We start from the raw sequence: 453,604 nt of genomic DNA, 5'->3' as shown, positions 1-453,604 counted from the left end.
CACCCCGATCGCCGTTTTCACCGTCGTCGATTTGCCCGAGCCGTTAGGGCCGATCAGCGTCACGATCTCGCCGCGCGAGACGGAAAAATCGACGCCGCGAACCAGCCAGCGGCCGTTTCTGCGGACACCGACATTGGAAAGCGAGACGAGCGGCCTCGCCTCGGAATTTGCGGGTAATGGCATCATTTTTCCGAAAGTGCTGTTGCGCCCTGCTATCGCACACGTTATAGCATAACGCAATTGATGTAATAACATTACCTATGCAATTCAAGCGGAGCATGCACATGAAACTCGCGACCGGCCTTTCCCTGGCGCTACAAGGCCTCGCACTCCCGGCCCTCCTCCTCGCCGGCACGGCCCACGGCGCCGACGCACCCGTCGTCGTCACCTCGATCAAGCCGGTGCACTCGCTGGTCTCCGCCATCATGCAGGGCGTCGGCACGCCGGAGCTGATCGTCGATGGCGCCGCTTCCCCGCACACCTATTCGATGAAGCCCTCCAACGCCAAGGCGCTGCAGGATGCCAAGGTGGTCTTCTGGGTTGGCCCGGGCATGGAAGCCTTCCTGGAAAAGCCGCTGGAAGCGCTCGGAGAGGATGCCAGCGTCGCCGAACTCGACAAGGCTCCGGGCCTGACCAAGCTCAAGTTCCGCGAGGGCGGCGCCTTCGAAGCCCATGACGATGGCGACCATGATGGCGATGCGCACGAGGCAGGCCACGATCACGATCACGCCACCGAGGCACATGACGATCACGACCATGACCACGGCCACGGCGCTTTCGACACCCATCTCTGGCTCGATCCTGTGAACGCCAAGGCCATGGCCGCCGAGATCACCACGACGCTGGTGGCCGCCGACCCCGCCAACGCGCTTGCCTACCAGGCCAATGCCGAGACGCTGAACGCCAAGCTCGACGCGCTCGACAAGGAAATCTCTGGCATCGTGTCACCGGTCAAGGACAAGCCCTTCATCGTCTTCCACGACGCCTACCAGTATTTCGAAAACCGTTACAAGGTGCGCGTCGCCGGCTCGATCACCGTCAGCCCGGAAACCATTCCCGGCGCCGAGCGCATCGCCGAGATCCACAAGAAGGTGGCGGACCTTGGCGCAACCTGCGTCTTCGCTGAACCGCAGTTCCAGCCGCGCCTCGTCGATGTCGTGCTCGAGGGCACCAAGGCCAAGGCCGGCGTACTCGATCCCGAGGCCGCAACGCTCGATGCCGGCCCGGATCTCTATTTCAAGCTGATGCGCGGTATCGCCAACAATCTGAAGGACTGCCTGTCGCGCGAAAGCTGAGACCGGCCCCACCGCATATCGAAAAAGGCGGGCGCACAGTCCGCCTTTTTTAGATCCATCGATGTAATATTATAACATTAACTGGAGATCGCAATGAACAGGAAACTGCCGGTCACCGTCCTCTCCGGCTTCCTCGGCGCCGGCAAGACGACGCTGCTGAACCACATACTGGCCAACCGCGATGGCCTGCGCGTCGCCGTCATCGTCAACGACATGAGCGAGGTCAACATCGACGCCGCACTGGTGCGCGACGGCGGCGCCAACCTGTCTCGCACCGATGAGGAACTGGTCGAGATGACCAACGGCTGCATCTGCTGCACGCTGCGAGACGACCTGTTGAAGGAAGTCCGCCAGCTCGCCGAGCAGAACCGTTTCGACTACTTGCTGATCGAATCCACGGGTATCGCCGAGCCCCTGCCCGTCGCCACCACCTTCGAGTTCCGCGACGAGGATGGCCTGAGCCTGTCTGATGTCGCCGAGCTCGACACCATGGTCACAGTGGTCGACGCTGCCGGCCTGCTCGCCGACTACGCCTCCACCGATTTCCTCGGCGATCGCGGCGAAACTGCCGGCGACGGCGATAATCGCACAGTGATCGACCTCTTGGTCGAGCAGATCGAATTCGCCGACGTCGTCATCCTCAACAAGGTCGGCACCGCCACCGCAGAGCAGCTGCAGGCCGCCCGCCAGATCGTCGTCGGCCTGAACCCGGATGCCCGGCTGATCGAGGCCGATTTCGGCCAAGTCCGCCCGCAGGAAGTGCTCGGCACCGGCCTCTTCGACATCGACAAGGCCGAGACCCACCCGCTCTGGTACAAAGAGATGCATGGCTTCAACGACCATGTGCCGGAAACCGAGGAATACGGCATCCGCTCCTTCGTCTATCGCGAGAAGCGCCCCTTCGATCCGGCGAAACTGCAGCGGTTCTTCGACACCGCCTGGCCGGGCGTCGTGCGCGCCAAGGGCTTCTTCTGGCTCGCGACCCGGCCGCATCATGTCGGCGAGGTCAGCCAGGCCGGCGCAATCCTGCGCACCAGCCGCATGGGTACATGGTGGTCGGCGGTGCCGAGGGAGCGTTGGCCGGACGATCCGCGCTTCATGACGGCGATCGGACCCTATCTGCACTCCGTCTGGGGCGACCGCCGCCAGGAAATCGTCTTCATCGGCGCCGACCCGATGGACGAAGCCTGGATCCGCGACCGTCTCGACGCATGTCTTGTCAGCGCCGTGGACTTCACGCCGGACAAGTGGCGCGACATGCCGGACCCCTTCGCCCGCTGGGGAGATCAGGCCGCATGAAGGCGCAGGCGATCAGGAGATATCAATGCGTCTGCGAGGAATGCGACCCGCTACCGCCGATCGAGGGGCTGGCAGCGGCACCCGAGCCCGAAGAGCGTAGGCCGGGCACTGGCGTTCTCAGCAAATTGGCGGCCCGGCTGGCGCGCAACACGCCCGAAAGACAGACATGAAAAAGGGCGGCCGAAGCCGCCCTTCCAACATAAGTCTCGTCAACCGATCAGCGGCCGACGACGATGTTCGAGATCACGTTGCTCGCGATGCTGATCATCAGATAGTCGTTGTTGACCTGCACCCAGCGATAGCCGCGCGGCGGAGGCGCCAGGCGATAGCGGCGGTAATCCCGCACTTCGCGCATGTTGCGGCGCTCGGCAGGGCTCATGCGATGGCCGCGGCTCCACTTGTACTTGGTGACATGCACGTCGCGCTCGACGACGACGGGACGGCGATGGTGTTCCTGCGCGCTTGCACCCGTCGCGGCAACCAGCGGCGCGGCCAGGAAAGAAGCGGAGAGAAGAACGGCAAACATCTTTTTCATTGGGGTTTCCTCGTGTTGAACACGCCCCGAACCTAGACCTGAAATGATGAACCGAAACTGAAAGTTTGATTAAACTTCAGTAATGAAAACACATGCTTAAAAGCATATATTAAATTAGCAGATGCGACATCACCTTGCGACAAGGCGATGTCGCCCCTCTCACAACTCGTCGTAATTGAACCAGTCGAAATCGGCGGTCTTCGCGCGCCCCGACGTATCGAAGGCAAAGACGCCGGCGAATGCGCCGGTAAACGACCCATGCTCACCGCGCCCGCCTTCGTCCGACACGACGCCAGCGTCGAGCACCGGCCCGATCGCCCGCCACGCGCCCATGCCCTCTGTCTGCCAGAAAAACTGCAGGTCGTTATCGCGGATTTCCATGGAAAGCTGGACACGGCCGCCAGCGGGAAGCGCCTCGCCGCTGCCGGCGGGAAAGCTCAGCCGCCCGTTCGGATAATCGCCGTCGCAGGACAAGATCGTCACGCAGCGTCCAAGCTTTTCGTGCAGCGTTACAGCAACCGCGTGAAACTTGTGCCTGTTGTAATAGTGCGTCAGCCCGGCGACCTGCTGGTAGGTATCGGGATCGAACTCGACCACCGTCTCGGCCCTGAAACTGTGATGCTCCTGCCGCCGCGCCACCAGCGCCTGCTCGAACCATGAGCCGATGCTCTCACGAGCGATGAGCCTCAGGTGACCGGGCCGCTCCGTGAGGTTGAAGATCCGCTCCGGCTTCGGCGTACGCAGCCACTGGAAGTCGGCAGGCAGCATACCGCCATCGAAGCCGTATTCGCTGCGCATGGGCTTTTCGGCCTGCACGGCACCACCAAGTCCCGGCACGGTGACGTCGGGCACCGTGGTGCCATTCTCAAGATAGAGCCAGCCGTCATCCTTCCAGACGCATTTCTGCAGGCTGGTTTCGCGCCCGAGCGTGCAACGCCGCTTCGGCGGCATCGGGCGGCCGCAAAGGTGAGTATGGTAGACCTGACCATCGGGCGTTTCGACATACTGCCCATGCCCTGCCCGCTGCAGAATGGCTTCCGGGTGGTCCTTCGAGGTGATGAGGTGCTTGTTCGGATGCATCTCATAGGGTCCGGCGATGTCGTGCGACCGCGCCATCGTCACCGCGTGGTCGTAGCCCGTCCCGCCCTCGGCCGTCGTCAGATAGTAATAGCCGTTGCGCTTGAAGAGGTGCGGCCCCTCGACCAGCCCGAGCGAGCTGCCCGCGAAGATGTTGCGGATCGGACCCTTCAGCGATTTCGTCTCCGCGTCCCATTCCTGCAGCAGGATACCATCGAAGGCCGGAGACTTCGGCGCGCCGCCAAAGCTCTCGGTGCGGTGGTTCCACTGCATGTTGAGGAACCACTTGCGGCCGTCATCGTCATGAAACAGCGACGGGTCGAAGCCCGACGAGTTCACATAGATGGGCTCGGACCATTCGCCCTCGATCGTTGGCGAGGTCACGATGTAATTATGCGCATCCTTGAAGTTGCCGTCGAAGCGCTTGACGTCTGTATAGACAAGCCAGAACAGCCCATCGGCATAAGAGAGACACGGCGCCCAGATACCGCAACTATCAGGGTTGCCACGCATGTCGAGCTGCGACGCCCGCTCCAGCGGCCGCCGCACCAGCGTCCAGTTCACCAGATCGCGCGAGTGATGGATCTGCACACCAGGATACCATTCGAAGGTCGAGGTCGCGATATAGTAATCCTCGCCGACACGGCAGATGGACGGGTCCGGGTTGAAACCCGGCAGGATTGGATTGCGGATCATCAGGGCCACCTCCTCCGAATGGCGATTTTGGTCTGCTGTGAGCTGCCAGGAAGGCCACCTCTCAGGCCCTCATCCCTGTGCTCGTCACAGGGATCCAGCCACCGCGCGTCGGCGCGGTGAAAGGACTCTTTCCAGCCCAAGGACTTGGGCTGGCTGGATTCCTGTGACATCGCCCGGACGAAGTCTGGGCACAGGAATGAGGGAGGAAATAAAGTTCCCTCCCTCATTGCATCAGCTCAATCGCGTTCCGCGGACTTCGCCCAGAGATTGATGTCCGCCTCGCGGGCGTAGCCATCGATCTCCTTCAGCTCCTCGGCCGTGAACTCCAGATTGTCGAGCGCCTTGACGCAGTCGACGATCTGCGACGAGCGGCTGGCGCCGATCAGCGCCGACGTCACGCGGTCGCCGCGCAGCACCCAGGCGATGGCCATCTGCGCCAGCGTCTGGCCACGGCGCTCCGCGATCTCGTTGAGCTTGCGGATGTTGTCGATGATCTGAGGGCGGATGAAGTCCTTCTTGAGGAAGTGGTTCTGCGCCGCGCGGCTGTCCTGAGGGATGCCGCCGAGATACTTCGTCGTCAGCATGCCCTGCGCCAGCGGCGAGAACACGATCGAACCCATGCCGACCTCGTCAAGCGCATCGAGCAGCTTGTCGTCCTCGACCCAGCGGTTGAGCATCGAATAGCTCGGCTGGTGGATAAGGCACGGCGTGCCGAGATCCTTGAGGATGGCGGCGGCTTCGCGGGTGCGCTGCGAATTGTAGGACGAGATGCCGACATAGAGCGCACGGCCGGAGCGTACGATATGGTCGAGCGCGCCACAGGTCTCTTCCAGAGGCGTATCCGGGTCGAAGCGGTGCGAATAGAAGATATCGACATAGTCGAGACCCATGCGCTTCAGGCTCTGGTCGCAGGAGGCGATCAGATACTTGCGGCTGCCCCACTCGCCGTAAGGGCCCGGCCACATGTCGTAGCCGGCCTTGGACGAAATGATCAGTTCATCGCGCAGACCGGCAAATTCGGTGCGCAGAATCTCGCCGAAGGCGGTCTCGGCGCTGCCGGGAGGCGGTCCGTAATTGTTGGCGAGGTCGAAATGGGTGATGCCGAGATCAAATGCCGTGCGGCACATGTCGACCTTGCGCTCATGCGGCGTGTCGCCGCCGAAATTGTGCCAGAGGCCGAGCGAAACGGCCGGCAGCTTCAGGCCGGAACGGCCCGTGCGGTTGTACTTCATTTTCGAATAGCGGTCGGAAGCCGGTTGCCAGCTCATAATCCTCATCCCCAATATCAAACGGCGTATAGAAACGGCGCGGGCTCCTCGCCCGCGCCGGACCATAGACCTTTAGGCAAGCACTTCAAGAGTGCCAATCACTCCAGAAGCGCCAATCACTTCAAGAGAGCCGATCACTTCAGAAGCGCTTGGGCCTCTTCGATGCCGAGTGCGGCCGGCTGCGTGCAGGTCGTCGTCAGTTCGATGAAGCGGCCTTCCTCGCCCGACTTCAGGATCGAGGTCATGACGTCGACGCCATGCAGCGTACGGTCGAGCGAGCAACGCGCATCGCGTCCCTCGATGATCGCCATCGCCATGTCGGCGAGACCCGCTGTACGATAGTTGGCGCGCGGTCCCTGCGGGCTCTCCTGGTTGGAGATACCGAAGGGGTGCTCCCAGCCATCGAGCGGCTTGATGTCCTTGTCGCGGCCGCTTGCCTCGACCACGCCGCCGAAGAAGTTCGGATCCGGCACGTAGAGCGAACCGTCGGTGCCGTAGAGCTCCATGTTGGCATGGCGGTGGGACCAGACGTCCCAGCTCGCGGTCAGCGTGACGGTCGCGCCGTTGACGAATTCCAGGATCGCCTGGATCGTCGTCGGCGTCTTCACCGGTATCGTCTCGCCGTTGCGCGGCTCGCTGGTGATCGTGCGGGTCGGCGAAGCCATCGAGGTCATCGCGCCGACGCGCTTCACCGGTCCGATCAGGTTGATCAGGTTGGCGATGTAGTAAGGGCCGAGATCGAGGATCGGGCCACCGCCGGGCAGGAAGAAGAAATCCGGGTTCGGATGCCACATTTCCATGCCCGGGCTCATGACATAGCACGCGCCCGAGGTGACACGGCCGATGCCGCCCTCGTCGATATACTTGCGGGCCAGCTGATGCGCGCCGCCGAGGAAGGTGTCGGGCGCGCAACCGACGGAGAGGTTCTTCTCCTTGGCGATGCGGCGCAGCTCCTCACCCTGCTCGAGGGTGAGAACCAGCGGCTTTTCCGAATAGACGTGCTTGCCGGAGAGCAGGATCGCTTTCGAGACCGGGAAGTGCGCGTCCGGGATGGTGAGGTTGACGACGACGTCAACCTCTTCATTGGTGAGCAGGTCCTCGATCGTCTGCGCCTTGACGCCATACTCGGCGGCACGGGCTTCGGCGGCCTGCATGTTGAGGTCGGCGCAGGCGACGACCTTGAGGCCCTTGAACAGCGGGGCCAGCGAAAAGTAGGTGGTGGAGATGTTGCCGCATCCGATGATGCCGACGCCAAGTTCCTTGGTCATGATGGTCCTCAGTAGGTCTTGAAGGATGCGATCGAGCGGGTGATCAGGCGATCGATATCGGCGGGATTGTCATGCTCGACGACGTAGTGCTTGGTCTTGGTGCCCTTCAGCGCCGCGACGAGCTTCGGCCAATCAAGCGTGCCGTGGCCGACATCGGCCCAGCCGTCTTCGTTCTTGTTCTCGCCAGCTGGCGCAATGTCCTTGACGTGCGCCGAGGTGATGCGCGAGCCCAGCTTCTCGATCCATGCGAAGGGATCGGCACTGCCGCGAACGACCCAGGCGATATCCGCTTCCCAGGAAATGTCAGGCGCGCCTTCGAAGATGCGCTCGATCGGCAGCGAGCCGTCGGCGAGCTTCACGAATTCGAAGTCGTGGTTGTGCCAGCCGAACTCGTAGCCTGCATCCTTGTAGGGCTTGCTCATTTCCTGCAGGCGCTTGCCGAATGCCAGCCAGCCGGCGCCATCAGTCGGACGCTCATCGGCCGCCAGATGCGGCGCATAGATGGAATCCATGCCGAGGAGCTTGGCGATGTTCAGAGACTTCTGCACTTCGCCGTCGAGGAAGTCGGGGCTGAAGTGGCCGCTCGCCATCGTCAGACCGTTCTTGTCGAGTTCGGCACGCAGGCTCTTCAGGCCGGAATCGTCGAGATCTGCATAGATGCCGCCGAAGCCTTCGACTTCCTGATAGCCGGCCTTGCCGAGCTTTTCAAAGATCGCCGAATAGGGCTGGAAGTTGCGGGCGCTATAAAGCTGGAAACTCAGTTTCGTCATAATATCCTCCTCGGGCCTCGTGCCCATTCATTTAATCAGGATCAATCCACGGACTGACAGGATTGCAGGTCGTAGAAACGGAAGTCCGGCAAGGCGCCGCCTTCAAGCGGTTTGGCCGGGGTGAAGGTGATGCGACGCATTTCGCCCGCCGCCAGATCGAAGGCATTGTCGGAATATTTGCCGTCGGTCTCGGTCTCGATCATCACGAAGAGCGCAAGTCCCTTGGCGGTGACGTTGAGGCAGACGGAGCCGTCCTCCTCGACATATTCGTGTGTGACCATCAGGCCAGCGGGCTCGAGCTCCAGCGCCTTGTAGGTGCCGTGCACATAGTGCCCCTCGCCGCCCATGCCGTTCGATGCCGTGAAGCGCCAGGCAAGCAGCGTGCCCGCCGGAATCTCGGAGACGTCGATGCTGGCAGCCGTCACCGCAGCGTCAGGCGTGCAGACCGCCTGCACATCCTTGAGGTGCTTGCGCTCGCCCTTCATGTCGATGATCGAGATCGACAGGTCGACGCTGACGTCATCGAGCGTGTCGTTGACCAGCGAGAACCGGATCTGCTTGCCGTCATCGGATGGAATGGCGGCGACCGCGACCGGCTGGAAGAAACGCTTGACCAGATAGTGCATCGCCTTCCAGCGGCCGCCGTAATCGAGGCTCGACCACGAGGCCACCGGCCATGTGTCGTTGAGCTGCCAGTAGATCGTGCCCATGCAATGCGGCTTCAGCGACCGCCAGTATTCCACCGCCGTCTTGATCGCGAGACCCTGCTGGATCTGGCTGAGATAGACGAAGTTCGGGAAATCCTTGGGAAAACGGAAATAGCGGAACATCGTGCCGGCGATGCGCTCGTTGCCGCCGGCGTTCTTCTGGTGCAGCTCCATGACCGGCGACGCGACGTTCATGTCCTTGGCCTCAGCATAGGTCTTTATGACGGGGAGCGAGGTGTAGGACTGGAAGCCGAACTCCGAGCAGAAGCGCGGGCGAACGGAACGGTAATTGTCGAACGACTTGTTCTCGTGCCAGACCGACCAGTAGTGCATGTCGCCCGAGCCATCGGCATGCCAGGCATCGCCGAAGTCGAGATAGCCCGATGCCGGGCTCGACGGCCACCAGATCGCATCCGGTGCCGCCTTCTTCATCGCCTGCTCGATCACCCGGTTGAGGCGGTCGTAGGAGACAAGATAGCGGTCGCGGTCCTTGCGCGATTCCTCGAACCAGGTGAGCGCGCCGACGAGCTCGTTGTCGCCGCACCAGAGCGCGATCGACGGGTGTGAGTTCAGACGGCGAACCTGGTAGTCGACCTCGAGCGCGACATTGTCGAGGAAGTCCTCGGTCGAGGGATAGAGGTTGCAGGCGAACATGAAGTCCTGCCAGACCATGAGGCCGAGACGGTCGCAGAGATCGTAGAAATGATCATGCTCGTAGAACCCGCCGCCCCAGACGCGGATCATGTTCATGTTGGCGGATTTCGCCGATTGCAGCAGATCCTCGGTCTTCTCCGGCGAGGACAGCGAAAACAGCGCGTCAGCCGGGATCCAGTTGGCACCGCGGCAGAAGATCTCGCGGCCGTTGACCTTCAGCGCGAAACGGGCGCCGGCCACATCCGGCGTAGTGATGAGCTCGACGGTGCGCAGACCGATCTGTTTGGTGACGGCATCAGCAGGCAGATCGACGGTCAGCGCATAGAGCGCCTGCTCGCCGCTTCCAGCCGGCCACCAGAGGCGCGGCTTGGCGATCTCGAACACGTGGTTGACGACAGTCTCGCCGGCGCCGACGCCGACATCGAGGCGCACCCGTTCGCCGTCGAGCGAAAAATGCACGGGAACGATGCCCGGGTTCTTCGAAAACAGCGTCGCCGTGACCTTCAGATCGACAGAACCGTCGAGATTATGCACCTGCTGCGTCGTCACATGCTCGATGCGGGCCGTGTCAAGCCGACGCAGCGCGATCGTGCCGTAAAGGCCAAGCGGCGCGATCGCGATGTTCCAGTCCCAGCCGAAATGGCACTGCGGCTTGCGCAGCATGTTGCCGTTGGGGATCGGCGAGTTGCCGGTCGAATAGGGAATGTAGAAGGGCTGCTTGCCCTGCCGGTCCGCCCCCGCCGCGATGCTCGAATGCAGCACGATGCGGATGACGTTCTCGCCGGATTTCAGATGGCTGCTGACATCCGGGCGATAGCGGCGGAAGCTGTTGTCGGCAACGAGCGCCGGCGAGCCATTGATGAAGACGGCGGCCACCGTGTCGAGATAATCGATATCGAGATACCAGTCGCCATCGGGCTCCGACACCGTGAAACTGCGCTCGATCGACCAGTCGCGATGCGCCACCCACTGCACGACCTCTTCGTTGCGGCCGAAATAGGGATCGGGGATGAGCTTGGCGGCATGGAGCGCCGAGTGCACGTCGCCGGGAAGCGTGATCGGCGCGGTGATTTCACCATCCGTGGAGGTGAGCTTCCACGAGCCTGAGAGGTCGAGGTTGAACCCGTTGGTGGGCAAGGATGTCATAGCACTGTCCGATCAGGCCGCTCTTGGGAGAACCCGTCACCGGGCTGCGACCGAATGTGGTATTGGAAGAACGGGCGGAACCGCTTGGGATGGCCCCGCCCGCAGCGTAGTCGTCTAAAGGCGCAGTTCCGTCTCGGCGTCGAAGATCGACGCCAGCGACATATCGAAGCCGAGCTTGACCTGTGAACCTGGGCTGAAGCGGCGGGCACCGTTGATACGCACCGACATCGTATGCCCGGCATGCTTCAGCCAGAGCAGGTTGTCGGCGCCCATCGGCTCCTCGATATCGACCGTCGCGTCGTGGACCTCGGCGCCGAGGTTCTCGTTGACCTTGATATGCTCCGGCCGCACGCCGAGCGTCACCTTCCGGCCCGCCTGCAGCGGCCCGCTCGCCTCATAGGCATCGACGTTGAAATCGACACCGTTCGCGGTGAACACGGTGGCATCGCCCCGCTTGGCGATTTCGCCGCGCAGGAAGTTCATCGACGGCGAGCCGATGAAGCCGGCGACGAACAGGCTGCGCGGCTTGTTGTAGATGGTCGTCGGATCGGCCAGCTGCTGGATCTCGCCGTTCTTCATGATCGCGATACGGTCTGCGAGCGTCAGCGCCTCGATCTGGTCGTGCGTGACGTAGATCATCGTGTTCTTCAGCGACTGATGCAGCCGCTTGATCTCGACGCGCAGCTCCGAACGCAGCTTGGCGTCGAGGTTGGAGAGCGGCTCGTCGAACAGGAACACGTCGACATCGCGCACCAAGGCACGGCCGATCGCCACGCGCTGACGCTGGCCACCGGAAAGCTCCGCCGGCTTGCGCTTCAGGAGCGGCTGGATCTGCAGTATCTCCGAAGCCCGGGCTACGCGCTTGTCGATATCGGATTGCGGGATCTTGGCGACCTGCAGGCCGAAGGAGAGGTTCTTCTCCACCGTCATTTGCGGATAGAGCGCGTAGGACTGGAACACCATGCCGATGCCGCGGTCCTTGGGCTCTTCCCAGGTAACGTTGCGGCCCTTGATGTGGATCTGTCCCTCGCTGATGTCGAGCAGGCCGGCAATGCAATTCAGCAGGGTCGACTTGCCGCAGCCGGACGAGCCGAGCAGCACCAGGAACTCGCCGTCATTGATCTCGAGGTTCAGATCCTTGAGCACGCTGACGGCGCCGAAGTTCAGCGAAAGGTCTTTGATGGAAACGCTTGAATTCATGGATCAGCCTTTCACTGCGCCGGCGGCGATACCGCGGACGAACAGACGTCCAGACACGAAATACACGACGAGCGGCACCAGACCCGTGAGGATGGTTGCGGCCATGTTGACGTTGTATTCCTTCACGCCCTGGACGGAATTGACGATGTTGTTGAGTTGCACGGTCATCGGATAGTATTCCGGCCGGGTGAAGACGACGCCGAACAGGAAGTCGTTCCAGATGCCGGTGACCTGCAGGATCATGGCGACGACGAAGATCGGCAGCGACATCGGCACCATGATCTTCAGGAAGATCTGCCAGAAACCGGCGCCATCGACGCGGGCGGCCTTGAACAGCTCCTGCGGCAGCGATGCGAAGTAGTTGCGGAAGAGCAGCGTCAGGATCGGCATGCCGAAGATCGAATGCACGATGATCAGGCCCGTGAGCGTGCCGTAGATCCCCATTTCACGCAGCACGATGACGATAGGATAGATCATCACCTGGTAGGGAATGAAGGCGCCGATGACGAGGATCGAGAAGAACAGTTCCGATCCCTTGAAGCGCCAGTTGGCGAGCGCGTAGCCATTGACCGAGGCAATCGCGATCGAGACGATGACGGATGGGACGGTGATCCGCACCGAATTCCAGAACCCGCGCGAGAGACCGTCGCAGTTGAGGCCTGTGCAGGCCGTGGCCCAGGCCTTCACCCACGGCTCGAAGGTGATTTCCATCGGCGGCGAGAAGATGTTGCCCATGCGGATTTCGGGCATCCCCTTCAGTGATGTGACGATCATCACGTAGAGTGGCAGCAGATAATAGGCGGCGGCGACGAACAGCGTGCCGTAGAGCATGATGTTGCGCGGCGAGAGCACCCGCTTCGGCTTCTTGCCGTTCGGTCCGTCGAAGGACTTGACCGGTGCCAGTGCGACTTCAGCCGTCTTGAGAGCGATGGTATCAGGCACGTTTACGCCCTCCCCCGAATTCCAGATAAGCCCATGGAATGATGATGATCGCGACCGTGATCAGCATCATGGTCGAGGCGGCGAAGCCCTGCCCCAGGTTCTGCGCCTGGAACATGTAATCGTAGACATATTTGGCCGGCACTTCCGACGAGATGCCGGGTCCGCCCGATGTCTGCGCCACCACGAGGTCGTAAACCTTGACGATGCCCGACGCGATGATGACGAGCGTGGTGATGAAGACGGGACGCATCATCGGGATGACGATGAAGAGATAGGTCTTCCACATCGGAATGCCGTCGACGCGCGAGGCCTTCCAGATGTCCTCGTCGATCCCGCGCAGGCCGGCGAGCATCAGGCACATGACGAGGCCCGTTCCCTGCCAGAGTGCGGCGATCAACACGCCGTAGATGACGATGCTCGGCGTATAGAGCGGATCGAAGGTGAAGCTCGTCCAGCCGAGCGAACGCACCACCGACTGCACACCGAATTCGGGATTGAGCACCCACTGCCACACGAGGCCGGTGACGATGAAGGACAGGGCGAAGGGGTAGAGAAAGATCGTCCGGAACGCATTCTCGAACCGGATCTTCTGATCCATCAGGGCAGCCAGCGTAAAGCCGATCACCAGGCTGAAGATCAGGGAAAAGATGCCGTAAAGGGCGAGGTTTTCGATGGACACGATCCATCGCGGCGCGGCCCACAGCCGCTTGTATTGGTCGAAACCAACGAAGCTCATCCTTGGCAGGAGCTTCGAGTTGGTGAAGGAATAGAACACCGTCCAGACCGTGCCGCCGAGAAAGATGACCAGGGCAGTAAGGATCATCGGGATGGATGCAATTTTGGAATTCAGATTGCGCAGCAACTGATTTGGCCGGCCGGCTTTCGCTGGACCCGTCATTGTGTTTCCTCCTGACACGCACTTGCTTTTTTGACCGAGAGCAGCGGCCGATGCCGGACACCGCTCCCGTCTCTTGCCCCCGGATGGTTCCGGCCGCATCCTCCGCGGCCGGAAATCATCGGGAAAGCACTGCCACGAGCCCGCCGCCGCTGGCGGTTAGGGCAAATCCGGCTCCCGTTCCTGGGCGGAAAGCCGGATCGCGGCAGTACGAGCAGACGATCAGTCGGCGGAGCCGATGATTTCGGCAAAGCGCTTCTGCGCCGCCTCAGGCGTCATCGAGGCATTGGCGAAGAACTCCGAGAAGAGGTCTTCCTTCTGCTTCTGGCTGTCGGCCGAAAGCAGCTGGTCGGTGCCTTCGACGATGTTGCCCTTCTTCAGGATCTCGAGACCCTTCTTCATGCAGTCGTTGGCAGCCTCGAGATCGACGTCACCGCGAACCGGCAGCGAGCCCTTCTTCAGATTGAAGGCAACCTGGGTCTTCGGATCGAGCAGCGTCTTGGCGAGAACGTCCTGCGCCTTCGACTTGGCTTCGTCCTTGAGCAGCGGGAAGTAGAACGCATCACCACCGGTGGAGATGATTTCGTTCACGCCGAGGCCCGGAAGGCAGGTGTAATCGGTACCGGCCTTCTGGCCGGCGAGAGCGAATTCGCCCTGCGCCCAGTCACCCATGATCTGGCCGCCGGCCTTGCCGGTGATGACCAGATTGGTTGCCTGGTTCCAATCCTGGACATTGCTGCCCTTGGACATCTTGCGGGCGTCGTCGGCAGCCTTGAAGACCTTGGCGATCTCCGGACCGGCAGCCACGTCGGCGTCCTTGTCCTTGAATACCTTGTTGAACGTGTCCTTGCCGGCGATCGCCACCATCAGCGTATCGAAGGCGCCTGCAGCCTGCCACGGCTGACCACCGACGGCGAGCGGCACGATGCCGGCCTTTTCAAGCGCGGGAGCGGCGGCGACGAATTCATCCCAGTTCTTCGGCACGTCAACGCCGGCCTTCTTGAAGGCGGCGTTCGAGAGCCACAGCCACTGCCAGGAGTGGATATTGACGGGCGCGCAATAGATCTTGCCGTCGATCGTGCAGCTGTCGAGCAGGCTTGCCGGACGAATGATGTCCTTCCAGTGCTCGGCGGTCGCGACATCGGTCAGGTCGCGCATCAGGCCGGCCTGAACGAGTTCTTCTGCCTGACGGCCGTGGTTGAACTGGGTGGCGCCCATCGGATCGCCGCCGGTGATGCGGCTGACCATGATCGGACGCGCCGTGCCGCCGGAACCGGCGATGGCACCGTCAACCCACTTGTTGCCGGTCGCGTCGAATGCCTTGGCGAGTTCGGCCACGGCAGCGGCTTCGCCGCCCGAGGTCCACCAATGCGTGACTTCGAGATCGGTGGCGTGTGCCGCACCAAGCGGCAGGGCGACGGATGCGCACAGCGCTGCCGCCATCAAACGAATATTCATGAGTTCTCCTCCCTCACTGAAACGTTGCCGGAAAAACTTAGTTCAATCGATATTGCCGCGCAACAGCCACCCCTTAAAATTTTCTTTTCGACCATGTTTTGCTACCATTGCCTGCCGAAACGGCATCGTCGCCGCAAGACTGCACAAGCGATCAGCAAACCGATGTGCAACTGCACACATCGATTATTCTATTGTTTTATATATATTTATTTTACTGGTATCATGACATAATTTCGAGATGGCGTTCGCAGACGCAAAAAATTCGTGCAAAAATCACCGATTCAACCAATGAGAGTGATTGGGTTAGAACCATCGGAAAAACCGCTCGACATTTCTACTGTAACGTTACAGATTTTAAGGCCCGTGGGAGGGAACGGCATTTGTGTATTCAGGCTTACAGCACTGCGAAAAGCATCTATAAGCGAACCAAATCGCGTAGGACGGCCTAGAGGGATGAAAAACAAAGCGAATTTCGGGACGACGGTGACCGAGGGATCTCGGGAAAGACCGACACTGAAGACGATTGCCTTCATGACCGGCCTCGGCATCACCACTGTGTCTCGTGCATTGAAAGATGCACCTGACATCGGCGCGGAGACCAAGGAACGCGTGCGGATGGTGGCAAGCCAGCTCGGTTACCAGCCGAACCGCGCCGGCGTGCGCCTCAGAACCGGCAAGACCAACGTCATCGCGCTCGTTCTGAGCATCGATGAGGAGATCATGGGCTTCTCGAGCCAGCTGGTCTTCGGCATCTCCGAGGTCCTGACCGGCACCCCCTATCACATCGTCGTCACGCCGCATTCGCACAGCAAGGACCCCATGCTGCCCGTCCGCTATATCCTGGAGACAGGCTCCGCCGACGGCGTCATCATCTCCCGCATCGAGCCCGACGATCCCCGCGTTCGTCTGCTTAGCGAGCGCAACATGCCGTTCGCCACGCATGGCCGCACCGATGCCGGGCTGATGCACCCGTTCCACGACTTCGACAACGAGGCTTTCGCTCACCAGGCGGTCGAGAAGCTGGTCGCGCGCGGCCGCAAGCGCATCGCCCTGCTCCAGCCCCCGAGCAAGCTCACCTATTACACGCACACCCGCATCGGCTTCCAGACCGGCCTGCACGACTATGGCGCTGAGGAAGTGCCGCTGCGCGTCACCATCGACACGCCGCTGGACGAGATCCGCAACGCCGTCGAGACCATAATGCGCTCCAGCAACGCGCCTGACGGTATCGTCTGTCTCGCCGGCAGCGCCGCCATCGCCGTCAATGCCGGCATCGAAGCCGCCGGCAAGCGCCTTGGCCACGACGTCGACATGGCCTCGAAGGAATCGGCGCCGATCCTCAACTGGATCCGCCCGGAGATCATCACCGCCTATGAAGACGTCCGCCACGCCGGCCGCGAGATGGCCAAGGCCGTCATCGCCCGCATCGATGGCGTCGAACCTGAGATGCTGCAGAGTGTCAGCCAGCCGATCTGGACCAAACCCGCCCCATAACGACGCCAGTCGACCGTCACCGGCCCTCGACATGCCGTTGCTGATCACTCCCCTAAACGCAAAACAGCCGGGCCAATGACCCGGCTGTTATCATATTCAGAGAAGGAACCTTAGAAGGTCGCCGCACCGCTGCCCCATGGGCCGTGGTGGAAGTCCTTGCCGTCGAGGCGATCGAAGCCGTGGGCGCCGAAGAAGTCGCGCTGTGCCTGGATCAGGTTGGCGGTGCCGCGGCCCTGGCGATAGGCGTCGAAGTAGGTGAGCGCGGAGGTCAGCGCCGGAACCGGCAGACCGGCTTGCAGGGCGGCACCGACAACGCGGCGAAGCGCCGGCAGCGATTCCTTGACCATATCCGCGAAGGCCGGCGTCACGATCAGGTTGGCGACGTCAGGCGCCTTGGTGAAGGCCGAGGTGATCTCGTCGAGGAACTGCGAACGGATGATGCAGCCGTCGCGCCAGATCTTGGCAATGGTTGGCATCGGCAGCGACCACTTGAACTCGCGCGAGGCTTCCGCCATCACCGCGAAGCCCTGTGCGTAGGCGCCGATCTTGGCGGCGAACAGAGCCAGTTCCAGATCCTTGACGAGCTCAGGACCGTAGGCGACCGGGAAGTTGTATTCCGGCTTGCCGAAGATCTTCTCGGCGGCTTCGCGCTCGGTCTTCATCGACGACAGGCTGCGGGCGGCAACGGCCGCTTCGATCGCCGTTGCCGGGATGCCCATGTTCTGCGCTTCGATCGCCGACCACTTGCCGGTGCCCTTCTGGCCGGCCTTGTCGAGGATCATGTCGACCATCGCACCGCCGGAGATCGGGTCGGTCGCGGCCAGAACCTTCTCGGAGATTTCGATCAGGTAGGAGTTCAGGCGGCCCTTGTTCCAGTCGCCGAAGATGCCGGAGATGTCCTTGGCGCTCTTGCCGAGACCGTCGCGCAGGACGCCGTAGATTTCGGCGATCATCTGCATGTCGGCGTATTCGATGCCGTTGTGGATCGTCTTGACGAAGTGGCCGGCGCCGTCATTGCCGAGCCAGGCGACGCACGGGTCGCCCTTGTACTTGGCGGCGATCGAGGTCAGCACCGGCTCGACGCGCTTCCAGCTATCTTCCGTGCCGCCGACCATGATCGACGGGCCGTGACGCGCACCTTCCTCGCCACCGGAAACGCCCATACCGATGAAGGTCAGGTCGGTGTCCTTGAGGCGGTCGAAGCGGGCGATCGTGTCGCGGAAGTTGGCGTTGCCGGCATCGATCATGATGTCGCCCTTGGAGAGATGCGGACGCAGCAGCTCCATCTGCTGATCGACCGGCTCGCCGGCCTTGATCATGATGATGATCGGGCGCGGCGGGCGGATCGCCTCGACGAATTCCTCGATCGTCTTGCACGGAATGATCTGCTTCTTCAGATCGCCGGCGCTCTCGTAGAACTCGTCCGTCTTGTCGGGCGTGCGGTTGAAGACCGCAATCTTGTTGCCCTTTTCCGCGATGTTCAGAGCGAGGTTGGAACCCATGACCGCAAGGCCGATCAGCCCGATTTCTGCCTTTTCCACGATAACTCTCCGGTTAGTCAAATTGGACGGGTGTTGTGGCACTCTCTGGCTCATACGGCAAGTTCGATTCGCCTCGGATCGGTCGCGTATTGCGTCCGGCGCGAAGTGAACCATATTGCCAACGAGGCCCTGATGTCGGCGGTTTTGGTGCCGTTGGCAGCCTGGGCGGCAGTGATGCGCGGTCAATATGCGACGTTAAGCCGCCCGCGAAAATGAAGGAGGAGAACCCCGTGGCAACCATGCCTGCAAGAATCATTCACCGATCCATCGAGCGGAGCTTGCGCGACGTCTGGGCTTTTGCCGGTGCGCCTGAAAACATGCCGCTCTGGGCATCGGGTCTCGCATCCGGCCTGGAAAAAAGCGGTGACGACTGGATCGCCAAGGGCGTCCTCGGCACTGTTCGCGTCAGCTTCGCTCCCCACAACGAATTCGGCGTTCTCGACCATACCGTCACGATCGCCAATGGCTTGCGGGTCTATAACGCGCTGAGGATCATTCCGAACGGTGACGGTTGCGAGGTGATGTTCACTTTGCTGCGGCTACCGGATATGACCGATGAACAGTTCGAGGCCGACGCGGCGCATGTCGCTCGCGATCTCGAAGCGCTGAAGATGCTGATGGAAATCTAGGAAGCACCGATGACATCTACGAAAACCGAGCTTCGCATCGACTATGTCGAGTTCAACGTCGCCGATATCGAGCGCTCCAAGGCCTTCTATGGCAAGGCGTTCGGCTGGCGCTTCACCGATTACGGCCCCAACTACTGCGAGTTCGACGATGGGCGGCTGAAGGGCGGCTTCACCAATCTTGAGGTACCCCGCCCCGGCGGCCCGCTCGTCATTCTTTACGCCGATGACCTTGAGGCGGCGCTACAAGCGGTCGAAGACGCGGGTGGCAAGATCGTTCGCCCGATCTTCGGCTTCCCGGGCGGCAGCCGCTTTCACTTCGCCGATCCCGATGGATACGAACTGGCGGTGTGGACGAAGGCTTGATCAGGCGGCCAGATTTGCCGCCGATGACGACGATGATCCGGCATCTTGCGAGACGACAAGCGCGCCGATGATATAGCCGGACGAATCGCGCAATGGCGACATGCGATACCGCGTGCGCTGAACGACGTTTTCCTCACGTCGTTCATAGGTGTGATCACATGTTTCCCCCGCGAAACAAGCGTCGAGCATTCCCTTGACGCAATCCACGAACCGAGTTTCCCCGAGAACATCCTTCACATGCCGCCCGACCATCTCGAAGGGCTTGCGCTTGGCGTAAGCGGAGCTCGCCGCGTTGGCGTAAAGGTAGCGATAGTCCTTGGTCAGGACCGCGACGCGATCCGGCAAAGATTCGAGGATGGCAGAATTCAGGAAATTGCCGTTGTCGGTATTGGGCACATAAGCTGCAGGAGCCGAAACCCGCTCTCGGTCGATGCGCTCCAGTGGTGGCATCTGCCAGCGCGGAACGGTCGAACCGAGATATTGTTCCATCATGTAAGAAAGCAACTTCACGTGCTCGCGCACGGATTCGCTGTCTTCGGCATACTGATCTATCAGACAACCGACAAACTGCATCTGCATGTGCGCGTAGAATAGATTGGTGGCGCGATAGCCGAGGATCGTGTCGATAAGCGCATCGATCGAGCCGTCTAGGCTGCTAACCCGCGCATCGTCACCAAGCCTTATGGCCTCGTCGATCTGCGAACACCGCAAAGAAAACGCCTGAAAAAGCCCGAGCACGACACCTCCCATGCCGATTTCCGTGAGGGAATTGCTTCGATGTAAAAGATCATGACGGCGTCTTTACCGTTCATAATCCCCACTGTCAGAAATCGGTAACATGACGCGGTTTCATGTTCAATGACGAAGAGGTCTTGTTTTTCAATGGCAAGATGTGAGGGAGCACCCCTACTACATAACTTGGCGCTTGATTTCCCACCGATCGTGATACCAGAGCCACTGCTCCGGGTATTCCCGTACCCAGCTTTCGACCTTATCGTTCAAAAGCTGCGCGGTGCCGGTCATATCAAGGTTGCCGTTCGCATCGCGCGGCAGCTCGACCTTCGGCTCGATTTCCAGCCGGTAGCGATTGCCGGGAAGACGGATACAGCGAGCCGGATAGACCTCGCAGTTGAACTGGCGCACGAGCTTTCCGAGCAATGGATTGGTCTTCACCGGCAGGCCGAAGAACTCGGTCTTCAGGCCGCGGCCGAACTTCTGGTCGACGAGCACGCCGACCCCCTGCTCCGCTTCCAGCTGGCGGGCGAGCGCGAAAGACGATCCGGCATGCGACGGCACCAGCTTGCCCATGCGCGCGCTGCGGAAGTCGAACACCTTCTGCGCCACGTAGGGATTGTTCGGCGGACGGAAGAGGACACTGACATAGAGGCCGAATGCGGCACCGGCGACGGGCAGCAGTTCGAAATTGCCGGTATGCCCGGTAAACACGATGAACGGCCGCTTGTTCTCAAGCAGGTCGAGGAAGATCGGAATACCCGATACCTCCACCCTGCCCGGCTCGCTCTTTTCGGGATCGAAGTCGAACAGCCGGTCGAGAAACACGTATTCCGCCGCCAGCCGGCCCATATTCGCCCAGCTGCCCAGCGCGATCTGCTCGATCTCCGCATCGCTCTTTTCGGGAAACGCGTTGCGGAGATTGGCGAGCATCAGCTTGTGGCGCTTCATCTTCGGGCCGATCTTGCGCATCAGCCAGTCGATGAAGTTGATCGCCCCGTCAGCCGGAAAGATCTTCAGGAAGTTCAGGAAGCCGAACATCAGCTGCGCGATCAGCCACTGGCGAAAATGGTCCAGTTTCAGGACGATACGCGTGATGAAGAGCTCCAACGGATCAATCCATCTTCAGGATGATCTTGCCGAAGATCTGGCGCGATTCCATGCGCTCCAGCGCCCGGTCGATATCGTCGAAGCTGACTTCAGTGTCGATGACGGGATGCACGAGGCCGCGGCCCATCTTCTGCATGGCGTCGGCCATGTTTTCCATGCGGCAGCCAAACGAGCCGAGCAGCTTCAGCTGCTGCTGGAACAGCATCATCAGGTTCATGTCGGTGGAGACGCCCGATGTCGAGCCGCAGGTCACGAGACGCCCACCGCGCTTCAGGCAGAGCATCGAGCCAGCCCAGGTATCCTTGCCCACATGTTCGAAGACGACGTCGACGCCCTTCTTCTTGGTGAGCTTGCGCACAACGCCCTCAAAGCGATCCGTGCGGTAGTTGATGACGTGGTCGGCGCCGAGCGCCTTGGCCTTCTCGATCTTGTCGTCGGAGCCAACGGTGGTGATGACGGTGCAGCCGATCTTCTTCGCAAGCTGGATCGCCGCCGTGCCGATGCCGGAACCGCCGGCATGCACGAGGATCGTTTCGCCCGGCTCCAGCTTGGCGTTGTCGAACAGCATGTGCTCGACGGTACCGAAGGTAACCGGTGCGACGGCAGCACCTACGGCATCCACGCCGGGAGGTGCAGGCACGAGCAAGCGTGCCGGAAGGTTGACCTTCTCCTGCGCGAAACCGTCGAGGTGGAAGCCGTGAACGCCCGAGACGTGTTCGCAAAGATTGTCGCGACCTTCACGGCACGGACGGCAGAGGCCGCAGGTGCGCGCGCCATAGACCGCGACCAGCTGGCCCGGAAGCACGTTTGACACGCCGGGACCGATCGCCTCGACGACACCCGACGCCTCGGCACCGATGACGAGCGGCATCTTGCGCTTGGCGAAGGCCATGCCGCGCCAGCCCCAGACGTCGATATGGTTGAGCGCGACCGCCTTGACGCGCAGCGTCACTTCGCCGGCGCCCGGCGCATCGGGTTCGGGCAGATCGGTGATCTCAAGCTTGCGGTCGTCGATCAGTTGCAGAGCGCGCATGGCAAAATCCTTCACGATCGCACCAGCCGGACGGCCGATGCGCGGTTTATGTTTGCTGTTGCGTCCCGCAGGCCGTTGCTAGGCGCGGCCGCAACAATGGAATTTATGGTCGCAAACCGCTTAAGCCGGTTCCAGCGCCATGACAAGGCTGGCGTTCTGGCCGCCGAAGCCGAAGGAGTTGGAAAGCACGGCGTTGACCTGCGCGTCCCGCTTCACATTCGGCACCACGTCGAGAACGATCGCCGGATCCGGGTTGGTGTAGTTGATGGTCGGCGGCAGCGTGCCGGTGCGCATCGTCTGCAGCGAGAACACGGCTTCCACGGCGCCAGCCGCCGTCAGCGTATGGCCGATCATCGACTTGTTCGACGACAGCGGAATGGACGCCATGCGGTCGCCGAAGACAGCGAGCATCGATCCATATTCCATCTTGTCGTTCTCAGGCGTCGAGGTGCCGTGCGCGTTGATGTAGCCGATATCGCCTTCATCCATACCGGCATCGGCAAGAGCCGCGCGGATCGTCGCGATCGCCGGGCCGCCATCCGGCGAGGATCGGGTGCGGTGAAAGCTGTCGGCCTTCTCGCCGGCGCCCTTCATGATACCCAGTACCTTCGCGCCGCGCGCGATCGCCGATTCCAGCGACTCCAGCACCAGCGTCGCCGCACCTTCTGCGATGACGAAGCCGTCGCGATCCTTGCTGAACGGCTTGGAAGCCTTGGTCGGGTTGTCGTTCTGCGTCGACAGGGCCGAGAGCAACGAGAAACGGATCAGCGCTTCGGCACTCACCGAGCCATCGGTCGCCACGGCAAGCGCGCGGTTCGTGCGGCCCTGGCGGATCGCCTCAATGCCAAGCTGGATCGCGGTCGCGCCCGAAGCACAGGCCGTCGACAGCGTCACCGGAAGACCGCGCGTGCCGAAACGATCGGCAAGACGCTCCGAGATGGCGCCGAACAGCGCCGCCTCGTGGAATGCCGGATCCGGACGCTGACGCATCGCGGTCAGGAAGCGGTCGTAGGCATCGCCCGGCTGCGAGGGCGGCGGCGAACGATCGCCGAGTTCGAAGCGGGCAATCCATTCCGGCTCGATCGGCGGTGCCGCGAGAAACAGCGGGCCGTTGAAATCGCCTGATATATCGGCGTCAGCCAGTGCCTCGATCGTCGTCTCGCGCGCGAAGGCGTAGGAACGCTCGACAGCGTTCGGCGCCGGAACGTCGATGAAATCGACAGTGCCGGCGATCCGCGTCGAAAGACCGTCCGTCGGAAAGCGGTTGATGTCGTGGATACCGGATTTGCCCGATATCAGCGCCGACCAGTTGTCCTTGAGGCCCTGCCCCAGCGAGGTCATGATGCCGACGCCGGTAACAGCCACTATCGGGCGGCCGAGATGATCCTTGTAAGCTTGATCCGTCATGTGCCTGCTCCTCACGCGTCCGCCGACAGAACGGCGACGCCTTCGCCACGCTGATGCCCGACCGTCGTGACGACAGCGGCCTTCGTGCCTGAACTCATGGATTTTTCATGGGCGCCGTCGAATGCCGGCACCTTGGCCTCGCCGTCGATGGCAAGGGCGGCCAGCGCCAGCCCGAGGGTGAAATGCGCCTCCAGCCCATGGCCGGTCACGCCGCCGAAACCACGGATGGCAGCGCCCGGCAGCTGATGCTCCAGAACCGCCTTCTCACGCGATGCGAGCTCGGGCATGCCGGAGGAACCGGAGAAGATCGCCGTGCTTTCAGCCGGCAGGCCCTTTGCCGGCTCGAGCAGCCGCTCAAGGCGCTTTTCGAGATTGCCGGCGCCGCGATTGCCGCGATCGCCCTCGATGGACGAGATCGTCGAATAGATATGGGCGCCGCGCTCTTCGGCATGCGCCCGCGATTCGAGTACCAGGAACGCGCCGAGCGAACCGCTGGTGATGCCGCCATCGTTGCGCGACCACAAGGGCTGCCATTCGCCGCGCGAATGCGAGCCGATCGCCTCGAACAGCAGAACCATGTCGAGACGCTCGGCAGAAAACGCGCCGCCAACCAGCGCATGCGAGGATTCGCCCGACTTGATGCGGTAGAACGCGGTCTCGACGGCGGAAATGCCGGCCGATTCCTCGCCCATGAAGGTGCGCGAGGAGCCAGTGACCTTGTGGACGATCGAGATATTGCCGGCGAGCAGGTTGGAGAGTTGCGCCAGGAAGAGCGTCGGACGAAGCTCGGTCGTCAGCTTCTCGTTCAAGAGCACTTCGCGGTCATTGCGCTTCAGGCCTTCGTCGACGATCAGCGTGTCGACATTGATGTCGCGCTCGCCGCCGCCGGCCGCCACGATCATGTCCATCGTGCCGCAGGCTTCGACATTGTCCTTGAGACCGGCGTCGTCGAGAGCAAGACCCGCCGCGAACACGCCGATGCGCTGCCAGTTTTCCATCTGCCGCTGATCGCCGCGCTTGGCGATCTGCAAAGACCAGTCCACCTCGGGCAGCGGATGGATCGGATAGGGCTTGAACTTCTCGGTCTCGACAACAGTCTTCGGCGCGTCGGCGGCGTTGAGCAGCGCTATATGCGGCTCCTTGCCGACGCCCTGACAGGTTACGATACCGACGCCCGTGATGACGACATCATTCTGAGCCTTGCTCATCCATTCACTCCCTGCGCAGCGATTGCATCCATCAGGCCGATTTCACTGGCGCGTTTCTTGACGATGTCACCAAGCGGTACTTCGCTGAACGGCATGGTGCGCAGCTTCAGCTGCGCGTCGCAAACCTTCTTGCCGCCGCTTGTGATCTTGGCCTTGGTGACCGCGAAGCCCGAGCCGTCGTGCTCCAGAAACGCCTCGATATCGAGGACTGCCTCCGGCTCGACGAAGGTGCGCATCTTCGCGCCATCGACCGACATCAGGAACGGCATGGCCGCGAAATCGGTCGCCGCCAGCACCAGCATGCCGGATGCCTGCGCCATGGTTTCAATGAGAAGCACGCCCGGGACAAGGGGCATGCCGGGAAAATGACCTTCGAACACCGGGCTCTTGGCCGGCACGACGGAGCGTGCCTTGAGTGTCTTAGTCTGAAGGTCGACCGCCTCGACGCGATCGATCATCTGGAAATATTCCAGGAGCATCGGATCCTCCGGCCGCACAGGCAACATGCCGTCGGCTAGAGCGCCGTGCATCCGAAGGGACGCACAAAGGACGCTCTATCATTTTCTAATCGACAGGACCGAGCCTTGCGAAAATCGGAGCCGATTTCGCAAAGCGCGACCCTGTGGGCCTACTTAGTAACAAAACCGCCCGGCCGCCATGGTGAATGGCGACAGGGCGGGGAAAAAAATTGTGCGTATCGATCAGGCCTTGGCGGCGCGCAGTTCGTCGATCTTGGCGCAGAGGTTCTTCAGAACGAAGTATTCCGACGTGGAAACCTTGCCCTCGTTGACTTCCTGCGTCCACTTCTCGAGCGGAATCTTGATGCCGAATTCCTTGTCGATGGCGAAAACGATATCGAGGAAGTCGAGGCTGTCGATACCGAGGTCGTCGATCGTATGGCTTTCCGGCGTGATCGTATCACGATCGATCTCGCTGGTTTCTGCAATGATGTCGGCAACTTTATCGAATGTAGCGGTCACGCCTGTACCTCTTGGAAATGATAGTTTTCCCCCTCATAGGCAAATCCATTTCAAAAGCCAATGCTTTCGTCCAGCCCGAGGCGCAATTTGCGCAGGCACTGTTGCTCAAACAGCATGCACCGAAAGGCAGCCGGCAACCGTTTCCGCGACGTTTCGCCTCGCTCAGTTGGTCACGACAACCCGCGTATTGGCCAAGCCTGCCTGCCGCGTCATGTCGAAAAACTGTGCCGCATTATTGGGATGCAGGCGAATGCATCCATGCGATGCCGGGCGGCCGAGACGCTTGAGATCGAAGGTCGCATGCACCGCGTAGCCACCATTGAAGAACACCGCGTATGGCATCGGCGCATCGTCATACTTCTTCGAGCGATGATCGCGCGACAGCCACTTGGCGCTCCACGAACCAACAGGTGTCCTATAACCGGAGCGCGCCGTCGAAACTTTCCAGCGATATTTGACGAAGCCGTTTTCGGTGACCGTCATGGTTTGCGAGCTGATGCTGATCTTCGCGATCAAGGTCGAGGCCTCGGCAGCAACGGCCGATAACTGCAGCAATACGATCGCCGCAGCTCCTGCAAGTATAGTTCTCATCGTCCCCTCGTTCATTCTGCATGAATACAGTTGAACAAGACTACGCCGGGAGACGTTACATCCGCTTAAGGAGCATGGTAATCAATATGATAACAGTATCGCGTTGATCTACAGAAGAAACAGGAAGAACACCAGCGCGACAAAGGCGAGAACCGAACAGCTGGCATAAAAGACGGAGACCGCGCTCTCGATATCCTCGATGACGGCGGTCTCTCTGCCTCCGCCGTTGATCATCGGCTCCATCACCACGACACCGGAATAGACGCGCGGCCCCGCGAGTTGCACGTTGAGCGCGCCCGCCATCGCCGCTTCCGGGCGTCCCGAGTTCGGCGAGCGATGCATGCCCCCGTCGCGCATCGCGATCTTGAACGCCTCGCGGCAAGCATCGCCGCCGCGTCGGAGCCACGCACCCGCCGCGATCAGCGCGATCGACAGCCGCGCCGCCGGCCAGTTCGCAAGATCATCGAGCCTCGCCGACGCCCAGCCGAAATCGACATAGCGTTCCGACTTGTGGCCGATCATCGAATCCGCCGTGTTGAGCATCTTGTAGGCAAGCAGACCCGGCAGGCCGAACACCAGATACCACAGCGCCGGCGCGACGACGCCATCCGAAAAGTTCTCGGCAAGGCTCTCGATCGCCGCCCGGCAGACGGCCGGCTCGTCCAGCGTCTCCGGATCGCGCCCGACAATCATCGACACGGCCTTTCGCCCACCATCGAGGCCACCCTGCCGAAGACCGGTGGCAACCGCCTCGACATGATCGGCAAGGCTCTTCTGCGCCAGGAACACCGTGACGCAGAGAACCTCGAGCAAGATGCCTGCAAGCCCGAACAGCGCGAAGAACAGATGCAGCGCCACACCAGCAGCGATCGCGATCAAAAGCAGGGCCGCGATGACGAGCATACCGTTGCGCCGCCGGGTCTTGCCCGACAGTTCCGTGCGGTTGAACAGCGTCTCCATCCGCGAGATCGCCTTGCCGAAGAGCACGATCGGGTGCGGCAGCCGCGCCCACAGCACATCCGGATCGCCAACGATCCTGTCGAGCATAAGAGCAAGCACCAGCACGAGAAGATTCAGTTCAAAAATCATCGATTGAAGCTCATCAGGGCATCGGCGAGCCTGAGGTCGCCAGTGGTATCCGCGGTCACGCCGAAGCGCAGCCAGGAAGGGGCATAATCGAACTTGCGGACCAGAATGTGGTGCACGCACAGATGTGCCTGCAACGCATCCGCGGCCTCGTCTTCGACCAGCGAGAAAAGCGCGGTGCCGCCGCGAATGCGAAGCCCGCCTTTGGTCAGAACGTCGCGCATCGCCTCGCTACGCTCAGCGATCGCGCGCCGCAGCGGCTCGGTATCCGTGCGCAGAAGGGAAGCGGCGATCGACAGTGCAGGGCCAGAGACAGCCCAAGGGCCGAGCAGGCTCTCGAAGCGATCGAGAAGCTCCCGCGCCGCAATGACGAAACCAAGCCGCAGCCCGGCAAGACCGAAGAATTTGCCGAAGGAGCGAAAGACGATGAGATTGGCGTGATCCACGACATCGCCAGCAACGCTGGCCTCGGGCACAGTATCGCCGAACGCCTCATCGACCACGAGAATCCCTCCCCGCGCCGCCAACCGGCGTGCAAGATCAAGGAGCATCTCCGGCTGGTAGATCCTGCCATCGGGATTGTTGGGATTGACGATGACGATAAGCGCGTGATGGTCACCGATCTCGTAGATCCCATCAAGCCGATCGACAGGGACACCCGCCATCACGAATGCCCGCTCATATTCACCATAAGTCGGCCCGAGAACCGCGACGCACCCACCCGCCGCAATCAAGCGCGGCAGAAGCTGAATGACGGATTGGGTGCCGGGCACCGGCAACGGCAGGCTGACGCCGCTCCCATAATATTCCCGCGCCGCCTCGCGCGCCTCGTGGACGAGATGCTGATCCGGCAGCCGGTGCCAGGCGCGCATGGGGATCTCCGGCAGGACGGCCGGAAACGGGCTGATCCCGGTGGACAGGTCGAGCCAATCCTCAGGCTTGCCGCCATAAAGGGCTGCGGCAGCCGTTATGCCGCCGCCATGGATGATCGGGGCATTCATCGTGCCGGTCCGCCCGCGCTACCCGCCGGTCCGCTCATCTGCGCTGCCACATCGATGAGATGCATATAGGACCCGGCCACCTGCCAGCGCTGCAGGCCGGCCGTGCCGAGATCGTTGTTCAATGCGTCGGTCACCTTGAAAAGCCGGTCCGCCTCGCCTTCCGAAACCACCGACGAATAATGAAACTCGTGCGCCGTCATCGGTTGCGTGAAGAACGAGCCGTTGATCGGATAGACCCGGCGATAGCCGAGATGACGCCTGCGCTCCTCATAGCTGGTGACCAGCGGCAGCAGACCGAGCATTTCGTGGCGCTCACCACTGGCGTCAACCAGCCCGTCGCCCATAACCATGTAACCGCCGCACTCCCCATAAATCCGCACCCCGCCTTCGGCCGCCTGGCGCATGCTCTCGCGAAAGGTCGAAGCAGCCGCGATCCGTCCGGCATGCAGTTCGGGGTAGCCGCCGGGAAGATAGATGGCGTCGGCGGTCCGGTCCGGCTGTTCGTCGGCAAGCGGCGAGAAAAATGAGATATCGGCACCACGACGCCGCCAGCCGAGCAGCATGTGCTCATAGCAGAAGGCGAAGGCGATATCGCGCGCCACGGCGATCCGGCTGCCGAGCGGCGGCAGGCGGTCGATATTGGCGGTCGAGGGCCGTGCGAAACCCTGTCTTGCGACACGCATCAGGAAGTCGAAGTTGCAGTTCTGCGAGACCGCCTGCGCCGCATGCTCGACGAATTTCTCCAGCGCCTCATGCTCGCCAGCCTGCACCAGACCGAGATGCCGCTCCGGCAGCGCGATCTCGGCGTCGCGGCGCACGACGGCGATCACCGGCATGCGGCTAGCCTCGAGCGCCTGGCGCAGCATCATCTCATGCCGATCGCCGCCAACCTTATTGAGGATGACGCCGGCGATCCGCACATCGGCGCGGAACCCGGCAAAGCCGGCCACAAGGGCCGCGACGGATTGCGACATATGCGAAGCGTCAACCACGAGAACGACCGAAAGCCCCAGCATCGCCGCCAGATCCGCCGCCGTCCCCTTTCCGTCGGCCGCCCCGTCGAACAGGCCCATCATCGCCTCGATGACCAGCAGCCGGTCGCCGGAGCGATGCAGTGTCGCGTTCGCCGCGATCAGCTCGGGGCGCATCGCCCAGGGATCGAAATTGAGGCAGGCGACGCCACTTGCCGCAGCATGAAAGGCAGGATCGATATAGTCAGGCCCCGCCTTGCCAGGCGCGACCTCCACCCCGCGCTTGCGAAGCGCCCTGAGGAGCCCAAGCGTCACCGTCGTCTTTCCCGACCCGGAGGACGGGGCTGCAATCAACAGACCACTCATGCCGTCTCCTTACTGCCGGACCTCCGGAACGGATCGGGATGCAACCGTCGTCCGGCCAGCGCACCCAGCCAATCGAGAGAACCACGCAACCGCACAACCTCGCCGACCACCACGATCGCCGGCGGCTCGATACCCGATGTCAGCGCCGCGGCCGGTGCCTCGCCGAGCGTTGTTTCCAGCACCTGTTGCGCGCTCGTCGACGCGTTACAGACGAAGGCGACCGGCTCGTTGCGCGAGCGCCCCGCGGCAATCAGGTTGGCACTGATCTCGGCAATATGCTTCATCGCCATATACATGACGATGACGGGCGAGCCCTTGCCTATAGCATCCCAGTTTATCGCGTCCGGCACCAGCCCCGATGAATTGTGGCCGGTCAAAAACGTCACCGCATGATTGATGTCGCGGTGGGTCACGGGGATACCCGCATAGGCAAGCCCGCCGATCCCCGCCGATATCCCCGGCACGATGCGAAACGGGACGTTATATTCGACCAGCGTCAGCGCCTCTTCGCCGCCACGACCGAAGACGAAGGGATCGCCACCCTTAAGCCTCAGAACGCGATTACCCGCCTGCGCGAGTTCGACGAGGCGAAGCGAAATGTCGCGCTGTTTGGCGGAAGGCTTGCCGCCGCGCTTGCCGGCATATTCGAGAACGGCGCCCGGCCGCGCCAGCTTCAGGCATTCGGCATCGACCAATGCATCATGCACGATGACATCGGCTTCCATCAGCCCCTTGACCGCAAGCAGCGTCAAAAGGCCCGGGTCGCCGGGCCCCGCGCCCACGAGCCAGACACTGCCGGGGTCCATCGCCGGGAGGTGAGAAAGTACCGTTTCGATCATGACGATGATCTATGCCCGGCGGCCGACGACGTCAACGCCGCAAACGCGGCGAAGATGCACGACACGATCACGCCGATTACAGCCCGCCAAGCGGACTCAGATTATGAAGATATCGGCGCAAGCGGCTGAATGGATTCGCCAATGCGCTTGCGCCGAAATACTGATGACGATTGCCGACTAAGCGTTGAGCAACGTGTCGCGGATCAGGTCGATGACCTCTTGCGACTGAATACCGGTGCAGGCGATCTGGCTCGGCAGGCCGTCCCAATCGCCCGGCGGGAAACGACGGCCGTCCTGCTTGATGATCGTCTGGCCATCGGCGATGCCACCGCACACGACCCGCATCGCGCCCGAGATCGTGGTGAACAGCTCCGGCGCCACGACATAGACGCAGGCGCAGCTGTCATGCACCATCATCCCGTCATCGACGGCATGCTTGTAGAAATCGATGTAGAACTGCGAGAGCTTGTCGAGCAGCTGCACGGCCTTGTCGCCCTTGGCAGCCATCTCGCCGAGATAGCCACGGCTCATCGTGGTGATGGCGGTGACATCGAGACCGATGACGACAACCTGCCACGGCGCGGTCAAAACGATATCGGCGGCCTCGGGGTCGCCATGGATATTGGCTTCGGCCACAGGTGTCACGTTACCAGGCACATAGAAGTTGCCGCCCATGATGACGACCTGCTTCACAAGCCCGGCAATCTCAGGATCTTCCTTCAGCGCCAGCGCAAGGTTGGTCATGCGCCCGACGGCGACCAGCGTCACCTCACCCGGATTGGCGCGCACGGTGTCGATGATGAACTTGTAGGCCGGACGCGGATCGAGCGGCACGTCGACCACCTCGGGAACGTTGATGTTGCCGAGCCCGTCATCGCCATGCACGAAGGTCGGCCAGGCGCCTTCCTTGCGCGACGGATCGATCGTCACACTCGCGCCCTTGGCGACGGGTGCCGGAATGCTCCATTCGCGCTTGAGGAACAGCGCATTGCGCGTCGTCGTCTCGATCGAGGCGTTACCGAACACGGTCGTGATGCCGATCAGATCGATGTCGGCATGACGGTGCAGGAAAAGCAGCGCCATCGCATCGTCAACACCCGGATCCGTATCGTAAATCACCTTATGCATAATCGTCCCTCTTGCATGTTTTCATGTCATCTATTGGCAGCCGCACGACAGAACCGCTGCGGCTGCATCGGCGGTCACCATAGCGAGCGCTATTCTTTCCGCAACAGGGCGCGTGCGATCGCGGCCGTCGCATGCGCTGATTTGATTTTCGGCAGCACAAGCTCGGCATGGGGGCCGATCGCCGCAAGTGCCGCGGATTCCGCAACCCCATGGCAGCCCACCCGCGCAAAGACGACATCGGAAGGGTTCTTGATCCTCGGCGTCTCCCGCTCGAGCGTTTCGGCATCGAAGAACACCGAGGGAACCGCAAGGCGCGCGGCAACCAACGCCATCGCCGGCTCGCCGCGACGGGAATCGATCGACGCCAGCCCGGCCACCTGATCGGGCGCGACTCCCGCCAACTCCAGAGCCGAAGCGACCAACGCCATGACTTCGTCGGGCGATGTCGCGCGCTCGCAGCCGAGGCCGAGCACGTAGCGGCGGGTCGTATCGAAGGAGAGTGCGGTCATATCAACGAAATGCCGGTTGCCTGTGTCACGCAAGCCATTGCAGCCTCAGCCCGTAAATGCAACAAGCGCGCCGACACAGTGCATTAGCATTCCCACAGGTTTCCCTTTGTCCGATCTTGCCCCCCACCTGCTCTTTCTCCTTGCTCTCGCAGCCTTCTTTGCCGGTTTCGTCGATGCGATTGCCGGCGGCGGCGGCCTGATCACCGTTCCGGCCATGCTGATAGCGGGCATCCCGCCACTCCAGACGCTGGGTACCAACAAGGTGCAATCGGTATGCGGCGCGGCATCGGCCACCATCGCCTACGCCCGCAAGGGCCACGTGAACCTGCGCGATCAGCTACCGATGGCGTTGATGGCGGTCATGGGTGGTGCACTCGGCGCGGCACTTGCAACGATCGTGCCGGGCGATGTGCTGAGGGCAATCATGCCGGTGCTCCTGATCGCGATCGCGCTCTACTTTGCTCTGAAGCCGAATCTTGGCGATGTCGACAAGCACCGCCGCATCACACCCTTCGCCTTCGGTCTCACGCTGGTGCCGGCCATCGGCTTTTACGACGGCGTCTTCGGCCCCGGCACCGGTTCATTCCTCATGCTCGGCTTCGTGTCGCTGGCTGGCTTCGGCATGCTGAAGGCGACGGCCCACACCAAGCTATTGAACTTCGGCTCGAACGTCGGCGCGCTCGCGATCTTCGTGTCCTTCGGTGCCATCCTCTGGAAGATCGGCCTGATGATGGGCGTCTGCCAGTTTCTTGGCGCCCAGCTCGGTTCGCGGCTCGCCATGCGCATCGGCGCCAAGCTGATCAAGCCTCTGCTCGTCATCGTCTGCATCGCGTTCACGATCAAGCTCTTGTCCGACCCCGCCAATCCGCTGCGCGTCTGGCTGGGGCTCTGAACCTCAGAACAGCGCGAGAAGCAACGCTCCTGCGGCGATCAAGCTGACGCCGAGCCAGTTCATCATGTTCAGCTTCTCGCCGAGAAAGACGACGCCGAAGATGGCGACGAGAACAATCGACAGCTTGTCGATCGGCGCGACGCGCGCCGCATCGCCGATCTTCAAGGCGCGGAAATAGGCAAGCCAAGACGCGCCCGTCGCAGCGCCGGAAAGGCATAGAAACAACCAGGTCTTCGACGAGATGCTGGAGAACGGCTGCCACTGCCCGCTCGCCAGCACGATGGCGCTGCTGATGACAAGAATGACGACGGTGCGGATCAGCGTCGCGAAATCCGAATTGACACCGGCGACGCCGATCTTCGCGAAGATCGCCGTCAGCGCCGCGAAAGAGGCGGACAAGACCGCCCAGAAAACCCAACTCTGCGTCATCAGAACTCCACGCCCGCCTGCCCCTTGATGCCCGAGCGGAATGGATGCTTGATCAGCTCCATCTCCGTCACCAGATCGGCAATTTCGATCAGCTCATCCTTGGCATTGCGCCCGGTGAGAACGACGTGAGTCATATAGGGCTTTTCCGTTTTCAGGAACTCCACGACCTCGTTGATATCGATATAGTCGTAGCGCAGCGCAATGTTGATCTCGTCGAGCAACACCATGGAATTGCGCTCGTCGCGGATCAGCTCCTTCGCCTTCTCCCAGGCAGCACCCGCGGCCGCAACGTCGCGGGCGCGGTCCTGCGTTTCCCAGGTGAAGCCCTCGCCCATCGTGTGGAACTGGCAGACATCGGAGAAATGCTTTTCGATAAGGTCGCGCTCGCCCGTCCACATCGCACCCTTGATGAACTGCACGACGGCCGATGGCTTGCCATGCGCGATATGGCGGAAGATCATCCCGAAGGCGGATGACGACTTGCCCTTGCCCTTGCCGGTGTGGACGATGATCAGGCCCTTCTCGCCCGTTTTCGTCGCCATGATCTTGTCGCGCGCGGCCTTCTTCTTGGCCATCTTCTCGCTGTGGCGGGCATCGTCGTGGCCAGTGGCCTCCGTCGTGGTCTCGGTGGTTTCCTCAGTCATGTCAAACTTCCCCGGATGCAATCTTCAATCGGTCGGCGGTGTCGGCACCGCCTGATCTGTCGTGTGTATGGTCTGTGGCAGCAAGATCGAACTGCGCCGAATTGCTGCGCGGCGTCCAGAGCCGTCGCTCGATCGCCTCCAACAGCCGCTCTCTCATCTCGTCGTAAGCGTGCGGATTCTTCTCGATCATGAAATCGCGCACGCGCTGATCGACGACGAAGGCCTGGTAGACCGCCTCGAAATGATGGTTGCCGACAGCCCCTGTGGTCGCAGCAAATGCGAAGAGATAATCGACGGTCGCGGCGATCTCGAAAGCGCCCTTGTAGCCATGGCGCATCACGCCATCGATCCACTTCGGATTCACGACACGACCGCGCACCACGCGAGCGATCTCCTCTTCCAGCGAGCGGATGACCGGCTTCTCCGGCATGGAGTGATCATTGTGATAGATCGACGGCCTGCTGCCGCCGAGCGTTTCCGCCGCCGCCGCCATGCCGCCTTCGAACTGGTAGTAGTCGTCGCTGTCGAGCAGGTCGTGTTCGCGGTTGTCCTGGTTCTGCACAACAGCCTGGATGGAGCGAAGCCGCTCCTCGAAGACACCGCGCTCGGCCCGGCCCTCTTCGCCGGCGCCATAGGCGTAGCTGCCCCAGACCAGATAGGCCTCCGCCAGATCGGCACGCCGCTCCCAGCCCTTCTCGTCGATCAGCGACTGCAGCCCGGCGCCGTAAGCCCCAGGCTTCGACCCGAAAATCCGATACCCTGCCCGCCTCTTCGCCTGCGCCGCATCTAGCCCAGCCTCTTCAAGCCGCGCCGCCTCGCCCCGCATCCGCGCCGCGATCGGATTATCGTCAGCATCCTCATCCAGAGCCCCGACAGCCCGGATCGCTTTGTCGAACAGCGCGATCTGCTCCGGAAAGGCATCGCGGAAAAAGCCGGAGATGCGCAACGTCACATCGACGCGCGGCCTTCTGAGCATCGCCGGCGGAATGATCTCGTAACCGGTCACCCGCCGTGATGTCATATCCCAGACCGGCTTCACGCCGATCAGTGCCAGCGCCTGGGCAATATCGTCGCCGCCGGTGCGCATGTTCGACGTCCCCCAGGCCGTCAACCCGAAGGACACCGGCCATTCGCCGTGATCCTGCACATAACGGCGGACCAGAAGCTCGGCCGACTTCTTGCCCAACTCATAGGCCGCCGGCGTCGGCACCGCGCGGCTGTCTACGGAGTAAAAATTCCGCCCCGTCGGCAACACATCCGGCCGCCCGCGCGTCGGTGCGCCCGAGGGGCCGGGGGCGACGAAGCGGCCATCGAGGCCACGCAGCAGCCCTTCGATCTCGGCGTCGCCGCAGGCGAGGATGGCAGGCTTGAGGCGGGTTTCGATCTCGTGGAGGACGGCTCTGGTTTGGGACCAGAGGGTTGGGACTGAAAGTTCGCCGGACACGAATTTGGCGGCCAGCAGTTCGATACGCTCGACGGTGTCGCCTTGGGTGCGCCACGGATCGGACGAGACGTCCGCGAGGATATCGGGGCGTGGGCCGGTCCATTCAGCAGCCATGTCGCAGTCGAGAGGGTCAAAGGTTGCGCTGGTGGATGGGGTGCCCCCCTCTGCCCTGCCGGGCATCTCCCCCACAGGTGGGGAGATTGGCTGGGCTTGCCCGCTCGCTCGAACCTCGCCGTTTGGTTGGGGAGCAGACCACGAGTCGATCTCCCCCCTTGTGGGGGAGATGTCCGGCAGGACAGAGGGGGGTAATCCACCCACCAAGCTCCCCACCACATCACCAACACTCCCAAAAACATCCCCAGCAATCGCCCGCTGCAAACTCCGGTCACCACCCTCACCCAGCCCGCGCGGCACCCGCGCCAACGCCACCGTCAGATCCGTCAGCAACCGCCCTGCCGGCGATACCCCAAACACATGCAGCCCATCGCGGATCTGCATCTCCTTGAGATCGCAGAGATAGGCATCAAGCTTCTTCAACGCCTCACTCTCGCTCTCCCCCTTCGCGATACCCGCATCCTGATCAAGCCCGATATCCGCAACCAGTTCGAGGATCTGCTTCCCCAACAGCCGAATCCGTCGCGGATCGCCACCAGACGCCTCATAATATTCGTCGACCAGCGCTTCGAGATCCTTCAGCGGCCCGTAGCTCTCGGCCCGCGTCAAAGGCGGCGTCAGGTGGTCGATGATCACGGCGGCGGTGCGGCGCTTGGCCTGCGTTCCCTCGCCGGGGTCATTGACGATGAAGGGATAGAGATGCGGCAGCGGCCCGAGGATCGCTTCCGGGTAGCAGCTCTCCGAAAGCGCCAGCGCCTTGCCCGGCAGCCACTCGAGATTGCCGTGCTTGCCCATGTGGATCACAGCGTGCGCATCGAACTGATGGCGCAGGAAGGCGTAGAAGGCGAGATAGCCGTGCGGCGGCACGAGATCCGGCGAGTGATAGCTTTCCTTGGGATCGATATTGTAGCCACGCGCCGGCTGGATGCCGACGAGCACATCGCCGAAACGCGTGAACGGCAGCGCAAACGCGCCATCCACGACATAGGGATCCGCCTCCGGCTCGCCCCAGCGCGCACCGATCTCGTCTTGAATCTTTTTCGGAAGAGTTGCGAGGAAATCCTTGTAACGACTCACGGAAAGCGTCTCGCGGATAACCTTCCCGTCACGCCCGGAATTGGTCGGCCCATCCACGATATGACGCATCAGCGCGTCACCATCAGCAGGGATATCGGCGACCGGATAACCGGCCTTGCGCATCGCCCGGAGCACTTCGATCGTGCCCGCGGGCGTGTCCAGACCGACGCCGTTTCCAAGCCTGCCGTCGCGGTTCGGATAGTTCGCCATCACAAGCGCCACCCGCCGCTCGACCGGCTTTGCCTGCCGCAGCCGGGCCCAGTTGGCGGCAAGCCGCGCCGTATAAGCCATGCGTCCCGCATCCGGTTCGCTGGCAACGATATTGGCCTCGACCAACGCATCGTAGCGCGCTGCCGATTTGAACGAGACCGCGCGGGAAAGAACGCGGCCATCGACCTCGGGCAACGCCACGTTCATCCCAAGATCGCGTGCCGAAAGCCCTTGCGAGGAGCTTTCCCATGCCTCCTTCGACGATGCGGAAAAGATCGCCTGCAGCACGACGGCGTCGCTGGCCTCGAGCACCGTTGGCTGCCGCTCCGCACCGGGCGCAGAGACCGCGAAGCCTGTTGTGTTGATGACGACGTCGGGCTTTGTGGCCGCGAAGACGCTTTCGAGGATGCCCTTGGAGACGGGGTCCTTGAGGCTGTAGGCGAAGACCGGCAGCGGTCGGATTCCTTGAGCGAGAAGAGCCTCGATCAGCGCCTCGACGGGTCGCGTTTCGCCGCTTTGCACCAGGGCGCGGTAGAAGGAGATGGCGATGGTGGGGGTGTTCGCGGTGGCTAGCGCCTCACTCGCGATACCCCCCTCTGCCCTGCCGGGCATCTCCCCCACAAGGGGGGAGATCGACTCGTTGTTATCTCCCAGCCAGACAGTTGAGGTTGGAGCGAGCGGGCGCTCCCAGCCAATCTCCCCACCTGTGGGGGAGATGTCCGGCAGGACAGAGGGGGGTAACCCGCCCGCCGACAGCAGCCGCCACTCCTCAACCCCGACAACACCCCGCCCCGGCCACCAGATCCCGGCCTTCATCAACGGCACTGCCGCCTCCGGCTTCTCAGCCCCTGACAGCATCGCCTCGGCGTAGTCGAGAAACGCATGCGTGTTCGCATCGCCCCCCTCGATCAGATAGGCCCAGAGCGCATTCAGATCCTCAAGCGGCACGTTCGAAAACGGCGTCAACCCCGCATCCGGCTTCGAATCTCCCGGCAGCACCGCAATCAGCGCCCCATGCCGCGCCGCCGCCGCATGCAGCGCCTCGAGCGCGTAATGGAAATAACTGGCCCCTCCGAGCGCCCTGACGATGATCAGCTTCGCATGCCGCGCCGTGCGTTCGATATAGGCATCGACAGACATCGGATGCTTGAGGCTCATCAGGCTGGCGATGCGCAGCGACCGCGCACCTGCTCGTCGGCCATGCGTAGCCGCTACCGCCGCCAGTTCGGTGTCGGCGGCGGAGAGGAACAGGATATCGCCGGGAGACTGACCAAGATCGATCGCCTCCTCGCCGTCGCTGATCGTTCCCTGCTGGGCTAGGAGAAGGTGCATCGTATTGCCTTATGCAAGCGCCTCGATCGCCTTGCGCACAGCACCCTCATCCATCTCATGCAACCCGATCACCACCAGCCGCGTGCCGCGCGCCTCGCCGGCAGCCCAGGCGCGGTCGAAATAGTGGTCGATACGGCTGCCGACAGCCTGCAGCTGCAGGCGCATCGGCTTGCCGGGAACGTCGACGAAACCCTTGACGCGCAGAACGTCGTGCTCGGCAATGATGCCCTTCAGGGTTTCGACAAAGGCGGCCGGATCGGCGATCGGCCCGAGCTCGACGACGAAGCTGTCGAACTCGTCGTGATCATGCGGCGTGCCGTCCTCATGCTCAAGTTCGTGATGGGACTTGCGGTTGCCGATATCTTCCTCGGTGCCGATGCCAAGGCCGAGCAGAACGCTTGCCGGCACGTCGCCGTTCTTCGCCTCGATCATCGCGGGCTTGCGCGCCGTGCGCGAAGCAACCTCGTCGCGGACGCGGGCAAGGCCGGCGCTGTCGATGAGGTCGGTCTTGTTGAGCACGATCAGGTCGGCGCAGGTGAGCTGGTCTTCGAAGAGTTCCTCGATCGGGCTCTCGTGATCGAGCGTCTCGTCCTCAACGCGGCGGGCGTCGACGGCATCGTGATCGTCGGCGAAGCGGCCGGCGGCGACGGCAGCGCTGTCGACGACGGTGATCACACCATCGACGGTTACCTGCGTGCGGATGTCGGGCCAGTTGAAGGCGGCGACCAGCGGCTGCGGGAGAGCTAGGCCCGAGGTTTCGATGACGATATGGTCCGGACGGTTCTCGCGCTCCAGGAGCTTGCTCATGGTCGGGATGAAGTCGTCGGCAACCGTGCAGCAGATGCAGCCATTGGTGAGCTCGATGATATCGTCCTCGGTGCAATTCTCAGCGCCGCAGCCCTTCAGCACTTCGCCATCGACGCCGAGATCGCCGAACTCGTTGATGATGAGCGCGATCTTCTTGCCGCCCGCATTGGTCAACAGGTTGCGGATCATCGTCGTCTTGCCGGCGCCGAGGAAGCCGGTGATGACGGTGGCGGGGATCTTTTGCTGGTTCATCAATTCAACCCTTCATTTTCAGCGGCAGTCCCGCCGCGATAAAATACACATCCGCGGCGACCGCCGCGATCATCTGGTGCAGCCGCCCGGCATGGTCGCGAAATTCGCGCGCCATCCGGTTCTCGGGCACGATGCCGAGGCCGACTTCATTGGAAACGATGACGAGGCGCGCCTTGGCCTTCGGCAGACAGGCGGCCAGTGCCGCAAATTCCGCCGCCATATCGCGCTCATCCATCATCAGATTGGTGACCCACAGCGTCAGGCAATCGACAAGCACCGCCCGCCCCTCGCCGTCGATCGCGGCAAGTTGGCCGACGAGATCGAGCGGCTCCTCATGCGTCGTCCAGAGGTCACCGCGATCGGCCTTGTGCTGGTCGATCCGCGCACGCATCTCCTCGTCCCACGCACGGCCGGTGGCGATGTAGTGGCGCTCAAGGCCGCTGTCGATGACGAGCTGTTCGGCAAAGCGCGACTTGCCGGAGCGGGCGCCACCTAAAACAAGCGTAGAGGATGCGGTCGTCATGCGTGGACGACTTCAAAGGAGCGCGTCCGGCCTGACGCCGACGCCAAAATCTCATTGTCTGCCATGACAACCTCCGTGCTGGCATTGGGCACACTTGCCCAGGGGTGGGCTTTGCGCCCGGCACGATTGGCAGGTCTCCTGGCTCGCGGGTCCAGGCGACGATCGGAATAGCCACGCAGGCCATCCCGATCGTGCCATCGGTTCTTCCTCGCCTTCCCGGCTGCAATCATGAAAAGGCGGACGATTCGTAGATAAGGAGGCGTCCAACCCCGGTTGATCATGGCTTGCGTCGCCAGTGGCTTTTCCGCCGCCTTCAGCCCCTCGCCCGCCTGCACCACGCAGGCAGCCAGCTTGGGAGCATCCGACGCCGGACGGAAGACCCTGACCGCTCTACAGTCGCGGGGTCGGCTGTGATGAAGGCGCCCTGGTTGGGTCCACCCCGTCACATTCCCTTTTCATCCGCACCGCTTTTGGCGATCCGGAACCATCCGTTATCGATCCATGGTTAGGCAAGCGCGGCTGCGAAGTCAATCGACCGCCAATCGCGGCCACCAGCCAAATTGACTGATATCAAACACCAAGACGATCATCTCTACCAGATTTATCGTCTATTATCAGAGACTTAATGTCATAAAAACTTGTTGCGTCAGCCGGGTTTTTGCCGCATTTGCAGCGCATGCGGCGCAGCACCGCAAATGTCCCCTCCTTTACCACCCTTGAACGGGCTTTCGCCCGCCTAGTTTCCCCATCATGCGCCTGAAAATCAATCTTAGACGGCTCGGCCCGCTACACACACTGCTCGATGCGGGGCGCATGCGCGCGCTCCTGAGGCGCAGCGAGATGGGCATGGTTCTGGCCGGCGCGCTGATCGGCGTCACATCAGGCCTCGCCGTCACCGGCATGAGCCTCATCTCGCGCGAGATGCACAGCCTGATCTTCGGGATCAGCGACGTAGAGCGTCTGAGCTCGTCTCAAATCGACGACAAGTTCCTGCTGATGGCGGCCCCCGTCTGCGGCGGCATCCTGCTCGGCCTGTTGATGTATGTGCTGGCGAAGACCCGCAAGAAGCCGATGGTCGACCCGATTGAGGCCAACGCGCTGCATGGCGGCCGCCTGTCCTTGACCGACAGCATCATCGTCGCCATCCAGAACCTGATCTCCAACGGCTTCGGCGCCTCGGTCGGCCTCGAGGCCGGCTACACGCAGTTGGCGTCTGGCATCGCATCGAAACTCGGCTTCAAACTGCAGCTGCGCCGCGCCGACTTGCGCGTTCTCGTCGGCTGCGGCGCCGCCGGCGCCATCGCGGCCGCCTTCAACGCGCCGCTGACGGGCGCCTTTTATGCCTTCGAGCTCATCATCGGCACTTATACGATCGTGTCGCTCACACCCGTCGTCGTCTCGGCGCTCGTTTCCACGCTGGTCGCACGGCTGCTGGCTGGTAGCGACTTCATCATCGATGTCGGCGATTTCGGCACCGTCATGCCGGCTGATTATGTGCCGGCCATCCTGCTCGGCGCCTTCTGCGCCGGCATCGGCATCCTGATCATGCAGGGCGTCGCCTTTATCGAGGAGCTCGCACGCCGCAGCTCGATCGCGCTCCCGTTCCGCCCGGCGCTTGGCGGCATCATCGTCGGATTGCTGGCGCTGGTGACACCGCAGGTGCTGTCGGCAGGCCATGGCGCCCTGCATCTCAATCTCGACCGCGAGGTCGTGATTCCCGTGCTGATCGGCCTTTTCCTGCTGAAGGCGCTGGCCTCGGCGATCTCGATCGGCTCCGGCTTCCGCGGCGGCCTGTTCTTTGCCTCGCTGTTCATGGGCGCGCTGCTCGGCAAGTTCTTCGCCTATTCGGCCCCTTATTTCGCCCATGCGACGCTGACGCCGATCATCTATGCCGTCGTCGGCATGAGCTCGCTTGCCGTCGCCGTCATCGGCGGGCCGTTGACCATGACCTTTCTGGCGCTGGAGATCACAGGCGACTTCCCGATCACGGCGTTGGTCTTGGCCGCCGTCATCACCTCGTCGCTGGTCGTGCGCAGCACCTTCGGCTACTCCTTCGCCACATGGCGTTTCCACCTGCGTGGCGAAAGCATCCGCAGCGCCCATGATGTCGGCTGGATCCGCAATCTGACGGTCAACAAGCTGATGCGCGCCGACGTCAAGACCGCGAAGGTCGGCATCAGCATCGAGCAATTCAAGGAAAGCTTCCCGATCGGTTCGGCCCAGCGCGTGATCCTGGTCGAGGACAGCGGCAAATATGCCGGCCTCGTGCTTGTGCCCGATATCTACGCCAACCTCACCGACACCGCCGACGAGAGCAAGGGCCTCGACGAATTCGTGCGCTACCGCAACGACTTCCTGACACCGCAGATGAACGCCAAGCAGGCCGCCGCGATCTTCGACAAGACGGAGAGCGAAGCGCTTGCCGTCGTCAACAATCTCGTCGAGCGCACCGTGGTCGGCCAGCTCAGCGAAGCCCACACGCTGCGCCGCTACAGCGAAGAACTGGACCGCCGCCGCCGCGAGGTCTCGGGCGAGATTTAACCCAACAGGTTGTCGAGCCAGCGCTTGTCCAGATGCGTTTCGAGCTCGGCGGCAACCTCGTCAAGCGCCTGCTCGACGCCGGCGCGATAGTCGCGGCTTTGGCCCGTCAGGCCGAAGCTTGCGAGCAGCCGAGACCGGTAGCCATCGCTGGCAAACAGCCCGTGCAGATACGTCCCAATGACACGCCCGTCCCCGGATATCGCGCCATCAGGCTTGCCATCGACGATCGCGAAAGGCCGCACGCGGTCGGCGCCTTCGGTAATCCCGAGATGGATCTGGTAGCCCGAGAGGGCCTCGCCATTCTCGGCCGAAACCGCCACGCTGTTGCGAACGGTCTTCTCCGCGTCCATGACGGTCTCGACGTCGAGCAAACCGAGCCCCTCGATCTCGCGCACACTCCCTTCGATCCCCAGCGGATCACGCACCATGCGCCCTAACATCTGGTAGCCGCCGCAAATGCCGATGACCCGTCCGCCGCGCCGGATATGCGCGGAGAGATCCTTATCCCAGCCTTGAGCCCTGAAATCCGCAAGATCGGAAATGGTCGACTTCGAGCCCGGAAGGATTATCAGCTGCACATCGGCAGGTAGCTGTTCGCCAGCGCGAACGAAAACCAGCTCCACATTCGGCTCCGCCAGCAGCGGATCGAGATCGTCGAAATTCGCGATCCGCGGCAAAACCGGAACCGCGATCTTCAGAGCCCCGGCCTGCCCCCGCGCCAGCCGCTCCAGCGCCACCGAATCCTCGGCCGGCAGCCGCGCGGCGGCCTTCAGCCACGGCACGACGCCGAAACAGGGCCAGCCGGTGAAACGCCCGACAGCAGCGATCCCGTCGTCGAACAGCGACACGTCGCCACGAAACTTGTTGATGATATAGCCCGAGATCATCGCCCGGTCCTCGTCAGACAGGATCGTGTGCGTCCCGACCAGCGAAGCGATCACCCCGCCGCGATCGATATCGCCGACGAGCACGACCGGCACGCCGGCCCTCGTCGCAAAGCCCATATTGGCGATATCGCCGGGCCGCAGGTTGATTTCGGCCGGCGACCCCGCCCCCTCGACGATGACGAGATCGGCGCCGCGCGAAATCCTCTGAAAGCTCTCGGTGACATAGTCGAGCAATTGCGGCTTCAGCCGCTGGTAGTCGCGCCCCTTGGCCTGCCCCCAGACCTTGCCCTGCACGATGATCTGGCTTCCCACATCCGATTGCGGCTTGAGCAACACCGGGTTCATGTGCACGGAGGATGGCACGCGCGCGGCCATCGATTGCAGCCACTGCGCCCGCCCGATCTCGCCGCCATCATCGGCGACCGCGGCATTGTTCGACATGTTCTGCGGCTTGAACGGGCGCACCGAGATGCCGCGATTGGCAGCCAGCCGGCATAGGCCGGCGACGAGCACCGTCTTGCCGACATCCGAGCCGGTTCCTTGCAGCATGATGGCTTTGGTCATTGGCGCGGCGCTCCTCAAAACTGAAGACGGCGTACAACGGCGTTTTAGTCCCGGTCAATCGCAACGGCTCAATCGGAGCCGCTTGAAATGCGAAAGCCGCGCAGACCTAAGGTCGCGCGGCTTGCCGAAATACGCTGGCGCTTTGCCCATACACGGCCAAGCTCACGTTCCCCGGGACGCAATACCTGATCCGGAGAAGCAGCGGTTGTCCCCCGCCACGTCGCTATTCTTAACGCCACATTGTTACCGGATGGTTAGTGAGCACTTAACCAAATATGAATTCGCGCCCTTTTGACGATTTTGTTTCGGCAACGATATGAGCGGGTTGAGACAGGCTGCCGCACAGGCGACAGGTTTCCGCAAGCAAGCACGTTGCATATAAGTCGCCAAAGACGACTCGCCGCTTCCAGCGACGAATGACACGACATGGAGAATGACGATGACCTCAGCCCCGTTTCCCGATTCCGAGACGATCGCCGCCAAGTTTTCCGCGCTGGGCGAACAGGACAAGTCCTATCTCGGGCTGATCATGGAAAATCCGGTGCAGGACGACAGCCTGATTGATGGCGTCCATCGTCACCTCGACAATGCGTCGCGCGCGCCGTTCCTGAATTCGCTGAAACTCGAGGCATTCGGAAAATGGGTTGGAGACGCAGCGCCGCCGCGTCTCCAGATTCGCTTGATGGAAGCTTCCAAGTCCAGTCAACATCCCGCCTATGCCGCCTTCCGCAAGGGCCTGACGGCATCGGGTGGACTGGAAAAAGCCTATCCGCAGGCGAAAATCTGAGCCGGCTTACTTCTTGGCAGCGTGATTGACGCTACGGCCGGCATCCTGCGTGGCGTTGACGGCGTTTGCCGTATCGCGACCGACGCCACGGATGGTGTTGGCGCAAGAAGCAAGAGTGAACAGAAGCATGATGGCAGCACCAATCTTTACCGTGGTGGTCATAGTCGGAAATCCCTTGTTTAAAAAACCGCTCTCCGCAGCCAGTCGCACGACTGCTGCGCGCTGATAACGCACTGAACCCAAAAAGGTTTCAGCCGGACTTCTCTTTTTTAAATGAACGATATTAGCCGGGCACGAATTCCGTGCCCGGATGACCGTCAGGCAGCGATCGCCTTGGCCTTCTCGCTGAATGCCAGTCGGATGCTTTCGGCCACCGTTTTCATCGGCGCGGTCATCTGCGAGACGGTCAACAGGCGGATATCGAAGGAGCCGAGTTCGGGCAGCCCGTCCTGCGCGCCGAGGATTTCCATATCCTCTCCGACATAGGAGCGCGGCAGCGGCGCGATCGCGAGATCGGAGACCACGGCGGCGCGTTGCGCCATCGTATGGCCGCTTAGAAACGCCACGCGGAAATCCCGCTTCATCCGCTCGAGCTGCGCAAGCGCTTCCAGCCGCCAGATGCACCCCTCTTCCCATATGGAGATCGGCAGCGGCTCGCGGCGATGCGCGGTACCGCACTTGGCGCCGGCCCAGACCAGCCTTTCGCGATAGACGATCTCGCCATCGGTCGGCAGCGGGCGCGTGGCGCAGTTGATCAGCGCCAGATCGAGCCTCTGCTCCTCCATGCGCTTGCGAAGCCCCAGGCTCATGTCGATGGTGACATCGACCATGATGCCGGGAAAGTTCTCGGCGAAGTTCTTCAGGATGCCGGGCAGGATGCGCTCGCCGATATCCTCCGGCGCCCCCAGCCGCACGACGCCGCTTAACTCCGGCATGATGAAGCGCGACACGGCCTCATTGGAGAGAGCCAGCATGTTGCGTGCGTACGACAGCAGAACCTCGCCATGCTGCGTCAGCGAAACCGAGCGCGCGTCGCGCAGAAACAGCGTCGCGCCGAGCTGCTCTTCGAGTTTCTTGATCTGCATGGACACCGCCGACGGCGTTCGGAAGACGGCTTCGGCGGCCGTTGAAAAATTGCCGGTCTCGGCGATCGCCACGAAGGTGCGCAGCACATCGTTGTCGAGGAGCGGAATGGGACGGCGAAGCGGAGCTGTCATCATCTCATCTTTCAATTTTCTTGATACATAACACAATATCATTTTGTTTGATTGAAAGTCAACGGAGGTTCAGTCTGGTTGGCATCGGATTACTTCGATGAAGGAGACAAACCGATGACCACTCGAACCCTCATAGACAGCCTGCGCGACTTCATCGCCCGCCGCCGTGTTCTGGCGATGCGACGCACCGCCATCGAACAGATCGCCCGCCAGCCCGGCCACCTTGCCGCCGACGTGAACGTGCCGCGCCGGTATGTGCCAGCGGGCATCACCGTCGTCATCGTCAGCGCCATTGGCTGCCCGATCCAGATAATCGGCCAATCATTCAAAATGATTGATGATAGCCATAAACTCTATTCGTTTGATTGATGGGCCGCAAAGCACCATATCAGTAACAACGAATTCACAACCGAGAGACGTCGGTCGATACGAGAAAGGACATTCGACATGACCACGATCACCTTCAGAGACAACAAGCTGCCCCATGTGGCTCATCACGACCACTCCCTGTCAGCCTACGCCCGCAAGGTTGCCCGCGCATGGCATCAGTGGCAGGCAGCACGCGAAATCGAAGCCATGCCGATCGACATGCGCAAGGATTTTGGCTGGCCGTCGGCGGATAATGTAGACGACCACAAGGCGATGTAATGGATGCGACATACCTCCCCGCATGAGAGCGGCGCCTGCTTCCCCGCAGCGCCGCTTTCGTCGTTTTAGGCCGCTCGTGATTTAATCTTGAATATCAGGAACATGTATTTCCAAACCGACTTTTGGCGAACATTTGTTCTTGTCAAAAGCCAATTGACCGACGTCAATTAAAGCAATGTCGCATTTTTGCTCTTTGCGGCCGCATTTTTCCATGAGAATGTCGCTTTCTGAATATCTAAGCGGCGCAATCCAAGCACCAATAGCGCATTGGCCCTCCATCATGGATTTCTCGCATGAGCAAGATGTCGCATAAGAAACGCTCCATCGTCTTCTTCATGGTACCGCAGTTTACGATGCTGCCCTTTTCGGCCGCGATCGATACGCTGCGCATCGCCAACCGCATGCTGGGTTACCAGGCCTATACCTGGCGCCTGACCTCGGTTGATGGCGAAAAGGTCTATTCCTCCTGCGGCATCGGCGTCGAGGCCAACACATCGCTGGCAGACGAGCGTCGCAATCTCGGCGGCGAAAACCGCCCGAGCATGGTGCTGGTCTGTTCCGGCATCGACGTCGAGGAATTCAACAACAAGTCCGTCAATGCGTGGTTGCGCGAATCCTACAATCGCAGCGTCGCCGTCGGTAGTCTCTGTACGGGCGCGCATGTGCTTGCCCAGGCTGGTCTCCTGAATGGCAAGCGCTGTGCGATCCACTGGGAAAACCTGCCGGGCTTCTCCGAAGCCTTCCCGCAGGCGGAGGTCTATGCCGATCTCTACGAAGTGGACAGCAATCTCTACACCTGCGCCGGCGGCACCGCCTCGCTCGACATGATGCTCAACCTCATCGGCGAGGATTTCGGCGAGACGCTGGTCAACCGCGTCTGCGAGCAGCATCTGACCGACCGCGTGCGCAGCCCGCACGACCGTCAGCGCCTGCCGCTGCGCGCCCGTCTCGGCGTCCAGAACGGCAAGGTTCTGTCGATAATCGAATTGATGGAAGGCAATCTCGCCGAGCCGCTGTCGCTGCTGGAGATCGCCGACGGCGCCGGCCTGTCGCGCCGACAGATCGAGCGCCTGTTCCGCCAGGAAATGGGCCGCTCCCCTGCCCGCTACTATCTCGAGATTAGGCTTGATCGCGCCCGTCACCTGCTGGTGCAGTCGTCGATGCCTGTTGTCGAAGTGGCGGTTGCCTGCGGCTTCGTCTCCGCGTCGCATTTCTCCAAGTGTTATCGCGAACTTTACCACCGCTCACCGCAGCAGGAGCGCGCCGAGCGGAAGATGACAATGGCGACCGCCCGCCAAGCCATCGCGGCCTGAGCCCTACGACAAGTGCACACGATAGCGGCCGTAAACCGCTATCGTGGATGCGACATCATTCCGCCGCGGTCGTCACCACGCGCGCGTCGGAATAGACCTGATTACGCCCATGATGCTTGGCCATGTAGAGATACTGGTCGGCGGCATTGAGATAATTCTCGAACGTCTCGTAGCCGCCGATTTCGGCGACGCCAATCGAGACGGTGACCGAAATGTCCTCGTCCTCGGCCACGATCTTCAGCGTTTGTATATCCTCGCGCACCCGGTCGCAGAGCGCCGTCGCAGCGGCTGAATCCAGTCCCGCGAATAGCATCGCGAACTCCTCGCCACCCACGCGCGACAGGAGATTGTCACTACCGATGAACTCGCCCTGCAGCCGTGTCGCAACTGCCTTCAACACCCTGTCGCCAATCTCATGGCCATACGTATCGTTCAGCCGCTTGAAGTGGTCGATGTCGAGAACGGCGACCGACGCCGGCTCCGAGTTGCGCAGGCACTCCGTGACGATCCGCGGCCCCTGGTCGTAGAAATAGCGCCTGTTGTAAAGCCCGGTCAGATAGTCGCTCGCAGCCGCTGCGCGCAGCTGTTTGATCTGCGTCAGCGTCTCGATATTGTGCGAGATGCGACACTGAAGTTCCTCGGGAACGAATGGCCGATAGACGAAATCGCTGGCGCCGGCCTTCAGAAAGCTCGCCGACAATAAGCGGTCGCCCGACGACGAAATGCCGATCACGCGGATGCGCTCGGTGCTGTAGCGATTGCGGATCCGCCTTGTCAGCTCGTATCCGTCCATATCCGGCATATGATGGTCGGTCAGAACCAGCTCGATATCGCCGTATTTTTCCAGCACTTCCAGCGCCTCGACGCCGGTTCCGGCCTGGCACACCTTGAATTGCTGCGCTTCCAGGAGTGCAACGAGCGCGCTTCGGGCAGACACCACGTCATCGACGACGAGGACACGCGTCCTGCGGTTGGAGATGGCGCGGCGCACAGCGGCGATCAGGTTGTCCAGCGCGAACTCGTTATCCTTCACGACATAATCGACGACGTTGCGCGACGCGATCCGGTTACGCACGTCGACATTGAATGATGCGGTAAAGACCACGGCCGGGATGTCATGCGCAAGGATCTGGTCAAGCGCCTCTCCATCCCGCGAGCCCGGCAGATTGAGACCGACAACCGCCATGGTGAAACCGTCAGGCGCCTCCAGAAGCGCGGCGTCCAGCGCCTTCTGAGACCCGCAATGCGTCACCGTCAGCCCAAGCTCCGTCTCGAAGCGGTGCGAAAGCACGGACGAGAACATGCGCGAATCCTCGACGAGAAGAATCGTGCGTCCCTCTCGTTGCGAGGCCTGTCTCTCACGCAGAATGTCTGATTTCATGTCGGTCACCTGCCTCGTGCGCTTTGCCTGGCGAACAAAAATCCGTCCCGCGCCGCATCCGATCAAAAGACCGAAGGCCTGCGCGAAACGAGATTTTCATAGGTTGGGTATGGAGTGCATGGATTGGCCCGCTCAGGCGCTCTTGCGCGCCGGCTGCATCGCCTGGATCTGCAGCAGCGTGTCGAGGTTCTGGTTGACCCGGCAATAGAACTCTTCGTCGATGAACGGACGCAGCATGAAGTCGTTGCCGCCGGCCTTCAGGAACCGCGCCGAAAGCAGGCGGTTGGAGGACGACGAGACGCCGATGATCCTGAGTTCGTGCGAACCGATGCTGGAACGGATGCGGCGGGTAAGCTCGAAGCCGTCGATATCGGGCATGTTGTAGTCGGTGATCATCAAGCCGATATCGCGGTTCGCCTTGAGGGTTTCGAGCGCCTTGGCGCCGCTATCAGCGGTGCTGACGCGGAAATTGTAGCGCTTCAGGCGGCTGGAGAGCAGCGCGCGCGCCGTCGGGCTGTCGTCGACGATCAGCACGTGATGACGATGGTTGGTCAGGAAGCGGCAGACGGATTCTGCGAGGAGATCGACCGCGAAGACATTGTCCTTGAGGATGTAGTCGACGATCTCCTTGGCGATCAGCTTGTCTCGCATGCCTTCCTGGAAGGTGCCGGTGAACACGATCGTCGGGATGCTGAGATCCACCAGATATTCCAATGCCTCGCCGTTTTCGGCGCCCGGCAGGTTGATGTTGGAAATGGCGAGCGTGATTTCCTGGGAGGACTTGTCGTAGCAGAGCTGCAGCTCTTCGAAGTTGCGGCAGATTTCGACCTCGATGTCGAAAAGCTCCTTCAACCGCGTGCTGATCATGGAGGTGAAGACGTTGGAGTCTTCAGCGACAACAATACGTACGTTCTCAAACATGCCACCGGAATACTGCATCCCGGAAATACCCAAAAAAGCCATTTCAAAACCCCAAGAAGAAAATCGTCTGCTTGGTTCAAATCGCTACATCAGGCTGTTTGAATAAGTATTAAACGGACCCTTTCTTGGCCGGACAAACTAGCATCAGGCCCGAACAGCGGAGCTTTCTTGGCAACATGATTAAAGGACTATTTTGAGGACTTTAATCTATAACCTAGTGACCGGTTCAAGAGGTCACGCGCGGACGAGCGCGAGCACAGAGCCCGCGCTCGCATCGACTAGCCGTCAGCCTTTCCGCGAAGGCGACGCACTCTGCCATCGTCTTCCTCGATATCGCGGCTTTCGACCTGTTCGTCCGCCACAGGCTCCGGCGCCAGGATGTCAGCATCAGGGGTGACGGTATCCGGCTGGCGATGGAACACAACGTCGCTCTGCGGCAGCGGGATCTCGATCGCCTCCTGGCGGAAGCGCTTGAGGATCGCAATCCTGAGGTCATTGCGCACCTTCAACCCGTCGCCCATGTCGCCGAGCATGAAGCGAAGCTCGAAATCGAGCGAATACGGACCGAAGCGCAGGAACTCGACATGCGGCTCCGGATTGCGCAGCACCAGCGGCACGGCATTCACCAACTCGAGCAGGATATCCATCACCTTCTGCGGATCGGAATCATAGCTCACCGAAACAGGAATTTCGGAGCGTCCCATCTTGTTGCGATGGGTCCAGTTGCCGACATTGGCGTTGATCAACTCGGAGTTCGGCACGATGATCGACTGCTTGCGGAAGGTCTCGATCTCCGTCGCACGCACCGAGATGCGCTTGACGATACCTTCGGCCGTCCCCGAGACCACATGGTCGCCGACCTTGAACGGCCGTTCGACGAGCAGGATCAGGCCGGACACGAAGTTCGACACGATGTTCTGCAAGCCGAAACCGATACCGACCGACAGTGCCGAGGCGACCAGCGCGAAACTCGACAGATCGATACCGGCAGCCGACACGCCGATCAGCGCCGCGATGCCGACGCCGAGATAGCCGATGCCCGTCTTGACCGAGTTGCGCACGCCAAGGTCGACGTGGCTGCGGGCCATGACGTTGTTATCAAGCCAGCGCTGGATCCAGCGCGTCAGGAGATAGCAACCGGCAAACAAGAGAATGCCGGTCATGATGCCGACCAGCGATATGCTGATGCCGCCGAGACGGACTTCCGTGAACAGACGGTAGGCGATCAGCTGCAGGTCCTGCACATGGAAGCCCCAGAGCAGCAGGATAAGCGGAATACCGGTCGCCAGTGCCACTCCGTAGATGCAGAAGCCGACGAGCAGCCCGACCTGATCGATCACGACAGGACCAAGCTTGAAGCGCGTCGCCAGATATTGGCCCGGCCGCGTATCGCCGAAGGTTTCCGTCCGCGAAATCGCCTTGCCCGAGAGCAGGCCGATATAGGTCGTGACGCCGATCGCGCCGGTAAAGATCAGCTGCGAGGCGATGAAGCGCGCGAAACCGACATAACCGGTCAGCGCCGCGAAGATGAGACCGCCGCCCAGTACGCGCAGCACGATCGCCAGCCCCTTCGGCCAATGCCGGCCAGGCGCATCGGGATCACGGCTCTTCGCCATCATCGGTCGCCCGAAGGATGCCGCGATCAGGATCAGGCCGATGATCAGCGCCGCGATCCAGCTGCGGACGACGGTCAGAACCAGAGGCGAGCCCATCGATTCGCTGATGCTGCCGAAGAAGAAATCGAGAGCATGAACGATCGCCATCGCCAACAGGCAGGCGCTGATCGAGCTCGCGCCACGATTGGACAGGCGGACGAGACGCCATTGCGGATCGCGCGGCGCGAACACGGCATTGGTGAAGCGCCGAACGAAGTAGATGACGCCGATCGTCGAAAACAGCGCCGCAACGACGGGCGCGATGTCGGGTCTCAGGACATTGAAGCTATCGAGGAAGAGATAGGACGTGACCAGAAGCGTCGCGAGAGACAGCGTCCTGACCAGCGTCGACCAGAAGGCAATCGACAGGCGGCTGATATAGGAGGGCGGCTCGTCGCTCTCCTTGCGCTGCAGATAGTGCCCGAAGAGCCGGTAGCTGCCTGATAGAAGGATCAGCGCTGTTGCGAGCGACATGAAGATCGCCGCCGCAAAGGCGAAGGCCTTGAACTTCAGCACGAAGCCCAGCCAGCTCGCCAGCGCCTGCTGGAATGCGCCTACTTCCTGGACGAACGCGGTGCCGGCGTCGGCAAGCACGGAGGCGGAAATGTCGCTGCGGCGAAGCAGTGTCGCGGCAAACAGCTTGCGGCGCAGTTCCGCGATCTGGTTGCTCATCCGCCCGAGCGAGGCGGTCAGCGTTTCGGCATCGCCTTGCACGACGTTGAGCTGCGCGCGCTCTGCCATCAAGGCATTCCGCTCGTTGGCGACGATCTCGGCCTCGGGCGGCTGCCCGTCCTTTGGCGGCTCGCCAAGCTCGGCCAAGCGCGCCTTGATCTGATCGAGACGCGGCGTGATACCGCCGGAAATCCCGGCAACGCCGCGATTGAGCTCATCCGCCCGCCCCGCCAGCGCCACCAGCCCGTCATCGTCGTCGACGCTCTGCTTCACGCTCTCCTGAAGTGCCGCAAAATCGGCCTTCGCTTTGGCCATATGCTTGGCGGCCTGATCGCCCGGCCCGCTGGGTGCGGCAGCGTTCTGCTCGGCGGCGGGTTGAGCGCTCTGCGCCGGCGCGGCAGGTGGCGGTGTCTGCGCATACGTTGAACCAGCGCCGGCCACGGCCAGCGAGACAAACAATAGGCTCTGAAGCAGAAAACGTGTCAGCCGCAAGGTATCCCCGCCAAGTTTGGTAGCAAGTTCGACAGTAGAACGAGCGCCCGCTTTTCATAGGAAAGAAAGGCGACAGAAAGGCGACGCGGCTCGAAGCAATCATCTCTGCCCTCGCTATCACGTCACGATCCGGGCGGCGACGTGGAAATCGGCCGCACCTGGATAACCGTCCAGGCATTACCGCTGACGCTTGTGCCCCGAAACCTCGGCGCCGGCATCATGAGGCAATTGCAGAAACCGTAGCGTCGACACAACGCCGATCGCGCCGATGACAACGAAAGCCCAGCGAAAATCGACAAGTCCGGGATCGCCAAGCCCGCGAACGGCAGCCGACACGTTGAGAACAGAAGCCGCGATCGCGACACCCAGCAACATCGACACCTGCTGCAGCATGCTCGACAAGGTCGAAGCCGAGCTTCTCTGCGCGCCGCTGATATCAGCAAAGGCAATCGTGTTCAGCGCGGTAAACTGCATGGAGCGCGACAGGCCAGTGATGAACAGCAGGGCATAAATCACCACACGCGGCGTCTCCGGCACAAGAAAGCCGCAAGCCGCGATCGTCAGCGCCGCGATCAACCCGTTGAAGAAGAGCACCGTCCGGAAGCCGAACCGGGCAAGCAACGGCGTCGTCACCGTCTTCATGCTCAGATTGCCGAGGAAATAGACCAGCAGATAGATGCCCGCTTCGATCGAGCTCAGCCCGAAGCCGAGCTGGAACAACAGGGGCAGCAAAAACGGCGGCGCGTTGATGGACGTGCGGCTTGCGGTTCCGGCCGAGAGTGTGGCGATCGCAAAGGTCTGCACCTTGAAGGACGAAAGATCAAGCAGCGGATTGTCGACCCGCATGAAATGCCGGTAGGCGATGAGAGACAGGACTATGCCGGCAACCAGCATGGCGCCGACCGGCAAGAGACCGCCATGCCATTTCGCCGACAGTTCGAGCGCTGCCAGAAGAAGCGTCAGTCCGGCGCCGCTCAGGATAAAGCCACGCACATCGAGCCGCCCGGCATCCTCCTCGCGCTGCTCGGGCACGAAACGCCAGACGAGCGCCATGCCGAGCACGCCGATCGGCAGGTTGATCAGGAAGTTCCAGTGCCAGCTTGCATAGGTGGTGATGACGCTGCCCAAAAGCGGCCCGATGACGGGGGCCGTCAGCGCCGGCCAGGTGATCAGCGCGATGGCCTGCACCAGTTCGGATTTGCGTGCGTTCTTCAGCACGATGATTCGCCCCACCGGCGTCATCAGTGCGCTGCCGGCACCCTGGACAGCGCGGGCAAGCACGAATTCGGTCAGATTCTCTGAAAGCCCGCAGAGCAGCGAGGCGACGGTGAACACGGCGATGGACGCCATGAAGACACGGCGCGCGCCGTAGCGATCGCCAAGCCATCCCGAGAGCGGAATGAATGCCGCCATGGTCAGCATGTAGACGGTGATGCCGATGCTCATCGATATCGTGGGAACACCAAAGCTCGCCGCCATCTGCGGCAACGAGGTGGTGACGATCGTGCCGTCAAGGATCTGCATGAAGAAGGATACGGCGACGACAAGCGCCACTATTTTCGAACGGCGCGCGCTGCCCGCGTCACCATCCGCCTCGACCGTCTCAACTGCTGTCATCAATCTGCCAATGTGAAATCTGGATCAAACGGCCGGCAACTGCACGTGCGGCGTGGGGCGTCGGTCGACCCGATCGTAGATAGGCCGATCGTGCCGAGCGGGAAAGGGAAAAACGACCTGCGCGGGCAATTTCCATGCGCCGGCGCACATGACATCAATCAAATCTGCGGCATCCTCAGCCGAGGATATTGGTGATCGCGCGCATGAACACGCCAGCCCCGATCGGGATCAACGCCTCGGGAAAATCATAATCCGGATTGTGCAGTTGCGGATGCGTTTCGCCCGACCCGAGGAAGAACATCGCCGACGGCGCGACGGTTCGAAACAGCCCGAAATCTTCCGAACCCTTCATCGGCAGCAGGCGGCTGTCGCTCTGATGGCTGACGCCCTCGTCATCCAGCGCCCGGCGCAACGCATCCACCACTTCCGACGAATTGAAGCACTGATGAAACACATCCTCATAGCTGATCTCGATCGTCAGCCCAGCCGCATCCGCCTCGTTCTTCGCCAGCATCTCGGCGCGCTGCACCAGGCCGGCCATCCGCTCGTCGGTCAGCGTCCTCAACGTCGCCCAGATCTCGGCCCGCCCGGGGCTGATGCCGAAGGCAGGCTCGCCGAGCCGGGCGTGGGTAACGGTCACCAGCGCGAAATCGGGACCGACAGGTGCGGCGCTGCCGAGCGCAGTGATCCCGCCAAGCAGGCTCGCCAGCGCGAATGTCGGCGCAACGCCATCCTCCGGGCAGGAGGCATGGGACGTCTTGCCGTCGAGCACGATCTTCATCCCGCGCGACGCGCAGTTGACGGGCCCTTCGCGCAGCAGCACATGGCCCAAAGGCACACCCGGAAGATTATGCAGTGAGAGCGCCATATCGGGCTTCAGCGTCGCGAACTGAGGATCGGCAAGCACCGCGGCAGCACCCGCGCCATTCTCCTCGGCCGGCTGGAACAGCAGGATCACACGCCCCTTGTTCGGCCGCTTCTGCCCCAGCGCCGTCGCAACGGCCATCAGGATCGACATATGCCCGTCGTGACCGCAAAGATGCCCCTTTCCCGGGATCGTCGACCGGTACTCCTCGTTGGAGATCTCCTCGATCGGCAATCCATCGAGCTCGCAGCGGATGAGCACCGTCGGCCCCGGAATGGCGCCGTCATAGACCGCGGCGACGCCATGTCCGCCAAGGTTCGAGACGATCCGATCAGGCTTTGCCAGAAGCAGCGCTTCCTGCACCCGGCGCGCGGTCTCGACCTCTTCGCCCGACACCTCGGGATAGCGGTGGAGCTCGCGGCGAAACGCGGTGATATGGGAAAGCTCGTCCTGCGTCAGAAACATCGGCATCATCCTGCAAATCTGCTGCATGCTATGTGCGCCTGATCTGGGTAGCAAGCCGCTTCGTGAAACGGAGAAGTTGTCTCGGATTGCCGGGATCGCCGCCGAACTTTCCCTTTTCGGCTTCGGCTTATTTGTATATGTAAAGGCATATTCACAGGAGAACAGCATGGACGCGGATGAAGCCGACCGGTACCGGGCGCCTGCCTTGGACAAGGGGCTTGATATCCTCGAGCTTCTGGCGAGCGTCGAGGAGGGGCTCACCCAGGCGGAAATCGCCAAGCGCCTCGACCGCAGCCCCAACGAATTCTACCGCATGCTCGATCGTCTCGTGCGCCGCGGCTACGTCACCAAGCTCGAGGGCGACCGCTTCACGCTGACGCTCAAGCTCTTCGGCCTTTCCCAGCTGCACGCCCCTGCCCGCCGCCTCGCCTCATTCGCCATGCCGCTGATGCGCGACCTCGCGCAGCGCACCCGCCAGGCGAACCATCTCGTGGTCTTCGACCGCGGATCCGCCGTCGTCATCGCCCAGCACGAGGCGCCGAACTACTGGGGCATCTCGATCCGTGTCGGCTCGCATATGAGCCTGCTCGAAACCGGCTCCGGCCACGTGCTGCTCGCCTTCCGCACCGATGAGGAGCGCGAGATGATGATCGCCGAGCACGCCCGCGACCCCAAGACGAAGCGGCCGGGACGGGAGTTCTACCAGCGCCTGAGCGACATCCGCGAACGCGGTTACGAGAAGATGCCGAGCGCCCAGACCGCTGGCGTCCACAACCTCTCCGCCCCGATCCTCGGCCCCGACGGCCGCGTCATCGCCGCCCTCACCTGCCCCTATATCGGCCTCGTCAATGCGCCCGACGCACCCGATATCGAGCGAACGATCGTCATGCTGCAACAGGCCGCCCGCGACCTCTCACTGTTGGCCGGATCGGACGTGAAGATCACAGGCTGAGCGGGCGGGAAAGCGTTCGAGACACGGCATCGCGCCAGCCGGCGATCTTCGCCTGTCGCTCGGTGTCCGGCATCGTCGGCAGGAACTGACGGTCGCTGTACCATGCTTTCGCGAAAGCGGCGCGCTCCGGCCAGACACCCGCCCGCGACCCGGCAAGCCATGCAGCACCGAGAGCCGTCGTCTCCTGCGCTGCCGCGCGATCCACGGGATTGGCGACGATGTCGGCGAGGCGCTGCATGGTCCAGTCAGAATTCGTCATGCCGCCATCGACCCTGAGCACTGTCCCGGTCCGACGCTCGCCCCAATCCTTGCGCATGGCCACCAGCAGGTCCAACGTCTGGTAGGCGACCGATTCAAGCGCCGCATGCGCCAGCTCCGCCGGCCCGCTGTTGCGGGTCAATCCAAAGATCGCGCCGCGCGCCTGCGAATCCCAATGGGGCGCGCCGAGACCGGTGAATGCGGGCACCATGTAGACGCGCTGCCCATGATCGGCAGCAACAGCCAAGGCGCCGCTGTCGGAGGCACGCGAAATGAGGCCGAGCCCATCGCGCAGCCATTGCACGGCAGCACCCGCAATGAAGATCGACCCTTCGAGCGCATAAGTCGTTTCGCCATCCAGCCGATAAGCGATTGTCGTCAGCATGCGGTTCGATGAGGCAACCCGATCCCGGCCGGTGTTGAGCAGCGCGAAGCAACCCGTTCCATAGGTCGATTTCATCATGCCAGGATCAAAACAGGCATTGCCGATCGTCGCTGCCTGCTGGTCTCCGGCAACGCCCAGGATCGGGATTGCCGCTCCGAGGATCGACCTGTCCGTGACCCCGAAATCATCAGCGCATTCCTTGACATCAGGCAGCAGCGGCGCCGGTATCGCGAGCACGCCCAAAAGCTCGTCGTCCCAGGTCGCATCGGTGATGTTGTAAAGCATGGTGCGCGAAGCGTTGGTCGCATCGGTCGCGTGAACCCGCCCGCCCGTCAGGTTGAAGATCAGCCAGCTGTCGATGGTGCCGAAGCAAACACCGCCCATCCTTGCACGCTCCCGCAGCCCATCGACATTGTCGAGCAGCCAGCGCAGCTTGGTGCCGGAGAAATAGGGATCGAGCAGCAGCCCTGTCTTGGCGCGAACCAGCTTCTCGTAGCCATCCGCCTTCAGGCTGTCGCAGATCTCGGCGGTGCGCCTGTCCTGCCAGACGATTGCCCTGTAAAGCGGCCTTCCGGTCCTGCGGTCCCACACAACGGTGGTTTCACGCTGATTGGTGATCCCGATCGCAACAATTGCCGAGGCCGCGATGCCCGCCTTGTCGATCGCCTGCCGCGCGGTGGCGACGACGCTCTCCCATATCTCGCAGGCATCATGTTCGACCCAGCCCGCCTGCGGATAATGCTGCCGGACGTCCATCTGCGCCGAGGCGACGATCGTCATTCCGTTGTCGAAGATGATCGCTCGCGACGACGTCGTGCCCTGATCGATCGCCAGAATGAACCCGCCCATGATCTGTTCCGACTGAATAGGAGTACCGTTCCCGCCGCTCGAACGGCAGGTTGCCAACATGGATTTGAAAATGGAGAGAGCCGGCGACAGCCTTCGCGTGCCGCCGGCATAGAGATTGGCCGGGGTTTGAAACCCCGGCCGTTGGAGCCCATTACTGGGACTGCCAGCTCTTGACCAGTTCGTCGTAGTTGACGGTGACCGGCTTTTCCTTCTCGTTCTCGATCTTCAGCTGGGGAGCGAGGTTGCCCTTGGCGACCGCGTCCTTGTTCCAGTATTCGAGATCATGCTCCTCGGCGAGCTTCGGACCGATATCGCCCTGCACCTTGGCGCGCTCCAGGCGCTGCAGGACCTTTTCCTGCTCGGCGCAAAGCGAATCCATGGCTTCCTGGGCGGTCTTGGCGCCGGAGGACGCATCGCCGACGGCCTGCCACCAGAGCTGTGCCAGCTTCGGATAGTCAGGAACGTTGGTGCCGGTCGGCGACCACTGCACGCGGGCCGGCGAGCGATAGAACTCGACCAGACCGCCGAGCTTCGGAGCGCGCTCCGTGAAGCTCTTGTCGCGAATGGTGGATTCGCGGATGAAGGTGAGACCGACATGGCTCTTCTTCACGTCCACCGTCTTCGAGGTCACGAACTGCGCATAGAGCCATGCGGCCTTGGCGCGGTCGTCAGGCGTCGACTTCATCAGCGTCCAGGAACCGACGTCCTGATAGCCGAGCTTCATTCCGTCCTTCCAGTAGACGCCATGCGGGCTTGGTGCCATGCGCCATTTCGGCGTGCCGTCCTCGTTGACGACAGGCAGGCCCGGCTTGACGGCATCGGCCGTAAAAGCGGTGTACCAGAAGATCTGCTGCGCCACTTCGCCCTGCGCCGGCACGGGGCCGGATTCGGAGAAGTTCATGCCCTGCGCTGCCGGCGGTGCATAGGCCTTCAACCAATCCAGATACTTCTGGATCGAATAGACGGCAGCCGGACCGTTGGTATCGCCGCCGCGCGCGACGCATGAGCCGACGGGACGCGAGTTCTCGTCGACCTTGATGCCCCATTCGTCGACGGGAAGACCGTTCGGAAGGCCCTTGTCACCGTTGCCGGCCATCGACAGCCATGCGTCGGTGAAGCGCCAGCCGAGCGACGGGTCCTTCTTGCCGTAGTCCATATGGCCGAAGACCTTCTTGCCGTTCACTTCGCGACCGGTGAAGAACTCGGCGATATCCTCATAAGCCGACCAGTTGACCGGAACGCCGAGGTCGTAGCCGTACTTCGCCTTGAAGTCCGCCTTGTTCTTTTCGTCGTTGAACCAGTCGTAGCGGAACCAGTAGAGGTTCGCGAACTGCTGGTCGGGAAGCTGGTAGAGCTTCTTGTCCGGCGCGGTCGTGAACTTGGTGCCGATGAAGTCGTTGATGTCGAGTCCCGGGTTGGTGACATCCTTACCTTCGTTGGCCATCCAGTCGGTCAGCGAGCGGGCCTGCTGGTAGCGCCAATGGGTGCCGATCAGGTCGCTATCGTTGACGTAGGCGTCGTAGATGTTTTCGCCCGACTGCATCTGCGTCTGCAGCTTTTCGACGACGTCACCCTCGCCGATCAGGTCGTGGGTGATCTTGATGCCGGTGATGGCGGTGAACGCCGGCGCCAGCACCTTCGATTCATATTCATGCGTCGTCAGCGTTTCGGAAACGACCTTGATATCCATGCCGGCGAAGGGTTTCGCGGCATCGATGAACCACTGCATTTCCTTTTCCTGGTCGGCGCGCGAAAGCGACGAGAGTTCGCCGACTTCCTTGTCCAGGAATGATTTCGCCTCGTCCATGCCGGCATAGGCGGAACCCGCCATGGCCAGCAAGATGCCTGCTGTTGTCGCTAGTAGATGCCGTCGCATGATATCCTCCCAAGGTTTGCGATTGCAGTCTTCACGTCAGGCGGCCAGTACCCCCGGCCATCTGTATCTCCCTGGCCTCACACGTAGCGGAACACGCCGATGGCGTAGACTACGGCAAGCCCAAGAGCCCACCACAGGTTGGGCCCGACGAGGCCCAGCCATGCGAGATGAATGAACGCTGCTCCCAGCAGCGATATGAAAAGACGGTCTCCCCGCGTGGTCTCGAACCTCAAGACCCCCACACGCGGCGAGCCGCCCGGCGCCAGATATTCCCAGATGCTCATGCCGATCAGGAGCACGAGGATCGTCAGAAAGAACAATGCGGTCGGCAGCGTCCACGCCATCCAGGAAAAGTTCATGTCTGGTCTCCCCTTTAGACGCGGCCGAGCGCGAAGCCCTTGGCGATGTAGTTGCGGACGAAATAGATGACGAGTGCGCCGGGAATGATGGTGAGCACGCCGGCCGCCGCCAGCACGCCCCAGTCCATCCCCGAGGCCGACACCGTGCGCGTCATGATCGCCGAGATCGGCTTGGCCGCGGTGGTCGTCAGCGTGCGGGCGAGCAGCAGCTCCACCCACGAGAACATGAAACAGAAGAAGGCGGCCACCCCGATCCCCGATGCCACCAGCGGCATGAAGATGCGGATGAAGAAACGCGGAAACGAGTAGCCATCGATATAGGCCGTTTCGTCTATCTCCTTCGGCACACCAGACATGAAGCCTTCAAGGATCCAGACCGCCAGCGGCACGTTGAACAGGCAGTGCGCCAGCGCGACCGCGATATGGGTGTCGATCAGACCGAATGCCGAATAGAGCTGGAAGAACGGCAGCGCGAAAACGGCGGGCGGCGCCATGCGGTTGGTGAGCAGCCAGAAGAACAGGTGCTTGTCGCCGAGAAACCGGTAGCGCGAGAACGCATAGGCCGCAGGCAACGCCGCCAGCACCGAGATCACCGTGTTCATCACCACATAGGTGATCGAGTTGATATAGCCGTTGTACCACGACGGATCGGTGAAGATGATCGTGTAGTTCCTGAGCGTCGGGTTCTGCGGCCAGAGCGAGAAGGTGCCGGTGATCTCGGCATTCTCCTTGAAGCTCATGTTGACCAGCCAGTAGATCGGCAAGAGCAGGAAGATGATGTAGACGGTCGAGACGACCCAGGAGAAGTTGCCGGCCGGCTTGTATTTCATCGTCTGTGTCATGGATTGGGCCATGGTCCTCTCCTCCTCAAGCGTTCTCGTCGCCGCTGGTCATCACAGTGTAGAAGATCCATGAGAGCAGCAGGATGATCAGGAAGTAGATGATCGACATCGCGGCCGCCGGACCGAGATCGAACTGCCCGACGGCCATCTTCACCAGATCGATCGACAGGAAAGTGGTCGAATTGCCGGGGCCGCCGCCGGTGACGACGAAGGGTTCAGTATAGATCATGAAGCTATCCATGAAGCGCAGCAGCACGGCGATCAGAAGCACGCGCTTCATCTTGGGCAGCTGGATGTAACGGAACACCGACCAGCGCGACGCGCCATCGATCTTCGCCGCCTGATAATAGGCATCCGGGATCGACACGAGACCGGCATAGCACAGCAGCACCACAAGGCTCGTCCAGTGCCAGACGTCCATGACGATGACGGTGATCCAGGCATCGACCGGATCGCGGACATAATTATAGTCGAGCCCGATCGCCTCCAGCGTATGGCCGAGCAGGCCGATATCGACGCGCCCGAACACCTGCCAGATCGTGCCGACGACGTTCCACGGAATAAGGAGCGGCAGTGCCATCAGAACGAGGCAGATCGGCACGCCGATCCCCTTCTTCGGCATGTTGAGCGCGATGAAGATGCCGAGCGGGATCTCCAGCGCCAGGATGATCAGCGAGAAGGCGAGATTGCGCTGCAAGGCCGCCCAGAAGCGGTCGGATTGCAGCGTCTGCACGAACCAGTCCGTGCCCGCCCAGAAGAACTCGTTGTTCCCGAACGTATCCTGCACCGAATAATTGACGACGGTCATCAACGGGATCACCGCCGAGAAGGCGACAAGCACCAGCACTGGCAGCACCAGAAACCAGGCCTTGTTGTTCCAGGTCTTGTTCATGGCTCAGCCCTCCCTGCCGACGCGCCAGGAATCGGCGTAGATGTTGATGGCCTTGGGATCGAAGGTGACCCGGGCTTCAGCGGGGATCTCGGCATCCTCGGTCAACACGATGGCGATCGGCTGGCCCGCGAAATCTGCCCGCACGATCTTCTGCCGCCCGATATCCTCGACCCGGTTGATGGTGACAGGCATGCCCTCGCGCCCGAGGCGGATGAACTCCGGCCGGATGCCGAGCTCGGTCTTTGCGCCCGCAGCAGCCTTCGGCGCGTAGTCGAGCGACAGGCTCTCGCTTCCCACCGTCACCCTGCTGCCATCGAGCTTTGCCGGCAGCACGTTCATGCCGGGCGAGCCGATGAAATAACCGACAAAGGTGTGGCTCGGCTTCTCGAAGAGCTCGGCCGGCGTGCCGATCTGCACGATCTCGCCCTCGTACATGACGACGACCTTGTCAGCGAAGGTCAGCGCTTCCGTCTGGTCGTGCGTGACATAGACCATGGTGAAACCGAACTGCTTGTGCAGCCGCTTCAGCTGCGAGCGCAGCACCCATTTCATATGCGGGTCGATGACCGTCAGCGGCTCGTCGAACAGGATCGCGTTGACGTCGCTGCGCACTAGTCCCCGGCCAAGCGAAATCTTCTGCTTCTGGTCGGCGGTCAGCCCCTGCGCCTTGCGCCGCGCCATGAGCGTGAGATCGATCATCTCGAGAATTTCGCGAACGCGACGATCAACCTCGGGCTCCGATACGCCGCGATTGCGCAGCGGAAAGGCCAGATTGTCGTAGACCGTCATCGTGTCGTAGATGACGGGGAACTGGAACACCTGCGCGATGTTGCGCGCCTGCGTCGCCAGATTGGTCACGTCCTTGCCGTCGAACAGGATGCGGCCATGCGACGGCTGCAGCAGGCCGGAGATGATGTTGAGCAGGGTCGTCTTCCCGCAGCCGGATGGCCCGAGCAGCGCATAGGCGCCGCCGTCGTTCCATTCGTGGTCGACTTCGCGCAGCGCGTAGTCCTTGTCCGATTGCGGGTTCGGCCCGTAGGCGTGGCGGATGTGGTCGAGCGTGATGCGTGCCATGTCCCTACCCCTTCAAGCCGTTGCGCCGGACGAGATCGCCCGGCCGCCGGTGTCGAATGCCATCAGGTGGCGGCCATCAAGAAACACGTCGATATCGGTGTCCGGATCGATGTCGTGAATGCCGTGCGCCAGCATAACCCAGCGCACACCCTCGTAATCGAGATAGACGAAGCTTTCCGAGCCGGTGATCTCCGACAGCTGCGTGCGCGCCTTGAGCCGCACCGCGCCCTGCGTCTGCGCTGCAAGCCCGAGATGATGCGGATGAAACGCCACCGTCACCGGTCCATCGGCCATGCCGGCAAGGTGCCCCGGCACCGCAAACACCGCGCGACCGTCGCGCTGGAATGTCGCGCCGGCTTTCACCACGTCGATGAAATTGAGCGGCGGATCGGCGAAGGTCTTGGCGGTGGTGAGATCACGCGGTGTCCGGTAGACCGAAATCGTTGGCCCGAACTGCGTCACCCGCCCCTCGGATAGCGTGGCCGTATTGCCGCCGAGCAGCAGTGCTTCGGATGGCTCGGTCGTCGCATAGACGAAGATGGCGCCCGATTGCGCGAATATCCTGGGCAACTCGGCGCGCAGTTCCTCGCGCAGCTTGTAGTCGAGGTTGGCAAGCGGCTCGTCCATCAGCACGAGGCTGGAGTTCTTGACCAGCGCGCGGGCAAGCGCGGTGCGCTGCTGCTGACCGCCGGAGAGATTGAGCGGCGTGCGGTCGAGATAGGGCGTCAACCGCAGCAGATCGGCGGCCTTGCGCACCTCGCGATCGATGGTGGCGGCATCCTTGCCCGATATGCGCATCGGCGAGGCGATGTTTTCGTAGACCGTAAAGGCGGGGTAGTTAATGAACTGCTGGTAGACCATCGCGACATTGCGCTTCTGCACCGGCATGCCGGTGACATCGACGCCATCGAAATGGATCGTCCCGCTGGTCGGCCGGTCGAGCCCGGCCATCAGCCGCATCAGCGACGTCTTGCCAGACAGGGTCGGCCCCAGGAGCACGTTCAGCGTGCCGCGTTCAAACGCGAGATCGGTCGCGTGGATATGCGTATCCGCACCCACCGTCTTTGCGATGTTTCGCAATTCCAGCATTCAGGTTCCCGTGCCTCCTCACAGCGGGGACCACATGCCGCTCTTTTATCCGGCCATCTGAGCCGGTAGCGCGGCCATGTACTCCTCCAAAACCGCGGCTTGCTCCTTCGTCAGGCGCAAGCCCTCCTTCGTTCTCCTCCAGAGCACGTCATCGGCATGTCTCGCCCATTCGTGCTCGATCAGGTAGCGAACCTCCACCTCATAGAGGTCGCTACCGAAACAGCGCCCGAGATCCTCGGTCCCGCGCGCCTGTCCCAAAAGCACCGCGGCCTTCGTGCCGTAGCGGCGAACGAGGCGGCGGGCATGCGTATCTATGAGAAACGGATAGCTGCCCTTCAGCTTGCGAACTTCCGCCTCGTATCCCTGCGCCGGAAAATCGCCGCCGGGCAAATGGCTCTTGGCCGTCCACGGGGCACCCTTGGCGCCGATTGCCGCGCCGATCTTCTCCAGCGCGTGTTCCGACAGCCGACGATAGGTGGTGAGCTTGCCGCCGAACACATTGAGCAACGGCGCCTGTCCGCCCTCGCCCTCCAGCTTCAGCACGTAATCGCGCGTCGCTTCCTGCGCCTTGGATGCGCCGTCGTCGAACAGCGGGCGCACAGCGGAATAGGTCCAGACGATGTCCTCGGGCCGCACCGGCTCGTTGAAATACTCGCTCGCGGCCTTGCAGAGATAGGTCGTCTCCTCGTCCGAGATCCTCACATCCCTAGGATCGGCCTTGTAGTCGCGGTCCGTGGTGCCGATCAGCGTAAAGTCCTGTTCGTAGGGGATCGCGAAGATGATGCGGTTGTCGGGGTTCTGGAAGAAGTAGGCCCTGTTATCGTTGAACTTCTTCTTCACGACGATATGGCTGCCCTGGACGAGGCGCACATGCCGCGCCTCGTTCTGCCCGAAGGCGGCGCGAATGACGTGATCGACCCAAGGACCTGCCGCATTGACCAGCATCCGCGCCTGGAAATGCCGCTTCTCGCCGGTCACCGTATCCACGGTCTCGATCGCCCAGACACCGTTCTCGCGATGCGCCGAGACGACCTTGGTGCGCGGCATGATCAGCGCGCCCTTGTCGGCCGCATCGCGCGCATTCAGCACCACCATGCGGGCATCATCGACCCAGCCGTCGGAATATTCGAACGCCTTCGAGAACAGCGACTTCAACGGCTTGCCCGCCGGATCGCGGCGCATGTCGAGCACCTTGGTCGGCGGCAGAAGCTTGCGGCCGCCGAGATGGTCGTAAAGGAACAGACCAAGCCGGATCAGCCATGCCGGCCGGATGCCGCCCTTGTGGTAGGGCAGCACGAAGCGCATCGGCCAGATGATATGCGGCGCCATCGCCCACAGGATCTCGCGCTCCATCAGCGATTCGCGCACCAAACGAAACTCGTAGTGTTCGAGATAGCGCAGACCGCCGTGAATGAGCTTGGTGGCACCGGAGGACGTGCCGGAGGCGAAATCGTTCATCTCGGCCAACGCAACGGAATAGCCGCGCCCGATCGCGTCACGCGCGATACCACAGCCGTTGATGCCGCCACCGATAACGAAAAGATCGTGAATCTGACCGCTCACGCGTCCATGCCCCCAGAAAATGCCGCAACGCAAACAAGACAACGCAATTGCGAAAGCTAAAACAGTTAAAGCGAAACTCATTCGAATGTCAAACGAATGTTTCGCACAGTTATGCCGCGCGCCGATGTCGGGCGTGTGACAAGCCCACGTGCCGGATTCTGAAGTTACTCAGCGATTTCAAATGGGATCGGCAACGCGAAAGTAAGTGCGCGGCGGCGCGCCCAGCATGCGCTTGAACATGGTGGTGAAGGCAGCCACGCTTTCATATCCGAGATCGAGGGCAACCGAGGTTACCGACTCGCCCGCCGCCAGCCGCGGAAGCGCGGTGAAGAGTGCCGCCTGCTGACGCCAGGTGGAGAGGCTGATGCCGGTCTCGCGCCGAAACGCACGGGTAAAGGCACGGCGGCTCATGTTCAGTTGCTCGGCCCAATCGTCGATCAGAAGCCGTGCGGTCGGGCTGGAAAGAAAGGCGCGACAGAGTCCTGCAAGCTTCGCATCCGCAGGAATAGGCAGTCCGAGTTGTCGGTCGGGAAGCCTTGCGATCTCCTCCAGAAGCAGCGCCACGATCAGGCGCTGCCGCCGCGAGCCGCCGACATCACTTGCCGGAGACGCCGCTTGGATGATGAGCGCGCGCGCCAAATCCGTCAGCCCGACCACGCGGACCGCTTCCGGCAGGGAAACCAGCGCGTCGGAACTTATATAGACCGAAAGCATGGTCACCTCGCCGAGCATATCGACGGAGTGATCGAGACCGGCCGGGATCCACAGCGCATGCTCCGGCGGAACCATCCACCGTCCCTGCCGCGACGACACCATGATAACTCCGGTACGCGCATATGCGAACTGCGCCCGGCTGTGCCGGTGCAACGCCACATGATGGCCGGACGGATACTTTGACGGCAGGGTAAATACCGGCTCTACGGCCGCTTCAGTCGCCGCCAACCGCTCGATGTGCCGCTCCGCCAGTCCGGCAGCCGGCGAATTTTGCGACTCTTTCATTCAGCTTGGCCCAGTTGCGAAGACATTGGACCAAAACACGAAAGCGGGACTACCGCAAGGAGACTATGCGGATAGTCAGGTTCTCAGGAGGAACATCGTGACAACAGGTACAATGACGGCGGAGAAACACTCCGCGGAACAGACGGTTTTCAGCATCATCATGGCAGTCAGCTTCTGCCATCTCTTGAACGACACGATGCAGTCGCTCATCCCAGCCCTCTATCCGATGATCAAGGAGGGCTACGGTCTCGACTTCACCCAGATCGGCCTGCTCGGCCTGGTCTTCCAGGTCACGGCCTCGCTGCTGCAGCCGCTGATCGGCATCTATACCGACAAGCGCCCGCTGCCCTATTCGCTGTCGGCGGGAATGTTCTTCACCCTGATCGGCCTGGTGCTGCTCGCCTATGCACACGCCTATTGGGTGCTGCTCGTCGGCGCCGGCGTTGTCGGCCTCGGCTCGGCGGTCTTCCATCCGGAATCCTCCCGCGTCGCCCGCCTTGCGTCGGGCGGACGCCACGGTCTGGCGCAGTCGCTGTTCCAGGTGGGCGGTAATTTCGGCTCGGCCATCGGCCCGCTGGCCGCCGCCTTCATCGTGCTGCCGCGCGGACAGACCAGCGTCGCATGGTTCTCGGTTGCGGCTCTGACGGGCATGATCATCCTGTGGCGCGTCGGTGTCTGGTACTCCAACCACCGCCGCACCAATGCCGGCCGCAAGGCCGCGGTGCCTGCCGTCGTGCTGCCGCGCGCCAAGGTGATCATGTCGATCGCGGTCCTCGCCATGCTGGTCTTCTCGAAATACGTCTACATGACCAGCCTTTCGAGCTACTACACCTTCTACATGATCGAACGCTTCCAGGTGTCGGTCCAAGAAGCGCAGATCCTGCTCTTCGTCTTCCTGGGCGCGGTCGCCATCGGCACCGTCGCCGGCGGTCCGATCGTCGATTGGTTTGGAACGAAGTTCACCATCTGGTTCTCGATCCTCGGCGCCCTGCCCTTCACGCTGGCGCTGCCCTATGCGGGCTATACCTGGACGATCGTGCTGACCTTCGTGATCGGCATCATCCTGGCCTCCGCCTTCTCGGCCATTGTCGTTTTCGCGCAGGAGCTGGTGCCCGGACGCGTCGGCATGATCGCCGGCCTGTTCTTCGGCTTCGCCTTCGGCATCGGCGGCATCGGCGCCGCGGCACTAGGCATGGTCGCGGACCGCATGGGCATCGTCTTCGTCTATCACGTCTGCTCGTACCTGCCGCTGCTCGGCCTGCTCACCGTCTTCCTGCCGGACCTCGGCAAAGGCAGGCGCCACGCAACAGCGGTGAAATAGCAGCAAAGACGCAGCACCACCAAAACCACAAAAGGCCGAAGCACCCGCTTCGGCCTTTTGTCTTTGAACGTCATACAAAGCTTTGAGCCGGCCCGAATCCGGACAATAAAAAAGGCCGGGGCAAATCCGCACCGACCTTCCTATTCGCATCTCACACCAGTGCCAGTACATCCGTGGTCAAAAGCATAAAAGCGGTACCGGCAACTGCGAGCGTTCGCTGTGTGGAACACTGACCAGCAATGCCGATGGGCCTGATATGGGAGGTCAATGTGGCGAATTCAAGTCCGGGAGGAAGATAGCTTCAGAAAGTCATCTGGTGACAGATCAAACGATCCGCCTTGCGACAATCGAATGCCGATCGAGAGTACAAACTAGAGGTGGGGTAAACCGCCTCAAAACTCTGTAAACGGCTCCAACCTCGAAGTTGGAAAATCACCGTAAGTCATTGAATTGATTGGCGACCCCTGCAGGATTCGAACCTGCGACCACCTGCTTAGAAGGCAGGTGCTCTATCCAGCTGAGCTAAGGGGCCACACTGCCGATGCACCTGGGCGCATCGAAGGCATGGGCTCTGGAAGCGATCGGTGCGTCCGATCAGTGCGTCCAAGGCTGCGTGCGCGTATAGCGGAAATTATCCGGATATGCCACCGTCTGACGCTGCGGATCTTTCGGGGCGATCACCCGGTATTCGATGCCGTTGCGCTGCGCATAGGCTTCGGCCAGTTCCTGCGTTTCGAAATTCAGCTTCACCTGCTGGCGCATGTCCGACGACGAGGTGTAGCCCATGATCGGGTCGATCGTGCGCGGCGTTTCCTGATCGAACTCCAGCACCCAGAGGTGAGTCTTTGCCTTGCCGGATTGCATGGCGGTCTTTGCTGGACGATAGATCTTGGCAGACATAGCTGCACGCCTCCGAATTATGGCTTTCGCAATCAATGGACTGCCCCCGTGCGGAGCATCTTCATCTACGATCGCACAGATAGATGAATTTTGCTTAGCGGCGAATCCCTTCCTTTTCAAGCGAAAAGCCGTGGAAGCCGCGCGCCGACGGCCTACCCCTTGGATGTCGTCTGAACCGCCTTGTCCGGCACCTTCCGGCAGCCTGAGAACAGGTCGAGCTTCGCGTCGTAGACGCTGGTTTCGACATCCATCAGCCCGAGAACACTGTGGAAGAAATTGTCGTGCGACACCGGATTGGAAGCGCTCGCCGCAAGACAGGCCGTGTCGATGCCGGAGGCCGCGCTGAAATCAGGCGACAGCCAGACGATGATCGGCGCCCGCGTCTGCTCCGCCGGCGCGATGATATAGGGAGCGCCATGGAGATAAAGCCCATTTTCGCCCAGCGATTCGCCATGGTCGGAGACATAGAGCATCGAAGCCGAAATCGTGTCCTGATGCTTCTTCAGATTGTCGATGACCTTGGCGACCACGTGATCGGTGAAAAGGATCGTGTTGTCGTAGGCATTGACGATCTCCTCAGGCTTGCAGGCACCGAACTCCGCGGTCCGGCAATCCGGCGTGAAGCGGCGGAAATCGTCCGGGTAACGCCTGTAATAAGCCGGCCCATGGCTCCCGAGCTGGTGCAGCACCAGAACGCTGTCGCTCTTCACATTCGAGAGCCAGTCGCCCAACTTGTCGAGCAGCACCGTGTCGAGGCATTCGCCATCCGTGCAGAAACGTGGGTCGGCGGCATCGGGCAGGAAGCGATAGGGAATGCGGTTGGCGACGCCATAGCTGCCGGTATCGTTGTCCCACCACTCGACGTCGACCTTCGCGTGGCCGAGAATATCCGTGAGGTTATCGGTCTCGAGCCCTTTGCGATGCGTATAGTCCGCCCGCGTATAGACGGAGTACATGCAGGGCAAGGACACCGCCGTGGAGGTGCCACAGCTCGTCGAATTCTTATAGTAGATGACGCCGCGCGCCTTCATCTCCGGATTGGTCTCGCGCGGATAGCCGCCGAGCGAAAAATTCTGCGCCCTGCCCGTCTCGCCGGCAACGATGATCGTCACCCGGGGCTTACCATTGGCGCTCGCCGTGCGCTGGTGCGCATCCGTACCGAGCGGCCGGCGCACGACGGTGCGATCGTTTTCAGTGGCGAAGACGAAGCGTGCGGCGTTTCCGATCGGGATGAACGGGTTCAGCGTGAGCATGATATCCTTGTGCAGACGCCCGACCGCGGCATAGGTCTGCGAAAAGCCGAGGCCGGCAGCGACGAAAATCGCCAGGCACGGCAGAATAACGGCCATATTGCAGGCAAACTTCTTCAGAAACGGCTTGTGAACGATCTTGACCAAGGCGATCAGAAGCGACGGCAGCACGCCTAACAGCAGAATGTGAAGCACGAAGGAAAAGGTGATCAGATGCGCCGATTCTGCCCGCGTGGTCACCGCAGCGTTGCGGATCATCTCTTTGTCGATGATCACACCGAACTGATCTGTGAACCAGGAGGATACCACCGCGACCATAAGGAAGAAGATCAGCGCCGGCTTGGTCAGGTATTTGACAGAAAATGTGGTCAGTGCAGCGATGGTGATTGCAAAAATCCCGAGCACGAAGGCGATGAACGCCATTGGCGTGGCGGCCAGATAGCCGAAAGCCCGCACCCAGAATGTCTGGTTCGCCACCGCCAGAATGTAGACCGCCGTCAGCACCGACAGCGTGACACTTCCGATCTTCGGCCGATAGCCGGCCCGCGCACTCGATGAACCCGTATTTTCCAAAATGCATCCCAATGCCAGAGCGCGCACCAGCCAAGGCTGCCACGCCAACCAGGCGGGGATGGCATTGCTTACTGACATCAACCTGAAAGCCGCGGAAAGACGATCCTTGTGAAAAGACCATTTTAGTTATTGCAGCGCATGATCGAACCGTGTATTGCGCTCCTCGTTGGCACGGAGTGTAGCGCAGTCTGGTAGCGCATCTGGTTTGGGACCAGAGGGTCGGGAGTTCGAATCTCTCCACTCCGACCATCATCACCACGCTGAAATAGCTGGTAAATTTCCCTGAAAAATCTGAGCGATGAGCATTGCAAGCTGCCTTGCGAATGTCTTTAAGCAGCGCGCCGCTATATTCGGCGCGACGGTTGTTCAAACTGCGGGAACGCGCGACCATCCGCTTTCTCGACCAGTTGAACAAAAACCAAGTCCTGACGGCGCGGCAAATCATGCGCCTGCGCGATAGTCATGATCCCGAGCGGAATCAACAAGCCATTCCTTTGAATTGACACTTCGACAAGTGGCCTGCAGTCGTTCGCCATCCCTGTGTCCTCCTTATATCTGCCCACCACAATCCTCTCGCAGGCGATCGAGCGCGGCTGATAAAGGCGCCGGAAGCGTGAATTGCCAATAGAGCCGTTCCCAAAGCAATGCATCCGGATCCATATCGAGGAGCGCCTCTAGCGGCATCGAAGGAAATGGCCGTGTCTGCCCGGATGGCGGTTTGCATGCGATGTTGTCGCGAAATGCCTGGTGGGTCATCGCGCGTCCCTTTCGTTCTGTAAGAGGAGCCTAGTACCCGGTCGGCAATCTCGAAATCCTATTGGGGTGTAGCCGCGACCATACCAAGGTATGTGCTGGCGCCATTCGATGAACGAGGCAGAGCAGCTACGGCGCATACCGGCTCTGCGGCGTCCCGGACACGCCCGCTCCGACGCCTCGACGCAAACGAATCAAAAAACCATCCCCGACCGGCAAGACCAGGGATGGTTGACGACAGTTGACGACAAGGCAATCACTTCGGCTTACGCGCCGCGCCGCGTGCTCTCGAACAGGAACCATGCGCGGCGCTCGCCTTCGTCGATCCAGTTTTCCAGAAGGCTCGTCGTTGCGACGTCGTTATGCTCGGATGTCAGTTCGTGCAGCTGGCGCATCAGGCCCACAAGCTGCTTGTTGTCGTCGCGCAGCTCGGCAAGCATATCCTCCGGCGTCACGTAATCCGCATCGTTGTCGAGCAGCCGTTGCAGGCGCCCGATGTGGCCGATGGAGCGCAGCGTCGAGCCGCCGATCTTGCGGGCGCGCTCGGCGATATCGTCGGTCATGGCGAAGATCTGCTCGCTCTGCTCGTCCAGCATCAGGTGATAATCGCGAAAGTGCGGGCCGGACATGTGCCAGTGAAAATTCTTCGTCTTCAGATAGAGCACGAACACGTCGGCAAGCAGCGCCGTGAGCGCCGCCGCGATATCGGTCGTGGCGTTCGAGGGGAGATCGGTCGGGGTGGCAAGCGCTGCACGCTGGATCCGGGATGCGGGTTGGTATGTCATGGTCGGTGTCTCCAGATGGTGGTGTGGTGAATGGGGCGGGGTCAGTGGATGGTCTGCGCTATCAGCAGGACCGGCAGGCGCGTCTCGTCGTGATCGACGGTGATCGCGATCCGCCTCGGCCGCTCCGCTTCGGGCAGCTGCGTCGACGGGCTGGTTCCGGCTTGTTTGGCTACCAGCGAGAACAGTTTCTTGAACGACGACATGGGATCGGCTCCAGTCCTGTGAATATGGCTGGAGCTTAGGCGGCCTTCTTTGGCCGGCCTATTCTATCGTCGTCTAGTCTGACCACACCTAAGTATAGTTATGGAGCGGATGGGAAGGGAGTAGCTTCCTCTCATGCCTCACGTCCCCTCCGTGAGGCGGTAGCGCCGCACGCTACCTGTCTTCGATGCCGCCCCCGCATCGAAGACGCGGATCCCTCCCCCGGATCCGCCAGAGACCGCCCCTACCCCCCGGGGCGGTCTTTCCTTTTGGGGTTAAGCTTAGAAAATCACCCGATGCGGATGCGTGAAGATTTCGAAATCCTCTCCGCGCGCAACGGCGATCATGGTGATCCCGGCCTCCTCGGCGGTGCGAATGGCATAGGCCGTCGGCGCCGAAATGGCGATCAGGATCGGGCTGCCGAGGAACCCGGCTTTCTGGATCATCTCGATCGAAAGCCGGCTGGTCACAACAACCACGCCGCTGCCGCCGGAAACGCCCGAGGCGATGACTGCACCGCAGAGCTTGTCCAGCGCGTTGTGCCGGCCGACATCCTCGCGCACCGCCACAAGCCCGCTCTCCGGCACGAAAAACCCGGCGCCATGCACCGCGCGGGTCTTGTGGTTGAGCTGCTGGTGATCGCCAAGGCTCGCCACCGCGCGCGAGACATCATCCGGCGTGATCGTCAGGCCAGACGACAACACCGGCCGAACCGTACGCACAGCCTGCTCCAGCGATTCGATACCGCAGAGCCCGCAACCGACCGGCCCCATCATGTGCCGCCGTCGCGCACGCAGCTTCTCCTCGACATCGTCGACAAGCGCGATCTGCACGTCGATGCCAACCTCGTCCTGAACGATCTCGATCGCCTCGATCTGCGAGACCGTGTCGATCAGCCCCTCGGTGAGGCTGAAGCCGACGGCGAAATCGATGAGATCAGCAGGCGTCGCCATCATCACCGCATGCGAACTGCCGCCATAGGAAAAGGCAATCGCCACCTCCTCGGGAACGCTGCGCGTCGCTGGCGCTGCAACCCCGCCCCGAAAGGCGATCGTCTGCACCGCCTCATGGCTCGCTCGGCTGTCGACGAAACTGATATTCACTCTGCTCTTCCCTGAACAACGCGGCACGACCGAATAGTGGACCGCTCCGCACGCACTATAGGCCCGGACCGGCCGGTCTGTCCTCGTCAAAGAACGGCAGCCCGCGGCACGCACCAGCCGGGTCGGCTGCGAATACGGTCAATCACCTGAAACAAAAGGCAAAATCACCTTTTGCGCAAACGACACCTATGTATAGGTTAGAATGACGGTCGCGATCGCTATCATGCGCGCCAAGGTAGATGGGGATCTTATCATGAGCGCGGAGCGAGCCGGTGTGCTGTTCAATCAACGTGGCGGCACGGGCCATCGCGTCACCGTCGCGCTGATATCAGCCTTCCTGATGGCAATCGTCTTTGCGATCGACACTTTCACCGACATCGAAGGCGCGATCGCGGTTCTTTATGTCATGGCTCTCCTGCTTGGCTCGGAAATCTTGACCCGCACCGGACTGCTTCTGACGTCGATTGTCTGCATCTTCCTGACGGTCCTCTCCTACTTCCTGACCCATGGCCCCGATCCCGACCTGCAGACCTTCATCCGTCTCGCGGTCGCGCTCGCGGCGCTTGCCATCACCATGGCGCTGCTGTTGCGAAACGATGCCTTCCGCGCCGAGCTGATCGAAAGAAACGCCGAAATCCGCGAAAGCGAAGCCCGCTACCGCTCGATCTTCGATGGCGCTCGCGTCGCGCTCTGGGAGCGGGATTATTCGCAGCTGCGCGCCTACTTGATGGAATTGAAGGCCGCCGGCGTTGCCGATTTAGAAGACCACGCGCGCCGGCATCCTGAGATCATCGACCACTGCATCGGCCTGCTGCGCACCGTTGCGGCGAACGAGGCCGCCCGAGAACTCGTAGGCACATCTGCCGACAGCGACTCGCGGGAGTCCATGGCTCATTTCATCGCGTCCGGCGACAAGACATTCCTGCATCTGATGAATGCGATGTTCACGGGCCAGCCGTATTTCGAAGGGAAAGGCAGGATCACCACCGACAGCGGCGAAATCAGGCAGGTGTTGCTGAGCATCAGTTTCCCCGAGGACACCGCCGCCTTCAACCGCGTGGTCGTCGGCATGGTCGACATCACCCAGCGCGAGATGACGGAAGCAGCACTGATCGAGGCGCGCGCTGAATTCGCCAAGGCGTCGAAGGCTGCCACCATCGGCGCCCTCTCCGCCTCGCTGGCGCATGAACTCAACCAGCCGCTCGGCGCCATCGCCGTCAACGCGCAGACGCTGCTTCGCTGGCTGGATCGCGACCCGCCTGATCTCTCAGCGATACGCCGTTCCGCCGAACGCATCATCCGCGACGGCCAGCGCGCCAGCGACATCATCCACAACACCCGCAACCTCCTCACCCAGCAGGAGAGCAAGGCCGAGTGGATCGACCTGTCGACGCTGATCGATGAAACCCGCTCGCTGGTCGAGCACGACCTGAAACGCGACGGCATCGCGGTGACCGTTCGCCCGGGCGAAGGCGTGCCGCAGGTCAAGAGCGTGCGGGTGGAGATCCAGCAGGTGATGATCAACCTGATGACCAACGCCATCCAGGCGATCAACGGCGCCAAGTGCCCTGTTCGCGAGATCATCGTCGAAATCGAGCCGACTGATGGCATGGTGGGTGTATCGGTGAGGGATAGCGGCCCGGGCATCAGCCCAGAAGGCATGGAGAGGCTGTTCACGCCCTTCTACACCACCAAGGCCGAAGGGCTTGGGATGGGCCTGTCGATCTGCCGCAGCACGCTGGAAAGCCGCGGCGGCAAGCTCGACGGCTTCAATCATCCTGACGGCGGCGCCGTGTTCAAGATGACCCTGCCAATCGAGGATCCGCATCTTTAATCGCCCGCATCCGTAACCGGTTGTGCGCTCGCCCAACGCTCGGCGGACGTGAGCAACCTAAACCCTTGTATGATACCGTTTCGTGGCGTCGGAGCGCATATTAGAGGAAACAAGCAAGCATCCGAGTCCGAAATATCAACGTACCGGAATACCCATAGGTCCCTCTCTTGCCCCACATTTCCACCATTGCAATCGTCGACGACGACCAAGCCATCCGGGAGGCGCTCGACGATCTGGTTCTGTCCTGCGGCTACCAAAGCCTTCTATTTGCCAATGCCGAGGAGTTCCTTGCCTATAAGGATCGCGCCTCGGTCGACTGCATGCTGCTCGACGTCTCCATGCCCGGTCTGAGCGGCATCGAGCTTCAAGCCGAATTGAACAAAACGGCGCCAAGGCCGCCGATCATCTTCATGACCTCCTATCGAGACGACCGAACCCGGTCGGCAGCACTCGACGGCGGCGCTTTCGCCGTTCTCGGCAAGCCTGTCGATATCAAGCACCTCCTCGCCTGTCTTGAATCGGCGCTTCAACCCCAGACCTGACGGAAGGCGCCCGCACCCACATGCGGCGACGCGACAGACCAAGGCATAACTGACCAGTTCGTCAATTTATTCCATCGCTTTTCCCGTGCGGATATGTTCGTCTATACGGTAGACAGGGGCACTCCGGGGAACACCGGGGCACGTGGAAACAAACTGGGAAAACCATGGAACGCGCAGACAAGGCGAGCAGGTCGCCCACCGCAAAACGGTCAGACGCCAAGCGAGCCGAGGCCAAACGGGCGGACGTCGGCCAGATCCGGCGCAAGAACGAGGCCGGAATCCTGCGCGCGGCGACCCTGCTCTTCTCCCGCAATGGCTTTCAGGGAGTGCGCATCGCCGAGGTGGCCGAGGAAGCGGGGCTTCCGAAAGCCAACATCTACTACTACTTCACCTCCAAGGAGGCGATCTACACCGGTATCTTGAAGAAGCTGATCGCCGGATGGGACGAAGCGCTGGAGGAGATTCGGCCGGATCGCTCGCCGCGGGAGGCGTTGGAAGCCTATGTCCGCGCCAAGATCGACTACAGCCGCCGCAACCCGGAAGAATCGCGCCTCTTTGCCGCCGAACTGCAGAGTGGCGCGCCATTCCTGTCGGAAGAGGACCGCGAGCATATGCGCGAGGCAACCGATAAGCGCGTCGCGGTGGTCGAAGACTGGATCGCGCGCGGCCTGATGAAACCGATCAATCCGCGTCACCTCTTCATCATCCTGTGGTCGTCCACACAATTCTACATCGATTCCGACAAGCTCGCCTGCGACGCGCTGCGCGTCGCTACCTTGAGCGACGCCGACTACGACGAGGCCGCATCCACGATCGTCGAAACCGTGGTTGGCAGCGTCACGGGTTGACGCCGAAACGCAAAACGCCAGATCTTTCGACCTGGCGCTATGAAGCAGAGGCTTTCTCTTAAGCTGCGGAAGATTGCCGCTTCGGCAGCTTCCAGCCTGGACGCACGAAGTGGCAGGTATAGCCATTCGGAATCCGCTCCAGATAGTCCTGATGCTCCGGCTCGGCCTCCCAGAAATCGCTGACAGGGGCGAGTTCGGTCACCACCTTGCCCGGCCACAGGCCGGATGCGTCGACATCGGCGATCGTGTCTTCCGCGACTCGCTTCTGCTCATCGTTCTCGTAGAAGATGGCCGAACGGTAGCTGGGGCCGAGATCGTTGCCCTGGCGATTGGGCGTGGACGGATCGTGGATCTGGAAGAAGAATTCCAGAATGTCGCGATAGCTGGTTTTCGCGGGATCGAAGAGAATTTCGATCGCCTCGGCGTGGTTGCCGTGATTGCGATAGGTCGCGTTGGCAACCTCGCCGCCGGTGTAGCCCACGCGCGTCGTCTCGACACCTGGCATGCGCCTGATCAGATCCTGCATCCCCCAGAAACAACCGCCTGCAAGCACTGCGCGTTCGATAGTCATCGAATATCTCCATTCCCTGAGGTTCGTTACGGAATTCATCGGGCGGCAGTCCCGGATGTCTCCACCCATCCTGCCTGAGCCGCCTGTAAAGGCAACTCGCCGCGTGCCCTACAGATAGGGATTCGGCGTCATCTTTGCCAGTGCAACATGATCGGCGCGCTCATATCAGCAGCGGGACAATCAGCGACCGCTGATGAGAGACAATATCCAACCAATTGATTTTACTTTGACGGCTCCAGCCTCTAGGGAAGCATCATTGGCAGCGTGGCGCAGGCTCGATAACCCAACGTGATGTGCATCACGTAACGGGAACCGCAGGCGCGCCATACCCTTCATATCCAACAAGCAATTTTGAAAAGCGAGATCAAAATGACCGACGAACCAATTGTAAGAGACAGCAACGGCGCCGAGCTTCACGACGGCGATTCCGTCACGCTCATCAAGGACCTGAAGGTCAAGGGCACATCGGAAACCATCAAGCGCGGAACGCTGGTGAAGAACATCCGCCTCAACGGAAACCCCGGTGAAGTGGAATGCAACACCAAGCAGGTCAAAGGCCTGGTGCTGAAGACGGAGTTCCTCAAAAAGGCGTAGGCAGCAGAGATATGTGTGCCAGATCGCGACGTTTGATGCAGATCAATGTCGCGATGGCGCGCCGCGCTATTGTAGCGACATGAGCTTCATGCACGTCGCTCATAGCCGTACAACTTGGCTCGTCCTGGCGATACCGCGGGACGAGCCTTTTTTATGCAGGAACCGAAGAACCGGGAGCCGATCTGGGGCTATTTGTACTTCGTGATCGTCGGGCTGGTGACGCGGTCGCCCGCCTTTAGGCCGAGCTTGGCCGCAGCACCCGCATTGAGCTCAATCACGTACTTCACCGGGCTCACCGAATCGATGATATCGCGGGAATACGGCACCGCGTTCTGCTTGATGCCGCGAACGATACCAGCCCGATCGACGAACAGCATGTCGAGCGGCAAGACCGTGTTTTCCATCCACATTTGCACCCGCTTCGACGCGCCGAAATCGAAGATCATGCCCGCGTCGGCGGGCATTTCCTGACGGTACATCAGCCCGCGCTGACGTTGTTCGTTGGTATCGGCGATCTCGACGGTAAAGTTGTACTTCTGTCCTGCCGTCGTCTCGATGACCAGCGGCTCCTTGTCGAACTTGACGACGGACTGGGCGAATGCCGGCAGCGCCAGCATGAAAAAAAGCGCCAAAAAGGCGCTTCTGATCCGGTGCGAAACCATGTTCATCAGTGCGCCCGGCTCACGGGGGTCGGCGCATCCGGATGGATTTCAGCGGCCATCAGTCCCTTGTCGCCATCGCCGAAGCGAACGAGCACAACCTGGCCGGGACGAAGCTCGGTAAGCCCGAAGCGACGCAGCGTCTCCATATGCACGAAAATATCCTCTGTCCCCTCGCCGCGCGTCAGGAAGCCGAAGCCCTTGGTGCGGTTGAACCACTTGACCAGCGCGCGCTCCAGACCGCTGGTCGCCGTGACCTGCACATGCGTGCGCACCGGCGGCAGCTGCGACGGATGAACCGCCGTCGACTGGTCCATGGAGAGGATCTTGAAAGCCTGATATCCGCGATCGCGGCGCTGGATGAGCGCGACGATGCGCGTGCCTTCGAGGATGGTCTGGTAACCGTCGCGGCGAAGGCAGGTCACGTGCAGAAGCACATCCTGCATGCCGTTGTCGGGAACGATGAAACCGAAGCCTTTCGCGACGTCGAACCACTTCACGACACCGGTGATTTCGATGAGGTCGACCGCATCACCCGCGAGTTGTTCGAGGTCGGTGAATTCCGTCGATGAAATCCTGTCAGCCATTTCGCCAGCCCCTCAATACGCGTCACACTGTTACGGTTAACTGATTCTTGAGATCAAGATTAACATGTTGGTAACGGATTAGCGCAAGCCCTACTTTTCGTTTATTCGCAGCTGCCAATCTTACCCCCTAGTCTTGCCTGAACCTGACGTTCCGCCACATAAGAGGCGCGCCAGCATTTAGAGAGGAAACAGAATGCGTTATCTCCACACCATGGTCCGCGTGAAGGATCTGGATGCATCGCTCCATTTCTACGCGACCCTCTTCGGGCTCGAAGAAACGCGCCGCGTCGACAACGAGAAGTGCCGCTTCACCCTCGTGTTCCTGGCAGCACCCGGCGACAAGGCCGACGCCACCGCCAAGGGCGCTCCCTGCCTGGAACTCACCTATAACTGGGATCCCGAGGACTACACCGGAGGCCGCAACTTCGGTCACCTCGCCTATGAGGTCGACGACATCTACGCGACCTGCCAGAAGCTGATGGACAACGGCATCACCATCAACCGCCCGCCGCGCGACGGACACATGGCCTTCGTGCGCTCTCCTGACGGCATCTCGATCGAGATTCTGCAGAAGGGCGGCAGCCTGGAAGCGGCCGAGCCATGGGCATCGATGGGCAACACCGGCGCCTGGTAAGCCGAGGCTTTTGCGAGGCTTGCGGCTTTTTCGATTTCCGGCCACTGCGTCCGGATCGTCCTTGCCGCACAACTTCGCTGCGGGCACTCTCCGGATGACTCGAGGGGAAACGTGCGTTTTGCACGCCCCTCGCCTTCATTTTGGAGAATGCTCGCTTGCTCGCTGTTGAAAAGCGCACGCCTATCAAGGCGGCACTTCTGATCGCCGCCTCCGCTTGGGCGCTGTCGGGCTGCGTGTCCGACAAGCCCGCCGTCGATGCGCTCGCATCCGCCGCCGCCGAACCCGCGCCAGCGCAAGATCAGCAGACGGCCGCAAACACTGCCCCAACAGCAGCGACCGCCCAACAGGCCGGCTATCGCGACCCCAGGATGACCAACGTCTCTGGGATGACGAATGTTTACGGGATGACCAATGCCCCCGGCGCGCAAGCCGCCAATCTGGCACAAGCGCCCGGCCAGCCTGTATCGGCAGCGCCGGAAGCCATGGCCCCCGCCAATATCGGCGGCCTGGCCATGCAATCGACAGGCATCAACGCTCAGGCGATGAGCATCTTCTCGGTCAAGCCGAAGGTCCAGAACAACCCGACCTCGACCACATTGCAGCCCTCGACCGGCGTCGGCGCAACGCGCTCCAGCGTCTATTCGAGCCAGCTCCCGGTCGAGGAAGCGCCGCAGCCGCAATCACTGCAGCCGCAGCAATCCTCGCAGAACACCAGCACCAGGGTCGATCCGGTGCAGACCGCCTCGCTGGCGACAAGCTCTCTGCCCGGCCAGAGCATGAATGCGCTCTATGCAGCGCCGAAGCAGAACCTCCTCACCAGCCTCTCCGGCCTTATCAAGAAGGCGTCACTCCCCGGCATGACCCGCGTCGCGCCGAACGGATTGCATCTGCAGAACGACAAGGTCGAGGTCGGCTGCTTCAAGCCGAACCTTCTCAAGGTGATCAAGACGGTCGAGACTCATTTCGGCAAGCCCGTGATCGTCACGTCGGGTTACCGCGATCCCGAACACAACCGCATGGTCGGCGGCGCCGAGGAATCGATGCACATGAGCTGCGATGCAGCCGACATCCAGATCGACGGCGTCTCCAAATGGGATATCGCCAGCTATATCAGGTCGCTTCCCGACCGCGGTGGCGTCGGCACCTACTGCCACACCGATTCCATCCATCTCGACACCGGCCGCAACCGCGACTGGAACTGGGGCTGCGGCGGCCGACAGCCATCCGCTACCGTGGCGCGCGCGCTCTGATATCAAGCTTATTCCACTCATCGCCGTCCGCTGCCTTCCCCGCAACGGACGGCGTTCGTGTTTAGACGTTTGATTTCAAGGCAATACGCGCCTTTTTCCACACGCTGACATTTCTTGTCATTTTTTTGCAAAAAATCACTTCTTGCCGCTTGCGGGAATCCAAGTGCCTGATTATAAGGGCGCCACCACGAAGGAAGCGCCCTTCGTCTATCGGTTAGGACACCAGATTTTCATTCTGGGAAGAGGGGTTCGACTCCCCTAGGGCGTGCCACTTCTCTACAAAGATCGAGCTTTTTCAGTGCTTATAGAGCGGTTTCTGCCAACCGTTGTTGGCGGTTAGCAGATTTTTGTTTTCCGAACGTTCTCATGATGCGCCTTTCCACTTTTTAATAGCGCCAACTGACAGCTTCTTCTTGTCGATACCGGCGGCGCTGAAATCGTTTAAAACTAGTGCATGTAAGCGCTCAAAGCCGATGCAACTATTGCAGTAATCGATCGCCCAGATAACATCATCCCGATTGCAGACGGGGGTGATATATTAGCGTGAAGATATTCGAAAAAATACAATGGGAGCGAGCGACGCTCTTTATCGTCGGATTGGCGTTTCTGGCGTTCGCGCTCATAAAGATCAACGGGGGAGATCTCGCCACCGCCAGCGGTTCCGCACTCATTGGGTTGCTTTGCCTAGCATTCTCCAACCTCGCCCGTTTCAAGAAGTTTAAAGGGCTGGGATTTGAGGCCGAGCTTTGGGAAGAAAAGCAACAGGAAGCTGCCGATCTCATCGATCTTTTCAAAACCTACACCGACGAAATTGTCATGGGCAGCGTGATGAGTGGGCGGCTAGGTGGCAACGGTTCGGATTGGTCTTCGCGCTGGAAACTTTTCAATAGTCTCACGGGCCGCAAGCCAGTTGCGGGGGTCACGTTTGACTTCAGCGACCTACGCAAACGCGTTGAAGACGTGTTTCTTTTCGACATGAGTGCCAAATTCGGAGAGGCAATCCGAACGCCTCTTAACGAAGGCAGGCAAGCTGCCGCAAAAATCATACACGAAGAATTCGGCGGCGCGATTTCTGACGTGGATGCCTACACTGCTCGTGTGAAGCAGAATGATGTACCTACGTGGTTCGACAACCCCTTTGAGATTTCCAAGACCGACAACTTGGCCCGGAGAATGCTTGAATTGGCGGAGCAGTCGAGCGCAGCTCTGCAGACACATTTCGGCGTAACCGTCACGTTTGATACCGACAAGATGGCCCGCTTGAGAAGGATCGCGCAGATCGCCGACAACCGTCCAGTCACGGTGACGGACGAGTTGATCGAATGGGCCGACATGCGTTGATCATCGGATTTGCGATTTACTTTCAAATCAACTGATCCTCATTTCGTATCACAGCTCTGATCGCTTTGGACCATTTGCGATAGGGCATGCTCGACAGCCGCCAAGCGTTTCTCCAGCTCGTCACCATGCCAGACCGTAGCAGATTGCGGCCGCTTCCTGGCTCCGTTGATCTGCAATCATACCCCACTAATCAACTCGATCTTCGACCCATCGCTGAACCGCGACAGCCGGAACGCCTTGGGATCGACGATCGGCGCCCTGCCCGTCACGATGTCGGCCATCAGCCGCCCGGCGGCCGGCGCGATGCCGAAGCCGTGGCCGGAAAAGCCGGTTGCGATGTGAAAGCCCGGAATGGCCTCGACGTCGGAGATAACAGGCACCGCATCAGGCGTCACGTCGATATAGCCCGCCCAGCGCTGCGCGATCTCGGCCTTCTCGAAAACAGGAAACGCGGCTTTCAAATCAGCCAGCGCCTTGTCCTGCTTGCGCCTGGATGGGACGGGATCTAGCACCCTGTTATATTCGAAAGGGCTTGCCTCATCGAGCGACCACTGGCGCGGAATGCGGGCCTCGTCGAGGAAGCGCAGGCCGAGCCGGAAGGAGAGCGCCTTCCACTCCGAGCGCAGCGCCGGCAGAAAATCCATGGCGTGGCGAAACGACGCCGGCACGATATCGACGATATTGTCGTAGCCCGATGCCACCGTATACCCGCCGTCCTGCCGCTTGCGGATGGCAAAGTCGTTGGCCCAGATCGTCTGCTCCGGCCCGCCCTTGAGCGGCTTCGTTCTCAGAACGCTGTTCATCACCTTCAGCTGCGGAAGATCGATCCCGAAGCGGCCTGAAAACAGGCTGGACCATGCCCCACCGGCGAGCACCACGGCTTGGCAGGCGATCGGCCCGCGTTCCGTCACCACGCCGCAGACAGCGCCCGCCGCCAGTTCGATCCCGCGCACCGCGCATGCGGTGAGGATGGTGGCGCCCTTGTCGCGCGCGGCCTCGGCAATCGCGGGGGCCGCCTTCTGCGGCTCGGCGCGGCCGTCGGCGGGTGTGTAGAGCGCGCCGGCCATGGGTAGCTTCGAGCCGGGAAAGAGATCGCCGAACTCTCGGGCGCTGAGCATCCTAGTGTCGATCTGATAATCCTGGAGATTGGCGCGCCAACGGTCGTGATCCGACAGCTCCTTCCCGTTGGCGCAGGTAAAGATGATGCCGGCGCGCTTGAAGCCGGTATCGCGGCCCGTGCGAGCGTCGAGATTGTCCCAGATGCGCAGCGCTTCGGCCATCAGCGGCACCTCGCGCGGATCGCGCATCGAGATGCGCACCCACCCCCAGTTGCGGCTGGACTGCTCCTGCCCGATGCCGCCCTTCTCGCACAACACGACCTTCAGCCCGCGCTCGGCGAGTTCGAGCGCCGTCGAGCACCCGACGATCCCGCCGCCGATCACCACGACATCGCAGGCATCGGGAAGCGTTTCATCGCCGTGAACGGGAACGACATAGGGACCGGGCATAGAGGATCTCGCGGATGGTGGTTGTTTCACGAGATGGTCTAGCGCCCGCGACACCCGCTAGAAACAGCAAAACCGCCACAAGCGCGAATTTGCCGCGGATAAGAACAACTTGCGACGATCGCGCGGCGCATCGTGGTTGCCCGCGACCGCCAAAGCTATCAGGCTACTTCAACGGAAACGCAAACACGTCGACCGGTTCGCCAAGCCCGCGCAGCGGAAACGCGCCGAGGCTATCCATCTCGTCTTCCTGGCCCGCCATCTCCACAAACGCACGGGACAGAAGCACCGGCCGCTTGATCTCCTTCGTCAGGCTCTCCAGCCGCGAAGCGACATTCACCGCCGGGCCGATCACGGTAAAATCGAGCCGCCGGCGCGATCCGATATTGCCGTACATCACCTCTCCGACGTGCACGCCGATGCCATAGCGAAGAACCTCGCGCCCCTTGCGCTTGTTCTCGGCGTTCAGCTCGACCATCGACGCCTCGGCGGTCTTGATCGCCTGCAACAGGTTTTCGCAGGCCTGAGGATTGCTGAGCGGGAAGATCGCCAGCATGCCGTCGCCCATGAATTTCAGGATTTCGCCGCCATGCTTCTCGATCGGCTCCGACATCGCGTCGAAATAGCCGTTGAGGAGCTCGATCACGTCGTCGCGCGGCCAGTGATCGGAAATCGTGGTGAAATCGCGAAGATCGCAGATGAGGATCGCCGCTTCCACCGTGGCGCCGCTGCCGCGCGTGGTCGCCCCAGCCAGGATCTGCTCGCTGGCATGCGGGCCGACATAGGTCTGCAACAGCGTGCGCGCCATGATGTTCTTCAGCCGGATCTCTGTCACCAGCGTCAGCGCCGGCAGCAGGTCCTTCAGATAATCGACATGCTCTTCCAGGAAGCCACCGGGACGATCGCTCGCAAAGGTCACGATGTGCCGCTTGCCGAGTGTGTGCTCCATTGGCCAGGCGATATACTCGGTCACGCCCTCGCGCTTGAGATCGTCATAGAATTCCGCATGCCCGTCGCCGGGGCGAAGAGACTCGATATCCTTGCGCACCTCGCTGGCACCGCTGAAGATCTCGTTGACTGGGCTTCGCAGGAACTGCGGCGTGTTTTCGATGCCGTAGTCGAAGGTGGTGATCTTCGCCTCGGTCATCCCAGTCTGCCAGAGAATGCGCGCGCCCAGCCATTGCGGATGATGCGTCCTGAAATGCATCGTGGCGCGGCTGACGGGAATGCCCTCGTCGCGCAGCCGGTCGCAGAGTTGGACCAGAAGATTGTCGATATAGCGCTCGTTGCGTGTCTCGTTGACCAGCCAGTCGAGGCTGGCCGTCCTCTGTCTCGGCCACTGGCCAACGCTCGGCTCTGAAGGCTGTGGAGCCGGGTTTGATTGGAATTGCATCGCCCTACACTCCGCGAGATCCCGCGGCCTTCTCAACATCAAAACAAAAAATCATTCCTACGCCAGCTAAATGGGGTGGCCGGTCGTGGAATGGAATGCCTTATCGGCAACAGCTGGCGGAAAAAGTTTCGGCGAGCCCGATCGATCAACCAAGCAGCCGCCGTGTCTGCTCGATGGTTTGCGCGCTTGGCTGTGTTGGCCGATACTCCAGTCCTATCGCGCCGCGATAACCTTGAGCGACGAGCCAGTCCACGCGCGCCTTCAGGTCGATCGATCCGCTCCCCGGCTCGTTGCGGCCGGGATGATCGGCGATATGAACGTGAAAGATCTTGTCGATATCGCCGCCGATCACTGTGGCCGTATCCTCGCCCATGACGGCGGAGTGGTAGATGTCGTAGATGATCCCGATCTCCGCCCTGCCCGTCTCCTTGACGATATCGAGCCCTTCCCGCGTCGATTCCAGAAAGTAGCCGACATGGTCGATCAGCGTGTTCAAAGGCTCCACGCCGAGGCGAACGCCGCTGTCATCAAGCACCTCGCCGGCACAGCTGAGCGTTTCGGTGAGTGCTGCCCGCTGCTCCTCGCGGGTCTTACCGGCCAGATCGTCTCCGGCTTGCGCGATCAGCGTCCTGGCACCAAGCCGCCGCGCGACCTCGATCGTCCGCTTCAGCCCCTCGAGAAACGCCGCCTGGTTCGCGCGGTCCGTAAGCGGGATCATCGGCTCGGCCACGAAGCTGGCAAGTTCGATGCCGGTCTCGTTCAAGGCCCATTCGATGCTGCCGACATCCTTGTTGGTCCACCGCCAGAACTCGACGGCCTCAACGCCATGGCGGTGCGCCAGCCTGATCCGATCGGCAAAGGTCTCGGCTTCATCGGCAAAAAGCCATTCGATACAGGCAGAAAGCTTCATGACATCTCACTTCGTTTCAGCAAGGCAGACGGTGCGATCCAAGCAATTTCCAAGGACTGTAAGCGCGCCGCACCATCCGCGCCAGCATTAGACTTGCCGCCGCAATATTACAAACCACAGCGATAGTTTTCATGCAAAATACACGCATCATGTTTATTTTTGATTGTGTCGGCGAAATCCCAAACTAGGATATTGCCAGCGCCGATCTGCGCATACCCACCTGGAGACACCAATGCAGCTCGCGCCGCAGCACCGAATCTATGTCTGTTTCTTCCTTTTCGCGGTATCGATGGGCGCCCTGCTTGCCCGCATGCCGGACTTGCAGCTGGCGCTCGGCGTCGATCGTTCGGAACTGGGCCTGACGCTGATCGGAGCGGCCGTGGGTGCGCTGACGGCGCTCACATTCGCCTCCCCCATCATCGAGCGCCTGGGCGCCCGCACGACGGCCTTCATCACCGTGCTCGGCACATCGGCGCTGATCGCAACGGTGCCGTGGATGGCAAGCGCTCCCCTGGTGTTCTGCATCCTCATTCTCGAGGGCCTGCTGGCCGGCTCGCTGGAAATCAACCTCAATGTCGAGATCGACCGCATCGAGGCGCAACTCGGTCGCGGCGTGATGAACCGGGCGCACGGCTTCTGGAGCCTCGGCTTCTTCCTCACGGCACTTGCCGCATCGGGCATCCGCCAGGCAGGTGTGCCGATGCATATCCATCTCGGTATCACCTTCGCCTTCGTGCTCATCGTCGGCACCTGGGTCATCTCGGGCATGCGCAATGCGCCCGCGCGCGTCACGCACCATGAAGAAGCGAAAGCGCCGTTGATCGCGCTGCCGACGGCAGGCCTGCTGCCGCTCTGCGGCATCGGCATCGCCGCCTTCCTGATCGAGGGCGCCGGCATCGACTGGTCGGCGATCTACATGCGCGACGTCTTCAATTCCGAACCCTTCATCGGCGGACTGGGCCTCACCTCGTTCACCTTCTTCATGGCGGCCGCCCGTCTGCTGGTCGACCCACAGGTCGATCGTTTTGGCGCGCGCGCGGTGGCAACGGTTCTGCTGGTGCTGGCGGCGGCCGGCGTCATCGCCGTCTGGGCGGCACCGCATCCCTTCGTGGCATTGCTCGGCTTTGGCCTCATGGGCGCCGGCTGCAGCGCTGTCTATCCCCTCAGCGTCTCGGCGGCCGCACAGCGCACCGATCGCCCGTCCCACGTCAATGTCGCGGCCGTGGCGCAGATGTCCTTCGTGGTGTTCTTCTTGGCGCCGCCGCTGCTCGGCTTCATCGCCGACCATGCCGGCATGCGCATCGCCTACCTCATCTGCCTGCCGCTGATCATCTACGCGCTCCTGTCGATCAAGTCGCTGCCCAGCCGCAGACGTGCCGACCAGCCGACCGATGCGAGCGCCGGAAGCGCGGCCTAAATAACGACGGCAAGTTCGGAAAACGAATTTTCGCGACCGCCGATGGCGTTCGCGAGGGCACAGTGAATCGTTGAGCCGGCAAATCATGCACTGCGAAAAAATCCCGATTCGAATCGGGCTGGAACATGCTTTTCAGCATGGCCAGAGATCGCGCGACCGTTGTGATTCGGGCGGTTGAACGAAGATCAAAAACCGTCGGATAAAGTGCAGGCCCCGCCTTCCCGGCGGCACTCGCCGAAGCGAGTGTTGCATCTGCAATACTTTGATTTCTTTGAAAGAATGGTGGGTGATGTAGGGCTCGAACCTACGACCCGCTGATTAAGAGTCAGCTGCTCTACCAACTGAGCTAATCACCCGTCCGCGCTGTGTTGCGTGGTGTGAGAGGGCGTATAAACAGGATCGTTCGGCTTGTCTAGCGCCCTTCCGAAAATTCTTTCAACAAACGCGATTTTTTTGTGCGTTGCCGAAATCCAATGAAATCAAAGGTCCAGCGTACCGGTCGCAAGCCGCACCGCCTGGCCGCCGATCCGGGCGTTGGAAATCGCTCCGCCTTCGATATCCATATGCAGGTGGATAAAGGACGGCCGCCCCATCTCCACGCCCTGCTCGATCATGACGTCGTGATGACCATCCGGAAGCCGGTCGAAATGATGGATCGCACCTGACAGTGCCGCCGCCGCCGATCCCGTTGCCGGGTCCTCGACGATCCCCATCCCGCTCGCAAACATCCGCGTATGGAACTTCGCGACGTGGTTCACACCACCGCGACAATAGATGTAGGCGGAAGCCAAGGCCCCATCGACGAAGGGCACGGTCGCTTCCCAAAGCTGCGGATCGAAATCCAGCCGCTCGGCCACGCCGATATCGCGTACGGGAATAAGCAGGAACGGCACGCCGGCCGACCAAAGCGAGGGAACGTGATTCTCGAAGCCGATCTCGCTCGTCTTCAGCGACAGCGCCTTGCCGATACCGATCCTATCAAGCGGCATGGTGATCTGCTGCGATTTGCGCGGCAGGTCGAATTCCGCGAAGCTCGCCTCGCCCTCGTTCAGCCGCACCGCGCAGCGAACCGGGCCGATATTCTCTTCCAGCACCGAAACAAGATCGATGGTCGCGCCGCCATGGATGCGTTCCGCGAGCGCGATCGCGGTTCCAACGGTCGGATGCCCGGCGAATGGCAGTTCCCGGCCCGGCGTGAAAATGCGGATCTTGGCGACATGGGCGGGATTGCCGGATGCCTGCACGAAGACCGTCTCGGAAAGGTTCAGTTCCTTGGCGATGGATTGCATCGCCTCGTCGCTCAGATCGTCGCCATCGAAGATGACCGCCAGCGGGTTGCCCGTCAGCTTGCGATTGGTGAATACGTCATAGACGCTGTAGCTTCGCGCCACATCGGCCTCCTTGTATCGATCCTCGTGTCGCCAACCTGCCCGACCGCTTGAGCGAGCGCAAGGCGTTAGGTGAGCGAAGACTTATGGAAGTACCAGTCGATGACGGGCAGCATCGCGAAGTTATAGGAATAGGCCTCCGGATCAGCCGAGCGGATGGCAACCGCGCCCGCGATTTCCTTGTCGTCGGCAACCAGCATGTGCGCATGGATCCTCTCGACGATCTCGTCGGCCGTCAGGTCGAATCGGAACATCCTGAGCACGGTGACCGTGCGCCGATGATAGGTCGCGAAATATCCTTCGCCGGCCTGCGCATCGCGAAGGTCGAGACCGGTTTCTTCCAGAACCTCGCGGCGCATGTTGTGCTCCAGATCGCAGCGCCCGTCGAACGTATCCTCAGGTTCCAGCGAACCCGCCGCGAAATAGACCTGCCCGGGATTGGCCGTATGCGCCCCCATGCGGATCGCCACCAGCGCTCCATCGCTGCTTTCGATGACGGGATAGGCGAAAAGATGGATGCCGCCCTGCCGCTCCGGCTGCCGGCGCCAATACATGAAGGTGGAGAAGGGAATCATGTGCCCCTCGCCCACAAGGCCCTCGCTCGTCAGCGCCAGCCGCTTCTGGAAAATCATCCTGCCATCGAAAAGATGCGAATTGGCCGCCGTCTCGCTGACCCAGTTCTCAGCGATCGCCTCGCGATTGGAGCTGTAGAACGGATGATCACCCGCTAGAACCCTGAGATCGACGCCCGCGATCGGAAACACCGTGCGCAGCTCCGGCCAGCCGACGAAATCCTCTGAAAAATCCATCTCAAATCCATTCATGTCAAATCGAGTTCCATCACGACAGGGCAATGATCCGACGCCTTCGGCCGGTCCCAGCCGGTGCGGGGATAACGCTCGACCTCTTGGCCCGGCGGAAACACCGTGCGGAAGGGCTGACCGTTGCGAATGATCTCGGGCAGCCGTCCGGCATTGGTCTTAGCCAGCGCTGGCGACAGCCAGATGTAATCGAGCTGGCACAGCCACTGCTCCTCCGGTCCGCGCGCATGATAAAGCGTCCAGCGATCGAGAGGATCGCGGCGGCGCACGACGTTCTCCGCGAAGCCGCCGCGGCTGAATTCGTCGAGCGCGCTCTCGCTCTCGTCCTGATGTTTGAACGAATAGCCCGTCCGCCGCCGCCCGATCACGTCGACGCGCTCCTGGTAGTCGTTCATGTCGCCGCAGATGACGAAGCGCTTGCCGTCGGTGTGACCGGCCCCGAATCGACCCTCGATAATCCCCCGCACCGCTTTCGCCTCGGCTCGACGAACCGGCATCGTGTAGCGCCGACCGTCGACCCCCTCGCGCGGCCCGCCCATCGACTTGAAGTGCACGACGTAAAGCGTCACCGGCACGCCGCCGATCCTGAGATCGAGCTCGAGGCAATCGCGCTTGAAGATCTTGTCGTCGAGATGGGCGTGTTCCGCGAGCTCGTCGTTGAAGAGATCAAGATCGCGATAGGTGGCCGTCGCATGGCTCTTGATCTCGACGAGCTCGATCTTCTGTCCGTCGCGTGTCTCCTCGCGCATTAGCACGGCGACGTCGATGCCGCGGCTGTCATTGCCCTCCACCAGATATTTCTGCCGGTAGCCGTTGCCGACCATGCGGAACAGATAGCCGTATTCGAAGGCCTGCAGCGCCTCCATGTTGTCGATTTCCTGCAGGCAGAGGATATCGGCATCCGCGTCGGCAATCGCCAGCGCCGTCATCTGCCTGGTATCGTCGGTGGACGCGATCACCCGCGCCTGTTCCAGCTGCTGGTAGACGCCTTCGTTGTGAACCTCGAAGAGCTTGATCACCCGGTCCTGGCGCAGCTGGTTTCGAAATCCGGTGAAGTCGAACCGCGTCATGAGGTTTTCGACGTTGAAGGTGGCAATGCGTAGCGACATCAGGCACTTCCGGTTGGCATTGCGCCAACACTAGAGAGCAAATGCCGCTTCGGAAAGCCCGCTTCGCCGATCACAGTCGCCAGGCGCCGCGCACGATGGCCCGGACTTCACCGCCGACGACAAGCTTCGACCGGCTGAAGGCCCTGAGGATCTGCCCATCCGCAAGCCTGAGCCGCGCCGCGTAGCGCTCGCCTTCATAGAGCACGGATTCGACCGTCGCCGCGATCCCCTCGCCGCCGAGAATGACATCCTCCTGCCGCACCAGAATATCCGACCGCGAGGCCGAACCACCCGCACCCGCAAACAGCGGCTCAACCGCCACCCAATCGAGCTGTCGCGTATCACCATCAGGAGACTTCAGCGAAACGATCGCTCCTCGGCCGATCAACCCGCCAACAACGCGCCCTTCGGGACGCGCATAGATCTCATCCGGCGGCGCGACCTGCAGCAGCTGCCCTTCCGACATCACCGCGACATCGGTCGCCAGCGCCATCGCCTCGCTCTGGTCGTGCGTGACGTAGACCATCGTCGCGCCGGAACGCTGGTGGAATTCGCGAAACGTCTCCTCCATCTCCTGCTTCAGGTGCCGGTCGAGATTGGCAAGCGGCTCGTCGAGCAGCACCACGTCGGGCGACGTCACGAGGCAGCGCGCCAAAGCCACGCGCTGCCGCTGCCCGCCCGAGAGATCGGCCGGCCGCCGCTCCGCATAGGCTTCGAGCCTCACGGTCGATAGCGCCTCTCCCACCTTTTTACGATAGGCCTCCCCCGAGATACCGCGCACCTTGAGGGGATAGCCGACATTGTCGGCAACGCTCATATGCGGCCACAGCGCATAGGACTGGAACACCATGGCCATGTTGCGCTTTTCCGGCGGCAGCGATTGCGAGGCGTCGGCGAGCATCCGTTCGCCGAGATGCAGCGACCCGTCCGTCGGCGTCTCGAAGCCGGCGATCATTCTGAGCACCGTCGTCTTGCCGCAGCCGGACGGCCCGAGCAGCGCCAGGAAGCCGCCTTCGCGCACGTCGATCGAAAGGTTGGAGACAGCGGCACGGCCGGTACCGAAATCCTTGGCGACGCGATTGAGGATCAGTTTCGCCACGGCACAACTCCCTTCGGCAGCCGCTTTGCCATCAGTTCCAGAAGCAGCATCATGAAAACGACCATGAGAACGACGAGCACCGACAGCGCCGAAGCGAGATCGGAGCTGCCGCTGTCATCGAGATTGTAGATGGCGACGCCGAGCGTCTGCGTGCCCGCCGACCAGAGCAGCGCCGAGATGGTGAGCTCGTTGCAGGCAATCAGGAAGACAAGGATCACCGAGGCCCCGGCCGCCGGCGCAATCAGCGGCACAATGATATCCCTCAGCCGTCGAAAGAACCCTGCCCCCGACAGCCGCGCCGCCTCTTCCAGCGCCGGATCGAGCTGGTGGAAGGCGCTGACCACTGGCTTGAGGCTGACGGCGAAGAAGCTCGAGAGGTAGGCGATCAGGATGATCCAGACCGTGCCATAGATCGTCACGTTGATCAGCGGGATGGGTGCCGCGAAGACCAGGATGAACGACACCGCGACGACAATCCCCGGCAGCGAATACGGGATCTCGATGACACTGGCGACGACGCGCCCGAGCAGGTCCCTGCGCCGCGTCAGCGCATAGGCGGTGAGCACGGTCACCACAAGGAGCCACAAGGCGGTTCCCGCCGCCAGTGACAGCGAATTGACGAAAGCCGTCCGCGTCACCGCCTGTTTGAACAGGATCTCGGAGAAGGCATGGAAGGTCATCGTCTTGAAGGTCAAGGGCACGCCATAGGCCGGCACCAGTGCGCCTGCGAGCAGCGCGAAGAAGGGTGCGGCGAGCATGAAGAAGATGACGATCCAGAGCAGCGGCGCAAACAGCATCTTCCAGTATCCGAGCTCGAAAGTGGCGGTCGCACCCGAGAGACCGAGCACGCGATAATCGCGCCCGCGCAGCGCCCGGTCCTGGATGGCGAGCCCGGCCACCGAGATGATCGCGATGATCGCCGAGAGCAGCGCGACATCGCCGAAGGTGCGGCTTGTGAAGGCCGAGAACTTGGTGAAGATCAGCGTCGGCAGCGTATAGATCGAGGCAGGGATGCCGAGAATGGCCGGAATGCCGAAATTGCCGGTGCAGGACACGAAAGAGATCGCCGCGCCCGCGATGATCCCCGGCAGCGACAGCGGCAGGATGATGTCGCGAAACACCCGGAAACTGGAAGCGCCCGAAAGACGCGCCGCCTCGACCCCGTCGCGCGGCAGCGACATCAGGCTCGCCCGCAGCGCCAGATAGACCAGCGGCGCATGCTGCACGCCGTAAAGCAGCGCAATGCCGCCGATCGAATAGAGCGGCTGCGGCGAACCCAGCGGCGGCGCGATATGCAGCGCCTTCAAAAGCGGGCTCGACGGCCCCGACATCTGCACCCAGGCAAGTGCAGTCACCTGCGGCGGGATCATCATCGGCAGCACGAAGAGGAAGCTGACCAGTCCCTTGGCCCTGATATCCGTGAGCGTCAGCAGGAAAGCGAAGGCGCAGCCGATCGCAAGCGAGATGATCGTGCCGAGGACGGCAGTGACCAGCGTGTAGTAGGTCGCCGACCAGAGCGCCGGATCGGACAGAACCGCGATCGCGCCGCCATTGGCGAGTGCGGCAACACCCGTCATCGCCAGCCGCGCCAGCGGCAGCACGCTGAGAATGAGAACGATCAGAACGATAAAAGGAAACAGCCAGACGGGCTGGCTGTTTCCGGGACGCACATATCCGTACATCGAGATGAGATCAGTTCGAGCCGTAGATGCCCGAGAAGGTCTTCAGGTCGGCATCGGTGTTCTTGAGCGCGGCGGCAGCGTTGATCGGCAGCACCTTGATCGTGTCGCGTGCCGGGAAGCCTTCCGGAAGCTTCATGCCGTTGCGAGCAGGGATGTAGCCGAGCTTGACGAAGCCTTCCTGGCCCTTTTCCGAGAGCACGTAATCGACGAACTTCTTGGCGGCGTCGGCGTTCTTGGCGCTGGCAAGGATGCCGACCGGCTCGGTCACGGCAGATACGCCTTCGCTCGGGAAGACGAACTCGACCGGCGCGCCCTTGGCCTTTTCGCGGATCGGCATGTAGTCGACGATCATGCCGTAAGCCTTCTCACCCGAAGCGACGGCCTTGAGGATGCCGCCGTTACCGCCGGCAGCGGTCGCACCGTTTGCGGCCAGATCCTTGTAGAAGTCCCAACCGAGGCCATCGACGCCGGCAAGCGTCTGCGCATGGATGAGTGCGGCACCCGAGGTCAGCGGGCTCGGCATGGTGACGAGGCCCTTGGCTTCCGGCTTCGTCAGGTCCTTCCAGCTCGTCGGCTTCAGCGAGGCCGACGTGTTGTAGATGATGCCTGTCGTGATCAGCTTGGTCGAATAGTAGTAGCCGTCGGCGTCGTAGAGCGCGGCGTCGTAGTTGGCGGCTTCAGGCGACTTGTAGGCCATCAGCTTGCCGGCTTCCTTGAGGCGCTCCAGCGTCACGGTGTCGGCGATCAGGAGAACGTCGGCAACAGGATTGCCGGCCTCGATTTCGGCCTGCAGCTTGGCCATGATCTTCGGCGTACCGTCGCGCACCCAGTCGACCTTGATATCGGGGTTGGCGGCCATGAAGCCATCGACGGTTGCCTGCGCATCCTCGTTCGGCTGGCTGGTGTAGAGCACCAGGTTTTCGGCGAATGCCGGGATGGCGAACAGGCTTGCAGCGAGAAGGGCTGCGGCGGAAACGATGGTCTTCATGGATAATGCCCTCGGTGATGGAAGGCCCGTTCCTTAGACATCTGGATTAACACGATTGTGACAGTTGGCATTCGCGTTTGCGGGGCCGCCTGCCCCTTGACCCCATCACCTCACCCCTATCTTCTAGCCCGCGTTTTGATTTTCGATTTCGGGACAGGAGGAAGTCTTATGGAATATCGTCAATTGGGCCGTTCGGGCCTCAGGGTTTCCACACTCACCATGGGCACCATGACCTTCGGCGGCAAGGGCTGGGCAAAGACCGTGGGCGACCTCGGCGTCTCGGAAGCCCGTCGCTTGGTCGACATGTGCATCGACGCCGGCGTCAACCTGATCGATACGGCAGACGTCTATTCGGCCGGCGCCTCGGAGGAAATCATCGGCGAGATCCTCAGCGGCGTCAGGAAGAACGGCACGCTGATCGCCACCAAGGCACGCTTCCCGATGGGCGAAGGCCCCAACGACGCCGGCAATTCGCGCTACCACCTGATCAGCGCCTGCGAAGCCAGCCTCAAGCGCATGAAGACCGATGTGATCGACCTCTACCAGGTGCACGAATGGGACGGCCAGACGCCGCTCGAGGAAACGCTGGAGGCGCTGGATACGCTCGTGAAGCAGGGCAAGGTCCGCTATGTCGGCTGCTCCAATTTCTCCGGCTGGCACATCATGAAGGCGCTGGGGATCAGCGAACGCGAGCACCGCGAGCGCTTCGTCAGCCAACAGATCCACTACACGCTGGAAGCCCGCGACGCCGAATTCGAACTGCTGCCGATCAGCCTCGACCAGGGGTTGGGCGTGCTCGTCTGGAGCCCGCTCGCCGGCGGTCTTCTGTCGGGCAAGCATCGCCGCAATCAGGCGGCACCCGAAGGCACCCGCCAGTTCGCCGGCTGGACCGAGCCGCCGATCCGCGACGAGGACCGCCTGTGGAATATCGTGGAGACGCTGGTATCGGTCGCCGAAAGCCGCAACGTCTCGGCAGCCCAGGTGGCGCTCGCCTGGCTGCTCGGTCGCCAGGCGGTGACGTCGGTCATCATCGGCGGGCGCACGGAAGCGCAGTTCAAGGATAATCTCGCGGCGGCCGACCTGAAACTCTCGGCCGAAGAGCGCAAGCGGCTCGACGATGTCAGCCTGCCGCAGCTGCTCTATCCTTACTGGCACCAGCGCAACACCGCCAGCGACAGGCTTGGCGAGGCCGACCTATCCCTGCTCGGCCCGCACCTCAATCAATAACACCGAAACGGTCGGCGGCTCAGTGGCCGCCGATCTCGCCCGCGATCAGCTTTCCAAGCCGCGCGATGCCTTCCTCGATCTTCTCCTCGTTGCTCGACGAGAAGCTCATGCGCAAGGTGTTCTCGCCCGAACCATCTGCAAAGAAGGCGCGGCCGGGAACGAATGCCACCTTGACGGTCTCAATCGATTTCGCGAGCAGCTTCGCCCCATCCATCCCCTTCGGCAGCGTCACCCAGACGAACATACCGCCCTCGGGCTTCGTCCAGCTCACGCCCTCAGGCATATGCTTTTCGAGCGCAGACAGCATCGCGTCGCGACGCTTGCTGTAGGCCGCCTTGATCTTGGCGACCTGAGCGTCGAAGCCCTTGCGCGCCACCTCGGCAATGGCGATCTGGTTGATCGTCGAGGAATGCAGGTCGGCCGCCTGCTTCATCAGCACCAACTTGCGGATGACAGGCGCGTTGGCGACGATGAAGCCGACGCGCAGGCCGGGCGCCAGCGTCTTGGAGAACGATCCGCAGTAGATCGTCCTTGTCTTGTCGACATCGCCCTTCTCGGCGATCTCGAGCGACAGGATCGGCGCTATCGCCTCGCCGTCATAGCGCAGCGACTGATAGGCCGCGTCCTCGATGATGGCGATGTCCATCTCGTCGGCGAGCTTGATCAGCTTCTGGCGGCCCGCAAGGTCGACGGTCTCGCCGGTCGGATTGGAAAAGTCGGCGGAGAGATAGGCGAACTTCACCTTGCCGCCGGCTTCCTTGGCCTGCGCCTGGTAGGACGCCGGCGTGCGGTTGCCGTTGGGCGTCAGCTGGTCATAGGCGGGCTCATAGGCATTGAATGCCTGCAGCGCGCCGAGATAGGTCGGCCACGTCACCAGCGCCGTGTCGTTGGGCGAAAGGAACAGCTTGCCGAGATAATCCAGCCCCTGCTGCGAACCGGACACGATGAAGACGTTGTCGAGGCCGCAGGCAATCCCGAGCTTGCCCATCTCGCTCACCAGCCATTCGCGCAGCGGCTTGTAGCCTTCGCTCACCGAATACTGCAGCGCCGAGTTGACCGCCGTGCTGTCGAAGATATCAGAATAGGCCTGCTTGAACTCCTTGTCCGGAAACAGCGCTGGATCGGGAATTCCGCCCGCGAACGAAATGATGTCGGGCTGGTCGAGAAGCTTCAGGAGTTCGCGGATTTCCGAAGCGCGCATGCGCGACGAGCGGGTTGCAAAGATGTTTTCCCAATTCAGCATGGGGTTTCCTCGAAATTTTTTGTCTTTACTGGACAAGACCACGCAATAAATGATAAGTCAACATTACTGACCTATTTGTTTGCTACCATGACAATTTTCAGGTCTTTTAATGCGAAAGCCGGCGAAATCGGCCTTTGCAAAGCATAGGCTGCGGCAGTAGTGTCGCCGCCGAAATCAAACAGGCTATGAAGGTGCCAGGAAATGACCGCGTCGTCGAATACTCCCGAAATTAAGATCGAATTCCATACCTCGCCGGTCTCCGACGCGGACCGCATCAAGGCCCTGGAAACGCCCGGCTTCGGCAAGGTCTTCACCGATCACATGGTGCTGGCGAAATGGACATCGGACAAGGGCTGGCACGATGCAAAGGTCACCCCGCGCCGCCCGCTGGAACTCGATCCGGCCAGCGCCGTCCTGCACTACGCCCAGGAAATCTTCGAGGGCATGAAGGCCTACAAGGCCGATGACGGCCGCATCCTTCTCTTCCGCCCGGAACAGAACGCCAGCCGCTTCAACCAGTCGGCCGAGCGCATGGCCATGCCGCCGGTGCCCGAAGACCTGTTCCTCAAGGCGGTCGAAGAACTTGTCCGTATCGACAAGAACTGGATCCCGTCGGGCGACGGCAGCCTCTATCTGCGTCCCTTCATGTTCGCCAACGAGGCCTTCCTCGGCGTGCGCCCGGCGCAGGAATATATCTTCTGCGTCATCGCTTCGCCTGTTGGTGCCTACTTCAAGGGCGGCGCCAAGGCCGTATCGCTCTGGGTCGAGACCGAATACACGCGCGCTGCCGCCGGCGGCACGGGTGCCGCGAAATGCGGCGGCAACTATGCAGCCAGCCTGGTCGCCCAGGCTGAGGCCGCCAAGAAGGAGTGCGATCAGGTCGTGTTCCTCGATGCGGCCGAGCATCGCTGGGTCGAAGAACTCGGCGGCATGAACGTCTTCTTCGTGATGAACGACGGCACCGTCGTCACCCCGCCGCTTGGCGGCACGATCCTGCCGGGCATCACCCGCGCCTCGGTCATCGTTCTCGCCGAAGAAAAGGGCCTCAAGGTCGAGCAGCGCCCCTACTCTTTCGCGGAGTGGCAGGCTGATGCGGCCAGCGGCAAGCTGGTCGAAGCCTTTGCCTGCGGCACCGCCGCCGTGCTCGCCGGCATCGGCCTCGTCCGCCACGCCGGCGGCGAGTTCAAGGTCGGTAACGGTGAGACCGGCAAGCTGACGACGGAACTGCGCAACGAGCTGGTCGGCCTGCAGAAGGGCGTCACCAACGACCAGCGCGGCTGGACCCGCCGCATCATGGCGTAAGCCACCGGAAATTTCCGATCACGACGAAAGGCCGGCAAGGTTTCCACCTTAGCCGGCGTTTTCATGTCTGATGATCAGGAGCGCAGAAGTGCCGCAATCTGCGCCTGGCTCGGGATCTGCCCCTGCGGCGTCAGCTTGTCGACGACCCCGGGGAGAACCTTGGAAAGCTGGCTTAGCAGCTCTTGCTCGCTGATCCCGGCCTGACGCGCCAGATCGCTGATCGTCTGCGAGCCGAGCGCACTTTCCAGGTTACCGGGCGCGATCGGCTGGTTCTGCCCGGGCTTCACCCAGGAATCGGCAACCGACCCCTGCCCGGCTTCGGCCAGCTTGCCGAGCAATCCGCCCAAACCGCCGAGCCCACCCAGGCTGCCCGCCAAGCCACCGAGATTGCCAAGCAGCCCACCATCGTCGGCGCCGGCATTGGCTTGCTGGTTCGGCTGTTGTGGCTGTTCCGGCTCGCTCTTGCCACCGGCGCCAAGCAGCTTGCCGACGAGAAGCGCGCCGAGCGCGATCATGATCGGCTTCGAGATGTTCCCACCGGGAACGGCGTCATCAAACAATCCCATGTCATTCTCCTTCGGTGTTGTTTTGAAACGAAGAGCAAAAACACAACATGAGGCCCGGCCGAGCCTTGAATTCCGCCATGACAACTTTAGCTGATGCTGAAAGATGGTCGGATTGTCCGCCCATTCAAGGAGGGGAAAGCAAGATGTCTGTCATCGGGTGGATTATTCTCGGGCTGATCGCCGGCTTCATCGGTAGCAAGATCGTCAACAAGACCGGTTCCGGTATGCTGATGGACATCGTGCTGGGCATCGTCGGCGCCATCGTCGGCGGCGTCATCTTCACCTTCTTCGGCGCCTCCGGCGTCACCGGCTTCAACATCTACAGCCTCGTCGTATCAGTCATCGGCGCTGTCGTCGTGCTGTGGCTGTATCATGCCGTCAGCGGCCGCCGGTCGGTGTGACGCAGACGCTTCGAACTGGGACGGAGCGTTCCGCCGTGCGTGGAGCGCCGCAACGTTTTATATATACGTTTTGCAATATGCTTTGCCTCCCATCTGACGAGGCAAGGCATCATGTCCGACGAACCCACCTCATCCTTCTACAGAGACAACGCCGCGACCTACGCCGCGCGTGAGAGAACGCTGCCGATCCGCCGTCTCGATGCCTTTCTCTCGAAATTGGAACCGGGTGCAGCCGTTCTGGAACTTGGCTGCGGCGCCGGCCAGGACAGCGCCTACATGCTGTCCAAGGGCTTCGACGTTACCCCGACAGACGGCTCCGCGGAGCTTGCAAGCGAGGCCGAAACTCGGCTCGGTCGCCCGGTCGAGATCATGCGCTTCGAGGAACTGGACGAGGACGAGGCCTTTGACGGGGTCTGGGCCGAGGCGAGCCTGCTGCATGTGCCGCGCGCGCAGCTGCCCGATGTCTTCGCCCGTATCCTGCGCGCACTGAAGCCCGGCGGCCACTTCCACGCCACCTTCAAGGCCGGCGACGACGAGGGACACGACGGCTTCGGCCGCTATTACAACTACCTGTCCGCCGAACTTCTGTCCGATCTGTTGAGCGCAGCCGGCTGGCACAGCGTCGTCATCAGCGAGGGAGACGGCAGCGGCTACGACGGCAAGCCGACACGCTGGCTGTCGATGCGCGCGCAAAACTAAAAGGCCGGCGCTTTCGCACCGGCCTCTCATTTCAGCAAACGTGGCTGGCCAAGACGTCGGCCAGCCTGTTGCCATCGATTAGTTGACAGCCTTGTCGACGAGCTTGTTCTTGCCGATCCAAGGCATCATGCCGCGCAGCTTGGCGCCGACTTCTTCGATCGGATGCTCGTCGTTGACGCGGCGGATACCCTTGAAGCGGGCAGCGCCGGCACGGTATTCCTGCATCCAATCCGAGGTGAACTTGCCGGTCTGGATGTCCTTGAGGACACGCTTCATCTCGGCCTTGGTTTCTTCGGTGATGATGCGCGGGCCGGTGACGTATTCGCCCCACTCAGCGGTGTTCGAGATCGAGTAGTTCATGTTGGCGATACCGCCTTCATAGATCAGGTCGACGATGAGCTTCACTTCGTGCAGGCACTCGAAGTAGGCCATTTCAGGCGCGTAGCCAGCTTCCGTCAGCGTTTCGAAGCCGGCGCGGATCAGCTCGACGAGACCGCCGCACAGAACGACCTGTTCGCCGAAGAGGTCCGTTTCGCACTCTTCGCGGAAGTTGGTTTCGATGATGCCCGAACGGCCACCGCCGACGCCGCAAGCGTAGGAGAGAGCGAGTTCAAGAGCGTTGCCCGAAGCGTTCTGGTGAACGGCAACGAGGCAGGGAACGCCGCCGCCCTTCTGGTATTCGCCGCGAACCGTGTGGCCCGGGCCCTTCGGCGCAATCATGACGACGTCGAGCGAAGCCTTCGGCTCGATCAGGCCGAAGTGAACGTTGAGGCCGTGTGCGAATGCGATGGCAGCGCCGTCGCGGATGTTGCCGGCGATGTCGGCCTTGTAGATGTCGGCCTGCAGTTCGTCAGGCGTCGCCATCATGATCAGGTCGCCCCACTTGGCGGCGTCGGCAACGGTCATGACCTTGAAGCCGTCGGCTTCTGCCTTCTTGATGGTCGGCGAACCGGCCTTCAGCGCGATGGCGACGTTGGCAGCACCGCTGTCCTTCAGGTTCAGCGCGTGGGCGCGACCCTGGGAGCCGTAGCCGACGATGACGACGTTCTTGGACTTGATGAGGTTGAGGTCTGCATCACGATCGTAATAGACGCGCATTTGAATTGTCCTTCCCTTTGCTTGTCTTGTAGACTGTCAGTATTCGGTAAAACTTGTCGTCAGACGACGGCCGGCATGTCGGCCAGCGCCTTCTCCGTCCCGTAGAGCCGGAGGAAGGCGGTCACCGCCTTTTCCGCCTGGCGCGCGGTATCCGTAACGCCCGTGGTGTCTCCAAGCAGCATGCGCACATGCAGGTCGGAAACGATCAGGCCGTAGAGTGTGTGATAGGCTTCGTCGGCATCGTTGAAGCGCAGCAGCCCTGCCCGCTTGCCGGAATCGATCAGTCCCATGGCGCGGCGGTCGATCTGCCGGCGGCCGCGCTCGAGCAAGAGCTTGCCGAGCTTCGAGCCGTCGCGCGGCGACTGGCCGATCGCCAGCCGGTTCAGCGCCAACGATACGTCACCGGCCAGAACCTCAAGCAGATCGCGCGAGAAGATCACGAGATGGTCGTGGAGGCTGGCCGATGTCAGCCGCTCGCCGTTGCGCTCGAAGGTGCGTACCTTGCTCGCCTGGTAGGCGATCATCGCCGACAGCAGGCCGTCGCGGTCGCCAAACCACTTGTAGAGGCTTTCCTTGGAGCAATTGGCGGCGCGCGCCACGCCCGATGTCGTCAGCGCCTTTTCGCCGCCATCCACGAGCAACCGCAGCGCCTGCTCCAGAACGGCGTTCTGGCGCGGCGAAAATTCGCTGGGCTCCAAGTTTTCGACAGACACGGCATTCGCTCCCGATAAGTACCGTACGGTACGGTTCGTGAGCGCTTATCGCCTAGAAGCACTCTCTCGTCAAGAGCCCGCAAAAGGCAGAAGCATAAATTTTCGGCGTGCCGCGCTTGTTTATTCGGCAGCGTTCAACACGGCATCCACATCGCGCGCCGGCGACATTCCGTATAGACGGCTATATTCGCGGCTGAACTGTGACGGGCTCTGATATCCGACGCGGTGGCCGGCGGTGCCGGCATCCAGCCGCTCGATCAGCATCAGACGCCGCGCTTCGTGGAGCCGGATCTGCTTCTGATACTGCACCGGCGTCATCGCGGTGATCGACTTGAAGTGATGATGGAACGACGAGACGCTCATGTTGACGTGCTCGGCCAGCTCCTCGATGCGCAGTGTCCGCGCGAAATTTTCGCGCAGCCAGGCAATGGCGCGGGCGATCCGGTTGCCCTGCCTGTCGGCGATCGCAATATCGATCAGCTGGTCGCCGGCTGGGCCAGTCAGGATGCGATAGAGGATTTCCTGCTCGATCAGCGGCGCCATCGCCGGGATATCCGCCGGACTATCAAGCAAGCGCAGAAGCCGCACCGCCGCATCGAGAAGCTCCGGCGTCGCGACGTTGACGACGATGCCGCGTTGGCCGGAGGGAGGTGTCGCGCTGCGCTGTATGGTCGAGCGGCTGAGCAAATGCAGCAGCTTCTCGCTGTTGATCGCAAGCGTGATGCAAAGGTGCGGAACCTCGGCGCTTGCCTCCACCACCCGCCACGTGACCGGCAAGTCGACCGATGTCAGAAGATAGTCGCCCGCTCCGTAATTGATGGTGTCTGTCCCAAGCTGCAGGCTTTTCGCGCCTTGAATGACCATGGCGAAACATGGGCGATAACTGCTGTGACAAGGTGCACTCGGCGTCGCGCGGCGGCTGATCCCCAACCCTTCTATACCGGTCTGCACGTCTCCGTCGCCCGTCGCGAAGCGACCCGCGATCGACACGATCTCCTGGTAGCGGTTAAACAGCAAGCTCATCAGGCGCACTTTCAGGTGAGAACGGCATCATCGCCGTGTTGAAGGCCTATTTAGAATGGAATTGCCGCTTCGCAAATAGATCGACCTGAGACTTTTGCAGGATCGTGCAAGAACCGAAGAGGATCGCTCTAACGCTTATTGCTGCGTTGCGGCATAAATGCCGCCGTCCGAACCACCCCTCTAAATATATGGAGTTTTCCCATGGCTATCGCAAAAGGCTATGCTGCTACAGACGCCTCCAAGCCGCTGACGCCGTTCACCTTCGAGCGTCGGGAACCGAATGCGGACGACGTCGTCATCGACATCAAGTTTGCAGGCATCTGCCACTCCGACATTCACACCGTTCGCAACGAATGGCAGAATGCCGTTTACCCGATCGTACCAGGCCACGAGATCGCCGGGATCGTTTCGGCCGTCGGTGCCAACGTCACAAAGTTCAAGGTCGGCGACCACGTCGGCGTCGGTTGCTTCGTCGATAGCTGCGTCGGCTGCGCAACCCGTGACCTCGACAACGAGCAGTATATGCCCGGCCTCGTCCAGACCTACAATGGCGTCGAAGCAGACGGCAAGACGGCAACCCAGGGCGGCTATTCCGACTCGATCGTCGTCAAGGAAGGCTACGTCCTGTCGATCCCGGATAACCTGCCACTCGACGCGTCGGCACCGCTGCTGTGTGCCGGCATCACGCTCTACTCGCCGCTCGCACACTGGAAGGCCGGCCCCGGCAAGAAGGTCGCGATCGTCGGCATGGGCGGCCTTGGCCACATGGGCGTGAAAATCGGTTCGGCCATGGGTGCGGACATCACCGTTCTCTCGCAGACGCTTTCGAAGAAGGAAGACGGCCTGCGCCTCGGCGCCAAGGAATACTATGCGACCTCGGACGCATCGACCTTCGAAAAGCTCGCCGGCACCTTCGACCTGATCATCTGCACGGCTGGCGTCGCCATCGACTGGAACGCCTATCTGAACCTGCTGAAGGTCGACGGCTCGATGGTCATCGTCGGTGCGCCGGAGCATGCCATCCCGGTTCACGCCTTCTCGTTGATCCCAGGCCGCAAGAGCCTGTCCGGCTCGATGATCGGCTCGATCAAGGAAACCCAGGAAATGCTGGATTTCTGCGGCAAGCACAACATCGTCTCGGAAATCGAGAAGATCAATATCCAGGACGTCAACGAAGCCTACGAGCGCGTTCTGAAGAGCGACGTTCGTTACCGCTTCGTCATCGACATCGCCTCGCTGGCTGCCTGATCCAACGGATAGCGGCCTCGTCCGCTCCATCAGCCGAGAACCGAAGCCCCTGTCATCCGACAGGGGCTTTTTCGTTGCCGTTGCACGAAACAGAAAAGCCCCCGGTTCGCACCGGAGGCTTTCGAACGGTCTTCGCGATAGCCCGACGAGGCTTACTTCTCGTCCGCGATGGTCTCGCGCTGCGTGATCAGGCGGGCGCTGTGCTGGCCGCTGAGGAAGATCCACAGCCAGCTCCAGGCGACCGAAAAGCGCGAGCGCGTGCCGATCAGGAAGTAGATGTGGGCGATACCCCAGATCCACCAGGCGAGCCCGCCCTTGAGCTTGATCTTGCCGAAATCGGCGATCGCGGCACTCCGGCCGATCGTCGCCAGGCTTCCCTGGTGCCTGTACTTGAAGGCCGGCGGCGTCTTGCCCTTCATCCGTGCGTGAATGACCTTGGCGACAAAGGCGCCCTGCTGCTTGGCGGCGGGCGCGACACCCGGCACCGGCGCGCCGCTCTCCTGCGTCACCGAGGCGGTGTCGCCGATGACGAAGACATCGGGCAGACCCGGCGCCGTCAGATCCTTCTCGACGATCGCGCGTCCTGCGCGGTCAGCCGGGATGCCCAGCCACTTCGCGGCCGGCGATGCCTGAACGCCGGCAGCCCAGCTGATCGTCCGGCTCGGGATGAATTCGTCACCGATCTGCACACCTTCGGCCGTGCATTCGGTAACAGGCTTTCCAAGCCGCACCTCGACGCCAAGATCGTTGAGCGCCTTCAAGGCGTATTCGGACAGCTCAGGCACAAAGGTCGGTAGGACACGCGGACCGGCTTCCACCAGGATGACCTTGGCCTTGCGCGTGTCTATATTGCGGAACTCTCTCGGCAGCGTCTTGTGCGCGAGTTCGGCGATGATGCCCGCAAGCTCCACGCCGGTCGGGCCGGCGCCGATGATGATGAACGTCAGGCATGCATCGCGCCCGGCCGGATCGCGTGCGGTCTCCGCCCTTTCGAAGGCCAGAAGCACGCGGCGGCGGATCGTCGTCGCGTCCTCGAGCGTCTTCAGGCCCTGCGCCACCGGCGCCCAGTCGTCGCGACCGAAATATGCATGGGTCGCGCCCGTGGCGAGCACCAGCGTATCGTATTTCAGGACGTTGCCATCGCGCAGCGTGACCGACTTTGTGGCGGTTTCGACGCCCGAGACATCGCCGAGCAGTGTCGTCACTTCGGGGCGGTCGCTATAGAGATGGCGGATCGGCCAGGCGATCTCGGAGGTCGACAAAATCGTTGTGGCGACTTGATATAGCAGGGGTTGGAACAGATGGTGATTGCGCCGATCGACGAGCGTAATGCGGACACCAGCGCCTTTAAGGTCGTTTACGAGTTGCAGCCCTCCGAAGCCTCCTCCAACAACGACGACGTGATGATCAGCCATAAGTTACCCTTTTGGTAATTTGCATAAGAATTGACCAATGTCATCGAACCTACCCCCGTTTCAACCACCGTTTCAGCATAGCTAACCTGCGTTGGCGGGCCTGCGACCAATCAGCGCGCGGGCAAAGGCGGCGCCATTCGCGATCCCAAATGCGGCATTTGCCCAGGCAAGAGAACGGGATCGGCTGGCAATTTCGCCCGTTATTTGCATGATGCTCCGCCAAGCGGGAGACCGCCAGAAGAACGCGCGTCGCAAAGACGCGGCAGAAGCAGGAGGAATATCGAATGCGGACAATCGGCCTGATCGGTGGCATGAGCTTTGAAAGCTCCGCCGTCTACTATCGCCTGATCAACGAGATGGTTCGCGACCGCCTCGGCGGCTTCGCCTCCGCCGAACTGCTGATGCATTCCGTGAATTTCGACGAGATCGTCGCAATGCAGAAGGCCGGCGATTGGGACGCCGCCGGCAAGCGCCTCGGCGACGTGGCAGCACGCCTGCAATCGGCCGGCGCCGACTGCGTTCTGATCTGCACCAACACCATGCACCTCGTCGCCGGCCCGGTCGCGGAGCGCATTACCGTCCCGCTGATCCACATCATCGATGAAACCGCGGCAGCGCTGAAGGCCGCCGGATGCCGCCGCCCGCTGCTGCTTGCCACGCGTTACACGATGGAGCACGGATTCTATACCGATCGCGTGAGAAGCCTCGGTCTCGACATCATGGTGCCGGATCAGGACGACCGCACGACCGTTCACGACATCATCTTCAACGAGCTCTGCGCCGGCCAGATCCTCGATAGCTCGCGCGAAAAGCTCTTTGAGATCATCGAGCGCGAACGCGCCAAGGGCGCCGACAGCATCATCCTCGGCTGCACCGAAATCTGCCTGATCCTCGATCCCGACAACCTGCCCCTGCCCGGCTTCGATACCACCAAGATCCACGCCAAAGCCGCTGTCGATTTTGCCCTGGGCAATCAAGCCACACGAAAGTCGGTCGCTTAGCCGCAACAATTTAGTTGACTCAGTCAATCAATTAGAGGACAGGGTCTCCCAACAGGAGACCTGATCCATGCCCGATTCCGCCCTCATCGACGCAGCCCGCGACTTCAACCGCTTCTACACCAATTTCCTGGGGGTCCTGAACAAGGCCTATCTCGACACCCAGTTCACGCTGACCGACGCGCGCGTGCTCTTCGAAGTGGGCTCGCAGGAACGCGTCAGCGCCGTGGCTTTGGTCCGCGACCTGCACCTCGACCCGGCCTACCTCAGCCGCATCCTGAAGCGCTTCAAGGCCGAAGGCTTGATGGAGACGACGCCTGATCCCGACGATCGGCGCAGCCAGCTCATCTCTGTCACCGATCAGGGACGTGCGCAGTTCCAGGAGCTCGTCAACCGCTCGAACGCCCAGATCGCCGGACGCTTCGAGAAATTGGCATCGGGCGAACCGCAGAACGTCGTCGCCGCGATGAAGACGATCCGATCCCTGCTCGATCCCGAAGCCACGCTGCCGCCCCTGGTCATCCGCCCTCATCGCGCCGGCGATATCGGCTGGATCGTCGAAAGCCAGGCGAGGTTCTACAGCGAGGAATATGGCTGGGACATGCGCTTCGAGGGGCTCGTTGCCGAAGTCGCGGGGCGCTTCCTCACCAATTTCGATCCGGCCATGGAATACGCCTGGATCGCCGAGCGCGGCGGCGTCAACATCGGCTCCATCCTGATCACCAACGGCGGTGACGGGATCGCCAAGCTGCGGCTACTCTACATCGACAAATCGGCGCGCGGGCTTGGCCTTGGAAAGACGTTGGTCGACGAATGCATCCGCTTCGCGCGAGCCAAGGGATACCGGCAGATCTCGCTCTGGACCAACGATGTCCTGAGCGCCGCCCGCAACATCTACGTCAAGGCCGGCTTCCAGCTCGTATCCGAGGAGAAGCACTGCATGTTCGGCCCCGAGCTCAACGGGCAGACCTGGGTTCTCGATCTTTGCTAAATTGCGAAACCGCAAGTTTTCGGCTTGATTTGGAAACGATCATTTCCTAATCAGTCGATCCATGACCACACACGCACTCATCGACAGCAGCCGAGCGCGCGGACGCCCGCGTGAATTCGATATGGACGCAGCGCTTGGCAAGGCGCTCGACGTCTTCTCAGACCGCGGCTATCACGCCGCCTCGATCAGCGAGCTGACCGAGGCAATGCAGCTGACCTCGGGCAGCGTCTACAAAGCATTCAAGGACAAGCGCGGCATCTTCCTCGCCGCCTTCGATCGCTATAGACGAATCCGCCGCGCCCTGCTCGAAGCCCGCCTGCAAGACGCTGCCACGGGCCGCGACAAGGTCCGCGAGCTCCTGAGCTCTTATGCATCGTCTTCGCATGGCGCGTCCGGCACGCGGGGATGCCTGGTGGTCGGCAGCGCCAACGAGCTCGCGATCTTCGACGAGGAAGCCGCGCAACGTGTCTCGGACGCCTTCGATGCCAATGAAGCGCACTTGGTCGAGCTCATCCGCCTCGGCCAGAGCGACGGCTCCATTTCAGCCACGCTCGATGTCGAAGCCACGGCGCGCACCCTGCTTTGCCTGACCGCCGGCATGCGCATCGTCGGCAAGACCGGCCGCACCGCGCCCGATATGGATGCCGTCGCCCGCGAGGCGATGAAGCTTCTGACCTGATTGTTTTCCCATGAGCGCGCAAAACCGCGCTCGATCACCTCTACTGTCCGTCTGCCCCACCGGAGCCCAGCATGAGCCTTTCGTCCACCACACCGGAGACCGTTGCAGCGCCAACGATCTCGCCCTTGATGACATTCCTTTTCGCCGCCGCCTGTGGGCTCGTGGCCGCCAATCTCTATTACGGCCAGCCGCTCGCCGGCCCGATCAGCGCGGCGCTCGGCTTCAGCCCGGCCGCCACCGGCCTGATCGTCACGCTGACGCAGATCGGCTACGGCCTCGGCCTGCTTTTGATCGTGCCGCTCGGCGACCTCATGGAAAACCGCAAGCTGGTGCTGACCTTGGTCGTCGCCTCGGCCGTGTCGCTGATCGGCGCAGCCCTGTCGACGACGCCGACCATGTTCCTGACCGCCTCGCTCTGTATTGGCATGGGCTCGGTCGCCGTTCAGGTCCTCGTCCCCTTCGCAGCCAACATGGCGCCCGATGCCTCGCGCGGCCGCGTCGTCGGCAATGTCATGAGCGGCCTGCTCTGCGGCATCATGCTCGCCCGCCCGGTCGCAAGCTTCCTCGCCGAGGCCACATCCTGGCACGTCGTCTACTATGCGTCGGCCGTCGTCATGATCCTGCTCGCCGCCATCCTGCGCGTTCAGTTGCCGGTCCGCACGCCGCACACCCGGCTGAGCTACGGCGCACTGCTCGCCTCCATGGCGCATCTCGCCCTGCACTCCCGCGTTCTGCAGCGCCGCGCGCTTTATCAGGCCGGCATGTTCGGCGCCTTCAGCCTGTTCTGGACGACGACGCCGCTCCTGCTCGCCAGCCCCGCCTTCGGCCTGACGCAGAACGGCATCGCGCTCTTCGCGCTTGCCGGTGCCGCCGGTGCCATCGCCTCGCCGATTGCTGGCCGCCTCGCCGACCGCGGCCTAACCAAGATCGCCTCGACCATCGCCATGCTCTGCGGCATCACCGCCTTCCTGATCAGCCACTTCGCGACGGACGGCTCAACGCTCGCGCTGGCGCTTCTGACGGCAGCCGCGATCATTCTGGATTTCGGGGTGACGACCAATCTCGTGGTCGGCCAGAGAGCGATCTACGCGATCAGCCCGGAGCACCGCAGCCGCCTCAACGGCCTGTTTATGGCAACCTTCTTCGCCGGCGGTGCGCTCGGCTCGGCCATCGGCGGCTGGGCATTCGCCACCGGCGGCTGGACGCTGGCCGCCTGGATCGGCCTCTGCTTCCCCAGCCTCGCCTTCCTGCTTTTCCTCACGGAAGGGCTGCGGAAGCGCTGATCAGTATCGGGAACGGCGTAACGCTTCACCCCGCGCCGCAAGGCACGCAAGCGTCACGCACCCGATGCGTCGAACTTGACCCGGGCGGAGCGAACGGCTTCATGATTGTTCTCCGCCCAGTTCAACAGCAGTGCCAGCGTCTGATAGAGCGAGTTTCCGAGATCCGTCATCCGGTATTCGACACTCGGCGGCTTGGTCGGAAACACCTCGCGCTCGATATAGCCGTCGCGCTGCAGGTCCCGCAGCGTCTGCGTCAGCATGCGCTGTGAAATGTCCGGGATCATCCGGCGAAGTTCGCCGAAGCGATAAGGCCGCTGCGACAGAGCCTCCAGCATCAGCGTCGACCACTTGCCGCCGATCTGCTGCATCATGTCCCGCACCGGGCAATTGTTGAAATCGAGCTTGGAGAGATCGACCTCGTTCCGCACGCGCGGCTCGGCCTTGCTCTTCAGGTTGACGACGGTGCCGGCCATTCTGCTGGTTCCCTTTTGGTAACTTACGGCGCAAAAACTGCCTCCTTTACAGCTGTCGGTCAATCCCTATTTTAGCCCTAGTCTCTTTTCGAGACCAGCAATCGAACCTAGAGGTTTACAGACATGAGCGAAACGATCCTCATCACCGGTGCCGCCGGACAGCTCGGCCAGCGCGTCATCCATCACCTGCTCGAGACCTACAAGGTTCCCGCGGCCAACCTGATCGCCGCCAGCCGCGACACCTCCAAGCTGGCCGACCTCGCCGCCAAGGGTATTCAGACCCGCAAGGCCGATTTCGATGACGCCGCCTCGCTGGAAGCAGCCTTCAAGGGCGCCGACCGCGTGCTCATCATCAGCACCGACGCGCTCGCCGTTCCCGGCCAGCGCCTGAAGCAGCACACGACCGCTGTCTCCGCTGCGGTAAAGGCCGGCGTCAAGCACATCGCCTACACCTCGATGCCCTCGCCCGACAAATCGCTCGTCACCTTCGCGCCCGATCACCTCGGCACCGAAAACGCCGTCAAGGCCAGCGGCCTGCCCTACACGATCATCCGCAACGCCTGGTATCTCGACAACTACATGCATTCCATGCCGCACAATCTTCAGGGCGGCAGCTGGTACACGGCATCGGGCGACGGCAAGGTCCCGAACATCTCGCGTGACGATTGCGCCCTTGCAGCCGCCGCGGCCCTCGCATCGGGCACCAAGGACAGCGCCACCTACACGCTGACAGGCGCACAGTCGCTTTCCGCCGACGAGATCGCCGCCGCCATCTCGCAAGCCGCTGGTAAACCGCTCGCCGCCGTGAAGGTGACCGACGACCAGCTGCGCCAGGGCCTGCTCGGCGCCGGTCTTCCTGACTTTGTCGCTGACATGCTGGTTTCGGCCGACGCCAATGTCCGCGCCGGCAATTTCGATCATGTGACCGAGGACTTCACCAAGCTGACCGGCAAGCAGCCGCAGTCGCTGAAGGACTACTTCGTGGCCAACAAGGCAGCGCTCGTCGCCTGACAGCGCTCTCCCTGAAGCCACAACCCGCTCCGCACCACCGGAGCGGGTTTTTGTTTGGCCAAACTGGATTTAGATCTTCTGGCCGCAGGCCCGGCAGAAACGGCGCACGGTCTCGGCCATGCCGAACTCCAGCGCATCCGCCGTCAGCCCGTGGCCGATCGAAACTTCCGCGAGCTTGGGGATGCGCTTCACCAGCGGCGGCAGGTTGGCGACGGTGAGGTCATGGCCGGCATTGACGCCAAGACCAATGGCCAGCGCCGCATCCGCGGTCTTGCCCAGCGCCTCAAGGATCGGCCCGACCCGCTCCGGCGCGTCGTAACAGCCGCCGTATGGGCCGGTGTAGAGCTCAATCCGATCAGCGCCGACCGCTTTGGCAATGGCCACCGCCTCCTCGTCCCCGTCCCCATCGGCAAACAGCGATACGCGCGTGCCCATCTTCTTCAGTCGCGCGATCACATCCGTCAGCAGTTCACGGTCCTTGCGGAAGTCCCAGCCGTGATCGGAGGTCGCCTGCGAGGGATGATCCGGCACCAGCGTCACCTGCTCGGGCGCGGCCTTTACGCAGAGTTCGAGGAACTCGTCCGTCGGATAGCCCTCGATGTTGAACTCCGCTTCCGGAAACTCGTCGTCGATCAGGTTCCGGATGACAGGCAGATCGGAAAACCGGATATGCCGCTCATCGGGGCGTGGATGAACCGTCAGCCCGCTCGCGCCGGATTTGAGCGCGATGCGCCCCAGCGCCTCCACGCTTGGCCAGGGCAGATCGCGGCGATTGCGCAGCATGGCGATGGCGTTGAGATTGACGGAAAGCGTGGTGGGCATGGCGAGTTTCCATTCAATGAAAGAAGCTGCCCCGCTTTTAAGCCAAGGACGCCGTCGCGGCCAACGAGATTCGTGCATGATTGCATGTGAATTTCTGATTGGTGGCTCGCCGCCGCCACATCGCCGCAAGCAAAGTAACGCCAAGGGCAAGACGTATCAGAAAAACGATTAAGCATCTGGGACAGAAACGCGCCTGATGATTCGTTCATAAGTTGCAGTGCAGCCGTATGTACATTCGACTATTATTTACAAGTGACTATTTTTAAGGATAACAAATCAGTCGTTTAACGCATAGTCTGATCGCAATGGATCACCAGATCGAGGATCCGTTGCTTTGCATGCCGACCGGGAATGCATCGTCAAAACCGCTCGACCGCGCCCGTATCCGTGTCATGCGCGCACTTGATCATGCGTAGAACAGGAGGGCTCATGTCCGAACGACATAAGCAGGCTGCCAGACCAAACGCACCGCCCCAGGCGCCTCCCGATTTCAGGTTCCTGCCGCGCGTCGCGCGCCCGGCAAGCCTGCCCGGCGGCAAGGTCGCGATTGCCGACATGGCCAACGCCTTCGGCGTCACCCACCGAACCCTGCATTTCTACGAGGAAAAAGGGCTGATTGCCTCAAGCCGCATCGGGCTGATGCGCGTCTACGAACACGCCGACATCAGGCGCATGGCCGTCATCAATGTCTGCCGCGAGGCGGGCATGCCGGTCGCCGTCATCCAGGAACTGATGGCCGATCTCTGCAGATCCACTTCGCAGCAGGATGCCGACGCCGTCTTCGCCGCCGCCCTGGCCTCGCGAAAGCGCGAGCTGACCGCTGAAATGTCGACGCTGCACCGCCAGCTTCAGCAGGTGACCGAACTGCTGGAGAACACCGCTCCCGGAGACGAGCCGCCGCTCAACGACAACCAGCATGAGCGCTCGCTGACCGAACAGGAATATCGCTGCCTTGTGCTGATGACCGAGGGACTATCGACCCAACGCATCGCCCGCACGCTCGATCTCAAGGAGGAAGACGCGAAATCGATCGAGGCCGCGATCATCAAAAAGCTCGACACCAACAACCGCTTCCAGGCGATCGCCAAGGCGGTCCTGCTCGGCATCGTGCAGATCTGAAGCATGCCGCGCAAAACTGTGCAGCGCTTTTGCGGCGCCGACATGCGACGCGCTTGAAAAACCTCAGCGGACGATCGTCAGCGTTTCCGCCGCGCGCGTAATCGCCGTGTAAAGCCAGCGCTCCCTCGTATCGCGAAACGCCCAGCTTTCATCGAACAGCACGACATTGTTCCACTGCGAACCCTGCGCCTTATGCACGGTCAGCGCATAGCCGAAATCGAACTCGTCGTAGCGCTTGCGGGTATTCCAGGGAATCTCGCCCTCGACATCCTCGAAGGCCTGCTTCAGGAGCTTGATCTTCGCCGCCCCGCGATCGATATCGTCATCCTCGGGCCGGATCAGAAGGTTGATCCCCGGCTTCGTCGTCTCCTTAGAAGACGTCATCACCTGCCAGAGCGAACCGTTGAGCAGCCCCTTGGCGGGATCGTTGCGCAGGCAGACCAGCTTGTCGCCCGTCTGCGGATAATCGGCGGTGAAACCCTTCAGCTCGCGTAGCCGCTGATTATAGCGCCGCCGCGTGCGGTTGGTGCCGACGAGCACCTGATCGGCATCGAGCACCAGCGACTGGTTGACCTCGTTCTTCGAGATCACCTGCGCCGCGCCGTAATCGCCATACATGATCTCCTTGCCCTCGCGCACCTGCATGGCGAGCCCGATGATCGGGTTGTCGCGCGCCTGCCGGTGGATATCGGTCAAGAGATAGTCGGGTTCCTGGTTGGTGAAGAAACCGCCGCCGGAGACGGGCGGCAGCTGGCCGGGATCGCCGAGCACAAGGATCGGCGTGCCGAAGCTCATCAGGTCCTTGCCCAGCGCCTCATCCACCATCGAGCATTCATCGACGATGATCAGCGCCGCCTTGGCGACGGGGCTCTGGCGGTTGATGGTGAACATCGGCGCGATCGAGGTCTTGCCCGTCTCTTCGTCCTCGACAGCCTCTTCGCCGCGCGGACGATAGATCAGCGAATGCAGCGTGCGCGCATTGCTGGCGCCGCGTGTGCGCAATACCTGCGCCGCCTTGCCCGTGAAGGCCGCAAACAGCACCTCGCCATCGACATGCTCGGCGAAATGCCGCGCGAGCGTCGTCTTGCCCGTGCCGGCATAGCCGAACAGGCGAAAAATCGGGGCCTTGCCCTCCTTCAGCCATTTGGCAACGGCTTTCAGGGCTTCGTCTTGTTGCGGAGCAAATTGCATGATCCATCGACTTGGCAGGATTCGTCAGCGATAGGCAACCGCAAAATGCCGCGAGACGGCCGGCCTTCCCGCCCTGTCGGAAAAAATCATCGGCGCCAGGGAATAAAATCGCCCCTCGCCTTGTCTCATGTCAGGCAACGCAAACCGCGTGCGCCCAACCCGAGGAGACACCCGATGAAATCCGCGAAATTCCTGATCGCTCTTACCGTCGCATCCGCAGCCGCCACCGCCGCCTTCGCCGCCCCGCCCGTGAAGACGGTCGATTCGGCCAAGGGCAAGGTTCTCGCCGGCGAAAACGGCATGTCGCTCTACACCTTCAAGAAGGACACCAAGGACGTTTCCAATTGCTACGACGATTGCGCCAAGAACTGGCCGCCGCTGATGGCCGATGGAAATGCCAAGCCGGAAGGGGCATACTCGATCGTGGACCGCAAGGACGGCATGAAGCAATGGGCGAAGGACGGCATGCCACTCTACTTCTGGGTCAAGGACAAGAAGATGGGCGATATCACCGGTGACGGCGTCAAGGATGTGTGGGATGTCGCAAAGCCATAAGGACAGGACGGGCTTGACCGCATGAGGCCACCCGCACCCGAAACATTCGAGGGCCAAATCCTGGCCCTCCTCCCGTCGCTCAGGCGCTATTCCCGCAGCCTGACGCGCTCCGACAGCGATGGCGAGGACCTGCTGCAGGATTGCGTCGAGAAGGTGCTCGCCCGCCGCGCGCAGTGGCGCGGCCTGAACCTGCGCGGCTGGGTGCTGACGATCATGACCAACCTCTATCGCAACCAGCGCCGCACCATCGTGCGCGGCAACTTGGTCGATATCGACGGCGCCATGGACGTGGCAGCCCCCGAGACATCCGCCGATCCGCTCGAGCGCTCCCGCCTGGAAGACGCGCTGAACGGCCTGTCGGAAGATCATCGCGCCGTGCTGATGCTCGTGGTCATCGAAGGCTACACCTACCAGGAAGTGGCCGACATGCTCGACATACCCTTGGGCACCGTCATGTCGCGCCTGTCGCGCGCCCGCCAGCAACTGGCCGAACACATGAAATCAGACAACGTCATTACGCTTCGGAGACCGAAATGAACGCCGCCGACCAACCCGTGACCGAAGCGGACCTCCACGCCTATACCGACGGCGTATTGCCGGCCGCCGACCACCCACGCATCGAAGCCTGGCTGCGCGACAATCCCGACGATGCCGCAAGAATAGCCGAATGGCAGGCGCAGAACGCCGGCATCAAGGCGATGTTCTCAGGCTACGAAAAAAGCGGGCCCGGCGATGCCGACATGATCGGCACGCCACCGGCACTCTCCCCCTGGTCGAAGCGCCTCGCCGCAGTCGCGGCAACCTTCGCCGTCTTCGCCGCCGGCACGCTTGCCGGCCACTACGGCCCCGCTCTCTTCGAACGCCCCCAACTGCAGCTGACAGCCCAGGAAACCTTCCCGAGGGAAGCTCAAAACGCCTTCCTCATCTACGCCAGCGAAGTCCGCCACCCCGTCGAGGTGTTCGCCAACGAGGAAGCACACCTCGCCACCTGGCTCGGCAAGCGACTGGCTATATCGAACCTCAAGGTCCCCGATCTCACGAGCCTGAACTACCACCTCGTCGGCGGCCGCCTGCTGCCAGTCGACGGCAAGCCGGGCGCGATGTTCATGTACGAAAACCAGACCGGCGAACGCCTCACCGTCCTCGTCGGCCGCAACGCGGCGAACAAGACAACCAGCTTCCGCTTCGCCTCATCGGAAAACATCGAGACCTTCTACTGGATCGACGGCGAACTCGGCTACGCCGTCACCGGCGAGATTTCACGCGAGGAACTGAGGAAGGTCGCCGAGGAATGCTACCGGCAGTTTCCGTCGTGATGTCACCGCCAGGAGACGATCGCAGAACTAGCGCTGCGGATCATTGTCAAGCTCAATAGGCTTCCCATGCGGCGTCGCCTCCGCCGCCCGCTGCCAACTCTGCTGCAGGCCCATGATCGTCTCGGCGTCAGCAACACCGCGATCGACGAGGATCGACGACAAAGCCGCCACCCAGCAGTCAAAATAATCGCTTCCATCCTCCGCCCGGCCGGGCTTGTGCAGCTCACCGGACAAAGCCTCCGCCCACTCGGTCCATAAAAACAACCCGCGCTCATGCAGATGCACCGTCATCGCAAACGCCTCGGCCGCCCACGGCTCCGGAAACACCGGCTCGCCATCCTGAGAACGCGGCAGCTGTGGCGACTGGGCAAGCGGCGAGCGCGTGTCACACTGGCTCAAGATAGCTCTCCCAGGCATCGATCGACACCGTCAGCGACGCATCAGCCCCCTCGCCCCAGATCTCGCCGCCATCGAACACGACGGTGTAAACCCATTGCGGGTTCTCGCCCTTGCCATGGGCGTTATCGTCAGGAAACACGAAGGAGCCCTGCACCGCCTCGACAACACCGACCTTGGCGCGCGCATACCGCGGCAGCCGCGTATGCGTCGTTGGATTGAAATTCCGCGTCTTCACACGATCGCCGACAGCAAACCGCGCCGGCTGATCCAGCGGCCGATCGCACGGGCCACCCCTGGCGAGAACACCTGATACCATATCGGCCTTCAGCACCCGCTTCGGGGCAGCGCCGTCGAACTGTCTGTGGCCGCTCTCGATCTCCTCGGCGCTGGTAAAACCGTGCCGCTCGAGCAGCACCTCCAGCGCCCGCGTCCAGATCTCGTAATAGCTGGCCGAGAGATAGCTGGCCGGCGGAATGCTTTCGCGCGCATGCCGGCTCTCGTCGATGTTCCAGGCGCCGAACGCACCGCAGGAGAGCGTCAGCCCAAGCGCCCGCTTCTCCCACTCCGCGTGGAAATAGGGTTCGTCCTTCTCCGGCGCGACGGCGCCAAAGCCCATCTGGCCGCCGAGATCGTGCGGCCCGTTCATGCCGCCGCTCCCGGTGCTGCGGCAAGACCGGCGCCGATCATCGCATCGCGGCTGACGAGATCGGCAAGCTGCTCCTCGCTAAAGCCTTGAGTGCCCTCGGGCCGTTGCGGGATAACGAGATAGCGCAACTCCGCCGTCGAATCCCAGACGCGGATCTTCTGCTCTTCGGGCAGGCTCACGCCGAATTCGCCGAGCACCCCACGCGGATCGATCACCGCCCGCGAACGATAGGCCGGCGCCTTGTACCATGTGGGCGGCAGCCCCAGCACCGACCACGGATAGCAGGAGCACAGCGTGCAGACGACGAGATTGTGCGTCTCCTCGGTGTTGAACACCGCGCGCATGTGCTCGCCCTGGCGTCCGGTGTAGCCGAGGCTGGCGATCGCGGCCGTCGCGTCGCGCTTCAACCAGTCGGCGAAATCGGGATCGCTCCACGCCTTGGCGACCACACGCGCGCCGTTCCTTGGCCCCACCTTGGTCTGATAGGTGTCGACGATCACGTCGATCGCCGCCGGATCGATCAGCCCCTTCTCCGTCAGCACCGTCTCCAGCGCCTTCACGCGAGCCTGCATGTCGGAATAATGGTTGTCGTGGTGATGATCATGATGATGATCGTGATCATGGTGGTCGTCGTGTTCGTGGTCGTCGTGCAAGAGACTATCCTCCGCCAGTGTCCCGATATCCTTAGGCATTGGCGAAGCGGACGCCAAGCCCCGTCCGATGCGATCGGCCTATTTCAGCATCGGCCACAGGCTGAGCACCAGAAGCACAGCCATGGTGATGTTGAACCACTTCAGCCGCACCGGATCCGACAGCCAGTCGCGCAGGGCCGAGCCGAACCCAGCCCAAGTGGACACGCTCGGCACGTTGACGGCGGCAAAGGCCAGTCCGACAATCATGACGCTGACGAAGTAGATATCCTGGATCGTATAGGTCGCCATCGCCGTCACCGCCATGACCCAGGCCTTCGGATTGACCCACTGGAACGCCGCCGCCGACAGGAAAGACATCGGCTTCACCGCGCCCTTGCCTTCGCTCAGCGACCGCGACGTCGCGATCTTCCAGGCGATCCACACCAGATAGGCGCCGCCCGCAAACTTCAACGCCGTATAGACCGCTGGCACCGTATGCAGCACCGCGCCAAGCCCGAACCCCACGCCGATCAAAAGCGAGAAGAACCCGGCGCCGATGCCGATCATGTGCGGGATCGTCCGGCGAAAGCCGAAATTCACGCCCGAGGTGAACAGCATCATGTTGTTCGGGCCGGGCGTGATCGATGTGGTGAAGGCAAAGAGAAGCAGTGCCAGAAACGTATCCAGCGGCATGGGGCAACCTCCGTGGCCCGCGATCATCGCCACGAGCCTTGTTAATTTAGGTCAGCATAATTGACCTAAATCGGAGTTTCCATCTGCCTATTGTCATGGTGACAGGATTGTCAGCCGTAAGTACCGGCCGCTTCGAGGTCGAGCAGCCTGCCGACATAGCTTCTGACCAGTGTGACAAAGTCGGTAGGCAGTGTCTCAATCTGACGAAGCACGCGCTCCTCGTAGTCAAGCGAACGCACCTGATCCGCCAGAACCATGCCTTGCGTCTTGAAGCCATCAGGGATCGGTATCTTCGTCGGCCAAGGCGTCATATTTCTCGTGATCGGGCAGACGACGATGCGCTTGGAGACTTCGTGCATCAAGACATTTGAGATGACGAGCGCCGGCCGGATGCCGGATTGTTCGCTGCCTCTGATCGGATCCAGATTGACCACGACAACATCGCCAGCCGTCAAGATATGGCTACTCGTCATGATCGTAGAAACGTTCGGAACCGACATCCCGGCCCCAATCGACCGTCTCCGGTTCATTTTCCGGCCCCAGGCGCCGGATCTCGGCAACGATCTCCGCAAGGGAAGGCGCCAGCTGCTGCTTCGGCTTTTCCAGCGTCGCCTTGCCGTCGCGAACGTCGAGGTTGACGATATCGCCGGCGCGCAGGTGCAGCTCATCCGTCACCGCCTTGGGCAGGCGGATCGCGATGCTGTTACCCCACTTGGAAATCGTTACCTTGGTCATATCTAGCCCTTGATATCCAATGTATATCACTTGCCGGAGACACCGACAACACGAGGCCCACCATGCAAGACGATCCGATCCCAACGCTGACCATGCGCGACGACACCGAGGTGCCGGTGCTCGGCCAGGGCACCTGGAACATGGGCGAAAAGGCGTCCGAGGCCAAGCGCGAGATCGAGAGCCTGCGCGCCGGCCTCGACCTCGGCATGACGCTGATCGACACCGCCGAGATGTATGCGGAGGGCGGCGCCGAGAAGATTGTCGGCGAAGCGATCCGTGGCCGTCGCGACGAGGTCTATCTGGTCAGCAAGGTCTATCCCTGGAATGCCGGCCGCAAGGGCACGATCGAGGCTTGCGAAAACAGTCTGTCGCGCATGGGCACCGACCGTATCGATCTCTACCTCCTGCACTGGCGCGGCAACCACCCGCTGGCCGAGACCGTCGAGGCTTTCGAGACCTTGAAGGCTCAAGGCAAGATCGGCCAATGGGGCGTCTCCAACTTCGATACCGACGACATGGAGGAGCTGCTGAGCGCTCCCGCAGGCAGCAATGTCGCCGCCAACCAGGTGCTCTACAATCTCGGAAGGCGCGGCATCGAGTTCGATCTCCTGCCCTGGTGCCAGGAGCACAACATTCCGGTCATGGCCTACTCGCCGATCGAGCAGGGTCGCATCATCCACCATCCCGAAATCATCCGCATCGCCAAGGCCAACCAGGCGACCCCGGCGCAACTGGCGCTGGCTTTCCTGCTGGAGCGCGAAGGCGTCATCGCCATCCCCAAGACCTCGAATGCAGTCCGCGTCGCAGAAAACCGCGACGCCGTCTCGCTCGACCTCAGCGACGAGGACCTAGCCGCCCTCGACGCCGCCTTCCCGCCGCCATCAAGAAAAAAGCCGCTGGAGATGCTCTGACCTCCAGCGGCTTCGGTTTCAACGGACTTGATGTGAAGCGTCACATGCCCTGCGGACCACGGTTCATCGCCGCGATGCCGGTGCGGCAGACCTCAATCAGGCCGAGCGGCTTCACGATCGCCACGAACTGGTCAATCTTCGAGGACTTGCCGGTCAGTTCGAGAATGAAATGTTCAACGGTCGCATCGACGACCTTGGCATGGAAGGCATCGGCAAGGCGCAGCGTCTCGGCGCGTGTCTCGCCATCGCCGGCAACCTTGATCAGCGCCACTTCGCGCTCGATCGGCCGCTCCTGGCCGAGCTCGCGGGCGCGCACGGTGAGATCGACAACGCGATGCACGGGAATGATACGCTCGAGCTGCGCCTTGATCTGCTCCAGCACCTGCGGCGTCCCGCGCGTCACGATGGTGATGCGCGACAGATGCGCCTGGTGCTCGGTCTCCGACACCGTCAGGCTTTCGATGTTGTAGCCGCGGCCGGAAAACAGGCCGATGACCCGGGCAAGAACGCCCGGCTCGTTGTCGACGAGGACCGAAAGCGTGTGGTTCTCGATCGCCGCCGTTTCCGGCGAAATGAAGTAGGCGGAGCCCGTCGGCTGTAGGTGTGCGTTCATGTCTTGGTCCGTTTCCTCAGATTATGTCAGGACGCCAGCTCAACGCTGACGGAATTCATGTGTTTTTGGGCAAGCTTGACGAGACCTTTGTCGAAGGTGAGGAAGGTCTCGCCGGCAGCGGTGAGGCTGACGTGCAGGGCGTCGGCGAAGTCCATGCCGGCGGCATGAGCGCGAACGGCAACAGCCACGGATGCGTGCTGTTCAAAGTCAAACGCTCCGATCTCAAGAGCCGCGGAAAGAAGCTGATTGATTGTCTGACGCGAGATTTTCATGATCCCGCGCATCACCCATTCACCTTCAAGCAAAACGGTCGGCGTCACCACAAGGGTAGCGGATGACAGCAAAGCTTCAGCGATGCGGCCGTGCTCCGATGCTTCTTTCACCAGTGCACGCACGAAGACGTTGGTATCAACGGCTATTCTTCTCATCCCAGCGCCGCTTGGCCTCCTCCAGAACCGCTTGCTCGATCATCTCGTCTGTGATCGGCGGCCCCTCGTATTTTGGCCGCATCGCCAGAAACTCATCGATCGTGAGCTTCTTCTTGGCAAGTACTTCCTGCTCCGCCTCCACCGGCTGCAACACCACCCCGCGCCCGCCATCGACGATCTCGAGCTCGGCGCCCGGCTTCCAGCCATGCGCATCACGAACCGCCTGCGGCAGTGGCACGCTTCCGTTCTCCGAAATCCTCACTCTGGCCATGGCACCTGCTCCAACAAGGAAGGGACGCGCTCAATCTACCGCGTCCCTCTGTTTTGATCAAACGAGCGCACGCCCCTTGGCGTCGATGGCGTTGGCGACGGCCTCGTCGGTGGCTTCATCCGGCAAAAGCATCTCGTTGTGTGCCTTGCCCGATGGGATCATCGGGAAGCAGTTGGCGAGATTGGCAACGCGGCAATCGAAGATCACGGGCTTCTTGACGTCGATCATCTCCTGGATGGTCGCGTCGAGATCGCCGGGCTTTTCGCAACGCAGGCCGACGGCGCCATAGGCTTCCGCCAGCTTGACGAAATCGGGCATCGCCTCGGTGTAGGAGTTCGACAGGCGGTTGCCGTGCAACAGCTGCTGCCACTGCCGCACCATGCCCATGTACTGGTTATTCATGATGAAGATCTTGATCGGCGCTTCATACTGGATCGCCGCCGACATCTCCTGGATGCACATCTGGATCGATGCGTCACCTGCGATGTCGATGACGAGGCTCTCCGGATGCGCGATCTGCACGCCGAGAGCGGCCGGCAGGCCGTAGCCCATCGTTCCCAGGCCACCCGAGGTCATCCAGCGGTTCGGCTTCTCGAAGCCATAGAACTGAGCCGCCCACATCTGATGCTGACCAACTTCGGTCGTGATGAAGGCGTCGCGATCCTTGGTCAGCGCATAGAGGCGCTCCAGCGCGTATTGCGGCATGATCACGTCGTTGCTGTGCGTGTAGGCAAACGAGTTGCGCGCGCGCCAGCGGGTGATATCGGCCCACCAATCGGCGATCTGGCCCTTCTCCGGCTTCTTCGGCAGGGCGCGCCACAGGCGAACCATGTCTTCCAGGATATTGCCGACGTCGCCCCGGATGGGAACATCGACGCGAACATTCTTGTTGATCGACGACGGATCGATGTCGATGTGGATCTTCTTCGAGTTCGGCGAAAACGCGTTGAGGCGGCCGGTGATACGGTCGTCGAAGCGCGCGCCGATGCAGACCATGACGTCGCAATCATGCATCGCCATGTTCGCCTCGTAGGAGCCGTGCATGCCGAGCATCTTCAGCCAGTTCTTACCGGATGCCGGATAGGCGCCGAGACCCATCAGCGTCGAGGTGATCGGGAAATCGGTGAGCTCGACCAGCTCGCGCAGCAGCTTGGAAGCCTCAGGCCCCGAGTTGATGACGCCGCCGCCGGAATAGATGATCGGACGACGCGCCTTCGACATCAGTTCGATCGCAGCCTGGATCTGGTTCAGATCGCCCTGAACCTTCGGCTGGTAGCTCTTCTGGATCTCGTGCGCTGCCGGCGGCGTGTAGGTGCCGGTGGCGAACTGAACGTCCTTCGGAATATCGACCAGAACCGGACCCGGACGGCCCGACTGCGCGATGCGGAAGGCTTCATGGATGATCGCCGCCAGATCGTTGACGTCCTTGACCAGCCAGTTGTGCTTGGTGCAGGGGCGCGTGATACCGACGGTGTCGGCTTCCTGGAAGGCGTCGGAGCCGATCAGCGATGTCGGAACCTGGCCGGAGAGGCAGACGAGCGGGATCGAATCCATCAGCGCGTCCTGCAGCGGGGTAACCGCATTGGTGGCGCCTGGACCTGACGTGACGAGCATGACGCCGACCTTGCCGGTGGAGCGGGCATAGCCTTCGGCCGCGTGGCCGGCGCCCTGCTCGTGGCGAACGAGGATGTGCTTGATGTCGTCCTGCTGGAATATCTCGTCATAGATCGGAAGCACGGCGCCGCCGGGATAGCCGAACAGGTGTTCGACACCATTGTCCTTGAGCGCGCGGATAACGATTTCCGCGCCTGTCATCCTGTTTTCGTCCGTCTGATTGTCCGTGCCCGTCATGTTTTTGTTCCATTTTGACTGCTGGGATTTGAAGGTCTTGGCGGCGAGCCTGAATTTCAGGCATAAAAAAAGGCCCCTTGGGGAGCCTGTTGTCTAGCGCATGGGTGGCTATCGCCGGATGGTTACACCATCCTGCCCATGCGCTGTCCCACCACAATAAGAATTGCTGCTATCTTCATGGCCGGAAGTGATAGACAGAAAATTTCGCAGCGTCAACGCTTAAAGCAATAAAAAGCCGAGCATGCGTTGTCGGTAATAAACATGGCCGCAGAAGCCCTTGCGGCAAAGGGTTTATTAAACGTTCCATTTTATCCTGCCCTGCAATCTCAGGGAGTAGCCCTTTGCAGAACAACGACTTGCAGACGTCAGGCAGCGCGGGCGAGCATGACCGCCGCGATGTACTAGCGCCGGGAAACCGTTTCCTCGGCCGCGTTGTCGCGTGCAGCGGGTCCCGCGCCACCATCGCGGCTGTCGCCGAAGCCGGCGGCACAGACCTTACCGAACTCTGGTCCGTCGGCCGCCTGATCTCGATCACCGTCGGTCGCAATCGCGTCGTGGCGCTCGTCTATTCCATGAACACGGGTACGCATGCCTGGGGCGAAGGCGAGGACAACTATTTCAAGATCGAAACCGAGCTGCTCGGCGAGGTCCGCGTCGACGAGGACGGCACGGAGCAATTCTCGACCGGCATCTCACGCTACCCCTATCTCGGCGCCGTCGCCCACCGCATCCGCTCCGCCGACCTGATGCGCATTTATGACGCCGGCACGGGAACCACCGCCGTCATCGGCAAGCTGACGCAGGACGACAGCATCGATGCGTCGATCCACGTCCCCTCCATGCTGTCAAAGCACTTCGCCATCGTCGGCTCCACCGGCGTCGGCAAGTCGACCGCCGTGTCGCTGCTGCTTCACAAGGCGATTGAGGCCGACCCGAAGCTGCGCGTCCTGATCCTCGATCCGCACAACGAATTCGCCGCCGCCTTCCCCAAGCATTCCGTCGTCGTCGATACCGACACGCTCGACCTGCCCTTCTGGCTGATGCGCCTGGAAGAATTCGCCGAAGTGGTCTTCCGCGGCCGCACACCGGTGCCGGAAGAGCTCGACATGCTGCGCGACATCCTGCCGGAAGCCAAGCGCGCCTTCCGCGGCAGCGACAATTCGCTGGTTCGCCGCACCACCGAGAAAAGCTCGATCACCGCCGATACCCCGGTCCCCTACCGCATGGCCGATCTCCTGGCGCTGATCGACGAGCGCATCGGCCGCCTGGAAGGGCGCGGCGAAAAGCCGTTCCTGCGGTCGCTGAAGATGCGCATCATCGCCGCGATCAACGATCCGCGCTACCACTTCATGTTCTCCAACAACACGATCTCCGATACGATCATGGAGACGGTGGCCGAGATATTCCGTGTGCCCGGCGACAACAAGCCGATCTGCACCTTCCAGCTCTCCGGCATCCCCTCCGAGGTCGTGAATTCCGTAGCGTCGGTGCTGTGCCGTATGGCATTCGAAATCGCGCTTTGGAGCGACGGCGCCATCCACATGCTCGTCGTCTGCGAAGAAGCGCACCGCTACATTCCGTCGGACCCCACGCTCGGCTTCTTCCCGACGCGTCAGGCGATCGCCCGCATCGCCAAGGAAGGCCGCAAATACGGCGTCTCGCTCGGCATCATCACGCAGCGCCCGGGCGAACTCGATCAGACCATCCTGTCGCAGTGCTCGACGCTGTTTGCCATGCGCCTTGCCAACGACCGCGACCAGGAAATCATTCGCTCCGCCATCCCGAATTCCTCGATCTCGACGACAAGCTTTATCTCTTCGATCGGTAACGGCGAAGCCATCGCCTTCGGCGAGGCGATCAGCGTGCCGATGCGCATGCGCTTCTCGCGCGTCAGCGAAGACCTGCTGCCGAAGGCCAATGGCGCGACGCCGAAATTCACCGAGGAAGATCCAGATAACGTCGATCTGCGCAAGATCGTCACCCGCATGCGCGCGGTGAGCGGCCCCGACATCTCGGCCTTCCAACAAAGCGTCAAGAACGCCGGCCTCGACCTCGGGGAAGAGGAAGACGCGGACTACAACCAGGTCTTCGCGGCCGACGTCTACCCGCCGATCATCCCGGCGCCGATCCCGATCACCCCGCCGCTCGCCCCGATCGAGCCCTACCGCCGCGACATGCTGCCGTCAGCCCCGGCATCGCGCGAACCGCCAGCACCGCCGAGATCATCGCGCGAATCCTTCGGCGTCGCGGCCGACACCTCGATCGACAGCCGCTTGGAGGCACTTCGACGCGAAATGCGCGGCGAACAAAATCCGGCCCCACGCCCCGCCGACCCGCAAGCGCAGCCGACAAGCATTCGTCGCGAACCCGGCGTATCTTTGCGCGAAAGCATCCTGAAGAAGCCGCTGAGCAGCCTCTACGACAAGGATTGAGTAGGCGGGACCGAGTTAGCTCCGCCGCTCCCAGCTATCATCCATCTGGTTGCGAAACCACGTCATCTGCCGCTTGGCATATTGCCGCGTCGCAGCCGCTCCCTTATCCAGCACATCCTCGCGCGACATCGCGCCATCAAGCATGGCCGCGATCTGCGACACGCCGATCGCCTTCATCACAGGCATCTCAGGCGCCGGCGACAGCGCCAGGAGCGCCCTCACCTCGTCGGCAGCACCCTCAGCGAGCATCAGCTCGAAACGCCGGTTGATACGGTCATGTAGTACGGACCGCTCCGGCAGCACCACGATCTTTCGCGCCCTGTCCGGATCGACCACGATGGGACCGGATTGCCCCTGCAGCTCGGCAATCGACCGCCCCGTCGCCTCCAGCACCTCGAGCGCCCGAACAATCCGCTGACCATCCTGCGGATTGAGCCCTGCCGCAACGTCGCCGTCGCGCGCCGCAAGCTCCGCATGCAGCACCGCGCCCCCTTCCTCGATCAGCCGCGTCCTGAGCCGCGTACGGATCTCCTCGGGGATCGCGGGCATATCGGAGAGCCCACCGGTCAGCGCCTTGAAATACAGCCCCGTCCCGCCGACGAAGACAGGCAGACGACCATCCGCCCGCAGTTGCGGCAACAGCGCCGTCACGTCGCGCAGCCACGCGCCGGTCGAATAGGCGGTCGCGGCAGGCACGTGGCCGTAGAGATAGTGCGGTACGCCCTGCATATCCTCGTCCGAGGGCCGCGCCGTCAGCACCCGCAGCGTGTCGTAGACCTGCATGCTGTCGGCATTGATGACGACGCCATCGTGACGTTTCGCAAGTTCGACGGCCAGCGCGGACTTGCCGCTGGCCGTCGGCCCGGTTATCAGGATCGCGTCCATTGCGTTCAGAAGGTTTTCCATCATGGCTCTCGTTGCCACGCTTGTTGCCAATCCGTCAAATCCTGTTCTGACAGCCGCCATCGCCGAGAAGGCCGCGGACGCCGCCAAGGCATCCGGTCTCTACTGGTTGGCCGACGGAGTAGCCTGCGATATCGCGCTGCGCGACGGCACCGACGCGACGGCTGCCCACGCCGCGATAACGGCAGTCATCGGCAGCACCCCGATCGATCTCGTCATCCAGGATCAGGACACGCGCCGCAAGAAGCTTTTGATCGCCGACATGGATTCCACCATGATCGGCCAGGAATGCATCGACGAACTGGCGGCCGAAGTCGGCCTCAAGGACAAGGTGGCCGCGATCACCGCCCGCGCCATGAACGGCGAGATCGCCTTCGAGCCCGCTTTGCGCGAACGCGTAGCGCTCCTGAAGGGCTTGCCGATCTCGGTGATCGACGAAGTGATCGCCAAGCGCATCACGCTGACGCCTGGTGGCATGGAACTGATCGCGACGATGAAGGCGAAGGGCTATTACACGGCGCTGGTCTCCGGCGGCTTCACCGTCTTCACCAGCCGCATCGCAGCCACGCTCGGCTTCGACGAAAACCGCGCCAACATCCTGCTCGAGGAAAACGGCCACCTCACCGGCTTCGTCGCCGAGCCGATCCTCGGCAAGCAGGCGAAGGTCGATGCGCTCGAGGATATCTCCAGGAAAATCGGCATCTCCCCTGAAGAGGCAATGGCAGTCGGCGACGGCGCCAACGATCTCGGCATGCTGCACCTCGCCGGCGCCGGCGTCGCACTACACGCCAAACCCGCCGTCGCCGCCGAAGCGAAAATCGAGATCAACCACGCCGACCTCAGTGCCCTTCTCTACATCCAGGGCTACCGCAAGACGGATTTCGTGACGGTGTGACAATTATTCAAGGCCCCGCAGCCCTATCGACCAGCCGGTCGCGGGTTGTGGGGCCGAAGTGCTTTGCTGTAAGATAACTGCTCTACTGCGGACAGATGTCCGCACTGTTCGCGCCGTGAAGGCGAAACCTTATGACGTCAAACACCACGAGAAACCAATCGCTCACTGATTTGCAGCAGGCGGAACTCGACGCTCTGGACACGCTTGCCGACGCGGCAATCGACACAAGCGATATCCCTGAGATCTCCGACGAGCGGTGGGCGCTGGCCCGAAAAGCCAAGCATTATCGCTTTGCCCAGCGATCCGCAGCCACCAAACCGAAATAAGCACCGCCTTGCGCCGCTATATCGCCGAGCAACTCAAGCGCAGCGGCTGACGCCCCACCCTACTCCATCGGCACGGCGACAAACCGCAGGTCGCCGTTCGCCGAGGCGATCATCATCTGCGCGTTGCGTCTGCCTTCCTGCTTCAGCGACTGCACCTTGGCGACAACAGTCTCCGGAGAGCGCATGAATTCCTGCGCCACTTCGACGATCACGTCGCCGGCCTTCAGGCCCTTTTCGGCCGCCAGCGAGCCCGGCTTGACCTCGGAGACGAGAACGCCGTCGACGCTCTCGGCGATGCCGAAGCTCTTGCGATTATCCGCATTGAGCGCCGATAGCGACAGGCCGAGCACGTCCTTCGCATCGCCGACCTCAGGCGCCGGCTGGGCCGGCTTGCCCTTGCCGTCAGGCATCGGCTGCGCCTGATCGCTGTCAGGCTGGTCCATGTCCTGGTTTTCCTGCGGATCCGGGTTGATCACGCCGCCGTTGCTGTCAGAGCTATCCGCCGCCGCCTGGTCGCTGTCTTCGAGACGGCCGAGCGTCACCTTGACGGTCTGCTCCTTGCCATCGCGCAGCACCACGACATCGACCGCCTTGCCCACGGGGCTTTCAGCCACCACGCGCGGCAGATCGCGCATTTCGTTGACGGCCTTGCCATCGAATTTCAGAATGACGTCGCCGGCCTTGATCGAACCGTCGTCGACAGGGCCGCCCTTGATGACACCAGCGACCAGAGCGCCCCTGGCGCTTGAAAGGCCGAGGCTGTCGGCCACGTCGTCGGTGACGGGCTGGATGCGCACGCCGAGCCAGCCGCGACGCGTCTCCCCGAATTCACGCAGCTGCTGCACGACGCCGGCAGCCAGTTCCGACGGCACCGAGAAGCCGATGCCGATCGAGCCGCCGCTCGGGGAAATGATCGCCGTGTTGATGCCGATAACCTCACCCTTCATGTTGAAGAGCGGGCCGCCGGAGTTGCCCTTGTTGATCGCCGCGTCCGTCTGGATGAAGTTGTCGTATGGGCCGGCATTGATATTGCGTCCGCGTCCCGAGATGATGCCGACGGTCACCGAACCGCCGAAGCCGAACGGGTTGCCGATCGCCATCACCCAGTCGCCGATGCGCATGCCGCTGGAATCGCCGAACTTGACGAACTTGAGCGGCGCCTTCGGCTCGACCTTCAGCACCGAGAGGTCGGTCTTGGTGTCGGTGCCGATCAGCTTGGCCTTGAGCTTGCTGCCGTCGGCGAAGTTCACCTCGATATCGTCGGCGCCTTCGATCACGTGGTTGTTGGTGACGATGAAGCCCTGCGGATCGATGACGAAGCCGGAGCCGAGCGAACTCACATTGTGGTTGCCGCCGGGCTTGCCCTTCTGCTTGTTGAAGAAGTCGTTGAAGAACTCCTGGAACGGCGATCCATCAGGCGCGCGCGGTGCCGGACCGGCACCCTCGTCGTCCTTGACGTTCTGCGATGTCGAGATGTTCACGACCGCGTCGAGCAGTCCTTCGGCGAGATCGGCAACCGACGCCGGGCCGTTGGTCGGCGGCGTGGTCTGTGCATGAACAACCCCGGCAAAGCCGACATTAGCCAGCATTGCTGCCCCGGCCAGAAGCGCGAGCGATCGTCTGAAGGTCGGGCGGATCGTGGGGGCCATCAAGCATCCTCATGTGTGTCAAAAACGCACTCTGATCATGAGCATAAGGCGTAATGATGGAGGGTGAAATCACCTTTTCGCGAAATCCCGTGCAATCTGCGTGGGGTGTCCGTGACATCAGGGAACCGCGGTGAAATCCCCATAAAATAAAGGGGCCGGCAAGATGCCGGCCCCGATAGGACTTCAGATGATCGCGATCAGTTCGCCGGTGCGGCCGGAACCGCAGGCAGGCTTGGTGCCGCCGACGGAACCTGGCCGGGCTGGCCGGTCGCGCTGTTGAAGTAGCGGAAGAAATCCGTGTCCGGCGAAAGCACCAGCGTCGTGTCCTGCGAGGACATGGCCGTGGTGTAGGCCGCCATCGAGCGGTAGAACTCGAAGAACGCGGGGTTCTTGTTGAACGCATCGGCGAAGAGCCTGCTGCGTTCCGCTTCGCCTTCACCGCGCAGGATTTCGGAATCACGCTGCGCTTCGGCGGTGATTTCGACAACCTGTCTATCGGCGATGGCGCGACGGCGCTGGCCTTCTTCGCCACCCTGCGCGCGCAGGAGTTCGGCTTCGGCAAGACGCTCGGCGCGCATGCGGTCATAGGTCTTCGGCGCGACTTCGCGCGTCAGGTCCGTACGGCGAATGCGCACGTCCTGGATGTTGAGGCCAAGTGCCTCGGCATCCTTGTGCAGGTCGTCGCGCACTTCGAGCATCATCGCCACGCGCTCTTCGGAAAGAGCGGCATCGAAATCACGCAGACCGTAGACGCGGCGCAGCGACGAATCGAGCTGCGTGCGAAGACGTGCTTCGGCGGATTCGCGATCGCCCGATACCGTTTCGCGGAAACGGCGAACGTCGCGGATGTCGTAGATCACGAAGGCATCGACATCGAATGTCGCACCGCCGCGAACCTGCACGCGGATGTTGTCGAGGTCGAAGCGAAGCGCCTGCTTCTCGACGATCTGGACGCGATCGGCATCCATGAAGGTGAACGGCAGCTTGAAGTAGATGCCGGGCTCGGTCTTCACCGACTGGATCTGACCGAAGCGGACGACGATCGCCTGCTCGCGCGCGTTGACCACGAAGATCGACGAATAGAGCGCCATGAGCACCACGGCGAAGACGACGAGAAAGATGGGAAGTTTATTCGACGTCATGGATCAACCTCCCTGCTGCGCCGGTTTGCCAATTTCGTTGAGCGGCAGATAGGGCACAACCCCCTGCTTCTCGTCGATGATGACCTTCTTGGAGTTCTTCAGCACCTGTTCCATGGTTTCCAGGAACAAACGCTTGCGGGTCACTTCGGGAGCCTTCGTGTATTCGTCGTTGACGGAACTGAAGCGCTGCGCCTCACCTTCCGCTTCCTTCACGACGCGATCCTTGTATGCGGCAGCCGCTTCGCGGATCTGCGCCGCGTCACCGCGAGCCTGACCGAGCTTCTGGTTGGCATACTGGTTCGCTTCCTCGACGAGACGCTGCTTGTCCTGGTCGGCACGCTGCACTTCTTCGAAGGCATCGGCGACTTCACGCGGCGGCGCGACGTCCTGGATGGTGATCGCATTGATCGAGATACCGCTCTTGTAGCGATCCATGGTGCCCTGCACGATGGCGGCCACTTCGGTTTCGATCGGCTGACGATTGTCGCGGAACGCGTCCTGTGCAGGACGACGGCCGACGACTTCGCGCATGGCGCTTTCGGCGACCTGCTGCAGCGTTTCGGCTGGGTTCTCGACGTTGAAGAGATAGGCCTTCGGATCCGTCACGGTGAAGAACACCGAGAACTGGACGTTGAGGATGTTCTGGTCACCCGACAGCATCAGGCCGTTCGACGAAGAAGACGACGTCGCGCCGATATTCTGCTGCTGAACCGTGACCTTGACGATTTCGACCGTTTCCATCGGCCACAGGTGGAAATGTAGGCCCGGTGCGGCCACTTCCTGCTTCGGATTACCGAAACGCAGTTCCACGCCACGCTCGTCCGGCTGGACGATGTAAATGCACTGGAAAAGCCAGAAAGCCACAATGACAGCCGCGACGATCAAGAGAACGCCGGTGTTGAACCCGCCGGGCACGACGCCGCGCAGCCGGTCCTGACCACGACGGATCATGTCTTCCAGATCGGGCGGTCCGCCCTTTCCGCCGCCGCCACCGCCGCGTGGACGGTTCGGCCCCTGCCCCCATGGTCCCTGATTATTTCCTCCACCGCCGCCGCCGCCCCAAGGGCCGCCGCCGCCATTCTGATTGCTCCAGGGCATCAAAACCTCGTTGTTCGTTACACTCTGCGATCGCTTAACCCACGGGGGCGACGGATATTCGCGTTCGAAACCGTTATAGGTATCGCTGCATCGGCTTTCAACGCAGCATGAGGAACTTGGCAATGTTTATTGGAAAATAGTTTCTTTTCGCCGCTCAGCGCCTGTCATAAACGACATAGCGGGTGGCGTAGCTGTCCTTCTCGCCCGCTGGCACGCTAAGCGTCTCGCCGGCACGCCAGATGGCGGGATCGATCGCGGGAAACGACGTATCGCCGTCCACATCGGTCTCCACATGCGTAACGCACAGACGATCGGCGATATCGATCGCGTTAGCGTAGATCTGCCCCCCGCCGATAATGCAGATTTCGTCCACGCCGGTTTCCACCGCCAGCCTCTCGGCCAGCGTCACCGCCTCGTCGAGCGAGCCGACGGTGCTGACATCAGGATGATCGATGACCGTCGAACGCGAGATAACAACGTTCTGCCGTCCCGGCAGCGGGCGACCGATCGAATCATAGGTCTTGCGTCCCATGATCACGGGTTTGCCAGTTGTCAGCGCCTTGAACCGCTTCAGATCGGTCGAGAGCCGCCACGGCATGTCACCGTCACGGCCGATGATGCCGTTGCGCGCAGCAGCAACCACGATCGTCTTGCGGATATCGGACATGAGACCCCTCAATCAGACCGCGATCGGCGCCTTGATGCTGGCATCGGCCTCGTAGCCGACCAGCTCGAAATCCTCATAGGTGAAGCCGAAAATGTCCTTCACCTCGGGATTGATGCGCATGAACGGCATCGGCTTGGGCTTGCGCGTCAGCTGCAGCTTCGCCTGCTCGAAATGGTTATGGTAGATGTGCGTGTCGCCGAGCGTGTGCACGAAGTCGCCGAGCTTCAGACCGGTCACCTGCGCGATCATCATCGTCAGCAGCGCGTAGGACGCGATATTGAACGGCACGCCCAGAAACACGTCCGCCGAGCGCTGGTACAGCTGGCACGACAGCTTTCCATCGGCGACGTAGAACTGGAACAGGCAATGGCACGGCGGCAGCGCCATGTTGTCGACTTCGGCGGGATTCCAGGCCGAGACGATATGGCGGCGTGAGTTCGGGTTCTTGATCAGGCCGGACACCAGATTGGCGATCTGGTCGATATGCCCGCCATCGGGCGCCGGCCAGGAGCGCCACTGCGCGCCGTAAACAGGACCGAGGTCGCCCTTCTCGTCGGCCCATTCGTCCCAGATCGAGACACCATGCTCCTTCAGATAGGCGATATTGGTGTCGCCCTTCAGGAACCACAGCAGTTCATGGATGATCGAGCGCAGATGCAGCTTCTTCGTCGTGAGGACGGGAAACCCTTCCTGCAGATCGAAGCGCATCTGGTAGCCGAACACCGAACGCGTGCCGGTTCCGGTCCGGTCGCCGCGGTCGGTTCCGGTTTCCATCACGTGGTTCAAGAGATCGAGATATTGCTTCATCGCCCGCCGCCGATTCCATTTTTCCCATATTTAAGCCCATCGACGGCCAAAACCAATCACGCCCCCGTGTTTTTCCCGGTGATTCCTTGAAAGACCACGATGCTTTTGTGACGATGGCTCTTCCCATGCGCTCAGGAAAACACTATATCACGCTTGCCAGTCTTCGGATTGGCTATGGCGATAAACGAGCGGTGTAATAAGCCTATTGGACCCGGGGGCGGTACCCGGCGCCTCCACCAAAAACCGGCGGCCTTACAAAGAGATGGCCGGCTTTTGATGGGGGCGAAACAGGATCGACAAGGGTGTAAAGATCGTCTTTTTGCTCGGCATTGTACCGCCGTTATCGGGCTAAAATTGTAGTTGCAAACGACAACTATGCGGAAGCTCGTCTCGCTGCTTAATCGCGGTGTGACACTTCAAATTAAGTCCTGAAGGTTCGCACCTTAAGGCGGGGTCCGAAGGCACCTGGCAACAGAAGCCTTCACCTTCTCCCCCAAGCTCAAATCATGTATGATTTGCGAAAGCATGACTCGGCTGCGGGCTTTTCCAAGCCGCTTGAGCATGGCATATAGGCTTGGAACAGACGTACGGACGAAAGAAAGACAGGGAAAGCATGGGGCAGGATCATATCCGGTACGACATTCTGGCACAGGACGCGCTTCGCGGCGTCATCCGCAAGGTATTGTCGGAAGTCGCGGCAACCGGCCGCCTGCCGGGCGAGCATCACTTTTTCATCACCTTTCTGACCGGCGCTCCCGGCGTTCGCATCTCGCAGGCCCTGAAGTCCAAGTATCCCGAGCAGATGACCATCGTCATCCAGCACCAATTCTGGGAAATGAAGGTCACCGAATCGAGTTTCGAGATCGGCCTCTCCTTCTCCGACGTTCCGGAAAAGCTCTTCATCCCGTTCAACGCCATCCGCGGCTTCTACGATCCGTCGGTCAATTTCGAACTCGAGTTCGACGTGCCGCTCGCCGATAGCGACGAACTGCCGGAAGCCGAGATCACCGCCTACCCGGTCGCCCCCGAAAAGGCGGAAAAGACCGAGGACGCCGCGGCAAAGCCCGCCGACGGCGACGAGAAGAAAGCCGGATCGGTCGTCTCTCTCGACGCCTTCCGCAAGAAGCAGTAAGAACCAAAGGGAAGCAATCGCTTCCCTTTTTCATATCGCCTGTTTTGTAGTTTAGGTGTCCCGTGAGCGCCGAAATCGTCAATCTCCGCCAGTTCAAGAAGAAGCAGGCCCGCTCCGACAAGGAGAAGCAGGCCGAGCAGAACCGCATCTCCTTCGGCCGCACCAAGCAGGAAAGGCAGCTCACCAAGGCTTTGAACGACAAGGCCGAGCGCACGCACGATCAAGGCCGCATCGACAAGAACGACGACGCAGAATGACCGAGCGCAACCGCGAAAAAGACTCCGCGATCAATCCCTTGTGTGCGTTTGCGGACTCATTTTCCGAACAATCCGCGCAATGATCCGCAAGCACTCGATCACGCTCCACGGCCACCGCACCAGCCTTTCGCTGGAAGACGAGTTCTGGACCGAGCTCACCGCCATCGCCGCCGCCCGCACCATCCCGCTCGCCGGCCTGATTTCCGAGATCGACGACAACAGGGACGCCGACAGCAACCTCTCCTCGGCACTGCGCCTGCACGTGCTCGCCTGGCTGAAATCGCCGGTCGCCACGCCACAGGACAGCCAGCACGACGACACGGAAGCGGCGGATGCCGGAGCGCGTTGAGATCGTCCCCTATGATGCGGCATGGCCGACGCACTTCCGCGAAATCGCCGCCGCCCTGAAAACCCTGCTTGGCGATCGTGTGCTCGATATCCATCACATCGGCAGCACCTCCATCCCGGGGATGGCCGCCAAGCCGCTCATCGATATCGATGTGATAATGCCCACTCCGGCCGATGTCATCGACGCCTGCCCGCTGATGGAAGCGGCCGGCTACGAGCCGCGCGGCAATCGCTACGACGCCGATATCTTCGCCTTCATGAAGCGCACCACAGCACCCAGGCAGCGGATATACCTATGCCCGGAAGGCCACGCCACGCACCACCGGCGCATGCAGTTTCGCGATTATCTCAGAACCCACCCGCAAGTCGCCGCCGACTATCAGGCGCTGAAGCTCAAGCTGGCCGGGGACTTCGAATATGACGGCGACGGCTACACCGCCGCCAAGGCCGCTTTCGTCAACGACATCGTCGCCCGCGCCCAAAATCGCTGAGACCTCACCCACAGCCGACACCGGCCGCGCAAGAACATCATTGCGGAACCTGCACCCCCGGCAAACCCGGCACCGTGTTGAAATTCAGCGAGTTCTGCGGCGGCGTGATCAGTTGCTCCTGCGCCCGGCGCGCCGCCTCGGCTGCGGCCTTGGCATCCGCTTCCGCCTTGGCTTTGGCGGCGGCTTCCGCCTGCGCCTTGGCTTCAGCTGCGGCCTTGGCGGCTGCTGCCGCCTGGTCGCGTTCGGCCTGCTGTGTCGCAAGCAGCCTCAGCCGCTCCTCCTCCGCCTTGCGCTGCGCCTCGATGGCGGCGGCCTTCTCACGCTCCTGATCGTTGAACTTGGCGAGCGACACCTCGCGGCGCAGGCGCTGCTGTTCAAGAACGTTCGACTGCAGCTTCTCGACCCGGCGGCGCTCGCGCTCGAAGGCCCGCAGAGAGAGGTACCCGGTGATATCGGTGACATCCATCACCCGGCCCGGCGATCCGAGAACGCCGGAGAAATCGAGCCGGATCGACGGGTCGGCGCCGGTCAGCGCCTCGCCCATCGGATTGAGATTGATGTCGAGCGACGCGTTGATCCGCTCCTGCGGCAGGTCGATCTGCGCATTGCCCGTCAGCGTCGCCTGGTCGGTGGCGACAGTCACGTTCTGGACCCTCAGCACCCCATCCGTGACGTTGAACGGCACCGCCGTCGCCGGCAACTTCGCCTCGCCGTTGTTGAGCAGGGTCTCGACGATGGGATGCACCTTGCCCGCGTTCAGCTGGTCCTGCATCGGGTCGGTCGCCGACAGAAGCGGCGCCAGCATGCCGAGATTGAGACCGCGCACACTGGTATCGCCGAGCTTCATCTCGCCGGAACCGTTGAGCGAGCTTGCGATATCCTTCATCGACTTGCCCGATGCTTCCATCGACAGCGCCAGCCCGAACTTGCCGCTGGCCACAGGCGAACCGCCGTCCCGCTGCCACACGACGCCGCCGAGATCGGCATTGGCAAGCGCAAGCTTGGTCTGCAGGAAACCGGTTCCATCGGCATTGGTGAACTTCACATTGGCATCAACAGTGCCGCCGTCCCAGTTGCCCTTCATGTCGTTCAGCTGCAGCTCGTCACCCTTGTAGGCGACGTTGGAGGTGAAGTCGGTGATCGGGTTCGACCAGCCGAGCCAGAACTGCTTGGCGTTAAGCTTCAGGTTGACATCCATGTCTTTGAACACGGGAATGCCGAGCGGCGCCGCGAGCAGATTGCCGTTCGCCGGATCGGTCATCGGCCCGTAGACCGCCTCGCCCAGCCAGGTGGCATCGGCCTTCGTCAGGGCCAGATCGCCCGAGGCCGTCGTCCGCTCGGCCTTGCGATCAAGCGTCATGGCGCCGGTGAATTCGTTGTCCGCCGCATGGCCGGTAATGTTGCCGAAAGCGACCTTGTCGCCATCGATCGCCGCCGTCGTCGTCAGCTTGAACGGCAGGCCTGTCCCCATCTGCGGCACGCCGATGCCGTTCATGACGAGATAAGGATCGAGATCGGCGCTCTCCAGCGACAGCGCCAGCTGCCCGTTCATGAAGCTCTGCGGCCGGATATCCACCTTGCCGGCGGCGGTAAACGAGGTACGGTCCGTGGCAAATGTCAGGTTGGCGTCGGCCGGATCGGTCCCCTCCGCCTGCACCTTCAGCGTCATGCGGCCGTTGGCATCCGCGTCGACGGGCAACGGATCAAGCCCCGCCTGGCCGAACAGCACCGACGTCACATTGTTTTCAAGCGTCGCCTCGAGGCTCGTCGTGCCCTTGCCGGTCAGCGCCAGAAGGTCGGACATGCGGTAATCGAGGTTCACGCGGCTGCCATTGGCGACACCGGCAAGCGTCACCGAGAGCCCATCGCCCTGATCGCCGCCGAGCGTGACGGCGCCGCGCAGCGCTGTATTCGTATACCAGGCGGCGTTGCGCACCAGCCGGTCCATGACCGGATGCTGCGGCAGTTTCTGCTTCAGCATGGTGAAGAACGGGCCGGGATCGGCCGCCTTGAAGGTAATCTCGCCCGAGCCCTTGTAGTCGAGCAACGATCCCTCGGCACGGCCGGTCGCCGTGAACTCGGCGCCCGCCAGGTTCTTCACCGAAAGCTTGTCCACGGCGAGCGCGCCGTCGGCGATCGTGAAGCTCGTCTCGACATCGCCCGCTTCGACACCGAACGCCGTGAACTTGTCGGCCTTGAGCTGCGCCTTGATCTTGTGGTCGAGAACGTTATTGCCAGCATCCTGCCCGGTGAACAGACCCGTCAGCGCTCGCAGCGCATCGAGATCCAACGCATCGCCGGCAAGCGCAACGTCAAGCGTCGGCGCCTGGTTCGGCACCGCCTGGCGGTCGAGCCTGCCCTTGAGCGTCGCGGGACCAACCGCGATCTCGAGATCGTCGAACGTCTGCCGCTCATGCGTGAGGTTCACATTCGCCGAAAAACCGGCCTGCTGCAGCGATCGAATAGCCGGATCGACATCACCCGACAGCCACGATGCAAGTCCCGTCGGCTGCTTCGAGGCGACGGTGATCGCGCCCTTGAAGGATGGCTGGCCCTGCAGCGTCAGCTGACCGTTACCCTCGACGAGCGTGCGCCCAGGCAGCGTGCCGAAGGCATGGTCGATCGTCCAGCCGCTGCCGGCCGGCTCCAGATCGAGCTGCACGTCGCGAATGGTGGTATCCCCCGCCACGATCGCCGGTAGCCTGACACTCGCCTTGCCGGGCACCTGCGGCACCGGGATCTGCGAAACGATCTGGATCAGCGCATTCAGCCGCTGCTTGGCAGAAAGGCTCGGATCGCGCGAGGTCTTGCCGCCGGAGCCCTGGTTGCCGATGCGGTTGACGTCGATCTGCTGGCCATCGGCGGTGAGCAGGAACTGCGGCTTCACGCCGGTATCGAGCGTCGCCTCGCCGGTCACCACGTAGGGGTCTTCCACCGCGCCGATCTCAAGACGGTATTCGGGGATGCGGATGCTCTCGTTGGTAAGCTCGAACTTGCCCTTCAGCCTTGGTGGCTGGCTCTTGTCGGTGCCCTTGGCCTGGTTGGTGCCCGTGCGCTCGATCTGCGCCGACATCGTGCCCTGGTAGTTGGGCTTGCGGTCGACGAGCTTCAGCTCGCCATCGAGATCGACCGACACAGGATGCTTGTCCGGCTGCAGCCGGGTGCGCATCCTGAGAACGCCGTTTTCGTCGAGCTGGTTGCTGGAGATGAGGAAATTGCCGTGCTCGCCGTCGAGCGCCGCGTCACCTTCGATCCGCCACGGCCCGGCCAGCGATTTCGCCGACATCTCGGCGTTGATCCCGGTCACGAGGCGTGTGCGGCCGGATTGATCGTCGATGAACTGAACGTCGCCGCCGCTGACATGCACGTTCTCGAGAACGACGGTCTTGGCGGGAATTTCCGGCTGGCTGCCGCGCGTCCAGTCGAGCGTGCCGTCCTTCAAGAGCCGCAGCTTGACCTTGGGATTGACCACGCGCATGTCGAAGATCAGCGCCTCGCCCGAGAGAAACGGCGCCAGTTCCGCATCCATGGAAAACTGCTCGACCTGCACGATCGGCGACCCGTCCTGCTCCTGGCCGACGCGCACGTCGTGCATCGTCACCGAGGGAAACGGCAAAAGGCGCGCATCGACCGCGCCATGGACCACGACCTTCTTGCCGATGATACGGCTGGCCTGATCCTCGAAATTCTGTCGGAAGCCGGTCCAATCGATGAACATAGGCGCGAACAGCGCCACGAACAGCGCCACGACAACCACACCACCCAGTACGACGAGAAACCGGCCTACCAAGTCAATCATTCTCCATTCGGGCTACACCGCGGACACAAGGCCAAACTCGATCAGGAAACCCGATCGAGTTTTGACCCTAGATCATCAACCCGAAGCGTGTGAAGCCGCTTTCAGGCAACAAACCGCGCAATTCCTTGTTACGCCCACGCTTTCCCGGCGGCGCTCCGATTCGCTACGCTGTTCTCAATCCCTATCGGCATTCATGCCGCAAGCAAGCCAAGATCAAAACAGAGTGTTGATTTTCAGGCAGAATGGAAAATCTTGCCCGGATTGAAGATGTTATCCGGGTCGAGCGCATGCTTGACCTGGCGCATCAGATCGACCGCGCCCCCAAGCTCCTCTTCAAGAAACGCCATCTTGCCCTGGCCGATCCCGTGTTCGCCGGTGCAGGTGCCGTCCATCGCAAGCGCCCGCTTGTTGAGGCGCGCCACGAAGCCCTCGGCAACAGCGATCCCCTCCTCCGTCTTGTCGTCGAACAGGAGCAGCACGTGAAAGTTCCCGTCGCCGGCATGGCCGACGATCATAGCCAGAAGACCGTGCTCCTCGATATCGGCCTGCGTCTCGCCGATGCAATCGGCCAGGCGCGAGATCGGCACGCAGACGTCGGTCGAGAGCGCCGCCATCTCCGGCGCCAGCGCCCGCGAGGCCCAATAGGCATCGTGGCGGGCTTTCCAGAGCTTGCTGCGTTCCTCGGCGTTGACGGTCCAGGCGAACTCGCCGCCGCCGCACTCGGCCGCGATCTCGCCGAACTGCGCCGATTGCAGCGCGACCGTTTCGTCGGTGCCATGGAACTCCACGAACAGCGTCGGCTTCTCGTCGTAGTTCAGTTTCGAATAGGCGTTGCAGGCGCGGATTTGCAGGGCGTCAAGAAGCTCGATGCGCGCGACGGGAACGCCCATCTGGATCGTCATGATGACGGCGTCGCAAGCGGCACGCACCGTCGGAAACGCACATACGCCGCCGCCGATCTTCTGCGGAATGCCCTGCAGGCGCAGCGTCACCGACGTCAGGATGCCGAGCGTACCCTCGGAGCCGACGAAGAGCCGCGTCAGGTCATAGCCGGCCGAGGACTTGCGCGCGCGCCGCGCCGTGCGGATTTCCTCGCCATTGGCGGTGACGGCAGTGACCGAAAGAACGTTGTCCTTCATCGTGCCGTAGCGCACCGCGTTGGTGCCGGAGGCGCGCGTCGCCGTCATGCCGCCGATAGAGGCGTTGGCACCCGGATCGATCGGGAAAAACAGGCCGGTGTCGCGCAGATAAGTGTTGAGGTCCTCGCGGGTGACGCCCGGCTCGACGGTGCAGTCGAGGTCTTCCATATTGACCTCAAGCACGCGGTTCATCCGGCTGAAATCGATCGAAATGCCGCCGTTCGGCGCATTGACCTGCCCTTCCAGCGACGAACCGGTGCCAAACCCGATAACGGGAACCTTGTGCTCGGCGCAGACCTTCACGACCGCCTTCACGTCATCGGCGCTCTCGGCGAAGAGAACGCCATCGGGAAGCTGCGAGGGAATGTAGGTGGTCGTGTGCGCGTGTTGCTCGCGAAACGACTGGCCGGTCTGGAAGCGCTCGCCGAAGTTCTGTTTCAGGATGCCGAGAACGCTGGCGATACCCGCCTCGTTGCGTGTTCCAGCCTTTGCGTCTTTGAGCGCCATCTCTTTGATCTCCTTACCGTCGTTGCCCGAGGGCACGTTGGTATGAGACAAGAGATGGCGGCTGTCTAGTAGCAGAATAGCCGCAGCGGTACGGCCATCAGCGACCTCAGACGAGCGGCGGGTTCAATCGCGCGAAACCCTCCTGCCGCTGATACGGAAAATACGGATATGGCGCGCTGACGGCACTCGCCTTGTCGAGCCGCGCGACCTGCTCTTTCGACAGCGACCAGCCGACTGCACCAAGGTTCTGCCGCAGCTGCTCCTCGTTGCGCGCGCCGATGATCACGCTCGATACCGTCGGGCGGCCGATCAGCCAGTTGAGCGCGATCTGCGGAACGGTCTTGCCGGTCTCTTCGGCCACGATATCGAGCGCATCGACGATATCGTAGAGCTTCTCATCGTCGACGGGAGGCCCGTATTCCGCCGTCTGGTGCAGCCGGCTTCCCTCGGGCAGAGGCTGCCCGCGCCTGATCTTCCCGGTCAACCGCCCCCAGGCAAGCGGGCTCCACACAAGCGCCCCGACGCCCTGATCGGCGCCAAGCGGCATCAGCTCCCACTCATAGTCGCGGCCGGCCAGCGAGTAATAGACCTGATGCGCCACATAGCGCGGATAGCCATGCTGAGCGGATACGCCGAGCGATTTCATCAGCTGCCATCCGGAAAAATTGGAAACGCCGATATAGCGGATCTTCCCGGCATCGATCAGCTGCTCCAGCGTCGAAAGCACCTCCTCGATCGGCGTCGATGCGTCGAAAGCGTGCAACTGCAAAAGGTCGATGTAGTCGGTGCCAAGCCGCTTCAACGCCGCATCCGTCGCCCGCAACAGCCTGGCGCGCGACGTCCCCCAATCCCCCGGTCCGTCGCCGACAGGAAGCGCGGTCTTCGTCGAGATCAACACCTGATCACGCCTGCCCTTGATCGCGTGGCCAAGCACCTCCTCCGACGCGCCCGCCGAATAGACGTCGGCGGTATCGAACAGCGTCACTCCCGCCTCGATCGCGATATCCACCATCCGCGACGCTTCGGCGCCCGTCGTATTGCCCCAGGCACCGAAGAGCGGCCCAGAGCCGCCGAACGTGCCCACGCCGAAACTCAACACCGGCACCCGAAGGCCGGATGCATCAAGCTGTCTGTATTCCATCGTCAGTCTCCTGTTTCTTCACAAGAGATAGACACTCCATACACGATGAAATAGATTGTCTTCAGGCACACAATTCATGAATTGAAGTCATCATGAGCAGACCAGACATCAACCGCTCCGGAGAGATGGAAGTCTTCGTCCGCGCCGTCGAACTGGGCGGCTTCACCGCCGCCGCCCACGCCTGCCGCATGACGCCATCGGCCGTCAGCAAGCTGGTCGCGCGGCTCGAAGCCCGGCTCGGCGCCCGCCTCGTCAACCGCTCCACCCGCAAACTGCAACTCACGCCAGAGGGCTGCGCCTTTTATGAGCGCAGCGTTACCATTCTTGCCGACATCGCCGAGGCCGAGCGTTCCGCATCGTCGGGAGAACTCGCGGCCGGCCCAGTCCGCATCAACACCAGCGCCTCCTTCGGCAATCACATCCTGGCGCCGCTCGTCTCGGGCTTCCTCGCCCTCCACCCCAGGATCACGCTCGATATCTCCCACACCGACAAGGTCGTCGATCTGCTCGACGACCGCGCCGACGTCGCCATCCGCGCCGGACCGCTGAAGAGCTCCACGCTGATCGCCCGCAAGCTCGGCGCGACGGACATGGTCATCGTCGCCTCGCCCGGCTACCTCGAAACACACGGCACGCCGGCCACCGTGTCCGATCTCGAACATCACCGCCGCATCGGCCTCTCCTATGCCCGCAGCGTCGAGGGATGGCCCATGCGCGATGGCGGCGACGTGATCCGCTTACCTCTTGCCCCGGGCATCCAGGTCGCCGATGGCGAGGCGATGCGGCACATGGCCTTGTCGGGCGCCGGCCTCGGCCGCCTCGCCCGCTTCACCGTCCGCTGCGACATCGAGGCCGGCCGCCTTGTCCCGCTTCTCGAAGACCTCAATCCCCACGACACCGAGGAATTCCACGCCGTCTATATCGGCCAGGGCGGCCCTCTACCGGCTCGGGTGCGCGCGCTGCTCGATTTCCTCGCCGCAAACGTCAGGATGTAAAAGCTCAAGAATTGGCAATTGACCCCCGGCCCCGCCCGCGCCTATACCCACGGCACGCCATCGGCGCCCGCCGATTTTCCAGCAAAGCCTCTGCCGCTCCCCCAGACGTCGCATCGACCCGTCATCAGCATTGGCAAGACATGCATCGGATAAGCCGTTGAAAGACGCCAGCCGCAAACTCCGAACCGCCAGCCTGCCGCGCTGGGCATTCCTGCTTGCCCTCTCCACCATTCTTGTCGTCGGCCTGGAAATGCTCGGCCTGCCCGCCTCGCTGCTGATCGGCCCGATGGTCGCCGCCATCGTGCTGGCGGTATCGATCGGCCAGGGATCGCTGCGCGTTCCGCGTGCGCCGCTGCTGTTCGGCCAGGCGCTGGTGGGCTTCATGATGGCCCGCGCCATCACCGTCGATATCCTGCAGACGATGGCGACCGATGCCCCGCTCTTTCTTGCGATGATCTTCTCCGTCATCGCCGCCGCCGGCCTGCTCGGCTGGCTCTTGACCCGCTGGCAAGTACTCCCGGGCACGACGGCGGTCTGGGGCTCGTCGCCGGGTGCGGCATCGGCCATGGTCATCATGTCGGAAGCCTATGGCGCGGACGCCCGCCTCGTCGCCTTCATGCAATATCTGCGCGTCGTCTTCGTGGCGGTCGCAGCCTCCGTCGTCGCGCGCCTGTGGGTGGCCGCCGATGGCGGCGAGCCGCCGCCGCTCATCCTGTTTCCGCCGATCGACTGGCCGGCCTTGATCGAAACCGTCGTGCTCACCGCTCTGTCGGCCTACTGCGCCACGCGCTTCCGCATTCCCGGGGGCACCATCATCGTCTCGCTGTTCACCGGTTCGCTGCTGCAGGGCTTCGGCCTTCTGAAAATCGAGCTGCCCATGTGGCTCTTGGCGATCAGCTATGCCCTGATCGGCTGGAGCATCGGCCTGCGCTTTACCCGCGGGATCATCGCCCATGCCGCCCGCGCCCTGCCGCGTGTGACCGCCTCGATCCTGACGCTGATGTCGCTCTGCGGCTGCATGGCTTATGCGCTGCATGTCTTCGCCGGCGTCGATCCGCTGACCGCCTATCTCGCCACCAGCCCGGGTGGCGCCGATTCCGTCGCCATCATCGCCGCATCGAGCAATGTCGATGTCCCCTTCGTCATGGCCATGCAGACCGGACGCCTGCTCATCATCCTCCTGACCGGCCCGATGCTCGCGCGCTTCATCGCCCGGCGCTCCGGCCTTGCGGAAAATCCTGTCTAAAGCCCTCGCGCCGCAGCCCCGCCCATTGGCCCGGCGTCATGCCATAGGCCTTCTTGAAATGCCGGTTGAAATGGCTCTGGTCGGCAAAGCCGGTGGCAAACGCCGCGTCCGCCAGCGCCTCCCCGGCCCCGATCATCGCACGGGCCTGCTGCAGCCGCCGCATCAGGAGATAACGGTGCGGGCTGGTCGCGAACGCCGCCCGGAAATGCCGCGCCAGCTGAAACCGGTCGAGCCCCGTCACCGCCTCTAGCTCGCCCGATGTGACCGGTCGCGTCGCATGCGCCTCAAGATAATCCCGCGCCAGTCTCGCCCGTTGCCAGGCAATGTTGCCAAACGGTCGGGGCGGAGCGCCCGCATGCCGTGCCAGACCATCCGCCACGCGTGACACGAAGTCGTCGACGAAGAGCTCGTCCAGCTCCCGGTCGAGCTCACCGAGCGCCGCCAGAAGCGTGCCGGCCAGCACGGGATCGTTGAAGACAGGCTGATCGACGAAAGGCAAGCCGATGCGCGCCGCTTCCAGACAATCGAAGAGCAGCGCCGGTTCCAGATAGAGCATGCGGTACTGCAGCCCGTGATCCGTCCCCGCCCCGCCATCATGCTCCTCGTCGGGATGCAGCACGATCACCTGCCCCGGCATGCTGAAACGCCGCTCGCCGCGATAGGAAAAGGTCTGCACGCCCTTGATCGTCACCCCGAGCGCATAGGTATCGTGACGATGCGGCTCAAACGCGTTTCCCGCGAACTGCGCCTCGATGCGCTCGATGCCAGGAAAGGCGGGCGCGGTGACGATCCCAGGCGCAACCGCGCCGGGTGCAATGGCGCGCCCGTCCGTGCCCGGCTCCGTGCACAAACGTTCAAGACCCTCAAGGGCGTGATGGCTTAGATCCTCATCCAACCGACGTCGAAACCCGCATGAAAAGAGACTGGAATGTTTGATACCAAAATTGCGATCGTGCTGCGAAACAATCTTCCATCCTGGCAGACACTGAATGTCACCGCCTTCCTGATGAGCGGGATCACCGGCCAGAACCCCGAGATCATCGGAGACGCCTACAAGGACCGCTCTGGCAATCTCTACAACCCGCTCTCGATCCAGCCGATCATCGTGCTGGCGGCGCCCGAGGAGACCATGTCCACCATCCACCGCCGCACGCTGGAGCGCGGCATCACCGCATCGCTGTTCATCGAGGAGATGTTTGCGACCGGCCACGACGCCGCCAACCGTGCCGTCTTCGCCGAGTACGCGCCTGATGACGCCAAGGTGGTCGGCATCGCCATCCGCGCCGACAAGAAGATCGTCGACAAGATAACCAAGGGCGCTGTCATGCACCCTTGAAGCAATGCCAGGGAAAGTGTGAAGCGGTTTTCCGTCCGGAATTGCGTAATTCAAACTACTCTAACGCAAAACGGCCGGGCATCGAGCCCGGCCGTCTTAACTCTCGATCGAGCCCGATCAGCTCTGGGTGATCGGCGCGATCTGGATTTCGACGCGACGGTTCTGCGAGCGTCCGGCTTCCGAAGCGTTGGAGGCCACCGGCTGCGACGGGCCGAAGCCGACGGCCGACATGCGGCGCTGGTCGATGCCCTGGCCGCCGAGATAGCCGGCGACGGACTCGGCGCGGCGCTGCGACAGATCCTGGTTATGCTGCAGGCTGCCGGTCGAATCGGTGTGACCGTTGACGTCGATCAGCGTGCGGTTGAACTTGCGCAGCACAATCGCCACCGAGTTCAGCGTCGGGTAGAAGCCCGGCTTCACGGCATCCTGGTCGACGTCGAAGGTGATGTTCGACGGCATGTTCAGGATGATGTTGTCGCCGTTGCGGGTAACGGAAATGCCGGTGCCCTGAAGCTGCGCGCGCAGTTCCGATTCCTGCTGGTCCATGTAGTTGCCGATCGCGCCGCCGGCGAGAGCGCCGACACCGGCACCGATCAGCGCCGCGTTACGCCGACCGACCGGCGAACCGCCGACAGCCAGACCCGCCAATGCGCCGACACCGGCGCCGAGCAGCGCGCCGCCCGACGTGTTCGACATCTTCTGCTGGCCCGTATACGGATCCGTCGTCGTGCAGGCGCTAAGGTAGGTCGCGGCAACGGCGAGAAGGATGAATTTCTTGATCATGGACAGGCGTATCTCCAATTCGATGGTGATGCGAGCAGTATTAAGGAATGCGGCAAGAAGATGAAGCGCGCGCCCTGAATACTGGAAAATCGATGGATTGCACAGCCTTAGAGCCGGAACTCCCGAAAAAGTCACCGGCGTCGGCGACGCCGGTGTCGAATTCGCGAAGGCTCTGCGGCGTCAGAAGTTCTGGAACAGCTGCCGCACCGTGTCGTAGGTGGCATTCGCGATGTTGAGTGATTGCAGGCCCAGCTGCTCTTGCGTCTGCAGCGCCGCCAGCCGGCTCGATTGCTCCTCCATGTCGGCATCGATCAGCTTGCTCATCCCGCGCGCGAAGGCATCGCCCAAGTTCTGCGCGAAGTCGCTCTGCAGGCTGATGCGCTTTTCCAGCGCGCCGAAGGACGAACCGATCGTCGTCATCTGCCCGAGCATCTTGTCGACGACCGAGACCATCTCCTTGACCTCCGCCGTCGTCGTACTCGACGATATCCCGATCTCGACCTGCCCTGATGTATTGCCGGCGCTGGCGAGCATCACATAGTTCTTCGAGGCCCCCAGTTCCGTCGCGAAATACTGCGAGGTCAGCGCCCCATATTCGCCCGAGCCCGTGGTCCGATCGTCGATCAGATAGCGCGCGTCGTTGGATGTCGTCGACCCCACCGGCGCGATATCGACCTCGTAGCTCAGCGTTCCGATTTCGACAGTTCCGTCGGGATGTCGCGTGAACGAGGCCGGGATCTCGCGCGGCTTGGCCGGATCATCGCCATCGTCGATCGCCACCCAATTGTCGCTGTTGAAACTCGCGGCACCGGACACGGCCCGCAACTGCTGCTTCAGATGGGTGATGTCGAGATTGATCTTGTCCTTGTCGACACCATCCTCTGTGGCGGCGACGAGCTTGGCCTTGATCTGGCTGACGAGATCGGTCGATTCGCCGACGGCGGTATAGGCCGTATCCATCGTCGCGGCCGCCAGCCCCAGCGCATCCCGCACCGCCGACTGCGCCTTCTGGTCGCTTTTCAATGTCGAGCTGATCGCCCAATAGGCGCCATTGTCCGAGGCGCGTTCGACCCGGAGGCCGGTCGAGACCTGCCTCTGGGTCGTCGTCAGTTTATTCCCGATGTCGCGCAATACATAAAGCGCGGCATCCACCGAAGTGCGCCGATAAATACTCACGGATACAGAACTCCGAACACAACAATACGCAACAGGTACAAATGAACCGGTGCCGCGAACACTCATGTCCGGGGGCGCCAAAACAGCGGCGCCGCGCAGCCTCCCGAAACGCTGGGAGACCATCGGTATCGATGCCAATGATTACGGCTTATGCTTAAAAAACATCTAAAAGTCGCAATTAATTTAGCCCATTATGCAACTATTCGGAAACTATGCGAAAACGCCGCCCGCAACCGCCCCGAGGGCATCGTCGCCAGGCGGCGTTTTTTACTCGGCAGCTTCTAGCTGATCCCGCGCGGCAACGATTTTCGGCCGCTCGGCATGTTCCATCTCCTGATGCAACCGTGCCTCTTCATGCGCATGCGGCTTGGCGAAGCGGGCGATCAGCAGATAGGCGACGGGCGTGATGAACAGCGTCACCAGCGTCGCGAAACCAAGCCCGCCGACGATCACCCATCCAAGCGCCACGCGCGCCTCGGCACCCGCGCCATGCGCGAAGACCAGCGGCACGCCGCCGAGGATGGTGGCGATCATCGTCATCATCACGGGACGCAGACGCAGCGCGCAGGCCTTCTCGATCGATGCCCTGACGTCCTGGCCCTCATCGCGCAGCTGATTGGCGAACTCGACGATCAGGATGCCGTTCTTGGCCATGACGCCGACGAGCAGCACCAGCCCGATCTGGCTGTAGATATTGAGGCTGGAACCCGTGATCACAAGCGCGAAGACCGCGCACGCAAGCCCCAGCGGCACCGTCGACATGATGATGACGGACGACAGCATGCTCTCGAACTGCGCCGCCAGCACCAGGAAGATGATGATGATGGCGAAACCGAAGGTCAGCGCCATGCCGTTGGCGTTTTCTTCCAGCGTCGCCGCTTCCGCAAGCGGCATCAACCGCGCACCCGAGGGAAGCAGCGGTCCGGCCAGCGTCACGGCCTCTTTCACCGCGTCGCCAAGCGACACGCCATCCTTGAGGCCAGCCGTGATCGCCACCGACGCCAGCTGCTGCTCGCGATTGAGCTGCGGCGCCACGGCGCCCTCCTGCAACGAGGCGATGACCGACATCGGCACGATCTTGCCGTCGCCGGTTTTCAGGAACACGTTCTCCAGATCGGTCGGATCGTCGAGCGGTCGCGTGTTCGAGGTCAAAAGTACCGGATAGGCATCGCCCTTGACGAACACGTCGACAACAGAGCGCCCTTCCAGCAGCGACTGGATGGCGGTCGACAGGCCGGTGATGTTGATGCCGAGATCCGATGCCCGCTCGCGGTCGATCGAGATCGAGACCTGCGCCTGCGTCGGCTCGTTGGCGAGACGCGGCGTGTCGTAGCGGCCGGTCGCGTCCAGCGCCTGCACCAGTTTCAGCGCCGATTGCGTCAGCGCATCGTAATCGCTGCCGATCAACGCCATCTGCAAGCCGTTGCCGGCGCCACGAATGCGCAGGCTGTTGGACTGGATGGCATTGCCGCGCAGCGCCGGAACCTTCAAAGCCGCGCGATTGATATCCGCGACGATTTCGCCCTGCGTGCGATCGCGCTCGCCCCAGGGCGCCAGCGTCAGCACCATGAAGCCGCTATTGGCCTGCCCGTTCTGTCCGGAGATGGAAAAGACGTTGCGGATATCGCCGCTATCTACCAGCGGCTGCAAATACTCTTCGACCAGCTGCAGCTTGTCGCGCGTATATTCAAGGCTCGATCCCTGCGGTGTCGTCAGCCGCATCATCACCATCGCCCGGTCCTCGTTGGGCGTCAGCTCGCTCTTCACGCCGGTGAAGGCAAGGACGGCGGCGCCCGCGAAGATCACCGAGAACACGATGACGACGAAGGGCGCATTCAGGCAACGCTGCAGGCACCACTCATAAGCGCTGGAAAACCGGTCGCCGAAGCGGCCGAGCATGCCGTGATCCTCTTTCATCTCCCGGGTCAGCATCCGCGACGCCATCATCGGGCAAAGCGTCAGCGCCACCAGCGACGACAGGCCGACGGAGAATGCAAGCACGAAGCCGAACTCGCGAAACAGGCCGCCGACCTGCCCCGGCAGGAACGACAGCGGAATGAACACGGCGGCCAGCGTCGCCGTCGTCGCGATAACAGCGAAGAACACCTCGCGCGTGCCGAGCACGGCCGCTGCGCGCGGCCCCATGCCCTGCGCGCGCCGGCGCACGATATTCTCGAGCACCACGATCGCATCGTCGACCACGAGACCGGTCGCGAGCACGATCGCCAGCAGCGTCAGGATATTGATCGAGAAGCCGACCATGTAGATCGCCGCCAGCGTGCCGATCAGCGCCACCGGCATGCTCACCGCCGGAATGATCGTCGCCCGCCAGTCGCGCAGGAAGAGATAGATGACGGCGGTAACGATGACTGCGGCCAGCACCAGCGCCAGCACCACTTCGTGGATGGCGCCCTGGATGAACACCGCGTCATCGCTGGTGATCGCGATCCTGGTACCCTCCGGCAGCGTCTTCGACAACTGCTCGACCGCGGCCTTGATACCGTTGGAGATATTGAGCGTATTGGACTGCGCCTGTCGGATGACGCCGAGACCGATGCCAGGCACCCCGTTCGAGCGCAGCGCCGTCTGCCCGTCGCGCGGTCCGAGCGTCACGGTCGCCACATCGCCCAGCCGCACGCGGTCGAGCAACATGACGTTGGCGAAATCCTCGGGCTTTTGCAGGCTGGCGGTGGCGCGCACGACGATATTCTGCGTCGGGCTCTTCAGCGAGCCCGCCGGCACGTCCAGTGCCGCATTCGACAGCGCATTGGTGAGATCGCCGATCGTCAGCCCGCGGCTCGCGAGCTCCGACTGGTCGACATCGACCCGAAACACCTTCTCCTGGTCGCCATAGCTTTCGACATCGGCAACGCCATCGACGGAGGCCAGCCGGTCGATCACCTCATTGTCGACGAGCAGCGTCAGGTCATCCATGTTGAGCTTGGTGGAAGTGACGGCGAGACGCATGATCGGCTGCGAATCCGAGTCAGCCTTGACGATCTGCGGCGCATCGGCGTCGTCAGGCAACCGGTCGGTGATCCGCCCGATCGCGTCACGCACGTCGTTGGCAGCAACCGCGAGGTCCACCGTATCTGAAAATTCCAGCGTCACCCGGCTCTGGCCGAACTGCGAGCTCGAAGAGATCGACTTCAGCCCGCTGACGCGCGCCGACGCACCCTCGATGACCTTGGTCACCTCCTGATCGATCGTCTGCGGCGACGCGCCGTCGAAGGTGGTGCGCACGGTCACGACCGGCCGATCGACGTCAGGCAGCTCGCGCACCTCGATGCCGACATAGGCAGCGAGACCCGCGACGATCATCAGCGTGTTGAACACCAGGGCCAGGATCGGCCGGCGCACGAAGAGCGCCGTAAACGTCTGCTTGCCCGAAGGCGTGTTGTTGTGGGTGCCGCTCTCGCTCATCAGGTGACGGGCTCCTTGGCGGCAAGTTCGCCCCCTTCGGAGCGCACCGGCCCGCCCTCGCGCACGCGCTGCAGGCCCTGCGTGACGATCAGGTCGCCATTATCGAGGTTGCCCTTGACCAGCACATAGTCGGGATTGCGCTGCACGATGCTGACGCGCACCTTGTGCGACTTTTGCTCGGCCACGCGCCACACGAAGGAGCCTTGCGAATCCCACTGCACCGACTGCGGATCGACCGCCGGATACTGGTCGCCATCGAACCGCATGCCGACGCTGAACGACATGCCGGCGCGCAGCTCGTCGGCGGCGTTGTTGATCCGCGCCCGCATCCGGAGCGTACGGCTCGCCGGATCGACGCGGTTGTCGATCGCCTCGACGGCGCCCGAAAACACCTGCCCCGGCCGCGCCACCGACGTCGCCTCGACCGCCTGTCCGACCTTGACCGTATTGGCGAAACGCTCCGGCACCCAGTAGTCGACGAGGATTTCCGTGCGATCGTCGAGCGTCACGATCGGCGTCGTCGTCGAGACGTTGTCGCCGATATTGACAGGCATGATGCCAACGATCCCGTCGATCGGCGCCAGGATGTTGCGACGGTCGAGGCTCAGCTGTGCCGCCTGCAATTGCAGCCGCGCGTTCTGCTCGGCGATCTCCTGATCGAACACATCCATGCGCGACACGCTGGACTTGATATTGTTGTAGAGGCTGGACTTCTCGACCGCCGATTTCAGCGCGACTTCGGCCTGCCCCTTGACGATCACCTGCTCCTCGCTGTCGAGCTTGGCGATGATCTGCCCCTGCTTGACCCGGTCGCCGGACTTGACGAGGATTTCGCGGATGAGACCGCTCGCCTGTGGCGTCACCACCACCGAGCGGATCGCATCTCCCGTGCCGATCGCACCCAGCCGGTCGTTGACGACACCGGGTACCACAGCCTGCGTGACGACAAGCACGGCACCATTGCGGCCACCGCCACCATTGCCACCACCCTGGCGACGATTGCTCGCCTGCTCACCGCCAGCTGCAGGCGCTGCGGCGCGGCCTGCATTGTCAGGATCGATCGCCTTGCCAACAAGTGCTTCGGGAACGCCGGCATTGCGCAGCGTATCGCGCGCACCAGGCACAAAGACAGCCCATCCGGTAACGCCAGCGGCGATAACGATGAGACAGATCGTAAACTGCTTCCAAAATGACATTCACGTCTCCAGAGGGACTCGAGGTTGTCCAGGGTCGATCGAAAGAGGCGCTTACGTGGCAAATCGCCGCGCAACGCCGGAATTATTGTCCGATTGCAGGTCAGCGGCAAGCAAATTGGCCGCCCATTACAGCATTGTAATGTCAACTGTTGGTGACCGGCTGATGTCGGTCATCTCGCCCTGACGTTGCCGTCCTCGCAAAAGCGCGCACCCACAGGAGTGAATGTCCGCCGGACCGGCAAATAGTGCTTTCGTTTCTGATCATTCCGATGTTCTCTGCCGTCGCGCAATGGGCCGCAAGCGCGCCCGCCGCTCCATTCATTCAACAGCGAACGCAAAGAGGATGACGAGCATGCCGAAGATCACCACCAAGGACGGAACGAAGATTTTCTACAAGGATTGGGGCACCGGCCAGCCGATCCTCTTCTCGCATGGCTGGCCTCTCTCGGGCGACGCCTGGGAAGCGCAGATGCTCTATTTCGGCCAGAACGGCTACCGCGTCATCGCCCATGACCGCCGCAGCCACGGCAAGTCCTCCCAGACCTGGGACGGCAACAACATGGACCAGTACGCCGACGATCTGGCCGAACTGATCGAAAAGCTCGACCTCAAGAACCTGATCATGATCGGCCATTCCACCGGCGGCGGCGAAGTCGCCCACTATCTCGGCCGCCACGGCACCAAGCGCGTCGCCAAGGTGGTGCTGGTCGGCGCCGTTCCGCCGCTGATGCTGAAAACCGACGCCAACCCCGAGGGCCTGCCGCTCAACGTTTTCGACGGCATCCGCAATGGCACCGCGCTCGACCGCTCGCAATTCTTCCGCGACCTCTCCATGCCCTTCTACGGCTTCAACCGCGACGGCGCCAAGGTCAACGAGGGCCTGCGCGAGACCTTCTGGCTGATGGGCATGGCTGGCGGCATCAAGGGCGAATACGACTGCATCCACGAATTCTCCGAGGTCGACTATACCGACGACCTCCGCAAGATCGACAAGCCGACCCTCTTCATCCACGGCGACGACGACCAGATCGTCCCGATCGTCGCTGCGGCCCTGAAGTCCTCCAAGATCGTAAAGGGCGCCGTGCTCAAGGTCTACGAAGGCTCCAGCCACGGCCTCGCCCAGGTCGAGCCGGAACGCTTCAACGCGGATGTACTTGACTTCATCAAGGGGTGATCGGGTCACCGCGCGCTCGGGTGTTGGACGCTTGAAGCTCATCCGCGCCGTTCAACTCGCGGAAACGTGCTTAGATCCTCGGCACAAGGCCGAGGACGACGCCGAGCGAGAGGAAAGCTCTTCTACCTCAATAGGTTACAGACTCGACCCCCATTCTCAACCGTCATCCTCGGGCTCGTCCCGAGGATCTGCCAAGCCCTCGCTTTGCTCGACGTGAATGGACGCGAGGCGCCGCACCGGGCCACTATCCTTTGAAGCGTTGAAGCTCATCCGCGCCGTTGAACTCGCGGAAACGTGCTTAGATCCTCGGCACAAGGCCGAGGATGACGCCGAGAGAGAGGAAAGCTCTTCTACCTCAATAGGTTACAGACGCGACCACCATCCTCAACCGTCATCCTCGGGCTCGTCCCGAGGATCTGCTAAGCCCTCGTTTTGCTCGACGTGAATGGACACGAGGCGCCGCACAACGCCACCCGCTCCCCACCGCAACACCCAACATCCCGTGGACCGGGAATGAAACCAGAACATCTTTTCTGGTCTTTCCGATCCGAATCACTACATTACGCGCCATGAGCAACAGTTTCGACGATATGCCCTTCTTCGACGAGGAGCCGGGCGAAGCGCCGCGCAAGCAGCAGGCCCCCGCAGCTCCCGCACGAGGAGCGCCCGTTTCGGCTCCGGCATCGGGAGGTCTCGCCGCCCGTGCCATGGCCGCTCGTGGCGGTGCTCGAGAGCGGCCGGATTATCTCGATGGCCTCAATCCCGAGCAGACCGAAGCCGTCGAAACGCTGGAAGGCCCGGTCCTCGTGCTCGCCGGCGCCGGCACCGGCAAGACGCGCGTGCTGACCACGCGCATCGCCCATATCCTGAATACCAACCGCGCCTTCCCCTCGCAGATCCTGGCCGTCACCTTCACCAACAAGGCCGCCCGCGAGATGAAGGAGCGTATCGCCCATCTGGTCGGCGGCGCGGTCGAGGGCATGCCCTGGCTCGGCACCTTCCACTCGATCGGCGTCAAGCTGCTCCGCCGCCACGCCGAGCTCGTCAACCTGCGCTCCGATTTCACCATTCTCGACACCGACGACGTCGTGCGCCTCGTCAAGCAGCTGATCCAGGCCGAGGGCCTCGACGACAAGCGCTGGCCGGCCAAGCAGTTCGCCGGGATGATCGACACCTGGAAGAACAAGGGCCTCGGCCCCGCCGACATTCCTGAGGGCGACGCGCGCGCCTTCGCCAACGGCAAGGGTCGCGAACTCTACTTCGCCTACCAGCAGCGCCTCTCGACGCTGAACGCCTGCGATTTCGGCGACCTCCTGATGCATCCGATCGCGATCTTCCGGAAGACGCCCGATCTGCTCAAGGAATACCACCAGCGCTTCCGCTATATCCTGGTCGACGAATATCAGGACACCAACACCGCGCAGTATATGTGGCTGCGCCTGCTCGCCCAGCGCCCCAAGGGCGAGCCGCAGAATGTCTGCTGCGTCGGCGACGACGACCAGTCGATCTATGGCTGGCGCGGCGCCGAAGTGGACAACATCCTGCGCTTCGAGAAGGATTTCCCCGGCGCCAAGGTGATCAAGCTCGAGCGCAACTACCGCTCGACCGCCCATATCCTGGGTGCTGCAGCGCACTTGATCACCCACAATGAAGGCCGCCTCGGCAAGACGCTGTTCACCGACCGCCGCGACCCCGATGATATCAAGGTGCAGGTCCACGCCTCCTGGGATTCGGAGGAAGAAGCCCGCGCCATCGGCGACGAGATCGAGCAGCTGCAGCGCAATCAGCACAAGCTGAACGACATCGCCATCCTCGTGCGCGCCTCCTTCCAGATGCGCGAGTTCGAAGATCGCTTCGTCACGCTCGGCCTCAACTACCGCGTCATCGGCGGCCCGCGCTTCTACGAGCGCCTCGAAATCCGCGATGCCATGGCCTATTTCCGCCTGGTCGCCCAGCCAGCCGACGATCTCGCCTTCGAGCGCATCATCAACACCCCCAAGCGCGGCCTCGGCGACACGACCGTGCGCGCGCTGCACGATTATGCCCGTGCCCGCGACATCCCGATGCTGGCGGCAGCCGCCGACATGATCGAGACGGACGAGCTGAAGCCGAAGGCGCGCAAGGCGCTGTTCGACGTGATTCAATCTTTCCGCAGATGGCAGGAAAGGCTTGAAAACACATCACATACCGAGCTTGCCGAGCAGATCCTCGAAGAGTCCGGCTATACCGACATGTGGAAGGCCGACAAGACCGCCGACGCCCCCGCCCGCCTCGACAACCTGAAGGAACTCATCCGCTCGATGGAGAGCTTCGAGTCCATGCGCGGGTTCCTCGAGCATGTCTCGCTGGTCATGGACGCCGAGCAGAACGAGAACCTCGACGCCGTGTCGATCATGACGCTGCACTCGGCCAAGGGCCTGGAATTCGAGACCGTCTTCCTGCCCGGCTGGGAAGAAGGCCTCTTCCCGCACCAGCGCTCGCTCGACGAGACCGGCCGCGCTGGGCTGGAGGAAGAACGTCGCCTCGCCTATGTGGGGCTGACCCGCGCCAAGCGCCGCTGCCACATCTGGTTCGTCTCCAACCGCCGTATCCACGGCCTGTGGCAATCGACCATCCCCTCGCGCTTCCTCGACGAACTGCCGGACACCCATGTCGAGGTCGCCGAAGTCGAGCAGAGCTACGGCGGTTACGGCCGCGGCGGCTATGGCCAGTCGCGCTTCGACAAGGCAGAGCCCTTCGCCAACAGCTATTCCACCCCCGGCTGGAAACGCGCACAGCAAAACAGCAACGACGCCACCCGCGACAACTGGGGCTCCCGCTCCGGCCACTCGGTCGAGCGCATCGGCTACGGCGAAAGCGGCCCGAAGACCCGCACCATCGACGGCGAACTCGTCGCCAAGTCGACAGCCACCCAGCCCTCGAAATTCACCGTCGGCGACCGCGTCTTCCACATGAAGTTCGGCAACGGCAACATCAAGATGATCGAGGGCAACAAGCTGACGATCGACTTCGACAAGGCCGGCGAGAAGCGGGTGCTGGACGGGTTTGTCGAGGCGGTCGGGTAGAGAAGACGCGGCGGCCCAAAGCCGCCGTCACCCTTTCGTGACTTCGCATATAACCCCACCTCCCGCATACTCCCGGCGCCCGCACCATAGTCACGGGCCTAAATAGGAGGATGCCATGAAACGCTACTCTCTATCCCTGATCGCAATGTCCCTTGCACTGGCCATCGTCGGCAACCCGGCGATCGCGCTCGCTTGCAACAAGATCGTCGGGACGTGATCAGCTGAATGAATAGGGTGAGCGGGTGAAAGCTCGCTCATCATCTTCATCCCCTCACCCCAAGATCGGCATCGACCCCAGCCCCAATATATCGTTGAGCAGCGCCAGCCCAATCCCCACAGCCACGATCGTAAGCCCGATGAGAAACAGCCGTCGCGAACGGTCGTATTTGGCGGCGATCAGCGAATCCCGCGCGAGGAGATCGGCGAAGACTTTCACCTGAAGCGCGATGCCGACGATGAGCAGCAGCATCGGCGCGATGTCGATCGGGCTCCAGTCGTTCGGGTTGGAGACCCATCGGCTGATGAAGGTGAGGCAGAAGCCGAGGATGATGCCGGCGGCGGTCAGCGAGCCGTTGCGGAAGGTGGCGTCGATCTTTTCTTCCGGATCCGGCTCGGGCATGGCTCTGGCTTTCGGTTGAACGGCTGATCGAAGCAAGGCAGAAATCGCGCGAAACGGCAAGAGCGGCCGAAGATTACAAAAGCTTCACTAAAATATCATGTTTTAATCTTGCCAGCCCTCTCGGCCCCGGCTAGGTAAGACACACATCTGCCGCATCAGCTCCTTGAGAGCGGCGCCGCACGTAAGCGTTAACGTCAACCAACGCGCTGATCGAACCCGAAGCCGGGGTGCGAGCGGCGCGGCGTGCCTGCGTCCTGAGCGTCCCGGTCCTTGAAGAAGGAACCAAAGATGACGGCCAACACCACGCCATCCGCCACCGAAAAGCGCCACCTGATCGAACGCGTCCGACATGAACTGAAGCGCCGCGTGCTCACCGTCCGCCGCGTCGAACACGTCACGCCGCAAATGCTGCGCGTCACGCTCGAGGGGCCCGATCTCGAAGGCTTCGTCAGCCTCGGCCATGACGACCACGTCAAGATCCTCGTGCCCCGCCCCGGCGAGGAACCGGCGTTTCCGGAGATGGGCCCCGAGCGCAAGCTGCTGATCGACCCGGAAAACCGCCCGTCGCTGCGCGACTACACGCCCCGCCGCTATGATCCCGTGGCCGGGGAACTCGACATCGACTTCGCGCTGCACGAAGCAGGCCCCGCCACCGATTGGGCGCTAAACGCCAAGCCCGGCGACAAGCTCGGCCTCGGCGGCCCACGCGGCTCCTTCGTCGTCTCCACCGATTTCGACTGGTACCTGCTGGTTGGCGACGAGACCGCCCTGCCCGCCATCGGCCGCCGGCTCGAGGAACTCCCTGAAGGTGCCAAGGCGATCGTCATCGCCGAAGTCGCCGGCCCCGAGGAGGAGCAGCCCTTCGCCAGCAAGGCCGACCTCTCCGTTACCTGGCTGCATCGCGGCGCACAGCCGGCGGGCACCACGGACGATCTCGAACAGGTGCTGCGCGATATCATGTTGCCCGAAGGCGACGGCTATGTCTGGATCGCTTGCGAAACCGTCCTCGCCAAGCGCCTGCGTGTCGTCATGGTCGAGGAGCGAGGCCATCCCAAGCCCTGGATCAAGGCCGCCGGCTACTGGAAGCGCGGCCAGGCCGATTTCCACGAGACGCACGGGGATTGAGGCGCGGCGCGATGCCGTCCCCTCGGCCCTCGGCCGGAATGGATACGGGTAAGGCGGCGCTGCCGGTGTTTGCGGGCGTCGCGTCAGAGCCGCACCGTTGCATTCTCGGCGACGTGCTTAGATCCTCGGCACCTTGGCCGAGGATGACGTCGCGAATGGGGTTTTCGCTGCGGAAACAAGCGGTTGATGGCTGTCACCCGATGTCTGGCTGCACCGTCACTCCACTCTCGGCGTCATACTCGGGCTCGTCCCGAGTATCTGCTAACCGCGCCACTTGCTCGACGGGAATGGACACGAGGAAAGACAGCGCTGCGGGTGTTCGCAGGCACCAAGTCAAAGCCGCACCGTTGCACTCTCGGCGACGTGCTTAGATCCTCGGGACAAGCCCGAGGATGACGCCGCCTGTGGGGTTTTCGCTGCTGAAACAATCGGTTGCCGGGTGCCCCAGCCCCGAATCGCCTCACACATAGAGTAAACGAAATCTTAATCCCGCCCACCGACCTCGGTCAATCGGCTGAAATTCATCACAACATTCCCCTTTTGACGCCGCCGGCAAATCACCTTAGCCCGTCCCTGTTCGTCCATGAAGGACGGTTTTCACGATGGACTCGCAAAGGAGATTCAAGTGACCAGTGTTTCCTCCCTGGGCGGCAACGGCTCCCAGTATATTTCCAGCCTCGACAAGAACGGCGACGGCATCGTCTCCGCCGACGAGCTGGCCGCAGCCAACACCACCAGCAGCACGACCGCGACAACGACGACCAAGGCCTCGACGGCAAACAGCACCGCCGATAGCGCCAGCGTCACCCAGAAGATCGCAGCCGACATCCTCTCCCTGATGCTGCAGCTGCAGCAGTCGAGCGAAAGCGACGACGGGTCCAGCGACGATGGCAGCCTCTCCGGCAACAGCCCGAAGGGCATTCTGGCGCTGATGGACAGCAACAACGACGGCAAGCTTACGACCAGCGAAGTTCTCTCCGCCGATCCGTCGAAGATCGCCGAAAGTGCCGGCGCCGGCGACAACACCGCCGTCACGCAGATCCTCACCGACATGCAGACCGCGATCCGCGCCTACCAGACCACCTACGGCTCCTCGCTCGCCTCCGATACCGACAACACGCAGACTGCGTGATCGACCAGACTTCTGAACTACAAGACCGCCTGATTGGCGCGCAACACGGCTCCGCCGGGGGAGCCGAAACAGCCTGTCCTTGCGATACCGCCCGCCGTGTATGGGCAAGCGGATCCAGCCTCTTCAAGCACTTGACCCACAGTGCACGCGCCTATGGCGCAATGTCGCAGGTCGGGCGAACCAGTAGCCCCGCCGTTGCAACGACAGCCAAAAACCCGCAAAACCGAACTTCGACGGTAAGAACGAAGGACATGGCATTTCATGGAAAGCATCAGCGTTTCGTTGATCCTGCTGTTTGCAGTAGTCGTTAGCGGAACACTCACCAGGCTCTCCCCGATCCCGATCCCGCCGCCTCTCGTGCAGATCGCGCTCGGCGCCGTCATCGCCTCGGTGGCCGATCTCGGTGTCAGCCTCGATCCCGATCTCTTCTTCCTGCTCTTCCTGCCGCCGCTGCTCTTTCTCGATGGCTGGCGCATCCCCAAGGAAGGCCTGCTGCGCGACAAGGGCGTCATTCTCGAGCTGGCGCTCGGCCTCGTCATCTTCACCGTCCTCGGCGTCGGCCTGCTCATTCACGTGCTCATCCCCTCCATGCCGCTCGCCGTCGCCTTCGCGCTGGCCGCGATCCTCTCGCCGACGGACCCGATCGCGGTCTCCGCCATTGCCGCGCGCGTGCCGATCCCCAACCGTCTGATGCACATTCTCGAAGGGGAATCGCTGCTCAACGACGCGTCCGGCCTCGTCTGCATGCGCTTTGCGGTCGCAGCAGCACTCACCGGCACCTTCTCGCTGACCGACGCGGTCGGCACCTTCTTCTGGGTGGCTATCGGCGGCATTGTGATGGGCGTCGGCGTCACCTGGGCGGTCATGCAGCTGCAGCGCTTCCTCACCCGCCGGCTTGGCGAGGAGACCGGTTCGCAGATCCTCATCAGCCTGCTTCTGCCGTTTGCCGCCTACCTGATCGCCGAACACCTGGAATGCTCCGGCATCCTGGCGGCGGTCGCGGCCGGCATCACCATGAGCTTCGGCGAACAGAGCGGCCGCGCATCCGCCGTCACCCGCGTGCGCCGCACCGCCGTGTGGGATACGGTCCAATTCGCCATGAACGGCGTCATCTTCGTGCTGCTCGGCGAGCAGCTGCCGCAGATCGCCTCCAGCGCCATCAATATCGTCCGCGAAACCGGGCATTACGACCCGCTGTGGCTCATCGTCTACATCGTCGCGATCAATGTGGCGCTCGCCGCGCTGCGCTTCTCCTGGGTCTGGGTGTCGCTGCGCTTCACGCTCTATCGCGCCGCCCGCAGTGGCCACGAATTCACCCGCCCGAGCTGGCGCCTCGTTGCCGCCACCTCGCTTGCCGGCGCGCGCGGCGCCATCACGCTCGCCGGCGTTCTGACATTGCCGCTGACCATGGGCGACGGCTCCCCCTTCCCGGGCCGCGACCTGTCGATCTTCCTCGCGGCCGGCGTCATCATCGTCTCGCTCGTCGCCGCCAGCATCGGCCTGCCGTTCCTGCTGAAGAACCTGCATGTGCCGGCCGAGCCCTCCCACCAGCGCGAGGAAGACGAAGCCCGCATTCGCGGTGCCGAGGCCGCCATCAAGGCGATCGAACAGCTGCAGCACGACATGGGCGAAGGCCGCGCCGATGCCGACCTCTACGCCGACGCCGGCGCCCGCCTGATGGACATCTACCGCCAACGCATCGCCGGCCGCTCCAAGACCGGCGACGACGCCATGCTCGCCCGCCGCAGCGAAGAGATCGAACGCAAGCTCCGGCTGGCCGGCGTGAAGGCCGAACGCGCCGAGTTCTTCCGGCTGGCGAAGAACCGCAAGCTCTCGGAAGAGCTGATGAAGAAGCTGGTGCGTGAGGCGGATCTTGCGGAGGCGCGTTTTTCGGGGCCGTGAGGGCGAGCTTTGGGGCGATGCGCAGGTTTTGGTGCGCCCGTTGAGAGGTTTTGCCGTGTGATACCCCCCTCTGCCCTGCCGGGCATCTCCCCCACAAGGGGGGGGGAGATTGGCTGGGAGCGACCGCTCGCTTCAGCCTCATTGTTTGGCTGGAGAGCAAGCCACGAGTCGATCTCCCCCCTTGTGGGGGAGATGTCCGGCAGGACAGAGGGGGGTATGGCTCGGCGCTGACATCAGCGACATCGCCGTCGAACCCTCCCCATACCACGACCCCACCTCACGGGCATAACCACCCACCCCACAAAACAAATCCCTCAACCCGCTCAATACCCTACCCCCAACCCAACACTTTCCTCATCCCCACCCCGCGCCACCCCGCCATACTCCCCTCGTCACCGCACTGGGAGCCGGGTCGCGAACCGGAAACCCATACCGCTCGAAATCCGGTGTGTGGTGATGGTTGCCAAGGGGATTGGACGCCGTCAGGGCCGATGATCCACCGGCAAGACCGATCCGAGAGACGCTCCTGTCGGGTCGGGCGAACCGGAAACCGAGGTGATCGGGCAGGCGGACAGCCTGACACTTATACCACCGACACCAAACCGCCTGCCCTTCCCGTTTCATGACGCCGACCGTCGCGACGTTTTGCTTCGCGCGCGGTTTTGGCGTGCGTGGAGGGTGGGATGATGAGTGGCTTCGCACCCGGAATACCCCCCTCTGCCCTGCCGGGCATCTCCCCCACAGGTGGGGAGATTGGCTGGGCGCAGCCGCTCGCTCCACCCTCAATGTTTGGATGGAGAGCAAGCCACGAGTCGATCTCCCCCCTTGTGGGGGAGATGTCCGGCAGGACAGAGGGGGGTAACACACGGCACAACGTAGAAGCACCTCACGGCAAAACACCGCCCCCCAAAAAACACCCTTCCCCCACCCTTCATCTCGCAAATGCGAAACATTTTACTGCAAAGCACAACAAAACACTTTGAATACTATCGAAATCTGAGAATTGCGCATATATGACGCATCGTGGCTTGCTGCACGCTTCCTCCCAGAGCGCCCCGCCGAGCCACCGCCGGCCCGTTTTGAAAACGGCATTCAAAGGAAAATACCCGGCGTCCACAACAGGAGGTTCCAAAGTGGCCAGTATAACAACAAACAATGCTGCGAAGACGTCGGCGTCGTCGTCCCCGGCAGCCAACTATCAATTCGCGCTCATCGCGCTGACATCGCTGTTCTTCATGTGGGGTTTCATCACCTGCCTGAACGACATTCTCGTTCCGCATCTGAAGAACGTCTTTCAGCTAAACTACACGCAGTCGATGCTCATTCAGCTGTGCTTCTTCGGCGCCTATTTCATCGCCTCGCTGCCATCGGGCGCGATCGTCAAGCGTATCGGCTATAAGTGGGGCATCGTGCTCGGCCTGATCGTCGCCGCCATCGGCTGCGCGCTCTTCGTTCCTGCCGCCAGCTATCGAGTCTACGGCCTGTTCCTCGGCGCGCTCTTCGTGCTGGCATGCGGCGTGACGCTGCTGCAGGTCGCAGCCAACCCATACGTCACCGTTCTCGGCCCGCCGGATACCGCTGCCAGCCGCCTGACCATGACCCAGGCCTTCAACGCGCTCGGCACGACGGTTGCGCCGATCTTCGGTGCCTTCCTGATCCTGTCGGCAGCGACAGCTGCCGTTTCCGGCGCCACGCCCGAACAGCTCGAAGCGATCAGGATCGCCGAAGCCGGCGCCGTGAAGTTCCCCTACATGCTGCTTGCAGCCGCCTTCCTGGTGCTCGCCGCCGTTTTCGCGGCCCTCAAGCTGCCGCAGGTCGAAGGTGATGAGGAGATCGAACCGATCGTCGGCGGTGGTTCTGCCTGGCAGTTCCGCCACCTCGTCCTCGGCGCCATCGGCATCTTCGTCTATGTCGGCGCCGAAGTCAGCATCGGCAGCTTCCTCGTCAACTTCATGAGCCAGCCCGACATCGCCGGCTTCTCGGAAGCCGACGCCGCCCATTACGTCTCCTATTTCTGGGGTGGCGCGATGGTCGGTCGCTTCATCGGCGCGGTCGCCATGCGCTATGTCGACGACGGCAAGGCGCTGGCCTTCAACGCGGCCGCCGTCATCATCCTGCTGCTCGTCACCGTGTTCACGACCGGTCACACCGCAATGTGGGCGATCCTCGCGGTTGGCCTGTTCAACTCGATCATGTTCCCGACGATCTTCTCGCTCGGTCTTTACGGCCTCGGCAAGTTCACCAGCCAGGGCTCCGGCATCCTGTGCCTGGCGATCGTCGGCGGCGCGCTCCTGCCTGTCCTCCAGGGCGTTCTTGCCGACACCATCGGCATCCACCTCGCCTTCCTGATGCCGATCGTGTGCTACGCATATATCGTCTTCTACGGCCTGAAGGGTCACCGCCCGGTATCGCACCAGATCGCGCGTCACGCCTGATCGATAAAATCGCGCCCCGCCGCACTGGCGGGGCGTTTCCACTCTTGCGCCATCACACACGTCTTGGCATGTTGCCGTGCAACAATAGGTGGAGAAACTGCCAATGAAGGCCTTGCTGCTGATCGACATCCAGAACGGGTTCTGCCCCGGCGGAAACCTCGCCGTTCCCGATGGCGACAAGGTGGTCCCGATCGCCAACCGGCTGATCGCAAGCGACCGATACGACCTGATCGTCGCCTCGCAGGATTGGCATCCGGAAGGCCACGGCAGCTTCGCCTCCTCTCATGAAGGCAAACAACCCTTCGAACTCCACGAGCTCTCAGGCAAGCCGCAAATGATGTGGCCGGACCATTGCATCCAGGGCACGAGGGATGCGGAGCTGCATCCCGAGCTCAGGGTGCCCGAGATCGATGTGATCTTCCAGAAGGGCGAGAAGCACCACGTCGACAGCTACTCCGCCTTCCGCGACAACGACCAGGACGCCATCACCGGCCTCGCCGACTATCTCAAGGAACAGGGTGTCACCGAGCTCGACCTCTGCGGCCTCGCGACCGATTACTGCGTCAAGTTCTCGGCCCTCGATGCGCTCGAAATGCTCCCCGGCGTCAAGGTGCGCTTCATCGAGGACGCCAGCCGTGGCATCACGCCGGAAGGCGTGGCCGACGCGATCAAGGAGATGCGCGAAAGCGGCATCGATATCGTCACCAGCGAGCAGCTGATCGAAAACTAATCGCCCGCCTCGCGCTGCAACTGATAGACATCATCAGAGAAGTCGTCGATGCGCCGCGCCAAAGCCGCCTGCGCGTCGTCGATGCCCTGGCGATAATAGGCGGCCCCCACCTCCTTGGCGAAGAAATCAAGCACCAGCTCGGCCTTCAACAGGCCGATCGGCTGGTCGAGCTCGCGGTCGAAGTGGTGCTGGATGCGCGCGATCAACGCCGCCTTCTCGTCCTTGGAAAATTCGATCGGCTTCATCGTCCCCTCATTGGCTTCACGGCTACTGCATTGGCACCGTTCAGCGAAATCGATCGGTCAATCAAGGAAATTCGCTTGCCGCCGTAGCCCTCGCCCCTTAGAGGGGTTCCAAATTCCAGGAGGATGATCGCCGATGTCACGCGCGAATTTTATCGACGGCCTGCGCGGCGGTTTCCCCATTGCGCTGGCCTCCGCCCCGTTTGGCGCGCTGTTCGGCGCATTGGCCGCCGATCACGGCATGTCGCTGTTCGAACTCACCTTCATGAGCGCCACCGTCTATGCCGGCGCCAGCCAGATGGTCGGCCTCGAGCTTTTCGGCCATGACGTCCAGGCATGGCTGATCGTCGCCTCCATCCTCGCCGTCAATTTCCGCCACGTGCTCTATTCCGCGGCGATCGCGCCTTACATCAAGCATTTCACCAAGCTGCAGAAGTTCTTCACCTTCTTCCTGCTTGTCGATCCGCAGTTCGCCGAAACGGTGAAGCGCGGCGAAGCGGGCAAGCCGGTGACCTTCTCCTGGTATCTCGGCTTCGGCCTGGTCATCTATGTTCCGTGGACGCTGGTCAGCCTGCTCGGCGGCACGCTTGGCCGCTATATCGGCGATCCGAAGTCGATCGGGCTGGATATCCTGCTGCCGGCCTATTTCCTTGGCATCGTTCTCGATTTCCGCCACCGCGACAACTTCATTCCGGTGGCCGCCGTCAGCGCCGTCGCCTCGGTCGTCGCCTATCACTATGTCGGCTCGCCCTGGCATGTGAGCCTGGGCGCTGCCGCCGGCATCCTGCTTGCCGCTTTGTTCCCGCCGCCGCCGACGGCGCAGGAACTCGAATCCGATCTGCACGAGGTGTGACGTGACCTTCGATCCCCACATGTTGCTGATCATCCTGGCGGCCGCCGTCGCAACCTATGCGACGCGCATCGGCGGCTATATCCTGATCACCACGATGAAGCGCATTCCGCCGCGCATGGAAGCGGCCCTTGCAGCCGTGCCGGCAGCGGTGCTGACTACGCTCGTCGCCCCCGCCTTCTTCACCGGCGGCTGGGAGACCAAGCTGGCGCTGGTCGTCGCCCTGCTCGTCGGCCTGCGCGTCTCGCACACATGGATGCTGGTCGCCGCCTGGGCAGTCGTCATGGCCTGGCGCCACACGATCGGCGGCTGACGCGGCGACCGATCACGGTCGCCGCCCCACAGTTTCAATAGTTCTCAATATTCCAGCGGCAGCGTCGCATTCTCCAGCCACGCCTTGACCTCGTGGTCATGGATCAGCGGCATCAGCGCCTCACGCGTCTTCACGTGATAGTCGTTGAACCAGTGCAGCTCGTCATGGGTGAGCAGCTCCGGAATGACGAGGCTGCGGTCGATCGGGCAGAAGGTCAGCGTCTCGAAGCTCAGCACCGGCATGTCGCCGCCCTCCACGGGCTCGGCATCGCGCACATAGATCAGGTTCTCGATGCGGATCCCGAACGCGCCCGGCCGGTAGTAACCGGGCTCGTTGGAAAGGATCATCCCCGGCAGAAGCTCCTGCGTCGACATCCTGGAGATCCGCTGCGGCCCCTCGTGAACCGAGAGATAGGAACCGACGCCGTGACCCGTACCATGGCCGAAATCGGCCCCTGCCCGCCACAGCGCGATGCGCGCCAGCGGATCGAGATCGCAGCCGCGCGTCCCCTTCGGGAACCGCGCCGTGCTGATCTGGATCATTCCCTTCAGCACCAGCGTGAAGAACCGCTTCTGCTCTTCCGAAACCGTGCCGACGCCCACCGTGCGGGTGATATCGGTGGTGCCGTTGATGTATTGCGCGCCGGAATCGATCAGGAACAGCTCGCCCGCCTCAAGCTTGCGGTTGCTCTCGGTCGTCACCCGGTAGTGCATGATCGCCGCGTGCGGTCCGGCACCGGAGATCGTGTCGAAGGAGATGTCCTTCAGCGGGTTCTGCATGCTCTGCCCGACCTTGGCACGCGCCGCCTCGAGCTTCTCGGCGACTTCGATCTCGGTCACCGTGCCGGGCTTGGTCTGCGCCAGCCAGCACAGGAACTCGACCATCGCCGCGCCATCCTGCAGATGCGCCGCCGCCGACCCGTTGATCTCGACGCTGTTCTTGACAGCCCGCGGCAGCTTCGCCGGATCGTTGCCCTCGACCACGACACCACCCGCCGCGCGGATGATGCTGGCAAGCCCGTAGGAGGTGAGATCAGGATCGACGAGCACCCGGCCACCATCCTTGGAGACCGCCGAAAGCGTCTCCTCGAGTGCCGATGGCGGCAGCTGCACGCACATCTGCGCCAGATAGGCCTCTTGCTCGATCCCGGTCTTGCGCTTGTCGAGAAACAGGTCGGCCTTGCCATCGGCATAGATGATGGCGCGCGCCAAAGGATGCGGCGTGTGCGGCACGTCGGCGCCGCGAATGTTGAAGATCCAGGCAACCGACGACGGATCGGCGATCAGAACAGCCTTGATATCCTTGGCCTTCAGATCAGCCGCGATCTTGGCGATCTTCTCATCGGCGAGAATACCCGCCTGCGCCACATTCTGGATGGCAACGGCGCCCAGCGGCTCCTGCGGCCGGTCGGCCCAGAGCCTGTCGAGCGGATTGTGCGGAAGGATGACCAGCGAACCGCCGATCGCGTCCAGCGCCTTTTCCAGCCGCTTGACCTCGGCGCCGGAATGCAGCCACGGATCGATCCCGAGGCGAAGCCCCCTGGCGCCGTGATTGCCGAGCCACAGATGCGGCGGCTCGTTGACGAGATCGCCGCCGGTAAACACCGAACCGTCCACCTGCTCGGCAAGCTGCGTCACATAGCGACCGTCGACGAACACGATCGCCTCAGAGCGCGTCACCAGCGCCATGCCGGCCGAGCCGGTAAAGCCCGTCAGCCACGCCAGCCGCTCCGAACATGCCGGCACATATTCGCCGTTGAACTCGTCCGCCCTGGGGACAAGAAAGGCGTCGATCGCAAGATCGTCGAAACTTGCACGCAGCGCAGAGGTGCGATCGCGGCCGAATTGTGGCGTGGAGGTGACTTCGAAAGACTGGTACATGCTCAAAAACCTGATGTTTGGTCCGACATTCAACACGAATCCGGCAGGCGGAATGCCGCTATGTTATCGGAAAATCACGCGAACGGGAGAAAAACCGCGTCTCGCCGATGATCGAAAGCCGCGTAATATTTGGGCGGAAATGAGGCGCAATTCACCGGCTTGGCACGCTTTATGCATTGGCTGCATGGCTCCCATGAGACAAACCCTCTGCCTCGATTTTTTCAATCGGTTATAAGGCGCTCATCGAATGGTTCAAAGTGAACCGGAAACAAAAGGAATTTTGAAATGACTGCCTCTCTGTCGCGCTCCGCTTACAGCAGCCCGGTACAGGCTGGCGAGCGCCAGACTGTCCGTCATATCATCGGCGCTCGTCGCCCGCTGAACGAAGGCCCCCGCACCATTCTCGCTGGCGCCGCAAGAAGCTACGCATTCTGAGCAACTCGCCGCTCCGCTCTCCTCCTCCCTCACCGGAACGGCGATCAGAATAAGTAGACGTCTGCTTGAGCACTCCTCCTCATCAAGCTCGCAGACATGATCGGGAAACCGGTCGCAAGGCGGTGCCATTGGCGCCGCCTTTTCTTTTTGTCGCGATGTGACGCGATTGAAATGCAAAAGCCCCAAGGCCATCAGGCGCTCGGGGCTTTTTCTTGAATACGGACTGGATTCAGACCTTACGGCCGGTCGAGATGGATCGTCACCCAGCCATTGCGCCAGATTGTGCGCACATGCCTCAGATGCGCGCCATTATAGGCCGCCAGCACCTTCCAACGCTGCGATGCCAGAATGCCCGACAGGATCACCGATCCGCCCGGCGCCAGATGCGTGACGAGCTGCGGCGCCATCTTGATCAGCGGCCGCGCCAGGATGTTGGCGATGATGAGATCGAACGGACCATGGTTCGAAAACGCCGTCGAATGGAACCCCGGCGCCGTTTCCGTGACGATACCAGAGGCGATGCCGTTGCGGCGCACGTTCTCGGCCGCGACACGGGTGGCGATCGGATCGATGTCGGTGGCGAGAACCAGAATGTTCTTCAACTTGCGCACCGCGATCGCCAGAACGCCGCTGCCCGTGCCGAGATCGAGCGCATTGCGGACCCGGCGCGAGCGCACCACGCGGTCGATGACCTCAAGGCAGCCCGCCGTCGTGCCGTGATGGCCGGTGCCGAAGGCCTGGCCGGCATCGATCTCGATGGCGATATCGCCGGAGCGCACCTTGTCGCGGTCGTGCGAACCATGCACCAGGAAGCGCCCTGCCCGGACCGGCTTCAACCCCTCGAGCGATTTCGCCACCCAGTCGACATCGGGAATGACCTCGCGCTCGACGGTCATCTCGGGGAACGCTTCTGAAAGCGCCGCCTCGACGCGGACGCGAACGTCATCCTCGTCGACCTGCATCATGTAGACGGAGGCTTCCCAGATGTCCTTCTTCTCGTCGATTTCGGTGGTGGCGATGGCGAAGTCTTCTTCGCCGAACACCTCGGACAAAAGGTCGAGCACTTCCCCGGCCAGCACTTCTGTCGTCGTCACATAGAGGCGGATTTCACTCAAGGTCGGTCTTTCCCGTTACAACGCGCCGTCGATCCACGGCGGCGGCGGCGTGTCGTAGCCCGCAACGCCGGTCAGCAATCTTCGTTGGAATGCAGGTAGTCTAAAAAGCACCGGCACCGCAAGGTTCCGGATCGAAATAGCCAGTCGATTGCGCATCGCAATCAGCCTCGTCAGCTGCCGCGTCTGCTTCAGCACCGTCTTCACCGCCGGCAGCCGCAGCCGGCTGTACTCGGCCTCGCGCCCCTCGGAGATCAGATAGGCGAGCCAGCAGGCATCCTCGATCCCGAGATTCATCCCCCGCGCGCCGGCCGGCGAATGGATATGCGCGGCATCGCCGGCCAGGAACACATTGCCCTTGGCCATCTCTTCGACATGGCGGAAGTGAATGCGAAACTCCGAGGCCCAGAGGCGCTCCGCCACCGGCCCGGGATGGACGATCTTCTGCTCGAAATCCGGCAGCGTCGAAATGAACCGCAGCACATCGCGCTCGACCGGGATCCGGCCGATCATCCCGGGATCGACCAGCTGCATCTCGATGAAATGCGGGTCGATTTCCTTTTTGTAGCGAAAGTCGGCGAGATAGAAGCTGCTCTCCAGCGCCTCGCCCGGAAAGCCGATGCCGACAGCCTTGCGCACCACCGAATGCGCACCATCGGCCCCGATGACGATATCGAACGTGGCCGTCTCGACCGTCCCGTCAGGCTTGCGCAGCGTGACCACGGGCTTGGCATCCCCGGACACCTTCTCGATCGCCGTCTGCCATTCGGGATCGACCTCGTAATCATCGAGCTTGCTCAGGAGCAGGCGTTCGGTGTGTCCCTGCGCCAGCGCGTAAATGGCGCTGAAGCGTCCCGGCAGCTTCGTCGTGTCCACCGTCGCCAGGCGACGCCCTTCGGAGGTCGCGCGAAACTGCGCGATCTGCTGCGCCTCCTGCAGGATGGCATCCGTCACCCGTGACGGACCGAGCAGCGTCAGTGTCCGCGCATTGACGCCGAGAGCCCTGCTTTCGGCAAGCGGAACGGGACCGACGTCGTTGTCGACGACACGCGGGCGAAAGCCGCGTCGGGCGAGCTCGAGGGCAGCGGTAAGACCGGTCGTGCCGGCGCCTGCAATCAGAATGCTGCGATGCCCCGGCGCCATGATCTCATCCCTTGTTGGCGAGGTTCTCCAGCTTTTTTACCGCCGTATCGGGATTTTCGCCATAGGCGATCGTGCCGGAGAAACGCCCCTTGGAATCGAGCAGGAACACCGAGGCCGTATGGTCCATCGTGTAGTCGCCCTTGGGGTTGTTTTCGTCGACCGGCACCTTCTTGGCGTAGACGCGGTAACCCTTGATCACCTCGGCCACCTTGTCCGGCGCGCCCGAAATGCCGACGATCCGCTTGGAGACGTTCGACACATACTGGTTCATCACCTCGGGCGTATCGCGCTCCGGATCGACGCTGACGAAATAGGCATGCAGCTTGTCGCCATTGGGATCGACCTGCTTCAGCCAGCCATCCAGTTCGAACAGCGTCGTCGGGCAGACCTCGGGGCAATGGGTGAAACCGAAGAACACCGCCGACGGCTTGCCGCGAAACGCCTGCTCGGTGATCGGCTTGCCATCCTGCGCCACAAGCGTGAACGGCACGCCGAACGGACCGTCGGAGGCCACTTCCTTGGTCTGCGTCACGTTCAAGGTCAGCCATCCCAGAATGCCGGCCATCAGGAACACGGCAACCCAGACGGCGATACGCACTGTTTTCATCGATAATTTCCTCGCCCGGGAAAGCAATCCCGTCCCCTTGCCTGATATCGCGTCGCCGGCAGCCGCGCAATTCAACAAGTCGTTTTTCGGGCCGTGATGAATTGCCTCACCCAATCCGGAGCGCAATCGCGGACCCGCTATTTCCATGCGCGGTATCGTTAGCAAATACTTAAAAAATCATTGGTATATTTAGCCCCGGATAGGACGCTCGCCGTTCGACTGACATGATGTCCGGCTGGAGCTTGATCCCGCATATCCGCTTGCTGGCGAATGAGAACATGACCGCGCTCATCGCGGAGGGGACAAGTCTTCACATGACAGACATGACAGTGCGTAAGAGCCTTTCCGTCAGCCAGAGGCTCGGAACGCTCGCCGGCGCGGCATTGGTCGGCTTCGGCGCGATGATGGGCATCGGATGGTATGAAAACATCACGGTGCGCAAGGCGCTCGATCGGGCCAACGAAATCCAGGCAAGCGTCGACTACATCAACGAGATGCGCACCGCCAACCTGACCCTCATTCTGGCGGCGATGGACACCATCGTCGATCGCGACAGCAAGCTGGTCACGGCGGAACGCCTGAAGCTGATGAACGATTCGATCGCCCAGCTCTCGAGCGGTTCCAGCCAGATGCGCCTGCTCGCCGACGAAATGAACGCCGCCGCTCTCGTCTCGAACTATGACGGCGATGTCGCCGCCCTCAAGCAGAGCATTCTCGGCGACCTCAAGAATGCCGTCGAAACCGGTGCTCCGGCAGCCGCCTTCGACCAGCTGGACGACGCCATCGACAGCGGCGGCGACAAGCTGACCACGACGCTGGACAAGCTCGCCATCGACGGCGGCGCCATCGCCAAGAAACGCATCGAACAGGCAAACGCGATCTCCGAGGATGCCGTCTACATCCAGATCGGCCTCGGCATCATCGCCATGCTATGCATGGCCGGCCTCCAATACGTCCATGGCGGCTCGATCCGCCGCGGCATCGAGAGCGTTCGCGCCAGCATGCAGAGGATCACCAATGGCGATCTCGACAGCCCCGTGCCCGCCACCCAACGTGGCGACGAGATCGGCGACATGGCCCGCGCCGCAGAGGGCTTTCGCCAGGCGGCGATCGACAAGCGCGCGCTCGAACAGCGCAGCGAAAGCGAACGCCGGCAATCGGACGCCGAGCGCCGCAGCCGCGACGCCGCCAAGCTCGCCGACACCGAAGCGCTCAACACCGCCGTCACAGCACTCGGCCAGGGCCTGAAGCGCCTTGCCGCCGGCGATGTGACCGCGACGATCGTAAACGCCTTCAAGCCGGAGCTGGAGGGCCTGCGCGCCGACTTCAACCAGACCACCGCGACGCTGCGCCAGACAATGACCGAGATCACCCGCAACGGCACCTCGATCCAGGCCAACGGCCGGCAGATGCGCTCGGCCGCAGACGACCTCGCCAAGCGCACCGAGCAGCAGGCAGCCTCGCTGGAGCAGACATCGGCCGCGCTCGACCAGATCACCACCACGGTGCGCAACGCCACCAACCGTGCCGAGAGCGTCGGTCAGATGGTCGCCCACACCCGTGAGAACACCGCCAAGTCCGATATCGTCGTCAACGACGCCATGGCGGCGATGGAACGCATCGAGACCGCCTCGCGCGAGATCGGGCAGATCATCAACGTCATCGACGAGATCGCTTTCCAGACCAACCTGCTCGCGCTGAACGCAGGCGTCGAGGCGGCGCGCGCCGGCGAGGCCGGCAAGGGATTCGCGGTCGTGGCCCAGGAAGTGCGTGAACTGGCCGTGCGCGCCGCCAACGCCGCTAAGGACATCAAGACGCTGATCGGCAAATCCGGCGCCGAAGTGAAGACCGGCGGCGAGCTGGTGACGGCCGCGGGACAGGCTTTGCGCGAAATCGGCGAAGATGTTTCGCGGATCGACGAACATGTTAAATCAATCGTAACCTCTGCACGCGAACAATCGGTAGGACTGAACGAGATCAATACAGCCATCAGCCAGATGGACCAGGTCACGCAGAAAAACGCGGCCATGGTGGAAGAGACGAACGCGGCAAGCCATACGCTTGCCACCGACGCCGACCACCTGATTCAGCTGATCGGCACGTTCAATATCGGCGAGGGCATGAATGCCCGTCACACGCCGCGGGAAGCATCAGCAGCCTCGCATCCGAAATCATCTCCCGCCCGAGCCCTCATCGGCAAGGTCGCGGGCGCATTCAGCGGCGGCAGCGCCGCACGAGCCATGGCCGCTCCGGCCGGAGACAACTGGGAAGAATTTTGATCATGAATAGCACTGTCATCAACCAGACCGGTTCTCATTTGGAGATCGTGTCCTTCCATCTCGGCGAGCAGGAATTCTGCATCGACATCATGGCGATCCGCGAAATCCGCGGCTGGGCGCCGGTCACCCCGATGCCGCACACCCCGCCCTACGTTCTCGGCCTGATCAACCTGCGCGGCGCTGTCATCCCCGTCATCGACATGGCCTGCCGCCTCGGCATGAAGATGACCGAGCCTTCCGAGCGCTCGGCGATCATCGTCACCGATATCGCAGGCAAGCTGGTCGGTCTGCTGGTCGAGCAGGTCTCCGACATGATGACCATCAAGAGCGAAGACCTGCAGCCGGCACCGGAAATCATTCCGGAAGAACAGCGCGCCTTCTGCCGTGGCATCGTGGCCCTGGAAAAGACCATGGTCTGCTTCCTCAACCTCGACACCGTCATCGCCGACGAACTGGCCCGCGAAGCCGCGTAAGCCGGATTGAACGCTTCAATGCAAAACAGCCCGCGACGGCATCCGTCGCGGGCTGTTTTCGTTTCAATCGACAACTCGCCTAGGCCTAGCCCGAGATCTCGACCGAGAAGGCAAAGCGCGCGGTCTTGCCCGCGTCAAGCGTCTGGCTGTAGGGCCGCTCGGCAAGCGCCTTGGAGCCGCCATTCTCGGCCGCCATGCCATGCCAGGGCTCGATGCAGATGAAGGGTGCGCCGGGCTTCTGCCAGAGCGCCAGATTGGGCAGGTTCTCGAAGCTGAAATGCAGCGTCGGTCCGCCCTCGGCGCTATACCGCAACCCCTCGCCGGCTCCCTCGGGAAAGACCATCGCGTCCTCATCGAACATCCTGTGATCGAGCACCAGCCGCCCTTGCCTGAACGGCGACGGATGCTTGGCGAACGACAGAAGCCCGCCGGACAGGCGGATGAGCGCCGGCTCGGCCGCATTGTCGAGCGTGATCACATGATCGCTCCCTTGGGCACCCGGCAGCGGCCAGACGAAGGCGGAGTGAAAGCCGAGCCCGAACGGCATCGGCCGCTGGTCGCGATTGCTCACCTCGGCCGCCACCGTCAGCGTGCGTCCTTCGAGGCTGTGCTCTACCGCAAGCACGAAATCGAACGGATAGACCGCCTTGGTGGCCTCCGACGCCGCAAGTTCGTAGCGGCACATCGTATCGCTGGACGCGGCAAGCGCGAACTCGGCGCGGCGGGCAAAGCCGTGCTGGTTCATCGGATAGCTCTTGCCCTCGATCTCGACCGCATCGTCAGGCGCCTTGCCGACGATCGGGAAGAGAATCGGCGACCGCCCGCTCCAGAAGGCCGCATCGCCGTTCCATAGCAGCGAACGCCCATCGCTGGTATCGAGCGCCTGCATCTCGGCACCCAGCGACGACACGTCGACGCTCAGAAACTCGTTCGCTATCCTGTAGTTACAAGCCATCATCGGTCCTCTTCCATGTGATCTCCGGCGCGGACCTTATCCGCGCCGCATGACGATTGCCATATCGCACGAGACGACAAGAGCAGGCTTCACCGAAAGTTGCGCGCCTATCGCGGCTTGCCGTTCTTCCAAGTCACCGTCTGCCCGTAGAGCGACACGGTGGAGATCGCCATCTTCGCCGATCCGTTGGTAAGCTCGCGCGAATGCGCCAGATAGATCAGCGTGTCGTTCTGCTTGTCGTAGATGCGGGTGACGACGAGCTTCTTCCAGACCAGCGAGATGCCCGACTTGAACACCTCGTCCCCGCCCTTCGACAGGTCGATGTCACCGATCTCGATCGGCCCGGTCTGGTGGCAGGAAATGGCGCTGTTCGAAGGATCCTCGAACCAGTTGCCGTTCTTGACGCGATCGATGACGCTGCGGTCGAAATAGCTGACATGGCAGGTGACGCCCTTCACCTCAGGATCGGCCACCGCATCGACGAGGATATCATTACCGATCCAGTCGACCCCCACCTTGCCGACGACATCGGCGTACGCGGCACCTGCGGACATACCAGCCAGAACGGCTGCGGAGAGGACGAGATTGCGAAGTCTGGACATGGCGTTATTCCCTCAGCGGCGCTTCAATGTTGCGCAAGCTAAGATAGGCGGAGCCTGCCGCATGGCAAGAAACCCCATGCCCATGAATTGAGCCCCCGAAACGAGACGCGCCCCGCCGGCTTCACCGCCAGCAGGACGCCAAGACCGCTAGCCCTTGCGGCAGGTGCAGGGCTCATAGCCACGAGACGTCAGCCGCCCGGGCTTCATGCCGATAAACTCCGGGATCGCATGCACCGCAGCAGCCCCCACATGCCGCGCCATGGCAATCGCCGCCTGCGCGCAGACGGCGGCATCCTCGGCGGCATTGTGGTGGACGAAACGCAGCCCGAGATGCTCGGCCAGAATATTCAGCCGATGCGACAAAAAATGCGGCCAGATCCGCTGCGACATCTTCAGGCTGCAGAGATAGGTGAGCTCGGGATAGGCCTGCCGGTAACCATCGAGACAGGCGCGCCAGACGCTGAAATCGAAGGAGGCATTATGCGCGATCATCGTCGCCCCCCTGAAGTCATCGATGAACTCGTCCATCACTTCGGGAAACTCCGGCGCATCCTCGACATGTTCAGGCCGGATGCCGTGGATGGCGATGTTCATGCCCGAAAACCGCATCTCCCGCGGCCGTATCAACCGCTCCTCCACCCTGGTCACCACCCCATCCTCGATCCAGGCAAGCCCGACCGAACAGGCACTGCCGCGCTGCTCGTTGGCGGTTTCGAAATCGATGGCGATGGTTTTCAAGGGGTGGGTCCGATTCTCTGGTATCTCCCAGACATACCGGCAGCCGGCCGGCGAGGCAAATGACGGTGGCTATTCGCCCACAGCGTCCCGGTCAGGCGACGGCGAGAGCATAAGGGCGCGCAAGGTTTTCCGACGGCACGCCCCAAGCCTGGTTGAGCTTGAAGATCATCTCGACGGTCAGCGCACGCTTGCGATTGAGGATTTCCGACGCCCGGGAGCGAGAGCCGAGAATCTGCGCGAGATCCGCCTGATCCCGTCCCGTCATCTCCATGAACGCCTGGAGAAAGTCGATCGGCGGAAGATCCAGCACCGGAAAATTCCGGTTTTCATAGGCTTCGATGAGATCAGCCAGAATGTCGAAACGATCCGCTTCCGGTGTTCCGGCAGGGGGCGGATTGTCGAAATAAGGTTCGATCTCGGCCGTTGCCCAGGCAAGGTCCGCCTCGTTTTTGATGGGTCTGATAGCGTTCATCGTATCGTCTCCGGATCGATCCTGTCGTACTCGGCGTGCGTGCCGACGAATTTCACCAGCACCCGCTTGTAGCCATAGGCAACATGGACAATCAGCCGATACTTGTTGCCACCGATATCGAAGATCACCCTGTTGTCGCCGACGAAGTCGACATTGGCTCCGAACATCCTCTTGATATCGGCCGGCCCCGACCACTGCGCCTTGATGACGGTCGCGTGCCACACGCCCAGCGGTATCCTCGCCTGCGGGTGGCGCTCCCAAAATGTACGAAGCGTGGATTTGGTGATCACCTGCACATGAAGACGATATTCCCAATACGGGAACAGGTCAATATTCCAAACCCACCAGCCTCTTCGCGAGACCCGACGAGTCAAATACCCGGATGGGTTGACAAAAATGGCGACATATCGCAACCTCGCACCATGATCGCCAACGCAACCATGATGACCCTTCATATCACCACGCCCCACCAAGGGTGCGCGGGTGCTGTGCTGTGTTGAACGCATAGCGATCATCCCGAGAACCCTGCCGAGGCGAGCAGGGTTTTGGGAACCGGCTCTCCTCGTATCAACAAAGGAGAGCCAGAATGCCCAGAGATCCTGAAAATCCGCAGTCTAGTAAAGCATCACCGGCTGGAGACATCCGCGTGCGCGCCCTGCTTTCATCGGATGCCGAAGCAATCGCCGAGTTGACGAACCTTCCCGGTTTTCGCGCCGGCACGCTGCGTCTGCCCTATCCATCGGTGACCGAGGTCCGCAAGCACGCGGAGAACCCCTCGCCCGGCGCGCTGAACCTCGTCGTGACGCTCGACGACAAGATCGTCGCCAATGGGGGGCTCAACCGTTTTTCGGGACGCCGACAGCACGTCGCAAGCATCGGCATGGGCGTGCATGATGATTTCGTCGGCCGCGGTTTCGGCAGAAGGCTACTGGCGGCGATGGTCGAGGCGGCGGATGACTGGCTCGACATCAAACGCCTTGAGCTCACCGTCTACACCGACAACGAACCCGCCATCGCGCTCTACCGAAAATTCGGGTTCGAGCAGGAAGGGCTGCTGAAATCCTTCGGGTATCGCGCCGGCGAGTATGTCGACGCTTATGCCATGGGTCGGTTGCGATGAGTGCTCGGTGGTCGGCAATCAACCGATCACCGTCTACCAGACACCTGAAACCTTACCCACCAATCAACGCCAGCCACTCATCCTCGTCCATCGTCTGGACGCCGAGTTCTTTTGCCTTGTCGAGCTTCGATCCGGCGCCGGGGCCGGCCACCAGGAAGTCGGTTTTCTTCGAGACCGAGCCGGCGACCTTGGCGCCGAGGCTTTCGGCGCGCGCCTTGGCCTCGTCGCGGGTGAATTTTTCCAGGCTGCCGGTGAAGACGACGGTCTTGCCGGCGACGGGGCTGTCGGAAGCGGCGATCTGCTCGGCGGCCTCGGGCGTCACCTCGTCCAGCAGGCGGCCGACGACGTCGAGATTGCGCGGCTCCTTGTAGAACTCGACGATGGCGCGGGCGACGATCTCGCCGATACCCTCGACATTGTTCAGGTCCTGCCACGCGTCACCGCTAAGTGACGACGCTTCTTTCATCGCGGTCTCGAAAGCCTCGTAGGTGCCGTAATGACGGGCGAGCAGCTTGGCGGTGGTCTCGCCGACATGGCGGATGCCGAGCGCGTAGATGAAGCGGTTGAGCGCGATCGAGCGGCGCTCGTCGATGGCGTCGAACAGCTTCTTGACGCTCACCTTGCCGAAGCCGTCGATATTCTCGAGCTTGGTGAGCGTCGAGGCCTCCTGCCGCTTCTTCAGCGTGAAGATATCGGGCGCCGTGCGGATCTTCAGCGCCTCGTCCTCGCTCTCGAAGAAGAAATCGACCTGCTTGGTCCCAAAGCCCTCGATGTCGAAGGCGTTGCGCGAGACGAAATGCTTAAGGTGCTCGGTCGCCTGCGCGCGGCAGACGAAGCCGCCGGTGCAGCGGGTGACGGAATCGAGCTTGCCGGTCTTCTCGTTGCGCTCGCGCACCGCATGCGACCCACAGACCGGACACGTCTTCGGAAACACATAAGCCTCCGCCCCCGCCGGCCGCTTCTCCATCACCACGTCGAGCACCTGCGGAATGACGTCACCCGCCCGCTGCACGATGACGGTATCGCCGATGCGGATATCGTGATCGTCCTCGCGGATGCGCTCGCCGGAATTGCCGATGCCCTTGATGTAATCCTCGTTGTGCAGCGTCGCATTGGTGACGACGACGCCGCCGACGGTGACAGGCGTCAGCCGCGCCACCGGCGTCAGCGCGCCGGTGCGGCCGACCTGGATGTCGATGTTTTCAACGGTCGTGAACGCCTGCTCGGCCGGGAATTTGTGGGCGGTGGCCCAGCGCGGACTGCGCGAGCGAAAGCCGAGGCGCTGCTGCAGGTCGAGACGATCGACCTTGTAGACCACGCCGTCGATATCGTAGTCGAGATCGGGACGCTGAAGGCCGATCTCGCGGTAATGCCCAAGAATGTCCTCGACCGAGGAAAGCCGCTTCATCAGCGGATTGATGGGAAAACCCCATTTTCCGAAGGTCTCGACCATGCCCATCTGCGTATCCGATGGCATCTCGGAGATCTCGCCCCAGGCATAGGCGAAGAAGCGCAGCTTACGGCTCTCCGTCACCTTGGCGTCGAGCTGGCGCAGCGACCCCGCCGCCGTGTTGCGTGGGTTGACATAGGTCTGCTTGCCCTCGGCCTCCATCTGCGCGTTGAGCGCAAGGAAATCGCTCTTGGCCATATAGACCTCGCCGCGCACCTCGACGATATCGGGCGCGTCCGCAGGCAGCGTGTTCGGGATCTGCTTGATGGTCTTCACGTTCGCCGTGACGTTCTCGCCCGTGGTGCCGTCGCCGCGGGTCGCGGCACTCACCAGCTTGCGGTTCTCGTAGCGGATCGACATCGACAGGCCGTCGATCTTCGGCTCGGCGGTGAACGCGATGGAGCCGTCGGGGAGCTGCCCGAGGAAGCGATAGACCGAGCCGATGAAGTCCTGCACGTCCTCGTCGGAAAACGTGTTGTCGAGCGACAGCATCGGCCGCGAATGGGTGATCTGCGCGAAGGTGGGAAGCGGGGCTGCTCCGACACGGCGCGACGGGCTGTCGTCGCGGATGAGTTCGGGAAAGCGCTGTTCGATCGCATCGTTGCGCCGCTTAAGCGCATCGTATTCGGCATCCGAAATCGCCGGCTGGTCCTTGCCATGATAGAGCTCGTCATTGCTGGCGATCTCGGCCGCCAGAAAGGCAAGCTCTGCGGCGGCCTGATCTTCGCTCAGGGTTTCGACAGGCGTTTGGTTGGCGGCGGACATGGCAGACTCCCTTTGAGGAGTCGTTTTCTAGAGCAATTCTCGCCGAGGAAAAAGCGCCGCTTTCTGGTTGTCAGCAACTGGTTGCAGATCGATCCAATGATTAACTGGACGCACCGTCACTGCCGACGCTCTCGCCCGCGACCTACTCGCCCGCCGTCAACAACCGCTTGGCGGCCGCCCTCGCCTCTTCGGTCACGGAAGCGCCGGCCAGCATGCGGGCGATTTCCTCGGTGCGGTCGTGCGGCTCCATCGTCGCCACGCGGGTGGCGATCTTTTCGGATCCTTCCGAAGCCGGTCCCTTGGAAATCAGGAGATGCGTCGCAGCCCGTGCCGCCACTTGCGGTGCGTGGGTGACGGAGAGCACCTGCACCTTGGCCGACAGCCGCTTCAGCCGCTGGCCGATCGCATCGGCGACGGCACCGCCGACGCCCGTGTCGATTTCGTCGAAAACAAGCGTCGGCGCCGAGCCGCGATCGGCAAGCGCCACCTTGAGCGCCAGCAGGAAGCGCGAGAGCTCGCCGCCGGATGCGACTTTCATGATCGAGCCGGGGCGTGTGCCCGGATTGGTCTGGACGTGGAATTCGACGACGTCGATCCCCTCGGCCGCAGCCTCTTCCGGATTGGAGGCGATCTCCACCATGAAGCGGGCGCGCTCGAGCTTCAGTGCCGGAAGTTCGGCCATGACGGCTGCGGCAAGCGCCTCGCCGGCTTGGTGACGCTTGGCCGACACCACCTGCGCGGCCGCCTCATAGGCGACCTTCGCGACGCCGACCTCGGCCTCGAGCTTGGCAAGCTTCTCTTCGCCGGCATCGAGATCGGCCAGATCGTTGCTCATGCGGATCGCAAGCGCCGGCAGCTCGGTGACCGGCACCGAATATTTGCGCGAGGCGCCGCGCAGCGCGAAAAGGCGTTCCTCGACGCGCTCGAGTTCCTTCGGATCGTATTCCGTCTTGCGCAACGCTGCTTCGACTTCCATCTGCGCGTTGGAGAGCTGGTCGAGTGCCGCATCAAGCAGCGCCACGGTGTCTTCAAGCAGGCCTGGCGCCTCATGGCTCTTGCGCTCCAGCCGGCGCACCAGCGAGGCGATATGGGGCACGGGCGAGGCATTGCCGTTGAGGAATTCGGAGGCCTCGGCGATATCGCCGGCGATCCGCTCGGCCTTCATCATCTTCTGGCGGCGTTCGGCGAGTTCGTCCTCTTCGCCGTCCTGCGGTGCCAGCTTGTCGAGCTCTTCGACGGAGGAGCGAATGTAATCCGCCTCGCGCGCCGCCGCCTCGACCTTCTCGCGGTGCTTCTTCAGCGTCCGCTCGGTATCGCGCCAGACGCGGTAGAGCTGCGAAACGCCGGCCACCTCGTCGGCGATGCCGGCGAAGGCGTCGAGCAGGATACGGTGGGCGTGGGTGTCGACCAGCGCGCGGTCATCGTGCTGTCCGTGGATCTCGACCAGCATCTGGCCGGCCTGGCGCATCAGCTGCACGCTGAGCGGCTGGTCGTTGACATAGGCCTTGGTGCGGCCATCGGCGCTCTGCACGCGGCGGAAGATCAGGTCGCCGTCATCGTCGATGCCGTTGTCGCGCAGCAGCACGCGCGCCCGGTGGTCGGGGCCGACGTCGAAAACGGCCGTCACCTGCCCCTTGTCCTCACCATGGCGGACAAGACCGCCATCGCCGCGCCCGCCAAGGGCGAGCGACAGGCTGTCGAGCAGGATGGATTTGCCGGCGCCGGTCTCCCCCGTCAGAACGGAGAGACCCGCCTCGAAGGCAAGATCCAGCCGCTCGATCAGGACGATATCGCGGATCGAAAGCTGGATCAGCATCGGCTTTAAGTACCGAGGAGTTTCTTGCCGGCTTGCGAAATCCACGAGCCCTGATTTTCACGCGGCTCTGCGCCGTTGCTCTTCAGCAGCTTGTAGGAATCCGCGTACCACTGGCTGTCGGGGTAGTTGTGGCCGAGAACGGCGGCTGCCGTCTGGGCTTCCTCGACGATACCCATCGCGTAATAGGCCTCGACCAGACGCGCTAGCGCCTCTTCGACCTGGTTCGTGTTCGGATACTTCTCGACGACGATACGGAAGCGCGAGATGGCGGCAAGGTATTCCTTGCGCTCCATGTAGTAGCGGCCGATCTGCATTTCCTTGCCGGCGAGCTGGTCGCGGGCAAAGCGGATCTTCGCCTGCGCGTCGTCCACATATTCGGAGTCTGGATAGTTGTCGATCACGGCCTGCATGGCCTCGACGGTTCTGGACGCGGCACGCTGGTCCTGCGTCACGTCGACGATCTGCTTGGAATAGGTAAGACCGATCAGGTACTGCACATAGGCGGCATCCTTCGACTTCGGATACTGCGCCATGTAGCGGTTGCCCGAGGCCAGCGCTTCGTCGAGGCGGCCCTGACGGTACTTGACGAAGGTGCTCATCACAAGACCCTTGCGGGCCCATTCCGAGAACGGATTTTCGCGGTCGATCGAATCGAACTTGCGCGCGGCTTCCGCCATGTTGCCGGCCTTCATGTTGGCCAGACCCTGATTGTAGAGAACATCAGGCGGATCGCTCTGCAGGCCGAGCTTGGTAATATCGATATCGGGGTCCGACTGGCATCCGGAAATCAAGGCACCTGCGCTCAGCACCAGGAGCGATGCGAACAAAGCACGCGCTGTCTTCATCATACTTTCAGACCCTGCATAACCCATCGGAACATCCCAAGAGCCGCCATCCCTCAACGGCAGCCACGCCTCGCTGGCGTTTCTAGCCATAAATGCATGGCCAGAGCAACGCATTGATGATGCATTAACGCATTTTTGTGGCGGCCCTTCCCATAATCGTCTGTTTTGTCCGGATAATCCCCGAATAAACCCATCTAAATATCTGCCGCGAAAGATCTATCGGGAATCACGCTTGGCTGTTGCACATAAAGAAACCGCCTCCCGAAGGAGGCGGCCCTGGCCTAAAGAATGCGACGGAGGTCAAGCCGACCAGGGAGCAAATTCAGGAGCGTTGACGCGGATGAAATCGCGCGGGGCAACACGCTGGCGCGGTGCCGATGTCTCAACCACTTCATAGGCGGTCGGATCGCTGAGCAGCGCCTTCAGCGCATTGGCGTTCATCTTGTGACCGCCGCGATAGGAACGGTAGCAGCCAATGAACGGAGCGCCGGCAAGCGCCAGGTCGCCGACGGCGTCGAGCGTCTTGTGACGCACGAATTCGTCCTTGGCGTAGCGCAGGCCTTCGACGTTGATGACGGTGTGATCGTCGGAGATGACGACCGAGTTTTCCAGCGACGAGCCGAGCGCGTGGCCCGAGGCCCAGAGACGTTCGACGTCACGCATGAAGCCGAAGGTGCGGGCGCGCGACAGTTCCGACTTGAAGGTGGCGGCGGTCATGTCGCCTTCCCACTTCTGGCGGCCGATCAGCGGCGTATCGAAATCGATCTCGACTTCGAAGCGCATGCCGTCATAGGGACGAAACTCGCTCCAGGAGCCGCCATGCTCGATGCGAACCGGCTTGGTGATGCGGATGTAGCGGCGCTTGACGCCGAGCGATACAAGACCCACCTGCTCGATGGCGTCGATGAACGGCATCGAGCTGCCATCCATGATCGGCATTTCGGCGCCGTCGACTTCGATGACGACGTTGTCGAGGCCAAGCGCGTAGACGGCGGCCATCACATGTTCGATCGTCGCGACGGAGCGCGCCGGAGAAAAGCCGAGAACGGTGCACAGGTCGGTATTGCCGACCTGCGAGGAAACAGCGCGGAGCTCGGTGACTTCGCCGTTGTCATGCATGCGATTGAATACGACACCAGTGTCGGCTTCAGCGGGGTTGAAGGTAATCGAAACGTCGGCACCCGAATGAACGCCGATCCCCGAAAGAGTGACCGGACGCGATACCGTCGTTTGAAAACCCAACATGCCAATAACCATCAATCTTGCCTTTATTATCCCTGGCGATCCGCTGCGACCCGTATGCCGAAACTCATCCGCCAAGGCTTATTCTCTCCATCGCGGTGCTGCGTCAAGGCGCACGTAGACGGTTTGTCAGCCCATACATACGTGTGCCCGCGCTGCAATCCAAATCACTGTTTCTTTCGCATTGTTACGAAAGCATGCATTTGAAATCACAAGGCAATCAGGCGCAAATCGGAGTGCCTGATACAACAATGCCCGGGAGCGAACTCCCGGGCTGTTGCGTGGCGATTCTGCGTGTCTTTATCAGTTCGACTGGCGGCGAAGGAAGGCCGGAATTTCGAGCTGATCGTCTTCCTGCATCATGCGGGCCTGCGGTACTGCACGGCCCTGATCATCCAGGTTTCCGCGACGCGGAGCATAAAGGCTCGCTTCCGGAGACAGCGGGCGGCGCTGCTGCGAGGACGCTGCCGGAGCCGACGTCATCTCAGGAGCGACTTCCTCTTCGCGGCGACCAAGCGAGTTGGTGATGCGCTTCAGAAGGCCCATCGGGCCGCGCTCTTCATGCGCATGCGACACCGGTGCCGGCTGCGAACGATGATCGATCTCGGCCTGAACGACCGGCGGGAAATCCTCGACCTTGGGCATGCGGACCGGCTGCTGCTGCATGACAGGAGCAGGCTGCTGCATGACCGGCGCCGGCTGATGCATCACAGGCTGCGGAGCCGGCTGCTGCATCACGGGTGCCTGCTGCTGGACCGGAGCCGGACGGATGATCGGTGCGGCTTCCGGAGCTGCGAAGATCTTGCTCGCCGGGCGGAAGGTTTCCTGCGGAGCGGGCTGCTGGTGAACCGGGGCAGCCGCGCGCGGAGCGTGGATGTCGAGTTCGCGTTCCATTTCGGCTTCGGCCATGCGGATGGTCTGCGCGATCTGGTCGGCCTTCGGTGCCTGCTGCATGACAGGGGCAGGCTGGACTGCGGCCGGAGCCGGAGCAACGGCCGCCGAAGGACGGATAATCGGCTTCTGGACCGGCTGGAAGGTCTTGCCGGCGTCCTGGTTCATCGCGCGGTCGATGCCGGTGGCGACGACGGAAACGCGGATGATGCCTTCAAGCGATTCGTCGAAGGTCGCGCCGAGGATGATGTTCGCATCCGGATCGACTTCTTCGCGGATACGGGTTGCCGCTTCGTCGACTTCGAAGAGGGTGAGGTCGCGACCGCCGGTGATGGAGATCAGCAGGCCCTGTGCGCCCTTCATCGAGGTTTCGTCGAGCAGCGGGTTTGCGATCGCGGCTTCCGCAGCCTGCATCGCGCGGCCCTGGCCGGAAGCCTCGCCGGTACCCATCATCGCGCGGCCCATTTCGCGCATGACCGAACGGACGTCGGCGAAGTCGAGGTTGATGAGACCTTCCTTCACCATCAGGTCGGTGATGCAGGCAACGCCCGAGTAGAGAACCTGATCGGCCATCGCGAATGCGTCGGCGAAGGTCGTCTTGTCGTTTGCGATCCGGAACAGGTTCTGGTTCGGAATGACGATCAGCGTGTCGACCGACTTCTGCAGTTCCTGGATGCCCGCTTCGGCCAGACGCATGCGGCGGCCGCCTTCGAAGTGGAACGGCTTGGTCACGACGCCAACCGTCAGGATGCCCTTGTTGCGTGCAGCCTGTGCAACAACGGGAGCCGCACCGGTGCCGGTGCCGCCGCCCATGCCGGCGGTGACGAAGCACATGTGGGTGCCGTTCAGGTGATCGACGATTTCGTCGATGCATTCTTCAGCAGCTGCACGGCCGACTTCCGGCTGCGAACCCGCGCCGAGACCTTCGGTGACGCTGGCGCCGAGCTGGATGATGCGCTCTGCCTTGGTCATCGTCAGTGCCTGGGCATCCGTGTTGGCAACGACGAAGTCGACGCCCTGGAGACCAGCGGAGATCATGTTGTTGACAGCGTTGCCACCGCCACCGCCGACGCCGAACACGGTGATGCGCGGCTTCAGCTCAGTGATATCTGGCGTATGCAGCTTGATAGTCATGGTACCCGTTCCTTCTCTTTATGGCCGCATCGCCACGCCGGCCAATTCACTCAATTTCTAGAAGCTTTCCTTCAGCCACTGGCCCATCCGGGCGAAGCGGCTGCTATTTCCGCCAAGCGACATGAGCAGACCGCTCTGTGACGCATGTGTTTCCTGGTCCGCAACCTGCGGATAGATCATCAGGCCGACCGCCGTCGAAAAGGCCGGACCCTTGGCAGCGGTCGGGAGACCCGAGACGCCCATCGGGCGGCCGATGCGGACGTTGCGGGCAAGGATCTTGCGGGCAACGTCGGCAAGGCCGGTCAGCTGGCTTGCGCCGCCTGTCAGCACGACGCGCTTGCCGACGATCGGGCTGAAGCCCGAGCGCTGGATGCGGTCGCGAATGAGTTCCATCGTCTCCTCGATACGGGCACTGACGATCCGCGACACCAGTGCGCGCGGCACCTGCGTCGGCAGATCGCGGTCGTCCTCGCCGATCGGCGGGATCGAGATCAGCTCGCGCTCATCGGAAGAGTTCCCCATGGCCGAGGCATGAACCACCTTCAGACGCTCCGCATCCTCGATGCGGGTCGAAAGGCCACGGGCCAGATCGGTAGTGACATGATGACCGCCGAGACCGACGGCATCCGTGTGCACCAGCTTGCCTTCGGCAAAGACCGAGATCGTCGTCGTGCCGCCGCCCATGTCGATGGCAGCGCATCCGAGTTCGACTTCGTCGTCGACCAGAGCGGCGAGACCGGAAGCGTAAGGCGTCGCAACAATGCCTTCGACAGAAAGGTGCGCGCGGTTGACGCTGAGCTCGAGGTTCTTCAGAGCCGTGCGCTCTGCGGTCACGACATGCATGTCGACGCCGAGAACATCACCGTACATGGACAAGGGATCGCGAATGCCGCGTTCGCCGTCGAGCGAGAAACCGGTGGCCAGCGAGTGCAGCACGGCGCGATCCTGGCGCAGCGACTGCTGGCAGGCTGCCGCCAGAACCTTCTTCAGATCGTTCAGTTCGACTTCCTGGCCGCCGAGATCGATGGTGGCGGTGTAGATGTCGCTGGTGAGGCGTCCGGCCGCCAGGTTGACGATCAGGCTCTCGACAGTGAGGCCCGCCATGCGCTCGGCTGCATCGACCGCGAGGCGGATGACGCTTTCGAGCGCATCGAGATCCGAGATCGCGCCGGTCTTGATACCGCGCGAACGCTGATGGCCGATGCCGATGATTTCGATGTTATGCGTGCGACCGGGGAGGATCTGGCTCTCCTCGCGCGGCGTCAGCCGGCCGATCATGCAGACGACTTTCGTCGAACCGATGTCGAGCACGGAAACGACGTGCGACCGCTTGGACGAAAGCGGCTTCAGGCGCGGCAATCCAAAATGGGACGAACCGAACAAGCTCATATATTCTGCCCCGCCTTCTTCAAATCCTTGGTGCGCTGATCGAGAACAAGCTGACGGCGCTCCATGGCTTCAGGCGTCAGTTGGATGGCCATACGGTCGGAGAGGCGGAGATCGACGGCCGCGATATCGCGATCGAGAAGCGCCTGTTCGCCGTTGAATTTCGAAAGGCGCGCCAGCGCCTGGTCGACATCGTCTTCCGGCAACTTGACGACGACGCCGTTGTCCATGTGCAGATCCCAGCGACGGCCGGAGACCCAGACATAGGCCTTCACGCGCGCCTTGATATCGGGCCACTTGGAGAACTCGTCTGCGAGCGAAGCGGCAGCCACTTCGGCGCCGCGGCCAACGACCAGCGGAAGCTGCGAAAACTTGTTGTCGCGAAGCGGCGCGATGACCGCCCCACCCTTTTCGACCAGCGAGAGCTCAGCGCCATGCTGCCAGATCGCGTAGGCTTCACGCTCCTTGAGCTTCACCTCGATCGTCTTCGGATAAACCTTGCGGACTTCGACGCTCTCGACCCAGGGGAGCTTCGCGATCTTCTGGCGCGCCGCATCCACATCGAGCGCCACGAGCGAGGTCGTGCCGTCGAGACCGATCAACTGAAGGATATCGATTTCGGAGGTCTCGGAGTTGCCGGACACCTTCACGTCCTCGACGGCAAAGCCAGCGGCAGCCGTCGTCGCCTGGGCGACAACTTCCGTGTGACCACCCAGAGACATGCCGTAGAAACCCGTCGCGGCGAAGAACGCCAGCGCCGATACAGTGCCCGTATGAGCAGGAATGTAGATGCGGCCACTACCGAGACTCACAAGGAAGCGGACGACGCGACGCAGAGGCCGCGGCAGCACCATGCGCCCATCGCCTTCAGCATAGGAAGGCTCGGCTTGATGGCTTGGGCGCCCCATCCTTTTGACCGTTACCGAGAACAAGAAGCGTCCTCCACCATCCAACGAAGAAATTCACCAAACGAGTAGCCGGCATGACCGGCCATTTCGGGCACAAGCGAGGTTGGAGTCATGCCTGGCTGAGTATTGATCTCCAGCCAGATGATTTCGCCGTCTTCGGAGAAGCGATCGTCGTACCGAAAATCCGACCGACTCACTCCACGGCAACCAATTGCTTGATGCGCCCTTAGGGACAATGATTGTATTTTTTGGTAAATATTCGGTGAAATTTTCGCCGGAATGACGTGTTTCGAACCACCGGCCACATACTTGGAATCATAGTCGTAGAAGCTGTGACCCTGCGGAACGATCTCGGTCACACCCAGCACCTGATCGCCCATGACGCCGCAGGTGAGCTCGCGACCATGCACGTAGCGCTCGACGAGAACCTCCTCGCCATACCGCCATTCGGCCGAGCCGATGATCTGTGGCGGACGCGACTGGTCCTCCTGAACGATGACGACGCCGAAGCTTGAACCCTCGCGTACCGGCTTCACCACATAAGGCGGCTTCATCGGATGCTCGGCGGGGAAAGCGAAGCGGTTGATCACCTGCGACTGCGCGACAGGAATGCCGGCGGCGGCCGCGACACCCTTTGCCTTGCTCTTGTCCATGGCAAGTGCTGAGGCCAGAACGCCGGAGTGGGTATAGGGAATTTCGAGGTATTCCAGGATACCCTGGATCAGCCCATCCTCGCCGAACGGCCCATGCAGGGCGTTGAACGCCACATCGGGACGGAGGGCGGACAGCTTGGCGGAGACGTCGCGATCGACATCGATACGGGTCACCTGGAAGCCTTCAGCCTCGAGAGCATCCGCGCACGCCGCCCCGGACGAAAGGCTGACAGGCCTCTCCGAGGAAAATCCGCCCATAAGGACAGCGACATGCTTGCGACTCATAGATACCCCCAAAATAATCCGTACTTTGCATTCCAAGGCTTGCACCAAGCTGGCTTTCTTCCGAATCTGGCTCGCCTGGCGCACGTGTATTAGAGCGTCATTATGGTTAACGAAGCGTTTACTTTTGTTAACTTCTTCCCCGAACAGTCATGAATTGCGACAGTCGGGCTCGACCGTCGAAACGCGAAAACCCCGCAGCGCCAAGCGCTACGGCCGATATGTCAAAGCGAAACAAAAAGTTTAAGCGATCGTGCCATGCAAGGCTCCGAACGCAGGCCGCTTCCAGATTTGCGCAAACGCAAATCCGACTTCCCACCGCGCCTGCAACCACTGGAAACAGACGCCGAAGCGCGGTTGAGCGCCTGACTTTCCGGCTGAAAAAGCAAGCACCCTAGTTTTTGTCGGTTTATTGCGCGATTAACGTTTGCGCCGAACTAAAATTGCGTTATGAGCCCCTAGCCTCCCAAAGGCATACAACCGAAATCCCGATTGGAATGAAAATGTCAGACGCGATATCTCCAGTATCGCCGACATCAGCTTCATCGAACAGTGCACCGCTCAACTCGCCGGCACGCGTTCTGATCGCAAGCGTCGTCGGCACCACCATCGAATTCTTCGACTTCTACGTATACGCGACAGCCGCCGTGCTGGTCTTCCCGACGCTGTTCTTCCCGAACAGCGATCCGACGACCGCGCTGCTCGCCTCCTTCGCGACCTTCTCCATCGCCTTCTTCGCCCGCCCGCTTGGCGCCGTGGTCTTCGGCCACTTCGGCGACAGGATCGGCCGCAAGACGACGCTGGTCGCAGCCCTGCTGACGATGGGTATCTCCACCGTCATCATCGGCCTGCTCCCCTCTTATGAATCGATCGGCGTTCTCGCGCCTCTGCTTCTCGCGCTTTGCCGTTTCGGCCAGGGCTTCGGCCTCGGCGGCGAATGGGGCGGCGCGGTGCTTCTGGCGACGGAAAACGCGCCTGAGGGCAAGCGCAGCTGGTACGGCATGTTCCCGCAGCTTGGCGCACCGCTCGGCCTCTTCCTGTCCTCGGGCATCTTCTGGGTGCTGTTGCAGTTCATGCCGCAGGAACAGCTGCTGGCCTGGGGCTGGCGCGTACCCTTCATCGCCTCGATCGTCCTGATCGTCATCGGCCTGTGGGTTCGCCTGTCGATCACCGAAACGCCTGACTTCCAGAAGGCCATCGACAAGAAGGAGCGCGTTGCCGTTCCTGTTGCCGAAGTCTTCCGCAAGCACAAGCGCAGCCTGTTCCTCGGCACCTTCGTGGCGCTCGCCACCTTCGTGCTGTTCTACATCGGCTCGGCCTACCTGCTCTCCTACAACGTCAAGGTCTTGAAGATCCCGTTCCTCGACGCGCTCGAGATCCAGATCGTCGGCTCGATCTCCTTCGGCATCTTCATCCCGATCATCGGCAAGCTCGCCGAGCGCTTCGGCCGCCGCGAAATGCTGATCCTGACGACCGTCCTGATCGGCCTGTTCTCCTTCCTGCTCCCCGGCCTGATGGCTGGCGGCGAAGGCAGCATCCTGGTCTTCGCGATCGTCGCCATGGCGCTGATGGGCATGACCTACGGCCTGATCGGAACGGCGCTCGCAGCCCCCTTCCCGACCGCCGTGCGCTACACCGGCTCCTCGATCACCTTCAACCTCGCAGGCATCTTCGGCGCATCGCTCGCGCCCTATATCGCCACCTGGCTGCAGGCGAACTACGGCATGCTCTACGTCGGCTACTATCTCGGCCTTTCCGCCGTCATCACGCTAATCTGCATCCTGGCCTCGGGCCGCGACGAAGTCTGATCGGTCCATTCTTGAACATGCGAGGCCGCGACGGGAAACCGCCGCGGCCTTTTTCGTTGTTGTCTGTTAACGCCCTGCCACTATTTTCGACGCGATCAATAGCCGGGGAGAGACGAATGCTGACACGACGATCGCTGCTGACGCATGGCCTGGGCGCCGGCCTATCACTATCTCTACCGCCCCTCGCCCGCGCCGCCGGCGTCCCCGATACCGACGTCACCTTCCTCGTCATCAACGACATCCACGCCTGCCGTATTGGCGATGGCCTCAGCCCCAATTGCGAGGCCGAGGGCAAGACCGACGCCAACCTGCTGCGCCACATCAGGGCGCTCAACAACATCCACCACCAGACATGGCCGGAAGCGATATCGGGCAAACCAACCGGCTTTGCTCTTGCGGGCCAGCGGATCGCCAAGCCGCAGGGCGTCATCGTCTGCGGCGACGTCACCGACGACGGCGGCGGCCAGATGGCGGAGTTCGCGGAGGGGTCGCAGCTCCTGCAATTCTCGCACCGCTATCAGCAGGGACCGGGCGCCGACCACATCCACTTCCCCGTCTATGTCGGCCTCGGCAACCACGATCTCGATCAGGATGGACATCCGCCGCAGGTCGACTGGTACCGCGACGAGCTGCGCGACTACGTGCAGCTGAACCACAAGCCGAGCGTCTTCTTCAAACCGGTCGTGCCGGTCGACAATTACGACGAAGCCTCCGACAATTACTCCTGGAACTGGGGCGGGCTGCACCTCATCCAGGCGCAGCGCTATGGCGGCGACAACACCAAGGGCACCGCCAACAGTCTGGAATGGATGAAGCGGGATCTCGCTGCCTATGCCGCCGACGGCCGCCCGGTCGTGATCTTCCAGCACTATGGATGGGACAAGTTCTCGCTCGAACGCTGGGACCCGGAAAAAAGCACCTTCACCGTTGAGGGCAGCGGCGCGCCGCATTGGTGGGGTGAATCAGAACGTCAGCAACTGCTCGCAACCCTTCAAGGTTACAACGTAATCGGCATTTTCCACGGCCACGAGCACGACACGCGGATGGCCTATCAGGCCGGCGGTATTGACGTCTTCAAGGCCCGCGCCGCCTTCATGGGCGGCTTCAGCCTCGTGCGTATCAAGGGGAATGTGATGGATGTGGCGATCGGCGACGCCAGCGACGATGTCGGCGGGGTGACCTTCACCACCGCCTTCACCAAACGTTTCGGCTAAGGCACATCGCGGTGCCGCAACTGCGCGGCACCGACAGGCTTAAAAGCTTACTCGCTCGTCACGCCCTGGAACGGACGCACTTCGCGGCCCGGCATGAACAGGCCCAGGCGCTTGATCTCCCATTCCAGCTTGATGCCGGAATGCTCGAACACCTCGCGGCGAACCTGCTCGCCGAGATATTCGAGATCGTAGCCGGTCGCCTGGCCGTTGTTGATCATGAAGTTGCAATGCAAGGACGACATCTGCGCGCCGCCGATGACGAGACCGCGGCATCCCGCTTCGTCGATCAGCTTCCACGCGGAGTGGCCTTCCGGGTTCTTGAAGGTCGAACCGCCGGTCTTCTCGCGGATCGGCTGCACCGTCTCGCGATGGCTGCGTACGGCATCCATGTCGGCACGAATCTTGGCGCGGTCCTCGGCATAGCCCTCGAACAGCACCGAGGTGAAAATCAGGTCGCTGGCGGCCGACGAATGGCGATACTCATAGCCCATGTCGGCATTTGACAGCACGTGCTTGTTGCCCTTGCGGTCGATCGCGGTCACCTCGACGACGCGATCACGCGTCTCGCCGCCATTGGCGCCGGCGTTCATGCGCGCGGCGCCGCCGATGCTGCCGGGAATGCCGTAGTAGAAGTGAAAACCGCCGATGCCGTTATCCATCGCCATGGCCGCGACATGCTTGTCCGGGCAGATGGCGCCGGCGCGCACACGGTTTTCGCCCGCGAGCTCAACCGAGCCGAAGCCCTTGGCGGAAAGACGCAAAACCACGCCGGGAATGCCGCCGTCGCGCACCAGAATGTTCGAGCCGACGCCGACCACGGTCATCGGCACGTCCTCGGGCAGGATCTTCAGGAATGCGATCAGATCTTCTTCGTCGTGTGGCTGGAACATCAGTTCCGCAAGGCCACCGGCATGGAACCAGGTGACGCGGTCCATCGGCGCATCCGGTGTAATCCTCCCGCGGATGTCCTTTACACCGTCGCCCAGCGACGCAAGAAGCTTTTGCCCATTCACCTGTTTCATGCGGATCTACCCGAAAGGCCTTCCAGTTGCTTGGGCAGTGCTGCCGCCCAATAAGTGATACTCCCAGCCCCCAACAGAACCACGAAATCGCCTGGCTTTGCAATCTCTGCGACCATTTCAGGCAACAACTCGGGAGAGGCGAGGAAGCGCGCATCGCGATGCCCGCCCGATTTGATCAGCGAAACAAGCGCTTCGGCGTTGGCGCCCTCGATCGGCTCTTCGCCTGCGGCGTAGACCGGCGCCAGGAAAATGCTGTCCGCATCGTTGAAGCAGGCGGCGAACTCCTCGAACAAGCTCGCCAGGCGCGAATAGCGGTGCGGCTGGTGCACGGCGATGACGCGGCCCTTGCACGCCTCGCGCGCCGCCTTCAGCACGGCCTTGATCTCGACCGGATGGTGACCGTAATCGTCGAAGATCTGCACGCCGTTCCATTCGCCGGTCAGCGTGAAGCGACGCTTGACGCCACCGAAGGAGGCAAGCCCCTTGGCGATATCCTCGCTCGACATGCCCAGGCGATTGGCGACCGCGATGGCCGCGGTCGCATTCGACACATTGTGGCGGCCGGGCATCGGCAGAACGAGATTGTCGAGCTTGATGACCTGACCGGTCCGGCGGCGTCGGATTTCGACGTCGAAGGTCGAGCGCGCGCCGTCGATGCGCACGTTCATGAAGCGCACGTCGGCCTGCGGGTTCTCGCCATAGGTCACGACCTTGCGGTCCTCGATACGGCCGACCAGCGCCTGCACTTCGGGGTGATCGAGGCACATGACGCCGAAGCCGTAGAACGGCACGTTCTCGACGAACTGGCGGAACGCGGCGCGTACGGCGTCGAAATTGCCGTAGTGGTCGAGATGCTCGGGATCGATATTGGTGACGACGGCGACGTCGGCCGGAAGCTTCAGGAAGGTGCCGTCCGATTCGTCGGCCTCCACCACCATCCACTCGCCCTCGCCCATGCGGGCATTGGTGCCGTAGGCATTGATGATGCCGCCATTGATGACCGTCGGGTCGAGCCCGCCGGCTTCGAGCAACGTCGCGACCATCGAGGTGGTCGTCGTCTTGCCGTGCGTGCCGCCGATCGCGATCGCATTGCGGAAGCGCATCAGCTCGGCCAGCATTTCGGCGCGGCGCACCACGGGCAGCAGCTTTTCGCGGGCGGCGATGAGCTCGGGATTGTCCTTCTTGATCGCGGTCGAAACGACGACGACCTCGGCATCGCCAAGGTTCTCGGCCTTGTGGCCGACGAAAACCTCGATACCCTTGTCGCGCAAGCGCTGGACGTTGGCGCTATCGGCCTGGTCGGATCCCTGGACGCGATGGCCGAGATTGTGCAGCACCTCGGCGATCCCGCTCATGCCGATACCGCCGATGCCGATGAAATGGACGAGGCCGATGGCCTTCGGCATTTTCATGCGCTTTTCCCCTTGAACTCTGCAATTGTACGTCCCGCCGCAATAGCCTCTACCATGTCGGCAAGCAAGTTCGCGGCATCAGGTTTACCCGCCTGCTTGGCGGCAGCGGCCATCCGCGCCAGCTTTTCCGGGTCGTTCATCGTGTGCGTCAGGATCGAGGCGATCTTCTCGGACGAGAGTTCGGCCTGCACGATCACCTTGGCGCCGCCGGTCGCTGCGAGCGACGCGGCATTGGCCGCCTGGTCGTGGTCGAGCGCATGCGGATAAGGCACCAGGATCGCCGGACGGCCGATCACCGAGATCTCGGAAACCGTCGAAGCGCCCGAGCGGCAGATCACCAGATGCGCCTTGGCCAAGCGTTCGGCCATGTCGGTGAAGAAGGGAGCGATGTCGGACGCAGCGCCCATCTGAAGCTTGGCGACGCAATCGCCGACCATGCCCATATCCTCGGGACGGACCTGCTGTGTGATCCGGAGCCGCGCACGCAGATCGTCGTCGAGCAGGCTGATTGCCGTCGGCATCGCCTTGGAGAAATACTGCGCGCCCTGGCTGCCGCCGAAGACGACGAGATTGAACGGCTCGCCGGCATGCGACGGCGTATAGGGTGTCTTCGCCGCCTCGATTACGGCCGGACGCACCGGATTGCCCGTCGTCACCGTCTTCTCGGGGAAGGCACCGCCATTCTCGGGCAGGAAGCCACCGGCGATCGCCTTGACGCGATTGGCCAGCGCCTTGTTGGCGCGGCCCATCACGGCGTTCTGTTCGTGGATCATGGTCGGCACGCCGAGACGCGTTGCGGCGAGCAGCGGCGGCACTGTCGGATAGCCACCGAAGCCGACGACCACGACAGGCTTCAACCGCCCGATCAGGCGCTTGGCCGCCCGCATGCCGCTCCACAGCGTCCACAGCGAACGCGCAACCGCAACCGGGTTCTTCGAGGCGATCGTCGCCGACGGCACGACATGGATCTCGTCGGCCGGGAATTTGCCGGCATAGCGCTCCGCCCGGCTGTCCGTCACCAGATGCACGGAATAGCCGCGTTCCTTCAGCTTGTAGGCCAGGGCCTCCGCCGGAAACACGTGGCCGCCGGTTCCCCCGGCGGCAAGCAGAACGATGCCTTTGCTCATATAGTCTTACTCCGCCGGAATGCCGTGCGCGACGCGAAACAGGCTCCGCTCCTGCGCACGCTTTTCCGGTCTGTGGCGCGTCAGCGCGAGAATGAACCCGGCCGTGACGCAGATGGCGACCATCGACGAACCGCCGTAGGAAATCAGCGGCAGGGTCATGCCCTTCGCCGGCAGCAGCTCGAGATTGACGCCCACGTTGATGATGGATTGTATGCCGATCTGCAGCACGAGGCCAGCGACGGCGAAACGGTTGAAGTCGTTGCGCTCCTTGTAGGCATGCGACAGACCGCGCAGCACGAGCGCCGAAAACAGCAAGACCAGAGCGATGCAGAAGATGATGCCGAACTCCTCGGCCGCGACCGAGAAGATGAAGTCGGTATGCGCGTCCGGGATGATGCGCTTGACGATGCCCTCGCCCGGACCCTGGCCGAACCAGTCGCCACGGATGATCGCTTCGCGCGCCGTATCGATCTGGAACGTGTCGCCTTCGCCGGTCATGAACTTGTCGATACGCAGCGCCACGTGCGGGAAGACGTAATAGGCGCTGACGAGACCGCCGACGCCACCGGCGCCGAGCACGATGATCCAAAGCCACGGCATGCCGGCCATGAAAAACATGCCGCCCCACACCGCTGTCGTCAGGATGGTCTGACCAAGGTCGGGCTGCGCCACGAGAAGCGCCGCGACCATGCCGAAGAGGATGATGGCGAAGAGATTGCCCGGGATTTCCGGCTGGCGCGCATGCTCGGCAAACAGCCAGGCGCAGACGACCACGAAGGCGGGCTTCATGAACTCCGACGGCTGGATCGAGATGCCGGCGAGCGTCACCCAACGGCGGGAACCCTTGACCTCGACGCCGAAGAACAGCGCGAGCAGCATCATCGCGATCGCCACGATCAGGAGAAGGATCGCGGTGCGGCGCACCTGCCGCGGCGTCAGGAACGACAGGCCGATCATGACCGCCAGCGACGGAATCATGAAGGCCGCGTGGCGCTTGACGAAGTGGAACGGCTCCAGCCCGATGCGCTCGGCCACCGCCGGCGATGCGGCAAACGACAGCATGAAGCCGATGCCCATCAGGAAGATGAACATCGCCAGGAAGAACCGGTCGATGGTCCAGAACCAATCGGCCAATGCCCCGCGTTCCGCACGACTTACCATGTCACTTCTCTCCTGTTGCCGAACCGATCAGCATGGTGATTCCGTCGAGCGCTGCCACATGGCTCACAAATGCATCGCCCCTGACTTCGAAGTTCTTATATTGGTCGAAGCTTGCGCAAGCCGGTGCTAACATGACCGCCAATGGCCCGCTTTCGTCCTTGCCCGCATCCTCGGCCGCATGCGCGACCGCCTGGTCCAGCGTTCCCGAGATCTCGTAAGGCACCGCCTCGCCGAGCGTGGCCGCGAATTCCGCGGCTGCCTCGCCGATCAGATAGGCCTTGGCGATGCGCGGGAAGAACGGCGCAAGCGTCGTGATCCCGCCCGCCTTGGGCAGGCCGCCGGCAATCCAGTAGATGCGGTCGTAGCTCGATAGAGCCGGTGCCGCCGCATCGGCATTGGTTGCCTTGGAATCGTTGACGAACACCACATTGCCGCGCCGGCCGACCGGCTGCATGCGATGCTTCAGCCCCGGGAAGGACGCGAGGCCCGCGCGAATATCCTCGACCGAGACGCCGGCCGCAAGGCAGGCGGCGACGGCAGCCGCCGCGTTCTGCGCATTGTGGCTGCCGCGCAGCGTCGGGATACCGTCGAGATCGGCGATCGGCAGGGCGGCACCCGCCTGCGCCTGGATGAGCTTCGTACCCTCGGCATAGATGCCGTCGGCGAGCACATGGCGGCGCGAGATACGCGTGACCTTGCCGCCTGCCCGCTCGATGCGGTCGGCGATCATCTCGCAATGGCTGTCGTCGACGCCGACGATGGCGACGTCGCTGCCCGCGACCAGCCGCTCCTTGACGTCGGCATAGTGCTGCATCGTGCCGTGGCGGTCGAGATGATCAGGCGTGAGGTTGAGCAGGATGCCGGCCGACGGATTGAGCGTCGGCGCGAGATCGATCTGGTAGGACGAGCACTCGACGACGTAGAACCGTCCGGCTTTCGGCGGCTCCAGCGTCAGCACCGCCGTCCCGATATTTCCACCAAGCTGCGTGTCGCGGCCGCTCGACTTCAGGATATGGGCGATCAGCGCGGTGGTGGTGGATTTTCCGTTGGTGCCGGTGATGGCGATGAACGGCGCATCGGGCGCGTGCGCCCGGCGCTCGCGCACGAAGAGCTCGACATCGCCGACGATATCAACGCCGGCGGCGCGCGCCAGATCGACCGTCCAGTGCGGCTTCGGATGCGTGAGCGGCACGCCCGGCGACAGCACGAACAGCGACTGCGCGTTCCAGTCAATCGTCCTGAGATCGGCGGTGTGGATCCCCTCGGCCGCGGCCTTGGTCACGCTGTCGGGATTGTCGTCCCACGCCGTCACCTCCGCGCCCCCAAGGATCAGGGCGCGCGCCGTGGCGAAGCCGGAACCGCCGAGCCCGAAGAGCGCGACTTTTTTTCCAGAGAGCGTGGTGACCGGGATCATGATCGTCTTACCGCAGCTTCAGCGTCGAGAGGCCGAGCATGGCAAGGCCGACGGCGATGATCCAGAAGCGGATCACGACCTGGCTTTCGGTCCAGCCCTTCTTCTCGAAATGGTGGTGGATCGGCGCCATCAGGAAGACGCGGCGTCCGGTCATCTTGAAGAAGCCGACCTGGATGATGACCGACAGCGTTTCCATGACGAACAGGCCGCCGATGATCGCCATGACGATCTCGTGCTTGGTGGCGACGGCAACCGTGCCGATCGTGCCGCCGAGTGCTAGCGAACCGGTGTCGCCCATGAAGATAGCGGCGGGCGGCGCGTTGAACCACAGGAAGCCGAGGCCGGCGCCGATGACAGCGCCGAGAACGACGGAGAGTTCGCCCGTGCCGGGCACGAAGTTGATCTGCAGGTAGTTCGCGAAGACGGCATTACCGGCGAGATAGGCGATGACGCCGAAAGAGGCCGCCGCGATCATTACAGGCACGATGGCGAGACCGTCGAGACCATCCGTCAGGTTTACCGCATTGCCGGCGCCGACGATGACGAAGCCGCCGAAGACCACGAACATGATGCCGAGGTTGATCAGGAAGTCCTTGAAGAACGGGAACGCGATCGACGAACCGAAGGTCGAGCCGGCAGGGCCGGAAGCCAGCGACGCCCGCATCATGAAATAGACGGCAATACCGGCGATGACGAACTCGATGCCGAGCCGCGCCTTGCCGGAGAAGCCCTTGTGGCTCTGCTTGCTGACCTTCAGATAGTCGTCATAGAAGCCGATCGCGCCGAAGCCGAGCGTGACGAGAAGCGTCGCCACGACATAGACGTTCGACAGATCCGCCCACAGAAGCGACGAACCGACGATGCCGGCCAGGATCATCAGGCCGCCCATGGTCGGCGTACCGGCCTTCTTGAAGTGCGTCTGCGGTCCGTCGGCGCGGATCGGCTGACCCTTGCCCTGGCGGATGCGCAGCGAATTGATGATCATCGGCCCGAACAGGAAAACGATCAGCGCGGAGGTGAAGAGAGAGGCGCCCGTGCGGAACGTAATGTATCTGAACAGGTTCAGAAATTTCAGGTGTTCCGACAGTTCGACTAGCCAAATCAGCATTCAGGGCCCCTTGTTTACCCGCTCAAAATTCGCGTTGCGTGTCGGCAAATGGCGGGAACTTGTCAAGGAGCGCGGCAATAATCTTGCCGAAACCGATGCCCAATGACGATTTTACCATCAACACGTCGCCTACCGCGACAGAGTTCAGTACGTGGTCGATGAGTTCGTCGGTCTGCGCGCGATGCACGACCGAAACGCTCTCGGGAAGTGATTCCTTCAGCGCCAGCATCTCAGGCCCGGCGAGCCAGACATGTTCGATGCCGGCTGCAAGCAGCGGCCCGGCGAGATCGGTGTGGACCTTCTGCGAATAGTCGCCCATCTCGAGCATGTCGCCGAGCACGGCGATCCGCCGTCCCGATCCCGTCGGCATGGAACTCGCGAGCAGCGCGATCGCCGCGCGCATCGATGTCGGATTGGCGTTGTAGCTTTCGTCGATGACGGTGAAGCTTCCATGGCCGATCGAGAGCTTGTGGCGACGGCCCCTGCCCTTTTCGGCCTGCAGCGTCGCAAGTGCCGCGATCGCCGACTGCATGTCGGCGCCGACGATCCTGGCGACGCCAAGGGCTGCCAGCGCGTTCTCGGCGATGTGCCGTCCGGGCGCGCCAATTGCGACTTCATGCGTCTCGCCGTCGATGGTGATCCACAAGGTCGAGCTCTGGTCGCCGCCGTTGAACTCCGCCATGCGGAAATCGGCCTTTGCGTGCTGCCCGAAGGAATGGATATGCTGAATGCCGCAGGCCTGCGCCGTGCGGTCGAGGAAATTGAACTGGTCGTTGTCGCGGTTGAGCACGGCATGGCCGCCGGGCACGACACCCTCGAAGATCTCGGCCTTGGCGGTCGCGATTTCCTTGATACTCTTGAAATTGCCGAGATGCGCAGGCGCGATCGTGGTGATGACGGCGACATGCGGTTCGATCATCTTCACCAGCGGGCGGATTTCGTCCGGGTGGTTCATGCCGACTTCGAAGACGCCGAAATAGGTGTCGAGCGGCATGCGCGCCAAGGTGAGCGGCACGCCCCAGTGATTGTTGAAGGATGCGACCGACGCATGCACCTTGCCCGATGGCGCCAGAACCCGGCGCAGCATCTCCTTGGTGGTCGTCTTGCCGACGGAGCCGGTGACGGCAATGATCTGCGCACGAGACCGAGCCCGCGCCGCAAGCCCGAGCTTGCCGAGTGCAACCAGCACGTCCTCGACGACGATCATCGGCACGGTCAAACGGCCGAGCGCCGGCAGACGCGCCTCGCTGACGACGAGCAGCGCAGCACCATTGGCCATCGCCATCGACGCATAGTCATGACCGTCGACCCGATCACCCTTGATCGCGAAGAAGGCCTCACCCGGCTGGATCGAGCGGCTGTCGATCGCGATCCCGGTAATCCCCTCCGGCAAGGTGCCGAACGGGCGCCCGGCCATGGCCGCGATCATGTCCTGCGTTGTCCAAAGCCAATTCACGATTTCAGCTCCTCCAAAGCCTTGCGCAACTCGGCGTGATCCGAAAACGGCAGCGTGACGCCACCGATCGTCTGCCCCTCTTCATGTCCCTTGCCGGCAACGATCAGCGTGTCGCCGGAATTGAGCATGGCGACCGCCTCGCGGATCGCCTGGGCGCGGTCGGGGATCTCGGTGGCGCAAGGGGCCGCCGCCATGATCTCGGCGCGGATCGATGCGGGCTCTTCCGAGCGCGGATTGTCGTCGGTGACGACAACCACATCGGCGAGCCGGCAGGCGATCTCGCCCATGATCGGCCGCTTGCCGCGGTCGCGGTCTCCACCGCAGCCGAAGACGACGATGACGCGGCCCGTCGTGAACGGACGCACGGATTCCAGCACATTCGACAGCGCATCCGGCTTATGGGCGTAATCGACATAAGCGAGCGCGCCGTCCTTGGTGTGGCCGACGAGCTCGAGGCGACCCGAAGCGCCCTGCAATTTCTCAAGCGCGGCCATAGCGACCTTGGCCGGCACGCCCGTGGACATGGCAAGGCCGGCGGCGACAAGCGCATTGGCCACCTGGAAATCGCCGGCTAGCGGAATGTCGACCTCGAAGATCTGCCCTTCGGCGTGGATCTCGGCGACCTGCTTGTGGCGGAAATGCTCGACGCGCTTCAGCGTCAGATATTCGCCCTTGCGGCCGACCGTGCGCACCACATGTCCTGAATCGATCGCCGCCTTGATCGCCTGCTCCGACCATGCGTCGTCGGCAAAGATCACGGCGGGGTTGCCCTTTGGCAGCAGCGTATCGAAGAGCCGCATCTTGGCGGCCATGTAGTCCTCGATCGTCGGATGGTAATCCATGTGATCGCGACCGAGATTGGTGAAGGCCGCGGCGGCAAGCTTCACGCCATCGAGACGCGACTGGTCGAGACCGTGGCTGGAGGCCTCCATCGAGGCATGCGTCACGCCTTCGTCGGTCAGTTCGGCGAGCAGCGCATGTAGCGACACCGGGTCCGGTGTGGTCAGCGAGCCGTAATCGTTGCGGGTCGGCGAAACGACGCCTGTCGTGCCGATCATCGCGGCCGGGTGGCCGGCAAAGGCCCAGATCTGACGGGTGAAGGAGGCGACCGACGTCTTGCCGGCGGTTCCTGTGACAGCGACCATGGTCTCCGGTTGCTTGCCATAGAAATTGGCGGCTGCGAGCGACAGGAAGCGGCGCGGCTCTTTGACGACGAGAACGGGAATGGAGGCTTCGCTCGGATGCGAGGCGATCGCGACCGCGGCACCGCGCGCGGCGGCATCGGCAATAAAGCCCGCGCCGTCAGCCTTGGTGCCGGCGACGGCGACGAAGGCCATGCCAGGCGCGATCTTTCGGCTGTCGGCGGAAAGGCCGGAAATCTCCAGCGCGCCCACCGGGCCGTTCAGTTCTTCCTTCAATTCCGGAAACGCATTTCCGGCGATGTCCCTCAGTTTCATCGAACGCACACTTTTCTCTCGAGCCGTCGAGCCCCCATGGCGAATCGGCTGCGACATTCATCCAGACTCAATAAGACACCAACATGGCCGATCCGTCGTCACCGAACTTCGGTTCCACACCGAGGATTGGCGCCGCACGGGAGATGATATTCTTGACCATGGGGGCGGCGGTATAAGCCGCGATGTTCTGGCCCTTTTCGCCATTGTGCGGCTCGTCGCAGAAGGTTAGCACCACATACTGCGGGTTCTCGATCGGAAATGCCGCCAGGAAGGCGTTGAAATTGAGGTTGGTGGCGTAGCGGCCGTTGACGACCTTGTCAGCCGTACCGGTCTTGCCGCCGACGTTGAAGCCGGGAACATCGGCATTGCGGCCGGAGCCCTTCACGCCGTTGACCTTGAAGAGATAGCGCACGTCGTCGCTGGTGCTCTTCTTGACGACCACCTCGGCCACTTCATCGGCCTGGTCGCGATTGCGCGGCAGGAAGGTCGGCTCGATCAGCTTGCCGCCGTTGACGAGTGCCGCACCGGCGACAGCCGTCTGCAGCGGCGTCGTCGAGACACCGTGACCGAAGGAGATGGTCACCGAGTTGATCTTCTTCCAGACCTTCGGCTGGCTCGGCATCTTCACCTCGGGCAGCTCGGTCTTCATCTTGGTGAGCAGGCCAAGCTTCGTCAGATAGTCCTTCTGCGCATCGATGCCGACGATGTCGATGATGCGGGCCGTACCGACGTTGGAGGAATACTGGAAGACTTCAGGCAGCGTCAGCCAGCGGCGCTGGCCGTGGAAGTCGTGAATGGTGAAGCCGCCGATATGCAAGGGTTGCGTCGCATCGAAGCTGGAGTTGAGGTTGACCTTGCCGGTGTCGAGCGCCATGGCGAGCGAGAAGGTCTTGAAGGTCGAGCCCATTTCGAACGTGCCGTTCGACATGCGGTTCAGCCAGCCTTCCTTGGCGCCTTCGAGCGGATTGTTCGGATCGAAGTCCGGCGCCGATGCCATGGCGAGCACTTCGCCCGTGTGGATGTCGAGGACGACGGCGCCCGCACCCTTGGCTTCGTAATTCTTCACCGCGTTGACGACGATATCGCGCACGATGTTCTGGACGCGGATATCGATCGACAGCTTGACCGGCTCCAGCGGCTGATCGCTGGTCATGCCGACCATGGCGAGATCGGCCAGCCCCTGGTCGTCGATGTATTTCTCCATGCCGGCAACGCCGCGATTGTCGATGTTGACGTAACCGAGGATATGCGCGGCGGTCGCACCACCGGGATAGAAGCGACGCTTCTCCGGGCGGAAGCCGATGCCGGGAATGCCGAGCGCCAGGATCTGGCTCTGTTGCTTCGGCGACAGCTGGCGGCGCAGCCAGGCGAAGTGCGAGTTGCGGTTGGCGAGCTTCTTGTAGGTGCCCTTCATGTCGAGATCGGGCAGAACGGTCGTCAGCTTCTCGACGGCCTCGTCGGCATCGACGATCTTGTTCGGCTCGGCAAACAGCGAGACGGTGCGAATATCGGTCGCCAGCACTTCGCCGTTGCGATCGAGAATATCCGGGCGCGACGCCAGCAGGCGGTCGGGCGGCAGGATGCTGGATACGACGTCGGGGTCACGCACCGCGTATTCGACGAGACGGCCGCCGATGACGCAGTAGACGCAGACGAAGGCGAAGGCCAGAAGGCCGACACGGCTCTTGGCCTGGCCGCTGCGCTTCTTGCGCGAGCCCTGGATCGACACGCTGCCGGATGGCCCGCCGAACCGGCTGTAGACGCCGGAAGAAAAGTGGGCCTGGCTCTTGGCAACCATGATGCGTGAAAGAAAGGACATCTCTACTCCACAGATCCGGTTGTCATTTCGTCTTCTTCCTCGACAGGCTTCGCCACGACCTTCGGCTTCGGCTTGCCAGTCTTGGCGTCGGCAATCTCCGGCACCGGCACCTGCGCCTTCAGCATCGGCAGCTCCTTGGCATGCACCAGCGAGGTCGAGACGGTCGGCTGCAGCTGCAGCTCGCTATTGTAATTGTTGACCAGCCGCTCAAGCCGGTTCGGCTGCGATTGCAGCGCCCAGTCGGCCTTCAGGAGATCGATCGTGTCCTTCTCGAGCTTGATCTCCGCTTCGAGGCGGTGAACCTCCTCGAGCTTGAGTTCGGCCCGATGCTTGATCGTATAGGTCACGGCGGCCGCGGCCGTCATGACGCCAACAAGTACGAGGTCGAAGGTTCTCAGCATATCAGGCTCCGAGCTTTCCGAGGCTTGCGAGGTTGGGCAGTCCGAAGATCGACATGTCGGCGGCTTCCGCAGGTGCCGTGGTTCTGAGCCCCGCACGCAGTTTGGCGGAACGGGCGCGCGGATTGAGCTCGGCTTCCGCGTCGCTTGCCGACACCATCGGCTTGCCGATCCGGTCGAAGGTGGCGGCACGCTCGTGAGCGATCGGCATGTGGCGCGAGCCGGATGCCTTGCCGGCGCGATCGGAGAAGAAGGTCTTGACGATGCGGTCTTCCAGCGAATGGAAGGTGACGACCACGAGACGACCGCCCGGCTTCAACGCCTGCTCGGCCGCGAACAGCGCCTGCGCGAGTTCGCCGAGCTCGTCGTTGACGAAGATGCGCAGCGCCTGGAACACCCGCGTCGCCGGGTGGATCTTGTCCTTCATCTTGCGCGGCGTGACGATCTCGATCAGGCCCGCCAGATCGCGCGTCGTTTCGAACGGCTTCTCGGCGCGGCGCTTCTCGATCGCATGCGCGATGCGCGGCGACTGGCTCTCTTCACCGAGGAAATGGAAGATGCGGATGAGTTCGGCCACCTTGGCGCGGTTGACGACATCGGCGGCGGAAACGCCGGACGCCGACATACGCATGTCGAGCGGCCCGTTCTTCTGGAACGAGAAGCCGCGATCCGCCTCGTCGATCTGCATCGACGACACGCCGATATCGAGCACGATGCCATCAAGGCCACCGGCCGGCGCGTGATCGGCCAGCCGCGAGAATTGCGAGTGAATGAGCTTCAGGCGGCCGCCATGTGCATCGACCAGCGCTTGCCCGCCCGCGATCGCCGTCGGATCGCGATCGAGCGCGATCACCTCGGCACCACCAGACAGGATGGCCGACGTATAGCCGCCCGCGCCAAACGTGCCGTCGAGAATGACCTTGCCGGCAGCAGGCTCCAGCGCCGTCAGCACCTCGTGGAGAAGAACCGGAATGTGGCGAACCGGTCCGCCACCGGCATCAGTTGAACCTTCGCCAGGATTCGCCGCCATTCCGTTCCCTCGTGTTACGAGGAACGCTTGCCCGCCAGCCTGCGCTCCTCTCGTGCTCGTTGCTGCACAGCCTGAAATTCCTTCGGCTGCCACAGCTGAAAATGATCCGCCCGACCAACGAAGGTCACTTCGTCCGAGATACCGGTGAAGTCGCGAATGAAATCCGTGACCATCAACCGCCCCTCGGCGTCGAGCTTCATGAAGACCCCGCCCCCATGAATGAGAAGCGACATCTCGTTCGCTTCCGGCGAAAACGGATCTTCCGCAGCGATCTGCCGCTCGAACCTTTCGAGAAGGTCCGAACCGCCGACGCTGATCGCCGGAAACACAAAATCCTGGAAGCAGTACAAATCCTGGATGTTGCCTTGCGCCATCACAGATCGAAACGCCGCGGGCACGGAGACCCTGCCCTTGGAATCGATCCTGTTGGTCGCATGTGAAAGGAAGCGGCCCATGACACGAAACATCCGTTCCCGAAAGAGCCCGGACAGCGATTAGGCGCCCCGAACCCCATTTCTCAGACACAGCTTCGCCAGCCGGATGGACGACATTCCATCCAGCGTCTCCGGTGAGGAGTACGCCTTTACTTTGCGATTGATGGGCACTTGATTGCCCTTGCGCAGTGCAGGAATGGGATAACATGGGACCATATGGGCGTCAATGGGAAACGCCCGTCTCACGATGAGCGCAGTATCAAAAATTTATAAGCTGTTAAGTTTAACAAAGGGTTATGAACGCCCGAATTCTCGGCATCCGAAGCGCCCTAGAAAGACACCGCAGCGTGTGGCGAAAAACATCCGCGGTTGCGGAAAATGAATTCGAACACGCCGCACAGGTGAAAATCACAAAACTCAACTTTAAATGCGCATTTGGCGACGAGCACCTCGGGCCACCTCCCCGTTCACCCGCATGTGTTCGTCCGACGTCTTATGCCTACTATGTCGTTAACGGAAAATAATGTATTTTAGATATCATGCATACACAAAGACAAAAACATATCCATTTGCAGAACAAACTAAGAAAGCACGGAGAAAATCCATGGCGAGTTTTAGCTTCAAGGGAATGTTGGCTGGAATGAAGTCGCCGAATACTCAGCCTCCACTGAAGAAAGTCGGCATGACTTCTGAAATTCAGTGTGTAAACTGTGGAAAACTACTCAAGCGATGGTCGGCACTTTCGCTGAGCAGCACCGTTTGCGAGGAGTGCCTGCGCCAGCCGCCAACGTCTCACTGAGCCCTAAAGGGCCAGTGAAATCGTATGGACGTCGATGAAAAGACAATCGCCAGTTGGCCTGTAAGCCGGGTTCTGTATGGCTCCGGCCGAAACCGGAACGTGGCAGCCATTCCTCTGGGACAACGTTTGAACGTTGCCTCTCGCAACCCACCCGGATGACTGGCCTGGAAACCAGCCGGACGGCTTGCGCCGTCCGCGTCATCCCTATTCGGTCTTGCTCCCGGTGGGGTTTACCTTGCCATCGCCGTTGCCGGAGACGCGGTGGGCTCTTACCCCACCCTTTCACCCTTACCTGCCGAAGCAGGCGGTTTGCTTTCTGTGGCACTTTCCCTGAGGTCGCCCTCGCCGGACGTTATCCGGCACCGTGTTTCCGTGGAGCCCGGACTTTCCTCACCCTACCGTCTTTCGACATTGGTAAAGCGCGGCTGCCCGGCCAACTGGCCCGGCTCCCTTAACCGAGACTAGGAGCGAATGCCAACAAAATATCGCGTCAGGCTTCGCGGAAATACGGTTTGAAATCCGTCGCGTAGCCCTGTCCGTTGATTCGACCTTCGAGCAACAGCAACGCGCCGAGCCGACCGATCTCGTCCGAGCTCTTGGCCGCCGTGCCGCAACCGCCCGTGAGAACGCCGATGCGCGGCGACGCGGTATAGCCGATCATCGGATGCCCGCTCGGCGTGAACGAGACGACGCAGGAGCCGCTCGATGACGAAACCGGCCGAAGCTCCGGCACGACACGCTGGATCAGCCGCGTCAGATGCGACTGCACGCTCTCGCGCCCATCGGTCTTGAACCAGTCCCGCAGCTCCGGCTCGCGCTCCAGCCTGACATCATCGGGATCGCCGCCGATCTTCATGTAGAGCTTGCCGTCGGGATAACGGATCGGCGGCAGCATGTAGAAATCGTCTAGACCATCGACGCCATGCGAAATCAGCGACGGCATGCCGGCAAACCGTGCGGCGGCGGCCTCATCGACCTCGTAGAAGGCGATGGTGCGCGCATAAACCTTCAGATCAACAGGCTGCGGCAAGAGATTCGCCGCAATGGAAAAACCGCCGGCGGCGAGCAGCACCTTCTCGGCCCGGTATGTCTTCCCATCGGCCGTCTCGACGGCAACCAGCCCGCCCTCGTCGCGGATCGACACCGCGACCTGGCGGATGACGGAAGCCCCGGCTCTCTCGGCGGCGATCGACTGCGCCCTGACAAGATTGCGCGGGCTGATATAGCCGGCGCCCGTCGGCTCATGAACACCCTCGGTGCCGTCGGCAAAGGCGAAAAACGGAAACCGCGCCTTCAGGCCGGCATCGTCAAGCAGCGACGTCTCGACGCCGAGCGACCGGGCAGCCGCCGATGTCCGCTCGACATAGGTGTCGGCACCACCGCGCTTTGGACCAACCACGAGGCAGCCGGCGGGCGTATAGAAGGAAACGCCGCTCTCCCGCTCGATTTCGGCGTAGCGGCCGATCGAGCGATTGGCGAGCAAGGCCCAGTCGCGGTCGGGATCGATGGTGCGGGTGATGCGCCCCTCGTCGTAGTGGCTGGCGAAAACGCCGTCATGCCGCTTGCGATCCTCAGGCTCGTCCGGGCCGATGACGGCAACGCCATCGGTCGACTTCGCCAGATGCCGGGCAGCGGCGGCGCCCATCATGCCACGGCCGACGATGATATATTTGAAATCCACGCTCATGACCGTCCCGATCTATCGAAAAGAAGGCGTCAGCTGCCGGCCGAAATCGGCGTCGCCAAGCTCGCCTTCCGCAAGCAGCACGGCACCCAGCCGCCCAAGCTCGTCTGACGACTTCGCGGCAACGAAATTGCCGCCCGTCAGCACCGCGATGCGTGGCGAGGAGGTGAAACCGGCATAGGGATAGGCGGTCGGCGTGAAGGTCGCGACGCAGGGCGCCGATGTCACCGGGCAACCGGCGAGATCAGGCATCAGCTCCAGGGCTGTCGCCACCAGCAGATCTCGCTCGGCGGGATCGCCATCCGACCGGAACCAGGCCCCGGCGTCCTGAAGCGTATCGAAGCTGCGCGTCTCGGTATCGCCGCCAAGCTTCAGATAGGTCTTGCCGTCGGGATAACGCACAGGCGGGAGAATATAGACGTGATCCTCGTCGCGATCGCCGAACACGATGCTCGACGGCATGCCGCCGAAGATCGCCTTTTCGCGCTCGCCGAGTTCGTAGAACACGACCGTTCGAGCCGCGACGCGGGTATCCACGGGCGCGGGAAGAAGCTGATTGAAATTGCTGAAACCGCCGGCGGCGACAAGCACGCGCTCAGCCGTATAGGTGCGGTCGCCGACGCTGACCTCGACATGCGAGCCGGCATCCTCGACGCTGGTGACCACCGCATCGATGATTGTGACACCGCCCACTTCCGCAAGCGCCGTCTGCGCGCGCACCAGGGCGCGCGGATTGACATGGCCGGCGCGGCGCTTCTCGTAATAGCCGCTGAAGCTCTCCCGCAGCGTGAACTCAGGAAAACGCTGGCGCAAGGAAGACGCGTCCAGCACCTCATACGCGACGCCGAGCCCGTCGGAGACCTCGATCGCGCGTCCGAGATAGCCCTGCCCCGGTTGCGGCACCGGCCCGGCGAACAGGCATCCGGCTTCGGTGAAGAAGGAGATGCCGCTCTTCGCCTCGATCTCGGCGTAACGGTCGAGCGAACGGGCGGCGAGCGTCGCCCAGACGATATTGTCGTCGAAGGTGCGGGTAATGCGCGCCTCGTCATAGTGGCTCGCGAACACGCCGTGATGGCTCTTGCGCTCGACAGGCTCACTCGGGCCGATCAGCGCCACCCCTTCGATCATCGCGCTCAGATGGCGGGCCGCAGCCGCGCCCATCATGCCGCGCCCGATTATGATCGCCTTGAAATCACATGCCATGTCTCACCTCGTTTCAAGGTGAGATAGCACGATCTGCAAGTTGAATCATATTGTTAAGTCATGCCCTCAGGTGATTCAGCCACAAGCGGTTTTGCCCGTGGCTATCCCACGCTGGCGATCAGTTGATCATCGCCAGCACCTTGCCGCAGTAGGCCTTGGAAACCGGGTTCATGCGGGTCGCGGCGTGGCCGGCATTGTACTTGAGGATGGTATCGCAGGTCTCGCCGCCGCCAAGCGTGTGGGCAGCCGCCAGATACTTCATGCCGTACTTGATGTTGGTATCCGGATCGAAGAGCCCCTTGCTGGAACCCGAATAGCCCATCATCCGAGCCGTCGCCGGCTTGATCTGCATGAGGCCGATTTCGCCGGCGCTGCCGCGAGCATTCGGATTGTAGTTGCTTTCGACACGAACAACGGCATGCGCGAGTTCGACCGGGACGTTGTACTCTTTGGCGTACTTGACGATGATCGCCGCATACTTGCTGCCGGGCATGTCGGGCATCGCGAAACCGGACGTACGGTCTACGGTGTTGAGTGCCACGGTCTTCTGGGCCCCGGTCTTCCGGGAATTGTCGGTCTTGGCGACCTTCTGTACCCGCTGGGTCTTGTGAACTTTCGGAGCCTTCTTCGAGGCTGCTTCGGCCGTCTTGGCCTTCTCTGTCTTTTGCGTCTTGAGTGTCTGCGTCGTCTCTGTCGCTTGCGCTCTATTGCCCCATTCGCCTGCGTTAGCGCAATTGAATCCCATCAGCAGTGTGCTGGCGCACACCACAGCAGAAAAAATCTTTCTCATGTAGTCCAGATACTCCAAGCAAAAGAAAAGCTGCGTATAAATGAAATCCGAACGCAGCATAAATTCGCATAAATACTCAAAGTATCAGCGATATTTCTTTCCTGTTTCAATTGACGACGGTCGACAACACACAACAAAACAACCGGCGCCGTTTAGCGACTGCGGTTAGACCATCGCATTGAGGAGATAATAGGGAAAACATGTGGCAGCGCGGCAAACCCGTAAAATCTAGGGGTATATGCCGGCAAATCGGCCCTGCGTCAGGCGCCGTAGCGCGGCAGGGCCGATAGCAGGCGATGCAGTGTGTCGATCGTCGAGAAATCGGCGATCCCGTCGACCCTCTCCGGACGGAAATGACGCTGGAAGGCCTCGATCTCGCCGGCCATCTTGTCGGAAAATTCGCCTGTGATCTCAGTGCCGTAACCGTAGAGCGACAGCATCGACTGCAGGGCTTCGACCGGCTGGCCCTGGTCGCCGCGCTGGAAGAAGCGTCCGCCGGTGATCGCGGCCGGCGCCACCCAGTGACCGATGCCCCTGGAGTGCAACAATCCCCAAGGGAAGTTTTCACCCGGATCAAGCTTGCGCCGAGGGGCGACATCGGAGTGTCCGAGCACCCTTTCCGGCACGATGGACCAACGTTCGCCGCAGTCGCGACACAATTCGATCACCGCATCGATCTGCGCCTGCGGATACTCGGGGCAACCGCCCGGATGCCCTGCATTGGCGATCTCGATGCCGATCGACGACGAGTTGATGTCGGTCTCGCCCTGCCAGATGCTCTTGCCGGCGTGCCACGCGCGCCGCGCTTCCGGAACGAGCTGCACGACATCGCCATTCTCATGTACGAAGTAATGGCACGAGACCTGACTCTCTTCGCGACAGAGCCAGTCAAGCGCTCCGTCCGCCGTCGGCATGCCGGTATAGTGGAGAATGATCATGTCGGGCTTTCGCCCGTCGACGCGTTCGCCATGGTTCGGCGACGGCCGCACGCTGGCTTTGGCGTAGTCTGCCTCGAAGGCGGTCATGCGGCGCGGCGTTCCTTCTCGATCGCCTCGTAGGCGGCATTGAGCGCCGCCATGCGTTCATTGGCAATCGCATGAAACTCCGCCGGCACGCCGCGCGAGATCAACCGGTCCGGATGATGCTCGCTGACGAGACCGTGGTAACGGCGACGGATCGTCGGGAAATCGTCCGACGGCGAAACGCCGAGCACCTTGTAGGGATCGCCCCCGATCGACACGTGTCGTGCGGCGATCTGCTCGAAGCGCTGCTCGCTCATGTGGAAGATCTCGGCCACATGCGCCAGGAACGCAAATTCCTTCTCGTGGATCAGACCATCGGCCTTGGCGATGTGGAACAGGCCGTCGAGCACCTCTTCCAGAACCGGGCAGTTGGCGGCGCAAGTCACGCAGAGCGTCGAAAGCCGCTCCGCATAGGCCTCGTAACCGGCCACATCCTGGCGCGCGAGATTATAGAGACGCGCGACGTTGGCGGCCTGATCGTCGGGGAATTCGAAAATCTCGCGGAAGGCCTGAACCTCCTTCTCGCTGACGATCCCGTCGGCCTTCGCCATCTTCGCCGACAGCGCGATGATCGCGACCGAAAACGCCACCTTGCGCCGCGTCTCGGGGTCGCCTTCAAAGACCGTGCGAACAGCCTCGACCACCGCGGAAAGCGCATTTCCCGCAGCGTTGCCTATGGCGTTCAGCAGTTTTTCCCAGAAGGACATCAGGTCTCTCGTCTAATAAAAGGAGAAACACCTTGAACAAATAAAGGTTGCCTTTGCAAGACGGGGATTGGCCGCAGGGTTGAAAACACCTTTCACAATTCGGTAATGGTCGCGTGTAACCGAAACATTTGCGCCCTTTGCCGACCCCAAAGCCCGACGGCCTCGTGACGCTTTGTCGCGCCGCATCGGGACGTCTTCGGACAGACCAGCCGACGATTTCCACAATCCCATGCAAACCGCGGTTGCTGCCTGAACCGATTAGATCAGCGCCTGCGGGCGACTTGGCCGTCAGACCGCGCTGCAACACGCATTTTTCACAGAAACAACACTTTACACCATCCCTTCTCTGCCGCATCCATGCACGACCGAACCAAGCTTAGACACGGATAGCGGAGACACCCATGGCCAAGAAAAAAGTCGCAATGCTCACGGCAGGAGGCCTTGCGCCTTGCCTCTCTTCGGCCGTCGGCGGGTTGATCGAACGCTACACCGACATTGCTCCCGATCATGAACTGATCGCCTACCGCTCCGGCTACCAGGGCGTGCTTCAGGGCGACAGCATCAAGATCACGCCCGAGATGCGCGAGAAGGCCTATCTGCTGCACCGCTACGGCGGCTCGCCGATCGGCAACAGCCGCGTCAAGCTCACCAACGCCGCCGACTGCGTCAAGCGCGGGCTCGTCAAGGAAGGCGAAAACCCGCTGCGGGTCGCAGCCGAGCGCCTCGCCAATGACGGCGTCAGCATTCTCCACACGATCGGCGGCGACGACACCAACACGACGGCGGCCGACCTCGCCGCCTATCTCGCCGCCAACGGCTACGACCTGACAGTGGTCGGCCTGCCCAAGACCGTCGACAATGACGTCGTTCCGATCCGCCAGTCGCTCGGCGCCTGGACGGCGGCCGAAGTCGGCGCGCACTTCTTCGACAATGTCAGCAACGAGCAGACCGCCGCTCCCCGCACCCTCATTATCCATGAAGTCATGGGCCGCCACTGCGGCTGGCTGACGGCAGCCACCGCCCGCGCCTATCTGAAGCGCACCCGCAACAATGAATATGTCGATGGCATGATGACCAATGCCGGCATGAAGAGCATCGACGCGGTTTATCTGCCTGAGACGCTGTTCGACCTCGAAGAAGAATCGGCGCGCCTGAAGGAGATCATGGACCGCACCGGCCATGCGACCGTCTTCGTCTCGGAAGGTGCGTGCCTCGACGCCATCGTCGCCGAGCGTGAAGCGGCCGGCGAAACCGTCAAGCGCGACGCCTTCGGCCACGTGAAGATCGACACCATCAATGTCGGCGGCTGGTTCCAGAAGCAGTTCGCGAGCCTGTTGAACGCCGAGCGTTCGCTGGTCCAGAAGTCCGGCTATTTCGCCCGCTCCGCCCCTGCCAACGGCGACGATCTGCGCCTGATCCAGAGCATGACCGACCTCGCCGTCGAGAGTGCGCTCAACAAGGTCTCGGGCGTGACCGGCCACGACGAAGGCCAGAACGGCAAGCTGCGCACGATCGAATTCCCGCGCATCAAGGGCGGCAAGGCTTTCGACACCTCGGTCAAGTGGTTCGGCGAACTGATGGACGAGATCGGCCAGAAATACGAAGACGCATGATTGACGCAGGCGAGATATGATGTCTTTGCTTGTCCTCTAATGAATGAGGAGGAGATTCCATGTCGCTCGAAGCTTGGCTAGCATTTGCTGCCGCATCGGCAATCATGCTGGCTATCCCAGGGCCGACGATTCTCCTCGTCGTATCTTATGCGCTCGGCCACGGCCGCAAGACAGCCTTTGCGACCGTGAGCGGCGTGGCGCTCGGCGACTTCACCGCGATGACGGCCTCTCTGTTCGGCCTCGGCGCGCTGTTGGCCGCGTCGGCGACGCTGTTCACCGTCCTGAAGTTCATCGGCGGCGCCTATCTGATCTGGCTCGGCATCAAGCTCTGGCGGGCGCCGATCATTGACGGCCCGATGGCCGACAATGACAATCTGCCTGAGGAAAAATCGCTGAAGATCTTCCTCCACGCTTATGTTGTGACCGCGCTCAACCCGAAGAGCATCGTGTTCTTCGTAGCCTTCGTACCGCAGTTCTTGAATCCTGCGCTTCCCTTCTTCGGTCAGATGCTGATCATGGAAGCGACCTTCCTGGTGCTCGCGACCATCAACGCCTCCACCTACGCCCTTGCCGCGCATGCCGCGCGGGGCCTGATTCGCAAGGCCGCCGTGCAGCGCGCGGTCAATCGCACGGGCGGCACATTGCTCATTGCAGCCGGCGCCGTGACCGCCGGATATCGCCGCATCGCTGCCTGAAAATCTCAGGTTACCGACCGCGAAAAGCTCAAGAAATTTTCCGTGGGTTGCCGCAAAGCAACGAATAGGTTAATTGGCAATTCAGGGCTTAAGGTTTTTGGTAACTTTTGACGCTGCCGGGGTGGCGCGTTTTCACGAGAGTGAGAGTATGGCAGCGATCGGTTTTTCCGGCTTTAAACGCAATCTCATCGTATCCACGATGCTGTGCTGCGTTGCTGCTGGCTGCTCGAGCGTCGAATACACATCCCAGGCAGATTTGATGGCCGAACAGGTCGTCGTCCCTACCCCAAAGCCCGGCGAAGACGCGATGTTCGCAGCCATTCCAGCCGGCGAAGGCACACCTGGTACTCAGATCGGCGGCGACCAGACCGCTGCATCAGTCGCAACCGCCGCCATGCCGGCAGTCGATTCGGCGCAGCAGACTGCCCAGTTGCAGCCTGCCGCTTACGGCCAGATCCCGCTGACGCCTGAGATGACCGCGATCCAGTCCGTGGTGCCGACACCACGACCGGGTGCGCCGTCGACCGAGCTCGCTTTCGCCGCCAGCCCGCAGAACAACGCCATTGCCGCTCTTTCGGCGATCGACACCACGCCGCACTCGATGATGGACTACGGCTTCGACACGTCGGGCCCGATGGACCCGCCGACCGCGCCGCCGATGTTCAGCGACAACGACAGCGACGACGATGGCGCGCCGACGGTCGAGAAAAGCGCGATCACCAAGATCATCGACAAGTATTCGCAGATCTACAAGGTTCCCGCGACGCTGCTTCACCGCGTCGTTCACCGCGAAAGCCGGTACAACCCGAAGGCCTACAACAAGCGCGGCTACTTCGGCCTCATGCAGATCAAGTACAACACCGCCAAGTCGATGGGTTACGACGGCCAGCCTGAGGGCCTGTTCGACGCCGAAACCAACATCAAATATGCCGCCAAGTATCTGCGCGGCGCATGGCTGGTGTCCGACAACAGCGAAGACAACGCCGTCAGGCTCTATGCCCGGGGCTACTACTACGACGCCAAGCGCAAGGGCATGGACGACATCGCCCACGGCAACTACTAAGCCTTATAGGCTTTAGCGTCTCTATTGCGCGAGATCGGCCGAGGCCGATCGGGTCGGCGGCGGCAGCTTCGCCAGTATCTCCTTCAGCAGAATTTCCGGCCGGTATCTGAGCCAGCTCGGCGTCAGGCCGAGCCTGACCATGACGAGACTGGCCGACGGCACGATCACCATGCTCTGCCCGTCGTGCCCTTCCAGCCAGAAGGCGTCGTCCGGAATGCCGGTCTCTCCGCTCCTGCCGCTGCCGGGCGGGCGAAGCCAGGACTGACCATGCGAATACATGCCGCCGGAAGATGCCGTCGGCGTGCGCATCATGCTCATGAAGCTCTCGGGCAGCAGCCTCTCGCCGTTCCAGACCCCATCCTGCAGCAGGAACTGCCCGAACCGGACCCAATCGCGCGCCGTCGCATAGAGATAGGAGCTGCCGGCGAAGGTGCCGCGCGCATCCACTTCGAAAACAGCACTCGACATGCCCAGCGGATCGAAAAGCGCCGTCCTCGGATAATCAATCGCCTGCTTCTCGTCGCCCAAGCGATCCATCCAGATGCGGGAGATAAGGACGGAGGTTCCGCTGGAATAGTTGAACTGCGTGCCGGGATCGTCATCCAGAGCAAGGCTTGCCGGCAGCGCCGTCTGGTCGGCGTCGAGATAGAGCATGCGCGTGACGTCCGCCACCGTGCCATAATCCTCGTTGAACCTGAGGCCGCTCTCCATCCCAAGCAGCTGCCCAAGCGTGATCTGCGACCGCCTGTCGTCGCGCCATTGGGCAAACAGCCCGGCATCCTCGGCGCCGATCTTGCCGTCGAGCATCAACCGGCCGACGAGCGCCGCATTGACCGTCTTGGTCATCGACCAGCCGATCAATGGCGTTTGCGGACCAAAACCCTTGCCGTAGTTCTCCGCGACGATCTTTCCATCATGCAGGACGACCACGGCGCGCATATGCTCGCCGGTCAAATCAGGGTCGGCAAGCAGTGCCGCGATCGCCGCGTCGTTTTCGATTGGCAGCGCGGCTGCGGTCTCTGCAGGCTTTGCGACGGCAGGCTCGGGCACCGCCTTTCGCGCGGCGGCGAAATCGCCATCCGGCACGGCGGTGCAGCCGAGACCATCGCGGTAGATCGCATAATTGGCGGCAAACAGCCCGAGGATGCGCGCCGTCACCTGCTTGCCGGCCTCATCGACCTGCACGCGAATCAGCCTCAGTAAAGGATTGCCGGGCGCCTGGACGTCTTCGGCAAGCACGGCATTCGCGTCGCGCCCGGCCAGGAAGACATTCGAGCAGACGATCTTCGCCGCATAGCCGTCGCCGATCCTGAGCAGCTCAGGCGGCCTGACATAAAGCCAGCCCGCACCCGCAACGACGATGACGGCAACACCCGCAGCCGCCGCCTTCAAGATGCGCAGAACGCGTCCCATGAGCACCCCTCCCCAGCCAATAGAGAAACAGGAAAATTGCCCTTTAGAAAGCGCCGTCAAGTCCCGGCCGTTCCCAATTGCGCGAGGCACCCGCAGCCCGGCCGCCCACAGGGGACGTCATCAAACTGTAGCGCCGCCGCGTTAAACGCCCTGAACGCTAAATGTTGAGAGACTCACTTATGACGGAATTTGCCCCGGATGCCGGCTTCCGCAAGAACCGGAAACTCAAGGCAGCTCTTCTCCGCCACAAGGCCTTTTCGAAAGAGGGTCTGTCCGAACGTCTTTTCGGGCTGCTCTTTTCCGGCCTCGTCTATCCGCAGATCTGGGAAGACCCCGATCTCGACATGAAGGCGATGGAGCTTGAGCCGCATCACCGCATCGTCACCATCGGCTCCGGCGGCTGCAACATGCTCGCCTATCTCTCGCAGAGCCCGGCTTCGATCGACGTTGTCGATCTCAACCCGCACCATATCGCGCTGAACAAGCTGAAGCTTGGCGCCTTCCGCCATCTTCCCGCCCATGCCGATCTCGTTCGCTTCCTGGCAAGGCCGAACCAGTCCGCCAACAGCCAGGCGTTTGATCGCTTCCTGTCGGCCAACCTGGATGAAGCGACCAGCAACTACTGGAACGGCCGCAAGTTCGGCCGCCGCCGCGTCACCGTCTTCGACCGCAACATCTACAAGACGGGCCTGCTCGGCCGCTTTATCGGCGCCGCCCACCTCCTCGCCCGCGTCCATGGCATCGACCTCACCGGCGTCGCCAAGGCGAAGACGATGGAAGAACAGCGCCGGCTCTTCGACGAGAAGATCGCGCCTCTGTTCGAAAAGCCTGTCGTGCGCTGGATCACCAGCCGCAAGAGCTCGCTCTTCGGCCTCGGCATCCCGCCGCAGCAATATGACGAGCTCGCAAGCCTCGCCGCCGACAATTCGATCGCGCCGGTTCTGCGCCATCGCCTGGAAAAGCTCACCTGTCATTTCCCGATGCAGGAGAACTACTTCGCCTGGCAGGCTTTCGCCCGCCGCTACGCCGATGAAGGCGAAGGTCCGCTGCCGACCTACCTGAAGGCGGAGCACTATGAGGCGATCCGCGCCAATGTCGATCGCGTCAGCGTCCACCACGCAAGCTTCACCGAACTGCTTGCCGGCGAGCCGGCCGCCTCGCGCGACCGCTACATCCTGCTCGACGCGCAGGACTGGATGACGGACCAGCAGTTGAACGACGTCTGGTCTGAGATCTCGCGCACCGCCCGCGACGGCGCCCGCGTCATCTTCCGCACCGCCGCCGAAAAGAGCATCATCGAAGGCCGCCTCTCGCCGGCCATCCGCGATCAGTGGACCTATCTTGAGGACCGCTCGCTCGAACTGACCGCGCTCGACCGCTCGGCCATCTACGGCGGCTTCCACATCTATGTGAAGAAGCCATGAGCCGGACGGATATGAGCCCGGTCGACGCGCAATCGAACGCTCCCTCGGAGAAACATGCCGACCTGATGGACGGCATGTATCGCTATCAGCGCCATATCTATGACCTGACGCGCAAATACTATCTCCTCGGCCGCGACCAAACGATCCGCAATCTCGATCTTATCAGGGGCGCCACGCTGCTCGAAGTCGGCTGCGGCACCGGTCGCAACCTGGCGCTGGCCCACAGGCATTATCCTGAGGCCAGGCTCTACGGCCTCGACATCTCGCAGGAAATGCTGATCTCGGCTCGCAAGACCTTCGCGGGGCTGAACACCTCGGCCGATTTCCGCGTCGCCGACGCCACAGCCTTCGACGCCCGCGATTTCGGCGTCGATGGCTTCGATCGGGTTATGATCTCCTACGCGCTGTCGATGATCCCCGATTGGGAACGCGCGATCGACGCATCGCTTGCGGCGCTCGCCCCCGGCGGCCAGTTGCACGTCGTCGATTTCGGCCAGCAGGAAGGCCTGCCCGGCTGGTTCCGCGCCCTGCTGCGCTCCTGGCTCGACAAGTTCCACGTCACGCCGCGCGCGACGCTTCGCGACGTCCTGCAAGCCAAGGCCGACCAGGAAAATGCCCAGCTGATCTTCAAGACGATCGGCGGCGGCTATGCCTGGCGCGCGATAATAATTAAGGCCCGCTAATATTTAGCTTGAAACTAACCGATTTTTTACGTTGATATGGTGAATAGAGAGGGCATCTAAGCGCTGGACGCGTCAATTCGAAGGTCAGGCTGTGGGGCAAAAAGATCATTCGGTTCACGACGGAACATCCATGCGCCGGCTTCTGTTATGCGTATTGCCCCTTGCCCTCATGCTCGCTGGCTGCACCTCCTCGGGCTATGACTATCTATCCACCGCCTCGATAAAGCCGAAGATGCGCTTCCAGGACACCGATCCGCAGGATTTCGGGCCTAAGCATCCGCAGCAAAACGCCATCCACGGCATCGACATCTCCAAGTGGCAGGGCGATATCGACTGGCAGACGGTGCGCAAGTCGGGTGTCGACTTCGCCTTCATCAAGGCGACCGAAGGCAAGGACCGCATCGACCCGCGCTTCAGCGAATACTGGCAGGAAGCCCGCCAGGTCGGCATTCCGCACGCCCCCTATCATTTCTACTATTTCTGCTCGTCGGCCGACGAACAGGCGGACTGGTTCATCAGCAACGTGCCGAAGGAATCCATGAAGCTGCCGCCGGTGCTCGATGTCGAGTGGAACGGTGAATCGAAGACCTGCCGCACGCGCCCCGATCCAGAGACCGTGCGCTCCGAAATCAAGCGCTTCATGGACAGGCTCGAAGCCTATTACGGCAAGCGCCCGATTATCTACACCTCGGTCGATTTCCACCGCGAAAATCTCGACGGCTATTTCCAGGATTATCACTTCTGGGTCCGTTCCGTGGCGAAGCACCCCGAGGTCACCTACGCCAACCGTCGCTGGGCCTTCTGGCAGTACACCTCGACCGGCGTGATCCCTGGCATAAAGGGCCCGACTGACATTAACGTGTTCGCGGGTTCGGCGAAGAACTGGAATAACTGGGTGGCGGCCGTATCCAAGGATAGGAATTCTTAGTAACGTCCCGTTTTCTTTCTTGCTTCTGTCACAATCATTTGGGACATCGACAGCAATTCAAGCAATGACGAGGATACACTCCATGCACCGCACGCCTGCAAGCCGTTCTGCGCTCGCTCTCCTCCTTGCCGCTGGTCTGGCGACCGGCGCGGCAGCGCAAACACCGGCCCCGGCCGCACCGGCCGGTCAGGCGCCCGCGACGGCGGCAGCCCCCGCCGCTCCGGCTGTCGCATGTGACGGCGACCTCTCCACCTTCCTCGCCGGCGTCGAGGCCGAGGCGATTGCAGCCGGCGCCTCGGCAGAGGCCGCCGACAAGGCGCTCGCCGGTGCCCAGATCGACCCCAAGGTGCTGAGCCGCGACCGGGCCCAGGGCGTGTTCAAGCAGACCTTCCTCGAATTCTCGCAGCGCACCGTCAGCCAGGCCCGCCTCGATATCGGCCGCCAGAAGATGAAGCAGTTCGCCGACGTCTTTTCCCGCGCCGAACAGGAATACGGCGTGCCCCCGGGCGTCATCACCGCCTTCTGGGCGATGGAAACCGATTTCGGCGCCGTGCAGGGCGATTTCAACACCCGCAACGCGCTCGTGACGCTCGCTCATGATTGCCGCCGTCCGGAACTCTTCCGCCCGCAGCTGATCGCGCTGATCGAGATGGTCCAGCACGGCGACCTCGACCCTGAAACCAACACCGGCGCCTGGGCCGGCGAAATCGGCCAGGTGCAGATGCTGCCGCGCGATATCATCGCCTACGGCATGGACGGCGACGGCGACGGCCATGTGCGCCTGAAGCAGAGCGGCCCGGACGCCATCCTGACCGCCGCCAAGTTCATCCAGCACCTCGGCTTCCAGAAGGGCCAGCCCTGGCTGCAGGAGGTTACCATCCCGCAGGATCTGCCCTTCGAGAAGTCGGGCCTCGGCGGCACGATGACGGCGGGCGAATGGTTCGCGCTCGGCGTCAAGCCGCGCAACGGCGACGTAAGCTTCGGCACGCTGCGCGGCGATCTCGTCCTGCCGCAGGGCCGCCTCGGACCGGCCTTCATCGCCTATCCGAACTTCGGCATCTATCTCGAATGGAACAAGTCATTCATCTACACGACCTCGGCCGCCTATTTCGCGACCCGCCTCTCCGGCGCAGAGCCCTATCTCAAGGGCACGCCTGAGCAGGGCCTGACCAACGACCAGATGAAGGAACTGCAGACCAAGCTCGACACGATGGGCCACGACGTCGGCGCCATCGACGGCATCCTCGGCTCCGGCACCCGCATCGCCATCCAGAAGCAGCAGCAGCGCCTCGGCATGCCGGCCGACGGCTGGGCGACGCCCGCCCTCCTCAACGCGCTCTGAGCGCCCGCGAGAGAGCCGAAAATGACGACAAGAGCCGGGCCAAGCGCCCGGCTTTTTCGTTTTCCGATTTCGTGAGCGTTTTCAGCGGCCTGTACCGCGCCTGCAATCCGCCACAGGCATAAACGGCGGGTCGCCCTTTTTTACGCTCCGTTAAAATGTGTGAATATTTTTCCGACCGATTTTGTCGTGAAGATTCAGCGAAGTAGCTTTTGTCACCAGTGGGAGATGTGACATTTTCGCCGCATCGCAGCAAAAAAAGCGCTTTCCAACTGCCACAGTCCCGACATATTATCAGCTCGTTAACGCGAGGAGACAGACATGGGACTGACACGATCCTTGAATGTCCTTTTGATCGGTGCGGCGTTTCTTTTCGTGCTGTCGATGCTTTTCATCTGACACAGGATGCCGCTTCAAACGGACTATGCCGAAACTCCTAGATAGCGCAGAGTTCATGAAATAGAAAAAGCGCAGGCCATCGCGGTCTGCGCTTTTTCAGTTCTATAGACTGTAAACTTCGCCTTGATCAGGCGGCAGCACCCGCGCTCTTGGCCGCGTTGCGCTTGAAGCCGAGGTTCGTCAGAACGGCCGAGACCAGCGGCGAGCGGTTCATCGTATAGAGATGGAAATCACTGACACCACGACGGGCCAAATCCTCGATCTGCTCGGCGGCGACATCGGCCGCGACCTTGGCGCGCTCTTCCGGCTTGTCGTCATAGCCCTCGAAGCGCTCATCGAGAAACGCCGGGATAACAGTGCCGCAGGCGCCCGCGAAGCGCTTCAGCTGCGTCAGGTTCATGATCGGCATGATGCCGGGAACGACGGGAATGGTGATCCCTGCCGCCCGCACCTTCTCTAGGTAGCGCTCGAAATTGTCGTTGTCGAAGAAGAACTGCGTCAGCGCCCGGTTGGCGCCGTTATCGGCCTTGCGCTTCAGCATGTCGATATCGGCGGCAACATCGCGGCTCTCAGGATGCTTTTCCGGATAGGCCGAAACGGAAATCTCGAAATCGCCGAGCTCGCGCAGGCCGGCGACCAGTTCGGAAGCGTTGGCGTATCCGCCAGGATGCGGCGTGTAGGGCGCGCCGACGCCATCAGGCGTATCGCCACGCAGCGCCACGAAGTGCTTCACGCCAGCCTTGCGGAAGCTCTCGACGACGCTGTGCGTCTCTTCCTTGGTGGCGCCCACGCAGGTGAGATGCGAGGCCGTGGCAAGCGGCGTGGAGCTGATGAAGCGCGAAACGGTCGCCAGCGTCGGCGCCTTGGTCGTGCCGCCGGCGCCGTAGGTCACTGACACGAAGTCGGGGTTCCAGTCCTGCAACTCGCTGACTGTCTTCCAGAGCTGGCCCTCGGCCTCTTCCGACTTCGGCGGAAAGAACTCGAACGAGATGCCGATCCTGTTGCGCGCGTCGTGGTTCAAAGCCATGTCAGTCTCTCCCGGCAAATGTGGGTGCGGCGTGATCGCTCTCGGCGGAGGCCATCAGGCGCCTGGGGTCGCGCGCGAGCCAGATGGTGACCGTAAGCCCCTGCCCGCTCTCGTGCCCCGGATGAAGATCGACGACCTGCTCGATATCGAGCCCCGCCTTGCGCAGCCAGTCGGTCATCGACTGGTGCGAGAAGCCGAGACGCACATGCGCGTGGTCGTCACGAAGATATTCCAGCGTGTGAGGCGCCAGATCGATGATGACGAGCCGTCCGCCCGGGCGCAGCATGCGCGCCGCTTCCCCGATGGCGATTTCCGGCTGGTCGAAGAAGTGCAGGACTTGATGGATCGTCACCAGATCGAAATCCTGCGCCTCGAAAGGCAGGTTCAGGATATCGGCATGGCGTACCGAGGCCTTGGTGATGCCCGTCCGGTCGAGATTGGCGCGGGCGACGCTCAGCATGTCGCGGCTGGCATCGACGCCGATCGCGCGGCGGTAGAGCCCCGAGAGAAGCTCCAGGATGCGGCCGGTGCCGGTGCCGAGATCGAGCAGCGAATCGATCGGCTGGCTGCCGAGCAGCCGGATCACGGCTGCATCGACCTCCTCGTCGGCGGCGTGCAGGCGGCGCAGCTCGTCCCACTCGGCGGCGTTGCGGCTGAAATAGGCCTGCGCCCGTTCGGAACGCTGGCGCTTGACGGCATCGAGCCGCTCGCCATCGCGCAGGATGACAGGGTCATTCTCGGATGCATGCGCCAGAAGATTGCGCACGAAGCTCGCCGCCTTCCCTTCCTGCCGCAGCCGGAAATAGGCCCAGGCGCCTTCCTGGTAGCGATCGATGAGATCGGCTTCGCCAAGCAGCTTGAGATGGCGCGAGATACGCGGTTGGGATTGGCCGAGAATTTCGGTAAGATCGGTCACGGTCACGTCGCCGGCGGCCAGCAGCGCCAGAAGACGCAAGCGCGTCGGCTCGCCCGCCGCCCGCAGCACGTCCACCAACGCATCCAAACCTAGCCTGACGGGTTCACCCATATTCGATCCAATCAACATATAAAGATATCTTTATGTGAAATGATTTGGTCGTGCAAGCGGGATTTCGATCGGTTCACGAAATTCCCTGCGCAAATCGCGACATCTTTCCTCACAAAAAAGCCCCGGCGAACCGGGGCTTTTCTTAAAGTTTCTCTTCTGAGCGAAGGCTTATCGCGTCAGGCGCTTGTACGCCTGGCTGCCCGGGTTCAGCGCGTCGGGACCGAGGCGGCGAACCTTGTCTTCTTCGTAGTCCTCGAAGTTGCCTTCGAACCATTCGACATGGCCGTCGCCTTCAAAGGCGAGGATGTGCGTCGCAAGGCGGTCGAGGAACATGCGATCGTGGCTGATGATGATGGCGCAGCCGGCGAAGGCTTCAAGCGCGCTTTCCAGTGCACCGAGCGTTTCCGTATCGAGGTCGTTGGTCGGTTCGTCGAGCAGCAGAACGTTGCCGCCGGCCTTCAGCATCTTGGCGAGGTGAACGCGGTTGCGCTGACCACCCGAGAGATTGCCGACCTTCTGCTGCTGATCGCCGCCCTTGAAGTTGAAGGCGCCGCAATAGGCGCGCGAGTTCATGTCGAACTTGCCGAGCTTGATGACTTCGGCGCCGCCCGAGATTTCTTCCCAGACGGTCTTGTTGCCGTCGAGCGCGTCGCGGCTCTGGTCGACATAACCGAGATGAACGGTGTCACCGATGCGGATCGAGCCGGCATCCGGCTTTTCCTGGCCGGTGATCATCTTGAACAGCGTCGACTTGCCGGCGCCGTTCGGGCCGATGATGCCGACGATACCGCCCGGCGGCAGCTTGATCGTGAGATCGTTGATCAGCGTGCGGCCTTCGAAGCCCTTGTTGATGCCTTCGAGCTCGATGACCACCTGGCCGAGACGCTCGGAGACCGGGATGATGATCTGCGCATCGCCGGGCCGGATGTTTTCGGCCGCGTCGACCAGCTGTTCGTAGGCCTTGATACGAGCCTTCGACTTGGCCTGACGGGCCTTCGGGCTGGAAGCGATCCATTCCTGTTCACGCGACAGCGCCTTCTGGCGGCCGGCTTCTTCGCGGGCTTCCTGCTGCATGCGCTTGGCCTTCGCCTGCAGATAGGCGGAGTAGTTGCCTTCGTAAGGAATGCCGCGGCCGCGGTCGAGCTCGAGAATCCAGCCCGTGACGTTGTCGAGGAAGTAGCGATCGTGGGTAATCATCATCACGGCGCCAGGATAGTCGCGCAGGTGCTTTTCAAGCCAGGCGATCGTCTCGGCGTCGAGGTGGTTGGTCGGTTCGTCGAGGAGCAGCAGGTCCGGCTGCGAGAGCAACAGGCGGCAGAGCGCGATACGGCGACGCTCACCACCCGAGAGAAGCGTGACGTCGGCGTCCTTCGGCGGGCAGCGCAGCGCTTCCATCGCCATCTCGACCTGCTGCTCGAGGTCCCAGAGGTTCTGGCTGTCGATGATGTCCTGGAGCTTCGCGCCTTCATCGGCGGTCTCGTCGGAATAGTTCATCATCAGTTCGTTGTAGCGGTCGAGCACGGCCTGCTTGTCGGCCACGCCTTCCATGACGTTTTCGAAGGCGTTCTTGGCCGGATCGAGATGCGGCTCCTGCTCGAGGTAGCCGACGGTAGCACCTTCGGCGAGCCAGGCCTCACCGGTGAATTCCTTGTCCTGGCCGGCGATGATGCGCAGCACGGTCGACTTACCAGCGCCGTTCGGGCCGAGGATACCGATCTTGGCATCCGGGTAGAACGACAGGTTGACGTTTTCGAGGATCTTCTTGGCGCCGTAGGACTTGTTCAGTCCCGACATGTGGTAGATGAACTGACGTGCCATCGCTAATTCTGCTCCGGGGGAAATTGGTTTGCCGCTATGTAGGCGAATTGGCGCCCGGGAGCAACGCGCAGCACCGAAAAACACGCCGCTTTTCCATAGAACCGGACGCCGGATCGAGCATCAGCCACAGAAGCACCCGGTGCGAAGCCTCAAAAACCCGCCGCGTCGACGATCCCCTCGTTGCAGCCGAAGGAGGTCCGACCCGCGCCCTGGATGAGATCGCCGAGATCCTTGCCCTTCCCGTCCGTCGCATCGGCGGAGAGACCGATCGTCAATTCGCTGATCACGCGGCTGTTGCCGGCGCGGCGGCAGCTCATCTTCACCCGGTCGCCGGCGCCCGGGCCGAAGCTCTTGTCGAACGCCGCCTTGATCGCGTCTCCAGTCAGTGACTTGCCGATATTGGCGGCGAACAGCTCCTGGACGGCGGATCCGTTCAGGTCTTCGATCAGCCGCACGGCATCGGCGAAGTAGGCGTCGGCGCTCATGCCGGTGCAGGTGCCGTGCTTGATCCATTCATGCCGCTCGAGCGCCGATTGCGTGCCGGGCATCACCTTGTCGAGCGATGCCTTCGTCTCGGCCGAGAGTTTCACCTCCGGCAGGTCCTTCCAGTCGCCATCCTTGTCGGCGGAGCGATCAGCGTCGGAAACGCCGCAATAATCCTTGCGCATCGGCCAGAGCCCGTGCAGCGAGAAATTCTTGGCGTCGTAGCGGTCGCTGCCCTGGCTGGCGCATTCGGCCTTGCGCTGGTTGGTCTGGCAGAAGGCCGGCTGCCAGCTGGCCGCGAGAATGAAGCGCGTGCGCCCGCCGCCCTCCTGCGCAAAAGCGGAGCCGGCCATGATCGACAGCAAGAACAATGCGATGACGCGAAAGCCGAGATTGCCCATACCCATCCCCACAAGGAACAATTCATGAACATCAAAGCACGCGACGCATCGGCAGGCAAGCGGCAAAACGCGCCAAGCGAAAATCTCCGGCACAACCTATCCCGCCTGTTGCATTTGGCGGATGTTCTGGTCTTCTCCCGCCACGGAGGAAATCATGTTTGCAGATACCCGGCGCCTCGACCATGCGGGCGCTTCACTGGCCTATCACTATCAGCAGCCCGAAGGCACTGAGCGAGGCATTTTGCTGATCAGCCATGGACTGGCCGAGCACTCGAAACGCTACCAGCGCTTTGCGCAAGCGATGGCCGCACGCGGCTATCACGTCTACGCCCACGACCATCGCGGCCACGGCGAGACCACCGCGCCGGACGCGCCGATCGGCCGCTTCGCAAGGCGGGACGGTGCGAGCTACGTCATCGACGATATCGAGGCGATGCGCGACGAGGCGGCGACCGAGCATCCGGGCCTGCCGATCATTCTCTTCGGCCACTCCATGGGCGGGCTGATCGCGCTCAACGCAGCCGTCACCTACCCGCGAAAATTCGATGCCGTCGCCGTTTGGAACTCGAACTTCAATCCCGGCCTCGCCGGCCGCGCCGCGCAGGCGATCCTCTTGATCGAGCGCGCCCTGAAAGGCTCCGACGTCCCGAGCGACCTGTTGCCGAAGCTCACCTTCGGCACCTGGGCGAAATCGGTCGCCAACCGCCGCACGGATTTCGACTGGCTGTCGCGCGACCCCACTGAAGTCGACAAGTATGTGGCCGATCCGCTCTGCGGCTTCGGCGCATCCGTCTCGCTCTGGCTCGACCTCTTCGAGCTCACCTTCCGCGCGCCGCAGAAGGAACATCTCGCCCGCCTGCCGACCGAAACGCCGATCCACCTGGTCGGCGGCGGCCAGGACCCGGCGACAGAGAATGGAAAAGCCATCCTCTGGCTGTCAAACCATTTGAAAACCCACGGTTTCTCCCGTATCAGCCCTGAGATATATCAGGACATGCGCCACGAGACATTGAACGAGATCGGCGCCGACGCGCCCATATCGGCATTCGCCGATTGGTGCGATCAGGCAACCGCGCGTCCCGTGAACGGCTGATCCCGCTCCCCTACCCCAAAATCAGAGAATTCCGTCATGAGCAGCAACGCGGCACCCGGCACCAGCAACACCCCATCGGAAGTGATGTTGGGACTGATCCTGATGTTCGTCTCGGTGCTACTGTCGCCCATCATCGACATTTTCTCCAAGCTTGCCATCACTACGGTCCCGTCCGCCCAGATCACCGCGGCGCGCTTCGGCGTGCAGGCGCTGTGCATGCTGCCCATTGTGCTCTGGCGTCACAACCTCACCGACATCACCTGGAAGCAGAGCTTCTTCCACGCCATCCGCGGCGCCATCATCACCGTCTCGATGATCTCCTTCGTCACCACGCTGAAATACATGGCGGTCGCCGATGCCATCGCCATCTTCTTCGTCGAGCCGATCATCCTGACGATCCTGAGCAGCATCTTCCTCAAGGAAAAGATCGGCTGGCGGCGTTATACAGCCTGCGGCGTCGGCTTCTTCGGGGCAATCCTCATCATCCAGCCGAGCTTCCAGGAAGTCGGCTATGTCGCGCTGCTGCCCGTCGTCAGCGCGGTCTGCATCGCCATCTCCGCCATGATGAACCGGGCGCTGGCGCAGCGTGAGGACCCGTGGGTCATGCAGTTCCACATGGGTCTTTGGGGCCTGCTGATCTGCGCCATCCTGCTCTATCTCGGCCAGGGCAGCGGCTCCGACGTGCTCGATCCCGTGATCCCGGACACCCGTGCCTGGCTCTATCTGCTGGGCGTCGGCGTCTCGGCCGCGATCGCCGGCATCTTCGGCGTCTATGCCTATCGCTCGGCGCCCGCCTCGACGCTGGCCCCACTGCAGTATTTCGAGATCGTCTCGGCCACCGCCTTCGCCTGGCTGGTTTTCGGCGATTTCCCGGATGCGCTGAAATGGCTGGGCATATTCATCATCATGGGCTCCGGCTTCTATATCATCTGGCGCGAGCGGCGCTTTGCATCCAAGCCCGTATCCGATACATCTGAGGAGACGCGGGCACCCTGATCTGATCGTGGGAGGAACATGACGCAGACCCAGCCAAACAAAGCGCCGCTCGCAGGCATTCGTGTCATCGAGCTCGCACGCGTGCTCGCCGGCCCCTGGGCGGGGCAGATGCTGGCCGATCTCGGCGCAGACGTGATCAAGGTCGAAAACCCCGATGGCGGCGACGATACGAGGCACTGGGGTCCCCCCTTCGTCGAGGGTGCCGATGGCGAAAACCTCTCGGCCGCCTATTACCACGCCGCCAATCGCGGCAAGCGCTCGATAACGGCCGATCTTCGCAGCGAAGAGGGCCAGGCGCTGGTCCGCCGGCTGGTCGCCACCGCCGATGTCGTCATCGAAAACTTCAAGCTCGGCGGCCTAGTCAAATACGGGCTCGATTACGAGAGCCTGCGCGAGATCAATCCGAAGCTCGTCTATTGCTCGATCACCGGCTTCGGCCAGACGGGGCCGTATGCAGGCCTCGCCGGCTACGATTACATCGTCCAGGGCATGTCCGGCTTCATGTCGATCACTGGCGAGCCCGACGGACAGCCGATGAAGGCGGGCGTCGCCATCGCCGATATCTTCACCGGCATCTACGCGGTCTCGGCGATCGAGGCAGCCCTCATCCACGCGCTGAAGACGGGCGAAGGCCAGCTGATCGACATGGCGCTGCTCGACGTCCAGTCGGCCGTGCTCGCCAATCAGAACATGAACTACCTCATATCCGGCCGCCCGCCGACGCGCCTCGGCAACGCCCACCCCAACATCTCGCCCTACGAGGTCGTCCCCACCGCAGACGGCTACCTCATCCTCGCCATCGGCAATGACGGCCAGTTCCGCCGGCTCTGCGGCATTCTCGATCTTCCTGGCATCGCCGACGACGAACGCTTCGCCACCAACAAGGCCCGCGTCGCCAATCGCGACGAGGTGAGACGGCTGGTCTCGACCGAGACGCTGAAGTGGGCGAAGGCCGATCTTCTTTCCGCCTGCGAGGCGAACGCCGTGCCGTCAGGCGCGATCAACACCATCGAGGACATGTTCAACGATCCGCAGATTATCGCGCGCGGCTTGCGCGTTGATCTCGAGGATAGCGCCGGCACCGTCATTCCCGGTGTTCGCACACCGGTTGTCCTCTCGCGGACGCCGCTCAGCTATGAAAGGCCCAGTCCGAGACTGGGAGAGCACCAGGAGGAGGTGCTCGCGGAACTCATCCAATGGGAGGGGAACAAATGAAACGGACAGGCGGAGAACTGATCGTCGAGGCATTGAAGGCAAATGGGGTGAAACGCCTCTCCTGCGTTCCCGGCGAGAGTTTCCTCGCCGTCCTCGACGCGCTTTACGACAGCGACATCGAGGTCATCGTCTGCCGCCAGGAGGGTGGCGCCGCGATGATGGCCGATACCTGGGGCCGCCTCACCGGCGAGCCCGGCATCTGCATGGTCACCCGCGGCCCCGGCGCCACCAACGCAACCGCGGGACTGCACATCGCCAAACAGGATTCGATCCCGATGATCCTCTTCATCGGCCAAGTCCAGCGCGACGCCCGCGAACGCGAAGCCTTCCAGGAGGTCGAGTTCCGCCGGGCGCTGACCGAATACGCCAAGTGGGTGGGCGAGATCGACGACGCAGCCCGCATCCCCGAATTCGTCACCCGCGCCTTCGCGCTCGCCACTTCCGGCCGCCCCGGCCCCGTCGTGTTGTCGCTGCCAGAGGACATGCTGCGCGACATGGTCGAGGCGCCCCGCGCCAGGCGCTATTCCCGTGTCGAAGCGCACCCCGGCCGCAGCCAGGTCGACGACTTCTATCTTCGCCTGCTGAAGGCCGAACGCCCCATGGTGATCCTCGGCGGCTCGCGCTGGGATGCCGATGCGGTGGCCGACTTCAGAACCTTCGCGGAGCGCTTCAAGCTGCCGGTCGGCTGCTCCTTCCGCCGCCAGATGCTGTTCGATCATCTGCATCCCGGCTATGCCGGCGATATCGGCGTCGGCATCAATCCCGAGCTGGCGCGGGAGATCAAGGAGAGCGATCTGCTGATCCTGCTCGGCTGCCGCATGTCGGAGATGCCGTCTTCGGGCTATACGCTGATCGATATCCCCTACCCGCAGCAGCAACTCGTCCACATCCATCCCGACCCGTCCGAACTCGGCCGTGTCTATCGCCCGGATCTCGCCATCGCGGCGAGCCCGCAGGACTTCGTCGCAGCACTTGCCGATCTCGAAGCCCCCACGCAAGCGCGGTGGGCCGACCGCACCGAGCGCATGCATCAAGCCTATCTCGCATGGTCGACACCGCCGCAGACTGGACCGGGCGACGTCCACATGGGCCCGATCATGGCGTGGATCGAAGAGAACACGCGGCCGGACACGATCTTCACCAACGGCGCCGGCAATTATGCGACTTGGCAGCACCGCTATCACCGCTTCCGGCAGTTCAACACGCAGGCGGCCCCGACATCGGGCTCCATGGGCTACAGCGTCCCCTCAGCCGTTGCCGCCAAGGCGCTGTTTCCGGATCGTGAAGTCATCTGCTTTGCCGGCGACGGCTGCTTTCTCATGCATGGCCAGGAATTCGCCACCGCCATCCGCTACAAGCTGCCGTTCATCACGCTTCTGATCAACAACGGCATGTACGGCACGATCCGCATGCATCAGGAGCGCGAATATCCCGGCCGCGTCAGCGGCACCGGCCTCACCAATCCCGATTTCGCGGCCCTTGCCCGCGCCTATGGCGGCCATGGCGAGACGGTGGAAAAGACCGAGGACTTCGCCCCCGCCTTCGAACGCGCCCGCGAAAGTGGCCTGCCCGCTATCATCGATATCAAGCTCGACCCGGAGGCGATCACGCCGACGCGCACGCTCTCGGAAATCGCGCAAACAAAAAGCCGGTGAGGAGCTGAACTCCTCACCGGCCTATCAAATCGCGATGGCGACGATCTCAAAGCGTGTCGCGATCCTCCGGATTCGCTTGTCACGCTTTGAGCTTCTTTTCATCGCATGTCGGTGCCGCAAAACCGCTGCACACTTTTGCGCGACATGCTTTAGATCGCAGCCGTGACGATGAACTCGACCTTGTACTTCGGAGCGGCCAGCTTGGCTTCGCTGGTAGCGCGGGCCGGCGTGTTGGCCGGGTCGACCCAGGCTTCCCAAGCAGCGTTCATTTCAGCGAAGTCCGAGATGTCGGAGAGGTAGATCAGCGTCTGCAGGATCCTCGACTTGTCGGAGCCGGCAGCGGCCAGCAGGCGATCGACTTCGGCAAGCGCGTCCTTGCACTGGTCGGTCACGGTTGCGCCTTCGCCAACCTGGCCGGCGAGGTAAACGGTGTTGCCGTGGATGACCGCGCCGCTCATGCGGGCGCCAACGTCGATACGCTTGATGCTCATGGTATTCTCCTTGTCATGATATGAAAGAGGCGCCGCACGCAAGCGCAGCGCCGGACTTTACAGCCCGCGCCTTGGATCAGGTGCGGATGTGATGGGTCTTCTGGTAGATCGCCGTCGAGCGTGCGCCGGAGCGGCAGTAGCCGAGCATCGGGCGCGGGAATTCGTCGAGCGCGTCGACCATGCCGGCGACAGCCTCTTCCGTCACGCCCATGGGGCCGACGGGAACGTGGGCGATCTCGAGACCGAGCTCCTTGGCCCGCGCGGCGATATCGGCGAACGGCGTCTGGTCCATGCTTTCCTGGTCCGGACGATGGCAGACGATGGACTTGAAGCCCATGGCCTTGATCTCGTCGAGCTCATCGACCGTGATCTGGCCGGAAACCGAATATTCGTCGTCGATCTGGCGGATGTCCATCGCAAATACTCCTGAAATTATGGGCTGAATGACTACGCCGCCCGATCAATGCCGTCAACCGCACAACACGGTTGAATCGGCCTGTTGAATTGCCTGTCAAACGAAAGCAAAGCTGAGCCCGTACTCGCGGCTTTCGCCGGGCTTGAGCATGTTGAATTCGCCCGCTTCCTGAAGCTCCGCGCGCGGCACCCAACGGTGCGAGACCGGCTCGATGCCAAGCACATCGGCCGGCGCTGTCTGGTTGCGCCAGACCTGCAGATGCGGCAGCGTATCGGCCTTCACCCGCACCCGCAGCGTCTTGCCGCCGACTGCGGCAATCGGCCCAAGCCGCACTTCCGCGAGACCATCGCGCGTCGCCGGCGCTTCCACGCAGAAGATATCGCCGCCATCCTTGCCGAAACGCCAGGGGAAGCCGCCATTCTCAAGCATCGCGCCTTCGAGCCGCGTGCCCTCGTCGAACCATTTGCCGCCGATGTTCATATGATACATCAGAAACGTCGGCACGGTCCGGTCGCTGGTGTTGACCACCTTGTCCTTCAGATGCGCCTCGCCGGTCTTGCCGTCGATGAACCAATGGCGCTCGATCCGGGCAGGCAGCCCCTCGACGGTGACGACATCGATATCGGCGCGGCATTCCGCATTGCCGTTTTCGAACTTGGTCCAGAGCACCTTGGCGGCATGGCCGGCGGCTGAGCCGTGCAGCGGAAACACCTTGCCGTCGGACCGGCCGGGGATCGGTTCGCGATGGCGGATGTGATCAGGCCCGCAGGTAAACAGGAAACCCTGCACCGAATGCGAGATGCGCGCGTCGCCGTCATCGGGAACGGCCTCCTTCGGCGCGATATCGATGCCCTCGACCACGCAGCCGCCGATATCCATCAGCGACGTCTCGTCCAGCATCAGCTTCGGCCCGGTCGCTGCGGCGAATTCCATCATGATCCCATCTCCCCCTCAAAATGAACTTCCGTAGGGTTAGGCGGCACCCGCTGTTTCGTCAATCCAAGGTGTCGCCACCGCCAACGAGATTTTGATTGGAACCAGCTGGCCCCCTCAAATGTTTATGAGTAAAGGGAAATTTATTGGTTTTTTCATTTTTTGTTCAGCACGATTTCATAAATTCCACACTAGCGTCAAAATTCGCGGGTGTGTGTCGCCAAGTCACTGAAGGATACGAAGACGTGAATCGCTTTCTGAAATCGGCATTATCTGGGACCGTTATAGTGCTGGCCTTGTCGGCTGCGGTTCAGGATGCGTCCGCGCAACAATATCGCCGCCAGGGCAGCGTCGTCTTCGTCACGCCGAACGGCGAGATCCTCGATTACATGCCTGAAGGCAGCGGCTACACGCGCGATCGCAGCGGCAACCGCGTGCTGGTCGATGGCTATGGCAACATCATTGCCACCGAAGCGCGCGCACGCGGCTACTACCCGCCGCCGCCATCGCGCCGTGTATACGGCCGAGAGGTCTACAACAACGACCCCTATTACAGCGAAGACCAGTACGGCGACACACGTTATTCCGAGCGTGGCGCGGTCACTGGTGCGATCCCGCGCGATGCATCGATCGATCGCCAGCAGCTGGATCAGCCCTACCCGCAGAACGACGGCGACTACGCGTCGATCGATCCTGACCAGCCGCAGCCGCAGGTCACCCAGCCGACCCGTCCGGCCGATCCCGTCATCACGCTGAAGAACAAATCGAAGTCCGAGATCGTCGCGCTGCAGGTCTTCCTCGACCGCGCTGGCGTTTCGCCTGGCGCCATCGACGGCCACATGGGCGCCAACGTCACCAAGGCGGTCTATGCCTATGAGCAGATGACCGGCGAAAAGCTCGATCCGAACAATACGGACGCGATCCTTGAGCAGCTGCGCATGTCCGGCGGCCTGCCTGTCGTGAGCTACACCATCACGCCCGCAGACGCGGCCGGCCCCTATGTCGCCGAAATCCCCGAGGACTACGCCCACAAGTCGCAGATGACGTCGCTTGCCTTCACCTCGGTAACCGAGGCGCTCGCCGAACGCTTCCACATGGACGAAGGCTTCCTCAAGGAGCTGAACGCAGGCGCCGACTTCACCGTCCCCGGCACCATCATCAAGGTGGTCAATCCAGGTGAAGTGAAGACCGGCAGCGTGGCCCGCATCATTGCCGACAAGGGCAAGAAGCAGGTCTTCGCCTATGACGCCTCCGGCAACCTGATCTCCGCCTACCCGGCCTCGATCGGCTCCACCGACACGCCCTCGCCTTCGGGCACGGTCACGGTCGAGCGCGTCGCCTTCAATCCGGGCTATACCTACAATCCGAAGATCAACTTCCAGCAGGGCGCCAACGACAAGATCCTCAACATCCCGCCAGGCCCGAACGGCCCTGTCGGCACCGTGTGGATGGCGCTGTCGAAGCCGACCTACGGCATTCACGGCACGCCGGAACCCTCGAAGATCGGCCGCACCCAGAGCCACGGCTGTATCCGCCTGACCAACTGGGACGCCACCGAGTTGGCCAAGATGGTCAAGCCCGGCGTCACCGTCGAGTTCGTCGACTGATAGACTTTAGTTGTTGCGGCGCGCCTGCTCGCTGAAATAGACGAGCCGCAGCAATTCCGATTGCGAATTGACCCCTGTCTTCGCAAACACCGACTTCAGCTGACTGCGGATCGTCTCGCGCGACCGGTTGCTCTCGATGGCGATATCGGTGATCGACGATCCGTGCAGCAGCCCCTGCATGATCTTGATCTCCGCCCTGGTCAGCCCAAACTTGCCTCCGAGCCCCGGGACATCCATCGTCACGGGCTTGGCCGATGGCTCGATGATGATCGCGATGCTCGGCGCATCGAAGAATTGAATGCGGGCACTCTTCTGGAGACGGACGAGGGTCAGCTTGACGCCGTTCACATCAAGCACCTGCTGCCGCTCGCCGTCACGCCATTGCGACAGCAATCGACCGAGGCACGCATTGGCGTCGGCATCGGCGAGCCAGACCTTCCCCTGCAGATCGAGCCGCACGGACCGCCCCTCGCTCAGCGCCTGCTCACCGACCGCGCTGGCCGACAGCAGCTTGCCGCCATCCCCAACCAGCAGGACACCGACGCCGATCGCGTCGAACAGCCGGCCACCGAGCTCATCCGCACTCTTCTCGCCCTTTCCAGCCTCGAAATAGCGCACCGCCCGGTGCAGATGCGGCGCAAGCCGCGTGAAGGTATCGGCGTAAACCCTATTGTCCTCGGGTCCGCCGTTTGCGATCGAACTCGAGATGTTGAACATCCGGCCGTCTCGCTTCACCAGCGCCATGCCGATGGCGGTCTCGCCGCATTGCTTCCAGAAGTCGTTGTAGAACTCTGTCTTCACGAACTGCTCACGCGGCAGCAACTCCTCGGACAGGAAGCCGCGCCACATCGGCATCACGCTCATGGATGGCGCCCAGGGATTTATGCTCGCGAAATGATCGGAATAACTTTCGACCCATTCGTCGCTGAAGCCCTTGTCTATATGAGACGCGCCTTCCGCCCGCATCGGGTCGTGGTAGAACAACGTGGTCTTGCCGCCGGGAACGATCTCGTTCCACCGGCCAAGAAACATGTCCCAGGTGGCCTCGCCGAAAATTACACCGTAGATGGTGTCGACCAGACTGTCATAGGTATCTTCAGCGACGATCATTGTTCCCCCGGCAAGCGCCCGCATCGCAGGCGAGGATACCAGTGTAAAGCTTCTGGAAACAACGAAAATTACCCTTTTCGGGTGATACCCACCCGAGGGAAAAGCAGGCAGTGATGCAGAGATACATGGTCGCGTCGAAACGAGGAGACCGACCTTGCATCAATGAAAATGCGCCCCAGCGGACCGGGGCGCATTTTCAATCACAAAATGAATGATCAGGCAGCCGAACGGATCAGCGGGCCCGTCATGCGCGCCGCCGCAGGCAGTCTCACCGGCAGCTTGCGCATGATCTCCTCGGCGAAACAGAGCGCGTTTTCGCGCGCCTTGTCGAGGTTGCTGGCGCGGGCCGGATCGAGCGTGTGCAGCGTGCCGCCGCAATCGAAGATATCGCGGAAAGCCGAACGCTCGATGATCGCGGTATCGAGCACCGGCACCTGCCGCTGGTTCAGCAGCGTCTTCACGATCGCGAGCGCCCGTGTCGTCACCATCGAGTTGACGCGCGTCAGCACGACGGAGTGACCGATGCGGATACCGGCCTTCTCGTCGAGATACTGCAGCAGCTCCAACACCTGTGCCCCGCCGCGCGCGTCCATGGCGCAGCCCTGGATCGGGATCAGCACGTGATCGGAAAGACCGATCGCCGTGGCCAGCATCGGATTGCGGGCGCCCGGCAGGTCGATGATGAAATAGTCGGTATTGTGCTTGTTCTCCGAGATGTGCTGCGGCAGCGAGGCCGAGGTCACGAAATCGATCACCGAGACGTTTGGCACGTGACCGGAGATCTCATGCCAGCGGGAAATCCAGTGCTGCGGATCGGCATCGAGGATGGTGACGCGATAGCCCTTGCGGGCAAGCTCGGTGGCCAGCAACAGAACAGCGGTGGTCTTCCCGGCGCCGCCCTTGGTGTTTGCAAATGTGATGACTGCCATGTTCGTTCCTCGGGGGAAATGTCGCGAGCCGGGATCGCTCTGTTGCGCACATCAGGATGCATCGTGCGGTTACTGCATCCTTTCCAAACATGGTTAACAATATCTAAACAAGACATCCGAAATCCCGGTCCGCATTTCTTGCAGCAGCCATCGCCACTTCGCTTGAACGCCCTGCGCCACAACGAAAAAGACCCGGAAAGCGCAGGGCTTTCCGGGCCAAATCTCAGGTCCGCATTTTGTATCAGAAGCAGTCCTTGAACAGCGCCTTGGTGTTCCCGAGCGTCATCGCGACAGGGTTTCCGCCAGCGCTCGGGTCTTCGATCGCCATGGCCGAGAGTTCATCGATTCGATCCGGCTTGATTCCCATCGCCGAAAGGCTCTCGGGTACACCGAGTTCGGAGCGCAGCTTAAGCACGTAATCGTAGAACCCGTCGAAGCCGCCGGAGATGCCGAGATAGGCGGCCGCACGCGCGATCTTGTCTTCTATGACAGCGCGGTTGAAGCGCAGCACCGCTGGCATCACGACGGCATTGGTCATGCCGTGGTGGGTGTTGTAGACCGCGCCGATCGGATGCGACAGCGCATGGATAGCGCCAAGCCCCTTCTGGAACGCGACAGCGCCCATGGCGGCGGCCGACATCATGTTGGCGCGGGCTTCGAGGTCGGTGCCTTCCTTGTATGCGCGCGGCAGGAACTCCTTGACCAGACGCATGCCCTCAAGCGCGATGCCGGCAGACATCGGGTGGTAGAAGGGCGAGGAATAGGCTTCCAGGCAATGCGCAAAGGCATCCATGCCGGTGCCTGCCGTGATGATCTTCGGCATACCAACAGTCAGTTCCGGATCGGCGATAACGACACCGGGCAGGAACTTCGGATGGAAGATGATCTTCTTCACATGCGTTTCGGAATTGGTGATGACGCTGGCGCGACCGACTTCCGAGCCGGTGCCCGCCGTCGTCGGTACGGCCACGATCGGCGCGATACCCTCGACCGAAGCGCGCGTCCACCAGTCGCCGATATCCTCGAAGTCCCACACGGGACGCGTCTGGCCGGCCATGAAGGCCACGCACTTGCCGAGATCGAGGCCCGAGCCGCCGCCGAAGGCGACGACGCCGTCATGGCCGCCATCCTTGAACGCCTTGACGCCGGCCGCAAGGTTCTTCTCGTTCGGGTTCGGATCGACATCCGCGAAGATCGCCCGGCCAAGCCCGGCCTCTTCTAGAATGTCGAGCGCGTTCGTGGTGATCGCCATCGTCGCCAGGCCGCGATCGGTGATCAGGAGCGGCTTCCTCATGCCGAGGCTCTTGGCGGCATCCGCCAGTTCCTTGATCCGGCCGCGGCCGAGCTTGAATGAAGTCGGGTAGCTCCAGTTGGCTGTGATATGCGCGCTCATGCTGTCACTTTCTTCAGATGGTAGGATTTCGGACGCGTCAGGTTCTGGAAGCCGATGATCGACAGCGAGCCGCCACGACCGGTTTCCTTGACGCCGGTCCAGCACAGCGCCGGATCGAGATAATCGGCGCGGTTCATGAACACGGTGCCGGTTTCGATCTCGCGGCCAAGCCGCCCTGCCCGCTCGGCATCCTTGGTCCAGAGCGAGGCCGTCAGCCCGTACTGGCTGTCGTTCATCAGCGCCAACGCCTCGTCGTCGCTCTTCACCTTCATGATGCCGACGGCGGGACCGAAGGTCTCCTCGCGCATGAAGGCCATGGAGTGATCGACATTGACGAGGATCTGCGGCGCGAGATAGGCGCCGCCATCATCCTGAGGGAACAGCTTGGGATCGACCAGCGTCTTGGCGCCTTTCGAGACCGCGTCGGCGATCTGCTCGCGCACGACCTTGGCGAAACGCTTGTTCGCCATCGGGCCGAGCGACGTCTCCGGATCAAGGGGATTACCGAGCTTGTAGTTCGACACCCATGCGACCGACTTCTCGACGAAGCTGTCATAAAGCGATTCATGCACATAGATGCGCTCGATCCCGCAGCAGCACTGCCCGGAATTATAGGTCGCGCCATCCATCAGCGTATCGACCGCCGCATCGAGATCGGCGTCTTCCATGACGTAACCCGGATCCTTGCCGCCGAGTTCGAGGCCGAGACCGGTAAAGGTGCCTGCTGCCGCCCGCTCCATCGAGCGCCCGCCTTCGACCGAACCGGTGAAGTTCACGAAGTTGAAGCTGCCGGCCGCGATCAGCGCCGACGTCGTCTCATGGTCGAGAACCACGTTCTGGAACACATCCTCGGGAACGCCGGCCTCGACGAAGGCCTGCACCAGCCGTTCGCCGACGAGAAGTGTCTGCGACGCGTGCTTCAAGACAACCGTATTGCCCGCCATCAGCGCCGGCGCGATCGTGTTGATCGCCGTCATGTAGGGATAGTTCCACGGCGCCACGACGAAGACGACGCCATGCGCCTCGCGCTCGATGCGGCGCTCGAACTTGTCGCTCTCTTCGACGACAAGCGGCGCCAGCGCATCGGCCGCGATCGAGGCCACGTAGTTGGAGCGCTCGTTGAAGCCCTTGTATTCGCCACCATAGCGGATCGGTCGACCCATCTGCCAGGCGAGCTCGGGAACGACGACGTCGGACATCTCGTTCAGCCGCGCAGCACCCTTCAGCACCAGCTGAACACGATCCTCCAGCGGCCGCCTTGCCCAGGCCTTCTGTGCCTTGCGCGCCCGCGCCACGACCTCCTTCGCCGCCTCAAGCGGCAGCGCCGGACGCTCGGCGTAAACCGATCCGTCGATCGGCGATATGCATTGAATTACAGTCATTTCCAAACTCCAGTCATTAACAGGCCAGCGTGCGGACATGCCCCGCGACGCCATAGGAAAGGATCGCGCGATCGCGCGTGATGATGGTCAGGTCGTTCTCCCGCGCCGTGGCGATCAGGATGCGGTCGATAGGGTCTTTGTGAGCGAGTTGCGGCAAGGAACAGGACGCCATGAAGATATTCGCGGTCACCGGTTGTTCGTCGATGTCGGCTTCGAGCCTGAAGTCGTTAAACCACCTCTGCGCGGTCTTCGTTTCGCTAATGCGCCCTCGTGCCAAAAGCATCGCCATCTCCCACGCCGTCACAGCCGAAACGAAAACCGGCCTCCCCGCAGCCTTTGCAGCCGCGAGCGCAGTCAACGCTCCTTCCGCCAAGGGCTCTCTCTTCGCCATCCAGATCGCGGCGCAGGTGTCGAGCAGAAAAGCACTATTCATTGTACAGCTTCTCGCCCCACTCCTCGTCCCAATCCATCGGCGCGGTCAGATCAACCCCCGGCATGATGGTCAGCGTCCCCTTCATGCATCCCCAGGCGGGGTGCACCTCGATCAGCGTTCCATCCTCCAGCTCCATCCAGCGCTTGCCATCCTTGTAGATGACGTCGTCCTCCGTAAACATCTTGACGGGCGGCTCCTCCGGCAAAACCGGTGCGGTGCCGCCGCTCTCATAGCCCGCCTGCTTCTTCTCGGCGAAGCCGCTGGCATCGCCACGGCGATGCGCTGCTACCTCCTCCAGCGGAAGGCCAAGATAATCCGCGATCTGGTCCTGCTCGTCGGCGCTCATCTTCCGCTCGCCGCTCAGCATGCGTGACACGGCGCTCGGATCAAGCCCCATGAACCGGGCCATGTCGCGAAGCGATGCGTCGCGCTGTGAGAGCTTTTCGTAGAATCATGCGCTGTCGATCACACCCATGTCGATCTCCTCTGGAAACGCCGGAGCACATTAGCACAATGCGACCAACGCAACAATCAGAGCGAGTGTTGCGATTATCTCATGCTCGCTCGAATCCGCGCGCCACCTCCCAATCCGTGATCCTGCGGTCATACTCCTCCTGCTCCCACTCGGCCGCGCGCGTGTAGTGATCGATGACGTCGTCACCGAAAGCATTGCGCAGCATCTTGGACTTTGTCATGGCCGTGGTCGCGGCCCGGAGCGTCCGCGGGATTTCGCGCACCTTGCGCGCGCCATAGGCGTCGCCGACGAAGGGCGCTTCCAGCTCCATCTTGTTCTCGATCCCGTCGATCCCGGCGGCCAGCAGAGCGGCGAAGGCGAGATAGGGGTTGAGATCGGAGCCGCCGACGCGGCATTCGATGCGGATCGCCTTGGTGCCGTCGCCGCAGAGGCGATAGCCGGCCGTGCGGTTGTCCTTGCTCCAGATCGCCTTGGTCGGCGCGAACGTGCCGGCCATGAAGCGCTTGTAGGAGTTGATGTAGGGCGCCAGGAAATAGGTGATCTCGCTGGCGTGCGCGAGCAGGCCTGCGATGTAGTTTTCCATCAGGCTGGACATCCCGTATTTGCCCTTGTCGTCGGCAAACAGCGGCGTCTTGCCATCGGCACTCCACAGCGACTGGTGAATATGCGAGGAGCTGCCGGCGGCATTGTAGTGCCACTTGGCGAGGAAGGTGATCGCTTTGCCCTTGGCCCAGGCGATTTCCTTGCAGCCGTTCTTGATGATCGAGTGACGGTCGGCCATGGCAAGCGCATCGGCATAGCGCACGTTGATCTCTTCCTGGCCCGCCGAAGCCTCGCCCTTGGAATTCTCGACGGGAATGCCGGCGCCCTGCAGCCCGGTGCGGATCGCCCGCATCACCTCTTCCTCCTTGGTGGTCTGGAAGATGTGGTAGTCCTCATTGTAGGCGCTGGCGAGCTTGAGGTTGCGATAGCCGGATGCCTGCGCGGATTCGTAGGTCTGGTCGAACAGGAAGAACTCGAGTTCCGAGGCCATGAAGGCCTTCATGCCCATGTCTTCCAGCCGCTTGACCTGCCTCTTCAGGATCGCGCGCGGCGAATGCGGCACTTCCTCGTGCGTGTGATGGTCGAGCAGGTCGCAGAGCACCAGTGCGGTCCCCTCGAGCCAGGGAATGCGCCTGAGCGTCGAGAGGTCAGGCTTCATCGTGTAGTCGCCATAGCCCTTTTCCCAGCTGGTCGCCTTGTAGCCGGAGACGGTCTCCATCTCCATGTCGGTGGCGACGAGATAGTTGCAGCTGTGTGTTTCCTTCCAGGCGCTTTCGACGAAGTATTCGGCCTGGAAACGCTTGCCCATAAGCCGCCCCTGCATGTCGACCTGGCATGCCAGCACGGTATCGATGCGTCCGTCGGCAACGTCCTGCTTCAGATCGTCGAGAGTATAGATGCTCATATGGACCTCCCCATAAATTTAAACTGAAATCGGGCCAACGAAACGGCATGCTCCGTGCGGCAACGCCACGCCGGACTGCGCAGTCTAATGTCGGTCAACCGCAATGCAGGGCCGCCGGACGCGGCCCCGCTTTCTTGGAAGAATATATCAGCCTTCGCCGACAGCCTTTTCGGCAGCCGCGATCTCGGCCTGTCGACGTGCCACTTCCTCGCCGATCGGCGGGCCCTTGAAGCGGCGGCTCTCGAAGCCGAACCATACGATCGCGGTCAGCACCAGGAAGCCGACGGTCACGTAGAGTGCCGGGCCGTTCGGCGGCTGCACGCCGAGGACGAAGATCAGGATCATCGCGAGGATCGACAGAACCGCGAAGAGCTTGAACATCCCCTCACCGATATTCCACGGCCCCATCTTGTCCCACTTCGACGTACCCCAGGCGAAGAGGCCGAGCGTGATTGGGATCGCGAAGGAGAAGAACAGGAAGATAACCGTGCAGGAAACGACGATCGTGTAAACCGGCGTGTCACCGATCGAAACGAGCGACGAGCCCCAGACGAAGAGCACCGAGAGGATCGATCCGGTCCAGATGGCCGATACCGGCGTGCGGTACTTCGGGCTGACCTTGGCGAGCGCCTTGGAGGCCGGCAGGCCACCATCGCGCGAGAAGGCGAAGATCATGCGCGAGACGGAGGTGACGGTCGCAAGGCCGCACAGCCACTGGCAAACGAGGATCGCGAAGTAGAGGATATCCTTGACGGTCGCATTGACCTGTGTGTCCATCGCCCAGAAGAACACGTTCCAGCCCTGCTTGGCAGCGTCGTCCATGTTCGGCAGCATCAGCACGAACGAGCACAGCATGATGTAGCCGAACAGCGCCGACCAGAGCACGGAAGAGACCATGCCGCGCGGAACGGAATGAGCGGCCTTGACCGTTTCTTCCGACGTATGCGCCGAGGCGTCATAACCGGTGATCGTGTAGATCGGCAAAAGCAGACCGAGCAGGAACACCCAGGTGCCCGACGTTGCCGGCCAGACATTGCCACCCGCTTCGCCGGAATAGTTGGCGAAGGTGAACAGGCGGCCGATCTCGTAGGACGGCGCGAAGTACAGGCACACGGCCGACAGCGCGATCGCCGATGCGAAGATCAGGTAGCCCGAGAAGTCGGTGAGCTTGGCGGTCAGGCCGATACCCATGTGGTTCACGAGCGCCTGCGCGCCGGTGATGATCACGAGGAACAGGATGCGCACCGTCGTCGTATCGGTCAGGCCGAAATAGGTCGTGCCGAACGAGCCCATGAAGAAATAATAGGTGCCGACGTTGATGGCGCCGAGAACCGTGACGAGGCCGAGCAGGTTGAACCATGCGGTCAGCCAGCCGGTGAAGCGGTTGCCGAGGATCGAACCCCAGTGATAGAGGCCGCCGGCCGTCGGATAGGCCGAGCTGATCTGCGCCATGGCTACGGCGAACACCAGCGAAACGAAGCAACCGATCGGCCAGCCGATGCCGATCGCGGCACCGCCCGCACCGGCCGTTGCCTGCGCCAGCGAATTGATACCACCGGAAAGAATGCAAATGATCGAGAATGAAACGGCAAAATTCGAAAACGAGCTCATGCGCCGTTCGAGTTCCTGGGCATAGCCCATGGAATGCAGGATGTGCACATCCTGCTTCTTGTCGAGTTCCGAATAATCGGACATGACGTCCCCCTGTTTAGCCATCAACCGCGGAATTGCGGCTGATTATCCAGTGCCAAAGTGCCCGCGACGTGTTCGCCTGCGGGCGGATCGCAGTTAGACTGCTCCCTGGGGTCTTATCTTTCGTCGTCAGGCGTCCAGGCTCTGCTGGAGCAGCCTTGTCAGATAGCTGGCCATGACCCCTTGGCCAGCCGGGTCTGCGATGAGGTCGTTGCGGACCTCGATCATTACATTGCGCAATCCGTTCGACAGCCCGTGCAGGATCAGCGTATGCGTCACGCCATCCGAGGGGCCGTAAGGCTCATTGCGCTCAACTCTATAGTGCGTCGTCCGACCCGCAGCGGCAAGCATCGCATCCGCCAGCCGGGTATCGTCATCATGCAGGACACCCACCTCGACCGCGCGCGTCTTTCCGTGAAAGACAGGCGTAAAGCTGTGGACGGTGACGATAACGGTCTCCTGTCCCCGCTTGCTGCGATCACGAATGAGTGCGCGAATGGCGTCATGAAACGGGATATACAAAGCCTCGGTGCGCGCCGCCTTTTCTTCCGCGCTCAGGCCTGTATTTCCCGGGATGTCGTAGACCTCGCTTTTCTCAGGCATGGCGCCGACCGATTCCGGCGGCCTGTTGCAATCGTAGATCAGGCGTGAAAAACGCTGGTGAACCAGTGTAGCATCGAGCGCCTCGGACATGCCCTTGGCGACAGCAAGAGCGCCGGGATCCCAGGCAATGTGACTGTTGAGCGCCTCCTCGGAAAGACCGAGCGTCCCGAAGCTGGCAGGCAGAACCCGCGATGCATGTTCGCAGACGATAAGCACCGGGCTGGTGCCGTCTGGCCTTTCGACCGCGACGCACTCCCCTTCCCCTTTGCCGAGCACTTCCAATCGAGCAAGCACCACAGTCGCTCCACCACAACTGTTAATAAAATACTTATAAGAAAAGAATTCTTCAGCTTTCCACAAGTGTCAAGCGCGCACTGAAAAAATCTTTTCATGACAGTGGTTGACATGGATTGTGACAGCGTTGTTAACTTTGAGTGGGAAAGTGGCACAAGACCAATCCCGGGGAGCAAGATCGCGTGACCGTTGCGTCGAAGACAGTTTCAGACGTAATCCACTCGCATTTTGGCGTGCTCACGCGCGCCGAAAAGCAGCTGGCTGAAAGTCTGTTGGACAACTACCCTGTGTCAGGACTGGGGAGCATCACGACGATTGCCGAAAACGCCGGCGTATCCACCCCGACTGTCGTGCGCATGGTTCAGAAGCTCGGCTACAAGGGCTATCCCGATTTTCAGGCGCATCTGCACCAGGAGGTCGAGGCGACTATCTCCAATCCTATCGCCAAGCATGATCGCTGGGCGTCCAACGCGCCGGGAACCCACATCCTCAACCGTTTCGCCGACGCCATCATCGACAATCTGCGCCAGACGCTGACCGGCCTCGATACCGCGACCTTCGACAGCGTCGCCACCCTTTTGTCGGACCGCAAGCGCAACCTCTATTTCGTCGGCGGCCGCATCACCGGCGCTCTGGCCGAGTATTTCTTCACGCATATGCAGGTCATTCGCCCCAATACGGCGCTTTTGTCGGCCAATTCGAGCAGCTGGCCGCAATATGTCCTGAACATGAACCCCGGCGACCTGCTGATCATCTTCGACATCAGGCGCTACGAGCAGGAGCTCGTCAGCCTCGCCACCGCCGCCAAAAACAGCGGCGCCGAGATCATCATCTTCACCGACCAGTGGGCCTCCCCTGCCGCCAAGCTCGCGCGCCATACGTTTCGCGTGCAGATCGAGGCGCCGTCGGCATGGGACAGCTCCGTCGTCACCCTTTTCATCGTCGAGGCGCTGATCGAGGCGGTTCAGAACTCGACATGGGACGAGACGAAGGAGCGCATGAAAACGCTGGAAGGCCTTTTCGAACAGACGCGGCTCTTCCGCAAACTTGGTTAGGAGGGACAATTACGACAGCGAAGATGTAACGGGCAGCAAACAAGGACGTGTCGCAATCGAAACATCCTCGCCAAACGCCCGCGATACAAAGAAAAAATAGCGTCATCCAACTGTCACACAAGCTTCACGTAACGTCAGTAACAGCATCGTCGGACACTGAAACCCGAAGGAGAACAACAGTGATCTCTAATCTTTCTCGACTGCTCTCGCTCTCTACAGCAATTGTTGTGGCTTCAACCGCAATTGCTGCCGCAGAGCCAAGCGCTGAACTCATCGCTGCCGCCAAGAAGGAAGGCACGCTGACCACGATCGCTCTCCCGCACGACTGGTGCGGCTATGGCGACGTCATTGCCGGCTTCAAGGCGAAGTATGGTCTGGAAGTGAACGAACTGAACCCGGACGCTGGTTCGGGCGACGAAATCGAAGCCATCAAGGCCAACAAGGGCAACACCGGCCCGCAGGCTCCTGACGTCATCGACGTCGGCCTCTCCTTCGGCCCGACCGCAAAGGCTGACGGCCTGATCCAGCCTTACAAGGTTTCGACCTGGGATTCGATCCCTGACAGCGCCAAGGATGCCGACGGCTTCTGGTACGGCGATTACTACGGCGTTCTCTCCTTCGTCGTGAACACCGACATCGTCAAGAACGTCCCGAAGGACTGGGCTGACCTGAAGAAGTCGGACTACGCCAACAGCGTTGCTCTCGCCGGTGACCCGCGCGCTTCCAACCAGGCCGTTCAGGCTGTGTACGCTGCCGGCATCGCTGCTGGTGAAAAGGACGCGACGAAGGCTGGTGAAGCCGGTCTCGCCTTCTTCGGCGAACTCAACAAGGCAGGCAACCTCGTTCCGGTTATCGGCAAGTCCGCTTCGCTGGCACAGGGCTCGACCCCGATCGTCATCGCATGGGACTACAACGGCCTGTCCTGGCGCGATACGCTCAAGGGCAACCCGCCGGTTGAAGTCGTCGTTCCGGCATCGGGCGTCAACGCCGGCGTTTACGTCCAGGCGATCTCCGCTTTCGCTCCGCACCCGAACGCTGCCAAGCTTTGGATGGAATACCTCTATTCGGACGAAGGTCAGCTCGGCTGGCTGAAGGGCTATTGCCACCCGATCCGCTTCAACGATCTGGCCAAGAACAAGAAGATCCCGCAGGAACTTCTCGACAAGCTGCCGCCGGCAGCGGCCTATGAAAAGGCTGTCTTCCCGACACTCGACGAGCAGGCTGCTGGCAAGACCGCCATTACCGGCAAGTGGGACAGCGTCGTCGGCGCCAACGTCCAGTAATATTGTATGAAACCGGCCTCCCCGTCTTATTGCGGGGAGGCTTTTGCCCCTCCGACGCCGCAAGAAGAGCTTTTTCAATGAGCACTGTTTCGACGACGCCCGTGGTGAGCACGGCCCCGCTGATCACCAAGGACCGCGTGATCGACTGGCTGGGCATTACACCCTTCATTATTTTTGCCCTGCTTTTTCTCATTATTCCCACGCTCTACCTTGTGGTCGGCGCCTTTTTGACGCCCGAGGGTAATTTCACGCTGAAGAACATCGGTGATCTCTTCACCCCGTCGATCCTCAGCGCCTACTGGATCAGTATCCGCGTTTCGGTCGCCTCGGCACTCGGCGGCGCGCTGATCGGCTTCTTCCTCGCCTGGGCCGTGGTGCTCGGCGGCCTGCCGACATCGGTGCGCTCGACGCTGTTGACCTTCTCCGGCGTGGCATCGAATTTCGCGGGCATCCCGCTCGCCTTCTCGTTTCTGGCAACGCTCGGCCGCACCGGCCTCGTGACGGTTTTCCTGAGAGACTGGTTCGGCTTCAATCTCTACGGCACCGGCTTCAACCTGCTCTCCTTCTTCGGCCTGACCATCACCTACATGTATTTCCAGATTCCGCTGATGGTGCTGATCCTGACGCCGGCTCTGGATGGCATGAAGAAGGAATGGCGCGAGGCGGCCGAAATCCTCGGCGCCAGCAATGTCCAGTATTGGACCAAGGTCGCCCTGCCGATCCTCTGGCCAAGCCTTCTCGGCACCACGCTGCTGCTCTTCGCAAACGCCTTCGGCGCCATCGCGACGGCCTATGCGCTAACGGGCTCCTCGCTCAACATCGTCCCCATCCTGCTCTACGCGCAGATCCGCGGCGACGTCCTTCACAATGCAAACCTCGGCTATGCGATCGCGCTCGGCATGATCGTCATCACCGGCGTGTCCAACATCCTCTATCTCATGCTGCGCATGCGCGCTGAACGGTGGCAGAAATGAAGGCTCAAAAACTCGGCGCCTGGATCGCCATCGCCATCGGCGCGACCTATTTCATCGTGCCTCTGCTCGGAACCATCGAGTTCTCGCTGCGCATGCGCCGCGACGCCTACAGTTTCGACGCCTACCTGTCGGTCTTCTCCGACGAGCGCTTCCGCGCCACCTTCGGCTACTCAATGATGATGGCGCTTTTGACCATCGTCTTCGGCATGCTCTTGATCGTGCCGACTGCCTATTGGGTGCGCCTGCGCATGCCGCAGATGCGCCAGGTGGTGGAGTTCATCACCCTGCTGCCGCTGGTCATCCCGGCCATCGTCATCGTCTTCGGCTATTTGAGGATGTATAACTCCTCCTCCTACCTGCCGATGACTGGCTCGACGACGGGCACCAACATCCTGCTCGTCTTCTCCTACATCACGCTCTCCCTGCCCTACATGTACCGCTCCGTCGATACCGCCATGCGCGCCATCGACGTCAGAACGCTAACCGAAGCCGCCCAGAGCCTCGGCGCCAGCTGGTGGACGATCATGTTCAAGTGCATCTTCCCGAACGTCATGAGCGGCATCCTCTCAGGCGCCTTCATCACGCTGGCGATCGTCATGGGCGAATTCACCTTCGCGGCACTTCTGAGCCGTCCGGCCTTCGGCCCCTACCTGCAGCTGGTCGGCGCCAACCGGGCCTACGAGCCCTCGGCGCTCGCCGTGATCGCATTCTCCATCACCTGGCTCAGCATGGGCCTGCTCAATCTCGTCTCGCGCATCGGCAGATCCCGCCCGGCCAAGGCTTAAGGTATTTCGACATGTCATTTCTCTCGCTGACCAACATTCAGAAATCCTTCGGCCAGGTTCAGGTCGTCAAGAACTTCAACATGAACATCGAGAAGGGAGAATTCGTCTCCTTCCTCGGCCCGTCGGGCTGCGGCAAGACCACGGTCCTGCGCATGATCGCCGGTTTTGAGAACCCGACCGGCGGCAATCTCAGCATCGCCGGCAAGGATATCGCGCCGCTGAAGCCCAACCAGCGCAACATCGGCATGGTCTTCCAAGCCTACGCGCTGTTCCCGAACATGACGGTGCATGACAACGTCGCCTTCGGCCTGAAGATCGCCGGCAAGCCGAAGGCCGAGATAGACGCCCGCGTCAAGGAGATGCTGGCGCTGATCCACCTCGGCCACCTCGCCGACCGCTACCCCTATCAGATGTCGGGCGGCCAGCAGCAGCGCGTGGCGCTCGCCCGCGCCCTCGCCGCCAAGCCGCAGGTGCTGCTGCTCGACGAGCCGCTGTCCGCACTCGACGCCAAGATCCGCGTGTCGCTGCGCGAGGAAATCCGCCAGATCCAGCAATCGCTGGGGATCACCACCATCTTCGTCACCCACGACCAGGAAGAGGCGCTGTCAATCTCCGACCGCATCGTCGTCATGAACGGCGGCCGCGCCGACCAGATCGGCACCCCCTTCGAGATCTACAACACGCCGGCCACGCGCTTCGTCGCATCCTTCGTCGGCACATTGAACATCATCGAGGCCAAGGTCGTGGACCCCTCGGTCAACCGCATACAGATCGGCGACCAGGGCGTGACGCTCCGCGAAAACATCTCCACCTACAAGGCTGGCGACACCGTCTCGCTGGCGCTGCGCCCGGAAGCGGGATCGCTCGCCGAAAGCACACCGAGCGACACCAAGCTCACGGGTGAGGTCGTCTCCGCCCACTTCCTCGGCTCCGTCATCCGCACCCGCATGAACGTTGGCGGCAACGTCATCTCCTTCGACATGTTCAACAGCCCCGGCGTCAAGCCGCCGGCCACCGGTGAAACGGTGACCCTGCGCTTCATGGCGGCTGATCTGCTGGTCATCCGGGATTGATCACCGCACTTTCCGATTTCAAAGGCGTCGCCCATGGCGGCGCCTTTTCCATTTGCGGCTTTGCCACAGCGAACGCGTCGACGCCGCAACATGACGCGAAAACACCAGAAAACGCTTGAAATCCCCACCCCATTGCGCGACGACGGCACAACCGAAGTCATACCGCAAGAAGCCCGCATCATGTCCCCCACCACGACGCCCGCAGCCGCCCCTCGCCGCCTCACCGCCCAGGATTTCAAGACGCTCGGCCTGTCGGCCCTCGGCGGCGCGCTGGAGTTCTATGATTTCATCATCTTCGTCTTCTTCGCCAGCGTGATCGGCCACCTGTTCTTCCCGCCCGACATGCCGGACTGGCTTGTGACGATCCAGACCTTCGGCATCTTCGCCGCCGGCTATCTGGTGCGCCCGATCGGCGGCATCGTGCTCGCCCATTTCGGCGACATGTTCGGCCGTAAGCGCGTCTTTGCCTTCTCGATCATGCTGATGGCGCTGTCGACGCTCGGCATGGCCGCCATGCCCACCTACGCCACGATCGGCATCGCGGCCCCGATCCTTCTGATCCTGATGCGCGTCCTGCAGGGTGCGGCCATCGGTGGCGAGGTGCCCGGCGCCTGGACCTTCGTCGCCGAACACGTTCCCTTCCGCCGCGTCGGCTTTGCCTGCGGCTTCCTCTGCTCGGGCCTGACGCTCGGCATCCTGCTCGGCTCCTTCATCGCCACCATCATCAACTCCGCCTTCACGCCGGAAGATGTCGCGGCCTACGCCTGGCGCATCCCCTTCTTCCTCGGCGGCATCTTCGGTCTCGTCGCCGTCTATCTTCGCCGCTGGCTGCAGGAGACGCCGATCTTCGCCGAAATGAAACAGAGCCGCTCGCTGATGCGCGAGCTGCCGCTGAAGGCGGTACTGCGCGACTATCCGCGCGGCGTCATCATCTCCATGCTGCTCACCTGGATCCTCTCGGCCGGCATCGTCGTCACCACGCTGATGACCGCGACCTTCCTGCAGAAGCTCTACGGCTACACCGCGCAGCAATCGCTGGCCGCGACCAGCTTCGGCACGCTGTTCCTGATCTTCGGCACGGCGGCCGCCGGTGCGATCGTCGATCGCGTCGGTTCCGGGCGTTTCTTCATCGTCGCGAGCATCTTCTTCGGCGCGGCCACCTTCGCCTTCTACACCTACGCCGCGACCTCGCTGACCGTGCTCTTCGTGCTCTATGCGATCATGGGCCTCTCCGTCGGCCTCGTCGGCGCTGTGCCCTACGTGATGGTCCGCGCCTTCCCGGCCCGCGTCCGCTTCACCGGCCTCTCCTTCTCCTACAACGTCTCCTACGCCATCTTCGGCGGCCTGACGCCGCTGGCGGTTGCCTCGTTGCTGCCGCTGAACCCGATGGCGCATGCCTATTACCTGCTGTTCATCGCAGCCCTCGCCTTCGCACTCGGCGTCTACCTGCTCGTCAAGGGCGATACGGTGGAGGCCGAAGTCGGCATCGAGGAACTCAACCAGCGGCTTGCAGCCGGCGCCTGAGGACAGCACAATAAGCCATTAGCGGGCCGGCCGGCTTTTCTGCCGGCCCCATCAGCAAGAGATATTTCAATGATTACCTGCCATCTGCGATATGTCATCGATCCCTACAAGCTCGCCGAATTCGAAGAATACGCCAGGCTCTGGATCCCCATCGTCAACCGCATGGGCGGCGACCACCACGGCTATTTCCTGCCCTCCGAGGGAGCCAACAACATCGCGGTCGCCTTGTTCTCCTTCCCGAGCCTCGCCGCATACGAAGACTACCGCACCCGCATGGCGGTCGATCCCGAGTGCCAGGCGGCATTCGATCTGGACAAGCGCAACCGCAGCATCATCAGCTATGAGCGCAGCTTCATGCGCCCGGTTCTCGGCTGACCGAGACGTCACCACATCCGCGACGGCCGACCTGCTCGGCCTTCCATTGGCTCCCATGACGAGGAACTGAAGAACGATGCCGGCACCTCAGATCAAGATCCTCGACGCGCTCTCCGTGCCGGGAAATCCGGCCAAGCCGAACGACGACCGCTTCGGATATAACGAGGCCTGCGCCTTCGTGATCGATGGCGCAACCGGCCTTGGCGACCGCCAATACATGGACGCATCGGGCAGCGACGCCGCCTGGGTCGCGGCACGCTTCGCGGATGGTTTCAGGCAACAGATCACGCGTGAGACACCGGTCTCCGATGTCGCGCGCGCCGTGTCACAGGATGCCAGGGCGACATTCCTCGGCGGCAACCCAGATGCGCCGCGCTACGCCTGGCCGCTCTCCGCCTTCTCGATGATCCACGCCACCGACGACCGCCTGACCTTCTACGGCCTCGGCGATTCCTGCGTCTTCCTCCTGCAGGAAGATGGATCGGTGAGCTTTCACATGGCCCTTCCCGACGCCTATGTCCGGGAGCAGGCACATGCGCAAAGCCATATCGCCCGCACCGGCGGCATCACCAAGGATGGCGGCGCGCTCGGCAATGCGGAAACGCTCGCGGCTCTGCGCCGACACCGCGAAAGCCAGAACACCGCAGGCGGGATCTGGACCTTGGGCCTCGTGCCGGAATCGGCCGATCATCTCGTGTCGGAAGAATTGACAATCAAGGGCCGCGCCCACGCCATCATCTGCAGCGACGGCTTCGCCGATCTGGTCGTGCTCTACGAAGCCTACGACGCCGCAAGCCTGGTGCGCGCGGCGCGCGACAAGGGCCTCGCCCCGATGATCGAGGAGCTCCGCCGCTTCGAGCGCGAGACGGATCCTGAGGGCCTGCGCTATCCCCGCTTCAAGCAGAGCGACGACACGACCGCGATCCTGGTCGAACTCACAGCCTGACATCGGACCGACGAAACAGCGATTTCCGATTCAGGATCAGGCCCTTGGCCGATGATCCTGAATCATTTTCTCGAACAATTGAATCAGTGCCTGAAGACGCGCCCGATCAGGCCGCGTCTTCCACGTCGTCGCGCGGCTTCGACGGCACGTAGTTGAGTACCGGCCCGAGCCAGCGCTCGACCTCGGCGATCTCCATGCCCTTGCGGCCGGCATAATCCTCGACCTGATCGCGCTCCACCTTGGCAACGCCGAAGTAATAGGCGTCGGGGTGGCCGATATAGATGCCCGAAACGGACGAACCCGGCCACATGGCGTAGCTCTCGGTGAGCTTCACGCCGGCGGCGTTTTCGGCATCGAGGAGCGAGAATAGCGTCTTCTTTTCGGTGTGATCGGGCTGCGCCGGATAGCCGGGCGCCGGGCGGATACCGGCATATTCCTCGGTGATCAGCTGCTCCTTGCTGAACGCCTCGCCCTTGGCATAGCCCCAATAGTCGCGGCGAACCTCTTCGTGCATGCGCTCGGCGAAGGCTTCCGCGAAACGGTCGGCCAGTGCCTTGACGAGGATCGACGAATAATCGTCGTTGGCGCGTTCGAAGCGCTCGGCAATCGCCACTTCCTCGATACCGGCGGTGACGACGAAGCCACCGACGTAGTCCTGCACACCGCTGTCGACAGGCGCCACGAAGTCCGACAGCGCCACGTTCGGCCGCCCGTCGCGCTTCGAAAGCTGCTGACGCAGCGTGTAGAAGGTCGCGAGATCTTCCTTGCGGCTATCGTCCGTAAACAGGCGGATATCGTCGCCGACGGTACCGGCCGGCCAGAAGCCGATGACGGCGCGCGGACGGAACCACTTCTCATCGATGATCTTCTTCAGCATTACCTGCGCATCCGCCCAGAGCGCGCGTGCCGCCTCGCCCTGCTTCTCATCCTCAAGAATGGCAGGATAGCGGCCCTTCAGCTCCCAGGTTTGGAAGAACGGCGTCCAGTCGATGTATTCGGCGAGCGTCGCCAGATCGTAATCCTCGAACACCTTGGTGCCCAAGAAGCTCGGCTTGGCGGGCGCGTAAGCGGCCCAATCGACCTTCTGCGCGTTCTCGCGGGCACGCGACAGCGGCAGACGCACCTTCTCGGCCTCGCTGCGGGCGTGGGCCGCGGCAACCTTGGCGTATTCGGCGCGGATATCGGTGATGTAGCCATCACGGTTCTCGGGCGACAGCAGCGACGAGACCACGCCAACCGCTCGGCTGGCGTCGGTGACGTAGACCGTCTGGCCCTTGTTATAGCCGGGATGGATCTTCACGGCCGTATGAACGCGGCTGGTCGTGGCGCCGCCGATCAGAAGCGGCAGGTCCAGACCCTGGCGCTCCATTTCGGCCGCCACATGCACCATCTCGTCGAGCGACGGCGTGATCAAGCCCGACAGGCCGATAACGTCGACTTTCTCCGCCACCGCCGTCTCCAGGATCTTCGTTGCCGGCACCATGACGCCGAGATCGATGATCTCGTAATTGTTGCAGGCGAGCACGACGCCGACGATGTTCTTGCCGATATCGTGGACGTCGCCCTTGACGGTCGCCATCAGGATCTTGCCGGCCGACTTGCGGTCGTCGCCGCCGTTCTGGCGCTTCTCTTCTTCCATGTAAGGCAGAAGCACGGCCACAGCCTGCTTCATCACGCGCGCCGACTTGACGACCTGCGGCAGGAACATCTTGCCCGAACCGAACAGATCGCCGACCACGTTCATGCCGGCCATCAGCGGACCTTCGATGACATGCAGCGGACGGGCGGCGGCAAGGCGCGCCTCTTCGGTATCGGCGTCGATATATTCGGTGATGCCGTTGACCAGAGCGTGTTCAAGACGCTTCTCGACCGACCATTCGCGCCAGGAGAGATCCTGCACGCGTCCCTCGCGGGCAGCACCGCCACGGAACTTCTCGGCCACTTCGAGCAACCGCTCGGTGGCGTCGCTGCGGCGGTTCAGCACCACGTCCTCGCAGGCCTCGCGCAGCTCCGCGTCGATCTGATCATAGACCGCCAGCTGGCCGGCATTGACGATGCCCATGTCCATGCCCGCCTGGATGGCGTGGTAAAGGAACACGGCGTGCATCGCCTCGCGCACCGGCTCGTTGCCGCGGAACGAGAAGGAAAGGTTCGAAACGCCGCCCGAGATATGCACCAGCGGCATCGTCTTGCGGATCGTCCGCGTCGCCTCGATGAAGTCGACGCCGTAATTGTTGTGCTCTTCGATGCCGGTCGCGACCGCGAAGACATTCGGGTCGAAGATGATGTCCTCGGGCGGGAAGCCCGCCTTTTCGGTCAGCAGCTTGTAGGCGCGCGTGCAGATCTCGACCTTGCGGTCATAGGTATCCGCCTGCCCGGTCTCGTCGAAGGCCATGACGACGACAGCCGCGCCATAGGCATGCAGCAGCCTCGCCTGCGCCAGGAAGTTCTCCTCGCCCTCTTTCAGCGAGATCGAGTTGACGATCGGCTTGCCCTGCACCCGCTTCAGGCCGGATTCGATGATCGAGAACTTGGAGCTGTCGATCATGACGGGCACGCGAGCGATATCCGGCTCGGCGGCGATCAGGTTCAGGAACTCGACCATCGCCTTTTCGGAATCGATCAGGCCTTCGTCCATGTTGATGTCGATGATCTGCGCACCGTTCTCGACCTGGTCGCGCGCGACATCGAGTGCTGCAGTGTAATCGGCATTGGTGATCAGCTTGCGGAAGCGCGCCGAACCCGTGACGTTGGTGCGCTCGCCGACGTTGACGAAGGGGATGTCCTTGGTGAGCTCGAAGGGCTCGAGGCCCGACAGCGACATGAACGGACGGTGCTCGGGGATCGGGCGCGGCTTGTACTTGGCGACAACCTCTGCGATCGCCTTGATATGCTCCGGCGTCGAGCCGCAGCAGCCGCCGACGATGTTGACGAGGCCTTCGCGGGCGAACTCGTCGATCTGCGCCGCCATCAGCTCGGGCGTCTCGTCATACTGGCCGAACTCGTTGGGAAGACCGGCATTCGGATAGGCGCAGATGAAGGTATCGGCGACACCCGACAACTCCTGCAGGTGCGGACGCATGGCGTTGGCGCCGAGCGCGCAGTTCAGGCCGATCGTGAACGGATTGGCATGGCGCACCGAGTTCCAGAAGGCCGACGGCGTCTGGCCGGACAGCGTGCGGCCGGAAAGGTCGGTGATCGTGCCCGAGATCATCACAGGCAGACGGATGCCCTTGGCCTCGAAGCGCTCCTCGCAGGCAAAGATCGCAGCCTTTGCGTTCAGCGTATCGAAGATCGTCTCGATCAGGATGATGTCGGCGCCGCCATCGATCAGGCCGTCGATCTGCTCGGCATAGGCGATCCGCAGGTCGTCGAAGGTAACGGCGCGGAAGCCCGGATTGTTGACGTCAGGCGAGATCGAGGCCGTGCGGTTGGTCGGGCCGATGGCGCCGGCCACGAAACGGCGGCGGCCATCCTCGCGCTCGGCGCGGATGCAGGCGCGGCGCACGACTTCGGCACCTTCCTTGTTCAGCGCATAGACCTCCCCTTCCATCGCGTAGTCGGCCTGCGCGATGCGGGTGGAGGAGAAGGTGTTGGTCTCGAGAATATCAGCGCCGGCCTTGGCGTACTTGTAGTGAATCTCCTCGATCGCATCCGGCTGCGAGAGGATGAGAAGGTCGTTGTTGCCCTTCTGGTGACAGGCGCAGCCGATGAAGCGATCGCCGCGGAAATGATCCTCGTCGAAACCCAGCCCCTGGATCTGTGTGCCCATGGCGCCGTCAAGGACGAGAATGCGTTCGCTGGCGGCTTTCCTGAGCGCTGCAAACACTTCACTGCCGTCGCGCTTTTCCCCTTCGGGGCCAAACAGATTGTTGAACACGGGCGGACTCCTTGACGTCATTATAAAGACAAGCCGCCCAAATCACATAAAGATATCTTTATGTCAATATATCAGCGACAATTTCGCCATTGCCGGCGCACGGCGGATGACAGACTCGAACGCCCCCTATATAGGCAATTTCAAAGCATTGTGTATGAAATCGGAGGAGTATCATGGCACCTGCAATCGGCGACGCCACTCTCGGCAACTGGACGACGCGCACCTACCACCGCGACTGGCTCGTCGCCCAGGCAAACGGCCTGTTCGATTTCTTCCAGCATGACTCCATCAATCCCAAGGGTGGGTTCTACGATCTCGACGACACCGGCAAGCCGCTCGACGCCGAGGGTCAGGTGCGCGGCATCCACATCGCCGCCCGCGCCGTCCATTGCTTCTCGATCGGCACGCTGCTCGGCCGCCCCGGCGCATCCGATGTCGTCGATCACGGCATGCAGTACATCTGGAACCACCACCGTGATCAGAAGAACGGCGGCTATTTCTGGTCGCTGAACAATGACGGCCCTGTTGACACCAACAAGCAGGGCTACGGCCACGCCTTCGTTCTGCTCGCTGCCTCCTCCGCCAAGACCATCGGCCACCCGCTTGCCGACGGCATGCTCGCCGATATCACCGAGGTGCTGAACACCCGCTTCTGGGAAGAAAAGCACGGCGCCATCGCCGAGGAATTCACCGCCGACTGGCAGCCGCTCGACGGCGGCACCTATCGTGGCCAGAATTCCAACATGCACCTGACCGAAGCCCTCATGGCCGCCTTCGAGGCAACCGGCAACCGCGACTACCTCACCAAGGCCGAAAGCATCGCCGACCTCGTCATCCGCCGCGCCGCCGGCTCCGTCGACTGGCGCGTCGCCGAGCACTTCGACACAGAGTGGAAGCTCGACAAGAACTATTATCATCCGAACGAGATGTTCCGCCCGGCTGGCACCACCCCCGGCCACTCGCTGGAATGGGCGCGCCTGCTGCTGCAGCTATGGGCGCTCGGCGGCAAGAAGCTGGAATGGCTGCCGGATGCCGCCAAGGGCCTGTTCTCGCAGGCAATGGCGCTCGGCTGGGACGACGAAAAGGGCAGCTTCTTCTACACGCTCGACTGGGAAGACCGCCCGGACAAGCGCCAGAAGATGTGGTGGCCGGCTTGCGAAGGCGCAGCCGCTGCCCACTACCTCAACGAACACCTGCCGAGCGACTACCACGAGGAAAGCTACCGCAAGATCTGGAACGTCATCGAGCGCCGCTTCATCGATCACAAGAACGGCGGCTGGCACGAGGAACTGACGGAAGACATGGTCCCCGCCCACACCATCTTCCCCGGCAAGGGCGACATCTACCACGCTCTGCAAGCCTGCCTCATCCCCCTCTTCCCGGCCACCGGCAGCCTGACCAAGGTCATCCCCGAAGCTGGCGGCAAGATCTGACAGTGAAAAAAGGCGGCGCCGCATCCATGGCGCCGTCTTCGTTCATGACGACGGAATACGGGGCTCCTCGACCAGATAGAACTCCGGGACCGGCGTGACGTCGGAAACGAAGAAGCCGAAGCTCGATTGCTCCCCGGGATCGAGATGCCCGTCATCGAAATTCAGCCGGTCGAAACTCTCGAACCGGCTTTCGAAATGCATGAAACGGCTGGACGAGATCAGCGCCGGATTGGGATCGGCCTGCCCGAAGGATAGCCCGTCATAGAAGTCGCTTGGCTTGCCGCGGATTTCCTGAAGCTCGAAGCCGAAGCCGATCCACGCTAGCCCGCTCCGGTTCACGGCCACCACACGCAAATGAAACGAGCCGGGCACCGTCGTCTTCAGCTCGGCGGGTTTGGCGAAGCGGATCACCAGCGTCACCGGCGCAAGGCTGTCGAACGCCTCGCGGATCTCGATCGGATCCTCTCGCGTGCCGGCGCCCGAGATGGACAGGATGCGGAAACCGCCGAGTTCGTCGGAAAACGAGTAGCTCCCCGCATACCACCGCCCGTCATCGGCCGGCCCGGCGCTGATCAGCGCCAGGGAGAGCAACGCCGCAAGAATGCGCAAACGACGCGTCATCGATCCTGTTCCCTGATCGAGATGTCACCAGCATACATGCAATTTCAGCGGCGTGCGATGTCGTGCATTTCCACGCGCGCGAACCCCTCATCGGTGGTACGCTGACGCCTGGGCATCCCAACGAAACATGTGAATGCAACGCAGGAGCGGAACATGACGACAGTGTTCGTACGGCATGAGGTTTCGGACTATACGGCCTGGCGCAAGGTGTATGACGGCTTCCGTTCGGTGCAGGCGGCAAACGGCGTGATATCAGAGGCGGTCTACCAATCCGCCGACAACCCCAACGACATCACCGTCACCCACGAATTCGCAACGCCAGAGGCCGCGAAGGCCTTCATGCAGCTCGAGGAACTCCGCTCCGCCATGCGCACCGGCGGCATCCTCGGCGCCCCGACCGTCTGGGTCGCGGAGAAGGTGTAAGACCAATTCGGCCCGACATGACGGGCCGGAACGGTTCAAACGGCATTAAGCCAGACGCAGCGCGTCCAGATCCTTGGCCAGCATCAGTGCCAGCGCCTCGACGACGAGATTGTGGTCGTCGCGCTGCGGCAGGCCGGAGACGGTCACCGAGCCGATGCAGCCCGTGCCCTTGACGTTGATCGGGAAGCTGCCGCCGTGCGGCGCGTAATCGGCGTCCGAAAGACCGTTGTCGGCCACCGTCTTGCCCTTGGACTTGAGGTCGAGGCCGATGGCATAGCTGCTGCGGAAATAGCGCAGCACCAGATTGCGCTTGCGGCGCACCCACTGGACGTTGTCGGGCGTCACGCCGGGAAGAGCGACATAGAAAACCGGCATCGAATGCAGGTTGATATCGATCGCGATGCCCAGGCCACGCTCCGAACCCAACTCCTGCAGCAGCTTGCCCAGCTGCCATGCCGTCGCCAGATCGAAACTGTCGAAGCTCAGCACCTTCTCCTGTTCGGCAATGCGCGCAAGGTCGTCGTCGGGCATGGTCATGTCTGTTTCCTCTCCTCGAATGCTTTTTGCTGAGCATCGTCAGGAGAGCGAAAAAGTAAAGCGGAATCGTGATGATACGCTATGCAGGGCGACGGCTAGGCACAGGCCTCAGCCCGCTGCCTGCATGGGTGCAAATCGGCTCATCTCGCCAAGAAACGGCTTGGCAAGCGGCGCCGCGTAGGAGCCGCGCTTGCTGGTCGAGAGGCCCAGCGACACCAGCGCTTCCGCCTGCTTGATGGCTGCGGCCACGCCATCGACGACAGGCACGCCATAGATCTCCTGCAGCTCGCGCGCCAGGTCGGTCATCCCCGCGCAGCCGAGCACGATCGCCTCCGCGCCATCCTCATCAAGCGCCCGCTCGATCTCGGCGCGCAGCTTGCCGATCGCGCCGGACGCCTCGTCCTCAAGCTCCAGCACCGGAATGTCAGACGCGCGGACCTTGGCCCGGTCGCCCATGCCATAGCGACGCACGAGATTGTCGATCAGCACCCGCGAACGCTCCAGCGTCGTCACCACGGTGAAGCGCTGCGCCAGAAAGCCTGCGGTGGCGACGGCGGCTTCGCAAAGTCCGAGCACCGGCACGTCGGCGAAACTGCGCGCTGCCTCCAGCCCCGTATCGTCGAAGCAGGCGATGACGGCCGCATCATAGGTCCCTGCCCGCTCCTTCAGCTCCGTCAGCAGGCCGGGAATGGCGAGCGCCCCGTCATAATGCCCCTCGATCGACACCGGCCCCATTCTCGAGGTGGCGGCGATGATCTCGGTGCCGCTGGCGGCAACGAGCCGTGCGGCGGTCGCCGCCTTCTCGGTCATGCTTGATGTCGTGTTCGGATTGACGATCAGGATGCGCATGAGATCAGCTTGTCTTTGCCTGGCGTCCGCGCAGCATCATCATGATGCCGAGCGCGACGAGAATGATGGTGAAGGAGAACAGTGTCGTCACCGTGCCCAGCGCATAGAGCACCGGCGTCGTCACGTTGGTCGTCATCCCGTAGATCTCGAGCGGCAGCGTGTTGTAGCTGCCAGAGGTCATCAGCGTGCGGGCGAATTCGTCATAGGAGAGCGTGAAGCCGAACAGGCCGACGCCGATCAGGCTGGGCGCGATCATCGGCAGCACGACATGCACGAAGGTCTGCCACGACGTCGCCCCAAGATCGCGCGCCGCCTCTTCATAAGCCGGCGAGAAGCGGTTGAAGACGGCGAACATGATCAGCACGCCGAAGGGCAGCGTCCATGTCAGATGCGCGCCGAAGGCCGACGAATACCATGCCGGCTTCAAGCCGCCCTGCTGGAACACCACGCCGATGCCGAGCGAAATGATGATCGACGGCACCACGAGGCTGGCGACCGTCGCATAGAACAACAGCGTCGCCCCACGGAAGCGGCGGCGGAAGGCAAGGCCCGCCAGCAGCGACACCACGACAGTGACCACCATGACCATCAGGCCGAGCGAGAAGGAACGGCGGAACGAGGCGCCGAAATCACCCACCGCCTGCTTTTCGAACAGGTTAAAGAACCAGTGGACCGAGACGCCGTTGAGCGGGAATGTCAGGCCGCCATCCGGCCCCTGGAAGGAGAGGATGAGGATGGCCGACAACGGGCCGTAGAGGAACAGCACGAACAGGAGGAAGAAGGCGGCGAGAACGTAGAATTCGAGCGTGCGCTTTTCGTGGCTCATCTCAAAGCTCCTTGCGGATATCGACGACGCGCAGGATGGCCGCGACCATCATCAGCACGACGATCAGAAGCACAACGGCATTGGCGGCAGCGGCCGGATATTGCAGCAGCGACATCTGGTTCTTCATCATCAGCGCCACGGAGGCGCTCTGCCCACCGGACATGACCTGCACCGTCGAGAAATCGGCCATGACGAGCGTGACGACGAAGATCGAGCCAATGGCGATACCGGGCTTGGCGAGCGGGATCACGACGTTCCACAGGATCTGCCAGCCGCTGGCGCCGGCATCACGCGCCGCCTCGAACAGCGAGCGGTCGATGCGCATCAGCGTGTTGAAGATCGGCGTCACCATGAACAGCGTGTAGAGGTGCACCATGGCAAGCACCACGGCGAAATCGGAATAGAGCAGCCATTCGATCGGCTGCGGGATGATGCCCATCTCGATCAACGCCGAATTGACCAGTCCATTACGGCCGAGAACCGGGATCCACGAGATCATGCGGATGATGTTCGAGGTCATGAACGGCACGGTGCAGACGAGGAACAGGATCATCTGCGTGGACGTGCGGCGGATGTGGAAGGCGAGGAAATAGGCGACCCAGAAACCGATGAAGACGGTGAGCGCCCAGACGATGACGGTGAATTTCAGCGTGTTGAGATAGGTCTTCCAAGTCACCCACGAGCCGAGCGTCTCGGTGTAGTTCATCGTCAGGAAATCGGGATAGAGACCGGCGAAGTCGTAATCCCAGAAGCTGACCACCGCGATCATCAAAATCGGCAAGATGAAGAAGAAGCCGAGGATCAGGATCAGCGGCGTCGCCTGGAGATAGGAGGCCGCCCACGGCGCCAGCCGAAAGCCCGGGCTGCGCACCCGCTCGGTCGTCTCGTTTGTCTCTGCTGAAGCGATCGTCGCCATCGCTGATCCCTTTTCCAGTTGGCATTGCGTTGCGTGGTGCCCCCCTCTGCCCTGCCGGGCATCTCCCCCACTGGTGGGGAGATTGGCTGGGCGCAACCGCTCGCTCCACGCTCGTTGCTTGGGTGGGGAGCAGGCCACGAGCCGATCTCCCTCCTTGTGGGGGAGATGTCCGGCAGGACAGAGGGGGGTAACCCACGGCAGAACCTCCCCTCCCGCGATTGGAAGGGGAGATCCCAGATCGCCTTAAGCCGCGATGAACTCGTTCCAGCGGCGAACCATGTAGCGGTCCTCGTCCATGACGGAGTTCCAGCACGCGACATGGCCCATGCGCTCTTCGAACGAGCCGCCGTCGCGAACGGCGCCGGCCTTCTCCATGACCTTGCCCTCGGGCGAAAGGATATCGCCCTTGGCGGCCTTGCCTTCGATCCAGTAGCCCCACTCGTCCTCGGTCATGAAGCCCTTGGCGGTGTCCATGCAGGCCGAGTAGTAGCCCTGGCGGTTGAGGTAGCCGCCGACCCAGCCGGATGTGTACCAGTTGATGTACTCATAGGCCGCGTCGAGCTCGGCACCCTTGAGGTGCGAGGCAAGGCCGAGACCGCCGCCCCACGAACGGTAGCCTTCCTTGAGTGGCTGATACTTGCAGGCAATGCCCTTGGAGCGGACGGCGGCGACGGCCGGCGACCACATCGACTGGATGACGACTTCGCCCGACGCCATCAGGTTGACGGACTCGTCGAACGACTTCCAGAAGGCGCGGAACTGGCCGTCCTGCTTGGCCTTGATCAGGAATTCGATCGTCTTGTCGATCTCTTCCTTGGTCATGTTGCCCTTGTCGGCGTACTTGATGTTGCCAAGCGCTTCCATGATCATCGCGGCATCCATGATGCCGATCGACGGGATGTTGAGGATCGAGGTCTTGCCCTTGAACTTCGGGTCCATGATATCGGCCCAGGTCGAGATCTCGCGGCCGACGAGGTCGGGACGAATGCCGAGCGTATCGGCATTGTAGATCGTCGGCATCATGGTGAAGAGTTCGGTCTCGCCCTTGGCAAACGTCTTGGCGTCCGCGCTCTCGACATAGCCGACCGTGTGCGGCGCGGTACCCTGCGCGATCACGCTATCCGGCTTCAGCTTGCCGTTCTTGAAGAGCGGAACGACCTTGTCGTAATATTTCAGCTTCTTCACATCCATCGGCTGGATGACGCCGGTCGGATAGACCTTCTTCAGGATCCAGTATTCGATGTCGGCGATATCGTAGCTGTCAGGCTGCGTCACGGCGCGCTGGGCGGCGGCGTCGGAATCGGTCGCCGTCATCTCGAGCGTGATGCCAAGGTCCTTCTTGCACTGCTCGGCAATGGCGTTGATGTTGGAAACGCCGGTGCCGAACTGGCGAAGCGTGATGTTCGACTGCGCCCAGATGGTCGGGAAACCGGTGATGAGCCCGGAGCCTGCGGCCGCACCAAGGGCGGCGGCGCCCGTCTTCAGCAGGCCGCGGCGCGACACACCCTTGTCGAGCAGACCCTTCTTGGTGGTTTTCGTTGTATCAGTCATGTCAGTTCCCTCTGGTTTTTGTGGTAATTGAAATTCATGCCGAAACGCGGCCCAGGAGAACGGCGTCCTCCAGGGCCCAACTCAGGGACACCGCATCGCCGACCGATGCGGGGTTGGCGAAATAATCGCCGTCGGACGCAATGACGGTGAAGTCATCGCTGCCCGCGCCGACCACGGTGATCTTCACCGAGGCGCCGCGATATTCGATGTTGGAGACGATGCCGTTGAAGCCGAGCGTCTTGTCGGCCGCGCTGGCGAGACGCACCCGGTCGGTGCGGATGCCAATATCGACGACCTCGCCGACTTCCCTGCCCGCGCCGCGCACCGTGAAGCTCTGCCCCTCCGGAACCTCCAGCGTGATCAGGCCATCCTTGGCGGATGTAACGCGGCCCGTCAGCACGTTGTGATCGCCCATGAAGCGGGCGACGAAAGCCGTGGCCGGCTCCTCGAACACCTTGCGCGGGGTCGCAGCCTGCTCGATCTTGCCGTCGTTCATGATGACGATAATGTCGGCGAGCGCCATCGCCTCTTCCTGGCTGTGCGTGACATGCACGAAGGTGATCCCCAGCGTCTTCTGCAGCTTCTTGAGCTCCGCACGCATGCGAATCTTCAGGAACGGATCGAGTGCCGACAGCGGCTCGTCGAGAAGCAGCGCCTCGGGATCGGTGATCAGCGCGCGCGCCAGCGCCACGCGCTGCTGCTGGCCGCCGGAAAGCTGCGCCGGACGCCTGTTGGCATAGGCCTCCATCTGCATCAGCTTCAGCATCTCCAGCGCCTTGGCGCGGCGCTCCTCCTTCTCGACGCCCTTCATCTTCAGGCTGAAGGCGACGTTGTCGATCAGGTCGAGATGCGGGAAGAGCGCGTAGGACTGGAACATCATCGCCGTGCCGCGCTTGGCCGGCGGAAAATCGGTGACGACGGTGTTGCCGAGGCGGATGTCACCCGACGAAATGCTCTCGTGCCCGGCAATCATCCGAAGCGTTGAGGTCTTGCCGCAGCCCGATGGCCCCAGGAAGCAGCAATAGGAACCAGCCGGTATCTTCAGGCTGATTGCATGCACGGCGGTGGTGGCGCCATACACCTTCGAAACGGATGCTATATCGATCTCTGCCGCTTTCGACATCGTGTCTTCCCCTGTTCGAGGAATACGATGCATTCGCCGTGCCAGTTTCTCCCGCAACGCATCAAGTCATTACGAATATTGAATTTTCTCGGAAATATCAGAATGACTAAAATTCAAGCCTCATATATGTTTGCACATGAAATAGGCTTTCGTCTGCAATTTGCGCAAATAATCGTATACAATTTGACCGCTGCATTGCTCGCAAATTCCGTTTAACTTTTCGGCTGAATATGGCTATCATCGGCCGATCAAAGGACATCCCGCTTTATGAACTCCGCAGCCAACGCGCTTCTGACGACCGACGAGCCCGCCGAAACAGGCGCGCAGCAGATCCGCGACGCCATTCGCGACGCGATCGTCGAACGTCGCCTGTCGCCGGGAACCAAGCTGTCGGAAAGCGATGTCGGCAATCTCTTCAATGTCAGCCGTACACTGGCGCGCGCGGCCCTGCAGGCGCTCTCCTATGAGGGGCTTGTCAGCGTCGAGAAAAACCGCGGCGCCTTCGTGGCCTACCCCTCGCCTGACGAGGCCAGGCAGATCTTCGCTGCCCGCCGGCTGATCGAGCCCGGCATCCTGCGCGAGGCGGCGGCCAGGATCACGACGTCGGAAATTCAGCATCTCAGACAACTGCTGCTGGAAGAAAGCCGCCTGATAAGCGAGCGCGGCCAGACGGCCCGTCGTGCCGAAATCAAGGCATCCGGCGATTTTCACCTGACGCTTGCCGCCATCTCCGGCAATACAATCATGCAGCGCTTCATGGAGGAACTCGTTGCTCGCTCCTCTCTTGTCATCGCGCTCTACGGCCAGTCGACCATATCGAGCTGCGGCCACAACGAGCATGGCGACATCGTCTCGGCGATCGAAGCCAAGGATCTCGACCACGCCTGCCATCTCATGGTCCATCACATCGCGCATATCGAAGCCGACCTCGATCTGCGCGAGCGCAAAGGACAGGGACTGAAGGAAGCGTTCGACCTCTAGGTCGCGTGTGGCGCATGAATGAAGCGCCAATAGCCCCAATCCTTCAGGGCTTCAGGACGAGACGCGGCCGCCGAAGCGACCGCGGCATCGAAAAGTCAACCGCGCGAGCGGCGTTCGTCCGGAACGGCGGCAACGGCCACGATATCGGGCGTTCCCGTCGCATGCAGGCGCTTTCGCACCAGCACGCCCATGACGCGGGCGGCGGTCGAAAACGTCATCTGGTCGAGCGGGCCTTCGCCCTCCCAGGGTTTCGTCAGTCGCTCGGTAACGGCGCCGACGATATTCATCGGCACGATATCGTCGCATTGGCGCATGGCCTCGAAGACGCTGCTGATCGGAACCACCCGGCCTTCGAACGTGACGATCGGTTCGGTCAGTTCCGCATCCCACTCTTCAAACGCATAAAGAGCGTCGCGAAAGAGCTCTTGAAGGGTGAACGGGGCGTGCCCATTGTGAAGTGGCGGCAAGGCATTCGACATGTCTGTCTCCTCTTTGCAGGGATAAAGCCAATTCCTCCTCATCGGTCCGCATTAACGCCGAAAGCAGAACTCAAGTTCCCGGCCGGACCGAATAACACGATCGATGTTATAGTGTAATATACGCGTGATAAAGCGCTTTTCTGCCGCAGCCTTGCCACAGCTGTGCCCACAAAAAGATAAGCCGTTGATATCCAAGCGAATATCAACGGCAATCTTTTGGTAACTTAGATTAACGAAGGGACGGATCGCGCTACTGGGCGATCGCGAATGTAACGTTCACCTGGATGTTGTAGCTGCTTTCGCCGCCCTGGATCGGCACGGCTGAATCGGCCTCCGACTTCATCATCGCCGCCCGCATGACGGGCATCGGCTGCGGCCGCGGACCGTTTTCGTTGATCTCGATGACATTGCCGAGCTTGACGCCGGCGGCGGACGCAAGCGTCTTTGCCCGCGCCATGGCATCAGCCACCGCATTCTTGCGCGCCTCTTCGACGGCGCTGTCGGGCTTGTCATTGGTGAACTGGATATCGCCGCCCTGATTGACGCCGAGCGTCACCGACTGATCGATGATCCCGCCAAGCTTCGAGAGATCGCGCACCCGCACCGTCAGCGCGTTGGAGACCATGTAGCCGATCAGCTCCGGCGGAAGCTGCTGCCCGTCGGTCCCCTGCGGATAGCGATATTGCGGCTGCACGGAAAAGCCGGACGTCTGCAGATCGCGCTCGGCGATACCGGCCTTCTTCAGCGCCGAAAGCACGTCGCTCATCGCCTTGTTGTTGTTGTCGAGCGCCTCGCGCGCGGTCTTCTCCTGCTTGACGACGGAGAAGGTCAAGACCGCCATATCCGGCGCCATCGTCGCCCGCCCCTCGCCGATCACGGTGATGACCGCCTGGCGCGGCGCATCGGCCGCGAATGACGGCAGAGAGGCTGCGGCAAGCACCGGCAGGCTGAGAAAGAGACCGGCGGCAAAGCTTTTGGTGTTCAGCAATGGCATTGTTTCACTCCCCGATTGTGACTTACCGATCCCTCTTGCCGTTTGATTGTGAAGCTATTGCGGCAATGACTTGTGACCGCTCTGAAATTGCGTTAGACGCAACGAGCACCGGCGAACCATTGCGCCGCTGCAAGGCGCCGCAAAGGCCGCCAGGGCCTGTAGCTCAATGGTTAGAGCCGGCGGCTCATAACCGCTTGGTTGGGGGTTCGAGTCCCTCCGGGCCCACCATTTTTCTTATGTTTTAAATGTACTTAGTAGCGGCCCAGACCGATTGTGGCGCTCACATAATCGGCTAGACGTGCAAATCGCGAAGCCGCAACTGGAATTTGTCGCCGGGCGCGAATATGCTGAGGTTCTCGCCGCATTGTGGGAGGGGCACTCGATGTTCACACGTCGCACGCTTTTTATCGTCGGTGCAGGCGCCAGCCGGGAAGTGAACTTTCCGGTAGGCACCGATTTAATGGGAATCATCGCTGGGAAACTCGACATCCGGTTCAACGACGATTGGACGGTATCCCGTGGCGACAAGCGTATCTCGGAGGCCGTGAACACGATTCTACCGACGATGTGGCCGGAGGTAGATCCAAATCCGCTCTATGATGCCGGACGGGCGATTTCAGGAGCGATGTCGCAGGCCATCTCGATTGACAACTATCTTCATACGCATTCGACCGACAGTCTCGTTGTTCAGATGGGCAAGCTCGGAATAGCCGCGAGCATTCTCGAGGCGGAAGCGAATTGTCTGTTGAACGTCGATCTGTCTAGAGATCAATCGTTTGGCTTCGATCTTGTCAAAAACACGTGGTTCAGCGCGTTTTTCCAGATGCTTCACGAAGGCGTTCAACGAGAAAATCTGGTCGATATCTTCAAGAACGTGTCGTTTATCACCTTCAACTACGACCGGTGTATTGAGCATTATCTCGCTCACGCTATCAGCAATTACTATCGCGTTCCCTTAGCTGACGCAGAGGCGATCGTGACCGAGACCCTTCGGATCGAGCATCCCTACGGACAGGTCGGAAGACTTCCCTGGCAGCGATCTTCGACATCCTCGATGATGAGTTTCGGCTATGATTTCCGGGGAGCGGATCTGCCACATCTCGCTGAGCAGATACGCACATTCACGGAACGCGTCGACGATGACGATATGATGGAACGTCTGCATCGGCAAATCGCCGAGGCCGAGGTCGTCATCTACCTCGGCTTCTCCTACGGCGAGATGAATATGCAGCTGATGACCGTGAAGGAGGCAGGGCTGAGAACCGTTTTCGGAACGACGCTCGGCATGTCGGCTCCCAATAAGAAAGTCATCGAAATGGACGTGCGGGCAGCGATGGGCCATGCGGATGTGGCGACGGTGAACCACGCCTATTATGACGATCTGACCTGCGTGGATTTTCTGCGGAGCTACGGCAAGCTGATCATGCGGGGTTAACCCGTTAGGCCTGCCCCACCGCCTCAGCCACCGCAATCTCCGCCATCTTCAGCGCCGCTTCGCGGCTCTTCGCCGCCGCGATGAAGCGGCCGTTGTGGCAAAAGCTGGCGCCTTCAACGCCGGAGGCGGCTTCGAGGTCGCCGTTGGTGAGGCCAGCCCAGGCGGCCGGCAGGTCCGCGCGCAGCGCAAAACCTTCTTCCTCGCGGCGAATGCCGGTCACGCACCAGTCCTTGTCGCGTGGGTGGACGACGAAGAGCAGGTGGTCGGCGCCGGCCTTCACGATGGCGGGGCGGAAAGGCATGCCCATCGGCAGCTCCAGCACGCGATTTTCGCCGGCGGCGACGATCGCCTTGTGTACCAGCGCTTCGGCCCTGCGCTTCGCGGCACTCTTGCCGATCCGCGCCTCGACGAAGCTGCGGGCAATCGCAAGTGCCGCATGAAAGGCGCGGTCGTCGGCACCGGGATCGGTCTCGTCGAAGACGGGCTTCAGCGTTTCCAGAAGTGCCGGCAGCGTCAGCCCGGCCAGCGGGCCGGAGGGGCTGAGCGCGCCATTGTCGGTAAGATCGATCGGCAGCACGAAACTTCCGTCGAAGGAGGCGTGGATGTCCTCGATGTCAGCCTCTGGAACGCCGGATGCGGCGAGATAGTCGCGCCCGAAATGCTTCCAGATCAGGCCGAACGAGCTGTAGGGCTGGCCGTCGTCGCGCAGCGGCGCGCCGCGCTGGTGATGGTCGAAGATACCAGCTTCCGCGTCATAGGCGCCGCCGACATCGTAGATGATCCTGTCGGGACCGGGCGTGATCCATTCCGGCGCACGGCTGCGCATGATGCGCGCCTCGGGAAAGAGCCGGGTCAGAACGACGGTGGAGAGCAGTTCGTCGGCATGGAAGCCACCGGAATGCGTGACGAGAAATTCAGGAATCATGTAGCGGCGCCCTCTTGTCTGCGGATCATCCGCACATGCAGGCACCAGATAGCTGCTGGCGCAAATCACCTCAACCCGCAGGCGCAGCATTTTCTCCCACTGATGCTGCACCGCATCATCCAATCGGGTGTATTTCCAGCCGCCGCCGGCTATGTGCTTGAACATAGTTGAAGGTTAACGTTTGCTTTCATACGAAGCTTCTGAATATGACAAACCCGTGAATTTTAGGCTTGCCATCGAGGAAAAGCCGCGCAACTATTCGTGTCGGGAGCATGATAGTGACGGGAACCACACATGCCTAAGACTGGAATAATCGCAGTATCCGGGACATCCATGTCCCGTCAGTGCATCTTCACAGCCGATGACGGCGGCGGCAAAATTCGCGGCTGTCCACGTTTTCTCGGAATGATTTTCGGCAAGCCGAGCGTCCGCCTCGCCGACACATCGAACGGGCGATGGGTCTCCATCGAGCTCGGCAAGGTCGATAAGCGCGGCAACGCGACGTTTCGCTGGATCTGAGAGCTCGCTGATACGCTTTCGGCTGATCCGCTGGCCTCCATATGATGTTCGACGCCCCAGGGAGATGGGACGCCTGACAGCATCGAGGGAACAAAATCCGCACCCTAACCGTTGAAGCGGCATCGCCGCATTGCGGCTTGGAGGGGCGCCAAGGCGCCGATATCGGATGGCGCGTCAGACCTATTGGAAGGGTTATCTCAAGCTGTCGCTCGTGACCGCGTCGGTATCGCTGACGCCGGCGACCACTGACAGTAACCAGCTGCGGTTTCATGTGCTGAACCGCAAGACCAAAAATCGCGTCGAAAGCCGCTACGTCGATAGCGTCACCCACAAGCCGATCTCGGACAAGGACCAGGTCAAGGGCTATCCGCGCGGCGAGGACGATTACGTCATCCTCGAGGACGACGAGATCAGCGAGGTCGGGCTGGAGAGCACCCGCACCATCGACATATCGAGCTTCGTGCCGCGCGGCTCGATCGATTGGATCTGGTACGACAAGCCGCATTTCCTGGCGCCCGAAGACAAAGTCGGCGTCGAGGCCTTCTGCGTGATCCGAGAGGCGATGAAGGCAAACGATGTCGTGGGCATCGCGCGTCTTGTGCTTTACCGCCGCGAACGCGCCGTGCTGCTCGAGCCGCAGGGCAAGGGCATCGTGCTCTGGACGCTGCATTTCGGCGACGAAGTCCGCGAGCCGGCCGGAACGGTCGATCTTGCCGCCAAAGCGGATCAGAAAGTGCTGGCGCTGATGAGCAAGCTGGTGAAGGACCGCACCGAGGAGTGGAAGCCCTCAATGGTCACCGACCCCGTGCAGAAGCGCATAAGGGCGATGATCCGAGCCAAGCAGAAGAGCCTTCCGAAGCCCGTGGCGGCAACGAAGCACGCGCCGGTCAAATCCACCGGCAACGTCGTCAATATCATGGACGCGCTGAAGAAGAGCATCGCCAAGGATGGCGGTAGGCCGAAGCACTAGCTCGGCGCATATGTCAGGCCACCCTCACTTGCGCTTTTCAAGCGGCGCGGCGGCCTTGAAGAAATCCGCCCACGGATCGCTTGCCAGCGAATTCATCCGCGACGGCGTGTTGTCGACCGTGAAATAGGCCGGGCCGATCTCTTCCGTCAGCTCTTTCCAACCAAGCGGCATCGAAACGGCGGCGCCCGGCCGGGCGCGGGTCGAATAGGCGGCGACGGCGGTGTTGCCCCGGCCGTTGCGGAGATAATCGATGAAGATCTTGCCGTTGCGTTTCGCCTTGGTGGCGGTCGCCAGATATTTGTCCGGCTGATCTTTCGTCATCGCGTCCGCCAGCCCCTTCGCGAAGGCCTTGACCTGCACCCACCCGGCCTTCGGCTTCAGTGGCGTCACCACATGGAGACCCTTGCCGCCGGAGGTCTTGACGAAGGCAGCCAGCCCAGCGGCCTCGAGCCGCTGCTTGAGTTCTTCGGCCGCCGCGATCACCTCGGCCCAGGCCACATCGTCGGCCGGATCGAGATCCATGGTGATCATGTCGGGCTTTTCAAAGCTCGCGGTCGTCGCACCCCAGGGGTGGATCTCAAGCACGGCCGATTGCACGAGCGCGACAAGGCCGTCGAAATCAGCGATACGCAGCAGCTTCTCGCCAGCCCTGTCCTTGGGGTCTGATATCTCCTCGATATGAGCGTTCATCCCCTTCCAGGCATGCTTCTGAAAGAAGCGCTGGTGCCCGGCAATACCATCGGGGCAGCGCAGCAGCGCCAGCGGGCGGTTGATCACGAAGGGCTCCATGAAGCGCCACACCTGGGCGTAATAATCAGCAAGCCCCTGCTTGGTGACACCCTCGTCCGGCCAGTAGATGCGATCGGGATGGGTGAGCGTGACGCTCGATTGCGGCGCCGGCTCGGCCTTGCTTTTCTCGGTCTCGCGCATCACATCCCCCGCCGCCTTGTCCTCGCGCAGCCCGCGAAATGCCGCATGCCGCAGATTGCCATCCGCCGACCATGCCTGAAACTCCACATCCGCCACAAGCGTCGGCTTGACGTGAACAAGCCCGCGCCGGGCCTCGGCCGAAAGCGCATCGTCGAAGGCGGTTTTCGTTTGAGTGTCCTCCGAGAGACGTTCGTGCAGCATCTTGGCCGTGGCGACCGAAAATCCGGTGCCGACACGCCCGACATAGTGAAGCTTGCCACCCTTGTAATAGCCCATGGCCAGAGAACCGATCGCGTTCTTCGTCGCCGTCGAGGGCACGAAGCCGCCGATGACCAACTCCTGGCGTTTCGAGCATTTGGACTTCACCCACTCGCCCGTGCGTCCCGAGCTGTAGGCGCTGTCGCCGCGCTTGGAGATCACGCCCTCCAGCCCCAGCCCGCAGGCATGGTCGAGCACAAGAGACCCCTTCTCCGTGAAATGGTTGCTGTAGCGCAGCGTCGGATCGTCGGGAGCCAGAAGCGTTTCCAGCAAGGCCTTGCGCGAGAGCAGCGACACCTCGCGCATGTCATGCCCATCGAGGTGCAGGAGGTCGAAGGCGTAGAACACGAAACGATCCTTGCGGCCCTCGCTGAGATCGCTCTGCAGCGCGGAAAAATCCGAAGCGCCATTGTCGCGCTCGACCACCACTTCGCCATCGATCAAGGCCGATTGCACCGGCAGATCCGAAAACGCCTTGGCAAGCGTCTCGCCAAACCGCTCCGTCCAGTCCAGGCCCGTGCGGGTCAGCATCGTCACCTTGCCGTGGTCGATCCTGATCTGCAGCCTGTAGCCGTCGAACTTGATCTCGTGCACCCACTCGTCGCCGGCAGGTGGTTTCGGCTTCAGCTTGGCAAGCGCCGGCTCGATGAAGTCAGGCAGATCAGCCTTGACCGCGCCATCCGGCCATTGACGAGAAGCCGCCTTGGCCTTCCCGGCCTTCGGTCGGGGAGCAGACGCCTTAGCACCATTCGCGCTAGCCGCCCCCTTGGGCCGCGAGTGCCATGCGGCATCCGGGTTCTTGGCCACCTCTTCGATCTTCCGGCCGGTCTTTGCCGATTCAGGCCGCAGCTTCAGGATATCGCCCTTGGCGCGCGCCTCCTCGTCCTCGGCCTTGATCAGCAGCCAGTTCTCTCGGGTTTCGCCGGGCTTGCCGTGCATCCGCACCAGATGCCAGCGCCCCTTCAGCTTGTCGCCATCGAGGTCGAATTCCATATGGCCCTTCTTGTAGGCCTTGTGCATGTCGCCATGCGGCGCCCACGTGCCACGATCCCAGACGATGACGGTGCCGCCGCCATACTCGCCCTTCGGAATGATGCCCTCGAAGTCGCCATAGTCGAGCGGATGGTCTTCCACATGCACCGCCAGACGCTTGTCGTCGGGATTGAGGCTCGGCCCACGCGTCACCGCCCAACTCTTCAGCACCCCGTCCATTTCCAGCCTGAAGTCGTAATGCAGCCGCGTCGCGTCGTGTTTCTGGATCACGAAGCTCAGCGCATTGCTGTCGCGCGCAGCACTGGCCCGCTTTCCGCCCCGCGGCTCCGGCGTCCGCTTGAAATCGCGCTTGGCGTGATAGCTCTCGAGCGCCATGGTCAGCTCGCCTTCTTCGATCCGCCGTTACCGCGCGCGGCACTCTTGGCAGCGGTCTTGCCCGCCGCTTTCCCGCTCATCTTCGCGCTTTCACGCAGCGCCTCCATGAGGTCGATCACCTTGCCCTTCGGCTCGGCCTTGCGCTTGGGCAGCGCCCTGCCCTCGATCTTCGCCTGCACCAGTTCGGCGAGCGCCGCCTCGTAGCGATCCTCGTAATCCCGGGGATTGAAGCTACCTTTCTTGGTGCCGATGATATGGCCGGCGAGCTCGATCATTTCCTTGTCGAACGTGATGTCGGGAATATCCTTGAACACCGTCTCGGCGTTGCGCACCTCGTAGTCGTAGTTCAGCGTGGTCGCGACGATGCAGTCGTCCTGTGGCCTGATCAGCACGGTGCGCGTCTTGCGAAACAGAACCGCCTCTCCGAGCGCGGCCACCTTCTGGTCGCGCATCGCCCGCGCGATCAGCGCCAGCTCCTCCTCATCGTCCTCGTTGACCGGCGCCAGATAATAGGGCCGGTCGAAATAGAGCTTGTTGATCTCGTCATAGGGAACGAACCCTTGCACCGTCAGAAGCTTGTCGCTCTCGGGCGCGAACGCGGCAAGCTCCTCGCCCTCGATCATGACGTAGTCGCCACTATCCAGCCGGTAGCCCTTCACCTGGTCGTCGCGGTCCACCGGCTTTCCGGTCTCGCTGTCGACGAACTGACGCTCGACGCGATGGCCGGTCTTGCGATTGATGATGTTGAAGGAGATGCGGTCGGCGACCGATACCGCGGTGTAGAGCCCCACCGCGCAGACAAGATCGCCCACCTTCAGATGCCCCTTCCAGCTTGCCCGCGCCGCCATCTCTATTCCTCCCGCCCCTTGTTGCACCGCCGCTGATCGAGCGCCACGATCTTCTCCACCGAAGCGATATCCTCGCTGGTGACGACAGGAACCGGATCGCCGGCGATCGCCTCCAGCACCTCGCTCGACAGCGCGCCGTGGCGGATCACCCATTCCAGCGTCTCGCGGGTCTCGCGCTCGGCCCTCAGCTGCGCGTAGAGCGCAATGATCAGCCTGTCGCGCGCATCGAAATGGCCGCGTTTCTGGTCGGTCTTGCGGACATGCGTCATCGAAACCTGCCTCCCTTGCCGATTGGAGCAGAAACCGGCGAGCGACCGGAAAGTTCCGCGCGTCGCTGACATGGCCAACTGTCGCAAATCTGAGACAGGTCCGATGAGCGCCGTGAAAGCCCCAGCAAACGCTCACATTGCCGCGAGTTGCCAAGAACATGTATTTTCGTCACACTCCTGTCGATGATCTGTGGTGGTAGGAGCTGCAGCTCTTTGATGGGAGGAACCCCGATGCACGAACACTCTGCCCATGCGGAGCATGTCTATACGTGCACGCAGCGCGATTCAGCCGCGGCAAGTTCTTCGGTGGTCGCCTCCTGGCGCCGCTGCATCGCCATGCACCAGCTGGCGCCCGAAGAGCGGCGCACCCCGCTCCGCCTCATGGACCAGGAGTTCAAGCGGGCACGCGAACAATCCGAGCAGCTGATCGCCAACGCCACCGACGAACTCGATCGCCTGTTCACCACCGCCGGAAAAGCCGGCTGCTGCCTGCTACTGACCGACCGCGACGGCATCGCTCTGGAGCGCCGCGGCGCGATCGGTGACGACAAGGAGTTTCACGATCTCGGCCTCTGGACCGGCTCGGTCTGGACCGAAGCCAGCATCGGCACCAACGGCATCGGCACGGCGCTGGCCGACGAGCGCTCGGTTTCGATCTTCCGCGATCAGCACTTCTTCTGCTCCAACATCAAGCTCAGCTGCACCACCTCGCCGATCCGCGATCATCGCGGGCAGCTCGCGGCCGCACTCGACATCTCCACCTGCCGCGACGACGTCAACGAAATGACGCTCGGCATTCTCGCGCAGATGGTGCGCGATGCCGCCATGCGCATCGAGATCAATCTCTTCCGCAGCGCCTATGCCGGCGCCCGCTTCGTGATGGTGCCCGCAGGCGCCAACCCGGCCGCCGCCCTTCTTGCCGTCGATCGCCACGACCTCGTTCTCGGCGCCACCCGCGCCGCGCGCCTGGCGCTGAAGCTCGACGACCGCAGCATCGCCGCCGGCATTCCGGCCGCCGATGCCCTGCACGAGACCCGCATGTCCGACGACGAGGACCTGATCGAGGCCGAACGCGCGGCACTGCTCAGGGCTCTGACGCGCTCCAGCGGCAACGTCTCGCAAGCGGCGATCGCGCTCGGCATGAGCCGCGCGACGCTGCATCGCAAGATGAAGAAGCTCAATCTGCACTGATCCTGTTGTAGTCGGCACTGATGTAGCAGCGATGCGACACTGTGCGCTGCGGTATCGCTCGGTGGCGCTGTATCTCGACACAAAAGACGCGCAGATTTCCTCCCACGGGTTCACGTCCGAACCTGGCTCATCTCAAGGGAGGATGACATGCTGCATCAGAAAATCGTCGAGTCGCCGTTCAAGCTGAAATACGGGAACTATATCGGCGGCGAATGGCGCGAGCCGATCGAAGGCAAGTATTTCGACAACATCACCCCCGTCACCGGCGGCAAGCTCTGCGAAATTCCCCGCTCCAGCGAAAAGGACATCAACGCCGCGCTCGATGCCGCTCATGCTGCAAAGGACAAGTGGGCCCGCACCTCGGTCACCGAGCGCGCCAATATCCTGATGAAGATCGCCCAGAGGATGGAGGACAAGCTGGAAGTTCTGGCTCAGGCCGAGACCTGGGACAACGGCAAGCCGATCCGCGAAACCATGGCCGCCGACATTCCGCTCGCCATCGACCACTTCCGCTACTTCGCCTCCTGCGTACGCGCCCAGGAAGGCTCGATCGGCGAGATCGACAACGACACCGTCGCCTATCACTTCCATGAACCGCTCGGCGTCGTCGGCCAGATCATTCCCTGGAACTTCCCGATTCTGATGGCCGCCTGGAAGCTGGCGCCCGCTCTTGCCGCCGGCAACTGCGTCGTCATCAAGCCGGCAGAGCAGACCCCTGCCTCGCTGCTTGTCTGGGCCGAGATCATCGGCGACCTGCTACCACCAGGCGTTCTCAACATCGTCAACGGTTTCGGCCTCGAAGCCGGCAAACCGCTGGCATCCAGCCCGCGCATCGCCAAGATCGCCTTTACCGGCGAAACCACGACGGGCCGGCTGATCATGCAATACGCCAGCCAGAACCTCATCCCCGTCACGCTCGAACTCGGCGGCAAGTCGCCGAACATCTTTTTCGCCGACGTGGCCGACGAGGATGACGACTTCTTCGACAAGGCGCTGGAAGGCTTCGCGATGTTCGCGCTGAACCAGGGCGAAGTCTGCACATGCCCGAGCCGCGCGCTGGTGCATGAAAAGATCTACGACCGCTTCATGGAACGCGCCGTCAAGCGCGTCGAAGCCATCGTCCAGGGCAACCCGCTCGATTCGGCCACGATGATCGGCGCCCAGGCCTCCAACGAGCAGATGGAGAAGATCCTCGCCTATCTCGACATCGGCAAGCAGGAAGGCGCAAAGGTGCTGACCGGCGGTTCGCGCAACGACCTCGGCGGCGAACTGGCGAGCGGCTATTACATCAAGCCGACGATCTTTGCCGGCCACAACAAGATGCGCGTGTTCCAGGAAGAGATCTTCGGCCCGGTCGTGTCGGTCACCACCTTCAAGGACGAAGCCGAAGCCCTGTCGATCGCCAACGACACGCTCTATGGCCTCGGCGCCGGTGTCTGGACCCGCAACGGCAACCGCGCCTATCGCTTCGGCCGTGAAATCCAGGCCGGCCGCGTCTGGACCAATTGCTATCACGCCTACCCGGCCCACGCGGCCTTCGGCGGCTACAAGCAATCCGGCATCGGCCGCGAGACCCACAAGATGATGCTCGACCACTACCAGCAGACCAAGAACATGCTGGTCAGCTACAGCGAAAAGAAGCTCGGTTTCTTCTGAGCCTTTTCGACAGCAGGGAGGGCATCCGCAACACCCCTCCCAAACCCCTCCCTGAAAAGGGAGGGGATTTTCGTTTGAGGGAACGATATCATGTGGGAGCGGGACCATTTGGGAGGAAACAATGGACACCAAAGTCAACGGAGAACCCCGCGTTCTCGCAACCGACGCCGCCGTCGCCCTGATCGACGAGATCAGGCGTGATTATCCCGACATCCTCTTCCATCAGTCCGGCGGCTGCTGTGACGGGTCTTCGCCCATGTGCTACCCGGCCGACGATTTCATTGTCGGCGACCATGACGTGAAGCTTGGAGAGATATCAGGCGTGCCAGTCTACATCAGCGCCAGCCAGTTCGAAGCCTGGAAGCACACGCAGCTGATCATCGACGTGGTGGCCGGTCGCGGCGGAATGTTCTCGCTGGATAACGGCAGGGAAAAGCGCTTCCTCACCCGCTCGCGCATGTTCGGTGGTGGTGAGGCCTGCGCGATCCCAGGCGTGGAGAAGGCAATCTAGTGCTTGCGCACCTTCCCCGTCGGAATGGCGGATGAGGTGACCGAGACAGGATCGCTTGCCGGAAAGCTGTCTTCCAGCCCCTGCGCCAATTGATCCTCCATCTCGTCCACATCGCCGGCTGCCCGCGCGCTTGGCTGCGCCGCGCCGGTTTCCACGCTCGAAAGCGCGGCGGTCTCATCGAACGACGCCAACTCGCCCATCACGGCCTTGGCCCGATCGATCGCATTGTTGGACGTCAGCGTCCGATCCATGTCCTTGCGCAACAGTACGGACACGACCTCGCCGCCCTTGCCGACGAACTCGACCGTAAATCCTCGTCTACCGCCCTGCTCTGGAATGACCTGCGTGCCGATGACCTGCATGAACTGTCTCCTTTGCACATTTGAGGAAACAACGGCGGCCATCCGAGAAAGTTCCGCGAGAGCCGCCCCGCCGCGTAGGCAAGAACCAAGTGCCATCGCGCGGCCAAAAAAAAGCCACCGCTCGTGACGGTGGCCGTAGTCATGAAGGTCTTCAAAACCTCCAGAGGGGAACAGTTGCGTCATCGACCAGCGGGCCGGTCGACTGCATAAGCAACTATAGGTAATATTAGTCCCCTATCGTAAAAATTCAATCAATTGGCGGCTGAATTTATCGAGGGACGTAAATCAAATTTCCAGATCCGCCCGGAAACGAGGGATAATTTACCACTTTCAGGTTGCAACCCGGAAAGCGGGCGCCCGGCGAGCCGCATCACACGCCAAAATCAGCGCGGCACCGGCGCCGTTGATTCGCGCAGGATGAGCTCGACCGGCCACAGCTCGTGGATGTCGAGCGGCGATCGGCCGGACACCAGCTGCAGCACCAGATCCGCGCACCGCGTGCCCGCCGCGCGCATCGAAGAGCGCGTCGCCGAAAGCGAAGGCGCCATGTTGTCGGCGGTCAGATAGGGAAACACGTCGTCATGAGCGATGACGGAAACCTCACGACCGACCTGCAACCCGAGCGAGCGAATCGCACGATAGACACCAAGCGCCGTCATCATCGAGCCGGCGACGATCGCGGTCGGCGGATTGGCCTGTTCCAGCAGCGAGCGCGCAAAGCGAAAGCCGAGCTCGTCGGTGAAATTGCCGCTGGCGATCAACTGGGGATCGAGTTCGATGCCACGGCTCTGTAGCGCCTCGCGATACCCCTTGTCACGATGAAGCGCATAGGTCGCGCCCGGTCGGCCATTGATCATGGCGATCCTGGTATGGCCAAGATCGATGAGATGCGAGGTCGCGCGGCGCACCGCACCCTCGTTGTCGATGTCGAGCCAGGCGTGCGGCACGTCGATATCCGAGCGGCCGTGAACCAGAAACGGCATGCCGAGCTTGTGGAGCAGCGCGATACGCTCGTCGTTCGGCCGCGGCGAATGCACGATGATCGCATCGACCCGCTGGCTTTCCACCAGACGCCGGTAGAGCTGCATCTCGTCGTTATGATCGGGATCGGCCATCGGAATGACGAGAATGTCGGTGTCCTCGGTCAACAGCCTCTCGGCCATCCCCGCCATGAACTCGGCGAAGTGAAACTCGCCTGCCCGCCCCATGACCACACCGATTGCGCCGGCACGCCCGGTCTTCAATCTGACGGCATTGACGTTCGGCTGGTAACCGAGCCGAACCGCCTCCTCCGCCACGCGCGCGCGGGTCACTTCGCTCACCTCGGGATAGCCGCTCAGCGCGCGGCTGACCGTCGTCGGCGACAATCCGAGCTGTTTTGCGAACTCTCTAAGCTTCATGCACCGACACGTCTTTCATCGCCCGCTATTGGACCCCTCACACACCCTATAAGCCAATCCGTCGATATTTGGCACAAAAACCGCACATCAGCCAAACCGATTTCAATGTTCAATCACAATCGACGTGTCGCGCCCGATGTTCTCCACATGCGCGCAACGTCACACTCCGTTGTTTTCACAAGGCAAATCGCCACTATCAGCAAGTTAAAGCCACCACTAAACTACCCGCTTGACTTGATATCGCGCTTCTGACAATTTTTTCCAACCAAATCGTTTTCAAATTTGAGGACGCAATGGTTCTTTTTGGGAGGAAGATCATGAAGTTTCGTTTCACGACGGCCGTCATCGCGGCCGCGCTCATCGGCGTGGCCATGCCGTCCTACGCCGCCAACATCAGCATCTCTGCAAGCTCCACCGGCAAAAACCTCGACCTGTTCCGCAAGCAGCTCGACGCCTTCGAAAAGGCCACCGGCAACAAGGTCAGCATCGTCACCATGCCGTCCTCGTCCACCGAGCAGTTCTCGCAGTACCGCCTGTGGCTCGCCGCCGGCAACAAGGACGTCGACGTCTACCAGACCGACGTGATCTGGGCGCCGCAGCTGGCCGACCAGTTCCTCGACCTCAAGGATGCCGCCAAGGACGTCGTGGGCGATTTCTTCCCCTCGATCATCCAGTCGCAGACGGTCAACGGCCGCCTCGTCGCCATGCCGCTCTATACCGACGCACCCGCCCTCTTCTACCGCAAGGACCTGCTCGACAAATACGGCAAGCAGCCGCCGAAGACCTGGGACGAAATGGCGGCGACCGCCAAGGAAATCCAGGACAAGGAGCGCGCAGCCGGCCAGAAGGACCTCTGGGGCTACGTCTTCCAGGGCAACGCCTATGAAGGCCTGACCTGCAACGCGCTGGAGTGGATCAAGTCCTCCGGCGGCGGCCAGATCATCGAAACCGACGGCACCATCTCGATCAACAACGAGAAGGCCGCGGCCGCCATCGAGCGCGCCAAGGGCTGGGTCGGCACCATCTCGCCGGGCGGCGTGCTCGCTTACCAGGAAGAAGAATCGCGCGGTGTCTGGCAGACTGGCAATGCCGTCTTCATGCGCAACTGGCCTTACGCCTATGCGCTCGGCAACGGCCCTGACAGCGCCGTCAAGGGCAAGTTCGACGTCACCACGCTTCCGGCAGCGGCCGATGGCGACAAGCCGTCCTCGACGCTCGGCGGTTGGAATCTCGCCGTCTCCAAGTATTCGCAGAACCCCGAGGTCGCGATCGAACTCGTGAAGTTCCTGACGTCCAAGGAAAGCCAGAAGCAGCGCGCCATCGAGCTCTCCAACCTGCCGACGCTGTCTGCGCTCTATGACGACAAGGACATCGCAGCAGCAGCCCCCTTCATGCCGAACTGGAAGCCGATCTTCGAAAACGCCGTGCCGCGTCCCTCGGCCTCGGCCAAGGTCAAGTACAACGAGGTCTCCGCCAAGTTCTGGACCGCCGTCCACAACACGCTGTCGGGCAATGGCACGGCCGCTGAAAACCTCGAGCTTCTCGAAGCCGACCTGACGTCGCTCAAGGGCGACAACTGGTAATCCATCGATGCGCCGGCGGCGGGCTATCCGTTGCCGGCGCTCCGAAGGACGCCACCGTCAATCGTCTCAGGAAGCGGGTATCTCATGAGTGAAGTTGCAGTTTCTGAAGGCCTGAAAGCGCGGACGCGCGCCAGGGCCACCTCGTCGGACCTGAAGGCCGACCGCGTCCGTTCCGCCTGGATGTTCCTGGCGCCGACGCTGTTCATCCTCGCCGTCGTCGCCGGCTGGCCGCTGTTTCGCACCATCTATTTCAGCTTCACCAACGCCTCGCTCACCAGTCTCGGCGACGCCAAGTTCGTCGGCTTCGACAATTATCTCACCTGGATCACGCTGAAGAGCGGCCGCACGGTCTACAAGGGCCTGCTCGCCGATCCCGCCTGGTGGAACGCGGTGTGGAATACCGCCAAGTTCACGCTGCTCTCGGTAACCATCGAGACCGCGCTCGGCCTCATTGTCGCGTTGGTGCTGAACGCCCAGTTCGTCGGCCGCGGCATCGTGCGCGCCGCCATCCTCATCCCCTGGGCGATCCCGACCATCGTCTCGGCCAAGATGTGGGCCTGGATGCTCAACGACCAGTTCGGCATCCTGAACGACCTTTTCATGGCGCTCGGCCTGATCAGCCAGAAGATCGCCTGGACCGCCAATCCTGAAACCGCGATGATCGCCGTCCTGATCGTCGACGTCTGGAAGACCACGCCCTTCATGGCGCTCCTCATCCTCGCCGGCCTGCAGATGGTGCCGGGCGATATCTACGAGGCCGCCAAGATTGACGGGATCAATCCGATCAAGGTCTTCTGGCGCCTGACGCTGCCGCTGATTCGCCCGGCAATCATGGTCGCCGTCATCTTCCGCATGCTCGACGCCATGCGCATCTTCGACCTGATCTACGTGCTGACGCCGAACAACGCGCAGACCAAGACCATGTCCGTCATGGCGAGAGAGAACCTCTTCGACTTCGACAAGTTCGCCTATGGCGCAACCGCCTCGACGGTTCTCTTCCTGCTCATCGCCACCGTCACCGTGCTCTACATGTGGCTCGGCCGCGTCAACCTCGGCGGGAGTGAACGCTGATGCTTCTCACAGCCACCAAGAACACCCTTTTCTATCTCCTCGTCGGCGTCATCGTCATCATCGCGGTCTTCCCCTTCTACTACGCGATCCTGACCAGCTTCAAATCCGGCACGGCGCTGTTCGCAATCGAATACTGGCCGACCTCGATCTCGTTCGCGAACTACACAAACGTGCTGACGACGGGCAGCTTCATCCACAGCCTCGGCAATTCGCTGCTGGTCGCCGTCTGCGTCGTCGCCGCCTCGCTGCTGCTCGCCGTCACCGCATCTTACGCGCTGGCCCGCGTGCATTTCCGCGGCCGCGCGCTTCTGATGCTGACGATCCTGTCTGTCTCGATGTTCCCGCAGATCGCGGTTCTCGCCGGCCTGTTCGAGCTGATCCGCTGGATCGGCATCTTCAACACGCCGTTCGCGCTGATCTTCTCCTACATGATCTTCACCCTGCCCTTCACGGTCTGGGTTCTGACCACCTTCATGCGCGATCTTCCCATCGAAATCGAGGAAGCGGCGATCGTCGACGGCGCCTCTCCATGGGTCATCATCACCCAGGTTTTCATGCCGCTGATGTGGCCGGCTTTGGTCACCACCGGGCTGCTCGCCTTCATTACGGCCTGGAACGAATTCCTTTTCGCCCTAACCTTTACGTCTTCGGACGCGCAGCGAACCGTGCCGGTCGCAATCGCCCTGCTATCGGGCGGCAGCCAGTTCGAGATTCCGTGGGGCAACATCATGGCGGCATCTGTCATCGTCACGGTCCCTGTCGTTGTCCTGGTGCTCATATTCCAGCGCCGGATCATTTCCGGCCTCATCGCCGGCGGCGTCAAAGGTTGAAGAAAGCACGATATGGCACAGATTAGACTCGACAATATCAGAAAGAGCTTCGGCGCTCTCGAAGTCATCAAGGGCGTCACTATGGATATCCGCAAGGGTGAATTCATGGTCTTCGTCGGCCCGTCCGGCTGCGGCAAGTCCACGCTTCTGCGGCTGATTTCCGGGCTGGAGGACATCTCGGAGGGCACGCTCTCCTTCGATGGCCAGGCGGTGAACCAGCTCTCGCCTTCCAAGCGCGGCATCGCCATGGTCTTCCAGTCCTACGCGCTCTATCCGCACATGACCGTCTTCGACAACATGGCCTTCGGCATGAAACTGTCGGGCCGCACGAAGGACGAGTGCAAGGCGCGCGTCGAACAGGCAGCCGGCATGCTGCAGCTCTCGCCCTATCTCGAACGCCTGCCCCGCCAGCTCTCCGGCGGCCAGCGACAGCGCGTCGCGATCGGCCGCGCCATCGTCCGCGATCCCAAGGTCTTCCTCTTCGACGAGCCGCTGTCGAACCTGGACGCTGCACTGCGCGTCGCCACACGCCTGGAGATCGCCAAGCTTCACCGCAGCATGCACGACACGACGATGATCTATGTCACCCACGATCAGGTCGAGGCAATGACGCTCGCCGACCGCATCTGCGTGCTGCGCGATGGCGTGGTTGAGCAGATCGGCACGCCGCTGGAGCTCTACGAAACCCCGAATTCCATCTTCGTCGCCGGCTTCATCGGCTCGCCGAAGATGAATTTCCTCACCGGCGAATTCTCCGCGCCCTACAACGCCCACACCATCGGGGTGCGCGCCGAACACATCGAGATCACCAACCGGGAGCCCGCCTGGAAGGGCACCGTGATCCACTCCGAAATCCTCGGTTCCGACAGCTTCGTCTATCTCGACATCGGCACGCCGGAACCGCTGGTCGTTCGCGAAACCGGTGTTTCGCGCCACCAGCCCGGCGACAATCTCGGCGTCTCGCCTGTCGCCGGTGCCATCCACCGTTTCGATCAATCCGGACGCGCGCTCGAAAGGATCCCCTTGAAGGGCGCCGCCTGAAACCAACCCAAACAACCGGATCCCAACCGCTTCCCAACGGTTTCGATCCACCACGCGCATGAAGGAGCATGACTTTGGCTATTCGCACCATCGTATGGGGTGAAAACATCCATGAAAACACCAACGAGATCGTCCGCGGCATCTATCCAGATGGCATGCACACGACGATCGCCAACGCGCTGAACACCGATCCAGCAATCAGCGCCACGACGGCCACGCTGCAGGAGCCGGAACACGGCCTGACCGAAGCGCGCCTAGCCGAAACGGACGTGCTGACCTGGTGGGGCCACAAGGACCACGGCGCCGTCTCCGACGTCGTCGTCGAGCGCGTCGCCAAGCGCGTCTGGGAAGGCATGGGCCTGCTCGTCCTGCATTCCGGCCACTTCTCGAAAATCTTCAAGCGCCTGATGGGCACACCCTGCGCGCTGAAGTGGCGCGAGGCCGGCGAGCGCGAGCGTCTGTGGACGATCAACCAGCGCCACCCGATCGCGGCCGGCATCGGCGAGAACTTCGTGCTGGAGAACGAAGAGATGTACGGCGAGCAGTTCTCCGTTCCGGAGCCGCTCGAAACTGTGTTCATCTCCTGGTTCCAAGGTGGCGAAGTCTTCCGCTCCGGCCTCACCTGGCGCCGCGGCGCCGGCAACATCTTCTACTTCCGCCCGGGCCACGAGACCTATCCGACCTACCACGACGCCAACGTCCAGAAGGTGCTGATCAACAGCGTCAAATGGGCTTATAATCCGCAAGGCGACCTGAAGAGCATCACCGATGCCCCGAATGTCCCGGTCGAGAAGGCGCTGGAGCCGATCACCGAACGCGGCCCGAGACTGCACCAGGCCGGCGAAGCCGGTTACCGCTGAGGAGAACAGCAATGCGTCTACTCGTTCTTGGCACGGGCGTCATGGCCAAAAACCAGGTCGCCAATTTTCTCGCCATCGATGGCGTCGAGGTTGTCGGCGCCGTCGATACGGATCTCGCACGGCTGACCGAATTCGCCGATCACTTCCACATCGAAAAGCGCTTCCGCACGTTGGAAGAGGCGATCGAGTGGGGCGAATTCGATAGCGCCACCAACGTCACGCCTGACCGCATCCACTACGCGACCAGCCTGGCGCTGATCGCGGCCGGCAAGCATGTCTTCTGCGAAAAGCCGTTGGCCGAGCATTACGACCACGCCCTGGAAATGACGGAAGCGGCGGAAGCTGCCGGCGTCATCAACATGGTCAACCTCACCTACCGCAACGTCGCGCCCCTGCAGCGCGCCCGCGAGATGGTGCTGGCCGGCGAACTCGGCACCATCAGGCACGTCGAGGCGTCCTACCTCCAGAGCTGGCTCGTTTCCCGCGCGTGGGGCGACTGGCGCACGGAATCGCGCTGGCTTTGGCGTCTTTCGACCGGCCACGGCTCCAATGGCGTGCTCGGCGACGTCGGCATCCACATCCTCGACTTCGCGGCCTATGGCGCCGCGACCGACATCGACCACGTCTTCGCCCGCCTGAAGACCTTCAACAAGGCGCCGGGCGGCCAGATCGGCGAATATCTGCTGGATGCCAACGACAGCTTCACGATGTCGGTCGACTTCACCAACGGCGCGCTCGGCGTCATTCACGCCACGCGCTGGGCGACCGGCCACCTCAACGAACTGAAGCTGCGCATCTACGGCGAAAAGGGCAGCCTCGAGGTCACGCACCGCCCTGATGGCTCCGACCTCCGCGGTTGCTTCGGCGACGACATCGAAAGCGCCACCTGGCGCGACATCGAAGTGCCGCCGGTGCTGACCAACTACCAGCGCTTCGCCGAAGCCGTTCGCACTGGCAAGCAGGACGACCCCACCTTCCGCCACGCCGCCAACCTGCAGAAGGTCATCGACCTCGCGATCGTCTCCGAACGCGAACGCCGTGAGCTCAACCTCCTGGCCGCGCAGGAACAGGACAGCGCCCCCGACAAGCGCATTCCGCCGCTGACGGTGGTGGTGTAAGGCTTGATTGAAGATGCAGGGCCCGCGAAAGCGGGCCTTGCTGCTGGGGCGGTTCGCATGCGGAAGGATCGGTTGCGTTCGAAACGGTCATCCGCGAGTGCACTCAGCCAAGCGGTTCGTCCGATCTGCGCTTGTTGAAAAACGGCTGGCGATCCACACCAAGAGCGCAACGGCACTGAAAGCCCCTCCCGAGATGCAGATTCCGAGCCAGCCGTACAGCGCGTAGATTGCGGTGGCGGTGATCGCACCGACAGCGCTGCCGACCGAGTAGAAGACCATGTAGCCGCCAATCAGGCGCCCGCTCTTTTGCGGATGCCGGCTCACGACGACGCTGAGGTTGCTCACATGGACAGCCTGGACCGCCAGGTCGAGCAGGAACACGCCCATCAACAACAGCAAAATGGAGTTGGGCAGGAAAGCAATCAGCGCCCAGGACACCAGCAAAAGTACCAGAGAAATCCCGGTCGTCCATCGACCGTAGCCTCTATCGGCAAGTCTTCCGGCGCATGTCGCTCCAATCGCCCCAGCCAGTCCGACCAATCCAAAAAGACCTATCAAGGTATGGGAGTAGGAAAACGGCGGAGCGCTGAGCGGAAGCACCAACGCGGTCCAGAATGTGCTGAAAGATGCGAAGATCAGGAGCGCGAGTACGCCACGAAACAGCAGGGCCGGCTCATGCAGAAACGTGTGCGGAACCGAAAGGAGAGCGTTGAGATACGTTTTCGGATGCCGTTCCACCTCTTGCCGTGGCAGCGCCTTCACGAGGATACCGACCATCGCGACCGTAAGCAGCGCGGAGGTCAGATAAACCGTCCGCCATCCGCCGTAGTCGGCAATCGTGCCGGCAACGGATCGCGCGGCGAGGATGCCCGTTACGACACCGCTGGTGACGCTTCCGACCACGCCGCCGCGCTGAGTTGGCGTCGCCAACGCTGCGGCATGTGCAACGAGTGTCTGAACGAGAACCGCCAACAGTCCGACTGCCCCCATACCGGCAAGCAGCGTCGTTCTCGATCCAGCCGTCGCGACGACGACGAGTGCGATAGCCGAGAGCAATCCCTGGACAATGATGAGCTTTCGGCGGTCGATGAGATCGCCGATCGGCACGACAAAGATCAAGCCCAATCCATATCCGACCTGCGTCAGCGTGACGACAAGACCGATGCTGGAGGGCGAAATGCCGAGGTCGTTCGACATCAGATCAAGCAGGGGTTGGGCGTAATAGATATTGGCCACGCTCATGCCTGCTGCAACCGCGACCAACAGCGTCTGCGCTCTCGACAGCCCTCGGGCCACGCCCCTATTCGCCCCATCTGCAACATTCTCGATCATCGGCAACTCCTTGTGATCTCAACTCGGTCGGACGTTGAAACCACTTGGCTCATGTCAAATCTAGTTCTAAGATAGAACCAGATTCGAAATCGGAGGTCGGTCCCAATGGTGAAACGGGTTAGCCTTTGGAATGCCGGCTGTCCTGTTGCGCGCTCTCTTGATGCAATAGGTGACTGGTGGTCGCTCCTGATCATTCGCGACGCATTCGATGGCAAGCGGCGTTTTGGCGAGTTCCAGAACGGGCTCGGCATAAGCAAGGGGGTATTGTCGACCCGACTGCGCGATCTTACGAAGCGAGGGATTTTCGAAACCGTGCCTGCCTCGGATGGTACTGCCTACCGCGAATACATTCTCACGGAGAAAGGGCGCGGTCTGTTCCCGGTGATCGTTGCGCTGCGCCAATGGGGTGAAGATCACCCGTTCACGGACGGGGAGGCTCGTTCGTCGCTGGTGGACCGAGAAGAACGCGCACCAGTCGCTCGGCTTGAGGTCCGGGCCGCCGACGGTCGCTCCCTTCACTGGAGCGACACTCAGGTAATAGGCTCGTAGCCTCCAACGATGAGCCTATGATTCTGTACATGCGCGGTGTCGATAGGCGTAGAGCGCCCGACTTCCGACTGCGTCTAACGCCCCGAAGCCAATGCACTAACCATGGCCAAACCCATGTCCTGAACTAAATTGTCCGCATCCCCAACGCGGAGGACCAAACTTGGCGATCTACGACGAACAGACCGACGACGAAAAGGCGCGCTGGTATTCCAACGGCGCGAGATTTTATGTCGAGGGGCGGCCCCGCTATCCAACCACCCTGATAGCTGCGTCGGCAGCGGCCGCGGAATGGCGGCAAGACAGCCGCATCCTTGAAATCGGCAGCGGCCCCGGCACCGCCACCCAGGACTTCGCCGCCTTGGGCGGCCGATTTACCTGTGTCGAACCGAACGCCGACTTCGCCGCCATCGCCCGTGACGTTCTGACCCCTTTCCCGAATATCACCTTTCAGACGAGCGCGCTGGAAGAGGCCGATCTCGCCGGTCCGTTCGATATCGTTCTCGCGGCATCCTCGTTTCACTGGATCGATCAGAAACGCGGTGTCCAGCGTATCGAGGAATTGCTCGCGCCAAACGGATTTGTCGTGCTGCTGTGGAACAAGGAGCCGCAGCCCGTCGCGCAACAGGCCGATGCCGCTGACGAGGCATTCCAGCGCTCCGGCTATCCTCAACCGATCGAGAGGCAGTCCCGCGACGAGATCGCCCACGTGTTTTGGGGACTTGCCAAGCCGCTACAGACGGTATCTTTCACCGAAAAGCTCTTCTGCCATGTCGAGGTCGCTGACGACTACAGCGTAGAGCGCTTCGTCGCCCTTCATCGCAGCCTCTCGCCCTTTCTAGCTCTGCCTCCGGAAAAGCAGACAGTTGTCGCCAAAGCGCTGACTGAAAACCTCAGCGCCTTGGTCGGCCCGACGATCCGTACGACCCGCATATCCGCGGCCCACATCTTCCAGCGGTCGGATCGACGCTAAAAAACGTCGCCCAATAGCCTGATATGGCTGAGCGGTTGGCAGCAGAAAGGCTATCGGCCGATAGTGGTCGTGCTTGTATCAGACAGCATCAGCCGCCGACGGCATCGCTCACGCATTTCTTGGTGTAGGCGGTCTTGGCGGCACCGGCCAGCGCCTTGCCGTTCTTGTCCTTGGCGGACATGTCGCAAGCGGCGGCGGCGTCCTTCTGGCACTTGTTCATCGACGACGTGAGGGCAGCGCCGGCCAACGGCTTGCCGTTCTTGTCGATCGCCTTGGAAGCGCATGTGTCGGCGGCATGCGCCGTCGCGGCCGACAGGATCAAGGCTGCAGCAATGAGAACCGTTTTCATCGTCTATTCCTCCCACAATTTGCCGTTATCGGCATCGAAAACGCTACCTGATGTTGAACCATCATGAGCAGCTATCTAGCGGAATCTTATAGGCTATTTTGGGGCACTTGTACAATGAGGATGAGCCGGCAGCACTGCGATTTAGCCGTCCGTTTCATCCGACTTCGGCGCGGCGCTGAAGAGGTTTTTCAAGGCGCTGGTCTTGGTCTTCTGCGCCTTGCTGAGCTTCAGCGCGCGGTTGGCGGCCTTGGCCTGTTCCAGCATCATCTCGATCTGGATCTGCTGGATTTCGGTGAGCCGCTCCCACTGCCGGTTCAGCAGATGATCGACCTTTTCGTGCAGATGGCGGATTTCCAGTTCGGCCTTGAGATTGACCTTGTAGTCGTTGAGCGCACGCAGGCGGTCCTTCGATTCCTGGCGGCGCTGGCTCATCATGATGATCGGCGCCTGCAGGGCGGCGATGGTCGAGAGGATGAGGTTGAGCAGGATGAAGGGGTAGGCGTCGAAGGCCTGCCGCTCGCCCATCAAAAGGTTGATGCCCATCCAGACGGCCAGGAACAGGCAGAAGGAGATGATGAAGGTCCAGCTGCCGCCGAAGGTAGCGACGACATCGGCCACGCGGTCGCCGATCGAGCGATGCTCCTCGTAGTCCTCTTCGATGTTTTCGGCCAGCGTATCGTGGCTCCTGAGGCTCTCGACAACCTCGTCCTCGAGGTTGGAGAGCTCGCCGCGTTCGTCGCGCAACAATTCGGCGATGTACTGGCCGCGATAATCGTCCACCACCTTGCGATTGATATAGTCGTCCGAGTGCAGGCCCGGATGCTTCTGCCGCATGAACTCGGCCAGCGCAGGGCGCAGATCATCGAAGTGGATGGCGTCCTTCTTCTTGAGCGTGGCGCCGGTGATCGCATCCACGAGCCGCACGGACTTCGCCTTGGCGCGCTCCAGACTGTCGCTGTAGTCCTTCATCTCGACGGTGGCGGCCTCGCCGTGCCCGGCATCGAAATCGACGATCCCACCCGCGAACTCAAGCGACTTCTCTTCTGCCATCCGACGATCCTCTGTGCCGATTCCTGCGCTCTAAACATCAAATCGAACAGGATTGTGACATTGCTTACGCCATGGTTGATAGATTTTTATAGGTTGCATTATCGTTGAATTATCGCGTCAGGGTTATGCTCATTGATGAGAGATTAGTAACGCGGAGCAAGCATGATAAATAAAGCGGCCTACAACAGACGGGGCAACTTTACGGCATGCGCAATCATTGGGGCCTACATCCTGCTTCGCGCGGCGATGTTTGCCTTCGATCTGACGTTGTCACCGTTCGATTGCCTGTTGCTCGGCATGCCGTTGGCCATTGTCTCATTCATTTGGAACTTCCGTCCGGACTTGGACCTCACGTTTCAAACTGAGCGAGCCAAAGCCAGTTCCGAGGATGAATTTACACGCTTCTTGAAATTGGCCGTAGCCTGTTTCTTTTTCGCGGTAATGATCGTGGCGGGCTTGTTTCTTGTGACTTTGGACCCGCCAGTGAAGCACCTCGAAAAAGCAAAGGCGGTCGCGTTCCTCCTACCACCATTTCTAGCGGCTGTCGCTCCAATGTTCATCGCCATATTCAGGCTGCTAGCCGATAGCTATCGCTGGATTTAGACCTAACACTACTGGTAGACAGCCCTGTCCATTGCCCCTCCCAATAACATGATCGGCCACTCGACTAGGCCATGGCTTACTTTCACCTGCCCCGATTAACGGCATCAAAAGCTTTCCGCCCTAGCCTAGAGCCATGACTTCGAGTGGATTTCGAAATAGCCTTCCGGCTGCCCTTCTGTTCATGGTGATGCTGCTGCAATTCAGCGCCGCATCGGCTGCGCCGGCGGATTCTTTCGAGACACGCAGTTCTTGCTGGGCCTCCGCCAGCCTGTCGGAAGACGTGGTTGCGATCGGCAGGAACCAGGATCGATGGTCCTGCCGCGACCAGGCCCGCTCCATCGATGCCGAACGCGTGCTGCTCCGCTTCGACATCAAAGCCGGTGAACCCCTTCCACACTATCTGCTCTCCAGGCGCGCGGCACTTCAGGCGATCCATCTGCTTGTGATCGATCGCGATGGCACGGTGCGCCAGGACACCATTCCCGCAGCCGCACTCGCAAGCTCCATGGCCGGCGGCTACTTCAAGGCGCCCCTGCCCGACATGACCAGCGAGACCCGACAGGTCATCGCCGCGATCGACCTGCCGAGCCACCGGATGACGCTGGAGCGGGCCTATCTGTCACCAACGGATGCAGCCGGCGGCATCGGCGACATGCGCCTGTTGCTTGTTCTGGCAGGCCTTGCCGGCATGCTCGTCATGCCCCTGATTTTCAACGCGGCCTTCTACCGGGCGCTGCGCGAACCCTTCGTCCTCTGGCATTCGGCGCTGACATTCTCGCTGCTGATGACCATTCTGGTAACGTCAGGCCTTGCGGTCATGCTCTTCGATCCGCCGGCGATGACCCTGAGCTGGATGACGACGGTGATCTTCGGGATGACCATCGCGTCGGGAGCAATGTTTACCTACAGCTTTGTCGAGCCCGGTCTCATGCATCCGCTGCTGCGCCGCGTGCTCCCCTATTGCGCGGCATGGGCGATAGCGCTGAGCGTCCTTCACGCCGCCTTCCCCTTCGTCGCCCGCCCCATCCAGTCGAGCGCCTATACGGCCGCCTTCGCGCCGGTGCTTGCCATCTTCATCCTGTCGATGATCGATGCGCTGCGTCGCGGAAGCCGCGCCGCCCGGTTCCAGGCTATCGGCTACGCGCCGATGGTCGTGGTCGGCCTGATCCGTCTGGTGACGGGCGTCGTCCCATGGCTGCACAGCACCGACGCCACCCTGCTCTTCTATGTCGGCTGCATGTGCGAGGTCGTGTTCACGACGCTTGGCGTGGCCGAACGCTTCGTCACCATGAAGCGCGAGCGCGACGGCGCCCGCAACGACGCCGAACTGCTCGAACGCCTGTCCGAAACGGACCCGCTGACGGGATTGCTGAACCGCCGGGCTATCGAGCTGCAATTCGAGCAGCTGCGAACCGAAGGCTTCTCAGCCCTTGCGGTCATCGATATCGATCATTTCAAGGCGATCAACGATATCAACGGCCACAGCGTCGGCGACGAGGTCTTGAAGGCCGTGGCCAATGCGCTCCAGCCCGGCCCGAGCGTTCGCGCCTATCGCCTCGGCGGCGAGGAATTCGTGCTTCTCCTGCGCGGCGAGGACGCCGACACCCAGGCGGAACTGCGCCGCCGGGCCATTCCCGCCATCGTCGCCCGCACGGTGCCCGGCCTCAAACGGCCGGTGACCGCAAGCATGGGCGTGACTGGCATCGTCGGCGACGAGGATTTCGCAACGCTCTATGAACGGGCCGACAAGCTGCTCTACGAAGCCAAGAGCGCGGGGCGCAATCGCACCCGCGGCGTGATCAAGATGACGCCGGCGCCGCGTGACGTTCCGGATGATAGGGCGATGACCGCCTAGATCGACACCCGCAACGACATCACGTCACGAACGGCATGATGTCCACACCGTCTCCTGGAAAGACGGTGATATGGGGATGATCGAGGAAAAGTCGTGCCGCGGCCTCGGCATTTTCCGCCTCGACCACCAGATAGCCGCAGAGCGTATTGGAAGCCTCCGCAACCCCGTCCTTGTTGACCCGCGTCGTCTTCCCCACCATGCCGCCACGATCGAGGATAACCGCCGCGTTCCGCTCCTCCCAGGCCATCCACTGCGGCACACCTTTGGCATCGATGGCGTCTTGCTCGGCTTTCGGAAGACGTCGAAACGCGTCGAAGTCCTCGTGTTTCATGGTGTAGACGGCAAGAAATCGGGGCATGGGAGACCTCTGTGATGACGTGTCGTGTGCTGGAATATAGCATACGGCTGTGAGGTGCCTAAAGAGAGGTTTTGCCGTGGGATACCCCCCTCTGCCCTGCCGGGCATCTCCCCCAAAGGTGGGGAGATTGGCTGGGCTAACCCACTCTCTCCACCTCACTGTTTGGTTAGAAAGCAGGCCACGAGTCGATCTCCCCCCTTGTGGGGGAGATGTCCGGCAGGACAGAGGGGGGCGCCACACGGCACCACGCCCAATCTCCGGCGCCTCACCCAAAGCAACGTCAGCGCAACCGCTCCACCAACCGCCTGATCGACACCGCATCCGCATTGGCAAACGCCAACCGCAGATACCGCTCCTGCCCCACCCCGAAATAGCTCCCCGGCAGGCAAACCACGCCAGTCTCCTTGGCCAGCCGCTCGGCAACCTCGGACGAGCTCAAATCCGCAAACGGATGGCGAATAAACGCGAAATACGCGCCAAGCGCACCGATCTCCCAGCCGGGCAGTTCCGCCATCACCGCCCGCAGCGCATCGGCCCGCCGGGCGATCTCCAGTCGGTTCGCAGCCCGCCACTCGGCCAGAACAGGCATCGCCTCGGCAACCGCCACCTGGGCAGCCCTCGGCGCGCAGATCTGCATGTTGTCCATCACCTTGACGATCTCGGCGATGACGCGCTCCCCGGCCGTGATCGCGCCCAGCCGGTGACCGGGAATGCAGAAGGACTTGGAGAAGCTGTAAAGCAGGATCAGCGTCTCCTCCCAGCCGGGGATCGCAAGCAGCGGATGCGGCGCGCCATACCCATCCGGCAGGAAGTCGCGGTAGGTCTCGTCGACGATCAGCCACGCCCCATGGCTGCGGCAGAGGTCGAACAGAGCGCGCAGCAGCTCCGGCGGATAGATCGCGCCTGTCGGGTTGTTCGGCGTCACGATCGCCAGCACCTTGGCGCCCGAGGCGAGCGCCTTCTCGGCCGAAGCGATGTCGGGCAGGAAGCCGTTATCGGCGTCGCATTCGACCAGCACCCTGTTGATGCCAAGCATCGACAGGGTCGTTTCCTGGTTGAAATAGAAGGGATTGGTCAGCGCCACGCTGTCTCCGGCACCCACGAGCGCGATAGCCGCCGCCATGAAGGCCTGGTTGCAGCCGGCGGTGATCTGGACGTTATGGGCAGCGACCGGCGCGTCGTAGACGTCGGACATCTGCCGGGCATAGGCCTCGCGCAGCACATCCTCGCCCTCGATCGGACCATAGCCAGTGGTCGCGGGCGACGACGCCGCCTCACCCAGCAGTCGCAGCATCTCGGGATGCGCGGGATAGCCCGGAACCGCCTGCGAGAGATCGACCAGCGGCCCCTTGGCTCCCTTGTATTCGCGTGCCCATGCGAGCACTGACGGGATAGGTGGAGGAGACAGGCGGGAGACGAGGAGATTGGGTTGGGCGGCAGGCATGGAGGCTCTCAAATCAATGATGGAAACCATCACTCCTGCACAAAACAGCCCGCCTCGGCAACACGCATTCGCAGGGCGCGAGGGCCAGTGCCGTCAGGAACCGCAGCAGGCCTTGAGCTTGGAGAGCTTGGCCACCTCGATGTGCCGGTTGGCGACGATGGAAATGACGCCTTCGCTCTTCAGCTTCGACATTTGCCGCGACACGGTTTCGATCGTCAGGCCGAGAAAATCGGCGATATCGGCACGCGACAGCGGCAGGTCGAAGCGGCGGCTGTCGCCGCTCGCCTCGGGATCGAGATGAGTCGCGATCAGAAACAGGAAGCTCGCGACCTTCTCCGCCGCCGTCTTGCGGCCCAGCGTCACCATCCAGTCGCGGGCCTCATCGAGCTCGCGCATCGTCTGGTCCATCAACCTTTCGGCGAGCGCCGGCGTGCTCTTGACCAGCCGCTCCATGGCGGCCTTCGGGATGCGGCACAGATGAACGTCTGAGGCGGCCTCGGCAGAAACACCGTTTTCGTTGGCATGCAACCTGCCGAGGAAATCGGGGGCGAACTGTAGGCCGACGATCTGCTGGCGTCCGTCTTCGAGCGTCTTCGTCAGCTTCACCACGCCGCTGATGACAGTGGCGTAGGATTCGACCGGCATCTTTTCACCGGCCAGCTCCTCGCCGGCATGATGCGTGACCAGCCGCGTATGGGCTGAAAGAGACAGCAATTCGTCGCCAGTCAGCGCGCCACACATACCCTTGTGGCGGACTTCGCAGCTTACGCAACGTATTGGAATATTAGAATTATGTATATCTTTTCGCATACAACCAGCTCCGCCGGGAGCATAGCCAAGCCCGTCGTCGGAGAACAGCGTTTTCTTGATCGAGATCAAGGCAGTCATCGAAAACCCCCGTTATTTCGGTCCTTGAAAGGACCCGCTCATGAACGCCGATCTCATCGCCCGCTATTCCGCCCCCGTACCTCGCTACACCAGTTATCCGACCGCGCCGCACTTCCACGAGGGCGTCGGCGAGATGGATTACCGGCAGTGGCTCGAAGCAAATTCACAAGGCGCACTATCGCTTTACGTGCATATTCCGTTCTGCGACCGGCTCTGTTTCTACTGCGGTTGCCATACCAAGCAGGTGCGCCGCTACGACCCCATCGCGACCTACCTGGAAGCCTTGAATAGCGAGATCGCGCTCGTTGCAAAATATCTCCCGCTACGGCGAAAGGTCGCAGCCATCCATTTCGGCGGCGGCTCGCCGACCATCGTCAGCCCCGAAGACCTCGCTTACCTGCGCACGACGCTCGACGCCAATTTCGACATCGGTCCCGATTGCGAGATCAGCGTCGAGATCGACCCGACTCATGTCGATGCCGAGAAGCTCCGGGCATGGCGCGATTTCGGCATGACGCGGGCTAGCGTCGGGGTGCAGGATTTCGAGCCGATCGTTCAGACCGCGATCAATCGACCGCAGAGCTTCGAGCAGACGGAGATGGTGGTACGGACCTTGCGCGAACTCGGCATCGGCTCGATCAATCTCGACATCGTCTACGGCCTGCCGCATCAGGATCGCGACATGCTGCTGCGCACGATCGAGCTGTCGCTATCGATGCAGCCCGATCGCATCGCCATGTTCGGCTACGCCCACGTTCCCTGGGTCAAGAAGCACCAGTCGGTGATCGATACCGCGACCCTTGCCGGCCCCGCCGACCGCTTCGCGATGGCCGCGGCCGGCGCCGGCGCCATCCTTGCCGCAGGCTATGACGCCGTCGGCATCGACCACTTCGCGAAGCCTGACGACAACATGGCCCGCCAGCTGCGCGACGGCGCGCTCAAGCGCAACTTCCAGGGCTACACGACCGATGGCGCCGATACGCTGATCGGCCTTGGCGCCTCCTCGATCGGCAAGCTTCAGCAGGGCTATGTCCAGAACATCGTCGCGACGGGACAATATTGCCGGGCGATCTCGGAAGGCCGCCTTCCCGTGGCCCGGGGCTTCGCGCTCTCGGATGCCGACCGCGCCAGCGCGCAGGCGATCGAGGAGCTGATGTGCCAGTATGCCTTCTCGGTCACCGAACTGCGCGCCCGCTTCGGCAAGGCCGCCGACGATGCCTGCAACGACGCCCTGCACGCGAGCTTCAACGAGGATGGCTTCGTCGCCTTCGATGGCGACAGGTTCGTGGTTACCGACGAAGGCCGCCCCTTCGTGCGCACCATCGCCGCCAAGTTTGATCGCTACCTCGCGCAGGGCAAGGCCAAACATTCCTCGGCCATTTGATCTGAATCAATAAACCCAAGCGAAAAGCTGACTATCGTCAAATCCGGCGCCAATTGCAGCAGCCCCGGTCTGCCGGTTGTCAGCCACGCACTGCGCACTGTGATTTCAGAAATTTCTGAAATCACAGTCATAACGGAAACCTGACCATGAACCTTGCGCCGCTCGTCCAATCCTTCGTCCTGCACTTCGGTGAGATGGGCTCGCGCTGGGGCATCAACAGGACGGTGAGCCAGATCTACGCGCTGCTCTACGTCTCCCCTCAGCCACTCTGCGCGGAGGAGATCGCCGACGCGCTCGGCATCTCGCGCTCGAACGTCTCGATGAGCCTGCGCGAGTTGCAGACCTGGAACCTGGTGCTGCTCAGGCACCGGCCGGACGACCGCCGCGACTTCTTCACCACGCCCGACGATGTCTGGCTGATCCTGCGCACGCTCGCCGAAGAGCGCAAGAAGCGCGAGGTCGATCCGACCCTCTCGGTGCTGCGCGAAATCCTGATGCAGCGGCCGGCAAGCGAGGCCGAGCGCCATGCGCAGGAACGCATGAGCGAAATGCATGCGCTGATTGAACAGCTGACACATTGGTATGACGATGTGAAACAACTTGAAACAGAAAGGCTTGCAACGCTACTCTCGCTAGGCGCGAAAGTGACGAAGCTGCTTGAGGCCAAGGACCGGGTCATCTCGCTCGGCCGTGACCGCCGTCCCAATCCTGCGAACAAGAGTTAGCGCCATGACCAGTGCCTTTCTCGATGCCAAGCAAGACAAGGCCCGCGACGGACGGCGCAAGCGCGCCAGCCAGCCGTCTGACCTGCGCAACGCCGCGCTGGTCCAGACGCTCGCCGCCCTCCTCTGGATCCCTCAGGCCGGGCTGCTTTCCGTCGCGGTCGGCCGCATCGCCAATGGTGGCGGGGTCGAGGCCGTCATCTGGCCGGCGATCCTCATCGCCCTGCTTGGCGTCTTTAAAAGCTGTCTCGACGCGGCGGGCAGCCGCCTCGCCTTTCGCGCCGCCCGCGCCGAACTCACCCTGAGGCGCGCCCGCGCGGTCGAAGCCCTTGCGCGCCGGTCACCGGTCGACAGCACCCGCCACACATCGGGCGAGGCCGCCAGCATCGTCGGCGAACAGGCGGAACTCATCGTCCCTTATCTCGCACGCTTCCAGCCGGCCCGCTTCAAGGCCAGCGCCGTGCCCCTTGTGATCCTCGCCTGCGTCTTCCCGATCTCGTGGATCGCCGCCCTCGTGCTGCTCTTTGCCATGCCCCTCATCCCCGTCTTCATGGCGCTGATCGGCTGGCGCGCGCAGGCAGCCAGCGAAAAGCAGCTGGCCGCGACCGGCGGCCTCAACGGCTTCCTGCTCGATCGCCTGCGCGGCCTCGCCACCATCCGCGCTCTTGAGGCCGTGGATGCCACGGCAACGCGGCTTCGCGCCGATGCCGAGGACCTGAAGACCCGCACCATGGCCGTGTTGCGCATCGCCTTCCTGTCGTCGGCGGTTCTCGAACTCTTCGCTGCTCTCGGCGTCGCCATGGTCGCCGTCTATGTCGGCTTCTCGCTGCTCGGCGAGATCCGCTTCGGCGCCTGGACTGGCGGACTGAACCTCACATCGGGCCTCTTCGTGCTGCTGCTCGCACCCGCCTTCTTCGAGCCGCTGCGCGACCTCTCGGCCGTGTGGCACGACCGCGCCTCGGGCGAAGCGGCGATGAAGGCGCTCGATGCGCTCAGCGAAGACGGAATGCTGCTGCCGCAGAGAGAAGCCGCTCAAGGCCCACTGGCCGCCGACATCCTCTTCCACGCCGTCGCCTTCCGCTACCCCGGCAGCGATACATCCGCCATTGAGGGCTTCGATCTCCATATCCGCGCCGGCGAACATGTCGCACTGCTGGGTCCAAGCGGCTCGGGCAAATCGACCCTGCTGGCACTCGCCGCCGGCCTCGCGCTTTGCGAAAGCGGCCGCGTCGAGATCGGTGGGCAACCGGCCGGTCAATCGTCGAGAACACGCATCGCCTGGATCGGCCAGAAGCCGCATATCTTCGCCGGCAGCATCACCCGCAACGTCACGCTCGGCCGCCCGCAGGTCTCCGCGCAACAGGCCGCCGCCGCACTCGACGCCGCCCAACTCGGACGGCTCGCAAGCGCCTACCGCAACCGTCCGCTCGGCGATGGCGGAACCGGCCTCTCGGGTGGCGAAGCGCTGCGGCTTGCCATCGCCCGCGCCGCCGTGGACCCAGAGACCTTGATCGTCCTCGCCGACGAACCGACCGCGCATCTCGACAGCGCAACGGCCGACGACATCACCGAGAGCCTGCTTGCGCTTGCCAAGGGCAAAACCTTGCTCGTCGCCACCCACGATCCACGCCTTGCCGCCCGCATGGGCAGGACGATCCATCTCAATCGGGAACCCGCACGGGAGGCCGCCGAATGAGCGCGTCGCTGACCGATCTGAAACCCATTCTCAAGCTCTTCATGAAGGAGAAGAAGCGTGGCCTGCTGCTGGGCGCCGTCATGTCGGCCGCGACGGCTGCCGCCGGCATCGCGCTGCTCGGCCTCTCCGGCTGGTTCATCACGGCAACGGCGATCGCCGGCGCATCTGCTGCAACCGCCATCACCTTCGATGTCTTCGCCCCCTCGGCAGGCATCCGCCTGCTGGCGATCGGCCGCACCGCCTCGCGCTATGGCGAGCGGCTGACGACGCATGACGCGACGCTCGCCGTGCTCGCCGCCCTGCGCGAACGCCTGTTCCGCGGCTGGGCGAAGGCCGGTGCTGCCCGTGATCTCGCAAGACGCCCCGCCCGCCTGCTGTTTCGGCTGACCGGCGACATCGATGCGCTCGATTCTCTCTATCTCCGCGTGCTTGTGCCCGCAGGCGTCGCGATCCTCGCCGCCGTCGCCACAGGCATCGCGCTCGGCCTGATGCATCCCCTGTTCGGCCTCTCGGCGGCACTGCTCCTCATCGTCGCCGGCCTCGGCATCCCCCTTTGCGCCGGCCGCTTCGCCGCCACCCATGCCCGGCGCCGCGCCTATGGCATCGAGGCGCTGCGTGCCCGCACCATCGACCTCGTCGCCGGCCAGTCGGACCTGCTAATGGCAGGCAGGATCGAGGCGCAGACGGCAGCCATAGCCGCCGCCGACCTCTATGCCGAAGATGCCGACGACAGGCTGAACCGCATCGAGAGCACCGTGACCTTCGGCTTCGGCATCGCCTCGACACTCCTGCTCACCGGTGCGCTGCTAACCGTCGCGGCCCTCGCCGGCGCCGACACGATCACAGCACCGGTCGCCGCCCTCGGCATCCTGATCGTCTTCGCCGCCGTCGAGCCCTTCGGTGCGCTGCGTCGCGGTGCGCTGGAACTCGGACGCACGCTGCTGGCGGCGAAGCGCATCGGCCCTCGCCTGGCCGACGAGACATCAGCGCGCCAACACCCGGCCCCCGCCGCAGGGCTGGCGCTTCAACTCACCGGTGTCAGCGCCGCTTACGATGCAGCCGCAACTCCAGTTCTCGTCGACATCAACCTCGCCCTGAAACCGGGCGAAAAGCTTGCGGTCATCGGCGCCAGCGGTGCCGGCAAGTCGACACTGCTGGCCCTGCTCGCCGGCGAGATCGAACCACTTGAGGGCACGGTCGCCAACGACACGGCAACTCTCCTGACCCAGCGCACCGAGCTCTTCCAGGACACTGTCGCCGGCAATCTGCGTCTGGCCTGTCCCAACGCGACCGAAACCGATCTAAAGTCCGCGCTCGCCGCCGCCGGCCTGCTCGCCGATATCGCCGCCCTGCCCGATGGCCTCGACACCCGTCTCGGCGAAGGCGGCATGGGCCTCTCGGGCGGCCAGTCGCGCCGGCTGGCGCTCGCCCGCCTATTCCTGCGCGACACGCCGCTCTGGCTGCTCGACGAGCCGACCGAGGGCCTCGACCGCGCCACGGCACTCGATGTCATGGCCCGCCTGTCCGAGAAGGCGAGCGGCCGCTCGCTTGTCATCGCCACCCATATCCGCCGCGAGGCGGAGATCGCAGATGTGATCGCCACGCTCGATGGCGGCCGCATCGCCAGCATTTCGCGCCGCGGAGAGACGGCGTTCGAAGAAGCTCTGAATCGGCTGAGACCGGACTGAGCGCGTGCATGACCGCCAGGCAATCCGGCCCGGCGGAAAATCTTCGTACCCCCATGGGGCGTGGGAGAAAGACTATGGAACTAGACATTGTCGACTTATCGCGTTTTCAATTCGCGCTGACAGCGCTTTATCACTTCCTCTTCGTACCGCTGACGCTTGGCCTCGCCGTGCTGCTCGCCATCATGGAGACCGTCTACGTCATGACCGGCCGCCAGATCTGGCGGCAGATGACGAAGTTCTGGGGCGTGCTCTTCGGCATCAACTTCGCCATCGGCGTCGCCACCGGCATCGTCATGGAATTCCAGTTCGGCATGAACTGGAGCTACTACAGCTACTATGTCGGCGACATCTTCGGCGCGCCCCTGGCGATCGAAGGGCTGATGGCCTTCTTCCTCGAGGCCACCTTCGTCGGCCTGTTCTTCTTCGGCTGGGACAAGCTCTCCAAGGTCGGTCACCTCGTGGCGACATGGTGCGTGGCGCTGGGCTCGAACTTCTCGGCACTCTGGATCCTCGTCGCCAACGGCTGGATGCAGAACCCAGTTGGATCGGCGCTCAACCCGCAGACCATGCGCATGGAAGTGACCAGCTTCTTCGACGTGGTCTTCAACCCGGTCGCCCAGGCGAAGTTCGTCCACACCGTCTCGGCCGGCTACGTCTGTGCCTCCATCTTCGTGCTCGGTGTTTCGGCCTGGTATCTGCTCAAGGGTCGGCACATCGAGATCGCCAAGCGCTCGATGACGGTCGCCGCCTCCTTCGGCCTCGCCTCGGCGCTCTCGGTCGTCGTGCTGGGTGACGAAAGCGGCTATCTGGCCACCGAAAACCAGAAGATGAAGCTCGCCGCCATCGAGGCCATGTGGGAAACGGAGCCGGCGCCGGCCCCCTTCACCGCCATCGGCTTTCCTGATCAACAGGCGCGCGAGACCCACTTCGCCGTCCATATCCCCTGGGTCATGGGCCTGATCGGCACCCGCTCGCTGGATACGGTCATTCCCGGGATCAATGAGCTCGAGGAACACGCAAAGACCCGCATCCGCGAGGGCATCAAGGCCTATGACGCGCTGATGCAGATCCGCGCCGCCGGCTCGCCCGAAAAGATCACCGCGGAAACCAAGAGCGCCTTCGAGGATCTCGGCCACCAGCTCGGCTATGCCCTGCTCCTGAAGCGCTATGTCGACGATCCCCGCACCGCCACCGATCAGCAGATCGACCAGGCCGCCCGCGATACCATCCCGCATGTGCCGACCCTCTTCTGGTCGTTCCGCATCATGGTCGGGCTCGGCGTCTTCTTTATTCTGTTGACCGCGACCTTCTTCTGGCTCTCGGCCCGCCGCCGCCTCGACGCCCATCCCTGGCTGTTGCGCGTCGCTGTCCTGGCGATCCCGCTGCCCTTCATCGCCATCGAGTTCGGCTGGGTGGTTGCCGAGGTCGGACGCCAGCCCTGGATCATCGAAGGCGTGCTGCCGACGGCCGCCGCCGTCTCCAGCCTCGGCGCCAGCACCGTGCTTTTGACCATTCTCGGCTTCGCGGCGCTCTACACGGTGCTCATCATCATCGAGATGACGCTGATGGTGAAGGCCATCAAGAAAGGCCCGGAACCGGACAACGAGCCGGAAGCCGAGCTGATTTCCGAAACCCTCGTTCCTGCCGCGGAGTGATTGATCATGATCCTGCACGAACTCATCGACTATGAAACCCTGCGCCTCATCTGGTGGCTGCTTCTCGGCGTCCTCCTCATCGGCTTCGCCGCCACCGACGGCTTCGACCTCGGCGTCGGCATGTTGCTCCCATTCGTCGCCAAGACGGATACGGAACGACGCGTCGCCATCAACACGATCGGCCCGGTCTGGGAAGGAAACCAGGTCTGGCTGATCCTCGGCGGTGGCGCCGTCTTCGCCGCCTGGCCGCCGCTCTATGCGGTCTCCTTCTCCGGCTTCTATCTCGCGATGTTCGCCATCCTGCTTGCCCTCATCCTTCGGCCGGTCGCCTTCAAGTACCGTTCGAAGCGGGAGAGCGCCCGCTGGCGCGGCAATTGGGATCTCGCGCTCTTCATCGGCGGCTTCGTTCCGTCGCTGATCTTCGGCGTCGCCGTCGGCAACGTGCTGCAGGGCGTGCCCTTCCGCTTCGATCCGGCAGATATGCGCATCTTCTATGAAGGTTCGTTCGTCGGCTTGCTCAACCCCTATGCCCTGCTCTGTGGTCTGCTCTCCGTCGCGATGTTCAGCATGCACGGCGCCGCCTGGCTGGTGCTGAAATCGAGCGGTCCCGTGGCGGAGCGCGCGCGTGGCTATGGCAGCATCGCAGCCATCCTCGTCATCGTGCTCTTCGCGCTCGGCGGCGTCTTCCTGGCGCTGGGTGTCAACGGCTACACGATCTCGAGCGCCATCGTTACCGACGGCCCCTCGAACCCGCTTCTGAAGACGGCAGCCCATGAGGGCTCGTGGCTCGCCAATTACGGCACCTATCCCTGGATGATGATCGCCCCCGTCGCCGGCTTCGCCGGTGCCGTCGCCACCCTGATCGCTATCCGCGCCAGGCTGGAGATCGGCACGTTGCTCTTCAGCAAGCTGTCGATCTTCGGCATCATCTCGACCGTCGGCGTCTCGATGTTCCCCTTCATCCTGCCCTCCTCGCTCGATCCGAAGTCGAGCCTGACGGTCTGGGATGCATCATCGAGCCACCTGACGCTGTTCATCATGCTTGTCGTCACGCTGATCTTCCTGCCGATCATCCTCGCCTATACCGCCTGGGTCTACAAAGTGCTCTGGGGCAAGGTCGACGAGAAGCAGATCACCGACAAAAGCGGTCACGCATACTGAAGGAGAAATAGGATGTGGTATTTCGCATGGATCCTTGGCCTGCCGCTCGCGGCCGCCTTCGCCGTCCTCAACGCCATGTGGTACGAGCTGATCGACGATGAGGCCAAGAAGAAGAAGTCCTGAGTGACAGGATAAACAAAAGAGGCTGCGCTCTGTCCGGGCGCAGCCTCTTCTCGTTCATTGAGTGGATTTGACGTCAGTAACTGGCAGAAACGAAAATCTCAGCCAGCGCCTCGATCCCCGCCTGATCGTCCGCATCGAACCGCGCAGGCATCGGGCTGTCGAGATCGATGACGCCGAGGATATCGCCATTGTGGCTGAGCGGCACGACAAGCTCCGAGCGCGAGGCCGCGTCGCAGGCGATATGGCCGGGGAAGGCATGCACGTCCTCGACGAGGATCGACTGGCCCTTCTCGACCGCCGTCCCGCACACCCCGCGTCCGACCGCGATCCGGACGCAGGCGGTGCGCCCCTGAAACGGCCCGAGCACCAGCTCGTCCTTCGATTTCAGGAAATAGAAACCGGCCCAGTTGAGCTCCGGCATCATCTCGAACATCAGCGCCGCGGTATTGGCCGCGTTGGCGATCACATCACGCTCGCCGTGCAGCAGCCCGGTCAGCTGCTGCGCGAGCTCGCGGTAGAATTCCTTCTTGTCGGCCTGATCGATCTTCGCCGTTTGAAACATGTCGGTTCACCTTTCAGCCGATACTTGCACCTGTTGCGGCCTGATATAGCGATCCTGATAGCACTTGCCAATTCGCCGCCATGCAGCCTTCGCCCGCAATCACCGCGCGAATTCACGCCCGCTACTTCTAAATTCACAGGGTATTGAAGGAAGCGATCTTGTCCGGCGGCGATCGGGCCATATGTCCATAATATGTCGATCGGATATCCGACGCTGGCGGCCGCCCGCGACACTCGGTCGACCAATACAGACGCGAAAAGGCCGTGCTCGCGCACGTCTGCCTGCCATCGAACCCGCAAGGCGATGGCATCGCACGATCGTCGGCGCTGCTATTGGCCGGCAACGATAGAACCATCCATTTTCAGTTCGAGGTAAAGGCAATGACACCGGAAGACAGACAGGCAGTTTTCAGCCACCGCGAGATTGCCGCAGTCATAAAGGGAATAACGCTCGACGATGGCACCGATGCGCCGATAACAGGCAAATCGCTCGGCGAAGCCATCCTCTTCGTATCAGAGGAAGCGTCCACCAATGCATCCAGCGCGCATGTGATCTACGGCGCGAATGAATCGCTGAGCTATACCGATTGCCTCAGCATCTACCGCGACTACGGCCCAGCGCTCAGACGCGGCACCAACTGATCACCTTAAGGCCAACAATACGTGGTGGCGGATCGCCGCCATGCAAGGCACAGCGTGGCACGGCGTGGCGTGGTGATCACACCATTTGCTTTAAGAGCGGTCTGTCTTGCTCTGCAATTGTGCAGAGCAACATTCTGAACTATACCGCCCTTGGTCGGTAACGATGCTCCGGCGCCCCACTCTCTCTGCAAGCTGATTCTGCTCCCATGACTGCTCCTCATTCGCCCGCGCGCGGCGTTCTCATCGCGTTTGCCGCCTATGCCGTGTTCGCGTTCAGCGACGCGTCGATCAAGATCCTCCACGGCAGCATTCCATCTTACGAGATCGCCTTCATAGGCGCCCTGTTCGGCACCGCCGCCCTGCCCTTCATCAAGGCCAAGGAAGACTCGTGGCTCGATGTCGTCCGCACCACGAACCGCACTTTGTGGCTGCTGCGCTTCGTCTGCGGCGCGATCGGCGCGATTGCCTCGATCATCACCTTCACGCTGCTGCCCATGGCGGAAGCCTTCTGCCTGCTCTTCCTGCTGCCCTCCTTCGTCACCATCCTATCCGTCATATTTTTGAAGGAAGATGTCCGCTGGCAGCGCTGGGCCGCCGTCATCGTCGGCTTCCTCGGCGTTCTGGTGGTGCTGCGTCCTGGCTTCCGCGAACTCTCGATCGGCCATCTCGCCGCGGCAATCGGCGGCCTGACGGCGGCAATCTCGATCGTTGTGCTGAGAAAGATGGGACCGGCTGAAAAGCGCCTGTCGCTCTACGGCGCCGCCCTGCTCGGCACCATCATCGTCAGTGGCGTCCTGATGGCCTCGCAATTCGTCATGCCGACACCGCGTCAGTGGCTGTTCATCGCAAGCTACGGCCTGCTCGGCGCCGCCGGCAACGTGCTCCTCATGACCGCAGCACGCATTGCGCCCGCCAACCTCGTCGCGCCGCCGCAATACAGTCAAATGCTATGGGCGATCGCCTTCGGCTACCTGATCTTCGACGACTCGGTCGATCTGCCGATGGCGGGCGGCATCTTGCTGATCATCTGCTCCGGCCTGCTGACGCTTGCCCGCGAACGCAAGCGCGGCACGCCGCTGCCGACATCGGTCGTCTCCTCCGACAGCCAGGCACCGCTTGCCACCTCGGCCGCCGGCGAAGCCGCGAACGCGCCCAAGGCCTGACCACCGCAACAGCGACCGAAACACCGCCCCAAAACGAAAACCACCCCTGTCCGCGTCTCCACGCAGGCAGGGGTGGTTTCATTTCAAACTATCGAAAACCGGCCTGTCAGCGCAGGACCGGGCAACCACGAACGTTGCCGAAAGTGATCTCATCGGGCCCACGACGCGTGAAGCCCTGCACGATCACTCGGCGCGGCGTGATATCGACCACGCGGGCACGGCGGAAGCCATAATCCATCGCCTTGTCCTCGGCGAGACGCGGATCGCAACCACGCGGCCGGCCGCCATAATACGGAGGTGGCGGCGGTGGGCGGCCATAAACCGGCGGCGGTGGCGGCCGGCCATAGCCTGGGGGCGGTGGTGGGCGCCCGTAGCCCGGAGGCGGTGGCGGACGGCCGCCGTCTATATAGATGTCCACCTGAGCGGAGGCCGGAACCGTAGCGCCGGCAAGCGTGCCGGCGCCCAGTACCAGGGCAATCCCCGCCTTGGTCAGAAACTGCATCATCGAAATCTCCATATCACGCGATTGCAACCGCGCTCCTTTTTCGATTCTCTCGGCCGGTCGGAAGAACGGCCCTCCCGGATAAACGCATTGTTATGCGATTCGCACAAAGCAGGCTGAAAATGGCGCGGCCAAGGCGATGCAGTTCCTATTGTGGCGCGATCCGACTAGCGGCGAATCTCGGGGCAACCGCGAACATTCGCGAAGAACATCCGGTCCCAATGACCGCGATAGCCACGGCCGGAAACGACGACGCGGCGCGGCGTGATATCGGTCACACGCGCATTGCGCAGACCGGCATAACGCGCCTTCTCGACAGCCCGGATCGGCGAGCATGCGCGCGGCGGAGCGGGGCGGTGGTACTGGATCTCGATGACCGATGCACGCTCAGGGCTGGCGGCTGACGCAACCGAGAACGTCGCGGGGATGGACGCAATTGCAAGGATGGCGGCGAACGAAGCTTTGGCGATAAAATGGGTCATGTTCATGCTTTCATTTGTTATCGATGGTCTCCCTTGCGGGATTGGACAAACGATAAACGCCTGAAAATGAACGATGTTCGAACCGCCCGTTCACATTTGGTTCAGTTGCCAAGATGCAGCACGACCTCGCGCCGGTGCGGAATTTCGCGGTGTTCGAACAGATAAATCCCCTGCCAGGTGCCGAGAACAAGCCGCCCGTCCATGACGGGAATTCCGATCGAGACCTGCGTCAACGCCGCCTTGATATGCGCGGGCATGTCATCCGGCCCCTCCATCGTGTGAACGATCCAGCGCATCGACGGATCGGACGATGGCGGCACGAGGCGGCGAAAGAAACCGTTGAGATCGGTGCGCACATCCGGATCGGCATTCTCCTGAATGAGCAGCGAACAAGAGGTGTGCCGCACGAAAACGGTGAGCAGCCCGGATTCGACATTTGCGGAACGCACGAAGGCAGCGATCTGATCGGTAAACTCGTAAAGGCCCTGCCCGCGGGTCTGCAGGCTGAGAATCTTTTGTGGCATGGGGGCACCTCCGGACATGAACTCCGCCCAGAGGTCGCGCGCACCCGCCGCCATGTCAATGCCGGCGATCGGTCCGCGTCAAAGCCAAAGCAGCGGAACGAAGCCGCCGTAGATCATCCGCTTGGCATCGAAGATATCGTAGCACGCGGTGTCCTGCAGCGCGGGATCGGCCATGACCTTGGCATTGATCTCATCGCGCTGTTCGCGCGAATCGTAGGTGATCCACGAAAACACCACGACCTCGTCATCGGTCGCCTGAACCGCACGCGGAAACGACGTCAACTCGCCGTACGGCACGTCGTCGGCGACGCATTCGACATAGTCCTTGGCGCCATATGACTTCCAGATTGCGCCGGCCTTGGCCGAGAGCGCCTTGTAGGCCTCGATATTCTTCTTCGGCACGGCCACGATAAAACCGTCGATATAAGACATGGTCTCTCTCCCTTGAACGTTGGCATCGCTTCAAGGACGAACGAAACGCACCCGAACCGACACCCTCTTCAAGATAGGCGCCATGCCTGTTGGGCAAGATGTCGATGCGCCGGGCAGAAACAAGTCACGCCGCGCCCGCGCGATCACCCTCGATCGCGACGTTGAACGTCCGGAAGCGCTCGACGAGGAAGTCCACAAGCGTGCGCACCGCCGTCGGCAGGCCGCGCGATGCCGTGAACACCAGATAGATGGTCGCCTGTGACATTTGATAATCAGGCAACAGGCGGACCAGCGTTCCGTGACGCAGGCCTTCGGCGCAGACAATATCGGGAAGCAGCCCGACGCCGACGCCCGCGTGAATCGCTTCCAGAACGGCCGGCACGCTGCGACAGCTCATGCGCGGTCGATGCTCGTGCCTGTAAAGCGCGCCATCCGGGCCGGTGAAGTCCCAGACGTCGACCTCGCGCCACTCGGCCATGCCGCTGGTAAACGAGACGGTCGGCACGCCATCAAGCGATTCGATTCCCTCCCCCGTGGGCAGTCGCGCTGCCATGTCCTTGCTGGCGACAAGGATGAGATCGACCTTGCTCAAGACCCGCATGGTCAATTCCGCATCTGTCTCTTCCGTCAATTGCGCCCGGATGGCGAGATCGAGTCGATCATTGATAATGTCGACTCGCTGGTCGGTAGCAAGAATCTGCAGCTGGATCTTCGGATGAAGCAACAGGAACTCGGGAAAGATAGCGCCGAGCGAACCCTCCAGCAAACCCGTGGGGACGCTGAGTCTGATCGTCCCTTGCGGTTCGCCATTGGCATCGGCAACAGCTTTGGTGGCACGTTCCGCTTCACGGAGCATGTTCTCACAGTAAACATATAGTGATTGACCGATTTCCGTCACTCGGAACCGGTGGACCGTTCTTTCGATCAATCGGACGCCCAGCCGATCTTCCAGCGCGGTAATGTGGCGGCTGAGTTTCGACTTCGGCAAGCCCAACACGCGCCCTGCCGCGGAGAAGCCGCCATAGCGTACAACCGCTGCAAAATAAGCATAATCGTTCATGTCCGGGAAGTTGGTTTCGGTCGCCGGCATCAGTCATTCCTTTTGCAAAGAGATGCTAAAATACATCCCTCGGGCGTGTCGCATACGCCGCCGGATGAAAGATGCCAACTGCCGAGTGAAAAGTTTCGTTCCAAATTTGGAACATAGCGTTCCAATGCCCCCTCTTCATTTTGCTGCAACGCGACATTATCTGGCCGACATTGACGTCAATGTGTTTTCTTGGCGGCACCAATGTGCTCTCCCGGGGCACCCGAAATAACTTGATATTATGTTGCTCCGCAGCTGTCGGGGCACTGCGTCAATTTGTCTAACCAATTGATATTGTGGCAAATTAATCACATTTCCAACCTAACAACTTTCACAAACAACGATTTCGCTACCTTCCGAATTGATAGATTTACTGAGGGATGAGAGAAGACAGTCAGCGGTTCGCTGATCCGCGTGCCGAAAGGCTGTTTACCGGAACGGTTGCCTATCACCTCCCAGTGTGTGGCGACGGTCTCTTCTAAAAGGAAATGGATTTCAAATGAACATTCGGATGGTTATGCTGACGTCCGCAGCAGCTCTCGCTGCCGCCGCGTCCCCCGTCTTCGCTGCCGACGCTATCGTTGCAGCTGAGCCTGAAGCAGTAGAATACGTTCGCGTCTGCGACGCTTACGGCACCGGCTACTTCTACATCCCAGGCACCGAAACCTGCCTCAAGGTCGGCGGTTACCTGCGTTTTGAAGTATACGGCGGCCCGAACCAGAAGGGTACGTCTGACTGGAACGCTCGTACGCGCGCTCAGGTTTCCTTCACCGCAAAGAGCGACACCGAGTACGGCCCGCTCACCGGCGTTATCGTTCTGCGTAACAACGGCGACAACGCTTCCACGACGTCCACGCTGGACTCCGCTTACATCGACATCGCTGGCCTGCGCGCTGGTCTGTTCTACAGCTGGTGGGATGACGACTTGAGCGGCGAGCCGGACGTTCTGTCCAGCTACCAGACCCTGCACAACTCCATTCGTTACCAGTACGAATCCGGCGACTTCTACGCTGGTATTTCGGTTGACGAACTGGAAGACGGCGCTGGCCGCACGAACGGCACGACCTCCAGTAACCCGGTCGGTGTTGCTGCAGCAATCGGCGGCAAGGCTGGCGTAGTATCCTACCAGCTCATCGGCGGCTACGACACGGACACCGAAGAAGGTGCGATCCGTGGCATGCTCTTCGCTGACATCGGACCTGGCACCCTCGGCCTGGCTGCTGTTTATGCATCGGGCATCAACAGCTACTACGACGAATCCGAGTGGACCGTTGCTGCTGAATACGCAGCCAAGGTTACCGACAAGTGGACCATCACCCCGATGGCTCAGTACTTCGGCAACTACGGCCACAACGCAACGAACACCGACTTCTCGTCTAACGACGCTTGGAAGGTCGGCGTAACCGTTGACTACCAGATCGTAGACAACCTCTACGCCAAGGCTACCGTCGACTACACCGACGTTGACCACGAAGACAGCGTAACCAAGGGCTTCTTCCGCCTGCAGCGCGCTTTCTAATTTGACTATCGGCGCCCCGGTCTAGGCCGGGGCACCTTTCACAAGTTTGCCTTTTCTGATCCGATTGACCTCCGATCAGTTACGGGGATTGGTCCGGTTTCCCTGCCGGACCGATCCTTGATTTTTCAGAGACAGGTTTGCAGCGACCGATCGCCGAACCCAGGTCTCCCTAAGCCGTCGGCGTCTCGCCTCCCCTAGCTCGTCAATTCCTCGATGGAACCGACACGATCAGGGTAGAAGGCGACATAGCCCTTGATCTCGCTGACGGCATCCGAGGGATCTTCATAGCTCCAGACCGCGTTCTCCGAACGCTCGCCGTCCGACGCGATGCTGTAATAGGACGCCTCGCCCTTGTAGGGGCAAAAGCTCTTGTGCATGCTGTGAGCCAGCAAGGTCATATCCACGTCACTGCGAGGAATATAGAAGACGGCGGGATAGCTCGCCTCCTTCAACGTCAATGCCTTGCGGCTATCGGCAATCACGCGGTCGTTCCATCTGACCATCACACGCTTCGGATTGGGCTCAATCGTGATCGGATGATCCGGACCGGGTATCTTCATCGGCTGGGCGGACATCGGCGGCTCCCTGGATGCTCATGACATCCATATGGGGAGCCCCTCGCTCGTTTACAGGCAAGACGGCATAACGTTGCGGTGATCGAAACGTGCGGACGTCGTGACCAACTTGAATCAGCCGGTCAGAAGAACTCATCAAACATCTGATATCGCAGCATTTTTCCAGCATCCAACGACACGATGCCGTAGTGCCAACAAAACGGCTCGACGAGCGTCTCACCGAAATTCGCGACGATGCTGCGGCAGGCGAGCGCGATATCCTGGTAGCGATCGGCAACGCCAAGACGGCCGCAATCGATACAGCCGGCGAAGGCATCACCCGATGCCACGAAGTTAGGCAGGCAGGCGTCACCATGCGTGACGACCAGGTCCTCCACGTCAACTTGCATCCGGCAAAGCTCTGAATAGAGGTCGGCGGCGCTCCGCCCAAGCCGCGCCTCGTCGAAATCCCCTTCATCGACCAACCCGGCGCGCATACGCCGCTCCGCGACGGCAAGCCGCTTCGACCAACGGTGATCGAAGGGGCAAGAGGCAATGTCGAGAGAATGAAGCGCGCGCAACGCCGAGGCCAGCATGACCACCCTCGCCTCGGCATCAAGCACTAGGTCCGAAGCAAGATCGCGCCCCGGCAAGGCGCTCATCAGCAGCCAATCATAGTCGTCGTCGGCGGTGAAAGCGATGATATCGGGACACGGCATCCCCTGGCCGGACAACCACCGCAAGCGCGCAGCCTCATCAGCCAACTCGCCATAGCCACTCCGCGCCTCGCGCTTGAGATAGAGCGCGGGCGTACCTGCGCGCTCCAGCCGAAACACCTCGGAAGGCGACCGGCCCACTGGATCGCGACCCCAGGAATAGCCCGTGATAAAGCTGTCCAATGCAACGGGATGAGCCAAGCGGGCCTCACGCGTTCGGTTCAGCCTCTATCGAGGCGTCAACGATCAGTGCAATGTTTCGGGCTGCATTTCGCCGTGGAGGATGGAAAGCGCGTCTTCGAGCGCTGATACCAGCATGTCGGTCAACTCGTCGCCACGGCTTTCGATGATCGCCACCTTGGTGGCTTCGTCCTGCTGTTCGAAAAAGCGCTCGATTTCGTTCGACATGTCATTGTCCCCTCTTGTGCCGCTAACATCCGGCGATGGGACAAAGCTAGGCGGTCATGCTTGTGTCGGACTGGAGCGGAAGACGATTAACGATTCCGTTTCACTTCGACACACCCAACTTAGCGCATTTCGAAAACGCTTCCAGACCGTTCAGCAAAACTTCTGTTATTTCCCTAACATCCTGCCTCATCACTTTGTGCAATCACCAACGTGATCCACTGAGAGAACGCCGCCATCGCGGGCGTCACAGGGCGCGAATGCAGCCGCGTCAGCCAATAGCTCCCCATCGATACCGTGATCGCGAATGGCTGCGCCACCAGGCCGGACGCCAGATAGCGCTCGAACATCTTCGGCGGCGCGAGCCCCACCCCGATCCCCTGCTGGATCGCCTCCATCATCGCCAGCGAGGTGTCGAACACGATGCTCTTCTGCATCAACCCCGGATGCGAAACGCCGGCAGCCTCGAACCACCGCGTCCACTCGTCCGGCCGATAGGAGCGCAGGAGAACCTGGCCCAAGAGATCCTCAGGTCGCTTGAGATGCTCAGCGAGATCGGGTCTGCAGAGAACAGACAGCGGCGCCTCGAAGAGCCGCGTCGCCTCCGTCGCATGCCACGCCCCACCGCCGAAGCGGATGGCGAGATCGAGCCCTTCGGCCGCCAAGTCGACCCGGTTGTTATTGGTGGAAAGCCTGAGGTCGACATAGGGGTAGCGCTCCTGAAACGATGGCAAGCGTGGCAGCAGCCAGCCGACAGCGAAAGTCCCGACCGCGCCGACCGTCAGCACCTCGCGCACATGCCCGTCACGCAGCCGCTCGACAGCACCAGCCATGCGATCGAAACTGTCGCGCAACACTGGCAGCAGACTGTCGCCCTCCGCCGTGATCATCAACCCGCGCGGAAGCCGCCGAAACAACGTCACACCGAGCTGCGCCTCAAGAGCGATCACCTGATGGCTGACGGCCGCCTGCGTGACGTTGAGCTCGATCGCCGCCTTGGTGAAGCTCAGATGCCGCGCAGACGCTTCGAAAGCCCGGAAGGCGTTCAACGGAAGATATGGCCGAACCATGATGAAGCCCCAATTTTTCTAATGGCTTCATCTAGTATTGGTCCTTTGTCGCACGGTCAAACGACTGGTAGCTATCCTGCAAAAGCCACCATGAAAGGGCCATTCCATGCATCTCCGCTCCACCCTGCTTGCCGCCGCAGCGCTCGCCGCGATGGGCACGACCGCGCAAGCCAAGAATATTTGTACTGTCGTGACTGACGCCAAGACCGGAGAGACGATTGTCCAAGAGGGCGATTGCGAGGGCCGCGTCACGCCGGCCTCGACCTTCAAGGTGGCGCTGAGCGTCATCGGCTATGATAGCGATTTCCTGAACGACGAGCACACGCCGACCCTCAACTTTCGCAAGGGCGATCCCGATTGGGGCGGCGAGAACTGGAAGAAGCCGACGGATGCCGTCCGCTGGCTGAAATACTCGGTCGTCTGGTTCTCGCAGCGCATCACCCACGCGCTCGGTGAAAAGACGCTTCACGAGTACGCGACGAAGCTGAGCTACGGCAATGCCGACTTCTCCGGCGACACGGGCAAGAACAACGGCCTCGACCGGGCATGGATCGCCTCGTCGCTGAAGATATCGCCGCTGGAACAGGTGGCCTTCCTGCGCAAGCTGGTGAACCGCCAGCTTCCCGTCAGCGCCCATGCGACGGAGATGACGTTGAAGGTTGTCGAGAAGACCGAGCTGCCGGATGGCTGGTCGGTGCAGGGCAAGACCGGCATGGCCTATCCGAGGCTGCCCGATTACACATTCGACGAAGAGCATCCCTGGGGCTGGTTCGTCGGCTGGGCGACGAAGGGCGATCGGACGGTGGTCTTCGCCCGCCTGATCCAGGACGACAAGAAGACCGAGGGCACGGCAGGCGTTCGCGCCCGTGACGCCCTCTTCGCCGAACTGCCGTCGCTGATTGCAGGCAGCAGCAAATAGGCCTCGATCAAGGCTCGCGGGCGCTACAACGGCGTCCGCATCCATCCATCAGAAATCGGGGAACCCGCGGCTGCGCCACTGCGACTTCGGGATCGCGGCGCCGACGTCATAGGCGAAATTTAGCACCTTGGTTCCGTCGGTATCGACCTCGCAGCGGAAGCTCATATCGTACCAGCGCGCACTGGCACGAAAGGCGCCGCGTTTGATCTCCAGCACATTGCCCTGCTGCAGGCGGTAGGACGGCAAGAGCTCCGGCCGGAACCCCTGCGGCGAGTGCCTGAGCTGCTCGCGCAGTTCCGTCGTGCAGAGTTCGGCAACGCGCATGCCGCGCGGCATGCCGTCGATCGCCGTCCGCGCCACGTCGCCGCCCGTATCGTTCTGCGAATAGAGCTTCTTCACCTTGGTCAGCGGATCGGCCGCCGGAGCGGCACTGGCGGCCGGGTCCGCCTTGGCGACCTCCGTCGGCTTGGCCTGCGTGATCTCGGTGGTCACCACACCGGTTGCCTCGGCGGCCGGCCCGTTGTTTTCCTGATGCGCATCGGCCACATCGACCTGCGGCAGGTTGATATCGTCAGGCATTGGCTTGGCCGGCGGCTTGTCGTCGGCATTGGGTTTTCCAGCCGATGCGGGATCATCCGTGGGCTTTTCCGCATCGGGCGCGCCAGCAGGTTTCCCCGCCTCGGTGGAAGCATCGCCATCCTCGGCCTTCCTCGGGCCGCTCGCCTCGTCGCCAAATTCGAAGACGGGGCGCAGCGGCTGGATCGGTTGCGGCTTGCCGTCGGGGCCCTTCGGCTGCTGGTCGGCCTTTGCCTGTTCGGCCGGATCAGGCTTCGGCGGCTCCTCGGCCTTCTTCTCCTCCGGCGGCTTTTCTTCTGGAGGCTTTTCTTCGGGAGGCTTTTCAGGCGGCGGCGGCTCGGGCGGCTTTTCTTCAGGCGGTTTGGGCGCTTCCGGCGGCTTCTCCTCCGGCGGCTTTGGTGGCGGCGGTGGCGGTTCGGCCTTGGCTTCTTCCTGCTTGGGCTCCGGTGGCTTTTGCTCGGCCTTCTTTTCTTCCGGCTTCTGTTCGTCGGCGGGCTTTTCAGCCGCAGCCGGCTGCTCGGGTTTCTTCTCCTCGGCCTTCGGCTCTTCCGGCACCTTCAGCGCAGCCTGTTCTTCCGGCTTCTTCTCTTCGGGCTTCTTTTCCTCCGGCGGCGGCACCATCTCGACATTGACCGTCTCCTCCTGAGGAGGCGGCGTCGGCTGCGGCAGCTTGATCAGAAAGCCAGCAACGACGACAATATGAAGCAGCACCGAGGCGATGACGCCCCAGCCGAACAACCCCAATTGCTTTTCCGTTGCCTTGGCCATACCCACGCAATGCTGAACGACAAGTTGTCGATGTGGCCTTTTAAGAAGGCATCATCAAGCCTTAAAGGCAAAAAACACGCACACCTGACAAGGGCGTGAACGCCAGGGCGCATAATCCCCAGCCAAGCACCGTCAGAAACGAGAAAAGCCGGACACAAGGCCCGGCTTTTCGAATGACATACTTCCGCGACTTAGCTGTCGAGGAACGACCGCAGCTTACGCGAGCGGCTCGGGTGCTTCAGCTTGCGCAGCGCCTTCGCTTCGATCTGACGGATACGTTCGCGGGTAACCGAGAACTGCTGGCCGACTTCTTCGAGCGTATGGTCGGTGTTCATGCCGATGCCGAAGCGCATGCGCAGCACGCGCTCTTCGCGCGGCGTGAGCGATGCGAGAACACGCGTCGTCGTTTCGCGCAGGTTCGCCTGAATGGCCGCGTCGATCGGCAGAAGCGCGTTCTTGTCCTCGATGAAATCGCCGAGATGCGAATCTTCTTCGTCACCGACAGGCGTTTCGAGCGAGATCGGCTCCTTGGCGATCTTCAGGACCTTGCGGACCTTTTCGAGCGGCATGGCGAGCTTCTCGGCCAGTTCTTCCGGCGTCGGTTCGCGGCCGATCTCGTGCAGCATCTGGCGCGAGGTACGAACGATCTTGTTGATCGTTTCGATCATATGCACCGGAATACGGATCGTGCGGGCCTGGTCGGCGATCGAGCGGGTGATCGCCTGACGGATCCACCACGTCGCATAGGTCGAGAACTTGTAACCACGGCGATATTCGAACTTGTCGACCGCCTTCATCAGGCCGATATTGCCTTCCTGAATGAGGTCGAGGAACTGCAGGCCGCGGTTCGTGTACTTCTTGGCGATGGAGATGACGAGGCGAAGGTTCGCTTCGACCATTTCCTTCTTGGCGATACGCGCTTCGCGCTCGCCCTTCTGCACCATGGACACGATGCGGCGGAACTCGGCGATCGAGATGCCGGTTTCCGTTGCGAGGTTCTGGATCTCCTGGCGAATGTCGCGGATCGTGGTGTTTTCGCCCTTGGCGAATTCCTTCCAGCCGCGTGCGGCCAGATTGGCGATCGACTTCATCCAGTTCGGATCGAGCTCGGCGCCCTGGTACTGTTCCAGGAACGAGTCGCGCTTGACGCCGTAGGATTCGGCGAGGCGCAGCAGGCGGCCTTCGTTCTGCATCAGTCGCTTGGAGATGTCGTAGAGCTGCTCGACGAGGGCGTCGACGCGGTTCTGGTTCAGCGACAGAGACTTCACGGCCTTGATGAGCTCATCCTTGAGCTCCTTGTAGCGGCGTTCCTGAGCGGAAGACAGCGTGCCGGTTGCAGCCAGACGCTGCTCGACCTGCTGGTCCTGCAGCTTGCGCAGCTTCTTGTAGGTCTCGGCGATGATGTCGAGCGTTTCCATGACCTGCGGACGCAGTTCCGCTTCCATGGCGGCCAGCGACAGGTTGGATTCGTCCTCGTCCTCTTCTTCCTCTTCCGGAGGCAGGCCCTCGCCGCCGACATTGGTGATGTCGTCGTCGCCCGAACGGGTACGGCGGGTCTTTTCCTTCTCTTCGGCAGCCTTGCGGTCGGCCTCGATCTTCTCGGGGCTCTGGAACTGCGGAGCAGCCTTTGCCTCGGGACCGGAATAGGTCGTTTCGAGATCGATGATCTCGCGCAGCAGCGTCGTGCCTTCGTTGAGTTCGTCGCGCCAGATGATGATCGCCTGGAAGGTCAGCGGGCTCTCACAGAGGCCACCGATCATCGTTTCGCGGCCGGCCTCGATGCGCTTTGCAATGGCGATTTCGCCTTCGCGCGACAGAAGCTCCACCGAGCCCATTTCGCGCAGATACATGCGCACGGGGTCGTCGGTGCGGTCGGTCGGCTCTTTCTTCTTGGCGGTCGCAAGTGCGGTACCGCCGGAGGGAGCAAGCTCGCCGCCTTCGCTTTCGTCGTCGGAGCTGGAATCGTCGTCGCCGCCGTCGCTGCCGCCAGCTTCTTCGGCTTCTTCATCTTCGATGACATTGATGCCCATATCCGACAGCATCGACATCGTGTCTTCGATCTGTTCGGATGTCACTTCCTCGGACGGGAGAACGGCATTGAGCTCGTCCATCGTCACATAGCCGCGCTTCTTGGCGGCCTTGATCATTTTCTTGACCGCGTCATCGGAAAGATCGAGAAGAGGGCCGTCGGTACCGCCGTCGCGTTCGACTTCCGCTTCTTCGTTCTCTTTGACCTTCGTTGCCATGTATATCGTCGCCTTCCTGACGCTATTCAAACTCGCTGCGGTAAAACGGCCCTATCAAAGCCGGCGCACCGCAAACGGCCGTCTCGAATCACCTGATCCCAGATAACGGGATGACATTTAATGCCTGATTAACCACGATTGCCGGCGCCGGACGACGGAGTTCATATGTCACCAAATGTCCGGCCATGGTTGTGCGATCTGCCCTTGACCCAGTTCACCGCTATTCAAGTCGAACGGTGATTCCCACAATTTTAGTTCTCGTCAAGCTTTTCCAGCAAAAAAGCGCGAGAAAACTTGGAAAAGGCCTTATCCACAGGCCACAAGCCGCCGAAGCGGTTGCCAAGCATAGATAGGATGTCACCACGGGAAGACAAGAGCGTGCCGCATTCTTCTGAAACGACCAGTTGTCGCACATATCCCGCACACCTCCTCGACCCGACCTCCGTTCACTCCGAGGCTCCAGCCAACCGACAGACTAGTGCGACTTGCCGTCCCAAGGCTGGATCTCGATCGTCGCGAGATCGACGGCGGGCACGCAGCGCAGATTGATGCAGGCCATCTCCGTCCCGTCAGGCATCTTGCCTTCGCTGAACGGCCCGACGCCGCAATTGCTGCAGAAGTGATGCTGGATCACATGGGTGTTGAATGTGTAGGTCGATAGTGCCTCGCGTGGCGTCTTCAGGCTGAACTTGTCGCGCGGCACGAAAGCGAGCAACCCGCCGCGGCGCCGGCAGAGCGAACAGTTGCAGTCGATCGCCGAGGTGAAATCGCCTTCGACATCGAAAGCGATCTGGCCGCAGTGGCAGCTTCCTTCATAGTTCATGTCATGCTCCTCCCATCACCAGTCCATCACCACCTTGCCTGAGTTGCCCGACCGCATCGCCTCGAAGCCCTCGCGGAAATCGTCGATGCCGATGCGGTGGGTAATCACAGGTGCAAGGTCCAGCCCGCCTTGCACGAAGGCGATCATCTTGTACCAGGTCTCGAACATCTCGCGGCCGTAGATGCCCTTCAGATTGAGCATCTTGAAGATCACCTTGTTCCAGTCGATTTCGAAACCGGCAGGCGCGATGCCGAGAATGGCGATCTTGCCGCCATTGTTCATCTTGTCGATCATGTCGCGAAAGGCAGGTGCCGCGCCCGACATTTCCAGCCCGACATCGAAGCCCTCGGTCATGCCGATCGAGGTCATCACGTCGGAGAGGTTCTCCTTCGACGCATCGACGACATGATCGATACCGAGCTTGCGGGCGAGATCGAGCCGGTGCGGGTTGATATCGGTGATCACGACCTTGCGCGCGCCCGACCGCTTTGCGACCAGTGCTCCCATGATGCCAATCGGACCCGCACCGGTCACCAGCACGTCCTCCCCGACGAGATCGAACGACAGCGCCGTATGCACCGCATTGCCGAACGGATCGAAGATCGCCGCGATCTCATTTGGAATATCATCGGGGATCGGCACGACATTGGCTTCCGGGATGCAGACGAACTCGCCGAAGGAGCCCGGACGATTGACGCCGACGCCCAGCGTATTGCGGCACAGATGCCCGCGCCCGGCGCGACAGTTGCGGCACTTGCCGCAGACGATATGCCCCTCGCCCGACACCCGCTCGCCGACATGATACTTGGTGACGGCGGAGCCCACCTCGGCGATCACGCCGCAGAACTCATGGCCGACGACCATAGGCACCGGAATGGTCTTCTGCGCCCACTGGTCCCAGTTCCAGATATGCACGTCTGTGCCGCAGATCGCCGACTTCCTGACCTTGATCAGCACATCGTTCGGCCCGACCTCGGGCACCGGCACCTGCTCCATCCACAGCCCGACCTCGGCCTTCGACTTCACCAGCGCCTTCATCATGTTCGACATTCAATTCCTCCCAATTGTCGCCGCTCCCCCTTCTCCCCACCGGGGAGAAGGTGCCCGTCAGGGCGGATGATGGGGCCACACGGCACACCCTAAACCAGACCAACTGCTCTTCGCTTTCGCTCAGAGCCTCGCTCCGCTCGCCCCCTTATCTGTCCTCCGGACATCTTCTCCCCACCAGGGAGAAGAGGAACGCTCGCAGCGCCTCAAATCACACCCAACTCCCGCCCAGCCTCGGCAAACGCCTCAATCGCCCGCTCGACATCCTCGACCGAATGCGCCGCCGACATCTGCGTACGAATGCGCGCCTGCCCCTTCGGCACTACGGGGAAAGAGAAACCGATCACATAGACACCCTTCTTCAGCATCAGCGCCGCCATATCCTGCGCCAGCTTCGCATCCCCCAGCATGACGGGAATGATCGGATGCCCCTCGCCGGCCAGCGTGAAGCCAAGCTTCGTCATCTCCGAACGAAACAGATCCGCATTGGCCGACAATCGCGCCCGCAAAGCATCGCCATGATCTATCAGGTCGAAGACCTTAAGCGACGCAGCCGCAATCACAGGCGCCAACGTATTTGAAAACAGATAGGGCCGCGACCGCTGCCGCAGCCACTCCACCACCTCCGCCTTCGCCGACGTATAGCCGCCAGAGGCGCCCCCCAGCGCCTTGCCGAGCGTGCCGGTAATGATATCGACCCTACCCTCGACGCCGCAATGCTCCGCCGAGCCGCGCCCATGCTTGCCGACGAACCCGACAGCATGGCTGTCATCGACCATGACCATCGCGCCATACTTCTCGGCAAGATCGCAGACACCTTGGAGATTGGCGATAATCCCGTCCATCGAAAACACGCCATCGGTGGCGATCAGCTTGAACCGACTGCCCTCGGCCTTCTTCAACTCCTCCTCGAGCGCCGCCATGTCATTGTTGGCATAGCGGAAACGCTTGGCCTTGGAGAGCCGCACGCCATCAATGATCGAGGCATGGTTCAGCGCATCCGAGATGATCGCATCCTCTTCACCAAGCAGCGTCTCGAACAAGCCGCCATTGGCATCGAAGCAGGAGGAATAAAGGATCGTGTCTTCCATCCCGAGAAACGACGAAATCCGGGCCTCGAGCTGCTTGTGCTCTTCCTGCGTCCCGCAGATGAAACGCACCGAGGCCATGCCATAGCCATAGCGATCCAGCGCCTTTTTGCCGGCTTCCGCCAGCTCCGCATTGTCTGCAAGGCCGAGATAATTGTTGGCGCAGAAATTCAGCACCCGCTCGCCGGAGGCGATCGCGATCTCACCCGCCTGTTTCGAGGTGATGACACGCTCCGCCTTGTAGAGGCCAGCCTCCTTCAGGCCGGCAAGCTCTGTGCGCAAATGGGAGAGGAACTGCGAGGTCATTGGTGGCCCTTCTTTGAGACTTCCCGATGCCATCGCACTAGCACATCAGCATCCGTTTGTCTTGGCGAGACCAAAGCCGATCCGTCACCGGATCACTCGTCAAACCCCAAAATCACCTCCAGAAACGCATCCCCATATCGCTCCAGCTTCGACTGCCCGACGCCGGAAATGCCGAGCAGTTCCTTGTGCGTGCGCGGCCGCTCGGTGGCGAAGGCGATCAGCGTCGTGTCGGGGAAGACGACGTAGGGTGGGACGCTGAGCGAGCGGGCGATCGCGGTGCGCTCGGCGCGCAGCGCCTCGAACAGCGCGTCGTCGGAGCCTGACAGAACCGAGCGCCGCTCGGCTTGCGCCGCTCTCTTCGGCCGCCGTTCGGAGGCCGGGCGGTCCTTGCGGAAGAACACCTCGCGTTCGCGCTTGAAGACAGCGCGTGCGCCCTCCTCCAGCTTCAGTGCGCCGAAAGCCCCGTGATCGACGCGCACGAGGCCCATCGCCAGAAGCTGGCGGAACACGGATTGCCAGGTGCGCGCGGCGATATCCTTGCCGGCACCGAACACAGGCATTTCAGTGTGGCCGAAGCGCTCGGTCTTTTCGTTGACATTGCCGATCAGGACATCGACCACATGACCCGTGCCGAAACGTTCGCCTGTACGATAGATCGCCGCCAGCGCCTTGATCGCCGCATCCGTGCCATCCCAGGTCTCGACCGGCTTCAGGCAGGTATCGCAGCCACCGCAATTGCCGGCGTGGCTTTCGCCGAAATGCGACAGGATCGCCTGCCGCCGGCACGACGCCGTTTCGCAGATGGCAAGCAGAGCGTTGAGCTTCGAGCGCTCGACGCGCTTGATCTCGTCGGCGGCACCGCCCTCGTCGATCATCCGCCCGCGCTGGATCACGTCGGCCATGCCATAGGCCATCCACACCTCGGAGGGCAGCCCGTCGCGCCCGGCACGGCCGGTCTCCTGGTAGTAGGCCTCGACAGACCCCGGCAGATCGAGATGCGCGACATAGCGCACGTTCGGCTTGTCGATCCCCATGCCGAAGGCGACGGTGGCGACAAGGCAGAGATCCTCTTCCTTAAGGAAGGCATCCTGGTTGGCGTCGCGCACCGCGCGGTCCATGCCGGCGTGATAGGCGAGCGCCCGGATGCCCTGGCCGTTCAGCCACTCGGCCGTGTCCTCGACCTTGGCGCGCGACAGGCAATAGACGATGCCGCTATTGCCCTTGTGGCCAGCCAGAAACCGCAGGAGCTGCTGGCGCGGCTGGTCGCGCTCGACGATCTCGTAACTGATATTCGGCCGGTCGAAGCTGGTGGTGAAGATCTTCGCGCCATTGAGCCCCAGGCGCGCCGCGATATCGTCGCGCGTATGCGGATCGGCGGTCGCCGTCAGCGCGATACGGGGAACGCCGGGATAAAGCTCGCCGAGCTTGCCGAGTTCGCGATATTCCGGCCGGAAGTCGTGGCCCCATTGGGATACGCAGTGCGCCTCGTCAATAGCGAACAAAGCGATCCGGGCATTGCTGATGATATCGCGGAACCCATCCATAAGGATGCGTTCCGGCGTCACATAAAGCAGGTCGAGATTTCCCGACGAGATCGCCCGGCGCACCTCGACATATTCCTCGCGCGTCAGCGACGAGTTGAGCGCGGCCGCCCGAATACCGAGCTGCTTCATCGCCTCCACCTGGTCGCGCATTAGCGCGATCAGCGGCGAGACGACGATGCCAACACCATCGCGGCAGAGCGCCGGGATTTGGAAGCAGAGCGATTTGCCGGCACCCGTTGGAAACAACACCAGCGCATCGCCGCCATCGACCACATGCTCGACGACCGCCTGCTGCTTGCCGCGAAAGGCCGGATAGCCGTAGACGTGGTTGAGAATGCCGAGCGGCGTGCGCTCCGCGCCAAACAGCGCATCACCCGCCGAAAACCGTGTATCCGCCGCGTCCATCAATGGCTCGCAGCCCCTTTGACGCGACCCGAGAGCACGCCGAAGCCATCAATGATCGCTTCCTGGTTCTCAAGCCGCAGGCCCTCGAAATGAACCTCCTGCAGCGCCCGCATCAGCTGGTCGATCACCTCTTCATTGCCGCTTTCGGTGGCCTCGGCGATCTCTTTTTCCAGCTCGATCTTCTGCCAGCGCAGCGCCTTGGAACGCTTGTGGAAGGCGAGCGCCTGGCGATAACCCTCGCGCGCATCCTCCATCGCAGCCTGCTCGGTGGCGATCCATAGCCGCGCATTGCGGATCTGCTGCTCAAGCGTCTGGATCAGCCCGCCGAAGCCCTGCTCTTCCAGCCGCTCGATCAGATAATCGCGCGTCAGATGCGGACCGGCGACAGCCGCCGCGGCCCCGAGCATGCCCGACCAGAGCCGCTGCAGCTCGCGGCTGTCGTAATCGATCGAGGCGATCTCGTCATATTCGTCCTGCATCAGCGCCGGATGGTTGACGACGGTCAGCGCCAATACGCTCTCGCGCAGCGCCGGCGTCTCCTGGTGGCCGCGCACCAGCCCGGAGCGAGCCAGCCGATCCGAAATACCGCCGCCGGAAACGCGTGCACCGCGCGGGCCGTCGTTTCCGCGTCCGCGCCCCTGCCCACCGCCACGCTCGAAGCCGCCGCGATCGAAATTGCGCCGCTCGCCGCCGTCGCGGTTCTGGAATTGCGGCCGGAAAAAGCCGTTCAGCCGGTCGCGCATGTCCTGCTGGTAGTGCCGGCGAACATCCTCATCGGCAATGACGGCCACCAGCTGCCTCAGCCGCGCCTCAAGCTCGGCCTTCGCCTCCGGCGTCTCGAACGAGCCGGTCTTCAACTCGCGGCCCCAGATCATTTCGGCCAGCGGCTTGGCCTGGCTCATCACCTTGTCGAACGGCGCCCTCCCCTCGTTGCGCACGAGATCGTCGGGATCCTTGCCGTCGGGAAGCAGCGCGAACCGCACTGTGCGGCCGGGCTTGATATGCGGCAGCGCCAGATCGGCCGCGCGATTGGCGGCGCGAATGCCGGCGCCGTCGCCGTCGAAGCAGAGTACCGGCTGCGGCGTCATCTTCCAGAGGAGCTCGAGCTGGTTTTCGGTGAGCGCCGTGCCGAGCGGCGCGACCGCGTTCTCGACGCCCGCCTGATAGAGCGCGATCACGTCCATATAGCCTTCGACGGCGATGATCGTGCCTTCGCCATTGGCGCCCTGCGTCGAGCGCCGCGCGCGGGCGAAATTGTAGAGCACGTTGCCCTTGTGGAAGAGCTCCGTCTCGTTGGAATTGAGATACTTGGCCGGCGCGTCCGGCGACATGGCGCGGCCGCCAAAGGCGATCACCTTCTCGCGCGACGACAGGATCGGGAACATGATGCGGTCGCGGAAGCGATCGTAGGATACCGGGATCTCCGGCCCGTGCACGACCAGCCCGCAGGCCTCGATCTGCTCCTTGGATGCCCCCTTGCCGGCCAGATGCTCCTTCAGCGCATTGCGGCTATCGGGCGCGAAGCCGAGACGAAAGGTCTCGATCGTCCGCCCCGTCAGGCCGCGGTCGCGCAGATAGGCGCGTGCGCGTGCGCCGTTCGCCGTCTGCAGCTGGTCCTGGAAGAACTGCGTCGCCATCTCCATCACGTCGAGAAGCGTGGTCCGCTCCTTCTCGCGCTTCTCCATGGCGGGGTCGGCGACGGGCATCGCGACGCCGGCCATATCGGCGATCGTCTGCACCGCCTCGGGAAAGCTCAGGCCCTCGAGTTCGGTGAGGAAGCGGAAATGGTCACCGGTGACGCCGCAGCCGAAGCAATGATAGCGGCCCTTGCGGTCCTCGCAGTGGAAGCTCGGCGACTTCTCGCCATGGAACGGGCAGCACGCCCAGTAATCGGCGCGCGAGACGTTGGTCTTGCGCTTGTCCCAGCTCACACGGCGGCCGATCACGTCCGAAATCAGGACGCGGTCGCGTATCTCGTCGAGAAAGGAGTTTGAAAAGCGCATTTCTACCTCTTGGCTATCCTCCATATAAGCAAGTTCCCGGACGCATGCCACGAACTTTGGCCGATAGCCACGCTATACACAGGTTGCTTCGATGACCGATGCCCGACAACGCGGCCACCTGAAACTTTCAACAAAGCGTGACTGTCGGGTCCGCTCGTCGGCCTGTCGCCACCGGGTTTGCAGGCAAACCGACACAAACCGCGACGTTACGCCCCCGCTCCCCGCAAATAAAACAATACCTTACGGCCGAGACTCGAATCCGATTGCGAGCCGGACACCATAACTGGTGTTCGCTTTAAGGCGGCGATTCCCGCCAATTATTATTTTTTTGTAATTTGAATCTCATGCCGCATCGCAATAACGTCAGTTTCAACAAAGCGATCCCCTCGCAAGGCACCATCCCTACCCCCGGCGCCGCCTTGCAAGGGTGCCTTTGCAAATACCCGCTGATGAGGACCCAGGTCCTGCGTCGTCAGCCGGAGCAAAGAGCAAGAAGGCAGGAACGCCCCCAGTTCCTGCCTTCTTTAATTTCTACCTGACGTTTTATATTTTGCATCTAGACTGCCAATCACAGGCAGATTCCACCAGCAATTGATTGACAGTCGTTGGTCGCAAGTCCAATGAAGGCGGCAACTTCGGATGGTTGCCAGGCATGCCACATAAGGTTGAAGAATTTTTAGAGAGTGACGCATTTTTCGCGTTGGTTCTGGAATTCGCGCGCGAAATGCTCGCGATCTACCGCGAAAGCCCGCGCATCGCGTCGATATTCGCCGCCCAGCAGCGCTGGTTGATGGCGCAGCTCGGATTCGCGCTCTATTTCGGCTACCCCGATGATCCCAAGGGTGGTCTCTATTCCGGCCGCTTCATTTCATTCGCCATCGAAAAGAAGATCGCTAGCCGCAACACGGCGGCCGCCTTCATGCAGGAAATGCTCGCCTATCGCTTCCTGCGCCCTGTCGAAAGCCCGTCCGACAAGCGCACGCGCCTGCTGGAGCCGACCGAAACGGCCATGGAACATTTCCACAAATGGCTCGCCGCCCACCTGATGATCCTAGACAACCTCGATGGCGGACATCGCCTCGAGGCGGCGATGAACGATCCGATGGTCTTTGCCCGCATGCAGCCGTTGATCGCCAAGGGCATCATCGACAGCGACGCGGTTCGCGACCCCGGCGCCACCTACAATCTGTTCAACTGGGCGAACTCCGGCGGTCTCGTCATGGATCTGCTCATGACGCGGATAAGCTCGTTCGACAAGTCGATGGAACGCGTCGCGATCGGCAGGTTGTCGCTGAAGGAGATTCGCGACCAGTTCATGATCTCCAACACGCATCTGAAGCGACTGCTGTCGCAGGCAGCCGAGATGGGCAGCATCGGCTGGTCGGAGGCCTCGTTCAAGGGCGAGACCTGGATGTCCAGAAAGTTCGTGCGGGAATATTGGGGCTATCAGGCCGCGAAATTCGCCGTCATCGACGCGGCGGCCGCAAGCGTGCTGGGGCCCGCGGTCCCGAAGACCGCGCGCCTGGCTTGATCGATCAGTTCAAGAGTTCCTTGACGGCGCCGGACGCCTTGGAGAAATCCATCTGGCCGGCATAGCGCTCTTTCAGCACCGCCATCACCTTACCCATGTCCTTCGGGCCAGCGGCACCCGTCTCGGCGATGATCGCCGCGATGTTGGCGCGCACATCCGAATCGGAGAGCTGCTTCGGCATGAAGTCCTGCACCACCTTGATTTCGGCGCGCTCCTTGGCGGCGAGCTCCGGGCGGGCGTTCTCGTCGTAGATCTTCGCCGATTCGTCGCGCTGCTTCACCATCTTGGCCAGGATCTGCAGGATTTCGTCGTCGCTGGCCTCTTCCTTGCCGGCGCCGCGATTGGCGATATCACGGTCCTTGATCGCGGCCTGGATCAGGCGAACGGTCGAAAGACGCTCGGCATTCTTGGATTTCATCGCATCCTTGAGGGCGGCGGCGAGTTGATCGCGCAACATCATAAACACTCCTGTTTGAATGCCGCTTCATAAACCAGACGAATGCGTGGGATCAAATAAATTGCGAAACGCGGGACATAAAGCGGCAGAAAACCCTTAGAATCTGCGGTAGAAAGATTGACCTCAGGAAATAGCGTGGCTATTTACCGCCACCTGCACCAAAATTCGTGATCAGGCCTGAGAGCGCGCGCCTTGCCGCGCGTACACGCTTGCGAACCAAAATGGCCGGCCAACGTTGCCCAAGGACGTCTGGCGGCCGGAAACGGGATGAAGATGACCGCGACAGCACCCTGGACAACCGAAAAGCCGACCGCCCTGCTCGTTCTGGCGGATGGCACAGTGATCGAAGGCAAGGGCATCGGCGCGACCGGCAAGGTCCAGGCCGAAGTAGTCTTCAACACCGCGCTAACAGGCTACGAAGAGATCATGACCGATCCCTCCTACCTCGGCCAGATCGTCACCTTCACCTTCCCGCATATCGGCAACATCGGCACCAATGAAGAAGACATCGAAGACCTGACGCCGGCAGCACGCCACGGCGCGGTTGGCGTCATCTTCAAGGCCGACATGACCGACCCGTCCAACTACCGCGCCGCCAAGCATCTCGACGCCTGGCTGAAGGCTCGCGGCGTCATCGGTCTTTGCGGCATCGATACCCGCGCGCTCACCGCCTGGATCCGCGAGAACGGCGCCCCGAACGCCGTCATCGCCCACGACCCGAACGGCGTCTTCGACGTCGACACGCTGAAGGCAGAAGCCAAGGCCTGGAGCGGCCTCGAAGGCCTCGACCTCGCCAAGATCGCCTCCTCCGGCCAGTCCTCGCAGTGGTCGCAGACCCCGTGGGTCTGGAACGAAGGCTATGGAGAACTGAAGGCCGAGGACGCCAAGTACCACGTCGTTTGCCTCGACTACGGCGTCAAGCGCAACATCCTGCGCCTGTTTGCCGGCCTCGATTGCAAGGTCACCGTGATGCCGGCAACGACGAGCGCCGAGGAAGTGCTCGCCATGCAGCCCGACGGCATCTTCCTGTCGAACGGCCCGGGCGACCCGGCAGCAACCGGCGAGTACGCCGTTCCGGTCATCCAGTCGCTGATCAAGACGGATATCCCGCTCTTCGGCATCTGCCTCGGCCACCAGATGCTGGGCCTGGCGCTCGGCGCCAAGACCGAAAAGATGCACCAGGGCCATCACGGCGCCAACCATCCGGTCAAGGACCACACGACGGGCAAGGTCGAGATCGTCTCGATGAACCACGGCTTCGCGGTCGACACGAAGTCGCTGCCCGAAGGTGTTGAGGAGACTCACGTTTCGCTCTTCGACGGCACGAACTGCGGCCTGCGTGTATCCGGCAAGCAGATCTTCTCCGTCCAGCATCACCCGGAAGCCTCCCCCGGCCCTCAGGACAGCCACTACCTCTTCCGCCGCTTCATCAACATGGTGCGCGAGAAGAAGGGCGAAGCGGCACTGGCCGAACGCTAAGCGGATAGACAGAGATCAATTAACGAGAGCGGCGCCGAAAACCACGGCGCCGCTCTTTTCAGTTCAGGCCTTGGGCCCGGTCTTGCCGCCATTTGTTAACAGCAATTTAAGGCCGGCATTTCATGATCCGCACCCAGGCGCGCGCAACGCCGGCCGAAGGTGCCATCGATGCAGGAAAAGAAGCACATAGCCAGTCTCGACGGCTTGCGCGGCATGGCCGCAGCGGCAGTGGTCTTCTCGCACCTCGATCTGATCTTCCCTTCGCTTGCGCCCTACATGATCACAGGTGTCGGCGGCCGGGCGGTGGCGATCTTCTTTGCCCTCAGCGGCTTTCTGATGGCCTATCTCTATGGCGACCGACCGATAAGCCGCAAGGCCGTAGCCGACTTCCTGGTCAGCCGCTTCTCGCGCATCTATCCCGTCTATCTGGTCGCGGTGCTCGTCGTCGCGGTTCTGTCGAGCATTCCGGACTTCGATTTCATCAACCCGATCCACGGCGGCAAGGAAATCCTGCGCCACATCCTGCTGCTGGGTTCGACCGGCGTCCTGTGGTCGGTCCCACCGGAGATCCAGTTCTATCTGCTCTTCCCGGTGATCTGGCTTTTCTTCAGCGACACCAGACGATACCAGGCAATCGGTGTCCTGCTTGCAGGCCTTTTGGCGCTCGACGCGCTAGACGGCTTCCCCGGTCCCGGCATCCTGCTGGTCTCGAAGCTCGCGTTCTTCCTTCTCGGCGCCACTGTCGGCCGGCTCCAAACGCGACTGAACGACCGGTTGGATGGCATCACCACGGGCATATTGGCGCTGACGCTACCCTTCTTCATCCTGATATCGAACCACCTGTTTCCCAATGCTGACAACGCCTGGGGACTGGCGCCCGCCTTCGCGGGCGCGCTCGCCGTTCTATTGGTGGCGCAAGAGCATCGGCTGTCAGCAGCCGTCTTCGCCGCCGCACCGATGCGCTTTCTCGGCAAGATCAGCTTCTCGCTCTATCTCTTCCACGTGCCAGTGATGTTCCTGATGGGGAATGCCCTGTCATCAACGCTGCCGCTTTACATCGTCGTCCCGGCCGCACTCGCCGCCGCCCTGCTGATCGCTTGGATCAGCTACGAATGCATCGAGACCCCGGCCCGCCGGGCCCTGGTATCGCTCTGGCATGAACGCGGATCGAAGATCCTCGGCAACCCGCAGCCGAATACCCGCAGTTAAGCGACGCCAGGTTTAAACCTCGCGCCGCATCAGGATGTAGAACCGCGCGCAGAGCATCAGCGCGGCCGTGAACAATCCGATCAGGAAGCCGAGCCAGATGCCGATGCCGCCAAGCCCTAGCGGAAACGCCAGTGCCCAGGCCAGGAAGAAGCCGATCGGCCAATAGGCGATCAACGCCAGGATCATCGGCACGCGCGCGTCCTTCAACCCGCGCAGCAGGCCATTGGCGATCGCCTGCAGGCCATCGACCAGCTGGAACAGCCCGGCAATCACGATCAGCGGCCCGGCATAGGCAAGCACCTGCGGCGCCTCGGCCGAGTGCGTATCGAGGAACCAGCCGGCGAAGAAACCGGGCATGATCGCAAACAGCAACCCGCCGACCGCCGAGATGACGCAGGCAAGCACTGAAACGGAGACAGCCGCGCGCACCAGCGCCACGCGATCCCCCTGCCCATGCGCGACGCCGACCCTGACGGTCGCCGCCTGCGACAGGCCGAGCGGGATCATGAAGGCGATCGATGCCCACTGCAGCGCGATGCCGTGCGCCGCAAGCTCGATGGTGCCGATCCGGCCCATCAACAGTGATGCCATCGTGAACAGGCTGACTTCGGCAAGGATGGTCACGCTGATCGGCAACCCCAAACGCACGACCTCGAAGAAGGCCTTCCAGTCTGGCCGCCAGAAGCGAACCAGGATCTCGTAGCGTCGTGTCTCCGGCCGGCTCTGGACGTAAGCCAGAATGAAGAAGAAGCCCGCCGTCTGCACCAGCACCGAGACGATCGCAGCACCGCGCAAGCCCATGGCCGGCAGGCCGAAATGGCCGAGCACCAGCGCATAGGCAAAGACGGCGTTCAGCACCAGCATGGCAATCGTGACATTGAGGATCACCGCCGCCTTGCCGATGGCGCTGACAAGCGAGCGCAGCACGTTGTAGAGCAGCCCCGGCAGCACCGCGAATTGGCCGATGACGATATAGCTGTGCGCCAGCGCCGCCACCTCGGGCTTCTGCCCGGCCGCAAGCAAGATGTGCTCGGAATTGAAGAAGGCCGGCAGCATCAGAACCCAGTAGGCCATGACCACCCACAGGCCCATACGCAGCGACCGGCGCACGCTGACGACGTCGCCACGGCCATAGGCCTGCGCCACCATCGGGATGACAGCGATCGAGAAACCGGAGCCGAAGACGAGGATCGTGAACAGGAACTGGCCGGCCAGCACCATGGCCGCCAGATGCTCGGCACCCAGCCGCCCGACGATCATCACGTCGGTGGTGTTGATACCGAGCTGGGCCAGCTGCGCACCGATCAGCGGAACGCCGAGCGCCAGCGTCGCGCGGATATGCGCGCTCCAACGGTTATCGGTTGTCGGCGCCAGCTTTCGCGCGTCGATCGGCGTATCCATGACAGTGTCCTGTGAATTGATCCAAATGGCCGCAAAGCGCGACAATATGACCAAGGCTCTAGCCGAAATCCCAAGGAAACGACACCCAAAAACATGCAGATGATGAAATATTCATCATCACATCATCGATTCTGATCGATCACTCGGCCGCCTGACCGAGCGCCTTTCCTGTCTTGGAGACACGCACCCTGAGAAGAAACACCAGCGTGGCGATCAGGATGAAGAACGCCGCCATCAGGAACGGCGCGCCCGCGAAGGTGACCGGGGCATCCGGCTTGGTGAAATAGCCGAACATCTGCGTGAAGATCAGCGGGCCAATGATCGTCGTGATGCTGGACAGGCTCGTCAGCGCCCCCTGCAACTCGCCTTGCGCCGAGGGCGGCACTTTGCCGGCGGCGATACTGCGAAGCGGCGGATCGGCGATGTTCTCCATCACGGTCAGCACGATGACCGCATAGACCACCCATCCCTCCCAGGCGAATGCATAGCCCGTGAGGCCCACCACCGAGAAACAGAGCCCAACCACGGCCGTCTTCCATTCGCCGAGAACGGGCACGATCCGGGGCAGCACCAGCGCCATGACGACGGCGGCACCGATCCCGTAAATGCCGAGCGAAAGCCCGATCTCGCCCTCGCTCCAATTGTAGCGGTAGCTGGTGACGAACGACCAGACAGCCGGATAGACCGCATGCGCCAGCCAGAACAGGAACATGACGGCGGCAATCCAGCCGATGCCGGGATAGTTTCGCATCTGCTTCAACGCGCCCAGCGGATTGGCGCGCTTCCATTCGAAACGGCGGCGGTTTTTCGCATCGAGCGTCTCGGGCAGCAGGAAGCAAGCCGCGACGAAATTGAGGAACGACACCGCAGCCGCGCCATAAAACGGCACGCGCGGCCCGAACTCGCCGAGAAAGCCACCGATGACGGGGCCGACGGTGAAGCCGACGCCGAAGGCGATGCCGATGAGACCAAAATTCTTGGCGCGGTTCTCTTCGTTGCTGATGTCGGCGATATAGGCCGAGCAAGTCGCGAAGCTGCCGCCGCTCAAGCCCGCCAGCATGCGCCCGATGAACAGCATCCAGAAACTGGTCGCGACCGCGCAGATGAGATTGTCGATCGCGAAGGTCAAAACCGAGAGCAGCAGCACCGGCCGCCGCCCGAAGCGATCACTCAGATTGCCCAGCAACGGCGCGAACAGGAACTGCATGCCGGCATAGACGACGAGCAGCCAGCCGCCATCGAGCGCGGCATCGCTGACGGAACCACCGGTCAGCTGCTCAAGATAGACTGGTAGCACCGGCATGATGATCGCGATCCCGATCACGTCGAGAAACAGGATCATGAAGACGAGGAAAAGGCCGCGGCGGACGAATTTCGGATCGAGCATGCGAGGTCTCTACAGCTGTTTGTTTTCTGAAAAGACGATCTCATCGCCGCCCGTTCTACATACAGCAGGCAAAACAGCGAAACAATACGTGAACATTTCAATTGTTTTGATAGGCTCACGACTTCCGTTGATGGCGAAGCGGAACAAAGCGCGCACCTAACGCTGTTTTTGTGGTTCCGCCTTGATGAAGTCGACGAAGGCGCGCAGCGCCGCCGGCATGTGGCGACGGCTGGCGTAATAGAGGAAAGGTCCGGAAAATTCGGTCACCCACTCCTCCAGAATGAGCTGCAACCGCCCAGCCTCGACCTCAGGCATCACCACCTCCTCGAAGGTGCGCATGACACCGAGGCCCGCGACAGCGGCTCCCACCTCGATCTCGATCGCATTGGCCGACACCTGCCCCGTCGGCGTGATCATCAGCGTCTCGCCATCCCGGTCGAATTCCCACGGCGTCGCGCTCGTCCCGCTCAGGAATCGGTGGATGATGCAATCATGGTCGATGAGATCGCGCGGGTGCTTCGGCACGCCGCGCCGTTTGAGATAATCGGGCGACGCCGCCGTCACATAGCGCTGCCGTCGCGGACCGATCGGCACGGCGATCATGTCGCGCTCCAGCCGCTCGTCATAGCGAATGCCCGCATCATAGCCGGCGCCGAGCACGTCGATGAAGCTGTCCTCGCCGATCACCTCGATCCGCACCTTCGGATAGGCCTTCAGAAAACGGTTGATGATATCGGACAGGAAGGAGCGCGCCGCGATCGTCGGCACGTTGAGCCTGAGCGTGCCCGATGGTCCCTCGCGAAAGCTGTCGAGCTGCCCGAGCGCGGAAGCGACCTCGCCCAGCGCCGGCGCCAATCGTTCGAGAAGCCGCTGCCCGGCCTCGGTCGGCGTCACGCTGCGCGTCGTCCGGTTGAGAAGCCGAACCCCCAGCCGCTCCTCCAGCCGTCTAAGGGAATCGCTGAGCGACGACGCCGAGACACCTCGCTTGCGCGCCGCCGCGCGAAAGCTTCTCTCCCTGGCGATTGCCGTGAAGGCATCGAGGTCGCTGAGTGGAAGATCATCCATTGTGCATTTTCCCGCACGATCGGCTCAAATTGAGCCGAACTATCGCACAGCGGCGCACAAGACGAAAGCCGGTGGACGCGGTCCCGGAGCCGGGACCTGCAACTGTCAGACCGGGCCGGAGAAGGTATCGCAGGCCTGCATCTGGCCGCTGTCGAAGCCGCGCTTGAACCATTTCACGCGCTGCGCCGAGGTGCCGTGGTTGAAACTTTCAGGCACCACATAGCCCTGGCTGCGCTTCTGCAGCGTATCGTCGCCGATCTGCTGCGCGGCATTCAGCGCCTCCTCAAGATCGCCCGCTTCCAGGATACCCTTCTGCTGAGTGAACTTGCCCCAGATACCGGCGAAGCAATCGGCCTGCAGCTCGACGCGCACCGACATCTTGTTGGCGTCGGCCTCGCTCATACGCTGGCGCGCCTCGTTGAACTTCGGCAGGATGCCGAGCAGGTTCTGCACGTGATGGCCGACTTCGTGCGAGACGACATAGGCCTCTGCGAAATCGCCCGATGCACCGAACTTGCGGCTAAGCTCGTTGAAGAATGCGGTGTCGAGATAGACCTTGCGGTCCTGCGGGCAGTAGAACGGCCCGGTTGCTGCGGATGCAAAGCCGCAGCCCGACTGCGTCTGGCCAGAGAAAAGCACCAGCTTTGGATCTTCGTATTGGCGTCCCATCGATTGGAAGATGCCCTGCCACGTATCCTCGGTCTCGGCGAGCACCGTGCGCACGAAGGCGGTCATCTCGTCGTTGGCGGGCGTTTGGCTGCTGCTGGACTGGCTCTGCTCATAGCCCGGCCCACTCGACATGCTGCCATCCATCACCTGCAGGAGGTCGATGCCCATGGCCTTGAAGATCAGATAGAGCACGACGAGAAAGATGATGGTGCCGATGCTGAGCCCGCCACCGCGCCGGCCCATGCCGCCGCCGGACGGAAAGCTGAAGCCGCCCCCTCTTCCCAATCCACCCATGGAAGGATCACCGCGACGATCCTCGATATTGTCGGACTGACGCCGGCCTTTCCATTCCATGATGATCTCCCCGCAGAGACTGCTTGCTCTCTCATCTCTTATATATCCGGGGGGATGGGAAATTCCAGCCGATTTCAACCACGCTCACGCACCCTTCGCGGCCGCGACAGGCGCTTGACGCGCGCCTTGCTTTCGCCCCTTCTGGACGAGGGAGATATCGGAGGAGAACTGGGCATGAAGGCAGTGCGGCTGGAAGCAATCGGGAAACTCTCGTTCAGTGAGGTGGAAAAGCCCAGCCCCGGTCCGGGCGAGCTGCTTGTCCGCGTCGAGGCCTGCGGCATCTGCGGTACTGACAGGCACCTGCTTCACGGCGAATTCCCATCCAGACCACCCGTCACGCTCGGCCATGAATTCACCGGCGTCATCGAGGAGATCGGCCCCGCCGTCAGCGGTTTTCGCGCGGGCATGCGCATCACCGGCGACCCGAACATCTCCTGCGGCCAATGCGACCGGTGCCAGCGCGGCCGCGTCAATCTTTGCCGCAACCTCCAGGCAATCGGCATCAGCCGCGACGGCGGCTTCGCGGAATATGTGATCATCCCGCAAAAACAGGCGTTTGCGCTACCCGATGACCTCGATCCCGTACACGGCGCCTTCTGCGAACCACTCGCCTGCTGCCTGCACGGCGTCGACCTAGCCGGGATCAGGACCGGCTCGTCTGTGGTCGTATTGGGCGGCGGCGTCATCGGCCTGCTGGTCGTGCAACTCGCGCGCCTTGCCGGCGCCACCGACGTTATGCTCGTCACCCGCAGCGCCGACAAGCGGCGGCTGGCCGAGAACCTCGGCGCCACTGTGACCGCGGACCCTGGTGATGGCGACATCATCAAACACATCACCGCACCGGATGGTCTGCTGCCGGGCGGCGCCGATGTGGTCATCGAATGCGCCGGCGTCGCCGAGACCGTCGAGCAGGCCCCTGCCCTTACCCGTCATGGCGGCACGGTCGTGATTCTCGGCGTCATGCCGCAGGGCGCGAAAGTGTCGATCGAGCCCTTCGACCTGCTGTTTCGCGAAATCAGGCTGATCGGCTCCTTCATCAACCCCTTCACCCACAGGCGCGCCGCGGACCTCATCGCATCAGGCACGATCAAGGTCGAAGCGCTGATTTCGCGCCGTATCGGGCTTGGCGAAGCGGTGGAAGCGATCAGCAATCCGGCCCGTCCCGGCGAGATTCGCGCCCTCGTTTTGCCGAGCCTCGGCTAGCCCTTTCCGATTCCTGTCGATTCCGTAAATTATGGGGTTCCGTTCACGGATACATTTGCCTATAAGCCGCTTCTAGCCTGAAAAGACCATCATATGCGCGACCCGGCCGGTGCCTCCCACCCTGGCCGGCTTTCTGCGCAGCTAGGAAACGGAAAAAAGCCCATGCCGAAGCGCCAAGACATCAAATCGATCCTCATCATCGGCGCAGGACCGATCGTCATTGGCCAAGCATGCGAGTTCGACTATTCCGGCACCCAGGCCTGTAAGGCGCTGAAGGAGGAAGGCTACCGCGTCATCCTCGTCAACTCCAACCCGGCCACGATCATGACAGACCCGGGCCTTGCCGACGCAACCTATGTCGAGCCGATCACCCCTGAAGTCGTCGCCAAGATCATCGCCAAGGAACGCCCCGACGCGCTGCTCCCGACCATGGGCGGCCAGACCGCGCTCAACACCGCGCTTTCTCTCAAGCGCATGGGCGTTCTCGACCGCTACAATGTCGAGATGATCGGCGCCAAGCCTGCTGCCATCGACATGGCCGAAGACCGCGCCCTGTTCCGTGAAGCCATGGACCGCATCGGCCTCGAAACCCCGCGCTCGATGCTCGCCAACGCCACCGACATCAAGGATGCCGACCGCAAGACGCATGAAGCCGAACGCAACAAGCTGAAGGAAAGCCTCACGGGTGCCGAACTCGACAAGGCGCTCGACGCGCTGGAAAACCAGTGGAACCTCGGCGAGACCGATCGCAAGCAGCGCTACATCAGCCACGCCATGGCGATTGCCGCCCAGGCGATCGACGTCGTCGGCCTGCCCGCCATCATCCGCCCCTCCTTCACCATGGGCGGCACCGGCGGCGGCATTGCCTATAACCGCTCGGAGTTCTTCGAAATCATCGGCGGCGGCCTCGATGCCTCGCCGACCACCGAAGTGCTGATCGAGGAATCGGTTCTCGGCTGGAAGGAATATGAAATGGAAGTCGTCCGCGACAAGGCGGACAATTGCATCATCATCTGCTCGATCGAAAACATCGACCCGATGGGCGTCCATACGGGCGACTCGATCACTGTCGCGCCGGCCCTGACGCTGACCGACAAGGAATACCAGATGATGCGCAACGCCTCGATCGCGGTTCTGCGCGAGATCGGCGTTGAAACCGGCGGCTCGAACGTCCAGTTCGCCGTCAACCCGAAGGACGGCCGCCTCGTCGTCATCGAAATGAACCCGCGCGTCTCGCGCTCGTCGGCTCTCGCGTCGAAGGCCACCGGCTTCCCGATCGCCAAGGTCGCCGCCAAGCTCGCCATCGGCTACACGCTCGACGAACTCGACAACGACATCACCGGCGGCGCGACGCCAGCCTCGTTCGAGCCGTCGATCGACTACGTCGTCACCAAGATCCCGCGTTTCGCCTTCGAGAAGTTCCCGGGCGCCTCGCCGGTTCTGACGACAGCCATGAAGTCGGTCGGTGAAGTCATGGCGATCGGCCGCACCTTCGCCGAATCGCTGCAGAAGGCGCTGCGCGGTCTCGAAACCGGCCTCACCGGCCTCGACGAAATCGAAATCCCCGGCGTCGAGGAAGGCGAAGGTAGCCAGAATGCCATTCGCGCCGCCATCGGCACGCCGACGCCGGATCGCCTGCGCATGGTCGCACAGGCACTGCGCATGGGCATGAGCCCCGAGGAAGTGCACGAAGGCTGCAAGATCGACCCGTGGTTCATCGCCCAGTTCAAGGCGATCATCGACATGGAAGCCCGCGTTCGCGAGCACGGCCTGCCCACCGACGCCGCAAACCTGCGCACGCTGAAGGCCATGGGCTTCTCCGACGCCCGCCTCGCAACGCTGTCAGGCAAGCGCCCGAAGGAAGTGGCCGAGCTGCGCAATTCGCTGAACGTCCGCCCGGTCTTCAAGCGCATCGACACCTGCGCCGCCGAATTCGCCTCGCCGACCGCCTACATGTATTCGAGCTACGAGACGCCCTTCGTCGGCGCTGCCCGCTCGGAAGCCGAGATCTCCGACCGCAAGAAGGTCGTCATCCTCGGCGGCGGTCCGAACCGTATCGGCCAGGGCATCGAGTTCGATTATTGCTGCTGCCATGCCGCGTTCGCTCTGCGCGACGCCGGCTATGAAGCCATCATGATCAACTGCAACCCGGAAACGGTCTCGACCGACTACGACACCTCCGATCGCCTCTACTTCGAGCCGCTGACGGCTGAAGACGTGATCGAGATCCTGCGCGCCGAACAGGAAAAGGGCGAAGTCGTCGGCGTCATCGTGCAGTTCGGCGGCCAGACCCCGCTGAAGCTCGCCGAAGCGCTGGAAAAGAACGGCATCCCGATCCTCGGCACCGCGCCCGACATGATCGACCTTGCCGAAGACCGCGACCGCTTCCAGAAGCTCCTGATCAAGCTCGACCTGACGCAGCCGAACAACGGCATCGCCTACTCGGTCGAACAGGCTCGCCTGGTCGCAACCGAAATCGGCTTCCCGCTCGTCGTTCGCCCGTCCTACGTTCTGGGTGGCCGCGCCATGCAGATCATCCACAACGAGAGCATGCTGCAGACCTACCTGCTCGACACCGTTCCAGAACTGGTGCCCGAAGACATCAAGCAGCGCTACCCGAACGACAAGACCGGCCAGATCAATACCCTGCTCGGCAAGAACCCGCTGCTCTTCGACAGCTACCTGTCGAACGCCATCGAAGTCGACGTAGATTGCCTCTCCGACGGCAAGGACGCCTTCATCGCCGGCATCATGGAGCACATCGAGGAAGCCGGCATTCACTCCGGCGACTCGGCTTGCTCGCTGCCCCCGCGCACGCTCTCGCCAGAGATGATCGACGAGCTCGAGCGCCAGGCGAAGTCGATGGCCAAGGCTCTCAACGTCGTCGGCCTGATGAACGTGCAGTTCGCCATCAAGGACGGCACCGTCTACGTGCTCGAAGTGAATCCGCGCGCCTCGCGTACCGTTCCCTTCGTCGCCAAGACCATCGGCGCCCCGATCGCCAAGATCGCCGCCCGCGCCATGGCCGGCGAAAAGCTCGATCCGCTGTTTGCCGCCTATGGCGAAAAGCCGGATCCGCGCAACCTCAAGCACATCGCCGTCAAGGAAGCCGTCTTCCCATTCGCCCGCTTCCCCGGCGTCGACACGCTGCTCGGCCCGGAAATGCGCTCGACCGGCGAAGTCATCGGCCTCGATACCGATTTCGCGCTGGCCTTCGCCAAGTCGCAGCTCGGCGCCAGCGTCGAACTGCCGCGTGACGGAACGGTCTTCGTATCGGTACGCGACGACGACAAGCCGCGCGTCCTTCCCGCGATCCGCATGCTGGTCGAACAGGGCTTCAAGGTTCTGGCCACCGGCGGCACCGCCCGCTTCCTCGCCGAAAACGGCATCGAGGCCGTGAAGATCAACAAGGTGCTCGAGGGCCGTCCGCACATCGAGGACGCCATCCGCAACCGTCAGGTCCAGCTGGTCATCAACACGACCGATAGCAACAAGGCGATCTCCGACTCCAAGTCGCTGCGCCGCGCGACGCTGATGCAGAAGGTGCCTTATTACACCACCATGGCCGGCGCCGAGGCAGCCGCCCAGGCGATCAAGGCGCTGAAGGCCGGCAACCTCGAGGTTCGCCCGCTGCAGAGCTACTTCGCCTAAGATATCAAGGCCGGCCGTGATCCTTCACGGCCGGCTTTTCCGCCGCACGACGGCCAACGCGACGACACGCCGAAGTGTCGCAAAACGCGACAATCCACCTGAGATTTCAAACCCTTCGCGATCATGTTACGATATCCCCACACGTGAGGGGCATCGATGGGCAAGAATATCGTCATTCTGTTCGATGGCACGTCGAACGAAATCTCCGCCGACCGCACCAATATTTTGAGGCTGTTCGGCGTTCTCGACCGCAGCGGCAGGCAGATCGTCTATTATGATCCCGGCGTCGGCACCTTCGGCGCTGCCAATGCATGGTCCAACGCCTACCGCAAGACGGTCGAGCTCTGGGGCCTGGCAACCGGCTGGGGCCTCGACCAGAACGTCAAGGAAGCCTACCGCTTCCTCGTCGACAATTATGAGCCCGGCGAACCGGGGGACGATCAGGAGTATCGGGATCGCGACAACATCTACATCTTCGGCTTCAGCCGGGGCGCCTATACGGCACGCGTTCTCGCAGGCTTCGTCCATTCGCTCGGGCTGATGAGCAAGTACCACGTCAACCTGATCGACTACGCCTACAACACCTATAAGGGCATCTCCGAAAGCGAGCAGCAGCAGGGAGGAGCGGATGCCGCCGATGTCGATTGGGACGCACCCTCGGCCTTCAAAACCATGCGCCTTTACGAGCGCACGCTGAAGACCGACCGCCCGCCGATCAAGCTGCTCGGCCTCTTCGACACGGTGTCCTCGGTCATCGTCTGGGGCAAATGGCGCCCGCAACTCTTGACGCTTCCCTTCACCGATCGCAATCCGAGCGTCGAAGTGGTCCGCCACGCGCTCGCCATCGACGAGCGGCGAACCATGTTCAATCCGCTGCCATGGCGGCAAGGGCAGGACTATTGGGGCGGCCCCTTCAAGCCGCCGGCCCCGCCTCCGCAGAATGTGAAGGAAGTCTGGTTCTCCGGTGTCCATGGCGACATCGGTGGCGGCTATCCGGAAGCGGAGAGCGCCGCGATCAAGATACCGCTCGCCTGGATGATCGCCGAGACCCGAAGCACCGGCCTCACCTACAACGAGGACGCCGTCAAGGAACTCGTCCATGGCGACAACCCGACGAAGAGCTATGTCCGGCCTGCCCCAACGGCACCGCTGCACGATTCCATGAACTGGGCATGGAGACTGCTCGAATATGTGCCGAGGCGTGTGCCAGTCACCTCCTGGCGCAAGCGCGGCGACACGACGCGCATCTACCTGCCGCTGGCCGACCGCCGCTTCATTCCCGACGGCGCCTCGCTGCACCAATCCGTCATCGACCGACTGTCGTCGACGACAGCGCCGCCCTACGCCCCACCGAACCTGCCCTTACGCTTCGAGACCGAGCCCTGGAGCAACGACGGCCCACCACCATCAGAAGATTCGGAGGTCGTTCCGATCACTCCGGCCGCTTGAAATAGGCCTCGAGCCGGTAGCCGTCAGGATCGATGACGAAGGCGGCATAATAGAACTGGCTGTAATCCGGCCGCACGCCCGGCGCACCATTATCGGTTCCGCCATTGGCAAGCCCGGCCGCGTAAAACGCGTCGACGGACTCCTCCGACGGAGCCACGAAGCAGAAGTGCAGCCCCGACTCCATGTCCGCCGCGACCGGCCGCGCCACCTCGCCGACCCACAGCCCCACCCGATCGGCGCCATAGCCGCTGACATTGCCGAAATTCGTCAGTCGCTCATAGCCGAGCGGCGCCAGCGCGGCATCGTAAAACGCCTGCGACTTCTCAAGGCTCTTCACACCAATCGACACATGATCGAACATAAACCGTCTCCAGATTGCTTTGCCGGCAACGCTACAACATTCACGCCGAAGCGCCATGGCAATTCGCAAACCGAGCGATCGTCAGGCAGCCATCCCGGCCATCAGTTCCCGCACCCGCACCATATCCGCTCGAAACAGCGCCATCTCCTCCGCCTTCAGCCGCTCGTCGGGAATGCGCAGCAGATAGGACGGGTGGACGGTGACGAACAGCGTTCGCTCCTTCCCCATTCTGATCGGTTGCCCCCTGATATCGGAGACCTTGTGCTTCGTATCCGTCAACGCCGACAGCGCAGTCGCGCCCATGGCGACGATCAGCTTCGGCTTGACGAGTTCGATCTCCAGATTGAGCCACCAGCGGCAATGCGTGACCTCGCCCATGTTCGGCCGCTGGTGAATGCGGCGCTTGCCGCGCGGCTCGTATTTGAAGTGTTTCACCGCATTGGTCACATAGACCGCCTGCCGGTCGATCCCGGCGTCTACGACCACCTGGTCGAACACCTTGCCCGCAGGCCCGACAAACGGCCGCCCGGCGAGATCCTCCTGATCTCCCGGCTGCTCGCCGACGAACATCACGTTCGCATTCTCAGGTCCCTCGCCGAACACAGTCTGCGTCGCCTTCTCATGCAGCGGACAGCGCGTACAGACGGCGGCCTCTTCGCGCAGCGCCGCCAGCGTGCCGACCGGCGCTCGAGGCGCTGCGGGCACCCGGCGCGCGGCTTCCTGCAAGCGGTCGTGAAACGGCAGTGGCTCGCTTGCCTGGCGTTTGGCCATCTCCAGAACCTTGCTTTCCGCGTCGGCGATCATGCCGGGAATGAGATCGGCCTCGGGCAAGTTCTTCCAGTATTTCTTCGGCATCTCCGCCTGCATCGCCTTCACCTTCAAGCGCGCTGGATTGAAGATATTGGCGTAATAGGTCCGCCACAGCTGGTCGGCCGGATCGGTGAGATCGGGCTTCTCGCAAGGGTCATGGCTGACGGTCAGCTTCTCCCCATCCCAGGCAGCCGAGCCCCTTGGTGTCGCGATCACCCAGTCCATGTCGTTGAACCGCTTCTGGAAGAACGGCGCCTTGCGGGCGACGATATGATGATCCGGCTCGAACCAGGCAAGAAACTTCCGCCGCCCGTTGAGCGAAATCCCCGATCCCACCTCCTTGAACCGCACGAAGGCGGTCATCTTGTGCGCGTCGCGGCGCACGCTCTTGTCCATCGCCCGCGCTCGCGCCACGTCTTCGTCAGAGGCAACGTCGAGCAACGACCGATCGCTTTGCAGCCGCCAGAGCAGCCGATAAAGCAGATAGAAGCGCATCGGATCGCTATGGCAGATCACCGCCTCCGCAAGCCCGATAAAGGCGGGCGGCACCGTCAGCGGCTTGGAAGCATCGAGCGCCGGCAGCTTCGGCAAGGCTTCAGGAGCGGCAAACAGATCCGTCTCGCGATACCGCTCCCGCCACTCGATCTCCTCGGGCGCAACACCCGAGGCAGCCAGCCGCCGCGCCGCGTCGCGCCACTCGGCCAATTCCCCCCGGCCCTCCAGCAACACGGTAATCATCACAGCAACGACAGTTGTTCCGGCTTCGGCTCGAACATCGCCCTCAGATCCGGCCGGTCGATCAGCCGGCGCGGAGACCAGCCCTCGGCCGAGATAAACGCCTGCACCTTCTTGATTGACACGCCGAGCCGCGTCAGGTCCTCGATCCGCAGCCGCCTGAAACGTCGCGCCGAGAGGATCGATTTCACCGTCTTCGTCCCCAGTCCCGGCACACGGAGCAACGTCTCGCGCGGCGCCCTGTTGATGTCGACGGGGAAATCGTTGCGGTTGCCAAGCGCCCAGGCGAGCTTCGGATCGAGATTGAGATCGAGCATGCCGCCCTCCTGCGAGGACGTGATCTCGTCGATCCCGAAGCCATAGAAGCGATAGAGCCAGTCGGCCTGGTAGAGCCGGTGCTCGCGCATCAGCGGCGGCTTGATCAACGGCAGGTTCTTCGACGAGTCGGGAATGGGGCTGAAAGCCGAGTAGTAGACGCGCCTCAGCCCGTAGCTTCCGTAAAGCTGCGCGCTGGTGCCTAGAATGGTCGCGTCATTGGCCCCATCGGCCCCAACGATCATCTGCGTACTCTGCCCGCCCGGCACGAAGCGCTTGCGCCGCTTGGTCTGTAGCGTCGGCTCGGAGGCTGCCTCGATCTTCAGTCTCAAATCGCCCATCGAGCGGCGAATGCTGGCCGGCTTCTTTTCCGGCGCCAGTTGCGCGATGCCGCGGTCGGTCGGCAGCTCGATGTTGAGCGACAGACGGTCTGCATAAAGCCCGGCCTCCTCGATCAGGTGCGGCGAGGCCTCTGGAATGGATTTGAGATGAATGTAGCCCCGGAAATTATGCGTTGTGCGCAACTCCCGTACGATCCGCACCATCTCCTCCATCGTGTGGTCGGAGGAGCGGATGATGCCAGACGACAGGAACAGCCCCTCGATATAATTGCGCCGATAGAACTCCAGCGTCAGCCAGATAACCTCCTCGGGCGTGAACCGTGCCCGCTCCACATTGCTGGACGAGCGGTTGATGCAATAAGCGCAGTCGTAGATGCAGAAATTGGTGAGCAGGATCTTCAACAGCGAAATGCATCGCCCATCCGGCGCATAGGCATGGCAGATGCCGGCACCTTCAGTCGAACCAAGCCCGCCGCTCTTGCCGGAATCGCGCTTGGTGGTTCCGCTGGAGGCGCAGGAGGCGTCATATTTGGCCGCGTCCGAGAGGATGGCCAACCGCTCTTCGAGTGACTTCTTCATGCATATGTTCACTATATGTTCCATCGCTAACAGTCAAGAAAAGCCGCCATAGATTGATGTTTTTCAAGTTTGACGCGAAAAGCCATGAGGGGTTGCAAGTCGCTTCATCGAATTCTCTGGAAATCGACGGAGGCAATCTGCTATAAACGAAGCAGATAGAGTTTTTGCATGGTTCCGAAGTTCCCCTTCGGGACCTGTTTTCTTTTGTGTCTCTGCCTAGCCGACACAAAGACTGAAGGACAAGAAAATGGTTGATAAGGTACCGATGACGCAGGGTGGTTTCGTCAAGCTGCAGGAAGAGCTGCGCTGGCGTCAGCAGGAAGAACGCCCGCGAATCATCGAGGCGATTGCCGAGGCCCGCGCACACGGCGACCTCTCGGAAAACGCCGAGTACCATGCCGCCAAGGAAGCCCAAAGCCACAACGAAGGCCGCATCGGCGAGCTTGAAGATCTGACGGCGCGCGCGGAGGTCATCGACCTCTCCAAGATGTCCGGCAGCACGATCAAGTTCGGCGCCAAGGTGAAGCTCGTCGATGAGGACACCGAGGAAGAAAAGACCTACCAGATCGTCGGCGACCAGGAAGCCGACGTGAAGGCCGGCCGCATCTCCATCTCCTCCCCGATCGCCCGCGCGCTGATCGGCAAGGAAGTCGGCGATTCCATCGAGGTCAACGCGCCCGGCGGCTCCAAGGCTTACGAAGTTCTGGCCATCACCTGGGGCTGAGGACCTTGGCGGATCGCGGCCGATCGCACATCGTCGATATCGCTGACGTCGAAATCATAGCGCCGAACTTCAAGAAGCGTCTGTCAGGCGTCACCTCGACGATCATCCAGCTTATCCCGGTCCAGCGGGCGCTCGGTCAGAAGATCGCGGCGCTCGGGCCGGGCCTGCCGGCATCGATCCCGCATATCCGCTTCCGCGACCTCTCAAAATTGTGGCGCGCGCCCTCGACCCGGCCCTTCCGCGTCTGGCACGCCCGCCGCAACATCGAGATGCTCCCTGCCCTCATCATGCGCGACCTCCTGCGCATGAAGCTGAAGATCGTCTTCACCTCCGCCTCGCAGCGCAAGCATAGCGGCTGGACGAAGTTCCTCGTCTCGAAGATGGACGCCGTGATCGCGACCTCGGGCAAGACGGCGAACTATCTGGAAGTCCCGAGCACCGTCATCCTGCACGGCATCGACACCGCCCGCTTCTCGCCGCCCCTGGATAAGGCGCAAGCCAAGCGCGAATGCGGCCTCGACCCGAACAAGAAGATCGCCGGCTGCTTCGGCCGCGTCCGCCACCAGAAGGGCACCGACCTCTTCGTCGATACCATGCTGCGGCTCCTCCCCGATCATCCGGAGTGGAGCGCCATCATCGCCGGCCGCGCCACGGCCCAGCATGTCGAGTTCGAGAACGGCCTGAAGGCCAAGGTCGCCGTCGCCGGCCTTTCCGACCGCATCCTCTTCGTCGGCGAACACACCAATATCAACGACTGGTATCGCGCGCTCGATCTCCTCGTCGCGCCGCAGCGCTGGGAAGGTTTCGGCCTGACGCCGCTCGAAGCCATGGCCTCGGGCGTACCCGTCGTCGCAACCGATGTCGGCGCTTTTCCCGAGATCGTCACGACGGGCGACCAAGGCGCGGGCGTGCTGATTGCCCGCGACGATCTCGACGCGATGGCAAAGGCCGTTTCGGACCTCATGGCTGATGAAAGCCGCCTGGCACGGCTCGCCGCCAATGCCCAGACGCATGTCATGGAAAACTTCCGGATCGAAGGCGAGGCCACGAAGCTGAAGGCCGTCTACGACAGCCTCGGCTGAGACGAAGTCAGACCTCGGTCAATCCGAGCTTCTTGATCTGGCGGATCGTCAGCATGGTGCGCACGGTGTCGACATGCTCGTTGGCGGTCAGCACCTCGATGACGAAGTCCTGGAACCGCGTCAGGTTTTCAGCCACGCAATGCAGCAGGAAGTCGCTATCGCCCGAAACCATCCAGGCTTGGCGCACCAGCGGCCATTGTGTCGTCGCAGCCGCGAACGCCTTGAGATTGGCTTCCGACTGATGCTTGAGCCCGACCATGCAGAAGGCGACGAGATCGAAGCCCAGCTTCGGGCTGTTCAGCATCGCGTGATAGCCTTCGATGACGCCGGACTCTTCCAGCTTGCGCACACGCCGAAGGCAGGGCGGCGCCGAGATGCCGACCCGGTCGGCGAGCTCGACGTTGGTCATGCGCCCATCCGCCTGCAGCTCACGCAAGATCTTGATATCGATGGCGTCCAGTTCAGCGCGAACCAAGCGAGTGCCTTTCTTTAAAATCGTGAATCCAGCTTCTATATAAAGCGGCACAATACGCAAGAATCTTTCCCCATGATGACGGAATCTTGCACATCCACACCGAATGCCTTGTTGGTAACGCAAGGCTGCCCTTGAATATAAACATTGGTCGTTCATAAATAACGCATGGACGCGTGATGGCCGTATTCGCCTTATATCCAGCGCGTCCAGCCAGTTGAAAGGAAGTCTCATGTCCGCCCGCCACACCAAGGTGCTCATCATCGGCTCCGGCCCCGCCGGCTATACCGCTGCCGTCTATGCGGCGCGCGCGATGCTGAAGCCGGTCCTGATCGCAGGGATGGAGCAAGGCGGGCAGCTGATGATCACCACCGACGTCGAGAACTATCCGGGCTTCGCCGATCCGATCCAGGGCCCCTGGCTGATGGACCAGATGCTGCAGCAGGCCAAGCATGTCGGCGCCGAGATCGTCAACGACATCGTCACCGAAGTCGAGATGAACCAGCGCCCCTTCGTGGCCCGCACCGATAGCGGCCAGGTCTGGACCGCAGACACGCTGATCATCGCCACCGGCGCCAAGGCCAAGTGGCTCGGCATCGAGAGCGAGCAGACCTTCCAGGGCTTCGGCGTCTCCGCCTGCGCCACCTGCGACGGCTTCTTCTATCGCAACAAGGACGTGATCGTGGTCGGCGGCGGCAACTCTGCCGTCGAGGAAGCGCTCTATCTCTCGAACATCGCCAAGACCGTGACGGTCGTGCATCGCCGCGACTCGTTCCGCTCGGAAAAGATCCTGCAGGAACGCATCTTCGCCAAGGAGAACGTCAAGATCCTCTGGAACACCGAGATCGCCGAAATCACCGGCGCGCCGGCCAAGCCGCCGATGCCGCCGTCCGTCTCAGGCGTTCGCCTTCGCGACACGCGTACCGGAGCTGTTGCCGACCACACGATCGACGGTGTCTTCGTGGCCATCGGCCATGCGCCGGCAACCGAGCTCTTCAAGGGCAAGCTGAAGCTGAAGGACAACGGCTACCTCTGGACCGCGCCCGATTCGACCGCGACCTCGGTCGAGGGCGTCTACGCGGCTGGCGATGTCACCGACGACACCTTCCGCCAGGCGATTACCGCCGCCGGCATGGGCTGCATGGCAGCGCTCGAGGCCGAACGTTATCTCACGGGCCACATGCCCGTCGCCGTAGCTGCGGAGTAATATCGGCATGAGGGGTGGTGGAATGCCGTTGGACTGGGACAAGCTGCGTATTTTCCACGCAGCTGCCGAAGCCGGTTCGTTCACGCACGCGGCCGACAAGCTGCATCTGTCCCAATCCGCGATTAGCCGTCAGGTGAGCGCGCTGGAGCAGGATGTCGGCACCAAGCTGTTCCACCGCCACGCCCGCGGCCTCATCCTCACCGAACAGGGCGAACTGCTCTACCGCACCGCCCACGACGTGCTCTTGAAGCTCGAAACCGTGAAGATGCAACTGACCGAGACGACGGAAACGCCGTCGGGCAAGCTGCGCGTCACCACGACCGTCGGTCTCGGCCAGGGCTGGCTCACGGACAAGATCCAGGAGTTCATGCAGCTCTATCCGGATGTCCAGATCCAGCTCATCCTCGACAACGAGGAAGTGGATGTGAACATGCGCTATGCCGACTGCGCGATCCGCCTGCGCCAGCCTCAGCAATCCGATCTCATCCAGCGCAAGCTGTTCACCGTGCACATGCACGTCTACGCGGCCCCCTCCTACATCAACCGGTATGGCGAGCCGCAGGCGGTCGAGGATCTCGACAACCATAGAATCATCACCTTCGGCGAACCGGCGCCGAACTATCTGCTCGACGTGAACTGGCTCGAAATCGCCGGCCGCTCGTCGGACAACAAGCGCATTCCGCACCTGCAGATCAACAGCCAGACCTCGATCAAGCGCGCCTGCCTGCTCGGCATGGGCGTCGCCTGCTTGCCCGACTACATCGTGGGCCGCGACCCGGGCCTGATTCAGCTTCCGATCAATGCCGATGTGCCGTCCTTCGACACCTATTTCTGCTATCCCGACGAAATGAAGAACGCCGCCAAGCTTAAGGCCTTCCGCGACTTCATCGTCAGCAAGGCCAGAAACTGGAGCTTCTAACTGATTTTGCGACGAAATTCGCAAGCCGTGCACCGCGCGCATGCCTGACATGCACAAAAATTGGTTGCCGGCTGCACATTAAAACACCATATCAACCTCAGCTGATGCACACGGTGGCTTTTCCTCCCAGTTCCACCGCATTAGCTGTTCCCCTCTGGAGGTTTAGACCTTCATACCTATAAAGGGCCCCGAGCTTTCGGTGGCCCTCTTTTTTTGCCTTGATTTGCCCTAATTTTTCGCATCGCAGCAAAAAATGCTGCATTGCATAGCAGGCATGCGCAAAAGGGCATTGAAATCTGCCCGCCAAAGCATCATATCGCACTCAGTTGATGCACATGGCGGTTCTCTCCCAGTGCCGCTGCATTAGCTGTTCCCCTCTGGAGGTTGAATAACCTTCACACCTTAAAGGGCCCCGTTCATTCGGTGGCCCTCTTTTTTTGCTTAAAATTTAACCACGGAAAAAATCGCACGCGCCGTTCGCGCATGTCTTGAACATCGAAAACCGTCGATCCATATATCGATCAGAAACGATTTATGGTTCGGCAAACGACGATGGACAACGACGAAATCCTGAAAGCGATATCCCATCCCAAGCGGATGGAAATCTTGAACTGGCTGAAGAACCCCGAAGAGCATTTCTCTTCGCAGGAGCACCCACTCGAAATGGGCGTCTGCGCCAGCCAGTTCGAACGCTGCGGCCTCTCGCAATCGACCGTCTCCGCCCACTTGGGCACGCTCAGCCGCGCCAACCTCGTGACCACACGCCGGGTCGGCCAGTGGATCTTCTATAAGCGCAACGAAGAAACCATCGCTGCCTTCCTCAAGCAACTGGCACAGGATCTCTGAACATGCCCCTCGCCCTCCTCGTCCTGGCGCTCAGCGCTTTTGCGATCGGCACCACCGAATTCGTCATCATGGGCCTGCTGCCCGAAGTCGCCACCGACCTTGCGGTGACGATCCCGCAGGCCGGCTGGCTCGTCACCGGTTATGCACTCGCGGTCGCCGTCGGCGCCCCTGTCATGGCGGTCTCCACCGCGCACCTGAAACGCCGCACGGCGCTGATCGCGCTCATGGCCTTCTTCATCGCCGGCAATCTGCTCTGCGCGCTGGCGCCGAGCTACTGGGTGCTGATGATCGCCCGTGTCGTCACCGCGCTCTGCCACGGCGCTTTCTTCGGCATCGGCTCCGTTGTCGCCGCCAGCCTTGTGGCCCCGGATCGCCGCGCCCGCGCCGTAGCGCTGATGTTCACCGGCCTGACGCTCGCAAACGTCTTGGGCGTGCCGCTCGGCACCGCGATCGGCCAGGCATTCGGCTGGCGTTCGACCTTCGCCGTCGTCACCGTCCTTGGCATCATCACCATCGCCGGCCTGATCGCCGTCCTCCCCAAGGACCGCCAAGAAGAACAGGGCAACATCTTCCGCGAGATCGCCGCCCTGAAGAACGGCCACCTCTGGCTGGCGCTGTCGACCACCGTCTTCTTCTCCGCCTCAATGTTCGCGCTTTTCACCTACATCGCGCCGCTGCTGCGTGATGTCACCGGCCTGACGCCGCAGGGCGTCACCTGGACGCTGTTCCTGATCGGCCTCGGCCTCACCGTCGGCAATCTTCTCGGCGGCAAGCTCGCCGACTGGAAGCTTGGGCCGACGCTCGCCGGCGTCTTCGCGATGATCGCCGTGACCTCGGTCGCCTTCGGCTTCACCAGCCCCTATTTCATCGCCGCCGAAATCACCCTCTTTATCTGGGCCGTGGCGACCTTCGCCGCCGTCCCGGCTCTGCAGGTCGGCGTCGTGCACTTCGGCAAGGATGCGCCCAATCTGGTCTCGACGATCAATATCGGCGCCTTCAACACCGGCAACGCCCTCGGCGCCTGGGCTGGCGGCATGGCCATCGAACTCGGCTTCGACATGACCCGCGTGCCGCTCGTCGCCGCCTTCATGGCCCTGATCGGCCTTGTCGTCACGGCACTTACCTATCTCTCCGCTAAGGGCAAGGCAGCCATGCCCGCCCCGGCTGAATGATCCTTCCAACGCCCCCCAAACCATCATAAACACCGAAAGGACTTCCCATGAGCAAGCTCTTCGAACCGACGCAGGTTGGCGACATCGCCGTCAAGAACCGCATCGTCATGGCCCCGCTGACCCGCAACCGCTCGCCGGGCGCCGTGCCTAATGACCTCAACGTCGAGTATTACACGCAGCGCGCCTCCGCCGGCCTGATCGTCACCGAAGCGACCGCGATCACCCACCAGGGCCAGGGTTATGCCGACGTCCCTGGCCTCTACAGCAAGGAAGCCCTGGATGGCTGGAAGCGCGTGACCGACGCCGTGCACGCCCATGGCGGCAAGATCGTCGTCCAGATGTGGCATGTCGGCCGAATCTCCCACACGACGCTGCAGCCGAACGGCGGCAAGCCGGTCTCTTCAAGCAACAAGACCGCCAGGTCGAAGACCTACCTCGTCAACGCCGACGGCACCGGCAGCTTCGCCGAAACCTCCGAGCCGCGCGCGCTTGAAACCGCCGAGATCGCAGGCATCGTCGAGGACTACCGCAAGGCCGCCCGCGCCGCGATCGACGCCGGCTTCGATGGCGTCGAGATCCACGCCGCCAACGGTTACCTGATCGACCAGTTCCTGCGCGCCGACATCAACGACCGCACCGACCAGTATGGCGGCTCGATCGAAAACCGCGCCCGCTTCCTCTTCGAAGTGGTCGATGCGATCACCAAGGAAATCGGCCCGCGCGTCACCGGCATCCGTATCTCGCCGGTCACCCCCGCCAACGACGCATCGGACGCTGCCCCGCAGCCGCTCTTCGACTATGTCGTCGAGGGTTTGGCGAAATACGACCTCGCCTTCATCCACGTCATCGAGGGTGCCACCGGCGGCGACCGCAACTTCCAGCAGGGCGACAAGCCCTTCGACTATGCCGGCCTGCGCGCCGCCTATGAAAAGGCTGGCGGCAAGGCAAGCTGGATGGTCAACAACGGCTATGATCGCCAGCTCGCCATCGACACCGCCGAAAGCGGCAAGGCCGACCTGATCGCCTTCGGCAAGCCCTTCATCGCCAACCCCGATCTCGTCGAGCGCCTCAAGGCCAACGCCCCGCTCAACGAAATCGACCAGGCCACCCTCTATGGCGGCGGCCCGAAGGGCTACATCGACTACCCGGTCCTCGAAAAGGTCGCCTGATCGACACCAAGCCTCGAAATCCCGCCACCCGGCGGGATTTCTCTTTTGGGCCCATGCTATTCTGGGTCCACGTCATTTCCCTTTCCGGTCGCGACCGGCTAGCATCCCCTCATGTTCAAGCCCTATCTCGACCGCTGGCATCTCACTCCTGACGGCGAGCCTGTCGTCACCCACTCCAGCAACCTCCTGCCCGTGTTATGGCGCGGCAAGCCGGCGATGCTGAAGCTCAGCGCCGACGAAGCCGAGCGATCGGGCGCCGCGGTGATGCACTGGTGGGATGGTCACGGTGCAGCCAAGGTCTATTGCCACGACGCCGATGCGATCGTGCTCGAGCGCGCCTTAGGCCACCGCTCGCTACTCGCCATGGCCGCTGAAGGCGAGGATGACGAGGCAAGCCGCATCCTCTGCGACACCGTCGCTAAACTGCATGCGCCGCGCGATGCATCGAAGCCGCCGCTCATTCCCCTTGCCCGCTGGTTCCGCGACCTCGCTCCAGCCGCCGGCAAATATGGCGGCGTGCTCCCCGATTGCCACGACATCGCCAACGCCCTGCTCGCCGAACCGTGCGAGGAGACCGTCCTGCACGGTGATATCCACCACGGTAACGTCCTCGATTTCGAAGAGCACGGCTGGCTGGCGATCGATCCCAAGGGCCTGGTTGGCGAGCGCGGCTTCGACTACGCCAACATCTTCGCCAACCCGGAACTCTCGACGGTCACCGATCCCGATCGCCTCCGTCGCCAACTCCCCATCGTATCGGCTGCCGCCAACATCGAACCCGCGCGCCTGCTGCGCTGGATCGCCGCCTATTGCGGCCTCTCCGCCGCCTGGTTTCTCGACGACGGCATGTCATCGGAAGCGCAGAGCCCGCTCACCGTCGCCCGCATCGCGCTCGCAGAACTAAGCCAAGGCTATCCACGCGGCGCCACTGCGCCCGCCACCTCACCGTCCATCCGCCCCTCAAGGCAGCCGAGCGACAGCAAGGTCATCCTGACGGCCTCATCGATAGGCGTCCGCGGCTCGAAACCGAGTTCCGCCACCAGCCGCTCGTTGCTCATCCGGATCGGCTCGCGCCAGAGATAGCGCATCTCCTTCAACTCGCGCATGAAGGTCACGAAGGGTGCCGCCAGCGGCACGACGAACCAGGGAAAGCCCCGCACCTTCACCCGCCCGCCAACGGCGCGCCTGATCGCCTCGACCATCTGCTGCCCATCGCGATCCCAGAAACCGTCCATGTGATAGACGGCGAAACCAGGCAGCCGCTCGCGCCGCTCGACCAATTGCACCATCGTCTCCGCCACGTCAGGCAGATAGGCCCACTGATGCCCCACGCCTTTGCGTGCCGGGTTGGTCACGGTGGAAACGGGCTTGCCCGGCGTGATCATACCCTGCGAGAACCAGCTGCTCCCCGCCGCCGGCCCGAAGAAATCGCCGGCGCGCACGATAATGACGGGCGCCCCCTCCCGCGATCCGGCCTCAAGCCGCTTTTCCATCTCGACGCGGATACCGCCCTTCTTCGTCACCGGATGCTGCGGACTATCCTCGCGCAGAACAGGAAACGCGTCCGGCCCGAAATTGTAGACCGTGCCGGGAAGCACGATCGTTGCGCCGACCGCCTTGGCGGCCGCGATCGTGTTGTCGAGCATCGGCAGCACCAGCTTTTCCCAGTCGCGATAGCCGGGCGGATTGACGGCGTGCACGATCAGGCTCGCCCCTTCAGCGGCTGCCATCACATCGGCCGCACGCATCGCGTCGCCCTGCACCCAGTTCAAACAGGGCTCGGCGGCGCGCGCCTTTTCCACATTGCGGTTCAGCGCGCGGACATGCCAGCCGCGCGAAACAAGCTTGCGGGCAACCGCGCCGCCAATGCCACCGGTTGCTCCGAGTACAAGTGCGATCTGCTGTGTCATCATCATCTCCATCTGTTGATGATCAGATGATGCGCTAGCGTTGAGATAAACGAAATTGACGAAATTCGTATCTCATCTATACGTATTTGAATGACCGCAGAGCCAAGCTGGGATTTCTACCGCACCCTTCTCGCCGTGCTCCACCACGGCTCACTATCGGCCGCCGCCCGCGACCTCGGCCTGACGCAACCTACTGTCGGCCGCCATATCGACGCCCTGGAGGAGATCGTCGGCACCCAGCTCTTCCTCCGCTCGCAGAGCGGCCTGATGCCCACCGAAGCCGCTCTCGAACTCCGGCCTTACGCCGAAACGCTAGCCTCAACGTCGGCGGCGTTGCTGCGCACCGCCTCCGGCCATCGCGACCGCATCGCCGGCCCAGTCCGCATCAGCGCCAGCGAAGTGATCGGCGTCGAGGTGCTGCCCTCGATCCTGGCACCGCTGATGGAGCAATACCCGGAGCTCGAGATCGAGCTCTCCGCCTCCGATGCGGTCGAGGATCTGCTGAGCCGCGAAGCCGATATCGCTGTGCGGATGAGCGAGCCGACGCAGGACGCGTTGGTCGTGCGCCGCATCGGCGACATTCCGCTGGGCTTCCACGCCCATCGCCGCTATCTCGACCAACGCGGCACGCCGCAAACGCTGGCCGATCTCAAGGGCCACCGCCTGATCGGCTTCGACCGGCATACTGGCTATGTGAGGACGATGCTGAAACGCTACCCTGTCTTCGCCGACCTCACCTTCGGCTTCAAGGCCGATAGCACGCTGGCGCAATTAGCAGCGATCCGCTCCGGATTGGGAATTGGAATGTGCCAGACAGGACTGGCGGCGTCGGATGAGGATCTTGTCCACGTGCTGCCGCAGGCGTTTCAAATTCCGCTCGCGACTTGGGTGGTGATGCACGAGGCGATCAGAACCTCGCCACGCTACCGCGTCACCTTCGATGCGCTGGTCGCGGGCCTGCTCGATTATGTCAGGGAAGGAGCGCTCGGCCGCCGGGACTGACGGAACGCCTCATGAAGAGTGCGATCGGTCAAGCGCGTGGCGACGTTGCGGCCTGGTGGGTCTTCCAGTTTCCATCGACCACTTCGGTCTCCGGACGGTCGCCACCCTCGGCATATTCCTCGTGCCACTTGCCCTTGTCGTCCTGCCAGCTGATCTCGGCGGAATCGCCGCCGACCTGCTGCTCGGCCGCCACGATACGGGCCGCCTCAAGCGCTTCGGAATGTGTCGGGAAGGCCTCGGAATACACGTTTCCCAGCCGGTAGGCCCAGCCGCCATCGTGCTGGACGACTTCATAGACCACCTTGACCATGCACTTCACTCCTCTTTTGCTTGGTTCAACACACCGAACCGACAGGATCGAATCCTGTTTAGCGCGGTGCCATCTGGCAAAAAGACGAGAGGCGCCGCGATATGCTTCCGGCTGACCGATGAAGCAGTATTCCATTAAATGCCCAAGACTGCAAACCTGCCCGGCGCAATCGCCGACTTGATATGTGAAATCATCGCCTTAGACTTGAGAGATGAATCAAGATCGGAGCTCGACGTTGGGGATAGTGTCACGCCTGAAAACCGAACGGTACCTGCTGATCGCGATTGCGGTCGGCGTGGCGGCGTTTCTGTCGGAACACGCGATCATGGAGATGGGCCAGGGCGCGGCACTCGTCGCGGCCGCCGCCCTCGTCGTCACCATCGTCCTCGCCTCGATGCGTGTGGCCCATCACGCCGAGATCCTCGCCATCAAGGTCGGCGATCCCTATGGCACGATGATCCTGACGCTCTCGGCCGTCGCCGTCGAGGTCATCATCCTCGCCATCATGATGGCCGGTGAAAGCTCGCCGACGCTGGTGCGCGACACGATCTATTCGGCGCTGATGCTCGATATCAACGGCATCCTCGGCCTCGCCGCCCTGCTCGGCGGCCTGAAGCACGGCGAGCAGCCCTATAACGACAATTCCGGCAAGACCTACGGCGTCATGATTCTGACGGCGATCGGCATCTCGATGATCGTCCCCGAATTTGTGCCCGACGAGAAATGGCACTATTATTCCGCCTTCACCATCGTGGCGATGATCGCGCTCTACGCACTTTTCCTGCGCATGCAGGTCGGCCAGCACAGCTATTTCTTCAGCTACAGTTACCCTCGCGCCGAGCGCAAACAGGACGCATCGGAGGACCATGGCGACGAAGGGTCGACGGCGGTCTCGATCGCCACGATCCTGGCGGGCGTCGTCATCATCGGCCTGCTCGCGGAATTCATGTCGGCCTTCATGACGACGGGCCTCAAGGGCACCGGCGCGCCCATCGGCCTCACCGCCCTCGTCGTCGCCACCATATCGGCCGCGCCCGAGATCCTGACCGCGCTTCGCGCCGCGTTGAAGAACCGCATGCAGGCAACCGTCAACATCGCCATGGGCGCCTCGCTCTCGACCGTCATCCTGACTGTCCCGGTCATGGAGGCGATCGCGCTCTACACCGGCCAGCCCTTCATCATGGCGATGACGCCGGTGCAGACGGTGATGGTCACCATCACCCTGATCGCCGCCGCCATCAACCTCAACGATGGTGAGACCAACGCCATCGAGGGTATGACGCACTTCATCCTGTTCGCGACGTTCCTGATGCTCGCGAGCCTGGGGCTATAGCGGCGCATAGAATCCGAAATCAACGCCTTACGGCGAAAACCTGAATCGGATTACCAACTGAGAAAAGCGATCACGCCGCGATCTTGTCGTAGAGAACGGCGCGATTGCGCCCACTATCCTTGGCGGCATAAAGCGCCGCGTCGGCCATCTTGAGCAGATCGCTCCAGGAGCCGCCGGCATCCGCGCTCGTCGCAACGCCGATGCTGACGGTGAGCGGCACACGCTGCCCGTTGCTGTCGACTTCGAGCTTGCCGACTACATCGACCAGACGCTCGGCCGCCTTCATGGCTTCCAAGGCATTCGTCTTCGGCAGATAGGCCGCAAACTCCTCGCCGCCGAGACGCGCGAAGCTGCCGCTGGCATTGAGGTTGCGGCTGATCGCATCGGCGAAGCTCACGAGCACCTGATCCCCGGTATCGTGACCGAAACGATCGTTGACCTGCTTGAACAGGTCGAGATCCATCAACAGCAGCGCATCATCCGCGCGCATGACCTTCGGCATCCGCGAGGTGAACCAGCGGCGGTTGCCGACGCCGGTCAGCATGTCGGTATCCGCCGCATGCCGCAGCGCCGCCTCGGCCCGCTCCTTCACCAGGATGATGACGAAGAGCGCGATCGCGAAATGGCAGATGATGCGAATGAAGAATGCCCAGCGCGGCGTCATCGGAGCGATTGCCGGCGTCAGCATAGCAACAACGATGAGCAAGGCCAGAAGCGACGACAGCGCGATCACGCAAGACAGCACGACCCGCACCGGCAGCCGTTCCGGCCGGCGATCGTGCAGCACGGTGGCGGTCGCGGCGGCAAGCGACAGGAAGGAAATGAAATTGCTGACCGCGCCGCGAACGGCGTCGACCAGATAGAACCGCGTCGCGAACGCGACCACTATCAGAACCACCGGAATGACCAGCACCAGCCAATCGATCCGCCGCCGCCTGCCGCTGCTGAGTTGGCGCATCCCAACCCAGAAGACCGAATAGCCGATCAGGCCGAATACGAAGGTGCCGAACGTCCATATTTCATGGGAGAGCACCGAACGCTCGCCCAGCCCCGCCAAAGTCGACGACATCGCCAGCGACAGGAAGCCGATCGCCAGCGTGCCCAGCCCCTCGCCGCGCTTCGACTGCCAGCGCGTATAGAGAAAACAGAGAGCGCCGACGAGAAACGAGCATTGATGCAACAGGAGAACCGTTGCGAGATCGAGCTGGAAGGATTGAAGCGTCATGATACCAAAAGCAATGAAATCTATAAAAACACCGCACCAATAGGCGGCAGTCATTAGCGATCCTTAAATGGGCGGGAGCAAAACACACCCGCAACAAAAAACCCGCCGTCGCCGGCGGGTTTCGAAGTTCAAGCGAGACTGCTTACTTGCAGGCGCCGCAGAAGCGCTGGATGCGCTTGCAGGCTTCTTCCAGCAGTGCTTCCGAGGTCGCGTAGGAGATGCGGAAGTTCGGGCCGAGACCGAAGGCCGAGCCGTGAACCACGGCAACACCTTCCGATTCCAGCAGCTCGGACACGAAGTCCTCATCCGTCTCGATGACCTTGCCCGTCGGCGCCGTCTTGCCGATCAGGCCGGCGCAGGACGGGTAGACGTAGAAGGCGCCTTCCGGGTTCGGGCACGAGATACCCTTGGCCTGGTTCAGCATCGACACGACGAGGTCGCGGCGGCCTTCGAAGATCTTCTTGTTCTCGGGAATGAACGCCTGCGTGCCGTTCAGCGCTTCGACAGCAGCCCACTGCGCGATCGACGATGCGCCCGAGGTCTGCTGACCCTGGATCATGTCCATGGCCTTGATCAGCTGGATCGGGCCGGCCGCGTAGCCGATACGCCAGCCGGTCATCGCGTAGGCCTTCGAAACGCCGTTCATGGTGAGCGTGCGATCGTAGAGCTTAGGCTCGACTTCGACGGGCGTGACGAACTTGAAGTCGCCATAGGTCAGGTGCTCGTACATGTCGTCGGTCAAGATCCAGACATGCGGATGCTTGAGCAGCACGTCGGTGAGCGCCTTCAGCTCGTCATGCGTATAGGCGGCACCCGACGGGTTGGACGGCGAGTTGAAGATGAACCACTTCGTCTTCGGCGTGATCGCCTTGTCGAGATCGGCAGCCTGGAGCTTGAAGTTGTTTTCCTGCGTCGTCATGACCGTGACCGGCGTACCGCCGCACAGCGCCACCATTTCAGGATACGACACCCAGTACGGAGCCGGGATGACGACTTCATCGCCCGCGTTCAGCGTTGCCATGAACGCGTTGAAAAGAATCTGCTTTCCGCCGGTGCCGACGATCGTCTGCTCCCAGGAATAATCCAGGCCGTTCTCGCGCTTGAACTTCGCGGCAATCGCCTTGCGCAGCTCAGGGATACCGGAAACCGGCGTGTACTTCGTCTCGCCGCGGTTGATCGCGTCGATCGCCGCCTGCTTGATATTGTCGGGCGTATCGAAGTCCGGCTCACCGGCGCCAAGACCGATCACGTCACGGCCTTTTGCTTTCAACTCGCGCGCTTTCTGGGAAACGGCGATGGTGGCGGAAGGCTTCACACGGGAAAGAGCATCGGCAAGAAAGGCCATGATATCGGTCCTATACGGTTGATTTTAGCAGACGGCCGGGGCCGGATTTCTGCGCTACGGTCTATGTCCAATGTAGGCAGGCTTTTCAAGGCCAAAGGCGTGATGAAACGGATGATTCTTCGTGATCATTCGTGCCATCGGGATCGTGATTCGCATAATCCGAAGCCGCCTCATCGAGGCGATCCCAATTTACGCCCTGAAATCAAAAACTTCGCCAAATCGGCCCTTCGCCACGAATTGGCCGCAACAAATGCCGTGGCATGCCGCAATTCGGTCGCGAGCCCGCCGAGATCGAAGCCGCATTCTTGCATCTCCGAAATTGGTTACTGAGGGCATGCCATGTTTCTGGAAGATGAAGTCACCATCAGGCGGCTGCGCGCCGCCCGCGTTTGCATATCCCTGTTGATCGCATTCGTGGCATTCGCCGCCTCCATCCTGGTTACATCAGGACTGGTGACGGCCGCCTATGCCGCGGAAGAGAGCCAGCCGAAAGCCCGGGAGCTCGCCGGCCTGATCAAGCCGAACGACGTCAACAGCGGCTCCCTGCTCTTTCCAGCCAAGGAACCCGGCTTCTTCGTCGAGGCGCCGCGCCTGAAGACCGACGTCGAGATGGATGTCACCGGCCCCATCGCCCGCGTCAAGGTCACCCAGCGCTTCCAGAACCCGAGCAAGGGTTGGGTCGAAGGCACCTACGTCTTCCCGCTGCCTGAAAATTCCGCCGTGGACGTCCTGAAGATGCAGATCGGCGATCGCTTCATCGAAGGCCAGATCAAGCCGCGCCAGGAAGCCCGCGAGATCTACGAGCAGGCCAAGGCCGAGGGCAAGAAGACCGCACTTCTGGAACAGCAGCGCCCCAACATCTTCACCAACCAGGTCGCCAATATCGGCCCCGGCGAAACCATCGTCGTGCAGGTCGAATACCAGCAGACGGTGCACCAGTCCGGCGGCGAGTTCTCGCTGCGCTTCCCGATGGTCGTGGCACCCCGCTACAATCCGGCGCCGATCGTCCAGACCGTCGAGTTCAACAACGGCGCCGGCTTCGCCGTCCCGTCCGATCCGGTCGAAAACCGCGAGAAGATCACCGCACCGGTGCTCGACCCGCGCGAAAACGCCAAGATCAACCCCGTCGCGCTGACCGTAAAGCTGAAGGCCGGGTTCCCGCTCGGCGATGTCAAATCCTCCTTCCACGATGTCGATATCAAGACCGACGGCGACCAGAACCGCGTGATCGCGCTGAAGGGCGAAGCGGTTCCCGCCGACAAGGATTTCGAACTCACATGGAAGGCGGCCCCCGGCAAGACGCCGAGCGCCGGCCTGTTTCGCGAAGTGCGCGACGGCAAGACCTATCTTCTCGCCTTCGTCACGCCGCCCGCAACGCCGGATGCGGCGGCGGCCCCCGCCAAGCGCGAGGTCGTTTTCGTCATCGACAATTCCGGCTCCATGTCCGGCCCGTCGATCGAGCAGGCGAAGGAGAGCCTGGCGCTTGCCATCTCCAGGCTCAACGCCGACGACCGCTTCAACGTGATCCGCTTCGACGACACGATGACCGACTACTTCAACGGCCTCGTCGCCGCCTCCCCTGACAATCGCGAAAAGGCGATATCCTATGTCAGGAGCCTGAATGCCGATGGCGGCACCGAGATGCTGCCGGCGCTGCAGGATGCGCTGCGCAACCAAGGCTCGGTCGCGGCGGGCGCGTTGCGTCAGGTCGTCTTCCTCACCGACGGCGCGATCGGCAACGAGCAGCAGCTCTTCACCGAGATCACCCAGAACCGTGGCGACGCCCGCGTCTTCACCGTCGGCATCGGCTCGGCACCCAACTCCTACTTCATGACCAAGGCCGCCGAGATGGGCCGCGGCACCTTCACCCAGATCGGCTCCACCGACCAGATCGCCACGCGCATGGCCGAGCTGTTCGAGAAGCTGCAGAACCCGACGATGACCGATATCGCCGCGATCTTCGAAAACGCCAAGGCCGAGGACATCACCCCCAACCCGATGCCCGACCTCTACGCCGGCGAACCCGTGGTGCTGACATCAGAACTGCCGGACACCAAGCCGACAGGCAAGCTGCAGATAACGGGCAAGACCGGCGTCCAGCCATGGCGCGTCGAGATGGATATCGCAAACGCCGCCGATGGCCAGGGCATCTCCAAGCTCTGGGCGCGCCGCAAGATCGACGACCTCGAAGCCCGCGCCTATGAGCGCCAGGACCCGACGGCGCTCGACAAGGATGTCGAGACCGTGGCGCTCGCCCATCACTTGGTCTCACGCATGACCAGCCTCGTCGCCGTCGACGTCACCCCGTCGCGGCCATCAGACAAGCCGCTGGATTCGGCAAAGCTCCCGCTCAACCTCCCCGATGGCTGGGACTTCGAGAAAGTCTACGGCGAAACCGCCCCCGCCTCGCAGGCACCTGCAGGCAACGGACCCGACCACGCCATGGCCGCGCCGCTGCAGCAGGTGGCCGAGCTCGCGGCAACCCGCATGGCTGCCGCCCCGACACCCAAGGCCGCCAATCTGATCGCCCAGCGCTCGGCCTCCATCCAGTTGCCGCAGACCGCCACCCGCGCCGACGAGCAGATCGCCCGTGGCGTGACCATGATGGTACTGGCACTGCTGGCCGCAACCGGGCTGATGGCGTGGAAGCGCCGCAACACCATGGCGCAAGGATCCCGCCGTGGCCATTAGAACGGGCAGAACCCACGGGACCGGGCCGGTTGATGATTTCGGCCCGCTTCCCACCTATCTGGAACTCGCCATGGCGACGGCGGCGGCAACCGCCTTCGATGCGCCTGATAACAAGCAGCCGTCGGCGCTGTGGCCCCGCTTCTCGGTGGTCGAGAAGGTGATCGCTGCAGGCATCGCCATCCTGGCGCTCTACGGGATGATCCTGATCAGCGACGGCATCTACATCAAAGCGAAGGCGCAGCTGTCGCAATTACTGCTGGCGCGCGCCTTCGCGGCAGAGCTGCGCGGCGAAGACGCCAAGCCGTGGCCCTGGGCCGACTTCACCACCGAGGCGAAGGTCAGCGCCCCGCGCCTCGGCAAGCAGGCGATCGTTCTTTCCGGCGCCTCCGGCGAAGCCCTTGCCTTCGGCCCCGCATGGCTCACCAACACGCCGCAGCCGGGAGACGAAGGCACCTCAGTCATCGCCGCCCACCGCGACACCCACTTCCGCTGGCTGAAGGACGTCAAGCCGGGCGACGAGATCGAGGTGACGCGCCGCGACGGCGAACGCCTGATCTTCAAGGCCGGCGAAGGCCGCGTCGTCTCCTGGGACAACAGCGGTATCGATCCGGCGGCGCACGGCCGTAACCTCGTGCTGGCGACCTGCTGGCCCTTCGGCGCCACCGAACGCGGGCCGCTTCGCTACATCGTTGAGGCTGAGCTTGTGGATGCGAAAACGACCGGTTCCATTCAAGGCCGAAACACAATGCCGTTATCCTCCACCCCCTGAGGGTTGAACCGAAGCACCCGCTCCTCCAAGTCTCAGGCAGCGACAGTAGGTTGGCATTTGTAAGTTGGCATTGGGGGATGAACGATGAGATCAGTTTCGACACTTCGGATCGGTATGGCGCCAGGGATTGGCTTGTTGCTGGCGGCAGTCGTCGCGCAATCCGCCCCTGTCATGGCAGCCGACACGGTCGAGACCAAGAAGGTGCAGGTGCAAGTCGAAACGATCGCCTCGGGGCTGGAGCACCCATGGGCGGTGGCCGTCCTTCCCGATGGCGGCTATCTGGTGACCGAACGCCCGGGCCGTTTGCGGATCATCCGCGACGGTAAGCTCTCCGCGCCGATATCTGGCTTGCCCAAGGTCTACGCCAGAAGCCAGGGCGGCCTGATGGATGTGGAACTGGCACCCGATTTCGCCACCTCGCGGACCCTCTATCTCACGGCCGCGACCCCGGGTGACGGCGGCTCCGGCACCGAAGCCTTCAGCGCCACGCTTTCGGCCGACGGAACCGCGCTTGAGAACGTCAAATCGATCTTCAAGATGCGCAAGTTCACCAGCGGCGGAATTCAGTATGGCTCGCGCATCGCCATCGCAAAGGATGGCTCGCTCTTCATCAGCATCGGCGACCGTGGCGATCGCGACCGCTCGCAGGATTGGCAGGACGATGCCGGCTCGATCGTCCATATCAACGCCGATGGCAGCATCCCCAATAACAATCCCTTCAAGGACGGCGCCAAGGCGCTACCGGAAATCTGGTCGAAGGGCCACAGGAACCCGCAGGGCATCACCTTCGATGCCGCCGACGGCAAGCTATATACCGTCGAGCACGGCGCGCGCGGCGGCGACGAGATCAACGGCATCGAGCCGGGCAAGAACTACGGCTGGCCGATCATCACCTACGGTCGCGACTATTCCGGCGCCGAAATCGGTGAAGGCACCGCCAAGAAGGGTCTGGAGCAGCCGCTCTATTATTGGGATCCCTCGATCGCGCCGGGCGCCGTCGCCATCTATCGCGGCAAGATGTTTCCCGAATGGAATGGCGATTTCCTGGTCGCAGCCCTGAAATTCCAACTCCTGTCGCGCATGCAGCGCGATGACAGCGGCGCTTTCGTCGCCGAGGAGCGCATCTCCGACGGCGCCTATGGCCGCATGCGCGATATCGTGGTGGCGCCCGATGGCGCGCTTTTGATCGTCACCGACGACGACGATGGCGCGCTGCTGCGCGTCTCCAGGGCACCTGCGAACAACGGCTGATCTCATCGGCAGGCGTCGCCTTGCTGCGGTCGAACGAAACTGGTAACGGTCGCCCATCTCGACTACTTCCGTTTCGGCCGCAAAGCGCTAACCCCGTCTGGCCGACCTCCCAGATTGAGGCTTACATGACGCGCATACAGGCGAACCTTGTTCTATTGCTGGCTGGCGCCATCTGGGGCGGCGGCTTTGTCGCGCAGTCGACGGCAATGGAAACGATCGGTCCGCTCTGGTTCGTCGGCCTCCGCTTCGCCATCGCCACCGTCGCCGTCCTCCCTTTCGCGCTGGCCGAGGCGCGCAAGAGCAAGACCAAGACCACCGGGCGCCACGCGATGCTCTATCTGCTGATCGGCCTCACCCTCTTCGGCGTCATGATCACCCAGCAGATCGGTCTCCAGACGACGACGGTCACCAACTCAAGCTTCCTCACCGGGCTCTACGTCGTCATCGTTCCGATCATCGCCGTGGTTTTTCTGCGCCGGGCGCCGCACTGGATCGTCTGGCCGGGCGCCTTGATGGCCTTGACCGGCATCTATCTGCTGTCGGGTGGCGACATGTCGGCCCTGTCTCGCGGCGATATCCTGACCATCTTCTGCGCCGTCTTCTCCGCCGGGCAGATCACACTTGCCGGCATCATCGTCTCCGAGACCGGCCGAGCCCTGACGCTGTCGGTTGCGCAGTTCGCCGTCACGGCCGTCCTGGCGCTGGCCGCCGCTGTCATTGTCGAGCCCATCAGCCTGGCGGCGATCTGGGACGCAGCGCCGGAGATCCTTTATGTCGGCATCTTCTCGTCGGGCGTTGCGTTCTCGCTGCAGATCATCGGCCAGCGCTACACCACCTCCTCGCAGGCGGCCATCTTCCTGTCGTCCGAAGCGCTGTTCGGCGCGGCACTCGGCGCTCTGGTGCTGGGCGAGAAGATCTCGCCCCTCGGCTATGTCGGCTGCGCGCTGATGTTCGCGGCAATGCTTCTAGTTGAAATCGTCCCCGAGATAGCGCGTCGACGTCGCCAAAACGGCCTGCTTATCAGCCAAAATCCGGGCTGAAGCCGAAAATATGAAAAAAAGTTTAACGTTCGCGAGGTCGCGCGCACGTTGTAATTTTGGCAAAATCTGCTCCTAAAATATATTGCTCACGATACAAAACGTTATTCAGCGGCGGCTGATGAGTGCTTTTTTTCGTCAGAGCGCAAAACCCACCCGGATTTGGCGCGCGAGGCCGCGTTGCGTCGGAAAACTTTTGCTTGCCAAAAGTGAATAATCGCAGCAATCTCGTGGCGTTCGGGCATTTTGCGAGCATGGGAAGTCCTTAAGATTGTGCGCGCCGGAGACGCTAATACTCCGGTCGGTAGGTTCTGAAAAAGCAGGCGGAAGTTCTGCGGAGAGTTCTACTGATTTAGAGGGGACCTTTTTCTCACAATTCAATAATTGCCTGTTAGCGTCTCCGTGAGGAGGCAATATCAGTATGCTGCCCGTGTGGATGGCGGGCAGAGATCAAAGGACCTGACGCATGGCCGAGACTGGGACTGTAAAATTCTTCAACACCGACAAGGGCTTTGGCTTTATCAAGCCTGACAAGGGCGGCGCGGACATCTTCGTTCACATTTCCGCCGTGCAGGCTTCCGGATTGGCCGGACTGACGGAAAACCAGAAGGTAAGCTTCGACACCGAACCGGATCGTCGCGGCAAGGGCCCGAAGGCCGTCAACCTGCAGATCGACGGCTGATAGAGCCACTCTTGCAATCGAGTTGAAGCCCGGCGGGTCGCCGGGTTTTATCGTTCAGCCTGCATTCAGCCGCCAGCCGTTAACTTGCCATCATCAAGGTGCAAAACCGGCCAAGAGTTTGAACAGGACAGAACACATGAATAGCCTTGCCAAGACCCTTCTTCTGACGGCAACCGCGGCTGCCATCACCTTCTCGTCGATCGGCGTCGCATCGGCTGACGACTGGGGCTATCGCCACCACCACAACAACGATGCATGGGTCGGCGGCGCTGTCGGTCTTGCGACAAGCTTGATCGTCGGCTCGGCGATCGCCAATGCGCCGCGCTACGACGAACCGCGCTACATCGACCCGCCCTACGCCTATGACGATGGTCCGGTCTACGCAGCGCCTCCCCGCTACTACCGCCCGGCGCCCGTGCGCTACTACCAGCCGGCTCCGGTTCGCGTCGGTGTCGAGCCGTGGACCCCGCAGTGGGAACGCTACTGCTCTTACCGTTACCGTTCGTTCGATCCGCGCAGCGGCACCTTCATCGGCAATGACGGCCGCAGCCACTTCTGCGTCGCCAACTGATCGAATACAGATCGTTCATGCACGAAGCGCCGCTTTTCAGCGGCGCTTTTGTTTTTGTGCGGGCTTTGCCCGCCCTGATCCCCTGCCCGGCTCAAAGCCCCTGCAGATAGGGATTGCCGCGCCGCTCGTCGCCGATCCGGCTGCCCGGCCCGTGGCCGCAGATAAAGCCGACCTCGTCACCCAGCGGCAGCACCTTGTCGCGGATGGAATCGAGCAACTGCTGGTGGTTTCCGCCGGGAAGATCGGTGCGGCCGATCGAACCGTTGAACAGAACATCGCCCAGATGCGCGAACTTCTGCGCCCGGTTGAAATAGATGACATGACCCGGCGCGTGGCCCGGCGTGTGATAGACCTCGAACACATGCTCGCCGAAGGAGACGGTATCGCCGTCCTTCAGCCAGCGGTCTGGCTCGACATTCTGCATCTGCCCCGCCGGCAGCCCATATTTCTCCGCCTGCGTCTCTATCCGTTGTAGCAGCGGTAGATCGTCCTCGTGCGGGCCGATGATATCGACGCCAAGCGCTTCCTTGAGCTCCTTGGCCCCGCCGGCGTGATCGAGATGGCCGTGGGTCAGCCAGATCGCCCTGATCTTTAGCCCATTCTGCTCGATCCCCTGCAGGATATTGGCGACATCCCCGCCCGGATCGATCACCACGCCTTCCTTCGTCGCCTCATCGAAAAAGATCGTGCAGTTCTGCTGGAACGCTGTCACCGGAATGATCCCGGCCTGGAGCATGCTCATGGGGTGCCTCGCTTTATGTCTTGCGTACATCGTCCGTCTCGATGTCGATATAGTCGCAAACGCCGGCACGTGCAGCTTCGATTTTGCCGAGCCCTCCGTCACGCCGCAACGACAAGTGTAATCTCCTGTGATCGCCGTCGGCGGAACCTCCCCTTGTTCCGGGCGTTACCAACCCGTCTATAAAAGGAGACCCACGATGACCATGAAGCGAAATCTTTTCCTGGCAGGCGCAATGGTTCTGGCGACCGCCGGCCTCGCCCGCGCGGAAATGGCCGCAACGGCCATCAACGATCTGACCATTCACGCCGGCCCCGGCGAGCAGTATCCCGCTGTCGGCGTTGCGACGCGCGGCTCCGAAACCATCCTCGACGGCTGCGTCGCCGGCAGCCAGTGGTGCCGTGTCGATGTCAACGGCATGCGCGGCTGGGTTTACGCCCAGTACCTGCAGATGGATCAGGACGGCAACCAGGTGATCGTCCAGCAGCACCAGTCCGATCTCGATATCCCCGTTGTGACCTATGAAACCACGGCAGCGACCGGCCCCGCCGAACCCGCTCCGGGCGACGAACTGCTCGGCCCGGTCGGCTCGGTTGAGACGATCGAACCGCCGCAGACGGTCACCACCTATATCGAGAGCAACCCTGGCCACACGGTCGATATCGGCGGTGACGTCGTTGTCGGCGCGCAGGTGCCCGGCACCGTGACCTTCCAGGAAATCCCTGACTACCAGTACCGCTACGCTCGCATCAACGATCGTCCTGTACTGGTCGATCCTGGCACGCGCCGTATCGTCTACGTCTACAACTAAGACCTGAAATCATGGACAGCAAAGGCGGCCACCCGGCCGCCTTTTTCATGCGCGCTCGCCAGACGGCTGTGAACTCGCCGCAACGCTCGCGTCATGCCTGTTGATTGTTGCCGCAAATATGCCTCTTAATCCAATCACGCAGGGGAATTGCGTATCGCATGGGGAGTTTTGCGCGGGGCATCTCGGTTCGACTGACAACACCGACCTTCTTTGCACGCGCGAAAGCCGAAAACCGAGAGACACTGGAACATATGTCATGATTGCTGACCTATGTTCCCGCGCTGTCGGTCAAGCGGCGCAGACTAGGAAAGGAAATGCCAAATTGGCACGACAGAGCAGCCCGAGAGCCGGCAGGCAGGAGCCCAAGCCGGAGCCTTTGACCAAGCCGTTGGAAAACACCGAAACCATCGACTTCGACATCATCGAGCTCCTGTTTTTCTCCTATCGGGACTTCGTCTCCGATCCTGATGCCATCCTGGCGAAGAGCGGCTTTGGACGTGCGCACCACCGCGTGGTGCATTTCGTTAACCGAAACCCCGGCATGACCGTTGCCGATCTCCTGGATACGTTGAAGATAACCAAACAGAGTCTCGCAAGGGTACTCAAACAGCTTATCGATTCGGGGTATATTCAACAAAAAGCGGGGCCTGAGGACCGACGTCAGCGCAAGCTCTATCCCACCGCAACAGGCAGGGATCTGGCGCTTGCACTCGCCGAGCCGCAATCGCGCCGTATTGAGAGAGCATTCGACGGAGCCTCCCCGGAGGTCAGGGCGGGCGTAAAGGCCTTCCTGAGTGGCATGCAGAACAGACAAAACTCGAAAGCGGACTGAATGGCGGCGAAGATAGTGATTTCGGACGATGCGGCACACTTGCTCGTTGTGGATGACGACACGCGTATTCGCGCGCTGCTCAACCGCTATCTGAGCGAGAACGGCTTCCGTGTGACGGTTGCGGCCGATGGCGCCGAAGCACGCCGCAAGCTTGGCGGCCTCGATTTCGATCTGATCATCATGGACGTGATGATGCCCGGCGAATCCGGCATCGACGTCACCAAGGATCTGCGCATCATCAAGAACGTGCCGATCATCATGCTGACGGCGCTCGCTGAATCCGACAGCCGCATCGCCGGCCTTGAGGCCGGTGCAGACGACTATCTGCCCAAGCCCTTCGACCCGCGCGAACTCGTGCTCCGCATCAACAACATCCTGCGCCGCAACGTCTCCGGCGATGCGCCCAAGATCGAACAGGTCATGTTCGGCCCCTACACATTTTCGCTGACCCGCCGCGAGCTCAAGAAGGCCGCCGAGATCGTGCGCCTGACGGACCGCGAGCAGGAGATCATGCTGCTCTTCGCCAAGCGCGCCGGTGACACCATTCCTCGCCACGAACTGATCGGCAACGATGTCGATGTCGGCGAGCGCACGATCGACGTGCAGATCAACCGCCTGCGCCGCAAAATCGAGGACGATCCGTCAAATCCGGTCTGGCTCCAGACGGTTCGTGGTATAGGATACCGCCTGAGCATCGATTGATGATCCGGGACCCGGAAAGGCTCTAGATGGTAACATTCGATTCCCTGCGACGCGAGGACCGCTCGCCGGTTTCCGGCTGGCGTTGGTTCACGCGCCTGCTGCGCCGCCAGCTTCCCAAGGGCCTTTACGTCCGTTCGCTGATCATCATCATCATGCCGATGGTGCTCCTGCAGTCCGTCGTCGCCGCCGTCTTCATGGAGCGGCACTGGCAGATGGTCACCCAGCGCCTGTCGATGGCCGTGACCGCCGATATTGCCGCGATCATCCAGATGATCGAGACCTACCCGCAGGATACCGACTACAGCGAGGCAACCCGCATCGCCCGCGATCAGCTCGGCCTGCAGATCTCGATCGAGCCCGATGGCGAGCTCCCCCCGCCGCGCATCAAGCCGTTCTTCTCCATTCTTGACGGCATTCTGAGCGACGAGATCCGCGACCAGATCAAGCGTCCCTTCTGGATCGATACGGTCGGCGATTCCAATCTCGTCGAGGTCAGGGTGAAGCTGGACGGCAAGATCCTGCGCGTGCTCGCCAAGCGCAATCAGACTTACGCCTCCAACACCCATATCTTCATTGTCTGGATGGTCGGCGCATCGCTGGTGCTGATCACCATCTCCATCCTGTTCCTGAGAGGCCAGATCCGCCCGATCCAGAAACTTGCGGCCGCCGCCGAAAGCTTCGGCAAGGGCCAGAAGGCCGAAAACTTCTACCCGCGCGGCGCTGACGAAGTCCGCCGCGCCGGCCTCGCCTTCATCCTCATGCGCGAGCGCATCGAGCGCCAGATGGAACAGAGAACGGCGATGCTGACAGGCGTCAGCCACGACCTGCGCACCATCCTCACGCGCTTCAAGTTGCAGCTGGCGCTCGCCGGGGATAATCCCGACCTGCAGGGCATGAGCGACGACGTCAACGACATGCAGTCGATGCTGGAGGCCTACATGGCTTTCGCCCGCAGCGAGGTCGAGGAAGATGTCGGCGAGCTGAAGCTCAGCGAGCTGCTGTTGAAGCTCGAGCCGGACTTCGCCCTGCACAAGAAGACGCTCACTTATTCGATCGAGGGCGACGACGATATCGTGGTCCGGCCGAACGCATTCACGCGCCTCGTCACCAACCTCGCCTCCAACGCCCGCCGCTATGCCAAGACCCTCAACATCGAGGCCAAGCATGGCGCCAAGTGGCTGACGATCGTGTTTGACGACGATGGCCCCGGCATTCCCGAACAGAACCGCGAGGACGTCTTCAAGCCCTTCTTCCGTCTCGATGAGGCACGCAATCTCGATGCGTCGGGAACGGGGCTTGGCCTTGCGATCGCCCGCGACATCGCCCGCAGCCACGGCGGCAACGTCACGCTTGGCGACAGCCCGCTCGGCGGCCTGCGCGCCGTCATCCGCATCCCGGCGTGAGATCACGATGGCTATCGACATCACCGATATGACCTGGCTCAACCCGCCGCCCTTCGCCGAGCAGCGCGACGACGGCCTGCACGTGCGCTCCGGCGAGAAGACCGATTTCTGGCAGGGAACCTATTACGGCTTTCACCGCGACGACGGTCATTTCCTCCATCGTTTACGCCAAGGCGACTTCACCGCCGAGCTGAGCTTTTCAGCGGATTACCAGGCGCTCTACGATCAGGCGGGCATCATGCTGCGCGCCGACGCGACGCACTGGATGAAATGCGGGATAGAATATACGGACGGCGCCCGCCACTTCAGCGTCGTCGTCACCAACGGCAATTCCGATTGGTCGGCATTTCGCATCGACCATGATTTCGCGAGGCTGTCGGTACGAGTCACGCGCAATGGCGATGCGCTGTTCATCCAGTACAGGACGGCCATGATGGCGGATTGGCGCATGGCGCGCCTCGCCTGGTTCGACCCGAAATTTGCGGAATTGGCGGTCGGCCCGGTCTTCTGCTCACCGCAACGCGCCGGCTTCGAAGCCACGTTTCACGACTTCAGCCTCTCGGACCCGCTCTCGCGCGATATTCACTAGAGCGTCGGCACTAAAACGCCGGGCGCAAGGCCACGGCGCTCCACCAATCACATGATTTTCTTGCCGTTTGGCACCGGCTTGTCCGGTGCCGCAAGCACGATGGCACCGGCCTCGTCCTCGAAACCGAGCGTCAGAACCTCGGAGCGGAACGGTCCGATCTGCCGTGGCGGGAAATTGACCACGCACAGCACCTGCCGGCCGACGAGGTTTTCGAGCGTATAGTGCACGGTGATCTGCGCCGAGGACTTCTTGACGCCGATCTCGGGCCCGAAGTCGATCAAGAGCTTGAAGGCGGGTTTGCGGGCCTCCGGAAACGGATTGGCCTCGATCACGGTGCCGACACGGATGTCGACCCGCTCGAAATCGCCGTAGGTAATTTCTTCGGTCATGAAAATCAGCCTCGAATTAGCCTGCCAGCTCCTCGGCGCGCTTGCGAGCGGCCAAAAGCGCCTTGTCGAACAGCGGCTGCATCGCATCGTCAGCCATCAGCACCGAGAGCGCCGCCGCCGTCGTGCCGCCTGGCGACGTCACGTTCTGGCGAAGCTTCGATGCGTCGTCGGGGGACTGGTGCAAGAGTTCACCAGCCCCCGCGACAGTTTCCCGTGCAAGCCGCATGGCAAGGTCCGCCTGCAGGCCAAGTTTGCGGCCTGCTTCTGCCATGCACTCCACGAGATAGAACACATACGCAGGACCACTGCCCGAAAGGGCTGTAACGGCATCGATATCGGATTCGGAGGGCACCCACTCCACGGGTCCGGAAACCCTGAGCAGCGCATGCACCTGATCGCGCTGGTTCTGGCCAACGCGCTGATTGGCGAAAGCACCGGTGACGCCGCGGCCGACCATGGCCGGCGTATTCGGCATGGCGCGAACCATCGCCGCTTCGCCGAGATGGGATTCGAGGAAACCGAGCGTCTTGCCCGCCGCGACTGAAACCACGACCGTATCGTCGCCGACGGCGCTCTTCACGGAGGGAAGCACGGCGTCCATGACCTGCGGCTTCACCGCCAGAAACAGCACGCCGGCCTTCAGCTCGGCCGGCAGCGCCGTTACATGCCTGGCGCCCGCCTCATTGATCGTTGCCATCATCTGGGCCGAGGGGCCGGGATCGACGACGACGACGGAGGCACCAGGCACACCATTCTTCAGCCAGCCGGAGAGCATCGCGCCCCCCATGTTGCCGGCGCCGACAAGAACGATTGGACCCGAGGACGACAGACCGGACATGTTACGCTTCACCCACGGTTTCGAACAACACGGCTTCCATGGCGCGGTTGGCGTCCATGCCGGACCAGATCACGAACTGGAACGCCTGATAATAGGTCTCGCAGGTATCGAGCGCGCTGGCGAGCAGCACCTCCACCTGACGGTTCGTCGGCTCGGCGCCGCCGGCAAGCAGCAGCGATTGGCGGAAGATGATCACATCTTCCTGGCGCCAGACGTCGAAGTGACCCATCAGCACCTGGCCGTTGATACCGGCCAGAAGCTTCGTCACTTCATTCATGCGCTGTTCGGGGATCTTGATATCGAAGGCGCAGCCGAGATGCAGCGCCTCGAATTCCTCCATCCAGGAAAAGGAGACGTGATAATCCGTCCACTTGCCCTCGACCGTCATCGCGATTTCGTCGTCACCCGACCGCTCGAAAGCCCAGTCGTTGTGGGCGGCGACGTACTCGATCATATCGACCGGGTTCGATTGACGCTCGACTTCCAATTCCATGAGGCTCATGCAGCACCTTCTTGACCGGAGTGAATGCGTAACGACTTCGTCCAACGAGACACAAGCGAACACACGCAACTAACCCGGAAACCACCAACCCAGATGACCGTTGAACCGCTACCAGACTTACGCAGTGAACCTGCCCGGAGCTTACCAACTGCTTCGAATCATCATTTAAAATCAGTGTATAACGCACCCGGTGGTGTGCCAGCCCCCTGAGGGCCGTTTTAGGGAACGCCACTGTGGAAAGGTGTTGGGAATTGGATTCAGAAGGAGGGTATAAACGACTCTGCCCATTGGCTTTTTTGGCAGTGTCCACAGGTGGATAAACACACCCGCTTTTTTAGCCGAAGCAGCGGTGTGTCTCTCAAAGGCCACACCGCGCCCTGTCCCCAAACGGGATTTACTTGCCCTTGGCGGCAGGCTTGGATTCGAGCTTCGCCTCGAGTGCGGCGATACGCGCCAGCAGCGCATCATTTTCGTCGCGCGCCTTGATCGCCATCTCGCGAACGACCTCGAACTCTTCCCGCTTGACCACGTCCATGCTGTTCAGCCAGCGTTCGGCCTGCGCGTTGAACATCGTCTCGACTTCCTTGCGCACGCCCTGGGCGGCACCTGCGGCATCTGTCATCAGCTTTGCGAACTCGTCCATGATGCGGTTTGCGCCTGTCGTCATGGCGGTTTACTCCCTTTGAAATAATGGCTTCCGGCCGCTCTCGGCCCTCAGGAATGAGGTAGGGCTTCGCCGTTAAGGATGCAAGCGCTTTGCACTGGATAAGCGGTCGCACTTATCTCGCATCACTAACAATCAACTTGACCCGCTGTTATGGCAAGGCCATCTTCCGCCCACATCAACGGATGGGATTACCTTGCAGACAGCTGCCGACCTTATGGCCATCATGCCGTTCCCCAATATCGACCCGATCGCCTTTGCAATCGGGCCCGTGGCCATTCACTGGTACGGCCTGGCCTATGTCGCCGGCATCATGATCGGCTGGTATTACGCGCGCCTCATCGCCGCGAACGACAGCCTCTGGCCCGGCAATGTCTCGCCGATCACCAAGGCGCAGCTCGACGATTTCGTCGTCTGGGTGGCGCTCGGCGTCGTGCTCGGCGGCCGCATCGGCTATATCCTCTTCTACGACATGCCCGCGATCATCGAGAGCCCGATCCGCGCCATCCAGATCTGGAACGGCGGCATGTCCTTCCATGGCGGCCTGACCGGCACGACGATCGCCATGATCATCTTCGCCAAGCGCAACAAGATCCCGCTCTGGAACCTCTTCGACATCGTCGCCGCCGTCGTTCCCGTCGGCCTGTTCTTCGGTCGCATCGCCAATTTCATCAATGGCGAGCTCTGGGGCCGATTGACAGACGTGCCGTGGGCCGTGGTCTTCCCCACCGGTGGCCCTTTCGCACGCCATCCGAGCCAGCTTTATGAAGCGGGCCTCGAAGGCATCGTGCTGGTTCTCGTGCTCGCCGCCCTCATCTACGGCATGAAGGCGCTGAAGACCCCAGGCTTCGTCGCCGGCGTCTTCGTCTGCGGCTATGCGCTGTCGCGCATCTTCGTCGAGTTCTTCCGTGAACCTGACGCACAACTCGGCTACCTTCTCGGCACCAACTGGCTGACGATGGGCATGGTCCTGTCGTCGCCGATGATCCTGCTGGGCCTATGGGCCATGATCCGCGCCCGTCGTCAGGCTGCCCTGCAGTCCTGATCGCGGCACCGGAGGAGGAGAACATGACCACCGCACTCGGTGAGAAGATCAAGGCGATCATTCAGGCGAACGGTCCGATCAGCGTCACCGATTACTTTTCGCTGTGCCTCGCCGATCCCGAATACGGATATTACAAGACCAAGGAGCCCTTCGGCAGCTCCGGCGACTTCGTCACCGCGCCCGAGGTCAGCCAGCTCTTCGGCGAGATGATCGGCGTCTTCATCGTTCACGCATGGCAGCGCCACGGCACGCCGTCGGATGTGAAGCTGGTCGAGATCGGCCCCGGACGCGGCACGATGATGTCGGACATGCTGCGCGTCATCGAGCGCCTCGCGCCGCCGCTCTTCGAAACGATGACCGTCCACCTCGTCGAGACCAGCCCGCGCCTGCGCGAGGTGCAGGCGGAGACGCTCGCCGCCTACCAGGGCCGGATCAGCTGGCACGACGGCTTCGACGAGATCCCGGCGGGCGTCACGCTGATCGCCGCCAACGAACTCTTCGACGCCATCCCCATCCGCCAGTTCGTGAAGACCGCGACCGGCTTTCGCGAACGCATGGTCGGCCTCGACGTCGATGACGAATTGTCCTTCGGAACCGGCGTCGCCGGCATCGATCCGCAGCTGCTCCCGGAGCAGGCAGCGACCGTGCCGCTCGGCACCCTCTTCGAGATCGCCCCTGCCCGCGAATCCGTCATGGTCGCGATTGCCGATCGCCTGAAGGCCTTTGGCGGCACGGCGCTGGCGCTCGACTACGGCCACCTGATCACCGGCTTCGGCGATACGCTGCAGGCGGTACGCATGCACGAATTCGACCCGCCGCTCGCCCACCCAGGCGAAGCGGACCTGACCAGCCACGTCGATTTCCAGGCGCTCGGCGAAACCGCCGTGGCAGCCGGGCTCCACGTCAACGGCCAGCTGCACCAAGGCGACTTTCTGGTGGGCCTCGGCATCCTCGAACGCGCCGCGGCCCTCGGCCGTGACCGCGAACCCCGCACCCAGCAGATCATCCAGGCCGCCGTCGACCGCCTGGCCGGCGAAGGCGAAGGGAAGATGGGGGAACTCTTCAAGGTGATGGCCGTTTCCCATCCCGCCATCGATCTGATGCCGTTCCGCTCCGTGGATTGACAGGGCGCGCGCGGCGGGGTCAACATCGCCGCAATCGACAGCGCTTCGTCCGACACACCGTCTGGGCGTCGCTAAAACAAATCTCGGGCCGAAACAAATCTTGGGCCAAAACAGATCTTGGAACGACCGATGACACATGCGCCCTCCCCGGAACCGATCCAAAGCGCACTGCTGAACGAAGCGACGGGCGACACAATCCAGCACGGCTATTTCACCCGCCAAGGCGGCGTCTCCGACGGCATCTATCGCGGCCTCAATGTCGGCCTCGGCTCTAACGATGAGCGCGCCAAGGTCGAGGAGAACCGCAGACGCGTCGCCGGCTGGTTCGATCTGCCGGTCGAGCGGCTGGCAACCGTGCATCAGGTGCATTCGCCCGACGTCGTGGTGGTCGACGCCTCCTACGACGGCACCCGCCAGCCGGCCGACGCGCTGGTGACCGCAACCCCCGGCATCGCGCTTGGCGTGCTCGCCGCCGATTGCGGCCCGATCCTCTTCGCCGATCCGGAAAACAAGGTGGTCGGCGCGGCCCATGCCGGCTGGAAGGGCGCCTTCACCGGCGTGCTGGAAAACACCATCGATGCCATGATCAGGCTCGGCGCCAAGCGCGAGGCGATCGTCGCCTGCCTGGGCCCATCGATCAGCAAGGCAAGCTACGAGGTCGGCCCCGAATTCGTTGAGCGCTTCGTCAGCGAAAACGGCGAGTACCAGCGCTATTTCACCCCGTCGGAAAAGCCCGGCCATTCGATGTTCGACCTCCCGTCCTTCACCATCGATCGGCTGCGCGCCGCTGGCGTCAGGGCCGAAAGCCTCGGCGTCTGCACCTATCCCGACAGCGAACGCTTCTTTTCCTACCGACGCACGACACACAGCCAGGAACCGGACTACGGCCGACAGATTTCGGCAATTGCCATAAGGGAGATGTGACCGGTATGGGCCTACACTTCGAAACCTCCGAATTCGCCGATCGCCTCGCGCGGCTGACGCAACAGATGCAGGAGGAGAAGCTCGATGCCCTCCTCCTCTTCGCCCAGGAAAGCATGTACTGGCTGACGGGTTACGACACCTTCGGCTACTGCTTCTTTCAGACGCTGATCGTCAAGGCCGACGGCACCATGGCGCTTCTGACCCGCTCGGCCGATCTGCGCCAGGCGCGGCAGACGTCGATCGTCGAAAACATTCATATCTGGGTCGATCGCGTCAACGCCGATCCGACGGTCGATCTCAAGAACCTCCTGGTCGAGATGGACCTCCTCGGCGCGCGCATCGGCGTCGAATACGACACCCATGGCATGACCGGCCGCATCGCAAGACTTCTCGACACACAGCTGATGGCCTTCGGCCAGATCTCCGACGCCTCCTACCTCGTCAGCCGTCTGCGCCTGATCAAGAGCCCGACGGAGATCGCCTATGTCGAGCGCGCGGCAGCCCTTGCCGACGACGCGCTGGACGCAGCCATTTCGCTGACGAAGGCAGGTGCCGACGAAGCCGCGATCCTGGCTGCCATGCAGGGCGCAGTCTTTGCCGGCGGCGGCGATTATCCCGCCAACGAATTCATCATTGGCTCCGGCGTCGATGCCCTGCTCTGCCGCTACAAGGCCGGTCGCCGCAGGCTTGATGCCAACGACCAGTTGACGCTGGAATGGGCCGGCGCCTACGCGCATTACCACGCGGCGATGATGCGCACGATCGTCATCGGCGAACCGAGTTATCGCCACCGCGAGCTCTACAATGCCTGCCTTGAAAACATCCAGGCCATCGAAACCGTGCTGAAGCCGGGACACACCTTCGGTGATGTCTTCGACGTTCACTCGAAGATCATGGAGGAGCGCGGTCTCTCGCGTCATCGCCTGAACGCCTGCGGCTATTCGCTCGGCGCCCGCTTCTCGCCCTCGTGGATGGAGCACCAGATGTTCCACGTCGGCAATCCACAGCCGATCGAACCCGGCATGTCGCTCTTCGTCCACATGATCATCATGGATTCCGACAGCGGAACGGCCATGACGCTGGGCCAGACCTATCTCACGACGACCGATGAGCCAAAGGCGCTCTCGCGCCACCCGCTCGACTTCATCAACCTCTGAGCGACGATCCATTAGAATCCGCAATTGACATCATCATGCCCCGACCGTCATAAAGTTGGCCGGGGCATATGCCGCGTGGCGACACGCGCACGGAAAGAAGGATGACACGAGGGATGACGCGACTTGCGACAGCGCCCACGCTCATCGCCTGCCTTGCCCTGCTTTCCGCCTGCAACACCACGGATGCCCTCACGCCCCTCGTCGACATCGGCGACACCTCGGGCAGCATCCGCTCGACGCCGGTGACCCAGGGCGAGGTCGAGCGCATGGCCGGCACGCCGCGCCGCAGCCAGACGTTTGCCTCTTCGCCGCGCGAAGGCGGTTATCACCCCGCCTATGTAGAACAAGACACCACATCAGGCTCGATATCCGGTCGCGGCGCTCCGCCGACGACGATGCAGGCCCAGGCCTACGCGCTCGACGGGCAGACCGAACAATCGCCAAGAGCGTCTGCCGCCATCCGCAGCCAGCCTCTTTCCGAGCCGGTCTCCGACACTGTTTCGGAACCTGTATCTAACGCCCAGGCCGAAGAGCAGGACATCGCCGACGCGGAAGCCAAGGAAAAAGCAGCCGAGCCGAAGCGCACGGCGATGCTGACGCCATCAGGCGCATCGACCGTCCGCTTCTTGCCAATCATCGGCGCCCCCGTTCAGGCTGTAACGCCCCTGTCGCGCCAGCTCGGCGCCGAGGCCCGCTCGCACGGCCTTTCGATCAAGAGCTCCAACGACAACAGCACCGCCTTCATCCTCAAGGGTTACCTCTCGGCATTTTCCGACAGCGGCAAGGTCACGGTGGTCTATGTCTGGGATGTGCTCGATAACAGCGGCGCCCGGCTGCACCGCATCCAGGGACAGGAGAGCGTTCCCTCGCAGGCGCAGGATCCTTGGGCCGTGGTTCCGGCCTCCGTCATGCAGCAGATTGCGTCCAAGACGATCACCGAGTTTTCCTCGTGGCGGGACGCCCGTGGCGGTTAAGCCACAAGCTTTTTGGAAATATCAAGGCGCAAGTCGCGTTTACCCTTGCATTCGGAAACAAGCTGGCTAAAAAGCGCGGCTATCAGCAGGCAACAGGCGGACCAAGATGAAGGTTTTCGCAGGCAATTCGAACCGGCACCTCGCCGAAGAGATCTGCAACTATCTTAAAGTGCCCTTGGGCAGAGCAACGGTCCGAAGATTTGCCGACCAGGAAATCTTCGTGGAAGTCCAGGAAAACGTACGCGGCGAGGATGTCTTCCTCGTCCAGTCGACGTCCTTCCCGACGAACGACCACCTGATGGAATTGCTCATCATGATCGATGCGATGCGCCGCTCGTCGGCTCGCCGCATCACCGCGGTCCTCCCCTACTTCGGCTATGCACGCCAGGACCGCCGCGCTTCGGGCCGCACGCCGATCTCGGCCAAGCTCGTCGCCAACCTGATCACCGAAGCGGGTGCCGATCGCGTCCTGACGCTCGATCTCCACGCCGGCCAGATCCAGGGCTTCTTCGACATCCCGACCGACAACCTTTATGCCGTGCCGATCCTGACGCGCGACATCAAGGCCAATTACGACATCTCCAACGTCATGGTTGTTTCGCCTGACGTCGGCGGCGTCGTGCGCGCCCGCGCGCTCGCCAAGCGTCTCGACTGTCTGCTGTCGATCGTGGACAAGCGCCGCGATCGCCCAGGTGAATCCGAAGTCATGAACATCATCGGCGACGTCACTGGCAAGGACTGCCTGCTGATCGACGATATCGTCGATTCCGGCGGCACGCTCTGCAACGCGGCCGACGCGCTGCTCGCCAAGGGCGCTGCAAGCGTCACCGCCTACATCACCCACGGCGTTCTGTCGGGTGGCGCGGTGACCCGTATCACCAATTCGAAGCTGCGCGAGCTGGTCATCACCGACTCCATCCAGCCGACCACGGCTGTCCAGTCGGCGCACAATATCCGCGTGCTGACCACCGCAACGCTGATCGGCGAAGCCATCAACCGCACCAGCCAGGAAGAATCCGTCTCCAGCCTCTTCGACTGAGCTAAGACGGAATCGCTGTCAGCACTTTCTCCCGCATCCCAATTCGGCTAGGATTATCAATGATATCCAGCCGACGGGAGGAAGAGGCATGGCGACAATACTGAAATCCCCGATCAGACTGGCGATGCTGGTCATCCTGCCGGCACTCTCCGCCTGCACGGCGGACATGGGTCCCGGCTATGGACCAGGCCCAGGTTACGGACCGGGACCGAGCCCGGTTCGTCCGGCGCCACCGCCGCGCCCTCGCCCACCGCAGCCGCAAATGTGCACCATGGAATACGCTCCGGTTTGCGGAGAACGTGGCGGACGCACGCAGACCTTCGGCAATGCCTGCCAGGCCAATAGCAGCGGCTTTAGGATCGTCGGTCGTGGCGAATGCCGCGCCGGCCCGCCGATGACGCCGGGACCTGGCCCTCGCCCGCCCCGTCCGCGCCCTCCCCATGAAGAGCCGATGCCGCCGCAGCGGCCAGGTGGCATCTGCACGCGCGAATACCGCCCCGTTTGCGGCGAGCGCGGCAGACAGATCAGGACATTTTCGAATTCATGCGAGGCAGACAATGCGGGCTTCCGCATCGTCGGTCAGGGCGAATGCCGCCGCTGATTGCGCTACTCCAGTGAGCAGCAGGTTTCCGGCCCACGAACGGGGCCGGAAACGAATTGGGGCTCAGTTCGCGCCCTTGATGACCTGACCATTGACCGTGATCGAACCATCGCGTGCGACGTTGACGTCCCAGCGCTGACGACCATCCGGATCGGTCTTGCCGAAGCCCTTGACCATCATCAGGCCGAAGGAAACCTGATTGAGGTCGGGATTGCTCTTGGCCAGTTCCTGGATGGCGGTGATCGTCTTGTCGAAGTCGCGCGCGACGATCGATGCGTTCATTGAATAGGCCGTGGTGGACTCCGGAATGCCGCGGACTTCACCCGAGATCTCGGCATCGTAGACGCTGGAGCGCGCCGAAATCTTCGGGAAGGCAACGACGAACTCGCCATTGGTCAGGAGCTTTTCGAAAGCCTTGTCGCTTTCCGCCTTGCTCTTCTTGTCGTCTGTGAAATCGACCTTCATCAGCTCGTCGCCGACAGCCGCGATGTTGAGTTCCGGAAAGGCGAACTGCATGTCGACCTCTTCGGGAACGAAGGGCGCGTACATCTCGGGCAGCAATGCGCTGTTGAAGCTGATCTGCTTGGCAGCCATGCCAACATCGAAACGCATCGCATCGCTCGGACCGCTCATGCCGATCGTGTAGTCGACGCTGTCGGCGCCACCGCTGCCGGCAACGCTCGACACGCTGACCTTGTTCATGGTCACGGTCTCGTTGAGGCTCGACATCAGCGGGAACGACTTGCGCACCAGTTCCTTGATCTCTTCGCTCTCGGCGCGCTTGAGCTTCTTCTCATCGGCGTGTTCGATGATGAAGGCGAGGATCGCGCGGAAATCGTTGATGGAAACGCCGTTCACGGCGGCGGCGAAATCCACCGAGTCGGCGCGGATTTCAACCGGCGGCACTTCCTTGCCGCTGATCTTCTCGACAAAGCCGTTCATCGTGCCGCTGCCGGCGAAATTGGTGCGACCCTTCAGCTCGCCGTCCGACGAGGTCATCTTGTAAGTCGACGAGCCGGTCTCGACGCTCACCTCTTCTTGCTCGGTCTTCGACGAGAAGCGAAGCGCCTTGCTGGAGAAGTCGCCGGACTTCAGATAGCTGATCGCCGGGTCGAAGACGCCGTTCGAAATCAGGGAATCGATGACATAGGTGAATTCGGTATTCGGCTGGCCGGGCGCCTTGAACGAGCCGGTGACGTCGAGCGAGTTGTTGCCCTCGATCGTCCACAGGCCGCTCTCTTCAGGCGTTGCGAAGATCGACCAGGGGTTGAGGCCCTTGATGGAAAAGTTCTTCGGGTCGGCCTTCTTCAACAGCGCCGCGAAGTCATAGACGATCTCGTAGCGCGTGCCGGCCGGGTTGACGGTCACGAAGCCCTTGGCTGCATCCTTCGGCAGGAGCTTCGACAGGTTGGCCTCGATTTCCTTGGCACCCTTCTGGTTGATTTCGACCGCGTAAGACGTCGAAACCAGACCGAGAAGAACGACAGCGGTCGCCGTTAGGGTCTTGAGTTGCATGCTGAATTTCTCCCGTACCATTTGAGGTCGCATGTGAAGGCTAGGCCCCCGCCCTGTCAACCCAGCAGTTGCATGCGCGGTCTCAGGCAGCGATCTTGCGTGAACGCATCGGCATCGGCCGGCCGAGAAGATAGCCCTGCGCCTCGTCGCAGCCTTCGTCGAGCAATATCCCAAGCTGCACATCCGTCTCGACGCCTTCCGCAAGCACCGGAATACTCAGGCTTTGCCCGAGCGCCAGGATGGCGCGGATGATCGCCTTGGCCTGCTCGCTGGTCTCCACCTCGTTCATGAAGCTGCGGTCGAGCTTGATCTTGTCGAACGGGAAGGCGCGCAACGTTTCCAGCGACGAATAGCCGGTGCCGAAATCGTCGATGGCGATCGAGACGCCGAGGTTCTTGACCTGGCGGAGCGTCAGGAGAGCCCGGTCCTTGTCGACGATGATCGACGACTCGGTGATCTCAAGTTCGAGGCGCCACGGCTCCAGCCCGGTCTCGTACAGGACCGAATGCACGAGATGGGCGATATCCTGGTGGCCGATCTGGATGGGCGACAGGTTGACGGCGATCTTGTGCTTCTCGGCCCAGCCGGCGGCCTCCTTGCAGGCCTCGCGCAGCACCCACTCCCCGATCGGTACGATCGCGCCGCATTCCTCGGCAACGGAAATGAATTCGCCGGGCGGCACGTTCCCGCGCGTCGGATGCTGCCAGCGCAACAGAACCTCGTAACCGGTGATGTCGCCTGTTGAGACCGACTTCTGCACCTGGAAGTGCAGATGCAGCTCGTTCTTTTCGATCGCCAACCAGAGATCGCTTGCCATCTTGCGACGGTCACGGGCCGCCTCGTCCATCGCCACTTCATAGAAGCAGATGCGCTCGGAAAGCGTCGCCTTGGCGCGGTACATGGCGAGATCGGCATTGGCGAGCAGTATCTCGCCCGTCGAGCCATCCTGCGGATAGATGGCAACGCCAATGCTGGCATCGGGGTTGATGTCGAAGCCGTCGATCTGGAAGTCATCCGTCAGGCTCGCCTGCAGCCGCGCCACGAAGTCATGTAGGTCGGCGACATCGGAAAACTGCTTTATCGCCGCGAATTCGTCGCCACCGAACCGCGCTACAAATTCGTCTCCACCGAGCAGTTGGCTCATACGGTCCGAAAGCGTGATGAGCACCTGGTCGCCCGCGCTGTGGCCACGCTGGTCGTTGATCTCCTTGAACTTGTCGAGATCGATGCCGATGACGGCAACCTTGGTGCCGGCACGCTTGGCGAAAGCGAGATCCTGCGACAATCGCTCGGAGAACTCGGAGCGGTTGGGCAAGCCCGTCAGCACGTCGTGACGCGCCATGAAGGCGATCTTCTCTTCCGAGATCAGCCGTTCCGTGATGTCTTCGTAGGTCGCAACCCAGCCACCATCGGGAAGCATATTGAGGTTCAACTGGATCGATCGGCCATGCGCGCCCTTGTGGACAATCGACCGTTCGCCGGATCTGAGCGCGCGCATCAGCTTGTCGTAGTGCTCGGATGCGCGCTTGGCCACGGTTTCTGGATCGGAGAAGTGGATCTCGTACCCGATCGCAATGATCTCCTTGTAGCTCATGCCGGGACGAACCGTTCCCTGCTCGAATTCGAAGATCTCACTGTAGCGGCAATTCGCCAGCACAAGGCGCTCCTCGGCATCAAACAGGCAAATGCCCTGCGACACGTTCTCAAGCGCGAGGTCGAGGTTGCGCGAGACTTCCTTGATGCGGTCGCGATCGGCCTTCTGTTCGGTCACATCCTTGGTGATCTTCGCATAGCCGGCGATCTCGCCATCGGCGTTCCAGATGGGATCGATCACGACGTGCGCCCAGAAGGAGGTCCCATCCTTGCGGAACCGCTTGCCCTCCGCCTCGAATTTCCCCTCAGTGCGTGCCTTGAGCAGCGCACGCTGCGGCAGGCCGGCCGCGCGGTCTTCCTCGGAGTAAAAGCGGCCGAAATCCTCGCCGATGATTTCGCTGGCGGTATATCCCTTTGCGCGCTCTGCGCCCGCATTCCAGTTGGCGACCCGGCCATCCTTGTCGAGCATGTAGATCGCGTAGTCGGTGACGCCCTGCACGAGCATCTCGAAACGCGCTTCGCTCTCCTTGGTCGAGTTCTCAGCCCGCATCGCGAACAGAGCGGCGGCGAAGCCGGAAGTGATCATCGACAGCGAGACCGAGAGAAGCGTGACGACCATGAAACCGGTGGACATCATCTCGCTCGGATCGATCGCCGGACCGGGACCCGGCACGATCGTCAGTGCGCCCATGGCGGTGAAGTGCATGGCGACGATAGCGACGCAGACGGTCGCGGCCGGCATGAGTAACTTGCGCGCATCCGCCTTGATATCGGGAAGCAGAGCAAAGCCGATGGCCGAGATGACCACCGCGCAAGCCATCGAGGCAACCACAAGCGACTGATCCCAATTCATGCTGCCGGGAAACTGTACAGCCATCATGCCGAGGAAATGCATCGACGTGACGCCGACGCCGAACAGCATGCCCGCGAACGCCCGCCGCACCCTGCTCTCGGCACCTGCCGCGAACGCAACGGCGGCAAGCGTCGCGACGACGACAAGCGCCAGCGACGTCAATGTCTCCGACGTGTCATAGCCGACGACCACGCCGCCGTCATAGGCGAGCATCGCCACGAAATGCGTGGCCCAAATGCCGAAGCCACCGGCCGCACCGCCCATCAGAAGCCAGATCAGGCGCGCGACCTTGACGGTGCTGCGCGCCCGCTGCAACAGCGTCAGCGCGGCAAGGCTCGACAGGAAGCACAGGCATCCGGCCAAAACGACCAGCCTGAGATCGTGCATGTAGGCAATGCAGTTTAAAACGGTAAACATGAGATATCCGGACCAATTTGCACTTTCGCTTTCATATGCGGCAACTTAAGAAAGCTGTAATTTCCGGCGGCCCACGGATTCTTGACAATTGCTAATCGCAACTGTCATTAATGCTCCGTCAACGGCGGCTGATCTTGGGTTTTGATTGGCGTTTAAGGCGGATGCCTAAGTTGCATCAGCGCCTACTAAAGGACCGATGCGCGGCCTCATCGGGATGAGCGTCCTGTATCACGCCGCAACTCTTGCCATTCCGCCACAACTAGACTATAGCGCACGCGTCCGCACAGACACCCTTGGAGGCAATGCGGATGAGGATGGGGAAACCCGCCTCCAGTTCAGCGACAGGCGATGCCTGCGCCGAGCTCTCCAAATAACCTCGGAAGGAAAAGTCATGAGCCACGAAAGCTACGAGCTCAAGGCCGAGGCGCGCGAACGGGTTGGTAAGGGGTCCGCCCGTGAACTTCGCCGCAATGGTCTCATCCCGGCTGTCATCTATGGTGACAAGCAGGCCCCAATTTCGATCTCCCTCAGCACCAATGAGGTAACGAAGCGCATCCACGCTGGCGGTTTCATGACCACCATCGCTACGATCGACGTCGACGGCAAGAAGTACAAGGTTCTGCCGAAGGACTACCAGCTCGATCCGGTCCGCGACTTCACCATGCACGTGGACTTCCTGCGCGTATCCGGCAACACCGCCGTTACCGTTGCGATCCCGGTTCACTTCGTCAACGAAGAAAAGTCCCAGGGCCTCAAGGTCGGCGGCGTTCTGAACATCGTTCGTCACGACGTCGAAGTTCATTGCCCGGCTGATGCCATCCCGGAATTCTTCAACGTTGACCTCAGCGGCAAGAAGATCGGCGACAGCATCCACATCTCCGAAGTCACCCTGCCGAAGGGCGTGACCACGGTTATCGACCGCGACTTCACCATCGCTACGATCGTTGCTCCGGCAGCTGGCGTATCGGAAGAAGAAGAAGCTGGCGAAGCTGAAGCTTGATCCTTTGATCGCTTGAACGCTTTGTAAAGTATAAGACCCGCTTTCTCCGGAAAGCGGGTCTTTTCATTTCCGCGAAGATCAGCACTTCAACTTCGATTAAGACATTTAGTGGAAGCATGCCCCATCGTTTCAGAGCAAGTTTTATTCTGAACGACGAAATTTTGCGGCAAGGGGCAGACGCAGGAAAATGCATAATTCCGTTCAGAACAGATTTCTAGGAATTGTGTTCGCCGCATTGGTTCTGCTCGTAGCCCCACTTTTTGTTCTGTTCCTTTTCCTGTCCTCCGGACGCGCCGAAAAGGAAATCCGCGACCATATCTCCGTTCTTCTCGTCGCCAACTCGCAGGCGCTGGCAAAGCCGCTCTGGGACCTTGATGAGGACAGCGTCGCGCAGATCAGCGCGGCCGTCGTCTCGCAGGGCAACATCGTCAAGGTTCAGGTCCGGGACGAATCCGGCCAGCTTGACGTCACCCAGTCGACGATCCCCGCCTCCTATGACGGCCAGCTGATCGAAGTCTCGCACGCCATCACCTACACCACGCTCGATGGCCCAAAGAAGCTGGGCACGATCTCGGTCTTCTATCCCGCGCCGGACCTGTTCTCGGGCCTGAAGAATGAAGAGATCATCTTCCTGTCGATCTTCGTCTTCGCCGTATTGATCGTCTTCTGCGCCGCCCTGATCGGCAACCGCATCGTCCTCGTTCGCCCGCTGATGCGACTGATCGCGGCCATCGAGGCCACCGGCCAGCTCGGCTCGCGCCACCATGTCGACTGGCGCTCCAACGACGAGATGGGCCGCCTTGCCAAGAGCTTCAACACCATGCAGTCCAAGCTCGAGAGCGAGGAACAGGAGCTGAAACTCGCGCATCGCCGCGCCATCGACATCTACAACCTGACGCCCGCCATGCTGTTCTCGCTCGACGAGAACGACCATATCACCGCCGTCAGCGACTACTGGCTCGCCGCCACCGGCTACGAGCGCGATGAAATCATCGGCAACCGCTTCACCGATCTCGTCACCCCGGACGCCCGCAGCGCCTTCCTCGGCCGCAAGGGTGAGCTGAATGGCGGCGCCACTGTCGATGTCACCGTCAAGTTCCTCTGCGCCGACGGCCGCGTCATGGACGTGCTGATCCTGGAATCGAAGACTGCCACCGGCGGCCAGGGCGGCCTGTCGCTGTCCGTCATGACCGACGTCACGGCGCTGAAGGCCTCGGAAGCCCGCAACCACAAGCAGGCGATCACCGACCATCTGACCGGCCTTCTCAATCGCCAGGGCTTCGAGACCGTGCTCGACGGCAAGATCCGCGAGGCGGACGCCGCCAACCAGGAGCTCGCCTGCCTCTTCGTCGATCTCGACCGCTTCAAGTGGATCAACGACAACCTCGGCCATGCCGAGGGCGACAAGGCGCTGCGCGAGTTCGTCGGCCGCCTGAAGAGCAAGCTTGCGCCGACGGATGTCGCCGCCCGCCTCGGCGGTGACGAGTTCGCGATCCTGCTGCCGGCGGGTAACGCCGCCGAGCGCGCCGACCTGATGGCCGAGATGCTCGCCTCCATCTTCAACGAGCCCTTCGGCACCGACATGCATCTGAGCGCCAGCGTCGGCATCGCCATCTATCCGCGCCACGCAGACAATGCCGCCGAGCTGCTGCAGAAATCCGACATGGCGATGTATGCCAAGAAGCGCGACGGCAAGAACGGCGCCCAGCACTTCGACAACGGCATGGTCGATCACGCCCGCGCCCGCGCCGAGATCGAAAGCTGCATCGAAATCGGCCTGATCGAGGACTGGTTCGCGGCCTATCTCCAGCCGATCGTCAACCTCAACGGCCGCGGCGTCGCCGGCTTCGAAGCCCTGATGCGCCTCAATCATCCTGTGAAGGGTCTCATGGCGCCTGCCGAGGTGATCAACGTCGCCGAGGAGACCGGAAAGATCATCCGCGTCGGCAATGTCATCATGGAGAAGGCGATCGAGCATCTGGCTGTGCTCTCGGCGCTCCCGGGCCTTGAGAACAGCTACCTCGCCATCAACTTCTCGCCGCTGCAGTTCGAGCCGTCCTTGCCCGCGAGACTGGCCTCGCTGCTCATGCGCCACAACATTCGCCCCGAGCGGATCGTCGTCGAGATCACCGAGGCGGTGCTGATGCACAACAATCCCGAGATCCGCAAGATCGTCAGCGACATCCGCCAGTTCGGCTGCCGCATCGCGCTCGATGACTTCGGCACCGGCTACTCCTCGCTCAGCTACCTCAACCGCTTCCCCGTCGACATCATCAAGATCGACCAGTCGTTTACCCGCTCGATCAACGATGCCAACGAGGATATCCGCCAGAAGAGCCGCACGCTGGTCGAAAGCATCACCACACTCTCGCACAAGATGGGTTGCACCGTGATCGCCGAAGGCATCGAGACCGAGCAGGAGTGCCATACGCTGTGCGAGATGGGGCTCGACTACGGCCAGGGCTACCTCTTCCACCGTCCGCAGACCGTCGACCAGCTGATGGTCCGACTGGCGGATGCCCACACGCTCGCCCGCGCCTCATAATCGCAAAAAGAGAAGCCGAGATGATCAAACCACTGCTGCTTCTCGCTCTCCTGAGCCTGCCCCTCACCGGCCCGGCACGCGCCGCCACCGTCAATTTCCTGACCGAGGAATATCCGCCCTTCAGCTATCACGAAAGCGAGACGCTCAAAGGCGCGTCGGTCGAGCAGGTGCAGATCCTGATGCAGAAGGCGGGCATCGATATGCATATCGAGCTCATGCCCTGGACCCGCGCCTATGCGGCGACGCAGGCGACACCAATGACCTGCCTCTTCACCACGGCCCATAGCCCCGAGCGTGACAAGCTGTTCAAATGGGTCGAGCCGCTGCTGGTGGACGCCAACATTCTCGTGGCCACCGCCTCCTCAGGCATTCGCGAAACCGATCTGGACGACACCCGCCGTTATGTCATCGGCACACATCGCGGCGACTACACCGAGCAACTGTTGAAGGAAAAGGGCTATCCCAAGGTCGATATCGCCAGCGACTTCCCCTCGACGCTGCGCAAACTCCTCAATGGCCGCATCGACCTCATGCCCATCTCGGAGATCTACTTCGAAAAGCTCAAGGTCGACCAACCCCTCGTGCGTGTCGCCACGCTCTCCTCCCAATCGCTGGGCATCGCCTGCGAAAAGAGCTTCCCCGAGGATCTCAGGGCCAAGATGCAGCTGGCGCTCGACGCATTGATCGCCGATGGCACACAGCGCACGATCTTCAACAAATACGGCCTGCACCCGCGTCAGTAACTAAGCTTCCCCGGTCTCGCCTCATCGATTCTGGCCACCACAAACACGCTTGCGCTTGACTTCGGCGCCGTTTCGCGGTGGTGAACGTGCTTGGAATTTGAAACGCCCAGGAATGAAAGCGCCATGCTTGTTATCGCCGGCCTCGGCAATCCCGGCAGACAATATGCCGGCAACCGCCACAACATCGGCTTCATGGCCGTGGACGCCATCCACCGCCGCCACTCGTTTTCGCCCTGGTCGAAGAAGTTCAAGGCCGAGATCTCCGAAGGCGAGATCGCGGGCGAGAAGGTCCTGCTGATCAAGCCGCAGACCTACATGAACCTGTCCGGCGAATCCGTCGGCGAGGCCATGCGCTTCTACAAGCTGCAGCCATCCGACATCGTCGCCATCTACGACGAGCTCGACCTCGCGCCCGCCAAGGCCCGCATCAAGGTCGGCGGCGGCCATGGCGGCCATAACGGCGTGAAATCGCTCGATGCGCATTGCGGCAGGGATTACCGGCGCCTGCGCCTCGGCATCGGCCATCCCGGCAACAAGGACCTGGTGCACAACTACGTGCTCGGCGATTTCGCCAAGGTTGACCAGCAGTGGCTGGAACCCATGCTCGACGCGCTCGCCGACAATCTCGAGATGCTGGTCAAGCGCGAGGATTCGCAGCTGATGAACAAGCTGGCGCTCGCCGTCGGCGGCAAGGAAGACGAGGACAAGCCGAAGCCCGCTAAGCCTGCCAATGCCAACACAGCGGCTCAGAAGCCCGCCGGCAAATCGCACATCCATCAGGCCCGCAACAGCGCCCAGCCGAAAAAGCTTCCGACGACGGGACCGATGGCCGAGATGCTGAAGAAGATGTTCGGCAACAAGGAAGACTGACCATGTCCCCCTCGCCTCTTGCCATCCGCACGGCCGAAGCGGGAGACCTGACAGCGCTTCTCGCGCTCTACAAGGACATGAACCCCGGCGACCGCGCCATCGACCCGGCGCTCGCGCAAGAGCGCTTTACGTCCATGCTGGCCTATCCCGGCATGCGCGTCATGGTGGGCGTGGCCGACGATGCGCTGGCGGCTTCCGTGACGCTGATCATCATGCCCAACCTCACCCGCGGCGGCGCGCCATACGCGCTGATCGAAAACGTCGCCACCTCAACGCCGCATCGCCGGCGCGGCTACGCAAGCGCCCTGATCGCGCATGCGATCAAGCTCGCCTGGCAGGAGGGCTGCTACAAGGTGATGCTGCTCACCGGACGCACCGATCCCGGCATCCATCGCTTCTACGAAAGCTGCGGCTTCGTGCAGAACAAGACAGGCTTCCAGATCAGAAGAAGCGTCTGAACCTATTCCTCGGGCTCTGTCGTAAACATCAGCGGGAACCCCGCCTCCTTGCCGAAATCCATGGCCTCCTTGGCCTTTGTCTCGGCGATATCCTTGGCGCAGACGACCACCACAGCGGTGCCGAGCTTGTGCGCGGTCATCATCACCCGGTATCCGGCTTCTTCGCTCATCCGGAAGACGATCTTCAACACCGCCGTCACGAATTCGCGCGGCGTGAAATCGTCGTTGACGAGAATGACCTTGTAGAGCTTCGGCCGATCGAGCTTCGGCTTGGACTTCACTTTCGGTTTCAGGGCGACATCGTTGTCACTCATCGGGCAGTCCATCCGTTGATGACAGGAAAGAGGGCGAGGCTATGCTCGGCCCACACAATATATTGCACTGCAAGCACCGCTTTCAAGCCAAAGCCGCTTTGATCACGCAAGATGTGCTCGAAAAGCTTGACCCGGAGGCGGCTTTTACCCCATACGCACGGCCAAGGAATTCAAGAACAGCAGGTTTCAGCCATGGGCTTCAAATGCGGTATCGTCGGTCTGCCGAATGTCGGCAAGTCGACCCTCTTCAACGCGCTCACCAAGACGGCGGCAGCGCAGGCGGCGAACTATCCCTTCTGCACGATCGAGCCGAACACCGGCGAAGTCGCCGTTCCCGATCCGCGCATGCAGAAGCTGGCGGGTATTGCCGGCTCCAAGGAAATCATCCCGACGCGCATCTCCTTCGTCGACATCGCCGGCCTCGTGCGCGGCGCGTCCAAGGGTGAAGGCCTCGGCAACAAGTTCCTCGCCAACATCCGCGAAGTCGACGCCGTGGTCCACGTGCTGCGCTGCTTCGAGGATGACGACATCACCCACGTCGAGGGTCGCATCAATCCTGTTGGCGACGCCGACACGATCGAGACCGAGCTGATGCTCGCCGACCTCGAAAGCCTGGAGCGCCGCGTCGAGCAGACCCGCAAGCGCGCCGCATCGAAGGACAAGGAATCGCTGGCCCAGCTTCCGGTCATGGAAGCTGTCATCAAGCTCCTCAACGAAGGCAAGCCCGCCCGTCTTCTCCTGAAGACGCTGGCGCCTGAGGAAATCGAGATCCTGAAGGGCCTCAACCTCCTCACCTCGCACCCGGTTCTCTACGTCTGCAACGTCGCCGAAGGCGATGCCGTCGACGGCAACGAGCACACCAAGGCCGTGGCGGAAATGGCCGAGAAGCAGGGCGCGGAATGCGTCATCATCTCGGCTGCGATCGAAGCCGAAGTGGCGCAGCTGCCGGAAGAAGAAGCCACCGAGTTCCTCTCGGCACTCGGCCTCACGGAAGCCGGTCTCGACCGTCTGATCCGCGCCGGCTACCACCTGCTCGACCTGATCACCTATTTCACCGTCGGCCCCAAGGAAACCCGCGCCTGGACCATCCGCCGCGGCACCAAGGCCCCGCAGGCGGCCGGCGTCATCCACACCGATTTCGAACGCGGCTTCATCCGCGCCTTCACCATCGGCTACGACGACTACATCAACTTCAAGGGTGAAGTCGGCGCCAAGGAAGCCGGCAAGGGCCGCGACGAAGGCAAGGAATACGTCGTCCAGGACGGCGACGTCATCCACTTCCGCTTCAACACCTGATTTCGAACATTAGGACTGCCGCCTAAGCGGGCGGCAGTCTCTTCTGCATGCCATCAGGCAGACGGCGCACGACGGCGCGCCGAAGCGGCATCCAGCCGGTGCCGATGACAAGAACGATCACGCCCACCGCCAGCAGCGTGACGAAGATGTAGGTATCCACCTGCGCATTGCCCTGGCGGAAGATCCCGTAGAGCGCGGCCCCCAGCGATACCAGTCCCGACGTCACGAAGGCGCGTCGGTCGATGATCAGCCCCACCAGCATCAGCGCCATGACTGTGATCACCACGACAGGTGTGCGCATCGACACCGTGTCGAGCCCGCTGAGCGCCCCCGGCCCGCCGCCGGAGAGCCATAGGATGCTGTAAAGCAGCGCGGGTGCTGCGCCGAGATGCAGCCAGAAGGCAATGTCGGAATTGACGGTCCGGCGCAGCGGATCCTTGAGATCGAAGCGCATGGCGAGCGCAAACAGTCCAACTGCGCAGGCCACCGCCAGCATCGACAGCACGCCGCCATGCGTGACCGCATAGAGCGGATCGCCACTCAGCCAGCCGAGCAGGCGCAGCACGAGCTGCAGCGCGACAACGACCGCCCCCATGATCGCCAGCGCGAAGGCGAGCGGTATCCGATAAAGCAGATAAAAGAGGCCGAGGACGACGGGAAAGGCCAGCGTGTATTGCAGCCCCTCATTATTGTCGCCGATCCCGATGATCTGCGGCGAACCCTGCAGCAGCATCGCCGACACGGCGCCTGTCCAGAGCGCCAGCGCAATCGTCAGCGCCACGGCAGGCAGCGCCAGCCGCTGGCGACGCACCAGGATTTCGGCAAGTACGATGATGGCGGGAAACACCGCGTAGATGGAACCGATGCCCCAGAGCCCGGAAAGCGCCACGACGATACCGATGGTGATCAGCACGTCATGGAACCCGCGTACGAAGCTCGGCGTCTCCGTGTCGGAAAACGCGGCACTACCCGCTGCTTCGTCCCGCACAGCCGATACGGCGGCATCCGCCCTGACACCTCGCGCCACGAGAAACGACAACAGCCGCTCGGAAGCCTGCGATGGAATGATCCCTTCTCGTTCAGCCTCGTCAAGGATCGACTTCAGTTCGGACATGCGGAATTCTCGCTGGAATCGTTGAGTGACGCCGCATGCTATTGTAATCGTGTTGAAACGCCTATGACGTGGAGACGAATTTGTCCGATCAGACACTCGCCTACGAGGACTTTCATCCCGGCCGCCGCTTCGCGCTCGGACCTGTTACGGTCTCGGCAGAGGAAATCATCGAATTCGCCAGTGAGTTCGACCCCCAGCCGATGCACACAGACGAAGCAGCCGGACGAGCCAGCATTCTCGGCGGGCTCGCCGCCTCGGGCTGGCACACGTCGGCAATGCTGATGCGGATGATGATCGACAGCTATCTATTGAATTCGCTCTCCGAGGGCGCCCCCGGCATCGACATCATGGAATGGCGCCGGCCCGTCATCGCTGGCGACACGCTCTCCGGCCACTCGACCGTGCTTGAGGCGCGCGCCTTGCGGTCCCGCCCGGGCATCGGCATCGTCAAGTTCCGCCACGAGCTCGAAAACCAGCATGGCGAAACGGTCTGCGTGTCGGAGAACCCGATCATGTTCCGCATGGCCACCGCGACCGAAGCGCAAACGGGAGCAAGCGCATGAGGATGCTCGATCGCTACACGCTCGGCGAAAAGACCGAGACGGGAAGCTACGCCTTCACCGAGGAAAACATCATCCGCTTCGCCACGCGCTACGATCCGCAGCGCTTCCATGTGGACAGGCAAGCCGCGCGCGAAAGCCTGTTCGGCGACCTCTGCGCCTCCGGCTGGCACACATGCGCGGGCTGGATGACGACATTCGTCGCCTACTGGATCGCCGAGAGCAAGAAAATCGCCCGTGAGGGCCACACGCCGCCCAAGCTCGGGCCGGCCGCAGGCTTCAAGAACCTGCAGTGGATCCGCCCGGTGTTCGCCGACGAAACCGTCGATTACGCCGTCACCCTGCTGTCGAGCCGCCCGATGGCCTCACGCCCGGGCCGCATCCTCAACACCATCCTCTGCGAAGGCTATGTCGCGGGCGACCCGGTCGTCAGGTTCGAAAGCAGCGTGCTCGAATTCGAGTAACAGCCGGCCTCAGTGGCCCGAAAATTCGACCAGCGTGCGGACGTCGACGCCGAGCGCTTCCAGCTTCGCGCGCCCACCGAGATCCGGCAGGTCGATGACGAAGCAGGCCGAAACCACCTCGGCGCCCATCTGGCGCAGCAACTGGGTCGCGCCGACAGCCGTGCCGCCCGTCGCGATCAGGTCGTCCACGAGGATCACCTTCTCGCCCGGCTTCACCGCGTCGATGTGCATTTCCATCTCGTCGATACCATATTCCAGACTGTAGGCGATGCGCACGGTCTCATGCGGCAGCTTGCCTTTCTTGCGGATCGGCACGAAGCCAGCCGAAAGCTGGTGCGCCACGGCGCCGCCGAGAATGAACCCTCTTGCTTCCATACCAGCGATCTTGTCGATCTTCGTGCCCGCATAGGGCTGCACCAACGCATCGACGGCGCGGCGGAAGGCCCGGGGATCGCCAAGCAGCGTGGTGATGTCACGAAAGATGATGCCAGGCTTGGGATAGTCCCGGATCGAGCGAATGCTGGCGGCAAGCTCGGAAGCGATAGTGTCCATTGAAAATTCCGTATTATCGAGAGGCATGTTGGAAGCCCGGCGCACACTATCAATTGCCCGCCGCGCTTCCAACAAAAAACAGCCTCCTCTAGCCGCGCCGGCATGCGGCACGAGCACTCAAGTTCGATAATCGGCGTCGCCTATTCGCCAGCGCGCAGCGTTCGCCCCTGGCCAGCATTCGCGGCATCGCGGATCGCCGCCAGGAAGCTCGTCAGCCCCGCCGAGCGCAAGGGCATGTAAGCCTTGCCGCTCTCCCGGCAGAACCGCTTGATGATGCCAGCCGCCGTATGGCTAATGTGATCGACCGGGAAGACGACGGTCGTTGCCTGCGCAAGTGCTGCCGGCAGAAGCGTCGTGCTGTCCTCAAGGCCGCCATCGTGCAGCAGCAGTGTCACGCCGTGATCGGACGCAAGCGACCGCAGTCTGTCATAGAGGCTTCGGCGACCGCCAACATAGAGCACGGCCCCTCGCCGGCCGGCGCCCCGGATGGCGTCGTACCGGACGCAAGCGTCGTGGCATCATCGCCAGCGCTCGGCCCGTTGCCAAGAAGCAGCGCCTCGATCTGGTCGTTCTCCAACCGCAGCCGCGACAGTTCGGCCTCCGCCCGCTCCGCGCGTTGCTGCTCTCGCTGTGTTTCCTGTCGAGCCGTGGCCAGCCGTTCGGCCAACAGGTCCGCGTGAGCGGCATTGGCCGAAGAGACCCCGCCCCGCGCTTCTTCCGCTCGTGCCTCGCCAGCAGACCCGACCGTGTCACTGGCCGCCTGCGCCCGCCGAAGTGCCTCCCGCAATTGCTCGATCTCGCGCAACATCTCGACGCGTTCGGCCGCAGCCTCCGCAAGGCGGCGCTCCTGCTTGGCGATCTTGTCGTCCTTTTCCTCGGCCTGGCGCTGCAGCTCCGTCAGCCGGGCGATATCCAGCCGGCTGGCGCTGCCGACCAGATGCGACAGCATGTGCACCTCGCCGAAAACGTCCCGCACCAGCTTTTCGTTCGCCGCCGGGTGGGTCATCACAGTCCAGTAGGCTCCCGAGATATCGCCGCAGTCAAACGCCTCCCGCCAGAATCGCTGGAGTTCCTCGGGACTGTCGATCGACGCCGCCCGCCGGATCATGCTCTCGTGGCGACGATCGAGCGCCTTGTTGAGAAGCTTGCCCGGTAGGCCTTTCTGCCCGGCCAACCAGACACCGCGCGAATGCAGCGCATGATCGCCTGCGCTGCGCGCATCACTCTCCCCCACCTTGATCAGCACCTGGCGAAGCTCGCCGGCCGTCAGGCAGGTTCCGATGATCGAGCAATGAAAATGCGGACTGATCTCCCAGGTCTTCGCCCGCCCGGTGCGTTTCGCAGTCGCACCCACCGATGACGCAGGCCGTTGCAAGGTCGCCGACAGCTTGGCGAGCGGAGCATGGGTGGCGTGAAGTCCCGACAATAACGTCATTGCTGAACCTATCGATATATCTCAACGAATACATCGATAGGCCTGAAAAAGCGCGCATGCAAGCCGCGTCATAAAAAACGGACCCAGCGGAGAGGAACTGAAATGAAAGGGGAAGGAAAGAAGAAGAGCAGGCAGGAAAACGCTTCCCTGCCTGCGAAAGCCCTGGGGCTTAGTGGTCCTTGCGGGCGTAGACCGACCGCTTGGTGAGGTAGATGAGCACGGTGAAGATCAACAGGAAGATCATCACCATGAAGCCGGTGTGCTTGCGCTCGACCAGATGCGGCTCGGCGGCCCACATCAGGAACGAGGCAACGTCCTTGGCGTACTGGTCGACCGTACCTGATGTGCCGTCGTCATAGGTCACCTGGCCATCCGACAGCGGCGGCGGCATGGCGAGCACGGAGGCGGCGTGGAAGTACGGGTTGTAGTGCTGGCCCTGCGACACGGTCGTGCCTGCCGGTGGGTTCTCGTAGCCGGTCAGCAGCGAGTAGATGTAATCCGGCCCGCCTTCCTGGTACTGCGTGAAGATATCGAAGATGAAGCGCGGGAAGCCGCGCTCGACTTCGCGGGCTTTCGCGATCAGCGAGAAGTCCGGCGGCGCCGCACCGTTGTTGGAGGCCGCGGCCGCTTCGGCGTTGGCAAATGGCGACGGGAAGTAGTCCGACGGCACGGCCTTGCGGCTGTACATGTCGCCGGCGGCGTTCGGGCCGTCCTGCACTTCGTAGTTGGCGGCGAACGCCTTGACCTGCGCTTCCGAGTAGCCGAGATCGCCCAGCATGCGGAACGGCACCAGCTTCATCGAGTGGCAGGCGGCGCAGACTTCGGTGTAGACCTTCAGGCCGCGCTGCAGCTGGCCCTTGTCGTAGTGGCCGAAGGGACCGGCGAAGGTCCAGTCGACCTCCCTTGGCTCCTTCAGCGGGTAGTGCGGGGTCGCCGCCTCGTGATGTTCGGCGGGCTTTGCCTCCTGCGCGACAGCCGCGCTCCCGAGACAGCCGACGACTGCGAGTGACAGGATGCTTGCAACAAGCTTTTTCATGGTGTGTGTTCCCTCTCGCCGCCCGCTCATGCCTTGGCCGCTTCGGCAGCGACCGACTTGTTGCGCTTCTCCAGCACCGCCTCGGTGATCGAGTTCGGCACCCGGCGTGGCGTCTCGACAAGACCCAGGACCGGCATGACGATCAGGAAGAAGGCGAAGTAGAGCAGCGTGCAAATCTGCGAGATCGTGGTGTAGAGGCCTTCCGCTGGCTGCGAACCGAGCCAGCCGAGGATGATCGCGTTGATCACGAACAGCCAGTAAGCCATCTTGTACCACGGGCGATAGACCGCGGAGCGAACCTTCGAAGTATCGAGCCATGGCAGGAAGAACAGCACGATGATGGCGCCGAACATGACGAGAACGCCAGCCAGCTTGGAATCGATCGGTCCGATGTTGAAGGTGATCGAGCGCAGCATCGCGTAGAACGGCAGGAAGTACCATTCCGGAACGATATGCGCCGGCGTCTTCAACGGGTCGGCCGGGATGTAGTTGTCGGCATGGCCGAGGAAGTTCGGCAGGTAGAAGACGAAGTAGGCGTAAACCAGCAGGAACACCGAAACGCCGAGCGCATCCTTGAGCGTCGCGTAAGGCGTGAACCGCACCGTGTCCGTCTTGGTCTTGACCTCGACGCCGGTCGGGTTGGTCTGGCCCGTGACGTGCAGCGCCCAGATGTGCAGGATGACGACGCCGGCAATGACGAAGGGCAGCAGGTAGTGCAGCGAGAAGAAGCGGTTCAGCGTCGGATTGTCGACCGCGAAGCCGCCGAGCAGGAACTGCTGCACCCATTCGCCGACCAGCGGGAATGCCGAGAAGAAGCCGGTGATAACGGTCGCACCCCAGAAGGACATCTGACCCCAGGGCAGAACGTAGCCCATGAAGCCGGTCGCCATCATCAGGAGATAGATGAGAACGCCGAGGATCCAGAGGATTTCGCGCGGCGCCTTGTAGGAGCCGTAATAGAGGCCGCGGGCGATATGCAGATAGACCGCGACGAAGAAGAATGACGCGCCGTTGGCGTGCATGTAGCGCAGCAGCCAACCGTGGTTGACGTCGCGCATGATCTTTTCGACGGAATTGAAGGCAACGGATGTTTCCGCCGCATAATGCATGGCGAGCACGATACCGGTCAGCATCTGCACGATCAGCATCACCGACAGCATGGCGCCGAAGGTGTAGGCGTAGTTCAGGTTGCGCGGAACCGGATAGGCGACGAAGCTGTCATAGACGAGACGAGGCAGCGGCAGGCGTGCATCGATCCACTTCTCAAGGCCGGTTGATGGCTCGTAGCTGGAATGGCCACTCATAAATCAGTCCCCCTCAACCGATTTTGATAACTTTGTCGGAAACGAACGAATAGGTCGGAATCGCGAGATTCTGCGGTGCCGGGCCTTTCCGTATGCGGCCGGCCGTATCGTAGACCGAGCCATGACAGGGACAGAACCACCCGTTGTATTCGCCGGCCTGGCCGAGCGGAACGCAGCCAAGATGGGTGCAGGACCCGATCATGACGATCCAGTTTTCCTTGTCCTTGCCGGCAGAACGGTCGACACCCGTCGCCTGCGCATCGGCGGCGAGGTTGGCGTTGCGCGCGATCGGATCCTTGAGCTCCGCCATCGGAACGTCATCTGCAGCCTTCACTTCCTCAGGTGTACGGTTGCGGATGAAGATCGGCTTGCCGCGCCACTTGGCGGTCAGCGACATGCCCGGCTCGAGGCTCGACACGTCGACTTCGATGGAAGCGAGGGCCAGCGTCGATGCGTCGGGACGCATCTGGTCGATAAACGGCCATGCGACAGAGACGGCGCCGACGGCGCCTGCCATACCCGTGGTTAAATAAAGGAAATCACGGCGTGTGGGCTCGCTAGAGACCCCGCCTGTCGTTTCGTGTTCGCTCACGGCTTAACATCCTCTGCCCAAATTTCACGGAATTTTCCGTGCCATCCCTCCAAGGCGACGAATCTGTCATACAGATATTCGAACTTAGATTCCCCACCCACTAAGGCGCGTTCTATTATCGATCATCAATTATGTCCAGCCTCGGCAGGGCAAGTGGGCACAATGTCGCGCCCCTTGAGAGTTGATTCTTTAGGACAATCGCGCGGCTGCAACAGTGTTGCGTTGCAACATATCCAGCTGCGTGTTACGTCGCCCAAATATTACTCGCTCACGCCCGGTGCCATCCTATGAGACACACTTTATTCTGCGTGGGCAGTGTTCTCGTCTCGCTGCTGCTTGCCGCCATTTCCTTGCGTTATCTGACGCACACTTGGCTGCTTGCCTTCGTGTACAGCTTTCAGGTCCATTTCGCGCTGGCAGGCCTCGCCGCAAGCCTCGTCCTGATCCTCATCAGGCGCCACTGGTACGCCTATCTGCTGGTCACCGTGTCGGTGCTGCTTGCCGCCCACGGCGTGCTGATGCTGAAGGAATTCGAGGCAGCCCCGCCGGCAACCGCGTCGCGCCCGCTCCTTCGCCTGATGTCTTTCAACATCGAGAACGACAATTTCGCAAACAGCCGCCGTATCGCTGAAGCCGTGATCGGCTCCGGCGCCGATGTCGTCAACATCCTTGAGGCCGTGCCGTTGCTTCAGGAACTTCCCCGGCTCTCGGCGACCTACCCCTATCGCATCGGCTGCGGCGTCGGCACGCCGGGATGCGATACGCTGGTCCTCTCCAAGCGGCCTTTCATGGAGCAGTCCGTCAGAACCCTCGGCGATCTATGGCCCAACCGCCTCGTGCAGGTAACGATCGATGTCGACGGCACATCCGTCCACCTCGCCTCCGTCCACCTTGCGAAGCCCTATTTCGACGGCTTCCAGATCGACGAACTCTGGGATCTCCGTGGGATCATCAAGGAAGTCGATGGTCCACTTATCGTGGCCGGCGATTTCAACTCGGCCATCATCGATCCGCATATCCAGCATTTCGTCCGCACCGCCGGCCTGAACACGGTCTTTCCGGAGCCCGCCACATGGCCGACCCGAGCCGGCAAGTTCGGGATCGCCATCGACCACGTACTCACCCGCCCGCCATTGCGGCTGGTCTCGGTAAAGCAAATTACGGATAACGCCGGCTCCAACCACTACGGGCTGATGGCCGAGATCGCTATCGATCGCTGATAGCGGCCGCCTGAGCGCCTAGACCTCTTCCAGGTCGGCCGCCAGAAAGCCGCCTGATTGCCGCGCCCAGAGTTCCGCATAGAGCCCGCCATCGCGCAGCAGCGCCTCGTGCGTGCCCTCCTGGATAATCCGCCCCTTGTCGACGACGATCAGCCTGTCGAGGGCTGCGATCGTCGACAGCCGGTGGGCGATTGCCAGAACCGTCTTGCCGTCCATGATGCGGTTGAGGTTCGTCTGGATCGCCTCTTCCACCTCCGAATCGAGTGCCGAGGTCGCCTCGTCGAGAACCAGGATCGGCGCGTCCTTGAGCATGACCCGAGCGATCGCGATCCGCTGCCGCTGCCCGCCCGAAAGCTTGACGCCGCGTTCGCCGACATGCGCGTCGAACCCCTTGCGCCCCTGCTGGTCCTCCAGCCGCTGGATGAAGCCCATCGCCTCGGCCCGCCGCGCCGCCTCGATCAATCCGGCCTCACCGGCATCCGGGCGGCCGAAGAGGATGTTGTCGCGCACCGAGCGGTGCAGCAGCGACGTATCCTGGCTGACGACGCCGATCTGCATCCTCAGCGATTCCTGCCTGACGCCGGCGATATCCTGCCCGTCGATCAGGATACGCCCACCTTCAAGATCGTAGAGCCGAAGCAGAAGGTTCACGAGCGTCGACTTGCCGGCACCAGAGCGCCCCACAATGCCGACCTTCTCACCGGGCGCGATCGTCAGCGAGAAATGGTCGATCACGCCGCTGCCCTTGCCATAGTGGAAGGACACGTCGTCGAAACGGATGCCGGGCTCGGCGATGACGAGATCCGGCGCATCGGGCTTGTCAACGAGGCCGAGCGGCTTGGAGATCAGCTCCGCCGAGTTCTGGATCGTGCCGAGATTGCGCATGATTCCGTTGAACTGCGTCATCAGGCGACCAAGCAGGAAGTTCAGCCTGAGCACCAGCGCCAGCGAAAACGCAACCGCGCCCGAGCTGATCAGCCCCTGCAGCCACAGATGCACGCTGAGCCCCGCCATGGTGACGATCATGATGCCCGAAAGCAGCGCCATGGAGGCGCGCACGCCGGTGATGAAGCGGGTGAAGAGCAGCACGGTGGCCTGGAACGTATCGAAGCCCTGCCGCATGTAGCGATCGGTCTCTTCGTCGCGGGCAAAAAGCTTCAGCGTCTGGATATTGCTGTAGGCATCCACCATGCGCCCGTTGAGCATCGAGGCGGATTCGGCCGTATCGCGCGAGTGACGGCGGATGCGCGGCACGAAGTAGCGCGCCAGAACCCCGAAGGCCACCAGCCAGCAGAGCACCACAACAGCCAGCGACAGGTCGAGACGCGCGACGAGCACCAGCGTCGTCGCCGCATAGATGCCGACGAACCAGACGCTCTCCATCAGCGATGTCACCAGATCGCCCGTCGCCTGCCCCGCCGACCATACCTTGGTGACGATCCGCCCGGAGAAATCGCTCTGGAAGAATGACAGCGATTGCCGCGAGACGTGGAGGTAGGATTGCCAGCGGGCGAGATTGTAGAATCCCGGTGTGATCACCTGCTGATCGACCAGCGCGATCACCAGCTGTACGATGAAGCGCACAAGGCCGATGAGGAAGAGCATGCCGAACAGTTCGAAGCCATGTGCGGCAAGCAAGCCGTGCCAGCCGACGTCAGGCTTGATGCTGGCGAGAATATCGACGACGCGCCCGACGAACCAGAACAACGCCGCCTCGATGGCGGCCGACATGCCGCCGAGAACCAGCATGGCGATGAAGGGGAGTTTCGCCTGGCCGATATAGAACCAGATAAAGCCCGTCGTCGATCGCGGCGGCTGAATGTTGTCGCGCGGTTGGAAGGGATCAATCCAGGTTTCAAAGGCACGAAAGAGTCGATTTAGCAGCATATTTGCGATATAGGCTTATCCGCCGGATGGGGAAAGCAATCCGTTCGCCGGACCAACCTTATATTTTGGTAATGATTGGTAACATCGACGGCATCGTCGTTGAATGAGACATGTCCCGCCACAATGTGGGAATAGCATGGGATTTCACGGGAGACGGCCACAATGCAAAAAAGGACACTCGTGTCGAGCATACCGTTGCCTTTGGCGGAAAGACTCGATGCGGTCATAGAGCAGCTCGGCTTAGCGCACGACCAGGTCGTGGCGGAAGCCGTTGCCGCTTGGATCGACAATGAAGAGCAGCGTCGGCTCATGGCGTTGCGTACCCTCGCCTTTGCCAGCAGCATGGCGGTCGAGGGCCACCGCGTCATGGATTGGGCGGACAGCCTGAGCGCCGACAGGCACTGAGCAGATACATCCAAGCGACTGATAGAAAATAAAAAAACGCCCTCCCGATATCCCAGGGAGGGCGTTTTCAATTGTGCATTATGTCCTGTTCTCAGCCATAGGCGCGGGCAACACGGGCACCCAGCGCACGTGCCGGCGAATGAACCGGCTGGTGGCTCGCCTCCGAAGCGACGCGCATCGCGGCAGCCTGGCTTTCGCTCAGCCTGAACTGCGAGAGAAGCTCGATCAACGCCGCGGCTTCCCGTGCCAGGCTGTGGGTAGCGGCGGTCGTCTGCTCGACCATCGCCGCATTCTTCTGGATGCCCTGATCCATATGGTTGACGGCGACATTGATCTCGCTGAGACCGGTCGACTGTTCACGCGAGGTGCTGACAATCGCCGACACATTGCCATTGATCGCCTGGACCTCAGAGACGATCACGGCAAGCTGCCGGCCGGTCTCGCCGACAAGCTCCACGCCCTGGCGCACCTGATCGCCCGATTTGGTGATGAGCGTCTTGATTTCCTTCGCGGCATTGGCCGAACGCTGGGCGAGTTCGCGCACTTCCTGTGCCACGACTGCAAAACCCTTGCCTGCGTCACCGGCACGTGCGGCCTCGACACCGGCATTCAGCGCCAAGAGGTTGGTCTGGAACGCGATGTCGTCGATAACACCGATGATGTTGGAGATCCCGTTCGAGGAGGTTTCGATGGCTTCCATGGCCGCCACCGCCTGCTGAACGATTGCGCCTGAGCGCTCAGCACCGCTGCGGGTCGTCTCGACCAGTTCCCCTGCCTGTCCGGCTCGGGCGGCCGCATCGCGGACAGCGGTCGTCACCTGTTCGAGCGACGACGCCGTCTCCTCGACCGAGGCAGCCTGCTGCTCGGTGCGCTTCGAGAGATCGTCAGCCGCGGCACGGATCTCGTTGGCGCCGGCATCGATCTTGCGGGCGTTTTCGCCGACCACACGCAGCACACGCTCCAGGCCATGGACGGATTCGTTGAAGTTGCTGCGCAACTGGTCCAGCTGGCCGGCGAAGCTCTGCTCGATGCGGAAGGTCAGATCGCCGTCGGAAAGGCTCTTCAGCCCACGCGCCAGATTGTCGACCGCGAACGACACTTCGGCCGCCTCGCGCGCCTTCTGCTCCTCGCGCGCGATCCGCTCGCTTTCGCTCATCGAGCGGCTGGCTTCCGTTTCATGCTCGAGACGTTCGCGCTCCAGCGCGTTCTCGCGGAAGACGGCAACCGCGGCCGCCATTTCGCCGATCTCATCACGACGACCGGCATAGGGAATGACGGCCTGGTTGTCGCCGGCGGCCAGCGCGTTCATCGACTGCGTGATCGCCCCGATCGGCCGCGTGACGCGAACGAGGCTGAGTACAGCAGCACCGATCGCGAGCAGAACAGCAATCGCCACGCCAGCGATCGTTGCGATCGTCACGACCTGCGTGGTGTCGGCAGCGGCTTTCTTGTCGGTGCCGGCGGCGGCGCGGTTGTCTGAAATCATCCCCTGCAGGATATCACCGGCGTTGTTGCCCATCGGCGTCATCTTTTCGATAACGGCTTTGGCGTCGCTGTTTCGTGCGCTGATGAGCAGGCTGGCGAACTGCTCGCCGAGCTTGTCGTAATCCGCCATGATGCCCTTGAGCTGCTCGAACCGCGGCCGCGGGCCGGCCGATTGCGCGGCTTCGAATGTGGCAACCGCGTTTTCGCGGGCCGCGGTGGCCGTCTTGATCTGCGAAAGCAGTGCCGTCTGCTCTTCGACGCTGAGGGCGGCGGACAGCGCAAGATACAGGCGACGGACGTCGGACATGCGCCGCTCCATCTCCGCGATCATCAGCGACTTGTCCATCCGCAGGCTGATGCTTTCCGCCTGGCTGTTGAGCTGCCACACCGACCGCATGCCGGCGGCACCCTGGACGACGAGGATGATGACGATGAAGGCAAAGAGAGCGGGCAGAAGAATCTTGATCTTGAGAGAGCTCATCACGGGCACCTGAAAAGTTTCAAAGAACGCTTAAGTTGATGAAACCCTTGTGCCAGTCTCCGCTAAACAAAAACTTACCACCAACGCGCGCTTTTATAATCGCCGCAACGAGACCTTGCGGAAAAGCCGCGCTATTATTGATATATGCCAAGTTCCCCCGCTCCACGCGCATGGCGGAGCGGGGGCATGCGTTATTCTGCCGCAGCCTCTTTCTGAACGCCATCCTCATCCGAGTGATCGGCGAGGAAGCCGCCCGACTGGCGGTTCCAGAGATCGGCATAGACGCCACCCTCACCCACCAGTTCGACATGCGAACCGGCCTCGATGATCTTGCCCTTGTCGAGCACAACCAGCCGGTCCATCTCCGTCAGCGTCGACAGACGGTGGGCAATCGCGATGACCGTCTTGCCCTCCATCAGCGCGAACAGGTTCTCCTGGATCGCGGCCTCGACCTCGGAATCGAGCGCCGAGGTCGCCTCGTCGAGCACCAGGATCGGCGCGTCCTTGAGGAAGACGCGGGCAATCGCGATACGCTGGCGCTGGCCGCCAGACAGCTTCACGCCGCGCTCGCCGACCTGCGCATCAAGCGCCTTGCGCCCCTGCATGTCGACAAGGCCTTCGACGAAGTCCCAGGCATTGGCCCGCTTGGCGGCCTCGATAATCTCCGCGTCGGTCGCATCCGGACGGCCATAGGCGATGTTGTCGCGGATCGAGCGATGCAGCAGCGACGTGTCCTGCGTGACGACGCCGATCAGTTCGCGCAGGCTCTCCTGCGAGACATGCGAGATGTCCTGACCGTCGATCGTGATGCGACCGCCTTCGAGATCGTAGAAGCGCAGCAGCAGGTTCATCAGCGTCGTCTTGCCGGCGCCGGAGCGGCCGACCAGACCCACCTTCTCGCCCGCCTTGATGTCGAGCGACAGGTTTTCGATGATGCCCTTGCCCTTCCCGTAGTGGAAGCCGATCCGGTCGTAATGGATCGCGCCCTTCTTCGCCGTCAGAGACGAAGCGCCAGGCTTGTCGGTGATGTCGTGCTCCTTCGTCATCATCTCCATGCCGTCATAGACCGTGCCGATATTCTCGAACAGCGCCGAGACTTCCCACATGATCCACTGCGACATGCCGTTGACACGCATGGCAAGACCGATGGCGATCGCGATCGCACCGACCGAGATGCCGCCGTTCAGCCAGAACCAGATCGACAGGCCCGAGATCACGAACAGCGCCACGCAGTTGTTGATATAGACGGATGCGTGGAACATCGTGACCTTGCGCATCTGCTGGTGCACGGTCTGCAGGAAGCCGTCCATGCCCTCCTTGGCATAGGTCTCCTCCCGGCCCGCATGCGAAAACAGCTTCACCGTTGCGATGTTGGTGTAGCTGTCGACGACGCGGCCGGTCATCAGCGAACGCGCATCGGCCTGCATCGCCGCGATCTTGCGAAGCCGCGGTACGAAGTAGGCGACGATGGCGATATAGACGCCGAGCCATGCGAGGATCGGGATCATCAGCCGCCAATCGGCCGCCGCGATGACCACGATCATCGAGATGAAGTAGCTCACGACATAGACGAAGACGTCGAGGATCTTCATCACCGTCTCGCGCACGGCAAGCGATGTCTGCATCACCTTGGTGGCCACGCGTCCGGCGAACTCATTGGCGAAAAAGGTCATGCTGTGACGCATCAGGAAACGGTGCATCTGCCAGCGGGCGATCATAGGATAGTTGCCGATCAGCACCTGGTGCATGATGACGGAATCCGCCACCGCCGCCAGAGGCAGGCCGATCAGGATCAGCGCGCCCATCCAGTAGAGCTTGTAGCCTTCGGTCTCGAGGAAGGTCTTCGGATCGGCATGCGTCAGCCAGTCGACGATATTGCCGAGGAACTGGAACAGCGCGACTTCGCCGACCGCGATCAGCATCGTCAGCACGGCCATGGCCGCAAGCCAGGGGGCCGCGGGCTTCGTGTAGTGCCAGCAGAAGGCAAACAGCCCCTTGGGAGGAACGCCGGGCTCCTCGGAGGGGAAAGGATTGAGACGCTGTTCAAACCAGCCAAACATGAAAATGCTCCGAACTTCAGCGTTCCTGCCCTCGCCGGCACAGACGCGCAACGGCTTATATGGGCAGTGGACGTTCAAGGGACGAGGCCAACATGGCCGCGCAATGGATTACGAAAGGGAAATCAGAAAGAAAAGGACGCTTTAGGAGCGTCGGGTCGCCATGATCCGCAAGTTGGCGGACGGGAGGCTGACATACGGCAATGTATTCATCTTGGCGCTCCCTTGTTGGCGATTGAAGATATGCACCGATAACGCGAAATTGACGGGTTTTCCAGCCCAAACTTGCCGAAAGCCAAAGATTCGCGCCCAAAAAGCAGGCTGTTGCACCAAAACCGCACTTGCAATAGGTCAGGCCGGACAGAAGCGATCAAACGGGGCGATCATGGCGGACCTCAGAATAGCACTCTATCAGCCCGATATTCCTGGCAACACCGGCACCATCCTGCGGCTCGCCGCCTGCCTCGGCTTTGCCGTCGATATCATCGAGCCCGCCGGTTTCGACATCTCTGACCGCAATCTCAAGCGCGCCGGCATGGATTACATCGCCGCCGCCGCCCTCACCCGCCATGTCAATTTCGAACAGTTCGAGGACTGGCGCAGAACGACGGGCCGCCGCCTCGTGCTCGCCTCCACCAAGGCATCCGGCCGCTACACCGATTTCCGCTTCCACGCCGACGACATCCTGCTCTTCGGCCGCGAAAGCGCCGGCGTGCCCGATCATGTGCACGACACGGCCGATGCCCGCATCCTCGTGCCCATGGTCGAGGGCCAGCGCTCCATCAATGTCGCGGTATCGGCGGCGATGATCACGGGCGAAGCCATGCGCCAGACCGTCTGGTCCTGACCCTGCCACGGAAATGCCGGTTCAGCGGCGCATAATGTCGCGAACGGCGTTGTGAAATCGCCGATCAGGCGTATAATTTTTAGCCGGGCAAACAAAAGATCGGACGATATGCCGATATTTCAATGATTTGCCGCAACCAGAGAGTCGCAAAACGCGCCAATGAAGGCGCCAAGAGATAGAAAAAGACAAGCCCGCATGGAATCCACAATCGTCATGATCAACCTGTTCGGCGCCGTAGCCCTGCTGCTGTTCGGCCTGTCGCAGGTGAAGGATGGCGTATCGCGCGCTTTCGGCGCGCGGCTGCGGACCGGGCTTGCCTCCGGCACCAAGAGCGGTCTGCGCTCGTTCGTCTCCGGTTTCGTTGCGACCATTGCGCTGCAGAGCTCCACCGCGACCGCCCTGATGGTCGCCTCCTTCGTCGAGCGCGAGCTGGTCAAGCCGCGCATGGCGCAGATCGTGCTTCTGGGTGCCAATGTCGGCACCGCCGTCACCGCCTGGATCGTCGCGACGGGCATCGAATGGCTGTCGCCGCTCGTCATCCTCGCGGGCATCGTGCTCTATCGCGGCGGCTCGACGTCACGCCAGGGCGGCGGTCAGGCGCTGATCGGCATCGGCCTCATGCTGCTGTCGCTTCACCTCTTGAGCAGCGCCACCGAACCGATGCGCCAGTCGCCGGCGCTCTCGGCCTTCATCGGGCTGCTCGACAATGCCTGGCCGGTGGCGCTCGCCTTTTCGGCCTGCATCGCCTTCATCTCCTCTTCCAGCCTCGCCGCCGTCGTCCTCATCCTGTCGCTGGCCTCGACAGGCATCCTGTCGGCCGGCCTTGTGATCGTGCTCGTGCTGGGCGCCAATCTCGGCGGCGCCATCCCGCCCGTCATCGCCTCGCTTTCAGGCCCGGCCTCAGTCAAGCGCGTCACGCTCGGCAATCTCATCGTGCGCGCCATCGGCTGCCTGATCGCGCTGCCGCTCGCCGGCTTCGGTGCCGATCTCCTGGAGACCCTGCCGCTGTCGCCAGCCAAGCTGCCGGTCGACGCCCATCTCGGCTTCAATCTCCTGCTCGCGGCTCTCGCCTGGCCCTTCTCGCGCCTGCTGTCGCGCCTGATGCTGAAGCTCGTCCCCGAGGACGAGCAGGCCGACAACGCCCCGCGCTATCTCGATCCGCAGGAACTCTCGACGCCGGTCGTGGCGCTCGCCAGCGCCACCCGTGAAGTGCTTGGCGTCGGCGACCTGATCGAGCGCATGCTGCAGCGCGCAGCCGACGCCTTCGAGCGCAACAACATGTCGAAACTGACCGAAATCGCGAGCCTCGAAAAGCGCGTCGACAGCCTGCAGCAGGAAGTGAAGATCTACCTCTCCAAGCTCGGCCGTGGCAACCTCAGCGAAGAGGACGGACGCCGCTCCATCGTCATCATCGACTACGCCATCAATCTCGAGCATATCGGCGACATCATCGAAAAGGGCCTGCTGCCGCAGGTCGCCAAGAAGGTCTCGCTCGGCCTGAAATTCTCCGAGGACGGCTACGAGGAGCTGAGCAAGCTCTTCCACCTGACGCTGGAGAATCTCCGCATCGCCCAGACGATCTTCGTCACCCGCGATTTCAATCTCGCTCGTCAGCTGATGGAAGTGAAGGTGGAAGTGCGCCGCATGGAGAAGCAATCCTCCGAGCGCCATCTGGAACGCCTGCGCGACGGCCGCGCCGACAGCCTGCAGACGAGCTCGCTGCATCTCGACATGCTGCGCGACCTGAAGCGCATCAACGCCCACATCGTCTCGGTCGCGCATCCGATCCTGGATGAAAGCGGCCTGCTGATCGAAAGCCGCCTGCGCGACGCCGCCGAATAAGCCTCAATCGGCCGATGGCAAACGCCGCATGGTGAACTCGATCTGGTCGCCATCGAGCTGCCGCCAGCTCTCGACTTCGGTCCAGTAGGCGGCCTTGGGATATTCGTCGAACCACTCGCGAGCCTTGGCGCGCGCATCGAGCAGCGCCAGGCAATAGGTCTGCCGCACGAACCGGTCGTTCTTGCGCGGCGTACCCTCGGCCCGGTGCTTGGCAATCCTTCGTTTCAAGCCGTCAAATGACGGCGGTCCTGGGATCTTCGTCATACAACCTACCTCTAATGGAAAGGTAGTATCGACGCCTGAATATTGCGAGTCGAATCTGAAGCCTGCTCACCAACGCGGTTGGGCTGTTGGCGCTATGCCAAACGACCTGCTATCAGGGGCGATTGAAGCGGGCATGACTCGAATTTTGCCCGCGCGCGTACCGGAGACGACGACTATGGAACGACCCGAACTTCCGATCGGCCTGCCCGCGGATATCGAGGACAAGAAGGAGATGGCCCGCACCTGGTTCGAGGGCCTGCGCGACCAGATCTGCGCCTCTTTCGAAGCGATCGAGGATGAGCTCGCAGGACCGCTTTCCGATCGTCAGCCCGGCCGCTTCGTCGCCAAGGACTGGAAGCGCGAGAACGGCGCCGGTGGCGGCGGCCGCATGTCGATGATGGAAGGCCGCGTCTTCGAAAAGGTCGGCGTCCACACCTCCACGGTCTACGGCGAATTCAGCGCCGACCTGCGTGCCCAGATGCCCGGCGCCAAGGACGATCCGCGCTTCTGGGCCTCCGGCATCTCGCTGATCGCCCACCCGGTGAACCCCAACGTCCCCGCCGTGCACATGAACACCCGCATGGTGGTCACATCGAGCCGCTGGTTCGGCGGCGGCGCCGACCTGACGCCGGTGCTCGACCGCCGCCGCACCCAGGAAGACGACGACACGCGTCTGTTCCACAAGGCGATGGAGATCGCCTGCCGCAGCCACGCCGGCGTCGCCGATTACGACGCCTACAAGAAGTGGTGCGACGAATACTTCTTCCTCAAGCACCGCAACGAGTCGCGCGGTGTCGGCGGCATCTTCTACGACTGGCTGCATTCGAGCGAGGAAGCGGGCGGCTGGAGCGCCGATTTCGCCTTCACCCGCGATGTCGGCCGCGCCTTCGCCATGGTTTATCCACGGATTGTTCGCTCCAACTTCAATAAACAGTGGACAGAACAAGATCGTGAAGAACAATTGATTCGCCGTGGGCGATATGTCGAGTTCAACCTGCTATATGACAGAGGAACGATCTTCGGCTTGAAAACGGGTGGGAATGTCGAGTCCATTCTCTCATCGCTACCCCCCGCCGTTCGCTGGCCGTAACTGGGAGGAAAGATCGGTAAAGTTGATCGTGAGAGGCTTTTAATAAGCGGACCGGATACCCATTTCATAAATGTACGCGTTCAACAATCGGAGGAGGATTGTCATGACGATACAGAGTGGAACACCGGCGGCGGCAGGTGTCCAACAGCCACCCCGCCCAATCGACACACCTGAGCTGCTCAACCGGCTGGCCGAAGCGCTGAAAGCCAAGAGCGGTTCCGATCTGCCCCTTTCCTGCTTTGTGGAACAGGTGAAGCTTCAACTCGCCGGCGGCCTGTCCGCAGACGAGCTGTCGCGCCGCACCAAGGGCCAGAACAACAGCGCCCACACGGATTGCTACCGCGCTTGGGCGATGCCCGAGTAATCGGGCTCACAGCCCGGGGAACGGACACATCGATGATCGCTTGAAACATGCGATCCCTACGGCCGGTGCGACAACCGGCCGGAACCTTCCCGTCCCTGGAGCATTCCCATTAAACGCATAAGCGTCATTGAGAACTCAAGTCAGGAGGAGACGATGAGACTTTTCGAATGTGGAACGCTGGTCCCCGGATGCAGCTGGCATACACGCGCAGCCGACGACGCCGAAGTCGTGCGCCGCGCCGTCGACCATATGAAATCCGCGCATGGCGAAACCATCATCCGCGAAAATATGGTCGACAACATCAAGGCCCGCATCCGCAACGAAGCGAACGCGGCCTGATCATCTGACGCGATCGCCTTATTTCACGCGATCTGAAAGCCGGGCGAGCAACGTCGCCCGGTCGGAGGCGAAGTTTTCCTCCACCCACTGATGTTCCAACGCGGCCAGCGTCTCCCCGACCTGCCGGCCCGACGGAACACCTGCCGCCATCACATCCCCGCCATTCACAGGAAAGCTCGGCTTCACCCAAGCCCCGGCGTGATCAAGTAGCTTGTTCAGCCGCGCCGATCGGGCCATCTCGGCCATATCACCCTCAGCCTTCCCGCGCGCCACCGCAAGCGCCAGCTTCAGCCGTGTGATGATGCCCTCGGCGCCGTTGCGATAAAGCAGACGGTCGAAGGCCGCCATCGACATCTCGTCGTTGATGGGTGCTGCATTCGCCCAGGCCTTGAAGACGGCCGCTTCCGCATTGGCAAACTTCAGCCGCGCCGCCATCGCCTCCAGCCGCTTGGCGTCGGGCGGCACGATCGCGGCCAGCCTCAGCAGCGGATCCGGTGCCCAGCCGAGCGCCTTTTCGGTCGCGATCAGCGCCGGGATTGCATCGATACCCCACTTTTCGGTTTCAGGCAGGATTTCCGTCAGCGCGCCCACGGTGCGCATCCACAACAGCGCGCGCCCCGGATCTTCCGCCAACAACAGCTTGCGCATCTCCGACCACACCCGCTCGGCCGACAGCGTCGAAAGCTTGGAGCGGGCAGCGGCGGCGGCCCGCAACCCATCCGCATCAGGCCGTCCGGACCCGTAGTAGGCGAAGAAGCGGAAGAAGCGCAGGATGCGCAGGTAGTCTTCCTTGATCCTGGTCGCGGCATCGCCGATGAAGCGGATGTTGCGCTTCTCGATATCGACAAGCCCGCCGACGAGATCGACCACCTCGCCGCTTTCGCCCACGTAAAGCGCGTTGATCGTGAGGTCGCGTCGCTCGGCATCCGTCTGCCAGTCCGTGCTGAACGCCACCGTCGCCCGCCGCCCATCGGTCTCGACATCGGCGCGCAGCGTCGTCACCTCGAACGGCTTGCGGTCGATGACGAGCGTCACCGTGCCATGCTCGACGCCCGTCGGCACCGCCTTGATCCCGGCCTGCTTGGCGCGCTCGATCACCACGTCGGGCGTCAGCGTCGTCGCCACGTCGATATCGCTGACATCAAGCCCCATCAGGCTGTTGCGCACGGCGCCACCCACCACGCGCCCCTCGCCGCCATCGGCATTCAGCAGCGAGAAAACGCGCTTTAGCGCCGGGTCGTTGAACCATGCTTCGTGAGCAAGGTTGGTCATGCATAGAGCCTTTCGTAAAGCGTGCGGACGATGCCCGCGGTGATGCCCCAGATCATTCTGGTTTCATAGGGCATGCGATAGAAATGTCGGTCGAGCCCGTCGATCATTCGCTTGTCGCGAATGTGATTGCCGGGCGCCATCAGGAAGGAGAGCGGCACTTCGAAGACGTCGTCGACCTCGTCGGGATTGAGCTTGAGAGCAAAGCCGGGCTGCACCACCGCCAGTACGGGCGTGATGCGAAACCCCGTCGAGGCCAAGTAGACCGGCAGCCGCGCCACCGTCTCGACGAACGAACCCTTCAGCCCGATCTCCTCGTCGGCCTCGCGCACGGCAGCCTGCTCCGGCGTCTCGTCCGCGCCATCGATCTTGCCGCCGGGAAAGGCGATCTGGCCGGAATGCTTGCGCAGTGTCGAGGTGCGCAGCGTGAAGATCACCCGCGCCTCGTCGCCGTCATCGATGACAGGCACCAGCACAGCGGCGTCCCGGAGCTTGAAGGTCTCCACCTGGGCGATGATCTCGGGATTGAGGATATGGTCGCCATGCTCGCGCCACGACAGATCGACCGGCCCGCCCATCTGGTGCATTGCCCGGCGTCTGAATTCGGCTGCGGAATAAAGTGCGCCGTCTCTGGTCTGAACTTCTATCATCGCGACAGCGCATCCAGCTCGGCCGCCGGCATCACGGGAAAGGTCTCGCCGTCCGAGCGCAGGCAGAACATCTCGATACCGTCGACATCGATTGTCTCGCCAAGCTCCACCAGCTGGTACATGACAGCCCGCGACACCAGCGCCTCCAATCGGCCGCGCACGTGCAGGTATGGCTTCAACTCATTGTTATCGCCGTGGATGACAAACCTGATCGGATGCGCCTTGCCAGCCTCGATGACATCGCCGACATTGGTGCGAAAGGTCAGCACCGCCTGCCCGTCCCTGACGGAGGCGTTCATCTCGACAGCGAGGAACGGCGCATCGACGATCCGGATACCGACTTTTTCCACAGGAGTTACGAGGTATGTCTTGCCATCCTCATCCTTGCGCAGAACCGTGGAAAACAGCCGCACCAGCGGCGCCCGGCCGATCGGCGTCCCCATGTAGAACCACGTCCCGTCGGCGCGGATTTCCATGTCGATATCGCCACAGAACGGCGGATTCCATTTCTCGACGGGCGGAAGACCGCGTTTCGCATCGCCACCATCGCCCGCGGCGCGCGAAATCAGCGCGGCCAGATCCGCGGCATCGGTCGCTGCCTTGATCTCTTCGGTTGCCATTGTTCCGTCTCTGTTTGCACTTAACGCAGGAATGTCACGAGATAGTCATTCGAAACGAACTTGTCAGCCCGCAACATCTTCATAACTCTATCGGGTATGAGGCACACGTGTAAAAGTCCGACGATTCGCGACGAATGAGATCAGCCGCTGGAGAGATGCCTGATGGGTATGATGAAGACCGAAGCCCCCCTCGATGAAAAGGCGATCGTCGCCGCAGCAGAAAAAGCGCTTGCCGATATCGCCACAGTGAGGAGCGAGGTCGCCAAGGTGATCTTCGGCCAGGAGAGCGTCGTCGAAAACACGCTGCTCGCCGTTCTCTCGGGCGGCCACGCCCTGCTCGTCGGCGTGCCCGGGCTTGCCAAGACCAAGCTGGTCACCACGCTCGGCGAAGTGCTCGGCCTCGGCGCCAACCGCATCCAGTTCACGCCCGACCTGATGCCGTCTGATATCCTCGGCTCCGAAGTGATGGACCAGGACGAGACCGGCCGCCGCTCCTTCCGCTTCGTCAAGGGTCCGGTCTTCGCCCAACTCCTGATGGCCGACGAAATCAACCGCGCCTCGCCGCGCACCCAGTCGGCGCTGCTGCAGTCGATGCAGGAGTATCACATCACCGTCGCCGGCCAGCGCTACGACCTGCCGACGCCCTTCCACGTTCTCGCCACCCAGAACCCGCTGGAGCAGGAAGGCACCTATCCGCTTCCCGAAGCCCAGCTCGACCGCTTCCTGCTGCAGGTGGACGTCAACTATCCCGAACTCGCCGCCGAACGGCAGATCCTGCTCGACACCACGGGGCTGGCCGAAACCAAGCCGCAGGCCGTGCTGAGTGCCGAACGCCTGATCGAGATCCAGACGCTGATCCGCCAGATGCCCGTCAGCGACAAGGTGGTCGATGGCATCCTGGCGCTCGTCCGCTCCGCCCGCCCCGGCCAGGGCAACGCCGCAACCGACAAGAACGTCGCCTGGGGCCCCGGCCCGCGCGCCGGCCAGGCGATGATGCTTTGCGCCCGCGCCCGAGCGCTCTATGAAGGCCGCCTCGCCCCGTCGCTCGACGATGTCCACGCGCTGGCCGAACCCGTGCTGCAGCACCGCATGGCGCTGACCTTCGCCGCCCGCGCCGAAGGCATGTCGGTGCGCGATGTGATCGCCGGGCTGGTGAAGCAGGCCAAGGGCTAAGCTCAGGAAGGAAGCCTCTCGCGTGGCATCGATCGGACAGACCGTCACTCCGACCCCAGGCAGCGATGCCCTTGCACGTGCAAGGCAGCGCGCCAGCCTGCTGCCGGATTGCCTCGTCGAGGCCAAGCGGATCGCCAACACCGTGATCGCCGGCTGGCACGGTCGCCGCAAGCGTGGGATCGGCGAGAATTTCTGGCAGTTCCGACCCTATAGCGAAGGCGAGAGCCTGGCGCGCATCGACTGGCGCCGCTCGGCCCGCGACGACCACACCTATATCCGCGACCGCGAATGGGAAGCCGCCCACACCATCTGGCTCTGGGCCGACATGTCGCCGTCGATGATGTACAAGTCGACCTTCGGCAGCGTCTCGAAGGAAAGCCGCGCATTCGTCATCATGCTGGCGCTCGCCGAAATCCTCGCCCGCTCCGGCGAACGCGTCGGCTGCCCCGGCGTCATGGAGCCGATCTCCGCCCGCAACGCCGCCGAGCGCCTCGCCGTCGCCCTGATGCACGCGCCGCTCACCGGCGGCCTGCCCGATACCGCCATGATCCGCGGCTCGAGCGACCTCGTGCTGATCGGCGATTTCCTCGACGACGCCGAGGCCGTGATGGCCCGCATCGGCCCGCTCGCCCGCCGCGGCCTGCGTGGCCATGTCATCGAGGTGGCCGATCCCGCCGAGGAGCTGTTTCCCTATACCGGCCGCACCGAGTTCACCGATCCCGAGACCGGCTCGAAGCTCACCTCCGGCCGTGCCGAAAACATCCGCGACGCCTATACACGCGCCTATCTCGGCCGCCGCGATGGTCTTGGCCAGAGCCTGCGCCACCTCGGCTGGACCTTCATCAGCCATCGCACCGATCACCTCGCCTCCGAGGCGCTGGTCGCCGTCCACATGCATCTTTCCGGATTACCAGGCAAGGCAACGCATGGAGGCCAGCTGTGAACGCGCTTCCCTTCGCCTTTGCCTATCCGGCCATTCTCGGCGCCCTTGTGGCGCTTCCCGTCATCTGGTGGCTGCTGCGCCTGACCCCGCCGCGCCCGAAGACGGAAGTCTTCCCGCCGCTGCGCATCCTCGCCACCGTCTTGAAGCGCGAGGAAACGCCGGCGCAAAGCCCATGGTGGCTGACGCTGCTGCGTATGTTGCTTGCCGCAGCCGTCATCCTCGCCATCGCCGATCCGGTCTTCAACCCGCGCACCAGTTCGATCGCCGCGGGCGGCCCGCTCGTGCTCTTCGTCGATAATGGCTGGGCGACCGCGCCCGACTGGGAACGCCGCGTGCAGACCGCCGAGGCGCTGATCGACGATGCCGATAGCGCCGGCCTGCCCGTCGCGATCGCCTTCACCGCCGACCCAAGCAACGATGCCGTCGCCGGCACCGCCGCCGTCGCCCGCGAAAAACTGCGCGCCGCCGAGCCGCAGCCTCTCGTCCCCGACCGCCAGCGCGCCTTCGAGGCGCTGCGTGCGGCGCTGAACGGCGTGCATCCCGGCACGCTCGCCTTCCTGACCGACGGCGCCGCCGCCAACGACAACGACGCCACCGTGCGCCAACTCTCCGACCTGCAGCCGGGCCAACTGCGCCTGGTCGCCGGCGACGCCGCGCAGACGGTGGCCATTACAGGCGCCAACAACGCCGCCGACGCCATGACCGTCACCGCGACCCGCCTCGACGGCGCCTCGGCCGCCACCCTGCCGCTGACCGCCCAGGACGCGCAGGGCCGCGCCATCGCCTCGGGCTCCGTCTCCTTCCAGCCCGGCCAGTCGGTGGCCTCAGGCTCGATCACCGCCCCCTTCGAGATGCGCAACGACTTCGCACGGCTCAGCATCGACAACCACGCAACGGCCGGCGCCGTCCACCTGCTCGACGACGGCTTCAAGCGCCGCCGCGTCGTGCTTCTGTCCGGCGAGGCCAGCGACAGCTTCCAGCCGCTGCTGTCGCCGCTCTATTACATCCAGCGCGCCCTGCAGCCCTATGCCGACCTGATCGAACCGAACGCCCCCGATCTCGCCACCTCCATTCCCGATCTCCTGGCGCAGAACCCCTCGGTCATCGTCATGGCCGATATCGGCCGTCTGCCGCAGGAGACCTATGACCCGCTGCAGCGCTGGATCAACAATGGCGGCACGCTCATCCGCTTCGCCGGCCCGCGCCTCGCGGCCGCCCCTGCCGACGATCCACTGGTGCCGGTCACGCTTCGCCAGGGCGAACGCGCGCTCGGCGGCGCGCTCTCCTGGGCCGAGCCGCAGCAGCTGGCCGAATTACCCAATTTCGGCCCCTTCGCCGGCATGGCGCGCCCGACCGACGTTACCGTCAAGCGCCAGGTGCTGGCCGAGCCGACACCGGATCTCGCCGAGCGCACCTGGGCTAGCCTTGCCGACGGAACCCCGCTGGTAACGATGAAGCCGATGAATGCGGGCCGCATCGTGCTCTTCCACGTCAGCGCCGAGGCCACCTGGTCCGATCTGCCGATCTCAGGCAATTTCGTCGAGATGCTGCGCCGTTTGGTGCAACTGTCGCGCTCCGGCGGCGTCACCTCGCAATCCGGCGGCGCCACAACTGCCGAGGCCCTGCCACCCTTCCGGCTCCTGACCGCCAAAGGCGCGCTCACCACCGAGACCGGCGCCGCGCGACCGCTGATCCCCAACGCCAAGGCCGCCCCTCTCGCCAGCTTCGAAAATCCGCCGGGCCTTTATGGCTCCGAGGAAGGGTTCACCGCCTTGAACGTCTTGCCCGCAAACGCCGAACTGAAACCTCTCGATGCCTCGGGCGTGACGCTGGTGCGCGAAGGCCTGATCGGCGGCGAGACGTGGTCGGCCAAGCCCTCGCTCTTCCTCATCGCCTTCCTGCTCCTGCTTGCGGACAGCCTGATCGTCATGTTCATGAGCGGCGCCTTCTCGCGTCTGCGCCCGGCCGCCCGCACGGCGGCGATGATTGCGGTCGCCTTTAGCGCCGCCTTCCTGGTGCAGCCCGGCCAGTCGCGCGCCGATGACAGCAAGCCCGGCGACGAGCAGATCTTCCAGCGGCTCGACAACACCCACCTCGCCTATGTCGTCACCGGCGAGGCGGAGGTCGATCGCATCTCCGAGCGCGGCCTCGAGGGCCTGACGGAATATCTCACCTTCCGCACCACGCTGGAACCCGCCGCCCCCGTCGGCCTCGACCTCACCAAGGACGAGCTCTCCTTCTATCCGATCATCTACTGGCCGATCTCGGCCACTGCGCCCATGCCGTCGGCCGCCTCGATAAACCGCATCGACGCCTATATGCGCGCCGGCGGCACCGTGCTCTTCGACACCCGCGACCAGTTCAGCGCGCTCGACAACAGCGGCGGCAGCAGCGCCAATGGCGAGCGCCTGCAGCAGATCCTCGCCAATCTCGACATCCCGCCGCTGGAGCCGGTCCCCTCGGACCACGTGCTGACCAAGTCCTTCTATCTTCTGTCGAGCTTCCCCGGCCGCTATGCCGGCAGCCCGCTGTGGATCGAGGCGCGCCAGGACAACCGCTCCAACAACGCCAAGTCTGCGGCAACAGCGGATGGCGTCTCGCCGATCCTGATCACGGGCAATGATTTCGCCGGCGCGTGGGCCGTGGACGACAATGGCGTCCCGCTGCTGCCGACCGTGCCCCCTGACGAGGCGCAGCGCGAATACGCCTACCGCAGCGGCGTCAACATCATGATGTATATGCTCACAGGCAACTACAAGACCGACCAGGTCCACATCCCCGCTCTCCTCGAACGGCTGGGGCAGTGACATGACGGTTGATTTCGCGCCATTCATCCCCTGGCCGCTGCTTGCCGGCCTGACCGTCATCGTCGTCGCCATCGCAGCGCTTGCCATCTTCAGGGGCGTACGCGGCGCCTGGATCCGCACCGTCGCGGCGCTGGCGCTTTTGGCAGCGCTTGCCAATCCGCTGCTGATGCAGGAGGACCGCGAGCAGCTTTCGACTGTCGTCCCCGTCATCGTCGACCGCAGCCAGAGCCAGCAGACGCCCGAGCGCATCAAGATGACCGACGACGCGCTTGCCGCGCTGAAGGACCGCCTCGCCCGCTTCCCGAATGTCGAGCCGCGCTATGTCGATGCCACCGAGCCGGAAGATTCCGACGCCCCCTCGACGCGCCTCTTCAACGCGCTGTCGGCCGCCGTCGCCGACGTGCCGCCCGCCCGCATCGGCGGCGCCATCATGCTCACCGACGGCCAGATCCACGACGTGCCCGGCGTCAATCAGGCGCTCGGCTTCGACGCCCCGATCCACGGCCTGATCACGGGCAAGGCCAACGAATTCGACCGCCGCATCGAGGTCATCAAGGCGCCGCGCTTCGGCATCGTCAACGAGGAACAGCAGCTGGTGCTGCGCGTCTTCGACGACGGCCCGAGCCCCGGCGGCACCGCCGACGTGACGGTGAAGCTCAACGGCAACGAGATCGCCACGCTGCAGGCAACGCCCGGCCGCGATACGCCCTTCTCCTTCAAGGTCGAGCGCGGCGGCAGCAACGTGCTGGAATTTTCCGTCGCCGCCCTTCCCGGCGAAGTCACGCAAGCCAACAACCGCGCCGTCCACGTCATCGACGGCATCCGCGAGAACCTGCGCGTGCTGCTGGTCTCCGGTGAGCCGCATGCCGGCGAGCGCGCCTGGCGCAACCTGTTGAAATCCGACGCTTCCGTCGATCTCGTCCACTTCACCATCCTGCGCCCACCGGAAAAGCAGGATGGCACGCCGATCAACGAACTGTCGCTGATCGCGTTTCCGACCCGCGAGCTCTTCGTCGACAAGATCAAGGATTTCGACCTGATCATCTTCGACCGCTACCAGCATCGCGGCGTGCTGCCGATCCTCTATTACGATTACATCGCGCAATATGTCGAAAACGGCGGCGCATTGCTGATCGCCGCCGGTCCCGAGCACGCCGGCCCGGATTCGATCGCGCTGACGCCGCTCTCCTCGGTTCTCCCTGCCGCCCCGACCGGCCAGATGGTCGAAAAGGCCTTCTATCCGCGCCTCTCCGACGAGGGCAAGAAGCACCCGGTCACCCGTGGCCTCGACGGCTCCACCGACGAACCGCCGCATTGGGGTCGCTGGTTCCGCTCGGTCGGCGTCGAGCCGCCACAAGGCGAAACCGTCATGGTCGGCGCCGACAACAATCCGCTCTTGGTGCTGAACCGCGCCGGCCAGGGCCGCGTCGCCATGCTCCTGTCCGACCAGGGCTGGCTTTGGGCCCGTGGCTTCGAAGGCGGCGGCCCGCACGTCTCGCTCTATCGCCGCGTCGCCCACTGGCTGATGAAGGAACCGGCGCTGGAAGAAGAGGCGCTCACCGCCCGCGCCTCCGGCCGCACGCTCGAGATCACCCGCCAGACCATCGGCGACAATCCCGGCAACGCCACCGTGCGCTACCCCTCCGGCAAGACCGAGACGCTACCGCTCGTCCAGTCCGAGCCCGGCCTCTTCAAGGCCGAGAAGCGCATGGACGAAATCGGCCTCTTCGAGATCCGCAACGGCGAGATGAGCACGCTCGTGCATGTCGGCGCCGTCGATGCGCCGGAGTTCAAGGCAATGATCTCGACGCCTGACGTGCTGAGGCCGATATCGGACAAGACGAGAGGCCTCGTCGCCCGCGTCTCGGATACCGACGGCAATGTCGAGATACCACCGATCCTGCCGGTGCGCGGCCAGATCCGCGTCGCCGACAACGACCGCATGCAGATCCGCCTGACCAACGAGACGGTGCTGAAGGGCATCAACACGCTGCCGCTCTTCGCGGGCTTCGCCGGCGTCGGTATCCTGCTGCTCGCCTTCGGCGCCATGTGGTGGCGCGAGGGCCGCTGACGCGATGCCGCAACTCGAACTGACCACCACGCCCTCCCCCGATGACCTCGCGGTCATCGGCGAGACCCTCGCCGCCTTCAACCACGCCGACGTCGGCCCGGCCGATCGCCAGACGCTGGCGGTGCTGATCCGTGATGAGGATGGTACGGTGATCGGCGGCCTCTCCGGCTACACCGCCTGGGGCTGGCTCTTCACGCAGCTGCTCTTCATCCCCGAAAACCAGCGCGGCGCCGGCCTCGCCGGCCGCCTGCTCTCCATGGCCGAACACGAAGCCGCCAATCGCGGCTGCCACGGCGCCTGGATCGACACCTTCAGCCCGCACGCGCTCAAGGCCTATCTGAAACAGGGATACGAGATCTTCGGCGAACTGCCGGAATTCCCGAAGGGCCGCACACGGACGTTTCTGCGCAAGGCGCTGGTGCCTTCTGATACTGGCGCCAAATAGCGGAGCCTGTCGCTCGCCTTAGAGATGAGCGATCTTGGCCTCGACCTCGGTCAATCGCGACTGAACCTCTTCCGCGATGCGAGATGCATGCGATGCATCGCGCAAGGCTGTCAGCACCTCATTGTACTACCCTACCACATCGATCTGGGTTCGCTTGAGGTCGTTCGCGCGGTCATCGAGCAGCCGTTCGGTCTCCTCAAGCCGAGCCGAGATCGCCTCCAACCGCCCTGAAGTCTCGCTGTGATGCCGGAGCGCAAGTTCGTGCAGGCTGTTCATTTTGCGATTGAGCTTGGAGATCTCGGTCTCGACCGTGCTGAACTTGTCGATAGCGGCCTCCACCATGCCCAAGGTCCGTTTCTGACCATTGAACATGGCTTCCATGATTGCCAGCATTTTTGCCGTCTCGCTATCGCTCACGCGCGTCGATCCTTCTGCCTTATTCAATATGGCATTACGGCATGCAAAGAACAAGGAAGCGACCCCCTCAGGCGATTGACGCCTGTCGCGTCTCCGAATCGATCGCCACCGCCGCCAGCGCCGAGATCACGAGGAAGCCGGCGAAGAGGCCGATCGCAACGCCGAGCCCTTCGGAGACGACAAGCGCCATCAGCGACGGCGCGAGAAGACCGCCAAGTCGCGCGACGGCACCCGCCGTGCCCATGCCGGTCGCCCGCACCGCGGTCGGGTAGAGCTCCGGCGTATAGGCGTAGAGCGCCCCCCATGTGCCGAGCAGCGCAAAGCTCATGATCAAAAGCGACGCACCGACCATGATATCGACGCTGGAGACGACGAACAGCAGGCAGCCCGCCGCCGACAGCAGGCAGAAGCCGATCAGCGTCGGCTTGCGGCCCCAGGCCTCGACGCCATAGGCGGCGAGCGCATAGCCGGGGATCTGCGCCAGCGCCACGAAAACCAGGAAGCCATAGCCTCGGACGAAGCCGAAGCCATCGCCCGCGAGCTTCGCCGGCATCCAGGTGAAAACGCCGTAATAGGAGACCGACACCAGGAACCAGATCGCCAGGATCATGACGGTGCGGCGGCGAAGCGCGCCCGAAAACACGCCTTCGGAGGCCGCATGCGCCGGCGAGACCAGCTGATCGTCGGCGCCGAGCGCAGGCTTGCCATTCGTCACAAGGACCCGGTTGATCGTCTTCTTCGCCTCCTCGCCGCGACCGCCGCGCAAGAGATAGAGCGGCGATTCCGGCACGAAGAGACGCAGGCCGAGCCCGAGGATGGCAGGCACCGCCGTCACCGCGAAAATGTAGCGCCAGGCATCCTGAACGCCCGCGACACTTGCAGCCCACGCCGCAAGCGCCACGATCAGCGTCCCGATCGCCCAGAAGCCCTCGAGCGCCACCAGCCAGCGGCCGCGGCTTTTCGACGGCAGGAACTCCGCCATCATCGCGTAGTCCACCGGCAGCGTGCCGCCGACGGCGATGCCGGTGAGAAAGCGCAGGACAAGCAGAATGGTGAAACTCGGCGCGAACACCGACAGCGCCCCGAACACGGCGTCGCAGGCAACCGTGAGCAGCAGCACATTTCGCCGCCCGACCCGATCGGCCAGCCGGCCGAAGGCGTAGGCGCCGATGAGCATCCCCAGAAAGAACAGCGTGCCCGTCTGCAGCGCCTGCGGCACCGTCAGCCCGAGGCTCGCGGCGATCGAGGCAGCGGTAAAGCCGACCGCCAGAACCTGCATCGCATCCGCCGTCCAGACAAGGCCGAAAATGCCGAGAAGCCGCCGTTGAAACGGTCCGGTCCCCGCGCGATCCAGCGCCTCGTCGATTGAAATGCGACCCATGCCTTGTCCCCCTCAAGCATCTGAAAGACCACCAAAACCGGCGACCCCGTCATAGCTCAATAGAACAGATGGCCTATTTGCGCCAGCCGATCGTGCCCTTCAGCCGGCCATGCACGTCCTCGCCGAGCGGCACGACAAGCACCCGGCCCGGATCGACCGGTCCCGGAAAGGTCAGCGCGTTATAGGCGACCTTCTCGAAGCCGAGCGGCCCGTAATAGGGCGGATCGCCGACGAGGATGACGGCCTCGGAGCCCTTACGCTTGGCCGCTTCCACCGCGATCCGCACCAGTTCCCGGCCAATACCGCGGTTCTTGTGCGAGGGACGAACGGCGAGTGGGCCGAGCAGATGGCCGGGCACATCGCCGGCCATCACGGGTGTCATGCGCACCGAGGCGATCGTCTCGCCGTCATCGGCGCAGATGAAGGACAGCGACAGATCGTGCGGCCCCTGCTCGCGAATGCGGGCGGCGGCGCGGGTGTGCCGGCCTGGGCCGAAAGCTTCTTCGTTGATGTGTTCGATAGCGGCGTCGTGCGACGCGTCCTCAGTGAGGTAGACCAGATCGTGCTTGTGCATGAAGAGACAGAAACCGGATAGACAAAATGATGGGTTCTCGAACACGCCCTTGGGCGTTCGGGAGCATCAGCGTCGTCGCAGGGTTCTGTATGCGGACATCAAATCGGGTTCCTGAAATCGTGGAAAGGCCGATAGCAGGAAAAAAATCGGTCGTCTATGGGAAAAGATTGTGGGCCCCATCTCGGAATGAAACTCAGACAATTTCACCGAGGTGATGGCGCATCCACTTCGCCTCTTCCGATGCGGTCCGCCCGAAATGCCGCTTGAAGTCGCGGCTGAACTGCGCCGGGCTCGCATAGCCGACCGAGACCGCGATCTCCGCGATCGTGCTGCTGTGGCGGGCGATCATCAGCCGCGCCTCGTGAAGCCGCATCGCCTTGACATATTGCATCGGGCTGCTGCCGGTCAGTTCCTTGAAGCGTAGGTGGTAGGAGGGAATGCTCATCCCGACCTGCCTGGCCAGATCGCTTATCGAGATCTCCGCGCCGTAGTTCTCCCGCAGCCAGCCCAGGCTCTGCACCACTTTGCCGGACGCCCCCTGCCGTTTAAGCGCGGCAATCATCGCTCCGCCCTGCGGCCCCATCATCACCCGGTAATGCAACTCCCGCAGAAGCCCCTCGCCGAGAACCGCCACTTCTGCAGGTGTCTGAAGCGCAGTCAAAAGACGCAGCAACACGTCCTCGATGTCGGCTGACATCCTGCTGGACACCAGACCGCGCGGCCTCTCATCCGCCAATTCGCCATGGGCCTCCAGCTGCATGGCGATCTCGGTCGCCATCTGCATGTCGAAATCGACATAGACGGCAAGCAGCGGCCGCTCGGGGCTGGCGATCGATCGCATCCGGAAGGGCACGGGAACCGACACCGCCAGATAGTGATCCTCGTCGTAGAGATAGACCTCCCCCTCGAGCATGCCCTGCTTGCTTCCCTGCAGCACGAAAACGGCACCCGGCTTGTAGAGAACCGGGATGTCGTGAAGCACCGCCTCCGTCCGCAGCAGACGCACCGAAGACAAATCAGTCAGGTTATACCCCTGCGCGGGAGCAAGCGCCCCGGCAAGCTCCACCAGCCTACGGCGCGCCGAGCCGACATGGTCCACCTTGATAGGATTTGGCAACATACTCAGACAATCCGCAATCGAAACAGCCTGTCTCCAAGAGTATTTATCAATCCGCTCAATATCAAGGAGACCTGCTGATCATGTCACGCAAGACCATATTCATCACCGGCGCCAATTCCGGCTTCGGCCTCGCCATCGCTTCCCGTGCCGTGGAAATGGGCCACAAGGTCATCGGCACCGTCCGCTCCGAGGCCTCGCGCCAAACCCTTGCCGAAGCACTGCCCGGCGTCATCACCACGCTTTGCGACGTCACCGATTTCGAACGTATCCCCGATGTCGTGGAAAAGGTCGAAGACGATCACGGCCCGGTCGACGTCCTCATCAACAACGCCGGCTACGGCCACGAGGGCGTGCTTGAGGAATCACCGATCGAAGAGATGCGCCGCCAGTTCGACGTCAACGTCTTCGGCGCCGTTGCGGTCGCCAAGGCCTTCCTTCCGCGCTTTCGCGAGCGCCGGCAGGGCTTCATCGTCAATGTCACCTCGATGGGCGGCATGATTACCATGCCCGGCATTGCCTACTACTGCGGCAGCAAGTTCGCGCTGCAGGGCATATCGGCGGTGATGCGCGCCGAGATGGCGCCCTTCGGCGTGCATGTCACAGCCCTTTGCCCCGGCTCCTTTAGAACCGATTGGGCCGGACGCTCCATGGTGAGGACGGAAAGATCCATCGCCGACTACGACGCCATCTTCGACCCCATCCGCAGCGCGCGACAGGAAAAAAGCGGCAAGCAACTGGGCGACCCCGAAAAGCTCGCCGCAGCCGTCCTCACTTTGATCGAGGCCGACGCACCGCCGCCGCAACTCCTGCTTGGCAGCGATGCCTTGAAGCTCGTATCGGAACGCGTTCGCGAGTTGCAGCAGGAGATCGAGGATTGGAAAGCCCTGACCATCTCGACGGATGGCTGATCGCATCTTGAACCTGCCAATCGCGTCCAGCCTGCCCTATGTTGCGCTCAACAAATGGCCGAGGCCGGGCGCTCTCATCCCCTCGGCCAGCGCTCGACCGTCTGGCCGCCGAACAGCCGGCTGGTCGGCATCTGGAAGATGAAATAGGGGTTGAGCAGCGGCAGCGCGCTTGCCTGCTCCAGCCTCTCCAGCATCGCCTCGTCGAGCGCGACATCCAGCGATGCGATATTCTGCTGCAGCTGCTCCACCCGGCTGGCGCCGATCAGCACAGACGAGACGCCGGCGCGCCGCGCCACCCAGGCGAGCGCCACCTCGGCCGCCGACCGGCCGATTTCGGCCGCGACTGATGTCACGACATCGACCACATCGAAATTGCGCTCGGTAAACAGCATGCCCCCGAAAGGATTGTCGCCGTTCAGCCGGCCGTTGCTGCCGCTTTCCGATGTCTCCGAGGTCTTGTCGGGCAAGGCCGTGGCGCGCCCGGCCTCGGCCAGCATGTCGCGGCCGTATTTGCCGGTTAGAAGGCCGGCCGCAAGCGGGCTCCAGGGCACCATGCCAAGTCCGAACTCCGCGCCGGCAGGCATGAGATCGAGCTCGACGCCGCGATCGATCAGCGAATAGGCATATTGCAGGCCGATCGGCTTCGGCAGTCCGTGCGCCTCGGCCAGCGTCGCGATCCGCGCCACATACCAGGCCGGCGTGTTGGAAAAGCCGTAATGCAGGATCTTTCCGGCGCGCACGGCATCGGAAAGCGTCTGCAGGACTTCATCGGCGGGCGTCGTCTGGTCCCACACATGCATCCAGTACATGTCGATATAGTCGGTGCGCAGCCGCTTCAGCGATCCCTCGATACCGAGGCGAATGTTCTTCGCCCCGTTGCCGCCCCAGAGCGGCGTGCCCGCGCCGCGCGGAAATCCCGATTTGGTCGCCACCACCAGCCGGTCGCGCTGCCCGCTGTTGGAGAGAAACGCGCCGAGCATCTCCTCGCTCTTTCCCGCCGAATAGATGTCGGCCGTGTCGATGAAATTGCCGCCGGCATCGACATAGGCGTCAAACAGCGCCCGCGAGGTCTGCTCGCTGGCGCCCCATCGCCCGGCGCCGAAGGTCATGGTGCCAAGCGCCAGCGGGCTGACGATCAGTCCCGAGCGGCCGAGGGTGCGATAGCTGGTAAGGTCCATATCCGTGCTCCTTGTTCACACCCCTCCATTTAGGCCGGCGGAACCCACAGGATTAGCGGTTGCCCGTCGCATGAACTTGTGAACAGAATGCAACAATGGAACGCGGAACACTCAACGATCTCCTCGCCTTCGCCGCCGTCGCCCGCGAACGCAGCTTCACCCGCGCAGCCGCCGTCCTCGGCATGTCGCCCTCGGCGCTCAGCCACGCGATGCGCGGCCTGGAGGAGCGGCTGGGCGTCCGGCTGCTTGCCCGCACCACCCGCAGCGTTGCGCCGACCGAGGCCGGCGAGCGGCTTCTGCAATCGCTCAACCCGGCGCTGTCCGATATCGAGGATGGCCTCGACGCACTGGCCGAATGGCGCGACAACCCCTCCGGCACCGTCCGCATCACCACCTTTGCCTATGCCGCCCGGATGGTGCTGGTTCCGAAGCTCCCCGCCTTCCTGCTCGCCCATCCCGATATCAACGTCGAGGTGATCATCCAGGACGGACTGACGGATATCGTGGCCTCAGGCTTCGACGCCGGCATCCGCCTCGGCGAAACGGTGGACAAGGACATGATCGCGGTGCGCGTCGGGCCTGAGCTGCGCACCGTCGTCGTCGGCACGCCGTCCTACTTCGCCCGCATCCCACAGCCGGAAACGCCCTACGATCTCGAGCGCCACGCCTGCATCGGCTACCGTCTCACGACCTCGGGCGGACTGCTTCCCTGGGAGTTCGAGAAAGACAGCAAGGAGATCAAGATCCGCACCAGCGGCCCACTTATCGTCAATGATGGCGAGCTTCCGGCAGCAGCCGTGCGCGCCGGCGTCGGGCTCGGCTATCTGATGGAGCATGACGTCGCCGACGAGATCGCGTCGGGCGCGCTGGTGCAGGTGCTCGACGACTGGTGCCCGCCCTTCCCCGGCTTCCACCTCTATCACCCGAGCCGCCGCCAATCACCGCCGGCGCTGCGCGCGCTGATCGCCGCCTTGAGCGTCAAGTAGCAATCGCACCGCTGGGCGCAATCGGCGCGTGACGCACTGTTCAATCTTTGCCCCACTGCAAAATCCGCCCAAGCGCGATATCTAACGGGCAACGAAAGATCGAAGGAGTGACACAATGGGTATGCTTGTCGACGGCGTCTGGCAGGACGTCTGGTACGATACGAAGGAGACCAAGGGTCACTTCAAGCGCGCCGCCTCGCAGTTCCGCAACTGGATCACGCCGGATGGCAGCGCCGGCCCCTCGGGCAAGGAAGGCTTCAAGGCCGAGGCCGGACGCTATCATCTCTACGTATCCCTTGCCTGTCCCTGGGCGCACCGCACGCTGATCTTCCGCAAGCTGAAGCGGCTGGAAGACCTGATCTCGGTCTCCGTCGTCGATCCGCTGATGCTGGAAAAGGGCTGGGAATTCAAGGTCGGCGACGGCGCCACCGGCGATGCGCTCTTCGGCGCCAAGGCGCTCTCAGACATCTACGTGAAGGCTGATCCGCATTATTCCGGCCGCGTCACCGTGCCCGTCCTGTGGGACAAGAAGACCAACACCATCGTCAGCAATGAATCCGCCGAGATCATCCGCATGTTCAACAGCGCCTTCGACGCGCTGACCGGCTCGACCACCGATTTCTACCCGCAGGACCTCAGCGCCGAGATCGACGATCTGAACGCGCTCGTCTATGACACCGTCAACAACGGCGTCTACAAGGCTGGCTTTGCCACCACCCAGGACGCCTATTCGGAAAGCGTGCTGAAGCTCTTCGAAACGCTCGACATGCTGGAAGACCGCCTCGGCAAGGGCCGCTATCTGTTTGGCGACCGCCTGACCGAGGCCGACTGGCGGCTCTTCACCACGCTGGTGCGGTTCGACCCGGTCTATGTCGGCCACTTCAAGTGCAACATCCGCCGCATCGCCGATTACCCGAACCTCTCGGCCTATCTGCGCGATCTCTACCAGACACCGGGGATCAAGGAGACGGTCGACTTCCGCCACATCAAGGATCACTATTACCGCAGCCACAAGACGATCAACCCGACCGGTATCGTCCCTGTCGGCCCGGAACTGGACCTCGATCGCCCGCACGGCCGCGGCGAACGCGCCGCCGCCTAACCAAGCCGCCCGGCCTACCAGACCTGGTCGGGCTGCCGCTCTCCGGCGATCTCGGCAAGACGACGGTGTGTCGACGCCGTCGTCCCCTCGGGCAGCGCGTCGAGCGCGAAGAAACCGCATTCGACGATCTCGCGATCCGGCGCCCTCGGCGCCGTCTGCTTGACATTGGCAAGGTAGAACACGACATGGTCGCGCCGCGTGGCCGAGGTGTTGAGATAGACCTGAACGAGCTCCGGCCGTCCGACAATCACGAGATTGCCCTCCTCGCGCAGCTCCTTGATGAGGGCGTCCTCGGCCGTCTCGTTGCGCTCGATACCGCCGCCCGGCATGTGCCAGCCGGGCACGTAGCTGTGCCGCACCAGAAACACATGGCCCCTGTCATCGAAGCAGGCGGCGCGCACGCCCATGGTCATTCCGCGCGCGAAGGCGAAGTAGATATGCACGAGACGCATCAGCATGCGCGACTGCCAGTGGCGGATTTCTTTCACGCGTCTTCCAATTCCATCAATCCGTTCAAGCAGATGTGCGAGGAGATGTGTTTGAAATACGGCTGCCGTGAGCTATGTGTGCACCCATGTTCAAGCTCGCGCACATTTCAGACGTCCATCTCGGGCCGCTGCCCCACATCTCTTTCCGTGAACTCTTTTCCAAGCGTATCACCGGCTTTGTGAACTGGCATCGCAATCGGCGCAAGCACCTTTTCGGCGGCACGCTGGATCTGCTGCTCGACGATATCCGCGAAAAGCAGCCGGATCACATGGCGATCACGGGCGATCTCGTCAATCTTGCGAGCGGTCTTGAAATCCGCGCCGCAGCCGGCTGGCTGCGCGAACTCGGCGATCCCAAGGATTATTCCGTCGTTCCCGGCAATCACGACGCCTACGTGCCCGGCGCCTACGAAAAGTCGATGCGCGCCTGGTACGATAACGTGCGCGGCGATCTCGCCCCTGCCGAATGGCAGGAAAACAAGCACATCTTCCCCTATCTTCGCATTCGCGGAAAAGTCGCGATCGTCGGCTGCTCGACGGCGGTGGCAACGCCCCCCTTCGCCGCCAGCGGCTTCTTCGGCGAAAGACAGGCCCGCGAGACCGTGAACATGCTGCGCGCCGCCGGCGAAGCCGGGCTGTTTCGCGTGGTCATGATCCACCATCCGCCGATCCGTGGCGCCACATCCTTCCACAAGCGCATGATCGGCATCCGCCGTTTCGCCGCCGTGATCTCCACCGGCGGCGCCGAGCTCGTGCTGCATGGCCACACGCATCTGAACACGGTGCACTGGCTGCGCGGCCAGACCGGACCGGTTCCCGTCGTCGGCATCGCCTCGGGCTCGCAAGGCCCTGGTGGCTCGAAGCCGCCCGCCGCCTACAATCTCTTCAGCATCGACGGTTCCCCCGGCGCCTGGAGCCTCAAGGGCGAACGCTTCAGCCTCAGCCCCTCGGGCGACGACATCAACCCGGAAAGCGTCGATATCTTCAGGCTTTAGCGCCATTTCCGGAATCAGTTTGGCGGCAAGCTGAATCACTGCGTGAACTCAGGCGAAAAACGATAGATCGGGGCCGATCGCCTCTTGGTATTTCCCGATCTAGGCGTACACTCCTTATATTAGCGATCTGATGTCAGGAGACGTCGCATGCCATCCACGACCCGTACGCTCCGCGGCCTGGCGCTCGCCGGCCTTCTCGCCTTCACCTTCTCTGCCCCCGCCTTCGCCGCCGGCGAAGAGACCGACGAAACCAAGCCGCCGCCGAAGACCGAAACCACCACCAAGTGCGCCGACGGCAAGGTCTGGGACAAGAAGAAGAAGGAATGCGTCACGCCGAACAAGCAGACCTTCAACGACGACGATCTCTACAAGGCCGCCCGCGAATTCGCCTATGCCGGCCAGTACGACAATGCCATCACGGTGCTGAACCTCGCCCGCAACCAGAACGACCCGCGCATCCTGAACTATCTGGGCTACGCCAACCGCAAGGCCGGCCGAATGGAGCTTGGCATGTCCTATTATCGCAAGGCCCTGCAGGCCGACGGCAATTATATTCTAGCACGGTCATATATGGGCCAAGCTTTGATGGAACAGGGTGATGAGCAGGGCGCGCGCGTGCAGCTGGTCGAGATCCGCGACCGCGGCGGCGAGAACACGTGGGCCTACCGCTCGCTCCTTCAGTCGCTCCACGGCTACAGGACCTATTGAGCCCGAGGGATCACCCGAAAAAAGCTTTGGGAACCCGTGAGATAAGTGGCCTTTTGCTTGCGAAGCAGCGGCGATTTGTTTCATAAAGGACACAGAGACGATATAATTCGCACATGCGCCAGGTCACGGCTCCGTAACGGCTCCCGATACCAGGCATTCACCTTGGGAAAACCATGCGTCAACCTGTGACGACCATCGACATCAGACGCGATCTAGTGGGTCTTCTGCCCCGGTTGCGGCGGTTCGCGATGACGCTCGCGGGTGATGCGGCGGGCGCCGACGAGCTTGTCCAGGCCGGCTGTCAGCGGGCGATTGCCAAGAGCAATCAATGGCAGGGCGAAGGCCGGCTCGACAGCTGGGTCTACACGCTGATGCGCCAGCAATGGAGCGAGGACCACCGCAAGCGCAAGCCGCATGCGGTCAACAAGACCAACGTCACCGACATCCGCACGGCCACGCGCGACCGCGCCGCCATCATCGATTCCGACGCGATCCACCGGATGATCGCGGAAATGCCCGAAGGCATCGCCAGCGCCTTCCTGCTGGTATCAATCGAAGGCCATGGCTACCAGCAGGCCGGCGACATCATGGGCGTCGCCCCCACCCTCATCATGTCGCAGCTGGCGCAGGCGAAACTGCACTTCGCCAGCCTCGCCGACGATCATTCCCACAGGTTCTGATTTGCTCGACTTCAAGAAACTGCCGCTCGATGCCCAGTTGACCGCCCTTCTCGATGGCGAGACGACGCCCGAGCAGAAGCACGAGCTGGAACAGCGCCTGGCAACCGACGATGGCGCGCGGCGGATCTACGACAAGCTGCGCAACGGCGCCGATTTCGGCAAGCGCCGGCTCGACGACATCCTGAAGGAGCCGGTTCCGCTGGCGCTGGTGCGCTCGATCAAAAGCGTGCAGCCGCCCAAGGCCCCCGTCGCGCCGCGCCAGTCGCGCCAGCCGTTCAAGTTCGCGCCGTCAGGCCCGCAGGCGCTGGTGGCCGCCATTGTGCTTCTCATCGCCGGCTGCGGCATCGGCTATATCGTCGGCACCGGCCATACCGCTGCGCAGACGGCCCAGGCCGTCGATGCCGCGCAGGCGAGCGAAACGACGGAATGGCTGGGCGACATGCTCGCCAACCAGCGCCTGCTGGCGCGTCAGCCTCGCCATATCTTCGAAGTCCCGGCCACGCAGCCGGAAGAAATTTCCACCTGGCTCACGACAACCGTCGGCGTCGCCTTCCGCGTCCCCGATCTCGTCTCCGAGGGGTGGACCTTCCAGGGCGCCCGCGTGACCTTGGCAAACGGCCGCCCGGTCGGCCAGCTGGTCTACACCAGCGCCGACGGCGACCTCGCCACCATCGCCTTCCGCAAGGACAACCAGCCGGATGATGCCGAGGATTTCAAGGAAACGATCCGCGACGAGATCGGCCTGGTGACTTGGCACAATGCCGGCACCTCCTACATGCTGATCGGCCCCTCCTCCGAGGCATCGCTCAGCCAGCTCGCCATGCAGATCGCCACCGCGATTTGAGCCGCCAGATTTAAAGCGCGCATGAAAAAAGCGGGCGCCGCACGCGACGCCCGCTTGATGATTCCGTGGCCTACAATCAGGCCTTGCCGGCCCTCACATCAAGCACGCGGTTCGCCGCCGAGACGATCGCTTCCAGCGACGCGCCGACGATGTTGGTGCTGATGCCGGCGCCGAAGAGCTTGCCGCCGGGATAGGACGTCTCGACATAGGAGATCGCCGAGGCGTTCGAGCCGTGCTGCAGCGAGTGCTCGGAATAATCCTGCACCGCCATCTCGACACCGAGATACTCCGAGAGCGCATTGATGAAGCCGTCGATCGGGCCGTTGCCGCGTCCTTCGATCGTCTTCGTCACGCCGTTATCGGTGATCTCGGCGGAAACGACGCGAACGCCCTTGCGCTCGGGATCGGCGAAGGTCTGGTGATCGACGAACTTGATGCGGCCCTTCGGCTGCGTCACGTAGCGCTCGATGAAGTGGTCGTAGATCCGCTTCGACGGCAGCTCCTTGCCCTCTTCGTCGGTGATCCGCTGGATCTCCTCGCGATACTCCACCTGCAGGTTGCGCGGCAGGTTGAGGCCGTAATCCTGCTGCAGGATATAGGCAATGCCGCCCTTGCCGGACTGCGAGTTGATGCGAATGATCGCCTCGTAGGAGCGGCCGACATCCTGTGGATCGATCGGCAGATACGGCACTTCCCAGACCGGGTGGTTGGCGACCTTGATCGCCTTCATCCCCTTGTTGATCGCATCCTGATGCGAGCCGGAGAAAGCCGTGTAGACCAGTTCGCCGACGTAAGGATGGCGCTCGCCGATCGGCATCTGGTTGGAATATTCGAACACGTCCTTCATGCGCACGATATCCGAGCAGTCGATCTCCGGATCCACACCCTGCGTGAACATGTTGAGCGCCATCGTCACGACGTCGACATTGCCGGTGCGCTCGCCATTGCCAAACAGCGTGCCCTCGACACGATCGGCGCCCGCCAGCAAGGCCAGCTCGGCGGCGGCGATGCCGGTGCCGCGGTCGTTATGCGGGTGCAGCGAGATGATCAGGTTCTCGCGATTATCGAGATTGCGGCACATCCATTCGATCTGGTCGGCATAGACGTTCGGCGTCGCCATTTCGACGGTCGAAGGCAGGTTGATGATCAGCTTGTTGTCGGGCGTCGGCTTCATCACCTCGATGACCGAGTTGCAGATCTCCAGCGCAACTTCCAGCTCGGTGCCGGTGAAGCTCTCGGGCGAATATTCGAAGCGATAGCCGCCACCGGCCTTGGCCGCCATGTCGGAAATCATCTTCGCCGCGTCGACCGCGATCTGCTTGATGCCGTTGACGTCCTTGGCGAACACCACGCGACGCTGCAGCTCACTGGTCGAGTTGTAGAAGTGAACGATCGGCTTGTTGGCGCCTTCCAGGGCTTCGAAGGTGCGCGTGATCAGTTCCGGACGGCACTGCACCAGCACCTGCAGCGACACGTCCTCAGGCACATTGCCCTGCTCCACACACCAGCGCGCGAAGTCGAAATCGGTCTGCGAGGCCGACGGGAATCCGATCTCGATTTCCTTAAAACCCATGTCGAGCAGCAGCTGGAACATCCGCGCCTTGCGGTCGTGGCCCATCGGGTCGACCAGAGCCTGGTTGCCGTCGCGCAGGTCCACGGAACACCAGATCGGCGCCTTGGTCAGCGTCTTGGTCGGCCATGTGCGATCGGGGATGTTGACCTGCGGATAAGGGCGATACTTCATCGCCGCGTCAGGCATGCCGTGGGAGCGGGTCTTCGTGTCCATGTCTTCTCTTCCTATTCCCGTCATCTGGCCGCGTCATAGCGCATGGCCTGCCTGTTGGCGATGACGAATCCGGCGCAAAGCGTCCGGTTGATCGATTTTTGGGATATGTGAAGAGGAGCTATGGCCGGCGGGCTTTGGGCCGCCGGGCGCTCCTCAACGGACCCGGCAACCGCGCGTAAGGCCGAGGAGAAGAAGCGAGGTCAGGGCGCGCGTATTGTCGCGCAGGGCGATACGCCCGCGTGCAATCTGCTCAGAAATCATGATGCCCGTGCTCTTCATGCCGGCCTGTATAGCCGCCGCGCGAAAAACTGGCAAGTGCCCGATTATTTTTTCCGCGTTTGCACAAAGCGCTGCAACGCCATCATCAGCCCGCCGGCTAGGAGCCCCCAGAAGGCTCCGGAAATGCCGCCGAAGGAGACGCCTGATGCCGTCACCAGGAAGGTGATCGCAGCCGCTTCCCGCGTATCGGGCGCCTGGAAGGCGGCCATCGCGGAGCCCGAGAAGGCGCCGACCAGCGCGAGCCCAGCCACCGCCTGGATCAGGATCGGCGGCGCCAGCGCCACCGATGCGGTCACCGCACCCGCAAGCGGCCCGAGGATGAGATAGCAGATGCCGCAGACGATGACCGCCCAGTAGCGCCGCTTCGGATCCGGATGCGCGTCCGGCCCGGCGCACATGGCCGCCGTGATCGCCGCAAGATTGACGGCATGGCCACCGAACGGCGCAGACAGAAGCGAGAAGAAACCGGTCGAGGCAAAGAGCGGCCCGGGCTTGGTCTCATAGCCATTGACCTTCATGACCGCGATCCCCGGAATGTTCTGCGAGGCCATGGTGACGATGAAGAGCGGCAAAGCGATCGACACGAAGGCCGGCACGTTGAACACGGGCATGACGAATTCGACCGTCGGCACCAGCGAGCGCTTTACGGTGTCAAGCGCGCCCACGGGCACATCGACCCCGAAGACCACGACCAGAACGAATGCCGCCAGCGCCGCCGGCACGGCCCACAGCCGCTTGAAGGCACCGACGACAATCCAGGCAAGCACGATCGGCAGCCCGAGCAGCGGGTTGAACCCGACTGCCTTGACCGGCGCGAAGCAGAGCCCGATCAGCACGCCCGCCAGCATCGCATTGGCCAGCGGCGCCGGTATCGCCGCCACCGCCCGCCCCAGCGGCTTGAACAGCCCCGCGATGACGATCAACAGCGCGCAGATGATAAAGGCCCCGACAGCCGCATTGAACCCGCCCTCGACCACACCAGTCGCCGCCAGTAGCGCGCCTCCCGGCGTCGACCACGCCATGCTGATCGGCAGTCTCGATGTGGTGCTGAGCACGATCGCACAAATCCCGAGCGAGACCGACAACGCCATCAACCCCGAAGCAGCCTGCGCCTCCGTGGCGCCGACAGCCTGCAACCCGTGCAGCACGACGGCGAACGAACTGGCGAAACCGACGAAAGCGGTGAGAACGCCCATGAACAGGGCCTGGACGGAGAAGTCTTTCAGCATGCAGGGGACTCGGAGCGAAGAATGGCGTCATGCAGCCGTATCGCAAACGGGGGCGCAAGGCCAGATACACCCACTGCCCTCATTCTCGCCCCTGTGGCGGGAATCCAGCCGATGCGCGTACGCGCGGCGAGGAGATTCTTCCCGGCACAAGGCCGGGATGAGAGGAGTTAGCTCCACCCCGTCAAAAACAAAAAGCGCCCTCGCCCACCATCCGGCAGCCAAGGGCGCTTCTATCTCAATCCGATCAGATATCGCTCTGCGACGTCACGATGCGCGAGACCAGGCCGTAGGCCTTGGCTTCCTCGGCCGACAGCCAGTAGTCGCGGTCGGTGTCGGCGGCGATCTTTTCGTAGGACTGGCCGGTAGCGTCAGCCATGATCTTGTTCAGGCGCTCGTTCATCTTGATGATCTCGCGTGCCTGGATTTCGATGTCGGACGCCATGCCGCGCGTGCCGCCCGAGGGTTGGTGCAGCAGGAAGCGGGTGTTGGGCAGGCAAAGGCGCTGCTCCTTGGGCGCGGCGACATAGATCAGCGCGCCGGCGGAGGCGACCCAGCCGGTTCCGATCATCCAGACCTTCGGCTTGATGAACTTGATCATGTCGTGGATCGAATCGCCGGACTCGACGTGGCCGCCGGGCGAATTGACGTAGATGCGGATGTCTTCGTCGCTGGCCGCGGCAAGCGCCACGAGCTGCGAGCAGACCTTCTGCGCCAGTTCCTGGTTGATCGGTCCATAGATGAAGATGGAACGCGACTTGAAAAGGTTCGCCTCCGTTTCCTTGCCGAGCGGCAGTTCCTTCGTCTTGTCGTCCTGGTCTTCGTCGTTCATTCGAACCTCTCTCACGTAAATTCGGGTTCCCCGCACATAGTGCGACTCAATGCGTAAAACAATGCGTGAAAAAGACAAGCCACGGAACGGGTGAAGATATGGTTAGGGGTCATTGGCTTACTGAAATGTAACTTGTGGAGGCTTTGAAAAGTCTCAATCCGTTCCTACGTCCTTCTCAAGCGATCCACTCACGACCCATGTGCGAACACAGAGCCAAAGGAGACAGCCGATGTCACCCGAAGAACGCCAACTCCTGACCGCCCTTTTCGAGCGCGTCCGCACCGCAGCCTCCACCCCGCGCGACCGCGACGCCGAACAGCTGGTCGAGCAAAGCACCCGCGAACAGCCCTATGCCGCCTATTATCTGGCACAGGCCGTGATCGTGCAGGAAAAGGGCCTCGAGGCCGCCGCCAGTCACATCAAGGAACTGGAAGAGCGCGTCCGCCAGCTGGAGGCAGATCAGAGCGACAACCACAAGGCCGAACAAGGCGGCGGCTTCCTCTCCTCCATCTTCGGCAGCAGCCAGCCGCCGCAGCAACGGGCGCAGCCGGCACCTTCGGAAGCGGCATCAAGCGGCCCATGGGGCAGCGCCCCGCGCCAGCAGATCCGTGAAAACCAGGGCTTCGACACCGCCCCGCGCATGCAGCAGCAACCCTCCGGCCCCTGGAGCCAGCAGGCGTCTGCCCCATCGGCCGGCGGCAGCTTCCTGCAAGGCGCGCTCGGCACGGCGGCCGGTGTGGCCGGCGGCATGCTGCTTGCCAATTCGCTGAGCGGCATCTTCAGCGGCAACCACATGTCCTCGCTCGGCCTCGGCTCGGGCGCCACGCCATCAAGCGCGCCGACGGAAGAAACCGTCATCAACAACTACTACAACAATGACGGCGGCAGCCAACAGGCATCGAACGATGCAGACAACACCCGCCAGGTTGCCGATAACAACGACAACAACAACGACGACGACAGTTTCGACGATCAGTCCGACTTCGGCAGCGACGACAGCTTCAACGTCTGACGATCGCCGCGAACGCATCAGGGGCCGCGCTAAAGCGGCCCCCACCAAGCTAGCGCGTAAGCATCCTTATTGCGACGAGGCCTGCAGCTGCGGACCGGCGAGCAGCAGATCGCGCCATGCAGCCGCAACCTTCTCCGCGCCCGAACCGCCGATATGGCAATCGTCGTAGCGGTCGTCGCCATTGAGCAGCGCGTCCGAGTTCACACCCTGCACGATGCCGTTGCCGCTTTTCGGCAGAGCAAACTGGGCTCGCAGGATCGGATTATCGTCCGTATGCTGTTTGAAACCGCCATTGGTGGGCTCAAGGCATCTGGTCGCCACCGAAATATAGACAGGAGCCGCAACCCCCAGGCCCCGCAGCGTACCCACCATCGACAAAAAGCGCTGTTCGTAGGCTTGCGTGCTGGTGCCCAGGACGAAATCGGCCTCACCCTGCACCCAAAGCACGTTTGTCACCCGGTAGCCTGCGTCGTGAAGTTTTTTCGTGCTGTCGACAAGCACCGGATTGATGTCGCCGCCTTCGGCCCAACGCGCCACCTCGGAGCCGGAATAGGCAACCGGTGCGATAATGACATTGTCGTAGCGCCCGGACGCAATCAGCGAATTGCCGATATCCGTCCAATACTCGCCCTTCGTATCCGTCGAGCCGAGAAGCGGCGATGCGGCGGTGAAGCAACGGCCGTCGAAGGCGTTGATCACCCGCTCTCCATACTTCGATCTGTGCCGCTGGCCGCCATCATTGGCAGCATTCGATTGTCCGAGAACCAGGAGAACAGCAGTGCGATCGGTCTGAACCGGGCATGCAACCGCCGTCTTCGTCTCGTCTCCAATCAGACGTTTCTTGTCGTCGAACGTGTAGCGGCTCGGAGGCAGAGGTTCAGGGGCGACAAATTGGCGTTTCAGCGCCGAAAGCTGGGGCCAGGGAAACATCTCATGTCGGGCGCTCATGCCGCCGGAGACGAACACCGCAAGCAATGCGGCGCATCCGAAAACGAGATTTCGAACCATCCGATCGTCCAATTCTGGAAAGTGTCAATGGCTGTCAGTAGGCCCCGCCGCTCGCAATTGCCTACCCGCTCAAATTGTCTTTCGCCACAGTAGATATGAAACTCAGGACTGCAATTACCCTGATTGGATGAGGCTCATACAAATGAACGAGGCCGCTTCATGCGATAGGCGGTTGACCATCAAGGGATTGCCGCAACCAGTCGGCATGCAAGCTTTCGGTGTGGGCGCTGCCCCGCTGCCGATTGATAAGCCCACTCCGCATCGATAAGGTCCGCCGCGATCATTGACCTCACGAAACGCAGAGCGGACGACAGAGCATTGAAAACCCTCATCATCAGCCGCAAGGCCGAGGAAACCAGGCGGCGCTTTCAGACGCGGCAGATGCAGGCGCTGGGCCTGGATTTCGAGTTTCTGGATGCCTTCGAGGCCCGTGATCTCACGCCGGAAGAATGCCAGAAGGCTGCCAATAGCTGGCCGAGCCCGACGCTGCGCGAAGATGTCGCCTGCTTCACCTCGCACCGCATCGCCTGGCGCAGGATCATCGACAGCGGCGAGCGGATGCTGATCCTGGAAGACGACGCCGTGCTGTCGGAGAGCTTCACCGACGCGCTGGCAAGCATCGAAGCGCGCCCCGATGGCGACGATATCGCCTACGATCTCGAATTCGCCCCGCGCGATCACATCGTCGCGAAACGTCCGCTCTGGACCGACGGCGTCTATAGCGCCCGCCGCGTGTTCCAGAACCGCGTCGGCACGGCCGGCTATGTCATCGGCCCTGGTGCCGCCGCGCGCATGTTGAAGGACACCGAGACCTACGGCCTGCTCGACGCCTATATGTGGCATCGCGCCTGGCTGAAGGCCTACCAGATTGAGCCAGCCCCCGTCATCCAGATGCAGTTCCTCGACGGCAGCGCCGACAAGGCGGCCTTCATTCGCAAGTCGATCGATCGCGCCTTCAAGCCGAGCAGGCTGCGCAAGAATCTGCTGAGGCTGAAGATCGAGGGAATCCGGGCCCGCAACCTCATCCGTGGCTGGCTCCGAAGCGAGCGGCGCCCGCTGCGCATGGACCGGGCAAGCTTCCCGCCCGATCCCGCCAAATCAGCTGACTAAACTCAGCCGCGACCACGATAGGTCGCCACACCCTGGTCGGGCAGCCATACGCCCTCGGGCGGCTTGCCGGTCTGCCAGAACACGTCGATCGGGATGCCGCCGCGCGGATACCAGTAGGCACCGATCCGAAGCCACTTCGGATCGAGCAGCTCGACCAGCCGCTTGGCGATATAGATCGAGCAATCCTCGTGGAAGGCGCCGTGGTTGCGGAAGGAGTGCAGGAAAAGTTTCAGCGCCTTGGATTCCACCAGCCATTCGTTCGGGATGTAATCGATGACGATATGGGCGAAATCCGGCTGCCCGGTCATCGGGCAGAGCGAGGTGAATTCGGGCGCGGTGAAGCGCACCACGTAGTCGGTACCGGCATTGCTGGCGGGTACCTTCTCGAGCACCGCCGTCTCGGGCGAGGTCGGCGCTTCGGTCTGCTTTCCCAGCATGGACAGGCTGGAGACGTCTGTATTGGGCATTCAAGCCTCCTTGATGACTTTGACGCGGATGCCGTGGGCCTTTTCGCCCTCCGGCTCGACGTGAATGGCGATGCTGGAGCCCGGATGCACGGCGCGGATGGCATCCTCAAGGCGATCGCAGATATCGTGCGCCTGCCTTACAGACATTGCGGCCGGCACGACAAGATGGAAATCGATGAAAGTGACGGCGCCTGCGCGCCGGGTCTTCAGATCATGCACCCCGAGCGACCCCGTCGCATGCGTGGCGATCGCAGCCTTGATCGCTTCTTCTTCCTGCGGCTCGACCGCCTGGTCCATCAGCCCGCCGATCGAATGCGAGATCACCTTCCAGCCCTGATAGAGGATGTTGATCGCGACCAGAATGGCGAGGATCGGATCGAAGATCGCGTAGCCGGTGGCGATCGCCAGCAACAGGCCGATCAGCACGCCGACGGAGGTGACGACATCCGACATGATATGCTGGCCATCGGCCGTCAGCGCCGCCGAGCGATACTTACGCCCCGTCGTGATCAGAAGCCGCGCCCAGACGGCGTTGATCACGCCGGCCGCGAAATTGATGGCAAGACCCAGCACCGGCGCTTCGAGCATGCGGGGATCGGCCAGATGCCCCACCGCCTCGTTGACGATCAAAAGGGCCGCGACCACGATCAAAACGCCCTCGGTAACGGCCGAGAGATACTCCGCCTTGTGATGCCCGAAGGGATGATCGTGATCGGCCGGCTTCTGCGCATAGCGGATGACGAAGAAGGCGATGAAGGCGGCAACGACGTTGACCGTCGATTCCAGCCCGTCGGACAAAAGCGCCACCGACCCCGTGACCCACCAGGCCACCATCTTCAGGCCCATGACCCCAAGCGACATCGGAATGCCCCAGAATGCCAGCTTCCGAACCGTAAGGTTTCCCTGTTCGCTCATCTCTGTCCCTCTGCCTTCTTAGATGTCCAATACCGGTGCGGATGCGAACGAATTGCAGAAACAACGCCATTCAAACGCAAAACCGCCCGCGCGAAAATCGCGCAGGCGGCTGTTGCGGGGGATATGGGCCAGAAATGGCGATTTGTCAAAGCGGAATTGCCGACAGGAGGTCGACGGGCTGATTGGCCGCGCCTCAAACCTCGGAAGAATGGATCACCTGCGTCTTGGACCGCAACGCACTCAGTGCGATCAGATGGACTACCTCCAGAGGAGCGGTGCAAAGATCGTCGATCACCTTGATCTGGAAGCCCTCCGCAGCGCGTGACAATGCCGTAAACACCACGCAGTTCTGCGTCATCATCCCGCAGATAAGCAATTCCGTCGTTCCCTTCAAATGATCTGCGAGGTTCGTCTCCTGAAATGCATCTGCGTACTGCTTGGTCACCACCGGAGCATCGCCAGCGGCAGCCAGAACAGCCGGGCGGATTTCAACGCCATGGCCGCCGGCGGCAAACAGGCCCGTCGGAGCTGTCGACACGTGCCGGACGAGAACAATCCCGTCACCCCTTGCGCGTGCTTGCCGGATCGCTTCTACGACCCGCTTCTCTGTTTCTTCGGCCTCCCAAAGCGACAGCGCGCCGCCGGGAAAATAGTCGTTCTGAACGTCGATCACGAGAAGGGTGCGGGTCATCAGGAGGCTCCATTTTGAAGTTTTCGCCCACAGTGATGACATTCGATTTCGTCGCCGTTGAGTGGCCTGATTGCCTTTTATCGTGTAAATCGGACCAATGCGCATCGCCATCATCGCTTACGACCATATCAGCCCTTTCATGCTATCCACGCCGCTGGCCGTGTTTGGCGAGGGGCTCCTTGCGGGTGGACATCAGGTTCAGGTGTGCTCGGATCAGTTCCGGCTGAACACGAGCGGCGGCATGATCATCGAGGCCGCCCATCGGCTGGATGCTGTCGATGACGCCGATATCGTCATTTTACCGGGTTGGCGGAGTGTGGACGAGCCCGTATCGCCCGATATCGTTGCCAAGCTGAAGGCAGCCGATGCTCGAGGAGCCATCGTCGTGGGCTTGTGCCTGGGGGCCTTCGGCCTTGCCGAAGCCGGACTGCTGGATCGGCGGCGCGCTACGACCCATTGGGCGCACGCGGAGACCTTCGCGGCCCGCTATCCGCGTGTAACGGTCGATGCGGCCGCGCTGTTCGTGGACGAAGGCCGTGTCCTGACGTCCGCCGGTGTCGCTTCGGGGCTGGATTGCTGCCTGCATCTGCTCGGCCGGATTTGCGGGATTGGTGAAGCAAACCGGATAGCGCGCCATCTCGTCGTCGCCCCTCAGCGCGCGGGCGGACAACCGCAACTGATCGAGCGACCAGCCATCGGATCGACTGCCGATCGGCGAGTGACCGAACTTCTCGAAGTCCTGCGCGCCGATCCCATCGCGCCGCCTTCGCTGGATGAATTGGCCAAGCGCTCGAACATGAGCCGCCGAAGCCTGACGCGCCATATCCGGGCACGGACCGGAGGCAGTCTTGGCGAATGGATAAGGCGTGTGCGCGTGGCACGAGCGAAGGAGCTATTGGTGGCCGGCGTGCGCGGGCTGGACGACGTCGCCGTGCGCAGCGGCTTCCCTGATGCCCATGCGCTACGCACGGCATTCCGCACAGAAGTCGGCGTGACGCCGGTGCAATGGCTGGCGCACCAAAGGGTCCCCGGTGCCGCGCTTTCTCTGATGTCGGGAAAGTCCTAGCTAGTTTTGCGCCAAAGTCGCCGTCAGAGACCCAGGTCCAACCCAAGCATGCTGCTCATGACGAAGGCGACGACCCCGACGCCCAAGAGCGCCAACACGAAGGCTCCCGCGATCTTGCCGCCTGCGAGCAGGACCGAGCCTCTGTCGATCTTATCAACCTGATCGTAATGCCACTTGATGGCGAAGTACATTCCCGTGCCCAACGCGAGAACCTTGAAAATCACGAAGACTATGGGAAACCAATCCATGACAAATATCCTCACGTGCGGCACTACCGGCCTTATGCTCCCGTTTTAGGCAAACGCGTACTGCTTATTGTGCAACGCAGATATGTAATCGCGCACTGAGGTTCGCGCCGGGGATCAATGAGCCTTCGTAGGAACGCCACCACCCCAATTGGCGGTAAGCGGCTTTGCGCCGATAGGAACCATTGCGGGATTGAATGGAATAAATCTATCCTGGGAAAGACAGTCTGAGCAAAGAGACCCAAGTGAGAGATATCCTCGTCTATGTCGCCGGGCCGTTCTTCGTTCTGTTGATCGTATTTATGGTCACAAGCCCGTTTGCTTTGGTCTTCCACACTCTCATCGCACTGATCAAGCGCAGGGTCGGTAGCCTCGCCGCCATTGTCGTATACGGTGTAGAAGTGCTTGGAGCATTTCTTTGGCTCAGTTGGATTCTTGACCCAATTTCCGCGGGCTTCGAAGCAGGCCTCTATGACGGTCCCGTCGGCCTCGGTGCAGGTATGTTCAGCGGCTTCATCATGATCTTTGCTGGGATGCTCGTGATACTCAACGGTGTCGGGCTATTTCGGTTATTGCGCGAAGCCCGGCAGCGCTGATGAGAAGGAGCCCTCTGTCCGCTTAGGGGGGACGGCTACACCATTCTCGCCTGGTTCTTTACCGCGACCTTTGCCGTCTGCAAGCGCTGGGCGACGGCATATTGAATTGCCAGACCCGCAATCAGCGTTGCGATATCGACCGCAGGCGAGAACGCATAGGCCTCCCGCAGCACCTGCAGCGAGATGCAGACGAGCGAACCCCAAGCAAATACCGCAAGGCCCTGCTTTCCAAGCAACGACACGACATCAAGCTTGGCGCTGCCCGCGATCGTGCGGAACACGGCAATCTGCGAGATCACGTAGGCCAGCGCCAGGATATGCATCAGTCGCGGCAGCGGCAGGATGCCCTTTTCGAAGCCGACCAGAAGCGCGGGGTGGTCACCCCAGGCCGTCAGATCATAGTGCTGGCCCTGGATCACGAACATCGCAAAGCCGAGATAGGCGATCGCAACAGCCATCAGGGCCGGGCTGTAGCCGACAAAGGTCTCGCCTTTCTTGGCGGAAATGCCCGCGCACAAGCCGATGCAATAGATCAGCTGCCAGGAAAACGGGTTGAGGAACCAGGTGCCGTCGGTGGGGAAATTCGGAAGATTGATGTTGTTCCACCCGGCGATCGCCCAGATCGATACTGAAACCGCAAGCAGCAGCACGCGGTTTCGCGACGCGAGAGCGAGGAAGACAGGCGTTGCCGCGAGTAGCAGCATGTAGAGCGGAAGAATGTTGAAATAGCCCAGCTGATGCGTCATCCCGAGCACGCCGAGCGCCGTCGTCCACGGTGCTTCCAGGTAGGAAACCATGTTGACGCGCTCCGAAAGCGCAGTCGTGCCGAGGAAGTTATGGCCCGCCATCAGCACGATGACGGCCAGCACCGTGGTCAGCAAATGAACGCTGTAAAGCCGGCCGGCGCGACGCAGGATACGCGCAACCGCGTTAATGCGATCGCGGGCATAGACGTTTGAATATGCAAGACCGGCGGACATGCCGGACATCAGCACGAAAGCCTCGGCCGCATCCGAAAAGCCGAAGTTCTTCGAGGTAACGCCTTCCATCATGTTGCCGGGAACGTGGTTGATGAAGATCATCACCAAGGCCAGGCCACGGAAGAAATCAAGGCGCGGATCTCGGCCGGCCGTTGGAGCGGCAGGGTGCTGCATGATTAACTTGTCCCGCTGATTCATTGCTGTTGTCGATGAACCCACGGTAGCAACCGCTCGATGAAGCCTACATGAACGAGTGGTTCACATTTGCGAGAGAGTGCGTAGGGCCAGTTTCGGCAAGTTAAACCGCACCTGTCCGACCGCGCCGCCTACCATTGTCAGTGCGCAACCACGTTCGATACCGGTGCAGCTTTCTCATATCGTTCAGATACACATGCAACGTAGGTGATACCCTGCTCCAGCAGTAGCTCGGCGGCTCTGATCATCTCTGACGTGGCCGCGTTATCGCAGCCACGCAATGCACCCGCGAGATAGGTGGCGTTCGCGGCCGATTGACCGTCCCCGCGGTCATCCGCCTCATCTGCGACGCTGTCCAGTGCCTGAGCTACAAGGGCCATTATATTTGCGCGCTCGTGACGCGTCATCTCTTGAAGGGTCCGTTCAGTCATTGCTTCCATCCATTGCCGCGTTCACAGCGAAGCCTTGCTACGGCTTCGGGATCAGCGGACGTCTATTACATCCTCGCTTTCTCAGATGGCGGTCGAAAATGGCGGCGGCAAGGATATTGCCATGCGGATTGCGCAACGCAGAGGTGCGTCTGAAAGACTACCGACGGTCGCGCTACGAATGGTGGGAAATCGGAATGTCCGCAATGGGCCGAAAGTGGCAGTAACCGCGACTCACTACCCTCACCCGGCGCGGTGACCATCCTCGAACGAGGGCGAGCAATGTGCTAATCCTGCTGTGCTGGAAGGCACGAGATTGGAAGGGATGCGTCAATGGATGATTTTCATAAGAAACGCATGCTTCTTGAATTCCTGAGAAAGCACAAGCTGGCGGTGATCGCGACCTGCCATGGCGATGGGAAACCGGAGGCTGCCACGATCGACTTCTCGGTGCGCGACAATCTTGAGGTCGTGTTCAGCGCTTTCAAGGAGACGCGAAAGTTCGGCAATCTCGCGGAGCGCCCTTGCGTCGCCTTCGTCGTCGGATGGGACGACAACATCACCGTTCAATATGAGGGTGAGGCAACAAGGGTTGCTGCCGCCGATATCGAAGAATACCAGGAAGCTTATCTCGGCAGCCTTCCAGCTGCCAGGGAGTTCATCGAGAGAGGGGCCGTGATCTTCAAAGCAACGCCACGGTGGATTCGATATTCCGATTTCAACCAGGAGCCACCCGAGCTGATCGAGATTCAATTCTGAAAAGCCCGTAAACCGTCGGCCGCACTACTCCCCGCCCTCACCCGCATCGCCACCACCGACCACCACCGTCTGCGGCCAGCGCAGCAGCGCCGCCTCGCCGGCCTCGTTCAGCGCATAGACGCCCTTCCCCTGCCGGTCGAACCAGCCATAGACGTTGTCGAGCATTATCCGCCCCGCCTGCGGCGCCCATTGTTTCATGTCGCGCGGCCGCGCCAGCCCCTGTTGCAGGGCCGAGGCGCAGATCAGCGCCTGCTGCCGGTAGGCGGTCATGATCGGCGAGCGCGTGGCGCCGCCGAGCGCCGGGTCGCCCTGTCTCTTCCGGTGCTCTTTTACAAGCCGCGTCCGCCGCTTCGGGTTCGTCCTCGGCATCGGCGACACGGAACTGACGATGACGCTCACCTCGCCGGTATCGGATATCCCGAGCATGCCAATCCCCATCCTGCGGCAGAGATCGCGATAACGCCTGTCCGCCTCCCGCCCCCGGCCCTTGGCCGAGACCCTTGCAGCGATCCAGACTTCATCAGCCATCGCCGCCCGGTCGACCGCCTGCAGGATAAGCTCGAGATTGAACGACATCTTCAGTTCGCAGACGACCACGACCGGCGGCTCGCTTTCGCTCAAGCCCACGACGTCGCAGCTCGCGACCTCCCCCTTCACGACATACCCCGCCGCCTCCAGAAAGGCCTTCACCGGCGGATAGAGCGCGGTTTCCATCGTCACGCTTACGGATTGAGATCGGCGATCTCGCCGAACTGCGCCAAGAGCCGTGGCGACAGCATGTCGCCGGTCTCCTCGTCGACGGTGATCGCATAGGCCGCAACGCCCGCGAAGCGCTCCGACATGGCGGACGCGATCTTCTCCGCGCTGATCGGGTTCGACGCCTGCCGCATCTCGCCCGGCACCAGCTTGCCGCGATTGCTGCGATAGGGGATCACGATAAACTTTTCACCAGTGGACACGCGCAGGATTCCCGATTGATCGTTCCTGAAACGTTCTGATTTGGGGGCGGATGTCAACTGCCCGCACCATATCTCCCCCGAAAGCTCACCATCCGCGTGGCGCGACGCGAGCAGCATCATTGACCAAGATTACATTACACGTTATATAACACGTTAACAATGTAGGGAGAGTGTAGTGTGCCGGACGACATCGTAAGGGACTTCGGCTATCTGTGCCTTGGCAGCCGCTTCCGTCGGATCGGCGAGCGACTGCAGGCCGATACGCAGCAGATCATCCAGAGTTTTGGAGCCGAAATCCAGGCGGGCCAATATCCTTTCCTGGCGGCGATCGACCGCTCCGGGCCGCTGACGATTGGAGAGCTGGCCGAAGCGGTCGGCATCACCCAGCCCGGCGCCACCCGGACCTTGGCACAGCTGGCCGATCTCGGCCTTGTCGAGGCACGGGCCTCCGACGGCGACCAGCGCCGCAAGCTGGTATCGCTGACCGATACCGGCCGCGCGCTCGTCGATCGATCGAAAAGAGAAATCTGGCCAAGCATCGAACGCGCCGTGCGCGACCTCTGCGGCGATCTTACGGGGCCGCTGCTCGATCAGCTGGCCGGCATTGAAGATGGCCTGGCGATTGCGTCCCTGGCCCGACGGACAACAAAAAAATCGGAGAACCACCAGTGACCCACAGCCTCGACCGTCCCGCCTGGAACGCGCTTCTGACCGTGCATGCCGATCTCGCCGAAGGCGGCCCGCTCGCCAAGCGTTACCCGACATCGATCGTCCCCTTCGCCGCCCCGCGCGACGACACGCCCGAAAGCTTGAGGGCACTGGCCGCTCTTTCCGCGCCCGGCGAGATCATGGCGCTGGTCGAGGCCGGCCCGATCACAGTCCCTGATGGCCACGACGTACTCATCGAAAGCACGCTCGTGCAAATGATAGGCGACCGTCCCTACGAACGCATCGACGACATGAGGATCGAGCCGCTGACACCTGACGATGCCGAAGAGATGCTGGCGCTCGCGCTGCTGACCAAACCTGGCCCCTTCACGCTCGGCGCCCAGCGCCTCGGCACCTTCTGGGGCGTCAAGATCGACGGCCGCCTGGCGGCGATGGCCGGCCAGCGCATGCGCCATCCCGGCCTCTCCGAACTGAGCGGCCTCTGCACCCACCCCGATTTCCAGAAACGCGGCCTCGGCACCCTCCTCTTCCGCTTCGTCGCCGGCGAGATCACGGCGCGCGATGAGCAAGTATTTCTGCACGCCTATGCGAGCAACACGTCGGCGATTGCGCTCTACGAGCAGCTGGGTTTCAAGCTGCGCAGCCAGATGAACGTGAAGATCGTGCAGCGGCGGGGATGAGGAGCGCGGCACTGGACACGCCCCTCCCATGACCTCTTAGCCGTCGCGATCCGCCGAGAAGGCAACGTCGCGCTGCGCCTCGATGGCCGCAAGCCGTTCCGCGAGCGCCGTGGAGATCGAGCGGTAGGCAATGCTTCCGAGCGCCAAGCGGAGCGCCGGCCGCTCCATGTCGGCAGCGGCGATCATCGCCGCCACGGTGCGTGCGGCATCGCCCTTGATGTCGAAGCTGCCGCTCGCGATGGCGCGGCGGACATCGCCCGCCGGTGTCGCCTCATAGACATCCATCGGCTTGCCATGCACCAGACCCGCGCCGAAATTCGTCACGGTCGGCCCCGGTTCCGCGATGATGAAGTCGATGCCGAAGGGAGATACCTCCTTGGCGACCGCCTCGACGAAGCCTTCGATGCCCCACTTCGTCGCATGATAGAGGCTGAAGTTGGGATAGGTGATCTGCCCGCCCTCCGACGAGACCTGCATGATCCGTCCCCCGCCCTGCTGTCGCAGATGTGGTAATGCCGCGCGGATGAGCTGTATCGACCCCGTCAGGTTGGTGGCGATCTGCTGGTCGATTTGCGCATCGCCGAGTTCTTCGGCCGCGCCGAAGAGACCATATCCGGCATTGCTGACGACGACATCGATGCGCCCCATCCGCTGGAATGCATCGGCAATAGCGGAGCGGATGCCCGCTGTATCCAGGATGTCGAGCGTCAGCACGACAAGCCGCTCGCCATACTGCGCCTGCAGCGCGTCCAATTGATCGGCGCGCCGCACGGTCGCAACCACACTGTCACCACGTGACAGCAACTGCTCGGTCATTTCTCGGCCGAGGCCGGACGATGTGCCGGTAATGAACCAGGTCTTGCTCATGGCTATCTCCTTTTTTCAAGCAGACTCCATATCGTCCTTTTCCTTTGGTGATATAAGTCACCCAATCCCGCATGAGACCGTGTGATATTTTCACCAATGACCAGACCGACACTGAGTGAACTCGAAGCCTTCCGCGCCGTCGCCAGTCACCGCAGCTTCCGCAAGGCGGCCGATGCGTTGGGCGTGTCGCGCTCGTCGCTGAGCCACACGCTGATCAACCTTGAGAAAAACATGGGCGTCCGGCTTCTCAACCGGACAACGCGCAGCGTCGCAACCACCGATGCCGGCCGGCGGCTGCTGGAAAGGCTGGATCCGGTCCTGCGCGATCTTGAGGAGGCGATCGACGGCATCGCCGACGAACGCGGTGAGCCGGCCGGCATCCTGCGGATCAACACCAACCGGGGCGCCGGCCAATGGCTTCTGGGCAACGTGGTGCCGACATTCCTCACGCGCTATCCCGCTGTCGAACTCGACCTCGTTTCGGAGGGGCGCCTTGTCGATATCGTCGAGCAGGGTTTCGATGCCGGTGTGCGCCTGGCCGAATCCGTGCCACAGGACATGATCGCGGTGCCCTTCGGCGGCAGCATTCGCTTCATCGCCGTCGCCTCCCCCGGCTATGTGCGGGCGCATGGGCAACCGTCGGTGCCAGACGACCTAGCGAAGCATATATGTATCCGGCAGCGTCTGCCGGGTGGCAGGCGCTATCGCTGGGAGTTCAGCCGTAACGGCGAGGATCTGTCGATCGATGTTCCGGGCCACCTCACCCTTGATGACAACGCCCTCATGGTGAAAAGCGCGGCCGGCGGTCTCGGCATAGCCTATATGCCTGACCTCTTCGCCCATGAGGAACTGGAGCGCGGCGCGCTGATGACGCTACTCGACGACTGGTGTCCGGCCATACCGGGCAACGTGCTCTACTACCCTGGCTTTCGCCACGTTCCATCCCCGCTGCGCGCCTTCATCGATGTCCTGAAAGAGGTGGAGCGGCAGCGCAGCCGAACATGATCGGCCATCGGGCGACGGGTTGATATCTGTTTTCAACCCGCCCGCCATGTCGGAAAACCTCGAGAGCTTGAGCCCTCAAGCCGCCCGCGTCGCGCGCTTCCGCGACAGATGCGCCACCACATTCTCGATCATCCGCATGCCGGCGTCGCCGCCGAGCGTCATGATCGATTCAGGATGGAACTGCACGGCCGCGATCGGTTCCTTGGCGTGCTCGATGCCCATGATCGTGCCGTCCTCGCTCTCCGCCGTGATGATGAAATCGCGCGGCAGGGTCGAGGGGTCGGCGAAGATCGAGTGGTAGCGGCCGACGGTGACTTCCTTGCCGAGGCCGGAGAACACCAGGCCCGGCTCCAGCACGCGGATGCGCGACGGCTTGCCGTGCATGGGCAGCGCCAGATGACGCAGCTCGCCGCCATAAGCCTCGGCGATCGCCTGCAGGCCGAGGCAGACGCCGAAGATCGGCAGGTTGCGGGCGCGCGCCTTCTTGATCGTCGCCTTGCAGTCGAAATCCTTGGGATTGCCAGGGCCGGGCGAAAGCACGACGAGATCGGGATCGAGCCGGTCGAAGATCTCCTCCGGCACCGGCGAGCGCACGGTCGAGACCTCGGCGCCCGTCTGGCGGAAATAGTTGGCCAGCGTATGCACGAAGCTGTCTTCATGGTCGACGAGCAGGATCTTGACGCCCTTGCCCACAGTGGCGACGTCGCGGCTGGCCTTGGCCGTATTGCCGGCCTTGGCATCGCGGATGGCGGATAGCATGGCGGACGCCTTCAGTTCGGTTTCGGCTTCTTCTTCCTCGGGAATAGAGTCGTTCAAGAGCGTCGCCCCTGCCCTGACTTCGGCGATGCCGTCCTTGATGCGCACGGTACGCAGCGTCAGCCCCGTGTTCATGTCGCCATTGAACCCGACCATGCCGATCGCGCCGCCATACCAGGCGCGCGGGCTCTTCTCATGGCTCTCGATGAAGCGCATGGCCCACAGCTTCGGCGCGCCGGTAACGGTAACCGCCCAGGCGTGAGACAGGAAGCCGTCGAAGGCATCCATGTCATCTCGCAGGCGCCCCTCGATATGGTCGACCGTATGGATCAGGCGCGAATACATCTCGATCTGCCGGCGGCCGATGACCTTGACCGAACCCGGCTCGCAGACGCGGCTCTTGTCGTTGCGGTCGACATCCGAGCACATTGTGAGCTCGGATTCGTCCTTCTTCGAGTTCAGGAGCTTCAGGATCTGCTCGCTGTCGGCGATCGGATCGTCACCACGCTTGATCGTACCCGAGATCGGGCAGGTCTCAATGCGGCGACCGGAGACGCGTACGAACATCTCCGGCGAAGCACCGACCAGATACTCCTGGTTTCCGAGATTGATGAAGAAGGAATAGGGCGATGGATTGATCGCCTTCAGGCGCTTGGAAATATCCGAAGGCTTGCTGTCGCAGCGCTCCATGAACTTCTGCCCGGGCACGACCTCGAACAGATCACCCTTGCGGAAGCTTTCCTTCGCCTTGGTGACCAGCTCGGAATATTCGCCGGGACGGTGATCACTCTTCGGCGGAATGGTGTCGGTGCGCTGGAACGGCTCGGCCGGGATATCGCCGGCCTTGCCCTCGGTGGTCAGCCCGCCCTTTTCAAAATCGTAGCGGTCGATCCAGGCCTTGGCCGAATAATTGTCGACGACCAGAATCTCATCAGGGAGGTAGAGCACCATGTCGCGCTGGTCGGAAGGCCGCGTCAGCTTCAGGTTGATGGCATCGAACTGGAAGGCGAGATCGTAGCCGAAGGCGCCATAGAGCCCGAGGCTGGCATCGGCCTGCGAATAGAAGAGATCGGTGACGGCGCGCAGCACGGTGAAAACAGTCGGGATCTTCGAGCGCTCTTCTTCCGTAAACGCCCGGTCCGGCGCTTTCACGGTGAGGTCGAGCCGCCGCTTGGTCAAGGCGCCGAGTTCCAGCTCGGAGATCGTCTTCAGCCGCTCGGTGACGAAGCCGAGAATAACCTCGCCGCGCTCGTTATAGGCGTCGATCCAGACCTTGCGGCCATTGCAGGAGATGCCGAGCGGCGGATCGACCACGGCCGTATCCCAGCGCGTGTAGCGGCCAGGATATTCGTAGTTCGACGAAAACACCGCCCCGCGGCGCTCGTCGAGCTTGTCGATATAGGAGGAGACCGCGTCGGCATAAGGGATCGCCCGGCGCTGCCGCGTGACCGTGATGCCCCCCTTGGTCTCGTAAATCTCCGCTCCGTCATCCCTGATGATCGTTACCATTGCTTCACTCCGTTATCGGCCCGGATGACAGGCGGCCTTAAAAACAAAAAAAGCCGCCTGGTGTTTTCCGGGCGGCTCATCGTCGTCTTTGGACACGATTGGTCGAGGCCGCCTTAGCGAGCCCACCACCAGATTGCGATGTTCAAGGACATGTTCATGGGCGGAATTGTTAGCGTGAGATGAGAGTGAGCGCAAGAGGCGAATGCGGCAACGAAAAAGGGCGCCCCGGAGGCCGCCCTTTCGATTGGTTTAGAAGCGCTGGGTCAGCGAGATTTTGAAGGTGCGGCCCGGCTCGGAGTAATATTCGCGAGGCTGCGAGCCACCGGTGCGGACCGA

At 62.3% G+C, this 453,604-nt stretch carries 425 protein-coding genes, 5 tRNA genes, 2 other RNA genes, 3 pseudogenes and 1 riboswitch (2 of these 436 running past the window's edge); of the genes and pseudogenes, 184 read left to right on the top strand and 251 right to left on the bottom strand.

The window, feature by feature from the left end; all coding sequences use genetic code 11:
* Positions 1-183, bottom strand: partial view of a metal ABC transporter ATP-binding protein gene (locus tag ACIQUB_RS03785; protein WP_113236198.1) — the 5' portion only. 768 nt of this gene lie to the left of the window's left edge; only the first 183 of its 951 coding nucleotides appear in the window; its start codon is at positions 181-183; the stop codon falls past the left edge of the window.
* 101 nt (positions 184-284) lie between these two features.
* Between ACIQUB_RS03785 and znuA the strand changes: the two genes are divergently transcribed.
* Both znuA and ACIQUB_RS03775 read left to right on the top strand, forming a co-directional pair.
* Positions 285-1,295: a zinc ABC transporter substrate-binding protein ZnuA gene (znuA, locus tag ACIQUB_RS03780; protein WP_113236197.1), complete on the top strand. Its 1,011-nt coding sequence runs from the start codon at positions 285-287 to the stop codon at positions 1,293-1,295.
* A gap of 93 nt (positions 1,296-1,388) precedes the next feature.
* Positions 1,389-2,594, top strand: coding sequence for a GTP-binding protein (locus tag ACIQUB_RS03775; protein ID WP_113236196.1), 1,206 nt, complete (start codon positions 1,389-1,391; stop codon positions 2,592-2,594).
* A gap of 217 nt (positions 2,595-2,811) precedes the next feature.
* On the opposite strand, the gene ACIQUB_RS03770 is transcribed toward ACIQUB_RS03775, so the two are convergent.
* From ACIQUB_RS03770 to ACIQUB_RS03725, 10 genes are all read right to left on the bottom strand, one after another.
* On the bottom strand, positions 2,812-3,129 hold the full coding sequence (locus ACIQUB_RS03770; RefSeq protein ID WP_047512368.1) for an RcnB family protein: 318 nt from the start codon (positions 3,127-3,129) through the stop codon (positions 2,812-2,814).
* A gap of 159 nt (positions 3,130-3,288) precedes the next feature.
* Positions 3,289-4,902 carry a glycoside hydrolase family 43 protein gene (locus ACIQUB_RS03765; protein WP_113236195.1) on the bottom strand — a complete coding sequence of 538 codons (1,614 nt, stop codon included), beginning with the start codon at positions 4,900-4,902 and terminating at the stop codon, positions 3,289-3,291.
* 236 nt (positions 4,903-5,138) lie between these two features.
* Entirely contained in the window at positions 5,139-6,170 is a 1,032-nt protein-coding gene (gene mgrA / locus ACIQUB_RS03760) for an L-glyceraldehyde 3-phosphate reductase (RefSeq protein WP_113236194.1), read from the bottom strand.
* Positions 6,171-6,304: 134 nt separating this feature from the next.
* Positions 6,305-7,438, bottom strand: a complete 1,134-nt coding sequence (locus ACIQUB_RS03755; protein WP_112980526.1) for a Gfo/Idh/MocA family protein — start codon at positions 7,436-7,438, stop codon at positions 6,305-6,307.
* A gap of 8 nt (positions 7,439-7,446) precedes the next feature.
* The gene (locus ACIQUB_RS03750; protein WP_113236193.1) at positions 7,447-8,208 is read right to left on the bottom strand and encodes a sugar phosphate isomerase/epimerase; all 762 of its coding nucleotides are present in this window, start codon (positions 8,206-8,208) and stop codon (positions 7,447-7,449) included.
* 41 nt (positions 8,209-8,249) lie between these two features.
* A complete protein-coding gene (locus ACIQUB_RS03745; RefSeq protein ID WP_113236192.1) occupies positions 8,250-10,715 on the bottom strand; it encodes a glycoside hydrolase family 2 protein in 2,466 nt (821 codons plus the stop codon).
* 114 nt (positions 10,716-10,829) lie between these two features.
* Positions 10,830-11,915 carry an ABC transporter ATP-binding protein gene (locus tag ACIQUB_RS03740; protein ID WP_018900635.1) on the bottom strand — a complete coding sequence of 362 codons (1,086 nt, stop codon included), beginning with the start codon at positions 11,913-11,915 and terminating at the stop codon, positions 10,830-10,832.
* A 3-nt stretch (positions 11,916-11,918) separates the two neighbouring features.
* Entirely contained in the window at positions 11,919-12,845 is a 927-nt protein-coding gene (locus ACIQUB_RS03735) for a carbohydrate ABC transporter permease (protein WP_402928738.1), read from the bottom strand.
* Between the two features lie 4 nt (positions 12,846-12,849).
* Positions 12,850-13,755 (bottom strand): carbohydrate ABC transporter permease, encoded by a 906-nt coding sequence (locus ACIQUB_RS03730; RefSeq protein WP_018900637.1) that lies wholly within the window; start codon positions 13,753-13,755, stop codon positions 12,850-12,852.
* A gap of 219 nt (positions 13,756-13,974) precedes the next feature.
* Positions 13,975-15,210 (bottom strand): ABC transporter substrate-binding protein, encoded by a 1,236-nt coding sequence (locus tag ACIQUB_RS03725; RefSeq protein ID WP_112941712.1) that lies wholly within the window; start codon positions 15,208-15,210, stop codon positions 13,975-13,977.
* A 453-nt stretch (positions 15,211-15,663) separates the two neighbouring features.
* On the opposite strand from ACIQUB_RS03725, the gene ACIQUB_RS03720 reads away from it, so the two are divergent.
* Entirely contained in the window at positions 15,664-16,704 is a 1,041-nt protein-coding gene (locus tag ACIQUB_RS03720; protein WP_113236190.1) for a LacI family transcriptional regulator, read from the top strand.
* A gap of 110 nt (positions 16,705-16,814) precedes the next feature.
* Here ACIQUB_RS03720 and gndA read toward each other — a convergent pair whose 3' ends face one another.
* Positions 16,815-18,245, bottom strand: a complete 1,431-nt coding sequence (gene gndA / locus ACIQUB_RS03715) for an NADP-dependent phosphogluconate dehydrogenase (RefSeq protein WP_018900641.1) — start codon at positions 18,243-18,245, stop codon at positions 16,815-16,817.
* A 230-nt stretch (positions 18,246-18,475) separates the two neighbouring features.
* On the opposite strand from gndA, the gene ACIQUB_RS03710 reads away from it, so the two are divergent.
* On the top strand, positions 18,476-18,874 hold the full coding sequence (locus ACIQUB_RS03710) for an SRPBCC family protein (protein WP_113236189.1): 399 nt from the start codon (positions 18,476-18,478) through the stop codon (positions 18,872-18,874).
* Between the two features lie 9 nt (positions 18,875-18,883).
* Positions 18,884-19,237: a VOC family protein gene (locus tag ACIQUB_RS03705; protein WP_113236188.1), complete on the top strand. Its 354-nt coding sequence runs from the start codon at positions 18,884-18,886 to the stop codon at positions 19,235-19,237.
* On the opposite strand, the gene ACIQUB_RS03700 is transcribed toward ACIQUB_RS03705, so the two are convergent.
* The 14 genes from ACIQUB_RS03700 to ACIQUB_RS03635 all read right to left on the bottom strand — a co-directional run bounded on the left by ACIQUB_RS03700 (position 19,238) and on the right by ACIQUB_RS03635 (position 32,198).
* Positions 19,238-19,987, bottom strand: a complete 750-nt coding sequence (locus ACIQUB_RS03700; RefSeq protein ID WP_113236187.1) for a PAS domain-containing protein — start codon at positions 19,985-19,987, stop codon at positions 19,238-19,240. It abuts the gene before it with no gap.
* A 159-nt stretch (positions 19,988-20,146) separates the two neighbouring features.
* The gene (locus ACIQUB_RS03695; protein ID WP_113236186.1) at positions 20,147-21,079 is read right to left on the bottom strand and encodes a lipid A biosynthesis lauroyl acyltransferase; all 933 of its coding nucleotides are present in this window, start codon (positions 21,077-21,079) and stop codon (positions 20,147-20,149) included.
* A gap of 4 nt (positions 21,080-21,083) precedes the next feature.
* Positions 21,084-22,112, bottom strand: coding sequence for a zinc-binding dehydrogenase (locus ACIQUB_RS03690; RefSeq protein ID WP_047505452.1), 1,029 nt, complete (start codon positions 22,110-22,112; stop codon positions 21,084-21,086).
* 120 nt (positions 22,113-22,232) lie between these two features.
* On the bottom strand, positions 22,233-23,519 hold the full coding sequence (locus ACIQUB_RS03685) for a beta-ketoacyl-ACP synthase (RefSeq protein WP_047505454.1): 1,287 nt from the start codon (positions 23,517-23,519) through the stop codon (positions 22,233-22,235).
* An 11-nt stretch (positions 23,520-23,530) separates the two neighbouring features.
* Positions 23,531-24,727, bottom strand: a complete 1,197-nt coding sequence (locus tag ACIQUB_RS03680) for a beta-ketoacyl-ACP synthase (protein WP_113236185.1) — start codon at positions 24,725-24,727, stop codon at positions 23,531-23,533.
* Positions 24,724-25,206 carry a 3-hydroxyacyl-ACP dehydratase FabZ family protein gene (locus ACIQUB_RS03675; protein ID WP_113236263.1) on the bottom strand — a complete coding sequence of 161 codons (483 nt, stop codon included), beginning with the start codon at positions 25,204-25,206 and terminating at the stop codon, positions 24,724-24,726. The genes ACIQUB_RS03680 and ACIQUB_RS03675 overlap by 4 nt, the downstream gene beginning before the upstream one ends.
* Positions 25,207-25,428: 222 nt before the next feature.
* Positions 25,429-25,707, bottom strand: coding sequence for an acyl carrier protein (locus tag ACIQUB_RS03670; protein ID WP_018900650.1), 279 nt, complete (start codon positions 25,705-25,707; stop codon positions 25,429-25,431).
* A 162-nt stretch (positions 25,708-25,869) separates the two neighbouring features.
* On the bottom strand, positions 25,870-26,298 hold the full coding sequence (locus tag ACIQUB_RS03665; RefSeq protein ID WP_026283377.1) for a L,D-transpeptidase: 429 nt from the start codon (positions 26,296-26,298) through the stop codon (positions 25,870-25,872).
* A 108-nt stretch (positions 26,299-26,406) separates the two neighbouring features.
* A complete protein-coding gene (gene cbiB / locus ACIQUB_RS03660) occupies positions 26,407-27,387 on the bottom strand; it encodes an adenosylcobinamide-phosphate synthase CbiB (RefSeq protein WP_113236184.1) in 981 nt (326 codons plus the stop codon).
* Positions 27,384-28,385, bottom strand: coding sequence for a threonine-phosphate decarboxylase CobD (cobD, locus tag ACIQUB_RS03655; RefSeq protein ID WP_402928690.1), 1,002 nt, complete (start codon positions 28,383-28,385; stop codon positions 27,384-27,386). Before cobD ends, cbiB begins: the two co-directional genes overlap by 4 nt.
* Positions 28,382-29,722 carry a cobyrinate a,c-diamide synthase gene (locus ACIQUB_RS03650; RefSeq protein WP_113236182.1) on the bottom strand — a complete coding sequence of 447 codons (1,341 nt, stop codon included), beginning with the start codon at positions 29,720-29,722 and terminating at the stop codon, positions 28,382-28,384. The genes cobD and ACIQUB_RS03650 overlap by 4 nt, the downstream gene beginning before the upstream one ends.
* Positions 29,719-30,561: a uroporphyrinogen-III C-methyltransferase gene (gene cobA / locus ACIQUB_RS03645; RefSeq protein ID WP_113011161.1), complete on the bottom strand. Its 843-nt coding sequence runs from the start codon at positions 30,559-30,561 to the stop codon at positions 29,719-29,721. The genes ACIQUB_RS03650 and cobA overlap by 4 nt, the downstream gene beginning before the upstream one ends.
* A 177-nt stretch (positions 30,562-30,738) precedes the next feature.
* Entirely contained in the window at positions 30,739-31,689 is a 951-nt protein-coding gene (locus ACIQUB_RS03640) for a nucleoside hydrolase (RefSeq protein ID WP_402928687.1), read from the bottom strand.
* An 89-nt stretch (positions 31,690-31,778) separates the two neighbouring features.
* A complete protein-coding gene (locus ACIQUB_RS03635) occupies positions 31,779-32,198 on the bottom strand; it encodes a cobalamin biosynthesis protein (protein WP_113236180.1) in 420 nt (139 codons plus the stop codon).
* A 106-nt stretch (positions 32,199-32,304) separates the two neighbouring features.
* On the opposite strand from ACIQUB_RS03635, the gene ACIQUB_RS03630 reads away from it, so the two are divergent.
* A complete protein-coding gene (locus ACIQUB_RS03630) occupies positions 32,305-33,090 on the top strand; it encodes a TSUP family transporter (protein WP_113236179.1) in 786 nt (261 codons plus the stop codon).
* A 3-nt stretch (positions 33,091-33,093) separates the two neighbouring features.
* Here the strand turns inward: ACIQUB_RS03630 and ACIQUB_RS03625 are convergent, their stop codons facing one another.
* The 5 genes from ACIQUB_RS03625 to cobU are packed head-to-tail and all read right to left on the bottom strand — an operon-like array spanning position 33,094 to position 39,922.
* Positions 33,094-33,519, bottom strand: coding sequence for an EamA family transporter (locus ACIQUB_RS03625; RefSeq protein WP_113236178.1), 426 nt, complete (start codon positions 33,517-33,519; stop codon positions 33,094-33,096).
* Positions 33,519-34,163: a cob(I)yrinic acid a,c-diamide adenosyltransferase gene (gene cobO / locus ACIQUB_RS03620; protein WP_037178722.1), complete on the bottom strand. Its 645-nt coding sequence runs from the start codon at positions 34,161-34,163 to the stop codon at positions 33,519-33,521. Before cobO ends, ACIQUB_RS03625 begins: the two co-directional genes overlap by 1 nt.
* Before the next feature lies 1 nt (position 34,164).
* A complete protein-coding gene (gene cobN / locus ACIQUB_RS03615) occupies positions 34,165-38,340 on the bottom strand; it encodes a cobaltochelatase subunit CobN (RefSeq protein ID WP_402928685.1) in 4,176 nt (1,391 codons plus the stop codon).
* A 9-nt stretch (positions 38,341-38,349) separates the two neighbouring features.
* Positions 38,350-39,399, bottom strand: coding sequence for a cobalamin biosynthesis protein CobW (cobW, locus tag ACIQUB_RS03610; protein WP_113238884.1), 1,050 nt, complete (start codon positions 39,397-39,399; stop codon positions 38,350-38,352).
* A gap of 4 nt (positions 39,400-39,403) precedes the next feature.
* Positions 39,404-39,922 carry a bifunctional adenosylcobinamide kinase/adenosylcobinamide-phosphate guanylyltransferase gene (cobU, locus tag ACIQUB_RS03605; RefSeq protein WP_113238876.1) on the bottom strand — a complete coding sequence of 173 codons (519 nt, stop codon included), beginning with the start codon at positions 39,920-39,922 and terminating at the stop codon, positions 39,404-39,406.
* Between the two features lie 110 nt (positions 39,923-40,032).
* A riboswitch (cobalamin riboswitch) is annotated at positions 40,033-40,426 on the bottom strand.
* 246 nt (positions 40,427-40,672) lie between these two features.
* Between cobU and ACIQUB_RS03600 the strand changes: the two genes are divergently transcribed.
* Entirely contained in the window at positions 40,673-42,463 is a 1,791-nt protein-coding gene (locus tag ACIQUB_RS03600) for a chloride channel protein (protein ID WP_018900664.1), read from the top strand.
* Here the strand turns inward: ACIQUB_RS03600 and ACIQUB_RS03595 are convergent.
* On the bottom strand, positions 42,460-43,914 hold the full coding sequence (locus tag ACIQUB_RS03595) for a cobyric acid synthase (RefSeq protein ID WP_113238877.1): 1,455 nt from the start codon (positions 43,912-43,914) through the stop codon (positions 42,460-42,462). The two genes, ACIQUB_RS03600 and ACIQUB_RS03595, sit on opposite strands and share 4 nt — an antisense overlap.
* A gap of 439 nt (positions 43,915-44,353) precedes the next feature.
* On the opposite strand from ACIQUB_RS03595, the gene ACIQUB_RS03590 reads away from it, so the two are divergent.
* Positions 44,354-44,701, top strand: a complete 348-nt coding sequence (locus ACIQUB_RS03590) for a hypothetical protein (RefSeq protein WP_402928683.1) — start codon at positions 44,354-44,356, stop codon at positions 44,699-44,701.
* A gap of 6 nt (positions 44,702-44,707) precedes the next feature.
* Here ACIQUB_RS03590 and ACIQUB_RS03585 read toward each other — a convergent pair whose 3' ends face one another.
* Positions 44,708-44,863, bottom strand: a complete 156-nt coding sequence (locus ACIQUB_RS03585) for an entericidin A/B family lipoprotein (protein ID WP_018900667.1) — start codon at positions 44,861-44,863, stop codon at positions 44,708-44,710.
* 155 nt (positions 44,864-45,018) lie between these two features.
* On the bottom strand, positions 45,019-45,960 hold the full coding sequence (locus tag ACIQUB_RS03580) for a LysR family transcriptional regulator (RefSeq protein WP_026283379.1): 942 nt from the start codon (positions 45,958-45,960) through the stop codon (positions 45,019-45,021).
* A 72-nt stretch (positions 45,961-46,032) separates the two neighbouring features.
* On the opposite strand from ACIQUB_RS03580, the gene ACIQUB_RS03575 reads away from it, so the two are divergent.
* Positions 46,033-46,287 carry a hypothetical protein gene (locus ACIQUB_RS03575; RefSeq protein WP_113238879.1) on the top strand — a complete coding sequence of 85 codons (255 nt, stop codon included), beginning with the start codon at positions 46,033-46,035 and terminating at the stop codon, positions 46,285-46,287.
* Positions 46,288-46,365: 78 nt separating this feature from the next.
* Positions 46,366-46,566: a hypothetical protein gene (locus tag ACIQUB_RS03570; RefSeq protein WP_111561972.1), complete on the top strand. Its 201-nt coding sequence runs from the start codon at positions 46,366-46,368 to the stop codon at positions 46,564-46,566.
* Between the two features lie 81 nt (positions 46,567-46,647).
* Here the strand turns inward: ACIQUB_RS03570 and ACIQUB_RS03565 are convergent, their stop codons facing one another.
* Complete coding sequence (locus tag ACIQUB_RS03565) at positions 46,648-46,848, bottom strand: hypothetical protein (protein WP_162737582.1); 201 nt, start codon at positions 46,846-46,848, stop codon at positions 46,648-46,650.
* An 11-nt stretch (positions 46,849-46,859) separates the two neighbouring features.
* On the opposite strand from ACIQUB_RS03565, the gene ACIQUB_RS03560 reads away from it, so the two are divergent.
* Entirely contained in the window at positions 46,860-47,879 is a 1,020-nt protein-coding gene (locus ACIQUB_RS03560) for a GlxA family transcriptional regulator (RefSeq protein WP_018900461.1), read from the top strand.
* A gap of 55 nt (positions 47,880-47,934) precedes the next feature.
* Here ACIQUB_RS03560 and ACIQUB_RS03555 read toward each other — a convergent pair whose 3' ends face one another.
* The 5 genes from ACIQUB_RS03555 to ACIQUB_RS03535 all read right to left on the bottom strand — a co-directional run bounded on the left by ACIQUB_RS03555 (position 47,935) and on the right by ACIQUB_RS03535 (position 55,947).
* Positions 47,935-49,260, bottom strand: coding sequence for a diguanylate cyclase (locus ACIQUB_RS03555; RefSeq protein WP_113238885.1), 1,326 nt, complete (start codon positions 49,258-49,260; stop codon positions 47,935-47,937).
* Positions 49,261-49,392: 132 nt separating this feature from the next.
* Positions 49,393-50,223 (bottom strand): response regulator, encoded by an 831-nt coding sequence (locus ACIQUB_RS03550; protein ID WP_113238880.1) that lies wholly within the window; start codon positions 50,221-50,223, stop codon positions 49,393-49,395.
* Positions 50,224-50,459: 236 nt separating this feature from the next.
* Positions 50,460-53,000, bottom strand: coding sequence for a mechanosensitive ion channel family protein (locus ACIQUB_RS03545; RefSeq protein WP_113238881.1), 2,541 nt, complete (start codon positions 52,998-53,000; stop codon positions 50,460-50,462).
* Positions 53,001-53,177: 177 nt separating this feature from the next.
* Positions 53,178-54,617: an MFS transporter gene (locus ACIQUB_RS03540; protein WP_113238882.1), complete on the bottom strand. Its 1,440-nt coding sequence runs from the start codon at positions 54,615-54,617 to the stop codon at positions 53,178-53,180.
* 175 nt (positions 54,618-54,792) lie between these two features.
* Entirely contained in the window at positions 54,793-55,947 is a 1,155-nt protein-coding gene (locus ACIQUB_RS03535) for an amidohydrolase (RefSeq protein ID WP_113238886.1), read from the bottom strand.
* A 166-nt stretch (positions 55,948-56,113) separates the two neighbouring features.
* On the opposite strand from ACIQUB_RS03535, the gene ACIQUB_RS03530 reads away from it, so the two are divergent.
* Positions 56,114-56,899: an IclR family transcriptional regulator gene (locus ACIQUB_RS03530; RefSeq protein WP_113238883.1), complete on the top strand. Its 786-nt coding sequence runs from the start codon at positions 56,114-56,116 to the stop codon at positions 56,897-56,899.
* On the opposite strand, the gene glpK is transcribed toward ACIQUB_RS03530, so the two are convergent.
* The 9 genes from glpK to ACIQUB_RS03485 form a co-directional block, all read right to left on the bottom strand.
* Positions 56,889-58,391, bottom strand: a complete 1,503-nt coding sequence (gene glpK, locus ACIQUB_RS03525) for a glycerol kinase GlpK (protein ID WP_402928681.1) — start codon at positions 58,389-58,391, stop codon at positions 56,889-56,891. The two genes, ACIQUB_RS03530 and glpK, sit on opposite strands and share 11 nt — an antisense overlap.
* A 151-nt stretch (positions 58,392-58,542) precedes the next feature.
* Entirely contained in the window at positions 58,543-60,267 is a 1,725-nt protein-coding gene (locus tag ACIQUB_RS03520) for an ABC transporter substrate-binding protein (protein WP_047505507.1), read from the bottom strand.
* 77 nt (positions 60,268-60,344) lie between these two features.
* The gene (locus ACIQUB_RS03515) at positions 60,345-60,626 is read right to left on the bottom strand and encodes a DUF2160 domain-containing protein (RefSeq protein WP_037178747.1); all 282 of its coding nucleotides are present in this window, start codon (positions 60,624-60,626) and stop codon (positions 60,345-60,347) included.
* Positions 60,627-60,640: 14 nt separating this feature from the next.
* Complete coding sequence (locus tag ACIQUB_RS03510; RefSeq protein ID WP_113198533.1) at positions 60,641-61,468, bottom strand: carbohydrate ABC transporter permease; 828 nt, start codon at positions 61,466-61,468, stop codon at positions 60,641-60,643.
* A gap of 25 nt (positions 61,469-61,493) precedes the next feature.
* A complete protein-coding gene (locus ACIQUB_RS03505) occupies positions 61,494-62,360 on the bottom strand; it encodes a carbohydrate ABC transporter permease (protein ID WP_113238628.1) in 867 nt (288 codons plus the stop codon).
* 3 nt (positions 62,361-62,363) lie between these two features.
* Complete coding sequence (locus ACIQUB_RS03500; RefSeq protein ID WP_113238627.1) at positions 62,364-63,434, bottom strand: ABC transporter ATP-binding protein; 1,071 nt, start codon at positions 63,432-63,434, stop codon at positions 62,364-62,366.
* A 12-nt stretch (positions 63,435-63,446) separates the two neighbouring features.
* On the bottom strand, positions 63,447-64,523 hold the full coding sequence (locus ACIQUB_RS03495) for an ABC transporter ATP-binding protein (RefSeq protein WP_113238626.1): 1,077 nt from the start codon (positions 64,521-64,523) through the stop codon (positions 63,447-63,449).
* Positions 64,524-64,568: 45 nt separating this feature from the next.
* Positions 64,569-66,086: a glycerol-3-phosphate dehydrogenase gene (gene glpD / locus ACIQUB_RS03490; RefSeq protein WP_113238625.1), complete on the bottom strand. Its 1,518-nt coding sequence runs from the start codon at positions 66,084-66,086 to the stop codon at positions 64,569-64,571.
* 177 nt (positions 66,087-66,263) lie between these two features.
* On the bottom strand, positions 66,264-67,085 hold the full coding sequence (locus ACIQUB_RS03485) for a helix-turn-helix domain-containing protein (protein ID WP_113238624.1): 822 nt from the start codon (positions 67,083-67,085) through the stop codon (positions 66,264-66,266).
* A gap of 112 nt (positions 67,086-67,197) precedes the next feature.
* On the opposite strand from ACIQUB_RS03485, the gene ACIQUB_RS03480 reads away from it, so the two are divergent.
* Positions 67,198-68,406 carry an MFS transporter gene (locus ACIQUB_RS03480; RefSeq protein ID WP_113238623.1) on the top strand — a complete coding sequence of 403 codons (1,209 nt, stop codon included), beginning with the start codon at positions 67,198-67,200 and terminating at the stop codon, positions 68,404-68,406.
* Between the two features lie 455 nt (positions 68,407-68,861).
* On the opposite strand, the gene ACIQUB_RS03475 is transcribed toward ACIQUB_RS03480, so the two are convergent.
* The 3 genes from ACIQUB_RS03475 to ACIQUB_RS03465 all read right to left on the bottom strand — a co-directional run bounded on the left by ACIQUB_RS03475 (position 68,862) and on the right by ACIQUB_RS03465 (position 71,207).
* A tRNA-Arg gene (locus ACIQUB_RS03475) sits at positions 68,862-68,938 on the bottom strand.
* Between the two features lie 62 nt (positions 68,939-69,000).
* Entirely contained in the window at positions 69,001-69,306 is a 306-nt protein-coding gene (locus tag ACIQUB_RS03470) for an ETC complex I subunit (protein WP_018900450.1), read from the bottom strand.
* 152 nt (positions 69,307-69,458) lie between these two features.
* Entirely contained in the window at positions 69,459-71,207 is a 1,749-nt protein-coding gene (locus ACIQUB_RS03465; protein WP_402928677.1) for a phosphoethanolamine transferase, read from the bottom strand.
* Between the two features lie 94 nt (positions 71,208-71,301).
* Here ACIQUB_RS03465 and ACIQUB_RS03460 point away from each other — a divergent pair.
* A tRNA-Pro gene (locus ACIQUB_RS03460) sits at positions 71,302-71,378 on the top strand.
* A gap of 95 nt (positions 71,379-71,473) precedes the next feature.
* On the opposite strand, the gene ACIQUB_RS03455 is transcribed toward ACIQUB_RS03460, so the two are convergent.
* The 4 genes from ACIQUB_RS03455 to fdhD form a co-directional block, all read right to left on the bottom strand.
* The gene (locus ACIQUB_RS03455) at positions 71,474-71,665 is read right to left on the bottom strand and encodes a hypothetical protein (RefSeq protein WP_113238622.1); all 192 of its coding nucleotides are present in this window, start codon (positions 71,663-71,665) and stop codon (positions 71,474-71,476) included.
* Positions 71,666-72,148: 483 nt separating this feature from the next.
* A complete protein-coding gene (locus ACIQUB_RS03450; RefSeq protein WP_113238621.1) occupies positions 72,149-72,667 on the bottom strand; it encodes a DNA starvation/stationary phase protection protein in 519 nt (172 codons plus the stop codon).
* A 41-nt stretch (positions 72,668-72,708) separates the two neighbouring features.
* Complete coding sequence (locus ACIQUB_RS03445; RefSeq protein WP_162737564.1) at positions 72,709-72,870, bottom strand: hypothetical protein; 162 nt, start codon at positions 72,868-72,870, stop codon at positions 72,709-72,711.
* Positions 72,871-73,149: 279 nt separating this feature from the next.
* Positions 73,150-73,971 carry a formate dehydrogenase accessory sulfurtransferase FdhD gene (fdhD, locus tag ACIQUB_RS03440; RefSeq protein WP_113239593.1) on the bottom strand — a complete coding sequence of 274 codons (822 nt, stop codon included), beginning with the start codon at positions 73,969-73,971 and terminating at the stop codon, positions 73,150-73,152.
* Positions 73,972-74,224: 253 nt separating this feature from the next.
* Here fdhD and ACIQUB_RS03435 point away from each other — a divergent pair, with 253 nt between their 5' ends.
* The 3 genes from ACIQUB_RS03435 to ACIQUB_RS03425 all read left to right on the top strand — a co-directional run bounded on the left by ACIQUB_RS03435 (position 74,225) and on the right by ACIQUB_RS03425 (position 77,195).
* A complete protein-coding gene (locus tag ACIQUB_RS03435) occupies positions 74,225-75,805 on the top strand; it encodes an ATP-binding protein (RefSeq protein ID WP_402928676.1) in 1,581 nt (526 codons plus the stop codon).
* 167 nt (positions 75,806-75,972) lie between these two features.
* On the top strand, positions 75,973-76,347 hold the full coding sequence (locus ACIQUB_RS03430) for a response regulator (protein ID WP_113239595.1): 375 nt from the start codon (positions 75,973-75,975) through the stop codon (positions 76,345-76,347).
* 164 nt (positions 76,348-76,511) lie between these two features.
* Positions 76,512-77,195, top strand: coding sequence for a TetR family transcriptional regulator C-terminal domain-containing protein (locus ACIQUB_RS03425; RefSeq protein ID WP_402928675.1), 684 nt, complete (start codon positions 76,512-76,514; stop codon positions 77,193-77,195).
* A 58-nt stretch (positions 77,196-77,253) separates the two neighbouring features.
* Here the strand turns inward: ACIQUB_RS03425 and msrA are convergent, their stop codons facing one another.
* A complete protein-coding gene (msrA, locus tag ACIQUB_RS03420) occupies positions 77,254-77,766 on the bottom strand; it encodes a peptide-methionine (S)-S-oxide reductase MsrA (RefSeq protein ID WP_113239597.1) in 513 nt (170 codons plus the stop codon).
* Between the two features lie 369 nt (positions 77,767-78,135).
* Between msrA and ACIQUB_RS03415 the strand changes: the two genes are divergently transcribed.
* Positions 78,136-78,360 carry an alkylphosphonate utilization protein gene (locus tag ACIQUB_RS03415; protein ID WP_113239598.1) on the top strand — a complete coding sequence of 75 codons (225 nt, stop codon included), beginning with the start codon at positions 78,136-78,138 and terminating at the stop codon, positions 78,358-78,360.
* A 188-nt stretch (positions 78,361-78,548) separates the two neighbouring features.
* Here ACIQUB_RS03415 and ACIQUB_RS03410 read toward each other — a convergent pair whose 3' ends face one another.
* Both ACIQUB_RS03410 and ACIQUB_RS03405 read right to left on the bottom strand, forming a co-directional pair.
* Positions 78,549-79,028, bottom strand: a complete 480-nt coding sequence (locus ACIQUB_RS03410; RefSeq protein WP_113239599.1) for a DUF192 domain-containing protein — start codon at positions 79,026-79,028, stop codon at positions 78,549-78,551.
* Positions 79,028-79,606 (bottom strand): cold-shock protein, encoded by a 579-nt coding sequence (locus tag ACIQUB_RS03405; protein ID WP_018900358.1) that lies wholly within the window; start codon positions 79,604-79,606, stop codon positions 79,028-79,030. The genes ACIQUB_RS03410 and ACIQUB_RS03405 overlap by 1 nt, the downstream gene beginning before the upstream one ends.
* A gap of 193 nt (positions 79,607-79,799) precedes the next feature.
* Here ACIQUB_RS03405 and ACIQUB_RS03400 point away from each other — a divergent pair, with 193 nt between their 5' ends.
* The 4 genes from ACIQUB_RS03400 to ACIQUB_RS03385 all read left to right on the top strand — a co-directional run bounded on the left by ACIQUB_RS03400 (position 79,800) and on the right by ACIQUB_RS03385 (position 82,831).
* Positions 79,800-80,240, top strand: a complete 441-nt coding sequence (locus ACIQUB_RS03400; RefSeq protein WP_113239600.1) for a VOC family protein — start codon at positions 79,800-79,802, stop codon at positions 80,238-80,240.
* A gap of 155 nt (positions 80,241-80,395) precedes the next feature.
* Positions 80,396-81,490 carry a YcbK family protein gene (locus ACIQUB_RS03395; protein ID WP_402928673.1) on the top strand — a complete coding sequence of 365 codons (1,095 nt, stop codon included), beginning with the start codon at positions 80,396-80,398 and terminating at the stop codon, positions 81,488-81,490.
* 196 nt (positions 81,491-81,686) lie between these two features.
* Positions 81,687-81,761, top strand: a tRNA-Glu gene (locus ACIQUB_RS03390).
* A 272-nt stretch (positions 81,762-82,033) separates the two neighbouring features.
* Positions 82,034-82,831, top strand: a complete 798-nt coding sequence (locus tag ACIQUB_RS03385) for a hypothetical protein (RefSeq protein WP_113239500.1) — start codon at positions 82,034-82,036, stop codon at positions 82,829-82,831.
* A 176-nt stretch (positions 82,832-83,007) separates the two neighbouring features.
* Here the strand turns inward: ACIQUB_RS03385 and ACIQUB_RS03380 are convergent, their stop codons facing one another.
* The 3 genes from ACIQUB_RS03380 to ACIQUB_RS03370 form a co-directional block, all read right to left on the bottom strand.
* Positions 83,008-84,339 carry an FAD-binding oxidoreductase gene (locus tag ACIQUB_RS03380; RefSeq protein ID WP_113239499.1) on the bottom strand — a complete coding sequence of 444 codons (1,332 nt, stop codon included), beginning with the start codon at positions 84,337-84,339 and terminating at the stop codon, positions 83,008-83,010.
* Between the two features lie 163 nt (positions 84,340-84,502).
* Positions 84,503-85,729, bottom strand: coding sequence for an adenylate/guanylate cyclase domain-containing protein (locus ACIQUB_RS03375; protein WP_113239498.1), 1,227 nt, complete (start codon positions 85,727-85,729; stop codon positions 84,503-84,505).
* Between the two features lie 145 nt (positions 85,730-85,874).
* Complete coding sequence (locus tag ACIQUB_RS03370) at positions 85,875-86,639, bottom strand: TIM barrel protein (RefSeq protein ID WP_113239497.1); 765 nt, start codon at positions 86,637-86,639, stop codon at positions 85,875-85,877.
* Between the two features lie 232 nt (positions 86,640-86,871).
* Here ACIQUB_RS03370 and ACIQUB_RS03365 point away from each other — a divergent pair, with 232 nt between their 5' ends.
* Positions 86,872-88,056 carry an MFS transporter gene (locus ACIQUB_RS03365; protein ID WP_047505548.1) on the top strand — a complete coding sequence of 395 codons (1,185 nt, stop codon included), beginning with the start codon at positions 86,872-86,874 and terminating at the stop codon, positions 88,054-88,056.
* A gap of 280 nt (positions 88,057-88,336) precedes the next feature.
* Here the strand turns inward: ACIQUB_RS03365 and ACIQUB_RS03360 are convergent.
* The 7 genes from ACIQUB_RS03360 to ACIQUB_RS03330 all read right to left on the bottom strand — a co-directional run bounded on the left by ACIQUB_RS03360 (position 88,337) and on the right by ACIQUB_RS03330 (position 95,143).
* Positions 88,337-88,412: transfer RNA gene (locus tag ACIQUB_RS03360), tRNA-Lys, on the bottom strand.
* A 123-nt stretch (positions 88,413-88,535) separates the two neighbouring features.
* On the bottom strand, positions 88,536-89,447 hold the full coding sequence (locus tag ACIQUB_RS03355) for a PhzF family phenazine biosynthesis protein (RefSeq protein ID WP_113239496.1): 912 nt from the start codon (positions 89,445-89,447) through the stop codon (positions 88,536-88,538).
* A gap of 65 nt (positions 89,448-89,512) precedes the next feature.
* A complete protein-coding gene (locus tag ACIQUB_RS03350; RefSeq protein ID WP_402928669.1) occupies positions 89,513-90,253 on the bottom strand; it encodes an NUDIX hydrolase in 741 nt (246 codons plus the stop codon).
* Positions 90,254-90,264: 11 nt separating this feature from the next.
* Positions 90,265-91,374: an endonuclease/exonuclease/phosphatase family protein gene (locus ACIQUB_RS03345; protein ID WP_113239494.1), complete on the bottom strand. Its 1,110-nt coding sequence runs from the start codon at positions 91,372-91,374 to the stop codon at positions 90,265-90,267.
* A gap of 70 nt (positions 91,375-91,444) precedes the next feature.
* Positions 91,445-92,473 carry an ABC transporter ATP-binding protein gene (locus ACIQUB_RS03340; protein WP_113239493.1) on the bottom strand — a complete coding sequence of 343 codons (1,029 nt, stop codon included), beginning with the start codon at positions 92,471-92,473 and terminating at the stop codon, positions 91,445-91,447.
* Positions 92,461-94,155, bottom strand: coding sequence for an iron ABC transporter permease (locus ACIQUB_RS03335; RefSeq protein WP_113239492.1), 1,695 nt, complete (start codon positions 94,153-94,155; stop codon positions 92,461-92,463). Before ACIQUB_RS03335 ends, ACIQUB_RS03340 begins: the two co-directional genes overlap by 13 nt.
* 10 nt (positions 94,156-94,165) lie before the next feature.
* Complete coding sequence (locus ACIQUB_RS03330) at positions 94,166-95,143, bottom strand: ABC transporter substrate-binding protein (protein ID WP_113239491.1); 978 nt, start codon at positions 95,141-95,143, stop codon at positions 94,166-94,168.
* A 168-nt stretch (positions 95,144-95,311) separates the two neighbouring features.
* On the opposite strand from ACIQUB_RS03330, the gene ACIQUB_RS03325 reads away from it, so the two are divergent.
* Positions 95,312-96,370, top strand: coding sequence for an aldo/keto reductase (locus ACIQUB_RS03325; protein WP_113239490.1), 1,059 nt, complete (start codon positions 95,312-95,314; stop codon positions 96,368-96,370).
* Between the two features lie 19 nt (positions 96,371-96,389).
* Here ACIQUB_RS03325 and ACIQUB_RS03320 read toward each other — a convergent pair whose 3' ends face one another.
* On the bottom strand, positions 96,390-97,613 hold the full coding sequence (locus ACIQUB_RS03320; RefSeq protein WP_113239489.1) for a PLP-dependent aminotransferase family protein: 1,224 nt from the start codon (positions 97,611-97,613) through the stop codon (positions 96,390-96,392).
* Positions 97,614-97,814: 201 nt separating this feature from the next.
* On the opposite strand from ACIQUB_RS03320, the gene ACIQUB_RS03315 reads away from it, so the two are divergent.
* Positions 97,815-98,915 (top strand): branched-chain amino acid aminotransferase, encoded by a 1,101-nt coding sequence (locus tag ACIQUB_RS03315; protein WP_047505567.1) that lies wholly within the window; start codon positions 97,815-97,817, stop codon positions 98,913-98,915.
* Positions 98,916-98,989: 74 nt separating this feature from the next.
* On the opposite strand, the gene ACIQUB_RS03310 is transcribed toward ACIQUB_RS03315, so the two are convergent.
* On the bottom strand, positions 98,990-99,481 hold the full coding sequence (locus ACIQUB_RS03310) for a YidB family protein (RefSeq protein ID WP_113239488.1): 492 nt from the start codon (positions 99,479-99,481) through the stop codon (positions 98,990-98,992).
* A gap of 143 nt (positions 99,482-99,624) precedes the next feature.
* On the opposite strand from ACIQUB_RS03310, the gene ACIQUB_RS03305 reads away from it, so the two are divergent.
* Positions 99,625-99,882 carry a GlsB/YeaQ/YmgE family stress response membrane protein gene (locus ACIQUB_RS03305; protein WP_018900339.1) on the top strand — a complete coding sequence of 86 codons (258 nt, stop codon included), beginning with the start codon at positions 99,625-99,627 and terminating at the stop codon, positions 99,880-99,882.
* 111 nt (positions 99,883-99,993) lie between these two features.
* A complete protein-coding gene (locus ACIQUB_RS03300; protein WP_113239487.1) occupies positions 99,994-100,581 on the top strand; it encodes a class I SAM-dependent methyltransferase in 588 nt (195 codons plus the stop codon).
* A 78-nt stretch (positions 100,582-100,659) separates the two neighbouring features.
* Here ACIQUB_RS03300 and ilvC read toward each other — a convergent pair whose 3' ends face one another.
* The 3 genes from ilvC to ACIQUB_RS03285 form a co-directional block, all read right to left on the bottom strand.
* Positions 100,660-101,679 (bottom strand): ketol-acid reductoisomerase, encoded by a 1,020-nt coding sequence (gene ilvC, locus ACIQUB_RS03295; protein ID WP_018900336.1) that lies wholly within the window; start codon positions 101,677-101,679, stop codon positions 100,660-100,662.
* Positions 101,680-101,738: 59 nt separating this feature from the next.
* Positions 101,739-102,392, bottom strand: a complete 654-nt coding sequence (locus ACIQUB_RS03290; protein ID WP_037178795.1) for a TetR/AcrR family transcriptional regulator C-terminal domain-containing protein — start codon at positions 102,390-102,392, stop codon at positions 101,739-101,741.
* A gap of 120 nt (positions 102,393-102,512) precedes the next feature.
* Positions 102,513-103,415: an AraC family transcriptional regulator gene (locus ACIQUB_RS03285; RefSeq protein WP_113236534.1), complete on the bottom strand. Its 903-nt coding sequence runs from the start codon at positions 103,413-103,415 to the stop codon at positions 102,513-102,515.
* A gap of 201 nt (positions 103,416-103,616) precedes the next feature.
* Here ACIQUB_RS03285 and ACIQUB_RS03280 point away from each other — a divergent pair, with 201 nt between their 5' ends.
* Positions 103,617-104,663: an NAD(P)-dependent alcohol dehydrogenase gene (locus ACIQUB_RS03280; protein WP_113236533.1), complete on the top strand. Its 1,047-nt coding sequence runs from the start codon at positions 103,617-103,619 to the stop codon at positions 104,661-104,663.
* Between the two features lie 152 nt (positions 104,664-104,815).
* Here the strand turns inward: ACIQUB_RS03280 and ACIQUB_RS03275 are convergent, their stop codons facing one another.
* The gene (locus ACIQUB_RS03275; protein ID WP_113236532.1) at positions 104,816-106,078 is read right to left on the bottom strand and encodes an NAD(P)/FAD-dependent oxidoreductase; all 1,263 of its coding nucleotides are present in this window, start codon (positions 106,076-106,078) and stop codon (positions 104,816-104,818) included.
* Between the two features lie 284 nt (positions 106,079-106,362).
* On the opposite strand from ACIQUB_RS03275, the gene ACIQUB_RS03270 reads away from it, so the two are divergent.
* From ACIQUB_RS03270 to ACIQUB_RS03255, 4 genes are all read left to right on the top strand, one after another.
* Positions 106,363-107,079: an aspartate/glutamate racemase family protein gene (locus ACIQUB_RS03270; RefSeq protein ID WP_113236531.1), complete on the top strand. Its 717-nt coding sequence runs from the start codon at positions 106,363-106,365 to the stop codon at positions 107,077-107,079.
* 67 nt (positions 107,080-107,146) lie between these two features.
* Positions 107,147-108,067, top strand: a complete 921-nt coding sequence (locus ACIQUB_RS03265; RefSeq protein ID WP_113236530.1) for a helix-turn-helix domain-containing GNAT family N-acetyltransferase — start codon at positions 107,147-107,149, stop codon at positions 108,065-108,067.
* A 61-nt stretch (positions 108,068-108,128) separates the two neighbouring features.
* Positions 108,129-108,746: a TetR/AcrR family transcriptional regulator gene (locus ACIQUB_RS03260; RefSeq protein WP_113236529.1), complete on the top strand. Its 618-nt coding sequence runs from the start codon at positions 108,129-108,131 to the stop codon at positions 108,744-108,746.
* 71 nt (positions 108,747-108,817) lie between these two features.
* Entirely contained in the window at positions 108,818-110,029 is a 1,212-nt protein-coding gene (locus ACIQUB_RS03255; protein ID WP_113236528.1) for an MFS transporter, read from the top strand.
* 53 nt (positions 110,030-110,082) lie between these two features.
* Here the strand turns inward: ACIQUB_RS03255 and ACIQUB_RS03250 are convergent, their stop codons facing one another.
* On the bottom strand, positions 110,083-110,502 hold the full coding sequence (locus ACIQUB_RS03250; RefSeq protein ID WP_113236527.1) for a helix-turn-helix domain-containing protein: 420 nt from the start codon (positions 110,500-110,502) through the stop codon (positions 110,083-110,085).
* A gap of 123 nt (positions 110,503-110,625) precedes the next feature.
* Between ACIQUB_RS03250 and ACIQUB_RS03245 the strand changes: the two genes are divergently transcribed.
* Positions 110,626-111,513 carry an SDR family oxidoreductase gene (locus ACIQUB_RS03245; protein WP_113236526.1) on the top strand — a complete coding sequence of 296 codons (888 nt, stop codon included), beginning with the start codon at positions 110,626-110,628 and terminating at the stop codon, positions 111,511-111,513.
* Between the two features lie 69 nt (positions 111,514-111,582).
* Here ACIQUB_RS03245 and ACIQUB_RS03240 read toward each other — a convergent pair whose 3' ends face one another.
* Positions 111,583-112,335, bottom strand: coding sequence for a pyridoxine 5'-phosphate synthase (locus ACIQUB_RS03240; protein ID WP_113236525.1), 753 nt, complete (start codon positions 112,333-112,335; stop codon positions 111,583-111,585).
* Between the two features lie 429 nt (positions 112,336-112,764).
* Between ACIQUB_RS03240 and ACIQUB_RS03235 the strand changes: the two genes are divergently transcribed.
* Positions 112,765-113,454 carry a MerR family transcriptional regulator gene (locus ACIQUB_RS03235; RefSeq protein WP_113236524.1) on the top strand — a complete coding sequence of 230 codons (690 nt, stop codon included), beginning with the start codon at positions 112,765-112,767 and terminating at the stop codon, positions 113,452-113,454.
* 63 nt (positions 113,455-113,517) lie between these two features.
* Here ACIQUB_RS03235 and ACIQUB_RS03230 read toward each other — a convergent pair whose 3' ends face one another.
* Positions 113,518-114,645 carry an ATP-dependent RecD-like DNA helicase gene (locus ACIQUB_RS03230; protein WP_018900321.1) on the bottom strand — a complete coding sequence of 376 codons (1,128 nt, stop codon included), beginning with the start codon at positions 114,643-114,645 and terminating at the stop codon, positions 113,518-113,520.
* Positions 114,646-114,819: 174 nt separating this feature from the next.
* On the opposite strand from ACIQUB_RS03230, the gene ACIQUB_RS03225 reads away from it, so the two are divergent.
* Genes ACIQUB_RS03225 through ACIQUB_RS03215 form a run of 3 tightly spaced genes read left to right on the top strand, consistent with a single transcriptional unit; the run spans position 114,820 to position 116,516 of the window.
* The gene (locus ACIQUB_RS03225; RefSeq protein WP_018900320.1) at positions 114,820-115,200 is read left to right on the top strand and encodes a hypothetical protein; all 381 of its coding nucleotides are present in this window, start codon (positions 114,820-114,822) and stop codon (positions 115,198-115,200) included.
* 21 nt (positions 115,201-115,221) lie between these two features.
* On the top strand, positions 115,222-115,737 hold the full coding sequence (locus ACIQUB_RS03220; protein WP_113236523.1) for an RNA polymerase sigma factor: 516 nt from the start codon (positions 115,222-115,224) through the stop codon (positions 115,735-115,737).
* The gene (locus ACIQUB_RS03215; protein WP_113236522.1) at positions 115,734-116,516 is read left to right on the top strand and encodes an anti-sigma factor; all 783 of its coding nucleotides are present in this window, start codon (positions 115,734-115,736) and stop codon (positions 116,514-116,516) included. The genes ACIQUB_RS03220 and ACIQUB_RS03215 overlap by 4 nt, the downstream gene beginning before the upstream one ends.
* A 27-nt stretch (positions 116,517-116,543) precedes the next feature.
* On the opposite strand, the gene ACIQUB_RS03210 is transcribed toward ACIQUB_RS03215, so the two are convergent.
* The 6 genes from ACIQUB_RS03210 to ACIQUB_RS03185 all read right to left on the bottom strand — a co-directional run bounded on the left by ACIQUB_RS03210 (position 116,544) and on the right by ACIQUB_RS03185 (position 119,621).
* A complete protein-coding gene (locus tag ACIQUB_RS03210; protein ID WP_113236521.1) occupies positions 116,544-116,915 on the bottom strand; it encodes a nitrile hydratase accessory protein in 372 nt (123 codons plus the stop codon).
* A complete protein-coding gene (gene nthB, locus ACIQUB_RS03205; RefSeq protein WP_113236520.1) occupies positions 116,902-117,561 on the bottom strand; it encodes a nitrile hydratase subunit beta in 660 nt (219 codons plus the stop codon). Before nthB ends, ACIQUB_RS03210 begins: the two co-directional genes overlap by 14 nt.
* Entirely contained in the window at positions 117,558-118,253 is a 696-nt protein-coding gene (nthA, locus tag ACIQUB_RS03200; RefSeq protein ID WP_402928660.1) for a nitrile hydratase subunit alpha, read from the bottom strand. Before nthA ends, nthB begins: the two co-directional genes overlap by 4 nt.
* A gap of 39 nt (positions 118,254-118,292) precedes the next feature.
* Complete coding sequence (locus ACIQUB_RS03195; protein ID WP_018900312.1) at positions 118,293-118,886, bottom strand: LysE family translocator; 594 nt, start codon at positions 118,884-118,886, stop codon at positions 118,293-118,295.
* 110 nt (positions 118,887-118,996) lie between these two features.
* Positions 118,997-119,341 (bottom strand): type II toxin-antitoxin system PemK/MazF family toxin, encoded by a 345-nt coding sequence (locus tag ACIQUB_RS03190; protein WP_402928659.1) that lies wholly within the window; start codon positions 119,339-119,341, stop codon positions 118,997-118,999.
* A 7-nt stretch (positions 119,342-119,348) separates the two neighbouring features.
* Positions 119,349-119,621, bottom strand: coding sequence for an AbrB/MazE/SpoVT family DNA-binding domain-containing protein (locus ACIQUB_RS03185; protein WP_402928658.1), 273 nt, complete (start codon positions 119,619-119,621; stop codon positions 119,349-119,351).
* A gap of 62 nt (positions 119,622-119,683) precedes the next feature.
* Here ACIQUB_RS03185 and ACIQUB_RS03180 point away from each other — a divergent pair, with 62 nt between their 5' ends.
* Complete coding sequence (locus ACIQUB_RS03180) at positions 119,684-120,532, top strand: aldo/keto reductase (RefSeq protein ID WP_113236518.1); 849 nt, start codon at positions 119,684-119,686, stop codon at positions 120,530-120,532.
* 40 nt (positions 120,533-120,572) lie between these two features.
* Here ACIQUB_RS03180 and ilvN read toward each other — a convergent pair whose 3' ends face one another.
* Genes ilvN through ACIQUB_RS03160 form a run of 4 tightly spaced genes read right to left on the bottom strand, consistent with a single transcriptional unit; the run spans position 120,573 to position 123,695 of the window.
* Complete coding sequence (ilvN, locus tag ACIQUB_RS03175) at positions 120,573-121,145, bottom strand: acetolactate synthase small subunit (RefSeq protein WP_018900306.1); 573 nt, start codon at positions 121,143-121,145, stop codon at positions 120,573-120,575.
* A gap of 26 nt (positions 121,146-121,171) precedes the next feature.
* Positions 121,172-121,573 carry a type II toxin-antitoxin system VapC family toxin gene (locus tag ACIQUB_RS03170; protein WP_113236517.1) on the bottom strand — a complete coding sequence of 134 codons (402 nt, stop codon included), beginning with the start codon at positions 121,571-121,573 and terminating at the stop codon, positions 121,172-121,174.
* Positions 121,554-121,844 (bottom strand): AbrB/MazE/SpoVT family DNA-binding domain-containing protein, encoded by a 291-nt coding sequence (locus ACIQUB_RS03165; RefSeq protein ID WP_113236516.1) that lies wholly within the window; start codon positions 121,842-121,844, stop codon positions 121,554-121,556. Before ACIQUB_RS03165 ends, ACIQUB_RS03170 begins: the two co-directional genes overlap by 20 nt.
* Positions 121,845-121,901: 57 nt before the next feature.
* The gene (locus ACIQUB_RS03160) at positions 121,902-123,695 is read right to left on the bottom strand and encodes an acetolactate synthase 3 large subunit (protein WP_113236515.1); all 1,794 of its coding nucleotides are present in this window, start codon (positions 123,693-123,695) and stop codon (positions 121,902-121,904) included.
* Positions 123,696-124,036: 341 nt separating this feature from the next.
* On the opposite strand from ACIQUB_RS03160, the gene ACIQUB_RS03155 reads away from it, so the two are divergent.
* Positions 124,037-126,127, top strand: coding sequence for a helicase HerA domain-containing protein (locus tag ACIQUB_RS03155; protein ID WP_113236514.1), 2,091 nt, complete (start codon positions 124,037-124,039; stop codon positions 126,125-126,127).
* 15 nt (positions 126,128-126,142) lie between these two features.
* Here the strand turns inward: ACIQUB_RS03155 and miaA are convergent, their stop codons facing one another.
* Positions 126,143-127,036, bottom strand: a complete 894-nt coding sequence (miaA, locus tag ACIQUB_RS03150; RefSeq protein WP_113236513.1) for a tRNA (adenosine(37)-N6)-dimethylallyltransferase MiaA — start codon at positions 127,034-127,036, stop codon at positions 126,143-126,145.
* On the opposite strand from miaA, the gene serB reads away from it, so the two are divergent.
* Both serB and ACIQUB_RS03140 read left to right on the top strand, forming a co-directional pair.
* Positions 127,035-127,925, top strand: coding sequence for a phosphoserine phosphatase SerB (serB, locus tag ACIQUB_RS03145; protein WP_113236512.1), 891 nt, complete (start codon positions 127,035-127,037; stop codon positions 127,923-127,925). The genes miaA and serB overlap by 2 nt on opposite strands.
* A 131-nt stretch (positions 127,926-128,056) precedes the next feature.
* On the top strand, positions 128,057-128,251 hold the full coding sequence (locus ACIQUB_RS03140) for a hypothetical protein (protein ID WP_402928656.1): 195 nt from the start codon (positions 128,057-128,059) through the stop codon (positions 128,249-128,251).
* A 59-nt stretch (positions 128,252-128,310) separates the two neighbouring features.
* Here ACIQUB_RS03140 and ACIQUB_RS03135 read toward each other — a convergent pair whose 3' ends face one another.
* The 5 genes from ACIQUB_RS03135 to ACIQUB_RS03115 all read right to left on the bottom strand — a co-directional run bounded on the left by ACIQUB_RS03135 (position 128,311) and on the right by ACIQUB_RS03115 (position 133,614).
* Positions 128,311-129,900, bottom strand: coding sequence for a DegQ family serine endoprotease (locus ACIQUB_RS03135; RefSeq protein WP_113236511.1), 1,590 nt, complete (start codon positions 129,898-129,900; stop codon positions 128,311-128,313).
* 197 nt (positions 129,901-130,097) lie between these two features.
* Positions 130,098-131,042, bottom strand: coding sequence for a protease modulator HflC (hflC, locus tag ACIQUB_RS03130; protein ID WP_113236510.1), 945 nt, complete (start codon positions 131,040-131,042; stop codon positions 130,098-130,100).
* 3 nt (positions 131,043-131,045) lie between these two features.
* Positions 131,046-132,140: an FtsH protease activity modulator HflK gene (gene hflK, locus ACIQUB_RS03125; RefSeq protein ID WP_047505628.1), complete on the bottom strand. Its 1,095-nt coding sequence runs from the start codon at positions 132,138-132,140 to the stop codon at positions 131,046-131,048.
* A gap of 154 nt (positions 132,141-132,294) precedes the next feature.
* Entirely contained in the window at positions 132,295-132,807 is a 513-nt protein-coding gene (locus tag ACIQUB_RS03120) for a dihydrofolate reductase (RefSeq protein ID WP_113236509.1), read from the bottom strand.
* A 12-nt stretch (positions 132,808-132,819) separates the two neighbouring features.
* A complete protein-coding gene (locus ACIQUB_RS03115; protein ID WP_402928654.1) occupies positions 132,820-133,614 on the bottom strand; it encodes a thymidylate synthase in 795 nt (264 codons plus the stop codon).
* Positions 133,615-133,730: 116 nt separating this feature from the next.
* Here ACIQUB_RS03115 and ssrA point away from each other — a divergent pair.
* The 5 genes from ssrA (at position 133,731) to ACIQUB_RS03090 (ending at position 135,842) form a co-directional block, all read left to right on the top strand.
* Positions 133,731-134,100: a transfer-messenger RNA gene (gene ssrA / locus ACIQUB_RS03110) on the top strand.
* A 127-nt stretch (positions 134,101-134,227) separates the two neighbouring features.
* Positions 134,228-134,746, top strand: a complete 519-nt coding sequence (locus ACIQUB_RS03105; RefSeq protein WP_018900294.1) for an SspB family protein — start codon at positions 134,228-134,230, stop codon at positions 134,744-134,746.
* Positions 134,747-134,808: 62 nt separating this feature from the next.
* Positions 134,809-135,003 (top strand): DUF4169 family protein, encoded by a 195-nt coding sequence (locus ACIQUB_RS03100; RefSeq protein ID WP_113236916.1) that lies wholly within the window; start codon positions 134,809-134,811, stop codon positions 135,001-135,003.
* A gap of 79 nt (positions 135,004-135,082) precedes the next feature.
* The gene (locus ACIQUB_RS03095; RefSeq protein ID WP_113236917.1) at positions 135,083-135,352 is read left to right on the top strand and encodes a ribbon-helix-helix domain-containing protein; all 270 of its coding nucleotides are present in this window, start codon (positions 135,083-135,085) and stop codon (positions 135,350-135,352) included.
* A complete protein-coding gene (locus ACIQUB_RS03090; protein WP_113236918.1) occupies positions 135,336-135,842 on the top strand; it encodes a GrpB family protein in 507 nt (168 codons plus the stop codon). The genes ACIQUB_RS03095 and ACIQUB_RS03090 overlap by 17 nt, the downstream gene beginning before the upstream one ends.
* Positions 135,843-135,879: 37 nt before the next feature.
* Here ACIQUB_RS03090 and ACIQUB_RS03085 read toward each other — a convergent pair whose 3' ends face one another.
* The 3 genes from ACIQUB_RS03085 to ACIQUB_RS03075 all read right to left on the bottom strand — a co-directional run bounded on the left by ACIQUB_RS03085 (position 135,880) and on the right by ACIQUB_RS03075 (position 142,428).
* Positions 135,880-139,632 carry an AsmA-like C-terminal region-containing protein gene (locus ACIQUB_RS03085; protein WP_113236933.1) on the bottom strand — a complete coding sequence of 1,251 codons (3,753 nt, stop codon included), beginning with the start codon at positions 139,630-139,632 and terminating at the stop codon, positions 135,880-135,882.
* 242 nt (positions 139,633-139,874) lie between these two features.
* A complete protein-coding gene (locus ACIQUB_RS03080) occupies positions 139,875-141,287 on the bottom strand; it encodes an FAD-linked oxidase C-terminal domain-containing protein (protein ID WP_113236919.1) in 1,413 nt (470 codons plus the stop codon).
* Positions 141,288-141,393: 106 nt separating this feature from the next.
* Complete coding sequence (locus ACIQUB_RS03075) at positions 141,394-142,428, bottom strand: aldo/keto reductase (RefSeq protein WP_113236920.1); 1,035 nt, start codon at positions 142,426-142,428, stop codon at positions 141,394-141,396.
* A gap of 92 nt (positions 142,429-142,520) precedes the next feature.
* Between ACIQUB_RS03075 and ACIQUB_RS03070 the strand changes: the two genes are divergently transcribed.
* The gene (locus tag ACIQUB_RS03070; RefSeq protein WP_113236921.1) at positions 142,521-143,423 is read left to right on the top strand and encodes a LysR family transcriptional regulator; all 903 of its coding nucleotides are present in this window, start codon (positions 142,521-142,523) and stop codon (positions 143,421-143,423) included.
* 157 nt (positions 143,424-143,580) lie between these two features.
* Positions 143,581-144,669: an AbrB family transcriptional regulator gene (locus tag ACIQUB_RS03065; RefSeq protein ID WP_402928651.1), complete on the top strand. Its 1,089-nt coding sequence runs from the start codon at positions 143,581-143,583 to the stop codon at positions 144,667-144,669.
* On the opposite strand, the gene ACIQUB_RS03060 is transcribed toward ACIQUB_RS03065, so the two are convergent.
* Positions 144,629-145,564 (bottom strand): AraC family transcriptional regulator, encoded by a 936-nt coding sequence (locus ACIQUB_RS03060; protein WP_113236923.1) that lies wholly within the window; start codon positions 145,562-145,564, stop codon positions 144,629-144,631. The two genes, ACIQUB_RS03065 and ACIQUB_RS03060, sit on opposite strands and share 41 nt — an antisense overlap.
* Positions 145,565-145,597: 33 nt before the next feature.
* Between ACIQUB_RS03060 and ACIQUB_RS03055 the strand changes: the two genes are divergently transcribed.
* A complete protein-coding gene (locus ACIQUB_RS03055; RefSeq protein ID WP_018900283.1) occupies positions 145,598-146,005 on the top strand; it encodes a DUF2000 family protein in 408 nt (135 codons plus the stop codon).
* A gap of 117 nt (positions 146,006-146,122) precedes the next feature.
* Here ACIQUB_RS03055 and ACIQUB_RS03050 read toward each other — a convergent pair whose 3' ends face one another.
* The 4 genes from ACIQUB_RS03050 to ACIQUB_RS03035 all read right to left on the bottom strand — a co-directional run bounded on the left by ACIQUB_RS03050 (position 146,123) and on the right by ACIQUB_RS03035 (position 152,583).
* A complete protein-coding gene (locus ACIQUB_RS03050; RefSeq protein ID WP_111562082.1) occupies positions 146,123-146,788 on the bottom strand; it encodes an OmpA family protein in 666 nt (221 codons plus the stop codon).
* Between the two features lie 180 nt (positions 146,789-146,968).
* Positions 146,969-147,964: a flagellin gene (locus ACIQUB_RS03045; protein WP_113236924.1), complete on the bottom strand. Its 996-nt coding sequence runs from the start codon at positions 147,962-147,964 to the stop codon at positions 146,969-146,971.
* 267 nt (positions 147,965-148,231) lie between these two features.
* The gene (locus ACIQUB_RS03040) at positions 148,232-151,387 is read right to left on the bottom strand and encodes an efflux RND transporter permease subunit (protein WP_402928649.1); all 3,156 of its coding nucleotides are present in this window, start codon (positions 151,385-151,387) and stop codon (positions 148,232-148,234) included.
* Complete coding sequence (locus ACIQUB_RS03035) at positions 151,387-152,583, bottom strand: efflux RND transporter periplasmic adaptor subunit (RefSeq protein WP_113236926.1); 1,197 nt, start codon at positions 152,581-152,583, stop codon at positions 151,387-151,389. Before ACIQUB_RS03035 ends, ACIQUB_RS03040 begins: the two co-directional genes overlap by 1 nt.
* A 352-nt stretch (positions 152,584-152,935) precedes the next feature.
* On the opposite strand from ACIQUB_RS03035, the gene ACIQUB_RS03030 reads away from it, so the two are divergent.
* Positions 152,936-153,757, top strand: coding sequence for an alpha/beta fold hydrolase (locus ACIQUB_RS03030; RefSeq protein WP_113236927.1), 822 nt, complete (start codon positions 152,936-152,938; stop codon positions 153,755-153,757).
* 569 nt (positions 153,758-154,326) lie between these two features.
* Positions 154,327-156,822 (top strand): UvrD-helicase domain-containing protein, encoded by a 2,496-nt coding sequence (locus ACIQUB_RS03025; protein WP_113236928.1) that lies wholly within the window; start codon positions 154,327-154,329, stop codon positions 156,820-156,822.
* 271 nt (positions 156,823-157,093) lie between these two features.
* Here the strand turns inward: ACIQUB_RS03025 and ACIQUB_RS03020 are convergent, their stop codons facing one another.
* Positions 157,094-157,441, bottom strand: coding sequence for a hypothetical protein (locus tag ACIQUB_RS03020; protein WP_113236929.1), 348 nt, complete (start codon positions 157,439-157,441; stop codon positions 157,094-157,096).
* 288 nt (positions 157,442-157,729) lie between these two features.
* On the opposite strand from ACIQUB_RS03020, the gene ACIQUB_RS03015 reads away from it, so the two are divergent.
* The 5 genes from ACIQUB_RS03015 (at position 157,730) to pncA (ending at position 164,765) form a co-directional block, all read left to right on the top strand.
* On the top strand, positions 157,730-158,566 hold the full coding sequence (locus ACIQUB_RS03015) for a siderophore-interacting protein (RefSeq protein WP_113236930.1): 837 nt from the start codon (positions 157,730-157,732) through the stop codon (positions 158,564-158,566).
* A gap of 625 nt (positions 158,567-159,191) precedes the next feature.
* Positions 159,192-159,698 (top strand): hypothetical protein, encoded by a 507-nt coding sequence (locus ACIQUB_RS03010; protein WP_402928648.1) that lies wholly within the window; start codon positions 159,192-159,194, stop codon positions 159,696-159,698.
* Between the two features lie 261 nt (positions 159,699-159,959).
* Positions 159,960-161,600: a Na+/H+ antiporter gene (locus ACIQUB_RS03005; RefSeq protein WP_113236931.1), complete on the top strand. Its 1,641-nt coding sequence runs from the start codon at positions 159,960-159,962 to the stop codon at positions 161,598-161,600.
* A gap of 1,133 nt (positions 161,601-162,733) precedes the next feature.
* Entirely contained in the window at positions 162,734-164,035 is a 1,302-nt protein-coding gene (locus ACIQUB_RS03000; protein WP_402928646.1) for a sugar MFS transporter, read from the top strand.
* 103 nt (positions 164,036-164,138) lie between these two features.
* The gene (pncA, locus tag ACIQUB_RS02995) at positions 164,139-164,765 is read left to right on the top strand and encodes a bifunctional nicotinamidase/pyrazinamidase (RefSeq protein WP_113239109.1); all 627 of its coding nucleotides are present in this window, start codon (positions 164,139-164,141) and stop codon (positions 164,763-164,765) included.
* Here pncA and ACIQUB_RS02990 read toward each other — a convergent pair.
* Positions 164,762-165,010 carry a DUF2164 domain-containing protein gene (locus ACIQUB_RS02990; RefSeq protein WP_047505768.1) on the bottom strand — a complete coding sequence of 83 codons (249 nt, stop codon included), beginning with the start codon at positions 165,008-165,010 and terminating at the stop codon, positions 164,762-164,764. The two genes, pncA and ACIQUB_RS02990, sit on opposite strands and share 4 nt — an antisense overlap.
* Before the next feature lie 133 nt (positions 165,011-165,143).
* Here ACIQUB_RS02990 and ACIQUB_RS02985 point away from each other — a divergent pair, with 133 nt between their 5' ends.
* Entirely contained in the window at positions 165,144-165,860 is a 717-nt protein-coding gene (locus tag ACIQUB_RS02985; protein WP_113239108.1) for an AzlC family ABC transporter permease, read from the top strand.
* A 1-nt stretch (position 165,861) separates the two neighbouring features.
* Positions 165,862-166,170 carry an AzlD family protein gene (locus ACIQUB_RS02980; protein WP_018897593.1) on the top strand — a complete coding sequence of 103 codons (309 nt, stop codon included), beginning with the start codon at positions 165,862-165,864 and terminating at the stop codon, positions 166,168-166,170.
* Positions 166,171-166,214: 44 nt separating this feature from the next.
* Here ACIQUB_RS02980 and ACIQUB_RS02975 read toward each other — a convergent pair whose 3' ends face one another.
* Positions 166,215-168,050: an aminopeptidase P family protein gene (locus tag ACIQUB_RS02975; RefSeq protein WP_113239107.1), complete on the bottom strand. Its 1,836-nt coding sequence runs from the start codon at positions 168,048-168,050 to the stop codon at positions 166,215-166,217.
* Between the two features lie 285 nt (positions 168,051-168,335).
* On the opposite strand from ACIQUB_RS02975, the gene ACIQUB_RS02970 reads away from it, so the two are divergent.
* Positions 168,336-168,485, top strand: a complete 150-nt coding sequence (locus tag ACIQUB_RS02970; protein WP_018897591.1) for a hypothetical protein — start codon at positions 168,336-168,338, stop codon at positions 168,483-168,485.
* Positions 168,486-168,721: 236 nt separating this feature from the next.
* Here ACIQUB_RS02970 and ACIQUB_RS02965 read toward each other — a convergent pair whose 3' ends face one another.
* Genes ACIQUB_RS02965 through ACIQUB_RS02955 form a run of 3 tightly spaced genes read right to left on the bottom strand, consistent with a single transcriptional unit; the run spans position 168,722 to position 171,347 of the window.
* Positions 168,722-169,600, bottom strand: coding sequence for a 50S ribosomal protein L11 methyltransferase (locus ACIQUB_RS02965; protein WP_113239106.1), 879 nt, complete (start codon positions 169,598-169,600; stop codon positions 168,722-168,724).
* A gap of 15 nt (positions 169,601-169,615) precedes the next feature.
* The gene (locus ACIQUB_RS02960) at positions 169,616-170,740 is read right to left on the bottom strand and encodes an NAD(P)/FAD-dependent oxidoreductase (protein ID WP_113239105.1); all 1,125 of its coding nucleotides are present in this window, start codon (positions 170,738-170,740) and stop codon (positions 169,616-169,618) included.
* A gap of 4 nt (positions 170,741-170,744) precedes the next feature.
* On the bottom strand, positions 170,745-171,347 hold the full coding sequence (locus ACIQUB_RS02955; protein WP_113239104.1) for an SCO family protein: 603 nt from the start codon (positions 171,345-171,347) through the stop codon (positions 170,745-170,747).
* 314 nt (positions 171,348-171,661) lie between these two features.
* Here ACIQUB_RS02955 and ACIQUB_RS02950 point away from each other — a divergent pair, with 314 nt between their 5' ends.
* Entirely contained in the window at positions 171,662-173,626 is a 1,965-nt protein-coding gene (locus ACIQUB_RS02950) for a methyl-accepting chemotaxis protein (RefSeq protein WP_402928642.1), read from the top strand.
* Between the two features lie 2 nt (positions 173,627-173,628).
* Positions 173,629-174,099, top strand: coding sequence for a chemotaxis protein CheW (locus tag ACIQUB_RS02945; protein ID WP_037110830.1), 471 nt, complete (start codon positions 173,629-173,631; stop codon positions 174,097-174,099).
* An 85-nt stretch (positions 174,100-174,184) separates the two neighbouring features.
* On the opposite strand, the gene ACIQUB_RS02940 is transcribed toward ACIQUB_RS02945, so the two are convergent.
* The 5 genes from ACIQUB_RS02940 to ACIQUB_RS02920 form a co-directional block, all read right to left on the bottom strand.
* Positions 174,185-175,054, bottom strand: a complete 870-nt coding sequence (locus ACIQUB_RS02940; protein ID WP_113239113.1) for an aldose 1-epimerase family protein — start codon at positions 175,052-175,054, stop codon at positions 174,185-174,187.
* Positions 175,055-175,161: 107 nt separating this feature from the next.
* Positions 175,162-175,656: a CreA family protein gene (locus tag ACIQUB_RS02935; protein ID WP_113239103.1), complete on the bottom strand. Its 495-nt coding sequence runs from the start codon at positions 175,654-175,656 to the stop codon at positions 175,162-175,164.
* A 147-nt stretch (positions 175,657-175,803) separates the two neighbouring features.
* Positions 175,804-176,394: a 3'-5' exonuclease gene (locus ACIQUB_RS02930; protein WP_047505782.1), complete on the bottom strand. Its 591-nt coding sequence runs from the start codon at positions 176,392-176,394 to the stop codon at positions 175,804-175,806.
* A gap of 91 nt (positions 176,395-176,485) precedes the next feature.
* The gene (locus tag ACIQUB_RS02925; RefSeq protein WP_113239102.1) at positions 176,486-176,866 is read right to left on the bottom strand and encodes a helix-turn-helix domain-containing protein; all 381 of its coding nucleotides are present in this window, start codon (positions 176,864-176,866) and stop codon (positions 176,486-176,488) included.
* A complete protein-coding gene (locus ACIQUB_RS02920; protein ID WP_113239101.1) occupies positions 176,863-177,162 on the bottom strand; it encodes a type II toxin-antitoxin system HigB family toxin in 300 nt (99 codons plus the stop codon). Before ACIQUB_RS02920 ends, ACIQUB_RS02925 begins: the two co-directional genes overlap by 4 nt.
* Positions 177,163-177,452: 290 nt before the next feature.
* On the opposite strand from ACIQUB_RS02920, the gene ACIQUB_RS02915 reads away from it, so the two are divergent.
* On the top strand, positions 177,453-177,986 hold the full coding sequence (locus ACIQUB_RS02915; protein ID WP_402928641.1) for a GNAT family N-acetyltransferase: 534 nt from the start codon (positions 177,453-177,455) through the stop codon (positions 177,984-177,986).
* Between the two features lie 52 nt (positions 177,987-178,038).
* Here the strand turns inward: ACIQUB_RS02915 and ligA are convergent, their stop codons facing one another.
* The 8 genes from ligA to ACIQUB_RS02875 all read right to left on the bottom strand — a co-directional run bounded on the left by ligA (position 178,039) and on the right by ACIQUB_RS02875 (position 189,361).
* Positions 178,039-180,201, bottom strand: coding sequence for an NAD-dependent DNA ligase LigA (ligA, locus tag ACIQUB_RS02910; protein WP_113239099.1), 2,163 nt, complete (start codon positions 180,199-180,201; stop codon positions 178,039-178,041).
* 142 nt (positions 180,202-180,343) lie between these two features.
* Positions 180,344-182,017, bottom strand: a complete 1,674-nt coding sequence (recN, locus tag ACIQUB_RS02905) for a DNA repair protein RecN (protein WP_113239098.1) — start codon at positions 182,015-182,017, stop codon at positions 180,344-180,346.
* Between the two features lie 5 nt (positions 182,018-182,022).
* On the bottom strand, positions 182,023-182,889 hold the full coding sequence (locus ACIQUB_RS02900) for an outer membrane protein assembly factor BamD (RefSeq protein ID WP_026282828.1): 867 nt from the start codon (positions 182,887-182,889) through the stop codon (positions 182,023-182,025).
* A gap of 273 nt (positions 182,890-183,162) precedes the next feature.
* Positions 183,163-184,119, bottom strand: coding sequence for a UDP-3-O-acyl-N-acetylglucosamine deacetylase (gene lpxC / locus ACIQUB_RS02895; RefSeq protein ID WP_113239097.1), 957 nt, complete (start codon positions 184,117-184,119; stop codon positions 183,163-183,165).
* 288 nt (positions 184,120-184,407) lie between these two features.
* Positions 184,408-186,129, bottom strand: a complete 1,722-nt coding sequence (ftsZ, locus tag ACIQUB_RS02890; RefSeq protein WP_018897576.1) for a cell division protein FtsZ — start codon at positions 186,127-186,129, stop codon at positions 184,408-184,410.
* A 57-nt stretch (positions 186,130-186,186) separates the two neighbouring features.
* Positions 186,187-187,518 (bottom strand): cell division protein FtsA, encoded by a 1,332-nt coding sequence (gene ftsA, locus ACIQUB_RS02885; protein ID WP_402928639.1) that lies wholly within the window; start codon positions 187,516-187,518, stop codon positions 186,187-186,189.
* Positions 187,515-188,447 carry a cell division protein FtsQ/DivIB gene (locus ACIQUB_RS02880; RefSeq protein WP_026282827.1) on the bottom strand — a complete coding sequence of 311 codons (933 nt, stop codon included), beginning with the start codon at positions 188,445-188,447 and terminating at the stop codon, positions 187,515-187,517. Before ACIQUB_RS02880 ends, ftsA begins: the two co-directional genes overlap by 4 nt.
* Positions 188,435-189,361, bottom strand: coding sequence for a D-alanine--D-alanine ligase (locus tag ACIQUB_RS02875; RefSeq protein WP_026282826.1), 927 nt, complete (start codon positions 189,359-189,361; stop codon positions 188,435-188,437). The genes ACIQUB_RS02880 and ACIQUB_RS02875 overlap by 13 nt, the downstream gene beginning before the upstream one ends.
* 500 nt (positions 189,362-189,861) lie before the next feature.
* Between ACIQUB_RS02875 and ACIQUB_RS02870 the strand changes: the two genes are divergently transcribed.
* The gene (locus ACIQUB_RS02870; protein ID WP_018897572.1) at positions 189,862-191,166 is read left to right on the top strand and encodes an MFS transporter; all 1,305 of its coding nucleotides are present in this window, start codon (positions 189,862-189,864) and stop codon (positions 191,164-191,166) included.
* A gap of 116 nt (positions 191,167-191,282) precedes the next feature.
* On the top strand, positions 191,283-192,380 hold the full coding sequence (locus ACIQUB_RS02865; protein ID WP_113239096.1) for a metallophosphoesterase: 1,098 nt from the start codon (positions 191,283-191,285) through the stop codon (positions 192,378-192,380).
* Positions 192,381-192,427: 47 nt separating this feature from the next.
* On the opposite strand, the gene murB is transcribed toward ACIQUB_RS02865, so the two are convergent.
* From murB to ACIQUB_RS02775, 18 genes are all read right to left on the bottom strand, one after another.
* Complete coding sequence (gene murB, locus ACIQUB_RS02860) at positions 192,428-193,402, bottom strand: UDP-N-acetylmuramate dehydrogenase (RefSeq protein WP_113010349.1); 975 nt, start codon at positions 193,400-193,402, stop codon at positions 192,428-192,430.
* Positions 193,399-194,814 (bottom strand): UDP-N-acetylmuramate--L-alanine ligase, encoded by a 1,416-nt coding sequence (gene murC, locus ACIQUB_RS02855; protein ID WP_018897569.1) that lies wholly within the window; start codon positions 194,812-194,814, stop codon positions 193,399-193,401. The genes murB and murC overlap by 4 nt, the downstream gene beginning before the upstream one ends.
* On the bottom strand, positions 194,811-195,941 hold the full coding sequence (murG, locus tag ACIQUB_RS02850; RefSeq protein WP_018897568.1) for an undecaprenyldiphospho-muramoylpentapeptide beta-N-acetylglucosaminyltransferase: 1,131 nt from the start codon (positions 195,939-195,941) through the stop codon (positions 194,811-194,813). Before murG ends, murC begins: the two co-directional genes overlap by 4 nt.
* 6 nt (positions 195,942-195,947) lie before the next feature.
* Positions 195,948-197,102 (bottom strand): putative lipid II flippase FtsW, encoded by a 1,155-nt coding sequence (gene ftsW / locus ACIQUB_RS02845; RefSeq protein WP_026282825.1) that lies wholly within the window; start codon positions 197,100-197,102, stop codon positions 195,948-195,950.
* Between the two features lies 1 nt (position 197,103).
* Positions 197,104-198,516 carry a UDP-N-acetylmuramoyl-L-alanine--D-glutamate ligase gene (gene murD, locus ACIQUB_RS02840; RefSeq protein ID WP_113239095.1) on the bottom strand — a complete coding sequence of 471 codons (1,413 nt, stop codon included), beginning with the start codon at positions 198,514-198,516 and terminating at the stop codon, positions 197,104-197,106.
* A gap of 7 nt (positions 198,517-198,523) precedes the next feature.
* On the bottom strand, positions 198,524-199,624 hold the full coding sequence (gene mraY, locus ACIQUB_RS02835) for a phospho-N-acetylmuramoyl-pentapeptide-transferase (RefSeq protein WP_047505803.1): 1,101 nt from the start codon (positions 199,622-199,624) through the stop codon (positions 198,524-198,526).
* A gap of 22 nt (positions 199,625-199,646) precedes the next feature.
* Positions 199,647-201,080, bottom strand: a complete 1,434-nt coding sequence (locus ACIQUB_RS02830; RefSeq protein WP_113239094.1) for a UDP-N-acetylmuramoylalanyl-D-glutamyl-2,6-diaminopimelate--D-alanyl-D-alanine ligase — start codon at positions 201,078-201,080, stop codon at positions 199,647-199,649.
* Positions 201,077-202,537, bottom strand: a complete 1,461-nt coding sequence (locus ACIQUB_RS02825; RefSeq protein ID WP_113239093.1) for a UDP-N-acetylmuramoyl-L-alanyl-D-glutamate--2,6-diaminopimelate ligase — start codon at positions 202,535-202,537, stop codon at positions 201,077-201,079. The genes ACIQUB_RS02830 and ACIQUB_RS02825 overlap by 4 nt, the downstream gene beginning before the upstream one ends.
* Before the next feature lie 67 nt (positions 202,538-202,604).
* On the bottom strand, positions 202,605-204,356 hold the full coding sequence (locus tag ACIQUB_RS02820; RefSeq protein ID WP_047505809.1) for a penicillin-binding protein 2: 1,752 nt from the start codon (positions 204,354-204,356) through the stop codon (positions 202,605-202,607).
* A gap of 2 nt (positions 204,357-204,358) precedes the next feature.
* On the bottom strand, positions 204,359-204,757 hold the full coding sequence (locus tag ACIQUB_RS02815; protein ID WP_018897561.1) for a hypothetical protein: 399 nt from the start codon (positions 204,755-204,757) through the stop codon (positions 204,359-204,361).
* Position 204,758: 1 nt separating this feature from the next.
* Positions 204,759-205,784, bottom strand: coding sequence for a 16S rRNA (cytosine(1402)-N(4))-methyltransferase RsmH (gene rsmH / locus ACIQUB_RS02810; protein WP_113239092.1), 1,026 nt, complete (start codon positions 205,782-205,784; stop codon positions 204,759-204,761).
* Positions 205,785-205,798: 14 nt separating this feature from the next.
* Complete coding sequence (gene mraZ, locus ACIQUB_RS02805) at positions 205,799-206,239, bottom strand: division/cell wall cluster transcriptional repressor MraZ (protein WP_018897559.1); 441 nt, start codon at positions 206,237-206,239, stop codon at positions 205,799-205,801.
* A gap of 823 nt (positions 206,240-207,062) precedes the next feature.
* An RNA gene (rnpB, locus tag ACIQUB_RS02800) (RNase P RNA component class A) lies at positions 207,063-207,458 on the bottom strand.
* Between the two features lie 49 nt (positions 207,459-207,507).
* The gene (locus ACIQUB_RS02795) at positions 207,508-208,704 is read right to left on the bottom strand and encodes an FAD-dependent oxidoreductase (RefSeq protein WP_113239091.1); all 1,197 of its coding nucleotides are present in this window, start codon (positions 208,702-208,704) and stop codon (positions 207,508-207,510) included.
* A gap of 12 nt (positions 208,705-208,716) precedes the next feature.
* The gene (locus tag ACIQUB_RS02790; RefSeq protein ID WP_402928636.1) at positions 208,717-209,904 is read right to left on the bottom strand and encodes an FAD-dependent oxidoreductase; all 1,188 of its coding nucleotides are present in this window, start codon (positions 209,902-209,904) and stop codon (positions 208,717-208,719) included.
* Between the two features lie 118 nt (positions 209,905-210,022).
* The gene (locus ACIQUB_RS02785) at positions 210,023-210,694 is read right to left on the bottom strand and encodes a lytic transglycosylase domain-containing protein (protein WP_402928635.1); all 672 of its coding nucleotides are present in this window, start codon (positions 210,692-210,694) and stop codon (positions 210,023-210,025) included.
* Positions 210,695-210,954: 260 nt separating this feature from the next.
* Positions 210,955-211,719: an N-acetylmuramoyl-L-alanine amidase gene (locus tag ACIQUB_RS02780; protein WP_113239088.1), complete on the bottom strand. Its 765-nt coding sequence runs from the start codon at positions 211,717-211,719 to the stop codon at positions 210,955-210,957.
* Positions 211,716-212,423: a DnaJ family molecular chaperone gene (locus ACIQUB_RS02775; RefSeq protein WP_018897554.1), complete on the bottom strand. Its 708-nt coding sequence runs from the start codon at positions 212,421-212,423 to the stop codon at positions 211,716-211,718. Before ACIQUB_RS02775 ends, ACIQUB_RS02780 begins: the two co-directional genes overlap by 4 nt.
* A 401-nt stretch (positions 212,424-212,824) precedes the next feature.
* Here ACIQUB_RS02775 and ACIQUB_RS02770 point away from each other — a divergent pair, with 401 nt between their 5' ends.
* From ACIQUB_RS02770 to ACIQUB_RS02760, 3 genes are all read left to right on the top strand, one after another.
* Positions 212,825-214,036 (top strand): pyrophosphate--fructose-6-phosphate 1-phosphotransferase, encoded by a 1,212-nt coding sequence (locus tag ACIQUB_RS02770; protein ID WP_018897553.1) that lies wholly within the window; start codon positions 212,825-212,827, stop codon positions 214,034-214,036.
* Between the two features lie 59 nt (positions 214,037-214,095).
* On the top strand, positions 214,096-214,731 hold the full coding sequence (locus ACIQUB_RS02765; RefSeq protein ID WP_111562118.1) for a LysE family translocator: 636 nt from the start codon (positions 214,096-214,098) through the stop codon (positions 214,729-214,731).
* Positions 214,732-214,879: 148 nt separating this feature from the next.
* Positions 214,880-215,794, top strand: coding sequence for a transglycosylase SLT domain-containing protein (locus ACIQUB_RS02760; RefSeq protein WP_113239087.1), 915 nt, complete (start codon positions 214,880-214,882; stop codon positions 215,792-215,794).
* A 21-nt stretch (positions 215,795-215,815) separates the two neighbouring features.
* Here the strand turns inward: ACIQUB_RS02760 and ACIQUB_RS02755 are convergent, their stop codons facing one another.
* Entirely contained in the window at positions 215,816-217,207 is a 1,392-nt protein-coding gene (locus ACIQUB_RS02755) for a serine hydrolase (RefSeq protein ID WP_113239086.1), read from the bottom strand.
* A gap of 179 nt (positions 217,208-217,386) precedes the next feature.
* On the opposite strand from ACIQUB_RS02755, the gene ACIQUB_RS02750 reads away from it, so the two are divergent.
* From ACIQUB_RS02750 to ACIQUB_RS02735, 4 genes are all read left to right on the top strand, one after another.
* A complete protein-coding gene (locus ACIQUB_RS02750; RefSeq protein WP_113010363.1) occupies positions 217,387-218,631 on the top strand; it encodes a DUF3419 family protein in 1,245 nt (414 codons plus the stop codon).
* 11 nt (positions 218,632-218,642) lie between these two features.
* Positions 218,643-219,314: a class I SAM-dependent methyltransferase gene (locus ACIQUB_RS02745; RefSeq protein WP_402928735.1), complete on the top strand. Its 672-nt coding sequence runs from the start codon at positions 218,643-218,645 to the stop codon at positions 219,312-219,314.
* 130 nt (positions 219,315-219,444) lie between these two features.
* Positions 219,445-220,242, top strand: a complete 798-nt coding sequence (locus ACIQUB_RS02740) for a GH25 family lysozyme (RefSeq protein WP_026282822.1) — start codon at positions 219,445-219,447, stop codon at positions 220,240-220,242.
* Positions 220,243-220,324: 82 nt separating this feature from the next.
* Positions 220,325-221,584, top strand: a complete 1,260-nt coding sequence (locus ACIQUB_RS02735) for a lytic murein transglycosylase (protein WP_113239085.1) — start codon at positions 220,325-220,327, stop codon at positions 221,582-221,584.
* Between the two features lie 523 nt (positions 221,585-222,107).
* On the opposite strand, the gene metF is transcribed toward ACIQUB_RS02735, so the two are convergent.
* From metF to ACIQUB_RS02715, 4 genes are all read right to left on the bottom strand, one after another.
* The gene (gene metF / locus ACIQUB_RS02730; RefSeq protein WP_113239084.1) at positions 222,108-223,007 is read right to left on the bottom strand and encodes a methylenetetrahydrofolate reductase [NAD(P)H]; all 900 of its coding nucleotides are present in this window, start codon (positions 223,005-223,007) and stop codon (positions 222,108-222,110) included.
* Between the two features lies 1 nt (position 223,008).
* Positions 223,009-224,034: a metalloregulator ArsR/SmtB family transcription factor gene (locus ACIQUB_RS02725; RefSeq protein ID WP_047505837.1), complete on the bottom strand. Its 1,026-nt coding sequence runs from the start codon at positions 224,032-224,034 to the stop codon at positions 223,009-223,011.
* A gap of 168 nt (positions 224,035-224,202) precedes the next feature.
* Positions 224,203-225,852, bottom strand: a complete 1,650-nt coding sequence (ettA, locus tag ACIQUB_RS02720) for an energy-dependent translational throttle protein EttA (protein ID WP_047505839.1) — start codon at positions 225,850-225,852, stop codon at positions 224,203-224,205.
* A gap of 149 nt (positions 225,853-226,001) precedes the next feature.
* A complete protein-coding gene (locus ACIQUB_RS02715) occupies positions 226,002-226,736 on the bottom strand; it encodes a ribonuclease T2 family protein (protein ID WP_113239083.1) in 735 nt (244 codons plus the stop codon).
* A gap of 154 nt (positions 226,737-226,890) precedes the next feature.
* Here ACIQUB_RS02715 and ACIQUB_RS02710 point away from each other — a divergent pair, with 154 nt between their 5' ends.
* The 4 genes from ACIQUB_RS02710 to ACIQUB_RS02695 are packed head-to-tail and all read left to right on the top strand — an operon-like array spanning position 226,891 to position 231,695.
* Positions 226,891-227,829: an alpha/beta hydrolase gene (locus tag ACIQUB_RS02710; protein ID WP_113239082.1), complete on the top strand. Its 939-nt coding sequence runs from the start codon at positions 226,891-226,893 to the stop codon at positions 227,827-227,829.
* 36 nt (positions 227,830-227,865) lie between these two features.
* Complete coding sequence (locus ACIQUB_RS02705; protein ID WP_113239081.1) at positions 227,866-228,825, top strand: DMT family transporter; 960 nt, start codon at positions 227,866-227,868, stop codon at positions 228,823-228,825.
* A gap of 18 nt (positions 228,826-228,843) precedes the next feature.
* A complete protein-coding gene (locus tag ACIQUB_RS02700) occupies positions 228,844-230,040 on the top strand; it encodes a CaiB/BaiF CoA-transferase family protein (RefSeq protein WP_113239080.1) in 1,197 nt (398 codons plus the stop codon).
* A complete protein-coding gene (locus ACIQUB_RS02695; RefSeq protein ID WP_402928629.1) occupies positions 230,037-231,695 on the top strand; it encodes a thiamine pyrophosphate-binding protein in 1,659 nt (552 codons plus the stop codon). Before ACIQUB_RS02700 ends, ACIQUB_RS02695 begins: the two co-directional genes overlap by 4 nt.
* A gap of 149 nt (positions 231,696-231,844) precedes the next feature.
* Here ACIQUB_RS02695 and ACIQUB_RS02690 read toward each other — a convergent pair whose 3' ends face one another.
* From ACIQUB_RS02690 to ACIQUB_RS02680, 3 genes are all read right to left on the bottom strand, one after another.
* Complete coding sequence (locus ACIQUB_RS02690) at positions 231,845-232,186, bottom strand: RidA family protein (protein ID WP_113239079.1); 342 nt, start codon at positions 232,184-232,186, stop codon at positions 231,845-231,847.
* A 76-nt stretch (positions 232,187-232,262) separates the two neighbouring features.
* Positions 232,263-232,601, bottom strand: a complete 339-nt coding sequence (locus tag ACIQUB_RS02685; protein WP_018897535.1) for a TIGR01244 family sulfur transferase — start codon at positions 232,599-232,601, stop codon at positions 232,263-232,265.
* Positions 232,602-232,697: 96 nt separating this feature from the next.
* The gene (locus ACIQUB_RS02680) at positions 232,698-233,537 is read right to left on the bottom strand and encodes a DUF4432 family protein (protein WP_113239077.1); all 840 of its coding nucleotides are present in this window, start codon (positions 233,535-233,537) and stop codon (positions 232,698-232,700) included.
* 242 nt (positions 233,538-233,779) lie between these two features.
* On the opposite strand from ACIQUB_RS02680, the gene ACIQUB_RS02675 reads away from it, so the two are divergent.
* Positions 233,780-235,141, top strand: a complete 1,362-nt coding sequence (locus tag ACIQUB_RS02675; protein WP_113239076.1) for a L,D-transpeptidase — start codon at positions 233,780-233,782, stop codon at positions 235,139-235,141.
* 6 nt (positions 235,142-235,147) lie between these two features.
* Here ACIQUB_RS02675 and ACIQUB_RS02670 read toward each other — a convergent pair whose 3' ends face one another.
* The 9 genes and pseudogenes from ACIQUB_RS02670 to ACIQUB_RS02630 form a co-directional block, all read right to left on the bottom strand.
* Positions 235,148-236,251 carry a helix-turn-helix transcriptional regulator gene (locus tag ACIQUB_RS02670; RefSeq protein ID WP_162737587.1) on the bottom strand — a complete coding sequence of 368 codons (1,104 nt, stop codon included), beginning with the start codon at positions 236,249-236,251 and terminating at the stop codon, positions 235,148-235,150.
* A 215-nt stretch (positions 236,252-236,466) separates the two neighbouring features.
* Positions 236,467-237,180: a ParA family protein gene (locus ACIQUB_RS02665; RefSeq protein WP_018897531.1), complete on the bottom strand. Its 714-nt coding sequence runs from the start codon at positions 237,178-237,180 to the stop codon at positions 236,467-236,469.
* 241 nt (positions 237,181-237,421) lie between these two features.
* On the bottom strand, positions 237,422-238,573 hold the full coding sequence (locus tag ACIQUB_RS02660; protein WP_113239074.1) for an iron-containing alcohol dehydrogenase: 1,152 nt from the start codon (positions 238,571-238,573) through the stop codon (positions 237,422-237,424).
* The gene (locus ACIQUB_RS02655; protein ID WP_113239073.1) at positions 238,570-239,955 is read right to left on the bottom strand and encodes an aldehyde dehydrogenase family protein; all 1,386 of its coding nucleotides are present in this window, start codon (positions 239,953-239,955) and stop codon (positions 238,570-238,572) included. The genes ACIQUB_RS02660 and ACIQUB_RS02655 overlap by 4 nt, the downstream gene beginning before the upstream one ends.
* Positions 239,956-239,971: 16 nt before the next feature.
* Complete coding sequence (locus ACIQUB_RS02650; RefSeq protein ID WP_113239072.1) at positions 239,972-240,388, bottom strand: type II toxin-antitoxin system VapC family toxin; 417 nt, start codon at positions 240,386-240,388, stop codon at positions 239,972-239,974.
* Positions 240,381-240,815 (bottom strand): annotated as a pseudogene (locus ACIQUB_RS02645) (helix-turn-helix domain-containing protein); the annotation flags it as partial. The pseudogene ACIQUB_RS02645 and the gene ACIQUB_RS02650, both read right to left, overlap by 8 nt.
* A 127-nt stretch (positions 240,816-240,942) precedes the next feature.
* Complete coding sequence (locus ACIQUB_RS02640; RefSeq protein WP_113239070.1) at positions 240,943-242,310, bottom strand: glutamine synthetase family protein; 1,368 nt, start codon at positions 242,308-242,310, stop codon at positions 240,943-240,945.
* Between the two features lie 147 nt (positions 242,311-242,457).
* Positions 242,458-244,005 carry an amino acid permease gene (locus ACIQUB_RS02635; protein WP_113239069.1) on the bottom strand — a complete coding sequence of 516 codons (1,548 nt, stop codon included), beginning with the start codon at positions 244,003-244,005 and terminating at the stop codon, positions 242,458-242,460.
* Between the two features lie 126 nt (positions 244,006-244,131).
* Positions 244,132-244,902 carry an N-formylglutamate amidohydrolase gene (locus tag ACIQUB_RS02630; RefSeq protein ID WP_113239068.1) on the bottom strand — a complete coding sequence of 257 codons (771 nt, stop codon included), beginning with the start codon at positions 244,900-244,902 and terminating at the stop codon, positions 244,132-244,134.
* A gap of 179 nt (positions 244,903-245,081) precedes the next feature.
* Here ACIQUB_RS02630 and ACIQUB_RS02625 point away from each other — a divergent pair, with 179 nt between their 5' ends.
* The 8 genes from ACIQUB_RS02625 (at position 245,082) to ACIQUB_RS02590 (ending at position 252,914) form a co-directional block, all read left to right on the top strand.
* A complete protein-coding gene (locus ACIQUB_RS02625) occupies positions 245,082-245,954 on the top strand; it encodes a MurR/RpiR family transcriptional regulator (RefSeq protein WP_113239111.1) in 873 nt (290 codons plus the stop codon).
* A gap of 179 nt (positions 245,955-246,133) precedes the next feature.
* Positions 246,134-247,237 (top strand): ABC transporter substrate-binding protein, encoded by a 1,104-nt coding sequence (locus ACIQUB_RS02620; protein WP_113239067.1) that lies wholly within the window; start codon positions 246,134-246,136, stop codon positions 247,235-247,237.
* Between the two features lie 77 nt (positions 247,238-247,314).
* On the top strand, positions 247,315-248,211 hold the full coding sequence (locus ACIQUB_RS02615; protein WP_018897521.1) for an ABC transporter permease subunit: 897 nt from the start codon (positions 247,315-247,317) through the stop codon (positions 248,209-248,211).
* Positions 248,208-248,996 carry an ABC transporter permease gene (locus ACIQUB_RS02610; protein ID WP_018897520.1) on the top strand — a complete coding sequence of 263 codons (789 nt, stop codon included), beginning with the start codon at positions 248,208-248,210 and terminating at the stop codon, positions 248,994-248,996. Before ACIQUB_RS02615 ends, ACIQUB_RS02610 begins: the two co-directional genes overlap by 4 nt.
* Before the next feature lie 11 nt (positions 248,997-249,007).
* Complete coding sequence (locus tag ACIQUB_RS02605) at positions 249,008-250,069, top strand: ABC transporter ATP-binding protein (RefSeq protein ID WP_018897519.1); 1,062 nt, start codon at positions 249,008-249,010, stop codon at positions 250,067-250,069.
* 180 nt (positions 250,070-250,249) lie between these two features.
* On the top strand, positions 250,250-251,593 hold the full coding sequence (locus ACIQUB_RS02600) for an MFS transporter (protein WP_113239110.1): 1,344 nt from the start codon (positions 250,250-250,252) through the stop codon (positions 251,591-251,593).
* Between the two features lie 69 nt (positions 251,594-251,662).
* Positions 251,663-251,968, top strand: a complete 306-nt coding sequence (locus tag ACIQUB_RS02595) for an NIPSNAP family protein (protein ID WP_113239066.1) — start codon at positions 251,663-251,665, stop codon at positions 251,966-251,968.
* A gap of 76 nt (positions 251,969-252,044) precedes the next feature.
* Positions 252,045-252,914, top strand: coding sequence for a hypothetical protein (locus ACIQUB_RS02590; protein ID WP_113239065.1), 870 nt, complete (start codon positions 252,045-252,047; stop codon positions 252,912-252,914).
* 106 nt (positions 252,915-253,020) lie between these two features.
* On the opposite strand, the gene metH is transcribed toward ACIQUB_RS02590, so the two are convergent.
* Positions 253,021-256,794 (bottom strand): methionine synthase, encoded by a 3,774-nt coding sequence (gene metH, locus ACIQUB_RS02585; RefSeq protein WP_113239064.1) that lies wholly within the window; start codon positions 256,792-256,794, stop codon positions 253,021-253,023.
* A 173-nt stretch (positions 256,795-256,967) separates the two neighbouring features.
* Between metH and ACIQUB_RS02580 the strand changes: the two genes are divergently transcribed.
* Positions 256,968-258,227, top strand: a complete 1,260-nt coding sequence (locus tag ACIQUB_RS02580) for an AGE family epimerase/isomerase (RefSeq protein WP_113239063.1) — start codon at positions 256,968-256,970, stop codon at positions 258,225-258,227.
* Positions 258,228-258,269: 42 nt separating this feature from the next.
* Here ACIQUB_RS02580 and ACIQUB_RS02575 read toward each other — a convergent pair whose 3' ends face one another.
* Positions 258,270-258,848 carry a hypothetical protein gene (locus ACIQUB_RS02575; protein WP_113239062.1) on the bottom strand — a complete coding sequence of 193 codons (579 nt, stop codon included), beginning with the start codon at positions 258,846-258,848 and terminating at the stop codon, positions 258,270-258,272.
* Positions 258,849-259,001: 153 nt separating this feature from the next.
* Between ACIQUB_RS02575 and ACIQUB_RS02570 the strand changes: the two genes are divergently transcribed.
* The gene (locus ACIQUB_RS02570) at positions 259,002-259,271 is read left to right on the top strand and encodes an antibiotic biosynthesis monooxygenase (RefSeq protein WP_113239061.1); all 270 of its coding nucleotides are present in this window, start codon (positions 259,002-259,004) and stop codon (positions 259,269-259,271) included.
* A 45-nt stretch (positions 259,272-259,316) separates the two neighbouring features.
* Here the strand turns inward: ACIQUB_RS02570 and ACIQUB_RS02565 are convergent, their stop codons facing one another.
* The 6 genes from ACIQUB_RS02565 to ACIQUB_RS02540 all read right to left on the bottom strand — a co-directional run bounded on the left by ACIQUB_RS02565 (position 259,317) and on the right by ACIQUB_RS02540 (position 265,073).
* Complete coding sequence (locus ACIQUB_RS02565; RefSeq protein ID WP_113239060.1) at positions 259,317-259,808, bottom strand: heme-degrading domain-containing protein; 492 nt, start codon at positions 259,806-259,808, stop codon at positions 259,317-259,319.
* Positions 259,809-259,916: 108 nt separating this feature from the next.
* A complete protein-coding gene (locus ACIQUB_RS02560) occupies positions 259,917-260,657 on the bottom strand; it encodes an aspartate/glutamate racemase family protein (protein ID WP_113239059.1) in 741 nt (246 codons plus the stop codon).
* A gap of 4 nt (positions 260,658-260,661) precedes the next feature.
* The gene (locus tag ACIQUB_RS02555; RefSeq protein ID WP_037178927.1) at positions 260,662-261,483 is read right to left on the bottom strand and encodes an ABC transporter permease; all 822 of its coding nucleotides are present in this window, start codon (positions 261,481-261,483) and stop codon (positions 260,662-260,664) included.
* 1 nt (position 261,484) lies between these two features.
* Entirely contained in the window at positions 261,485-262,399 is a 915-nt protein-coding gene (locus tag ACIQUB_RS02550; RefSeq protein ID WP_065693541.1) for an ABC transporter permease, read from the bottom strand.
* Positions 262,400-262,642: 243 nt separating this feature from the next.
* The gene (locus ACIQUB_RS02545) at positions 262,643-263,950 is read right to left on the bottom strand and encodes a PotD/PotF family extracellular solute-binding protein (protein ID WP_113237165.1); all 1,308 of its coding nucleotides are present in this window, start codon (positions 263,948-263,950) and stop codon (positions 262,643-262,645) included.
* Between the two features lie 34 nt (positions 263,951-263,984).
* Positions 263,985-265,073 carry an ABC transporter ATP-binding protein gene (locus ACIQUB_RS02540; RefSeq protein WP_113237166.1) on the bottom strand — a complete coding sequence of 363 codons (1,089 nt, stop codon included), beginning with the start codon at positions 265,071-265,073 and terminating at the stop codon, positions 263,985-263,987.
* A gap of 267 nt (positions 265,074-265,340) precedes the next feature.
* On the opposite strand from ACIQUB_RS02540, the gene ACIQUB_RS02535 reads away from it, so the two are divergent.
* Positions 265,341-266,054 (top strand): GntR family transcriptional regulator, encoded by a 714-nt coding sequence (locus tag ACIQUB_RS02535; RefSeq protein WP_402928608.1) that lies wholly within the window; start codon positions 265,341-265,343, stop codon positions 266,052-266,054.
* Between the two features lie 95 nt (positions 266,055-266,149).
* On the opposite strand, the gene ACIQUB_RS02530 is transcribed toward ACIQUB_RS02535, so the two are convergent.
* Both ACIQUB_RS02530 and ACIQUB_RS02525 read right to left on the bottom strand, forming a co-directional pair.
* On the bottom strand, positions 266,150-266,533 hold the full coding sequence (locus tag ACIQUB_RS02530) for a hypothetical protein (RefSeq protein WP_112427299.1): 384 nt from the start codon (positions 266,531-266,533) through the stop codon (positions 266,150-266,152).
* Positions 266,534-266,783: 250 nt separating this feature from the next.
* Positions 266,784-267,527: an SIMPL domain-containing protein gene (locus ACIQUB_RS02525; RefSeq protein WP_113237167.1), complete on the bottom strand. Its 744-nt coding sequence runs from the start codon at positions 267,525-267,527 to the stop codon at positions 266,784-266,786.
* Between the two features lie 152 nt (positions 267,528-267,679).
* Here ACIQUB_RS02525 and ACIQUB_RS02520 point away from each other — a divergent pair.
* Positions 267,680-267,755: transfer RNA gene (locus tag ACIQUB_RS02520), tRNA-Ile, on the top strand.
* 70 nt (positions 267,756-267,825) lie between these two features.
* Entirely contained in the window at positions 267,826-268,962 is a 1,137-nt protein-coding gene (locus tag ACIQUB_RS02515; RefSeq protein WP_402928605.1) for a hypothetical protein, read from the top strand.
* Between the two features lie 4 nt (positions 268,963-268,966).
* Here the strand turns inward: ACIQUB_RS02515 and ACIQUB_RS02510 are convergent, their stop codons facing one another.
* Complete coding sequence (locus tag ACIQUB_RS02510) at positions 268,967-269,887, bottom strand: MYG1 family protein (RefSeq protein ID WP_113237175.1); 921 nt, start codon at positions 269,885-269,887, stop codon at positions 268,967-268,969.
* Positions 269,888-270,220: 333 nt separating this feature from the next.
* Between ACIQUB_RS02510 and ACIQUB_RS02505 the strand changes: the two genes are divergently transcribed.
* Together ACIQUB_RS02505 and ACIQUB_RS02500 are read left to right on the top strand one after the other, a co-directional pair.
* Positions 270,221-270,406 carry a hypothetical protein gene (locus tag ACIQUB_RS02505; protein ID WP_018897498.1) on the top strand — a complete coding sequence of 62 codons (186 nt, stop codon included), beginning with the start codon at positions 270,221-270,223 and terminating at the stop codon, positions 270,404-270,406.
* Between the two features lie 166 nt (positions 270,407-270,572).
* A complete protein-coding gene (locus ACIQUB_RS02500) occupies positions 270,573-271,376 on the top strand; it encodes a Ku protein (RefSeq protein ID WP_113237168.1) in 804 nt (267 codons plus the stop codon).
* Positions 271,377-271,400: 24 nt separating this feature from the next.
* On the opposite strand, the gene ligD is transcribed toward ACIQUB_RS02500, so the two are convergent.
* From ligD to ACIQUB_RS02485, 3 genes are read right to left on the bottom strand one after another with little or no spacing between them, the layout of a single operon-like run.
* Positions 271,401-273,932, bottom strand: coding sequence for a DNA ligase D (gene ligD / locus ACIQUB_RS02495; protein WP_402928601.1), 2,532 nt, complete (start codon positions 273,930-273,932; stop codon positions 271,401-271,403).
* 2 nt (positions 273,933-273,934) lie between these two features.
* Entirely contained in the window at positions 273,935-274,780 is an 846-nt protein-coding gene (locus ACIQUB_RS02490; RefSeq protein WP_113237170.1) for a Ku protein, read from the bottom strand.
* A 2-nt stretch (positions 274,781-274,782) separates the two neighbouring features.
* Positions 274,783-275,049, bottom strand: coding sequence for a hypothetical protein (locus tag ACIQUB_RS02485; RefSeq protein ID WP_113237171.1), 267 nt, complete (start codon positions 275,047-275,049; stop codon positions 274,783-274,785).
* Positions 275,050-275,280: 231 nt separating this feature from the next.
* On the opposite strand from ACIQUB_RS02485, the gene ACIQUB_RS02480 reads away from it, so the two are divergent.
* The 3 genes from ACIQUB_RS02480 (at position 275,281) to ACIQUB_RS02470 (ending at position 278,407) form a co-directional block, all read left to right on the top strand.
* Entirely contained in the window at positions 275,281-276,240 is a 960-nt protein-coding gene (locus tag ACIQUB_RS02480; RefSeq protein WP_047505916.1) for a helix-turn-helix domain-containing protein, read from the top strand.
* 147 nt (positions 276,241-276,387) lie between these two features.
* Entirely contained in the window at positions 276,388-277,896 is a 1,509-nt protein-coding gene (gene adh / locus ACIQUB_RS02475) for an aldehyde dehydrogenase (RefSeq protein ID WP_018897492.1), read from the top strand.
* A 121-nt stretch (positions 277,897-278,017) separates the two neighbouring features.
* Entirely contained in the window at positions 278,018-278,407 is a 390-nt protein-coding gene (locus tag ACIQUB_RS02470; RefSeq protein ID WP_113236537.1) for a DUF779 domain-containing protein, read from the top strand.
* On the opposite strand, the gene ACIQUB_RS02465 is transcribed toward ACIQUB_RS02470, so the two are convergent.
* Positions 278,404-278,769, bottom strand: a complete 366-nt coding sequence (locus ACIQUB_RS02465) for a hypothetical protein (RefSeq protein WP_018897490.1) — start codon at positions 278,767-278,769, stop codon at positions 278,404-278,406. The genes ACIQUB_RS02470 and ACIQUB_RS02465 overlap by 4 nt on opposite strands.
* 383 nt (positions 278,770-279,152) lie before the next feature.
* Positions 279,153-280,169 carry a substrate-binding domain-containing protein gene (locus ACIQUB_RS02460; RefSeq protein ID WP_113236538.1) on the bottom strand — a complete coding sequence of 339 codons (1,017 nt, stop codon included), beginning with the start codon at positions 280,167-280,169 and terminating at the stop codon, positions 279,153-279,155.
* A gap of 317 nt (positions 280,170-280,486) precedes the next feature.
* On the opposite strand from ACIQUB_RS02460, the gene ACIQUB_RS02455 reads away from it, so the two are divergent.
* The 6 genes from ACIQUB_RS02455 (at position 280,487) to ACIQUB_RS02430 (ending at position 286,672) form a co-directional block, all read left to right on the top strand.
* Positions 280,487-281,752 (top strand): ABC transporter substrate-binding protein, encoded by a 1,266-nt coding sequence (locus ACIQUB_RS02455; protein ID WP_113236556.1) that lies wholly within the window; start codon positions 280,487-280,489, stop codon positions 281,750-281,752.
* 84 nt (positions 281,753-281,836) lie between these two features.
* Positions 281,837-282,823, top strand: a complete 987-nt coding sequence (locus ACIQUB_RS02450) for a carbohydrate ABC transporter permease (RefSeq protein ID WP_113236539.1) — start codon at positions 281,837-281,839, stop codon at positions 282,821-282,823.
* Positions 282,823-283,653 carry a carbohydrate ABC transporter permease gene (locus ACIQUB_RS02445; RefSeq protein ID WP_113236540.1) on the top strand — a complete coding sequence of 277 codons (831 nt, stop codon included), beginning with the start codon at positions 282,823-282,825 and terminating at the stop codon, positions 283,651-283,653. The genes ACIQUB_RS02450 and ACIQUB_RS02445 overlap by 1 nt, the downstream gene beginning before the upstream one ends.
* A gap of 12 nt (positions 283,654-283,665) precedes the next feature.
* Complete coding sequence (locus tag ACIQUB_RS02440) at positions 283,666-284,694, top strand: ATP-binding cassette domain-containing protein (RefSeq protein WP_113236541.1); 1,029 nt, start codon at positions 283,666-283,668, stop codon at positions 284,692-284,694.
* Between the two features lie 74 nt (positions 284,695-284,768).
* The gene (locus tag ACIQUB_RS02435; protein WP_113236542.1) at positions 284,769-285,554 is read left to right on the top strand and encodes a ThuA domain-containing protein; all 786 of its coding nucleotides are present in this window, start codon (positions 284,769-284,771) and stop codon (positions 285,552-285,554) included.
* Between the two features lie 11 nt (positions 285,555-285,565).
* Entirely contained in the window at positions 285,566-286,672 is a 1,107-nt protein-coding gene (locus ACIQUB_RS02430) for a Gfo/Idh/MocA family protein (RefSeq protein WP_111562163.1), read from the top strand.
* A gap of 87 nt (positions 286,673-286,759) precedes the next feature.
* Here ACIQUB_RS02430 and ACIQUB_RS02425 read toward each other — a convergent pair whose 3' ends face one another.
* On the bottom strand, positions 286,760-288,004 hold the full coding sequence (locus ACIQUB_RS02425) for an MFS transporter (RefSeq protein ID WP_113236543.1): 1,245 nt from the start codon (positions 288,002-288,004) through the stop codon (positions 286,760-286,762).
* Between the two features lie 105 nt (positions 288,005-288,109).
* Between ACIQUB_RS02425 and ACIQUB_RS02420 the strand changes: the two genes are divergently transcribed.
* Together ACIQUB_RS02420 and ACIQUB_RS02415 are read left to right on the top strand one after the other, a co-directional pair.
* Positions 288,110-288,553: a helix-turn-helix domain-containing protein gene (locus ACIQUB_RS02420; RefSeq protein ID WP_113236544.1), complete on the top strand. Its 444-nt coding sequence runs from the start codon at positions 288,110-288,112 to the stop codon at positions 288,551-288,553.
* A gap of 160 nt (positions 288,554-288,713) precedes the next feature.
* Positions 288,714-289,523, top strand: a complete 810-nt coding sequence (locus ACIQUB_RS02415; RefSeq protein ID WP_113236545.1) for a class I SAM-dependent methyltransferase — start codon at positions 288,714-288,716, stop codon at positions 289,521-289,523.
* Positions 289,524-289,611: 88 nt separating this feature from the next.
* Here the strand turns inward: ACIQUB_RS02415 and ACIQUB_RS02410 are convergent, their stop codons facing one another.
* Complete coding sequence (locus tag ACIQUB_RS02410; protein WP_112982045.1) at positions 289,612-289,872, bottom strand: hypothetical protein; 261 nt, start codon at positions 289,870-289,872, stop codon at positions 289,612-289,614.
* Between the two features lie 141 nt (positions 289,873-290,013).
* Positions 290,014-290,922 (bottom strand): DUF1003 domain-containing protein, encoded by a 909-nt coding sequence (locus tag ACIQUB_RS02405; RefSeq protein WP_113236546.1) that lies wholly within the window; start codon positions 290,920-290,922, stop codon positions 290,014-290,016.
* Between the two features lie 162 nt (positions 290,923-291,084).
* Between ACIQUB_RS02405 and ACIQUB_RS02400 the strand changes: the two genes are divergently transcribed.
* Both ACIQUB_RS02400 and ACIQUB_RS02395 read left to right on the top strand, forming a co-directional pair.
* Positions 291,085-291,525: a hypothetical protein gene (locus tag ACIQUB_RS02400; RefSeq protein WP_402928583.1), complete on the top strand. Its 441-nt coding sequence runs from the start codon at positions 291,085-291,087 to the stop codon at positions 291,523-291,525.
* A gap of 133 nt (positions 291,526-291,658) precedes the next feature.
* The gene (locus ACIQUB_RS02395) at positions 291,659-293,380 is read left to right on the top strand and encodes a diguanylate cyclase (RefSeq protein ID WP_402928581.1); all 1,722 of its coding nucleotides are present in this window, start codon (positions 291,659-291,661) and stop codon (positions 293,378-293,380) included.
* A gap of 19 nt (positions 293,381-293,399) precedes the next feature.
* Here the strand turns inward: ACIQUB_RS02395 and ACIQUB_RS02390 are convergent, their stop codons facing one another.
* The 3 genes from ACIQUB_RS02390 to ACIQUB_RS02380 all read right to left on the bottom strand — a co-directional run bounded on the left by ACIQUB_RS02390 (position 293,400) and on the right by ACIQUB_RS02380 (position 295,923).
* Positions 293,400-293,738 (bottom strand): hypothetical protein, encoded by a 339-nt coding sequence (locus ACIQUB_RS02390; RefSeq protein WP_162737416.1) that lies wholly within the window; start codon positions 293,736-293,738, stop codon positions 293,400-293,402.
* Between the two features lie 280 nt (positions 293,739-294,018).
* The gene (locus ACIQUB_RS02385; protein ID WP_402928577.1) at positions 294,019-295,182 is read right to left on the bottom strand and encodes an aminotransferase; all 1,164 of its coding nucleotides are present in this window, start codon (positions 295,180-295,182) and stop codon (positions 294,019-294,021) included.
* Positions 295,183-295,275: 93 nt separating this feature from the next.
* Positions 295,276-295,923, bottom strand: coding sequence for a Crp/Fnr family transcriptional regulator (locus ACIQUB_RS02380; protein WP_113236549.1), 648 nt, complete (start codon positions 295,921-295,923; stop codon positions 295,276-295,278).
* Positions 295,924-296,110: 187 nt separating this feature from the next.
* Between ACIQUB_RS02380 and hemN the strand changes: the two genes are divergently transcribed.
* From hemN to cydX, 7 genes are all read left to right on the top strand, one after another.
* Complete coding sequence (gene hemN / locus ACIQUB_RS02375; protein WP_113236550.1) at positions 296,111-297,454, top strand: oxygen-independent coproporphyrinogen III oxidase; 1,344 nt, start codon at positions 296,111-296,113, stop codon at positions 297,452-297,454.
* A 146-nt stretch (positions 297,455-297,600) separates the two neighbouring features.
* Complete coding sequence (locus ACIQUB_RS02370; RefSeq protein WP_113236551.1) at positions 297,601-298,179, top strand: GbsR/MarR family transcriptional regulator; 579 nt, start codon at positions 297,601-297,603, stop codon at positions 298,177-298,179.
* A 4-nt stretch (positions 298,180-298,183) separates the two neighbouring features.
* Entirely contained in the window at positions 298,184-299,872 is a 1,689-nt protein-coding gene (gene cydD / locus ACIQUB_RS02365; protein ID WP_113236552.1) for a thiol reductant ABC exporter subunit CydD, read from the top strand.
* Positions 299,869-301,560, top strand: a complete 1,692-nt coding sequence (cydC, locus tag ACIQUB_RS02360; RefSeq protein WP_113236553.1) for a thiol reductant ABC exporter subunit CydC — start codon at positions 299,869-299,871, stop codon at positions 301,558-301,560. The genes cydD and cydC overlap by 4 nt, the downstream gene beginning before the upstream one ends.
* Before the next feature lie 74 nt (positions 301,561-301,634).
* On the top strand, positions 301,635-303,215 hold the full coding sequence (locus ACIQUB_RS02355; RefSeq protein ID WP_112980094.1) for a cytochrome ubiquinol oxidase subunit I: 1,581 nt from the start codon (positions 301,635-301,637) through the stop codon (positions 303,213-303,215).
* A 6-nt stretch (positions 303,216-303,221) separates the two neighbouring features.
* The gene (cydB, locus tag ACIQUB_RS02350) at positions 303,222-304,376 is read left to right on the top strand and encodes a cytochrome d ubiquinol oxidase subunit II (RefSeq protein ID WP_402928571.1); all 1,155 of its coding nucleotides are present in this window, start codon (positions 303,222-303,224) and stop codon (positions 304,374-304,376) included.
* Between the two features lie 12 nt (positions 304,377-304,388).
* Positions 304,389-304,499, top strand: coding sequence for a cytochrome bd-I oxidase subunit CydX (gene cydX / locus ACIQUB_RS02345; protein WP_018897469.1), 111 nt, complete (start codon positions 304,389-304,391; stop codon positions 304,497-304,499).
* A 73-nt stretch (positions 304,500-304,572) separates the two neighbouring features.
* Here cydX and ACIQUB_RS02340 read toward each other — a convergent pair whose 3' ends face one another.
* Positions 304,573-305,061 (bottom strand): GAF domain-containing protein, encoded by a 489-nt coding sequence (locus ACIQUB_RS02340; protein WP_113236554.1) that lies wholly within the window; start codon positions 305,059-305,061, stop codon positions 304,573-304,575.
* A gap of 263 nt (positions 305,062-305,324) precedes the next feature.
* Between ACIQUB_RS02340 and ACIQUB_RS02335 the strand changes: the two genes are divergently transcribed.
* Together ACIQUB_RS02335 and ACIQUB_RS02330 are read left to right on the top strand one after the other, a co-directional pair.
* Positions 305,325-305,702, top strand: a complete 378-nt coding sequence (locus ACIQUB_RS02335) for a hypothetical protein (protein WP_402928566.1) — start codon at positions 305,325-305,327, stop codon at positions 305,700-305,702.
* A gap of 206 nt (positions 305,703-305,908) precedes the next feature.
* Complete coding sequence (locus ACIQUB_RS02330) at positions 305,909-306,865, top strand: DMT family transporter (protein ID WP_113236555.1); 957 nt, start codon at positions 305,909-305,911, stop codon at positions 306,863-306,865.
* 106 nt (positions 306,866-306,971) lie between these two features.
* Here the strand turns inward: ACIQUB_RS02330 and ACIQUB_RS02325 are convergent, their stop codons facing one another.
* The 5 genes from ACIQUB_RS02325 to ACIQUB_RS02305 all read right to left on the bottom strand — a co-directional run bounded on the left by ACIQUB_RS02325 (position 306,972) and on the right by ACIQUB_RS02305 (position 309,895).
* Positions 306,972-307,370 (bottom strand): hypothetical protein, encoded by a 399-nt coding sequence (locus ACIQUB_RS02325; protein WP_402928563.1) that lies wholly within the window; start codon positions 307,368-307,370, stop codon positions 306,972-306,974.
* 164 nt (positions 307,371-307,534) lie between these two features.
* The gene (locus tag ACIQUB_RS02320) at positions 307,535-307,849 is read right to left on the bottom strand and encodes a hypothetical protein (RefSeq protein ID WP_111562266.1); all 315 of its coding nucleotides are present in this window, start codon (positions 307,847-307,849) and stop codon (positions 307,535-307,537) included.
* Between the two features lie 101 nt (positions 307,850-307,950).
* Positions 307,951-308,373, bottom strand: coding sequence for a secondary thiamine-phosphate synthase enzyme YjbQ (locus tag ACIQUB_RS02315; RefSeq protein ID WP_113236409.1), 423 nt, complete (start codon positions 308,371-308,373; stop codon positions 307,951-307,953).
* A gap of 78 nt (positions 308,374-308,451) precedes the next feature.
* Entirely contained in the window at positions 308,452-308,805 is a 354-nt protein-coding gene (locus tag ACIQUB_RS02310; RefSeq protein ID WP_113236402.1) for a DUF1428 family protein, read from the bottom strand.
* A gap of 124 nt (positions 308,806-308,929) precedes the next feature.
* A complete protein-coding gene (locus ACIQUB_RS02305; RefSeq protein WP_113236401.1) occupies positions 308,930-309,895 on the bottom strand; it encodes a LysR substrate-binding domain-containing protein in 966 nt (321 codons plus the stop codon).
* Between the two features lie 496 nt (positions 309,896-310,391).
* Between ACIQUB_RS02305 and ACIQUB_RS02300 the strand changes: the two genes are divergently transcribed.
* Entirely contained in the window at positions 310,392-311,411 is a 1,020-nt protein-coding gene (locus ACIQUB_RS02300; RefSeq protein ID WP_113236400.1) for a porin, read from the top strand.
* Positions 311,412-311,605: 194 nt separating this feature from the next.
* On the opposite strand, the gene ACIQUB_RS02295 is transcribed toward ACIQUB_RS02300, so the two are convergent.
* From ACIQUB_RS02295 to ACIQUB_RS02280, 4 genes are all read right to left on the bottom strand, one after another.
* Positions 311,606-311,986, bottom strand: a complete 381-nt coding sequence (locus ACIQUB_RS02295; protein ID WP_113236399.1) for a DUF427 domain-containing protein — start codon at positions 311,984-311,986, stop codon at positions 311,606-311,608.
* Positions 311,987-312,108: 122 nt separating this feature from the next.
* A complete protein-coding gene (locus ACIQUB_RS02290) occupies positions 312,109-312,882 on the bottom strand; it encodes an APH(3') family aminoglycoside O-phosphotransferase (RefSeq protein ID WP_402928555.1) in 774 nt (257 codons plus the stop codon).
* A gap of 45 nt (positions 312,883-312,927) precedes the next feature.
* Positions 312,928-313,089, bottom strand: a complete 162-nt coding sequence (locus ACIQUB_RS02285) for a hypothetical protein (protein ID WP_018897457.1) — start codon at positions 313,087-313,089, stop codon at positions 312,928-312,930.
* Positions 313,090-313,262: 173 nt separating this feature from the next.
* The gene (locus ACIQUB_RS02280; protein ID WP_113236397.1) at positions 313,263-314,156 is read right to left on the bottom strand and encodes a LysR family transcriptional regulator; all 894 of its coding nucleotides are present in this window, start codon (positions 314,154-314,156) and stop codon (positions 313,263-313,265) included.
* A gap of 106 nt (positions 314,157-314,262) precedes the next feature.
* Between ACIQUB_RS02280 and blaOXA the strand changes: the two genes are divergently transcribed.
* Positions 314,263-315,075, top strand: coding sequence for a class D beta-lactamase (blaOXA, locus tag ACIQUB_RS02275; RefSeq protein WP_113236396.1), 813 nt, complete (start codon positions 314,263-314,265; stop codon positions 315,073-315,075).
* A 48-nt stretch (positions 315,076-315,123) separates the two neighbouring features.
* Here the strand turns inward: blaOXA and ACIQUB_RS02270 are convergent, their stop codons facing one another.
* From ACIQUB_RS02270 to dnaG, 7 genes are all read right to left on the bottom strand, one after another.
* Positions 315,124-316,419 carry a DUF930 domain-containing protein gene (locus ACIQUB_RS02270; protein WP_402928550.1) on the bottom strand — a complete coding sequence of 432 codons (1,296 nt, stop codon included), beginning with the start codon at positions 316,417-316,419 and terminating at the stop codon, positions 315,124-315,126.
* A 191-nt stretch (positions 316,420-316,610) separates the two neighbouring features.
* On the bottom strand, positions 316,611-318,665 hold the full coding sequence (gene rpoD, locus ACIQUB_RS02265) for an RNA polymerase sigma factor RpoD (RefSeq protein WP_113236394.1): 2,055 nt from the start codon (positions 318,663-318,665) through the stop codon (positions 316,611-316,613).
* A 475-nt stretch (positions 318,666-319,140) separates the two neighbouring features.
* Positions 319,141-319,488, bottom strand: coding sequence for a GFA family protein (locus tag ACIQUB_RS02260; protein WP_047505981.1), 348 nt, complete (start codon positions 319,486-319,488; stop codon positions 319,141-319,143).
* A 15-nt stretch (positions 319,489-319,503) separates the two neighbouring features.
* Positions 319,504-320,538, bottom strand: coding sequence for an L-threonine 3-dehydrogenase (gene tdh / locus ACIQUB_RS02255; RefSeq protein WP_113236393.1), 1,035 nt, complete (start codon positions 320,536-320,538; stop codon positions 319,504-319,506).
* A gap of 203 nt (positions 320,539-320,741) precedes the next feature.
* Entirely contained in the window at positions 320,742-321,929 is a 1,188-nt protein-coding gene (locus ACIQUB_RS02250) for a glycine C-acetyltransferase (RefSeq protein WP_113236392.1), read from the bottom strand.
* Between the two features lie 92 nt (positions 321,930-322,021).
* Positions 322,022-323,878, bottom strand: coding sequence for a DNA helicase RecQ (recQ, locus tag ACIQUB_RS02245; protein ID WP_113236391.1), 1,857 nt, complete (start codon positions 323,876-323,878; stop codon positions 322,022-322,024).
* Positions 323,878-325,881, bottom strand: a complete 2,004-nt coding sequence (gene dnaG / locus ACIQUB_RS02240) for a DNA primase (protein WP_113236390.1) — start codon at positions 325,879-325,881, stop codon at positions 323,878-323,880. Before dnaG ends, recQ begins: the two co-directional genes overlap by 1 nt.
* A 652-nt stretch (positions 325,882-326,533) precedes the next feature.
* Between dnaG and ACIQUB_RS02235 the strand changes: the two genes are divergently transcribed.
* Positions 326,534-327,412 carry a hypothetical protein gene (locus tag ACIQUB_RS02235; protein ID WP_113236408.1) on the top strand — a complete coding sequence of 293 codons (879 nt, stop codon included), beginning with the start codon at positions 326,534-326,536 and terminating at the stop codon, positions 327,410-327,412.
* Between the two features lie 4 nt (positions 327,413-327,416).
* On the opposite strand, the gene ACIQUB_RS02230 is transcribed toward ACIQUB_RS02235, so the two are convergent.
* Positions 327,417-327,869 (bottom strand): GatB/YqeY domain-containing protein, encoded by a 453-nt coding sequence (locus ACIQUB_RS02230; RefSeq protein ID WP_026282805.1) that lies wholly within the window; start codon positions 327,867-327,869, stop codon positions 327,417-327,419.
* A gap of 273 nt (positions 327,870-328,142) precedes the next feature.
* Here ACIQUB_RS02230 and carA point away from each other — a divergent pair, with 273 nt between their 5' ends.
* Together carA and ACIQUB_RS02220 are read left to right on the top strand one after the other, a co-directional pair.
* Positions 328,143-329,348, top strand: a complete 1,206-nt coding sequence (carA, locus tag ACIQUB_RS02225) for a glutamine-hydrolyzing carbamoyl-phosphate synthase small subunit (RefSeq protein ID WP_113236407.1) — start codon at positions 328,143-328,145, stop codon at positions 329,346-329,348.
* Positions 329,349-329,516: 168 nt separating this feature from the next.
* Positions 329,517-330,557, top strand: coding sequence for an acyltransferase (locus ACIQUB_RS02220; protein WP_113236389.1), 1,041 nt, complete (start codon positions 329,517-329,519; stop codon positions 330,555-330,557).
* 12 nt (positions 330,558-330,569) lie between these two features.
* Here the strand turns inward: ACIQUB_RS02220 and ACIQUB_RS02215 are convergent, their stop codons facing one another.
* The 4 genes from ACIQUB_RS02215 to ACIQUB_RS02200 all read right to left on the bottom strand — a co-directional run bounded on the left by ACIQUB_RS02215 (position 330,570) and on the right by ACIQUB_RS02200 (position 335,433).
* Positions 330,570-331,958: an MATE family efflux transporter gene (locus ACIQUB_RS02215; RefSeq protein WP_113236406.1), complete on the bottom strand. Its 1,389-nt coding sequence runs from the start codon at positions 331,956-331,958 to the stop codon at positions 330,570-330,572.
* A gap of 139 nt (positions 331,959-332,097) precedes the next feature.
* Entirely contained in the window at positions 332,098-333,345 is a 1,248-nt protein-coding gene (locus ACIQUB_RS02210) for a TCR/Tet family MFS transporter (protein ID WP_113236388.1), read from the bottom strand.
* A gap of 156 nt (positions 333,346-333,501) precedes the next feature.
* A complete protein-coding gene (locus ACIQUB_RS02205) occupies positions 333,502-334,410 on the bottom strand; it encodes a LysR family transcriptional regulator (RefSeq protein ID WP_113236387.1) in 909 nt (302 codons plus the stop codon).
* Between the two features lie 105 nt (positions 334,411-334,515).
* Positions 334,516-335,433: a neutral zinc metallopeptidase gene (locus ACIQUB_RS02200; RefSeq protein WP_113236386.1), complete on the bottom strand. Its 918-nt coding sequence runs from the start codon at positions 335,431-335,433 to the stop codon at positions 334,516-334,518.
* 174 nt (positions 335,434-335,607) lie between these two features.
* Here ACIQUB_RS02200 and ACIQUB_RS02195 point away from each other — a divergent pair, with 174 nt between their 5' ends.
* The 3 genes from ACIQUB_RS02195 (at position 335,608) to ACIQUB_RS02185 (ending at position 341,736) form a co-directional block, all read left to right on the top strand.
* Entirely contained in the window at positions 335,608-336,636 is a 1,029-nt protein-coding gene (locus ACIQUB_RS02195; protein WP_113236385.1) for a zinc-dependent alcohol dehydrogenase family protein, read from the top strand.
* A 162-nt stretch (positions 336,637-336,798) separates the two neighbouring features.
* Complete coding sequence (gene carB, locus ACIQUB_RS02190; protein WP_113236384.1) at positions 336,799-340,287, top strand: carbamoyl-phosphate synthase large subunit; 3,489 nt, start codon at positions 336,799-336,801, stop codon at positions 340,285-340,287.
* Positions 340,288-340,443: 156 nt separating this feature from the next.
* On the top strand, positions 340,444-341,736 hold the full coding sequence (locus ACIQUB_RS02185; protein ID WP_113236383.1) for a DUF2235 domain-containing protein: 1,293 nt from the start codon (positions 340,444-340,446) through the stop codon (positions 341,734-341,736).
* On the opposite strand, the gene ACIQUB_RS02180 is transcribed toward ACIQUB_RS02185, so the two are convergent.
* From ACIQUB_RS02180 to ACIQUB_RS02170, 3 genes are all read right to left on the bottom strand, one after another.
* Positions 341,720-342,097: a VOC family protein gene (locus tag ACIQUB_RS02180; RefSeq protein WP_047506010.1), complete on the bottom strand. Its 378-nt coding sequence runs from the start codon at positions 342,095-342,097 to the stop codon at positions 341,720-341,722. The genes ACIQUB_RS02185 and ACIQUB_RS02180 overlap by 17 nt on opposite strands.
* Before the next feature lie 81 nt (positions 342,098-342,178).
* Positions 342,179-343,645 (bottom strand): UdgX family uracil-DNA binding protein, encoded by a 1,467-nt coding sequence (locus ACIQUB_RS02175; RefSeq protein ID WP_113236382.1) that lies wholly within the window; start codon positions 343,643-343,645, stop codon positions 342,179-342,181.
* Positions 343,645-344,877: a putative DNA modification/repair radical SAM protein gene (locus ACIQUB_RS02170; RefSeq protein WP_112535436.1), complete on the bottom strand. Its 1,233-nt coding sequence runs from the start codon at positions 344,875-344,877 to the stop codon at positions 343,645-343,647. The genes ACIQUB_RS02175 and ACIQUB_RS02170 overlap by 1 nt, the downstream gene beginning before the upstream one ends.
* A gap of 247 nt (positions 344,878-345,124) precedes the next feature.
* Here ACIQUB_RS02170 and greA point away from each other — a divergent pair, with 247 nt between their 5' ends.
* Positions 345,125-345,601 carry a transcription elongation factor GreA gene (greA, locus tag ACIQUB_RS02165; RefSeq protein ID WP_018897430.1) on the top strand — a complete coding sequence of 159 codons (477 nt, stop codon included), beginning with the start codon at positions 345,125-345,127 and terminating at the stop codon, positions 345,599-345,601.
* 29 nt (positions 345,602-345,630) lie between these two features.
* Positions 345,631-346,683, top strand: coding sequence for a glycosyltransferase family 4 protein (locus ACIQUB_RS02160; protein WP_402928734.1), 1,053 nt, complete (start codon positions 345,631-345,633; stop codon positions 346,681-346,683).
* A 7-nt stretch (positions 346,684-346,690) separates the two neighbouring features.
* Here ACIQUB_RS02160 and ACIQUB_RS02155 read toward each other — a convergent pair whose 3' ends face one another.
* The gene (locus ACIQUB_RS02155) at positions 346,691-347,158 is read right to left on the bottom strand and encodes an Lrp/AsnC family transcriptional regulator (protein ID WP_018897428.1); all 468 of its coding nucleotides are present in this window, start codon (positions 347,156-347,158) and stop codon (positions 346,691-346,693) included.
* A gap of 229 nt (positions 347,159-347,387) precedes the next feature.
* Between ACIQUB_RS02155 and trxB the strand changes: the two genes are divergently transcribed.
* From trxB to ACIQUB_RS02125, 6 genes and pseudogenes are all read left to right on the top strand, one after another.
* Positions 347,388-348,362 carry a thioredoxin-disulfide reductase gene (gene trxB / locus ACIQUB_RS02150; RefSeq protein ID WP_113236380.1) on the top strand — a complete coding sequence of 325 codons (975 nt, stop codon included), beginning with the start codon at positions 347,388-347,390 and terminating at the stop codon, positions 348,360-348,362.
* A gap of 22 nt (positions 348,363-348,384) precedes the next feature.
* Positions 348,385-349,281: a LysR family transcriptional regulator VtlR gene (locus ACIQUB_RS02145; protein ID WP_018897426.1), complete on the top strand. Its 897-nt coding sequence runs from the start codon at positions 348,385-348,387 to the stop codon at positions 349,279-349,281.
* Positions 349,282-349,833: 552 nt separating this feature from the next.
* The gene (locus tag ACIQUB_RS02140) at positions 349,834-350,127 is read left to right on the top strand and encodes a helix-turn-helix transcriptional regulator (RefSeq protein WP_047506019.1); all 294 of its coding nucleotides are present in this window, start codon (positions 349,834-349,836) and stop codon (positions 350,125-350,127) included.
* A gap of 2 nt (positions 350,128-350,129) precedes the next feature.
* Positions 350,130-351,299: an MFS transporter gene (locus ACIQUB_RS02135; RefSeq protein WP_113236379.1), complete on the top strand. Its 1,170-nt coding sequence runs from the start codon at positions 350,130-350,132 to the stop codon at positions 351,297-351,299.
* A 47-nt stretch (positions 351,300-351,346) separates the two neighbouring features.
* Positions 351,347-352,468 (top strand): alkene reductase, encoded by a 1,122-nt coding sequence (locus ACIQUB_RS02130; protein WP_113236378.1) that lies wholly within the window; start codon positions 351,347-351,349, stop codon positions 352,466-352,468.
* Positions 352,469-352,579: 111 nt separating this feature from the next.
* A pseudogene (locus ACIQUB_RS02125) lies at positions 352,580-353,371 on the top strand (aminoglycoside phosphotransferase family protein); the annotation flags it as partial.
* An 8-nt stretch (positions 353,372-353,379) separates the two neighbouring features.
* On the opposite strand, the gene ACIQUB_RS02120 reads toward ACIQUB_RS02125, so the two are convergent.
* Positions 353,380-354,378: an SDR family NAD(P)-dependent oxidoreductase gene (locus ACIQUB_RS02120; protein WP_113236405.1), complete on the bottom strand. Its 999-nt coding sequence runs from the start codon at positions 354,376-354,378 to the stop codon at positions 353,380-353,382.
* Positions 354,379-354,468: 90 nt separating this feature from the next.
* Between ACIQUB_RS02120 and ACIQUB_RS02115 the strand changes: the two genes are divergently transcribed.
* On the top strand, positions 354,469-355,380 hold the full coding sequence (locus ACIQUB_RS02115) for a LysR family transcriptional regulator (RefSeq protein WP_113236376.1): 912 nt from the start codon (positions 354,469-354,471) through the stop codon (positions 355,378-355,380).
* Between the two features lie 28 nt (positions 355,381-355,408).
* Here ACIQUB_RS02115 and ACIQUB_RS02110 read toward each other — a convergent pair whose 3' ends face one another.
* The gene (locus ACIQUB_RS02110) at positions 355,409-355,690 is read right to left on the bottom strand and encodes a DUF2188 domain-containing protein (protein ID WP_018897419.1); all 282 of its coding nucleotides are present in this window, start codon (positions 355,688-355,690) and stop codon (positions 355,409-355,411) included.
* Positions 355,691-355,925: 235 nt separating this feature from the next.
* On the opposite strand from ACIQUB_RS02110, the gene ACIQUB_RS02105 reads away from it, so the two are divergent.
* Entirely contained in the window at positions 355,926-357,023 is a 1,098-nt protein-coding gene (locus tag ACIQUB_RS02105) for a calcium:proton antiporter (RefSeq protein WP_113236375.1), read from the top strand.
* Between the two features lie 70 nt (positions 357,024-357,093).
* Here ACIQUB_RS02105 and ACIQUB_RS02100 read toward each other — a convergent pair whose 3' ends face one another.
* Positions 357,094-358,302 (bottom strand): GGDEF domain-containing protein, encoded by a 1,209-nt coding sequence (locus ACIQUB_RS02100; RefSeq protein WP_113236374.1) that lies wholly within the window; start codon positions 358,300-358,302, stop codon positions 357,094-357,096.
* A gap of 88 nt (positions 358,303-358,390) precedes the next feature.
* Complete coding sequence (locus ACIQUB_RS02095; protein WP_018897416.1) at positions 358,391-359,593, bottom strand: pyridoxal phosphate-dependent aminotransferase; 1,203 nt, start codon at positions 359,591-359,593, stop codon at positions 358,391-358,393.
* A gap of 339 nt (positions 359,594-359,932) precedes the next feature.
* Between ACIQUB_RS02095 and ACIQUB_RS02090 the strand changes: the two genes are divergently transcribed.
* The 6 genes from ACIQUB_RS02090 to ACIQUB_RS02065 all read left to right on the top strand — a co-directional run bounded on the left by ACIQUB_RS02090 (position 359,933) and on the right by ACIQUB_RS02065 (position 366,594).
* Positions 359,933-362,284 (top strand): marine proteobacterial sortase target protein, encoded by a 2,352-nt coding sequence (locus tag ACIQUB_RS02090; protein WP_113236373.1) that lies wholly within the window; start codon positions 359,933-359,935, stop codon positions 362,282-362,284.
* The gene (locus ACIQUB_RS02085) at positions 362,274-363,053 is read left to right on the top strand and encodes a class GN sortase (protein ID WP_402928522.1); all 780 of its coding nucleotides are present in this window, start codon (positions 362,274-362,276) and stop codon (positions 363,051-363,053) included. The genes ACIQUB_RS02090 and ACIQUB_RS02085 overlap by 11 nt, the downstream gene beginning before the upstream one ends.
* Before the next feature lie 114 nt (positions 363,054-363,167).
* Entirely contained in the window at positions 363,168-364,304 is a 1,137-nt protein-coding gene (locus ACIQUB_RS02080) for a PQQ-dependent sugar dehydrogenase (RefSeq protein ID WP_113236372.1), read from the top strand.
* 125 nt (positions 364,305-364,429) lie between these two features.
* Positions 364,430-365,344 carry a DMT family transporter gene (locus ACIQUB_RS02075; protein WP_113236371.1) on the top strand — a complete coding sequence of 305 codons (915 nt, stop codon included), beginning with the start codon at positions 364,430-364,432 and terminating at the stop codon, positions 365,342-365,344.
* Between the two features lie 463 nt (positions 365,345-365,807).
* Complete coding sequence (locus ACIQUB_RS02070) at positions 365,808-366,023, top strand: cold-shock protein (RefSeq protein WP_018897410.1); 216 nt, start codon at positions 365,808-365,810, stop codon at positions 366,021-366,023.
* Between the two features lie 136 nt (positions 366,024-366,159).
* Positions 366,160-366,594, top strand: a complete 435-nt coding sequence (locus ACIQUB_RS02065; protein ID WP_402928518.1) for a BA14K family protein — start codon at positions 366,160-366,162, stop codon at positions 366,592-366,594.
* Positions 366,595-366,685: 91 nt separating this feature from the next.
* Here the strand turns inward: ACIQUB_RS02065 and ACIQUB_RS02060 are convergent, their stop codons facing one another.
* The gene (locus ACIQUB_RS02060; RefSeq protein ID WP_113236369.1) at positions 366,686-367,336 is read right to left on the bottom strand and encodes an MBL fold metallo-hydrolase; all 651 of its coding nucleotides are present in this window, start codon (positions 367,334-367,336) and stop codon (positions 366,686-366,688) included.
* A gap of 196 nt (positions 367,337-367,532) precedes the next feature.
* On the opposite strand from ACIQUB_RS02060, the gene ACIQUB_RS02055 reads away from it, so the two are divergent.
* From ACIQUB_RS02055 to ACIQUB_RS02035, 5 genes are all read left to right on the top strand, one after another.
* Entirely contained in the window at positions 367,533-368,144 is a 612-nt protein-coding gene (locus tag ACIQUB_RS02055) for a DUF1236 domain-containing protein (RefSeq protein ID WP_113236368.1), read from the top strand.
* Between the two features lie 322 nt (positions 368,145-368,466).
* The gene (locus ACIQUB_RS02050) at positions 368,467-368,976 is read left to right on the top strand and encodes a MarR family winged helix-turn-helix transcriptional regulator (RefSeq protein WP_047506055.1); all 510 of its coding nucleotides are present in this window, start codon (positions 368,467-368,469) and stop codon (positions 368,974-368,976) included.
* Positions 368,977-369,678, top strand: coding sequence for a response regulator (locus ACIQUB_RS02045; protein ID WP_018897404.1), 702 nt, complete (start codon positions 368,977-368,979; stop codon positions 369,676-369,678).
* 26 nt (positions 369,679-369,704) lie between these two features.
* Positions 369,705-371,081: a HAMP domain-containing sensor histidine kinase gene (locus tag ACIQUB_RS02040; protein WP_112980132.1), complete on the top strand. Its 1,377-nt coding sequence runs from the start codon at positions 369,705-369,707 to the stop codon at positions 371,079-371,081.
* Between the two features lie 7 nt (positions 371,082-371,088).
* A complete protein-coding gene (locus ACIQUB_RS02035; protein WP_113236367.1) occupies positions 371,089-371,670 on the top strand; it encodes a DUF1349 domain-containing protein in 582 nt (193 codons plus the stop codon).
* A 47-nt stretch (positions 371,671-371,717) separates the two neighbouring features.
* On the opposite strand, the gene ACIQUB_RS02030 is transcribed toward ACIQUB_RS02035, so the two are convergent.
* The 4 genes from ACIQUB_RS02030 to ACIQUB_RS02015 form a co-directional block, all read right to left on the bottom strand.
* Positions 371,718-372,059 carry a tRNA-binding protein gene (locus ACIQUB_RS02030; RefSeq protein WP_047506062.1) on the bottom strand — a complete coding sequence of 114 codons (342 nt, stop codon included), beginning with the start codon at positions 372,057-372,059 and terminating at the stop codon, positions 371,718-371,720.
* A gap of 16 nt (positions 372,060-372,075) precedes the next feature.
* Positions 372,076-372,897 carry a pyrroline-5-carboxylate reductase gene (gene proC, locus ACIQUB_RS02025; protein WP_113236366.1) on the bottom strand — a complete coding sequence of 274 codons (822 nt, stop codon included), beginning with the start codon at positions 372,895-372,897 and terminating at the stop codon, positions 372,076-372,078.
* A 1-nt stretch (position 372,898) separates the two neighbouring features.
* Positions 372,899-373,399 (bottom strand): YbjN domain-containing protein, encoded by a 501-nt coding sequence (locus ACIQUB_RS02020; RefSeq protein WP_026282796.1) that lies wholly within the window; start codon positions 373,397-373,399, stop codon positions 372,899-372,901.
* A 394-nt stretch (positions 373,400-373,793) separates the two neighbouring features.
* Positions 373,794-374,066, bottom strand: a complete 273-nt coding sequence (locus ACIQUB_RS02015) for an accessory factor UbiK family protein (protein ID WP_047506065.1) — start codon at positions 374,064-374,066, stop codon at positions 373,794-373,796.
* A gap of 193 nt (positions 374,067-374,259) precedes the next feature.
* Between ACIQUB_RS02015 and lgt the strand changes: the two genes are divergently transcribed.
* The 7 genes and pseudogenes from lgt to ACIQUB_RS01980 form a co-directional block, all read left to right on the top strand.
* The gene (gene lgt / locus ACIQUB_RS02010; RefSeq protein ID WP_181459272.1) at positions 374,260-375,108 is read left to right on the top strand and encodes a prolipoprotein diacylglyceryl transferase; all 849 of its coding nucleotides are present in this window, start codon (positions 374,260-374,262) and stop codon (positions 375,106-375,108) included.
* Positions 375,109-375,131: 23 nt separating this feature from the next.
* The gene (locus ACIQUB_RS02005; protein WP_113236365.1) at positions 375,132-376,232 is read left to right on the top strand and encodes a class I SAM-dependent methyltransferase; all 1,101 of its coding nucleotides are present in this window, start codon (positions 375,132-375,134) and stop codon (positions 376,230-376,232) included.
* 129 nt (positions 376,233-376,361) lie between these two features.
* Positions 376,362-377,156 carry a peptidoglycan editing factor PgeF gene (pgeF, locus tag ACIQUB_RS02000; protein ID WP_113236364.1) on the top strand — a complete coding sequence of 265 codons (795 nt, stop codon included), beginning with the start codon at positions 376,362-376,364 and terminating at the stop codon, positions 377,154-377,156.
* A 5-nt stretch (positions 377,157-377,161) separates the two neighbouring features.
* Positions 377,162-378,313 (top strand): Xaa-Pro peptidase family protein, encoded by a 1,152-nt coding sequence (locus ACIQUB_RS01995; protein ID WP_113236363.1) that lies wholly within the window; start codon positions 377,162-377,164, stop codon positions 378,311-378,313.
* Positions 378,314-378,426: 113 nt separating this feature from the next.
* Positions 378,427-379,287, top strand: a complete 861-nt coding sequence (locus ACIQUB_RS01990; protein WP_113236362.1) for a hypothetical protein — start codon at positions 378,427-378,429, stop codon at positions 379,285-379,287.
* 106 nt (positions 379,288-379,393) lie between these two features.
* On the top strand, positions 379,394-380,326 hold the full coding sequence (locus ACIQUB_RS01985) for a ribose-phosphate pyrophosphokinase (RefSeq protein WP_018897392.1): 933 nt from the start codon (positions 379,394-379,396) through the stop codon (positions 380,324-380,326).
* A 166-nt stretch (positions 380,327-380,492) separates the two neighbouring features.
* Positions 380,493-380,924 (top strand): annotated as a pseudogene (locus tag ACIQUB_RS01980) (Kazal-type serine protease inhibitor domain-containing protein); the annotation flags it as partial.
* A gap of 66 nt (positions 380,925-380,990) precedes the next feature.
* On the opposite strand, the gene ACIQUB_RS01975 reads toward ACIQUB_RS01980, so the two are convergent.
* Together ACIQUB_RS01975 and ACIQUB_RS01970 are read right to left on the bottom strand one after the other, a co-directional pair.
* Positions 380,991-382,442 carry a hypothetical protein gene (locus ACIQUB_RS01975; protein WP_113237337.1) on the bottom strand — a complete coding sequence of 484 codons (1,452 nt, stop codon included), beginning with the start codon at positions 382,440-382,442 and terminating at the stop codon, positions 380,991-380,993.
* A gap of 82 nt (positions 382,443-382,524) precedes the next feature.
* Positions 382,525-385,305, bottom strand: a complete 2,781-nt coding sequence (locus ACIQUB_RS01970) for an EAL domain-containing protein (RefSeq protein WP_113237336.1) — start codon at positions 385,303-385,305, stop codon at positions 382,525-382,527.
* Between the two features lie 391 nt (positions 385,306-385,696).
* Between ACIQUB_RS01970 and ACIQUB_RS01965 the strand changes: the two genes are divergently transcribed.
* The 5 genes from ACIQUB_RS01965 to ACIQUB_RS01945 all read left to right on the top strand — a co-directional run bounded on the left by ACIQUB_RS01965 (position 385,697) and on the right by ACIQUB_RS01945 (position 390,921).
* The gene (locus ACIQUB_RS01965; protein WP_113237335.1) at positions 385,697-386,305 is read left to right on the top strand and encodes a 50S ribosomal protein L25/general stress protein Ctc; all 609 of its coding nucleotides are present in this window, start codon (positions 385,697-385,699) and stop codon (positions 386,303-386,305) included.
* A 187-nt stretch (positions 386,306-386,492) separates the two neighbouring features.
* The gene (locus ACIQUB_RS01960) at positions 386,493-388,850 is read left to right on the top strand and encodes an EAL domain-containing protein (protein WP_113237334.1); all 2,358 of its coding nucleotides are present in this window, start codon (positions 386,493-386,495) and stop codon (positions 388,848-388,850) included.
* A 23-nt stretch (positions 388,851-388,873) separates the two neighbouring features.
* A complete protein-coding gene (locus ACIQUB_RS01955) occupies positions 388,874-389,593 on the top strand; it encodes a transporter substrate-binding domain-containing protein (RefSeq protein WP_113237341.1) in 720 nt (239 codons plus the stop codon).
* A gap of 123 nt (positions 389,594-389,716) precedes the next feature.
* On the top strand, positions 389,717-390,463 hold the full coding sequence (pth, locus tag ACIQUB_RS01950) for an aminoacyl-tRNA hydrolase (RefSeq protein ID WP_402928499.1): 747 nt from the start codon (positions 389,717-389,719) through the stop codon (positions 390,461-390,463).
* Between the two features lie 2 nt (positions 390,464-390,465).
* The gene (locus ACIQUB_RS01945; RefSeq protein ID WP_113237332.1) at positions 390,466-390,921 is read left to right on the top strand and encodes a GNAT family N-acetyltransferase; all 456 of its coding nucleotides are present in this window, start codon (positions 390,466-390,468) and stop codon (positions 390,919-390,921) included.
* 2 nt (positions 390,922-390,923) lie between these two features.
* On the opposite strand, the gene clpS is transcribed toward ACIQUB_RS01945, so the two are convergent.
* Positions 390,924-391,235: an ATP-dependent Clp protease adapter ClpS gene (gene clpS, locus ACIQUB_RS01940; protein WP_018897383.1), complete on the bottom strand. Its 312-nt coding sequence runs from the start codon at positions 391,233-391,235 to the stop codon at positions 390,924-390,926.
* Between the two features lie 192 nt (positions 391,236-391,427).
* On the opposite strand from clpS, the gene ychF reads away from it, so the two are divergent.
* Entirely contained in the window at positions 391,428-392,531 is a 1,104-nt protein-coding gene (gene ychF / locus ACIQUB_RS01935) for a redox-regulated ATPase YchF (protein ID WP_037184348.1), read from the top strand.
* Positions 392,532-392,553: 22 nt separating this feature from the next.
* Here ychF and ACIQUB_RS01930 read toward each other — a convergent pair whose 3' ends face one another.
* Positions 392,554-393,645: a hypothetical protein gene (locus ACIQUB_RS01930; RefSeq protein WP_402928494.1), complete on the bottom strand. Its 1,092-nt coding sequence runs from the start codon at positions 393,643-393,645 to the stop codon at positions 392,554-392,556.
* Between the two features lie 80 nt (positions 393,646-393,725).
* Between ACIQUB_RS01930 and ACIQUB_RS01925 the strand changes: the two genes are divergently transcribed.
* Positions 393,726-394,208 (top strand): MaoC family dehydratase, encoded by a 483-nt coding sequence (locus tag ACIQUB_RS01925; RefSeq protein ID WP_113237330.1) that lies wholly within the window; start codon positions 393,726-393,728, stop codon positions 394,206-394,208.
* Positions 394,205-394,669, top strand: a complete 465-nt coding sequence (locus ACIQUB_RS01920) for a MaoC/PaaZ C-terminal domain-containing protein (RefSeq protein ID WP_113237329.1) — start codon at positions 394,205-394,207, stop codon at positions 394,667-394,669. Before ACIQUB_RS01925 ends, ACIQUB_RS01920 begins: the two co-directional genes overlap by 4 nt.
* Before the next feature lie 9 nt (positions 394,670-394,678).
* On the opposite strand, the gene ACIQUB_RS01915 is transcribed toward ACIQUB_RS01920, so the two are convergent.
* The 6 genes from ACIQUB_RS01915 to petA all read right to left on the bottom strand — a co-directional run bounded on the left by ACIQUB_RS01915 (position 394,679) and on the right by petA (position 399,588).
* Positions 394,679-395,221, bottom strand: coding sequence for an adenine phosphoribosyltransferase (locus ACIQUB_RS01915; protein ID WP_111562871.1), 543 nt, complete (start codon positions 395,219-395,221; stop codon positions 394,679-394,681).
* 140 nt (positions 395,222-395,361) lie between these two features.
* On the bottom strand, positions 395,362-395,682 hold the full coding sequence (locus tag ACIQUB_RS01910) for a DUF2325 domain-containing protein (protein WP_162737466.1): 321 nt from the start codon (positions 395,680-395,682) through the stop codon (positions 395,362-395,364).
* On the bottom strand, positions 395,613-396,656 hold the full coding sequence (locus ACIQUB_RS01905) for a hypothetical protein (protein WP_162737465.1): 1,044 nt from the start codon (positions 396,654-396,656) through the stop codon (positions 395,613-395,615). Before ACIQUB_RS01905 ends, ACIQUB_RS01910 begins: the two co-directional genes overlap by 70 nt.
* A gap of 169 nt (positions 396,657-396,825) precedes the next feature.
* Positions 396,826-397,692: a cytochrome c1 gene (locus tag ACIQUB_RS01900; RefSeq protein ID WP_113237326.1), complete on the bottom strand. Its 867-nt coding sequence runs from the start codon at positions 397,690-397,692 to the stop codon at positions 396,826-396,828.
* Between the two features lie 26 nt (positions 397,693-397,718).
* Positions 397,719-398,996: a cytochrome b N-terminal domain-containing protein gene (locus ACIQUB_RS01895; RefSeq protein WP_113237325.1), complete on the bottom strand. Its 1,278-nt coding sequence runs from the start codon at positions 398,994-398,996 to the stop codon at positions 397,719-397,721.
* 13 nt (positions 398,997-399,009) lie between these two features.
* A complete protein-coding gene (gene petA / locus ACIQUB_RS01890; RefSeq protein WP_026282791.1) occupies positions 399,010-399,588 on the bottom strand; it encodes a ubiquinol-cytochrome c reductase iron-sulfur subunit in 579 nt (192 codons plus the stop codon).
* A gap of 287 nt (positions 399,589-399,875) precedes the next feature.
* On the opposite strand from petA, the gene ACIQUB_RS01885 reads away from it, so the two are divergent.
* Positions 399,876-400,808 (top strand): endonuclease/exonuclease/phosphatase family protein, encoded by a 933-nt coding sequence (locus ACIQUB_RS01885; RefSeq protein ID WP_113237324.1) that lies wholly within the window; start codon positions 399,876-399,878, stop codon positions 400,806-400,808.
* Positions 400,809-400,826: 18 nt separating this feature from the next.
* On the opposite strand, the gene ACIQUB_RS01880 is transcribed toward ACIQUB_RS01885, so the two are convergent.
* A complete protein-coding gene (locus tag ACIQUB_RS01880; protein WP_113237323.1) occupies positions 400,827-402,695 on the bottom strand; it encodes an ABC transporter ATP-binding protein in 1,869 nt (622 codons plus the stop codon).
* 162 nt (positions 402,696-402,857) lie between these two features.
* Between ACIQUB_RS01880 and ACIQUB_RS01875 the strand changes: the two genes are divergently transcribed.
* A complete protein-coding gene (locus ACIQUB_RS01875) occupies positions 402,858-403,100 on the top strand; it encodes a hypothetical protein (RefSeq protein ID WP_402928486.1) in 243 nt (80 codons plus the stop codon).
* 91 nt (positions 403,101-403,191) lie between these two features.
* On the opposite strand, the gene ACIQUB_RS01870 is transcribed toward ACIQUB_RS01875, so the two are convergent.
* On the bottom strand, positions 403,192-405,066 hold the full coding sequence (locus ACIQUB_RS01870; RefSeq protein WP_402928483.1) for a methyl-accepting chemotaxis protein: 1,875 nt from the start codon (positions 405,064-405,066) through the stop codon (positions 403,192-403,194).
* Between the two features lie 191 nt (positions 405,067-405,257).
* The gene (locus ACIQUB_RS01865; protein WP_018897368.1) at positions 405,258-407,126 is read right to left on the bottom strand and encodes an ABC transporter ATP-binding protein; all 1,869 of its coding nucleotides are present in this window, start codon (positions 407,124-407,126) and stop codon (positions 405,258-405,260) included.
* A gap of 382 nt (positions 407,127-407,508) precedes the next feature.
* Between ACIQUB_RS01865 and ACIQUB_RS01860 the strand changes: the two genes are divergently transcribed.
* Complete coding sequence (locus ACIQUB_RS01860; protein WP_113237321.1) at positions 407,509-407,970, top strand: tRNA (cytidine(34)-2'-O)-methyltransferase; 462 nt, start codon at positions 407,509-407,511, stop codon at positions 407,968-407,970.
* A 195-nt stretch (positions 407,971-408,165) separates the two neighbouring features.
* Entirely contained in the window at positions 408,166-409,812 is a 1,647-nt protein-coding gene (locus tag ACIQUB_RS01855; protein WP_113237320.1) for a Na/Pi cotransporter family protein, read from the top strand.
* Between the two features lie 3 nt (positions 409,813-409,815).
* Here ACIQUB_RS01855 and ACIQUB_RS01850 read toward each other — a convergent pair whose 3' ends face one another.
* Entirely contained in the window at positions 409,816-410,076 is a 261-nt protein-coding gene (locus ACIQUB_RS01850) for a hypothetical protein (protein WP_018897365.1), read from the bottom strand.
* 175 nt (positions 410,077-410,251) lie between these two features.
* Between ACIQUB_RS01850 and hemF the strand changes: the two genes are divergently transcribed.
* The 3 genes from hemF (at position 410,252) to ACIQUB_RS01835 (ending at position 411,869) form a co-directional block, all read left to right on the top strand.
* The gene (gene hemF, locus ACIQUB_RS01845) at positions 410,252-411,166 is read left to right on the top strand and encodes an oxygen-dependent coproporphyrinogen oxidase (protein ID WP_047506125.1); all 915 of its coding nucleotides are present in this window, start codon (positions 410,252-410,254) and stop codon (positions 411,164-411,166) included.
* A gap of 103 nt (positions 411,167-411,269) precedes the next feature.
* Positions 411,270-411,530 (top strand): hypothetical protein, encoded by a 261-nt coding sequence (locus ACIQUB_RS01840; protein ID WP_113237319.1) that lies wholly within the window; start codon positions 411,270-411,272, stop codon positions 411,528-411,530.
* A 153-nt stretch (positions 411,531-411,683) separates the two neighbouring features.
* Positions 411,684-411,869 carry a DUF1059 domain-containing protein gene (locus tag ACIQUB_RS01835; RefSeq protein ID WP_047506129.1) on the top strand — a complete coding sequence of 62 codons (186 nt, stop codon included), beginning with the start codon at positions 411,684-411,686 and terminating at the stop codon, positions 411,867-411,869.
* An 18-nt stretch (positions 411,870-411,887) separates the two neighbouring features.
* Here the strand turns inward: ACIQUB_RS01835 and ACIQUB_RS01830 are convergent, their stop codons facing one another.
* The 3 genes from ACIQUB_RS01830 to ACIQUB_RS01820 are packed head-to-tail and all read right to left on the bottom strand — an operon-like array spanning position 411,888 to position 414,408.
* Positions 411,888-413,141, bottom strand: a complete 1,254-nt coding sequence (locus ACIQUB_RS01830; RefSeq protein WP_113237318.1) for a CCA tRNA nucleotidyltransferase — start codon at positions 413,139-413,141, stop codon at positions 411,888-411,890.
* Positions 413,138-413,788, bottom strand: coding sequence for a CoA pyrophosphatase (locus ACIQUB_RS01825; protein WP_113237317.1), 651 nt, complete (start codon positions 413,786-413,788; stop codon positions 413,138-413,140). Before ACIQUB_RS01825 ends, ACIQUB_RS01830 begins: the two co-directional genes overlap by 4 nt.
* A complete protein-coding gene (locus ACIQUB_RS01820; RefSeq protein WP_113237316.1) occupies positions 413,785-414,408 on the bottom strand; it encodes a DUF1285 domain-containing protein in 624 nt (207 codons plus the stop codon). Before ACIQUB_RS01820 ends, ACIQUB_RS01825 begins: the two co-directional genes overlap by 4 nt.
* Before the next feature lie 162 nt (positions 414,409-414,570).
* Between ACIQUB_RS01820 and ACIQUB_RS01815 the strand changes: the two genes are divergently transcribed.
* The 5 genes from ACIQUB_RS01815 to ACIQUB_RS01795 are packed head-to-tail and all read left to right on the top strand — an operon-like array spanning position 414,571 to position 421,847.
* Positions 414,571-415,581 (top strand): MoxR family ATPase, encoded by a 1,011-nt coding sequence (locus tag ACIQUB_RS01815; RefSeq protein WP_018897358.1) that lies wholly within the window; start codon positions 414,571-414,573, stop codon positions 415,579-415,581.
* Between the two features lie 22 nt (positions 415,582-415,603).
* Complete coding sequence (locus ACIQUB_RS01810; RefSeq protein WP_113237315.1) at positions 415,604-416,524, top strand: DUF58 domain-containing protein; 921 nt, start codon at positions 415,604-415,606, stop codon at positions 416,522-416,524.
* Positions 416,521-419,331 carry a DUF4159 domain-containing protein gene (locus ACIQUB_RS01805; protein WP_113237314.1) on the top strand — a complete coding sequence of 937 codons (2,811 nt, stop codon included), beginning with the start codon at positions 416,521-416,523 and terminating at the stop codon, positions 419,329-419,331. The genes ACIQUB_RS01810 and ACIQUB_RS01805 overlap by 4 nt, the downstream gene beginning before the upstream one ends.
* A 1-nt stretch (position 419,332) precedes the next feature.
* The gene (locus ACIQUB_RS01800) at positions 419,333-421,402 is read left to right on the top strand and encodes a hypothetical protein (RefSeq protein ID WP_113237313.1); all 2,070 of its coding nucleotides are present in this window, start codon (positions 419,333-419,335) and stop codon (positions 421,400-421,402) included.
* Between the two features lie 4 nt (positions 421,403-421,406).
* Positions 421,407-421,847 carry a GNAT family N-acetyltransferase gene (locus tag ACIQUB_RS01795; RefSeq protein WP_113237312.1) on the top strand — a complete coding sequence of 147 codons (441 nt, stop codon included), beginning with the start codon at positions 421,407-421,409 and terminating at the stop codon, positions 421,845-421,847.
* A gap of 126 nt (positions 421,848-421,973) precedes the next feature.
* On the opposite strand, the gene ACIQUB_RS01790 is transcribed toward ACIQUB_RS01795, so the two are convergent.
* The 4 genes from ACIQUB_RS01790 to ACIQUB_RS01775 all read right to left on the bottom strand — a co-directional run bounded on the left by ACIQUB_RS01790 (position 421,974) and on the right by ACIQUB_RS01775 (position 425,339).
* Entirely contained in the window at positions 421,974-422,264 is a 291-nt protein-coding gene (locus ACIQUB_RS01790) for a hypothetical protein (protein WP_113237311.1), read from the bottom strand.
* Between the two features lie 67 nt (positions 422,265-422,331).
* Positions 422,332-423,645 (bottom strand): MFS transporter, encoded by a 1,314-nt coding sequence (locus ACIQUB_RS01785; RefSeq protein ID WP_402928471.1) that lies wholly within the window; start codon positions 423,643-423,645, stop codon positions 422,332-422,334.
* 73 nt (positions 423,646-423,718) lie between these two features.
* The gene (locus ACIQUB_RS01780; RefSeq protein ID WP_112941089.1) at positions 423,719-424,219 is read right to left on the bottom strand and encodes a GNAT family N-acetyltransferase; all 501 of its coding nucleotides are present in this window, start codon (positions 424,217-424,219) and stop codon (positions 423,719-423,721) included.
* A gap of 193 nt (positions 424,220-424,412) precedes the next feature.
* The gene (locus ACIQUB_RS01775) at positions 424,413-425,339 is read right to left on the bottom strand and encodes an AraC family transcriptional regulator (RefSeq protein ID WP_113237309.1); all 927 of its coding nucleotides are present in this window, start codon (positions 425,337-425,339) and stop codon (positions 424,413-424,415) included.
* 80 nt (positions 425,340-425,419) lie between these two features.
* On the opposite strand from ACIQUB_RS01775, the gene ACIQUB_RS01770 reads away from it, so the two are divergent.
* Positions 425,420-426,247, top strand: a complete 828-nt coding sequence (locus tag ACIQUB_RS01770) for an oxidoreductase (protein ID WP_113237308.1) — start codon at positions 425,420-425,422, stop codon at positions 426,245-426,247.
* A 74-nt stretch (positions 426,248-426,321) separates the two neighbouring features.
* Here ACIQUB_RS01770 and ACIQUB_RS01765 read toward each other — a convergent pair whose 3' ends face one another.
* Positions 426,322-427,425 (bottom strand): aldo/keto reductase, encoded by a 1,104-nt coding sequence (locus ACIQUB_RS01765; protein WP_113237307.1) that lies wholly within the window; start codon positions 427,423-427,425, stop codon positions 426,322-426,324.
* 95 nt (positions 427,426-427,520) lie between these two features.
* On the opposite strand from ACIQUB_RS01765, the gene ACIQUB_RS01760 reads away from it, so the two are divergent.
* Complete coding sequence (locus ACIQUB_RS01760; protein WP_402928465.1) at positions 427,521-428,411, top strand: LysR family transcriptional regulator; 891 nt, start codon at positions 427,521-427,523, stop codon at positions 428,409-428,411.
* Between the two features lie 115 nt (positions 428,412-428,526).
* On the top strand, positions 428,527-429,513 hold the full coding sequence (locus tag ACIQUB_RS01755; protein ID WP_402928463.1) for a glutathione S-transferase family protein: 987 nt from the start codon (positions 428,527-428,529) through the stop codon (positions 429,511-429,513).
* A gap of 14 nt (positions 429,514-429,527) precedes the next feature.
* Here the strand turns inward: ACIQUB_RS01755 and ACIQUB_RS01750 are convergent, their stop codons facing one another.
* Complete coding sequence (locus tag ACIQUB_RS01750) at positions 429,528-429,971, bottom strand: NUDIX domain-containing protein (protein WP_113237339.1); 444 nt, start codon at positions 429,969-429,971, stop codon at positions 429,528-429,530.
* Positions 429,972-430,087: 116 nt separating this feature from the next.
* Between ACIQUB_RS01750 and ACIQUB_RS01745 the strand changes: the two genes are divergently transcribed.
* The 4 genes from ACIQUB_RS01745 to ACIQUB_RS01730 all read left to right on the top strand — a co-directional run bounded on the left by ACIQUB_RS01745 (position 430,088) and on the right by ACIQUB_RS01730 (position 433,228).
* Positions 430,088-430,996 (top strand): metallophosphoesterase, encoded by a 909-nt coding sequence (locus ACIQUB_RS01745; protein WP_018897345.1) that lies wholly within the window; start codon positions 430,088-430,090, stop codon positions 430,994-430,996.
* Between the two features lie 147 nt (positions 430,997-431,143).
* Entirely contained in the window at positions 431,144-431,704 is a 561-nt protein-coding gene (locus ACIQUB_RS01740) for a M48 family metallopeptidase (protein WP_113237304.1), read from the top strand.
* 173 nt (positions 431,705-431,877) lie between these two features.
* Entirely contained in the window at positions 431,878-432,384 is a 507-nt protein-coding gene (locus ACIQUB_RS01735) for an RNA polymerase sigma factor (protein ID WP_018897343.1), read from the top strand.
* Between the two features lies 1 nt (position 432,385).
* Positions 432,386-433,228, top strand: coding sequence for an anti-sigma factor (locus ACIQUB_RS01730; RefSeq protein ID WP_113237303.1), 843 nt, complete (start codon positions 432,386-432,388; stop codon positions 433,226-433,228).
* A gap of 76 nt (positions 433,229-433,304) precedes the next feature.
* Here ACIQUB_RS01730 and leuA read toward each other — a convergent pair whose 3' ends face one another.
* The 3 genes from leuA to ACIQUB_RS01715 form a co-directional block, all read right to left on the bottom strand.
* Positions 433,305-435,014 (bottom strand): 2-isopropylmalate synthase, encoded by a 1,710-nt coding sequence (gene leuA, locus ACIQUB_RS01725; protein WP_113237302.1) that lies wholly within the window; start codon positions 435,012-435,014, stop codon positions 433,305-433,307.
* 323 nt (positions 435,015-435,337) lie between these two features.
* Positions 435,338-436,522 carry a benzoate/H(+) symporter BenE family transporter gene (locus ACIQUB_RS01720; RefSeq protein ID WP_113237301.1) on the bottom strand — a complete coding sequence of 395 codons (1,185 nt, stop codon included), beginning with the start codon at positions 436,520-436,522 and terminating at the stop codon, positions 435,338-435,340.
* 244 nt (positions 436,523-436,766) lie between these two features.
* Positions 436,767-437,351 (bottom strand): ATP-dependent Clp protease proteolytic subunit, encoded by a 585-nt coding sequence (locus ACIQUB_RS01715; RefSeq protein WP_018897336.1) that lies wholly within the window; start codon positions 437,349-437,351, stop codon positions 436,767-436,769.
* A gap of 229 nt (positions 437,352-437,580) precedes the next feature.
* On the opposite strand from ACIQUB_RS01715, the gene ACIQUB_RS01710 reads away from it, so the two are divergent.
* Positions 437,581-438,363 carry a DUF2076 domain-containing protein gene (locus ACIQUB_RS01710; RefSeq protein WP_113237300.1) on the top strand — a complete coding sequence of 261 codons (783 nt, stop codon included), beginning with the start codon at positions 437,581-437,583 and terminating at the stop codon, positions 438,361-438,363.
* Between the two features lie 66 nt (positions 438,364-438,429).
* On the opposite strand, the gene ACIQUB_RS01705 is transcribed toward ACIQUB_RS01710, so the two are convergent.
* Positions 438,430-439,371: a sialate O-acetylesterase gene (locus ACIQUB_RS01705; protein WP_113237299.1), complete on the bottom strand. Its 942-nt coding sequence runs from the start codon at positions 439,369-439,371 to the stop codon at positions 438,430-438,432.
* 318 nt (positions 439,372-439,689) lie between these two features.
* Between ACIQUB_RS01705 and ACIQUB_RS01700 the strand changes: the two genes are divergently transcribed.
* Complete coding sequence (locus ACIQUB_RS01700; protein ID WP_113237298.1) at positions 439,690-440,481, top strand: glycosyltransferase family 25 protein; 792 nt, start codon at positions 439,690-439,692, stop codon at positions 440,479-440,481.
* Positions 440,482-440,483: 2 nt separating this feature from the next.
* Here ACIQUB_RS01700 and queF read toward each other — a convergent pair whose 3' ends face one another.
* From queF to ACIQUB_RS01685, 3 genes are all read right to left on the bottom strand, one after another.
* A complete protein-coding gene (queF, locus tag ACIQUB_RS01695) occupies positions 440,484-440,948 on the bottom strand; it encodes a preQ(1) synthase (protein ID WP_047506178.1) in 465 nt (154 codons plus the stop codon).
* Positions 440,949-441,863: a CDF family cation efflux transporter EmfA gene (gene emfA, locus ACIQUB_RS01690; protein WP_047506180.1), complete on the bottom strand. Its 915-nt coding sequence runs from the start codon at positions 441,861-441,863 to the stop codon at positions 440,949-440,951.
* A gap of 193 nt (positions 441,864-442,056) precedes the next feature.
* Positions 442,057-442,554: an isochorismatase family protein gene (locus ACIQUB_RS01685; RefSeq protein WP_113237297.1), complete on the bottom strand. Its 498-nt coding sequence runs from the start codon at positions 442,552-442,554 to the stop codon at positions 442,057-442,059.
* 97 nt (positions 442,555-442,651) lie between these two features.
* On the opposite strand from ACIQUB_RS01685, the gene ACIQUB_RS01680 reads away from it, so the two are divergent.
* Positions 442,652-443,620, top strand: a complete 969-nt coding sequence (locus ACIQUB_RS01680; RefSeq protein ID WP_113237296.1) for a helix-turn-helix domain-containing protein — start codon at positions 442,652-442,654, stop codon at positions 443,618-443,620.
* A gap of 23 nt (positions 443,621-443,643) precedes the next feature.
* Here ACIQUB_RS01680 and ACIQUB_RS01675 read toward each other — a convergent pair whose 3' ends face one another.
* Positions 443,644-443,868 (bottom strand): hypothetical protein, encoded by a 225-nt coding sequence (locus ACIQUB_RS01675; protein WP_113237295.1) that lies wholly within the window; start codon positions 443,866-443,868, stop codon positions 443,644-443,646.
* Positions 443,869-444,110: 242 nt separating this feature from the next.
* On the opposite strand from ACIQUB_RS01675, the gene ACIQUB_RS01670 reads away from it, so the two are divergent.
* Positions 444,111-444,461 (top strand): hypothetical protein, encoded by a 351-nt coding sequence (locus ACIQUB_RS01670; RefSeq protein ID WP_113237294.1) that lies wholly within the window; start codon positions 444,111-444,113, stop codon positions 444,459-444,461.
* 35 nt (positions 444,462-444,496) lie between these two features.
* Here ACIQUB_RS01670 and ACIQUB_RS01665 read toward each other — a convergent pair whose 3' ends face one another.
* Both ACIQUB_RS01665 and ACIQUB_RS01660 read right to left on the bottom strand, forming a co-directional pair.
* Positions 444,497-445,615 carry an OpgC domain-containing protein gene (locus tag ACIQUB_RS01665; RefSeq protein ID WP_113237293.1) on the bottom strand — a complete coding sequence of 373 codons (1,119 nt, stop codon included), beginning with the start codon at positions 445,613-445,615 and terminating at the stop codon, positions 444,497-444,499.
* 161 nt (positions 445,616-445,776) lie between these two features.
* Positions 445,777-446,067: a hypothetical protein gene (locus ACIQUB_RS01660; protein ID WP_113237292.1), complete on the bottom strand. Its 291-nt coding sequence runs from the start codon at positions 446,065-446,067 to the stop codon at positions 445,777-445,779.
* A gap of 330 nt (positions 446,068-446,397) precedes the next feature.
* Between ACIQUB_RS01660 and ACIQUB_RS01655 the strand changes: the two genes are divergently transcribed.
* Positions 446,398-446,823 carry a pyridoxamine 5'-phosphate oxidase family protein gene (locus ACIQUB_RS01655; protein WP_113237291.1) on the top strand — a complete coding sequence of 142 codons (426 nt, stop codon included), beginning with the start codon at positions 446,398-446,400 and terminating at the stop codon, positions 446,821-446,823.
* 24 nt (positions 446,824-446,847) lie between these two features.
* Here ACIQUB_RS01655 and ACIQUB_RS01650 read toward each other — a convergent pair whose 3' ends face one another.
* Both ACIQUB_RS01650 and ACIQUB_RS01645 read right to left on the bottom strand, forming a co-directional pair.
* On the bottom strand, positions 446,848-447,537 hold the full coding sequence (locus tag ACIQUB_RS01650; protein ID WP_113237290.1) for a DUF2161 family putative PD-(D/E)XK-type phosphodiesterase: 690 nt from the start codon (positions 447,535-447,537) through the stop codon (positions 446,848-446,850).
* A gap of 8 nt (positions 447,538-447,545) precedes the next feature.
* Positions 447,546-447,782, bottom strand: a complete 237-nt coding sequence (locus ACIQUB_RS01645; RefSeq protein WP_018897325.1) for a hypothetical protein — start codon at positions 447,780-447,782, stop codon at positions 447,546-447,548.
* 177 nt (positions 447,783-447,959) lie between these two features.
* Here ACIQUB_RS01645 and ACIQUB_RS01640 point away from each other — a divergent pair, with 177 nt between their 5' ends.
* Together ACIQUB_RS01640 and ACIQUB_RS01635 are read left to right on the top strand one after the other, a co-directional pair.
* Positions 447,960-448,454: a MarR family transcriptional regulator gene (locus tag ACIQUB_RS01640; protein WP_113237289.1), complete on the top strand. Its 495-nt coding sequence runs from the start codon at positions 447,960-447,962 to the stop codon at positions 448,452-448,454.
* Positions 448,451-449,131, top strand: a complete 681-nt coding sequence (locus ACIQUB_RS01635; RefSeq protein ID WP_113237288.1) for a GNAT family N-acetyltransferase — start codon at positions 448,451-448,453, stop codon at positions 449,129-449,131. The genes ACIQUB_RS01640 and ACIQUB_RS01635 overlap by 4 nt, the downstream gene beginning before the upstream one ends.
* 36 nt (positions 449,132-449,167) lie before the next feature.
* On the opposite strand, the gene ACIQUB_RS01630 is transcribed toward ACIQUB_RS01635, so the two are convergent.
* Positions 449,168-449,998: an SDR family oxidoreductase gene (locus ACIQUB_RS01630; protein ID WP_113237287.1), complete on the bottom strand. Its 831-nt coding sequence runs from the start codon at positions 449,996-449,998 to the stop codon at positions 449,168-449,170.
* Positions 449,999-450,094: 96 nt separating this feature from the next.
* Between ACIQUB_RS01630 and ACIQUB_RS01625 the strand changes: the two genes are divergently transcribed.
* Complete coding sequence (locus tag ACIQUB_RS01625; RefSeq protein WP_113237286.1) at positions 450,095-451,003, top strand: LysR family transcriptional regulator; 909 nt, start codon at positions 450,095-450,097, stop codon at positions 451,001-451,003.
* A gap of 75 nt (positions 451,004-451,078) precedes the next feature.
* On the opposite strand, the gene ACIQUB_RS01620 is transcribed toward ACIQUB_RS01625, so the two are convergent.
* On the bottom strand, positions 451,079-453,268 hold the full coding sequence (locus ACIQUB_RS01620; RefSeq protein WP_113237285.1) for an anthranilate synthase: 2,190 nt from the start codon (positions 453,266-453,268) through the stop codon (positions 451,079-451,081).
* A gap of 249 nt (positions 453,269-453,517) precedes the next feature.
* Positions 453,518-453,604: the 3' portion of a TonB-dependent hemoglobin/transferrin/lactoferrin family receptor gene (locus ACIQUB_RS01615; RefSeq protein ID WP_402928439.1), read on the bottom strand. The gene runs 2,211 nt beyond the window's last position; only the last 87 of its 2,298 coding nucleotides appear in the window; the start codon falls outside the window, past its right edge — the gene reads right to left on this strand; its stop codon occupies positions 453,518-453,520.

Source organism: Rhizobium sp. NPDC090275 (genome assembly GCF_044772225.1).
GTDB lineage: Bacteria > Pseudomonadota > Alphaproteobacteria > Rhizobiales > Rhizobiaceae > Rhizobium.
The sequence above is the reverse complement of the archived record's forward strand: the minus strand, read 5'-3'. Positions and strand labels throughout refer to the sequence as shown.

What these genes read in the sequence shown, in the direction of transcription:
- ACIQUB_RS02090 (WP_113236373.1), top strand. Translation starts at nt 359,933, where the DNA reads ATGTTTCTGGAAGATGAAGTCACCATCAGGCGGCTGCGCGCCGCCCGC.
- ACIQUB_RS02545 (WP_113237165.1), bottom strand. Translation starts at nt 263,950, where the DNA reads ATGACTGATACAACGAAAACCACCAAGAAGGGTCTGCTCGACAAGGGT.
- ACIQUB_RS02485 (WP_113237171.1), bottom strand. Translation starts at nt 275,049, where the DNA reads ATGACGCATGTCCGCAAGACCGACCAGAAACGCGGCCATTTCGATGCG.
- ACIQUB_RS01720 (WP_113237301.1), bottom strand. Translation starts at nt 436,522, where the DNA reads ATGCTGAAAGACTTCTCCGTCCAGGCCCTGTTCATGGGCGTTCTCACC.
- carA (WP_113236407.1), top strand. Translation starts at nt 328,143, where the DNA reads ATGACCGCGACAGCACCCTGGACAACCGAAAAGCCGACCGCCCTGCTC.
- ACIQUB_RS02030 (WP_047506062.1), bottom strand. Translation starts at nt 372,059, where the DNA reads ATGACCGAAGAAATTACCTACGGCGATTTCGAGCGGGTCGACATCCGT.
- ACIQUB_RS02710 (WP_113239082.1), top strand. Translation starts at nt 226,891, where the DNA reads ATGTTTGCAGATACCCGGCGCCTCGACCATGCGGGCGCTTCACTGGCC.
- ACIQUB_RS01685 (WP_113237297.1), bottom strand. Translation starts at nt 442,554, where the DNA reads ATGACCCGCACCCTTCTCGTGATCGACGTTCAGAACGACTATTTTCCC.
- ACIQUB_RS02785 (WP_402928635.1), bottom strand. Translation starts at nt 210,694, where the DNA reads ATGAGAAAGATTTTTTCTGCTGTGGTGTGCGCCAGCACACTGCTGATG.
- ACIQUB_RS02640 (WP_113239070.1), bottom strand. Translation starts at nt 242,310, where the DNA reads ATGAGCATCTATACTCTCGACGATCTGAAGCAGGACGTTGCCGACGGA.
- ACIQUB_RS03300 (WP_113239487.1), top strand. Translation starts at nt 99,994, where the DNA reads ATGTCCGACGAACCCACCTCATCCTTCTACAGAGACAACGCCGCGACC.
- ACIQUB_RS02525 (WP_113237167.1), bottom strand. Translation starts at nt 267,527, where the DNA reads ATGCCATTGCTGAACACCAAAAGCTTTGCCGCCGGTCTCTTTCTCAGC.
- ACIQUB_RS02990 (WP_047505768.1), bottom strand. Translation starts at nt 165,010, where the DNA reads ATGAAGCCGATCGAATTTTCCAAGGACGAGAAGGCGGCGTTGATCGCG.
- ACIQUB_RS02700 (WP_113239080.1), top strand. Translation starts at nt 228,844, where the DNA reads ATGACGCAGACCCAGCCAAACAAAGCGCCGCTCGCAGGCATTCGTGTC.
- ACIQUB_RS03400 (WP_113239600.1), top strand. Translation starts at nt 79,800, where the DNA reads ATGCGTTATCTCCACACCATGGTCCGCGTGAAGGATCTGGATGCATCG.
- ACIQUB_RS02535 (WP_402928608.1), top strand. Translation starts at nt 265,341, where the DNA reads ATGAACTCCGCAGCCAACGCGCTTCTGACGACCGACGAGCCCGCCGAA.
- ACIQUB_RS03755 (WP_112980526.1), bottom strand. Translation starts at nt 7,438, where the DNA reads ATGACCAAGGAACTTGGCGTCGGCATCATCGGATGCGGCAACATCTCC.
- mgrA (WP_113236194.1), bottom strand. Translation starts at nt 6,170, where the DNA reads ATGAGCTGGCAACCGGCTTCCGACCGCTATTCGAAAATGAAGTACAAC.
- ACIQUB_RS02385 (WP_402928577.1), bottom strand. Translation starts at nt 295,182, where the DNA reads ATGCCTGCCGCCCAACCCAATCTCCTCGTCTCCCGCCTGTCTCCTCCA.
- ettA (WP_047505839.1), bottom strand. Translation starts at nt 225,852, where the DNA reads ATGGCACGTCAGTTCATCTACCACATGTCGGGACTGAACAAGTCCTAC.
- ACIQUB_RS01775 (WP_113237309.1), bottom strand. Translation starts at nt 425,339, where the DNA reads ATGTTGCCAAATCCTATCAAGGTGGACCATGTCGGCTCGGCGCGCCGT.
- ACIQUB_RS01930 (WP_402928494.1), bottom strand. Translation starts at nt 393,645, where the DNA reads ATGTCCGAACTGAAGTCGATCCTTGACGAGGCTGAACGAGAAGGGATC.
- ACIQUB_RS02760 (WP_113239087.1), top strand. Translation starts at nt 214,880, where the DNA reads ATGGCAGCGATCGGTTTTTCCGGCTTTAAACGCAATCTCATCGTATCC.
- ACIQUB_RS02985 (WP_113239108.1), top strand. Translation starts at nt 165,144, where the DNA reads ATGTCACGCGCGAATTTTATCGACGGCCTGCGCGGCGGTTTCCCCATT.
- ACIQUB_RS03725 (WP_112941712.1), bottom strand. Translation starts at nt 15,210, where the DNA reads ATGAATATTCGTTTGATGGCGGCAGCGCTGTGCGCATCCGTCGCCCTG.
- ACIQUB_RS01830 (WP_113237318.1), bottom strand. Translation starts at nt 413,141, where the DNA reads ATGACCAACCTTGCTCACGAAGCATGGTTCAACGACCCGGCGCTAAAG.
- ACIQUB_RS03770 (WP_047512368.1), bottom strand. Translation starts at nt 3,129, where the DNA reads ATGAAAAAGATGTTTGCCGTTCTTCTCTCCGCTTCTTTCCTGGCCGCG.
- ACIQUB_RS03375 (WP_113239498.1), bottom strand. Translation starts at nt 85,729, where the DNA reads ATGCAATTCCAATCAAACCCGGCTCCACAGCCTTCAGAGCCGAGCGTT.
- ACIQUB_RS03240 (WP_113236525.1), bottom strand. Translation starts at nt 112,335, where the DNA reads ATGCCCACCACGCTTTCCGTCAATCTCAACGCCATCGCCATGCTGCGC.
- ACIQUB_RS03055 (WP_018900283.1), top strand. Translation starts at nt 145,598, where the DNA reads ATGTTTGATACCAAAATTGCGATCGTGCTGCGAAACAATCTTCCATCC.
- ACIQUB_RS03750 (WP_113236193.1), bottom strand. Translation starts at nt 8,208, where the DNA reads ATGACGAAACTGAGTTTCCAGCTTTATAGCGCCCGCAACTTCCAGCCC.
- ACIQUB_RS03025 (WP_113236928.1), top strand. Translation starts at nt 154,327, where the DNA reads ATGAGCAACAGTTTCGACGATATGCCCTTCTTCGACGAGGAGCCGGGC.
- cydX (WP_018897469.1), top strand. Translation starts at nt 304,389, where the DNA reads ATGTGGTATTTCGCATGGATCCTTGGCCTGCCGCTCGCGGCCGCCTTC.
- ACIQUB_RS03700 (WP_113236187.1), bottom strand. Translation starts at nt 19,987, where the DNA reads ATGGGAGGTGTCGTGCTCGGGCTTTTTCAGGCGTTTTCTTTGCGGTGT.
- ACIQUB_RS03435 (WP_402928676.1), top strand. Translation starts at nt 74,225, where the DNA reads ATGAGCGCGGAGCGAGCCGGTGTGCTGTTCAATCAACGTGGCGGCACG.
- ACIQUB_RS03540 (WP_113238882.1), bottom strand. Translation starts at nt 54,617, where the DNA reads ATGACAGCAGTTGAGACGGTCGAGGCGGATGGTGACGCGGGCAGCGCG.
- ACIQUB_RS03575 (WP_113238879.1), top strand. Translation starts at nt 46,033, where the DNA reads ATGACCACTCGAACCCTCATAGACAGCCTGCGCGACTTCATCGCCCGC.
- ACIQUB_RS01800 (WP_113237313.1), top strand. Translation starts at nt 419,333, where the DNA reads ATGACGGTTGATTTCGCGCCATTCATCCCCTGGCCGCTGCTTGCCGGC.
- cobO (WP_037178722.1), bottom strand. Translation starts at nt 34,163, where the DNA reads ATGACTGAGGAAACCACCGAGACCACGACGGAGGCCACTGGCCACGAC.
- ACIQUB_RS03135 (WP_113236511.1), bottom strand. Translation starts at nt 129,900, where the DNA reads ATGGCCCCCACGATCCGCCCGACCTTCAGACGATCGCTCGCGCTTCTG.
- ACIQUB_RS02270 (WP_402928550.1), bottom strand. Translation starts at nt 316,419, where the DNA reads ATGGCCAAGGCAACGGAAAAGCAATTGGGGTTGTTCGGCTGGGGCGTC.
- ilvN (WP_018900306.1), bottom strand. Translation starts at nt 121,145, where the DNA reads ATGAACGCACACCTACAGCCGACGGGCTCCGCCTACTTCATTTCGCCG.
- ACIQUB_RS02975 (WP_113239107.1), bottom strand. Translation starts at nt 168,050, where the DNA reads ATGTACCAGTCTTTCGAAGTCACCTCCACGCCACAATTCGGCCGCGAT.
- ACIQUB_RS02480 (WP_047505916.1), top strand. Translation starts at nt 275,281, where the DNA reads ATGCACGAACACTCTGCCCATGCGGAGCATGTCTATACGTGCACGCAG.
- ACIQUB_RS02140 (WP_047506019.1), top strand. Translation starts at nt 349,834, where the DNA reads ATGGACAACGACGAAATCCTGAAAGCGATATCCCATCCCAAGCGGATG.
- ACIQUB_RS03425 (WP_402928675.1), top strand. Translation starts at nt 76,512, where the DNA reads ATGGAACGCGCAGACAAGGCGAGCAGGTCGCCCACCGCAAAACGGTCA.
- ACIQUB_RS02610 (WP_018897520.1), top strand. Translation starts at nt 248,208, where the DNA reads ATGAAGGCTCAAAAACTCGGCGCCTGGATCGCCATCGCCATCGGCGCG.
- ftsW (WP_026282825.1), bottom strand. Translation starts at nt 197,102, where the DNA reads ATGGTAAGTCGTGCGGAACGCGGGGCATTGGCCGATTGGTTCTGGACC.
- cobW (WP_113238884.1), bottom strand. Translation starts at nt 39,399, where the DNA reads ATGAACCAGCAAAAGATCCCCGCCACCGTCATCACCGGCTTCCTCGGC.
- ACIQUB_RS02745 (WP_402928735.1), top strand. Translation starts at nt 218,643, where the DNA reads ATGAGCCCGGTCGACGCGCAATCGAACGCTCCCTCGGAGAAACATGCC.
- ACIQUB_RS03705 (WP_113236188.1), top strand. Translation starts at nt 18,884, where the DNA reads ATGACATCTACGAAAACCGAGCTTCGCATCGACTATGTCGAGTTCAAC.
- tdh (WP_113236393.1), bottom strand. Translation starts at nt 320,538, where the DNA reads ATGTCGAACATGATGAAGGCGCTGGTGAAGTCGAAGGCCGAGGTCGGG.
- nthB (WP_113236520.1), bottom strand. Translation starts at nt 117,561, where the DNA reads ATGAACGGGCCGCACGATCTCGGCGGCCAGATGGGCTTTGGCGCCGTC.
- ACIQUB_RS02615 (WP_018897521.1), top strand. Translation starts at nt 247,315, where the DNA reads ATGAGCACTGTTTCGACGACGCCCGTGGTGAGCACGGCCCCGCTGATC.
- ACIQUB_RS02865 (WP_113239096.1), top strand. Translation starts at nt 191,283, where the DNA reads ATGCTGACACGACGATCGCTGCTGACGCATGGCCTGGGCGCCGGCCTA.
- ACIQUB_RS03500 (WP_113238627.1), bottom strand. Translation starts at nt 63,434, where the DNA reads ATGGCACGCATCACGCTCGACCACATCCGCCACGCCTACGGGCCGAAC.
- ACIQUB_RS02550 (WP_065693541.1), bottom strand. Translation starts at nt 262,399, where the DNA reads ATGGCGACGATCGCTTCAGCAGAGACAAACGAGACGACCGAGCGGGTG.
- trxB (WP_113236380.1), top strand. Translation starts at nt 347,388, where the DNA reads ATGTCCGCCCGCCACACCAAGGTGCTCATCATCGGCTCCGGCCCCGCC.
- lpxC (WP_113239097.1), bottom strand. Translation starts at nt 184,119, where the DNA reads ATGGTTATTGGCATGTTGGGTTTTCAAACGACGGTATCGCGTCCGGTC.
- rpoD (WP_113236394.1), bottom strand. Translation starts at nt 318,665, where the DNA reads ATGGCAACGAAGGTCAAAGAGAACGAAGAAGCGGAAGTCGAACGCGAC.
- ACIQUB_RS02070 (WP_018897410.1), top strand. Translation starts at nt 365,808, where the DNA reads ATGGCCGAGACTGGGACTGTAAAATTCTTCAACACCGACAAGGGCTTT.
- carB (WP_113236384.1), top strand. Translation starts at nt 336,799, where the DNA reads ATGCCGAAGCGCCAAGACATCAAATCGATCCTCATCATCGGCGCAGGA.
- ACIQUB_RS02560 (WP_113239059.1), bottom strand. Translation starts at nt 260,657, where the DNA reads ATGCGCATCCTGATCGTCAATCCGAACACGACATCAAGCATGACCGAG.
- ACIQUB_RS02530 (WP_112427299.1), bottom strand. Translation starts at nt 266,533, where the DNA reads ATGTCGAATGCCTTGCCGCCACTTCACAATGGGCACGCCCCGTTCACC.
- ACIQUB_RS02765 (WP_111562118.1), top strand. Translation starts at nt 214,096, where the DNA reads ATGTCGCTCGAAGCTTGGCTAGCATTTGCTGCCGCATCGGCAATCATG.
- murD (WP_113239095.1), bottom strand. Translation starts at nt 198,516, where the DNA reads ATGATCCCGGTCACCACGCTCTCTGGAAAAAAAGTCGCGCTCTTCGGG.
- ACIQUB_RS03690 (WP_047505452.1), bottom strand. Translation starts at nt 22,112, where the DNA reads ATGCGCGCTCTGCAACTGATCGACGACCGCAAGCTTGAGATCACCGAT.
- ACIQUB_RS02055 (WP_113236368.1), top strand. Translation starts at nt 367,533, where the DNA reads ATGACCATGAAGCGAAATCTTTTCCTGGCAGGCGCAATGGTTCTGGCG.
- ftsZ (WP_018897576.1), bottom strand. Translation starts at nt 186,129, where the DNA reads ATGACTATCAAGCTGCATACGCCAGATATCACTGAGCTGAAGCCGCGC.
- ACIQUB_RS03225 (WP_018900320.1), top strand. Translation starts at nt 114,820, where the DNA reads ATGAAATCCGCGAAATTCCTGATCGCTCTTACCGTCGCATCCGCAGCC.
- murG (WP_018897568.1), bottom strand. Translation starts at nt 195,941, where the DNA reads ATGAGCAAAGGCATCGTTCTGCTTGCCGCCGGGGGAACCGGCGGCCAC.
- ACIQUB_RS03745 (WP_113236192.1), bottom strand. Translation starts at nt 10,715, where the DNA reads ATGACATCCTTGCCCACCAACGGGTTCAACCTCGACCTCTCAGGCTCG.
- ACIQUB_RS01715 (WP_018897336.1), bottom strand. Translation starts at nt 437,351, where the DNA reads ATGAACGACGAAGACCAGGACGACAAGACGAAGGAACTGCCGCTCGGC.
- cbiB (WP_113236184.1), bottom strand. Translation starts at nt 27,387, where the DNA reads ATGATTTTTGAACTGAATCTTCTCGTGCTGGTGCTTGCTCTTATGCTC.
- ACIQUB_RS02430 (WP_111562163.1), top strand. Translation starts at nt 285,566, where the DNA reads ATGCGTCTACTCGTTCTTGGCACGGGCGTCATGGCCAAAAACCAGGTC.
- ACIQUB_RS02595 (WP_113239066.1), top strand. Translation starts at nt 251,663, where the DNA reads ATGATTACCTGCCATCTGCGATATGTCATCGATCCCTACAAGCTCGCC.
- ACIQUB_RS01710 (WP_113237300.1), top strand. Translation starts at nt 437,581, where the DNA reads ATGTCACCCGAAGAACGCCAACTCCTGACCGCCCTTTTCGAGCGCGTC.
- ACIQUB_RS03170 (WP_113236517.1), bottom strand. Translation starts at nt 121,573, where the DNA reads ATGAGAAGAATAGCCGTTGATACCAACGTCTTCGTGCGTGCACTGGTG.
- ACIQUB_RS03035 (WP_113236926.1), bottom strand. Translation starts at nt 152,583, where the DNA reads ATGTCATTTTGGAAGCAGTTTACGATCTGTCTCATCGTTATCGCCGCT.
- ACIQUB_RS03730 (WP_018900637.1), bottom strand. Translation starts at nt 13,755, where the DNA reads ATGACGGGTCCAGCGAAAGCCGGCCGGCCAAATCAGTTGCTGCGCAAT.
- ilvC (WP_018900336.1), bottom strand. Translation starts at nt 101,679, where the DNA reads ATGCGCGTCTATTACGATCGTGATGCAGACCTCAACCTCATCAAGTCC.
- ACIQUB_RS02725 (WP_047505837.1), bottom strand. Translation starts at nt 224,034, where the DNA reads ATGGGTGAACCCGTCAGGCTAGGTTTGGATGCGTTGGTGGACGTGCTG.
- ACIQUB_RS02410 (WP_112982045.1), bottom strand. Translation starts at nt 289,872, where the DNA reads ATGAAAACGGTTCTCATTGCTGCAGCCTTGATCCTGTCGGCCGCGACG.
- ACIQUB_RS02565 (WP_113239060.1), bottom strand. Translation starts at nt 259,808, where the DNA reads ATGACCATGCCCGACGACGACCTTGCGCGCATTGCCGAACAGGAGAAG.
- ACIQUB_RS02040 (WP_112980132.1), top strand. Translation starts at nt 369,705, where the DNA reads ATGGTAACATTCGATTCCCTGCGACGCGAGGACCGCTCGCCGGTTTCC.
- ACIQUB_RS03720 (WP_113236190.1), top strand. Translation starts at nt 15,664, where the DNA reads ATGAAAAACAAAGCGAATTTCGGGACGACGGTGACCGAGGGATCTCGG.
- ACIQUB_RS02260 (WP_047505981.1), bottom strand. Translation starts at nt 319,488, where the DNA reads ATGAACTATGAAGGAAGCTGCCACTGCGGCCAGATCGCTTTCGATGTC.
- ACIQUB_RS02045 (WP_018897404.1), top strand. Translation starts at nt 368,977, where the DNA reads ATGGCGGCGAAGATAGTGATTTCGGACGATGCGGCACACTTGCTCGTT.
- ACIQUB_RS03230 (WP_018900321.1), bottom strand. Translation starts at nt 114,645, where the DNA reads ATGCAATTTGCTCCGCAACAAGACGAAGCCCTGAAAGCCGTTGCCAAA.
- ACIQUB_RS01795 (WP_113237312.1), top strand. Translation starts at nt 421,407, where the DNA reads ATGCCGCAACTCGAACTGACCACCACGCCCTCCCCCGATGACCTCGCG.
- znuA (WP_113236197.1), top strand. Translation starts at nt 285, where the DNA reads ATGAAACTCGCGACCGGCCTTTCCCTGGCGCTACAAGGCCTCGCACTC.
- ACIQUB_RS03635 (WP_113236180.1), bottom strand. Translation starts at nt 32,198, where the DNA reads ATGACCGCACTCTCCTTCGATACGACCCGCCGCTACGTGCTCGGCCTC.
- ACIQUB_RS03180 (WP_113236518.1), top strand. Translation starts at nt 119,684, where the DNA reads ATGCAAGACGATCCGATCCCAACGCTGACCATGCGCGACGACACCGAG.
- leuA (WP_113237302.1), bottom strand. Translation starts at nt 435,014, where the DNA reads ATGGACACGAAGACCCGCTCCCACGGCATGCCTGACGCGGCGATGAAG.
- cobD (WP_402928690.1), bottom strand. Translation starts at nt 28,385, where the DNA reads ATGAATGCCCCGATCATCCATGGCGGCGGCATAACGGCTGCCGCAGCC.
- ACIQUB_RS03565 (WP_162737582.1), bottom strand. Translation starts at nt 46,848, where the DNA reads ATGATGGAGGGCCAATGCGCTATTGGTGCTTGGATTGCGCCGCTTAGA.
- ACIQUB_RS03530 (WP_113238883.1), top strand. Translation starts at nt 56,114, where the DNA reads ATGGACGCGGATGAAGCCGACCGGTACCGGGCGCCTGCCTTGGACAAG.
- ACIQUB_RS02780 (WP_113239088.1), bottom strand. Translation starts at nt 211,719, where the DNA reads ATGACCGCCTTCGAGGCAGACTACGCCAAAGCCAGCGTGCGGCCGTCG.
- ACIQUB_RS03195 (WP_018900312.1), bottom strand. Translation starts at nt 118,886, where the DNA reads ATGCCGCTGGATACGTTTCTGGCACTGCTTCTCTTTGCCTTCACCACA.
- ACIQUB_RS02915 (WP_402928641.1), top strand. Translation starts at nt 177,453, where the DNA reads ATGCCCAGAGATCCTGAAAATCCGCAGTCTAGTAAAGCATCACCGGCT.
- ACIQUB_RS03520 (WP_047505507.1), bottom strand. Translation starts at nt 60,267, where the DNA reads ATGCGACGGCATCTACTAGCGACAACAGCAGGCATCTTGCTGGCCATG.
- ACIQUB_RS03495 (WP_113238626.1), bottom strand. Translation starts at nt 64,523, where the DNA reads ATGCTGGAATTGCGAAACATCGCAAAGACGGTGGGTGCGGATACGCAT.
- ACIQUB_RS03625 (WP_113236178.1), bottom strand. Translation starts at nt 33,519, where the DNA reads ATGACGCAGAGTTGGGTTTTCTGGGCGGTCTTGTCCGCCTCTTTCGCG.
- ACIQUB_RS02325 (WP_402928563.1), bottom strand. Translation starts at nt 307,370, where the DNA reads ATGATGCAGTTTCTGACCAAGGCGGGGATTGCCCTGGTACTGGGCGCC.
- ACIQUB_RS01705 (WP_113237299.1), bottom strand. Translation starts at nt 439,371, where the DNA reads ATGGTTCGAAATCTCGTTTTCGGATGCGCCGCATTGCTTGCGGTGTTC.
- ACIQUB_RS02680 (WP_113239077.1), bottom strand. Translation starts at nt 233,537, where the DNA reads ATGATGGAATTCGCCGCAGCGACCGGGCCGAAGCTGATGCTGGACGAG.
- ACIQUB_RS02175 (WP_113236382.1), bottom strand. Translation starts at nt 343,645, where the DNA reads ATGATTACCGTGTTGCTGGAGGGCCGGGGGGAATTGGCCGAGTGGCGC.
- ACIQUB_RS01630 (WP_113237287.1), bottom strand. Translation starts at nt 449,998, where the DNA reads ATGAGCAAGACCTGGTTCATTACCGGCACATCGTCCGGCCTCGGCCGA.
- ACIQUB_RS01965 (WP_113237335.1), top strand. Translation starts at nt 385,697, where the DNA reads ATGAGCCACGAAAGCTACGAGCTCAAGGCCGAGGCGCGCGAACGGGTT.
- ACIQUB_RS03585 (WP_018900667.1), bottom strand. Translation starts at nt 44,863, where the DNA reads ATGACCACCACGGTAAAGATTGGTGCTGCCATCATGCTTCTGTTCACT.
- ACIQUB_RS01855 (WP_113237320.1), top strand. Translation starts at nt 408,166, where the DNA reads ATGGAATCCACAATCGTCATGATCAACCTGTTCGGCGCCGTAGCCCTG.
- ACIQUB_RS02095 (WP_018897416.1), bottom strand. Translation starts at nt 359,593, where the DNA reads ATGGCCTTTCTTGCCGATGCTCTTTCCCGTGTGAAGCCTTCCGCCACC.
- ACIQUB_RS02020 (WP_026282796.1), bottom strand. Translation starts at nt 373,399, where the DNA reads ATGAGCCTCATGGAATTGGAAGTCGAGCGTCAATCGAACCCGGTCGAT.
- ACIQUB_RS02280 (WP_113236397.1), bottom strand. Translation starts at nt 314,156, where the DNA reads ATGGTTCGGCCATATCTTCCGTTGAACGCCTTCCGGGCTTTCGAAGCG.
- ACIQUB_RS02755 (WP_113239086.1), bottom strand. Translation starts at nt 217,207, where the DNA reads ATGGGACGCGTTCTGCGCATCTTGAAGGCGGCGGCTGCGGGTGTTGCC.
- ACIQUB_RS03030 (WP_113236927.1), top strand. Translation starts at nt 152,936, where the DNA reads ATGCCGAAGATCACCACCAAGGACGGAACGAAGATTTTCTACAAGGAT.
- ACIQUB_RS02285 (WP_018897457.1), bottom strand. Translation starts at nt 313,089, where the DNA reads ATGTCGAACGAAATCGAGCGCTTTTTCGAACAGCAGGACGAAGCCACC.
- ychF (WP_037184348.1), top strand. Translation starts at nt 391,428, where the DNA reads ATGGGCTTCAAATGCGGTATCGTCGGTCTGCCGAATGTCGGCAAGTCG.
- ACIQUB_RS03185 (WP_402928658.1), bottom strand. Translation starts at nt 119,621, where the DNA reads ATGACCAAGGTAACGATTTCCAAGTGGGGTAACAGCATCGCGATCCGC.
- ACIQUB_RS03095 (WP_113236917.1), top strand. Translation starts at nt 135,083, where the DNA reads ATGATCCGCAAGCACTCGATCACGCTCCACGGCCACCGCACCAGCCTT.
- ACIQUB_RS02130 (WP_113236378.1), top strand. Translation starts at nt 351,347, where the DNA reads ATGAGCAAGCTCTTCGAACCGACGCAGGTTGGCGACATCGCCGTCAAG.
- ACIQUB_RS03765 (WP_113236195.1), bottom strand. Translation starts at nt 4,902, where the DNA reads ATGATCCGCAATCCAATCCTGCCGGGTTTCAACCCGGACCCGTCCATC.
- ACIQUB_RS02455 (WP_113236556.1), top strand. Translation starts at nt 280,487, where the DNA reads ATGAAGTTTCGTTTCACGACGGCCGTCATCGCGGCCGCGCTCATCGGC.
- ACIQUB_RS02540 (WP_113237166.1), bottom strand. Translation starts at nt 265,073, where the DNA reads ATGTCGAAAGCGGCAGAGATCGATATAGCATCCGTTTCGAAGGTGTAT.
- ACIQUB_RS02510 (WP_113237175.1), bottom strand. Translation starts at nt 269,887, where the DNA reads ATGATTCCTGAATTTCTCGTCACGCATTCCGGTGGCTTCCATGCCGAC.
- ACIQUB_RS03600 (WP_018900664.1), top strand. Translation starts at nt 40,673, where the DNA reads ATGCGCCTGAAAATCAATCTTAGACGGCTCGGCCCGCTACACACACTG.
- ACIQUB_RS02370 (WP_113236551.1), top strand. Translation starts at nt 297,601, where the DNA reads ATGAACCTTGCGCCGCTCGTCCAATCCTTCGTCCTGCACTTCGGTGAG.
- ACIQUB_RS02950 (WP_402928642.1), top strand. Translation starts at nt 171,662, where the DNA reads ATGACAGACATGACAGTGCGTAAGAGCCTTTCCGTCAGCCAGAGGCTC.
- ACIQUB_RS02685 (WP_018897535.1), bottom strand. Translation starts at nt 232,601, where the DNA reads ATGGACATCCGCCAGATCGACGACGAATATTCGGTTTCCGGCCAGATC.
- ACIQUB_RS03350 (WP_402928669.1), bottom strand. Translation starts at nt 90,253, where the DNA reads ATGGATTTTTCAGAGGATTTCGTCGGCTGGCCGGAGCTGCGCACGGTG.
- ACIQUB_RS03555 (WP_113238885.1), bottom strand. Translation starts at nt 49,260, where the DNA reads ATGAAATCAGACATTCTGCGTGAGAGACAGGCCTCGCAACGAGAGGGA.
- ACIQUB_RS03365 (WP_047505548.1), top strand. Translation starts at nt 86,872, where the DNA reads ATGCAGCTCGCGCCGCAGCACCGAATCTATGTCTGTTTCTTCCTTTTC.
- ACIQUB_RS02580 (WP_113239063.1), top strand. Translation starts at nt 256,968, where the DNA reads ATGGCACCTGCAATCGGCGACGCCACTCTCGGCAACTGGACGACGCGC.
- ACIQUB_RS03255 (WP_113236528.1), top strand. Translation starts at nt 108,818, where the DNA reads ATGAGCCTTTCGTCCACCACACCGGAGACCGTTGCAGCGCCAACGATC.
- ACIQUB_RS02955 (WP_113239104.1), bottom strand. Translation starts at nt 171,347, where the DNA reads ATGAAAACAGTGCGTATCGCCGTCTGGGTTGCCGTGTTCCTGATGGCC.
- ACIQUB_RS01620 (WP_113237285.1), bottom strand. Translation starts at nt 453,268, where the DNA reads ATGGTAACGATCATCAGGGATGACGGAGCGGAGATTTACGAGACCAAG.
- ACIQUB_RS03665 (WP_026283377.1), bottom strand. Translation starts at nt 26,298, where the DNA reads ATGAGAACTATACTTGCAGGAGCTGCGGCGATCGTATTGCTGCAGTTA.
- ACIQUB_RS02200 (WP_113236386.1), bottom strand. Translation starts at nt 335,433, where the DNA reads ATGGAATGGAAAGGCCGGCGTCAGTCCGACAATATCGAGGATCGTCGC.
- ACIQUB_RS02820 (WP_047505809.1), bottom strand. Translation starts at nt 204,356, where the DNA reads ATGTCCTTTCTTTCACGCATCATGGTTGCCAAGAGCCAGGCCCACTTT.
- ACIQUB_RS02295 (WP_113236399.1), bottom strand. Translation starts at nt 311,986, where the DNA reads ATGTCCGCCCAGCCGATGAAGATACCCGGTCCGGATCATCCGATCACG.
- ACIQUB_RS02705 (WP_113239081.1), top strand. Translation starts at nt 227,866, where the DNA reads ATGAGCAGCAACGCGGCACCCGGCACCAGCAACACCCCATCGGAAGTG.
- ACIQUB_RS02900 (WP_026282828.1), bottom strand. Translation starts at nt 182,889, where the DNA reads ATGGGTTATGCAGGGTCTGAAAGTATGATGAAGACAGCGCGTGCTTTG.
- ACIQUB_RS01860 (WP_113237321.1), top strand. Translation starts at nt 407,509, where the DNA reads ATGGCGGACCTCAGAATAGCACTCTATCAGCCCGATATTCCTGGCAAC.
- ACIQUB_RS03570 (WP_111561972.1), top strand. Translation starts at nt 46,366, where the DNA reads ATGACCACGATCACCTTCAGAGACAACAAGCTGCCCCATGTGGCTCAT.
- ACIQUB_RS02195 (WP_113236385.1), top strand. Translation starts at nt 335,608, where the DNA reads ATGAAGGCAGTGCGGCTGGAAGCAATCGGGAAACTCTCGTTCAGTGAG.
- ACIQUB_RS03020 (WP_113236929.1), bottom strand. Translation starts at nt 157,441, where the DNA reads ATGCCCGAGCCGGATCCGGAAGAAAAGATCGACGCCACCTTCCGCAAC.
- ACIQUB_RS02185 (WP_113236383.1), top strand. Translation starts at nt 340,444, where the DNA reads ATGGGCAAGAATATCGTCATTCTGTTCGATGGCACGTCGAACGAAATC.
- recQ (WP_113236391.1), bottom strand. Translation starts at nt 323,878, where the DNA reads ATGGACGCGGCGGATACACGGTTTTCGGCGGGTGATGCGCTGTTTGGC.
- ACIQUB_RS01960 (WP_113237334.1), top strand. Translation starts at nt 386,493, where the DNA reads ATGCATAATTCCGTTCAGAACAGATTTCTAGGAATTGTGTTCGCCGCA.
- ACIQUB_RS02220 (WP_113236389.1), top strand. Translation starts at nt 329,517, where the DNA reads ATGCAGGAAAAGAAGCACATAGCCAGTCTCGACGGCTTGCGCGGCATG.
- ACIQUB_RS03320 (WP_113239489.1), bottom strand. Translation starts at nt 97,613, where the DNA reads ATGCTGAATTGGGAAAACATCTTTGCAACCCGCTCGTCGCGCATGCGC.
- ACIQUB_RS02605 (WP_018897519.1), top strand. Translation starts at nt 249,008, where the DNA reads ATGTCATTTCTCTCGCTGACCAACATTCAGAAATCCTTCGGCCAGGTT.
- ACIQUB_RS03775 (WP_113236196.1), top strand. Translation starts at nt 1,389, where the DNA reads ATGAACAGGAAACTGCCGGTCACCGTCCTCTCCGGCTTCCTCGGCGCC.
- ACIQUB_RS01650 (WP_113237290.1), bottom strand. Translation starts at nt 447,537, where the DNA reads ATGGAAACCGCGCTCTATCCGCCGGTGAAGGCCTTTCTGGAGGCGGCG.
- ACIQUB_RS03280 (WP_113236533.1), top strand. Translation starts at nt 103,617, where the DNA reads ATGGCTATCGCAAAAGGCTATGCTGCTACAGACGCCTCCAAGCCGCTG.
- ACIQUB_RS03270 (WP_113236531.1), top strand. Translation starts at nt 106,363, where the DNA reads ATGCGGACAATCGGCCTGATCGGTGGCATGAGCTTTGAAAGCTCCGCC.
- ACIQUB_RS02440 (WP_113236541.1), top strand. Translation starts at nt 283,666, where the DNA reads ATGGCACAGATTAGACTCGACAATATCAGAAAGAGCTTCGGCGCTCTC.
- ACIQUB_RS03235 (WP_113236524.1), top strand. Translation starts at nt 112,765, where the DNA reads ATGTCCGAACGACATAAGCAGGCTGCCAGACCAAACGCACCGCCCCAG.
- ACIQUB_RS01840 (WP_113237319.1), top strand. Translation starts at nt 411,270, where the DNA reads ATGACGATACAGAGTGGAACACCGGCGGCGGCAGGTGTCCAACAGCCA.
- ACIQUB_RS03370 (WP_113239497.1), bottom strand. Translation starts at nt 86,639, where the DNA reads ATGAAGCTTTCTGCCTGTATCGAATGGCTTTTTGCCGATGAAGCCGAG.
- hflC (WP_113236510.1), bottom strand. Translation starts at nt 131,042, where the DNA reads ATGACGTCGAATAAACTTCCCATCTTTCTCGTCGTCTTCGCCGTGGTG.
- emfA (WP_047506180.1), bottom strand. Translation starts at nt 441,863, where the DNA reads ATGAGCGAACAGGGAAACCTTACGGTTCGGAAGCTGGCATTCTGGGGC.
- ACIQUB_RS02250 (WP_113236392.1), bottom strand. Translation starts at nt 321,929, where the DNA reads ATGACCTCGCAGTTCCTCTCCCATTTGCGCACAGAGCTTGCCGGCCTG.
- murC (WP_018897569.1), bottom strand. Translation starts at nt 194,814, where the DNA reads ATGAAAATGCCGAAGGCCATCGGCCTCGTCCATTTCATCGGCATCGGC.
- ACIQUB_RS01740 (WP_113237304.1), top strand. Translation starts at nt 431,144, where the DNA reads ATGCCATCCACGACCCGTACGCTCCGCGGCCTGGCGCTCGCCGGCCTT.
- ACIQUB_RS03090 (WP_113236918.1), top strand. Translation starts at nt 135,336, where the DNA reads ATGCCGGAGCGCGTTGAGATCGTCCCCTATGATGCGGCATGGCCGACG.
- miaA (WP_113236513.1), bottom strand. Translation starts at nt 127,036, where the DNA reads ATGATGGAAAACCTTCTGAACGCAATGGACGCGATCCTGATAACCGGG.
- serB (WP_113236512.1), top strand. Translation starts at nt 127,035, where the DNA reads ATGGCTCTCGTTGCCACGCTTGTTGCCAATCCGTCAAATCCTGTTCTG.
- ACIQUB_RS02100 (WP_113236374.1), bottom strand. Translation starts at nt 358,302, where the DNA reads ATGACTGCCGCCTATTGGTGCGGTGTTTTTATAGATTTCATTGCTTTT.
- ACIQUB_RS01785 (WP_402928471.1), bottom strand. Translation starts at nt 423,645, where the DNA reads ATGGGTCGCATTTCAATCGACGAGGCGCTGGATCGCGCGGGGACCGGA.
- ACIQUB_RS02600 (WP_113239110.1), top strand. Translation starts at nt 250,250, where the DNA reads ATGTCCCCCACCACGACGCCCGCAGCCGCCCCTCGCCGCCTCACCGCC.
- ACIQUB_RS01895 (WP_113237325.1), bottom strand. Translation starts at nt 398,996, where the DNA reads ATGAGTGGCCATTCCAGCTACGAGCCATCAACCGGCCTTGAGAAGTGG.
- ACIQUB_RS01915 (WP_111562871.1), bottom strand. Translation starts at nt 395,221, where the DNA reads ATGGACACTATCGCTTCCGAGCTTGCCGCCAGCATTCGCTCGATCCGG.
- ACIQUB_RS02120 (WP_113236405.1), bottom strand. Translation starts at nt 354,378, where the DNA reads ATGACACAGCAGATCGCACTTGTACTCGGAGCAACCGGTGGCATTGGC.
- ACIQUB_RS02790 (WP_402928636.1), bottom strand. Translation starts at nt 209,904, where the DNA reads ATGGCATGTGATTTCAAGGCGATCATAATCGGGCGCGGCATGATGGGC.
- ACIQUB_RS02655 (WP_113239073.1), bottom strand. Translation starts at nt 239,955, where the DNA reads ATGACTGTAATTCAATGCATATCGCCGATCGACGGATCGGTTTACGCC.
- ACIQUB_RS02665 (WP_018897531.1), bottom strand. Translation starts at nt 237,180, where the DNA reads ATGGCAGTCATCACATTTGCAAACACCAAGGGCGGCGCCGGGAAGACC.
- ACIQUB_RS01885 (WP_113237324.1), top strand. Translation starts at nt 399,876, where the DNA reads ATGAGACACACTTTATTCTGCGTGGGCAGTGTTCTCGTCTCGCTGCTG.
- ACIQUB_RS02230 (WP_026282805.1), bottom strand. Translation starts at nt 327,869, where the DNA reads ATGTTGCGCGATCAACTCGCCGCCGCCCTCAAGGATGCGATGAAATCC.
- ACIQUB_RS02170 (WP_112535436.1), bottom strand. Translation starts at nt 344,877, where the DNA reads ATGAAGAAGTCACTCGAAGAGCGGTTGGCCATCCTCTCGGACGCGGCC.
- ACIQUB_RS03380 (WP_113239499.1), bottom strand. Translation starts at nt 84,339, where the DNA reads ATGCCCGGTCCCTATGTCGTTCCCGTTCACGGCGATGAAACGCTTCCC.
- ACIQUB_RS02875 (WP_026282826.1), bottom strand. Translation starts at nt 189,361, where the DNA reads ATGAGTCGCAAGCATGTCGCTGTCCTTATGGGCGGATTTTCCTCGGAG.
- ACIQUB_RS03015 (WP_113236930.1), top strand. Translation starts at nt 157,730, where the DNA reads ATGACGGCCAACACCACGCCATCCGCCACCGAAAAGCGCCACCTGATC.
- ACIQUB_RS03140 (WP_402928656.1), top strand. Translation starts at nt 128,057, where the DNA reads ATGACGTCAAACACCACGAGAAACCAATCGCTCACTGATTTGCAGCAG.
- pth (WP_402928499.1), top strand. Translation starts at nt 389,717, where the DNA reads ATGCTTGTTATCGCCGGCCTCGGCAATCCCGGCAGACAATATGCCGGC.
- ACIQUB_RS01735 (WP_018897343.1), top strand. Translation starts at nt 431,878, where the DNA reads ATGCGTCAACCTGTGACGACCATCGACATCAGACGCGATCTAGTGGGT.
- ACIQUB_RS03330 (WP_113239491.1), bottom strand. Translation starts at nt 95,143, where the DNA reads ATGAAGACCATCGTTTCCGCCGCAGCCCTTCTCGCTGCAAGCCTGTTC.
- ACIQUB_RS03040 (WP_402928649.1), bottom strand. Translation starts at nt 151,387, where the DNA reads ATGAGCGAGAGCGGCACCCACAACAACACGCCTTCGGGCAAGCAGACG.
- ACIQUB_RS02940 (WP_113239113.1), bottom strand. Translation starts at nt 175,054, where the DNA reads ATGGCTTGTAACTACAGGATAGCGAACGAGTTTCTGAGCGTCGACGTG.
- ACIQUB_RS03310 (WP_113239488.1), bottom strand. Translation starts at nt 99,481, where the DNA reads ATGGGATTGTTTGATGACGCCGTTCCCGGTGGGAACATCTCGAAGCCG.
- ACIQUB_RS02005 (WP_113236365.1), top strand. Translation starts at nt 375,132, where the DNA reads ATGACCACCGCACTCGGTGAGAAGATCAAGGCGATCATTCAGGCGAAC.
- ACIQUB_RS01975 (WP_113237337.1), bottom strand. Translation starts at nt 382,442, where the DNA reads ATGCAACTCAAGACCCTAACGGCGACCGCTGTCGTTCTTCTCGGTCTG.
- ACIQUB_RS03510 (WP_113198533.1), bottom strand. Translation starts at nt 61,468, where the DNA reads ATGACACAGACGATGAAATACAAGCCGGCCGGCAACTTCTCCTGGGTC.
- ACIQUB_RS01905 (WP_162737465.1), bottom strand. Translation starts at nt 396,656, where the DNA reads ATGACGTTATTGTCGGGACTTCACGCCACCCATGCTCCGCTCGCCAAG.
- ACIQUB_RS02555 (WP_037178927.1), bottom strand. Translation starts at nt 261,483, where the DNA reads ATGAGCCACGAAAAGCGCACGCTCGAATTCTACGTTCTCGCCGCCTTC.
- ACIQUB_RS01660 (WP_113237292.1), bottom strand. Translation starts at nt 446,067, where the DNA reads ATGACTGAACGGACCCTTCAAGAGATGACGCGTCACGAGCGCGCAAAT.
- ACIQUB_RS02400 (WP_402928583.1), top strand. Translation starts at nt 291,085, where the DNA reads ATGATAAATAAAGCGGCCTACAACAGACGGGGCAACTTTACGGCATGC.
- hflK (WP_047505628.1), bottom strand. Translation starts at nt 132,140, where the DNA reads ATGCCCTGGAGCAATCAGAATGGCGGCGGCGGCCCTTGGGGCGGCGGC.
- ACIQUB_RS02465 (WP_018897490.1), bottom strand. Translation starts at nt 278,769, where the DNA reads ATGCAGGTCATCGGCACGCAGGTCATTCCAGAGCAGGGCGGTAGACGA.
- proC (WP_113236366.1), bottom strand. Translation starts at nt 372,897, where the DNA reads ATGTCCGGTCTGTCGTCCTCGGGTCCAATCGTTCTTGTCGGCGCCGGC.
- ACIQUB_RS03675 (WP_113236263.1), bottom strand. Translation starts at nt 25,206, where the DNA reads ATGCTCCTGGAATATTTCCAGATGATCGATCGCGTCGAGGCGGTCGAC.
- ACIQUB_RS02075 (WP_113236371.1), top strand. Translation starts at nt 364,430, where the DNA reads ATGACGCGCATACAGGCGAACCTTGTTCTATTGCTGGCTGGCGCCATC.
- ACIQUB_RS02315 (WP_113236409.1), bottom strand. Translation starts at nt 308,373, where the DNA reads ATGCCACAAAAGATTCTCAGCCTGCAGACCCGCGGGCAGGGCCTTTAC.
- ACIQUB_RS03075 (WP_113236920.1), bottom strand. Translation starts at nt 142,428, where the DNA reads ATGGAATACAGACAGCTTGATGCATCCGGCCTTCGGGTGCCGGTGTTG.
- ACIQUB_RS02795 (WP_113239091.1), bottom strand. Translation starts at nt 208,704, where the DNA reads ATGAGCGTGGATTTCAAATATATCATCGTCGGCCGTGGCATGATGGGC.
- ACIQUB_RS02740 (WP_026282822.1), top strand. Translation starts at nt 219,445, where the DNA reads ATGCGCCGGCTTCTGTTATGCGTATTGCCCCTTGCCCTCATGCTCGCT.
- ACIQUB_RS02180 (WP_047506010.1), bottom strand. Translation starts at nt 342,097, where the DNA reads ATGTTCGATCATGTGTCGATTGGTGTGAAGAGCCTTGAGAAGTCGCAG.
- ACIQUB_RS03160 (WP_113236515.1), bottom strand. Translation starts at nt 123,695, where the DNA reads ATGACGGGCACGGACAATCAGACGGACGAAAACAGGATGACAGGCGCG.
- ACIQUB_RS03070 (WP_113236921.1), top strand. Translation starts at nt 142,521, where the DNA reads ATGAGCAGACCAGACATCAACCGCTCCGGAGAGATGGAAGTCTTCGTC.
- ACIQUB_RS03250 (WP_113236527.1), bottom strand. Translation starts at nt 110,502, where the DNA reads ATGGCCGGCACCGTCGTCAACCTGAAGAGCAAGGCCGAGCCGCGCGTG.
- ACIQUB_RS02770 (WP_018897553.1), top strand. Translation starts at nt 212,825, where the DNA reads ATGGCCAAGAAAAAAGTCGCAATGCTCACGGCAGGAGGCCTTGCGCCT.
- ACIQUB_RS03515 (WP_037178747.1), bottom strand. Translation starts at nt 60,626, where the DNA reads ATGAACTTTTCCTGGATGGCGTGGACGCTGCCGACCGCATTGTTCTTT.
- ACIQUB_RS02490 (WP_113237170.1), bottom strand. Translation starts at nt 274,780, where the DNA reads ATGGCGGCGCGGGCAAGCTGGAAGGGGCATCTGAAGGTGGGCGATCTT.
- metF (WP_113239084.1), bottom strand. Translation starts at nt 223,007, where the DNA reads ATGGCTTTGAACCACGACGCGCGCAACAGGATCGGCATCTCGTTCGAG.
- ACIQUB_RS02395 (WP_402928581.1), top strand. Translation starts at nt 291,659, where the DNA reads ATGACTTCGAGTGGATTTCGAAATAGCCTTCCGGCTGCCCTTCTGTTC.
- ACIQUB_RS03005 (WP_113236931.1), top strand. Translation starts at nt 159,960, where the DNA reads ATGGAAAGCATCAGCGTTTCGTTGATCCTGCTGTTTGCAGTAGTCGTT.
- hemN (WP_113236550.1), top strand. Translation starts at nt 296,111, where the DNA reads ATGAACGCCGATCTCATCGCCCGCTATTCCGCCCCCGTACCTCGCTAC.
- ACIQUB_RS03415 (WP_113239598.1), top strand. Translation starts at nt 78,136, where the DNA reads ATGACCGACGAACCAATTGTAAGAGACAGCAACGGCGCCGAGCTTCAC.
- ACIQUB_RS02660 (WP_113239074.1), bottom strand. Translation starts at nt 238,573, where the DNA reads ATGAGCGCGCATATCACAGCCAACTGGAGCTACCCGACTTCATTCAAG.
- ACIQUB_RS02500 (WP_113237168.1), top strand. Translation starts at nt 270,573, where the DNA reads ATGGCGCGTCAGACCTATTGGAAGGGTTATCTCAAGCTGTCGCTCGTG.
- ACIQUB_RS01655 (WP_113237291.1), top strand. Translation starts at nt 446,398, where the DNA reads ATGGATGATTTTCATAAGAAACGCATGCTTCTTGAATTCCTGAGAAAG.
- murB (WP_113010349.1), bottom strand. Translation starts at nt 193,402, where the DNA reads ATGAAACAGGTGAATGGGCAAAAGCTTCTTGCGTCGCTGGGCGACGGT.
- ACIQUB_RS02355 (WP_112980094.1), top strand. Translation starts at nt 301,635, where the DNA reads ATGGAACTAGACATTGTCGACTTATCGCGTTTTCAATTCGCGCTGACA.
- ACIQUB_RS02735 (WP_113239085.1), top strand. Translation starts at nt 220,325, where the DNA reads ATGCACCGCACGCCTGCAAGCCGTTCTGCGCTCGCTCTCCTCCTTGCC.
- blaOXA (WP_113236396.1), top strand. Translation starts at nt 314,263, where the DNA reads ATGCATCTCCGCTCCACCCTGCTTGCCGCCGCAGCGCTCGCCGCGATG.
- ACIQUB_RS01675 (WP_113237295.1), bottom strand. Translation starts at nt 443,868, where the DNA reads ATGGATTGGTTTCCCATAGTCTTCGTGATTTTCAAGGTTCTCGCGTTG.
- ACIQUB_RS01900 (WP_113237326.1), bottom strand. Translation starts at nt 397,692, where the DNA reads ATGAAAAAGCTTGTTGCAAGCATCCTGTCACTCGCAGTCGTCGGCTGT.
- ACIQUB_RS02690 (WP_113239079.1), bottom strand. Translation starts at nt 232,186, where the DNA reads ATGAGCATCAAGCGTATCGACGTTGGCGCCCGCATGAGCGGCGCGGTC.
- ACIQUB_RS02210 (WP_113236388.1), bottom strand. Translation starts at nt 333,345, where the DNA reads ATGCTCGATCCGAAATTCGTCCGCCGCGGCCTTTTCCTCGTCTTCATG.
- ACIQUB_RS03120 (WP_113236509.1), bottom strand. Translation starts at nt 132,807, where the DNA reads ATGTCCGATATCCGCAAGACGATCGTGGTTGCTGCTGCGCGCAACGGC.
- ACIQUB_RS03485 (WP_113238624.1), bottom strand. Translation starts at nt 67,085, where the DNA reads ATGAAAGAGTCGCAAAATTCGCCGGCTGCCGGACTGGCGGAGCGGCAC.
- ACIQUB_RS02670 (WP_162737587.1), bottom strand. Translation starts at nt 236,251, where the DNA reads ATGATCGTCGCTGAAGATACCTATGACAGTCTGGTCGACACCATCTAC.
- ACIQUB_RS01760 (WP_402928465.1), top strand. Translation starts at nt 427,521, where the DNA reads ATGGAACGCGGAACACTCAACGATCTCCTCGCCTTCGCCGCCGTCGCC.
- ACIQUB_RS03105 (WP_018900294.1), top strand. Translation starts at nt 134,228, where the DNA reads ATGGGGCAGGATCATATCCGGTACGACATTCTGGCACAGGACGCGCTT.
- ACIQUB_RS03740 (WP_018900635.1), bottom strand. Translation starts at nt 11,915, where the DNA reads ATGAATTCAAGCGTTTCCATCAAAGACCTTTCGCTGAACTTCGGCGCC.
- ACIQUB_RS02080 (WP_113236372.1), top strand. Translation starts at nt 363,168, where the DNA reads ATGGCGCCAGGGATTGGCTTGTTGCTGGCGGCAGTCGTCGCGCAATCC.
- ACIQUB_RS01825 (WP_113237317.1), bottom strand. Translation starts at nt 413,788, where the DNA reads ATGATAGAAGTTCAGACCAGAGACGGCGCACTTTATTCCGCAGCCGAA.
- ACIQUB_RS02450 (WP_113236539.1), top strand. Translation starts at nt 281,837, where the DNA reads ATGAGTGAAGTTGCAGTTTCTGAAGGCCTGAAAGCGCGGACGCGCGCC.
- ACIQUB_RS03405 (WP_018900358.1), bottom strand. Translation starts at nt 79,606, where the DNA reads ATGGCTGACAGGATTTCATCGACGGAATTCACCGACCTCGAACAACTC.
- ACIQUB_RS01920 (WP_113237329.1), top strand. Translation starts at nt 394,205, where the DNA reads ATGAGGATGCTCGATCGCTACACGCTCGGCGAAAAGACCGAGACGGGA.
- ACIQUB_RS03455 (WP_113238622.1), bottom strand. Translation starts at nt 71,665, where the DNA reads ATGGCGAACGACTGCAGGCCACTTGTCGAAGTGTCAATTCAAAGGAAT.
- ACIQUB_RS01755 (WP_402928463.1), top strand. Translation starts at nt 428,527, where the DNA reads ATGGGTATGCTTGTCGACGGCGTCTGGCAGGACGTCTGGTACGATACG.
- ACIQUB_RS03535 (WP_113238886.1), bottom strand. Translation starts at nt 55,947, where the DNA reads ATGTTTCTGACGCAGGACGAGCTTTCCCATATCACCGCGTTTCGCCGC.
- ACIQUB_RS02925 (WP_113239102.1), bottom strand. Translation starts at nt 176,866, where the DNA reads ATGAACGCTATCAGACCCATCAAAAACGAGGCGGACCTTGCCTGGGCA.
- cobA (WP_113011161.1), bottom strand. Translation starts at nt 30,561, where the DNA reads ATGATCGAAACGGTACTTTCTCACCTCCCGGCGATGGACCCCGGCAGT.
- ACIQUB_RS03465 (WP_402928677.1), bottom strand. Translation starts at nt 71,207, where the DNA reads ATGTCAGTAAGCAATGCCATCCCCGCCTGGTTGGCGTGGCAGCCTTGG.
- ACIQUB_RS01745 (WP_018897345.1), top strand. Translation starts at nt 430,088, where the DNA reads ATGTTCAAGCTCGCGCACATTTCAGACGTCCATCTCGGGCCGCTGCCC.
- ACIQUB_RS02445 (WP_113236540.1), top strand. Translation starts at nt 282,823, where the DNA reads ATGCTTCTCACAGCCACCAAGAACACCCTTTTCTATCTCCTCGTCGGC.
- pncA (WP_113239109.1), top strand. Translation starts at nt 164,139, where the DNA reads ATGAAGGCCTTGCTGCTGATCGACATCCAGAACGGGTTCTGCCCCGGC.
- mraY (WP_047505803.1), bottom strand. Translation starts at nt 199,624, where the DNA reads ATGCTGATTTGGCTAGTCGAACTGTCGGAACACCTGAAATTTCTGAAC.
- ACIQUB_RS03265 (WP_113236530.1), top strand. Translation starts at nt 107,147, where the DNA reads ATGCCCGATTCCGCCCTCATCGACGCAGCCCGCGACTTCAACCGCTTC.
- ACIQUB_RS03305 (WP_018900339.1), top strand. Translation starts at nt 99,625, where the DNA reads ATGTCTGTCATCGGGTGGATTATTCTCGGGCTGATCGCCGGCTTCATC.
- hemF (WP_047506125.1), top strand. Translation starts at nt 410,252, where the DNA reads ATGGAACGACCCGAACTTCCGATCGGCCTGCCCGCGGATATCGAGGAC.
- ACIQUB_RS02970 (WP_018897591.1), top strand. Translation starts at nt 168,336, where the DNA reads ATGACTGCCTCTCTGTCGCGCTCCGCTTACAGCAGCCCGGTACAGGCT.
- mraZ (WP_018897559.1), bottom strand. Translation starts at nt 206,239, where the DNA reads ATGGGCCGCTTCCTTTCACATGCGACCAACAGGATCGATTCCAAGGGC.
- ACIQUB_RS02775 (WP_018897554.1), bottom strand. Translation starts at nt 212,423, where the DNA reads ATGTCCTTCTGGGAAAAACTGCTGAACGCCATAGGCAACGCTGCGGGA.
- ACIQUB_RS01625 (WP_113237286.1), top strand. Translation starts at nt 450,095, where the DNA reads ATGACCAGACCGACACTGAGTGAACTCGAAGCCTTCCGCGCCGTCGCC.
- cobU (WP_113238876.1), bottom strand. Translation starts at nt 39,922, where the DNA reads ATGACGACCGCATCCTCTACGCTTGTTTTAGGTGGCGCCCGCTCCGGC.
- ACIQUB_RS02320 (WP_111562266.1), bottom strand. Translation starts at nt 307,849, where the DNA reads ATGACCCATTTTATCGCCAAAGCTTCGTTCGCCGCCATCCTTGCAATT.
- ACIQUB_RS03550 (WP_113238880.1), bottom strand. Translation starts at nt 50,223, where the DNA reads ATGGCTTTTTTGGGTATTTCCGGGATGCAGTATTCCGGTGGCATGTTT.
- ACIQUB_RS01765 (WP_113237307.1), bottom strand. Translation starts at nt 427,425, where the DNA reads ATGGACCTTACCAGCTATCGCACCCTCGGCCGCTCGGGACTGATCGTC.
- ACIQUB_RS03595 (WP_113238877.1), bottom strand. Translation starts at nt 43,914, where the DNA reads ATGACCAAAGCCATCATGCTGCAAGGAACCGGCTCGGATGTCGGCAAG.
- ACIQUB_RS03245 (WP_113236526.1), top strand. Translation starts at nt 110,626, where the DNA reads ATGAGCGAAACGATCCTCATCACCGGTGCCGCCGGACAGCTCGGCCAG.
- ACIQUB_RS02300 (WP_113236400.1), top strand. Translation starts at nt 310,392, where the DNA reads ATGAACATTCGGATGGTTATGCTGACGTCCGCAGCAGCTCTCGCTGCC.
- ACIQUB_RS03640 (WP_402928687.1), bottom strand. Translation starts at nt 31,689, where the DNA reads ATGCATAAGGTGATTTACGATACGGATCCGGGTGTTGACGATGCGATG.
- msrA (WP_113239597.1), bottom strand. Translation starts at nt 77,766, where the DNA reads ATGACTATCGAACGCGCAGTGCTTGCAGGCGGTTGTTTCTGGGGGATG.
- cydD (WP_113236552.1), top strand. Translation starts at nt 298,184, where the DNA reads ATGACCAGTGCCTTTCTCGATGCCAAGCAAGACAAGGCCCGCGACGGA.
- ACIQUB_RS02650 (WP_113239072.1), bottom strand. Translation starts at nt 240,388, where the DNA reads ATGAATAGTGCTTTTCTGCTCGACACCTGCGCCGCGATCTGGATGGCG.
- ACIQUB_RS02960 (WP_113239105.1), bottom strand. Translation starts at nt 170,740, where the DNA reads ATGGCGCCGGGGCATCGCAGCATTCTGATTGCAGGCGCCGGCACGACC.
- ACIQUB_RS02825 (WP_113239093.1), bottom strand. Translation starts at nt 202,537, where the DNA reads ATGAAACTGAGGGACATCGCCGGAAATGCGTTTCCGGAATTGAAGGAA.
- ACIQUB_RS01945 (WP_113237332.1), top strand. Translation starts at nt 390,466, where the DNA reads ATGTCCCCCTCGCCTCTTGCCATCCGCACGGCCGAAGCGGGAGACCTG.
- ACIQUB_RS01750 (WP_113237339.1), bottom strand. Translation starts at nt 429,971, where the DNA reads ATGCTGATGCGTCTCGTGCATATCTACTTCGCCTTCGCGCGCGGAATG.
- ligD (WP_402928601.1), bottom strand. Translation starts at nt 273,932, where the DNA reads ATGGCGCTCGAGAGCTATCACGCCAAGCGCGATTTCAAGCGGACGCCG.
- queF (WP_047506178.1), bottom strand. Translation starts at nt 440,948, where the DNA reads ATGCCCAATACAGACGTCTCCAGCCTGTCCATGCTGGGAAAGCAGACC.
- ACIQUB_RS03050 (WP_111562082.1), bottom strand. Translation starts at nt 146,788, where the DNA reads ATGATCAAGAAATTCATCCTTCTCGCCGTTGCCGCGACCTACCTTAGC.
- ACIQUB_RS03560 (WP_018900461.1), top strand. Translation starts at nt 46,860, where the DNA reads ATGAGCAAGATGTCGCATAAGAAACGCTCCATCGTCTTCTTCATGGTA.
- ACIQUB_RS02145 (WP_018897426.1), top strand. Translation starts at nt 348,385, where the DNA reads ATGCCGTTGGACTGGGACAAGCTGCGTATTTTCCACGCAGCTGCCGAA.
- ACIQUB_RS01880 (WP_113237323.1), bottom strand. Translation starts at nt 402,695, where the DNA reads ATGCTGCTAAATCGACTCTTTCGTGCCTTTGAAACCTGGATTGATCCC.
- ACIQUB_RS02425 (WP_113236543.1), bottom strand. Translation starts at nt 288,004, where the DNA reads ATGATCGAGAATGTTGCAGATGGGGCGAATAGGGGCGTGGCCCGAGGG.
- ACIQUB_RS02570 (WP_113239061.1), top strand. Translation starts at nt 259,002, where the DNA reads ATGACGACAGTGTTCGTACGGCATGAGGTTTCGGACTATACGGCCTGG.
- ACIQUB_RS02015 (WP_047506065.1), bottom strand. Translation starts at nt 374,066, where the DNA reads ATGACGACAGGCGCAAACCGCATCATGGACGAGTTCGCAAAGCTGATG.
- ACIQUB_RS01865 (WP_018897368.1), bottom strand. Translation starts at nt 407,126, where the DNA reads ATGTTTGGCTGGTTTGAACAGCGTCTCAATCCTTTCCCCTCCGAGGAG.
- ACIQUB_RS02590 (WP_113239065.1), top strand. Translation starts at nt 252,045, where the DNA reads ATGCCGGCACCTCAGATCAAGATCCTCGACGCGCTCTCCGTGCCGGGA.
- cydC (WP_113236553.1), top strand. Translation starts at nt 299,869, where the DNA reads ATGAGCGCGTCGCTGACCGATCTGAAACCCATTCTCAAGCTCTTCATG.
- ACIQUB_RS02945 (WP_037110830.1), top strand. Translation starts at nt 173,629, where the DNA reads ATGAATAGCACTGTCATCAACCAGACCGGTTCTCATTTGGAGATCGTG.
- ACIQUB_RS03410 (WP_113239599.1), bottom strand. Translation starts at nt 79,028, where the DNA reads ATGAACATGGTTTCGCACCGGATCAGAAGCGCCTTTTTGGCGCTTTTT.
- ACIQUB_RS02935 (WP_113239103.1), bottom strand. Translation starts at nt 175,656, where the DNA reads ATGTCCAGACTTCGCAATCTCGTCCTCTCCGCAGCCGTTCTGGCTGGT.
- ACIQUB_RS01770 (WP_113237308.1), top strand. Translation starts at nt 425,420, where the DNA reads ATGTCACGCAAGACCATATTCATCACCGGCGCCAATTCCGGCTTCGGC.
- rsmH (WP_113239092.1), bottom strand. Translation starts at nt 205,784, where the DNA reads ATGGCGGCGAATCCTGGCGAAGGTTCAACTGATGCCGGTGGCGGACCG.
- cydB (WP_402928571.1), top strand. Translation starts at nt 303,222, where the DNA reads ATGATCCTGCACGAACTCATCGACTATGAAACCCTGCGCCTCATCTGG.
- ACIQUB_RS03580 (WP_026283379.1), bottom strand. Translation starts at nt 45,960, where the DNA reads ATGATATTGTGTTATGTATCAAGAAAATTGAAAGATGAGATGATGACA.
- clpS (WP_018897383.1), bottom strand. Translation starts at nt 391,235, where the DNA reads ATGAGTGACAACGATGTCGCCCTGAAACCGAAAGTGAAGTCCAAGCCG.
- ACIQUB_RS03325 (WP_113239490.1), top strand. Translation starts at nt 95,312, where the DNA reads ATGGAATATCGTCAATTGGGCCGTTCGGGCCTCAGGGTTTCCACACTC.
- ACIQUB_RS03685 (WP_047505454.1), bottom strand. Translation starts at nt 23,519, where the DNA reads ATGACGGATCAAGCTTACAAGGATCATCTCGGCCGCCCGATAGTGGCT.
- ACIQUB_RS03275 (WP_113236532.1), bottom strand. Translation starts at nt 106,078, where the DNA reads ATGGCTGATCATCACGTCGTCGTTGTTGGAGGAGGCTTCGGAGGGCTG.
- ACIQUB_RS02330 (WP_113236555.1), top strand. Translation starts at nt 305,909, where the DNA reads ATGACTGCTCCTCATTCGCCCGCGCGCGGCGTTCTCATCGCGTTTGCC.
- ACIQUB_RS02035 (WP_113236367.1), top strand. Translation starts at nt 371,089, where the DNA reads ATGGCTATCGACATCACCGATATGACCTGGCTCAACCCGCCGCCCTTC.
- ACIQUB_RS02815 (WP_018897561.1), bottom strand. Translation starts at nt 204,757, where the DNA reads ATGCTGAGAACCTTCGACCTCGTACTTGTTGGCGTCATGACGGCCGCG.
- ACIQUB_RS03680 (WP_113236185.1), bottom strand. Translation starts at nt 24,727, where the DNA reads ATGAGCAAGGCTCAGAATGATGTCGTCATCACGGGCGTCGGTATCGTA.
- ACIQUB_RS03445 (WP_162737564.1), bottom strand. Translation starts at nt 72,870, where the DNA reads ATGTCGTCGTTCAAGAAACTGTTCTCGCTGGTAGCCAAACAAGCCGGA.
- ACIQUB_RS02310 (WP_113236402.1), bottom strand. Translation starts at nt 308,805, where the DNA reads ATGTCTTATATCGACGGTTTTATCGTGGCCGTGCCGAAGAAGAATATC.
- ACIQUB_RS02340 (WP_113236554.1), bottom strand. Translation starts at nt 305,061, where the DNA reads ATGTTTCAAACGGCGAAGATCGATCAGGCCGACAAGAAGGAATTCTAC.
- ACIQUB_RS02115 (WP_113236376.1), top strand. Translation starts at nt 354,469, where the DNA reads ATGACCGCAGAGCCAAGCTGGGATTTCTACCGCACCCTTCTCGCCGTG.
- ACIQUB_RS02575 (WP_113239062.1), bottom strand. Translation starts at nt 258,848, where the DNA reads ATGACGCGTCGTTTGCGCATTCTTGCGGCGTTGCTCTCCCTGGCGCTG.
- ACIQUB_RS03080 (WP_113236919.1), bottom strand. Translation starts at nt 141,287, where the DNA reads ATGGCGCTCAAAGACGCAAAGGCTGGAACACGCAACGAGGCGGGTATC.
- adh (WP_018897492.1), top strand. Translation starts at nt 276,388, where the DNA reads ATGCTGCATCAGAAAATCGTCGAGTCGCCGTTCAAGCTGAAATACGGG.
- ACIQUB_RS01875 (WP_402928486.1), top strand. Translation starts at nt 402,858, where the DNA reads ATGCAAAAAAGGACACTCGTGTCGAGCATACCGTTGCCTTTGGCGGAA.
- ACIQUB_RS02750 (WP_113010363.1), top strand. Translation starts at nt 217,387, where the DNA reads ATGACGGAATTTGCCCCGGATGCCGGCTTCCGCAAGAACCGGAAACTC.
- cobN (WP_402928685.1), bottom strand. Translation starts at nt 38,340, where the DNA reads ATGCACCTTCTCCTAGCCCAGCAGGGAACGATCAGCGACGGCGAGGAG.
- nthA (WP_402928660.1), bottom strand. Translation starts at nt 118,253, where the DNA reads ATGCCTAAGGATATCGGGACACTGGCGGAGGATAGTCTCTTGCACGAC.
- ACIQUB_RS03505 (WP_113238628.1), bottom strand. Translation starts at nt 62,360, where the DNA reads ATGAACAAGACCTGGAACAACAAGGCCTGGTTTCTGGTGCTGCCAGTG.
- ACIQUB_RS02470 (WP_113236537.1), top strand. Translation starts at nt 278,018, where the DNA reads ATGGACACCAAAGTCAACGGAGAACCCCGCGTTCTCGCAACCGACGCC.
- ACIQUB_RS03220 (WP_113236523.1), top strand. Translation starts at nt 115,222, where the DNA reads ATGAGGCCACCCGCACCCGAAACATTCGAGGGCCAAATCCTGGCCCTC.
- dnaG (WP_113236390.1), bottom strand. Translation starts at nt 325,881, where the DNA reads ATGCGCTTTTCAAACTCCTTTCTCGACGAGATACGCGACCGCGTCCTG.
- ACIQUB_RS03260 (WP_113236529.1), top strand. Translation starts at nt 108,129, where the DNA reads ATGACCACACACGCACTCATCGACAGCAGCCGAGCGCGCGGACGCCCG.
- greA (WP_018897430.1), top strand. Translation starts at nt 345,125, where the DNA reads ATGGTTGATAAGGTACCGATGACGCAGGGTGGTTTCGTCAAGCTGCAG.
- ACIQUB_RS03450 (WP_113238621.1), bottom strand. Translation starts at nt 72,667, where the DNA reads ATGACATACCAACCCGCATCCCGGATCCAGCGTGCAGCGCTTGCCACC.
- ACIQUB_RS02635 (WP_113239069.1), bottom strand. Translation starts at nt 244,005, where the DNA reads ATGTCCGATTATTCGGAACTCGACAAGAAGCAGGATGTGCACATCCTG.
- ACIQUB_RS01835 (WP_047506129.1), top strand. Translation starts at nt 411,684, where the DNA reads ATGAGACTTTTCGAATGTGGAACGCTGGTCCCCGGATGCAGCTGGCAT.
- ACIQUB_RS01995 (WP_113236363.1), top strand. Translation starts at nt 377,162, where the DNA reads ATGGGCCTACACTTCGAAACCTCCGAATTCGCCGATCGCCTCGCGCGG.
- ACIQUB_RS01780 (WP_112941089.1), bottom strand. Translation starts at nt 424,219, where the DNA reads ATGCACAAGCACGATCTGGTCTACCTCACTGAGGACGCGTCGCACGAC.
- glpK (WP_402928681.1), bottom strand. Translation starts at nt 58,391, where the DNA reads ATGGGCGGGTTCATTCTGGCGATCGATCAGGGCACGACGTCGTCGCGA.
- ACIQUB_RS03335 (WP_113239492.1), bottom strand. Translation starts at nt 94,155, where the DNA reads ATGTACGGATATGTGCGTCCCGGAAACAGCCAGCCCGTCTGGCTGTTT.
- ACIQUB_RS01820 (WP_113237316.1), bottom strand. Translation starts at nt 414,408, where the DNA reads ATGGCAACCGAAGAGATCAAGGCAGCGACCGATGCCGCGGATCTGGCC.
- ACIQUB_RS02235 (WP_113236408.1), top strand. Translation starts at nt 326,534, where the DNA reads ATGCCACATAAGGTTGAAGAATTTTTAGAGAGTGACGCATTTTTCGCG.
- ACIQUB_RS02505 (WP_018897498.1), top strand. Translation starts at nt 270,221, where the DNA reads ATGTCCCGTCAGTGCATCTTCACAGCCGATGACGGCGGCGGCAAAATT.
- ACIQUB_RS02870 (WP_018897572.1), top strand. Translation starts at nt 189,862, where the DNA reads ATGTCAGACGCGATATCTCCAGTATCGCCGACATCAGCTTCATCGAAC.
- ACIQUB_RS01665 (WP_113237293.1), bottom strand. Translation starts at nt 445,615, where the DNA reads ATGCAGCACCCTGCCGCTCCAACGGCCGGCCGAGATCCGCGCCTTGAT.
- ACIQUB_RS02460 (WP_113236538.1), bottom strand. Translation starts at nt 280,169, where the DNA reads ATGAAGCTTAGAGAGTTCGCAAAACAGCTCGGATTGTCGCCGACGACG.
- ACIQUB_RS02695 (WP_402928629.1), top strand. Translation starts at nt 230,037, where the DNA reads ATGAAACGGACAGGCGGAGAACTGATCGTCGAGGCATTGAAGGCAAAT.
- ACIQUB_RS03650 (WP_113236182.1), bottom strand. Translation starts at nt 29,722, where the DNA reads ATGAGTGGTCTGTTGATTGCAGCCCCGTCCTCCGGGTCGGGAAAGACG.
- ACIQUB_RS03345 (WP_113239494.1), bottom strand. Translation starts at nt 91,374, where the DNA reads ATGTCGCTACGCATTGCCACCTTCAACGTCGAAAACCTCATGACGCGG.
- ACIQUB_RS03165 (WP_113236516.1), bottom strand. Translation starts at nt 121,844, where the DNA reads ATGGCCAGAGTGAGGATTTCGGAGAACGGAAGCGTGCCACTGCCGCAG.
- ACIQUB_RS02215 (WP_113236406.1), bottom strand. Translation starts at nt 331,958, where the DNA reads ATGGATACGCCGATCGACGCGCGAAAGCTGGCGCCGACAACCGATAAC.
- ACIQUB_RS03215 (WP_113236522.1), top strand. Translation starts at nt 115,734, where the DNA reads ATGAACGCCGCCGACCAACCCGTGACCGAAGCGGACCTCCACGCCTAT.
- ACIQUB_RS03315 (WP_047505567.1), top strand. Translation starts at nt 97,815, where the DNA reads ATGACCGCGTCGTCGAATACTCCCGAAATTAAGATCGAATTCCATACC.
- ACIQUB_RS03285 (WP_113236534.1), bottom strand. Translation starts at nt 103,415, where the DNA reads ATGAGCTTGCTGTTTAACCGCTACCAGGAGATCGTGTCGATCGCGGGT.
- ACIQUB_RS03480 (WP_113238623.1), top strand. Translation starts at nt 67,198, where the DNA reads ATGACGGCGGAGAAACACTCCGCGGAACAGACGGTTTTCAGCATCATC.
- pgeF (WP_113236364.1), top strand. Translation starts at nt 376,362, where the DNA reads ATGACACATGCGCCCTCCCCGGAACCGATCCAAAGCGCACTGCTGAAC.
- ACIQUB_RS01815 (WP_018897358.1), top strand. Translation starts at nt 414,571, where the DNA reads ATGGGTATGATGAAGACCGAAGCCCCCCTCGATGAAAAGGCGATCGTC.
- ACIQUB_RS01870 (WP_402928483.1), bottom strand. Translation starts at nt 405,066, where the DNA reads ATGAGCTCTCTCAAGATCAAGATTCTTCTGCCCGCTCTCTTTGCCTTC.
- ACIQUB_RS02060 (WP_113236369.1), bottom strand. Translation starts at nt 367,336, where the DNA reads ATGAGCATGCTCCAGGCCGGGATCATTCCGGTGACAGCGTTCCAGCAG.
- recN (WP_113239098.1), bottom strand. Translation starts at nt 182,017, where the DNA reads ATGCTGATCCAGCTTTCGATCCGCGATATCGTCCTGATCGAGCGGCTG.
- ACIQUB_RS01985 (WP_018897392.1), top strand. Translation starts at nt 379,394, where the DNA reads ATGAAGGTTTTCGCAGGCAATTCGAACCGGCACCTCGCCGAAGAGATC.
- ACIQUB_RS02390 (WP_162737416.1), bottom strand. Translation starts at nt 293,738, where the DNA reads ATGCCCCGATTTCTTGCCGTCTACACCATGAAACACGAGGACTTCGAC.
- ftsA (WP_402928639.1), bottom strand. Translation starts at nt 187,518, where the DNA reads ATGAGCTTGTTCGGTTCGTCCCATTTTGGATTGCCGCGCCTGAAGCCG.
- ligA (WP_113239099.1), bottom strand. Translation starts at nt 180,201, where the DNA reads ATGTCCGCCGCCAACCAAACGCCTGTCGAAACCCTGAGCGAAGATCAG.
- ACIQUB_RS03115 (WP_402928654.1), bottom strand. Translation starts at nt 133,614, where the DNA reads ATGAAGCAATATCTCGATCTCTTGAACCACGTGATGGAAACCGGAACC.
- ACIQUB_RS02715 (WP_113239083.1), bottom strand. Translation starts at nt 226,736, where the DNA reads ATGGGCAATCTCGGCTTTCGCGTCATCGCATTGTTCTTGCTGTCGATC.
- ACIQUB_RS03590 (WP_402928683.1), top strand. Translation starts at nt 44,354, where the DNA reads ATGACCTCAGCCCCGTTTCCCGATTCCGAGACGATCGCCGCCAAGTTT.
- ACIQUB_RS01970 (WP_113237336.1), bottom strand. Translation starts at nt 385,305, where the DNA reads ATGTTTACCGTTTTAAACTGCATTGCCTACATGCACGATCTCAGGCTG.
- ACIQUB_RS01990 (WP_113236362.1), top strand. Translation starts at nt 378,427, where the DNA reads ATGACGCGACTTGCGACAGCGCCCACGCTCATCGCCTGCCTTGCCCTG.
- ACIQUB_RS02405 (WP_113236546.1), bottom strand. Translation starts at nt 290,922, where the DNA reads ATGGCAGAAGAGAAGTCGCTTGAGTTCGCGGGTGGGATCGTCGATTTC.
- ACIQUB_RS02110 (WP_018897419.1), bottom strand. Translation starts at nt 355,690, where the DNA reads ATGGTCAAGGTGGTCTATGAAGTCGTCCAGCACGATGGCGGCTGGGCC.
- ACIQUB_RS02135 (WP_113236379.1), top strand. Translation starts at nt 350,130, where the DNA reads ATGCCCCTCGCCCTCCTCGTCCTGGCGCTCAGCGCTTTTGCGATCGGC.
- ACIQUB_RS02205 (WP_113236387.1), bottom strand. Translation starts at nt 334,410, where the DNA reads ATGGATGATCTTCCACTCAGCGACCTCGATGCCTTCACGGCAATCGCC.
- ACIQUB_RS02380 (WP_113236549.1), bottom strand. Translation starts at nt 295,923, where the DNA reads ATGTGTGGCGCGCTGACTGGCGACGAATTGCTGTCTCTTTCAGCCCAT.
- ACIQUB_RS02065 (WP_402928518.1), top strand. Translation starts at nt 366,160, where the DNA reads ATGAATAGCCTTGCCAAGACCCTTCTTCTGACGGCAACCGCGGCTGCC.
- ACIQUB_RS02305 (WP_113236401.1), bottom strand. Translation starts at nt 309,895, where the DNA reads ATGCCGGCGACCGAAACCAACTTCCCGGACATGAACGATTATGCTTAT.
- ACIQUB_RS01850 (WP_018897365.1), bottom strand. Translation starts at nt 410,076, where the DNA reads ATGACGAAGATCCCAGGACCGCCGTCATTTGACGGCTTGAAACGAAGG.
- ACIQUB_RS01680 (WP_113237296.1), top strand. Translation starts at nt 442,652, where the DNA reads ATGCGCATCGCCATCATCGCTTACGACCATATCAGCCCTTTCATGCTA.
- ACIQUB_RS02420 (WP_113236544.1), top strand. Translation starts at nt 288,110, where the DNA reads ATGGTGAAACGGGTTAGCCTTTGGAATGCCGGCTGTCCTGTTGCGCGC.
- ACIQUB_RS03470 (WP_018900450.1), bottom strand. Translation starts at nt 69,306, where the DNA reads ATGTCTGCCAAGATCTATCGTCCAGCAAAGACCGCCATGCAATCCGGC.